General features: G+C 52.4%; 400 protein-coding genes, 2 tRNA genes, 3 other RNA genes, 4 pseudogenes, 2 riboswitches and 1 other annotated feature. Of the genes and pseudogenes, 198 read left to right on the forward strand and 211 right to left on the reverse strand.

The window, feature by feature from the left end:
- Positions 1-700 precede the first annotated feature (700 nt).
- The 6 genes from JOE25_RS06675 to tehA all read left to right on the forward strand — a co-directional run bounded on the left by JOE25_RS06675 (position 701) and on the right by tehA (position 7,604).
- Positions 701-1,447, forward strand: coding sequence for a molecular chaperone (locus JOE25_RS06675; protein ID WP_209633469.1), 747 nt, complete (start codon positions 701-703; stop codon positions 1,445-1,447).
- Entirely contained in the window at positions 1,437-3,845 is a 2,409-nt protein-coding gene (locus JOE25_RS06680; RefSeq protein WP_209633470.1) for a fimbria/pilus outer membrane usher protein, read from the forward strand. The genes JOE25_RS06675 and JOE25_RS06680 overlap by 11 nt, the downstream gene beginning before the upstream one ends.
- Entirely contained in the window at positions 3,842-4,948 is a 1,107-nt protein-coding gene (locus JOE25_RS06685; RefSeq protein WP_209633471.1) for a spore coat U domain-containing protein, read from the forward strand. Before JOE25_RS06680 ends, JOE25_RS06685 begins: the two co-directional genes overlap by 4 nt.
- 50 nt (positions 4,949-4,998) lie before the next feature.
- Positions 4,999-5,511: a spore coat U domain-containing protein gene (locus tag JOE25_RS06690; RefSeq protein ID WP_209633472.1), complete on the forward strand. Its 513-nt coding sequence runs from the start codon at positions 4,999-5,001 to the stop codon at positions 5,509-5,511.
- A gap of 65 nt (positions 5,512-5,576) precedes the next feature.
- Positions 5,577-6,323: a LuxR C-terminal-related transcriptional regulator gene (locus JOE25_RS06695; RefSeq protein ID WP_209633473.1), complete on the forward strand. Its 747-nt coding sequence runs from the start codon at positions 5,577-5,579 to the stop codon at positions 6,321-6,323.
- A gap of 297 nt (positions 6,324-6,620) precedes the next feature.
- Positions 6,621-7,604, forward strand: coding sequence for a dicarboxylate transporter/tellurite-resistance protein TehA (gene tehA / locus JOE25_RS06700; protein WP_209633475.1), 984 nt, complete (start codon positions 6,621-6,623; stop codon positions 7,602-7,604).
- Positions 7,605-7,621: 17 nt separating this feature from the next.
- Here tehA and JOE25_RS06705 read toward each other — a convergent pair whose 3' ends face one another.
- Entirely contained in the window at positions 7,622-8,518 is an 897-nt protein-coding gene (locus JOE25_RS06705) for a LysR family transcriptional regulator (protein WP_209633477.1), read from the reverse strand.
- 86 nt (positions 8,519-8,604) lie between these two features.
- Here JOE25_RS06705 and JOE25_RS06710 point away from each other — a divergent pair, with 86 nt between their 5' ends.
- Entirely contained in the window at positions 8,605-9,381 is a 777-nt protein-coding gene (locus tag JOE25_RS06710; RefSeq protein WP_209633479.1) for an NAD(P)H-dependent oxidoreductase, read from the forward strand.
- Positions 9,382-9,418: 37 nt separating this feature from the next.
- Here JOE25_RS06710 and JOE25_RS06715 read toward each other — a convergent pair whose 3' ends face one another.
- Positions 9,419-9,973: an NAD(P)H-dependent oxidoreductase gene (locus tag JOE25_RS06715; RefSeq protein WP_209633481.1), complete on the reverse strand. Its 555-nt coding sequence runs from the start codon at positions 9,971-9,973 to the stop codon at positions 9,419-9,421.
- Positions 9,974-10,079: 106 nt separating this feature from the next.
- Here JOE25_RS06715 and JOE25_RS06720 point away from each other — a divergent pair, with 106 nt between their 5' ends.
- Positions 10,080-10,442, forward strand: coding sequence for a helix-turn-helix domain-containing protein (locus JOE25_RS06720; protein WP_209633483.1), 363 nt, complete (start codon positions 10,080-10,082; stop codon positions 10,440-10,442).
- On the opposite strand, the gene JOE25_RS06725 is transcribed toward JOE25_RS06720, so the two are convergent.
- From JOE25_RS06725 to JOE25_RS06735, 3 genes are all read right to left on the reverse strand, one after another.
- Entirely contained in the window at positions 10,426-11,379 is a 954-nt protein-coding gene (locus tag JOE25_RS06725; protein WP_209633485.1) for a helix-turn-helix domain-containing GNAT family N-acetyltransferase, read from the reverse strand. The two genes, JOE25_RS06720 and JOE25_RS06725, sit on opposite strands and share 17 nt — an antisense overlap.
- Positions 11,380-11,535: 156 nt before the next feature.
- Positions 11,536-12,168 carry a PAS domain-containing protein gene (locus JOE25_RS06730; protein ID WP_209633487.1) on the reverse strand — a complete coding sequence of 211 codons (633 nt, stop codon included), beginning with the start codon at positions 12,166-12,168 and terminating at the stop codon, positions 11,536-11,538.
- A 131-nt stretch (positions 12,169-12,299) separates the two neighbouring features.
- A complete protein-coding gene (locus tag JOE25_RS06735; RefSeq protein ID WP_209633489.1) occupies positions 12,300-13,757 on the reverse strand; it encodes an amino acid permease in 1,458 nt (485 codons plus the stop codon).
- A gap of 618 nt (positions 13,758-14,375) precedes the next feature.
- Here JOE25_RS06735 and JOE25_RS06740 point away from each other — a divergent pair.
- On the forward strand, positions 14,376-15,650 hold the full coding sequence (locus JOE25_RS06740; RefSeq protein ID WP_209633491.1) for a Glu/Leu/Phe/Val dehydrogenase: 1,275 nt from the start codon (positions 14,376-14,378) through the stop codon (positions 15,648-15,650).
- A gap of 55 nt (positions 15,651-15,705) precedes the next feature.
- Here the strand turns inward: JOE25_RS06740 and JOE25_RS06745 are convergent, their stop codons facing one another.
- A complete protein-coding gene (locus JOE25_RS06745) occupies positions 15,706-17,244 on the reverse strand; it encodes a long-chain fatty acid--CoA ligase (protein ID WP_209633493.1) in 1,539 nt (512 codons plus the stop codon).
- Positions 17,245-17,459: 215 nt separating this feature from the next.
- Between JOE25_RS06745 and JOE25_RS06750 the strand changes: the two genes are divergently transcribed.
- The gene (locus JOE25_RS06750; RefSeq protein ID WP_209633496.1) at positions 17,460-18,029 is read left to right on the forward strand and encodes a DJ-1/PfpI family protein; all 570 of its coding nucleotides are present in this window, start codon (positions 17,460-17,462) and stop codon (positions 18,027-18,029) included.
- A 110-nt stretch (positions 18,030-18,139) separates the two neighbouring features.
- Here JOE25_RS06750 and JOE25_RS06755 read toward each other — a convergent pair whose 3' ends face one another.
- The 5 genes from JOE25_RS06755 to JOE25_RS06775 form a co-directional block, all read right to left on the reverse strand.
- Positions 18,140-18,517, reverse strand: coding sequence for a DUF1493 family protein (locus tag JOE25_RS06755; RefSeq protein ID WP_209633498.1), 378 nt, complete (start codon positions 18,515-18,517; stop codon positions 18,140-18,142).
- A gap of 184 nt (positions 18,518-18,701) precedes the next feature.
- Positions 18,702-20,156: an efflux transporter outer membrane subunit gene (locus tag JOE25_RS06760; RefSeq protein WP_314589407.1), complete on the reverse strand. Its 1,455-nt coding sequence runs from the start codon at positions 20,154-20,156 to the stop codon at positions 18,702-18,704.
- Position 20,157: 1 nt separating this feature from the next.
- Positions 20,158-23,313, reverse strand: coding sequence for an efflux RND transporter permease subunit (locus JOE25_RS06765; protein WP_209633500.1), 3,156 nt, complete (start codon positions 23,311-23,313; stop codon positions 20,158-20,160).
- A 2-nt stretch (positions 23,314-23,315) separates the two neighbouring features.
- Positions 23,316-24,470, reverse strand: coding sequence for an efflux RND transporter periplasmic adaptor subunit (locus JOE25_RS06770; protein WP_209633502.1), 1,155 nt, complete (start codon positions 24,468-24,470; stop codon positions 23,316-23,318).
- A 146-nt stretch (positions 24,471-24,616) separates the two neighbouring features.
- On the reverse strand, positions 24,617-26,131 hold the full coding sequence (locus tag JOE25_RS06775; protein ID WP_209633504.1) for an MDR family MFS transporter: 1,515 nt from the start codon (positions 26,129-26,131) through the stop codon (positions 24,617-24,619).
- Between the two features lie 43 nt (positions 26,132-26,174).
- Here JOE25_RS06775 and JOE25_RS06780 point away from each other — a divergent pair, with 43 nt between their 5' ends.
- Positions 26,175-26,873, forward strand: coding sequence for a TetR/AcrR family transcriptional regulator (locus JOE25_RS06780; RefSeq protein ID WP_209633506.1), 699 nt, complete (start codon positions 26,175-26,177; stop codon positions 26,871-26,873).
- 98 nt (positions 26,874-26,971) lie between these two features.
- A complete protein-coding gene (locus tag JOE25_RS06785; RefSeq protein ID WP_209633508.1) occupies positions 26,972-27,175 on the forward strand; it encodes a hypothetical protein in 204 nt (67 codons plus the stop codon).
- 95 nt (positions 27,176-27,270) lie between these two features.
- Here the strand turns inward: JOE25_RS06785 and JOE25_RS06790 are convergent, their stop codons facing one another.
- On the reverse strand, positions 27,271-28,398 hold the full coding sequence (locus JOE25_RS06790; protein ID WP_209633510.1) for an agmatine deiminase family protein: 1,128 nt from the start codon (positions 28,396-28,398) through the stop codon (positions 27,271-27,273).
- Between the two features lie 148 nt (positions 28,399-28,546).
- On the opposite strand from JOE25_RS06790, the gene JOE25_RS06795 reads away from it, so the two are divergent.
- The gene (locus JOE25_RS06795) at positions 28,547-29,410 is read left to right on the forward strand and encodes a LysR family transcriptional regulator (protein ID WP_209633512.1); all 864 of its coding nucleotides are present in this window, start codon (positions 28,547-28,549) and stop codon (positions 29,408-29,410) included.
- Positions 29,411-29,562: 152 nt separating this feature from the next.
- Positions 29,563-31,236 carry a gamma-glutamyltransferase gene (gene ggt / locus JOE25_RS06800; protein ID WP_209633514.1) on the forward strand — a complete coding sequence of 558 codons (1,674 nt, stop codon included), beginning with the start codon at positions 29,563-29,565 and terminating at the stop codon, positions 31,234-31,236.
- 67 nt (positions 31,237-31,303) lie between these two features.
- Here the strand turns inward: ggt and JOE25_RS06805 are convergent, their stop codons facing one another.
- Both JOE25_RS06805 and JOE25_RS06810 read right to left on the reverse strand, forming a co-directional pair.
- Positions 31,304-33,241, reverse strand: a complete 1,938-nt coding sequence (locus tag JOE25_RS06805; protein ID WP_209633516.1) for a DUF3857 domain-containing protein — start codon at positions 33,239-33,241, stop codon at positions 31,304-31,306.
- Positions 33,242-33,374: 133 nt separating this feature from the next.
- Positions 33,375-33,944, reverse strand: a complete 570-nt coding sequence (locus JOE25_RS06810) for an XRE family transcriptional regulator (RefSeq protein WP_209633518.1) — start codon at positions 33,942-33,944, stop codon at positions 33,375-33,377.
- 128 nt (positions 33,945-34,072) lie between these two features.
- On the opposite strand from JOE25_RS06810, the gene JOE25_RS06815 reads away from it, so the two are divergent.
- The 6 genes from JOE25_RS06815 to JOE25_RS06840 all read left to right on the forward strand — a co-directional run bounded on the left by JOE25_RS06815 (position 34,073) and on the right by JOE25_RS06840 (position 40,959).
- A complete protein-coding gene (locus JOE25_RS06815) occupies positions 34,073-34,978 on the forward strand; it encodes a DMT family transporter (RefSeq protein WP_209633521.1) in 906 nt (301 codons plus the stop codon).
- 200 nt (positions 34,979-35,178) lie between these two features.
- Positions 35,179-36,129 carry a 2-hydroxyacid dehydrogenase gene (locus JOE25_RS06820; RefSeq protein WP_209633523.1) on the forward strand — a complete coding sequence of 317 codons (951 nt, stop codon included), beginning with the start codon at positions 35,179-35,181 and terminating at the stop codon, positions 36,127-36,129.
- 90 nt (positions 36,130-36,219) lie between these two features.
- On the forward strand, positions 36,220-37,527 hold the full coding sequence (locus tag JOE25_RS06825; protein WP_209633525.1) for an MFS transporter: 1,308 nt from the start codon (positions 36,220-36,222) through the stop codon (positions 37,525-37,527).
- Between the two features lie 87 nt (positions 37,528-37,614).
- On the forward strand, positions 37,615-38,349 hold the full coding sequence (locus JOE25_RS06830) for a MurR/RpiR family transcriptional regulator (RefSeq protein ID WP_209633527.1): 735 nt from the start codon (positions 37,615-37,617) through the stop codon (positions 38,347-38,349).
- A gap of 128 nt (positions 38,350-38,477) precedes the next feature.
- Positions 38,478-39,914, forward strand: a complete 1,437-nt coding sequence (locus JOE25_RS06835; protein ID WP_209633529.1) for a 6-phospho-beta-glucosidase — start codon at positions 38,478-38,480, stop codon at positions 39,912-39,914.
- A gap of 157 nt (positions 39,915-40,071) precedes the next feature.
- Positions 40,072-40,959, forward strand: a complete 888-nt coding sequence (locus JOE25_RS06840; protein ID WP_209633531.1) for a PhzF family phenazine biosynthesis protein — start codon at positions 40,072-40,074, stop codon at positions 40,957-40,959.
- Positions 40,960-41,060: 101 nt separating this feature from the next.
- Here the strand turns inward: JOE25_RS06840 and JOE25_RS06845 are convergent, their stop codons facing one another.
- Complete coding sequence (locus JOE25_RS06845; RefSeq protein WP_245209707.1) at positions 41,061-42,464, reverse strand: aromatic acid/H+ symport family MFS transporter; 1,404 nt, start codon at positions 42,462-42,464, stop codon at positions 41,061-41,063.
- A gap of 372 nt (positions 42,465-42,836) precedes the next feature.
- On the opposite strand from JOE25_RS06845, the gene JOE25_RS06850 reads away from it, so the two are divergent.
- The gene (locus JOE25_RS06850; RefSeq protein ID WP_209634210.1) at positions 42,837-43,487 is read left to right on the forward strand and encodes a TetR family transcriptional regulator; all 651 of its coding nucleotides are present in this window, start codon (positions 42,837-42,839) and stop codon (positions 43,485-43,487) included.
- Positions 43,488-43,559: 72 nt separating this feature from the next.
- On the opposite strand, the gene JOE25_RS06855 is transcribed toward JOE25_RS06850, so the two are convergent.
- The 4 genes from JOE25_RS06855 to JOE25_RS06870 form a co-directional block, all read right to left on the reverse strand.
- Positions 43,560-44,897: a D-serine ammonia-lyase gene (locus JOE25_RS06855; protein WP_209633535.1), complete on the reverse strand. Its 1,338-nt coding sequence runs from the start codon at positions 44,895-44,897 to the stop codon at positions 43,560-43,562.
- Between the two features lie 207 nt (positions 44,898-45,104).
- Positions 45,105-45,575: a VOC family protein gene (locus tag JOE25_RS06860; RefSeq protein ID WP_209633537.1), complete on the reverse strand. Its 471-nt coding sequence runs from the start codon at positions 45,573-45,575 to the stop codon at positions 45,105-45,107.
- A 13-nt stretch (positions 45,576-45,588) separates the two neighbouring features.
- Positions 45,589-45,942, reverse strand: a complete 354-nt coding sequence (locus tag JOE25_RS06865) for a DUF1428 family protein (protein ID WP_209633539.1) — start codon at positions 45,940-45,942, stop codon at positions 45,589-45,591.
- 112 nt (positions 45,943-46,054) lie between these two features.
- A complete protein-coding gene (locus JOE25_RS06870) occupies positions 46,055-47,497 on the reverse strand; it encodes a diguanylate cyclase (RefSeq protein WP_209633541.1) in 1,443 nt (480 codons plus the stop codon).
- Between the two features lie 415 nt (positions 47,498-47,912).
- Here JOE25_RS06870 and JOE25_RS06875 point away from each other — a divergent pair, with 415 nt between their 5' ends.
- Complete coding sequence (locus tag JOE25_RS06875) at positions 47,913-50,045, forward strand: TonB-dependent siderophore receptor (protein WP_209633543.1); 2,133 nt, start codon at positions 47,913-47,915, stop codon at positions 50,043-50,045.
- 105 nt (positions 50,046-50,150) lie between these two features.
- Here JOE25_RS06875 and JOE25_RS06880 read toward each other — a convergent pair whose 3' ends face one another.
- The 8 genes from JOE25_RS06880 to JOE25_RS06915 all read right to left on the reverse strand — a co-directional run bounded on the left by JOE25_RS06880 (position 50,151) and on the right by JOE25_RS06915 (position 60,855).
- The gene (locus JOE25_RS06880; protein WP_209633545.1) at positions 50,151-51,029 is read right to left on the reverse strand and encodes an ATP-grasp fold amidoligase family protein; all 879 of its coding nucleotides are present in this window, start codon (positions 51,027-51,029) and stop codon (positions 50,151-50,153) included.
- A gap of 69 nt (positions 51,030-51,098) precedes the next feature.
- The gene (locus JOE25_RS06885; RefSeq protein WP_209633547.1) at positions 51,099-52,376 is read right to left on the reverse strand and encodes a lysine N(6)-hydroxylase/L-ornithine N(5)-oxygenase family protein; all 1,278 of its coding nucleotides are present in this window, start codon (positions 52,374-52,376) and stop codon (positions 51,099-51,101) included.
- A 1,052-nt stretch (positions 52,377-53,428) separates the two neighbouring features.
- Positions 53,429-55,123, reverse strand: coding sequence for an alpha-glucosidase (locus JOE25_RS06890; protein ID WP_209633550.1), 1,695 nt, complete (start codon positions 55,121-55,123; stop codon positions 53,429-53,431).
- A 20-nt stretch (positions 55,124-55,143) separates the two neighbouring features.
- Entirely contained in the window at positions 55,144-56,259 is a 1,116-nt protein-coding gene (gene ugpC, locus JOE25_RS06895; RefSeq protein WP_209633552.1) for a sn-glycerol-3-phosphate ABC transporter ATP-binding protein UgpC, read from the reverse strand.
- A gap of 63 nt (positions 56,260-56,322) precedes the next feature.
- Positions 56,323-57,684, reverse strand: a complete 1,362-nt coding sequence (locus tag JOE25_RS06900; protein WP_209633554.1) for an alpha-glucosidase — start codon at positions 57,682-57,684, stop codon at positions 56,323-56,325.
- Between the two features lie 32 nt (positions 57,685-57,716).
- The gene (locus tag JOE25_RS06905; protein WP_209633556.1) at positions 57,717-58,562 is read right to left on the reverse strand and encodes a carbohydrate ABC transporter permease; all 846 of its coding nucleotides are present in this window, start codon (positions 58,560-58,562) and stop codon (positions 57,717-57,719) included.
- Positions 58,559-59,551, reverse strand: a complete 993-nt coding sequence (locus JOE25_RS06910; RefSeq protein ID WP_209633558.1) for a sugar ABC transporter permease — start codon at positions 59,549-59,551, stop codon at positions 58,559-58,561. The genes JOE25_RS06905 and JOE25_RS06910 overlap by 4 nt, the downstream gene beginning before the upstream one ends.
- A 38-nt stretch (positions 59,552-59,589) precedes the next feature.
- The gene (locus JOE25_RS06915) at positions 59,590-60,855 is read right to left on the reverse strand and encodes an ABC transporter substrate-binding protein (protein ID WP_209633560.1); all 1,266 of its coding nucleotides are present in this window, start codon (positions 60,853-60,855) and stop codon (positions 59,590-59,592) included.
- 249 nt (positions 60,856-61,104) lie between these two features.
- Here JOE25_RS06915 and JOE25_RS06920 point away from each other — a divergent pair, with 249 nt between their 5' ends.
- Entirely contained in the window at positions 61,105-62,040 is a 936-nt protein-coding gene (locus tag JOE25_RS06920) for a LysR family transcriptional regulator (protein WP_209633562.1), read from the forward strand.
- Here the strand turns inward: JOE25_RS06920 and JOE25_RS06925 are convergent, their stop codons facing one another.
- Positions 62,041-62,310: a PTS transporter subunit EIIB gene (locus tag JOE25_RS06925; protein WP_209633564.1), complete on the reverse strand. Its 270-nt coding sequence runs from the start codon at positions 62,308-62,310 to the stop codon at positions 62,041-62,043.
- Between the two features lie 175 nt (positions 62,311-62,485).
- Here JOE25_RS06925 and JOE25_RS06930 point away from each other — a divergent pair, with 175 nt between their 5' ends.
- A complete protein-coding gene (locus JOE25_RS06930; protein ID WP_209633565.1) occupies positions 62,486-62,659 on the forward strand; it encodes a hypothetical protein in 174 nt (57 codons plus the stop codon).
- A gap of 47 nt (positions 62,660-62,706) precedes the next feature.
- Here the strand turns inward: JOE25_RS06930 and JOE25_RS06935 are convergent, their stop codons facing one another.
- The gene (locus tag JOE25_RS06935; RefSeq protein WP_209633567.1) at positions 62,707-65,133 is read right to left on the reverse strand and encodes a DUF3772 domain-containing protein; all 2,427 of its coding nucleotides are present in this window, start codon (positions 65,131-65,133) and stop codon (positions 62,707-62,709) included.
- 501 nt (positions 65,134-65,634) lie between these two features.
- Here JOE25_RS06935 and JOE25_RS06940 point away from each other — a divergent pair.
- Both JOE25_RS06940 and JOE25_RS06945 read left to right on the forward strand, forming a co-directional pair.
- On the forward strand, positions 65,635-67,362 hold the full coding sequence (locus JOE25_RS06940; protein WP_209633568.1) for an ABC-F family ATP-binding cassette domain-containing protein: 1,728 nt from the start codon (positions 65,635-65,637) through the stop codon (positions 67,360-67,362).
- A 46-nt stretch (positions 67,363-67,408) separates the two neighbouring features.
- The gene (locus JOE25_RS06945) at positions 67,409-67,861 is read left to right on the forward strand and encodes a GNAT family N-acetyltransferase (protein WP_209633569.1); all 453 of its coding nucleotides are present in this window, start codon (positions 67,409-67,411) and stop codon (positions 67,859-67,861) included.
- Positions 67,862-67,893: 32 nt separating this feature from the next.
- On the opposite strand, the gene JOE25_RS06950 is transcribed toward JOE25_RS06945, so the two are convergent.
- From JOE25_RS06950 to JOE25_RS06970, 5 genes are all read right to left on the reverse strand, one after another.
- The gene (locus tag JOE25_RS06950) at positions 67,894-69,276 is read right to left on the reverse strand and encodes a cation diffusion facilitator family transporter (protein WP_209633570.1); all 1,383 of its coding nucleotides are present in this window, start codon (positions 69,274-69,276) and stop codon (positions 67,894-67,896) included.
- Between the two features lie 27 nt (positions 69,277-69,303).
- Positions 69,304-69,483 (reverse strand): hypothetical protein, encoded by a 180-nt coding sequence (locus JOE25_RS06955; protein ID WP_037415475.1) that lies wholly within the window; start codon positions 69,481-69,483, stop codon positions 69,304-69,306.
- A 111-nt stretch (positions 69,484-69,594) separates the two neighbouring features.
- Positions 69,595-69,687, reverse strand: coding sequence for a protein MgtS (mgtS, locus tag JOE25_RS06960; protein WP_147284273.1), 93 nt, complete (start codon positions 69,685-69,687; stop codon positions 69,595-69,597).
- Positions 69,688-69,829: 142 nt separating this feature from the next.
- Positions 69,830-70,894 carry a magnesium transporter gene (mgtE, locus tag JOE25_RS06965; RefSeq protein ID WP_209633571.1) on the reverse strand — a complete coding sequence of 355 codons (1,065 nt, stop codon included), beginning with the start codon at positions 70,892-70,894 and terminating at the stop codon, positions 69,830-69,832.
- 30 nt (positions 70,895-70,924) lie between these two features.
- Positions 70,925-71,098: riboswitch (M-box (ykoK) riboswitch) on the reverse strand.
- A gap of 147 nt (positions 71,099-71,245) precedes the next feature.
- Complete coding sequence (locus JOE25_RS06970; protein ID WP_245209790.1) at positions 71,246-72,910, reverse strand: ABC transporter substrate-binding protein; 1,665 nt, start codon at positions 72,908-72,910, stop codon at positions 71,246-71,248.
- Between the two features lie 480 nt (positions 72,911-73,390).
- Here JOE25_RS06970 and JOE25_RS06975 point away from each other — a divergent pair, with 480 nt between their 5' ends.
- The 4 genes from JOE25_RS06975 (at position 73,391) to fusA (ending at position 79,433) form a co-directional block, all read left to right on the forward strand.
- Positions 73,391-74,407 (forward strand): iron ABC transporter substrate-binding protein, encoded by a 1,017-nt coding sequence (locus tag JOE25_RS06975; RefSeq protein ID WP_209633573.1) that lies wholly within the window; start codon positions 73,391-73,393, stop codon positions 74,405-74,407.
- Between the two features lie 33 nt (positions 74,408-74,440).
- Positions 74,441-76,024, forward strand: coding sequence for an iron ABC transporter permease (locus JOE25_RS06980; RefSeq protein ID WP_209633574.1), 1,584 nt, complete (start codon positions 74,441-74,443; stop codon positions 76,022-76,024).
- Complete coding sequence (locus JOE25_RS06985; protein WP_209633576.1) at positions 76,021-77,058, forward strand: ABC transporter ATP-binding protein; 1,038 nt, start codon at positions 76,021-76,023, stop codon at positions 77,056-77,058. Before JOE25_RS06980 ends, JOE25_RS06985 begins: the two co-directional genes overlap by 4 nt.
- A gap of 269 nt (positions 77,059-77,327) precedes the next feature.
- Positions 77,328-79,433: an elongation factor G gene (gene fusA / locus JOE25_RS06990; protein WP_209633578.1), complete on the forward strand. Its 2,106-nt coding sequence runs from the start codon at positions 77,328-77,330 to the stop codon at positions 79,431-79,433.
- A 32-nt stretch (positions 79,434-79,465) separates the two neighbouring features.
- On the opposite strand, the gene JOE25_RS06995 is transcribed toward fusA, so the two are convergent.
- The 3 genes from JOE25_RS06995 to JOE25_RS07005 all read right to left on the reverse strand — a co-directional run bounded on the left by JOE25_RS06995 (position 79,466) and on the right by JOE25_RS07005 (position 83,022).
- The gene (locus JOE25_RS06995) at positions 79,466-80,431 is read right to left on the reverse strand and encodes a DMT family transporter (protein WP_209633580.1); all 966 of its coding nucleotides are present in this window, start codon (positions 80,429-80,431) and stop codon (positions 79,466-79,468) included.
- Between the two features lie 279 nt (positions 80,432-80,710).
- Complete coding sequence (locus tag JOE25_RS07000; protein ID WP_209633582.1) at positions 80,711-81,817, reverse strand: ABC transporter substrate-binding protein; 1,107 nt, start codon at positions 81,815-81,817, stop codon at positions 80,711-80,713.
- Between the two features lie 377 nt (positions 81,818-82,194).
- Positions 82,195-83,022, reverse strand: a complete 828-nt coding sequence (locus JOE25_RS07005; protein ID WP_209634212.1) for an AraC family transcriptional regulator — start codon at positions 83,020-83,022, stop codon at positions 82,195-82,197.
- Between the two features lie 213 nt (positions 83,023-83,235).
- On the opposite strand from JOE25_RS07005, the gene JOE25_RS07010 reads away from it, so the two are divergent.
- Positions 83,236-84,669 carry an NAD-dependent succinate-semialdehyde dehydrogenase gene (locus JOE25_RS07010; RefSeq protein ID WP_209633584.1) on the forward strand — a complete coding sequence of 478 codons (1,434 nt, stop codon included), beginning with the start codon at positions 83,236-83,238 and terminating at the stop codon, positions 84,667-84,669.
- 44 nt (positions 84,670-84,713) lie between these two features.
- Here JOE25_RS07010 and JOE25_RS07015 read toward each other — a convergent pair whose 3' ends face one another.
- Genes JOE25_RS07015 through JOE25_RS07025 form a run of 3 tightly spaced genes read right to left on the reverse strand, consistent with a single transcriptional unit; the run spans position 84,714 to position 87,593 of the window.
- Positions 84,714-85,622: an alpha/beta hydrolase gene (locus tag JOE25_RS07015; RefSeq protein WP_209633586.1), complete on the reverse strand. Its 909-nt coding sequence runs from the start codon at positions 85,620-85,622 to the stop codon at positions 84,714-84,716.
- A complete protein-coding gene (locus JOE25_RS07020) occupies positions 85,612-86,508 on the reverse strand; it encodes an alpha/beta hydrolase (protein WP_209633588.1) in 897 nt (298 codons plus the stop codon). The genes JOE25_RS07015 and JOE25_RS07020 overlap by 11 nt, the downstream gene beginning before the upstream one ends.
- A gap of 29 nt (positions 86,509-86,537) precedes the next feature.
- Positions 86,538-87,593, reverse strand: coding sequence for a sugar phosphate isomerase/epimerase family protein (locus JOE25_RS07025; protein WP_209633590.1), 1,056 nt, complete (start codon positions 87,591-87,593; stop codon positions 86,538-86,540).
- 141 nt (positions 87,594-87,734) lie between these two features.
- On the opposite strand from JOE25_RS07025, the gene JOE25_RS07030 reads away from it, so the two are divergent.
- Positions 87,735-88,328 carry a TetR/AcrR family transcriptional regulator gene (locus tag JOE25_RS07030; RefSeq protein ID WP_209633592.1) on the forward strand — a complete coding sequence of 198 codons (594 nt, stop codon included), beginning with the start codon at positions 87,735-87,737 and terminating at the stop codon, positions 88,326-88,328.
- A gap of 8 nt (positions 88,329-88,336) precedes the next feature.
- Here the strand turns inward: JOE25_RS07030 and JOE25_RS07035 are convergent, their stop codons facing one another.
- Positions 88,337-89,227 carry a LysR family transcriptional regulator gene (locus tag JOE25_RS07035; RefSeq protein ID WP_209633594.1) on the reverse strand — a complete coding sequence of 297 codons (891 nt, stop codon included), beginning with the start codon at positions 89,225-89,227 and terminating at the stop codon, positions 88,337-88,339.
- A gap of 64 nt (positions 89,228-89,291) precedes the next feature.
- On the opposite strand from JOE25_RS07035, the gene JOE25_RS07040 reads away from it, so the two are divergent.
- Positions 89,292-90,446 carry an alpha/beta fold hydrolase gene (locus JOE25_RS07040; protein ID WP_245209709.1) on the forward strand — a complete coding sequence of 385 codons (1,155 nt, stop codon included), beginning with the start codon at positions 89,292-89,294 and terminating at the stop codon, positions 90,444-90,446.
- A 180-nt stretch (positions 90,447-90,626) separates the two neighbouring features.
- Here the strand turns inward: JOE25_RS07040 and JOE25_RS07045 are convergent, their stop codons facing one another.
- The gene (locus tag JOE25_RS07045) at positions 90,627-90,932 is read right to left on the reverse strand and encodes a cupin domain-containing protein (RefSeq protein ID WP_209633595.1); all 306 of its coding nucleotides are present in this window, start codon (positions 90,930-90,932) and stop codon (positions 90,627-90,629) included.
- Positions 90,933-91,033: 101 nt separating this feature from the next.
- Positions 91,034-92,914, reverse strand: coding sequence for a KUP/HAK/KT family potassium transporter (locus JOE25_RS07050; RefSeq protein WP_209633598.1), 1,881 nt, complete (start codon positions 92,912-92,914; stop codon positions 91,034-91,036).
- A gap of 253 nt (positions 92,915-93,167) precedes the next feature.
- Between JOE25_RS07050 and JOE25_RS07055 the strand changes: the two genes are divergently transcribed.
- Together JOE25_RS07055 and JOE25_RS07060 are read left to right on the forward strand one after the other, a co-directional pair.
- Positions 93,168-94,907 carry an ABC transporter permease subunit gene (locus JOE25_RS07055; RefSeq protein ID WP_209633600.1) on the forward strand — a complete coding sequence of 580 codons (1,740 nt, stop codon included), beginning with the start codon at positions 93,168-93,170 and terminating at the stop codon, positions 94,905-94,907.
- 12 nt (positions 94,908-94,919) lie between these two features.
- On the forward strand, positions 94,920-96,236 hold the full coding sequence (locus JOE25_RS07060) for a nitrate/sulfonate/bicarbonate ABC transporter ATP-binding protein (protein WP_209633602.1): 1,317 nt from the start codon (positions 94,920-94,922) through the stop codon (positions 96,234-96,236).
- Between the two features lie 21 nt (positions 96,237-96,257).
- Here JOE25_RS07060 and JOE25_RS07065 read toward each other — a convergent pair whose 3' ends face one another.
- Positions 96,258-97,166, reverse strand: coding sequence for a LysR substrate-binding domain-containing protein (locus tag JOE25_RS07065; protein ID WP_209633604.1), 909 nt, complete (start codon positions 97,164-97,166; stop codon positions 96,258-96,260).
- 172 nt (positions 97,167-97,338) lie between these two features.
- Between JOE25_RS07065 and JOE25_RS07070 the strand changes: the two genes are divergently transcribed.
- From JOE25_RS07070 to JOE25_RS07110, 9 genes are all read left to right on the forward strand, one after another.
- Entirely contained in the window at positions 97,339-98,289 is a 951-nt protein-coding gene (locus tag JOE25_RS07070; RefSeq protein ID WP_209633606.1) for a branched-chain amino acid ABC transporter permease, read from the forward strand.
- Between the two features lie 8 nt (positions 98,290-98,297).
- Complete coding sequence (locus JOE25_RS07075; protein WP_209633608.1) at positions 98,298-99,410, forward strand: ABC transporter ATP-binding protein; 1,113 nt, start codon at positions 98,298-98,300, stop codon at positions 99,408-99,410.
- Positions 99,407-100,177, forward strand: a complete 771-nt coding sequence (locus JOE25_RS07080) for an ABC transporter ATP-binding protein (protein ID WP_209633610.1) — start codon at positions 99,407-99,409, stop codon at positions 100,175-100,177. The genes JOE25_RS07075 and JOE25_RS07080 overlap by 4 nt, the downstream gene beginning before the upstream one ends.
- Positions 100,170-100,883: an ABC transporter ATP-binding protein gene (locus JOE25_RS07085; protein ID WP_209633612.1), complete on the forward strand. Its 714-nt coding sequence runs from the start codon at positions 100,170-100,172 to the stop codon at positions 100,881-100,883. Before JOE25_RS07080 ends, JOE25_RS07085 begins: the two co-directional genes overlap by 8 nt.
- Before the next feature lie 33 nt (positions 100,884-100,916).
- Positions 100,917-102,077 carry a branched-chain amino acid ABC transporter substrate-binding protein gene (locus JOE25_RS07090; RefSeq protein ID WP_209633613.1) on the forward strand — a complete coding sequence of 387 codons (1,161 nt, stop codon included), beginning with the start codon at positions 100,917-100,919 and terminating at the stop codon, positions 102,075-102,077.
- Between the two features lie 30 nt (positions 102,078-102,107).
- Positions 102,108-102,599, forward strand: coding sequence for an L-2-amino-thiazoline-4-carboxylic acid hydrolase (locus JOE25_RS07095; RefSeq protein WP_209633615.1), 492 nt, complete (start codon positions 102,108-102,110; stop codon positions 102,597-102,599).
- On the forward strand, positions 102,596-103,822 hold the full coding sequence (locus JOE25_RS07100; protein ID WP_209633617.1) for a Zn-dependent hydrolase: 1,227 nt from the start codon (positions 102,596-102,598) through the stop codon (positions 103,820-103,822). Before JOE25_RS07095 ends, JOE25_RS07100 begins: the two co-directional genes overlap by 4 nt.
- A gap of 88 nt (positions 103,823-103,910) precedes the next feature.
- Positions 103,911-104,258 (forward strand): metalloregulator ArsR/SmtB family transcription factor, encoded by a 348-nt coding sequence (locus JOE25_RS07105; protein ID WP_209633619.1) that lies wholly within the window; start codon positions 103,911-103,913, stop codon positions 104,256-104,258.
- Positions 104,259-104,261: 3 nt separating this feature from the next.
- Positions 104,262-104,795: an SRPBCC family protein gene (locus tag JOE25_RS07110; RefSeq protein WP_209633621.1), complete on the forward strand. Its 534-nt coding sequence runs from the start codon at positions 104,262-104,264 to the stop codon at positions 104,793-104,795.
- Here the strand turns inward: JOE25_RS07110 and JOE25_RS07115 are convergent, their stop codons facing one another.
- Entirely contained in the window at positions 104,796-105,824 is a 1,029-nt protein-coding gene (locus JOE25_RS07115) for a transporter (RefSeq protein ID WP_209633623.1), read from the reverse strand.
- 204 nt (positions 105,825-106,028) lie between these two features.
- On the opposite strand from JOE25_RS07115, the gene JOE25_RS07120 reads away from it, so the two are divergent.
- The 4 genes from JOE25_RS07120 to JOE25_RS07135 all read left to right on the forward strand — a co-directional run bounded on the left by JOE25_RS07120 (position 106,029) and on the right by JOE25_RS07135 (position 110,701).
- Entirely contained in the window at positions 106,029-107,639 is a 1,611-nt protein-coding gene (locus JOE25_RS07120; protein ID WP_209633625.1) for an inorganic phosphate transporter, read from the forward strand.
- A 26-nt stretch (positions 107,640-107,665) separates the two neighbouring features.
- Positions 107,666-108,580, forward strand: a complete 915-nt coding sequence (ppk2, locus tag JOE25_RS07125; RefSeq protein ID WP_209633627.1) for a polyphosphate kinase 2 — start codon at positions 107,666-107,668, stop codon at positions 108,578-108,580.
- 160 nt (positions 108,581-108,740) lie between these two features.
- Complete coding sequence (gene pbpG, locus JOE25_RS07130; protein WP_209633629.1) at positions 108,741-109,574, forward strand: D-alanyl-D-alanine endopeptidase; 834 nt, start codon at positions 108,741-108,743, stop codon at positions 109,572-109,574.
- Positions 109,575-109,729: 155 nt separating this feature from the next.
- Positions 109,730-110,701: an LLM class flavin-dependent oxidoreductase gene (locus JOE25_RS07135; protein ID WP_209633632.1), complete on the forward strand. Its 972-nt coding sequence runs from the start codon at positions 109,730-109,732 to the stop codon at positions 110,699-110,701.
- Positions 110,702-110,709: 8 nt separating this feature from the next.
- Here the strand turns inward: JOE25_RS07135 and JOE25_RS07140 are convergent, their stop codons facing one another.
- The gene (locus tag JOE25_RS07140) at positions 110,710-112,014 is read right to left on the reverse strand and encodes an aminotransferase class I/II-fold pyridoxal phosphate-dependent enzyme (RefSeq protein WP_209633633.1); all 1,305 of its coding nucleotides are present in this window, start codon (positions 112,012-112,014) and stop codon (positions 110,710-110,712) included.
- Positions 112,015-112,082: 68 nt separating this feature from the next.
- Between JOE25_RS07140 and JOE25_RS07145 the strand changes: the two genes are divergently transcribed.
- From JOE25_RS07145 to JOE25_RS07155, 3 genes are read left to right on the forward strand one after another with little or no spacing between them, the layout of a single operon-like run.
- Complete coding sequence (locus JOE25_RS07145; RefSeq protein ID WP_209633635.1) at positions 112,083-112,337, forward strand: hypothetical protein; 255 nt, start codon at positions 112,083-112,085, stop codon at positions 112,335-112,337.
- The gene (locus tag JOE25_RS07150; RefSeq protein ID WP_209633637.1) at positions 112,334-113,050 is read left to right on the forward strand and encodes a glutamine amidotransferase; all 717 of its coding nucleotides are present in this window, start codon (positions 112,334-112,336) and stop codon (positions 113,048-113,050) included. The genes JOE25_RS07145 and JOE25_RS07150 overlap by 4 nt, the downstream gene beginning before the upstream one ends.
- Positions 113,051-113,890, forward strand: coding sequence for a PfkB family carbohydrate kinase (locus tag JOE25_RS07155; protein WP_209633640.1), 840 nt, complete (start codon positions 113,051-113,053; stop codon positions 113,888-113,890).
- A gap of 40 nt (positions 113,891-113,930) precedes the next feature.
- On the opposite strand, the gene JOE25_RS07160 is transcribed toward JOE25_RS07155, so the two are convergent.
- The 4 genes from JOE25_RS07160 to JOE25_RS07175 form a co-directional block, all read right to left on the reverse strand.
- The gene (locus tag JOE25_RS07160; protein WP_209633641.1) at positions 113,931-114,644 is read right to left on the reverse strand and encodes a flagellar brake protein; all 714 of its coding nucleotides are present in this window, start codon (positions 114,642-114,644) and stop codon (positions 113,931-113,933) included.
- Between the two features lie 74 nt (positions 114,645-114,718).
- Complete coding sequence (locus JOE25_RS07165) at positions 114,719-115,501, reverse strand: N-formylglutamate amidohydrolase (RefSeq protein WP_209633646.1); 783 nt, start codon at positions 115,499-115,501, stop codon at positions 114,719-114,721.
- 99 nt (positions 115,502-115,600) lie between these two features.
- On the reverse strand, positions 115,601-117,322 hold the full coding sequence (gene olsF / locus JOE25_RS07170) for an ornithine lipid synthase OlsF (RefSeq protein ID WP_209633647.1): 1,722 nt from the start codon (positions 117,320-117,322) through the stop codon (positions 115,601-115,603).
- Positions 117,323-117,494: 172 nt separating this feature from the next.
- Positions 117,495-119,156, reverse strand: coding sequence for a DUF4091 domain-containing protein (locus tag JOE25_RS07175; protein WP_209633649.1), 1,662 nt, complete (start codon positions 119,154-119,156; stop codon positions 117,495-117,497).
- A 464-nt stretch (positions 119,157-119,620) separates the two neighbouring features.
- On the opposite strand from JOE25_RS07175, the gene JOE25_RS07180 reads away from it, so the two are divergent.
- From JOE25_RS07180 to ogt, 11 genes are all read left to right on the forward strand, one after another.
- Entirely contained in the window at positions 119,621-120,874 is a 1,254-nt protein-coding gene (locus JOE25_RS07180) for a sugar ABC transporter substrate-binding protein (protein WP_209633650.1), read from the forward strand.
- An 80-nt stretch (positions 120,875-120,954) separates the two neighbouring features.
- Positions 120,955-121,896 (forward strand): sugar ABC transporter permease, encoded by a 942-nt coding sequence (locus JOE25_RS07185; protein WP_209633651.1) that lies wholly within the window; start codon positions 120,955-120,957, stop codon positions 121,894-121,896.
- A gap of 12 nt (positions 121,897-121,908) precedes the next feature.
- Complete coding sequence (locus JOE25_RS07190; protein ID WP_209633654.1) at positions 121,909-122,727, forward strand: carbohydrate ABC transporter permease; 819 nt, start codon at positions 121,909-121,911, stop codon at positions 122,725-122,727.
- Positions 122,728-122,749: 22 nt separating this feature from the next.
- Entirely contained in the window at positions 122,750-123,862 is a 1,113-nt protein-coding gene (ugpC, locus tag JOE25_RS07195; RefSeq protein WP_209633656.1) for a sn-glycerol-3-phosphate ABC transporter ATP-binding protein UgpC, read from the forward strand.
- A gap of 19 nt (positions 123,863-123,881) precedes the next feature.
- Positions 123,882-125,165, forward strand: coding sequence for a Gfo/Idh/MocA family oxidoreductase (locus tag JOE25_RS07200; RefSeq protein ID WP_209633659.1), 1,284 nt, complete (start codon positions 123,882-123,884; stop codon positions 125,163-125,165).
- An 18-nt stretch (positions 125,166-125,183) separates the two neighbouring features.
- Positions 125,184-126,092: an ROK family protein gene (locus JOE25_RS07205; protein WP_209634215.1), complete on the forward strand. Its 909-nt coding sequence runs from the start codon at positions 125,184-125,186 to the stop codon at positions 126,090-126,092.
- A 332-nt stretch (positions 126,093-126,424) separates the two neighbouring features.
- On the forward strand, positions 126,425-127,195 hold the full coding sequence (gene agaR, locus JOE25_RS07210) for a transcriptional repressor AgaR (protein ID WP_209633661.1): 771 nt from the start codon (positions 126,425-126,427) through the stop codon (positions 127,193-127,195).
- 26 nt (positions 127,196-127,221) lie between these two features.
- Positions 127,222-128,388, forward strand: a complete 1,167-nt coding sequence (locus JOE25_RS07215) for an SIS domain-containing protein (protein WP_209633664.1) — start codon at positions 127,222-127,224, stop codon at positions 128,386-128,388.
- A gap of 9 nt (positions 128,389-128,397) precedes the next feature.
- Positions 128,398-129,252, forward strand: a complete 855-nt coding sequence (locus JOE25_RS07220) for a tagatose bisphosphate family class II aldolase (protein WP_209633666.1) — start codon at positions 128,398-128,400, stop codon at positions 129,250-129,252.
- A gap of 323 nt (positions 129,253-129,575) precedes the next feature.
- Positions 129,576-129,887 (forward strand): hypothetical protein, encoded by a 312-nt coding sequence (locus JOE25_RS07225; RefSeq protein WP_209633668.1) that lies wholly within the window; start codon positions 129,576-129,578, stop codon positions 129,885-129,887.
- Between the two features lie 218 nt (positions 129,888-130,105).
- Positions 130,106-130,630 carry a methylated-DNA--[protein]-cysteine S-methyltransferase gene (ogt, locus tag JOE25_RS07230; protein ID WP_209633670.1) on the forward strand — a complete coding sequence of 175 codons (525 nt, stop codon included), beginning with the start codon at positions 130,106-130,108 and terminating at the stop codon, positions 130,628-130,630.
- A gap of 48 nt (positions 130,631-130,678) precedes the next feature.
- On the opposite strand, the gene JOE25_RS07235 is transcribed toward ogt, so the two are convergent.
- A complete protein-coding gene (locus JOE25_RS07235; RefSeq protein WP_209633672.1) occupies positions 130,679-131,215 on the reverse strand; it encodes a glycine zipper family protein in 537 nt (178 codons plus the stop codon).
- 18 nt (positions 131,216-131,233) lie between these two features.
- A complete protein-coding gene (locus tag JOE25_RS07240; RefSeq protein ID WP_209633674.1) occupies positions 131,234-131,593 on the reverse strand; it encodes a hypothetical protein in 360 nt (119 codons plus the stop codon).
- 415 nt (positions 131,594-132,008) lie between these two features.
- Here JOE25_RS07240 and JOE25_RS07245 point away from each other — a divergent pair, with 415 nt between their 5' ends.
- Both JOE25_RS07245 and uspE read left to right on the forward strand, forming a co-directional pair.
- A complete protein-coding gene (locus tag JOE25_RS07245; RefSeq protein WP_012145310.1) occupies positions 132,009-132,773 on the forward strand; it encodes an FNR family transcription factor in 765 nt (254 codons plus the stop codon).
- A gap of 127 nt (positions 132,774-132,900) precedes the next feature.
- Positions 132,901-133,863, forward strand: coding sequence for a universal stress protein UspE (gene uspE / locus JOE25_RS07250; RefSeq protein WP_209633676.1), 963 nt, complete (start codon positions 132,901-132,903; stop codon positions 133,861-133,863).
- A gap of 52 nt (positions 133,864-133,915) precedes the next feature.
- Here uspE and pntB read toward each other — a convergent pair whose 3' ends face one another.
- Together pntB and pntA are read right to left on the reverse strand one after the other, a co-directional pair.
- The gene (gene pntB / locus JOE25_RS07255; RefSeq protein ID WP_209633678.1) at positions 133,916-135,310 is read right to left on the reverse strand and encodes a Re/Si-specific NAD(P)(+) transhydrogenase subunit beta; all 1,395 of its coding nucleotides are present in this window, start codon (positions 135,308-135,310) and stop codon (positions 133,916-133,918) included.
- A gap of 10 nt (positions 135,311-135,320) precedes the next feature.
- Positions 135,321-136,850, reverse strand: coding sequence for a Re/Si-specific NAD(P)(+) transhydrogenase subunit alpha (pntA, locus tag JOE25_RS07260; protein ID WP_209633680.1), 1,530 nt, complete (start codon positions 136,848-136,850; stop codon positions 135,321-135,323).
- A 539-nt stretch (positions 136,851-137,389) separates the two neighbouring features.
- On the opposite strand from pntA, the gene ydgH reads away from it, so the two are divergent.
- Together ydgH and JOE25_RS07270 are read left to right on the forward strand one after the other, a co-directional pair.
- The gene (gene ydgH, locus JOE25_RS07265) at positions 137,390-138,340 is read left to right on the forward strand and encodes a DUF1471 family protein YdgH (RefSeq protein WP_209633682.1); all 951 of its coding nucleotides are present in this window, start codon (positions 137,390-137,392) and stop codon (positions 138,338-138,340) included.
- 244 nt (positions 138,341-138,584) lie between these two features.
- Positions 138,585-139,976 (forward strand): amino acid permease, encoded by a 1,392-nt coding sequence (locus JOE25_RS07270; RefSeq protein ID WP_209633685.1) that lies wholly within the window; start codon positions 138,585-138,587, stop codon positions 139,974-139,976.
- A gap of 29 nt (positions 139,977-140,005) precedes the next feature.
- Here JOE25_RS07270 and JOE25_RS07275 read toward each other — a convergent pair whose 3' ends face one another.
- A complete protein-coding gene (locus JOE25_RS07275; protein WP_037415624.1) occupies positions 140,006-140,422 on the reverse strand; it encodes a hypothetical protein in 417 nt (138 codons plus the stop codon).
- Between the two features lie 126 nt (positions 140,423-140,548).
- Between JOE25_RS07275 and folM the strand changes: the two genes are divergently transcribed.
- From folM to JOE25_RS07305, 6 genes are all read left to right on the forward strand, one after another.
- Positions 140,549-141,271: a dihydromonapterin reductase gene (folM, locus tag JOE25_RS07280; protein ID WP_209633687.1), complete on the forward strand. Its 723-nt coding sequence runs from the start codon at positions 140,549-140,551 to the stop codon at positions 141,269-141,271.
- Positions 141,272-141,345: 74 nt separating this feature from the next.
- Positions 141,346-142,071 carry a two-component system response regulator RstA gene (rstA, locus tag JOE25_RS07285; RefSeq protein ID WP_209634217.1) on the forward strand — a complete coding sequence of 242 codons (726 nt, stop codon included), beginning with the start codon at positions 141,346-141,348 and terminating at the stop codon, positions 142,069-142,071.
- A complete protein-coding gene (gene rstB / locus JOE25_RS07290; protein WP_209633689.1) occupies positions 142,068-143,372 on the forward strand; it encodes a two-component system sensor histidine kinase RstB in 1,305 nt (434 codons plus the stop codon). The genes rstA and rstB overlap by 4 nt, the downstream gene beginning before the upstream one ends.
- Before the next feature lie 67 nt (positions 143,373-143,439).
- Entirely contained in the window at positions 143,440-144,939 is a 1,500-nt protein-coding gene (locus tag JOE25_RS07295; RefSeq protein WP_209633690.1) for a carboxypeptidase M32, read from the forward strand.
- A 382-nt stretch (positions 144,940-145,321) separates the two neighbouring features.
- Complete coding sequence (asr, locus tag JOE25_RS07300) at positions 145,322-145,597, forward strand: acid resistance repetitive basic protein Asr (RefSeq protein ID WP_209633692.1); 276 nt, start codon at positions 145,322-145,324, stop codon at positions 145,595-145,597.
- A gap of 302 nt (positions 145,598-145,899) precedes the next feature.
- Positions 145,900-146,721 (forward strand): serine protease, encoded by an 822-nt coding sequence (locus tag JOE25_RS07305; RefSeq protein WP_209633694.1) that lies wholly within the window; start codon positions 145,900-145,902, stop codon positions 146,719-146,721.
- Between the two features lies 1 nt (position 146,722).
- On the opposite strand, the gene JOE25_RS07310 is transcribed toward JOE25_RS07305, so the two are convergent.
- The gene (locus JOE25_RS07310) at positions 146,723-147,541 is read right to left on the reverse strand and encodes a helix-turn-helix transcriptional regulator (RefSeq protein WP_209633696.1); all 819 of its coding nucleotides are present in this window, start codon (positions 147,539-147,541) and stop codon (positions 146,723-146,725) included.
- A gap of 141 nt (positions 147,542-147,682) precedes the next feature.
- Here JOE25_RS07310 and JOE25_RS07315 point away from each other — a divergent pair, with 141 nt between their 5' ends.
- A complete protein-coding gene (locus tag JOE25_RS07315) occupies positions 147,683-148,789 on the forward strand; it encodes an MFS transporter (RefSeq protein ID WP_245209710.1) in 1,107 nt (368 codons plus the stop codon).
- Here JOE25_RS07315 and hrpA read toward each other — a convergent pair.
- Positions 148,767-152,654: an ATP-dependent RNA helicase HrpA gene (gene hrpA, locus JOE25_RS07320; protein ID WP_209633700.1), complete on the reverse strand. Its 3,888-nt coding sequence runs from the start codon at positions 152,652-152,654 to the stop codon at positions 148,767-148,769. The two genes, JOE25_RS07315 and hrpA, sit on opposite strands and share 23 nt — an antisense overlap.
- Before the next feature lie 269 nt (positions 152,655-152,923).
- On the opposite strand from hrpA, the gene azoR reads away from it, so the two are divergent.
- Positions 152,924-153,529, forward strand: a complete 606-nt coding sequence (gene azoR, locus JOE25_RS07325; RefSeq protein WP_037415646.1) for an FMN-dependent NADH-azoreductase — start codon at positions 152,924-152,926, stop codon at positions 153,527-153,529.
- 127 nt (positions 153,530-153,656) lie between these two features.
- Here the strand turns inward: azoR and JOE25_RS07330 are convergent, their stop codons facing one another.
- The 3 genes from JOE25_RS07330 to JOE25_RS07340 are packed head-to-tail and all read right to left on the reverse strand — an operon-like array spanning position 153,657 to position 156,795.
- Entirely contained in the window at positions 153,657-153,980 is a 324-nt protein-coding gene (locus JOE25_RS07330; RefSeq protein ID WP_209633702.1) for a YdbL family protein, read from the reverse strand.
- Positions 153,981-153,988: 8 nt separating this feature from the next.
- Positions 153,989-154,186 (reverse strand): YnbE family lipoprotein, encoded by a 198-nt coding sequence (locus tag JOE25_RS07335; RefSeq protein WP_209633704.1) that lies wholly within the window; start codon positions 154,184-154,186, stop codon positions 153,989-153,991.
- On the reverse strand, positions 154,183-156,795 hold the full coding sequence (locus JOE25_RS07340) for a YdbH family protein (RefSeq protein WP_209633707.1): 2,613 nt from the start codon (positions 156,793-156,795) through the stop codon (positions 154,183-154,185). The genes JOE25_RS07335 and JOE25_RS07340 overlap by 4 nt, the downstream gene beginning before the upstream one ends.
- A 536-nt stretch (positions 156,796-157,331) precedes the next feature.
- Between JOE25_RS07340 and JOE25_RS07345 the strand changes: the two genes are divergently transcribed.
- Both JOE25_RS07345 and hslJ read left to right on the forward strand, forming a co-directional pair.
- The gene (locus tag JOE25_RS07345) at positions 157,332-158,324 is read left to right on the forward strand and encodes a 2-hydroxyacid dehydrogenase (protein ID WP_209633709.1); all 993 of its coding nucleotides are present in this window, start codon (positions 157,332-157,334) and stop codon (positions 158,322-158,324) included.
- Between the two features lie 144 nt (positions 158,325-158,468).
- The gene (hslJ, locus tag JOE25_RS07350; RefSeq protein ID WP_209633711.1) at positions 158,469-158,897 is read left to right on the forward strand and encodes a heat shock protein HslJ; all 429 of its coding nucleotides are present in this window, start codon (positions 158,469-158,471) and stop codon (positions 158,895-158,897) included.
- 43 nt (positions 158,898-158,940) lie between these two features.
- Here hslJ and JOE25_RS07355 read toward each other — a convergent pair whose 3' ends face one another.
- Positions 158,941-159,201 (reverse strand): DUF333 domain-containing protein, encoded by a 261-nt coding sequence (locus JOE25_RS07355; RefSeq protein ID WP_209633713.1) that lies wholly within the window; start codon positions 159,199-159,201, stop codon positions 158,941-158,943.
- Between the two features lie 503 nt (positions 159,202-159,704).
- Positions 159,705-160,037, reverse strand: a complete 333-nt coding sequence (locus JOE25_RS07360) for an SMR family transporter (RefSeq protein ID WP_209633715.1) — start codon at positions 160,035-160,037, stop codon at positions 159,705-159,707.
- A gap of 251 nt (positions 160,038-160,288) precedes the next feature.
- Between JOE25_RS07360 and nifJ the strand changes: the two genes are divergently transcribed.
- Complete coding sequence (gene nifJ, locus JOE25_RS07365; RefSeq protein ID WP_209633718.1) at positions 160,289-163,822, forward strand: pyruvate:ferredoxin (flavodoxin) oxidoreductase; 3,534 nt, start codon at positions 160,289-160,291, stop codon at positions 163,820-163,822.
- A gap of 1 nt (position 163,823) precedes the next feature.
- Here the strand turns inward: nifJ and JOE25_RS07370 are convergent, their stop codons facing one another.
- Positions 163,824-165,068 (reverse strand): alginate lyase family protein, encoded by a 1,245-nt coding sequence (locus JOE25_RS07370; protein WP_209634219.1) that lies wholly within the window; start codon positions 165,066-165,068, stop codon positions 163,824-163,826.
- Positions 165,069-165,331: 263 nt separating this feature from the next.
- Between JOE25_RS07370 and umuD the strand changes: the two genes are divergently transcribed.
- The 4 genes from umuD (at position 165,332) to JOE25_RS07390 (ending at position 168,620) form a co-directional block, all read left to right on the forward strand.
- The gene (gene umuD, locus JOE25_RS07375) at positions 165,332-165,754 is read left to right on the forward strand and encodes a translesion error-prone DNA polymerase V autoproteolytic subunit (protein WP_209633720.1); all 423 of its coding nucleotides are present in this window, start codon (positions 165,332-165,334) and stop codon (positions 165,752-165,754) included.
- Entirely contained in the window at positions 165,754-167,022 is a 1,269-nt protein-coding gene (gene umuC, locus JOE25_RS07380) for a translesion error-prone DNA polymerase V subunit UmuC (protein ID WP_209633722.1), read from the forward strand. The genes umuD and umuC overlap by 1 nt, the downstream gene beginning before the upstream one ends.
- A gap of 127 nt (positions 167,023-167,149) precedes the next feature.
- Entirely contained in the window at positions 167,150-168,082 is a 933-nt protein-coding gene (ttcA, locus tag JOE25_RS07385) for a tRNA 2-thiocytidine(32) synthetase TtcA (protein ID WP_209633724.1), read from the forward strand.
- A 139-nt stretch (positions 168,083-168,221) separates the two neighbouring features.
- Positions 168,222-168,620, forward strand: a complete 399-nt coding sequence (locus tag JOE25_RS07390; protein WP_209633726.1) for a VOC family protein — start codon at positions 168,222-168,224, stop codon at positions 168,618-168,620.
- A 217-nt stretch (positions 168,621-168,837) separates the two neighbouring features.
- Here JOE25_RS07390 and zntB read toward each other — a convergent pair whose 3' ends face one another.
- A complete protein-coding gene (zntB, locus tag JOE25_RS07395) occupies positions 168,838-169,821 on the reverse strand; it encodes a zinc transporter ZntB (RefSeq protein ID WP_209633728.1) in 984 nt (327 codons plus the stop codon).
- 193 nt (positions 169,822-170,014) lie between these two features.
- Here zntB and JOE25_RS07400 point away from each other — a divergent pair, with 193 nt between their 5' ends.
- Positions 170,015-171,088, forward strand: a complete 1,074-nt coding sequence (locus JOE25_RS07400; RefSeq protein ID WP_245209712.1) for a hypothetical protein — start codon at positions 170,015-170,017, stop codon at positions 171,086-171,088.
- Between the two features lie 193 nt (positions 171,089-171,281).
- Complete coding sequence (locus JOE25_RS07405; protein WP_209633732.1) at positions 171,282-171,530, forward strand: hypothetical protein; 249 nt, start codon at positions 171,282-171,284, stop codon at positions 171,528-171,530.
- Positions 171,531-171,701: 171 nt separating this feature from the next.
- Here the strand turns inward: JOE25_RS07405 and JOE25_RS07410 are convergent, their stop codons facing one another.
- A complete protein-coding gene (locus JOE25_RS07410; protein WP_209633734.1) occupies positions 171,702-173,336 on the reverse strand; it encodes an ABC transporter substrate-binding protein in 1,635 nt (544 codons plus the stop codon).
- A 159-nt stretch (positions 173,337-173,495) separates the two neighbouring features.
- A complete protein-coding gene (locus JOE25_RS07415; protein WP_209633736.1) occupies positions 173,496-173,846 on the reverse strand; it encodes a hypothetical protein in 351 nt (116 codons plus the stop codon).
- Between the two features lie 332 nt (positions 173,847-174,178).
- Between JOE25_RS07415 and mpaA the strand changes: the two genes are divergently transcribed.
- The gene (gene mpaA, locus JOE25_RS07420) at positions 174,179-174,886 is read left to right on the forward strand and encodes a murein tripeptide amidase MpaA (protein ID WP_209633738.1); all 708 of its coding nucleotides are present in this window, start codon (positions 174,179-174,181) and stop codon (positions 174,884-174,886) included.
- A gap of 5 nt (positions 174,887-174,891) precedes the next feature.
- Here the strand turns inward: mpaA and ycjG are convergent, their stop codons facing one another.
- Entirely contained in the window at positions 174,892-175,863 is a 972-nt protein-coding gene (ycjG, locus tag JOE25_RS07425; protein ID WP_209633740.1) for an L-Ala-D/L-Glu epimerase, read from the reverse strand.
- A 224-nt stretch (positions 175,864-176,087) separates the two neighbouring features.
- Between ycjG and tpx the strand changes: the two genes are divergently transcribed.
- Positions 176,088-176,591 (forward strand): thiol peroxidase, encoded by a 504-nt coding sequence (gene tpx, locus JOE25_RS07430; protein WP_037415704.1) that lies wholly within the window; start codon positions 176,088-176,090, stop codon positions 176,589-176,591.
- A gap of 64 nt (positions 176,592-176,655) precedes the next feature.
- Here the strand turns inward: tpx and tyrR are convergent, their stop codons facing one another.
- From tyrR to pspA, 7 genes are all read right to left on the reverse strand, one after another.
- Positions 176,656-178,227, reverse strand: a complete 1,572-nt coding sequence (gene tyrR / locus JOE25_RS07435) for a transcriptional regulator TyrR (protein ID WP_209633742.1) — start codon at positions 178,225-178,227, stop codon at positions 176,656-176,658.
- Positions 178,228-178,556: 329 nt separating this feature from the next.
- A complete protein-coding gene (locus JOE25_RS07440) occupies positions 178,557-179,618 on the reverse strand; it encodes a YcjF family protein (RefSeq protein WP_209633744.1) in 1,062 nt (353 codons plus the stop codon).
- Positions 179,615-181,012: a YcjX family protein gene (locus tag JOE25_RS07445; RefSeq protein WP_209633746.1), complete on the reverse strand. Its 1,398-nt coding sequence runs from the start codon at positions 181,010-181,012 to the stop codon at positions 179,615-179,617. The genes JOE25_RS07440 and JOE25_RS07445 overlap by 4 nt, the downstream gene beginning before the upstream one ends.
- On the reverse strand, positions 180,993-181,259 hold the full coding sequence (gene pspD / locus JOE25_RS07450) for a phage shock protein PspD (RefSeq protein ID WP_209633748.1): 267 nt from the start codon (positions 181,257-181,259) through the stop codon (positions 180,993-180,995). The genes JOE25_RS07445 and pspD overlap by 20 nt, the downstream gene beginning before the upstream one ends.
- Before the next feature lie 84 nt (positions 181,260-181,343).
- On the reverse strand, positions 181,344-181,703 hold the full coding sequence (pspC, locus tag JOE25_RS07455; RefSeq protein WP_209633750.1) for an envelope stress response membrane protein PspC: 360 nt from the start codon (positions 181,701-181,703) through the stop codon (positions 181,344-181,346).
- Positions 181,703-181,930, reverse strand: coding sequence for an envelope stress response membrane protein PspB (pspB, locus tag JOE25_RS07460; RefSeq protein ID WP_012145351.1), 228 nt, complete (start codon positions 181,928-181,930; stop codon positions 181,703-181,705). The genes pspC and pspB overlap by 1 nt, the downstream gene beginning before the upstream one ends.
- Positions 181,931-181,989: 59 nt before the next feature.
- Positions 181,990-182,655 carry a phage shock protein PspA gene (gene pspA, locus JOE25_RS07465; RefSeq protein WP_037415723.1) on the reverse strand — a complete coding sequence of 222 codons (666 nt, stop codon included), beginning with the start codon at positions 182,653-182,655 and terminating at the stop codon, positions 181,990-181,992.
- Positions 182,656-182,839: 184 nt separating this feature from the next.
- Between pspA and pspF the strand changes: the two genes are divergently transcribed.
- Positions 182,840-183,847 carry a phage shock protein operon transcriptional activator gene (pspF, locus tag JOE25_RS07470; protein WP_209633752.1) on the forward strand — a complete coding sequence of 336 codons (1,008 nt, stop codon included), beginning with the start codon at positions 182,840-182,842 and terminating at the stop codon, positions 183,845-183,847.
- A gap of 194 nt (positions 183,848-184,041) precedes the next feature.
- On the opposite strand, the gene zigA is transcribed toward pspF, so the two are convergent.
- The 3 genes from zigA to folE2 are packed head-to-tail and all read right to left on the reverse strand — an operon-like array spanning position 184,042 to position 186,721.
- The gene (gene zigA / locus JOE25_RS07475; RefSeq protein WP_209633754.1) at positions 184,042-185,229 is read right to left on the reverse strand and encodes a zinc metallochaperone GTPase ZigA; all 1,188 of its coding nucleotides are present in this window, start codon (positions 185,227-185,229) and stop codon (positions 184,042-184,044) included.
- A gap of 12 nt (positions 185,230-185,241) precedes the next feature.
- Positions 185,242-185,802, reverse strand: coding sequence for a carbonate dehydratase (locus JOE25_RS07480; protein WP_209633756.1), 561 nt, complete (start codon positions 185,800-185,802; stop codon positions 185,242-185,244).
- Entirely contained in the window at positions 185,792-186,721 is a 930-nt protein-coding gene (gene folE2 / locus JOE25_RS07485) for a GTP cyclohydrolase FolE2 (protein ID WP_209633758.1), read from the reverse strand. Before folE2 ends, JOE25_RS07480 begins: the two co-directional genes overlap by 11 nt.
- Positions 186,722-186,926: 205 nt before the next feature.
- Between folE2 and sapA the strand changes: the two genes are divergently transcribed.
- The 6 genes from sapA (at position 186,927) to JOE25_RS07515 (ending at position 193,848) form a co-directional block, all read left to right on the forward strand.
- Positions 186,927-188,576: an ABC transporter substrate-binding protein SapA gene (gene sapA / locus JOE25_RS07490; RefSeq protein WP_209633760.1), complete on the forward strand. Its 1,650-nt coding sequence runs from the start codon at positions 186,927-186,929 to the stop codon at positions 188,574-188,576.
- A complete protein-coding gene (sapB, locus tag JOE25_RS07495; protein WP_209633762.1) occupies positions 188,573-189,538 on the forward strand; it encodes a putrescine export ABC transporter permease SapB in 966 nt (321 codons plus the stop codon). The genes sapA and sapB overlap by 4 nt, the downstream gene beginning before the upstream one ends.
- Entirely contained in the window at positions 189,525-190,415 is an 891-nt protein-coding gene (gene sapC, locus JOE25_RS07500; RefSeq protein WP_209633765.1) for a putrescine export ABC transporter permease SapC, read from the forward strand. Before sapB ends, sapC begins: the two co-directional genes overlap by 14 nt.
- On the forward strand, positions 190,415-191,407 hold the full coding sequence (gene sapD, locus JOE25_RS07505; RefSeq protein ID WP_209633768.1) for a putrescine export ABC transporter ATP-binding protein SapD: 993 nt from the start codon (positions 190,415-190,417) through the stop codon (positions 191,405-191,407). The genes sapC and sapD overlap by 1 nt, the downstream gene beginning before the upstream one ends.
- A gap of 1 nt (position 191,408) precedes the next feature.
- Positions 191,409-192,221: a putrescine export ABC transporter ATP-binding protein SapF gene (sapF, locus tag JOE25_RS07510; protein ID WP_209633770.1), complete on the forward strand. Its 813-nt coding sequence runs from the start codon at positions 191,409-191,411 to the stop codon at positions 192,219-192,221.
- A gap of 427 nt (positions 192,222-192,648) precedes the next feature.
- On the forward strand, positions 192,649-193,848 hold the full coding sequence (locus JOE25_RS07515; protein WP_209633773.1) for a peroxidase-related enzyme: 1,200 nt from the start codon (positions 192,649-192,651) through the stop codon (positions 193,846-193,848).
- On the opposite strand, the gene JOE25_RS07520 is transcribed toward JOE25_RS07515, so the two are convergent.
- Both JOE25_RS07520 and dacD read right to left on the reverse strand, forming a co-directional pair.
- Positions 193,840-194,736 carry a LysR family transcriptional regulator gene (locus tag JOE25_RS07520; RefSeq protein WP_209633775.1) on the reverse strand — a complete coding sequence of 299 codons (897 nt, stop codon included), beginning with the start codon at positions 194,734-194,736 and terminating at the stop codon, positions 193,840-193,842. The genes JOE25_RS07515 and JOE25_RS07520 overlap by 9 nt on opposite strands.
- Positions 194,737-194,816: 80 nt before the next feature.
- On the reverse strand, positions 194,817-195,986 hold the full coding sequence (gene dacD / locus JOE25_RS07525) for a serine-type D-Ala-D-Ala carboxypeptidase DacD (RefSeq protein ID WP_209633777.1): 1,170 nt from the start codon (positions 195,984-195,986) through the stop codon (positions 194,817-194,819).
- 281 nt (positions 195,987-196,267) lie between these two features.
- On the opposite strand from dacD, the gene JOE25_RS07530 reads away from it, so the two are divergent.
- Positions 196,268-198,574 carry an FdhF/YdeP family oxidoreductase gene (locus tag JOE25_RS07530; RefSeq protein ID WP_209633779.1) on the forward strand — a complete coding sequence of 769 codons (2,307 nt, stop codon included), beginning with the start codon at positions 196,268-196,270 and terminating at the stop codon, positions 198,572-198,574.
- Positions 198,575-198,589: 15 nt separating this feature from the next.
- On the opposite strand, the gene JOE25_RS07535 is transcribed toward JOE25_RS07530, so the two are convergent.
- On the reverse strand, positions 198,590-199,444 hold the full coding sequence (locus tag JOE25_RS07535) for a LysR family transcriptional regulator (RefSeq protein ID WP_209633781.1): 855 nt from the start codon (positions 199,442-199,444) through the stop codon (positions 198,590-198,592).
- A gap of 99 nt (positions 199,445-199,543) precedes the next feature.
- Here JOE25_RS07535 and gloA point away from each other — a divergent pair, with 99 nt between their 5' ends.
- The 4 genes from gloA to JOE25_RS07555 all read left to right on the forward strand — a co-directional run bounded on the left by gloA (position 199,544) and on the right by JOE25_RS07555 (position 205,311).
- The gene (gene gloA / locus JOE25_RS07540) at positions 199,544-200,071 is read left to right on the forward strand and encodes a lactoylglutathione lyase (protein ID WP_209633783.1); all 528 of its coding nucleotides are present in this window, start codon (positions 199,544-199,546) and stop codon (positions 200,069-200,071) included.
- A 184-nt stretch (positions 200,072-200,255) separates the two neighbouring features.
- Positions 200,256-202,190 (forward strand): exoribonuclease II, encoded by a 1,935-nt coding sequence (locus tag JOE25_RS07545; RefSeq protein ID WP_209634221.1) that lies wholly within the window; start codon positions 200,256-200,258, stop codon positions 202,188-202,190.
- 172 nt (positions 202,191-202,362) lie between these two features.
- A complete protein-coding gene (locus JOE25_RS07550) occupies positions 202,363-203,028 on the forward strand; it encodes a type II CAAX endopeptidase family protein (protein ID WP_209633785.1) in 666 nt (221 codons plus the stop codon).
- Between the two features lie 225 nt (positions 203,029-203,253).
- The gene (locus tag JOE25_RS07555) at positions 203,254-205,311 is read left to right on the forward strand and encodes a carbon starvation CstA family protein (RefSeq protein WP_209633787.1); all 2,058 of its coding nucleotides are present in this window, start codon (positions 203,254-203,256) and stop codon (positions 205,309-205,311) included.
- Positions 205,312-205,370: 59 nt separating this feature from the next.
- On the opposite strand, the gene fsa is transcribed toward JOE25_RS07555, so the two are convergent.
- Positions 205,371-206,036, reverse strand: a complete 666-nt coding sequence (gene fsa, locus JOE25_RS07560; RefSeq protein ID WP_209633789.1) for a fructose-6-phosphate aldolase — start codon at positions 206,034-206,036, stop codon at positions 205,371-205,373.
- Positions 206,037-206,182: 146 nt separating this feature from the next.
- Here fsa and JOE25_RS07565 point away from each other — a divergent pair, with 146 nt between their 5' ends.
- Genes JOE25_RS07565 through JOE25_RS07575 form a run of 3 tightly spaced genes read left to right on the forward strand, consistent with a single transcriptional unit; the run spans position 206,183 to position 210,314 of the window.
- Positions 206,183-207,082, forward strand: coding sequence for a glycyl-radical enzyme activating protein (locus tag JOE25_RS07565; protein WP_209633792.1), 900 nt, complete (start codon positions 206,183-206,185; stop codon positions 207,080-207,082).
- 4 nt (positions 207,083-207,086) lie between these two features.
- Positions 207,087-209,519 (forward strand): formate C-acetyltransferase/glycerol dehydratase family glycyl radical enzyme, encoded by a 2,433-nt coding sequence (locus JOE25_RS07570; protein WP_209633793.1) that lies wholly within the window; start codon positions 207,087-207,089, stop codon positions 209,517-209,519.
- A gap of 48 nt (positions 209,520-209,567) precedes the next feature.
- Positions 209,568-210,314 (forward strand): DNA-binding transcriptional regulator YciT, encoded by a 747-nt coding sequence (locus JOE25_RS07575; protein ID WP_209633795.1) that lies wholly within the window; start codon positions 209,568-209,570, stop codon positions 210,312-210,314.
- Between the two features lie 48 nt (positions 210,315-210,362).
- Here JOE25_RS07575 and araD read toward each other — a convergent pair whose 3' ends face one another.
- Entirely contained in the window at positions 210,363-211,058 is a 696-nt protein-coding gene (gene araD, locus JOE25_RS07580; protein ID WP_209633797.1) for an L-ribulose-5-phosphate 4-epimerase, read from the reverse strand.
- A 364-nt stretch (positions 211,059-211,422) separates the two neighbouring features.
- Here araD and osmB point away from each other — a divergent pair, with 364 nt between their 5' ends.
- Positions 211,423-211,641: an osmotically-inducible lipoprotein OsmB gene (gene osmB / locus JOE25_RS07585; RefSeq protein WP_004945176.1), complete on the forward strand. Its 219-nt coding sequence runs from the start codon at positions 211,423-211,425 to the stop codon at positions 211,639-211,641.
- 205 nt (positions 211,642-211,846) lie between these two features.
- Here the strand turns inward: osmB and yciH are convergent, their stop codons facing one another.
- The gene (gene yciH / locus JOE25_RS07590; protein WP_209633799.1) at positions 211,847-212,173 is read right to left on the reverse strand and encodes a stress response translation initiation inhibitor YciH; all 327 of its coding nucleotides are present in this window, start codon (positions 212,171-212,173) and stop codon (positions 211,847-211,849) included.
- A gap of 10 nt (positions 212,174-212,183) precedes the next feature.
- Positions 212,184-212,912 carry an orotidine-5'-phosphate decarboxylase gene (pyrF, locus tag JOE25_RS07595; protein WP_209633801.1) on the reverse strand — a complete coding sequence of 243 codons (729 nt, stop codon included), beginning with the start codon at positions 212,910-212,912 and terminating at the stop codon, positions 212,184-212,186.
- Positions 212,913-213,239: 327 nt separating this feature from the next.
- Here pyrF and JOE25_RS07600 point away from each other — a divergent pair, with 327 nt between their 5' ends.
- Together JOE25_RS07600 and JOE25_RS07605 are read left to right on the forward strand one after the other, a co-directional pair.
- Entirely contained in the window at positions 213,240-213,500 is a 261-nt protein-coding gene (locus JOE25_RS07600) for a YdgH/BhsA/McbA-like domain containing protein (protein WP_209633803.1), read from the forward strand.
- Positions 213,501-213,670: 170 nt separating this feature from the next.
- The gene (locus JOE25_RS07605; protein WP_209634223.1) at positions 213,671-213,967 is read left to right on the forward strand and encodes an Arc family DNA-binding protein; all 297 of its coding nucleotides are present in this window, start codon (positions 213,671-213,673) and stop codon (positions 213,965-213,967) included.
- A gap of 55 nt (positions 213,968-214,022) precedes the next feature.
- Here JOE25_RS07605 and lapB read toward each other — a convergent pair whose 3' ends face one another.
- From lapB to pgpB, 3 genes are all read right to left on the reverse strand, one after another.
- Positions 214,023-215,192, reverse strand: coding sequence for a lipopolysaccharide assembly protein LapB (lapB, locus tag JOE25_RS07610; RefSeq protein WP_209633805.1), 1,170 nt, complete (start codon positions 215,190-215,192; stop codon positions 214,023-214,025).
- Positions 215,193-215,198: 6 nt separating this feature from the next.
- Positions 215,199-215,501, reverse strand: coding sequence for a LapA family protein (locus JOE25_RS07615; protein WP_209633807.1), 303 nt, complete (start codon positions 215,499-215,501; stop codon positions 215,199-215,201).
- A gap of 294 nt (positions 215,502-215,795) precedes the next feature.
- On the reverse strand, positions 215,796-216,560 hold the full coding sequence (gene pgpB, locus JOE25_RS07620; protein ID WP_209633809.1) for a phosphatidylglycerophosphatase B: 765 nt from the start codon (positions 216,558-216,560) through the stop codon (positions 215,796-215,798).
- 278 nt (positions 216,561-216,838) lie between these two features.
- Between pgpB and ribA the strand changes: the two genes are divergently transcribed.
- A complete protein-coding gene (gene ribA / locus JOE25_RS07625) occupies positions 216,839-217,432 on the forward strand; it encodes a GTP cyclohydrolase II (RefSeq protein ID WP_209633811.1) in 594 nt (197 codons plus the stop codon).
- Positions 217,433-217,478: 46 nt separating this feature from the next.
- Here the strand turns inward: ribA and acnA are convergent, their stop codons facing one another.
- Positions 217,479-220,151, reverse strand: coding sequence for an aconitate hydratase AcnA (acnA, locus tag JOE25_RS07630; protein ID WP_209633813.1), 2,673 nt, complete (start codon positions 220,149-220,151; stop codon positions 217,479-217,481).
- 438 nt (positions 220,152-220,589) lie between these two features.
- On the opposite strand from acnA, the gene JOE25_RS07635 reads away from it, so the two are divergent.
- Complete coding sequence (locus JOE25_RS07635; RefSeq protein WP_209633815.1) at positions 220,590-221,195, forward strand: hypothetical protein; 606 nt, start codon at positions 220,590-220,592, stop codon at positions 221,193-221,195.
- A 156-nt stretch (positions 221,196-221,351) separates the two neighbouring features.
- Here the strand turns inward: JOE25_RS07635 and cysB are convergent, their stop codons facing one another.
- Entirely contained in the window at positions 221,352-222,326 is a 975-nt protein-coding gene (cysB, locus tag JOE25_RS07640; RefSeq protein WP_209633818.1) for an HTH-type transcriptional regulator CysB, read from the reverse strand.
- A gap of 359 nt (positions 222,327-222,685) precedes the next feature.
- The gene (topA, locus tag JOE25_RS07645; protein WP_209633820.1) at positions 222,686-225,289 is read right to left on the reverse strand and encodes a type I DNA topoisomerase; all 2,604 of its coding nucleotides are present in this window, start codon (positions 225,287-225,289) and stop codon (positions 222,686-222,688) included.
- A 426-nt stretch (positions 225,290-225,715) separates the two neighbouring features.
- Between topA and JOE25_RS07650 the strand changes: the two genes are divergently transcribed.
- Complete coding sequence (locus tag JOE25_RS07650; RefSeq protein WP_037415813.1) at positions 225,716-225,967, forward strand: YciN family protein; 252 nt, start codon at positions 225,716-225,718, stop codon at positions 225,965-225,967.
- 47 nt (positions 225,968-226,014) lie between these two features.
- Here the strand turns inward: JOE25_RS07650 and sohB are convergent, their stop codons facing one another.
- Positions 226,015-227,061 (reverse strand): protease SohB, encoded by a 1,047-nt coding sequence (gene sohB / locus JOE25_RS07655; RefSeq protein ID WP_209633822.1) that lies wholly within the window; start codon positions 227,059-227,061, stop codon positions 226,015-226,017.
- A 359-nt stretch (positions 227,062-227,420) separates the two neighbouring features.
- Between sohB and JOE25_RS07660 the strand changes: the two genes are divergently transcribed.
- A complete protein-coding gene (locus tag JOE25_RS07660) occupies positions 227,421-228,182 on the forward strand; it encodes a YciK family oxidoreductase (RefSeq protein WP_209633824.1) in 762 nt (253 codons plus the stop codon).
- Positions 228,183-228,194: 12 nt separating this feature from the next.
- The gene (gene cobO, locus JOE25_RS07665; protein ID WP_209633826.1) at positions 228,195-228,785 is read left to right on the forward strand and encodes a cob(I)yrinic acid a,c-diamide adenosyltransferase; all 591 of its coding nucleotides are present in this window, start codon (positions 228,195-228,197) and stop codon (positions 228,783-228,785) included.
- Between the two features lie 38 nt (positions 228,786-228,823).
- On the opposite strand, the gene rluB is transcribed toward cobO, so the two are convergent.
- The 5 genes from rluB to JOE25_RS07690 all read right to left on the reverse strand — a co-directional run bounded on the left by rluB (position 228,824) and on the right by JOE25_RS07690 (position 232,898).
- The gene (rluB, locus tag JOE25_RS07670; RefSeq protein WP_209633828.1) at positions 228,824-229,720 is read right to left on the reverse strand and encodes a 23S rRNA pseudouridine(2605) synthase RluB; all 897 of its coding nucleotides are present in this window, start codon (positions 229,718-229,720) and stop codon (positions 228,824-228,826) included.
- A gap of 187 nt (positions 229,721-229,907) precedes the next feature.
- Positions 229,908-230,720: an alpha/beta hydrolase gene (locus JOE25_RS07675; protein WP_209633830.1), complete on the reverse strand. Its 813-nt coding sequence runs from the start codon at positions 230,718-230,720 to the stop codon at positions 229,908-229,910.
- Between the two features lie 148 nt (positions 230,721-230,868).
- Positions 230,869-231,228: a Rap1a/Tai family immunity protein gene (locus tag JOE25_RS07680; protein ID WP_209633832.1), complete on the reverse strand. Its 360-nt coding sequence runs from the start codon at positions 231,226-231,228 to the stop codon at positions 230,869-230,871.
- A 114-nt stretch (positions 231,229-231,342) separates the two neighbouring features.
- Positions 231,343-231,963: an L-threonylcarbamoyladenylate synthase gene (locus JOE25_RS07685; protein WP_209633835.1), complete on the reverse strand. Its 621-nt coding sequence runs from the start codon at positions 231,961-231,963 to the stop codon at positions 231,343-231,345.
- Positions 231,964-232,010: 47 nt separating this feature from the next.
- Entirely contained in the window at positions 232,011-232,898 is an 888-nt protein-coding gene (locus tag JOE25_RS07690; protein WP_209633836.1) for a PHP domain-containing protein, read from the reverse strand.
- Positions 232,899-233,141: 243 nt separating this feature from the next.
- Positions 233,142-233,245: a sequence feature (Trp leader region), on the forward strand.
- 24 nt (positions 233,246-233,269) lie between these two features.
- Between JOE25_RS07690 and JOE25_RS07695 the strand changes: the two genes are divergently transcribed.
- From JOE25_RS07695 to JOE25_RS07725, 6 genes and pseudogenes are all read left to right on the forward strand, one after another.
- Positions 233,270-234,832, forward strand: a complete 1,563-nt coding sequence (locus JOE25_RS07695) for an anthranilate synthase component 1 (RefSeq protein ID WP_209633838.1) — start codon at positions 233,270-233,272, stop codon at positions 234,830-234,832.
- Positions 234,832-236,426: pseudogene (gene trpD, locus JOE25_RS26565) on the forward strand (bifunctional anthranilate synthase glutamate amidotransferase component TrpG/anthranilate phosphoribosyltransferase TrpD). The gene JOE25_RS07695 and the pseudogene trpD overlap by 1 nt, the downstream one beginning before the upstream one ends.
- A gap of 3 nt (positions 236,427-236,429) precedes the next feature.
- Positions 236,430-237,791: a bifunctional indole-3-glycerol-phosphate synthase TrpC/phosphoribosylanthranilate isomerase TrpF gene (gene trpCF / locus JOE25_RS07710; RefSeq protein ID WP_209634225.1), complete on the forward strand. Its 1,362-nt coding sequence runs from the start codon at positions 236,430-236,432 to the stop codon at positions 237,789-237,791.
- A gap of 31 nt (positions 237,792-237,822) precedes the next feature.
- Positions 237,823-239,013 carry a tryptophan synthase subunit beta gene (gene trpB / locus JOE25_RS07715; RefSeq protein ID WP_006321162.1) on the forward strand — a complete coding sequence of 397 codons (1,191 nt, stop codon included), beginning with the start codon at positions 237,823-237,825 and terminating at the stop codon, positions 239,011-239,013.
- On the forward strand, positions 239,013-239,819 hold the full coding sequence (gene trpA, locus JOE25_RS07720) for a tryptophan synthase subunit alpha (protein WP_209633843.1): 807 nt from the start codon (positions 239,013-239,015) through the stop codon (positions 239,817-239,819). Before trpB ends, trpA begins: the two co-directional genes overlap by 1 nt.
- A gap of 219 nt (positions 239,820-240,038) precedes the next feature.
- The gene (locus JOE25_RS07725) at positions 240,039-240,353 is read left to right on the forward strand and encodes a BON domain-containing protein (protein WP_209633845.1); all 315 of its coding nucleotides are present in this window, start codon (positions 240,039-240,041) and stop codon (positions 240,351-240,353) included.
- Between the two features lie 47 nt (positions 240,354-240,400).
- On the opposite strand, the gene ompW is transcribed toward JOE25_RS07725, so the two are convergent.
- Entirely contained in the window at positions 240,401-241,045 is a 645-nt protein-coding gene (gene ompW / locus JOE25_RS07730; RefSeq protein ID WP_115185164.1) for an outer membrane protein OmpW, read from the reverse strand.
- A 283-nt stretch (positions 241,046-241,328) separates the two neighbouring features.
- Between ompW and JOE25_RS07735 the strand changes: the two genes are divergently transcribed.
- On the forward strand, positions 241,329-241,769 hold the full coding sequence (locus tag JOE25_RS07735; protein WP_209633847.1) for a YkgJ family cysteine cluster protein: 441 nt from the start codon (positions 241,329-241,331) through the stop codon (positions 241,767-241,769).
- 39 nt (positions 241,770-241,808) lie between these two features.
- The gene (locus JOE25_RS07740) at positions 241,809-242,561 is read left to right on the forward strand and encodes a YciC family protein (protein WP_209633849.1); all 753 of its coding nucleotides are present in this window, start codon (positions 241,809-241,811) and stop codon (positions 242,559-242,561) included.
- A gap of 46 nt (positions 242,562-242,607) precedes the next feature.
- Here JOE25_RS07740 and JOE25_RS07745 read toward each other — a convergent pair whose 3' ends face one another.
- On the reverse strand, positions 242,608-244,311 hold the full coding sequence (locus JOE25_RS07745; protein WP_209633851.1) for a SulP family inorganic anion transporter: 1,704 nt from the start codon (positions 244,309-244,311) through the stop codon (positions 242,608-242,610).
- A 234-nt stretch (positions 244,312-244,545) separates the two neighbouring features.
- Between JOE25_RS07745 and JOE25_RS07750 the strand changes: the two genes are divergently transcribed.
- Both JOE25_RS07750 and yciA read left to right on the forward strand, forming a co-directional pair.
- Positions 244,546-245,085, forward strand: coding sequence for a septation protein A (locus JOE25_RS07750; RefSeq protein WP_037415874.1), 540 nt, complete (start codon positions 244,546-244,548; stop codon positions 245,083-245,085).
- A 75-nt stretch (positions 245,086-245,160) separates the two neighbouring features.
- Complete coding sequence (yciA, locus tag JOE25_RS07755) at positions 245,161-245,589, forward strand: acyl-CoA thioester hydrolase YciA (RefSeq protein WP_012145405.1); 429 nt, start codon at positions 245,161-245,163, stop codon at positions 245,587-245,589.
- A gap of 179 nt (positions 245,590-245,768) precedes the next feature.
- Here yciA and tonB read toward each other — a convergent pair whose 3' ends face one another.
- On the reverse strand, positions 245,769-246,515 hold the full coding sequence (tonB, locus tag JOE25_RS07760; protein ID WP_209633854.1) for a TonB system transport protein TonB: 747 nt from the start codon (positions 246,513-246,515) through the stop codon (positions 245,769-245,771).
- Positions 246,516-246,752: 237 nt separating this feature from the next.
- Complete coding sequence (locus tag JOE25_RS07765; protein WP_209633856.1) at positions 246,753-247,406, reverse strand: epoxyqueuosine reductase QueH; 654 nt, start codon at positions 247,404-247,406, stop codon at positions 246,753-246,755.
- A 181-nt stretch (positions 247,407-247,587) separates the two neighbouring features.
- On the opposite strand from JOE25_RS07765, the gene JOE25_RS07770 reads away from it, so the two are divergent.
- Positions 247,588-247,884 carry a YciI family protein gene (locus JOE25_RS07770; protein WP_209633858.1) on the forward strand — a complete coding sequence of 99 codons (297 nt, stop codon included), beginning with the start codon at positions 247,588-247,590 and terminating at the stop codon, positions 247,882-247,884.
- Between the two features lie 273 nt (positions 247,885-248,157).
- On the forward strand, positions 248,158-248,421 hold the full coding sequence (locus JOE25_RS07775) for a DUF1471 domain-containing protein (protein WP_209633860.1): 264 nt from the start codon (positions 248,158-248,160) through the stop codon (positions 248,419-248,421).
- Between the two features lie 80 nt (positions 248,422-248,501).
- On the opposite strand, the gene JOE25_RS07780 is transcribed toward JOE25_RS07775, so the two are convergent.
- On the reverse strand, positions 248,502-249,053 hold the full coding sequence (locus JOE25_RS07780; RefSeq protein WP_209633862.1) for a TetR/AcrR family transcriptional regulator: 552 nt from the start codon (positions 249,051-249,053) through the stop codon (positions 248,502-248,504).
- Positions 249,054-249,177: 124 nt separating this feature from the next.
- Between JOE25_RS07780 and JOE25_RS07785 the strand changes: the two genes are divergently transcribed.
- Complete coding sequence (locus JOE25_RS07785) at positions 249,178-250,650, forward strand: MFS transporter (protein WP_209633865.1); 1,473 nt, start codon at positions 249,178-249,180, stop codon at positions 250,648-250,650.
- Between the two features lie 196 nt (positions 250,651-250,846).
- On the forward strand, positions 250,847-251,338 hold the full coding sequence (locus tag JOE25_RS07790; RefSeq protein WP_209633867.1) for a Dps family protein: 492 nt from the start codon (positions 250,847-250,849) through the stop codon (positions 251,336-251,338).
- Positions 251,339-251,384: 46 nt separating this feature from the next.
- On the opposite strand, the gene JOE25_RS07795 is transcribed toward JOE25_RS07790, so the two are convergent.
- Entirely contained in the window at positions 251,385-251,561 is a 177-nt protein-coding gene (locus JOE25_RS07795; protein WP_071593055.1) for a YciY family protein, read from the reverse strand.
- A 252-nt stretch (positions 251,562-251,813) separates the two neighbouring features.
- Between JOE25_RS07795 and cls the strand changes: the two genes are divergently transcribed.
- Positions 251,814-253,274, forward strand: coding sequence for a cardiolipin synthase (gene cls / locus JOE25_RS07800; protein ID WP_209633868.1), 1,461 nt, complete (start codon positions 251,814-251,816; stop codon positions 253,272-253,274).
- Between the two features lie 177 nt (positions 253,275-253,451).
- Entirely contained in the window at positions 253,452-253,775 is a 324-nt protein-coding gene (locus tag JOE25_RS07805) for an HI1450 family dsDNA-mimic protein (RefSeq protein WP_004945300.1), read from the forward strand.
- Positions 253,776-253,838: 63 nt separating this feature from the next.
- Here the strand turns inward: JOE25_RS07805 and oppF are convergent, their stop codons facing one another.
- From oppF to JOE25_RS07840, 7 genes are all read right to left on the reverse strand, one after another.
- Entirely contained in the window at positions 253,839-254,840 is a 1,002-nt protein-coding gene (oppF, locus tag JOE25_RS07810; protein WP_209633870.1) for a murein tripeptide/oligopeptide ABC transporter ATP binding protein OppF, read from the reverse strand.
- Positions 254,837-255,853, reverse strand: a complete 1,017-nt coding sequence (locus JOE25_RS07815; protein WP_209633872.1) for an ABC transporter ATP-binding protein — start codon at positions 255,851-255,853, stop codon at positions 254,837-254,839. The genes oppF and JOE25_RS07815 overlap by 4 nt, the downstream gene beginning before the upstream one ends.
- Positions 255,854-255,864: 11 nt before the next feature.
- The gene (oppC, locus tag JOE25_RS07820; protein WP_209633874.1) at positions 255,865-256,773 is read right to left on the reverse strand and encodes an oligopeptide ABC transporter permease OppC; all 909 of its coding nucleotides are present in this window, start codon (positions 256,771-256,773) and stop codon (positions 255,865-255,867) included.
- A gap of 14 nt (positions 256,774-256,787) precedes the next feature.
- Positions 256,788-257,708 (reverse strand): oligopeptide ABC transporter permease OppB, encoded by a 921-nt coding sequence (gene oppB / locus JOE25_RS07825; protein WP_209633876.1) that lies wholly within the window; start codon positions 257,706-257,708, stop codon positions 256,788-256,790.
- An 83-nt stretch (positions 257,709-257,791) separates the two neighbouring features.
- On the reverse strand, positions 257,792-259,429 hold the full coding sequence (gene oppA, locus JOE25_RS07830) for an oligopeptide ABC transporter substrate-binding protein OppA (RefSeq protein ID WP_209633878.1): 1,638 nt from the start codon (positions 259,427-259,429) through the stop codon (positions 257,792-257,794).
- A gap of 150 nt (positions 259,430-259,579) precedes the next feature.
- Entirely contained in the window at positions 259,580-261,217 is a 1,638-nt protein-coding gene (locus JOE25_RS07835; protein WP_209633880.1) for an ABC transporter substrate-binding protein, read from the reverse strand.
- Between the two features lie 690 nt (positions 261,218-261,907).
- A complete protein-coding gene (locus tag JOE25_RS07840; RefSeq protein ID WP_037425714.1) occupies positions 261,908-262,552 on the reverse strand; it encodes a YchE family NAAT transporter in 645 nt (214 codons plus the stop codon).
- 525 nt (positions 262,553-263,077) lie between these two features.
- On the opposite strand from JOE25_RS07840, the gene adhE reads away from it, so the two are divergent.
- A complete protein-coding gene (adhE, locus tag JOE25_RS07845) occupies positions 263,078-265,750 on the forward strand; it encodes a bifunctional acetaldehyde-CoA/alcohol dehydrogenase (RefSeq protein WP_209633882.1) in 2,673 nt (890 codons plus the stop codon).
- Between the two features lie 126 nt (positions 265,751-265,876).
- Here adhE and JOE25_RS07850 read toward each other — a convergent pair whose 3' ends face one another.
- On the reverse strand, positions 265,877-266,461 hold the full coding sequence (locus tag JOE25_RS07850) for a thymidine kinase (RefSeq protein WP_209633884.1): 585 nt from the start codon (positions 266,459-266,461) through the stop codon (positions 265,877-265,879).
- Between the two features lie 699 nt (positions 266,462-267,160).
- Between JOE25_RS07850 and hns the strand changes: the two genes are divergently transcribed.
- Complete coding sequence (gene hns / locus JOE25_RS07855) at positions 267,161-267,568, forward strand: histone-like nucleoid-structuring protein H-NS (protein WP_006321188.1); 408 nt, start codon at positions 267,161-267,163, stop codon at positions 267,566-267,568.
- 209 nt (positions 267,569-267,777) lie between these two features.
- Here the strand turns inward: hns and JOE25_RS07860 are convergent, their stop codons facing one another.
- From JOE25_RS07860 to rssA, 5 genes are all read right to left on the reverse strand, one after another.
- Complete coding sequence (locus tag JOE25_RS07860; protein WP_209633886.1) at positions 267,778-268,788, reverse strand: NAD-dependent epimerase; 1,011 nt, start codon at positions 268,786-268,788, stop codon at positions 267,778-267,780.
- 9 nt (positions 268,789-268,797) lie between these two features.
- A complete protein-coding gene (locus JOE25_RS07865; RefSeq protein ID WP_209633888.1) occupies positions 268,798-270,141 on the reverse strand; it encodes a UDP-glucose/GDP-mannose dehydrogenase family protein in 1,344 nt (447 codons plus the stop codon).
- Between the two features lie 43 nt (positions 270,142-270,184).
- Positions 270,185-271,102: a UTP--glucose-1-phosphate uridylyltransferase GalU gene (gene galU, locus JOE25_RS07870; protein WP_209633891.1), complete on the reverse strand. Its 918-nt coding sequence runs from the start codon at positions 271,100-271,102 to the stop codon at positions 270,185-270,187.
- A gap of 199 nt (positions 271,103-271,301) precedes the next feature.
- Positions 271,302-272,315, reverse strand: coding sequence for a two-component system response regulator RssB (gene rssB / locus JOE25_RS07875; RefSeq protein WP_209633893.1), 1,014 nt, complete (start codon positions 272,313-272,315; stop codon positions 271,302-271,304).
- A 105-nt stretch (positions 272,316-272,420) separates the two neighbouring features.
- Positions 272,421-273,326: a patatin-like phospholipase RssA gene (rssA, locus tag JOE25_RS07880; RefSeq protein WP_209633895.1), complete on the reverse strand. Its 906-nt coding sequence runs from the start codon at positions 273,324-273,326 to the stop codon at positions 272,421-272,423.
- A 142-nt stretch (positions 273,327-273,468) separates the two neighbouring features.
- On the opposite strand from rssA, the gene JOE25_RS07885 reads away from it, so the two are divergent.
- The 10 genes from JOE25_RS07885 to JOE25_RS07930 all read left to right on the forward strand — a co-directional run bounded on the left by JOE25_RS07885 (position 273,469) and on the right by JOE25_RS07930 (position 277,990).
- The gene (locus tag JOE25_RS07885) at positions 273,469-273,933 is read left to right on the forward strand and encodes a YchJ family protein (protein ID WP_209633897.1); all 465 of its coding nucleotides are present in this window, start codon (positions 273,469-273,471) and stop codon (positions 273,931-273,933) included.
- A 125-nt stretch (positions 273,934-274,058) separates the two neighbouring features.
- Complete coding sequence (purU, locus tag JOE25_RS07890; RefSeq protein WP_209633899.1) at positions 274,059-274,907, forward strand: formyltetrahydrofolate deformylase; 849 nt, start codon at positions 274,059-274,061, stop codon at positions 274,905-274,907.
- A gap of 158 nt (positions 274,908-275,065) precedes the next feature.
- A tRNA-Tyr gene (locus JOE25_RS07895) sits at positions 275,066-275,150 on the forward strand.
- Positions 275,151-275,345: 195 nt separating this feature from the next.
- Positions 275,346-275,430 (forward strand) — tRNA-Tyr (locus tag JOE25_RS07900).
- Positions 275,431-275,474: 44 nt separating this feature from the next.
- Positions 275,475-275,600, forward strand: a non-coding RNA gene (locus JOE25_RS07905) — RtT sRNA.
- A 44-nt stretch (positions 275,601-275,644) separates the two neighbouring features.
- A non-coding RNA gene (locus JOE25_RS07910) (RtT sRNA) lies at positions 275,645-275,771 on the forward strand.
- A 44-nt stretch (positions 275,772-275,815) separates the two neighbouring features.
- Positions 275,816-275,926, forward strand: a non-coding RNA gene (locus JOE25_RS07915) — RtT sRNA.
- Between the two features lie 135 nt (positions 275,927-276,061).
- The gene (locus tag JOE25_RS07920) at positions 276,062-276,634 is read left to right on the forward strand and encodes a TIGR00730 family Rossman fold protein (RefSeq protein WP_209633901.1); all 573 of its coding nucleotides are present in this window, start codon (positions 276,062-276,064) and stop codon (positions 276,632-276,634) included.
- Positions 276,635-276,736: 102 nt separating this feature from the next.
- Entirely contained in the window at positions 276,737-277,543 is an 807-nt protein-coding gene (gene xthA / locus JOE25_RS07925) for an exodeoxyribonuclease III (protein WP_209633903.1), read from the forward strand.
- 45 nt (positions 277,544-277,588) lie between these two features.
- Positions 277,589-277,990, forward strand: a complete 402-nt coding sequence (locus JOE25_RS07930) for a pyrimidine (deoxy)nucleoside triphosphate diphosphatase (RefSeq protein ID WP_209633905.1) — start codon at positions 277,589-277,591, stop codon at positions 277,988-277,990.
- 18 nt (positions 277,991-278,008) lie between these two features.
- Here the strand turns inward: JOE25_RS07930 and JOE25_RS07935 are convergent, their stop codons facing one another.
- The 5 genes from JOE25_RS07935 to JOE25_RS07955 all read right to left on the reverse strand — a co-directional run bounded on the left by JOE25_RS07935 (position 278,009) and on the right by JOE25_RS07955 (position 283,092).
- Positions 278,009-278,302, reverse strand: a complete 294-nt coding sequence (locus JOE25_RS07935) for a DUF1496 domain-containing protein (RefSeq protein ID WP_209633907.1) — start codon at positions 278,300-278,302, stop codon at positions 278,009-278,011.
- A complete protein-coding gene (locus JOE25_RS07940) occupies positions 278,299-280,224 on the reverse strand; it encodes a DNA topoisomerase III (protein ID WP_209633909.1) in 1,926 nt (641 codons plus the stop codon). The genes JOE25_RS07935 and JOE25_RS07940 overlap by 4 nt, the downstream gene beginning before the upstream one ends.
- Complete coding sequence (gene mnmH, locus JOE25_RS07945) at positions 280,224-281,342, reverse strand: tRNA 2-selenouridine(34) synthase MnmH (protein ID WP_209633911.1); 1,119 nt, start codon at positions 281,340-281,342, stop codon at positions 280,224-280,226. Before mnmH ends, JOE25_RS07940 begins: the two co-directional genes overlap by 1 nt.
- Complete coding sequence (gene selD / locus JOE25_RS07950) at positions 281,342-282,385, reverse strand: selenide, water dikinase SelD (RefSeq protein ID WP_209633913.1); 1,044 nt, start codon at positions 282,383-282,385, stop codon at positions 281,342-281,344. Before selD ends, mnmH begins: the two co-directional genes overlap by 1 nt.
- Positions 282,386-282,540: 155 nt before the next feature.
- The gene (locus JOE25_RS07955) at positions 282,541-283,092 is read right to left on the reverse strand and encodes an NAD(P)H nitroreductase (RefSeq protein WP_209633916.1); all 552 of its coding nucleotides are present in this window, start codon (positions 283,090-283,092) and stop codon (positions 282,541-282,543) included.
- A 160-nt stretch (positions 283,093-283,252) separates the two neighbouring features.
- Between JOE25_RS07955 and sppA the strand changes: the two genes are divergently transcribed.
- From sppA to JOE25_RS07975, 4 genes are all read left to right on the forward strand, one after another.
- Positions 283,253-285,109: a signal peptide peptidase SppA gene (sppA, locus tag JOE25_RS07960; protein ID WP_209633918.1), complete on the forward strand. Its 1,857-nt coding sequence runs from the start codon at positions 283,253-283,255 to the stop codon at positions 285,107-285,109.
- A gap of 93 nt (positions 285,110-285,202) precedes the next feature.
- On the forward strand, positions 285,203-286,219 hold the full coding sequence (ansA, locus tag JOE25_RS07965) for an asparaginase (protein WP_209633921.1): 1,017 nt from the start codon (positions 285,203-285,205) through the stop codon (positions 286,217-286,219).
- A 23-nt stretch (positions 286,220-286,242) separates the two neighbouring features.
- Positions 286,243-286,875 (forward strand): bifunctional nicotinamidase/pyrazinamidase, encoded by a 633-nt coding sequence (gene pncA / locus JOE25_RS07970; RefSeq protein WP_209633923.1) that lies wholly within the window; start codon positions 286,243-286,245, stop codon positions 286,873-286,875.
- Positions 286,876-287,103: 228 nt separating this feature from the next.
- The gene (locus JOE25_RS07975) at positions 287,104-288,384 is read left to right on the forward strand and encodes a glycoside hydrolase family 18 protein (protein WP_209633925.1); all 1,281 of its coding nucleotides are present in this window, start codon (positions 287,104-287,106) and stop codon (positions 288,382-288,384) included.
- Between the two features lie 38 nt (positions 288,385-288,422).
- Here the strand turns inward: JOE25_RS07975 and JOE25_RS07980 are convergent, their stop codons facing one another.
- Positions 288,423-288,695, reverse strand: a complete 273-nt coding sequence (locus JOE25_RS07980) for a DUF1315 family protein (protein ID WP_037419701.1) — start codon at positions 288,693-288,695, stop codon at positions 288,423-288,425.
- A gap of 63 nt (positions 288,696-288,758) precedes the next feature.
- A complete protein-coding gene (msrB, locus tag JOE25_RS07985) occupies positions 288,759-289,172 on the reverse strand; it encodes a peptide-methionine (R)-S-oxide reductase MsrB (RefSeq protein ID WP_037419703.1) in 414 nt (137 codons plus the stop codon).
- 348 nt (positions 289,173-289,520) lie between these two features.
- Between msrB and gapA the strand changes: the two genes are divergently transcribed.
- Entirely contained in the window at positions 289,521-290,516 is a 996-nt protein-coding gene (gapA, locus tag JOE25_RS07990; RefSeq protein ID WP_012145453.1) for a glyceraldehyde-3-phosphate dehydrogenase, read from the forward strand.
- Positions 290,517-290,594: 78 nt separating this feature from the next.
- Positions 290,595-291,470: a D-hexose-6-phosphate mutarotase gene (locus JOE25_RS07995; RefSeq protein ID WP_209633927.1), complete on the forward strand. Its 876-nt coding sequence runs from the start codon at positions 290,595-290,597 to the stop codon at positions 291,468-291,470.
- 115 nt (positions 291,471-291,585) lie between these two features.
- Here the strand turns inward: JOE25_RS07995 and JOE25_RS08000 are convergent, their stop codons facing one another.
- Entirely contained in the window at positions 291,586-292,350 is a 765-nt protein-coding gene (locus JOE25_RS08000) for a MipA/OmpV family protein (RefSeq protein ID WP_209633929.1), read from the reverse strand.
- A 428-nt stretch (positions 292,351-292,778) separates the two neighbouring features.
- Here JOE25_RS08000 and yeaG point away from each other — a divergent pair, with 428 nt between their 5' ends.
- The 3 genes from yeaG (at position 292,779) to JOE25_RS08015 (ending at position 297,235) form a co-directional block, all read left to right on the forward strand.
- A complete protein-coding gene (gene yeaG / locus JOE25_RS08005) occupies positions 292,779-294,713 on the forward strand; it encodes a protein kinase YeaG (RefSeq protein ID WP_209633930.1) in 1,935 nt (644 codons plus the stop codon).
- Between the two features lie 189 nt (positions 294,714-294,902).
- Positions 294,903-296,171 carry a YeaH/YhbH family protein gene (locus tag JOE25_RS08010; protein WP_209633931.1) on the forward strand — a complete coding sequence of 423 codons (1,269 nt, stop codon included), beginning with the start codon at positions 294,903-294,905 and terminating at the stop codon, positions 296,169-296,171.
- A 488-nt stretch (positions 296,172-296,659) separates the two neighbouring features.
- Positions 296,660-297,235 (forward strand): type 1 glutamine amidotransferase family protein, encoded by a 576-nt coding sequence (locus tag JOE25_RS08015; protein WP_209633932.1) that lies wholly within the window; start codon positions 296,660-296,662, stop codon positions 297,233-297,235.
- 39 nt (positions 297,236-297,274) lie between these two features.
- Here JOE25_RS08015 and JOE25_RS08020 read toward each other — a convergent pair whose 3' ends face one another.
- The 6 genes and pseudogenes from JOE25_RS08020 to JOE25_RS08045 form a co-directional block, all read right to left on the reverse strand.
- Positions 297,275-297,937 carry an anti-sigma factor gene (locus JOE25_RS08020; RefSeq protein ID WP_209633933.1) on the reverse strand — a complete coding sequence of 221 codons (663 nt, stop codon included), beginning with the start codon at positions 297,935-297,937 and terminating at the stop codon, positions 297,275-297,277.
- Positions 297,934-298,494: a sigma-70 family RNA polymerase sigma factor gene (locus JOE25_RS08025; protein WP_209633934.1), complete on the reverse strand. Its 561-nt coding sequence runs from the start codon at positions 298,492-298,494 to the stop codon at positions 297,934-297,936. Before JOE25_RS08025 ends, JOE25_RS08020 begins: the two co-directional genes overlap by 4 nt.
- A 64-nt stretch (positions 298,495-298,558) precedes the next feature.
- Positions 298,559-299,119 (reverse strand): fasciclin domain-containing protein, encoded by a 561-nt coding sequence (locus tag JOE25_RS08030; RefSeq protein WP_209633935.1) that lies wholly within the window; start codon positions 299,117-299,119, stop codon positions 298,559-298,561.
- Positions 299,120-299,277: 158 nt separating this feature from the next.
- Positions 299,278-299,967: an alpha/beta hydrolase gene (locus tag JOE25_RS08035; protein WP_209633936.1), complete on the reverse strand. Its 690-nt coding sequence runs from the start codon at positions 299,965-299,967 to the stop codon at positions 299,278-299,280.
- 157 nt (positions 299,968-300,124) lie between these two features.
- Positions 300,125-300,733, reverse strand: a pseudogene (locus tag JOE25_RS08040) (GNAT family N-acetyltransferase).
- Positions 300,734-301,017: 284 nt separating this feature from the next.
- Entirely contained in the window at positions 301,018-301,176 is a 159-nt protein-coding gene (locus JOE25_RS08045; protein ID WP_037419737.1) for a YqaE/Pmp3 family membrane protein, read from the reverse strand.
- A gap of 222 nt (positions 301,177-301,398) precedes the next feature.
- On the opposite strand from JOE25_RS08045, the gene JOE25_RS08050 reads away from it, so the two are divergent.
- Positions 301,399-301,575 carry a GhoT/OrtT family toxin gene (locus JOE25_RS08050; RefSeq protein ID WP_012145459.1) on the forward strand — a complete coding sequence of 59 codons (177 nt, stop codon included), beginning with the start codon at positions 301,399-301,401 and terminating at the stop codon, positions 301,573-301,575.
- 51 nt (positions 301,576-301,626) lie between these two features.
- Here JOE25_RS08050 and JOE25_RS08055 read toward each other — a convergent pair whose 3' ends face one another.
- Complete coding sequence (locus tag JOE25_RS08055; protein ID WP_209633937.1) at positions 301,627-303,744, reverse strand: TonB-dependent siderophore receptor; 2,118 nt, start codon at positions 303,742-303,744, stop codon at positions 301,627-301,629.
- Positions 303,745-304,146: 402 nt separating this feature from the next.
- On the reverse strand, positions 304,147-304,437 hold the full coding sequence (locus tag JOE25_RS08060; protein ID WP_209633939.1) for a hypothetical protein: 291 nt from the start codon (positions 304,435-304,437) through the stop codon (positions 304,147-304,149).
- 171 nt (positions 304,438-304,608) lie between these two features.
- Here JOE25_RS08060 and JOE25_RS08065 point away from each other — a divergent pair, with 171 nt between their 5' ends.
- The 3 genes from JOE25_RS08065 (at position 304,609) to JOE25_RS08075 (ending at position 307,295) form a co-directional block, all read left to right on the forward strand.
- Entirely contained in the window at positions 304,609-305,091 is a 483-nt protein-coding gene (locus JOE25_RS08065; protein ID WP_209633941.1) for a hypothetical protein, read from the forward strand.
- Positions 305,092-305,432: 341 nt separating this feature from the next.
- A complete protein-coding gene (locus tag JOE25_RS08070; RefSeq protein WP_209633943.1) occupies positions 305,433-305,993 on the forward strand; it encodes a 3'-5' exonuclease in 561 nt (186 codons plus the stop codon).
- A 108-nt stretch (positions 305,994-306,101) separates the two neighbouring features.
- A complete protein-coding gene (locus JOE25_RS08075) occupies positions 306,102-307,295 on the forward strand; it encodes a multidrug effflux MFS transporter (RefSeq protein ID WP_209633945.1) in 1,194 nt (397 codons plus the stop codon).
- Positions 307,296-307,300: 5 nt separating this feature from the next.
- Here the strand turns inward: JOE25_RS08075 and dadX are convergent, their stop codons facing one another.
- Both dadX and JOE25_RS08085 read right to left on the reverse strand, forming a co-directional pair.
- Positions 307,301-308,374, reverse strand: a complete 1,074-nt coding sequence (gene dadX, locus JOE25_RS08080; RefSeq protein WP_209633946.1) for a catabolic alanine racemase DadX — start codon at positions 308,372-308,374, stop codon at positions 307,301-307,303.
- 72 nt (positions 308,375-308,446) lie between these two features.
- On the reverse strand, positions 308,447-309,751 hold the full coding sequence (locus tag JOE25_RS08085) for a D-amino acid dehydrogenase (RefSeq protein WP_209633948.1): 1,305 nt from the start codon (positions 309,749-309,751) through the stop codon (positions 308,447-308,449).
- 537 nt (positions 309,752-310,288) lie between these two features.
- On the opposite strand from JOE25_RS08085, the gene JOE25_RS08090 reads away from it, so the two are divergent.
- Positions 310,289-311,824, forward strand: a complete 1,536-nt coding sequence (locus JOE25_RS08090) for a SpoVR family protein (RefSeq protein WP_037419977.1) — start codon at positions 310,289-310,291, stop codon at positions 311,822-311,824.
- Positions 311,825-311,886: 62 nt separating this feature from the next.
- Here the strand turns inward: JOE25_RS08090 and fadR are convergent, their stop codons facing one another.
- Positions 311,887-312,606 (reverse strand): fatty acid metabolism transcriptional regulator FadR, encoded by a 720-nt coding sequence (gene fadR, locus JOE25_RS08095; protein ID WP_037419750.1) that lies wholly within the window; start codon positions 312,604-312,606, stop codon positions 311,887-311,889.
- Between the two features lie 243 nt (positions 312,607-312,849).
- On the opposite strand from fadR, the gene nhaB reads away from it, so the two are divergent.
- Together nhaB and dsbB are read left to right on the forward strand one after the other, a co-directional pair.
- Positions 312,850-314,421, forward strand: a complete 1,572-nt coding sequence (gene nhaB, locus JOE25_RS08100) for a sodium/proton antiporter NhaB (protein ID WP_209633950.1) — start codon at positions 312,850-312,852, stop codon at positions 314,419-314,421.
- 124 nt (positions 314,422-314,545) lie between these two features.
- Positions 314,546-315,076 carry a disulfide bond formation protein DsbB gene (gene dsbB, locus JOE25_RS08105; protein WP_037419753.1) on the forward strand — a complete coding sequence of 177 codons (531 nt, stop codon included), beginning with the start codon at positions 314,546-314,548 and terminating at the stop codon, positions 315,074-315,076.
- Positions 315,077-315,698: 622 nt separating this feature from the next.
- Here dsbB and JOE25_RS08110 read toward each other — a convergent pair.
- Entirely contained in the window at positions 315,699-316,145 is a 447-nt protein-coding gene (locus JOE25_RS08110) for a YcgN family cysteine cluster protein (RefSeq protein ID WP_209633953.1), read from the reverse strand.
- A gap of 394 nt (positions 316,146-316,539) precedes the next feature.
- Here JOE25_RS08110 and JOE25_RS08115 point away from each other — a divergent pair, with 394 nt between their 5' ends.
- Complete coding sequence (locus tag JOE25_RS08115) at positions 316,540-316,788, forward strand: CsbD family protein (protein WP_037419760.1); 249 nt, start codon at positions 316,540-316,542, stop codon at positions 316,786-316,788.
- Between the two features lie 66 nt (positions 316,789-316,854).
- Here the strand turns inward: JOE25_RS08115 and JOE25_RS08120 are convergent, their stop codons facing one another.
- From JOE25_RS08120 to JOE25_RS08130, 3 genes are all read right to left on the reverse strand, one after another.
- A complete protein-coding gene (locus JOE25_RS08120) occupies positions 316,855-317,511 on the reverse strand; it encodes a fumarylacetoacetate hydrolase family protein (protein ID WP_012145477.1) in 657 nt (218 codons plus the stop codon).
- Positions 317,512-317,594: 83 nt separating this feature from the next.
- A complete protein-coding gene (locus JOE25_RS08125) occupies positions 317,595-318,656 on the reverse strand; it encodes a lytic murein transglycosylase (RefSeq protein ID WP_209633955.1) in 1,062 nt (353 codons plus the stop codon).
- Between the two features lie 63 nt (positions 318,657-318,719).
- A complete protein-coding gene (locus tag JOE25_RS08130; RefSeq protein ID WP_209633957.1) occupies positions 318,720-318,992 on the reverse strand; it encodes a YcgL domain-containing protein in 273 nt (90 codons plus the stop codon).
- Positions 318,993-319,128: 136 nt separating this feature from the next.
- On the opposite strand from JOE25_RS08130, the gene minC reads away from it, so the two are divergent.
- Genes minC through minE form a run of 3 tightly spaced genes read left to right on the forward strand, consistent with a single transcriptional unit; the run spans position 319,129 to position 320,941 of the window.
- On the forward strand, positions 319,129-319,830 hold the full coding sequence (gene minC, locus JOE25_RS08135; protein ID WP_209633959.1) for a septum site-determining protein MinC: 702 nt from the start codon (positions 319,129-319,131) through the stop codon (positions 319,828-319,830).
- A 25-nt stretch (positions 319,831-319,855) separates the two neighbouring features.
- A complete protein-coding gene (gene minD, locus JOE25_RS08140; RefSeq protein ID WP_037419763.1) occupies positions 319,856-320,668 on the forward strand; it encodes a septum site-determining protein MinD in 813 nt (270 codons plus the stop codon).
- Between the two features lie 3 nt (positions 320,669-320,671).
- Positions 320,672-320,941: a cell division topological specificity factor MinE gene (gene minE / locus JOE25_RS08145; RefSeq protein ID WP_012145482.1), complete on the forward strand. Its 270-nt coding sequence runs from the start codon at positions 320,672-320,674 to the stop codon at positions 320,939-320,941.
- Positions 320,942-321,177: 236 nt separating this feature from the next.
- Here the strand turns inward: minE and rnd are convergent, their stop codons facing one another.
- From rnd to JOE25_RS08170, 5 genes are all read right to left on the reverse strand, one after another.
- Positions 321,178-322,299 carry a ribonuclease D gene (gene rnd / locus JOE25_RS08150; protein ID WP_130381011.1) on the reverse strand — a complete coding sequence of 374 codons (1,122 nt, stop codon included), beginning with the start codon at positions 322,297-322,299 and terminating at the stop codon, positions 321,178-321,180.
- 89 nt (positions 322,300-322,388) lie between these two features.
- Entirely contained in the window at positions 322,389-324,077 is a 1,689-nt protein-coding gene (gene fadD / locus JOE25_RS08155; RefSeq protein ID WP_209633961.1) for a long-chain-fatty-acid--CoA ligase FadD, read from the reverse strand.
- 206 nt (positions 324,078-324,283) lie between these two features.
- Positions 324,284-324,874, reverse strand: coding sequence for a Slp family lipoprotein (locus tag JOE25_RS08160; protein WP_209633963.1), 591 nt, complete (start codon positions 324,872-324,874; stop codon positions 324,284-324,286).
- A gap of 101 nt (positions 324,875-324,975) precedes the next feature.
- Entirely contained in the window at positions 324,976-325,677 is a 702-nt protein-coding gene (gene tsaB, locus JOE25_RS08165) for a tRNA (adenosine(37)-N6)-threonylcarbamoyltransferase complex dimerization subunit type 1 TsaB (protein WP_209633964.1), read from the reverse strand.
- An 80-nt stretch (positions 325,678-325,757) separates the two neighbouring features.
- Positions 325,758-327,662, reverse strand: a complete 1,905-nt coding sequence (locus tag JOE25_RS08170; RefSeq protein ID WP_037419770.1) for an ATP-dependent DNA helicase — start codon at positions 327,660-327,662, stop codon at positions 325,758-325,760.
- 133 nt (positions 327,663-327,795) lie between these two features.
- Here JOE25_RS08170 and JOE25_RS08175 point away from each other — a divergent pair, with 133 nt between their 5' ends.
- Positions 327,796-328,140, forward strand: a complete 345-nt coding sequence (locus JOE25_RS08175) for a RidA family protein (protein ID WP_209633966.1) — start codon at positions 327,796-327,798, stop codon at positions 328,138-328,140.
- Between the two features lie 50 nt (positions 328,141-328,190).
- Here JOE25_RS08175 and mdtI read toward each other — a convergent pair whose 3' ends face one another.
- The 4 genes from mdtI to zwf all read right to left on the reverse strand — a co-directional run bounded on the left by mdtI (position 328,191) and on the right by zwf (position 331,710).
- Positions 328,191-328,520 carry a multidrug/spermidine efflux SMR transporter subunit MdtI gene (mdtI, locus tag JOE25_RS08180; RefSeq protein ID WP_209633968.1) on the reverse strand — a complete coding sequence of 110 codons (330 nt, stop codon included), beginning with the start codon at positions 328,518-328,520 and terminating at the stop codon, positions 328,191-328,193.
- Positions 328,507-328,875, reverse strand: coding sequence for a multidrug/spermidine efflux SMR transporter subunit MdtJ (gene mdtJ, locus JOE25_RS08185; protein ID WP_209633969.1), 369 nt, complete (start codon positions 328,873-328,875; stop codon positions 328,507-328,509). The genes mdtI and mdtJ overlap by 14 nt, the downstream gene beginning before the upstream one ends.
- 565 nt (positions 328,876-329,440) lie before the next feature.
- Positions 329,441-330,082, reverse strand: a complete 642-nt coding sequence (locus tag JOE25_RS08190) for a bifunctional 4-hydroxy-2-oxoglutarate aldolase/2-dehydro-3-deoxy-phosphogluconate aldolase (protein ID WP_209633971.1) — start codon at positions 330,080-330,082, stop codon at positions 329,441-329,443.
- A 152-nt stretch (positions 330,083-330,234) separates the two neighbouring features.
- Entirely contained in the window at positions 330,235-331,710 is a 1,476-nt protein-coding gene (zwf, locus tag JOE25_RS08195) for a glucose-6-phosphate dehydrogenase (RefSeq protein WP_209633973.1), read from the reverse strand.
- Between the two features lie 352 nt (positions 331,711-332,062).
- Between zwf and JOE25_RS08200 the strand changes: the two genes are divergently transcribed.
- The 3 genes from JOE25_RS08200 (at position 332,063) to JOE25_RS08210 (ending at position 335,556) form a co-directional block, all read left to right on the forward strand.
- The gene (locus JOE25_RS08200; protein ID WP_037419984.1) at positions 332,063-332,935 is read left to right on the forward strand and encodes a MurR/RpiR family transcriptional regulator; all 873 of its coding nucleotides are present in this window, start codon (positions 332,063-332,065) and stop codon (positions 332,933-332,935) included.
- A 188-nt stretch (positions 332,936-333,123) separates the two neighbouring features.
- Positions 333,124-334,566: a pyruvate kinase gene (gene pyk / locus JOE25_RS08205; RefSeq protein ID WP_209633975.1), complete on the forward strand. Its 1,443-nt coding sequence runs from the start codon at positions 333,124-333,126 to the stop codon at positions 334,564-334,566.
- Between the two features lie 105 nt (positions 334,567-334,671).
- Positions 334,672-335,556, forward strand: coding sequence for a leucine-rich repeat domain-containing protein (locus tag JOE25_RS08210; RefSeq protein WP_209633977.1), 885 nt, complete (start codon positions 334,672-334,674; stop codon positions 335,554-335,556).
- A 66-nt stretch (positions 335,557-335,622) separates the two neighbouring features.
- Here the strand turns inward: JOE25_RS08210 and lpxM are convergent, their stop codons facing one another.
- The 3 genes from lpxM to znuA all read right to left on the reverse strand — a co-directional run bounded on the left by lpxM (position 335,623) and on the right by znuA (position 339,038).
- Positions 335,623-336,591 (reverse strand): lauroyl-Kdo(2)-lipid IV(A) myristoyltransferase, encoded by a 969-nt coding sequence (gene lpxM, locus JOE25_RS08215; RefSeq protein ID WP_209633979.1) that lies wholly within the window; start codon positions 336,589-336,591, stop codon positions 335,623-335,625.
- 149 nt (positions 336,592-336,740) lie between these two features.
- A complete protein-coding gene (gene mepM / locus JOE25_RS08220) occupies positions 336,741-338,063 on the reverse strand; it encodes a murein DD-endopeptidase MepM (protein WP_209633981.1) in 1,323 nt (440 codons plus the stop codon).
- Between the two features lie 21 nt (positions 338,064-338,084).
- Entirely contained in the window at positions 338,085-339,038 is a 954-nt protein-coding gene (gene znuA / locus JOE25_RS08225) for a zinc ABC transporter substrate-binding protein ZnuA (RefSeq protein ID WP_209633983.1), read from the reverse strand.
- Positions 339,039-339,116: 78 nt separating this feature from the next.
- Between znuA and znuC the strand changes: the two genes are divergently transcribed.
- Positions 339,117-339,875 carry a zinc ABC transporter ATP-binding protein ZnuC gene (gene znuC / locus JOE25_RS08230; RefSeq protein WP_209633985.1) on the forward strand — a complete coding sequence of 253 codons (759 nt, stop codon included), beginning with the start codon at positions 339,117-339,119 and terminating at the stop codon, positions 339,873-339,875.
- Positions 339,872-340,657 (forward strand): zinc ABC transporter permease subunit ZnuB, encoded by a 786-nt coding sequence (gene znuB / locus JOE25_RS08235; protein WP_209633987.1) that lies wholly within the window; start codon positions 339,872-339,874, stop codon positions 340,655-340,657. Before znuC ends, znuB begins: the two co-directional genes overlap by 4 nt.
- A gap of 68 nt (positions 340,658-340,725) precedes the next feature.
- Here the strand turns inward: znuB and ruvB are convergent, their stop codons facing one another.
- The 7 genes from ruvB to JOE25_RS08270 all read right to left on the reverse strand — a co-directional run bounded on the left by ruvB (position 340,726) and on the right by JOE25_RS08270 (position 346,379).
- Positions 340,726-341,730: a Holliday junction branch migration DNA helicase RuvB gene (ruvB, locus tag JOE25_RS08240; RefSeq protein ID WP_209633989.1), complete on the reverse strand. Its 1,005-nt coding sequence runs from the start codon at positions 341,728-341,730 to the stop codon at positions 340,726-340,728.
- Positions 341,731-341,750: 20 nt separating this feature from the next.
- The gene (ruvA, locus tag JOE25_RS08245; protein ID WP_209633991.1) at positions 341,751-342,365 is read right to left on the reverse strand and encodes a Holliday junction branch migration protein RuvA; all 615 of its coding nucleotides are present in this window, start codon (positions 342,363-342,365) and stop codon (positions 341,751-341,753) included.
- Positions 342,366-342,477: 112 nt separating this feature from the next.
- The gene (ruvC, locus tag JOE25_RS08250; RefSeq protein ID WP_037419817.1) at positions 342,478-342,999 is read right to left on the reverse strand and encodes a crossover junction endodeoxyribonuclease RuvC; all 522 of its coding nucleotides are present in this window, start codon (positions 342,997-342,999) and stop codon (positions 342,478-342,480) included.
- Between the two features lie 73 nt (positions 343,000-343,072).
- Positions 343,073-343,816: a YebC/PmpR family DNA-binding transcriptional regulator gene (locus JOE25_RS08255; protein ID WP_209633992.1), complete on the reverse strand. Its 744-nt coding sequence runs from the start codon at positions 343,814-343,816 to the stop codon at positions 343,073-343,075.
- Between the two features lie 17 nt (positions 343,817-343,833).
- Positions 343,834-344,280 carry a dihydroneopterin triphosphate diphosphatase gene (gene nudB, locus JOE25_RS08260; RefSeq protein WP_037419820.1) on the reverse strand — a complete coding sequence of 149 codons (447 nt, stop codon included), beginning with the start codon at positions 344,278-344,280 and terminating at the stop codon, positions 343,834-343,836.
- Positions 344,280-346,064 (reverse strand): aspartate--tRNA ligase, encoded by a 1,785-nt coding sequence (aspS, locus tag JOE25_RS08265; RefSeq protein WP_209633994.1) that lies wholly within the window; start codon positions 346,062-346,064, stop codon positions 344,280-344,282. Before aspS ends, nudB begins: the two co-directional genes overlap by 1 nt.
- A gap of 84 nt (positions 346,065-346,148) precedes the next feature.
- Positions 346,149-346,379, reverse strand: a complete 231-nt coding sequence (locus JOE25_RS08270; RefSeq protein ID WP_322740269.1) for a zinc ribbon domain-containing protein — start codon at positions 346,377-346,379, stop codon at positions 346,149-346,151.
- A gap of 202 nt (positions 346,380-346,581) precedes the next feature.
- Here JOE25_RS08270 and JOE25_RS08275 point away from each other — a divergent pair, with 202 nt between their 5' ends.
- From JOE25_RS08275 to JOE25_RS08300, 6 genes are all read left to right on the forward strand, one after another.
- On the forward strand, positions 346,582-347,160 hold the full coding sequence (locus JOE25_RS08275; protein WP_209633996.1) for a hydrolase: 579 nt from the start codon (positions 346,582-346,584) through the stop codon (positions 347,158-347,160).
- A 47-nt stretch (positions 347,161-347,207) separates the two neighbouring features.
- Positions 347,208-348,023, forward strand: a complete 816-nt coding sequence (locus JOE25_RS08280) for a DUF72 domain-containing protein (protein WP_209633998.1) — start codon at positions 347,208-347,210, stop codon at positions 348,021-348,023.
- 102 nt (positions 348,024-348,125) lie between these two features.
- Positions 348,126-348,521 (forward strand): MAPEG family protein, encoded by a 396-nt coding sequence (locus JOE25_RS08285; RefSeq protein ID WP_061806450.1) that lies wholly within the window; start codon positions 348,126-348,128, stop codon positions 348,519-348,521.
- 103 nt (positions 348,522-348,624) lie between these two features.
- Complete coding sequence (gene cmoA / locus JOE25_RS08290) at positions 348,625-349,368, forward strand: carboxy-S-adenosyl-L-methionine synthase CmoA (protein WP_209634000.1); 744 nt, start codon at positions 348,625-348,627, stop codon at positions 349,366-349,368.
- Positions 349,365-350,336 carry a tRNA 5-methoxyuridine(34)/uridine 5-oxyacetic acid(34) synthase CmoB gene (gene cmoB / locus JOE25_RS08295; RefSeq protein ID WP_209634002.1) on the forward strand — a complete coding sequence of 324 codons (972 nt, stop codon included), beginning with the start codon at positions 349,365-349,367 and terminating at the stop codon, positions 350,334-350,336. Before cmoA ends, cmoB begins: the two co-directional genes overlap by 4 nt.
- A 173-nt stretch (positions 350,337-350,509) precedes the next feature.
- On the forward strand, positions 350,510-351,856 hold the full coding sequence (locus JOE25_RS08300) for an exopolysaccharide biosynthesis protein (RefSeq protein ID WP_245209715.1): 1,347 nt from the start codon (positions 350,510-350,512) through the stop codon (positions 351,854-351,856).
- A 589-nt stretch (positions 351,857-352,445) separates the two neighbouring features.
- On the opposite strand, the gene cutC is transcribed toward JOE25_RS08300, so the two are convergent.
- Entirely contained in the window at positions 352,446-353,204 is a 759-nt protein-coding gene (gene cutC / locus JOE25_RS08305) for a copper homeostasis protein CutC (protein ID WP_209634004.1), read from the reverse strand.
- A gap of 162 nt (positions 353,205-353,366) precedes the next feature.
- Here cutC and JOE25_RS08310 point away from each other — a divergent pair, with 162 nt between their 5' ends.
- Positions 353,367-354,518, forward strand: a complete 1,152-nt coding sequence (locus tag JOE25_RS08310) for a PatB family C-S lyase (protein ID WP_209634005.1) — start codon at positions 353,367-353,369, stop codon at positions 354,516-354,518.
- On the opposite strand, the gene JOE25_RS08315 is transcribed toward JOE25_RS08310, so the two are convergent.
- The gene (locus JOE25_RS08315) at positions 354,515-355,078 is read right to left on the reverse strand and encodes a VOC family protein (protein WP_209634007.1); all 564 of its coding nucleotides are present in this window, start codon (positions 355,076-355,078) and stop codon (positions 354,515-354,517) included. The two genes, JOE25_RS08310 and JOE25_RS08315, sit on opposite strands and share 4 nt — an antisense overlap.
- A gap of 863 nt (positions 355,079-355,941) precedes the next feature.
- Here JOE25_RS08315 and argS point away from each other — a divergent pair.
- Positions 355,942-357,672 (forward strand): arginine--tRNA ligase, encoded by a 1,731-nt coding sequence (gene argS / locus JOE25_RS08320; protein ID WP_209634009.1) that lies wholly within the window; start codon positions 355,942-355,944, stop codon positions 357,670-357,672.
- 74 nt (positions 357,673-357,746) lie between these two features.
- Here argS and murJ read toward each other — a convergent pair whose 3' ends face one another.
- The 4 genes from murJ to rimJ form a co-directional block, all read right to left on the reverse strand.
- Positions 357,747-359,282: a murein biosynthesis integral membrane protein MurJ gene (gene murJ, locus JOE25_RS08325; RefSeq protein WP_037419854.1), complete on the reverse strand. Its 1,536-nt coding sequence runs from the start codon at positions 359,280-359,282 to the stop codon at positions 357,747-357,749.
- A 122-nt stretch (positions 359,283-359,404) separates the two neighbouring features.
- Positions 359,405-360,325 carry a Gfo/Idh/MocA family oxidoreductase gene (locus JOE25_RS08330; RefSeq protein ID WP_209634011.1) on the reverse strand — a complete coding sequence of 307 codons (921 nt, stop codon included), beginning with the start codon at positions 360,323-360,325 and terminating at the stop codon, positions 359,405-359,407.
- Positions 360,318-360,962 (reverse strand): DUF480 domain-containing protein, encoded by a 645-nt coding sequence (locus JOE25_RS08335; RefSeq protein ID WP_209634013.1) that lies wholly within the window; start codon positions 360,960-360,962, stop codon positions 360,318-360,320. Before JOE25_RS08335 ends, JOE25_RS08330 begins: the two co-directional genes overlap by 8 nt.
- Positions 360,963-360,971: 9 nt before the next feature.
- On the reverse strand, positions 360,972-361,556 hold the full coding sequence (gene rimJ / locus JOE25_RS08340) for a ribosomal protein S5-alanine N-acetyltransferase (protein WP_037419996.1): 585 nt from the start codon (positions 361,554-361,556) through the stop codon (positions 360,972-360,974).
- A gap of 345 nt (positions 361,557-361,901) precedes the next feature.
- On the opposite strand from rimJ, the gene mdtH reads away from it, so the two are divergent.
- The 5 genes from mdtH (at position 361,902) to JOE25_RS08365 (ending at position 366,589) form a co-directional block, all read left to right on the forward strand.
- The gene (gene mdtH, locus JOE25_RS08345) at positions 361,902-363,107 is read left to right on the forward strand and encodes a multidrug efflux MFS transporter MdtH (protein WP_209634015.1); all 1,206 of its coding nucleotides are present in this window, start codon (positions 361,902-361,904) and stop codon (positions 363,105-363,107) included.
- A gap of 86 nt (positions 363,108-363,193) precedes the next feature.
- On the forward strand, positions 363,194-363,442 hold the full coding sequence (locus JOE25_RS08350) for a hypothetical protein (protein ID WP_209634017.1): 249 nt from the start codon (positions 363,194-363,196) through the stop codon (positions 363,440-363,442).
- Positions 363,443-363,571: 129 nt separating this feature from the next.
- Positions 363,572-364,219 carry a glutaredoxin 2 gene (gene grxB, locus JOE25_RS08355; RefSeq protein ID WP_209634019.1) on the forward strand — a complete coding sequence of 216 codons (648 nt, stop codon included), beginning with the start codon at positions 363,572-363,574 and terminating at the stop codon, positions 364,217-364,219.
- Positions 364,220-364,247: 28 nt separating this feature from the next.
- Positions 364,248-365,888 (forward strand): AarF/UbiB family protein, encoded by a 1,641-nt coding sequence (locus JOE25_RS08360; RefSeq protein WP_209634022.1) that lies wholly within the window; start codon positions 364,248-364,250, stop codon positions 365,886-365,888.
- A gap of 137 nt (positions 365,889-366,025) precedes the next feature.
- Entirely contained in the window at positions 366,026-366,589 is a 564-nt protein-coding gene (locus JOE25_RS08365; protein WP_012145524.1) for a lipoprotein, read from the forward strand.
- Between the two features lie 89 nt (positions 366,590-366,678).
- Here JOE25_RS08365 and yebF read toward each other — a convergent pair whose 3' ends face one another.
- The 4 genes from yebF to dbpA form a co-directional block, all read right to left on the reverse strand.
- The gene (yebF, locus tag JOE25_RS08370) at positions 366,679-367,038 is read right to left on the reverse strand and encodes a protein YebF (RefSeq protein ID WP_209634024.1); all 360 of its coding nucleotides are present in this window, start codon (positions 367,036-367,038) and stop codon (positions 366,679-366,681) included.
- Between the two features lie 70 nt (positions 367,039-367,108).
- Positions 367,109-367,417 carry a N(4)-acetylcytidine aminohydrolase gene (gene yqfB, locus JOE25_RS08375; RefSeq protein WP_209634026.1) on the reverse strand — a complete coding sequence of 103 codons (309 nt, stop codon included), beginning with the start codon at positions 367,415-367,417 and terminating at the stop codon, positions 367,109-367,111.
- A gap of 39 nt (positions 367,418-367,456) precedes the next feature.
- The gene (locus JOE25_RS08380; RefSeq protein ID WP_209634028.1) at positions 367,457-367,780 is read right to left on the reverse strand and encodes a YebG family protein; all 324 of its coding nucleotides are present in this window, start codon (positions 367,778-367,780) and stop codon (positions 367,457-367,459) included.
- A gap of 88 nt (positions 367,781-367,868) precedes the next feature.
- Positions 367,869-369,251: an ATP-dependent RNA helicase DbpA gene (dbpA, locus tag JOE25_RS08385; protein ID WP_209634030.1), complete on the reverse strand. Its 1,383-nt coding sequence runs from the start codon at positions 369,249-369,251 to the stop codon at positions 367,869-367,871.
- A 243-nt stretch (positions 369,252-369,494) separates the two neighbouring features.
- Between dbpA and purT the strand changes: the two genes are divergently transcribed.
- Positions 369,495-370,673: a formate-dependent phosphoribosylglycinamide formyltransferase gene (purT, locus tag JOE25_RS08390; protein ID WP_209634032.1), complete on the forward strand. Its 1,179-nt coding sequence runs from the start codon at positions 369,495-369,497 to the stop codon at positions 370,671-370,673.
- Between the two features lie 33 nt (positions 370,674-370,706).
- On the opposite strand, the gene JOE25_RS08395 is transcribed toward purT, so the two are convergent.
- A complete protein-coding gene (locus tag JOE25_RS08395; protein ID WP_209634034.1) occupies positions 370,707-370,949 on the reverse strand; it encodes a YoaH family protein in 243 nt (80 codons plus the stop codon).
- Positions 370,950-371,012: 63 nt separating this feature from the next.
- On the reverse strand, positions 371,013-372,020 hold the full coding sequence (locus JOE25_RS08400) for a glycosyltransferase (RefSeq protein WP_209634036.1): 1,008 nt from the start codon (positions 372,018-372,020) through the stop codon (positions 371,013-371,015).
- Between the two features lie 497 nt (positions 372,021-372,517).
- On the opposite strand from JOE25_RS08400, the gene pabB reads away from it, so the two are divergent.
- From pabB to JOE25_RS08420, 4 genes are all read left to right on the forward strand, one after another.
- On the forward strand, positions 372,518-373,891 hold the full coding sequence (gene pabB / locus JOE25_RS08405) for an aminodeoxychorismate synthase component 1 (RefSeq protein WP_209634038.1): 1,374 nt from the start codon (positions 372,518-372,520) through the stop codon (positions 373,889-373,891).
- Positions 373,888-374,466, forward strand: a complete 579-nt coding sequence (locus tag JOE25_RS08410) for a CoA pyrophosphatase (protein ID WP_209634040.1) — start codon at positions 373,888-373,890, stop codon at positions 374,464-374,466. Before pabB ends, JOE25_RS08410 begins: the two co-directional genes overlap by 4 nt.
- Before the next feature lie 446 nt (positions 374,467-374,912).
- The gene (gene sdaA, locus JOE25_RS08415) at positions 374,913-376,277 is read left to right on the forward strand and encodes an L-serine ammonia-lyase (protein WP_209634042.1); all 1,365 of its coding nucleotides are present in this window, start codon (positions 374,913-374,915) and stop codon (positions 376,275-376,277) included.
- Positions 376,278-376,560: 283 nt separating this feature from the next.
- Positions 376,561-378,177 (forward strand): EAL domain-containing protein, encoded by a 1,617-nt coding sequence (locus JOE25_RS08420; protein ID WP_209634044.1) that lies wholly within the window; start codon positions 376,561-376,563, stop codon positions 378,175-378,177.
- An 18-nt stretch (positions 378,178-378,195) separates the two neighbouring features.
- Here JOE25_RS08420 and JOE25_RS08425 read toward each other — a convergent pair whose 3' ends face one another.
- Positions 378,196-379,740 (reverse strand): TerC family protein, encoded by a 1,545-nt coding sequence (locus tag JOE25_RS08425; RefSeq protein WP_209634046.1) that lies wholly within the window; start codon positions 379,738-379,740, stop codon positions 378,196-378,198.
- 572 nt (positions 379,741-380,312) lie between these two features.
- Between JOE25_RS08425 and manX the strand changes: the two genes are divergently transcribed.
- The 5 genes from manX (at position 380,313) to mntP (ending at position 384,620) form a co-directional block, all read left to right on the forward strand.
- Positions 380,313-381,284, forward strand: coding sequence for a PTS mannose transporter subunit IIAB (gene manX, locus JOE25_RS08430; protein ID WP_209634048.1), 972 nt, complete (start codon positions 380,313-380,315; stop codon positions 381,282-381,284).
- Between the two features lie 181 nt (positions 381,285-381,465).
- A complete protein-coding gene (locus JOE25_RS08435; RefSeq protein ID WP_037419902.1) occupies positions 381,466-382,263 on the forward strand; it encodes a PTS mannose/fructose/sorbose transporter subunit IIC in 798 nt (265 codons plus the stop codon).
- A 15-nt stretch (positions 382,264-382,278) separates the two neighbouring features.
- Positions 382,279-383,121, forward strand: a complete 843-nt coding sequence (locus JOE25_RS08440; RefSeq protein ID WP_209634050.1) for a PTS mannose transporter subunit IID — start codon at positions 382,279-382,281, stop codon at positions 383,119-383,121.
- A gap of 55 nt (positions 383,122-383,176) precedes the next feature.
- Positions 383,177-383,635 carry a DUF986 family protein gene (locus tag JOE25_RS08445; protein ID WP_209634052.1) on the forward strand — a complete coding sequence of 153 codons (459 nt, stop codon included), beginning with the start codon at positions 383,177-383,179 and terminating at the stop codon, positions 383,633-383,635.
- 221 nt (positions 383,636-383,856) lie between these two features.
- A riboswitch (yybP-ykoY riboswitch) is annotated at positions 383,857-384,043 on the forward strand.
- A 7-nt stretch (positions 384,044-384,050) separates the two neighbouring features.
- Positions 384,051-384,620 carry a manganese efflux pump MntP gene (gene mntP / locus JOE25_RS08450; protein ID WP_209634054.1) on the forward strand — a complete coding sequence of 190 codons (570 nt, stop codon included), beginning with the start codon at positions 384,051-384,053 and terminating at the stop codon, positions 384,618-384,620.
- Between the two features lie 145 nt (positions 384,621-384,765).
- Here the strand turns inward: mntP and rlmA are convergent, their stop codons facing one another.
- The gene (gene rlmA, locus JOE25_RS08455; protein ID WP_209634056.1) at positions 384,766-385,587 is read right to left on the reverse strand and encodes a 23S rRNA (guanine(745)-N(1))-methyltransferase; all 822 of its coding nucleotides are present in this window, start codon (positions 385,585-385,587) and stop codon (positions 384,766-384,768) included.
- Positions 385,588-385,731: 144 nt separating this feature from the next.
- Between rlmA and pgeF the strand changes: the two genes are divergently transcribed.
- Positions 385,732-386,448 (forward strand): peptidoglycan editing factor PgeF, encoded by a 717-nt coding sequence (gene pgeF / locus JOE25_RS08460; RefSeq protein ID WP_209634058.1) that lies wholly within the window; start codon positions 385,732-385,734, stop codon positions 386,446-386,448.
- Positions 386,449-386,500: 52 nt separating this feature from the next.
- Here pgeF and cspE read toward each other — a convergent pair whose 3' ends face one another.
- From cspE to JOE25_RS08475, 3 genes are all read right to left on the reverse strand, one after another.
- A complete protein-coding gene (gene cspE / locus JOE25_RS08465) occupies positions 386,501-386,710 on the reverse strand; it encodes a transcription antiterminator/RNA stability regulator CspE (protein WP_002221949.1) in 210 nt (69 codons plus the stop codon).
- Between the two features lie 41 nt (positions 386,711-386,751).
- The gene (locus JOE25_RS08470) at positions 386,752-386,868 is read right to left on the reverse strand and encodes a DUF2627 domain-containing protein (RefSeq protein ID WP_071593021.1); all 117 of its coding nucleotides are present in this window, start codon (positions 386,866-386,868) and stop codon (positions 386,752-386,754) included.
- An 876-nt stretch (positions 386,869-387,744) separates the two neighbouring features.
- Positions 387,745-388,743, reverse strand: a complete 999-nt coding sequence (locus JOE25_RS08475) for an MBL fold metallo-hydrolase (RefSeq protein WP_209634060.1) — start codon at positions 388,741-388,743, stop codon at positions 387,745-387,747.
- Positions 388,744-388,966: 223 nt separating this feature from the next.
- Here JOE25_RS08475 and JOE25_RS08480 point away from each other — a divergent pair, with 223 nt between their 5' ends.
- On the forward strand, positions 388,967-389,257 hold the full coding sequence (locus tag JOE25_RS08480; protein WP_209634062.1) for a hypothetical protein: 291 nt from the start codon (positions 388,967-388,969) through the stop codon (positions 389,255-389,257).
- 39 nt (positions 389,258-389,296) lie between these two features.
- Here the strand turns inward: JOE25_RS08480 and JOE25_RS08485 are convergent, their stop codons facing one another.
- The 3 genes from JOE25_RS08485 to JOE25_RS08495 form a co-directional block, all read right to left on the reverse strand.
- A complete protein-coding gene (locus JOE25_RS08485) occupies positions 389,297-390,664 on the reverse strand; it encodes an amino acid permease (protein WP_209634064.1) in 1,368 nt (455 codons plus the stop codon).
- Positions 390,665-390,840: 176 nt separating this feature from the next.
- Positions 390,841-391,077 carry a DUF4060 family protein gene (locus tag JOE25_RS08490; protein WP_037419924.1) on the reverse strand — a complete coding sequence of 79 codons (237 nt, stop codon included), beginning with the start codon at positions 391,075-391,077 and terminating at the stop codon, positions 390,841-390,843.
- Between the two features lie 67 nt (positions 391,078-391,144).
- Positions 391,145-391,459: a phage protein NinX family protein gene (locus JOE25_RS08495; RefSeq protein ID WP_209634066.1), complete on the reverse strand. Its 315-nt coding sequence runs from the start codon at positions 391,457-391,459 to the stop codon at positions 391,145-391,147.
- A gap of 170 nt (positions 391,460-391,629) precedes the next feature.
- On the opposite strand from JOE25_RS08495, the gene fos reads away from it, so the two are divergent.
- Positions 391,630-392,037, forward strand: coding sequence for a fosfomycin resistance glutathione transferase (fos, locus tag JOE25_RS08500; protein ID WP_209634068.1), 408 nt, complete (start codon positions 391,630-391,632; stop codon positions 392,035-392,037).
- Positions 392,038-392,086: 49 nt separating this feature from the next.
- On the opposite strand, the gene JOE25_RS08505 is transcribed toward fos, so the two are convergent.
- The gene (locus JOE25_RS08505; protein WP_209634070.1) at positions 392,087-392,359 is read right to left on the reverse strand and encodes a YebO family protein; all 273 of its coding nucleotides are present in this window, start codon (positions 392,357-392,359) and stop codon (positions 392,087-392,089) included.
- 98 nt (positions 392,360-392,457) lie between these two features.
- The gene (locus JOE25_RS08510) at positions 392,458-392,616 is read right to left on the reverse strand and encodes a PhoP/PhoQ regulator MgrB (protein WP_073963402.1); all 159 of its coding nucleotides are present in this window, start codon (positions 392,614-392,616) and stop codon (positions 392,458-392,460) included.
- A 166-nt stretch (positions 392,617-392,782) separates the two neighbouring features.
- On the opposite strand from JOE25_RS08510, the gene JOE25_RS08515 reads away from it, so the two are divergent.
- Positions 392,783-393,016 carry a YobH family protein gene (locus tag JOE25_RS08515; RefSeq protein ID WP_209634072.1) on the forward strand — a complete coding sequence of 78 codons (234 nt, stop codon included), beginning with the start codon at positions 392,783-392,785 and terminating at the stop codon, positions 393,014-393,016.
- A 42-nt stretch (positions 393,017-393,058) separates the two neighbouring features.
- Here JOE25_RS08515 and JOE25_RS08520 read toward each other — a convergent pair whose 3' ends face one another.
- Positions 393,059-393,298 (reverse strand): DUF2766 family protein, encoded by a 240-nt coding sequence (locus JOE25_RS08520; RefSeq protein ID WP_004945684.1) that lies wholly within the window; start codon positions 393,296-393,298, stop codon positions 393,059-393,061.
- Between the two features lie 201 nt (positions 393,299-393,499).
- Between JOE25_RS08520 and JOE25_RS08525 the strand changes: the two genes are divergently transcribed.
- Together JOE25_RS08525 and JOE25_RS08530 are read left to right on the forward strand one after the other, a co-directional pair.
- Positions 393,500-393,712: a YccJ family protein gene (locus tag JOE25_RS08525; protein ID WP_037419942.1), complete on the forward strand. Its 213-nt coding sequence runs from the start codon at positions 393,500-393,502 to the stop codon at positions 393,710-393,712.
- Between the two features lie 454 nt (positions 393,713-394,166).
- The gene (locus JOE25_RS08530) at positions 394,167-394,553 is read left to right on the forward strand and encodes a helix-turn-helix domain-containing protein (protein WP_209634074.1); all 387 of its coding nucleotides are present in this window, start codon (positions 394,167-394,169) and stop codon (positions 394,551-394,553) included.
- Between the two features lie 29 nt (positions 394,554-394,582).
- On the opposite strand, the gene JOE25_RS08535 is transcribed toward JOE25_RS08530, so the two are convergent.
- From JOE25_RS08535 to JOE25_RS08545, 3 genes and pseudogenes are all read right to left on the reverse strand, one after another.
- Entirely contained in the window at positions 394,583-394,930 is a 348-nt protein-coding gene (locus JOE25_RS08535; RefSeq protein WP_314588387.1) for a DUF1304 domain-containing protein, read from the reverse strand.
- Positions 394,931-395,363: 433 nt separating this feature from the next.
- Positions 395,364-395,882: pseudogene (locus JOE25_RS08540) on the reverse strand (pirin-like C-terminal cupin domain-containing protein); the annotation flags it as partial.
- A 29-nt stretch (positions 395,883-395,911) separates the two neighbouring features.
- Positions 395,912-396,609 (reverse strand): IS1 family transposase gene (locus JOE25_RS08545; protein WP_209634078.1). Its coding sequence is split into 2 segments (ribosomal slippage): positions 395,912-396,360 and positions 396,360-396,609, totalling 699 coding nucleotides; the frame shifts between segments, so codons are not numbered across the junction.
- A 159-nt stretch (positions 396,610-396,768) separates the two neighbouring features.
- Here JOE25_RS08545 and JOE25_RS08550 point away from each other — a divergent pair.
- A complete protein-coding gene (locus JOE25_RS08550; RefSeq protein ID WP_209634080.1) occupies positions 396,769-397,323 on the forward strand; it encodes a hypothetical protein in 555 nt (184 codons plus the stop codon).
- Positions 397,324-397,921: 598 nt separating this feature from the next.
- Here JOE25_RS08550 and JOE25_RS26570 read toward each other — a convergent pair.
- The 6 genes and pseudogenes from JOE25_RS26570 to JOE25_RS08580 all read right to left on the reverse strand — a co-directional run.
- Positions 397,922-398,527, reverse strand: a pseudogene (locus tag JOE25_RS26570) (recombinase family protein); the annotation flags it as partial.
- A 182-nt stretch (positions 398,528-398,709) separates the two neighbouring features.
- Positions 398,710-401,829, reverse strand: a complete 3,120-nt coding sequence (locus tag JOE25_RS08560) for a type I restriction endonuclease subunit R (protein ID WP_064645503.1) — start codon at positions 401,827-401,829, stop codon at positions 398,710-398,712.
- A gap of 125 nt (positions 401,830-401,954) precedes the next feature.
- Positions 401,955-403,166, reverse strand: a complete 1,212-nt coding sequence (locus tag JOE25_RS08565) for a restriction endonuclease subunit S (protein ID WP_209634082.1) — start codon at positions 403,164-403,166, stop codon at positions 401,955-401,957.
- A complete protein-coding gene (locus JOE25_RS08570) occupies positions 403,163-404,719 on the reverse strand; it encodes a type I restriction-modification system subunit M (RefSeq protein WP_209634084.1) in 1,557 nt (518 codons plus the stop codon). Before JOE25_RS08570 ends, JOE25_RS08565 begins: the two co-directional genes overlap by 4 nt.
- 211 nt (positions 404,720-404,930) lie before the next feature.
- Positions 404,931-405,242 carry an addiction module antidote protein gene (locus JOE25_RS08575; protein ID WP_050110594.1) on the reverse strand — a complete coding sequence of 104 codons (312 nt, stop codon included), beginning with the start codon at positions 405,240-405,242 and terminating at the stop codon, positions 404,931-404,933.
- A 4-nt stretch (positions 405,243-405,246) separates the two neighbouring features.
- The gene (locus JOE25_RS08580) at positions 405,247-405,564 is read right to left on the reverse strand and encodes a type II toxin-antitoxin system RelE/ParE family toxin (RefSeq protein ID WP_050110592.1); all 318 of its coding nucleotides are present in this window, start codon (positions 405,562-405,564) and stop codon (positions 405,247-405,249) included.
- A 573-nt stretch (positions 405,565-406,137) separates the two neighbouring features.
- Between JOE25_RS08580 and JOE25_RS08585 the strand changes: the two genes are divergently transcribed.
- Positions 406,138-407,100, forward strand: a complete 963-nt coding sequence (locus JOE25_RS08585; RefSeq protein WP_209634087.1) for a zincin-like metallopeptidase domain-containing protein — start codon at positions 406,138-406,140, stop codon at positions 407,098-407,100.
- Between the two features lie 183 nt (positions 407,101-407,283).
- On the opposite strand, the gene JOE25_RS08590 is transcribed toward JOE25_RS08585, so the two are convergent.
- The 20 genes from JOE25_RS08590 to JOE25_RS08685 all read right to left on the reverse strand — a co-directional run bounded on the left by JOE25_RS08590 (position 407,284) and on the right by JOE25_RS08685 (position 425,505).
- Positions 407,284-407,796: a phospholipase D family protein gene (locus tag JOE25_RS08590; RefSeq protein WP_209634088.1), complete on the reverse strand. Its 513-nt coding sequence runs from the start codon at positions 407,794-407,796 to the stop codon at positions 407,284-407,286.
- The gene (mobC, locus tag JOE25_RS08595) at positions 407,789-408,535 is read right to left on the reverse strand and encodes a MobC family replication-relaxation protein (RefSeq protein ID WP_209634090.1); all 747 of its coding nucleotides are present in this window, start codon (positions 408,533-408,535) and stop codon (positions 407,789-407,791) included. The genes JOE25_RS08590 and mobC overlap by 8 nt, the downstream gene beginning before the upstream one ends.
- A gap of 9 nt (positions 408,536-408,544) precedes the next feature.
- Entirely contained in the window at positions 408,545-410,380 is a 1,836-nt protein-coding gene (locus tag JOE25_RS08600; protein WP_209634092.1) for a TraM recognition domain-containing protein, read from the reverse strand.
- 951 nt (positions 410,381-411,331) lie between these two features.
- Complete coding sequence (locus JOE25_RS08605; protein ID WP_209634094.1) at positions 411,332-411,775, reverse strand: H-NS family nucleoid-associated regulatory protein; 444 nt, start codon at positions 411,773-411,775, stop codon at positions 411,332-411,334.
- A 61-nt stretch (positions 411,776-411,836) separates the two neighbouring features.
- Entirely contained in the window at positions 411,837-414,059 is a 2,223-nt protein-coding gene (locus JOE25_RS08610) for a type IA DNA topoisomerase (protein ID WP_209634096.1), read from the reverse strand.
- A 2-nt stretch (positions 414,060-414,061) separates the two neighbouring features.
- A complete protein-coding gene (locus JOE25_RS08615) occupies positions 414,062-414,367 on the reverse strand; it encodes a conjugal transfer protein (protein ID WP_094543465.1) in 306 nt (101 codons plus the stop codon).
- A gap of 103 nt (positions 414,368-414,470) precedes the next feature.
- Entirely contained in the window at positions 414,471-414,875 is a 405-nt protein-coding gene (locus JOE25_RS08620) for a cag pathogenicity island Cag12 family protein (protein ID WP_040118349.1), read from the reverse strand.
- The gene (gene virB11 / locus JOE25_RS08625) at positions 414,862-415,890 is read right to left on the reverse strand and encodes a P-type DNA transfer ATPase VirB11 (protein ID WP_040118348.1); all 1,029 of its coding nucleotides are present in this window, start codon (positions 415,888-415,890) and stop codon (positions 414,862-414,864) included. Before virB11 ends, JOE25_RS08620 begins: the two co-directional genes overlap by 14 nt.
- Positions 415,891-415,900: 10 nt before the next feature.
- Positions 415,901-417,181, reverse strand: a complete 1,281-nt coding sequence (virB10, locus tag JOE25_RS08630; RefSeq protein ID WP_209634098.1) for a VirB10/TraB/TrbI family type IV secretion system protein — start codon at positions 417,179-417,181, stop codon at positions 415,901-415,903.
- Entirely contained in the window at positions 417,178-418,074 is an 897-nt protein-coding gene (gene virB9 / locus JOE25_RS08635; RefSeq protein ID WP_182321286.1) for a P-type conjugative transfer protein VirB9, read from the reverse strand. Before virB9 ends, virB10 begins: the two co-directional genes overlap by 4 nt.
- Positions 418,074-418,757, reverse strand: a complete 684-nt coding sequence (locus JOE25_RS08640) for a type IV secretion system protein (protein ID WP_040118345.1) — start codon at positions 418,755-418,757, stop codon at positions 418,074-418,076. Before JOE25_RS08640 ends, virB9 begins: the two co-directional genes overlap by 1 nt.
- Positions 418,750-418,887: a hypothetical protein gene (locus tag JOE25_RS08645; protein WP_169818577.1), complete on the reverse strand. Its 138-nt coding sequence runs from the start codon at positions 418,885-418,887 to the stop codon at positions 418,750-418,752. The genes JOE25_RS08640 and JOE25_RS08645 overlap by 8 nt, the downstream gene beginning before the upstream one ends.
- 69 nt (positions 418,888-418,956) lie before the next feature.
- Positions 418,957-419,958: a type IV secretion system protein gene (locus tag JOE25_RS08650; RefSeq protein WP_040118344.1), complete on the reverse strand. Its 1,002-nt coding sequence runs from the start codon at positions 419,956-419,958 to the stop codon at positions 418,957-418,959.
- Complete coding sequence (locus tag JOE25_RS08655) at positions 419,955-420,245, reverse strand: EexN family lipoprotein (protein WP_040118343.1); 291 nt, start codon at positions 420,243-420,245, stop codon at positions 419,955-419,957. Before JOE25_RS08655 ends, JOE25_RS08650 begins: the two co-directional genes overlap by 4 nt.
- A gap of 14 nt (positions 420,246-420,259) precedes the next feature.
- On the reverse strand, positions 420,260-420,976 hold the full coding sequence (locus JOE25_RS08660) for a type IV secretion system protein (protein ID WP_245209806.1): 717 nt from the start codon (positions 420,974-420,976) through the stop codon (positions 420,260-420,262).
- A gap of 17 nt (positions 420,977-420,993) precedes the next feature.
- Positions 420,994-423,741 (reverse strand): VirB3 family type IV secretion system protein, encoded by a 2,748-nt coding sequence (locus JOE25_RS08665; protein WP_209634101.1) that lies wholly within the window; start codon positions 423,739-423,741, stop codon positions 420,994-420,996.
- Positions 423,742-423,750: 9 nt separating this feature from the next.
- Positions 423,751-424,044 carry a TrbC/VirB2 family protein gene (locus JOE25_RS08670; RefSeq protein ID WP_040118340.1) on the reverse strand — a complete coding sequence of 98 codons (294 nt, stop codon included), beginning with the start codon at positions 424,042-424,044 and terminating at the stop codon, positions 423,751-423,753.
- 9 nt (positions 424,045-424,053) lie between these two features.
- Entirely contained in the window at positions 424,054-424,722 is a 669-nt protein-coding gene (locus JOE25_RS08675) for a lytic transglycosylase domain-containing protein (protein WP_008815930.1), read from the reverse strand.
- A 20-nt stretch (positions 424,723-424,742) separates the two neighbouring features.
- Entirely contained in the window at positions 424,743-424,967 is a 225-nt protein-coding gene (locus JOE25_RS08680) for a hypothetical protein (RefSeq protein ID WP_209634102.1), read from the reverse strand.
- Between the two features lie 82 nt (positions 424,968-425,049).
- Entirely contained in the window at positions 425,050-425,505 is a 456-nt protein-coding gene (locus tag JOE25_RS08685; RefSeq protein WP_209634104.1) for a transcription termination/antitermination NusG family protein, read from the reverse strand.
- A 254-nt stretch (positions 425,506-425,759) separates the two neighbouring features.
- Here JOE25_RS08685 and JOE25_RS08690 point away from each other — a divergent pair, with 254 nt between their 5' ends.
- The 4 genes from JOE25_RS08690 (at position 425,760) to JOE25_RS08705 (ending at position 428,529) form a co-directional block, all read left to right on the forward strand.
- On the forward strand, positions 425,760-426,122 hold the full coding sequence (locus tag JOE25_RS08690; RefSeq protein ID WP_209634106.1) for a helix-turn-helix transcriptional regulator: 363 nt from the start codon (positions 425,760-425,762) through the stop codon (positions 426,120-426,122).
- 393 nt (positions 426,123-426,515) lie between these two features.
- A complete protein-coding gene (gene repA, locus JOE25_RS08695; protein WP_265557192.1) occupies positions 426,516-427,433 on the forward strand; it encodes a plasmid replication initiator RepA in 918 nt (305 codons plus the stop codon).
- Between the two features lie 576 nt (positions 427,434-428,009).
- Entirely contained in the window at positions 428,010-428,252 is a 243-nt protein-coding gene (locus JOE25_RS08700) for a type II toxin-antitoxin system ParD family antitoxin (RefSeq protein WP_008815935.1), read from the forward strand.
- Positions 428,245-428,529, forward strand: coding sequence for a type II toxin-antitoxin system RelE/ParE family toxin (locus JOE25_RS08705; protein ID WP_008815936.1), 285 nt, complete (start codon positions 428,245-428,247; stop codon positions 428,527-428,529). Before JOE25_RS08700 ends, JOE25_RS08705 begins: the two co-directional genes overlap by 8 nt.
- Positions 428,530-428,659: 130 nt before the next feature.
- On the opposite strand, the gene JOE25_RS08710 is transcribed toward JOE25_RS08705, so the two are convergent.
- The gene (locus JOE25_RS08710) at positions 428,660-428,887 is read right to left on the reverse strand and encodes a plasmid partition protein ParG (RefSeq protein WP_008815937.1); all 228 of its coding nucleotides are present in this window, start codon (positions 428,885-428,887) and stop codon (positions 428,660-428,662) included.
- Positions 428,888-428,926: 39 nt separating this feature from the next.
- The gene (parA, locus tag JOE25_RS08715) at positions 428,927-429,547 is read right to left on the reverse strand and encodes a ParA family partition ATPase (RefSeq protein ID WP_008815938.1); all 621 of its coding nucleotides are present in this window, start codon (positions 429,545-429,547) and stop codon (positions 428,927-428,929) included.
- Between the two features lie 252 nt (positions 429,548-429,799).
- Here parA and JOE25_RS08720 point away from each other — a divergent pair, with 252 nt between their 5' ends.
- Positions 429,800-430,309: a ComF family protein gene (locus tag JOE25_RS08720; protein ID WP_209634110.1), complete on the forward strand. Its 510-nt coding sequence runs from the start codon at positions 429,800-429,802 to the stop codon at positions 430,307-430,309.
- The last annotated feature ends 69 nt before the right edge of the window (positions 430,310-430,378 follow it).

Consider the following 430,378-nt stretch of genomic DNA (forward strand, 5'->3'; position numbering starts at 1 on the left):
TTCACATTAGAAAAATGAGAGGATCGGTGTCATTCCTCGTGCTGAATCCCGAACCGAATATAATAATATTTTCATTTTCCATTGGTTCTTTCCGGTAAAAACCACTCATTATTCATTGGTATTTTTAGAAAGACATTTTTGTCGATTGAAAATAGCAATGGCTATTGCATTTCATGCGTCAGGCTATAATCATGTAAACCTAATAATTCAAAAGCTCAGTATTACGGAATCGTTCCCATCAGAAATATATTATAAAATAAATTTCTCCAACCTTTCAGACCAGTCCTAAAACCTTAAGAATTCGGCACTTAATCTTATGCATCATGACATTTGAATAAGTCAAATTCACAACACGAATAAACTGGATTCACTCTAAAGTGCAGATTAATTTGACTGGTTAATTAGCATTTTACGGCATATATCACCGAATCAATCGATCGAGATTTCATATCGAAGACCAAATTTTAATAGACATCACCTATCGTTAGGTTGATTTAAGATCGGTTTAAACAACCTGACATTCAACATTCGAGTCATTATAGTGAGCCCCACAAAAATATAGATTTTAAAAATCAATAAAAACCCTACAAATAAAGACGACGCTATCACGTTAATACGGCACGCCTTTGTGTTTTTTTCCTGAAAACAACGCGGAAAGATTGGGATTTTTATGATTTGTAAATTTATTTCAGCAACGGTAATGAAAGCGAAAAATAGCATGATAATTCCTTCGGGAATGTCTCTCGGCCTATGCTTTCTGTTGCCTTCTTTATTTCCTGCGCAGGCAGCATCAATCAGAATTTCCCCGGTTAATATCGAGATGCAGGCGTCGCAGAAGGCAACCGCCTTGAGCCTAACAAACTCAGGCACTGAAGCCGTCAGTTTGCAGTTACGCGCCTTCGCCTGGTCGCAGCAAAATGGGCAGGATCATCTTGCTCCAACCTCAGAACTCATGATTAGCCCCCCCGCCGTCACCGTACCTGCGGGCGCTTCTTATACCGTGCGTGTGGCACGTACTGCCGTGGCCCCAGCGTCTTCTGAGTTAAGTTATCGTTTACTGATTGATGAATTACCCCGCCCGGTTGATCCAAGAACGTTCAATCCAGGTATTTCAATGATACTGCGGACTTCCCTTCCGGTTTTCGTGGTTGACGATAAGGCTTTCGCCCAACTGGTCTGGCGCACCTGGCAAGATGCCAACGGAATACATGCCGAAGTCCACAACACCGGTAAGCGTCACGCCAAAATCAGCCAACTCACACTGAGCGTCAACAACGTTCCCGTCAGCTTTGGCGCGGGTTTAAACGGCTATGTTCTGGCGGGGACATCACGAACGTTCACCGTGACGCAGCCAAACGCACGGGTGAAACTGACAAAAGGTCAATCAGTCACCCTGAGGGCCAAGGATGGCTACCTGCCGATTGAAGAAACGCTGTATGTGCAGTAATCCAAATTCGTGCCCTTGGTATGGTGCACTGAACAAGGCGATGATTGGCTTGCTGTTCAGCGCTACACCTCTGGCTTTTGCCAGCCAGATTGAACCCGGGCACCTCACAGGCACCCAATCGCTGCTTTTAGCCGTTACCCTCAATGGGTCATCCACCGGAGAACTGCTTGCGGTTCAGCGTTTTCCCGATGGGCATTTCAGCGCGTCTGCGGGCGATTTACGCCTTTTACGTATAAAAGTGCCTGCCGCCATTGCGGATACGGCACCGCAGGCGCTAAACGAGTTGACTGGCATCCGCGTGCAATATAATGAAGCAACGCAGACATTGGCATTGTCGATCCCTGAGAGCCAATTGAACGCCTACGCGGTCAATATTGGTGAAGCGAATCTGGCACCTGACTTCTCGCAGATCAGCGCCGCGCCGGCGGCCATTCTTAACTACGGGGTTTACCACAGCCGCACCGAGGGTAAAAATCAGTTGGCCGGTTCAGCCGAGGCCTTGTTTACCGGGCGAATGGGCGTGGTTTCAACCAGTGGATTGTATAACGACAGTGGTAACTATAACGGCAACAAACAGGTACGCCTGGATAGCTACTGGCGCTATATCAACCCCGAGAGCGTACGGGCTTATACCGCCGGTGACTTTGTCAGTAATGCCTTGGCCTGGAACAGTAGCGTCCGACTGGCCGGTTTCCAGTGGGCCAGCGCCTTCGATCAACGCTCAGATTTGGTCACGGCCGCCTTGCCGGAGTTCTCCAGTTCTGCGGCATTACCTTCCACGCTCGACTTATTTGTCAACCAACAAAAGGTTTACTCAGGCGCTGTGCCTTCAGGCCCTTTTGATATCAAATCACTGCCTTATGTCTCGGGGGGAAATGTAACCCTGGTCGCGACCGATGCTACCGGTCGGCAAATCACCACCACTCAGCCTTACTACTATACCGCCAGCTTGTTGCAGCCAGAGCTGTTCCAATTCTCGCTGGACGTTGGGATTCCCCGTTTTAACTATGGCAGCAAAAGCGACGATTATGACAACACGCTGTTTGCTGCCAACTCCCTGCGTTATGGCTTAAACCGTTCAGTCACGCTGGAGAGTCACAGCGAATTCTCTGCTGACGGGCTGGCTAACCTGGGGGGCGCGGTATCTCACGGACTGGGTGGTTACGGCGTGATCAGCAGTTCCTGGTCAGCCAGCCGTTATGAAGATTATACCGGCCAAAAAACCAGCGTGAGTATTGAAGGCCGTATTGCAGGCGTGCAGATGTATGCCGGTACGGTGCGTACCTTTGAGGACTATTTTGACCTGGCGCGGGTATCCAACACCCGCCTGGCACGCAGAAACACCCTAAACAGAGTGGCAGACAAGACGGATTACTGGCTGGCCAATACGGCCCAAGCCAGCGTTATCGACCGCCTCGGTGTCAATATGACGCCGTTCGATCGGCTTTCAACCAACATGAGCTACAACCGCATCGTCAGCCAGAGCGACGAAACACGCACGCTCAATTTGTCTGTATCGCGGGCGTTGAGCCAAAGTAGCACGTTGTCTGCCAACCTCTATTCGGATCTTAATCACAGCGGCCGGTACGGTGCCTTTCTGACGCTCAATATCTTTCTTGGCGGCAATATCAACGCCGCGGCGGGGATCAGTCGTGACAACGGGGTGACCGGCTTTAGTCAACGCATTTCCGGGGTGGCCGATCAGCGTCAGGGAGCCGTTGGTTGGGGTGTCGCCAATACGACGTATCAAGGCAAAGACGATCAGCGGAACGCTTACATGAGCTATCGCGCAGCTCTGGCTCAGTTACGCGCCCAGATCAATCAGTACGGTTCTGCCACCAGCAGTGAGTTTTCGGCCGAAGGGGCATTGCTGGCCAGTGACAGCGGTATGTTTGCCACCAACAAAATTGGCGATGCCTACACCATTGTGAAAAATGCCGGCCCACATGTCGACGTACTTCAGGGTGGCGTGCGTATGGCGACCACGAACAGTAATGGCAGTGCACTGCTGCCCGATACCCGCCCTTATTACAACCAAAGTGTGTCTATCGATCCTGCGACCTTACCGGACGGTTGGGAAGCTGCCGCCACCGAGCGTACGGCGCTGTCAGGCTATCGCCAAGGCGCGGTGGTTGACTTCGGAACCCGAATCAACCATGCCGCAATCGTCCTTCTGCAGGATCGCCATGGGCAGCCTATCCCGCCGGGCTACCCGGCGCGTCAGGATAACGGCGACGTTAGTCTGGTCGGCTATGAAGGGCAACTCTATGTAAAAGGCTTAGTGGCACACAACCGCGTGATCGTCGATCTCGGTGCTGCCGGCCTGTGTTCCGCTCGCTTTGATTATGACCTTAAGGGTCCGGTTCAACCCATGATTGGCCCAGTGAGGTGCGAATGAAAATGCCGTTATCTTCCCCCGTTGTCACTTGCAGGTTGCGGCCCGGCACGGGGAAAACGCTTTGGAGTTACAGCCTGGGGATCTTGCTGGTGAGCAGCTCACTGGTTGTGCCCACCTCCGTTCAGGCCGAGATTTCATCGCCATCCTGTCAGTTCACCGGTGGCCAAATGAACCTTGGAACCTATTCCTCCACGGCTGCGGTCGACAGTGCCCAGGCAATTGGGTTTAGCTGCGCGGTAGGTTTCTCATGGGGCGATCCCGATCCGCGTGCAACCTTCAGGTTGTGCCTGACGATGGGGGAAGATCCGGGAAACCAGGCAGGTTACCAGCCCTGGCGCTATCTGAAGAACAATAACGTGACCGGCACCGGTGAAGCGTATCTGGCCTATAACCTGTATGCCGACAGCGCGCACTCGCAAATCCTGATGCCAGAGAATGCCGGAACGCCTCTGGTCGTCGACTTTACGCTGTCTGCAGGGAACGGCAGCACCTATGTCAGCAACAATGGCAGTATCCCTATTTATGCACGGATTGCCAGCGGCCAGGGTGCTTTGTCGGCCAACATTTACCACAGCTATAACCCGCCATTCACCCTGCGTTATCAGGCCGTAAGCGGTGGGACTCCGCCTGCGACCTGTGACGGTGGCTCGTCCACCACCACTTCTGGCGGTATCCAAATCATTACACAGGTCACGGATAGCTGCAGCCTCAGTACGCGTGGCGTCAATTTTGGCACCCTCGATGACGTTGGCCAGCTTAAAACGGCGCGCTTCGCCGAAGGGGCGGTAACCGTACAGTGCAGTTCAGGCAAGCCTTATACCCTCTACCTGGGGAGTGGTAACAATCCTGCCTCTGATGGATACCGGCGAATGGCCAACGCACAGGCGCAGCTTCCCTATCAACTCTACCAGGACAGTGCCCACACCCGAGTTTGGGATGAAACAGGCGGCACAACGCAAACCGGCGGGATAGGCGGTGTCAGTGGTGCAGGCAACGGTGCCAGCCAAACGCTAACGATCTATGGACTTATTCCGGCGGGGACCCCGGTGCCTGGTAACGTCGGGACTTATTCGGACACGGTGATGGTCACCGTAGCCTACTGAACAGCCGCTTCTGCGGTTCGTTATTTATCAATACTCAAAGGGAGTTTTCCATGCGCAATACATTCGTACCTTTCGCCATTCTGTCCAGTCTGGTTGCTACGCCGATTATGGCCGCCACGACAACGGCAACACTTACCGTACAGGCAGTCGTTCAGTCTTCCTGCTATCTGGATTCTAACGCGGGCTCGACCCTGGGCAACGCCCTGCTCGATTTCGGCACCCTTTCCAATCTGGAAAATAATGTCGATGCCGAGGCGACCACGGCCGGTTCGGCACTGTCGATCATTTGCACTAACGGTACCACTTATGACGTTGCGGCAAACCTTGGCAGCAATGCCGACGACCAGCAACGTCAAATGGCGAATGGCAGCAATCGCCTGCCGTACAACCTGTTCTCAGATAACGCGCGCAGCACGCAAATTGCCAATGGCACCACCTTCGCTAGCGGAACGGGTAATGGTCTGTCGCAAAACATCAATATCTATGGCCGAATCCCGGCAGGCACCGCGCTACCAAGCCCAGGAAACTATCTGGACACAGTGACTCTGACAGTGACTTACTAAGATATTTTCACCGCCTCAGTCCCCTGGGGCGGTGAAAAAGAACGGTTTTGGTTAGGAAAGAAGCAATGACACAAATATCAGCAACATTGGTTGATTTCACCGCGAGCATGAAGCACATATTTCCTCAGTTTTTGGAAACTGTGCCGATGCCCATAAAAATGACCCACTATTTCTCAGAGAAGAATCTGACTGATTTCACGCATGATTATCAACACCACAGTAAAAGCATTATCATTTTTTACCTTTCCGATCGTCTCAGTAATCTTGATAGGGAAAAAAGTGTGATAAGCGATTTTCGAATGCTCAACCCAAGACAGACGGGCTTTATCATCTCTGGTGGCGACACTTTGATCATTCGAAATCTTATTACCTCCCTGCCGTACGTGTTGCTGCACAAGGATGAGCCGACCCCCATTCTTGCCTATTATCTGATGCAAGGCTGTTGCAATAGGTATGTACATAGCCCATTAATCAACAAAATCAACGAAATGGAGATTCAGCCTCCGTTAAAAGCACGGGTGCAATATCTCAATGATAGAGAGAAAGCGGTCATGTATGACTTTTTGATGGGGATGCAGTTGGAGGCTATTGCCCAGAAACGGCAATCACCCAAAAAAACCATTGCCAGCCGCAAGTACAGCGCCATGAGAAAACTGGGCATTGATAATAAAATGCAGCTACTGCTGTTAGATCCAGAATGGTTGACGCTCAGCGAGCCGACAGAAGCCATCAGCAGCGATGTTTCTTTGAGCAATACGGCATCCAGAAGAATCACTCGCCCGCGTTCAAAGCAGAAGCGGCCAAATTGGTGAGCGAGCAAGAATATTCGGTGAATTAACCAGCCTCAACAAGGCATCCATGCCCCCCGTTTGAAAGTGGATAACGGGAGCCCGTGGCCAAAGCAAAATTACATTGAATTAACGTCTTTGAGATTACAATGTTGGGGCAGTGACTACACATGCCAACACCGGGGTTAGCGTCAAAGCCACTCGCCCCAACATTGTTCCCACCGCACCTCGCTGAAGGGCATACTCCCTCCCTAAGTGTTATTGCTTCCAATCCCTAAACTCGCTAAGATCACTTAAAATAAATTTTAAATATTAAACAAAATGAATAAATCTGAGTCGACCCCAGATGCCCGTTTCCTGAATTTACCCGCGGGCTATTTTGGCATGGTATTGGGTATCATTGGCGCAGGCTTTGGGTGGCGTTATGCCGCCACTATTCTGCCTGTCCCCGCTCTCGTCGGTGAAGGACTGGTGGTCATCGCTACCCTCATCTGGTTTCTATTGAGCTGCGCTTTTATATACCGGTTATGGCGTTTTCCTCTCAGCGTGAAAGCCGAGATTAAACATCCTCTCATGAGCAGCTATGTCAGTTTGTTCCCTGCCACGACTATTTTGGTCTCCATTGGCATTGTGCCCTGGTGGCGTTCACTCGCCGTCGCTATGTTCACGGTGGGGGCCGTGGCGCAACTGAGCTATGCCGCCTGGCAAAGTGCCGGCCTGTGGCGAGGAACACACCCTGCTGAAGCCACTACCCCTGGGCTCTACTTACCCACTGTCGCCAATAACTTTATCAGTTGCATGGCTTGCGGAGCACTGGGGTTCCAGGATCTGGGTCTGCTGTTCCTCGGGGCGGGTGTCCTTTCCTGGCTGAGCCTGGAACCGGCTATTTTACAGCGCCTGCGCAGTCACGGGGAAATGCCGGAACCGGTACGGCTTTCTCTTGGTATTCAACTGGCACCGGCGTTGGTCGCCTGTAGCGCCTGGCTGGCGGTTAATGGCGGTGAGGCGGACGTACTGGCCAAAATGCTTTTTGGCTACGGTCTGCTGCAGCTGTTGTTTATGGTCCGCCTGTTTCCCTGGTATCTGAAAGGCCCCTTTAATCCCGCATTCTGGAGCTTTTCATTCGGGCTTTCTGCGCTCGCCACAACCGCCCTGCATTTGGGGCATGCCAGTCACGGGGGGATATTACCCACCCTCGCCTTGCCCCTTTTCATCTTCAGCAATGTTCTGATCGGCCTGTTATTCGTTCGTACACTGATTTTGCTGTTTCAGGGTGACTTACTGAAATACGCTAAACATCCCTGAAGGCAAGGAGCAGGCTCTCAGCTTACCGACGCGACGATATGTTCGCGCAACCATTGGTGTGCCGGGTCACGGTGGGAACGCTCATGCCACAGCATTGCCATTTCGAACCCCGGAATCTCAACGGGCGGTTCAACGACCTGCAAGGCGCTATTATTACGCACCAGGCGTGCAGGCAGCATCGCCACCAGCTCTGAGCTTGCCAACACCGACATCACAAACAGGAAGTGTGGCACAGAGAGCACGACTCTTCGGCTTAACCCGGCGTCTGCCAGCACGTTATCCGTCACACCGAAAAACCCCCCGCCGTCCGGCGACACCATGACATGCTCCAGCATGCAAAACTGGGCCAGTGACGGCGTTTTTTGCAAGCCTGGGTGCCCCGCACGACCGACCAGCACATAACGTTCACTAAACAGGATCCGCTGACGCAGATTAGGCGGTGAGCCTTCACGCGTATGGAAAGCCAAATCAATCTCCCCCAGTTCTGCCTGTTTCGCAATGCGTGACGGTGCCGTTTCAATCACAGCCAAGCGGCTATGCGGCGCCGCGGTGCGTAAGCCAAGCAACGACGGTTGAACAATGGTCGATTCACCGTAATCAAAAGCGGCCACGCGCCAGATGTTGTCCGCAACCTGAGGATCAAAGGGTTTCGCAGGTGATACTGCGCGGTACAGGGCTTCAAGCGCCAGACGCAAAGGTTCGCGCAATGCATCGCCACGCGCGGTCGGTCGCATTCCGCGTGGCCCAGGCAGCAGCAAAGGATCGTTAAAAATATCCCTAAGCTTGGCAAGATGAACGCTGACAGAAGGTTGGGAAAGGTTCAGTCGCAGCGCCGCACGGGTCACATTATGTTCAGCAAGCAAAGTATCCAGCGTGACCAGCAAATTAAGATCCAGTCGTCTGATATTATCCATGGTAATACCTATAATATTAGAAATTCATTTCTAATATAGCTGACAACAGCCTACTCTGGCCTCCATCAATTACTGGAGGTCCTACAATGAACGTCTTACTCGTCTATGCTCACCCTGAACCGCAGTCACTGAATGGTTCACTCAAAACGTTTTCAATCCAACATCTCAAGGCCGCAGGCCACGAAGTTAAGGTGTCTGATCTGTACGCCATGCAGTGGAAAGCCACGCTTGACGCAGACGACAGTACAGCAGAACCCGGTGCGCGTTTTGATCCCTCCAGGGATTCTCAACATGCGTTTGCTCAAGGCCTGCAGAGTATGGACATCACACTTGAGCAGGAAAAACTGCGCTGGGCAGATACCGTTATCCTGCAGTTTCCACTGTGGTGGTTCTCAATGCCGGCGATCCTTAAAGGCTGGGTTGAGCGCGTCTATGCTTATGGATTTGCCTATGGCGTGGGAGAACACTCCGACTCACGTTGGGGAGATCGTTACGGTGAAGGAACCCTGGCTGGCAAACGCGCAATGTTGATTGTGACGACTGGGGGATGGGAGTCTCATTACGCGGCTCGGGGTATCAACGGCCCAATCGATGACATTCTGTTCCCTATTCAGCATGGGATTTTGCATTACCCGGGCTTCGACGTGTTACCCCCCTTCGTCATTTATCGTACCGGCCGAATCGACGAGGCTCGATTTGCCCAGATTAGCCACGCGCTGGGGCAACGTCTGGACAACTTAGGGCAAACCGCTCCCATTCCTTTCCGCCGTCAGAATGCCGGTGAATATGATATCCCGGCATTAACGCTGAAACCCGACATTGCCCCTGAGCGGGTGGGGTTTAGTGCGCACATCGAATCGTGATGACGTGCACCCTATTTAGGGTACTGTGCATCGTATATTACGCCATATGAGCAATAAATGACCGATAGCCCGTAGCGCTGCGGGTAATGTCGTTATTATTCAATTTATCCGCAGCAACATCCGATGCCGACTCTGTTCCGTAGAACGCATAATACGCACTATATTTCGCACTTACATAGTTAATGGTTATTTCAAATGGCCGTAAGACGTCGTCCAGTGCGTATTTATAGCGCCCCGAGGTTGAATAGTCCTGCTCCCTGATACCGGCGGTCACTGCTAATGCGACTTTACGATCCTTCATCTTATAACCGCTGCCGGATCCATAGGCCCAGCCGTAGGTGAGCACATCGTCAAGCCACTTCTTCAGCAACGGCGGTGAGCTGAACCAGTAAACCGGAAACTGCAACACGATTTTTTCATGTGCTTCAATAAGTTGCTGTTCTTTCTCAACGTTAATCTTCCAGTCGGGGTAAGTATTATATAATTCATGAACGGTATAGAGTTCAGGATATTTACGTAACTCCGTCAGCCAGGCCTTATTTATCACTGAACTCTCTATATCAGGATGTGCAACCACCACCAGCGTTTTCATTTGATTTATTCCTTTGGATTAGTTCACTGGGGGTATCATATGTTATGCTTTTTTAATGTAAAGTACGCACCTTAACGATATATACTAACCCGCAGGATAGTATCAAATGCCAAATAACGAAATATGCAGCCCGACAGGCGTTAGCCTTGAAGAGACCGGATATGGCTATACGCTGTCGGTGATCAGCGGGAAATATAAAATGATAATTATGTATTGGCTTGCGCAGTATAAGCCGGTTCTCAGGTTCAATGAGCTCCAACGCTGTATTGGCACTATTTCGTATAAAACGCTCAGTGCGACGCTAAAAGAGATGGAAAAAGACGGTATTATCTCCAGAAAGGAATATCCGCAGATCCCCCCCAAAGTTGAGTACAGCCTTTCAGCACGTGGACGCTCATTGATCCCTATCATCGATCTACTCTGTGCTTGGGGAGAGGAACACCGCGAGCCTCCTAAGAACGGCGAATAAATCGCTGTTCCGTCATCTGCTGCCCCCATTGTGTACCCGGTTGTTCATCTGTAAGCACAAAACCGACGCCTTCATACAGGTGCCGGGCAGCATCCAGTCCTTTGAACGTCCAAAGGTGTGTTTCATCAAAGCCTTGCTCGTCACAAAAACTAACGGCATGGTTCAAAAGCTGACGGCCAACACCACGACCGCGTAAACTGTCATCAATAATGAAAGCGCGCAAATGAGCGCGGTTATCCCCCAACCTTTCACCATCAATGGAAACAGAACCAACGATACGATCCCCGCTCAATGCGGACCAGGTTTGGTTCTGTGGATGTGACAGTCGGTTCGCGAGCTCGGACAGCATCGAACCGACGGTAGCTTCAAAGAAGGCACCGAAACCCACCGCACGTGAATAATATTGCATGTGCATTTCCAGCGCTCTGCCGACAAATCCGGGCAGATAACCGCTCACGATCTCGATAGGTGGAACAGCAACCGATGCTTCACCCAATCGATGTGCCCGCAGCGAAGCGGCATAATGCTGTAACCCCTCGGCAATGCCGGCACTGGCCCCAACCGGCAGCTTTTCCAGGGCGTTAAGTACCTGATGTTCGGCAAATCTATTGATCCCTGCCAGGGTCTTGCGCCCTTTTTCCGTTAACCGCAGTATCTTTTCTCGTGCGTCCCGCTCACTGGGCTGTGTGACCAGTTCTCCGGTTTTGATCAACTTGTTCAACATGCGGCTGACGCTGGATTTCTCCAGATTGAGTACGCTACAAAGTTCTGCCGCAGTATCTACATGCCGATCCCCGATTTCAATCAATGCATGCACGGCTGAAGGCGGCAGATCTGTCCCTGCAAGGGTACTGCCCATAAAACCCAATTCACGCACTAAGTGGCGGGATGCATCCCTGATGGGGTGTAAATACGGACTGGATTGCGTTATCGACATGATTGGCACTCTGATATAGTTGTATTGTACAACCATATCAGAGTTATTCAGGAATTCAAACAGCCGCTACGGCCGGAGAAAAAAATACACACGCAGTTATTCTGGCGCTGAGGACAGGGGTAAAGACGCTGGTTCAGGCGCAATCCCCCCTAAATATTAGGCGGCGCCATCGCCTTTTTTTAGCTCTTTCAGGTATTTGTATACTGTCGCACGGCCGAGGGATAACACGTTGGCGATATAATCGGCGGCACTTTTGGCTTTAAAGGCGCCTTCTTTATATAAATCGATCACCAGCTGCTTTTTCTGCTCGCGGGTTAAAGACCCCAGCGATGTGTTTTGTTGACGAATCCACTCGTGCAGGAAGGTATTGATCTTCTCCTGCCAGTCATCTTTGAACAACTGTTGCGGCTGCGGCTGCAAGCGCGTGACCGACAAAAACATATCCAGTGCATTCCTGGCGTCTTCAAACATGGCGGTGCTCAGATTGATGCACAAGAGATAACGGGGGGATCCGTGCTCATCCCGGGCGGCAATACTCACCGAGCGCATTTTCTTGCCATCCCAATTGAGCTTTTCGTATGGGCCTGTGACCTGACCATCACTGTCGAGTTCAAAATCTTCCAGACCGGCGTCATCGCCTGGTTTGCGTTTTGACAGATTATTGGCAAGGTAGGCAATTTTGTTGGTTGAGACATCGTGTATCACCACTTCCACGTTAGGAAAAAACAGTGCAGCGATGCCGTCAGCGACTGACTGCAATAATTCAAGTTGGGACGTGGATTTCAACACGTTGCTCTTTCTCCGTAGCGATTATGCCATGATGACAGTGGTCAATTTCTATCATCCGGTCAGCCGCTTAGCATACCTTAGTTGCCATTGAATGCCGAGCAAGAGAACGGCATTCAACCCTCTGGCCAGGTTTACTCTGCCTCTCTGCTGCGTTGATAAAACACGTAACCTTCCCGAGCCACGCTGTTTTTGATTCTGAAACGCCAGACGAGCGCCAGAGTGATAAACCACAGCGGCATACTGCAAAGAGCAATCAAGGTGTCACGGTCAAATATCATCAGTACCAGCGTGAAAGCAAAAAACGCCAGCGTCAGCCACGTCATGATCACCCCGCCAGGCATCTTAAAGCTAGAACGAGCGTGCAGCTCAGGTCGCTTTTTGCGGTAAACTAGATAGGCCACCAGGATCATGCCCCAGCTATACACCACCAGTATCGCCGCCACGGTAGAGACAACGGTAAAAAGCGTCATCACATTTGGCATCAAAATGAGCAGCATTGTCCCCACTACCATGCAAAAACACGAGAACATCAGACTGCGGATCGGAATGGCGGTATTGCGCGAAAGTATTTTGAACTGACCGTGTGCATGCTTTTCCATCGACAGGCCGTACAGCATACGCGTACTGGAATACACACCGCTGTTAGCCGAAGACATGGCCGATGTCAGGGCCACAAAGTTAATCACCGCAGCGGCGGCAGGTAAACCTGCCTGATCGAACAGCATAACGAACGGGCTGGTGTCCGGCGAAATATGGTCCCATGAGGTCACAGCGATGATCGCCAACATGGAAAACACATAGAAGATGATGATGCGCACCGGGATAACATTGATCGCCTTAGGCAGCACCTTTTGCGGGTTTTTAGTCTCTGCCGACATGGTGCCCAGCAATTCGATGCCGGTGCAGGAGAAAATGGCAATCTGGAAGCCGGCAAAGAAGCCGAAAATACCGTGAGGCATAAAAATAGCGGGATCCGTGATGTTATTCACCGACGCTTTAACGCCGTCCGGCGAAGTCCAGCCAATGAAGACCATCCAGGCTCCGGTAACGATCAACGCAATAATGGCGATCACTTTGATAATGGCAAACCAGAACTCTGCTTCACCAAACATCTTCACTGACAACATATTAAACAGGCACAACAGCCCCAGCGTCAGTAAGGCAGGCAACCAGGGAGAGACCTCCGGATACCAATACTGCACGTAGCCACCGCATACCACCACGTCGGCAATGCACGTCACCACCCAACTCAACCAATAGGACCAACCGAGAAAGAAACTGGCTTTGGGCCCCAGGTATTCGGAAACAAAATCAGCAAACGAACGATAGTCGAGCTTGGTCAGCAACACTTCACCCATTGCCCGCATGACCATAAACATGAAGAAGCCGACGATGACATAAGTCAAAACGATAGACGTCCCAGAGAGCGCAATAGTTTTGCCTGACCCCATAAACAAACCGGTGCCAATAGCGCCGCCAATGGAAATAAGTTGAATATGGCGTTCGCTTAAACCGCGGTGCAAAGTTTGGGCGCAGTCTGTCCCCTCGGTTGAAATGGCATTCAACCGATGTTGCTTACTTTTTGTCATGGTGTTACCTGTCCGTCATTAAGGCGATTAAGCAGCTTGTACCGCTGCATCAGGAGTGAAACGCACCGGGCGTTTTACCGGCAAAAAAGAAATTCAGGCAAAACGAAGCCCGCCCTTTTGTTAAAGGGAAGTAAATATCTGTGCACATCTGAAAACGGCTATTGGAACTGCGCTGTCGCCCACATTTAGCATGCGAGGCATGAGCGTGGCGGGTAATTGCTTTACTATCAGATTGTTATAAATATTCTCGTTCAGAAAAAAAACGCTGCAAGCGCCGATTTAACATGAATTTAACTCTGGCGTCAGGAAACGGCATTGTCAACACGACACTTAAATAAAATGAAACTTTTTGATCACATTCAAGGTTCTGAAAAATAGATAAAAACGGGTTTTATGCATTTTTTATGCATAAAGCATGCGTAGTCAGCTAACCGCTTCTGAAAAAGTAATTAACTATTCATTTTTACGGCTCAAAACCCGCTGGCAACCGGCTTCCAGCCCGATGATGGGGGCTAACAAGCGGCATTTTTAATGGTAAATTTAGCGTCGCAAAAGTGTTATGCACTTAGTAATCCACGGTTAAACAAAATAAATACCTCTATATAAAAAAGGTTGGTTATGGAAAAGCTATCCTACGCTTCAGAAAGCAGCACAACGGCCTGGGCCACCTATCTGCAACAAATCGACCGCGTTGCGCCTTACCTCGGTGATCTGTCGCGTTGGGTCGATACCCTGCGTCACCCTAAGCGTGCGCTGATTGTCGACATCCCTCTGCAGATGGACGACGGTTCAATCCGCCACTTCGAAGGTTTCCGCGTTCAGCACAACCTGTCGCGCGGCCCGGGTAAAGGCGGGATCCGCTACCATCCAGACGTTGACCTCGATGAAGTTATGGCGCTGTCAGCCTGGATGACCATCAAATGTGCGGCGGTCAACCTGCCATACGGTGGTGCCAAGGGGGGGATCCGCGTCGATCCTTTCAAACTGTCTGAAGGCGAGCTGGAAAGATTGACCCGCCGCTACACCAGCGAAATCGGCTTTATCATCGGTCCACAGAAAGATATCCCTGCACCAGACGTGGGTACCAACTCTAAAGTGATGGCCTGGATGATGGATACCTACTCCATGAACCACGGCACCACTATCACCGGCGTAGTCACCGGAAAACCTATCCATCTGGGCGGGTCTCTGGGGCGTGAAAAAGCGACGGGTCGCGGTGTGTTCGTGACAGGTTGTGAAGTGGCCAAGCGTTTGGGCGTGCAAATCGAAGGTGCCAAAGTTGCGGTTCAAGGCTTTGGTAACGTAGGTAGCGAAGCAGCCCGCCTGTTTGTTGGTATCGGCGCGCGTGTGGTGGTTATTCAGGACCACTCGGCAACGCTGTTCAACGCTAACGGCATCGATCTGGCTGCATTGACCGAATGGCAAGCCAAGAACAAGCAGATCGCCGGTTTCCCTGGCGCGAGCGAGATCGAAAGCGAAGCATTCTGGTCTGTTGATATGGACATTCTGATCCCCGCGGCGCTGGAAGGCCAGATTACCCGTCAACGTGCAGAAATTCTCACTGCCAAGCTGGTTCTGGAAGGTGCTAACGGCCCAACCTACCCAGATGCGGACGACGTTCTGCGTTCACGCAACATTACCGTTGTACCTGACGTTATTTGTAATGCCGGCGGCGTAACCGTGAGTTACTTCGAGTGGGTACAGGACATGGCCAGCTACTTCTGGAGCGAGAGCGAGATCAACGAGCGTATGGACAAAATCATGACCGACGCTATGGTCCACGTTTGGAACAAGTCAGAAGAGAAAGAGTGCAGCCTGCGCACCGCGGCTTATATCGTCGCTTGTGAGCGCATCCTGACCGCCCGTAAAGAGCGTGGCATTTACCCAGGTTAATGCATTATTCATCCCGGCTTGCTTTGCAGGCCGGGATTCTTTCATGAGCCTCCCTTCAACGCAGCAGTCGTTTTAGCACTTTCCCGGTACTGGTCATCGGCAACCGTTCAACAAACTCGACAATGCGCGGGTATTTAAACGCCGCCAACCGTTCTTTGGTCCATGCGATCAGCGCGTCTTCACTCACCGGCTCGTCCACATCCTTCATCACCACTACGGCTTTAATCTCTTCGCCAAGGGAGGGATGCGGCACGCCAATGACTGCCACAAATGACACTGCCGGATGGCGAATCATCAGTTCTTCAACTTCTCGTGGGTAGACATTGAAGCCGCCGCGAATAATCACATCTTTTGACCTGTCGACAACGAAATAAAAGCCATCGGCGTCACGCCGTGCCAAATCACCGGTTCTAAACCATCCGTTTTCCAACACCTCTGCCGTCGCTTCTGGGCGGTTAAGGTAGCCCTTCATCACGTTGTGACCACGCACCGCAATTTCACCCACCTGATCTATGCCTTCTATCGCTTTACCGGTGACATCAACCAGCCGCACTTCTATCCCCCAGATAGGCTGGCCAATAGATCCCACTTTGTTGACCCGGCCCGGATGGTTAAAAGTGGCAACCGGGCTGGTTTCCGATAGCCCATATCCTTCCAGAATATTGACGCCAAAACGCCGGGCGAAATCCTCAATGATTTGGACGGGCAAACTGGCCCCGCCGGACACCGCCATGCGCAAATTTTTACGTAACCGTGGGAGGTCCGCCGTATCGTCCAACGCGTTCAATAATGCCCAGTACATTGTGGGGACGCCGGCAAAAAAGGTGATGGCATGTTGTTGCATCAGTCCGATAGCCTGCTTTGCATCAAAACGCGGCACTAACACCAGCGTTGCGGCCAAGGCAAAACCGGCATTCATCTGCACCGTAGAGCCAAAAGTATGGAACAGCGGCAACGTCACCAAATGGCGATCGGGTCGCTCCACGGAACTATTGAACAGTTGTACCGATCCCAGTGCGTTTAACACCAGATTGGCGTGTGTCAGTTCTGCCCCTTTAGCGCGGCCCGTGGTGCCACTGGTATAGAGAATTACCGCGGTGTCCGATTCCACCGTGGTGGCACTGTCATACTGGGTGGGCTGTGTGCCAGTCGCTTGGCTGAAACGCTCACCTGCAAGCGGTAGGCTATCGCCGATAATAATAAACTCACGGCAGTTTTCTGCGGTTTCGAATGCGCGCCGTGCTTCTGCCCCCAACGCCAATCCCTCGTTCCCTTCGAAACAAAAGAAGGCCACCGCCTGCGAGTCTTGCAGGTAATACTCAAATTCGCCGGCTTTCAACAACGTGTTCAAGGGCACGATCACCGCACCGACTTTGAGCACGCCATAATATATGGCCGGGAACTCCCATATGTTTGGACAGGCCAGCGCCACCCTTTCTCCGGGTTGCACACGCAGGGTGACCAGCAGATTGGCAACCTGATTAGCCCGATGATTAAGCTCGGCATAGGTGAGTTGGAATGGGTCTTGTATCAGTGCCAAACGATCCGGAAATGAACGCGCACTCTCTTCAAGCAATGTGGCCAGATTTAGCATGTGATGTACTCGCAAGCAGAGACCGGGGATCGCCCGGCAAGCCAATGGATGAGATACTGCGCCACCTCGCTGAGGTTGCTCTCCCTGAACAGCCTACGGCGGAAAAAGCCACGGCACCAAAAGTATAGACAAGGTCATACCTCTGTACAGGTTCGCGTTCCCCTGCCCAATAGTCTATATGTTAGGCATTCTTCCCCTCCCAGAGGACTGCCCCCATGAGTAAGAAAAAGATCCTGATGCTGGTCGGCGACTATGCCGAAGATTATGAAACTATGGTGCCGTTTCAGGCATTACAGATGATTGGTCACCAGGTTGATGCGGTTTGCCCCGACAAAGTTAAAGGCGACTACATCATGACGGCGATCCATGATTTTGACGGTGCGCAAACCTACAGTGAAAAACCCGGCCATCGCTTTACTTTGAATGCAGACTTTTCAACCGCGAAAGAAGAAAACTATGACGCCTTGTTGATCCCCGGCGGCAGAGCCCCTGAGTATCTGCGCTTGAATCCGCAGGTTATCAAACTGGTACAGGCCTTTGATGCGGCACGTAAACCGATCGCCGCCGTTTGCCACGGCCCACAGCTGCTGGCCGCTGCCGGCGTTTTAAAAGGGAGAACCTGTAGTGCCTACCCGGCCTGCGCCCCAGAAGTGCAGTTGGCCGGCGGTCACTATGCGGATATCGGAATCGATCAAGCCCACGTCGACGGTAATCTGGTCACTGCCCCGGCATGGCCTGCACATCCGCAATGGTTGGCAAAATTCGCGGAATTGCTGGCTGAATAGCACCACAAGAAAGGCCCGGTATTAATACTCGGGCTTTTTTATTTTATGCGATAAATGCCCCACAATGAATTTCTCCAAGAGCACACTATTTTATCCTGAATGTCGCCACGTTACTTTAATTGCTCAATCAGAAAATGGATGTCATACAACCAACGCTTGGCCCGGGCCGATCGCACCAGCATATAAACATACAGCGGCCGGATCCGTTCTATTTCAAGATCCCAGTGATGACTGCGACGCGTTGATGAAGAAAATAACAGGGCTGATTTTGATGCCGGCCTGAAATATAACTCATGGCTGTAATTGCTGCTGTCGATGAGAAAAGCGTCGAAGTAGCCGCGCATCAAGGTCTCCGATACCGGTAACGACAGGTTTAGCTCTTTGTTTATTTCCGTATTCAGAGTAATGGCTACCCCCCTTTTAAGGAGGCCGGATGGATTATACCGCTCAATTACCGAGATCACCTGTTGCTGAATATCACTTTCCATTTCAACCTCAATGTATTTGGCTGCGCGAATGATGCAATACCATTCAGACTCTGTTGATTGTGACGAGTTCTTTACAACGAGGTTATTTTCCTTTTCTTTACACTTTCACCACAGAATGGGTATAAAAATACGCAGAGCGGCGTCACTCCACCCTGCGTAATAGCGTTACTGCTGTCGACAAAGTTTATTGGGTTAGCGAGGCATTATTGGCAATGACAGCGTCACTGTGTTTCTCTGCCGTAATACCGCCCCCCAACACCTTATACAGCGTAATCAGGTTCTGGTACTCGGTTTGCCGTGCTGTAATCAACGACTGACGGGCGGTATACAATGTCCGTTGCGCATCCAGCATCGTGAGATACGTATCCACACCATGTCGATAACGCAGCTCCGCAAGGCGGTAATACTCTTGCGACGCCGCCACATAGCCCGTTTGCGCCGCCAACTGTTCCTGAATAGTCCCTTTACGTGCTAACGCATCGGCCGTTTCCTGGAAGGCCGTCTGTACCGCTTTTTCATAGGTAGCGACATACAGATCTTTCTGCGCTTTGGTGTAGTTCAACTGCGCCGTGTTATAGCCCCCGGTGAAGATCGGCAAACTGATGCTCGGCGCAAAGGACCAAACGCCGACGCCCTTGCTAAACAGTGATGACAACTCCCCGCTACCCACGCCACCGCTGGCGGTCAGGCTGATCGACGGGAAGAACGCCGCGCGGGCAGAGCCGATATTGGCATTGGCAGCCTTCAGATTATGCTCGGCCTCCAATACGTCAGGCCGGTTCAGCAACACCTGCGATGACACACTGGCCGGTACCTCTTTCATGATGTTTGACAGTGCTTCGATCCCCGTTGGCAGCAGGTTTTCTGGCACGCTTTGCCCCACGACCAGGTCCAGGGCATTTTTTGCCTGGGCGGCACTGGTGGTGTAACTGGCCACGTCCGATCGTGCCTGCTGATACACCGTGTCCGCCGAAGCGACGTCGACCATCGACAGAATGCCGTTTTGTTGGTTTTTGCGCGTCACCGCCAAGGATGCGCTGGCGCTTTCCATGGTGCTCTTAGCGACGGTGAGGTTACTGCGCGCTGCCGCAACATTCACCCAGTCAGTGACAATATCGGCGATCAACGTCAGCCGGGTACTTTTCGCGGCTTCTGACTCCGCCAGATAGGTTTCAAAGGTGGAACGTGACAGGCTGCGATTTTTGCCGAATAAATCCAGTTCAAATGCACTGGTGCCTGCCGTCGCTTCATAGCTCTGGCTTATCGCTGTCGCATTACCGTTGCCGGTCAGCGCACGACCCCGGCTGCCGTCCACACCGGCATTAACGGTTGGGAACAAATCGGAACGTTGTTCGCCGTACAGCGCCCGCGCCGATTCGATATTGGCAATGGCTTCACGCAGGTCGCGGCTGCTGCTCAGCCCCATCGCCACCACCTGCCGTAACTTGGCATCGACCACATAGTCACGCCAAGGGATATCCGGGTAGCTCAATGACAATTTACCGGAAGGCGCTGTATAAGCCGCCCCCTGCGGTAAATTGGCCGGGACCGGCGCTTGCGGGCGCTGGTAGTCAGGATCCAGCGAGAGACACCCCGCCAGGAACAGCGGAAGTGTCAGAATGATTAAACGTTGCAGCACATTATTCTCCTGCCTGTGGCGCACTATTTTTTACTGGTGTGGCGTGGGTCGTTTTGCGTGAAAACATCCGTCGCACCAATACGTAGAACAAAGGAACGAAGAAGATAGCCAGCAACGTCGCCGTGAGGGTGCCGCCAATGATCCCCGTGCCAATGGCGATCCGGCTGTTGGCCCCTGCACCGCTGGAAACCGCCAACGGCAAGACACCGGCAGTAAACGCCAGGGAGGTCATCAGGATGGGGCGCAAACGCATGCGGGAGGCTTCTATCGCTGCGGCGATTAAGGTTTCACCCCGTTGGTATTTCTCTTCGGCAAATTCAACGATCAGAATCGCGTTCTTGGCCGACAAACCGATAATGGTCAACAGCGCCACCTGGAAGTAAATGTCATTTTCCAGACCGCGCAGCGTGATCGCCAACAGCGAGCCAACCACGCCCATCGGTACCACCATCATCACAGCAAACGGAATGGACCAACTCTCATACAGCGCAGCGAGGCACAGAAACACAACAACCAGCGAGATGGCATACAGCGATGCCGCTTGCCCACTGGTCAGGCGTTCCTGGTAAGAAAGGCCGCTCCACGAGAAACTGCTGGCGGAGGAGAATTTCGCGGCCAGCGCTTCCATTTCATCCATCGCAGTGCCAGAACTGACGCCCGGTGCGCCCTCACCGGTAATTTCAAAGGACGACAGGCCGTTGTAGCGTGATAAGTTTTCCGGTCCGTAGATCCAGTGGGAGGCGGCAAAGGCCGAAAACGGTGTCATGCTGGTGGTACTTGTACTGGATGTCCCGTGCACAAACCATTTATCGAGGTCTTCCGGTTTGGCGCGGTATTCCACATCCCCTTGCATATAGACTTTTTTCACCCGGTTGCGATCGATAAAGTCGTTGACGTAGGTGCTGCCGAACGCGCTGGTCAGGGTACTGCTCACGTCGCTGGCGCTAAGGCCCAACGCCTGCAATTTGTCATTGTCGATCTCCACCTGCAGTTGCGGCGTATCCGGCAACGTATTGGCACGCACGGCGCTCAGGTTTGGGTTTTTCCCCGCGGCGGCGATGATCTGATCGCGCATTCCCTGCAATTCTGCGCGGGTAGTTGCCCCTTTGGCCTGCAACTCGAAGGTAAAGCCGTCAGACTGCCCAAAGCCGTCAATTGCCGGTGGACTCATTGAGAAGACCTGAGCGTCGCGAATCGTGGCGAAGTGCGCCATTGCACGTTTGGCTATCGCGTCGGCGGTATTCGCAGCGCCGGTGCGTTGGCTCCAGTCTTTCAGGCTGACAAAAGCCATACCGGCATTTTGCCCGCTGCCGCTGAACCCAAAACCATTAATGGTGAAAATAGTGCTGACATTGGCCTTCTCATCGTTCAGGAAATAATCCTTCACCACGTCGCTGACCGCGGATGTACGGGCATTGGTTGCCCCAGCCGGCAAGGTATACTGCACCATCACCACGCCCTGATCTTCGTTGGGCAAAAAGCCGGTCGGCAATCGCATATACATCACTGCGGCGGCAATCAACAGCAGGCCGTACAGCAGCAGATACCGCATTGGGCTGTGGATCACCCGGCCCACCTTGTCGGCGTACTTCGCTTGCAGACGGTTATAGCCGCGGTTGAACTTGCCAAGCAGGCCTTTGTTGGTCAAATCCTCATGGGTGGGTTTCAGCAAGGTTGCACAGAGGGCCGGTGCCAGCGTCAATGCCAGGATCACCGATAGCACCATAGAAGCCACAATGGTGACGGAGAACTGGCGATAGATCACCCCGGTCGAACCACCAAAGAACGCCATCGGCAGGAATACCGCTGACAGCACCATGGCAATACCCACCAGTGCGCCAGTGATTTCCGACATCGATTTTTCCGTCGCCTCACGCGGCGGCAGTTTTTCTTCCCGCATCACACGTTCGACGTTCTCTACCACCACGATGGCGTCATCGACCAACAGGCCGATCGCCAACACCATGCCAAACAGCGTCAGCGTGTTGATCGAATACCCGAAAGCGGCGAGCACACCAAAGGTCCCCAGCAATACCACCGGCACGGTAATGGTGGGGATCAGCGTAGTGCGTAAATTCTGCAAGAATACAAACATCACGATCACGACCAGCACCACCGCCTCGAACAGCGTTTTCACCACTTCTTCGATCGAAATGTTGATAAAGTCGGTGCTGTCTTTCGGATAGGCGACCTTGTAGCCATTCGGCATGGACGTTTGGTATTCCGCCACCTTTGCCTTCACCAATTTGGCGGTGTTAAGCGCGTTGGCCCCGGCAGCCAATTTAACCGCAATGCCGGATGCCGGGTGGCCATTCAACCGAGCGCTGGAAGAGTAATCCTCGTTACCCAGCTCAACCCGCGCTACGTCGCCCAGACGCACCAACGCCCCGCTGCTGTCACTTTTCAAGATGATATTGCGGAACTGCTCCGGCGTTTGCAGGCGTGATTGCGCCTTCACGGTGGCGGTCAGTTGCTGATCGGCACCCGAGGGTAAATCGCCGATCTTACCGGCGGAAACCTGGGTGTTTTGCGCTTCAATAGCCGTTTCTACATCGGATGGCATCAGTGAATAGGACGCCAGCTTGGTGGGGTTTAGCCAAATGCGCATCGCGTATTCTGAACCGAACACCTGCACGTCGCCGACGCCGTCGATACGTGACAAGGGATCCTGAATGTTACTCACCAGGTAGTCAGAAATATCCGCCATGCTGGCCTTGTCCGTCTCGTCATACAGGCCGACGATCAGCAAAAAGCTGCTCTGGGATTTCTTCACCGTCACACCTTGGGCGGTGACCTCGGTCGGCAAGCGACTTTCCGCCTGTTGTACCTTGTTCTGCACCTGAACCTGAGCGATATCGGGGTCAGTGCCTTGATCGAAGGTGACGTTAATGCTCACTGAACCGTCGGAACTGCTGGTCGCCGAAAAATACAGCAGCCCATCCAGGCCAGTTAGCTGCTGTTCAATCACCTGGGTAACGCTGTTTTCCAGGGTTTCCGCATCTGCGCCCGGATACGTAGCGGAAATGGAAATCTGCGGTGGTGACACGTCAGGGTATTGCGAAATGGGCAGCGAGTTGATCGACATCAGTCCGCACAACATGATGATGATCGCAATCACCCAGGCAAACACGGGCCTGCGAATAAAGAATTGGGCCATGGTTATTGATCCCCGCCGTTAGCCACAGCGGTACTCGCCGGTTTTTGCACCTCAACCGCCTTGACCTCCGTACCGACAGCCACCTTGTTCGTGCCCTCGACGATTAACCGGTCCCCTTCATTAAGCCCCTGGCTGACCAGCCAACTGCTGCCAATAACGCGCTCGGTGGTGACGGTGCGCTGCTCAACCTTGTTTTGGGCGTTAACCACCAGCGCAGTCGCCTCACCCTTAGCGTTGCGGGTTATACCCTGCTGTGGCGCCAGGATCCCCTTGGGATCAACACCGTTATCGACTTTGGCGTGAACATACATGCCGGGTAATAATTCGTGTTCTGGATTGGGGAACACGGCACGCAGCGTGACAGAGCCCGTAGACTCATCTACCGACACTTCTGTCAGTTCGAGCTTGCCTGCATGAGAATAAGGCGTACCGTCTTCGAGATTGAGGGTTACCGGCGTGACATCGTCACGTTGTAACGAAGCCTGCTGTTTGCGTAATTTCAGCAGTTGAGTGCTGGACTGTGTGAGATCGACATAGACAGGATCGAGCGCACGAATGGTTGCCAGCGCATCCGTTTGGCTGGCAGTCACCAGCGCACCGGGTGTCACCGACGAAATACCAATACGGCCGGAGATAGGCGCGCGTACCTGCGTATAGGCAAGATTGATTTTGGCCGTTTCCAGCGTCGCCTTGTACTGTGCCACAGCGGCAACGGCCTCCAGGTAGGTCGCCATTGCATCATCTGCGTCTTGCTTGGACACACCGTTCTCTTTGACCAAAACAGCATAGCGTTGTGCTTTCAGGCGACTGGCGTTCACCGTGGCTTGAGCACTTTTCACCTGTGCGGCCGCTTGATCATAACTGGCCTGATAGGTTGCAGGGTCGATTTGATACAGCACCTGGCCGGCGTTGACTTCTGCGCCTTCGGTAAAGAGGCGACGCTGGATAATGCCTTCCACCTGAGGACGGACGTCCGACGTCATGGTGGCGTTCACTCGACCGGTCAGATCGCTGCTCAGCGTTACAGATTGGCCATGCAGTGTCGCCACCCCCACCTCCTGTACGCCACGGGCGCCTGTGGGGGCGCTGCCACTTTGGCCATCACAAGCGGCCAGTAACAACGACAGGCTGACAAGAAGAACCTTTTTCCTTTGCATCGACTTTCTATCCTATTGAGAACGTTTATTCTCAATATATAGAAAGCGACGTTTTTAGTCTGACAGGGTTACGTAAGGATTCAGTAAAATTGCATCGCAGAGCATGAAGAGTGCCAGTGCGTACGTGCTACGCACTGGCAAGCGAACTATTTCTTTCGAAGCGGGATATCTTTCAGCAACCAGGTTAACGCAAATGCCAGTGCCATCACCACGGCGGCAATTTGGTACACCGAGTGAATCGCACCACCGAATGCCTGCAGGTAGTCCTGTTGCAGCGCCGCGGGCAGATGATGCACGGCACTTGCCCCCAGTGAACGTGGCAACTCAGTGCCTTCAGGCAGCAAAGCGGCCAGACGGCGGTGCAGCACGTTGGTAAAAATCGCGCCAAATACGGCGACGCCAATGGACCCCCCGATGGAACGGAATAGCGTAGCACTGGACGTGGCGACCCCCATGTGTTTCGGCTCTACGCTGTTTTGTGCTGCGAGGATCATCACCTGCATCACCATACCCAAGCCTAACCCCAACAGGCTGATGTAGAGATACAGCAAATGCACCGGGGTCGAGTTTTTCAACGTACCCAGCAGTATCATCCCCGCCAACGCACACAGCGTGCCGATGATCGGAAAGATGCGGTATTTACCGTGTTTGCTGATCAACCGTCCGCTGATGATGGAGCTGATCATAATCCCCCCCATGAGCGGCAGTAATTGCATCCCCGCCTGGGTCGGTGTGGAATCCTTCACCACCTGCAGATACAACGGCAGGAAGGTCACCGACCCAAATAGCGACATACCGACGATAAAGCCTATCAATGCACACAACACAAAGGTGCGATTACGGAACAGCCCTAACGGAATGATCGGCTCGCTCGCCAGCCGCTCTTCGTAGATAAATCCGCCTATCGACACCAGACCAAACGCCAAAATGCACCACAATTGGCCGTCAGACCAGGCCATTACCGTGCCACCCTGGCTGGTAAACAGGATGATACAGGTCAACGCTGCCGCGAGATAACTGGCGCCCAGGAAATCAATCTCATGTTTGACCCGGTTAACCTTGGATTGGAACACCGCACCAATCACTAACAGTGCGAAGATCCCCAGTGGCAGGTTGATATAGAAAATCCAACGCCAAGAGAAATGTTGCACCAACACCCCACCGATCAGCGGCCCAACCACCGTCGCCAAACCAAAGACCCCACCAAATAACCCTTGATAGCGCCCACGATCGGCCGGTGGGATCACATCACCCACCACGGCCATGGTCACGACCAACAAGCCACCCCCACCCAGCCCTTGCAACGCACGCATCAGGATAAGCTCCGTCATATTCTGCGCTAACCCGCACAGCACGGAACCGAGCAAGAAGACCACAATGGCTATCTGTAACACGATCTTGCGTCCGAACAGATCGCCGAACTTGCCATACAGTGGCACCACAATGGTCGACGCCAGCAGATAGGCGGTCACCACCCACGACAGGTTCTCCAGACCACCGAATTCGCCGACGATGGTCGGCAACGCAGTAGACACAATCGTCTGATCGAGCGCCGCCAGTAACATGACCAGCAGCAGTGCTGAGAACAACAAACGGATCGAGGGGGCCTGTTCATGCACCCTGACGTTTTCTTCGTTGCCTGCTACGTTATCCGTACCCATGTAAGTGAGCCCGCTTGTAATTAATTAATTGAGTAATTAATATATGAACTATTCTTTTCTCCGGTCAATGGATCTCACCGCGATGACAGCACAAAACGTTCAAAAACCACGGCGCCCCGGTCGCCCTAGCGGCAGTGCTAATGGCGCAGAAAAACGCGAGCATTTACTCGACACCGCGCTGAATATGTTTGCCCGTCAAGGCATTGCCGATACGTCGCTGAATGCCATTGCCCGTGAGGCCGGCGTAACCCCTGCCATGCTGCACTACTATTTTCACAACCGCGAACAGTTGCTGGATGTGCTGATAGACGAACGTTTTCTGCCGGTTAGGCTTGCTGCCGGCAGCGTGTTTGACGCCAATACAGACGATCCCGTGGCCGCCTTCACCCAACTGGCGCAGCGATTTATCGACATCTCGACCGATCACCCGTGGTTTGCGCCACTGTGGTTACGTGAAGTGATGAGTGACAACGGCATTTTGAAACAACGCATGAACGAGCGATTTGGGGATACGCAACGCAAAACAGCGCTGCAATCGATCATTCGCTGGCAAGCAGAGGGCAAGCTCAATGCAGGCCTGGAGCCGTCGCTGATGTTTATTACCCTGTTTGGCATGACGCTGTTGCCCTTAGCCACCGCGCCAAAATGGCACCGTAATGACGATGATAATCCGTTGAACGCCGATGTTATCGCCCGTCACGCCATTACGCTGCTGACTCAAGGGCTGGGGCCACAGCGCTAAAGATGAGCGCGATTGAAAAACTGGAATTAATGATTATGCGGTAAAGCCTACAGATGAGAGAGTGTCACATCACCGCTTTAAGATTGAAGGGATTAACGATGACACAGGAAAGGCGTAAGAGATTGGCACTGGTCGCTGCTGTCGCTTTTGCCATTTATTTGATAACGCATATTGGCGAGTTTGATTTCCCCCTTTCCCTGGCTAAAGCCTGCCTTGCTTCAATCATTGTCACCCTGCTTTACGCATTCCTTTCAAGCCACTTCTGGAAAAAGTATGTTCTGAAGCTAAAGGATTATCAATAAGTTACCCTTTGGCTAACAGGCGTGAAAAATACGTTTACGCACCATCGGCATAATAACCGCAGGGCCAAAAATGACCCTGCTTGACGATGTGCCGTTTACACTGCCGGCAGTTGGTTGGTCACGCAGTGAATCCCCCCACCGCCAGCGGCAATGGCGTCAATATTCAGCTGCACCACGTCACGATCGGGGTAAAGCTCTGTTAACAAATTCAACGCGGCGGCATCCGCCTCAGCGTCGCCAAACTCCGGGGCGATAACCGCACCGTTGATAACAAAATAATTGATATATCCCGCAGCAAAATCCGGATTGCCCTTGCTGAAACGGCTGCGGCGTGGATCCATCGGGGGCGACATCGTATGCACCTTTAACTTGCGACCATCGGCATCGGTTGCTTGTTTGAGGATAGCCAAATGGGCCTGCGTCACCTTGTGATCGTAAGAGTCAGGATCGGTATCTAAATTAGCCACCACCACCCCTGGGCTGGCAAAGCGGGCATAAAAATCGACGTGGGCATCCGTAATATCCTTCCCTTTAATTCCCGGCAGCCAGATAATTTTGCGCAGGCCGAGCATCTCTTTTAACTCTTGCTCAACCCGGTCACGGCTCCAGCCAGGGTTGCGGTTAGCATTGACCCAACTGCTTTCGGTCATGATCCCGGTGCCATGGCCATCCACCTCGATGCCGCCGCCTTCTCCCACCAGTCCGCTACGCCGTATATTGGCAACGCCGTAATGTTTCGCTTCAAACGCCGCCAGGCGCGAATCATAAGTATGCTGCTGTTTGTTGCCCCAACCGTTAAAGTTAAAGTCCACGGCCCCCAGCTTGCCTTGATTGTTAACCACAAAGTTGGCGCCAATGTCGCGCATCCAAATATCATCAAGCTCAGTGATAATGAAGGTCACATTGTGGGTACCGCATTTCTCTTCTGCCAGTTGCCGTTCTTTCTCCCGGCAAAATACCGTTAAGGGCTGATATTGCGCGATGGCACGGGCAACTCGCCCTAAAGCATCCTGTACGCCCGACGTGTAGTCGGCCCAAATTGCCCGCTGCGCACCGAAGGAGATAAACGCGCGCTGCTGCACCTCTCCTTCATCAGGCATACGCCAGCCCTCTCCAGGTATAGCCTGCGCAGCATGGGCGGGTAGCGACAGCCCCATAGAGGCCGTTAGGCTCATGCCGGCAATCAGGGATGCCTGCTTAATAAATTCGCGACGCGTTGACATGGTTTGCTCCTGTATTGCCGTCATTAAAATAAGATATTCTGTTCAGTTGAAAACGGCGTGATTTCGATGTAGTACATGTTAAGGCTTCCAATACGGCCTGAACAAACGATACATTTAGCAGACACCTGATTAGATAGGCTTATCGATAATGTTAAAACACTGGCCCCCCATGAATGCACTACGCGGGTTTGAAGCCGCCGCCCGACTGGGCAGCTTCCACCAGGCCGCAGATGAACTGCACCTCACCCAGTCTGCTATCAGCCAACAGATACGCAGCCTTGAGGCCTTTCTTGAACAACCGCTGTTCTTTCGCAGCGGCCGCAGCGTCAGCCTTACCGACGCCGGTCACGATCTCTATAGCACCGCGCAGGTGATGCTTCAGCAACTGGCCATCGGTATCCGTCGTTTGGATCAGTACCGTAAACCTAATCAGCTGATCGTCAACACAACCCCGGCGTTTGCCCGCCACTGGTTGGTACCGCACCTGAAGAGTTTCAATCGCCTGCATCCCGATATCGATCTCTGGCTATTTACGACCTTTGACCCGCCGGATATGGCGACAGAAACCGTCGATCTGGCGATCCGCGACGATCTCAGTGCCCAGGCGGAATGCAGCTTCAAAATATTGCATCAGGATCGGCTCTATCCGGCATGCCACCCTGACGTGCTGAACGTCGTAGCCGCAGAGCGCACCACTTTGCACGGCGAACGCGAAATGGACTGGAGCCATTGGGCCATTCAGGGCGGCGTCAACATCGGGCAAAGCAGCCATGGGCTGAATTTCTCAGACCCAGGGCTGTTGCTGGATGCCGCCTGCGACGGCCTTGGCGTCGCGTTGGTCAGCCAACTCCTGGCACAGCACGCGCACGACAGAGGGCTGCTGATGCCTTTGACGGAGCAAAAGGTGCGCGGCCCCAATTGGGCATGGCTTATTCACCGCGACAGTGAAAACAACCCGTTTACCCAACATTTTTGTGAGTGGCTGCTAACCCAATTGCCTTCCGCAGTTTAACGTTTTAGCTCACGGTTCCAGACGGTGAATACAGCACGCCAGTTTATGCAGTGCTACTTTCAATCAAGCGCCCAAACACGCAAACACAATGGCGCTAAGTGATTGTTGAGATTGAATTCACCTGTCATCGTTCAATTCGAAAAGGAACCGCTATGCATTCTGTCATCTTGAAAACATTAGCACTTAGCGTGGCGCTTGCCACCTTCAGCCCCGGGGTATTGGCCGCGAATCTGAGCGCCGGTGCCGTGGCAGCACCGGATCAATACGGTGCAAAAGTGGCCGCACAAATTTTGCAGGCGGGTGGCAATGCCGTAGATGCTGCAGTAGCCACCGCCTTTACTCTCGCAGTGACTTACCCTGAAGCCGGTAATATTGGCGGCGGCGGCTTTATGACGCTGTACGTCGACGGTAAACCCTATTTCCTCGATTACCGGGAAATTGCGCCAAAAGCGGCAACCAAGACCATGTACCTGAATAAAAACAGTGACGTCATTGAAAACCTTAGCCTGGTGGGCACCAAGGCAGCCGGGGTGCCCGGTACGGTGTTAGGCCTGTGGGAGGCACACAAACGCTTTGGCAAACTGCCGTGGGCAGAGTTACTGACCCCTGCTATCGGCTACGCGCAGCAAGGGTTTAAGGTGGCCGATCAGCAATATCAGTACCGTGAAGACGCCAATAAGCTGTTTGCCGGTCAAACCAACTTCGGTGATTACTTTGGCAACATGAAGCCCGGTGCCGTGTTTAAACAACCTGAGTTGGCCAAAACGCTGGAGCGCATCGCCAATAAAGGGGCTGAAGACTTCTATCAAGGTGAAACAGCCAAACTGCTGGTGGCGCAGATGCAGCGTGATGGCGGCCTTATTACACAGTCTGACCTGACGGACTACCGGGTGAAATGGCGTGATCCGATGCAAATCGCCTGGCGTGGTAACATCATCTATACCGCTCCGCTCCCCAGTTCCGGGGGGATCGCGCTGGCACAGTTATTGGGGATAAAAGAGGACCGTGCCGCTGATTTCAAAGGTGTCACGCTGAATTCCGCACGTTACATTCACCTGCTGTCGGAAATTGAGAAGCGTGTCTTTGCCGATCGCGCAGACTATCTCTGCGATCCCGACTTCACGCATGTGCCCGTCGACAAGTTGGTCGCCCCGGACTACCTGCAAAAACGGGCGGCGGAGATCAATCCCGTCGCGATCTCCCCGACCGAAAAGGTGCGCCCTGGGCTTGAACCCCATCAGACCACCCATTTTTCGATTGTAGATTCTCAGGGTAATGCAGTCAGCAACACCTACACGCTGAACTGGGACTTCGGCAGCGGCGTGGTGGTGAAAGGTGCCGGCTTCCTGCTGAATGACGAAATGGACGATTTCAGCGCCAAGCCTGGGGTGGCCAACGCCTTCGGCGTTGTCGGCAGTGACGCCAACGCCATTGAGCCAGGCAAACGCATGCTTTCTTCCATGAGCCCAACCATCATCACACGTGACGGCGACGTGAGTCTGGTCATTGGGACGCCGGGTGGCTCACGCATCTTCACCTCGATTTTCCAGGTAATAAACAATATCTACGATTACCAATTGCCGTTAGAAAAAGCGGTGGCTGCGCAGCGCGTTCATCATCAACTGTTGCCGAAAGACACCATTTTCTACGACGTTTTTGCCCCACTGACGGGCAACGTGGCCGAACAGCTGAACGCGATGGGCTATAAATTGGAGGATCAAGGCTGGTATATGGGGGATATTCAGGTAATACGCGTTAACGGAAACACACCGGAAACGGCCTCTGATCCCCGGGGCCGCGGCATGGGACGGGTGGTAGAAAAGTAATCTAACATGGCCGACCAACAGGTCGCATCGTGGGTCGGCCATCATTGCGTTTCAGCTTGCGGGTTAATTACCCGCCGGTTTTATCCACTGCACCCTTCGCCAACTCACCGTAAACCACCTGCCCGCGGAAACCACGGCGCACCTGCTGGAATAATTCACGGAACGCCGGATAATCCTGCGCCTGACAAAGGGTAGCCTCACCGTGAATGGCATTCAGCTGTAATGTGTGATTGACGGTGACCTGTTGCCCCTCTCGCCGCCATTTAACCTGATAGTTACCCGCGGTATTACGGAATTGCTGATCCTTTGGAATAGCAATAATGGGAACATTCGCAGGCAATTGCAGACGATAGGTTTCATCAAAGCGTTGCGCATTGCAATAGAATGGCGTTTCGTTCGTCAACGCGGCCGTGGTCGTATACAGTGTGCGGAAAGACTTGCCGCCCGGCGGATTGGGCACTGTCATCCCACCCACTACGCCAAAATCGACATAGTCATCGGCCTTGAAACGGAAGCTGTAACCAAACGGCTTGTTAAGATCCAGCGGATCGCCGCTCATCGCTACCTGCCCACGTCCGTCGATGCCGGAAGAAGACATGATGGACTCCTCGGTTCGCGTCCGATTATGCGGGTTGATTTTCGAGAAATAACCCCGCAGGTTAATCTCATCAACTTCACTCAATTTTCGTTCGGTTTGCCCACGCATCGTGCCCGACTTATCGAATACCACATCCACGTTGAGTGGGCTTTCCGTCCGTTGTGCGTCATTGTTCGGGGTATGTGCCAATGTCGCGTCACGCGTCAATAACACCGGAACACCCAGGTCGCCCTCCGGCAGTTGACCGAAGCGAGCCCAAGGACTAGTGGAATCCAGATACAGGTCAAATTCGGGCACGTAAGTGATGGCATGGTTAAAGCGGCCCAGCAGCGGCACTTCAGGCAGGATCGGTCCTTTCATCATGCCAATCAACACGGGCGAACTCTCTATCCCCTTGGCAGCCAACAACGCCTCCAACAGCACCACATGATCCTTACAATCGCCATAATGGTTGTCGAGAATACTTTGTGCAGAATTAGGCTCCAGCCCGCCGTTACCCAGGTACACAGCAACATAACGGATATTCTGTGCCACCCAGCGATACATCGCCGCGGCCTGTTCACGACGATCGTCAATGCCGGCTGTGATGTGATCTGCCATTGCCTGCACTGCCGGAGTCACCTTGGCCGCTTCACTGGCCTTCAACTGATAGGCTTTTGCCAACTGTGGCCATTCGCGGTAGGTACTGGCCATAATGGTTGGGCTGAAAGTCCAGCGGTCCGCCGCCCAATTCTGCGTCTTCAGCGGTACGCGTCGTTGGTAATGCCAACGCCAGTAAGCCTGCCCATCACGGATCTGCGGCTTATCACTGCCTTCCACATCCCGGGTATAAATATGCATGGGCAAATCTGCCGGTGCCTGCAAATTGACCTCGGCATCATCAAATTGATCGAATACGCTAAAGGTTTCCCACAGGCCAAAATAATCCGGGAAGTAAGGCACATTTTGGGTTTGGCGCAGCTGATAGAGGATACGAGAACCTGGTGCCAGGTTGGGGAAGACGATCACCTTCACTTTACGGTCGGCATACACGGCGGCTGACGCGCTGGAGTAGCTTTCCTGGGTATAAATTCGGTCGGGGGCAACATCATGGCGTTGACCGTCAGCCGTCAGCGTATAGGCAGAAACCACCTCCAGCGTTTCCATTTTTTCACTGTAACCCAATCGAATCTGGCTGAATTTCTCGACCGCAGCCTTGGTTTTGAGCAGGACTTCATAGCTTTCGGTCTTCACGCTATGGGCATTGGCAAGAACCTGATAGTCAGCGCGGTAACGAACAAAGCTGAAGTCATTGCTGACTGCCGCCTCTTGCCCTGCGGGTAAGGCCGCATCGGCGGCCAGCAACGTGACAGGATGTACCGCCGCCAAACTGGTGAGTAGCAGTATTGAAGGGATCGCTATTTTCATTTTCATTCCTTTGACAAAGAGTAACCGGCCGTAAAGCACCGCATCCATAAAACGCTAGCACAACACTATGACAATGATTCAGGTGCAACAAACCCAAGAGCGCACTGATGCGTTATTGCCAATGCCCCCACGACTAGCCTTGTTCTATCAGCATGACCGCCGTGGTATCCGCTTCCAGGGCTTCAAAGATGTGCTCTCGATCGGCGGAATAACGGATGTAGTCCCCCGCGCCCAGCTCCACTGGCTGTTCTGTCGGCCCAATTCGCGCTCTGCCACTGCTGATAATCACATGTTCAATGGTACCCGGCATATGCGGCCGTGAAATGCGCGACTCCCCCGGCTGCACACGCAGGCGGTAAATATCTCTTTGTGCCCCCGGCGGGCAGGTTGCCAACAGCGTGGCGGCATAATTGGCGTGTTCAGAAACGGTAGTAACCCCTTCATTGGCGCGGATCACCTGAACGTGCTGACGGGGTTGGGAGATTAACCGGCTTACCGGCACATCCAGGGCCATAGCCAACGCCCACAATGTTTCCAGGCTGGGATTACCGCTACCGGTTTCCAGTTGCGAGAGCGTTGATTTGGCAATGCCCGCCCGGCGTGCCAATTCGGTAACCGTTAACCCAATCCGCTCACGCTCTCGGCGGATTGCGGCAGAGAGCAGGCCAATGGGTGTGGCGCTGTTGCTGGCATTATCGCTCATTGTTCACCATATCATCCATTTGTTCGACTTGACGAACACTCAGTGGATGTTCATCATAATGTTCAGTTGTTCATTTTAATGTCTTACATTCACGGCGACAAGCGCTTATCACATCAGGGAGAAAACGAATGAAAATAAAAACCAGCGGTGTGCTGCAGATGAGCCTCGCGATGGTAATTTCCGGCACCGTGGGCTGGCCGGTCGTTTTACTGGGGCAGCCGGCACCCACGGTGGTTTTCTGGCGCTGTGCGTTTGGTGCGCTGGCAATGCTGATCGTTTGTGCCTTGCTGGGGCAGTTAAGAAAAGGCGTGTTAACTCGCCGTCAGGCGGCCATTGCGGTACTCGGTGGTCTAGCGCTGGTGTTGAATTGGACGCTGCTTTTCGGCGCTTATTCCTACGCGTCAATTGCCGTGGCAACCGTCACCTATCACGTCCAGCCTTTTATGTTGGTCGGGTTGGGCGTGTTGTTTTTTGGTGAAAAAATGACGGCGAATAAACTCGGTTGGCTGGTGCTGGCCTTTGGTGGCATGTTGCTGATCATTACAGGTAAACAGGATACAGGCAGTTCCAATGCCCATTACCTTACCGGGGTGTTACTGGCGCTGGGCGCGGCCTTTATGTATGCGGTAGCAGCCGCTATCGTCAAGCAGTTGAAAGGCGTACCGCCGCATCTGCTCGTACTCATTCAGCTCACCGTTGGCATGGTGCTGCTGGCCCCCTTCGCCGGTCTGGCTTCTTTGCCACCAACAGCCCATACCTGGTTGCTGCTGGCCACTCTCGGCTTGCTGCATACCGGTTTGATGTCTTCGCTGTTGTACAGTGCGATCCAGAAAATCCCCACCACTCTGATCGGGGCTTTATCGTTCATCTACCCATTAATGGCGATTCTGGTCGACTGGGCCGTATTCGGACATCGCCTTAGCCTGATGCAATTACTGGGCGCTGCGGCCATCTTGTTGTCGGCGGCCGGCATGAACTTTGGTTGGCAGCTGTTGCGGGCGAGTAAAGCCGCTCCTCAGGCCGGAGATCGCTAACGGGTTACCCCTCAACAGAGGCGTTATTCCCCGGAGAACCGCATGTTACGGCGCGCTGTTACCGGTTTTACCCCCTTGGTCACATTACCGGTAACACCCTTTTTTAACATCCTTCAGCGTGATATCTGTCGCAAAACCGTCTGTGGAAAACCGCTTTTATAGCAATAACGACGTTACGCTATTTTTGAACAGGTGAAACCATGACGACCCATACGCCCGATGAAGTGCTGTTAATTGCCCCAGTAATGGAAACTCTGCTTGCTCGCCTTGAGGCGACCTTTGTCGTGCACCGCTTATATGAACACGCGGATCCGGTTGCTTTCCTGGCGGCCAAAGGGCGTTCCTTGCGTGCCATTGTCACCCGTGGGGATATCGGCGTCACAACGGCGGTTCTCGAACAGTTACCGCAGTTGGGGCTGATTGCCGTGTTTGGCGTAGGAACAGACGCCATTGACCTGAACTACACCCGTCAGCACGGTATTAAGGTCACCATCACCTCCGGCGCACTGACTGAGGACGTGGCCGATATGGCTCTTGGGCTGCTACTGGCTACCGCGCGTCAGCTGTGTCACAACGACCGCTTTGTTCGCGATGGCCGCTGGTTACACGAAGCACCAGGCCTGTCAGTGCAGGTGAGCGGTAAACGACTGGGCATTTTTGGCATGGGGAATATCGGCCGTGCTATCGCTCAGCGCGCCGCCGGGTTCAACATGCGCATCCAGTACGCCAGTCACCAACAGGACAGCTCACTGCCCTACACCTATTACGCGGATCTGCTGGCATTGGCGCGGGAAAGTGACTTCTTTGTGATCGCCATTTCCGGCGGCAAGGACAGTGCAGGCCTGGTGGATAAAGCGGTATTCGATGCCCTGCCATCACATGCACTGGTGATCAACATTGCCCGCGGCAGCATCGTCAATGAAACCGATCTGATCGCGGCACTGCAAAGCGGCGCCATTGCCGGTGCCGGGCTCGACGTTTATGCCCACGAACCGCAGGTGCCCGCCGCGCTGATCGCCATGGATAATGTCGTACTGCAACCGCATATTGCCAGCGCCACCCAAGAAACGCGGCAAAAAATGAGCGACATCGTGTTTACCAACGTTGAAGCCTTTTTTAACCATGCGCCACTGCCCCACGCCATTGAATAAATAACGCGTTTTCTTTCGATTTTATTACCGCCGAATAACAGAACCTCGCGCTCTGGAGGTTCTCCCTGCGTCCTGTAAAGAGAGATCGCCATGGATAATAAAATACCCAACACCCGCTGGCTGCGGGTCATTGCCCCGATCCTGATTGCCTGCATCATTTCCTTTATGGACCGCGTTAATATCAGTTTTGCGCTGCCCGGCGGTATGGAAAGTGATCTAGGGATCACCAGCCAAATGGCCGGTTTAGCCAGCGGCATCTTTTTTATCGGCTATCTGTTTTTACAGGTTCCCGGCGGCCGCATCGCGGTTAACGGCAGCGGTAAACGCTTTATCGCCTGGTCATTGTGCGCCTGGGCCGTGGTGTCTGTAGCGACCGGTTTTGTCACCAATCACTACCAACTGCTGGTGCTGCGCTTTGTCTTGGGTATTTCTGAAGGCGGCATGTTGCCGGTAGTACTGACGATGATCAGCAATTGGTTTCCAGAAAAAGAGCTGGGCCGAGCCAATGCCTTTGTCATGATGTTTGCGCCGTTGGGGGGCATGCTGACCGCACCGATTTCTGGTGCCATCATTAACCAACTCGATTGGCGCTGGTTGTTTATCCTCGAAGGTGTGCTGTCGTTAGTGGTTTTAGCCGTCTGGTGGCTATTGATCAGCGATCGGCCACAAGAGGCGCGTTGGTTACCGGCCCGCGAGCGAGAATATCTGGTGGCTGAACTCACGCGGGAACGTCAGGCCCGCAGCAGAACACAACCGGTCAGCAATGCCCCGCTGAAAGACGTATTCCGCAATAAAGGGCTAATGAAGCTGGTGCTGCTGAACTTCTTTTATCAAACCGGTGACTACGGTTACACCCTGTGGCTGCCTACTATTCTGAAGAACCTCACAGGCGGCAATATGGCCTCTGTGGGCTTCCTGGCCATTTTACCTTTCGTGGCAACCTTGTTGGGGATTTACCTGATTTCTGTCCTTACCGACAAAACCGGCAAGCGTCGGCTGTGGGTGATGGTGTCATTGTTCTGCTTCGCTGCCGCCTTGCTGGCATCGGTGGTGTTACGCCATAACGTGGTGGCCGCCTATATCGCGTTGGTGGTTTGTGGTTTCTTCCTGAAAGCGGCAACCAGCCCATTCTGGTCAATGCCCGGGCGTATTGCCTCTGCAGAAGTGGCCGGTGGCGCACGTGGCGTCATTAATGGCTTGGGCAATCTGGGGGGATTCTGCGGACCTTATCTGGTGGGCGTGATGATTTATCTCTATGGGCAAAACGTCGCGGTGTGCGGATTGGCGGTGTCGCTGATCATTGCCGGGATCATCGCATGGCGCTTGCCAAAAGAGTGTGACCTGACCGACAGCGAACCGGCGCATGACGCGCTGCTGGACAAGGCCAAACGGGCCTGAGCGACAACAAAACCACAAGCGGGCAACGGCAAAATTTGCTATGTTAGCCCGCTGATTAAGGTCTGTTGTTACTCGTTGGATAGGTCTATGTTTACCCATAAAGCAATTGCCGAACTCAATGCACTGGAGTTGATGGTTTATAACTTCGTCATCAAGAATAAGAACCCCGTGATATACATGACCATTCGTGAGCTGGCGGAGGCCGTCGGGGTATCTACCACCACGGTACTGCGTTTTTGCAAAAAAATGGGCTGTGAGGGTTATTCTGAATTCCGCATTCGCTTTAAGTTGTATCTTGAACAGACCGAAGCGCCACCGATAGATTTCGGCACCAGTGAAATAATCAGTTTCTTTAAAAGTATTAACAACGACGAATTCAACCAGCTTATTGACCAGGCGGTACAATATATTGCCGCCGCAGAACGTATTATTTTTGTTGGCGTAAGCACATCGGGCGCGTTGGGGAAATACGGTGCACGTTTCTTTTCCAATGTAGGTAAATTCAGCACCCATATTGATGACCCTTATTACCCTATCAACAGTGACATGTATAAAAGCGCTGTCGCCATTATGCTTTCCGTGTCTGGCGAGACGGAAGAGATCCTGCGCCTGGCCAGCCAGTTCAGCCTGCATAACTGCAAGATTGTCAGCATCACCAACAATGAAACCTCATCGCTGGCGCGCATGGCAGACTTCAACCTCTCCTACCACGTGCCACCGCAGCTGATCGCCGGGCACCATAATATCACGACCCAAATCCCGGTTATTTACATTATTGAAACCATCGGCAAGCGATTGGGTCATATTAGCGCCGCGAAATAAAACAGCCTGTTTTTTTAATGTAACAAGTCACCCTAAGGGGCGGTTTGTTATATCGTGACATTCAATTCCAGCTTGCTACTATATTCTCATCCGTGACCTTTCATGAATAATGGAATGAGAAACCAACGATGAAACAACAACAGTTACCGAAAGATTTTCTGTGGGGTGGCGCCGTCGCTGCGCACCAGGTTGAAGGCGGTTGGGATCAAGGGGGCAAAGGCCCTAGCATCGCAGACGTATTGTCGGGCGGTGCACACGGCGTGGACCGCGTGATGACCGACGGTGTGCTGGAAGGCTATCGCTACCCCAACCACGAAGCGGTGGATTTCTACGGTCGCTATAAACAGGATATCGCGCTGTTCGCAGAAATGGGGTTCAAATGTTTCCGTACCTCGATCGCCTGGACCCGCATTTTCCCTAAGGGTGATGAGCTTGAGCCGAATGAAGCCGGCCTGCAATTCTACGATGATCTGTTTGATGAGTTGTTGAAATACAATATCCAACCGGTGATCACCCTGTCGCACTTTGAGATGCCCTATCACCTGGTGAAAGAGTATGGCGGTTGGAAGAACCGTCAGGTGGTCGATTTCTTCGTGCGTTTCAGCGAGGTGGTGCTGCGTCGTTATCAGCATAAAGTGAAGTACTGGATGACCTTTAACGAGATCAACAACCAGAGCAACTACCAGTATCCATTGTTTGGCTATTGCTGTTCCGGCGTGGTGTATACCCAAGAAGAGAACCCAGAGCAGACGCTGTATCAGGTATTGCACCACCAGTTTGTCGCCAGTGCTCAGGTGGTTAAACTCGGTCACCAGATTAACCCGGAATTCAACATTGGCTGCATGCTGGCCTGCGTGCCCTTCTACCCGTTCTCCTGCAAGCCAGACGACGTCATGTACAGCGTAGAAGCGATGCATTCGCGCTACCTGTTCACCGACGTGCAAGTGCGCGGCTACTATCCGTCGTACCTTCTGCGAGACTGGGAACTCAAAGGCTTCAAGATTGAGATGCAGCCGCAGGACGAACAAACCCTGCGCGAAGGCTGCGCGGATTACATCGGTTTCAGCTACTACATGAGCAATGCTCTGAAGGCCGATGCGGTAAGCACTGGCGATGCGATGTTCGACTTCCCCGGTAACGTACCAAACCCGCATGTAAAAGCGTCCGACTGGGGATGGCAGATTGATCCCGTTGGGCTGCGTTACTCGTTGAACGTGTTGTACGAACGCTACCAGAAGCCGTTGTTTATCGTTGAAAATGGCTTTGGTGCCTTCGACAAGGTCGAAGCTGACGGTAAAATCAACGATGATTATCGCATTGACTACCTAAGCGCACATATCGAACAGATGAAAAAAGCCGTGATCGACGACGGGGTTGATTTGATCGGTTACACCCCTTGGGGCTGTATCGACTGTGTCTCCTTCACCACCGGGGAATACGGCAAACGCTACGGTTTTATCTACGTCGACAAACACGACGACGGTACCGGCACGCTCGAGCGTTCGCGCAAAAAGAGTTTTGATTGGTACCAAAGGGTTATCGCCAGCAACGGCGAACAGCTGTAATACGCCCTTTCCCCCTGTGAGCCACATTTTGTGGCTCTTTTTTATTGTGGCATAGTCATGGCGCAGCCACGCATTACCCCTCCAACCGTCTGCATTTAAAAGAGAAGGATCGATGATGAGTGAAAGCATTCACCAAACCATAATGCAGGAACCACAGATGCAAAACGCAACAACGCACTCGGTTGGACACAGCGTCAACCTGTACCTTGTGAACGCCTTTACCCGGGAGAATTCTGGCGGCAACCCTGCTGGGGTCGTTCTCTACCCGCCCGACCTGAACGTTACGCAAAAAATCGCTATTGCGCGGCAGGTCGGTTTTTCCGAGACCGCATTTGTCTATACCGGTGACGACACAGATTTCAAGGTGGAGTTTTTTACGCCTGAAGGCGAGGTGGATTTTTGCGGGCATGCGACGGTAGCCGTTTTCTCTACGCTGGTTTCGCTTCATTTGCTTAAGCCTGGCCAGTATAGCCAAAAAACCAAAGCCGGTATTCTGAGTGTCGCCGTCAGCCCCCACGATGTCGTTATGGAACAGACCCTGCCTATCACCCGGCCAGGGCCTGATGCTGAATCTGTTGCGCTTGCCCTCGGCATTCACCCCGAGGCCATTGTGGGGACCGGTTTGCCCATCGCGGTGGTCTCAACGGGATTGCCGGACATCATTGTCCCCGTACAGCCTGGCCAGTTAGACAGCCTACAGCCCGACGATGAAGCGATCGCCAACCTGAGCCGCCAATTCGACGCTATCGGTTTCCACGTATTTGAACTCAGTCGCCAAGCTCCCATCACGGCCCACTGCCGGAATTTCGCACCGCTCTACGGTATCAGTGAAGAGTCCGCCACCGGCAGTGCCAGTGGCGCTCTGGGATGCTATCTGGTCAATCATGTCCTGCCCGACGGAACCCATTTTCTGTTCGAGCAAGGGCGAGCCATGGGCAGCTCATCTCTGATCCAGGTGACGATTGATACACAGGCGCGGACCATTAGCCGCGTTAGCGTCGGTGGGCAAGCCATCATGATCGGCACAAAAACGGTGGGGCTTTAAAGTGTCCGCATAAACGCTGGGGGTGGCCTGCCCGGCATCCTATTTTGCCGGGTTAAATTTAGTGAAGCTTGATACCACGGCAGTGCCTGGGTCTGGGCAGATCAAAGGCCTTTGGCAATGCCGCGGGTAACCAATTGCGCCTGGCGGTTATACCCCTTGGCACCCTTTACAAAGATGGCGCAAGCGGTGATTAACGCCGGAATGGCGATAATGGCAAAAATGCGGTCGAACCCCCACCCCAGCGCCAGCATTTCAGCTCCGGCGAAGGCGCTCAGAATGGCGCCAATACGCCCAACGCCGTGCATCCAACTGGAGCCGGTAGCCCGTGCTTCTGTAGGATAATAATGCGCAGACAGCGCATTCATGCCGGTATTCGCGCCGTTCAGGCAAAAACCGCAGGCCAAAGCCACCATGCCAAGCATGACCGTGCTATGGGCCACCAGCCCGATCAATAACGTGAAACACGCACCCAACAAATAGATTACGCCCAACGCCCGGTGCGGATTAACCCGATCCATTAACCAACCGGTAATCAGCGAACCGAAGGTGCCACCTGCCTGATACAGAGCGGTAATCACCGCAGCCTGCGCCACACTCATGCCGATACCTTTAACCAACGTCGGTAACCAGCTGCCCAGCAGATAGACCAGAAACAGCGCCATGAAATAGCCCAACCACAGCATCAGGCTACCGAACCAATACTGTCGTGAGACCACAATCTGCATTGCGCCTTTGCCGGGTTCCACCTGTGTCGGCAACCTGTAACGCGTATGGGGATTTGTGCTACCGGGGGCCAGTTTTTCCACAATTTTGCCAATGCGTTGCTGGCTGGCACGTTTGGCCACCAAAAATCGCACCGACTCCGGCAGCTTGGCGATTAAGAGCGGTACGCACACCAGTGGCAGTATGCCGCCCAGTAATAAAAGTGCATGCCAGCCCCTGTGCGGAATGATCCACGATGCGGCAAATCCCCCCAGCGCAGCACCGAAAGTAAAGCCGCAGAACACCACGGTGATAACAAAAGAGCGTTTCTTTTCCGGTGCATATTCAGAGATCAACGTGCCCACGTTTGGCATCGCCGCTCCCAGCCCCAGTCCGGTCATAAAGCGGAAGAAAATCATTTGATCAATATTGTGTGAGAATGCGGTGGCCAGCGTCCATACGCCAAAAAAGAACACGCTATTGATAATGATCACTTTGCGACCCAACCAGTCTGCCAACGGACCGGACAGTAATGCCCCTATTGTCAGGCCTATCAGCGCCGCACTGATCACCATACCCAACTGATGATTACCCACGCCCCATTCGTTTTTCAGCTCCGGTGCGATAAACCCCATCAGGGTAATGTCGAATCCATCCAGGGCGATAACAATGAATCCCAGCAAGATGATCAGTTTCTGGTAGGCACATATCGGACGATCGTTGATCAGCGTTCGAACATCAATTTCGTTTGGAACCACAATTTTTCCTTCGCACAAACGCTCAGCATGCCCATGTTCAACCATCGAACAAACCGTGAATTATCGTGCTGCTACTGTAAGAATTCCTGCGCGGGTCGGCAACGGAGATTATCGATAATCCGATGCTTTTCGAACCGCAAGGTACATTTTCAACAGTGAGAGATATCACCCCGTCAGCACCAAGCAGGACATTAGGCTGCGCGTTTACCCCGTCATTGCCCTTAACATCCGTAAAACTCGCCGTTATAAAGTGGAAAATAGTCTTGTTTAATGGCAGTTGAGACGTCTATCATTGCTGTTCGTTTACATTTCCGCAACATGATGCCCTTCTCAAAAGTGAAGAGGCGGCGGATTGTATTGACGGGTCACCCCGGTTACTCTTAACCGGTGTCCCCATAAAGATAAGTGACTGATGTTTTGAAGAATGATGAGATCCCTGCCACCAAGCGCAAAAACGACCCCGTCGGCCTGAAGCAACGCATTTTCGCTGCGGCACTGGCTGAGTTTGCCGAAGCGGGCCTAAAAGGCGCTCGCATGGAGAACATTGCAGAGCAGGCTGCAACCACCAAACGTATGGTGGTTTATCACTTCAAGAATAAAGAATCGCTCTACCTGGACGTGCTTGAGCACGTATATCTGCATATACGCGCTCACGAAACGGGGTTGGATTTGCAAGCACTGGCCCCGGTAGAGGCCATGACCCGGCTGGTAGAAGAAAGCTTTAATTACCACGCAGAACACCCTGACTTCATCCGCGTGATCTGCATGGAAAACATGATGCGCGGTCAGTATATCCGCCAGTCACCACGTATTAAGGCCTTGAATCAGAGCGCACTGACACTGCTGGAGGCGATATTGCAGCGCGGTAAGCAAGAGCGGCTGTTCACTCCAGACGCCAGTGCCGCTGACGTGCATCGATTGATCAGCAGCCTGTGTTTCCACTATGTCGCCAACCAGTATACTTTTAATACCCTGTTTGAAAGCCATGAACCGCCCGAAGATCAGGTGATTCATAACCGTCAGTTGGCGGTTGTGGCGACCCTGCGTTACCTGGCGTTGGGACGGTGATGACCAAGGATACGCTCAGAAAGAACGTATCCTGCGGGGTAAAAGTGCACCAGATCTTAGGCTGTTGTCGCACTAATCAACCTGTTGTGCGTTAGCTAAATATTTGGCCATTTCCGCTTCAGGCACCATACCACCGCCCGTTGCCCATACCAGATGGGTAGCACTCTTCATCTGCGCCTCATTCAGCCCCTGACTTGCCAGCCACTCGCTATCTGCCGTGACACGCCATGGCCCCGGCATACCGGCCAAGGCAGAAGGCTCAAGCTGAATGTGCTCATGACGATCCAGCAACCCCAGAAGCGCAAACATCTCATCATCGCTGAGCGTGTAAAAACCGGAAAGCAGGCGCTCCATGGCGCGCCCAACGAAGCCGGATGCGCGTCCAACCGCCAGGCCGTCTGCCGCGGTGTGGTTATCAATGCCCAAATCCTGAACGGCAATGCCATCGTGCAGTCCGGTGTGTACACCCAGCAGCATACAAGGTGAGTGCGTCGGCTCGGCAAAAATGCAGTGCACATGGTCACCAAAAGCCAGTTTCAGCCCAAAAGCGACCCCGCCGGGGCCACCGCCGACACCACAGGGCAAATAAACGAACAGCGGATGTTGAGCATCAACCCGAATGCCTTTCTCGTCAAACTGACGCTTCAAACGCCCACCGGCAACGGCATAGCCCAGGAATAACGTCTGTGAGTTTTCATCATCAATAAAGAAACAGTGTGGATCCTGCGCGGCCTGCAAACGGCCCTGTTCCACGGCGACGCCATAATCTTGTGCGTATTCAACTACGTTGACGCCATTATCACGCAGCTTCTGCTTTTTCCATTCACGGGCATCTGCCGACATGTGCACGCTGACGCTGAAACCCAGTCTGGCACTAATAATGCCGATCGACATACCCAGGTTACCGGTTGAGCCCACCGCAATGCGGTAGTTGCTGAAAAATTCGCGGAACTCCGCCGAGAACAACGTGGAATAATCGTCCGTTAACTGCAGTTTCCCTGCTTCCAGAGCCAGTTTCTCTGCATGTGCCAGCACCTCGTAAATGCCCCCGCGTGCCTTGATCGACCCGGAGATTGGCAGGTGGCTGTCTTTTTTCAGCCATAAACGCCCGCCTAACGGCAGGCTATAGCGCCGATCGAGCGCCGTTTGCATGGCAGGAATCGCGACGACATCAGATTCAATCACCCCGTTGGTGATGCGCGTTTCCGGGAAGGCGGCGCTCAGATAAGGGGCAAAACGCATTAACCGTTGTTCCGCATCGGTCACGTCGGCAGCGCCAAGACCGACAAAGGGCAGCCCCGCGTTCAACGTGGTCGCTCGTGGGTTGAACCAGGTCACCGGTTTAAGGTCGATCAGTGCCTGCACCAGCGGGAATTGGGTAACCCATTGCTGAATCTGTGTCTTTTCCATTTTTGTTCTCTACGCTGCACAAAGGTTAGCTCTAGGGTGCAGCGATTCGTCGACGCTGACAAATGATAAAAATTCAGCCCTGCGTGAGCAGGGTTGATGCAAAAAGGTGATTTGCGTCAATTTACACCCCACGATGACGCTTTGCATTACACTGAATCACCTAACTGCCCCACAGCCAATATGACTGCGGGGCAGTTAGCTGCGATGTTATCCGCGAGCTGCCGCCTCTAACGCCGCAACATCCAGTTTGACCATCTGCAGCATCGCCTCGGTTACCCTTCTTACCTTCATGGCATCGGGATCGTTCATCAGCTCTGTCAGTCGCTTGGGAACAATCTGCCAACTCAACCCCCAGCGATCGCGCAACCAACCGCATTGCTCAACACGACCGCCGTCGCTCAACGCATCCCACAGGCGATCAACCTCCGCCTGATCTGCGCATTCGACCATAATGGAGAAACTGTGGTTGAACGGATCCAAAGGGCCCGCTTCAATCGCTGCATACCGCTGGTCACCCAGCGTAAAAGCCGCCAGTTTTACGCTGCCTGCCGGGCCGCTGGGGGTGTCGGCAGGCAATGTGGAGTGCCAGGTTAGGGAAGAACCGGGGATCAGATCGATGTAACAGCGTAGTGCTGCATCCATGTCTTTCTCAAACCACAAGTGTTGGGTTATTTTCACAATATCCCCTCCGCTATTGGTCCAGGATTGATTCGAAGCCGCCGAAGATCATTCGCTTACCGTCAAACGGCATTTTTTCGCCCAACGCTTTCATACGCGGGTCGGTCATCATCTTCTGATTCGCCTCATCGCGTACGGCCTTAGACGGGTATTCGATCCAACTGAATACCACAACTTCATCAGCTTCAGCCTTAACCGCACCACGAAAATCGGTGAGTTTGCCATCGGGGATATCATTACCCCAGCATTCGACGATCCGCGTGGCACCGAACTCTTTAAACAGGGGGGCCGTTGCGGCGGCCAGTTTTTGGTACGCCTCCTTATTAGCGGCGGGTACCGCCACCACAAAACCTTCAACATATTTCATCGGAGATTCCTCTTGTCTGTTCGACAGTCGGTGTGGCGCAGACGGAGCTGCCTACGCCCTCTTCCATTTTAGACGCCATTGGCGGGGGCAACCATTTACACCCCCGGGGGGCTCAAAGGTCGGGGGTGTTTCGAGGGAGTAACTCTGGCGTTGCGACCCGGTTCCGGCCACTGTTTTTGGCTTTGTATACTGCTAAGTCCGCGATTTTCAACAGGTTGTCAAGATTCTGTTCGGAACCGCCAATGCAGGTAACCATGCCGATGCTCACCGTGATTTGCAAATGGTTACCGGCTGGCATGGTGATAGATTCAATTTCAATTCGTCGACGCAAGCGCTCAGCCAGCGACATCGCATCTTGCGGTTGTTCGATCGGCGCCACGATCGCGAACTCCTCTCCTCCCATGCGGCCAAAGAGATCGTGCTCGCGCAGGTCCCCCATGATGGCGCGGGTAAAGGACAACAACGCCACATCGCCGCCAGCGTGGCCAAAACGGTCATTGATCGATTTAAAATAGTCGATATCCAGCATCATAATGCAGACCCGTTCCCCTTTTTGGCTAACCAGGCGCGTGCCACGCTGCATAAAGGCGTTGCGGGTTAATACGTGGGTCAGCGCATCGTGGTTCGCTACGTGCTCTAACCTGCGCAGCAGTGCATTTCGGGCAAAATTCATGCTGGCGACAGCGATCGGCCCCAGCGCCAAAAGCGCCACGCCCAACCGCATCGACACCGTATTTTGCAATATCGTCATGTCGAGATTAATAGCGATCAGCCCCAGATCAATCGCCAGATGGCACCACAATACATAGGCCAACACGGCAATCATCGTACTGAACAGCGAAAACGTCATCGCCAGCCACAGCAGGATTGGCATGGGGAAAATCACCGCGCCGGGGCCGCCAATCACGACGCTGCAGATACAGGCCATCGTCAGCAGGATTAACACGGCGACCTTTGTGCAGATGTTGTACCACTGACTGCGCAAGGTCACTGCCTGCGTAATGCTGCGCAAATACCCTTTCCAGTCTGCCGGTAAAGCCAGAATAAACGGCATTAACGTAATGTAATTGGTGAACTCAGAAGACAACCACAGCGCCAATGAAGGCAGATATTGACGACCGAACAGCAACACTGAAGCCCCTGCACCCAGTAACCCCGTTGCGGTCGCACTCGCCAGGCAGATAGCAAACAGATAAATACTGGACGAGGTACGTTCCAGGGCTCGAATTTGAGGCGGCAAAAGCATAAACAGATAATATCCGACCGCCACACCCGCCATATTGGCCCCATTGAGCAATAGGGCTTTGCCCAGCGTACTGCCGGTGAGTAAATCGGCTGCCAAATAACCCAGCATGGCCATCGCCCACCCCACAGGGCTGGCGAGTTTAGGGTAACGCACCAGAACGGCCAGCAACACGGCATTGGTCGGCCAAAATGTCGCCAAAAGGCCGGTAGGTCGGCTTTCAATGCCAAAGATACAGGTTGCAAACACCAGCAAAAGAACGATCACTGCATGCTGTAATTTTGTCGCGCCAGATAACTCGGTGGTGTGCATCTTGCTTCCAGAGGCTTGCGAAGAATACGGATAAAATCTAGCCTGCATAATGGCAACGGATAGCCCGTCTGCCATGCCTGACGGTGCACGTAAAACGCGCAGCCAGACTCATATTATTGCCACTTTTAGCGGGGTTGGCACCCGTTAATTAACGCTTTAAAAATACTATTATGTATCAATCTGTAGCGTTATGTAGTGGCCGAATTCCCATGCTCCCTCGCCTGTGGCGCGTCGTGTTAAACGAGGCGCAGATTGCGCTTCACCACAGCGCCAAAGCCTAGCGCGCGGTTTTGGCTGCAAAGCTCCAGGATCGCGTTTCCCCCAATCAGACAAACATTCACTATTCAAATCGTGCATATGCAAATTATAATAAAAATGATAATCGTTATTATTTATTAATTTGATATGGAATTGTATGCACCAGGTAGAAAGTCATCGTCTGAATAAAACAAAAAAATGTCAGGTTTTTCGTTCAATTCCCCTGCTTGTCAGCGTCTTACCGGCACTGCCTGTGGCCACCGCCCAGGCAGAGGACGAGTCGCTCACCGTCACAACCAGCTCCTTGCCGGCAGCGGGCTACAGCACGGATAGCGCGTCCACCGCCAGCAAAACCAACACCCCACTCAGCGAAGTGCCGCAATCTGTCAGCGTTGTCACACCTGACGTCATTAACGACTTCCAGGTCAAAAGCGTCAACGATGCCATGAAATTCGTCAGTGGCGTGACACAGGGTAATACGCTGGGCGGCACTGAAGACGGGTTTGTCAAACGTGGTTTTGGTGTTAACTCGGACGGTTCAGTATTCATCGACGGCGTTCGTAGTAATCAGGGCTTGAGCATGGACGCCACCACTGACCGCGTTGAGGTGCTTAAAGGCTCGGCGTCGCTGTTGTACGGCATTCTCAGCCCTGGCGGCATCATTAACCTCATCAGTAAAAAACCGCAATACGACTGGAACACCCGCCTCAGTGGTGCCACTAACAGTTTTGGTGGCGGCAGCGGCACGGTCGACGTCACCGGGCCACTCGGCAACGGTTTTGCTTTTCGTTTTATTGCCGAGCGTCAACACGAAGATTACTGGCGCAATTTTGGCACCGATGAGCATACGCTGATTGCACCGTCACTCAGTTGGTTTGGCGATAAAGCGTCATTCAACATTGCCTACAGCGAATACAAATACGATATTCCTTATGACCGCGGCACGGCCTTTATCAATGGCAAGCCTGTCGATATTCCTTATAACCGCCGGCTGGACGATTATGCCAACCACGCGTGGGGCAAAAACAAACGCCTCAACGCACATTATGACTACGCACTGAACAGCACCTGGACCACCCGTTTCAACTATGCCTGGATGCAACGTCGCTACGACAGCAACGAAGTGCGTGCCACGGCGATCGACACCGCCACGGGGATTGTTTCACGCCGTGCGGATGCCAACCGCGGCTTCAACCACCAGACAGACTATTATTCCTGGGATGTGATCGGGTCGCCGATCGCACTTGGCATGCAACATGACCTGTTGGTGGGCGTCGACTATGAGAAAAATGAGACCTACAAGGCCTACTCCTACCGCGGCAAGGTGTCAAAAACCTTCAATATGTATGATCCTGCCTACGGTGAAACGCCGGTGACCAACAGCAGTACTTACAATGATGCCCTGAGTAATCTACGCAGCACCTTGTACAGTCGTTCGGTCTACGCCAAAGACAGTATTCATTTAACCGACCAGTGGATTGCCGTCCTCGGCGCCCGCTACCAGTCTTATTACCAAAACAACAGTAATGGCTTCCAGAACCCCAAAAACACGCTGAACGACAAGGATGACAAATTCCTGCCGCAGGCCGGTGTGGTGTACAAGCTCACGCCGGCTGTTTCACTGTATGCCAACTACAGCCGCTCTTTCACTCCGTCCACGGCCGTGGATGACAACGGGAACGTTGCTACGCCTGAAACCGGCACTACCTACGAGGTTGGCGGTAAATGGCAAGTGACCCCAGTGGTCGATGCTACGCTGGCGCTGTACCGTATAGACGAAAACAATATGTCGATCTTTATCAACGGCGTCACTCGCAGCATTCCAAAAGCGCGCTCTAGCGGCGTTGAACTGGAGCTAAACGGAGAACTCGCCCGCAATTGGGATCTGACCGCCAATTACAGTTACGACAAAACCGAGATTGTCGAAGATAACCTCAACCCGGATAACGTCGGTAACCGCCTGGTGAACGCCCCAACCAACATGGGGAGTCTCTATCTCAGCCACCGCATGACGCTACCTGCGGTACCGGGTGATGTACGGCTGGGCGGAGGGGGCCGCTATGTGGGCCGTCGCGCAGGCGATCCGGAAAACAGTTTTACCATGCCTGCCTACACGGTGGCAGATGCGTTTATCGCTTGGGACAGTAAGCTGGTTGGCAAACACACCCAGATCAAGCTGAACGTCAAAAACCTGTTCAACCGCGAATATTATGCGTCCAGTGCAGGTAACCTGCGGGTCATTGAGGGGGAACCGCGCAGCCTGAGCCTGCAGGCAACGGTAGATTTCTGATCGTGACTCCCCGGATGCCGTCCGGGGAGTTGTGTCTGCCGGCAGAAGATAAAAAAACACCCTGTGGGTTCACAGGGTGACAACATATCCTCTGTGGGTACGGTGTTATTTCAGGTTAAGCATCTTCCCGAGTAAAATATCTGTTGATTCGAGCATGTCCGTATCAATACCTGCGGAGGGTGTGAAGGTCAACTCACCAAAAATAGCTTTGCCGTTGGAGATATAGAAATCAACGCGGACAAACTCAAAGGGTTCAGATAATATTCTGGCGTACTCAAAGAGCGCGTCATACCCCTCAGGTTTCACAAAGGCGTCAATCTCTTCCTGGCTAAGTGCCAAACAGTCTTGGCTATAACACAAGAATTTGAAGTCTTTATCAAAAAAGTAATATTTCGGCGTGCCGGTTTCCCTGCCGACACACAGCAACGTGCAGTAAGGAACACCGTGGAAGCAGTATATTTTATAGTCATCAGGCCCCTGACCACTCGATGACGCGATGAACTTTTCACCAATGATTTTTTTGTTAATATTCTTATAGTTTAACTCTGCATAGACCTTCCAGTAGTCACTTTCCATCCAATTTTCAATGGTTTTAGCTGCTTGTGCAATGTCTAGCGAGCCTTTGTCCTGGCAAATCAAATTGTAACCAGAACCGTGATTACCTTTAATCACAAACTTTTCCGGCAAAGACGCCCATGGGATTTCATGAACAGAGTCACAGGCGAAATAGAGTTCATTAAGGATCTCCTCACAGCCTTTCTCTTTTATATACTCCCTCACTGCATATTTGTCTGCACATTGCGTGATTAATGCATTGTTACTGTAATCGTTAAGTTTCAGATAATTTATCTTTTCGTTCCACGTGGCCGGAGGGTTTAAATTTAATGTCTTCCCGAAGGCCTTTTTATATATGTATTTCGCTTTAAAAGTCGGCGAGAATGTTGCCAGTTGATTCATGATAAATTTATTAATGTGTTTTCTCATACAACTTGTCTCATCATGGGGTAAACGCGGTGCCCAACAAGAACTCAATAACGTCATCGTGATTGGCCGTTATGGCTCACTGCGCCATTGAATGATCGCCGGGGCCGTACTCAAATCAAATTGGTTTTGGCCGAGAACCCGGTTAAGAATGCGGGCAGCTCGCCAGGCCATCAGGCTGAGCTGGGGATCGGCAATACCGTGGTGATGCATGCTCGCATTGACGGCAAACAAACAGTTCTCATGCGCCCCTTCCCGCTCAAGGGTAAAATCAGGGGCAATACGGTACTGCCCATCATCCGTGGTTGAAAAACGTTCGGACAAGGCGTCAAGAAACACGGGGCGGGCCTGTTCATAGCCAGTAGCAAAGATCACCACGTCCACATCAAAAGCCTCTCGCCCCTGATCCAGATGGTGTTCCGTCTCTAACTGATAAAAATTATCTTTGGTGTTAAGGGCCGTCACTGAACGGCTGGGAAGCAGGCGTACCCATCGTTTATTCTGAAGGACATCAAACTGGTGATACATGGCACGATAAATGGCCAAAAGCGACTCGCTGGTGATCCCATCAGACGTCATTTTTTGTTCGCGCAGCATGTGTTGTTTGGCTGAACTGCCGAGCGTGTAGAAATTCTCAACGTAATCAGGCGTAAAGTACTCGTTAGCAAAGGCAGCTTCGTCCAGCGCATTGTAGTTGTTACGCCGAGATATCCAACTCAATTGTTCTGGTTGGCCCCATTCCCCCTGAAAAATATTGAGGAACAGATCGGCCCCGCTTTGCCCCCCGCCGACAATTGCCACACGCTTCCCCTTCAGATTGGGTTTGCGGAACATCATTTCGCTCGCGTGGAAACACCGATCATTTTGCTGGGTCACACAGTCTGGCAATTTGATTTTTTTGCCAATACCGACACAGACATGCTTCGCGTAAAACACATCATTCTGGGTGGTGACAACAAAATGCCGCTGATTCTCATCAAAACTCACGGCCTGGACGTCCTGGTTGAATGCCAGCGACGGCAGGCCCGTTGCCGCCCAACTGAGATAATCGGCAAACTCTTCGCGCGAAACGGTATGTTGCTCTGTATTGAGGAAACGGTAAAATTTCTTTCTTTTCACCAGATAGTTGAGAAAACTGTAAGGGTTGGTGGGCGCAACGGCCGTCACCAAATCCTTCAAAAAGTTGGTCTGCATACTGCAGTCCGCCAGGATCATGCCTGGATGCCAAGAAAAATGCGGTTTACGCTCGAGGAATTTGCAATTAAACCCTGCGATTTCGCTTCCAAGTGCCGCAATGCTGAGGTTGGACGGACCGATGCCAATACCGATAAAGTCCAAACACTGGTTCATTGAGTGTGCTCCTGAGTGAATAATTAGATTTATAGCGCTCTATTTGTGGCCTTGGAAATAACGCAACTATCATCATGCATGGCATTAGGATAATTACCCATCAAGGCGAAAGTCTTAATTAAAATCGACACCATTACCCTTTTCCCCATGCGTCATACCATAACGGTCATTGGGCAGGGTATTATAATGGTCATAGCATCCCGTCATCTCACGCTCACAAAAGAGCCAACATATCTTACTTTTGATAACTCACTTTCATTTTAAATAGACGTTGCAGAGTCATAAAAAAAGAATGCTTAGGGAAATGATCTTGAGGAAATAAAAAACAGGTTAACAAAGGATTTCATAACATGTCCCTATGTTAATCTCCCTATTCCACATAGCATCATCCTTAATGAGACATTGCCTAACCAGACTAGCGCTAAAGCGGCTGCCTGGCATGTGAAAAAAGATAATATCAACGCCCTTCCGAGCGTTGTTAATGTAAAATTAAAAGTGAAATCGTAAAAAAATCATAAAACTTCACTTTTGTTTAAGCTTCATTGTAGATATGCCCCATTAATGGCATGCATCACAAAATACAAACATTCATTTATTATCAATGGTTTGCAATGAAAAACAAATGAATCAGGAGACCTTAGGTCTCTGACACTGCGAGATCTGTACAGATTCCGCTCACTTACGCCTTGTCTTGCACATTTTGCAAAATTTTCTCTTGCTGCGATGCGATGTAGATACTTAATTGACGGAAATAAACGAGCGAAGCCTGTTCCGCTAAAAAAGAGCAACGACTAAGAATACAAAAGGAACATTTCGTGCGATTTTTTATCCATCACTCAGGCGTAGGATTTTTAATTTCCAGTAGTTTCCTTGCTAACATAGTTCCAGATCTTGCTGGATAACCAGACCGTATTTTAATCTTTGGTGTAAGAAGCAATGGTGAGAGTGTGTTGTGATTCGGTGCGTATTGCAGAGTGGCCATGAATTATGGGTAAATATCTGAAGGGTATTCCCCGAACACAATCGCTGTATTCGGGAAAATGCGTGATGGTTTAATCAAAACTGGAGGCGTCAGGCCATTGGTATATCCGAGCCTCATAAGGACGAAGGCATTGTTGCTCATCATGATGACAATAATTGCCCAATAACCGTTGCCCCTTATCCAAGGCCAACACGTGCGGATCTATCTGCAAAGATTCGCGACTCAAATTGCACAACACCAATACCTGCCGCTCATCCAGGGTGCGGGTGTAAGCATATATTTGCGGGTGTGCCGCCAGGTGTAATTGGTATCGGCCGTAGACCCACACGGGATCCCGTTTACGCAGCCGAATTAACGCCCGGTAAAAGTTCAGCACTGAATCAGGTTCTTCTCGCTGACGCGCCACGTTGATTTGCGCGTAGTTGGCATTCACCCTAAACCAGGGTTCGGCACGGCTGAAACCGGCATTGGGACCGTCGTCCCATTGCATCGGCGTACGCGAATTATCGCGCCCACTGCGGCCCAGAAACGCCAGGATGTGTGCCTCGTCCATCCCTTGCTCGCGCAACATGGCAAAGCGGTTTCTGGCAGCAACATCGTTAAAATCAGCCAGGCCGTCGAAGCGGGTGTTGGTCATCCCCAGCTCCTGTCCCTGATAAATAAAGGGGGTTCCCTGCATTAAAAAATACATCGTGGCGATGGCGGTAGCACTTTCGCGCCAATACTGCTTATCGTCGCCCCATTTCGACACCACGCGGGGAATATCGTGATTTTCGACATACAGTGCATTCCATCCTTTCCCTTCCAGCAATGTCTGCCAGCGGGTAAAGATGCTTTTTAGCCCCATCACGTCCATGCCTGCATCCGGCGCCTGCTGATGCCGTGTTTCCCACAGCTTGACGTGCTCAAACTGGAAAATCATATTCAACCGGTGATGCTGTTCACCCACCCAATCTTCGCCCTGCTCTGCCGAAGCACCGTTCATTTCCCCCACGGTCATGATGTCATAACGGTTGAACACCTGTTCATACAGGTCATCGACATAATCGAGCAGGCCGTCATAATTCAGGTGACGTTCGAACGACGGCACGTAACGCAGGCCCAGCGGGTTGGGCATATCCGTCAGCCCCGGCTGCTTTTTCATATGGCAGATGGCGTCGATACGGAATCCATCAATGCCCTTATCCAGCCACCAACGCATCATGTCGTACAGCGCCGTACGCACCTCTGGGTTCTCCCAATTCAGGTCAGGTTGACGTTCAGAGAACAGGTGCAAAAAGTATTGTTCACTGCCAGGATCATACTTCCAGGCCGAACCGTTAAAAATGCTCTCCCAGTTGTTGGGTTCCGCCCCTTTTTTACCGTCGCGCCAGATATACCAGTCACGTTTGGCGCTCGATTGGGATGATCGTGACTCAATAAACCACGGGTGTTCGTCAGACGTGTGGTTCACCACCAAATCAAGTATCAACCGCATCCCCCGCGCATGCACCTCTGACAGCAGACGGTCAAAATCCTCCATGGTGCCAAATTCCGTCATTATGGCCTGATAATCACTGATATCGTAGCCATTGTCGTCGTTTGGCGAACGATACATCGGACAGATCCAAATCACGTCTATGCCCAGCCACTGCAAATAATCCAGCTTGGCCGTAATGCCATTCAGATCGCCAATACCGTCCCCGTTGGAATCCATAAAGCTGCGCGGGTAGATTTGATAAACCACCGCCTGTTTCCACCACCGAACCTTTTGTCCGCCGCCCATATCCCGTTTCCTTTACTCAATTAATGCGTCTTTTCCGACGCCAGAATGCGCTGAAACGCCCGCCCCTGACGATCGAACAGATAACAACACTCCACTGGCAGGCGAACGCCCACGGTATCACCGGCCTCAATAGCCGAGCGTTCAGGGTTGCGCAACACCCAGGGTTCGCCGGCATTGCCGTTATCCAGATAGAGGTAGGTTTCATTGCCCATGTGTTCAACAAACATCACTTCGCCTTGAAACTCGCACTCCGCATGCTCCCCACCGCGAATATGTTCCGGACGAATGCCGACGTTTACGCTCTGGCCTTCTGCCTCAGCGGGTGTAGCAATCGGCAGCACCAGTGCCTTGCCGTTATCCAGCTCGACCACGCTTTGGCTTTCACCGGCGCGCCGTAAAATCGCCGGGATCAGATTCATCTTTGGCGACCCGATAAACTGTGCGACAAACTCGTTGGCCGGCTGGTCATAAAGTTCCAGCGGCGTGCCCACCTGTTCAACATGGCCTTGGTTCAACACCACAATGCGGTCTGCCAGCGTCATGGCTTCCACCTGATCGTGGGTAACATAAATAATGGTCGACCCCAGCCGCTTATGCAGCGAAGCCACTTCCATGCGCATTTGTACCCGCAGCGATGCGTCCAGGTTGGAAAGCGGTTCATCGAACAAAAATAATTTGGGCTCGCGGACAATGGCGCGACCAATAGCAACCCGTTGCCGTTGCCCACCGGAAAGATCTTTCGGTCGGCGTTCCAACAAGGGTTCAAGTTGCAAAATACGGGCGCTGTCGCGCACGCGTCGGTCGATCTCTTCGGCCGAATGGCCCGCCAACTCCAGTGCAAACGCCATGTTTTTATAGACACTCATGTGCGGATAAAGCGCATAAGATTGAAATACCATGCCAATGCCGCGTTCTGCCGGCGTATCGTCGTTGACGTAGTGACCATCGATATACATGCCGCCGCTGCTGATCTCCTCCAGCCCAGCGATCATCCGCAACAAGGTGGATTTTCCGCAGCCGGAGGGGCCAACAATCACCACAAATTCCCCACTGTTGATGTGCAAATCCAATGACTTAATGACCTCTGCGTTAGCGCCATAGCGTTTTTGCAGTTTTTCCAGCGTGAGTTGCGCCATATTCCTCCCGTTCGCATCGCAGTTGGCATTAACGGGGCGCGAGTTCACGCCCCGTTATCCGGCTTATTTCAAATAATCGAGCCACGGGCTCTGGCGTGAGATCATCACATCGACCAGTTCAGGGATTGCCCGGCATTTGTCGTTGACCGAATCCACCAGCAGTGCCTGGATCACCAAATCGCGCGAGCCTTCAATCACTGCATCGGCGGTCAGATCGTGGATAGCAATCTGGTTACTGAGCAAGCCACCAATGCCTGCAGGCATATCCACTTTTATGCCATGCACCCCTTTGCGATCGATAATGGCCGGCACCTCGACGGCAATGAACGCCGGCAACTGTTTAATAAACCCCAGGTTGGGGATATTCACCGCCGACTCTTCATAGCCGGAATCCGTCAAGATCCCTTCCATGATCGGCACCACGCGTTCTTTCAGTTTCAATTCGATTTTCGGCTGCACATGGCCCAGGTAATTGCGATAGAAGGTGTAGAAATCGAGGATGCCGCGATGATCGCTGACCTCATTCGCCCAACGAATATACTCGCCAAAGTGGCTGTCGCCGGTGATTGGCAAGTGATGGAATTTCTCCAGAATCTCTTTAAACAGGGTGCGATCGGCCCAAGAATAGGCACTGTCTTTGCCACCCAGCGCCTCTCGCTCGGTGCTGCCTTCTGTCTGAACCCATGTGCCGTGAGTACGGGTGTAGTCCAGGATGTCGCTGTAGCCTGGCAAACGGGAAAAATAGTCCGGCGCCTTGGCTCGCACGTCGCCATAAGCATCTTGACCACTGTCTTTGTAGCTGGCCTCCAGCAAGACGCTAAAGTGATTGAGCCCGGCGGCACGCAGCGTGAGATTGTCGAATGACGTTCCGAGCATTTCCGGCAGATAGCGCTCAAGCGACGCAATTTCGTGACACATACCGACAAAATTGAGCTGCGGGAAGCGGCGATGCACGGTAGTACAAATGCGACTCATCGGATTTGAGTAGTTAAATACCCAGGCATTGGGGCAAATGTCGGCAACGTCAGCGCAAATGTCGAGGATCGGTGGAATAATCCGCAGCGAGTGGAACAAACCGCCAGGACCGCCATTTTCACCGTACACCTGCTGAATGCCATACTGCTGCGGAATTTGCCAGTCGAGATCCCACAGCGCAAAGCGATCGCCCACTTCGATGGAGATAATCACAAACTCTGCGCCCCGCAGCGCGGTTTTACGATCGGTCGTGGCGCTCACCGTAAAGGGCAGATCTTCAGCGGCCAAAAAGTCCCGGGCCGTTTTCTCGGTCACCGCCAGTGCGGCCGGGTTGATGTCGTGCAGCACAATCTCACTGCCGTACAGCGTTTTGCTCTGGAAGATATCCCCCAGCGTGCCGTAACCGAATTGCGCACTGCCTGCTCCCACTAAAACGATTTTTGTAGCCATTACTTTTCTCCTGCTTCAGGGTTAATCGAAAATCAGCCTTTTACTGCGCCGTTGGTTAATCCGCTGACGATTCGGCGCTGGAAAATCAGAACCAGTGCGATGATCGGCAGTGTGACGATGACCGAGGCCGCCATGATGGTGCCCCAGGGGAGTTCGAATTGAGAGGCACCCTGCAACATGCCGATCGCCACAGGGACGGTGCGCTTGCCGCTGGAGATGACAAACGTCAGGGCAAACATGAATTCATTCCATGCGCCGATAAATGCCAGCAGTCCGGTGGTCACTAGCGACGGCCCCATAATGGGTGCAAAGATACGGGTGATGATGGTCCAGGTGCTTGCGCCGTCGACAATCGCCGCCTCTTCCAATTCTGCCGGGATCGCTTTCATAAAGGTGGTCAGTACCCAGACGGTAAAGGGCAATGAGAAGGTGGTATAGGACAACACCAACGCCCCGAGGGAGTCATACAGCCCCATAAAGCGCACCAACTCGAACATGCCGGACAGTACCGCCACCTGCGGGAACATTGAGACGCACAAAATGGTGAACAGCAGATATTTGCGACCGCGAAAACGAATGCGCGCCAGGGCAAACGCGGCGGTAATCGATACCAGCAGACAGATGCCGACCGTCAGCGTTGCCACCACGATAGAGTTCAACAAGCTGCGAGCAATGCCGTTATCCATCAAGGCTGTCAGATAATTGCCCCAATTCAGGTGGCTCGGCAGATAGGCAACCTGGAACAGGTCCTGCCCCGAACGCAATGAGGTGATCAGCGCGTAGTAGAACGGAAACAGACAGATGATGCTGGCCAACGCGGCGCTGGCGAATATCAGTATCTTATGACCCTTTTGTTGCTGTTGGCGGCTCAGTTTCATGCCTGTTTCCCCTTGTCATTCAGGCGACTCAGCGTGAGGAAACACGCAGCGATGCCCGCAACCATCATGAATACCAACACGGAAGCTGCCGAGCCGGATCCCATTTCCTGATAGCTGACCATGCGATCGCGCGCATAGCCGGACACGGATACCGTGGCCTCGCTGTTGGAGGTCAGCACATAGATCAGATCAAACACCCGCAATGCGTCCATGACCCGGAAAATCAGCGCGACGATCATCGCCGGCATGATCAGCGGCAAGGTGATGCGGCGAAACCGTTGCCAGGCATTGGCACCATCGACCCGTGCCGCCTCGTATAAATCACCCGGGATCAGTTGCAGCGCGGCCAGCAGCATCAAGGCCATGAAGGGGGTGGTTTTCCAGACATCGGCAATCACCACCGCCCACATCGACAACCCCGGCTCCGCCACCCAGGCCAATGGGGTCGAGATGATGCCGGTCTTGAGCAGCAGGTCATTGACCACACCGTACTGATCGTGAAACATCCAGCCCCACATTTTGGCGGATACGATGGTCGGAATGGCCCAGGGCACCAAAATCGCAGTGCGCACGAGCCCCTGACCGCGGAATTTCTGATGCATCAGCAACGCCAGCAACATGCCAAACACCAGCTCCAATGACACCGACAGCAGGCTAAACCGCAGAGTATTGCCTACGGCCAACCACCACAGTGGATCCGCCAGCACGCCGTAATGATGCCCGCCCTCGGTCAGGTCCAGATAGTTGGCAAAACCGACAAACCGGTAGTCATCTGGCGCATCCAGCATGGCGTCGGTAAAGCTGTAAAACAGCGTGCGCAGCAGCGGCCAACCCGCGACGACTGCCAGCAACAGCATTGCCGGTGCCACCAAGAGCCAGGCGATGCGACTACGCCGTTGCTGATGATTCAACGTGCGGCGCCTGGCGGAACGTTCCGCCTTCGGTGCCGGGGCCGCCGTTAGGGATAAAGCGTGCGTCTCGCGTTTCATGCGTCTGACTCCAACGGTTAATGGGGATTGCACTGCCTTCAACGCCATCCTCTGGCTTTAATCCGTTCCAGTCGCTGTTGTAAATCCGCCACAGCAGTGACACCGTCACTGTCTCCGCGCAATACGTTAAACGTGGCGTTGTAGATCGCTTTCGAAACCTGCGCGTACTGCCTTTTGGTTTGGGTTGCCGGGCGTGGCATTGCCTGCGCGAAGATGCCTTTGAAATCGGCTAAATACGGTGCCTGCGCCAGGACCTGGGGATCGTCGTACAATGCCATCCGTGACGGTGCCAGGCCCATTAATGCCAGCGCCCTTTTTTGCGATTCGGCATCGCTGACAATTTTCAGCAGCGCGATCGCCGCCTGAGGGTTCTTGGTATAACCGTTGATTGCCCACTGCCAGCCGCCTAATGCACTGACGGACTCACCTTCAGCGCCCTTCGGCAACGGCGTTACGCCGACCTTGCCACGTATTGCACTGCTGCTGTCCTGCGCCAATACGTAGGCGTAGGGCCAATTGCGCATAAATAACGCATCGCCGTTTTGAAACACCGCCCGCGACTCTTCTTCCATGTAACCGAGTGCGCCCTTTGGCGTAATTTTGCCTATCCATCCGGCGGCCATATTTAATGCCTGTGCGGCCTGTGGATTGTTGATGGTGATATTGCCCTGGGCATCAATAAAACTGCCGCCGTTTTGCGACGCCACCCACTCGAGTGCGTTGCACGTCAGCCCTTCGTAGGATTTCCCCTGGAACACGAGTCCCCAAAAATTCTTATGGCCGGCGGCACGCTCCCCCTGCTGAATACGCGTCGCGATGCGGGTCAAGTCGGCCCAGGTCGCCGGGGGCTGCTCGTCGTATTTTTCCAGCAAGTCCTTACGGTAATAGAGTGCGCCACTGTCCAGATAGGCCGGTACCGCTTTAACCCGGCCATTAACCACATTGTTTTGCCAGGCGGCGGGGAAGAAATCCTGCTTGATGTCGCTCACGCTGTCGGTCAGATCCAGCAGATGTTTGTTCAGCACGCCTATCCACACGGTATCGGCCTGGAACAGATCGATGGCGCTGGAATCTTTGGCGGTAAACAGCTGCTGAAATAACGACAGCTTTTCATCGGAGGCCGGGGGAAGATCGATAAATTCCAGGGTATGGCCGGTCTGAGCCTCAAAACGTTGCTTGATCTCATTGCAATACTGACGCCCTTCTTTGCTGGGCGCACACTGCATACGCAGCGTATCGGCCAGCGTTTGACCGGACATCAGCGCCAGTGTGGCGGCAACCATACTCGGTATCAGTCTTCTCATTGCGTCCTCTCTGGTGGCGGCTGGGAATACCGGCATATCCCCGTCATACTTGAAGCTGCATCTGTGTTGGCTGCACCCGCGCACTCCAGTCACGTAGTTGACTAAGCTCCTGGGGATTTACGCCCTTGCCGCCTTGATGCAACGCCAATTATTTTGGGTATAGCAGCAAAACTATCTAAGACGAGTCATTGGCGGAAATCGTTTTTCATCGCTACGATATAGAAACTTTCTATATCACCAGTGGAAAATATGATCGTGGACAAAATTCTGCGGCAGTTTATCGAAGTGGCAATGTTCAAAAATGTGAGTCATGCAGCAAACAAACTCTGTTTGAGTCAGCCGACATTGACCCACAACATGAAGAAGCTGGAAGAGAACCTGGGAGTACAGCTGCTGGAGCGCACCTCAACGGGCGTGAAAACCACCGAATACGGTGACTTGCTGCTGGAGCAGGCGCAAATGATGCAGCGAATTTACGATAATACATTGATTAAAATGGCGTTTATCAAAGCACGTCAAGAGCAAAGTCTGCGCATGGGCACAGGCCATGCGTGGTGGTACATGTTCGTGCGTGACAGCTTCAATGCCTACCGTAAGTTACATCCGCTGGTGAATATTCATATTGATCTGGGCAACCATCTGCGTTTGATGGATCTGCTGTTGGGGGGCGATATTGACTTGTTCATCGGCCATGAAATTCAGGGATTGAACCCCAAGGCCGGCATCAGTTTTTTGCCGTTATTCAGCACCACCGACAGTATGTTTGTACGACGCGGACACCCGCTGCTCGGTAAACCGGTAAGCCCGGATGCGTTGCTGGATTATCCCTGCGTTGAGCTGACGCCAGATGAAAGTCGCTATCATCATATCGTGGAGGATATGCAGCCGAAAAAGCTGGCACGTAACCGTCTGCACCTGGCGGAACGGGTGATTTGCTCAACCAACTCGATGATGTCGGCCGTAGATATGATCAATGATTCCGATGCAATTTTGTTAGCGTATCCCTCCTGTATGGCGGGCTACTTTGCCGATTATGGTATTGAGCCGCTGACGTTGATTCAACAGGGCCAACGCTGCACCGTCGGTATTTACCTGATGCGCGAAAAAGCGGATGCCCCCCATCTGATGCAAATGCAGGCGTTAATGCAGCAGCATCTGGAGCAGATCCGCCCTTTGTTGGTGTAATTACTTTTCGCCGCTCAATGCGACCAGTGCCTGATATAACGGCCGGGCATTCCCCGGTCCTACCACCAACTGATACTCGGTGGTCCGCTGTGGCGTTTCTACCTCCAGCAATGCTTTAACGCCTGGCAACTGCGTTATGCTTTGCCGCTCTAACCTTGTGCTATCACACAGTTCTGCCCTGACACGGCTGGCACAGTAACGCAGTTTGGTCAGGTTTTCTGCGCCGCCCAAGGCGGCAAGTACCGCTGTCGCCAACTGTTGTTTTTCCATGATGCCTCCTCAAAAAAATTGCCCTATGCCACCGCAGCATAGGGCCGCTGAGCGGCCGAAGTGAAATTGGTTTATTCCGGGGTGATATAGATAAGTTCTATAACGCATGATCGGACGCTCTCGGCGCCTTGCAGTGCATATACTTAAGAACGTGTTCAGATCGGAGGTAACTGAGATGAAGGCAATGATCCCCCTGTTTTTGATCCTGATGCTTTCTGGCTGTATCGGTAAAGGTGGCCCACAGGACGTGCCGCCACCGCCGGTGCATAATGATCCACAGACCTGCAATAATACCGGCGCCAGCGCCAACAGCGATTGCTCCCAATCTGTGGTGCCCGCTATGCATTAAGTGACCTCGGCCCACCTTTCACGGTGGGCCTTTGTGCCACCGGCAGATTACGACGACTGCTCTTCGTCGTTAGCCATATTTCTCGCCTGTTGCTTCATAAATACCACTTCCTGCGGGCTGGACATATTGACCCGTTGCGCGCGCAGCAGTTTGAGAATATTGAACAACAGCTCGCTTTTGGTGGCCCCAACCATGCGCGGACTTGCCACATACCCGGTCACACTGAGGATGATGCCATCCGGGCCGAGCTGGCTGAAACGCACATAGGGCGCAGGTGCCTCGAGAATAGCGTCATACTCTTGGTAGGCACTCAACAAAATATTACGTACCTGTTCCGGATCGATGTCCGTTGGGAAGGTCAGCGCAATCGTCACTACCCCCTGTGCGTTCCCCATCGTCGCGTTACGGACGTTTTGTGAGATTAACTGGGAGTTAGGGACAATCATTGTCGAACGGTCACTGAGTTGAATCTCGGTAGCACGCACGTTAATACGGCGCACATCCCCTTCGACACCGCCAATACCGATCATATCGCCGACTTTCACTGGCCGTTCGGTCAGCAGGATCAAACCGGAAATAAAGTTCTTCACGATCTCCTGCAAACCAAAACCGATACCGACCGATAACGCACTCACGATCCACGCCAGATTGTTCCACTGAATACCCAACGCAGCCAGGGTGATCAAGATCAATAACACATAACCAACGTTACTGAATAACGTGACCAATGAGGCACGAATACCGATATCTGAAATGGTTTTCGGCAGTAATTCCTGACTGAGCCAACGCTGCGTCACCCGCAGAATGTAAATGCCAATGGCCAGGCAAATAACCGCATTAATCAGGTTACCCGGCACAATATTCAGCCGCTGTAATCCTTCACCACTCAGGATGGCAATAATTTTTTCGAGCAACGAGTTCGGCGTGGTGGTACCAAAAGAACCGTTAAACAGCGAGACGATCATCAACAACAGCAAAGAACATTTGGCAATGGCGGTGAAGATGATGGCCATTTGTTCCAGATGACGGTCTTTAAAGTTAAAGGACTTTTTGAGCATCTTGCCACTGGCGGTCTGCGGCGAAAAGATTGCGCCACACAGATCGGTCGCGAACAGCAGCAGAAAATAAAACGCCATCAATACCAGAGCTATCCAGATCACCTGATAGGTCAGGAAACGGGCGAACGCGATATACCCCACCAACAACGAGAATAAGATCACTACTGAGCATACCAACGTGCCCATGTGCAGCAATCCGCTGATGGTTGAGCGTTTCTCTACATGCTCGCCCTGCTGTTCCAGCTTACGGCGGATACGCTGAGAACGTAGCGGCATCGCCAGCAATACCATGCCGATCAAGCCAGCGACCAAGCCATTGCCGAAAATGGTGGTGCTCAGGCTGGCGCTGACCACGTTATTGATCAGTTCCACGGTACCAAACGCCAGTGCCAACCCAGCCAATAGCGGTGAAAAATAACGCAGCCCGGAAGCAACGGCATCATCCATCGAGGCCAGGCGCCATGATGGCCGATTGAGCGACAGTGTCGCACGTCCCAGCCCGGCAATCAGCGCACAGAAGATCCCCAACCGGTTAAAGCCTTCGGCGAAGTCCTCGAGCATTACCGGCAGCGGTTGCACGCGGGTAAAGGAGATATACAGCAAATTTAACGCAATACTGGTGGTGATCACGGTGACGGTGACGGTCATCAGCGCCATAAAGCTGCGGCGCAAGCGCCCGTCCGGCAGAAAACGAATACTTGCCCAAGCCAGAAAACGCTCAGAGAAGTAACGCCCCCACGACCAGATAACCACGGCCAGTACCAGCAAACCGAGTGTGCCGTAACGCGAGTCCTCTTGCCAACTGGCGTCCCAGGCCTGTTTCATTGCAGCATTGAATTCATCCAATCGCTGCATGTCACTGTCGGAAGGTTGCACCACCGGCGACCAAAACTTGGCGCCCAGCACGCTGCCGGTGTTCAACGCCAACTGGGTTTTGAACGCCACACGACGCAGATCGCTGATTTGTTGCCCAAGGTCGAGCACGCTGGCTTTCATGGCCTGCGCCCGTTTTACCGCATCGTCGAGTTGCTTTTTGCTGTTGTTCAAACCATTACGCTGCTGCACCACGGCTGCGGTTTCTGCCATCGCCCCGGCGGCCGGCGGTGGGCCCAATACATCGAGTTGCGCCTGCAATTTTTCCTGCGCCGGTTGCAGTTCGGTCGCGAGCTTGTCCAGCCCAGCGGCCAGATCGTCGGTGACCAGCTTCAGCTTGCTGAGTTGGTTATCATTATCCGCCTTGGAAACCTGCTGTTTAATGCTATCCAACTGTTTCTGGTAGTTCTTTAGCGCGGTAGCAGGATCCAGCTGGACTTCGGCGGCAGGGGTATCATCCTGTGCAGCGACGCTGGTCAGCGGTGCCAACTGCAAGCCAAACAGCAGGAACAGGAAAAGAAGAATTTGACGGGGCTTTAACATAAATTCATTGCTCGGCATTTGCATGATAGACAGACGACGCAGGCGGGTCGATATACACCGACCCGCCTGGCTAATCATAAACTGTAGTTATGATAACTGCTTAATCTCCGCTTAAATATCAGTATTACTCCCATTCAGCACGATTATTGATGCCGCCCTATCACTCGGCTTGCAACCGGTTGAATTACGGTAAACTTTCCCCTGACGTAACCGATCAGTAGCGTGACTCACAGTGGCATAACCGACCAAAGCGTTTTATACTCAGCGCACCCATTTACCAACATTATAAAAAGGAGGATTATTATGCCGATGTGTGAATTGTTTTTTTACTCACACTTCTATAGTAATTGCCGCTGCTCAAGCATTACCGGTATCGTGCTGCGATAACCCAGGCTTGAGCGAAGCTTACTAAAATTTGAGTCCCTTCCCTCCGGCTTACCGGGTTATCGTCAGCGATGTTTGACGATAGGCATTTGCATGCCTGTAACTCTTGAGTAAGCAATGAGCACATTATTATCTGCACAATCTGTCGGTTTCGACAACGCGTTCGGCCCTCTGTTGGTTGAGGTTTCCTTCAGCCTGAAAAAAGGCGACCGCATTGGTTTAATCGGCCATAACGGCTGCGGCAAAAGTACCCTGTTGAAAATCCTTAGCGGTGATCTCTCTGCCAGTACCGGCAGCGTGACGCCTGCCCATCAGTGCCTGATGGCACGGGTAGAACAACACCTGCCTGATGAACTGCACGGCTGCACCCTGCTCGAGGCAGTACTGGCGCGATTGCCAGAAAATCAGCGCGTCAGCGAAAGTTGGCAGGGAGAAGTCCTGCTCACCAGCCTGGGTTTTGCGCCACCGTCATGGACGCTAACCGCCGGCACCTTGAGCGGTGGGCAGCATACTCGTCTGCTGCTGGCACGTGCGTTAATCCGCCAACCGGATCTGCTCCTGCTGGATGAACCCAGTAACCATCTGGATCTTCCCACCTTATTGTGGTTAGAGCGTTTTTTGCAAAACTGGTCTGGCAGTTTTGTTCTGGTATCTCACGATCGCTACCTGTTGGATCAGGTCACCAACTGCACCTGGATCTTGCGTGACAAAACACTGCAATTCTTCCGCTTGCCATGTACTGCAGCACGCAAGGCGTTAGAGGAACAGGATGCCGCAGATGCGCATCGCCGTCAGGCGGAACAGAAAGAGATCGACCGGGTCGCCAAAAGCGCCCATAGGTTGGCCGTTTGGGGCAAGGTTTACGATAATGAAGACCTGGCTCGCAAGGCTAAGCAAATGGAAAAACGCGTTGATCGGATGAAAGAAGAGCAAACCACGTTGACGGCGGGCAGCCAATGGCGGCTTAAGCTTAACGGTGAGGCGCTGGATGCCGATCGCCTGCTGGCTTTGCCGCAGTTGGACGTCCGTCCGGCCGCTGATGCGCCGGTGCTGTTTCACCTGGCGCAGCTGCGGGTCAAAAGCGGTGACCGTATTGCCATCGTCGGGCGTAACGGCTGCGGCAAGTCTTCACTGCTGCAGCACCTGTGGCGGGAATACCAAGGCGCGGCCAGCCAGGACGCGGTTTTCCATCCTCGGGTACGCATCGGCTATTACGATCAAAGCCTGCAACAGCTGCGCGATGACGACACGCTGAGCGAAGCATTGACGCATTTCGCGCCGCTAACCGAAGAACAGCGGAAAATGGCCCTGATTGGTGCCGGCTTCCCTTATCTGCGCCATCAGCAACGTATCAGCACGCTGAGCGGCGGTGAGCGATCGCGCCTGCTGTTTGTCGGGCTGACACTGGCTAACCATTCTTTATTGTTGCTCGACGAACCGACCAACCATTTGGATATGGAAGGTAAGGAAGAGCTGGCCGATACCCTGCGCCAATTTGAAGGCGCTGTGATGCTGGTCACTCACGACCGGATGTTGATCGAAAACAGCTGTAACCGTTTCTGGCTGATTGATAACCAGCAGTTGGAAGAATGGCACGATCTGGAGCCGGTCTACGCACGAATGGCCGAAGAACGTGACGCTCAGCCAATAGCAGCGCCAGGCCGGGTTCTCACCGCCAGTGAGTTACGCCATGATGACGAAGAAATGCTTCTTGCGACGTTGTTTGAAGTGGAAAACAAACTGCAGGAGGATCTGGCGCGTAAGCCAAAGCATCAAAAAACGCACTTGCAAAAACAGTGGCGCGAGGAAATCGCCATCCTCACCGCCCGGTTGAATCTGGACTAACCTTCACAGGCCGCCTATCGGCGGCCTTTTTCTTTTCGGTGGTGATATGAATCTTAATCTCCGGCTGGCAACCCGTGAGGAACAGCCACTGCTGGCGGCCATGCTGCCCGACTACCTGCGAGAATTGGGCGCCGATGTGGACTACCCGCATTTGTCACATTATTGGCGCGAAAGCGGCCGGTACCCGTATTTGATTTTAAATCAGTCGCAGCCAGTGGGGTTTGCGTTGGTCCGCACGCTGGATCCCATCCCGACAATGGAAATGGCAGAGTTCTACATCACCAAACCCTGCCGCAAATACGGTATGGGTAAAACGGTTGTGCAAACCTTGTTCAGGTTGCATCCGGGTCACTGGCAGCTGTCAGTGCTGGCAGATAATCCCGGTGGCCTCGCATTTTGGCTGTCGGTGGTCCCCCCGACAGCCTACCGCGCGTGGATTGAGCAACCGGGTAATCGGCCTCATTGGCGGCTGACATTCTCGGTAGGTATGACGCCCTGATAACCCCATAGACAACCAAGGGGAACGCGGCCTCAAATACCGGGTTTTGGCTTAATGGGTTCCACGTGCCCTACTGCCCGAGAAATCGTCGGATAGCGTGCGCGCAGTTGGCGCTCGATGCTGTCTACCGCTGCATGAGCTGACACAATGGAGGCCACCGGGGATACCCGACAATGGAAATTGACGATGATACCGCCGGTGGTTTTACGGGCGCGAATATTATGCACGTCCTGCACCATGTCTCCACCCTCCACTACCGTTTGCAGTATCTGACGAATATCAGCCAGTTCATCCGGTGCCACGTCCTCGCTGGCAATCCAGTGATGGGTTTGGGGCTCCAGGTGCGTTTCAATCTCTGTCTCTTCACCAATCGCCTGTCGTAGCAGCGTTTCGATTTCGCTGGCGATGTCGTGTGCCTGCGCCACACTGGCGCTGGCCGGGACCGCCAGATCCATGCTGATCGACATCCGTTCGGGCAGTTGTTGTAGCGCCAGATTTTGCACCACGGCACCGTGGTTGGCAGCAATCACCCGGATGCGGGTCGCCATGTCTTCGTCACTGCGGGTTTGTGGGTTGGCAATCACCGTGGCTTCGGCATGTGCGTACTGCTGTTCCAGGCGTTCTGCAATAGACTGTTTTAACGCGTTAATGCGCTCTAACGGCAAAGTACGACAAACGGCGACAGTGACTTCAATGAACAAGCTGGCCCCTGCGTTACGAATACGAATACTCTCGGTTGCCAATATCGCTGGGAAGGTGTCGAGCAATGCGCTGATTTCTTCCTTGGCTCCGGCGGGTGCCGTGTCCATTAACGAATCGAAAGAGCGTTTTCCCAGTTTCAGCGCCGCGACCACAATAAAACAGGCGACGATCAAGGCTGCAATGGCATCTGCACGGTTGAAACCCAACAGAACAAAAACCATCCCCAACAGCACAACGGCGGAAGCCAGCATATCGGAGAAAAAATGCAGCGCATCGGCTTCCAATGCCGCACTGTCAGTGGCTTTTGCCACACGGTTCAATGCTTTAACACGGAAAAAATCGACCAGGATAGAGATCAACAGCACGGCGATCACCACGGGCGCTGCGACGATTTCATGGGCGTCGCCCAGCAGGCTTTTGCCCGCTTCATAAACAATCCAGCCTGCCGCCCCCAATAGCAGCAGCACTTCAAACAATGCCGCCAGGTTTTCGACCTTGCCGTGGCCAAAATGGTGATCATCGTCGGCAGGTTTATCGCTGATACGTACCGCCAGCCAGGTAATGCTGGTGGCAACAAAATCGGTGAGAGAGTGGATCCCTTCTGAAATAAGGCCAATACTCCCGGTAAAAATACCGGCAGTAAATTTACCGACGGCCAATAGCCCGCTCGCTATCATGGAGTTTCTGGCAACGGATTGCTTTTCATTTTGCATATTACGACTCACATTCAAATGGGTAATTCATTTTTTTATTTTAGTAGACCATTGCCAGACAAAAGCAACCAGCAGCATAGTACCCGAGAATGTCAGCATTAAACTAGAAAGGAATTCTGATTTTCCGGTTGAATAAAAATAAATCTCATTCACACCAACAGAGATCATCAAAATGGCATAAAGTAAGCCAAGAATAGAAATAATCATTATCGTTATACTCCATAAAGCCGCATCCTGCGGTCAGCATTTAAGCGCATCCTCCCCGTCGTAAATAAAGCACGTCGAGGAGGATGCATCCAGGCGGATCTTTAGCGTTCATTAATCATCCCATTTAGTGCTCATATAGGCAGCTAGCAAGCCCAGCGAGCTGATAACACTCAGGAATCCTACAAAGATTGTCATGTTTCCCATTATTTCGTCCTCGGTTAGTTATTATCGATAAATGCCTCTTTAATTAAAAAGCGGATGGGGTCATTGCTCATGGATATTTACGCGCCTCCTGTTTTGTCAGATAAAATGCCCGCTCCGGCAGAGACACGGAGCGGATACGTCTTTAAATCTCCAGAATGTACTGGGCGATTTTGAAATAAATAATCAAACCGGTGCCATCAATAAAGGTGGCAATAAACGGCGCAGAGACCACCGCGGGATCAATACCCAGGCGTTTGAGCAGCATGGGGATAATCGAGGAAACAATGGCGCTCCAGACGGTGATGGCGACCAATGACAGACTGACCACCAATGTCACGTCCATCCCTACGCCCATAATCCAGGCCCGCACCCAGGCAGCCACGCCAATGGTGATGGCGATCAGCAGCGAGGTGGATACCTCCTTGCGGATTACCGCCCCCAGATTGCGCAGGCTCACCTCGCCCAACGCCATGGCCCGTACCAATGTAGACGTGATTTGAGTACCGCTGTTACCGCCGGTGCCGATCAGTAATGGGATGAAAAACGCCAATGCGATAGCGGCTTCCAACTGCTCTTCAAACGCCTTTAATACATTACCGGTATAGGCTTCTGCGACAAACAGCATCAGCAACCATACCGAACGCTTGCGCCATAACGCCCAAGGGCTGGTTTCCAGATAAGGTTTGTCCAGTGGCAGACTGGCACCCTGACGCTGTGCATCCTCGGTATTTTCATCTTCGATCAGCCGGGCAATTTCTCGTTCGCCCAGCACGCCCACCAGCGTATTATTCGCCACCACCGGTACCACATCCAAGCCGCCCTTAGCCAGTAAATGAGCGACATCATTGCGATCGTCATCGGGGGAAACCTGGAAATAACTTTGGTTGATCATCACCCCAACGGCTTTATCATGATCGTCGCACTGCAGGAGTTTTTTTACCGACAATGTGCCACGTAAATGATAATCGTCGGCGGTAACAAACAACTGCGTCGGAATTTCTTCGGTTTTAAGTTGCGAAAGAAAATAATCTTTTGCGTTATTAACCGTCATATTGCCGGGGATAGTAATGAAATCGGCATTCATATAGCCCGCGACCGAAGACTCATCATGAGTTTCAGCAGAGGCAAGCGCCGAGGATGGGTGATTTTGATGTAACTTCATTATGTTAGTCCCTATTTCTGTTTGAACTTCAACAGCGAATCGCATAGGGGCGTTAACCACAGAGGGAGTGCAGACAGCCTATCTCCGCGTCCAGGTTTTAGCACTATACAACGTATCTGATGTATTCATCAGAAGTTACCTTGGGCTGAACCTTAATCCGATAAAGCCTGTCTTAACCTTGGGCATCTCTCGATGTCGTCAGATCAGTAACCTGTGTTTGTATAGGAGCCTCGCCAAACGAGATACTGCATATAAACTACGGGGGGCAGTATAGGCGCGGTTTTTTATCGATGAGGAAAAAGTTGGCTAACCGTTTATGAAACATTTAGAAAAAAGTTTCGCGACAAAATAATAAATGCGGGCCAGTACCCTCCCGGCCCACGCGTTATTCTGTCGTTAATGAGCGAGAATATACACATTCTTGTCGTACAGCGGCCCCTGCCGGGTAAAGTCGATACCTTTCACATAGGGTTTGACCAGAGTGGCGTTCGCTTCGTAGTAAACCGGTGCCACTGGCGTGTCTACCGCCAGCACGTCTTCAGCCTGTTGGAAATAGCGTTGTACCTGCTGTGGCGTCTGCGCCGCGGTCGCCTGGTGTAACAAACGATCGTAATTTTCGTTGGCATATTTGGCTGAATTTTCACTGCTGGTAGCGCGGAACACGTTCAGGAACGTAGACGGATCATTGTAGTCTGCCAACCAACGGCTGAAAGCCACGCTGTACTGCCCATTGTTGATATTGTCCAGCACCACCTTCCGTTCCTGGCTCTGCAAGGTGACGTCCACGCCCAGGTTCTTTTTCCACATCGCACTGCTGGCGATCACTATTTTCTTGATGGTGGCATCGTTGCTGTACAGCAGCGTGAAACTTAACGGATGTGCCGCATCAAAGCCCGCTTCTGCCAATAGTTTTTTCGCCTGTGCGATACGCTGTTCGCGTGGCCACCCTGCTTCTTGGCCCGCTTGCAGCGTAAAACCACCGGCACCGGTTGGCGTAAACGTCCAGGCCGGCTGTTGGCCATAGCCCAGCACTTTGGTGGCTATGATCTCTTTATCCAGCGCCAGATTTAATGCCTGACGCACGCGGACATCATTGAAGGGAGCCTGCCGGTTGTTAAAGGCAAAGTAACTGGTCGACAGCAGTGGATAGGTGATCAACTGTTCATCACCCAGGCTATTTTTTAACTGCTGGTACAATTCCGGCGGCGCACTGTAGCCCAATTCAATTTCGCCGGCTCGGAAACGTGCCACTTCAGGGAACCCCTGTAACGGCAGGAACGTCACTTTATTGAGCACCGTGCGGGCGTTATCCCAATACTGGCTGTTGCGTTCCACCACCACTTTCTCATTCACGACCCACTGCGTCAGGCGGAACGCCCCGTTGCCAACAAAGTTCTGCGGTTGAGTCCAATTTTTGCCGTATTTCTCCACCACGTTTCGATTCACCGGCAGCACAGGAAAATGCACTAACTGCTTAAGCAGATAGGAGTTTGGCTCAACCAATGTGACTTGTAGCCTGTGTGCATCCAACGCTTTCACACCCAGCTCGGTTGGCGGTTTGCTGCCGGCGTTAATCTCTGCCGCGTTTAGCACATAGGCCGACGCCAAATAGCTACCATAGGGGGATGCTGTTTTGGGATCGGTGAGGCGCCGCCAGCTGTAGACGAAGTCATCGGCCGTCACCGGATCGCCGTTTGACCATTTGGCTTCCGGCCGCAAATAGAATGTCCAGACATTGCCCTGCTGCACCCATTTTGTCGCCAGCGCGGGGATCACTTCACCGTTTTTACCCACCCGCAGCAAACCTTCAAAAATGTCATTGAAGATATAAAACTCTACGTTACTTTCTGCCAAATTCGGATCAAGCGTTGCCGGCTCATAACCATTGGCACGGACCAGTTCCTGTACGGTGGCCAGTTGAGCCCCTGCAGGCACGTCGGCGGCGTTAACCGGCACCATCGCCTGTAAAGACAAGATGATTAGACCGGCTAATCCGTTAAGTTTGAATGAATACTTCACGTCGATATCCCTTATTGGTGTTTTGTCGACGTATATATACAGTGAAGCAGTTGAATAAATTAAATGATTAAACGCTATGACTCATAACCAAATAAGCGCGTACCGAACAACATGAATTTCTTTCACAATCAATCGAATATCTGCTGCGTTGGTGAGCCTGTTTGATACTGGTCGAGACGGCGGTTGGCGCTTCCCCATGGCAGCGGGGATCATTGTGATCAACGAAAAGAACAGCGTGGCTTCCGGCGCGTTCTTCAGCTAACGAATACGTCGCGCACGAATTGAAGATGAGGGTTTGAACATAATAAATACTGATGAGAATCAGGTATCAAGGCAGATTATTCAGGCTGAAACTTAATTTTTCCTTAGGATGAGATAATTAGTGAGCAAAATCTAAAAATAAATTAATACGAATCGTTTTCACTATCATTATTAATGTTCTTATATACAATCAGGGCAGCCCAACGCCCGTTAGGCACATTTCGCTTTTATTCTCTGCACTCTCTTAATAAGGATGACTGTATGAAGCTGCGTTTCTCTTCTCTCGGCCCGATTGCCTTGTTGGCATCGTCCATGATGCTGGCGTTCTCGACCAATGCGGCATCCCAGGATGACGGCATCGTTATTTATAACGCGCAACACGAAAACCTGGTGAAATCCTGGGTTGACGGCTTTACCAAAGACACCGGCATAAAAGTGACCTTGCGTAACGGCGGCGACAGCGAATTGGGCAACCAACTGGTGCAAGAAGGCACCGCATCCCCTGCCGACGTATTTCTGACGGAAAACTCCCCTGCGATGGTGCTGGTAGACAACGCCAAGCTGTTCGCTCCGCTGGACGCAGCAACACTGGCGCAGGTTGAACCGCAGTACCGTCCGCAGCATGGCCGCTGGGTTGGCATTGCCGCCCGCTCAACGGTGTTCGTTTACAATCCGGCGAAACTGACAGAGGCACAGCTGCCTAAGTCCCTGCTGGATCTGGCCAAGCCGGAATGGAAAGGCCGCTGGGCCGCGTCACCTTCAGGTGCAGACTTCCAGGCTATAGTCAGTGCATTGCTGGAGCTCAAAGGCGAAAAAGCCACGCTGGAATGGCTGAAAGCGATGAAGACCAACGCCACCGCCTATAAAGGTAACAGCACCGTGATGAAAGCGGTCAATGCCGGCCAAATCGACAGCGGGGTTATCTATCACTATTATCCGTTCGTCGATGGTGCAAAAACGGGCGAAAACAGTAAAAACATCAAGCTTTACTACTTCAAACACCAGGATCCAGGCGCGTTCGTCAGCATCTCTGGTGGCGGTGTGCTGGCATCCAGCAAGCACCAAAAACAGGCACAGGAGTTCGTTAAGTGGATCACCGGTAAAAACGGCCAAGAGATTCTGCGTACGAACAACGCCTTCGAGTATGCCGTCGGTGTTAATGCTGCCTCCAATCCAAAACTGGTACCGCTGAAAGAACTGGATGCACCAAAAGTTGACGCTTCGTCGCTGAATGGCAAAAAAGTGGTCGAGTTGATGACCGAAGCCGGGCTACTGTAAGCCGGTTTATCAGTACAGAGAGCTTTCAACCCTATGTCGAATATAGGTTTCAACGCCGCGGGCTCAGCCCCGCGGTACGCTTCGACCCGGCGTCATCATCGGCCCGGGCTGTTTATCGTGGCAACGGCCATTTTACTTTCCCTGTTGGCGCTATTGCCGCTGGGGTTTGTCATTAGTGTGGCGTTTGAAACCGGCTGGCAAACGGTTAAAGCTCTGGTATTTCGCCCCCGCGTGGGCGAATTGCTACTCAACACTCTACTGTTGGTGATCTTCACCTTACCCATCTGTGCACTTCTTGGGGTGACGCTAGCCTGGCTGACTGAACGTTCGACGTTGCCGGGGCGCCGCATCTGGTCTTTATTGGCGACAGCACCGCTGGCAGTACCCGCCTTCGTGCAAAGTTATGCCTGGATCAGTTTGGTGCCTTCAATGCACGGACTGGGCGCGGGTGTCTTTATTTCTGTGCTCGCCTACTTCCCGTTTATTTATCTGCCGGCCGCCGCGGTTTTGCGCCGCTTGGATCCCGGTATTGAAGACGTCGCCACCTCATTGGGTAGTCGGCCATTGGCTGTCTTTTTCCGCGTGGTGTTACCGCAGCTAAAACTGGCCATTTGGGGCGGATCACTGCTGATCGCACTGCATTTACTGGCGGAATACGGCCTGTACGCCATGATCCGTTTTGATACCTTTACCACCGCCATTTTCGATCAATTCCAGTCTACCTTTAACGGCCCGGCCGCCAACATGTTGGCGGGTGTGCTGGTGCTGTGCTGTCTGGGGCTGCTGCTGCTGGAGGCCGCCAGCCGTGGTCGGGCGCGTTATGCCCGCGTCGGCTCTGGCAGTGCCCGCAGCCAGACCGCGTATCGACTTGGCAAAATGGCCACCCTATTCGGCCTGCTACTGCCAGTGTGCCTCACGGCGCTGGCACTGGGCGTTCCCTTTATTACGCTAGCCCGATGGCTGGCGCTCGGTGGGCTTGACGTGTGGCGTAACGCCGAGTTATTGCCGGCCTTGCTGCAAACATTGTCGCTGGCCGCCAGCGGCGCATTACTGATCACCTTGTGCGCCATTCCTATGGCCTGGTTGTCGGTACGCTACCCGGCGCGGCTCTATCGCGTGCTGGAAGGCTGCAACTATGTCACCAGTTCACTGCCCGGTATTGTGGTCGCGCTGGCGTTGGTGACCATCACCATTCACAGCTTCCGCCCCATTTACCAAACAGAAATTACCTTGCTGCTGGCCTATTTATTGATGTTTATGCCACGAGCCTTGATCAACCTGCGCGCCGGTATTGCTCAGGCGCCGGTCGAGCTGGAAAACGTGGCACGCAGCCTCGGGCGTTCACCGGCTCAAGCGTTATGGAGTACCACGCTGCGCCTGGCGGCCCCGGGTGCAGCCGCCGGGGCGGCGCTGGTGTTTCTGGCCATCTCCAATGAGTTGACCGCCACTCTGCTACTGGCACCCAACGGGACGCGCACGTTGGCGACCGGTTTCTGGGCATTGACCAGCGAGATCGACTATGTGGCGGCAGCCCCTTACGCTTTGATTATGGTGGGGCTGTCTCTGCCATTGACCTGGCTTCTTTATTCTCAATCCAAACGCACGGCGGGATTATGAGTACGCTTGAACTACACGGCATCAGTAAGTCCTATAACGCAGTTAAGGTGCTGGAGCATATTGATTTACAGGTCGAAGAAGGCAGCCGTACCGCGATTGTCGGCCCTTCGGGCTCTGGGAAAACCACGTTGCTGCGCATCATCGCGGGTTTTGAAATTCCGGATAACGGCCAAGTGATGTTACAAGGCCAGGCGATGGCCAACGGCAACGGTTGGGTACCGGCACACCTGCGTGGCATTGGCTTTGTGCCACAGGACGGCGCGTTATTCCCACACTTTACCGTGGCAGGCAATATTGGATTCGGTCTAAAGGGAAGCAAACGCGACAAACAGTTGCGCATTGATGCATTGATGGAGATGGTGGCGCTGGATCGCCGCCTTGGAGCACTGTGGCCGCACGAGCTGTCCGGCGGACAGCAACAGCGGGTGGCCTTGGCACGTGCATTGTCTCAGCAACCCAAACTGATGTTGCTCGATGAGCCCTTTTCCGCGCTCGATACCGGCCTGCGCGCCGCGACCCGCAAAGCCGTGGCCGAGCTGCTGGCCGAAGCCAAGGTTGCGTCGATTCTGGTGACCCACGATCAAACCGAAGCCCTGTCATTTGCCGATCAGGTCGCGGTGATGCGTAATGGGCGTTTGGCGCAGGTCGGCCCACCACAAGATCTCTATCTGCGACCGGTGGACGAGCCGACAGCCACCTTTTTAGGGGAAACGCTGGTGTTGTCCGCAGAGCTTGAACAAGGCTGGGCCGATTGCGCTCTGGGCCGAATTGCCGTGGACGATTGTCAGCGCCGCGGGCCTGCGCGCATTATGCTGCGCCCAGAACAGATCCAAATTAGCCAGTCTGTGTCACAACAGCAGAGCCAGGCGATCGTGACCAGCATTGATTTTGCCGGTTTTGTCTCGACCTTAAATCTGCGCATGACCGGCAATGACACGGCTATCGAGATTAAAACCGTCAGCCGAGAAGGCATTCGTGCCGGTTCCCACGTCAGCCTGAGTATCATCGGTCAGGCGCACATCTTTGCCGAGTGATGCCGTAGTGGGCGAGTTATCGCCCGCTACCCTGCTGGCCATTTGAGTCGTCTCAATGATCTTCTGCTCTGCCCGCAGCAATGTCGGCACGCAGGCCAATACGGAAAAACCTATCGCAGCCATCACTTAGTAAAACCCCTTCTATCAACTACGATTAATCTGTGACCGGTGTAATCATTCATCCGTCCGGAGATAACCCACAGAGGATTATCATAATTATTCATGCTGTTTGAGCCGCTTCTCTTTAACGCGGCTAAGAAAGGTTAATTATGGCACGTACTACCCCCCTCGAACGCTACCGCAACATCGGCATTTCGGCGCATATTGATGCCGGCAAAACCACCACGACCGAGCGAATTCTGTTTTACACCGGGGTCAGTCACAAGCTGGGCGAAGTGCACGACGGCGCAGCCACCATGGACTGGATGGCACAGGAACAGGAACGCGGTATTACCATTACCTCGGCAGCAACAACCTGTTTCTGGAACGGCATGCAGCATAATTATCCGCAGCATCGTATCAATATCATCGACACCCCAGGCCACGTGGACTTTACCATTGAGGTCGAACGTTCCATGCGCGTGCTGGACGGCGCGGTCATGGTTTATGACTCGGTGGGCGGTGTACAACCGCAATCAGAGACCGTTTGGCGTCAAGCCAATAAATACAAAGTGCCACGTCTGGCGTTCGTCAACAAAATGGACCGCGTCGGTGCGGACTTTTTCCGCGTACGTAAAATGATGATCGAACGTCTGAAGGCCAATCCCGTGCCGATTGTCATTCCTATTGGCGCCGAGGACCACTTCACCGGCGTGGTGGACCTGGTACGCATGAAGGCCATTGTGTGGGACGAAGCGACGCAAGGCATGAGCTTCAGCTTTGAAGAGATCCCCGCAGAACTGCGCGACATTGCCCAAGAGTGGCGAGATAAAATGATCGAAGCCGCCGCCGAAGGTTCGGAAGAACTGATGGATAAATACCTTAATCAGGTGCCGTTGAGCGAAGAGGAGATCGTTCGTGGCCTGCGTCTGCGCACGGTGGCGGGTGAAATCCAGCCCATGCTGTGTGGTTCAGCCTTCCGCAATAAGGGCGTGCAACGCATGCTCGACGCGGTGATCGAACTGATGCCTTCGCCGCTCGACGTTCCGCCCATGGAAGGCCACGATGAGCACGACAAGATTGTTATCCGCCGAGCGTCCGATGACGAAAAGTTTTCCGCGCTGGCGTTTAAACTGATGACCGATCCTTTTGTTGGCCAACTCACCTTTGTGCGGGTTTACTCCGGTGTACTCACCAAGGGCAGCAGCGTTTATAACCCGATCAAAGGCAAGAAAGAGCGTATTGGTCGCATCGTGCAAATGCACGCCAACGATCGCAAAGATGTCGAAGAGCTGCACGCCGGTGATATTGCCGCCTGTGTGGGACTCAAAGACGTCACGACCGGTGACACCCTGTGCGATCCTAACGCCATCATCACGCTGGAAAAAATAGTGTTCCCAGAGCCGGTGATCGCACAAGCCATTGAGCCAAAAACCAAGGCCGATCAGGAGCGAATGGGGATTGCGCTTCAGCGGCTCTCCTCCGAGGATCCCTCTTTCCGCGTGCGCACGGATGAAGACTCCGGCCAGACCATTATTTACGGCATGGGCGAATTGCACCTGGAAATTATCGTCGATCGCATGCGGCGCGAATTTGGCGTGGCAACCACCACCGGCAAACCGCAAGTGTCTTACCGTGAGACGATACGCAAACGCGTGACCGACGTAGAAGGTAAATTCGTGCGTCAATCTGGCGGCAAGGGGCAGTACGGCCACGTGGTGTTGACGGTGGAACCCAATGAACCGGGTAAAGGTTTTGAGTTCATTGATGAGATAAAAGGCGGCGTTATTCCGGGGGAATTCATTCCGGCGGTAAAAAAAGGCGTACTGGAAGCACTGAATAATGGCGTGTTGGCCGGTTATCAGGTGGTCGATGTTAAGGTGCACCTGACCTTCGGTTCATACCACGACGTTGACTCTTCAGAACAAGCGTTCCGCATGGCGGCGATCTTTGGCTTCAAAGAAGCCTGCCGTCAGGCAGACCCGGTAATCCTCGAGCCGATTATGTCGGTAGAAGTAGAAACGCCGGAGGACTACGCCGGCAGCGTGATGGGCGATCTGTCGTCTCGGCGCGGTTTGGTGCAAGGGATGGAGGACCTCCCGGGCGGCGGCGGCAAGGAAATTCACGCCAAGGTGCCGCTGTCCGAGATGTTTGGTTATTCAACTACCCTGCGCTCAATGTCGCAGGGCCGCGCGACTTACACGATGGAGTTCAGCCACTACGCTGAAGCCCCCCATAATGTGGCCGAAGAGATCATCCACCACAGCAAACGCTAAAACCCGCACCTGTCGTGTCCCCACGGCAGGTGTTACTCCTTCGCAGCCAGTGACACCACCACCGGCTGCGGCTTAATCCGCATCGCGTACACCACGCCAATCATCAGGCAGGCAATGCCACCGACGGTCAATAACGGCGGCCACGCCTGACGCAGCATAAAGGTATAGGCGAGCCCTGCCAGAATTTCGAATACGATCAGCGGCCCCACCAACACCGTCGGCAGACGCTGGCTCGCTTCATTCCAGCACAGTGCGCCAATCCACGAGCAGAATATGCCAATAACAAGCATCAAAGGAATAAACAGTTCCGGCCTTGGCCCAAACGGCAATGCAAACGCCGGTTGGGTCATCGCCAACTGGCCGCAAACCAACACGTAGCCCACTAACGCCAGCGGTAACGTCACCAGCCCCTGCGCCGTCGCCCAGGTTGCAGGCCTTTGATTTGGGTTTTCTCGTAACCAGCGGGCATTGCGCAGCGGGAACCAGGTCCAACATGCTACCGCCACTAATGCCAGCCCCAGGCCACTGGTATAGCGCCAGACATCGACAGGTGCCTTATTGCCTTGCAGCTCGGCAACGTTAACCAGTGCCAACCCGCAGGCGATCAACAGCAAGGCTGGCGTGAGTTTACGCCATGAAAGTCGCCCATCCTGTTGGCTGTAAAACAGATTGGCAGTGACCGAAATCACCACCGGCAACGTGCCGATAATCATGGTGGAAACCGGTGCCCCGGTACGTTGTATCGCACTGGCCAGGCACAGGTAATACAACAAGTTACCTATCGCCGTCAGTTTTAATGCTTCCCACCAATCATTACGGTGTAACTTTTTCAATCGACGACGATCAAACCAGGCCAGAGGTAACGCAATCAGGCCAAAAGCCAGGTAACGCCCGGTGGACTGCAATGCCGCAGGATACTCAGGAATTAACACGGGGCCGACAAAAATCAGCCCCCACATCAGCCCGGCAGACAAGGCAAATAACACACCAACAAACATAGTGACTCCGTCAACAACCAGGTACAGCAGCCTGAACCCGTGAATGATATTGGGTGTCAGCCTAATCGACCCGTCAGGGGGAATATTGTAGCAAATTGCTGTTTTACTCACTTTTCGTAGGGACGGGGAAATTCTGCTGCAACGTTGAACGTCTGCAACTTAAGTCCACTCGTGCCATTTAATTGCATAAAAACACGGCCCATTTAAAAAGCCTGCATTGTATGCAGGCTTTCCTTTGGTGCTGGCAGAAATCAGTGCGTCACGCCTGAGTCAATGTTTTTACTCCCACGCGCTGATAGCAAAGGTTCCCTCAGGTTTCACTGGCAAATACTTTTCATAGTAACTTAGGTAATTCTTAACCGGATCAACATCTTTAAACTGTTCGGGATAAAGTGACTTTGCAATAAACTGAATCATGGCAAAATCAGAGAGCGTTCTTGATGCACCTTGATATACACCGAAGAGTTGCTTATTTTTAATGGCTGGCAAAGAACTCCAGCCCTGGCGTGTAGAGAACCCAATAAGCTGTTGAATTGAGATGTTTTTATCAACACCCACACCCATCGAAAGCGCTGAAGCAATCTTGTTGTTTTCTCTTCCTGAGATGAAAATAGCATCAGGCTTCGAAACGAGAAGTTGTTCTGGATTAATCACGCCCCACCACTCAAAAAGCGGTTCAGCGATATTGTCTGCCCCCGCAAGCTTCAGCATCGCTCCCCACATATTCTTACCGTAAGTGAAGGAGTAATCATCAGGACCTTTATTGCCAAACTCGATATAAACTTTGGGTTTCTTTAATCCTGACGCAGCCACTCTACGTTGTACATCGGCAATGTTATTAGCGTATAACGCTGACAATTCCTGAGCGCGTTTTTTTTGCCCTGTCAGTATGCCAAATATTTTTGTTGAGCTGACATGTCTTTCTACAGTTTGCGCATTGTAGTCTACCACGACGACCGGAATGTTTAATTCTTCAAGGCGAGAGACTTCATGTTTAAGAGCAACGTATTGCCACTCTGCCAAAATAATAACGTCGGGTTTCAATGATATTATATTTTCGAGCGAAATATTATGCAGGTCCACTTCGCCAATATCGGCGATACGGGCCAGCGATGGCATATGCTTAACATACATACTCCAATTCGCAGGGACTTTCCCTCGCCAGGCCTCACGAGAAATACCAATGACGTGTTCGTACGCGACTTCCCCGCCGACAGCCATGTAGTCTTCAAAGTAAAACCCCAAGACCGCCCTTTTGACGGGGGTCTCAAGCGTAACTTGCCGCCCCAGGACATCCGTTAATGTCGTGGTGGCAGCATTTGTGGTGCCAGACAGGGTTAACAAAAGGGTAAAGAACGTACAGCTTATGAAGTTTCGAACGCCCATAAAATAGCAATCCTCAGGAGTTGGGGTTGTTCTTAATCATTTTTCATTTCATTATTCTGAATGCAAAAACGCAAATGATAATAATTTCCATTAAGCTTTATATCAACCAGAATCGCTGTGTCTATTCACGGTTAGAGGTAAAATTCTGCGCGTGACAAACCCTTCAGCATGACTCGCCAGATAATTTTGCTAATGCAGCATAAAAAAAAGAATTATCACGTTAACGGAAAATACATCTTGGACAGAGAACAAGCAGCATTCGCCTACTTAGCTTAATGTCGGTGGTAATGACGGAAAGGGTATTAGGCCACGCATTGCCCCTATTTATTGCGCGTTATTCGGTGCCCTTCATCTGACGCATCTTGTGGCCCCTCTTTTCAGCGGCCTCCAACTTGTTTTTGATAGCGGACAGGAGTGACACCGTAACGATTAGCAAAAGCCCGCGTCAAATGCGCCTGATCGGTTAATCCCGTTGCCGCCGCGACCTGTGCCGCAGGTATACCGCGCCCCAACATCTGTTTGGCCTGCGACAAACGGATTGCCATCAGCATCTGCTGGGGAGATACATGGTATTCGGCTTTGAATTTACGCAGAAAATGATAGGGACTGAGAGACACCAACGATGCCAGTTGGCCCAATGTAATCGCAGCGGAGAAGTTATCGTGCAGGTAACTTTTGACGATATCAAAACGGTGCGTCGACTCGGCCTTCAACGATCTTGATACCTGGATATGAGGGCGAAAAACGGCGACGATCTGCAATAACAAACTGTCAATCGTAAGCGGGTCATCAGTTTGCCACAGGGCGGCCAGCATGGCGGACAGTTGCCGCGCCGCTAACGGATCCTGGCGGACCGCATCGGTAAACCAAAACCCCTGCTCACCTGACAATAGCTCCAGCGTCGCCGGCTCCAGATACAGCATGCGGTAATTCCAGCCACCGACGGTTTCCGCCTGGCCGGTATGCAGTTCGTCGGGGTTCATCAACACCAGTGAACCCGGCGCCGCCACATGTTGCGCGCCACGGTAACGGAAACGCTCAGCACCAAAATCGACGGTCCCGATGGCAAAAGCGTCATGCGAATGCGGTTCAAAGGCATAGCGTTCAATATGGGCATGATAAAGTTCTACACCCGGCACCTGCGGCAAACGCCGAAACTGTGCGCTGTCCTTTTCAAAGGGAAACGCTAATGGAACACCCTGCACCGTACCGTCCTGCTTCAATGTTGCTGATGCCGATATGATAGTCAACACAACGGGTTTTGAGTAGTGCACTGCCTGGTACTCTGGACGCTGCGGCTCATTCAGCGTAGGGTATTTTACCCAGTGTCCGGTACCTGCAATTCAGCGCCGGGCTATCGATTATCCCGCCGCAGAGTGGGAACACGGTCTTTAATCCCCTGAAAGTAAGAGGCAACAATGTATCCAGATACCCAACTCTATATTGACGGACAATGGCGCAACGCAGTTGCTGGCAAAACCACGCCGGTCACGAATCCCGCCACCGATGAGGTTATTGGCAACGTGGCTCACGCCACAGCAGCCGATCTCGATCTGGCGCTGACCGCAACCGAGCGCGGCTTCAAAATTTGGCGTGAAACCTCTGCCTATCAGCGGGCCAACCTGATGCGTAAAGCCGCAGCATTGTTGCGTGAACGTGCCGAGAAAATTGCCCTGATCATGAGCCAGGAACAGGGTAAACCGGTGGCGCAGGCCAAGGTTGAGATCCTGAACTCGGCAGACGTGATTGACTGGTTTGCCGGCGAAGCCAGCCGCACTTATGGCCAGATTATTCCATCCCGCAGTCAGGATGTTCAACAGCAAACGCTGAAGCTGCCGGTAGGCCCGGTTGCTGCGTTCACGCCGTGGAACTTCCCGATTAACCAGATTGTGCGCAAGCTGTCCGCCGCTCTGGCAGCCGGGTGTTCAATCATCATTAAAGGGCCGGAAGAAACCCCGGCCTCGCCGGCAGAGTTGATTCGCGCCTTTGCCGATGCCGGCATTCCCGCTGGCGTGATCGCGTTGGTTTACGGCACCCCAGCAGAGATTTCCGAATACCTGATCCCGCACCCTGGCATTCGCAAAATCTCGTTCACCGGTTCCACCCGCGTGGGCAAACACCTGGCGGCGCTGGCGGGTCAGCACATGAAAAAGGCCACCATGGAGCTGGGCGGTCATGCCCCAGTGCTGATTTTTGACGATGCCGATCTCGACACCGCGGCGAAAGAGCTGGCACTGGCCAAGTTCCGTAATGCCGGACAGGTCTGCATTGCACCGACCCGTTTCCTGATCCAGCAAGGCGTTTATGAAGCCTTTGTCGAGAAATTCACCGCAGCAGTACGCGATATCAAGCTGGGCAACGGTCAGCAGGACGGTGTGACCATGGGGCCAATGGTGCTGCAACGCAGCGTAGATGCCATAGAAGCCTTCGTGAAAGATGCCATTACCGAGGGAGCCAAAGCCACCACCGGCGGAAAACGTGTAGCAGGCCCTGGCAATTTCTTTGAGCCGACGGTGTTGCGCGACGTCCCCTTGAGTGCTCGTGCGATGTCTGAAGAACCGTTTGGCCCGGTCGCCCTGCTGCGGCCATTTGCAACCTATGAGGAGGCTATCGCCGAGGCCAATCGCCTGCCTTACGGTTTGGCAGCCTACGCGTACAGCCGTAGCATCGTGACCGTGAACGCGTTGGGACGCGATGTGGAAAGCGGCATGCTCAGCATTAACCACATTGGTTTTGGCCTGCCTGAAACGCCGTTTGGCGGGGTGAAAGACTCTGGTCACGGCACCGAAGGCGGCAGCGAAGCGATCGAATCTTACCTGGAAACCCGCTTTGTCACCGTCGCGGGCCGTTAATTAACCTAAGCGAAAAAAATGCCCCGTTCTCACGGGGCATTTTATCATCGGGCCTTGTCGAACAGTTCCCGTGCCGCCGGGGTTAAACCCAGCATATGGATGCAGGCATGTACCATGCCCGGCAGCCGTTCACAGCGCACCGCAACCCCGTCCTCCCGCAGACGCCGGGCATAATCCTCCGCCTCATCGCGCAACGGATCATACTCGCAGCTCAATATGGTTGCCGGGGGCAACCGGCTTAACGTTGCTGCATGCAAGGGTTCTGCGTAAGGCTCTGGGTGATCGCGCTCTTCAGGCAGATACTGACGCCAGCAAAATTCCATCACTTCCCGCGTCAGAAAATAGCCTTGTGCGTAGTCGACGTAGCTGGCCGTATCCATAGCCCGGCTCAAGGCCGGGTACAGCAACAGCTGATGTTCAATCTGCGGGCCATCCCAGTCGCGAGCCAATAGCGCAACGGCCGCGGCCAGATTCCCCCCCGCGCTGTCACCACCAACCGCGATACGTGTGGCATCGAATCCCCACGCATCCGCCTGTTCAATCACGCCGCACAATGCCTGATACACGTCATCCAACGGCCGTGGATAGGGATGTTCCGGTGCCAAGCGATAATCAACCGACAGGATCATGCGGCCTGTGGCATTGGCCAGTGCCTGGCAAGGCTGGTCATACAGCGCCAGTGAGCCCAGACACCAGCCGCCACCGTGGGCGTACAACATTGCCGGTATGGGGGCTCCCGCATCCACGCCCAATGGCGTGTAAGCACGAATAGCAATATTGTGCCCGTCGCTGGCGGTGACCCATCCGTTCTTGATCCCGCCACTGGCCTCGGGCTCACCTTGCAACTGCAACAGCCCGTTTTCTGCTGCCGCACGCATCTCAGACAGAGATTCCGGTGCGGTTGCCTGCGCCGCGTCCGCCAGGAAGTGGGCTATTTGCGGATTAAGTGGCATCAGCCTGGCCCTCCAGCAAGAACGGTACCACCAACGCAATAAACGCCTCATGGGACTCTTCGGTAATGAAATGCCCACACTCGGCAACCGTTTCACCACGCAGGTTAGTGGCGTTATCGCGCAAGGTGAGAAAAGGCGCATCTCCGGTGGCGTGCTCGGCTCCAATGGTCATCACCGGCATGGTCAGGCGGGTTTCAGCCCGACGCTGATTTTGCCGTATGGTTTCCGGAATGGCGCGGTAGTAATCAAAACCGGCCCGCAGGCTACCCGGTGCCGAATAGGCCGTGATATACGTTTCCGCCGCGACCCGATCGCGGCGATAAGACCAACGATTAAAGATATAGCTGAGGTACTCTCGCTCACGGCCCAACGTCAATGCCTCCGGCAGGTCCGTCAGTTGGTTGAACATGAAGTGCCACAGGAAAATGTTCTGGTCGGCGGGCACAAAAATCGGCGGTGCGGGTGCAAGCCCAGGGATCACCGCCTCCGTCAGTACCACCCCCGTGACCGCCTGTGGGAAGTCACTGGCCATCGCGTACCCGATCCACATCCCTATATCATGACCGACCAATTGATAACTCGGGTACCCAAGCTGCAGCATGGTCTGGTGCAGCGTGGCAGCGACACTGCCGGTGTCATAGCCGCCCACAGGCTTGTCTGAATCCCCGATACCTGGGGGATCTACCGCGATGGCTTTAAAACCGGCTGCCGCCAGCGCTTGCATAACATGCCGCCAGGTGTACCAGGTTTGTGGCCACCCAGGAATCAACAGCACCGGACGACCTTCGCCAAGCGTTACACAGTGAATTCGGTTGCCATTTACCCGCGCATAGACGTGTTCTGGCTCAGGTCCATGTTGCGCGGACCCGTTATTTTGCAGTGTCATCGGTGTTCTCCGTGAAGGATTAAGGTGGCTCAGCGCAGGCCAAGCAAGGCATTGATTTGTTGTTGGTCAACCGGTGCGCCGGCAAAATCATCAAACACCTTGTCGGTGACGTTGATGATATGGTCACGAATAAAGGCTGCGCCTTCACGGGCCCCGTCTTGTGGGTGTTTCAGGCAGCATTCCCATTCCAGCGTTGCCCAGCCTTGATAACCGTGCTGCGTCAGCCGTGAAAATATGCCCTTGAAATCCACCTGCCCATCGCCCAGCGAGCGGAAACGCCCTGCGCGTTCAGTCCAAGATTGATAACCGCCGTAGATCCCCTGCCGACCGGTCGGATTAAACTCCGCGTCCTTGACGTGGAACATGCGAATAAAATCCTTATAAATATCAATATAATCCAGATAGTTAAGTTGTTGCAGCACGAAGTGACTCGGGTCGAACAGTATCTGACAGCGCGGATGGCCGCCAACGCGCTGATGGAACATTTCGAAGGTCACGCCATCGTGCAAATCTTCGCTGGGATGAATTTCATAGCACAGGTTCACCCCTTGCTCGTCACAGGCATTGAGTATCGGCAGCCAGCGCTTGGCCAACTCATCGAAGGCCGTTTCAATCAGCCCCGCCGGTCTCTGTGGGAACGGGAACAAATAGGGCCAGGCCAGTGAACCTGAAAACGTGCCCATCTCAGTCAGCCCCAGTCGTGCAGAGGCTTTGGCCGCCAACAGGAGCTGCTGGTGCGCCCACTCACCGCGTGCCTTCGGATTGCCGTGTAAAGCCGGTGGCGCAAAGCTGTCACATAGCGCGTCATAAGCCGGGTGTACCGCCATCAGCTGACCAAAAATGTGGGTGGTCAGTTCGCTGACCTCCAGCCCATGTGCTGCCAACATACCGACCAGATCGTCGCAATACGTCTGGCTTTCTGCGGCCGTTGCCAAGTCAAACAGGCGGCTATCCCACGCGGGGATTTGCAGGGCTTTAAAACCGGTTTTCGCGGCCCAGTCGGCTATCGCCGGCAGGCTGTTAAAGGGGGCAGCGTCGTCGCTGAATTGTGCGAGGTGCAGGCTTGGACCTTTCAGGGTTTTCATCGTAAACTCATATTGTTTGTCGATCGACAAACAATATGCTTAAATACATTCCTCAGCAAGCGAATTTTAAAAAATCGTTGGTATTAAGGTGGATTTAAGCGATCCTATTTCACTGAAAGATCGGCAAATAAGGGTAGATGAATGGCAGGCAGACCACGCGAATTCGACCGCGAACAGGCATTAGTGAAGGCACGTGACCTCTTTTGGCGACAGGGTTATGAAGGTACGTCGATGTCGGATTTGGTTGCCGAGCTGGGCATTGCCTCCGCACGTATTTACAAGGCGTTTGGTTCAAAAGAGCTTTTGTTCCGTGAAGCCATTGCCTGTTATGAAAGCCATGAAGGTGGGTTTGCCGATCGCGCATTCAGTGAAGAAAGCAGTGTGCATACGGCAATAAAACGCATGTTATACGACGCCGTGGCACTCTATAGCCGCGCTGATGCACCACAAGGCTGCATGGTGGTTTCCTCTGCAACCAGTGTCAGCGACGAAAACGCCGGTATCAAAACCTGGTTGGCAGAACACCGCCGGTTGCGCACTCAGGGCATTATTGAGCGCCTGAAGGCTGCGGTAATCGCGGGCGAACTGCCACCCGAAACCGATGCCGAAAGCCTCGGTGATTATTTTGCCGTCTTCCTGCACGGCTTGTCGGTGCAGGCTCGCGACGGCGTCACGGAGGCACGTCTGCTGGCGGCGGTGAACGTGGCGCTCACCGCGCTTGGCAACGGCGAATAACCTTCTGATTACTGCGGGTGCGTCGCGTTCTTTACAAAATCCGCAATATAAGGATTGGTATTTTCTGGCTTATGAGTCAAGGCAACCTGATACAGGATCGGCTCCCCAATAAGTTTGCAAAAAGAAACATTTGCCCATCCATTTTTTTGCATAAACTCCGGGACAAGACTGACCCCTAACCCCGAAGCAACCAGGCCGACAATCGTTTCCATCTGCAATGCTCGCTGGACAACCTCTGGAATAAACCCTTCCTTTTCACAGGCCTCCGTAATAGAACGATAGAGGCCAGGCCCTTCCTGCTCCGGGAATAATACCCAGGGTTCCCCCGCCAGAGCAGAAAGCGGCAAAGCACCGCTTGCGTTATCCGGGTGTTTTTTTGGCAAAACGGCAACCAGCGGACAGCTAAAAAATCGGTGATAAGAGAGTTTCTGTATTGCGTATTCAGGAACGGGTAACACCACAATGCCAACGTCAAGCGAATCATCCAGAATGCCTGCCACCTGACGTGCGGTTGTCATTTCTTTCAACTCAAGAACAACCTTCGGGCAGGAGACGTGAAAACGAGCAATCATGTCAGGAAGCAAATGTCTGATGGCAGTGGCCACAAAACCGATACGCAAAGTCCCTGTCATTCCCTCGCCAGCACGTCGGGTCAACAACATCGCCCTTTCCATCTGCATGAGCGTCGCAACCGCTTCCTTCTGCAACACCTTTCCTGCTGGGGTCAGTGCCGTGATTCGATTTGTTCGCTCAAAAAGCCGGGTACCCAGCGTCTCTTCCATATGACGGATCGCTTTTGTCAGCGGGGGTTGAGCCATATGTAAACGCTCTGATGCTTTCCGCATATTCATTGTTTCCGCAACAACCAGAAATTGGCGCAACTGACGCAGGGTGAGCATATCGCGATACCTTTAATGTATTAAGAAAGCACCACAATAGTATTAGACACATCATGGAAGCCACATGAATATACTCCCTGTATATATTCGTGGAGCAGAAAGGACAATGAACATACTCAGATCATTATCACTGCCTTACCGAAGCATAGATATGCTGGCAGCCTTCCTGATGATGTCGGCATCATGCGCGCTGGGCGCGTCAGAAGAAAATGACCTATCCAACCCGATCAGCCGTACAGAGAGGTATGTTGCACTTGAGAATGGAGAACGGCTCCACATTAGGGAAGTCAGACTGAAATCAAGCAGTACGACACCACTTTCGCCGGTTCTACTGATTCATGGTGCCCGTGTTCCCGGTATCGCCTCTTTTGATCTGCCCGTTAAGGGCGGCTCTCTGGCAGCAGACCTGGCACAGACAGGGCTTCAGGTGTATATCCTTGATCTGCGGGGGTATGGGTTATCAAGTCGGCCAGTTGAAATGGATGCACCGCCTGACCAGTCAATGCCGTTGATGCGCACTGCAGATGCCGTAAACGATATCGCCCACGCCGTACGTGCTATTCAAACATGGAATGGTTCCCCCCGCATTAGTCTCCTGGGATGGGCTACCGGGGGTCACTGGGCAGGCGCTTACGCGTCGCAGTACCCCCAGAATGTTGAACGACTGGTTCTTTATAATACGCTTTATGGCGGAAGCGCCCATCACCCATCACTGGGATATGGCTCGCCACTGGAAGACCCTCGGAACCCCGGGCATTTCAACACGGCAAAATTTGGCGGCTGGGGTCTGAGCACGCGAGACAGTCTGTTTGTTGTCTGGGATAAAAGCATTCCCATGCTGGATAAAACTCAGTGGCGTGATGAAACGGTTAAACGCGCTTACGGTGATGCGGCTCTGGCATCGGACAAAACGTCACAACGCAGAACACCGCAAAGTTTCAGGGCGCCAACAGGTGCAATGGCTGACAGCTTTGAACTGGCCACGGGCAAAAAACAGTGGTCCGCAACCGCATTAACTAACGTTCCGGTGTTGGTTATCCGCTCTGAGCGGGACTTCTGGAGCCGGCCCGAAGATGCTGCGGCCATCATGAAAGATGCCCCCCTGGCAGAGATGCTGGCCATTCCTGAAGCCACACATTTTGTCCATCTTGATCGGGATAACGCCGGCAGAAAACGCTTTCTCGAGGGCGTGGTCACATTTCTGGCGCAACCGCATTGATCGGTAAGTGGGGCCCCTCTGCCTAGAGGGACTCCGCCCTGGTTCCCCTGCTCGGTAGAGGCACATGAGCCTCATGGTGCTTTGCTCATTGAATGACCGAAATAGTCTTGAACTCGCTAAAAACACCTTAAGTGACCAGCCTTAGGCAGCAGGCGTCCCCTTCGACAGAAACGACGGTACTCAATCTTCCGGCAGATCGAAGATCACCAGCGTGCCCTCGCTGCCCGGTAATACGCGGTGTGGCACGCCAGCAGAAGCCTGATATAGCTGGCCGGCCCTCACCACAATTTCGTCCCCCGCCACCTGCAACCGCAGTTGGCCGCTGATCACCAGGAGGCCTTCGTTGTAATCATGCACTTCTTCCTCACTGCTACGCGAGTCCATGCGCAGCACTTTGATGTTGGCCGAGCCGACATGTCCCAATACGCGGGAACGCCATGCCTGCGGAAGATCGGCTGCCAACGCGGTAAGATCGAACAATGACATACACCCTTCACTCACAAGCAGCGCCCATCGCGCTACCGCAATGTACCCTCTCCCGCGCAGACAGTTAAATAACCAATGCTTTTAACCTATAGCCAAGCGCCTCAAACCGGCACCCGGCGGCTAATTTCAACAACCTGATCGCTGGGCAAATAGTAATAATCGGTTACGTGCATACCGTTGCGCACCATCAATGCAAAAATGTTGCGCTGCCACGCCGGTAATCGGTCATTGGCCTCGCGGCGTACCACGGTTTCATGACCCAGGTAATAGGTCGCGTCATCAAAATTCAGCCCGGTTTTCTGCGCCTCTGCATGGCGTAATAAGCGGGGAATATGGGGCCGCTCCATAAAACCGTAGCTGGCGATTCCGCACCAGAACCCCGGTGACTGTTGTCGGATGACCAACCGCTCGGCATTCGCTACGCGGGGTTCGTTGACGATCATAATATTCAGTGTCAACACGGTGGCGTGCAGCGAACCGTTACGCTTAACGTGCCACTTCATCACCGGCGGCGTGCCATTTAGCGTACGAGTAAGAAATATTGCAGTGCCGGGTACACGGGGGATTTTTTGCTCTTCAAGGTGTGCCAGGAAATCCGTCAACGGCACGCTTTTTTCCCCCAAGGTACGGGAAGCCGCGATCACCCCGCGATGCCAGATTAGCATCACGCCGTACACCAGAGTGGCCAACAGCAACGGGACATAACCGCCCTGCATCACCTTGCTGAGGTTGGCCAACAGGAAACTGAGATCGACGATAAAAAAGCCGCCTGCCACCAACAAACTGGTGACCACTCCCCATCGCCATACCTCTCGCATCGCCACAAACAGCAGCCCGGTGGTCATGATCATGGTAAGCGACACGGCGATGCCGTAAGCGGCAGCCAAATTATCGGACGACTTGAAGAACACCGTCAGGAAGACGGTGACCGCCATCAGCAACCAGTTGATGGCACCGATGTAGATTTGCCCGTAGCTTTCCTCCGTGGTCTGTTTCACCTGCAGGCGTGGCAGCCAGCCAAGCTGGATAGCCTGACGGGTCATGGAGAAAGCCCCGCTGATGATAGCCTGGCTTGCGATGATGGTGGCCAACGTCGCCAGGATAACCAGAGGGATTTGCAGCACCGGCGGACACAGGCGGAAGAAGATATTTTGGGTCACGTCGGCGCCAGACAGAATGAGCGCAGCCTGTCCGGCATAGTTCAGCAATAGGCTGGGGAAAACGATGCCAAACCACGCGAGCCAGATCGGCTTTTTGCCAAAATGCCCCATATCGGCGTACAGCGCCTCTGCACCAGTGACACAGAGGAAAACGCCACCGAGCACCAGAAAGCTGGTCACCCCATTAGAGAACAGGAAGTTAACGCCATACAAAGGATTCAACGCCATCAGCACCGCAGGATGCTGAATAATCCCCCAGATGCCCAAGGCCGCGATGGAAAAAAACCACAGCGCCATAATCGGCCCAAACACCCTACCGATGCGTGCAGTGCCGAGCGGTTGAATAGCGAACAGGCTGACCAAGATGGCCACCGCCGCCGGCAAAATATAGGGCTGCGATTCAGGCAGAACAATGTTAAGCCCTTCCAGCGCCGACAGTACGGAGATCGCCGGGGTGATCGCCCCATCGCCGTAGATCAATGCCGCACCAAACAGGCCGGCAAACAGCACCATTGGGCGGGAGCTGGTCTTACTGACCAACAGCGACATCAAGGCCATGATGCCGCCTTCGCCACGGTTATCAATACGCATCGCGAACATTGCGTATTTCAACGACGTAACGATCACCAGTGTCCAGAAAATAAGCGACAACAACCCAAGAATCACGGGTACCGAGGGGGTATCGCCAGAGAGAAACAGCACCGTTTTGAAGGTATACAAGGGGCTGGTACCAATATCACCAAACACCACACCCAGTGCGCCACCTGCCAACAGAGTTAAGCTCGACTTGTTGGGTTGTTCCGTGTCACTGCCGGCAGACATAACGTAATCCTCTTTGAAAATCGAACGGTCATCCTGTCTTAGTCTATGAATTATTATCGCTTCCCCCCAGCAAAGCTACTGCACGATCACGATAATCTGAATTGTCATCCGCCATCGGTACACTGTGGCATGACAGCCACTGAAACGACGTCTGCTGAGTAACGGTTTAAAAATGCCGGTTGGTAATGGTCTATAGTCGTTGTGCTGCCATTACCCTCAAAACTCGACCAATTTTGGTTTAAAGAGAGGTTAGATGAACGTCAGGCTCAATATACACGCCTCCGCCCGGCGTTTACTGCCCAACGGGTGGGATGTTATCGCCTTCCCGATGATTATCGGCACTATTGCGATGATGGCTGTTGGCCTGCATCAAACGATGCAGCCAATCATGACGCTAAAAACCCAGGCCATCTCTCTTGATCCCGCTAACCTGCCTGAATATGCCCTGCGCACCACCTTGCGCATGCTTATCGCCATGGTGGCAGCGCTGATATTTTCCTTGGTTTACGGCACGCTGGCAGCCAAGAGCCGCCGTGCGGAAAAAGTGCTGGTGCCTATTCTCGATATTCTTCAGTCGGTGCCGGTACTCGGTTATATTTCCTTTACCGTGACCTTCTTTATCGCACTGTTTCCCGGCAGGGTGTTAGGCGTCGAACTCGCCGCCATCTTCGCGATTTTCACCAGCCAAGCCTGGAATATGACCTTCAGTTTTTATCAATCACTGCGTACCGTGCCACGTGATTTACTGGAGGTGTCGCGCGGTTTTCATTTGAGCCCCTGGCAGCGTTTTTGGAAGCTGGATGTGCCATTTTCAATGCCGGGCCTGATCTGGAACATGATGATGTCGATGTCTGGCGGCTGGTTCTTTATCGTGGCGTCTGAAGCCATTACGGTCGGTAATAACACCTTTACGCTACCCGGTATTGGCGCCTACCTCGCACAGGCGATACTGAGAAAAGATCTGCACGCGGTCGGTTGGGTACTGCTCACCATGACTGTGGTGATTTTGGCTTATGACCAGTTGTTGTTCCGCCCATTGGTGGCGTGGGCAGACAAATTTCGCATGGAAACCACCCGCTCAGCCCATGCGCCAAACTCGTGGGTGCTGAACCTGATGCGCCGCACGCGACTCATTCACCTGTTATTGACGCCCTTGGGTGCACTTCTGGCCAAGACCGCACGCCTGCGGTTCAATCTGCCGACAATAAGACGCCGCCGAGCCAGCAACGTGCAACGACAAAAACGCTCGCACCTGATCGACCTGTGCTGGAGCGGCCTGCTGCTCCTACTGACGATCGCCATTGCTTATCACGTGATCCTTTATGTGCAGACTGGGGTGACGCTGGCGGACGTCGGCCATGTGTTGGTACTGGGTCTCATTACGTTGTTGCGCGTCACCGTACTGATCGCGATCTCATCGCTGATCTGGGTGCCGCTTGGGGTGCTGATTGGGCTGCGCCCTGCGTTGGCCGGCAAAATTCAGCCTATTGCCCAATTTCTGGCCGCCTTCCCAGCCAACCTGTTGTTTCCCGTATTCGTCATCACCATTGTGCACTTCCACCTCAATCCGGATATTTGGCTGTCGCCACTGATCGTGCTCGGTACCCAATGGTACATCCTGTTCAACGTGGTCGCGGGCACCAGCGCCTTCCCCAACGACTACCGAGAAGCCGCTGCCAACTTCCATATTCGTGGTTGGCAATGGTGGCGTCAGGTCATGCTGCCCGGCATTTTCCCTTATTACATCACCGGGGCCATTACCGCCTCAGGTGGCGCCTGGAACGCCAGTATCGTGGCAGAGTTCGTGCAGTGGGGCAGCACGCAGGTCACGGCACATGGACTGGGCGCCTACATCGCACAAACCACCACCGCGGGCGACTTCCCTAAAATCATTTTGGGCATCGCCGTGATGTCGTTATTTGTCACTCTGTTCAATCGCCTGCTGTGGCGTCCGCTGTATGCCTACGCCGAATCCCGATTCCGCATCGATTAAGGAAGCGTTCAGATGTCAGATCCAGAAAACAGGGTAGCGCCGCTCGCCGGCACGGAAATTTTAGCGGTAAAGCACATCGACCACGGCTTTAACACGACGCACAGCGAACTGCTGATCCTCAATGACGTTAATCTGTCTTTACGGGCCGGGGAGATTGTCGGGTTGCTGGGGCGGTCTGGTTCCGGTAAATCAACGTTGCTGCGGATCATTGCCGGGTTGATCGAGCCCACATCAGGCACGGTTGACTATCTTGGCCAACCGTTAAGCGGCCCGGCCAAAGGCATTGCCATGGTGTTTCAGACCTTTGCCCTTTTCCCCTGGCTCACCGTATTGCAAAACGTGGAGGCGGGACTGGAAGCCTTGGGTGTTGCCGCCAATCAACGGCGTGAGCGCGCGCTGGCCGCGATTGACCTGATCGGTCTGGACGGCTTTGAAAACGCCTACCCGCGTGAGCTTTCAGGCGGCATGCGCCAACGGGTCGGCTTTGCCCGGGCCTTGGTGGTGGACCCAACGCTGCTGTTAATGGATGAGCCCTTCTCCGCGCTGGATGTGCTGACGGCGGAAACACTGCGTACCGACCTGCTCGATTTATGGAACCAGGGCCGTATGCCGATTAAGTCTGTGTTGATCGTGACGCATAACATTGAAGAAGCGGTGTTTATGTGTGACCGAATTTTGGTGCTGTCCTCCAACCCCGGACGGGTCGTTGCTGAAATCAAGGTCCCGTTCAGCCACCCACGTAATCGGCTGGATCCGTTATTCCGCCGCCTGGTGGATGACGTTTACGCCAAAATGACCGCCAGACCGGTGGATGAGAGCGTTAAAAAAGGCCTGAAGCTTGGCACGCGTTTACCGCATGTTTCCACCAACCTGATTGCCGGTCTGATAGAAACGTTGGCTGCCGCGCCTTATTTCGGCCGCGCCGACATGCCGGACATCGCTCATTCTCTCCACTTGGAAGTGGATGATCTGTTCCCGATCGCCGAAGTGCTGCAATTTTTGGGTTTCGCAGATGTCCGTGAAGGGGATATTTTTCTGACACCCTCAGCGCGAACCTTTGCCGACTACGATGTCCAGGCACGTAAAGTCATGTTCGCCGAGCATTTACTGCGCTACCTGCCGCTGGCCGCGCTGATCAAAACTGTGCTGGACGAACGCCCGGGCCACCGTGCGCCGCGTATGCGCTTTGAGCAGGAACTGGAGGACTCGCTGTCTGACGCCGCAGCGAAGGAGACACTGGACACCGTCATTAACTGGGGACGTTATGCGGAAATCTTTTCCTATAACGATCAGACCGAGTTTTTCAGCCTGGAAGACGTCGAATTCTGAATCACATCTGGCGCGGGGTGTTCAAACCCCGGCCTCTTTCAACAACCAGCGTTGCAGATCCAGTCCCTCCGGCGACAGTTCACTGTCTTGCCGCACGCACAGGTAATAATCACGGCCGTCGTCGATCGCCAGATCGAACAGCTTAACCAGTTCACCACTGTTCAGGTAAGGGGTGATCAATGGCTCGCGCATCAGGGCGCACCCCAGCCCGGCCTGCACTGCCGCCAAGGTCAATAAACCGTCTTCAAACATCGGGCCGGTGCTGCGTAAGGGGCGCTGCGCCCCGGCTAGCTGAAACCACTGCATCCAGGTCGTGCGTTCTTCATCATGCAACAGCGGCAGCGGCGAGAGTTGATCTGGCGTATCGAACACCCCGTGTAGCTTGATAAAATCCCGGCTGCACACGGGCACCATTTTACCGGACATCAGTTTTTCACTGCGATAACCTGTCCATTGCCCGGCACCAAAACGAATCGAAATATCCGCAGCGTCACTGAGATAGTTACGGTGATTAGCGTACACCACGTTAATGTCGGTCTCGGGGTTCTCACGTAGAAAACCCTGTAGCCGTGGAATAAACCACCCCATGCCAAACAGCGGGATCAGACTGATGGTCACCTGTCGGGATGCTGATTGTTCTCGCACCTGCTCCGTCGCCTGACGCAGTACGTTAAACGCCGAGCGTATCGAACGGTAATAGTCCCGCCCTTCATTACGCAGGATCAGCTTACGCCCTTGGCGTTCGGTCAGCGGCATCTGCAGAAATGCCTCCAGGGTTTTGAGCTGATGGCTCACCGCCGAGGGTGAAATCCCCAGTTCTTTCGCTGCGCCGGTAACGCTGCCCAAGCGGGCAATAGCCTCAAATGCCCGTACAGCACGAAGCGGCGGATCGTTGGGTAACGGCACTGCATATTGTTCTGTTTTTTTCATATATTGGCTATTTTTGTGAAAATACAGCGAAGGTTTAAATTTAATATACAGATAAATCAATCTATTAAAAACACGCGTTTTTTGTATAAGAAATTATTTTTCCGTATTTTACAATTTTTTTTAATTCTCTAGTGTGAGCGTCCTGAATCATTATTTTTCGGGACTCTCCCCTATGGATACGCTGATACAGCAGACCGTCAACGGCCTGATGCTCGGCAGCATTTATGCGTTGATCGCCCTGGGCTACACCATGGTTTACGGCATCCTGCGCATCATCAATTTTGCCCACGGTGATGTGTTGATGGTTGGCACACTCAGCGCACTGTCCGCCATCGGCGTGTTACAGCACCATTTTCCTGCGCTGTCGCCGTATGCCGTGCTGCTGCTGGCGGCACTTATCGCCATGGCGGTCTGCGCCCTGGTATCGATGAGTATCGAGCGTCTGGCCTATCGCCGCCTGCGCAATGCGCCGCGCCTGGCGCCCCTGATCAGCGGGATTGGCGTTTCGCTGCTGCTACAAACGTTGGCCATGCTTATCTGGTCGCGCAATCCGTTGATGTTCTCGCAACTGTTACCCATGTCCCCTATCGCGCTAACTCAAGGCAGCGCTGAACACGCACCGGCGGTGATCACCGGGACGGGCATCGCCACACTGGTCGTTGCCGTACTGGTGATGGTCGGGCTGTTGTTCTTGGTCGAACACTCTCGCTTTGGCCGCGCTATGCGCGCCACGGCTGAAAACCCCCAGGTCGCCAGCCTGATGGGTATTGATCCCAACCGCATCATCATTCTGACCTTTGCCCTTGGCGGTGCTCTCGCAGCCGTGGCAGGCATCATGATGGCCAGTAACTACGGCAATGCCGGTTTCTCCATGGGCTTCCTGCCCGGCATCAAGGCCTTTACGGCTGCCGTACTGGGTGGGATCGGCAATCTGCGTGGCGCGATGCTCGGCGGATTACTGCTAGGGCTGTTTGAATCACTGGGCACCGGTTATCTCGGCGAACTGACCGGCGGGACTTTCGGCAGCAACTATCAGGATGTGTTTGCCTTCCTGATTTTAATTGCCGTGTTGGTGTTCCGCCCATCCGGGCTGCTAGGCGAACGCGTCGCTACCCGCGCCTGAGGACAAAAATGACTATTCTGACCACCATGATACATACCGACAGCCCACACCGCGCCAGACTCGGCGTAGTCTTGTTTATGCTCGGCCTGGTGCTGGCCCCCTGGGTGGCCGGTGCCGCAGGCGGCAACTATTGGGTACGGGTGATCGATTTCGCACTGCTGTACCTGATGTTGGCACTGGGGCTGAACATCGTGGTCGGCCTCACTGGCCTGCTGGATATGGGGTTTATCGCTTTTTACGCGGTAGGCGCCTATCTGACCGCGCTGTTGTCATCTCCACATTTGACCGATCAGTTCCCGCTGCTATTGCACTGGTTCCCGAATGGCCTGCATCTGTCGATTTTGTTACTGATCCCCTTGGCTGCACTGCTGGCAGCGCTGTGCGGCATTTTTCTGGGGGCACCCACGCTGCGGCTTCGCGGTGACTATTTGGCCATCGTCACACTGGGTTTCGGCGAGATCGTGCGTATTCTAATGCGTAATCTGGATCGCCCCCTCAACATAACCAATGGCCCGAAGGGGATTTCCGGCATCGATCCCGTCTCATTGTTTGGCCTGACGTTTTCCGGCATGCACCAATGGTTTGGCCTGCGTTTTTCGTCGCTCTACCTCTATTACTATCTGTTCGCCGCATTGCTGTTGCTGATCCTGTTTATCTGTCTCCGCCTGCAACATTCGCGGGTTGGCCGCGCCTGGACCGCCATCCGCGAGGATGAAGACGCTGCACGCGCCATGGGCATCAATACGCGTAACTTCAAGCTGCTGGCATTTGCCATTGGTGCCACCTTTGGCGGTATTGCCGGGGCGCTGTTTGCCGCGTTTCAGGGGTTTGTCTCGCCAGAGTCCTTCACCTTGCAAGAGTCTATCGCCGTCTTGGCCATGGTGGTTTTAGGCGGAATGGGCCACATACCCGGCGTGATCCTCGGCGCTTTGCTACTGGCCGCGCTGCCAGAATTGCTGCGCAGTACCATGGGGCCACTGCAACAGGCGTTATTTGGGCAGGTGTGGATCGATCCGGAAATTATCCGCCAACTGTTTTACGGGCTGGCGTTGATTCTCGTGATGCTCTATCGCCCTGCGGGCTTGTGGCCGGCACGCCACCCACAAGGGGCAACGTCATGACACCACTCCTCACGCTCAGTAACGTCAGTAAACGCTTTGGCGGGCTCACCGCTGTCGATGACGTCAGCATCAGTATTCGTCAGGGGGAGATTTACGGTCTGATTGGGCCGAACGGTGCAGGAAAAACCACCTGTTTTAACCTGATCACCGGCCTGTATCGCGCCGACAGCGGCGAATTCCGTTTACAGGATCGCCGCTACAAACCACAGGCGATAGATAAAGTGGCGCAAGCCGGTATTGCGCGTACCTTCCAGAATCTGCGGTTGTTCAATGAAATGAGCGTGTTGGAAAACGTGATGGTCGGCTGTCATCTGCGTACCCGCAATGGTCTCTGGGCGGCAATTTCACGCCACCGTCGCGCGCGGCAAGAAGAGCAGGCAACGCGGGAGAAGTCCTACGCGCTGCTGGAGTACGTCGGCATCAGTCAATTTGCCGATTACCGCGCCGGCGATTTGTCCTATGGCCATCAGCGTCGGTTGGAAATTGCCCGCGCATTGGCCACCGAACCCAAATTGCTGGCCCTGGACGAACCGGCGGCAGGCATGAATGCTGCCGAGAAAGTGGCGTTGCGCGATCTGCTGCAACGTATCCGCGAAAGCGGCAAAACCCTGCTGTTGATCGAACATGACGTCAAGCTGGTGATGGGATTGTGCGACCGCCTGACGGTACTCGACTACGGCAAAGTTATTGCCGAAGGCGAACCTGCTCAGGTACGACGCGAACCTGCCGTGATCCGTGCCTATCTGGGAGGGGCTGCTCATGTCTGAACCGTTACTGGCAGTCAAACAACTAAAAGTGTCCTACGGCGGTATTCATGCCGTTAAAGGCATCGATTTTTCGGTGAACAGCGGCGAACAGGTGACATTGATCGGTGCCAACGGTGCCGGAAAAACCTCCAGCCTGCGAGCACTAACGGGCCTGCAGCCCTTCGGGGGCGAGATCCTGTTTGAGGGACGCTCTATTCGCGGCGTACCGACACATCAGCTATTGCAACAAGGGCTGGTCATGGTGCCGGAAGGACGCGGTATTTTTGCCCGCATGACGGTACTGGAAAACTTGCAGCTCGGTAGCTATTTGCGACGTGACAAAGCGGCAGTACGTCAGGATATGGAACAGGTTTGCACCCTTTTCCCACGTCTGCGCGAACGGCTGCAACAGCAGGCCGGGCTGCTTTCCGGCGGCGAGCAGCAAATGGTTGCAATGGGCCGCGCCTTGCTCAGTCGCCCCCGGCTGTTGGTGTTGGATGAACCCTCGATGGGGTTGGCACCCATTGTGGTCGAAGCCATTTTTGAGGTCATCAAACGTCTTTCTGGTGACGGTGTCACGTTACTTTTAGTGGAACAAAATGCCCGGCTGGCGCTGGCATCAACCGACCGCGCCTATGTGCTGGACAGCGGCAGTGTGAGCCACTGTGGACGCTCTGCCGACATGTTGGATGATGAAAAAATCAAACAAGCCTATTTGGGTGAATAACCTTTTTATTTTTAATCACACCGGGAGCTATACATGAACAAGATAACTCGCTTGAAGCCGCTGGCACTTGCCGCCGCCGTTTTGGTTAGCCTGAGTGCGGCATCACCGGCTTTGGCCGATGAAACTATTCTGATCGGCCTGGCGGGTCCGTTGACGGGCCCTTCCGCGCGCATCGGCAAAGATTTGGAGAACGGCGCGCAGCTGGCGATCGCCGATGCCAATGCCCAAAAACCCACGCTGAAAGGCAAGCCGGTCGTCTTTAAACTGCTGTCAGAGGACGATCAGTCCGACCCACGTACTGCGGTTGCCGTAGCCCAACGCTTGGTGGACGAAGGCGTCGCGGGTGTGGTGGGCCACTGGAACACCGGTACCAGCATACCGGCAGCACGCATTTACCACGATGCCGGCATTGCCCAGGTCGCGCCCGTCGCCACCGGCCACGGCTATACTCAACAAGGGTTCGATACCAGCTTCCGCGTGATGGGCCATGACGATGACGGTGGCAATTACGCGGGTGAATATGCGGCCAAGGTACTCAAGGCCAAGCGTATTGCGGTAATAGATGACCGTACCGCCTTCGGACAAGGGCTGGCAGATGAGTTCATCAAGTCACTGGCGGCGCAAGGAATTCAGCCGGTAGCGCGTGAATATGTCGACGACAAGACTGTCGATTTCAGTGCGGTATTAACCACCCTGCGCAGCAAGAACGCTGATCTGATCTTCTTCGGCGGTGTTGATTCTCAGGCCGCTCCTCTGGCCCGTCGCATCAAACAACTGGGGATGAACACCCAATTAATGGGCGCCGGTGGTTTTGTCAGCCAGACGTTCCTGACGCTGGCGCAAAAAGAAGGTGAAGGCGTCGTCGCACTGGAGCCCGGTTTGCCGCTGGAACAGATGCCAGGCGGCAAGGCCTTTGAGCAGGCCTATCGCGACCGCTATAAAACCCATATCGAACTGCATGCGCCGTTCGCCTACGACGCCACCCGGGTATTGATTGCTGCCATGGAGCAAGCGGGGTCTGCCGATCCAGCCGATTACCTGCCGGCATTGCGCACCCTTCATTATCAAGGTGTTACAGGCACCATTGCATTCGATTCGCAGGGCAACCTGCAACAGCCGAGCTTCACCCTTTATCGGGTCGTTGACGGCAAATGGCAGCCGCAGAGCGTACTGGGCGGCGCAAAAACACAATAAGAAATCCGCAAGGCAATGAGGAGCAAGGCGATGAGCGATGCAAAAAACGAATTGGGTATTCTGGCCCGGCGACGCATAGAGGCGGAAATCATTAAACCGATCTATCAGATTCTGGTGCGTGAGATAGGCAAGGAACGCGCACAGGCGGTGATCGGCGAAGCCATCGAAAACGCCGCCATTGAGGCGGGCAAAAACTTTGCTGCGCAGGAGCCCAATGGCGCCGATTTGCAGAGTTTCGCCGCCTTGCAATACCTGTGGGAAAAAGACGATGCGCTGCAGGTAAAGGTGATCTATCAGGACGAACAACATTTCGACTATAACGTTACCCGCTGCCGCTATGCCGAGATGTACCATCAAATGGGATTGGGCGAAATCGGTCATTTGTTGTCTTGCGCGCGCGACAGCCAGTTTATCGTTGGCTATGCGCCGGATGTCGAGCTGCAACGTACCCAAACCATTATGTCCGGTGCGTCCTGCTGTGATTTCCGCTATGCGACCAAACCGCAGGGAGAGAAGGAATGACACAACGGGTGAATGGGGAGCGCCTGTGGCAAAGCCTGCGTGATATGGCACAGTTTGGCGCCATCCCGAAAGACGGCGTCACCCGGCTGGCGTTGAGCGAAGAAGATCGCCTGGCACGCGACCAGTTGCGTGACTGGGCACTGGAAGCCGGTTGCAGCGTGCGCGTCGATCGCATGGGTAATATGTTTCTGCGCCGTGAAGGTTCTCGCCCAGAACTGGCGCCGGTGATCACCGGTTCCCACGTTGACTCTCAACCCAACGGAGGACGTTTTGACGGCATTTATGGCGTGCTCGCCGGTCTGGAGGTGATCCGCACTCTCAACGATCGCCAGATCACCACGGAACGTGCCGTTGAGGTCGTCAACTGGACTAACGAGGAAGGCGCACGCTTCGCCCCGGCGATGATCTCCTCGGGGGTGTTTGCTGGCGTATTTGACCTGGCGTACGGCCTGTCGCGTCGCGACGATCAGGGTGTCAGCATCGGTGAGGCATTGCAGCAAATCGGTTATGCGGGTGAACATGCGGTAGGCGGAATGCCGATTCACGCCGCCTTTGAACTGCACATTGAGCAAGGGCCGATTCTTGAAGCAGAAAACATTGAGATTGGCGTGGTGACAACGGCGCAAGGGCAACGTTGGTATGAACTGGAAATCACCGGTTTTAGCGCCCATGCAGGTACCACACCGATGGATCGCCGTCGCGATGCCCTGCTCGGTTTTGCCGCCATGGTTATTGCCGTCAATAACATCGGTACGGATTTCATGCCCGACGCCCGCGCCACGGTGGGCATGGCACAAATTAGCCCCAATTCGCGCAATGTGGTACCCGGTAAGGTGTTTTTCAGCGTCGAATTCCGCCATCCGCAAGAGAGGGTACTGGAACAGATGGAACAGCGGCTGTTAGCGGCCGTAGCCGAGGTTGGTACCAAGGGTCTGAGCGCCCACGCCGAACGTATTTTCCAGTATCAACCGATACGCTTTGATCAAGGTTGCATCGACAGCATTCGGCAAGCCGCACGGTCACTGGGCTATTCCCACCGCGATATGGTTTCCGGCGCGGGTCATGACGCCTGCTACCTGAGCCGGGTTGCGCCGACGGCGATGATCTTCATTCCCTGCGTGGAAGGCATCAGCCACAACGAGCTGGAAAATATTTCCCGCGAATGGTCGACAGCCGGTGCCAACGTACTGCTTAACGCATTACTGGCGCAAACCCATGCCTGAACACATTGCCCCGGCCCTTCAGTCGGGGCAATAAAAAATATTCAACAAACTGGTTGAATATTCGCCTACCTGTTCTATATTCAACCATATGGTTAAATTATCTTCCTCACAGCTGGACGCCATTTTCCGAGCGCTTTCTGATCCAACGCGTCGCGCGATACTGCGTACGTTGGCCGATGGAGAGCACAGCATTGGTGAACTGGCCGCGCCGTTGCAGATGTCGTTTGCCGGCGCCTCCAAGCATATCAAAGCACTGGAGCTTGCTGGGCTGGTGCAACGCACCGTGCAGGGAAGAAACCATATCTGCCGGCTTGAACCCGAGCCAATGGCACAAGCCATGCAATGGCTGCAAACCTACGAGCATTTCTGGACAGAGCGGCTGGACGCGCTGGAAATCGCGCTGCTGCAGCCCGAACCGAATCCTCCCAAGGAGTGAACCATGAACGACTACGGCATGATTATTGAAACCGGCACGCTGCGCATTCAGCGGCTGCTTCCCGGCCCGATCGAGCGAGTATGGGCCTATTTGACGGAATCCGACAAACGCGCCACCTGGCTGGCCGCCGGCGATATGAAACTGGAAAATGGTGCCCAGGTTGAGCTGGTGTTCCGCAATTCTGACCTCACCGGTGAGCATGAACAAACACCGGCCAAATATAAAAACCTTGGCTGCAGCGTCAGCAATATCGGTCACATCACCTGCCTTTTCCCCCCACGCCTGCTGAGCTTTACCTGGGCGGAACAAGGACAGAGTCGCCCTTCCGAAGTGACCTTTGAACTGACTGAACAGGGAAATGCCGTGCTGTTGACGGTGACCCATCGCCGCTTGGCTAACCGCGACGAAATGCTCAGCGTCGCCGGAGGCTGGCACACGCATTTGGATATCCTGGTCGATCGCCTGCACGATCGTCAGCCACAGCCGTTCTGGAGCACCCACGCCAAGTTGGAAGAAGAGTACCGGGCCAGACTCTAGTCAGCTTTCATCCCGGCGTCTGAACGCCAGATAGCCGGTCACCAGCGTAAAACCGCCGACCAGCAACACCAGCAAAATAAAGCCGTGGTGGTTGCTGGCCAGCGGGATCCCTCCCACGTTCATCCCGAAGAAACCCGCAACGATATTGATCGGCAGCGCCAACACGGTGATCACTGTCAGGGTATAGAGCGTACGGTTATTCTGTTCCATTTGCTTGGCGCCAATCTCCTCCTGCAACAGACGAATGCGCTCGGTAAGACTGGCGAGATCGTTCAACACCACGGTAAATTCTTCCGTGAATTGGCGCAGATCTTGTACCACGTCGCGGCTCAACCAGGCCGGTGGCCGGTTGAGCAAACGGAACAGCGCCGCAGGTTCCGGTGCCAGTAAACGCTGAAAACGCAGCAGCATACGGCGCATACGCCCCAGTTCTGTACGGTTTCGTTTAACGTGATTACTCAATAGGCGGTCTTCGATGGTATCGACATACTGGTTGGCCTGTCGCACCACTTGCTCAAGCACGTCCTCCTGTTCTTCCAGCAGATGCGCCAGCAGTTCGGTCGAGGATGTCAGTTGTAGCGGCCCCAACCGGCTCAGCAACCGTTCGATTAAACGCAGCGGCTTGTGCCGTACCGTGACCACCAGCCCGCTACGGCAATACAGCCATAACGTCGCGATCTCTGGATTGTTTTCTTTAGGGTGAAAAATCACGTCGTTGAGCACGGCAAACAGATCGTCGCCCTGACGTTCAATACGCGTGGTATGTGAACCATGACGGATCTCATCGAAGAAAAAGTCGGAAATAGCGAAGTGATTTTTCAGCCATTTCTCAGCGGCTGCATGGTTCAAATTGAGATGTAACCAGATAAAACCCTCACCCGGTGACAATGTCTGATAAGCCTGACAAGCCTGCTGCGATGAAACGCGTAGCGGCGGCTCTGCCGTGCGGAATACGTGGCCATAAATCAGCCCGGTGACCTCATCATCAAAATCAAGTTTGTGCAATTTTTCCGCAACCGTTTGAGCCATAAATCTTTATCCTGAATAACCACACCAATTAATAATCAGCTCCAGCATTTATATCAATCTTTAAATGCCAACGTTAATTATTTTCACTTTTCCCGATGATTAATATTACCGTCATAAAAAAGTCACATTGTTTCCCAATACTTTGATGGCAACAGCGTACGGCTCCGTCAGTATTCTAAATGAAGTTTATCGGGAAGGTCCTTTATGAGCGAAAACAGCGCCGTTCAAGCAGGTGCACCATCTGCATCCAGCCTGCCAAAAATCTACCAAAAGAACAGTCGACTCACTGTTCTTTTTTTTGTGTTTTTATTAGTACTGGGGATAGCTTTTGCCGGGGTTAATTTATTTAACGACGTGAGTGATGCGGGTGCGGTATATACCAGTTACCTCCCGTTCCTTTTATTAGGATTAGCGCTACTGATTGCATTGGGCTTTGAATTCGTTAATGGTTTTCATGATACGGCCAATGCCGTTGCCACGGTGATTTATACCCACTCATTGTCGCCGATGGTGGCGGTTGTTTGGTCAGGCTTCTTTAATTTTCTCGGCGTGCTGCTTTCCAGCGGCGTGGTGGCGTTCGGTATCATTTCGCTGCTGCCCGTCGAGCTGATCTTACAGGCTGGCACCGGTAACGGCTTCGCCATGGTTTATGCGCTGTTGTTCTCGGCGATTATCTGGAACCTCGGTACCTGGTGGCTCGGGTTACCTGCCTCGTCATCTCATACGCTGATTGGCTCAATCATCGGCGTTGGGGTGGCCAATGCGCTGATTCACGGCCGCACCGGCACCAGCGGCGTAGATTGGGGACAAGCAATCAAAGTGGGCTACGCTCTGTTGCTTTCGCCGGTGATCGGCTTTGTGTTTGCCGCATTATTGCTGCTGGCGCTGAAAGTCTTTGTCAAAAACCGCCAACTCTATACCGCCCCTAAAAACGACTCGCCGCCGCCGTTGTGGATCCGCGGTTTACTGATCCTGACCTGTACGGGGGTTTCCTTTGCTCATGGGTCCAACGATGGGCAAAAAGGAATGGGTTTGATCATGCTGATCCTGGTCGGCACCATGCCCATTGCCTATGCGCTCAACCGCTCAATGCCACCCGAGCAAATCCCGCGGGTCGCCGCACTGGCAGAAGTCACCAAAAACCAATTGCTGAGTCAGTTTCCGGCCGTCAACCAGGCACAACCGCGCGACGTGCTGACCGGCTATGTGCGGACCAGCGAACTCTCCCCCGACGTCGTGCCTGCACTGGCCCAATTGACCGGCGCCATTGGCGATCAAATCCGCCAGTACGGTTCGGTCGACAAGATCCCCGCTCAGGCCGTGTCTAATACCCGTAACGATATGTATCTGGCGTCGGAGGTCATTAAACACCTGAAGTCGGAAAAACAACTTCACCTATCCGCCGACTCGCAGCGCAATCTGGATGCCTTGAAAAGCGATCTGGATAGCGCCACCCGCTTTATTCCGTTCTGGGTCAAAGTGGTCGTGGCCATTGCCCTTGGGCTGGGCACCATGGTGGGCTGGCGACGTATCGTCGTGACCGTGGGCGAGAAGATCGGTAAAAGCCATCTCACCTATGCCCAGGGGGCCAGCGCCGAGCTGGTGGCGATGACCACCATCGGGGCTGCGGACATCTTTGGGCTGCCGGTTTCCACCACGCATGTGCTGTCATCCGGCATCGCCGGCACCATGGCAGCCAACCGCTCCGGTCTGCAAATGTCTACCCTGCGTAACCTGCTGATGGCCTGGGTCTTGACGTTACCGGCCTCGGTGCTGCTTTCCGCTGGGCTGTACTGGATTTTCAACCATTTCTAAAACCGGGCTAACACGGAGAATTAACCATGTCTATGCATGAATTTAACCGCGACGAGAGCTTCAACCAGCGCTTGCTGCAAGAATTTTACGACAGCTATGACGAAGAGCTGGAAATGGAACTGGACGATCTGCGCTTTGACGATACCGAAGTGGACAGCGACTCGAAAAAGGCGTGGCGCAAACAGTACTTCCGCGAATTGCTGCGCTTACAGGGGGAACTGGTCAAACTGCAGGACTGGGTTATGCGTACCGGCCATCGGCTGGTGATCATTTTTGAAGGCCGTGACGCTGCGGGCAAAGGTGGGGTGATCAAACGCATCACTCAGCGCCTGAACCCGCGCACCTGCCGTGTGGCTGCACTGCCGGCCCCCAACGATCGCGAACGTACCCAGTGGTATTTCCAGCGTTTTATTGCCCATCTGCCGGCCGCAGGCGAAATGGTACTGTTCGATCGCAGCTGGTACAACCGTGCCGGGGTGGAGAAAGTGATGGGCTTTTGCAGCGACGAAGAATATGAAGAGTTCTTCCGCAGCGTGCCAGAGTTCGAGAAAATGCTGACGCGCAGTGGCATTCAGATAGTGAAATACTGGTTCTCAATCACCGACGACGAGCAAGAGTTGCGTTTTCTCAGCCGCATCCACGACCCATTGAAGCAATGGAAACTCAGCCCGATGGATCTGGAGAGTCGCCGCCGCTGGGAAGACTATACCGAGGCCAAAGAAGTCATGTTAGCACGCACTAACATTCCTGAAGCCCCCTGGTGGGTAGTTCAGGGTGTCGACAAGAAAAAGGCGCGGCTAAATTGCATCAGTCACCTGCTTGAGCAACTGCCCTATGAAGAAGCGGAGGGCAACGTGATCACCCTGCCACCACGCAAACGCAGCCCGGATTACAACCGTCATCCGGTTCCGGACACAATGGTGGTTCCAGAAGTGTATTGATGTCTATAGGGAGGCGGTACGCCGTCTCCCTGCGTTTTTCTCGCTACAATACCCCCCCAAGATTCCTGACCCGTTGTATCAACACCCTATTTTCTCCACATTTGCTGTGCAGACTCTTTCTGATATTCATTCATCAGTCAGGATCATAGTTACGGTTGCCATGTCTTTATTTAATTCCACTGTTCGCGTTCACGCATGCCGCTTCGGCGCCATTTTGGTTCTTGCTCTGCTCTTCCTGCTGCCAGCAGCACAAGCCGCTGCGCCGCTGGCGCTGCACTCGACATCCGTGTTGGTCGTCAATCAACGAACCGGTAAAGTCCTGTATCAGAAGAAGGCTAACCGCGTGCAACCCATTGCCTCGCTGACCAAGTTGATGACAGCCATGGTTACGCTGGACAGCAAACGTCCACTGGGTAACAGAATGCAGGTCACGCCATCGGACCGCGATCTGTTAAAGAAAACCCACTCGCGCCTGACTATCGGCTCAACGCTCAGCCGCCGGGATATGTTGCACATCGCGTTGATGTCATCGGAAAACCGTGCCGCGTCGGCGCTGAGCCGCAACTACCCCGGCGGTCGTAAAGCCTTTGTGGCAAAAATGAACCAGAAAGCACGTGCCATCGGCATGAAGCATTCACACTTTTACGATCCGACCGGACTGACCCCAAGAAATGTCGCCAGTGCCAACGATCTGCTGAAAATGGTTAATCATGCCTACCGTTATCAGACCATTCGGCGTTTTAGTACTGACAAACAGCAAATCGTACACCCTGGCCGAGGCCAGTTGGTTTATCGTAGCTCCAATGGGTTAATCAACAATCCCGCCTGGAAAATCCAGTTGCAAAAGACCGGGTTCACCGACGAAGCAGGCCATTGTCTGGTCATGCGGACCCTCATCAAAGGGCAGCCGGTGGTCATGATCCTGCTCGGTTCCCAGCAGCGCTACGGTCACTATAGCGACGCCATTCGCCTGAAAACCTGGCTGGAATCCTGATCCGATTCGGGCGCGCTAATGACGCGCCTTTTTCCGTTCTGCGCATATCTAAATTCGTTTTTTATCAATGGAATATCCTATCCCCAATCAGTATTACGTCCGGGGCATGCAGCATGGTATTTGTCATGAATAATTGATGATAAAGGAGCGGAAAAATGGCTTATGCCCTGAGCGTGTTGGAAAAAAGTCCGATAGCCGAAGGAGAAAGCGCTGCACAGGCGCTCACACGCACGCTGCACCTGGCGCAGCAGGCTGAAATTTGGGGTTACCGCCGTTTCTGGCTGGCAGAACATCACAACACTGCGCAACTTGCCTGCCCTTCGCCCGAAGTGCTGATTGCCTATTTGCTTGGGCAAACGTCACAGATCCGCATTGGCTCCGGCGGCGTCATGCTGCAACACTACAGTGCTTATAAAGTGGCGGAAAACTTCAATCTCTTGGCGACACTGGCGCCAGGCCGGGTTGATCTGGGGGTGGGCAAAGCGCCGGGGGGGCTGCCACTTTCGACCCAAGCGCTACAGGCCGCTCATGACCAACAGAATAAACCGGATTTTCCTCAGCAACTCGCGCAGCTCAATGCCTATCTGAATGATGACGCGCAACCGGGCCTGAGCGCCACGCCGCAGCCGTCACAACCGGCACAACGCTTTCTGCTGGGTGCCAGCGAAGAAAGTGCTCAGTTGGCTGCCGAACACGGCTGGGCCTTTGTCTTTGCTGCTCACCTCAATGGCAATCAGGACGACATTAAACGGGCGCTAGTCCATTACGCCACGCAAAGCGGTGGCCGCAACGCCCTGCTGGCTGTCGCGGTGATCGTCGCCGACAGTGCCGAACAGGCCAACGCACTGGCGTCAGGGATCCAGCAATACCGAGTACACGTAACCGGTGGCCAAAGCGTGACGGTCGGCAGCCTGGAACAGGCGGAGAGTTTTGTGCAACAAGCTGGCGCGACCGATTACCGCATTGAACCCCGCGAAAGCCATATCCTGCGGGGCACCGCTCAGCAAGTACGCCAGCAGCTGGACCAATTGCACCAGCAATATGGCGTGGAAGAGTTTGTGATTGATACCCCCATCACCCAGCCCGCCGCCCGTCTGGCCTCTTTACGGCTATTGGCGCAGGTTTGATTCCGGGGTTAGTTCACCAGAGTACCCGCACCGATAGCAACAACCAGATCCTGCGCCAGTGTTTCCAGCTGTGCTGGGATCAGGTTAGCCAAACTGACACGGATCGCCGGGCCGCTTTTCAGGCGGAACGGCTCACCGCTTTGTACTAACCATCCGCGCTGCGCCATGATTTGACTGGCTGCGGCCTCTGAACGTACCGGCAACCAAATATGGACGCCTTCGCCCGGCGGCAAGGGGATACCACTCAACGCATGTAACCGTTCCGTCAACGTATCGCGCCGTTGCTGATAGGCATGTTGCGCCCGCACCAGCAAACCATCGCGCTGCGCTTGCGCCCATAGTTTAACGGCAATCTGCTGCAAGATATGGCTGACCCAACGCTCGCGAATGTATTGATCCGCACGCATCGCTTGCAACAGTGGCGGCTTGCCGCAGGCCAGTGCAATACGCAGGTCCGGGCTGAGAAACTTACTCAAGGACAACACATACAAACCGTTATCCATGTCACAGGGCAAATACAAAGGCTGCTGTGACAACGGCCCCCAGAAATCGTCAACGATCGCCAAACACGCAGGATTGGCCGCTAAAAATTCACGCCAACTTTTGGCGCGAGCGGCGCTTAGCGACATGCCTGTCGGGTTCTGTGCTCGCGGCGTCAGTATCACCGCGCACCCTTGCGGGCCGGCCTCTTTCTCGGGCAAGCGGCACCCTTGATCGTCTATCGGCAAGGGCAGCGGTTTGAGGCGAAGATGCCGCAACAGCGTCAGTAATGGCGGCCAGCAAGGGTCTTCCACCCACACCGAGGCTCCCGGCGTAGCATGGCTACGCAGTGCCTTCTCAATGGCATCAAGCGCGCCGGAAAACACCGACATCTCACCTGACGATGCCCCTTGTTGGGTTAGCCATTCGCCTGCACGTTGACACAGCGCCGGCAAATCGCCGCTAACGTCATAGCCGTTCTGCTGTGGGAAGACATCTTCTGCACCGAGCGACAGGGCCGGTAACAGTGTGGCGTCCAGGTTGCCGCTGGCCAAATCACGCATACCTTCAGGCACTTGCCTGACATTTCGCGCAGCCATCAAGGGTTGCTCAAGCACTTGCGTCCCTGCACGGCCGCGGGTGGCGACCAAACCGGCATCTCGTAGCTTGGCGTAAGCACTGGCGACCGTATTGGGATTGACCCCCAATTCCACGGCCAGTTGGCGTACAGGTGGCAACAAATCACCCGGTTGCAAATCACCCTGCTTTATCTGCGTGCTGAACTGTTCAGCAATCTGGACAGCACTGCCGCCTTTTGCATACAATGAACCCATACATAAAACCTTTTTGTATTAGTTCAAACAAGATTACCTGTTTCGAACGTAAAAGTTAAGGGGTAAAGATGGAAAAACATTACGTACTCGATATTCAACATGACGGAAAAGCCTTCGCCCGTCTGCAGATGCTCACACCTTGGGCAGAGGCTCATCTGCAACAGGCGCAGGCGCTGTTTCCCGCCGAACAGGGTTATCAGTTACAGGTAAACCAGGTCAAAGAACGCCGGATAGTTTATCAAAGCGGTATCGGCGGCATCACAATTTTGGGCGATACCCTGGAACTTGCCCCTTACCCCAACACCACAGAGGGACAACAATGAAAAAAGTGGTCGCTATCAGACATGTCAATTTCGAAAATCTCGGTATTTTGGGTTCACTGCTTTCATTACGTGGCTATCAGATTGATTATTACGATGCCGGTCGTGACGACATCCGCGCCATTGATAATGAGGAAACCGATTTGTTGGTGGTGCTTGGCGGGCCGATCAGTGCCGCACAGCATTTTGCCGGCCAACAGCACTATCCATTTCTTAATGACGAGCTGGCGCTGGTCACACAGCGGTTGCAGCAAAAACGGCCTACACTCGGCATCTGCCTTGGTGCACAGGTGATGGCTCAGGCCTTGGGAGCTGATGTCATCTCGCTCGGCATGAAAGAAATTGGCTTCGCCCCCCTGACCTTAACGACACATGAAGACTCCGTGCTGGCCCCCTTGGGCGCAACGCCAGTGCTGCACTGGCACGGCGACATGTTTATGATCCCGGAAGGGGCAACCTGTCTGGCAGGGACCGAGATTTGCCCTAATCAGGCATTCGAATACCAGGATTTTGCCCTTGGGCTACAGTTTCATTTGGAAGCCGATCATCGCGACATTGAACGCTGGCTGGTGGGCCATGCCTGTGAGTTGGGGTTGGCGGGGGTCATTCCGCAGCGTTTACGCCAGCAGGCCGCGCGTTACGGCACAGAGTTAGAACAACGCACTCGGCAGGTGTTTGCACAGTGGCTGGATAAAATTGAACCAAGGAAGTCCTAGATGCATCAGATTTCTCAACTACAACCACCGCAGATTGATGTGATCAGCATTCAATCCCAAGTGGTGTACGGTAGTGTCGGCAACGGTATCGCCTACCGCACCTTACTGAAAAAAGGGCTGGAAGCCTTGCAGGTACCCAGCGTGCTCTTTGGTTGCCCGCCTTACTATGGCGCCCCCAGTGGAGGTGTCATTTCCGCGGAATGGTTCAGCGGTTTTCTGGAGGATTTGTTGACCCGCGGTGTCATGTTGCGCACCCGAGCCGTCATTGTTGGCTATCTGGGCGATGTCCGTCAGTGCCACATACTGGAAAACTGGTTACAGCGTGTACGCACTATCAATCCGCAGATAAAGATTTATATCGATCCGGTGATGGGCGATTACGGCGAAGGCATTTATGTCGATGAACGCATCGTCGGCTGCTACCGCTCCCCCTTCCTGACGTTAGCCAATGGTCTCACCCCTAACGGGTTCGAGCTGGAGCAACTGTGCGGGCACCCATTACTCAGCCGCGAACAAACCCAGCGTGCCGCAGAGGCATTGTTGAATGACACCACCGAGTGGGTGTTGGTAACCAGCGCGCCGGGCGTAGCAGAAAACGACGACGAAGTAGGGTTGCTGCTGGTCAGCCGCCACGAAGTGCAAAGCTATACCCACCCTAAAATCCAATCGAAGGTCAAAGGCACCGGGGATATGTTCACAGCTTTGCTCGTAAGCCACCTTCTACAGGGTAAAAACCTCAACGAGGCCATCGTCACGGCAAGTGGCGAGGTATGCGACGTGTTGGCAGAAGCGGAGCATTTTGGTTGGGAGGAAATTGGCAGTTTGCGTGCCTTGAAATAGGCCGGGGGTGACGGGGCAGCTGGCTGCCCCACTCGTCTGCTTAACGCTTTTTCTTTTTATTGAAGTCCAATTCGAATGCAAACACTGCGCTCTGAATTTTTCTTTCCATTGCCAAACCCAACTTCATAAAACGGCATGACAGGCGCGAAAAATGCACTAATTTGTCGTCGTCATCCAGCTCTTGATCTTCGTTGATCACCACCAGTTCCATATTGACCTTGAAGCTGCCGTAGCTGCCAAGATCCAATAACGCCTTTTTGAACTGAAAGCCAGGCTGAAGGTTTTCCGGCAATGGGCCATCCACGCGTAAACCGACGCCACCCGCAGAGAGATCGTGGATCCTCAGTTGGTACTCGCTGCCGTCGGCATATTCGCCGCTGCAGAGAAATTCACGCCAGTGTGGAGTCGTCACGCGGAACTGACGACGGCGCTGAATGTAGACCAGTTCCTTCGGCAATTGAGTTGAACATGCATTAACGCCCTGATGATGAGTGGTTTCCGCCTTACCGACAGAGAACTCGATCTTCGCATCATGGCTTTCGATCACAATGGTACATTCGCCGTCGACAACCGTCTCCGCCTCATCGCCACTGAACACGATGTTATCCGGCCCGACACTCAGCAACAGACTCTGAAACTGCTGTCGTTCATTGACGACTCGCAGTGGCGTGCGCTGTTTACAAATTTCGCGCAAAATCGCCAGCACTTCAAAGCGCTCCTGCTTGATAAACAATCCGTTATCATTTTGCTCCACTCGTCGCTCCTGACTCTTCCCAATGACGATTTACACATTCCTTACAGTTATCATCTCTGGGAATATTCCTAAAGTCAAATTTGCCAACGATGCCAAGCCTGTGGCAGCAGTCTGGCGAAGCGTTTTGCCCAGTTCTGCTGGCCTTGTTGATCGGCGATCAGATCCTGGCGGATCTCAATGCCGACATAGGGAAGCTGTCGCCGCTCTGCATGCACCGGCAGCGTGTAATCCGTGGCGTCGGTCATGGCGTAGGGTTCGTTGATCCCCACGTCCAAATCCCCTTCTTCTCGCAACAGTTCAGCCAACAGCAAGGCGAATTCCGGGTGGCGATTAAACAGCAGCCCCACCTGCCATGGCCGCGCACTCCCTTTAAATACCGGCGTGAAACTGTGCATCGCAATAACCGCCGTTGGTAAACCGGCACGTTGACGCTCGTCCAAGGTATCGGCAATGGTGCGGTGATAAGGCAGAAAAATCTCATGTTCACGGGCTAAACTTTGTTCAGCAGGAATACCGACATTGCCGGGAATTGGCGTCAGCTCGGACACCTGTGGTATCGAGCTGACAATGCCGGGCGTACGGTTACAGTCAATCACTAATCGTGAGTAACGCTGGTGAATCAGTGTGGTATCCAGTTGGCGGCTGAGGTGACGTGAAACGCCTAGTGCGCCAATGTCCCAACCGATATGGCGGTCAATCTCCCCCGCCGGCAAGCCCAGATCACCCAAACGTTGGGGGATTGCCTGGCCTGCGTGATCGCACAGCAATAAAAAGGGAGCGATACCCTTTGCTGTTTCAACCGCCACGGCGGCGGGGTCATCCAGGGTTAATAAAGACGGGACAAACGACTGTGGCATGAAAGACTCCGACGCTGGAACAAAGCCTTATCTTAGGCTATATCCCACCGCCGGCGCCAAGGCTCGGATTAGATCAAAAATGCATGAATGAGAAGCTAATCATTCTATGCACGCATCCTGGGGCTGATGTACCGCAATGTAACGCTGGAAACGCGCCGGTTTAAGCCGGGTCAGATCGACCAATACCAGACCATCAATGCAGTTATTGAATGCCGGGTCGGTACCAAAATCAATAAACTGTACCCCGCCCGGTTCACACAGCTCGGTATATTGCTTGTATAGCGTTGGGATAGAGCAACCAATGTTGCTCAGCAGGCTTTTCAGTCTGACCAGGTCTTCCTGATAGTTATCGCCGGCAAACTGCGCCAATACCTGCGGCAATGAGGCAGGATAAGGTTGACGAGACTGCGCCAACGCATGATTGGGCGAGAAGTACAATCGGTAGAAGGCAATCAACAGGTCACGCGCCGTTACCGGCATACCGCCGGAAATGGAAACCGGGCCAAAGAGATAGCGGTACTGTGGGTATTTTGCCAGATAAGCGCCAATGCCAAGCCACAGATAGTCCAGCCCGCGCTTGCCCCAATAGGCCGGCTGAATGAAGCTGCGGCCCAACTCAATGCCCTGCGCCAGTATGGGTGCCATATCGCGGTCATAATGGAAGAGGCTGTTACTGTAGATGCTTTCCAGCCCTTTGCGTTCTAGCTGCTCGGCGGTTGGAATAAAACGGTAAGCACCGACGATTTCCAACTCGTCCGCGTCCCACAACACCAAGTGGTAATAGTCGTCGTCATAGCTATCCAAATCCCGACGACGTCCCGACCCTTCACCAACGGCCCGGAAGGCGATTTCACGCAGCCGACCCAGTTCACGCAGGATGGGCGTACGCGCCTCATCCTGACGGCGATACAGGAAGATCTCTTTGCCGTCCGGCGTTACCCCTAACCGCTCACAGTTTGCCAGCGCCTTTTTCAGTTCCAACCGGTCTTCCGGCAAGGCAATCGGCGATTCACTGGCAAACAGTCCTTCTTTCCCCTGACCCAGTCGGTATACGTGACGACGGAAGCGTTCCGCCAGATCTTTAGCACTGGTGTGCCCATCGTGCCAGTTGGCGAACGGGATACGCCCTCCAACACGGATTTTGATACGACCCCCTTGCTGTTGGAACATTTCCCGCACCAGCAAGAGCGTCGACAGAGGGCGATAAACCATCGACGTGAAATAAAACAGGTTGCTGTTACGCGCACTGATGTGAATGGGCACAATAGGCGCACGTGCCTTGGCCGCCAGGCGCAAGAAGCCGGTATGCCAGTGACCATCACGTATGCCTTTCGGGCTCATACGTGATACCTCTCCGGCGGGGAACAGGATCAATGCGCCCTGTTTATCCAGCTGCGCCTGCATGCCTTCAATTTGCTTGCGGCTGGTCTTATACCCCACATTGTCTACCGGCACGAACAGGCTGCGCAGCGGTTCAATGTAGGTCAACAATTGGCTGGCGACCACTTTGACATCCGGACGTACCGCCGCCACCGCACGCAGCAGCACCAGCCCATCAAGCGAGCCGATCGGATGGTTCGCGACTAACACCACCGGGCCTTGGCTGGGAATATTTTCCAGATCGCCATCCACTAATTCACAACTGAGGTTGAAGTAATCCACCACCTGCTCGATCAAATCCAGCCCTTTAAGGTGTGGATAGTCGGCGGCAAACTGTTTGAACTCTTTTTCGAAGAGTAATGATCTCAGCAGGCTACGCTGCCAGGCAGGGGTTTTGCGGTGTGGAAATGCATCATGCAACAGAGAGTCCAAGCTAAACATCGCGTTATCTCCTGGCTTAGTCGCTGCAAACTTAAGCCAGCGCTATGACCCTAACATGTCAGTATCATGACAAAAAAATGAAATCCCTCGACCTATCAGGTATAGCAAATAATTGAAAACTTGGTGGCAAGGGTGTGTCCCTCGCCACCTGCGTCGCATTTTATGCCGCTCCCTACAGCAAGGCTTCGATACGTTTGTTGACCGCTTCGCGTAATCGCAGCAGTGGATCCGCCTGATGCGGGTAGTGTTTAAAGGTGATGCGCATCCCCAATTCCTGTTCAATCAGCGCCTCTACCGCTGCACGATCGGTCAGGCTTTCCAACAGTTGCAGAGCGCGCATGTCCTGCAACCCTTGATGCAACACCCGCAGGCGTAACGACTCCACGGGCTCCCGATTATCGCCGGGATAGACCACAAAGGCATCGCCAGACGGAAACGCGTTCCGGCAGTCCGTCACGGCATAGGGATTGAGTTTTTCTCGTGAATGGCCGCTGTTATAGAAGTTGAAGCCCCAATGCAGAAAACCCGTGATGTCGTACAAATAAAGCTGGATACCCAAAATACGGTTGCGTGCCGAGGGCTGGGCGAAGAAACGGTTGGCTACCTCCGTTTTTTGTACGCAGCAGTAATAAGCCCATAACCCCGGCACCCGGTTTTCAATAAAAGGTTCTATATGATCGGTCGCCGCAACCGGTGTCTCCACCAACCCCTGCTGGTAAAACGCATAGTCTGACAGGGCATCAAACGTACGGAATCCCGCCAGTAGCGGACGTAACGTCATACTGGCGCGTTGGTAAGCGGCGATGTTTTCCAGCGTCGGTTCGTCAGAAATATGGAACCACACGCGCTGCTGCAACTGCCTATCGCGGAACCAGCCAGTCAGCGCCGGCAACAACGCCTGCAGGAACTGTTGATACTCTTGCGCATGTGCGTCGGTATGCCAGCCAAACAACGGACGCAGTTGCCCTTCAACCTCCACCATAATTTTCGGCGCATGCGCGGCACCCCATTGGGTAAACAACGGCGCAATCTCAAAGTGTTCAATACCTTCCTTCTGAGCCAGATCTACCCACTGGGCCAGGCGTTGGAAATCAAACCGATACCCTTGTGTTGACTGCTGCACCCCCACCAGTTGCACGGTGGTTCGTTCCCCACCGATGGCGGTATCCAGCGGTGGCGTGAAGATTGGGGTCAACAGCATGTTGACCCCACTGTTGACGGCGCTGCGGACAAAATTACGCACCGCCAGCCAGTATTCGGGGCTGAATACCTCGAGACGGTAATAGTCCGCCAGGCAATCAGAATGCAGCCATTCGGTGTGCAACAAGGTTTGCGGGGGCAGCACCGCGGGGACGATATGCAGCGTCAGCGTCGCGCTGGCCAGCACTTCATCAGTAGCAACATCAGACAGCGTGAGGGTTAACGGAGAGTCCCCACCGGCAACCGGCGTCGACGGTGGCGTAAAGGTCAGCCACAGGCTGCCATAATAATGGGTGGCGGCAAAGAAACGACAATCGGTCACCGGGGCCAACGGATCGGGAAATAACCCCGGTTCAGTCCGCAGGTAGTTCTCATCGGTCTCGGCATAACAGGGAAAATGACTGGGTACAGACTGAACCTGACGCACGCTGATATACTCTGCCAGCGGCCCTTCGAGGCGGTACCTTAATTCTCGCCGCGTTTCATTACCCGTCGGATGTAAACAATAGACCCCTTGCCAGGAAACTATTTCGTTACTCAGCCCACTGAGTGTATTTATCTGTGAAATCTGTGGTGCATTGCGGCTATGAAATACTTTTTCCAGACAATGGGTAAAGGTTAATGAAAGGCGCATAACATTAATCTCTCTTTAATTGTTAAATACCGATGAGTGATTTTCAGGCTAAACCCTTTTATCGCGGCAAACAATAGCGACAATCAAAAATCGACGACAAGCCTGTTCAGGCGTTGCGATATACAATTTTTTTGTTTATTTGCATCACAAAAATGAAAGATAGCCAAGCCTGCACAATAATAATGTTTTTAATCCCCATTATGGTGCAAGGGTTATCACTTATTCCTATGACCGCCACAGTCCGTAAATGGCGTGCGGCAGGGCTAAAATCACCCCAAAAGGTTAATGACTTGTAAACGAATGGCGCTTTCGGTTTGACCCTAAACCCTTTCGATTTTAACAACAACGAAACATTCCCGCCCCATTTTTGGGCAGATCGGGGTGTATTGACACATTGAAAGTTAAGGGATAGAAAGAATTCACGTTACGAAAATATTTATTCGTCGTTCACCGAGGGGAAAGCAATGTCACCGATAAAAAATACCGGCCGTCTTCTTGTGCACTCTGCCATCGCGGCTGCGTTATTATTACCAACCATGTTATATGCCGCAGATCAAATAACTTTGCGCTATGCCGTATGGGACAGAAACCAATTACCTGCCGAACAAGAAATTGCCAAACGATTTGAAAAAGAAAACCCTAACATCAAAATAGCGATAGAATTAACCCCATCAGCGCAATACTTTGTAAAATTAGATTCAGCAGCGGCTGGCGGCGTTGCCCCTGATATATTCTGGATAAACATGCCCTATTTTGTGCAATATGCCAAGAATGGCATTATGCAACCCTTAACACCTTATATGACCGGCAGCAGCGTTAACGTAAATAACATCGTCGCCAGTTCGGTGAAGGCTTATCAGTATGACGGTCAGCAGATGGCTATCCCCCGCGACGTAGACTCCATCGCAGTTTGGTACAACAAAAAGCTGTTTGACCAGGCTGGCGTCAGCTACCCCACCAACGACTGGGATTGGGACACGCTGAAAAGCAAAGCGGCAGCGTTGAAAACCGGCTTGAAAGGCAGCGCCTTCCCCCTGGTGATGGATCTGAGCATTGACGGCCAGGACAGCTATATGAATCTGCTGTTCCAGAACGGCAACCATATTGTGCCGAAAGACGGCCAGCCAACCGATATTGCCAACGATAAGTCGATCTGGGTGTATCAGCAGTTGCAAACCATGATGAAAGACGGGCTGATGCCAAGCGCTCAACAAATGAGCGAAGTCAAAACCGAAAATATCTTCCAGTCCAACCGTGCAGCAATGGTGTATGCCGGCTCATGGTTGGCCGCGCCCTTCGCCAATAACCCGCTGATTAACGACCATATCGGCGTAGTGATGATGCCAAAAATCGAGCGTCAGTCTGGCGTCGCACACAGCCTGGCATTCGCCATGTCCGCCAACAGCGCCCACAAACAGGAAGCCTGGAAATACATCGAATTTATGAGCTCCGAAGCCTCGCAAGCCGAGCTGGCGAAGGTGGTGATCCCAGCCAACAAGGTGGCTGCCAAAGTCTGGGCTGCGGAGATTAAAAAAGTCGATGTCACGCCGTACATTCAAACCCTCAACGTGACCGAGGCTTACCCAACCGCCGGGACCAACACGCCAAAGTGGCAGAATATGTGGATTGCCAGCCTGAAGAAAATCTTCATGGGCGCGGATGCCAAGTCTGAAATGGACAAATCGGTCAAGAAGATCGAACGCGTCATGGAGCAGTAATCACCCCGTGCCGGTAGCGCCTGCCCGAGGGCGCACCGGCTGCGGACACCGCAGAGCAGTTACAGGTGAGGAATGGCAACATGTCGCTGGCAGAAACGGCTACGGTCACCCTAAAACAACAAAAAAGTGTCCCTCGACCGGCACTCAGCCGCCTGGAGCGCGCCGAGCGCTTTTGGGGATGGGTAATGATTTCACCGCTGCTGATTGGGTTGATGGTTTTCTATTTCATCCCTTTTTTGCAGAACATCTTTTACAGCTTCACCGATCTTAATCAGTTTATGCGCTGGACTACGTTCAGCGTTGATAACTACGTCAATCTGTTTGAGGACGACGATTTTTATACCGCTGCCGGTAACACGCTGTTCTACGTGGTGGTCTGCGTCCCTGTCAGCCTGAGCCTTTCTCTGTTGCTGGCGATTGGCTTGAACCAGAACATCCGCGGCAAAGCGGTGTTGCGCACGTTACTGTTCCTGCCTGCAGTCACCATGCCTGCCGCGGTGGCGATGGTTTGGCAATGGCTGTTTAACAAAGACTTTGGCCTGATTAACCAGGCGATGGGTTTCTTGGGTATTTCGCCGGTGGCCTGGCTGTCCGATCCGGACGTGGTGCGGATCAGCGTTTCCATCATCATTATCTGGTCGTCACTGGCGCTGAAAATCATCATTTTGCTGGCCGGGTTACAAAGTATTCCACGCCAACTGTATGAGGCCGCAGACATCGACGGCATCAGCACCCTGCGCCGATTCTTCTGTATCACTCTACCGATGATGGTACCGACGCTGTTCTTCGTCTCGGTAATGAGCTTTATCGAGATCCTGCAAGTCTTTGACGTGGTGTTCCTGATGTTTGACCGCGCATTGGTGGAAAGTGACGTGATGACCGTCACCAACCTGTTCTACAAATATGCCTTCTATCTGCAGGAGAAAGGCTACGCCTCTGCCATAACCGTGGTGCTGTTCGCCGTCACCCTACTGATCACCCTGATTCAAATGGTGATTGGCAAACGCCTGAAAGTCAGCTGAGGAGCCATGACGATGAGCATAAGTAAAAAAACACTGGTTTATCTGTTTATGGCCCTGGCGGCGCTCGCCTCTGTCGTCCCTTTTATCTGGATGCTGGTTACCTCACTGAAAACGCAGGCCGAGAGTATTCAGATCCCGCTAACACTGCTGCCGACGCACCCCAGCCTGCAGGCCTACGGCAAGATCATGCATGAAATTCCGTTTACTGATTTTTATGTGAACTCGCTGCTGGCGACATTCTTTACCGTCACACTACAAATGGTCATCGCCACCATGGCCGCTTACGGTTTCTCGCGCTTGCATTTTCGCGGCCGCGACGCGGTGTTCCTGGTCTGTATTTCCATTCTGATGGTGCCTGGTCAGGCGTTTCTGATCCCACAATTCCTGGTAGTGCAGAAGTTGGGCTTGGTAAACAGCATCACCGGGCTGGTGTTGCCAGGCATTTTCAGTATTTATGCCACTTTCCTGTTGCGTCAGTTCTTCCTGGCAGTGCCAAAGGAGATGGAAGAAGCGGCGTTGATCGACGGCTACAGCTACTTCGCTATTTTCTGGCGCATCATGCTGCCCCTGATTCGCCCCGGCATCATCGCCTGCATCATTATTAATGGCCTGTGGAGCTGGAACAACCTGATGTGGCCGCTGATCGTCAACACCACCACCGAGAAACTGACGCTGCCCGTTGGACTGGCATCACTGTCAAGCCGTGCCGGGGTGGAATATCCGTTACTGATGGCCGGCGCGCTGATGGCGGTCATCCCCATGCTGATGCTGTTCATTCTTTTCCAACGCTACTTCATCCAAGGCATCGCCAGCGCTGGGGTAAAAGGCTAACCGCGAATACAAGGTAACTAACATGGCCGGTATACAGTTAAACAATGTGAAGAAGGTCTATCCCAATGGGTTCAATGCTTTGCATGGGGTCGATCTGGACATCAAAGACGGCGAATTTATGGTATTTGTTGGCCCCTCCGGCTGCGCAAAATCCACCCTGCTGCGAATGATCGCCGGCCTGGAAAGCGTCAGCGAAGGCCAGATCCTGATTCACGACCACTGCGTCAACGACACCATGCCGAAAGATCGCGGCATTGCGATGGTTTTCCAGAACTATGCGCTCTATCCCCATATGACCGTCTACAAGAACATGGCGTTCGGTTTGATCGGCAAAGAAAGCAAAGCCGAAATTGATCGCCGTGTGCGGGATGCGGCCGAAAAATTGGAAATCACCAATCTGCTGCAGCGTAAGCCAGGTCAGTTGTCGGGTGGCCAGTGCCAGCGTGTGGCGGTCGGCCGCGCTATCGTGCGTAAACCCAAGGTGTTTTTGTTCGATGAACCCCTGTCGAATTTGGATGCCAAGCTACGCGTCTCGATGCGCGTGCAGTTGATTGAATTGCATAACCAGCTGAAACAGGAAGGTGCGGCTGCCACCATGGTCTATGTCACGCACGATCAGGTAGAGGCCATGACCATGGGAGACCGTATCTGTGTGATGAACCGTGGCGCCATCATGCAGGTAGACAAACCGATCAACCTGTATCACCAACCCGCTAACCGCTTTGTCGCCGAGTTCATCGGCAGCCCATCGATGAACCTGCACGATATGGCGATTACCCGCACCGCTCAGGGAATTGGGCTACGCATCGGTAGCGAATATCCACTCGAACTGCCACCGGCGCTGCAACAGCAATTAGAAAAATACCCGCACCCGCGCGTATGCCTCGGCATTCGTCCAGAGTCCTTGCGGTTGTGCGCTCCCGGCAGTGCCAACTGCTTCCCGGCAAAGATCGTCACCATCGAACGCATGGGCAACGAAGAATTGCTGCACTGCGAGCTGGCTGAGCTGCGGTTTGTGCTTCGTATGGCGTCACAACCAGACTGGGAACCGCGTTTGGGAGAACAGATCCACCTGGCTTTCGATCTGTCCCGCGCACACCTGTTTGATGAAATCAGCGGCCAAAACCTCAAATAACAAGATCGGAGAATGTGCAATGTCGTCATCTCAACAAAATGGTTATGCCGGTCGCCCGGTGAAGGTACTGGTTATTGGCGCCGGAGCGCGTGGGGAAATTTATTCACGTTACGCGTTGGCACACCCGGATTTAATGCAGGTGGTCGCCGTGGCAGAGCCGCGTGATGTTTATCGGCAACAGTTTGTCGAACAACATGGCATAGCGGCAGATAAGGTATTCACTGACTGGCAGCAGGCTGCCAACGCAGGAAAACTGGCCGATGCGGTGCTGATCTGTACCCAAGACACGTTACACCTCGAGCCCGCGCTGGCCTTCGCCAGGCAGGGTTACGCCATGCTGCTGGAAAAACCGCTGTCACCGGATGCCAGTGAATGCCGCACCATCGTTGAAGAAGTGATACGTCAAAAGCTGATTTTCTCGGTTGGCCATGTGTTGCGCTATACGCGCTATACCCAGAAACTGAAGCAGCTGCTGCGTGATAACGTGATTGGTGACATTGTCAGCCTGCAGCACCTGGAACCGGTCGGTTACTGGCACCAGGCTCATTCCTTCGTCCGCGGTAACTGGCGCAATGACGGTGAAGCCGCCTTTATGCTGCTACAAAAATCCTGCCACGACATCGACTGGATCCGCTACATCATGGAGCTGCCCTGCGAGCAGATCAGCTCGTTCGGTGGTTTGCGTCACTTTCGCCAGGAAAATCAACCTGCGGGCGCGGCGGACAATTGCCTGGACTGTTCAGTGGAAGCCCATTGCCCTTATTCCGCTAAACGTATCTATCTGGGCGACGACCACAAAGCGACACCGGGCTTCCTGCGGGTGTTAACGCCAGAGGTCAGTCAGCCACACCTGTTGGCGGCCCTGCGCGAGGGGCAGTATGGCCGCTGTGTCTACCGTTGCGACAACAACGTCGTTGATCATCAGGTGGTCAACATGCAATTTGCCGGTGGACGCACCGCGTCCTTCACCATGACGGCGTTCACCCGCCTTGAAGATCGCAAAACCCGCATTTTCGGCAGCCACGGTTGTCTCGAGGGCGACGGACGCTTCATCCGTATCACTTCGTTCGTTGACGACAGTGAAAAGGTCTACGACGTTGATGAGGCTGAAGATCTGCATACCATGTCCGGTCACGGCGGCGGCGATTATTATCTGATGCAGCATTTTATCGACGCTATTCGCACGAACGACCCTTCACAGGTGCTGTCAGGCCCAGCGGAAACGTTGGAAAGCCATTTGATGGTGTTTGCGGCTGAACGTGCTCGCCGTGAATCTGCCGTCATCACCCTGAGCGGAGCCTGAAACGTGGAGATATCACAGATGCGCTACGGCTTCGACATTGGGGGAACCAAGATCGAAATGGCAGCCTATGACCAACAGCTTACGCAGGTGTTTTGCCAACGCGTCAGTACCCCTACGGGCAATTACCGCGAATTTCTGTCCTGTATCCACCAATTGGTGGATCGTGCCGACCGCGAATTGCATACCCAAGGCAGTATCGGCATCGGCTTACCCGGCGTAACCGATCCTCGCAGCCGCCGGCAACTGGCCGTCAACGTGCCTTGCCTGACCGGTCACTGTCTGGCTGACGATCTGGCCCAAGCATTGTCGCGGCCGGTTGAAATTGAAAACGACTGCCGTTGCTTCGCCCTTTCCGAAGCCAGCACGCCACAGACAGAGCATCTGGCGCTGGTGTTCGGCGCGATTATCGGTACCGGTGCCGGCGGTGGCCTGGTCATGAACAAACAGTTGCATAAGGGCCGCAACGGTCTGGCCGGTGAATGGGGCCACACGCCGATCTCTGCTCAGTTGGCACAACGTTACGATTTGCCGCTATTCACCTGTAATTGCGGCCTGACCGCCTGCTTTGAGCGCTACGTATCCGGCAGTGGGTTGCTGGCGTTAAGCCGCCATTTTGGCCACCCTGCCGATACGGTACCGGCGCTGATCGCCAGTTACCGGCAGGGACAGCCAATGGCACAGCACCTGATGGTGATGTATGTCGACATTCTGGCCAGCGCGTTGGCAAGTCTGCAGCTGTTACTGGACGTGGACGCCTTCGTGCTCGGCGGTGGGCTGTCGAACGTCAAGGAGTTGTATTCCCTCCTGCCGCCGGCCATGGGCCAGTGGTTGTTGCCCGGCACGGAACCGGCGGCAGTCTACCCGCCAGTGCACGGCGACAGCAGTGGCGTACGCGGTGCTGCGCTATTACGTCAAAGCTGGCAATAAAAAACAATGAAAAGGCGAACAACAAGAAATGAATGACGCAGCTTTCACCCTGCTTTTGGTAAATGACAGCAAGCGATGAGTTTTCGCCTGATTAATAACGGATTACCCATTTTCACTTTATTTATTCGCTGCTTTCGGTTTGACCGCAATCGAAAGATAAAATCAACATAAGCAATTGATACATATGATTTTTTATAAAATAACCGATTGCATTTCACTGTTTCGTTTGCTGTAATTCGACACGAACAACTGAAAGCACTCCTGCCAGATTAGCTGCGACGCATTGCGCCGCGGCCGGGTATGACTACAGCTAAATCAGGAGTCACGCGTTAATGATCAATACCGTAAAACGACGGGAATTAATTATCGACCAGCTTTGTCGCGAAGGCTCGGTGCGCGTCGAACAACTCAGCGCCCAGTTTTCGGTTTCCAGCGTCACTATCCGCAGCGATCTGCGCCAGTTGGAAAAAAGCGGCTGCGCCGTACGTGCCTATGGGGGCGCAATGCTCAATAAGCAGTTCGCCTTCGATCGCCCGTTGCAGGACAAGGGCCGTATCAATCGCGATGTGAAATTCGCCATTGCCTGTGCGGCAGCCGAATTGGTCAATGACGGCGATGCCATCATTCTCGATTCCGGCTCCACCACCAGCCAAATGGCACAGCAGTTAGCCGGCAAGAAAGATCTGGTGGTGATGACCAATGCATTGAATATCGCTTTCGAACTGGCCAACAACGAACAGGTTGATTTGATGGTGGTCGGCGGCAGCGTACGGCGTAAATCCTGGTCGCTGTATGGACCGGCAGCAGAGCAGCACATGCGCCAGTTCCGGTTCGACAAGCTGTTTCTCGGCGTTGACGGCTTTGATCTGCTTAGTGGTATCACCACACCAGACCCCGGAGAAGCGCAACTCAACCGCGCTATGTGCGATGTCGCACGCGAAGTGATCGCCGTCGCAGACGCCAGCAAATTTGGCCGCACCAGCTTTTGCATGATCCGTGAAATCGGCCAAATCCAACGTTTGGTCACTGACAGCCGCATTCCGGAAAGCTACCTGCATGCGCTGAAGCATTTAGGGGTCGACGTCATTATCGCCGACCGTTAACAGACGTTTCTTAAGGAGTTTTCAACATGAATGGTTATTTTGCTTACGATGCGGGCTGGCTGGAGCAACGGCATGCGTTGCATACCGCACGTGAAATCTGGCAGCAGCCGGACCTCTGGGCCGCCCTGCACCAGCAACTACACGCGCAACAGGCGCAGTGGCAACCTTTCCTTGCCCCGTTACTGTCGAATCCCCGTTTGCAGATTGTGCTTTGCGGTGCGGGCAGCTCCGCCTTCGCCGGTCGCGCGCTGGCGCCATGGCTCCGCGAGAAAACGGGCCGTGATGTTGTGGCTTATGGCACCACCGATATTGTCGCTAACCCGCACCAATACCTCGACTTGACGCGCCCTACGCTGCTGGTTTCTTTCGCCCGCTCCGGCAACAGCCCAGAAAGCGTGGCGACGGTGGAATTGGCCGATCAGTTGCTGCCCGAAAGCTATCACCTGATGCTGGTGTGCAACCCGGACAGCAAGCTAGCGCAGTACGCACACCAACGCGATAACGTTTGTTCGCTGGTGATGCCGCAAGGCTCCAACGATCAGAGCTTCGCCATGACCTCCAGCTTTAGCTGCATGATGCTGTCCGCAGCGCTGTTGCTGGGCCCCTATTCCCTTGCCGACGCGCAACGGCCACTGAGCGCCATGGTGGAACGCTGTCGTGAACTTCGCGAGACACTGCAACCTCAGGTGAAAACCTTGGCTGCCAGTGGGTTCAGGCGCTACATCACGCTGGGTGGCAGCTGTTTTACCGGGCTTGCGGAAGAGGCATCGTTAAAGATGCTGGAACTGACAGCCGGTCAGATTGTTACCCGCTACGACTCCCCGCTCGGTTTGCGTCACGGGCCCAAATTTATGGTCGATAGCCAGACGTTAGTCCTTCTGATGTTCTCCAGTGGCGACTATGCCCGTCAATACGATCGCGATTTGTGGAACGAACTGCAGCGTGACGGTTTGGCGATGCAGATGGTCGGCTTGACCGGCAGCACACAACCACTCAGCGACATGATACTGAATCTGCACCATGCCGAGGATGACGTCTGGTTACTGTTCCCCTACTTGTTATTCACTCAGATGCTGGCATTTGAAAGCTCGCTGGCGCTGGGCCTGACGCCGGATAATCCGTGCCCGACCGGTGAAGTTAACCGCGTGGTGAAAGGCGTTACCATTTACCGCTATCCGTCTTCTGTGGCGTAAGGAGCCCCTATGTACCTGATATCCAATCGCGAAATGCTGTTAAAAGCGCAGCGCCAGGGTTATGCCGTACCCGCGTTCAACGTGCATAACCTGGAAACTGTACAAGTGGTGGCGGAAACCGCCGCAGAGCTGGGATCCCCGGTGATCATGGCAGGAACGCCCGGCACTTTCAGCTATGCCGGTACCGACTATTTGATCGGCATCTGTCAGGCGGCAGCGCACCGTTACGATCTGCCCTTTGCGCTGCACCTTGATCATCATGAAGAAATGGATGATATCGAGTTCAAGGTCAAAAACGGCATCCGCTCAGTGATGATTGACGGATCGCACTTGCCCTTCGCACAGAACATCGCCAAAGTCGCCGAGGCCGTCGCCTTATGTCATCGCTATGGGGCCAGTGTGGAAGCAGAACTGGGTCGCCTGGGTGGCCAGGAGGATGACTTGATTGTCGACTCCGCAGACAGTTTCTTTACCGATCCCGCCGCCGCGCGAGAGTTTGTCACCGCTACCGGCATAGACTCGCTCGCGGTAGCCATTGGTTCTGCCCATGGGCTATACCAGGGTGAACCCAAACTGGATTTCGAACGCTTGGCGCTGATCCGTGAGCACGTCGACATTCCCCTGGTGTTGCACGGCGCATCCGGAATTCCTGAAGCCATGGTGAAACGCGCGATTTCGCTGGGTGTATGCAAGGTCAACGTGGCCACCGAGCTGAAAATCGCCTTTGCTGATGCCGTGAAGAGCTATTTCGCTCAGCATCCGGACGCCAACGATCCACGCAAATACATCGTACCCGGCAAGCTGGCAATGAAAGAGGTGGTCGCAGAGAAGATCCGCATTTGCGGTAGCAGCGGTATGCTGTAACCCAGAATAGTGCTTTATGTTTGGCCGCAGTGGCAGTGGCATTGGCAACTGCGGCCAGGGGCGTTTTTATCGTGACACAGTTCACAGTACATCCGCCACGTTCGCCTGCTAATCATTAAGCCGCCTTCACTATGATCTAAATCATGGTTTTAGCCACACCCCCTCCCTATTATTAAATCCGCAACACAAAGAATTAAGAATAGTATATAAACCATTCGCAATTGCGCTGCGTAAACTTGTTCGAGAATCGTCATTAACACCTATTTTGTTTTTATTTAATTGGCACCACTTGTTTGTTTTTCATTTTAGAAGAGGAGTTAATAATGAAGCGTTCTCTTATCGTACTCGCACTTCTGGCCCTTATTCCCGCCACCTTACAGGCCGCCACAGGCTCCAGCCACCCTGTAGCCTCAGGCACCATTCGCTTTGTCGGAGAAATCACGTCGCCAGCCTGTAACATTAAACAGAGAAATGAAGAACTCGTTTCCAATTGCTTCGGCACAGGTTCAACAAACGGCAACGGCATTGTCACAACGTCATTAAACAATATGCCATCTGAATTGGTTTCTAATGTAACCACCGAATCAGTAAATAATGACCATCGATTAAAGAACATCACGATAAGCTACAAGTAACTCGTAGTGATGTTTATTGTTAACACTGTTTTAACTGATAAAATAATATTTGTATTTTATAAATTTATTTTATCACTTCGCACCCTGAACTATGCTCTGTTCACATCATTACGTTGAAATGGGCAACCCCCGGTTGCCCATCTTCATGTCCGAAATCCGCCATCGCTCCGCTGCATTTCATGTAATAATCTGCCCATCAAACGAGAGGAGTGATCAAAATGCAGACTTTTTTTATTGACCGTATGGCGACGCCAGTGGGCGAGCTGGTTTTGATTGCCGATGAGCAGGACCGCTTGCGCGCTATCGACTGGACCGAACACGAAGTACGCCTGATGAAGCTGCTGAACACACATTACCGGGCCGATCGTTTTCAACTGGTAGACAAGCACAATCCTGGCGGCCTGACTGACATCATGCAGCGGTATTTCTCCGGTGAGTTGGACGTGATCAACAGCGTGCCGGTAATGACAGCAGGTACAGAATTCCAGCGCACGGTGTGGCAGCAGCTGCGCCAGATCCCGTGCGGTGAGATCATTACTTACGGAGAATTGGCAAAGCGCATCGGTCGCCCAACGGCCTCCCGGGCGGTCGGTATGGCAAACGGCTCTAACCCAATCAGCATCGTGGTGCCTTGTCATCGTGTGATTGGTTCACAAGGTGCCTTGACCGGCTATGCCGGCGGTGTTCAGCGCAAAGCGTGGCTGTTGAAACATGAAGGGTATTTGCAAAACGATCTGCTTTAATCAGCCATTGGCGGGATATCACAGGAAAAGTGCGATATCCCGGCGCTATTAGCGTGGGACGTAATCCGGCGGTGCCCCGCGATCCGTTGGCGGTGGGTAATAGTCCGGCGGAACCGGTGAGGCTTGTTGCATATCCGCGCTGCCGTAGCCATAGGCCACCGGTACTTTATTGCCTTTGGCATACATACATTGGCTGTAGACCGTATCGTAGCGATCTTGCAAATCTCCAGAACTCTCCGACGCGCCGCCGCTGGCCATTGAACTGCCTACCAATAATCCACCGCCGGCACCAATAAGCGCCCCTGGCCCCGCATTACCCGATGCCGCACCGATTAATGCCCCCGCGGCCGCACCAACCAGCGTACCCGCTGCGGCAGTACCCGCCGCATTATTAGACGCGCTCTGGGCACCGCCATTCACGCTATTTTGCGCATAGCCGCGGCACATCGCCTCATCACGATTGAATTGTTCATAGCTTTTGCCTGTGCCCGGTAAAGCCATCACATCCGGACCGGTCGGCGGCGAAACGCAACCACACAGCCCGGCAGCCAAAGCCAGTAACGTAAAAACAGGAAAAAATTTCATCACTGATCCGCCTTAGAGTCACCGAGATGTCGGGCCATCTGTTACCACTTTCATCCAACCGTCAGGGCAACGTGCTACTTGCGGGTAATAGCCCGCGGGACGTCGGCAGTAGTACGCGTAATTGGGTGCCTTTTCTATGTAGTTTTGTGGCGGCGGCGGTGCTACATACACCACCGGCGGTGGCGCATAATAAACCGGAGGGGGTCCCCAAGGGATACCAATCACCACGTTGGGACCGTAGTACCCGTGGCCATAGTATCCGTGGCCATAATAACCATGACCGTAATAGCCATGCCCATAGTAGCCGTGTGCAAACGAGGCAGCGCTGGCCGACATCAATGCTCCGGCCGCCAGCATCAATAACATGACCTTTTTCATCATTCACTCCTGAATCTGATTGTCACCACACCCATAGTGAGCAAGATAACGCCACGGAGCGTTTTATCTGCGGCAACGATTGGGATGAATACGATCGGTTTTCGCCAGCAAATGTGTACAAATATTGACTTGATACGGCGGAAAGCACCTTGGATGAGCAGGGTTAAATATTGCTTACCTAAAAATCCGCGGTGTGGGCCTGACTTTCTCTTTCACCTGCGGTCACCAGCGCATCGGCAATCTGCCGGTGTAAGTAACAAATAAATCAAAACATTTCAGGTAACTACAGAATAATCGGCGGCATGGTCGCGTGAAATTCGCACAGAATGCCCCCGTTCTTATTAATGCCACCCTTATCACCTGCCGGAAAAGATGTTAAAATTGACGCATATCAATTATTGAATGAGCGTAATCTATGATCCCGGAAAAACGCGTGATTCGTCGTATCCAGTCTGGTGGTTGTGCGATCCATTGTCAGGATTGCAGTATCAGCCAGCTGTGTATTCCTTTTACTCTTAATGCCCATGAGCTAGACCAGCTCGACAACATTATCGAAAGGAAAAAGCCTATCCAGAAGGGCCAGACCCTGTTCAAGGCCGGCGATGAACTGAAATCGCTGTACGCTATCCGCTCCGGGACAATCAAGAGCTACACCATCACCGAACAAGGCGATGAGCAAATCACCGGCTTCCATCTGGCGGGCGATCTGGTGGGTTTTGATGCCATTGGCGGATTAAAACACCCGAGCTTTGCTCAGGCGTTGGAAACGTCCATGGTGTGTGAGATCCCTTTCGAAACGCTGGATGATCTCTCGGGTAAAATGCCGAATCTTCGCCAACAAATCATGCGTCTGATGAGCGGCGAGATTAAAGGCGATCAAGACATGATCCTGCTGCTGTCGAAGAAAAATGCCGAAGAGCGCCTGGCGGCGTTTGTCTACAACCTGTCACGTCGTTTTGCTGAACGCGGCTTTTCACCACGCGAGTTCCGCCTGACCATGACCCGTGGCGATATCGGCAACTATCTTGGCCTGACGGTAGAAACCATCAGTCGCCTGCTTGGGCGCTTCCAGAAAAGCGAGATCCTGAGCGTTAAAGGCAAATACATTACCATCGAAAACGTCGACGCCCTGTCGGTGTTGGCCGGTACGCCACGTATTAACGTGACCGTAAACGCCTGATCCTATGCTGGGTTAGTAATTCCACAGAATTATTGACCCAGCACAACCTCTGCTGCTGTTCTGTTTTTCAATGTTGGGTTACTCTGTAAATTGACAGACTGTTGATTTTCAGCTGTAAGGAGGCCCTATGGCGAAGTATCAGAATCTTCTGGTGGCTATTGACCCCAATCAGGATGACCAGCCGGCATTGCGTCGCGCGGTGTACCTGATAAAACGCAATGGCGGGCGCATTAAGGCCTTCCTGCCTATTTACGACTTCTCTTACGAGATGACGACCCTACTCTCTCCAGACGAAAGAACGGCGATGCGGCAAGGCGTTATTAGCCAACGTGCCGCATGGATCAACGAGCAATGCCGTTTTTACCTCGACGAAGGCGTTCCTATTGAAATCAAAGTGGTCTGGCATAACCGCCCTTATGAGGCGATTATTCAGGAGGTGATCGCCGGCAAGCACGATTTGCTGCTGAAAATGGCGCACCAACATGACCGCCTCGAATCCGTCATTTTCACCCCAACCGACTGGCATCTGTTACGCAAATGCCCTTGTCCAGTGTGGATGGTTAAAGATCAACCCTGGCAGGACGGCAGCAAAGCCGTGGTTGCCGTCAACCTGGCCAGTGAAGAGCCCTACCACGATCCGTTGAACATCAAGCTCGTCCAAGAAACGGTTGAGCTGGCGCACAATGTTAACCAAACGGAAGTTCATCTGGTCGGCGCCTACCCGGTTACCCCGATCAATATCGCCATTGAATTGCCCGATTTTGACCCCAGTGTTTATAACGACGCCATCCGTGGGCAACATCTGATCGCCATGAAGGCGCTAAGACAAAAGTTCTGCATTAACGAAGAATTTACCCACGTTGAAAAAGGCCTGCCTGAAGAGGTCATTCCCGATTTAGCGGAGCATTTACAGGCGGGTGTGGTGGTGTTGGGTACGCTAGGCCGTACCGGCATTTCTGCAGCCTTTATCGGTAACACGGCAGAACACGTGATCGATCATCTAAAATGCGATCTGTTGGTCATTAAACCGGATAACTTCAATTGCCCGATCGAAGCTGACGAAGACGACGAGCACGACGACGAAGATTGATGTTTGCCGCATAAAAAAACGGGCCTGATAGGCCCGTTTTTATTTGCTTCCGTTACGCCTGCAGCGCACGCAGTATCGCTTCCACACTCTCTTTGGCATCGCCAAACAGCATTTGAGTGTTCTCTTTAAAGAACAGCGGGTTCTGCACGCCGGCATAGCCGGTGTTCATTGAACGTTTAAAGGCGATGACGTTCTGCGCTTTCCACACTTCAAGCACTGGCATACCGGCAATTGGGCTGCGCGGATCTTCCAGCGCGGCTGGGTTCACCGTGTCATTAGCCCCGATCACCAACACGGTATCGGTATCGGCGAAATCGTCGTTGATTTCGTCCATCTCCAGCACCACGTCGTACGGCACCTTGGCTTCCGCCAACAGCACATTCATGTGCCCCGGCAAGCGCCCAGCGACGGGATGAATACCGAAGCGCACCTTGACACCACGTGCACGCAGTTTCTCGGTAATCTCCGCCACCGGGTATTGTGCCTGCGCGACAGCCATACCGTAGCCTGGGGTGATGATCACCGACGTGGAGTTCTTCAACTGCTCGGCCACGTCTTCCGCCGTGGTTTCGCGATACTCGCCCATTTCTTCCGCATTACCGGTCGACGAGCCGTCAGTCCCGAAACCACCGGCAATCACGCTGATAAACGAACGGTTCATCGCCTTGCACATAATGTAAGACAGAATGGCCCCTGAAGACCCCACCAACGCACCGGTCACGATCAGCAGATCGTTGCTCAGCATGAAGCCCGCCGCCGCCGCCGCCCAGCCAGAATAGGAGTTGAGCATCGACACCACCACGGGCATATCGGCACCGCCGATGGAAGCCACCAGATGCCAGCCAAACGCCAGCGCAATGGCAGTCATCAGCACCAATGCCACAGCCTGCCAGCCCACGCTGTCGGCACGAACGAACACCACCAGCAACAGGAAGGATACGACCAGTGCAGCCAGGTTCATTTTATGACGATTTGGCAGCGCCAGCGGTTTGGACGAGATAATGCCGCGCAGTTTACCGAACGCGACAATCGAACCGGTGAAGGTCACCGCACCGATAAAGATCCCGAGGAAGACTTCGGTCAGATGGATATTTTCCATCACCGGCTCCATCGGTGCGCCGTGATCCAGGTAGCTATTTAAACCCACCAGCACCGCCGCCAGGCCAACAAAGCTATGCAACACTGCCACCAACTCTGGCATTTCGGTCATTTCGACCTTTTTCGCCAGATAGACACCGATAGAGCCACCGATAATCATCGCAATGATTATCCAGCCTACGTTGCCGGAATCCGGCCCCAGGATGGTGGCGATCAGCGCAATGGCCATCCCGGCAACGCCGAACAGGTTGCCCCGTTTCGACGTTTCATGGCGCGACAGGCCTGCCAGACTGCAAATAAACAAAATAGCGGCAACAATGTATGCAGCTGTAACTAATCCTCCAGACATGTGTTACCCCTTAGTTCTTGCGGAACATCTTCAGCATGCGCTGAGTGACGGTGAATCCACCAAAAATATTGATGCTGGCGATCAGTACGGCGATAAAGGAGAGGAAACTCACCCAGCCACCGTGACCAATCTGTAATAACGCACCGACCACGATAATCCCTGAGATCGCATTGGTGACCGACATCAACGGGGTATGCAATGCATGGCTGACGTTCCACACCACGTAGTAACCCACCACGCAGGCCAGCGCAAACACGGTAAAGTGAGACAGGAACTCTTTCGGTGCGGCGTCAGCCAACCAGCCAAACAGAATAATCGCCAGCGCCATCAGGCCGTACTTCAGCCAAGGTGAAACCGGTTTTTCCACTGGTTTGGCGATCGGGGCCGCTGCCTGTGCCTGTTTAGGCTGGGCGGAGACCTGGATTGGCGGTGCCGGCCAGGTGACTTCGCCACTGCGCACCACGGTAACGCCGCGGATAACGGTATCGTCGAAGTCGACATCGATTTCACCGTTTTTCTCTTTCGACAGCAGCTTCAGCAGGTTGACCAGGTTGGTGCCATAAAGCTGTGAGGATTGGGTCGGCAGGCGGCTTGGCAGATCGGTATAACCTATGATTTTCACGCCGTTGTCAGTCACGGTGACGCGATCGGCGACGGTTAGCTCACAGTTACCGCCGTTTTGCGCAGCCAGATCGACAATCACGCTGCCTGGCTTCATCGACGCCACCATCTCTTTGGTGATCAACTTCGGCGCAGGTTTACCTGGGATCAAGGCGGTGGTCACAATAATGTCGACCTCGGCTGCCTGTGCAGCAAACAAGGCCATCTCGGCCTTGATGAAGGCCTCGGACATCACTTTGGCATAGCCGTCGCCGCTGCCCGCTTCTTCCTCAAAATCTAACTCGAGGAATTCCGCGCCCATGCTCTGCACTTGCTCTTTTACTTCCGGACGGGTATCAAAGGCGCGAACAATCGCCCCCAGACTACCTGCCGCGCCAATGGCCGCCAGACCCGCTACGCCAGCACCGATGATCATCACCTTGGCCGGTGGAACCTTACCGGCAGCGGTAATCTGGCCGGTGAAGAAGCGGCCAAATTCGTGTGCGGCTTCAACAATTGCCCGGTAGCCCGCGATATTGGCCATTGAGCTTAATGCATCCATAGATTGCGCACGTGAGATACGCGGTACCGAATCCATCGCCATCGCTGTGACATTGCGTGCAGCCAGCTTCGCGATCAATTCAGGATTTTGCGCTGGCCAAATAAAGCTGACCAGGGTGCTGCCCTCACGCATTAACGCGATTTCGTCCTCAAGCGGCGCGTTAACTTTCAAAATCAGATCTGACTGCCAGACATCGGCAGTATCGGTAATCGTCGCCCCTGCTGCTTCATAAGCGACATCGTCAAAGCTTGCCAGTTTACCCGCCCCGCTTTCGATCGCGACGGTAAAGCCCAGCTTCAGCAGTTGTTCCACCGTTTTCGGCGTTGCTGCAACCCGAGCTTCATTGGCCAACCGTTCTCTTGGTACACCAATACGCATAATGTTCCCTTCTCACCTGTCTTTGATGATGTTTATTATCTTCTACCCCATAGCGATGGCGCCGGCTGACAAGTTTTTTCTTAACCTTATCGGCAGCAAATTAAGGCGTCATCTATAACCTACTGAAAATATGATCGATGATCCATAATTGCTTACGTATTCAGGTCTGTTTTTACATAAAAATCTGGGCAACGTTATGACAAATCGCAATTTAAAGTTAAAAAGCCCGCTGGAATGCCGTTTTAACGGGCACATTGTGATTCTCTTTCACTGGATGACATCTGGCATCACGCGGCTGGAACGCATGAAAGTTATAAAATTGTGAATAATTAACACTTATGACATCAAAGGCTTTATTATTGAAACTTATGGTGATTCTGCACAAAATAATCGGCACTCACCTTTGTGGGATTTGTCTCATGGGATGACATAAAATGCTGAGACACTGGTCGAGATTACATGTAATAATCGGCGGCTGAATTACACCTAAACAGTTCAGCACGTTATAAACGTTAATGCGCTAGGCGAAAGGATTTTTTATGAAGCTGAAGAACACGATCATCGCATCAGCCTTGTTATCACTCACTGCCCTGTCTGCTCATGCAGCGCAAGAGTTAACTCCTGAAAAAGCAGCGGCGTTGAAGCCGTTTGATCGCATCACGATTACCGGCCGCTTTAATGCCATCAATGAAGCCGTTGATGCCGTTTCTCGCCGTGCAGACAAGCTGGGTGCAGACGCCTTCTACATTCAGGATAGCAATAACAGCAACAATGGCGGCAACTGGCGCGTCACCGCAGACCTTTATCATAAAGATGCGCCAGAAGTGAGCAAAGAGCCAAAATACCGCGTTATTAATGGCGTCACTGAACTGCCGAAAGAGCAAGCCTTCCTGCTGGAGCCTTACGATACGGTAAGCGTCAGCGGCTTCTACCGCAGCCAGCCAGACATCAACGATGCCATCACCAAAGAAGCGAAAAAGAAAGGCGCAGCCTCCTTCTTTATCGTGCGCCAGGTTGATGCCAACCAGGGGGGCAACCAGTTCATCACGGCTTACATTTACAAAGCCGATGCTCCTAAGCGTGTTGTTCAGAGCCCGGATGCGATCCCTGCCGACTCTGATGCCGGTAGAGCCGCGTTAGCTGCCGGTGGTGCTGCTGCTGCCAAGGTTGAAATCCCGGGCGTGGCATCTTCAGGTTCGCCAAGCCGCGACGTAGGCCGTTTCTTCGAGACGCAGTCTTCTACCGGTCAACGTTATACCGTCACGCTGCCAAATGGCACCAAGATCCAGGAAGTGAACAACGTGACTGCTGCGCAGATGGTGCCGTTTGATTCTGTGACCTTCACTGGCCACTTCAACAGCATGACTGACGTCTCCACCGAAGTGGCGAAACGTGCAGCCGAGAAAGGCGCCAAGTACTATCACGTGACCCGTCAGTGGCAGAACAAGAGCGGCGGCAACCTGACCGTCAGCGCCGACTTGTTCAAATAAGTTCCACTTTAAGGTTTACCATCGGGCAGCCATTGAGCTGCCCGTTTTTTTGTTGCATATCCCCTCACTCAATTGAATAGTTTTTTGTAAATTTCGCATATTCAATCATTGCATCCACACCGATCCATCCGTAAAATTTGCGCCAATTTTTAGGGCTATTGTCTATTTGTTCAGTAATTGCCATTACGTTGTTACTGCCAAGCAGTTCCCTCCCAGTTGTTTATTCTGCGTTCAGGATCCGTCATTGGAAAAAAAACTAGGTCTTACCGCGTTAACGGCATTGGTACTCAGCTCAATGCTGGGCGCCGGCGTTTTCAGCCTGCCGCAAAACATGGCGCAGGTCGCCAGCCCTGCAGCGCTGTTGCTGGGTTGGGCGATTACCGGCGTGGGCATCCTGTTCCTGGCTTTTGCCATGCTGTTACTTACCCGCTTACGGCCTGATCTGGACGGCGGTATCTTCACCTATGCGAAAGAAGGTTTCGGTGAGCTGGTGGGTTTCTGTTCTGCCTGGGGTTACTGGCTATGTGCGGTGATTGCCAACGTTTCTTATCTGGTGATCGTGTTCGCTGCACTGAGTTTATTCACCGATCGCGGCGGCGAGGTCATTCTGGGTGACGGTAATACCTGGCAGGCACTGTTGGCCGAGTCTGTGCTGCTGTGGATCGTGCATGCATTGGTGTTACGCGGCGTACAAACGGCCGCCAGCATCAATCTGGTCGCAACGTTGGCCAAGTTGTTGCCCCTGGGAATGTTCGCCGTCTTGGCGGCGATAGCGTTCAACATGGATGTGTTTACCCTGGATTTCCACGGCGTCGCGCTGGGTAAACCCGTGTGGGAACAAGTAAAAAACACCATGCTGATTACCCTGTGGGTATTTATCGGGGTAGAAGGTGCCGTGGTGGTTTCGGCGCGGGCACGTCATAAAAAGGATGTCGGCCGTGCCACCATGCTCGCGGTGATTTCTGCGCTGGCCGTGTATTTGCTGGTCACGCTGCTATCCTTGGGTGTTGTACCACGCAGTGAATTAGCCGAGATGCGCAACCCGTCCATGGCCGTGCTGATGGTTGATTTGATTGGTCCCTGGGGTGATGTGATCATCGCTGCCGGATTGATCGTGTCAGTCTGTGGCGCCTACCTGAGCTGGACAATCATGGCCGCCGAAGTGCCGCTTCTGGCCGCACAACATGGTGCCTTCCCCAAAATATTCCGTAAGCAAAATAAGAATCACGCGCCGTCAGCGTCCCTTTGGCTGACCAACATTGCGGTACAGTTCGCTCTGGTGTTGATTTGGCTCACAGGCAGCAACTACAACTCCTTGCTGACTATCGCGTCAGAAATGATTCTGGTGCCCTATTTCCTGGTCGGCGCCTTCCTGTTCAAGGTGGCAATCCGTCGTCAGGATAAACGCCTGATGTTCGCTGCGACAGGTGCCTGCTTGTATGGGATTTGGCTGCTTTACGCATCAGGATTGATGCACTTGCTGATGTCGGTTCTGTTATATGCACCGGGGTTATTGGTATTCATCTATGCCAGACATGGGCATGATGACGTCAAGCTGCTGAATCAACTGGAAAAAGGCAGTATTCTACTCTTGCTGGTGGCAACGGTGCCGGCGGGCTGGTTTATGCTGCAATAAGTCGTGTATGACCGGGTGGGACCACCCGGTTAATTACCTTGGGAGATGCGCAGACTGATCGTCATGCGTTCTTCAACCTGAGAAATGATAACGCCCTCGACACACTCTTGTTGAATGGTCGCCAATTGCTGCGTATCCAATGCATACGGCAATTTAATCTCAAATACCGCCAAGCCCTGCTGCTGAGCCAGATCTATCAGGCGTACAATATTGGCTTCGTCGCTGACCTGGGTGGACACGACCTGCAACGCCAACGCCTTCAAATGCTCTTTCCGCGTTTGTGTGGCACTTGCCTGAGACTTCAATACCATGCCAAAAAATGGCATCACACCGTAGATTGCATCAACAAATCGCCAGTGCTTCTTGCACGATGCAGACAGAAATTCCATGTAATCAAAGCAGATTTTTTCACTGCGGGCGACGGGTGCAAGGTGACTGCTGTTCATCCCTTCCTCTCATTGCCTGGGTATTACATCCTGAAATGGATAATCGATGCGAAGCTTTAACGAATTTCCGCCGTATAATGGCATAATTCCCCTATTGTTTGCCAGTCTGTCCAGGAGCTTTAATCAATGGAACATCACAACTCAGCCCCGGTGCTGATAACAGGCGGCGCACGCCGGATTGGTCTGGCACTGGCCAAGTCATTCTTGCAACGCGATATTCCCGTTATCATTGCCTATCGCAGTGACTACCCGGCGTTGAACGAGCTGAAAGGACTGGGGGCAATCTGCATTCAGGGGGATTTTTCAACGCACGACGGTATCTACCTTTTTGCCGAGCAAGTCCGTCTAATCGCGCCTAAACTGCGTGCCGTGATCCACAACGCCAGTGCCTGGCAGGCAGAGTCGCCAGAAGTACCGCCAGAGCAAGTCATGGCAGCGATGTTGCAAATTCACGTTTACACGCCTTATCTACTGAATCAATTACTGGAACCCTGCCTGCTGGGTCAGGGACAAGCCGGGGCGGATATTATCCACCTGACCGACTATGTGGTGGAAAAAGGCAGCGATAAACACATTGCCTATGCGGCCAGTAAGGCTGCATTGGACAACATGACGCGCTCATTTGCCCGCAAGCTGGCACCAGAAGTTAAAGTGAACGCCATCGCGCCGGCGCTGATTATTTTCAATCCAGGCGACGATGAGCCTTATCGTCAACAGGCACTGGCAAAGTCACTGATGAAAATCGCCCCCGGCGAGAGTGAAGTGGTTAACCTGGTGAACTACTTGCTCAGCAGTCGTTATGTCACAGGCCGTACCCACGGCGTTGATGGCGGACGTCCGCTGCGCTAGCACAAAGATCTGCATGGCGTATCGCGGAACCCCGCGTTATGCTGAACGCCGTTATTCTGATAAAACCGCTGAATATGCATAAAATTGTTTTTGTAGAAGACGATCCTGAAGTCGGCAAGCTGATTGCCGCCTATCTGGGCAAACACGACATTGAAGTGTTGATTGAGCCGCGTGGCGACAGTGCGCAGGCACGCATCGAGCTGGAGCAGCCGGATCTGGTCCTACTCGACATTATGTTGCCTGGTAAGGACGGCATGACGCTGTGTCGCGATCTGCGTCCGACCTTCCCTGGCCCGATCGTCCTGCTTACCTCACTCGACAGCGACATGAACCATATCTTCTCCCTGGAAATGGGCGCCAATGATTACATCTTGAAGACCACACCGCCTGCGGTGTTACTGGCACGGCTGCGACTGCACCTGCGTCAGCACAGTAATCAACCCAAGGAAGAGTCGAGCCAGCCGATCACTCAGCACAATGCGTTGCACTTTGGGCTGTTGTGCATCGACCCGGTCAACCGTCAAGTGACGCTGGGCGAAGAGACCATCACCCTTTCCACCTCAGATTTTGATCTGCTGTGGGAATTAGCCACTCACGCAGGTCAAATCATGGATCGTGAAGCCTTGTTGCAGAACCTGCGCGGCGTGAGCTACGACGGCCTTGATCGCAGTATAGACGTGGCCATTTCGCGCCTGCGTCGCAAACTCTATGACAATACCCTTGAGCCATTCCGCGTAAAAACCGTGCGCAACAAAGGCTACCTGTTCGCTCCGAACGCCTGGGAGTTCGTGCAGCAATGAGAAAGCTCTTTGTCCAATTCTTCCTCTTGCTTTTCGTGTGCTTCCTGGTGATGGCAATGCTGGTTGGGCTGGTGTACAAAGTCACCGCCGAACGCGCCGGTCGCCAGTCGATGGACGATTTGATGAAGAGCTCCCTATACCTGATGCGCAGTGAGCTGCGGGAAATTCCACTGAAAGACTGGAATAAAACCATTGCGACGCTGGACTTAAATCTGTCGTTCAAGCTACACATCGAACCCCTCGGTAAACAGGATCTGAGTGAGGATCTGAAGAAACGGCTTCGCCTTGGGGAGATCATCGCCCTCGACGATCAATACACGTTTATGCAACGCATTCCGCGTAGCCACTACGTGCTGGTTGTCGGTCCCATACCCTATTTGTTCTATCTGCATCAGATGCGGCTGCTGGATTTGGCACTGCTGGTGTTTATAGGCATGTCGCTGGCGTTACCGGTTTTCCTGTGGATGCGACCGCACTGGCAAGATTTGCTCAAGCTTGAAAACGCGGCTCAGCGACTCGGCGCCGGGCATCTTGACGAGCGCACCCATTTTGACCCAACGTCCAGTCTGAACCGGCTGGGGGTGGCGTTTAACCAGATGGCGGATAACGTCAATACCCTGATCGCCAGCAAGAAGCAGTTGATCGACGGTATCGCTCATGAATTGCGCACACCGCTGGTTCGTCTGCGCTACCGACTGGCAATGAGTGAAAACCTGTCAGATAGCGAACAGCAAGCCCTGAACCGCGACATCGGCCAGTTGGAGTCGCTGATCGACGAGCTGCTCACCTATGCACGGCTTGACCGTCCGCAGGTCGGACTCAATATTGAACCGCTCGATTTACCCAAGTGGCTGGAAGATAAGGCTGACGATCTGCGCCTAATCCACCCTGAACGTGAAATAGAGCTGGATATCCCCCATACCGGTGATTTTGGTGGCGTTGATTTGCGGTTGATGGAGCGGGTGCTGGATAATCTGGTAAACAATGCGCTGCGCTATTCCGAACAACGCCTGCGTATCGGCTTGTGGTTTGATGGTGACAACGCCTGTCTCCAGGTAGAAGACGACGGGCCTGGCATTCCGCCGGAAGAACGAGAGCGGGTATTCGAACCCTTTGTCCGTCTGGATCCAAGCCGTGATCGCGCCACGGGTGGCTGTGGGCTGGGGCTGGCCATTGTCCACTCTATTGCTGTCGCCTATCAGGGCCAGGTTTACGTCGATGCCAGTTCTCTCGGCGGTGCTTGCTTCCGCTTCTGTTGGCCGGTCAAACCCAATTTCAATTTAAAAGCAGACCCGGTGTAACCCTGCCTACGCAATTGCTTGAAAGGCCTGGAGGGTTCTCCGGATTACAATAATATGGAGCTAAACGATGACATCTGCACATACCCCTTCACCTTCATATGACGAGCTACGCGCCCTTTTCACCCGGTTGTCGCGTTTCGGTCACCTGTCAGCCATTGCCGGTTGGGACATGCAAACCATGATGCCATCGGGCGGCAGTAAAGCGCGCTCAGAAGCACTGGCGGAACTGAGTGTCTTGCAACATCAAATTTTGACGGCAGAAAAAACCGGTCGCCTGTTTGAACGTGCCCAACAAGAAACACTTGATGACATCGATCAGGCCAATCTGTTGGAAATGCGCCGCCAATATGACAACGCAGTGCTGGTGCCTGAGTCATTGGTTGAAGCCAAATCGCTGGCGGGTGCACGCTGTGAACACGCCTGGCGCGCCCAACGTCCGGCCAATGATTGGGACGGCTTTTCAGAAAACCTGCGTGAAGTGGTCAAACTGAGCCGCCAGGAAGCACAGATCCGTGCTGAAGCGGCAGGTTCCAGCCGTTATGACGCCTTGCTGAACCTGTACGAGCCGGGTATGCGCAGCAGCGATATTGACCGCATCTTTGGCGATCTGAAAACCTGGTTGCCTGACCTGCTGCAAAAAGTGGTGGCCAAACAGGCTCAGGAACCCTGCCTTATTCCGCAAGGCCCGTTTAATGTCGATACCCAACGCCAACTGAGTTTGAGCGTGATGAAACTGCTCGGCTTTAACTTTGATGGTGGCCGCGTGGACGTCAGTGCACACCCATTCTGCGGCGGCGTTCCGGAAGATGTGCGCATTACCACTCGCTACAACGACAAAGAATTTCTGACGGCCCTGCTCGGTATTGTGCATGAGACTGGCCATGCCCGTTATGAGCAAAATCTGCCGCGTGAATGGCTGGGTCAGCCCGTAGCACAAGCGCGTTCTACCGCTATTCATGAATCGCAGAGTTTGTTGTTTGAAATGCAATTGGCTCGCAGTAGCGACTTTCTCAAGATTCTGCGTCCACTGATCATCAAACAATTCGGTGAGCAACCGGCACTGGAAGAAAATAACTTCATCCGCCTCAACCAACGCGTGAAACCCGGTCTGATTCGTGTAGACGCTGATGAGGTGAGCTACCCGGCCCACGTGATCCTGCGTTATGAGATCGAGAAAGCCTTGGTCGAAGGCGACATTGAAGTGGAAGACATTCCAGCGCTGTGGGGCGAAAAAATGCACCGCTACCTTGGTTTGGATACTGTCGGTAATTATCGGAATGGTTGTATGCAAGATATCCACTGGACCGACGGTGCCTTCGGTTACTTCCCGACTTACACTCTCGGTGCCATGTATGCAGCGCAGCTTTTCCAGACCATCGGCAAAGCGCTACCTACACTGAACAATGATATCGCCGAAGGCAACCTGACCCCACTGTTCCAGTGGCTGAAGCATAATATTTGGCGTCACGGCAGCCGCTTCCCTACCGATACACTGATCACCAATGCAACCGGTGAACCCTTGAATCCAAGCTACTTCCGTAAGCATCTGGAAAGCCGCTACCTGTAATGCATTCCCCAGGCACGGCTAACCCCGTGCCTTTTTTCCCCTGTTTGACCGTCATTGCGTCATAACGCACTGTCCCTACTTGCGACACCTTGGTTACAGAGTGGAGTTTGGCTACTCACTTAATGTATGTTGTAACTAAAATAAGATTAAGTGATAACCGCCGCAAAGGTGTATATCCGCTCATTTATCATCGCCATTCGCGCCAGACAGCGCATACGCCGGTTGATATTCGCCCCGCCATCCGGGCCCCAAAAACCACGATGTACATTAGGTTACACGCCGAAACCAATCACTCACGGAAAGCATTACGCTGTTTGCCTACTATCTTAACACCGGCCCCGCAGTGGGCTTGATACATGATGAGTAACTTGAGGAATCAACAATGAAAAAAGTATTAGCTCTGGTTGTTGCCGCTGCAATGGGTCTGTCTTCTGTTGCTTTCGCTGCTGACGCTGCCACCACCACGACCGCTACCACCACCATGGCTGCACCGGCCAAAACAACTCACGTGAAAAAACATCACGCGAAGAAAGCACCGGTACAAAAAGCACAGGCGGCTAAAAAGCACCACAAAGCCACAGCCAAAAAAGCCCCTGCTCAGAAAGCACAGGCTGCCAAAAAACACCACAAAAAATCCAGCCATAAAAAAGCTGCGTAACAGCAATCTGATGTGAGGCTCCCCTCACCAGTCCAGGCTTGAGTTTTCCAACACCCGGTTCGCCGGGTGTTTTTTCATCGGGGGTTCTCATCATGCTGCGTCGCTACTTATTTGAAATTATTTTGGCCACTCTGATCCTCTGCGGACTGATCGCCGCCTTTTTTTATCTGTAGCTGCACAGCCTTTCTGGATTAGAAATTATTGAAAAATCAATCACTGCCCATCCACACGGCAACGAAATCAGTCTATAGTTACCATTCAGTGTGTTTATGGATGACCCGTATTTTCCAGGCAAGAAACTTATGCGCATAACCGTTTTGCTGTTGCTGTGCTCATTTCCGCTCGCACTTTCCCTCTCAGCTCGGGCTGATAGCCCATCCGACGCGTCGGCTGCTGAGCAAACCCGCCTATTTTTTGGCAAAGATGAACGCGTTAAGGTCACTGAAAACGACGGTTGGCCGTGGCAGGCGATTGGGCAAGTGGAAACCGCCAGCGGTAACCTGTGCACCGCCACGCTTATTTCCCCTCATTTGGCACTTACTGCCGGTCATTGTGTACTGGCACCTCCGGGCCAACTGGACAAAGCTATCGCGCTGCGTTTTGTTGCCGGTAATAAAACGTGGAAATACCAAACGAGCAATATTGAAACGTTAGTTGACCGCAAGCTGGGCAAAAAGCTCAAACCTGACGGTGATGGCTGGATTGTTCCCCCCGCGGCGGCAGCTTATGATTTTGCGCTGATTCGCTTGAAGGATAAAAATACCTTGCCGATTAAACCGCTGCCACTGTGGCAAGGCGACAGCAAGGCGCTGACCCAAGCGATGAAACAAGCCAAACGCTTAATTACTCAGGCGGGGTATCCGGAAGATCATTTGGACGACCTTTATAGTCACCAAAACTGTAAAGTGACAGGTTGGGCCCAGCAAGGTGTTCTGTCGCATCAGTGCGATACACTCCCTGGCGATAGCGGCTCTCCGTTACTGCTGAAAACGGCCGATGGGTGGTCGTTGATCGCCATTCAAAGCTCCGCACCGGCGGCTAAAGATCGTTACCGTGCCGATAACCGAGCGCTGGCCGTCACCGGCATTCGTGATGCGCTCGACGCATTGGCAGCCGGAAAGTAAGCTATTCCCCTCCGGCGTGGGTCTCCGCGCCGGTTGTTTCTCTTTCGTCTCCTTTCATAAACCGCTTGGGTGTCGTGCCGGTAAACTGGCGGAAGAAAGCGATAAAGGCACTGTCGCTGGAAAAACCCAAACGCTGCGCCACTGAACTGACCGACGGCATTTCCGCCAACAGCGCTATCGCCCGCATCAACCGCCATTGCTGACTCCATTGTTGATAACTCAGCCCAGTCTCGCGCTGGAAAATACGCGTTAGCGTTTTGGCGTGCAAATTCAGTTGCTGTGCCAATACACTCAACCCCGGTAATTCATCGTGCCTATCGAGATCCTCCAGCCAAAGGGCCAGACGAGAGTCGCATGGCAGTATCAGGCCGGTACTCTCAAGTCGCGCCATATGCAGTTCGTTAACCAGTACCGGCACCAGATCTCGTGCTGACGGGCATTCAATAACCTGGTTGAGTGGCCAGTAAGCGATACGCTCAATCACCGCGGCCAGCAAAGGATTGGCCGCCAGTATTGCACACTCATGCGACATGTTGGGCGCTAACGCAGGCTCCAGATAGATCGAGCGATAGGCTACCTGTCCGTGCAGTTGAACCCGATGCCGGATACCACCGGGGATCCACAAGCAACGCATTGGCGGCAAAATCAGCCAACGGTCGGCCAGCGTCACCGTCATGCATCCACGTGCGGCATACAGCAACTGCGCACGTCGATGTTCATGCTCTTCAGAATCATGTTTGGCCAATTCCGCTGCAATCCCCAGCAACGGGGCCGGCAGAATATCAGGGTCAAACACATCCTGCTGGGTAATGAATGCCATCGAATTGTCTCTTTTTCGTTGTTTTTTGTCCTTATGATTGTAATCGAGCATGTAGCCTTTCCCTATACTGGCGCGATTATTCACTCGTAAAGGTTTATCTCCATGTCACGCTTACCATTACCATTAATGGTTGCCGCCATAATGGCTCCACAAGTGCTCGAAACACTCTATAGTCCGGCACTCACGGCAATCCGTGCCGATTTCAACGTCAGCGCTGCTCAGGCCAGCCAGACGCTGTCGATCTATTTCTTTGCTTTTGCCTTAGGCGTTGCCTTCTGGGGGGTGATGTGCGATCGGCTCGGCCGCAGAATGACAATGCTTGCAGGGCTGTCGTTCTATCTTGGCGGTGCCGTTATAGCGCTGTTGAGCAACGATTTCACGCTGCTATTGGCCGCCCGTGCCACCATCGCGTTTGGTGCAGCAGTCGGTTCCATCGTAACGCAAACCATGTTGCGAGATGTTTACCAGGGGCATGCTCTGGGGAAAATCTTTGCCACCCTCGGTATTGCCCTCTCTGTCAGTCCGGTGTTGGGCATGTTGGCGGGGGGAATATTGGTCAACTGGGGTGGCAGTATGGCGATATTCGCCGCTCAATGGGTGCTGGCTCTGGTGCTGTTGATTTGGTGTTGGGCCGCACTGCCGGAAACACAGTCGGCAGACTCCTCGACGGTTTCTTCGGCAAGCAGCGGCTGGATTATCCTGCGGGACCGACATATCTGGTCTTGTGCGTTATTAGTGGCGGGCTTCAATGTCATGGTGTTCAGCTACTTCAGCCTGGCCCCCTTTATGTTCGAACGATTGGGGCTGAGCAGCCAGCAGTTTGGTTACTCGGGCATTGTTCTGGCACTGGGCAGCCTGCTCGGGGCGCTGGTGAACCGTCATCTGTTAGCCAAGGGCATCGGCGCTGAACGTCAGATCCTGATGGGCAGTCTGTTAGCATTCGGCGCCGCACTGGCTTTATGTTACTGGCAAGACAGCCTGATGATGCTGCTACCCAGCATGTTGATCACCCTGGCTTTCGGGTTGGCGATCCCCAACGTATTGAGCCAGGCGCTGAATAACTACCGACAGCAATTGGGCACCGCCGGCGCAATTTTTGGCCTGCTCTACTACCTGCTGATTGGTGCCGGGCTCTCTCTGGCTGCCCTTGGGCAAGACCTGGCAGCGACACTGCTGGTGTGCAGCCTGCTGTGTCTGAGCTGTGCAGGCTGCCTGTTAGCGTCGCTTAACCAGAAAGCTGCTCCATAGTCTGCAGAATACGTTTGTCAGAGATGGGGTAAGGTGTCCCCAGCTGTTGAGCGAACAAGCTCACGCGCAGCTCTTCAATCATCCAGCGTACCTCTTTCACCTCATCATCCTGCTGTCGCTTCGGCGGCAGCTTGTTCAGCCACTGTTGCCAGGCCTGCTGTACCTGTTCCACCCGCAGCATCTGTGCACGATCGCGGTGTGGATCGACAGCCAACTTCTCCAGGCGACGCTCAATCGCCTGCAGATAACGCAGCGTATCCGGCAAACGCTTCCAGCCGTTGTTGGTCACAAAACCGCGATACACCAAGCCACCGAGCTGAGCTTTAATATCCGACAGCGCCAGTGCCAACGATATATCCACCCGGCCTTTCAACCTTTTGTTGATGTTAAACACCGCCGTCAGGATTTGCTCAACCTGCTTAGCGACCCCAACCACGGTTTCGTTCAGCTCGCCACGCACCAATTCCTGCAGGCGGGCAAAGTTTTCCTCCTGCCACACTGGCCCGCCATGTTCTGCGATCAGTTTGTCGATGCCACACGAAATGCAGTCGTCGATCAGATCCAACACTTTGCCGTAGGGGTTGAAGTACAACCCCAACTTGGCTTTGTTAGGCAGTTTTTCATGCAGATATTTGATTGGTGAAGGAATATTCAGTAACAGTAAGCGGCGAGTACCCTGCCACATTGCTTGCTGTTGCTCTTGTTCGCTGTCGAACAGGCGGATCGCTACGCTGTCTTTTTCGTCCACCAGCGCGGGATAGGCTTTCATCGAATAGCCGCCGCGTTTCTGCTCATAAAACGCCGGCAATGTACCAAAGCTCCAAATGTGCAGATTGCTTTGTTCCAACCCGTCGTCCGCCACCGCAGATAGCGTCTCTTGCACTTTGTCCTTCAGTTGTAATTTCAGCGCCGTCAGATTTTTTCCTTCGAGCAGGGTTTTGTGTTTTTCACCCACCACCCGGAACGTCATCTTAAGGTGATCGGGCACCTGATCCCATTGCCAATCATCACGTGACACCGTCACACCTGTCATGCGACGGAGTTCGCGTTCTAACGCATCAAGCAACGGCAATTCCAACGCAGTCACTCGCCCAAGGAAGGCTTCTGCGTAATTGGGTGCCGGTACAAAGTTGCGGCGGACGGGTTTGGGTAACGACTTAATCAAGGCAATCACCAATTCACGGCGAACGCCCGGAATTTGCCATTCAAACCCCTTTTCTTCTACCTGGTTCAAAATGGGCAACGGAATATGCACCGTAACGCCGTCGGCGTCGGTACCCGGCTCAAACTGGTATGTCAGACGCAGTTTGAGATTGCCTTGGTACCACGTGTTCGGATAATCCAGCGCGCTGACCTTATTGGCGCCATCCTTGATCAGCATCTCTTTTTCAAAGCTGAGCAGATCCGCATTCTGCTTACTGGCGTTTTTCCACCAATGGTCGAAATGGCGCCCGGACACCACATCATTCGGGATGCGCTGGTCATAGAAACTGAACAGGGTTTCGTCATCCACCAGAATGTCACGGCGACGCGATTTATGTTCCAGCTCTTCCACTTCTGCTCGCAGCTTCAGGTTGGCGCTAAAGAACGCATGGCGCGTTTGCCAGTCGCCCTCCACCAACGCATGACGGATAAACAACTCACGACACAATAAAGGATCGATGGTGCTGTAGTTCACCGCGCGCGCGGCAACAATCGGCAAGCCGAACAGCGTCACTTTCTCACTGGCCATGACCGCTCCCTGGGATTTCGACCAGTGCGGTTCACTGTAGCTATGCTTCACCAAATGCTGAGCCAGCGGCTCTATCCACTCCGGCTCAATCCGCGCGGCAATTCTTCCCCACAGGCGGCTGGTTTCCACCAGTTCGGCCACCATGGTCCATTTCGGTGGTTTTTTGAACAACCCTGAGCCAGGGAAGATCGAGAAACGTGCGTTGCGGGCGCCGGTGAACTCCTGTTTGTCGGCATCTTTCTGACCGATATGTGACAGCAAGCCGGTCAACAGCGCGGTGTGCACGCTGCGATAATCGGAAGGCTCACTGTTCACCGGCAGCCCCAATTCTTTCACCACCTGGCGCAATTGGGTGTAAATATCTTGCCATTCACGTACCCGCAGGTAGTTCAGGAAGTCATTGCGGCATAGCCGGCGGAACTGACTGGAGGAGTGTTCTTTTTGCTGCTCTTTCAGCCAGTCCCACAGATTCACGTAGGCCAGGAAGTCGGAGTCTTTATCAGCGAAGCGGCGATGTTTTTCGTCCGACGCCTGCTGTTTGTCCATTGGCCGTTCACGCGGATCCTGAATAGACAGTGCCGCGGTGATGATCATCACCTCGCGCACGCTGCCGCTTTTTTGTGCCTCCAGAACCATACGCGCTAACCGGGGATCAATGGGTAACTGTGCCAATTGACGCCCTTGCGGGGTGAGCTGGTAATGGCCGTTTTCCGCTGTTTTAATCGCCCCCAGTTCTTCCAGTAGGCGCACGCCATCCAGAATATTACGCTTGTCCGGGGCCTCCACGAACGGGAAAGCGGCGATGTCGCCCAACCCGAGTGAGGTCATCTGCAGGATGACCGACGCCAGGTTGGTACGTAAGATCTCCGGATCGGTAAACTCAGGCCGTGACAGGAAGTCTTGCTCCGCATACAGGCGAATACAAATACCGTCCGATACACGCCCACAGCGGCCTTTACGTTGGTTAGCCGACGCTTGCGACACCGGTTCGATCGGCAAACGCTGCACCTTGGTGCGGAAACTGTAGCGGCTGATACGGGCGGTACCCGGATCAATGACGTACTTGATACCCGGAACGGTCAGTGAGGTTTCTGCCACGTTGGTCGCCAGCACAATACGCCGGCCGTGGTGCGACTGAAATACTCGGTTCTGTTCGCTGTTCGACAGCCGAGCATAGAGGGGCAAGACTTCGGTATGTGGCAGATTCAGACGGTTCAGCGCGTCGGCGGTGTCGCGGATTTCGCGCTCACCGCTCATAAAGATCAGGATATCCCCCGGCCCTTCGCGGCCGAGCTCATCTACCGCATCGAAAATCGCCTGCAGTTGATCGCGATCGGTATCATCGGCGTCATCCACGACGGGACGATAACGTACCTCCACCGGGTACGTACGGCCGGAGACTTCGATAATCGGCGCATTATTAAAATGGCGCGAAAATCGCTGCGGATCGATAGTGGCGGAGGTAATGATAACTTTAAGATCTGGCCGCTTAGGCAACAATTCACGCAAGTAACCGAGGATAAAATCGATATTCAGGCTACGTTCATGCGCCTCATCGATGATCAACGTATCGTACTGCATCAGCAGCCGATCCTGTTGGATCTCTGCCAACAGGATGCCGTCGGTCATCAGCTTGACCAGGGTATTTTCCCCAACCTGATCGTTAAAACGCACCTTATAACCGACACTGCCACCCAACGGCGTTTCCAGCTCGTCGGCAATGCGGTTAGCGACGGTACGTGCCGCCAAACGCCGCGGCTGGGTGTGACCAATCAACCCCTTCACCCCGCGCCCCAGTTCCAGACAGATCTTCGGTAACTGGGTGGTTTTCCCCGAGCCGGTTTCACCGGCGACAATCACCACTTGATGATCGCGGATGGCCTGCAGAATATCCTGCTTTTTCTGGCTGACCGGCAGATTTTCCGGGTAGGTGATTTTCGGGCATGTCGCCGCACGCGACTGCACTTTACGCAGCGCGGTGGTTATGTCACTTTCGATTTCAACGGCCGCCGCCAACTGAGCATCGGTATTTTTGATTTTTCGTGCGCCTTGCAGGCGACGTTGCAGGCGTTGTTGATCACGGAGCATCAGCTCGCCCAGTTGGGCAGACAATGCCGCGAGCGGAGATTTCACTTTCGGTATTCCTTGTTTCATCGCTGCTGTATCAAGCATTAGCAACGGTATAATGATGTTTTAGCCATTTTTCAGCGTTAGCCGCGCAGAATATCACAAGCCGCTTTCTCCCCATAATCCCGCTGTTTATGTCTCAACAGGTTATTCAATAAAATCGAACAAAGGTCTCGAAATATTGCGCTATCACTGATGAAAAAATGTGAATAGAGTGTACTGCATGCAAGGGACGCTTCGTCCTGATGTCACTGTCATAACGTAAGGAATTAACGATGAGCAAAGTATTGGTTCTCAAATCAAGCATCCTGGCGGGCTATTCTCAGTCAAACCAACTGGCCGATTTCTTCGTTGAACAGTGGGCCAATACCCATGGCAACGACACCATCACCGTGCGTGACTTGGCTGCACAGCCGATTCCGGTGCTGGACGGTGAGCTGGTTGGCGCGCTGCGCCCTTCTGATGCGCCGTTGACTCCGCGTCAAATCGAAGCACTGGCGCTGTCCGATGAGCTGATCGCTGAGTTGCAGGCCAATGACACTATCGTTATGGCAGCACCGATGTACAACTTCAACATCCCAACCCAGTTGAAAAACTATTTCGACCTGATTGCCCGTGCCGGCGTCACTTTCCGCTACACCGAAAATGGCCCTGAAGGCTTGGTAAAAGGTAAACGTGCCATCATCCTGACCAGCCGCGGTGGCATTCACAAAGGTACGCCAACTGACCTGGTAGAACCTTACCTGCGTCTGTTCCTGGGCTTTATCGGTATCACTGACGTTGAGTTCGTGTTCGCGGAAGGCATCGCCTACGGCCCAGACGTCGCGACCAAAGCACAAGCCGATGCCAAGGCTGTGCTGGCACAGGTTGTTGCCGCCTGATGACCCACGCAGGGGCGTTATGCCCCTGCAAAGCCGCAACGGAAAGCCCCAAGTCCTGTCACACCTGCATTACCCTCATAAAAATCCAATGCTGTATTTTATTGCGCGCCTGATGGCGCGCTTTTTTTTATTTCTTCAGCCATTGACCGTTAATGCCACGTACATACTCCCCTGCGGGTGCACGCGACACCAGTTTCTGCCCGGCCATACGCGCCACATCGTCGATGGCGATATGGTTACCATCCGCAACTTGCTGGTATTTCTCAGTGCGCCCGGCATTGATACTTTTCACCAACGTCAGCGTTTCGGCATCCTGCTTCACCGGTGCGATATAACCGCTGAGCGTTTCCCCTACGCGCCCCTGCAGCTTGGCTTCATCCAGTGTCAGTGCCATCGCCATGCTGCTGAACAACCAACCGGCGCCAATCAAGCCTAAGTAACGTTTTTTCATGTTGGCTCCTAGAATAAACCGCTTTGGTCTTTCAGCAGATTTTCGACGTCTTTATCCACTTTGATGTGAATTTCATGTTCGATCTTCACATTCATGTTGATGGTGATCGGATCTTTAGGTGTCGCGACCTCGATGCGCGGCACGCAGCCGCTCAGCATAGACGTGCTCAGCACGGCAACCAGTAAAGGTCCGCTAATAATTTTCATGGTTGTTCCCCTGGTTTTGAGAGGGCCTGCTCAAGCCACTCCTGTAAATTGTCGCCAAAGCGCAAACTGCGCCAAAGCTGAAACACGTTTTCTTGATGGCTATAGTTCAGGATAACCTCCCGCTTGGCGCTTTTTTGCGGATTGACGCCGTCAATTCGGGCCTTCAGCGTCAACTCACCGAGGTTGTCGAGATCAACGCGGGCCTGTGAGCGGTTGATCTCCATATAGCGCAGCCAATCAATCGCCGCACCGGTTGCCAGATTGTTGCTGCCAATCGCATCGGCCATGTCTTTGTCCAGCCGTAGCGTCAACATGCCTGAATTGGCGATCCAACCGTTATGCACCAACCATTTGGGGTGATTCAGATACAGCGGTAATTCACCGTCAACCCGCCCGGACATCGCAAACTGTTTTGGCTTCAGGGCGGTAAACAACGCGCTGAGGTCAACCTTGTCTAATTTCAATACGGCGGCGTCATGCTGCGGCATTCTCAGCGCCGACAGGCTGATATGCCCATTCAAGGCGTCCATGCCGACATTGCTCAACGTCAGAGGGGCTTGATCGCTGTAAGGATAGGCGCCTTGAAGATCGGCAGTGATGTTCTGCACTTCAAACAGGTTACTGAATGATTTGATGCGCAGCATCACCGGTCGCTTGGCGCCTAACTGCCACAAATGGTTTTTCAGCCGGTACGACATGACGAAATCCAGACCGCTCATCTCACCGTCTTTCAACCACATACCGCCATTTTTCACCACCCAATGGCCACCCGCCTCAAAGCCTTGTTCCCGAGCGGCGGAAAATGCAGATTGGGCGTAAAACTCACCATCGCGCAATTTGATATTCAGATCGGGCGAAATCAGTGGCTGGAACACGTTCAGCGGCTGTTTAGGCCACCAGCCTTCACCACGTAAACGTTCACCGTCCCAGCGGCCACGTAACGCGATGGGCCCTATTTGCTCAGCCTGCAACTTGCCCTGTAACTGGAAACTGTCCGGCGTCTTGCCCTGCAGTTGCAGTGACAGCACGGGCGCGGGCAGGTAACCACCCTGAGTGAAGTTCACCTTGCCCGAGACCAGTTGCAGCTCACCGTTGAACGCGGGATTTTGCTCATCACGCTGCCATCGCAGCGGCTGACTGAGACTCAGGCGCGGCGCATCTACCGTCACGATGCTGTACTTCAACTGGTCAAAACCGGTAGAAAGGCGATCGAGAGTCAGTGTACTGTCCTGCCAACTTCCGCTGCCGGCGACGTCCCAGGCGGCTTGTAACGGTGGCAATTGCCCATTGCCCCAGTAGCGCCATTGCCAGTTACCCTGATCTGGCCAAAAGTCCTGCGCTTTGCCATCCAGATGCAGCTTGAAACGGCCCCAGTAACTGTCACTGGCGTTAATAATGGCCTGCAAACGCCCCGTAATACCGGCAGCAGTGACTTTTACGCCAGCCAGCGGCAAACGAGCCTCTTCCAGCTTCATTTCTGGCGTAGCGCTCCCCCACAGGCGTAACAACGCCCCTGGCTGTAATACCAGCGTCGGGTTGAGGATAGTGCCGCTGATAATGCCGGGAATCGAGGCGGTCATCGAGAAGTCGGCCAGATTCGCCTGTCCGGTCAGTTGGAAGCGCAGATTGCTGTCGATCAGCCCAATTTTACCCGGCCCCAACGTCAGCACCGCATTGCCTTTGCCATTGTGACCGTCGGTGATAACGTTCAAACGAGCGCGGATCTGGGTTTCATCAAACCCTTTGCTCCAATCGTGCAGTGCAATGCTCACCCCGCCGTTAAGCGGCTGCTGGCTGTATGGCCAGTGCCACTCACCCTGCGTAATACTGACCTGCTGCGGGTTGATTTCCCACGGCAATGTTGCCAAAGGTTTGTCTTCACCCTTTTCCGTCAGCGTCAGCACACCCTGCTGCTGTTGCCAGCGCATATCCAACAGCAACGGCTTTTTCAGGTAACCGGTCTGCATTTCACCGTGCAGGGCCCCCTGAGCCGGGATGCTGTCCAAATCCAGCGGAATGGCGATTTTCCCCGTTAGATGCAACGGCTGCGGGCTGTTTGGTGCAGACAATGTCAGGTCGTTGAGTGTCAATTGTTGATGCGGGTCCAACAACGCGTCAACGCTGATGTTTGGCCCTTGATACTGTAAACGCTGGCCCTCTGCGGAGGAATGGACCTGCAGTTTTCCGGCATAGTATTGCCATGGGGTCACTGCGAGATTCTTGATGGTGATATCCAATAGCGGCAATTGCTTTTGCAATTGATCTAACGCCAGTGGCGCACTGCTGGCGTCACCGGGAGGCAATTTTGATAAACAGGCGGTATCGATAGTCAGCGTGTCGCTGACCAGTTGCCAACGCCCTTGATGATAAGCCAAGCGTGTCGGTCCGACGGCGGCAAGTAAGCAGTCCTGCGCTAAAAAACGGGCACCATCCAACTGCAATGCCCCTTGTTGCCACTGCAGTTTGCCCTGCAAAACCAACTGGCTACCTTGCGGCAACCAGTGAGAAAGCACGCGGGGTAGCCAGCGCGGCAATGTTTGCCATAGCGCCAGCAGCAGGATCAACGTACTAACCACAATCCCTATGAATACTTTCAATCGCTTAGTCATTAAATGATTGCTTCATTCCTGAGTGAGGCACTCTTTTCCGGACCCAAGGCCGTTTAGGGTAAGTCTATGCCTGAATTAGCAATAATGATGGCATGAATTTGACATAGGGTGAAGCCGAGGCCGACGAAGATACCCCGTACAGGCACTTTTACAGGCATTGATACGGAGCCTGTAAGCTTTAGTTACATATTCACCGCATGTATATGACCTGTTTCAGACTTTTGTTATTGTCGTTACATTTGATCATTAATAGTCTTGCAATCATTCTAACAAAAGTCAGCTGCTAGCTAACTATACTAGAGAAGCCATTCCCCACTCCCCCGTGGGGATTTTTTTTATCCTCTGCTCAGCAACGTCCCTTACCCTCCTGCACACACTGAATATCCTGCCTGTTTCAGCGTCGCCAGCTACCTTTATTGATACAGCTTCACCTGATGACCCATACCACTTTTTAGCGTTACCGACATGGGCTAACCAATTGTAGAATTTACCAAAATCTGTTAAATTGATCACAAAATCACGCGGGAGAAACCACGATGAAATTGGCGATATACAGCACCAAACAGTATGACCGTAAATATCTCGAACTGGTGAATCAGCAGTTTGGCTTCGAGCTGGAGTTCTTTGACTTCTTGCTTAGTAAAAAAACCGCCAAAAACGCCGCCGGCTGTAAAGCTATCTGCATCTTCGTCAACGACGACGGTAGCCGTGAAGTCCTTGAAGAGCTGGCGGCATTAGGCGTCGAAATCCTGGCGCTGCGCTGTGCGGGCTTCAACAATGTGGATTTGGATGCCGCCAAAGAATTGGGCATCAAGGTGGTGCGCGTACCGGCCTATTCACCCGAAGCCGTTGCTGAGCATGCGGTAGGGATGATGATGTGCCTTAACCGCCGTATTCACCGCGCCTACCAACGCACCCGTGATGCCAATTTCTCGCTCGAAGGGCTGATTGGGTTCAATATGCATAACCGCACTGCCGGGGTCATCGGCACCGGTAAAATTGGCGTCGCCACCATGCGTATCCTGAAAGGGTTCGGCATGAAACTGTTGGCTTATGACCCATACCCAAGCGATGAGGCTCTGGAATTGGGTGCAGAATACGTCGATCTGAAAACGCTGTACGCACAGTCTGACGTGATCACCCTGCACTGCCCGCTAACGCCGGAAAATCACCACCTGCTGAACACCGACGCTTTTTCAGCCATGAAAGATGGCGTGATGATCATCAACACCAGCCGTGGCGGTCTGATTGATTCATCAGCAGCGATTGATGCGTTGAAACAGCAAAAAATCGGCGCTCTCGGTATGGACGTGTATGAGAACGAACGTGACTTGTTCTTCGAAGACAAATCCAATGACGTGATTCAGGACGATATTTTCCGCCGTCTGTCAGCCTGCCACAACGTGCTGTTTACCGGTCATCAGGCTTTCCTGACGGAAGAGGCGCTGACCAGCATATCGGAAACCACGTTACAAAACGTGAACCTGTTGGATCGCGGCGAGAACTGCCCTAACCAGCTCAATGCCTGATTTTTATACCCTGGATAATTGGCGTTGCGTCGAGGCGGCAAGCCTGTAAATCCCCGGGAGCCTGGTCAACCAGGTGACCGGGGTGAGCAGACGCAGCCAACAAAGAGGCAGTTTCAAGTATGACGGGTTTAGCAAGGAGAGCCGATGAACAAGCCTATCTTGGTGGCGTTAACGGTGCTGCTGTTAGCCGGGTGTGGAATGAATCAGAAAAGTAAGACGGTGACAGAAAGCGATCTGTTGCATCATCACTTTGTGCTGCAAAGTGTCGACGGTATAACGGTGACGCCAGGGCACGGCAATGGGCCTAATATCGAGTTCGGTGAAACAATGCACGTTTCCGGTGCCATGTGTAACCGCTTCTTCGGCAATGGCCAATTGCAAGACGGCGTATTGACGGTGCAAGGCCTGGCCTCTACCCGCATGCTGTGCACCGATCCGCAGCTCAACCAGTGGGACGCAATGATCGGCGACGTGCTGAGCAACGGGGCAAAAGTAACCCTCAGCGCACAGCAGTTAACGCTGAGCGGCGGTGACCATACCCTGGTTTATAAACTGCGCGATTGGGTGCAGTGATCCCTGTGCACCAGGCTGCCCGGCGGCCTGGTGCGCTTTTACGTTAGCCGGCGCTCGCGCAGGCGCCCCGGCCCAATGTGGATTCTTCGCACTGTTTGCCATTCGGCATCTGACACATTCTGATCGCCTCGCCGTTCAAGTTGTGGGTCACGGTAGTGACGCCGCCAACGATGGCGCAGTTTGCGCTAGTCTGTAAGCTATTGATTCTTGCACTGTTGCCTTGTTGGACTGGTTCTTCATTCTTGCTGCTGCAGGCTGCCAAAAGCAATACGGCACTGGCCAGCACCCATTTAGATGTTGTCATTATTCCACTCCTGAACCCGGAACTTCGCTGTGTAAAATCGCCATTGCTGATAACTCGCATCACTTTATTGCGGACGCGTTTTGTTATCTTTGATGCAAACCTATTTAATCTAGCCTGATATATAAATAATGAAAATATATTCCTGCAATTATTTGGCGTTTATTTGAACAGTGCAGTGATTATTATGGTTACCGGGTTTTTCCGTCTGGTCGGCAGCGCAGATGTCGAACCCTCAGTGCGAGGCCCGAGAGCGGGTTAACCTTGGGCGAATTGAGGGGACGGTTGAGGACCTGCAGGCGATTTCAGCTACGCCGAATGGCACAAAACGCAGGCGAGAAAACAGTGCTGATGTTGCTGACAGATGCAGGTGAAAATGCAGGGGAAACACTGCCGAGAGAAAAGCAATGATTATAATCAATCCATTATTTTCAGTTATTTATTACTGCAATTTTCAGCCAGCGCCGCTGAATGTCACGCTGGCTATTTTTATGTTGGAATAAGGATCAATGCGCGGCAGTTTTTGACAGTAAATTAATCACCAGTACCCCGGCAATAATTAATCCCATGCCAAGTACAGCAGGCAGATCCAGCTTTTGTTGATAAACAAATACTGCCGCAATCGACACCAGAACAATGCCCATGCCCGACCAGATAGCATAAACAATCCCCAATGGCATGGTTTTCACCACCATTGACAGCCCCCAGAAAGCCACACCGTAACCAATCACGACCACCAGTGACGGCCATAGGCGGGTAAAGCCCTCAGAGGCTTTCAGCATGGTTGTCGCGATCACTTCTGCAACAATTGCCATGGCCAAATACATAAATCCACTCATCGTTTTTTCTTCTGTAAGTTTGCCGTTTTACCAGTATGACGTGCCGGAAATAAATTGTCGTTAAACAAGCATGACAATTCTCCATCACAGAACGGTCTCAATTCAAGAAATATCCGTTTACACCGATTTTTGTCGATTTATCGTCCGCCACACAAACGCGATAAAGAGCCAATATATCCCTCTGCTAGACTTTTGTTAATTACTGCAAGAGGTGACTCCTGCAGCTTTTTGAGCAATGAAAGGTAAAGTCGATGATTACTACAGATGGTAATAACGCAGTCGCTTCCGTCGCCTATCGCGCCAGCGAAGTGATTGCCATCTACCCAATCACCCCCAGTTCGACCATGGCAGAGCAAGCCGATGCCTGGTCCGGTGACGGCCGCCAGAATATCTGGGGAGACGTACCGCGAGTGGTGGAAATGCAGTCCGAAGGCGGCGCTATCGCCACGGTACACGGGGCGTTACAAACCGGTGCGCTGTCGACGTCGTTTACCTCATCGCAGGGCCTGCTGTTGATGATCCCGACGCTGTACAAATTGGCCGGCGAACTCACGCCCTTTGTACTGCACGTCGCCGCCAGGACGATTGCAACTCACGCGCTGTCAATTTTCGGTGACCATTCAGACGTCATGGCCGTACGCCAAACGGGGTGCGCCATGCTGTGCGCCAGCAATGTGCAGGAAGCGCAGGACTTTGCGTTAATTTCTCAAACCGCCACCCTCAACAGCCGCCTGCCATTTATTCATTTTTTTGATGGTTTTCGTACCTCGCATGAAATCAACAAGATCATACCGCTGAGCGACGACGTTCTGCGCCAAATGCTGCCACAGGATGCGATTGATGCACATCGCAGCCGCGCCCTGTCGCCAGACCACCCCGTGGTACGCGGCACCTCCGCCAATCCGGACACGTATTTCCAGTCGCGTGAAGCCACCAACCCTTGGTACAACGCCGCGTGTCAGCATGTGATTGATGCCATGGACACATTCGCCCAAATTACCGGGCGGAAATACCAACCTTTTGAATATTATGGCCACCCGCAGGCCGAACGCGTGGTGATCCTGATGGGTTCTGCTATCGGCACCTGCGAAGAAGCGATCGACGCCCTGCTGACCCGCGGTGAAAAAGTCGGCGTGTTGAAAGTCCGGTTGTTCCGGCCATTTTCCGCGCAGCATCTGCTCAGCGTTCTGCCGGAGAGCGCAAAAAAAATCGCCGTACTGGATCGCACCAAGGAGCCGGGGGCATTAGCGGAGCCGCTCTATCTGGACGTGATGACCGCGCTGGCCGAAGCCTTCAGCCGTGGTGAACGTGCCAGTATGCCAATGGTCATTGGCGGTCGTTACGGGTTGTCCTCAAAAGAGTTCGGACCAGACTGTGCATTGGCGGTATTTAACGAACTGGCATTGGAAAAACCGCGTCCGCGCTTTACCGTCGGCATTTTCGATGATGTCACCAGCCTTTCTCTGCCACTCAGTGAAGACCCCCTACCGCAGCGTGCTTCGTTGGAGGCACTGTTCTACGGCTTGGGCAGCGACGGCTCCGTATCCGCCACCAAGAACAACATAAAAATCATCGGCAACAGCACACCGATGTACGCGCAGGGCTATTTCGTTTACGACTCTAAAAAGGCCGGCGGCCTGACAGTGTCACACCTGCGCGTCAGCGAGCACCCGATCAACTCGGCCTATCTGGTCAGCCGCGCCGACTTTGTAGGCTGCCACCAGTTGCAATTTATCGATACCTACCAGATGGCGGAACGCTTGAAACCAGGGGGTATCTTCCTGCTCAATACTCCATACGGTGCCGAAGAGGCCTGGTCACGTCTGCCGCAGGAAGTGCAGGCGGTGCTGCTGCAACGTCAGGCGCGTTTTTACATTATCAACGCGGCAAAATTGGCGCGTGAATGCCGGCTCGGTGCGCGTATCAATACCGTGATGCAGATGGCGTTCTTCCACCTGACCCAGATCCTGCCAAGCGACGTCGCGCTGCAGCAATTGCAGGACGCCATCGCCCGCAGCTACAGCAGCAAAGGTCAGGACATTGTTGAACGTAACTGGCAGGCGCTAGCCGCCACGCTCGACGCACTGGTTGAAATCCCGCTGCAGCCGGTTAACGACAATAGCCCAATGCGCCCTCCCGTGGTCTCCGACGCGGCACCCGACTTTGTCAAAACCGTGACTGCCGCGATGTTGGCCGGACTGGGTGATGCACTGCCGGTGTCGGCCTTCCCGCCTGACGGTACCTGGCCGGTTGGCACCACCCAGTGGGAAAAACGCAATATCGCCGAAGATATCCCCATTTGGCAGCCGGATCTGTGCACCCAATGCAACCACTGCGTGGCCGCCTGCCCGCACTCCGCGATTCGCGCTAAAGTGGTACAACCGGAAGCGATGGAACATGCTCCTGCCTCACTGCAATCGCTAGATGTGAAGGCACGCGATATGCGTGGCCAGAAATACGTCCTGCAGGTAGCCCCGGAAGACTGCACCGGCTGTAATCTGTGCGTTGAGGTGTGCCCGGCGAAAGATCGCCAGAACCCGGACATCAAAGCGATCAACATGGCGCCGCGCCTGGAGCATTTGGCTGAGGAAAAAGCGCATTACGACTTCTTCCTGCAACTGCCGGAGATCGATCCTGCACAGCTCGAACGGATCGACATTCGCACGTCGCAGCTGATCTCACCGCTGTTCGAATATTCCGGTGCCTGTTCCGGCTGTGGCGAAACGCCGTACATTAAGCTCTTGACCCAACTTTATGGCGATCGACTACTGATTGCCAACGCCACCGGCTGCTCATCTATTTACGGTGGCAACTTGCCTACCACCCCTTACACCACCAATGCTGAAGGCCGCGGCCCTGCCTGGGCCAACTCGCTGTTTGAGGATAATGCAGAGTTTGGTCTCGGTTTCCGATTGACGGTCGATCAGCATCGCAGCCGCGTGTTGCGTCTGTTGAACAGCCTGGCACCGCAATTGCCGGCACAGTTGGTTAATGCCCTGCAGATGGATGATATCGCTCCGGAACCTCGCCGCCAGCAGATTGCTGAACTGCGCAGTCTGCTGACGCAGATTGAAGGTAACGACGCACGCCAGCTGGCGACCGACGCCGATTATCTGGTGGACAAATCTATCTGGCTGATTGGCGGCGATGGCTGGGCTTACGACATCGGATTCGGTGGGTTGGATCACGTCCTCAGCCTGACCGAGAACGTCAACGTACTGGTGCTGGATACCCAATGCTATTCCAATACCGGCGGTCAGCAGTCGAAGGCCACCCCATTGGGCGCCGTCACCAAGTTCGGCGAGCACGGCAAGCGTAAGGCACGTAAGGACTTAGGCGTCAGCATGATGATGTACGGCCACGTGTATGTCGCGCAAATCTCGCTGGGTGCGCAGCTCAACCAGACGGTGAAAGCGATTCAGGAAGCCGAGGCCTATCCGGGCCCGTCCCTGATTATCGCCTACAGTCCTTGTGAAGAGCACGGTTACGATCTGGCACTCAGCCACGATCAAATGAAGCAGTTGACCGCCACTGGCTTCTGGCCGCTGTATCGCTTCGATCCGCGTCGTGCAGATGAAGGTAAAGCAGCACTGGCACTGGACTCACGGACACCCAACAGCAACCTGACCGAAACCCTGCTCAAAGAGCAGCGCTTCCGCCGCCTGAACTCACAGCAGCCGGAAGTCGCCAGCGCGTTGTATCAGGCCGCCGAGAAAGAGCTGAAGGAAAAGTACGACTTCCTCAGTCTACTGGCCGGTAAAGGAGAAAAAACCTCCGCTGAGTAAATCATTGGGGCGCGACCGGTTCGCGCCCCGCTTCCAGCCAGCTTTGCCGCTGCGCCTCTTTCACCGCACCGCGTACGTAACTGCTTTTGCCCTGCCATTGCCTGACGTCAAATTGCGCTTTTTCAATCACCGTTTGATAGCGTTTGGTTTTCAGCATGCTGTCGGTTTGGATCAGCAGCGGAACAAGGCGAACCCCGACCCGATCCAGACTCGGATAAGACCACGGGTGCGCCGCATCAACATAAGGCGCCATAAAATCCAGCGCAGCCAATAATGAGCTGCCCTGTTCTGTAGGGTAATGCCAGAGATCGATGCCCTGTCGCTGTGCCAAACCCGCCATCAGGACCAAGGCTTGCAGATTAAAGTAACTGTAGTGAAACGAACGAGTACGCAGCAGTTCCTGCGGTTGCGTCCCGTTGACGGCAAGCTGCACATCCAGCTTATGCTGCATCAAAACGGCCATATCACGCACCACGTCGTCACGCCCGAGCCAGGCAGCAATGCCCGCTACCTGCACGGTATACCAACTGCCGTGATTATTCTTTGCGGCGCCCTCCTGTTTACCGGCTGGGCTGTGTAACAACCAGTCGAGGTAACGGGCAAACCATTGCCGCATCTGGCTTTCATCTTGCGCCGTCCACCCCGGAGTCTGTTGCAGCAATAACAGGCTGTCGACAATGCGAATGGCAAAATAGCGCCCATCGAGAATGCCATTACCGCGCCCGCTGTCGCGGCCCGGAATACCCTGAGCGTAGTTGAGGTTTGGGTTCATCCGCGTTGATGGATCGATGAACCAGGTACGGATCAGCCTAATCGCCCGATCGCTGTAACGTTGCTGGCCGGAGAAATACCCCGCCAATGCCAGTGTTTGTACCCGCTGGGTGAACTCTGCCAGCCGCACGCCATCACTCTGTTCATTTTTACTGGCCGGGTTCACCTGCCCATCGCGACGAACCCAAGGCAACCCATTGGGTTTACTCGCATCCGGCCACCAATAGGCCCCCAGACTCAGGTAGTCATGCCTGTCTCCGCTCGGCGGGGTCAGGCCTTTATCAGTGACGCTGAGCAACGGCTTTCGCAGTGCGCTGTCAGCATCACGTATCAGGCGTTGATAGTTGGCATCCCCCTGAGTCTGTGCTTTTACCTGTGACAACTGCGGCTGCTGCAAGAAAATACAGCACTCAACGGCGTTAGCGGCAAAAGGCGTCAGGCAAAGCAAGAGGGCTGCACGCAGGCAGGTACGTATCATCAGGCAGGTACCCCATTATGATCATGAGTGACTGAGAGTATCCTGCCCGGTTTTGTGTGTCCCGACAGATAAAAAACGTTTCTGAGCGTAAAAACGCACGGACACTGGCGCTTGTGAGCCACCCCCTAAAACTTTTCCGAGAGGATCATCTTGCCCAACAAGGGGATAACTGACGATCGTCTCGCCCCTGACTTTCTTTATGGTTGTAATGGCTAAAAATCGATTATACTGTATATAAAAACAGTATAGAGAAATGCACCATGAAACACTTTTTACCCACACCAACCCCAGAGAAACAGCGCATTCCGCTTTACGCCGATAATGTCCCGGCTGGCTTTCCCAGCCCCGCGCAAGACTACATACACGCACGGATTGACCTCAACGAATACTGCATTAGCCACCCTTCGGCGACGTACTTTCTGATCGCTTCCGGAGAAAGCATGATCGAAGCCGGGATCACCGACGGATCCATGCTGGTGGTTGATCGAAGCATTGGCGCCTGCCACGGCGATATCGTGATCGCCAGCATCGCAGGCGAGTTCACCGTTAAGCGCCTGTGTCTGCATCCTGTCGCGCAGCTTGAGCCGATGAATCCGAAGTTCCGGCCAATACCGCTGCGGGATGACAACGACGAGCAGAATATCGTCGGCGTGGTCGTTTCAACCATCACGAGGCTGAAATAATGTACGCCCTGGCCGACGTGAACAGTTTTTATGCGAGTTGTGAAATACTGTGGCGCCCAGACCTCCGTGGGCGGCCCGTTGTTGTGCTGTCTAACAACGACGGCTGTGTGGTGGCGCAGAGTAAAGAGGCTAAAGCCCTGGGCCTGAAAACAGGCGCGCCCTACTTCAAAATAAAGCATGATTTTGAACGTGCAGGCGGTATCGCATTCAGCAGCAACTATGAGCTGTACGCCGATATGTCGATGCGAGTGATGGCCGTGCTCGAAGAAATGGCCCCCCGTGTTGAAATTTACTCCATTGACGAAAGCTTCCTTGATCTTGCCGGCGTACAAAATTGTGTCGATTTGACAACCTTCGGGCACCAGGTTCGCGACCGCGTTTTGCAATGTACCGGCCTCACCGTCGGTGTCGGTATTGCCCAAACCAAGACGCTGGCAAAACTGGCGAACTTCGCAGCGAAAAAATGGGAACAAACCCGCGGTGTGGTTGATCTTTCCAACCCGGTACAGCAACGAAAATTAATGGCGAAAGTGCCGGTGATGGAAGTCTGGGGTATCGGAAGACGCCTAACCAAAGAGCTGCAAAATATGGGGATCAAAACCGCACTGCAATTGGCGGAGGCAAGCACAACAATGATCCGCAAGCATTTCAGCGTGGTGATTGAACGCACGGTACGTGAACTGCGCGGTGAACCCTGCTTGTCGCTCGAGGAGTTTGCCCCAACCAAACAGCAGATTATTTGCAGCAGATCATTTGGTGAACGCGTCACCGAATATGGTGATATGCATCAGGCAATCTGTATGCATGCTTCCCGCGCGGCAGAAAAACTGCGTGCAGAGCACCAATATTGCCGGAATATCAACGCATGGGTTAAAACCAGCCCCTTCTCGGCCAACGAAAAGTATTATGGCAACACCGCGAACATCATGCTCAGTACGCCAACGCAAGATACGCGCGACATCATCGCAGCAGCGATTCGGTGCCTTGATAAGATTTGGCAGCCCGGCCACCGCTATCTAAAAGCCGGCGTTATGCTGCAAGACTTTTACTCGCAAGGCGTAGCTCAGTTAGACCTGTTCGATGAATATCAGCCACGCCCCAACAGCGAACGTTTGATGGCCGCCCTGGACAAAATCAATCAGTCCGGGCATTCAGGGGTGTGGTTTGCCGGACAAGGAAACCAGCAAACATGGTCGATGAAGCGTGAGTTTCTCTCTCCGGCTTACACCACACGGGTGGAAGATTTACCGCGTGCTCGCGTGTACTGAAAATCGGCAATCAGCCTTTGCGGCCAAGAGCGTATGGATGAAATACCCAATCAGCCCATAGAATGCTAAACTCGCTGCCTAAAACGTCATGCCCATAGTGCCCCCAATTGAGAACGAGCACGATTTAATGTCAGAAAATCAAACCATTAGCCAAAAAGAGCAGTACAATCTCAACAAGTTGCAAAAGCGTCTGCGTCGTAACGTGGGCCAAGCGATCGCCGATTTCAACATGATTGAAGAAGGTGACCGTATCATGGTCTGCCTGTCCGGTGGCAAAGACAGCTACACCATGCTGGAGATCCTGCGTAATCTGCAGCAGAGCGCACCGGTCAACTTCTCACTGATTGCGGTAAACCTCGACCAAAAACAGCCTGGTTTCCCCGAGCATATTCTGCCAGCCTATCTGGAAAGCCTGGGTGTGGAATACAAGATCGTTGAGGAAAATACCTACAGCATCGTCAAAGACAAAATTCCCGAAGGCAAAACCACCTGTTCGCTGTGTTCACGCCTGCGCCGCGGGATCCTTTACCGCACCGCCACCGAACTGGGCGCGACCAAAATTGCCCTTGGCCACCACCGTGACGACATTCTGCAAACGTTGTTCCTCAACATGTTCTATGGCGGTAAGCTGAAAGGCATGCCACCGAAACTGATGAGCGACGATGGCAAGCACGTGGTCATTCGCCCGCTGGCTTATTGCCGTGAAAAAGACATTGAGCGTTTCTCGATCGCCAAGGCATTCCCGATTATTCCATGTAACCTGTGTGGTTCGCAGCCTAACCTGCAACGCCAGGTCATTGGCGATATGTTGCGTGACTGGGATAAACGTTACCCGGGCCGTCTGGAAACCATGTTCAGCGCAACGCAGAACGTCGTGACCTCGCACCTGAGTGACTTTAACCTGTTTGATTTTAAAGGCATTCATCACGGTAGTGAGGTTGTTGACGGCGGGGATTTGGCCTTTGACCGCGAAGACCTCCCCATGCAACCGATCGGCTGGCAACCGGAAGATGCGGATGACGCCACCCCGGTGCGTTTAGACGTTCTCGAAATTAAGTAAGTCGATATACCGCCCGCACTCTGCGGGCGGTTCCTTTCCTTCCCCGTTTTTGATCCCGCTCGCAATTTCAGCAGAATTCGTCGGACAGTGCGGTTTTTATCCTATACTGTGTTTTTATACAGCAACCAGGAGATTACCGATGAACATCACCCCCTGCTTATCCCACGTTTCTCTCGGCAGCAATAATTTTGAAGCCGCAGCTGATTTTTACGATCGCACGCTTGCCGCATTAGGCTGCCGACGGGTGTTAGAACATCCTGGTGCTATTGGCTATGGGCGTGATTATCCGGAGTTCTGGTTGCAGATCCCGATCGACGGTAAACCGGCGACAACCGGTAACGGTCTGCATGTGGGATTTTTCGCCACCAGCAAACAACAGGTTGATGATTTCTACCGCCAGGCGCTGCAGGCCGGCGCAAAAGATGAAGGTGCCCCCGGCTCACGACCGCATTATGGTGAGGCCTACTATGGCTGCTTTGTGCGCGATCTGGACGGGCACAAGATCGAGGCCAGTTTTTGGGATGAGAGTGCCGCCTGACGGGGAAAATGACAGACAAAAAAATGCCGGTGATTAAACCGGCATCGTATGAATCAATGTGCTATGCAGTAATTCTAAATATAAGAAAGTAAGACAATTATGGAGCACAACGCCCATCGCTTGACGTTGCATTCACCTGCGGGAGAGATCATGCCCCATTTCCCCCCCGGAAAAGTTGATATCGCTCAATGTTAACCGGGTTTTCAGGGCTTTTTGGTTACAGCCAACGGCGCCGCTTCAGCCACCAGCCCACGCCTAGCACCAGAGCGAGCAGCATCAGGCAAAACGACCCAAAACCAAAGGGCGCTGTATTGCCAGGGATGCCACCAAGGTTGACACCAAACAGCCCGGTCAAAAAGGTGGTCGGTAAAAACACCATCGCCAACAAAGACATTGTGTAGGTACGGCGATTCATCGCATCGGCCATTACGGTGGTGATTTCGTCGGACAGGATCGCGGTACGTGCAATGCTGCCGTCCAGGTCATCCAGCCCTCGCCCCAACCGGTCGGCGATATCCTGCATACGGCGACGATCATCATCGTTCATCCAGGGCAGGCGATCGCTTGCCAAACGGGAAAATACGTCACGCTGCGGCGCCATGTAGCGACGCAGTACAATCAATTGTTTGCGGATCAACGCCAACTGCCCGCGTTCAGGGATTTGTTGCTCTAACAGCGCATCTTCCAGATCGATGATCTTATCGTGCAAGTCTTCGATAAATTCACTGGCATGGTCTGTCAGCGCATCGGATATTTCCACCAGCCAATTACCACTGTTGGTCGGCCCGCTGCCATTTTGCAGATCGTTCACCACCTGATCAATGGAGTACACCTTACGGTGACGGGTAGACACGATCAGTTTGTCGGTCATATAAACACGGATCGTCACTAACTGATCCGGCCGCGAGTTAGTGTTGAAATTGATACTGCGCAGCGTGATCATGGTGCCATCGCCAACCCGACTGACGCGCGGTCGCGAACTTTCTCCAGATAACGCCTCCCTTACCGCATCCGGCAACAGCGGCGTGGTGGTCAGCCACTCGGCGCTAGCTGAATGAGCATAATCGAGATGCAGCCAGCAAGGTTCGTCGCAGGTGACTTTATCTTCGTAATCAATCGGTGTTACGCCACCCTTGCCGTCAAGCTGGTAAGCATACACTGCGTCAGGAACCTGTAACTCGCGCCCCTCAATGACTTCCATTCCTCATCCCCTCTGCTTTTCAGTTATCCGAGAGTCTAGCGTTATTGGTATGCAGATCAAAGACCAAGCTGTAAGGGTTGGTTTCTCCCACGCTCCGACCCGAACTCACTATACTTGTGCATACCAAGGAGTGACTGAATACCCGGTGGGAGAGAATCATGTTTGACAGTAGTGCAACGGCAGAATGATGATAATGAAAACAATAACGCGGCTCTGCCGTCTGGTGAGCCTGTCTGGGCTCTTGTACGCTTTCTGCCTGCACGCCAGCCCAGCACTGAACCACTATGCTGAAACTTACCCGCTACAACTGGCGGGGTCAGGCCAACTGCCGTACTTTGTGGCTAAACCGCAGGCTAACTCCCCACGCTCTGCTTTGGTCGTCATTCATGGCCACCCGCGAGATGCCGGTAAAACACTGCAGGCCGCCATTAAGGCCGCCCAACTGTCTGCCAGAACGGGGGACACGCTGCTGGTCGCCCCTCTGTTCCCCGTCAGTGGCAGCCAGGCCACGCACTGCCATTCACCGGGAGTCCCAGCCGCTCAGGCAGGCGACGCGCTGTGGAGTTGCAGTTCCTGGATCGAGGGAGGCCTCGACACTCTGGGGCAAACCAGCTCATTTACCGCACTGGATCGTCTGGTTGCCGAACTGAAAATAAAATGGCCGCAAATACAGTCGATCACCGTTGCTGGTTTTTCCGCCGGTGCGCAATTTGTGCAACACTATGCTGGATTTGCCAAACCGCCTGCCGGCGTGGCGCTGCGTTATGTCATCGCTGACCCAGGCAGCTGGCTCTATTTTGATCGCCAACGGCCACAACCGATAGAGAACACACACCCTGCCGACTGGCGCAACTGTAACCAAAAAGGACGCTGTCGCTTTGATTGGGTTGTGAGCAATACGGACGCTTGCCCGAACATCAATCGTTGGAAATACGGCATTGATTCTATGCCCCCTTTTCTCGGACAAAGCCCAGAGTCTGTACGTCAACGCTATGCAATGGCAGATATCACCTACATTGAAGGCGAGAAAGATACCGGTAATGCACCAGGCACGTTCTACAAGATACTCGATAAATCCTGCGCGGCGCAGGCTCAAGGCCCTTATCGGCTGCAACGCGGTATCGCCTATGCCGCTTACGATCGGCAATTTATCGCCCCGCACGCCAAGCATGACTTACTGATTGTGCCCGGCTGTGCGCATGACGTGGCCTGCGTATTTCCGTCTTCTCTTGGCCGCAAGGCATTATTTAAGCAAGACGCAGACTAATAATCACCGAAATGAAATAAAATCATTTCCAATCTTGGCGAATAGAGTGAATAAAGCGCTGGCGATGATGCCATTATTATGACTTAACATATTCACAGCAATTTTAATTCAAAATAACAATAAAAAATCAACATAAAGCTGTTCCAGCTCAAATTTCAGAGGCATATACTTCCCCTCCTACGAGGAGGTAGTTATGTTACGTGACCATTTAAAATTAGATGACAGCGATACGCTGGAAAAAATCCGCAGTGTCAGTTTTCAAAATCAGGGCCAAGAAGAAATCAGTGAATTTATCGTCAAGAACGCCCAGGGCGCACACGTTGGCAACGTCTCAGTCCATGACCATTTGAGTACCCGCCGTTCCTATCCAACCAGTTATCGCATTACCCAAACAGATATGACAGGTCGCGTACTGGTCGATGCCATGCGGGACAGCTTATAAGCGATAAATAACGCTACGCGTCGTACCAGGATTAATTGTTCAAATAAAAACAAGCCCATTTTGCTTGAGCCTGAATGATTGCCATGGATGAAATAAACGCCAGAGGCTTATTTTATTCTTCGGCAAGTAAACGTAATCCGGCCCCGATTAACGGGGCCGGATTAACTGTCATTAATGTTGGGTAATATACATCGTTTGGCTGTAGGCCACGTCTTCCGGATTGGTGATCGGATAGCCCTTCACCCAAGGCTTGATTAATCGACCATTGGTGTACTGGTAAATTGGCGCAATCGGTGCCTGTTCGGCGATGATCTGTTCCAGCTTGTTGTAGTCTGTGGTCAGGGACGCGGGATTGGTTTCACGGCTGGCCTGTGCCAACAGTTTGTCATAATTCGCACTTTTGAATTTGGCGATATTGCCGCTGTGGGTAGAGCTCAACAACGACAGGAAAGTCGATGCCTCGTTGTAATCTCCCACCCAAGAAGCGCGCACCACGTCGAAATTGCCGGTATTACGGCTATCAATGTAGGTTTTCCATTCCTGGTTTTGCAGCTTGACGTCGATACCCAGCGTTTTCTTCCACATTGAGGCCACGGCAATCGCTATTTTCTGATGACTTTCCGAGGTGTTATACAACAGTGTCAGCTTCAATGGATTATTCGGGCCATAACCTGCGGCCTGCATCAATGCCTTGGCTTGCGCATCCAGCTCCGCCTGCGGTTGTTGTTGTAACAAGCTCACTTCAGGTTTAAACCCGGCGGTGACGTCCGGCGTGAAGTGGTAAGCCGGTTTCTCACCGGTACCCAGCACCTTCTCGGCGATAATCTTGCGGTCGATGGCGTAAGACAAGGCTTTACGCACCCGTACATCGTTGGTGGGTGCACGTTGGGTGTTAAACGCATAATAGTAGGTACCAAGCTGATCCGGCGTGTAGACCTGCCCCGGAATATCTTTCAGCAACTTTTGATACATATTCTTCGGGAAGGACTCCGTGATATCGATATCGCCGGCCAGATAACGTTTGGTGGCGTTGGATTCCTGGTTGATCGGTACAAAGGTCACTTTCGTCAATACCGTATGCGCGTGATCCCAATAGTGTTCATTTGGCGTCAATACCAGCTTCTCGTTGACCACCCGCTCTTGCAGTTTGAACGCACCGTTACCGACCAGATTGCCGACTTTCGTCCAATCGTTGCCAAATTTCTCCACGACGGTCTTGTTCACCGGGAACAGACTGAAGTTGGCAGTCAGGCTGACAAAATAAGGCACCGGCTTGTTCAACTGCACTTTGAAGGTGTAGTCATCCAGCGCCGTGACGCCCAGTTTGTCGGCAGGTAATTTACCGGCAATGATCTCATCCGCATTCTGGATACCCGCCAGTTGAGCAAACCAGGCAAAAGGGGACAAGTTTTTGGGCTCAACCAGCCGTTGCCAGCTATAAACAAAATCCTTTGCCGTGACAGGGTCACCATTGGACCAGCGAGCATCTTTGCGCAACGTGAAGATATAGGTTTGGTTATCTGCAGTTTGCCAACGCGTGGCAACACCAGGGATCACCTTTCCGTTGGCATCCTGATTCACCAATCCTTCAAACAAATCGCGCGCTAGCTGCGCTTCCGGCAACCCCACCGCTTTGATGGGATCCAGTGAGGCCGGCTCATCTTTAATATGACGAACAATTTCCTGTTTTTCCGCCAGAATGGTGCCTGGGGGAACCTGTGCGGCCATCGCGCTGTTCAATCCTGCGCCGATCGCCACTGCACACAATGCCAAACGAAAACCCTGTTGAATTTTTTTTCTCGTCATTCTGATTCATCCCCAGTTAACCATCTGAATTTTTTATCTTATAGCACAAGAGTAGACTCACATAGAGTTCGAGACGGACAAGATGCAAAAACTGGGGGCCAGGCAATAAAAAATGCCCGCACGACAATGTCGATACGGGCATTTTTACTTCAGACGTTTTTACTCGTAAAGGTGAATGCTATTGATGCGGTAGCTGAACTCTTCACCCTCTTCTTCATCAAAAATGGTGAAGAAACCTTTTTCAGCCAGTGGTTTGGCAGAAATATCGGTTTTCTGCATCTGGCGCGATTCGGCATCATCATAGCCATAATCGAGATAGAAGCTGTTTTTCTGGTAGTCGACGTGCAGGGTAAACGGATAGTTTGACTCATCTCCACGCCCGTCGTCGTTCTTCACCACGCCAAACCACTCCCCCTGACCGATCTGGTTTTCTTCGTCCACGCCACACAGCAACGTAATGGTATCCTTATCATTTTCGCTATAGCTGGCGACTATTCTGGCTACTGGCATGTTAAATCCCCTTGCTGGTTATTGGCTTAGCTTCTGCCGTTAGTATATACCCGTAATACTTGAAGCTGCATCTTTGTTGGCTGCCCTTACTCACCCGAATCACTGACTTGAGTAAGCTCATCGGGATTCATGCGGTTGCCGCCTCGATGCAACTCCAATTATTTGGGGTATAACAACAGCAACCTGCCTGGTGCGGTTTAATTAGCATTTTCGCTGCAGCCGGTTCACACATTGCGCAAAGGGTGCACAAATGCTCTGGGAAAGAGAAGCAAAACCGTAATACACTGAATAAAATGATAATCACTCTCGACCTTTAAATCAGGGACTACAGCATGATCCAGCATCGACCGCGCAGTGAACGTGGCCAATTGGCCGTTGCAGGAGAGAATTACGGCAGTTCGCTGTTGGGCGCGCCGCTCCTCTATTTCCCAGCGGCCATCAGTGGCCCAGAAACCGGGCTGATCATCGCTGGCACCCACGGTGATGAGGGTGCCGCGATCGTTACCTTGTCCTGTGCACTGCGCAGCATCGCGCCAAACCAATTACGTCATCATGTTGTGCTGGCGGTCAATCCCGATGGCTGTCAGCTTGGGCTACGTGCCAATGCCAACGGCGTTGATCTCAACCGTAATTTTCCCGCGGCCAACTGGCGTTCAGGCGACACGGTTTATCGCTGGAACAGCGCAGCAGAGGCCCGGGATGTCAAGCTCTCGACCGGCGGTCGCCCTGGCTCCGAACCTGAAACTCAGGCACTGTGTCATCTGATCCATCGGCTGAAACCACACTGGGTCGTGTCGTTCCACGAGCCCTTGGCCTGTATTGAAGACCCAGCCAGCTCTCGACTAGGCGTTTGGCTTTCACATAAGTTTGCCTTGCCGCTGGTAACCAGCGTTGGCTATGAGACGCCAGGGTCATTCGGCAGCTGGTGCGCCGATTTGTCGCTGCCCTGTATTACCGCAGAATTCCCACCGATATCAGCCGATGCCGCCAGCGAAAGTTACCTTGATGCCATGGTAGAGTTGCTGACTTACCCGGACTAAACCGGTTATGGGGCGAGGTTAATCGCCCCACATTCAAAATCCAGCCCTGGCTCAACGTCCTTCGCCAACCAGGTCGGCCCATCCAGATCGACAAAACGCGCCCCCGGCGCCAGCGGCAACGCGGCATTGATCGCCCGCGAGGTGCACAGCATGCACCCCAGCATAATGGCAAATCCGTCTTCCCGTGCCTTCTCAGCCAGCGCAAGCCCTTCCGTCAAACCACCGGTTTTGTCCAGCTTGATATTGATCATTTGATAACGGCCAACCAATTTGACGAGATCACTGCGGGTATGGCAACTCTCATCAGCACAGATCGGTAACGGATGGATAAAGTTTTCTAGTGCGCCGTCATCCGTCGCCGGTAGCGGTTGTTCCAGCATCGCCACGCCCAAATCCGCGAGCAGTTGGCAACGGGCCGCCAGGCCTTCGACCTGCCACGACTCATTGGCGTCGACGATCAACGTCACATCCGGCACTGCCGAACGGATCGCCACCAGCCGTTCGCTGATCAAATGGTTGTCCAGTTTGATCTTCAGCAATCGCGCGCCCTGCTGCTCAAGCTCCCGTGCGGCGAAAGCCATCGCTTCCGGCGAACCGATACTGACGGTTTGCGCCATCAAAATACGTTCTGGTTCTACAACGCCACTGCGCTGCCAAAGATTCTGACCATTCAATCGGCATTCCAAATCCCACAATGCAGAATCAACAGCATTACGTGCAGCACCTGCTGGCATAAGGGCTTGCAGTTGCTCACGCGTCACACCTTGCTCGACGGCGGGCGCCACGTCAGCAAGCTGCGCCATCACCGAAGTTTCACTTTCACCATAGCGGGGATATGGCGTACATTCACCGATGCCACGCACGCCCTGCTGTTCAATTTTGACCACCACCACGTTGGCCTCAGTACGGCTGCCGCGGGCAATAACAAAGGCAGTATGCAACGGCCAGGCTTCTGGGTAAAAACGCATGCTTCTCATAGCGGCTCCTGGGCGGAAATAGCGCATAAAGTCGGACAGATGCGCGGGCGGTTTTTTCAACACACTCTAATATATACAACTATTTAGCAAACTTTATATATCCAACCCACAATTGTTGACATAAACTGAGGCCAGGGTGTGAACCTAATGTTAAACACGGGCCGAAAGGCACGTCTATTAGGCTCATGCCCTTTGTACGTACCCAAAATAAAGGAATCAAGCTAATGACTCAGACAGTACATTTTCAAGGTAATCCGGTAAGCGTTGCAGGACACCTGCCACAGTCAGGCGAACAAGCCAAAGCCTTCTCACTGGTTGCCAAAGACCTGTCAGACGTAGCGCTGAGCAGCTTCGCAGGGCAACGTAAAGTCCTGAACATTTTCCCAAGTATTGATACTGGCGTTTGCGCGGCGTCAGTACGTAAATTCAATCAACTGGCCAGCGGTCTGGATAATACCGTTGTGCTGTGCATTTCCTCCGATCTGCCATTTGCACAGTCACGTTTCTGTGGCGCAGAAGGTCTGAGCAACGTCGTCACTCTGTCTACCCTGCGTGGCGCAGAGTTCAAACAGGCTTACGGTGTTGAAATCGCTGAGGGTCCGTTGGCGGGTCTGACTGCCCGTGCCGTTGTGGTGTTGGATGGTCAGGACAACGTGCTGTACAGCGAACTGGTGAATGAAATCACCAACGAGCCAGACTACGATGCAGCGCTGGCTGCGCTGAACTAATAAAAAAGACCGGTAATTCACCGGCCTTTTTACCTTGAAACGGGCGCTTATTGCGCCCGTTTTTTTATTCTTCGCTTTCCTCTGCCGGCTTACGGCTACTTAAGCCATACTCCCGCAGTTTATTGGCGATCGCGGTATGCGAAACCCCCAAACGCTTTGCCAGTTTTCGCGTACTGGGGTAAGTACGGTACAACCGCGTCAGCACTGAGCGTTCAAAACGTTTGCTGATGTCGTCAAGCGAACCGTCCAACACTTCATCACCCAGTGACATCTCAACGTCAAACTCCGGCAATACAATATCTTGTGGGCGTAATTCGAAGCCTTCGGTTTGTGTCAACGCACGGTAGATCGCGTTTTTTAACTGCCGCACATTGCCCGGCCAGCCATATTTACTGAGGAAACTGCCCAGATCGTTCGCCAGCTTTGGTCGCGCTACACCCTGCTCATCGGCAAAGCGCGCCACAAACAGCTCGGTCAGCGGCATAATGTCTTGCGGGCGTTCACGTAACGGCGGAATGGTAATGGTCAGTACGTTAAGGCGGTAATAGAGATCCTCGCGGAACTCACCGCGCTGCACCAGCTCAATCAGGTTTTTCTGCGTCGCGCAGATCACGCGCACATCCACATGCACTTCGTGTTCTTCACCGACCCGGCGGAAAGTGCCATCGTTAATAAAGCGCAGAAGTTTTGTCTGCATGCGCGGGGACATTTCACCGATTTCATCCAGCAGCACCGAACCACCGTGCGCCTGCTCGAAGAAGCCCTTCTTGCCTTCAAGCGCATTGGGATACGCACCCGCGGCATGACCGAACAGTTCACTTTCCGCGACATCATCCGGCAATGCGGCACAGTTCAATGCCAGGAACGGTTGCTTGCCCCGCGGGCTACGCAGGTGACAAGCACGGGCCAGAATATCTTTGCCAGTACCGGTATCCCCCACAATCAGCAGTGGTGCATCCAGCATCGCTAACTTGCGGGCCTGGTCCAACACGTGACGCATTTTCGGGCTGGCGGCGACGATATGATCAAACTCGGTATCATCATTCACCGACAAATTCTGTAGCTGACGCCCCATACGTGCCGTAGATTTCAACATCACCACCGCGCCTACGGCGGCACTCTGCTGGTTTTCGTCTTCCAGATAGATTGGCGTGATATCCATCAGGAAATCCTGGCTGCGGATCACGACACGTTCAGATTGCGGCGTCGTCTGTTCGCTCTCCAACCAGCGGTTGAAGTTATAACCCCCAATCAATGCAGTCGCGGTCTGATTACGGATCTTGTCTTCGCTGAAACCGAACAATGCCTGCGCTGCCGGGTTGGCCAGTTCAACCTTGCCTTTCATATCAATTGAAAATACCGGCTCCGGCATTGACTCCAACAGCGCACGCAGCGCACGGTGTTCACGCTCCGACGGCATGAAATTCACAGTACGGACATCTGTCACGCCGGCAATACGGCGGATCTCCGCCATCAGCGCACGGAAGGTGTCAAAGTCCAATTGGGAAAAGTTGAGGTAAATGCGGCCAATGGGATCGATTTCGATGCCACGTAAATCGATGCTGCGCAATACCAAAAGATCGAGCAACTCTCGAGTCAGACCGAGACGGTCTTCGCAAAAAACTTCCAAACGCATCAGTATTGGCCTTATCTCAGCAGGTGCGGGGATGACTGGCGATGATGATACTCTCTCACCTCAAGCGGTAGAAGCAATCTGTCAGCAAAAGTTGACAGAACTCTGATTTATCGCTGTTGTTGATGATTTTAAACGCAAGTGAATAACACCATCGGCGTCATTTTAGCTTATCTGTAGAGTGTTATCACAACCATCAATAAATTAGCAGATAAATATAATGCATTTGCAGGGGGATCGTCTTTCGTCAAGTGAGGGTTACGTCTTGGCGTTATCAAGGGCTGATCGAGGGCTAAATAAACAACGGCGCCAAAAGAGGCGCCGCCGATCGGTTATTTGGCTTTGTTGTCGCTTTTTTTCAGAGTGTCTTTCAATTGCCCCACCAATTGGCTGCGGAAATCACCCAGCTTTGGTTTTTCCCCTTCAAGCCAGGGCAACGGGCGGCATAGTTCCATCGCCTTGATACCCAGTCTGGCAGTCAGTAAGCCGGCCCCGATCCCCTGCGCCGCACGGGCAGAGAGTCTGGCCGCTAAATCTTGCGACATCCAATCCATACCCACTTCACGCACCAATTCTGACGCGCCGGCAAAGGCAATATTCAACAACACCAACCGGAACAACCGCAGACGACTAAAGTAACCCAGTTCGATGCCATACAACGCCGCAATGCGGTTGATAAGACGAATATTACGCCACGCGATAAACGCCATATCCACCATCGCCAGCGGACTGACAGCGATCATTAACGTAGACTCGGCTGCCGAGCGGCTAATTTCACGCCGCGCCTGGTTATCCAGTACCGGTTGTACCAACTTGGCATAGAGCGCGACAACTTCACGATCGTTTTGAGTTTCATGCAGCGATGCCTGCCAACGTTGCAACGCGGGGTGCCCCTGATCGAGGCCCGCCTGGCGCGCCAGTTTTTCACAAAACTCACGCCCTTTACCCAGCCCGTGGCTATGCAGCAGCTCACGCGCGACATCGCGTTCTTCTGCACGCTGGCGCAACCGATATAACCGGCGCCACTCGGTCACGACCGAGCCCACACCGGCAAAGACGATCAAACCGCCTGCCACGCCGCCGCCCAGGGCGATCCAATCCTGCTGTACCCAGGCGGTATGCACCCACTGTACGCCCTGTGCCACCACGCTAATGCCAAACAGCCCCAGCCCAGCGGTGACCATTTTGCGCCACAGACTGCGTTTGGGTTTCAGCGCCGCGTTAATAATGCCTTCGGCGCGCCCTTCTTCCTCTTCTTGTTCTAACTCCGGCGCCGCAGGGAAAAAGTGCTCAGCCTGCTGTTCGTCAAACGCCACATTGGCGCGCAACACAGGCTCTTGCGGCGCTTGTAACGGTTCTTCAAAATCGATACGCGGTTTTATCGGCTCGCTCATCGCAATTTATCTCCCAGTAAAAACTCCATTACCGCGTCCAAACGGATATGCGGTAATGGACTGTCCACACTCATGGCGCGTGGACGAAACTCATCGAAATGGAAGCCCTGATTCTGCCAAAATGCCGGCCCCGGCAAACGCGCGGGGACTTCGCCGGGGAATACCGTCAGCGGTGCGCCGTCGTTCAGGCGGTTGCCCTTTAACGCCGGGATCCGCTGCCCCTGATGGTCAACAATGCCACTTTCAGTGGCCTGCACCGAAGCCAGCCCGACGCAATCCATGCTGATCCCCTCAAACGCGGCATTCTGCCATGCCTCCTGCACTAACTGTTGCAACAGCGACACCAAATTGGCGTGTTGGTCGGCAGTGATGTGATCGGCCTTGGTGGCAGCGAACATCAGTTTATCGATGGTGGGTGAAAATAACCGGCGAAACAGCGTACGCTTACCGTAGTGGAAGCTCTGCATCAATTGGGTCAGCGCCAGCCGCATATCGTTAAACGCCTGTGGACCGCTGTTGAGTGGTTGCAGGCAATCCACCAGCACGATCTGACGATCGAACCGGACAAAATGTTCTTTATAAAAGTTTTTGACGATCGTCTGGCAGTAATAATTGAAACGCGCTCGCAGCATGCCGATGTTGCTGTGTTTATCTGCCTGTGCCAGTTTCGACTCACCGAGACTGTCCACATTTGGCCATGGGAAGAACTGCAATGCGGGTGCGCCTGCCAGATCGCCCGGCAGTACAAAACGGCCCGGCTGAATAAAATGCAGCCCTTCGCTTTTACAGCGCAATAGGTAGTCGGTATAGGCTTGGGCGATCGCCGCAAGCTTGTTTTCATCAGCCGGGGCGAGCGGATCACAACTTTTGCACAGTTCCAGCCAAGGTTTGGCCCACTCGGCACGATCGCCCTGCAGTAAGCCCGCCATTTGACGCGACCAGGCCAGGTAATCCTGTTCCAGCATCGGCAAATCCAACAACCACTCCCCTGGATAATCAACAATCTCCAGATACAGCGTTGAGGTGTCTTTGAAATGGCGGAGCAGTGAATCATTGGAGCGGTAACGTAGCGCCAGACGAATTTCGCTGACGCCACGGGTCGGGGTTGGCCAACTTGGCGGTGTGCCATAAAGCTGTGCCAGCCCTTCATCATACGTAAAACGCTGAATGCCAAGATCGCGCTGCGGGATACGCTTTACACCCAGCAGCCGCTCTTCACGCACGGGTGAGAACAGCGGCATGCGCGCACCGCTGTGAACGTGCAGCAATTGATTGACGAAGGCAGTGATAAAAGCCGTTTTGCCGCTACGGCTAAGGCCGGTTACCGCCAGACGCAGGTGGCGATCCATTCCGCGGTTGACCAGCGACGTTAACTCATTTTGCAGTCGTTTCATTGTTCTCCTTGGCATAACGCCCAAATACTTTGTTCAGGCCTTTGCGGAACAAGGGTTCCAGAACCAGCGTCAGTACAAAGCGAATCGGTTTGCGACCGACGGTCCGCAACAGCCAGCCGGCCGCGCCTGCAGGACCGTAATTCAGTAACGCTATGATGATGACTTTAGACAATGTCTTCAACATTGCACCGGCTCCTTGTTTAAATCCACCGGATTTAACGGTGTTTACGGCATGGATTTTGTTCACTATCAATGCCCTCCGGCACAGTTGGGTTCAAAAGGATGTCACGGGTGCAATGCCTGACCTGCGCCAAGCGCAGGCCTTCGCACGCTATAACTTGCGGAAACGACTCTGCACGCCAAAGGTATCCGACGTCACATAACGCTCAACCTGCCGCAATTGCTGTTCGCCACTGCCCAATTCATATTCAAGCTGGTCAAGCAACTGCCGCGGTGATTTTTGCTGTTCGCCTTCGAAGCGGCTGGCCGGTGCTTCGTCCAACACAAACACCAACGCGAAATACGCGATCAAGGTGAAGAAAAACAGCCCGAAGAACATCGATAACACCACAATCACGCGGATCAACCGCACCGGCACGTCAAAGTAATGGGCTAAACCGGCGCAGACCCCCTTCAGCATCCCTTCCTCAGGAACGCGATAAAGCTTTTTGCTGCCCAGAGTCGTGTTCATCAAGACTGTCTCCAGTTCGGGTGTTCTGCATCGAGGATCTCTTCCAGCGCCTGGATGCGTTCACGCATGCGCTTGGCATCTTCGGCCAACTGCGCCAACCGCTGCATTTCCTGATGGCTTAGCTGAATGCCGTTTTGTTGCCGATTGCTGTAATGCAGCCAAAGCCAAATCGGTGCGACAAACAACACAAAGATTGTCAACGGAATGGCAAGTAATAGAGCACTCATTTCTTTTCCTTCTCAATGCGTCTTGGGTTGGCGGCCACACCACCGTGGCCGCTGCCGCCTTACTCAGAGCGGTTCATTTTAGCTTTCAGCGCCGCCAGTTGCTCACTGATCGCGTCGTCAGCTTTTAATTCGGCAAATTCTTGATCCAGAGACTTCTTTTTGCCGATGATGACGCTTTCTGCCTCGGCTTCCATATGGTCAATGCGGCGTTCGAACTGTTCGAAACGCGCCATTGCCTCATCCAACTTGCCGCTGTCGAGCTGACGGCGTACGTCGCGGGAAGACGACGCGGCCTGATGGCGTAATGTCAGGGCCTGCTGACGAGCACGAGTTTCGGTTAGCTTGTTTTCCAGCTCGCCGATTTCGCTTTTCATACGGGCCAGCGTTTCTTCTACGGTAGAGACTTCATGAGTCAACGTAGCGATCAGGTCAGCCACTTTTTGTTTTTCGATCAGGGCGGCACGCGCCAGATCTTCTTTATCTTTACGCAGTGCCAGTTCAGCTTTGTCCTGCCAGTCGCTAAGCTGGTTTTCACCCTGCTCAATGCGGCGCAGCAATTGTTTCTTCTCCGCCAGCGCGCGTGCTGAGGTAGAGCGGACTTCAACCAACGTGTCTTCCATTTCCTGGATCATCAAACGCACGAGCTTTTGCGGATCCTCTGCCTTATCCAGCAGCGTATTAATGTTGGCGTTCACGATGTCGGCAAAACGAGAAAAAATACCCATAATTCACTTCCTCTTGGTTCTGATGGCGTCTGAAGCGCCGCGTTAGGTCATACAGATTGCCCAAAGACTTAATCAAAACCCGTGCCAACTTTTATATTATTGAATATAAACGATTATTTATTTTTGACTCTCTACACACATACTGTAGAGTGATTATTTTCACCAAACATTGGCGAATTTCATCATGAGCGAACAGTTAGAAAACCTGCTGGGCGAAGCAAACGCCTTTGTCGAAGTATTGGAGCAAGTCTCGAAACTGGCAAAGCTGAACAAACCGGTGTTGGTGATCGGTGAGCGCGGGACAGGTAAAGAGTTGATTGCTCACCGATTACATTACCTTTCCAATCGTTGGCAGGGGCCGTTCATTTCACTTAACTGCGCCGCATTGAACGAAAACCTGCTGGATTCAGAGCTGTTCGGCCACGAGGCGGGGGCCTTTACCGGTGCGCAAAAGCGCCATTTGGGCCGCTTTGAACGTGCCGACGGCGGTACCCTATTTCTCGACGAACTGGCCACCGCCCCCATGTTGGTGCAGGAGAAACTGTTAAGGGTCATTGAATATGGTCATCTGGAACGCGTCGGCGGCAGCCAGCCATTACAGGTTGATGTGCGCCTCGTGTGCGCAACCAATGACGATTTGCCTGCACTGGCTGCGGCGGGTAAATTCCGTGCCGATCTGCTGGACCGGCTGGCATTCGACGTAGTCCAGTTACCGCCGTTGCGTCAGCGACAACAAGACATCATGTTGCTGGCCGAGCATTTTGCGATTCAAATGTGCCGCGAGCTGTCGCTGTCATTGTTTCCTGGTTTTACCGAGCGGGCCAAAGACACCTTGCTTGGCTATCACTGGCCGGGCAACGTGCGCGAATTGAAAAACGTGGTGGAGCGTTCAGTGTATCGACACGGTACCAGCGCCAGCGAACTGGACGAGATTGTCATTAATCCCTTTGCCCAACGGGCAAGTTCACCGCGGCCTTCTGAACACGTCACCCGTGAGGATGGCCCCTCTCTACCAATGGATTTAAAAACGTGGCAGTTGGCACAGGAAAAGTCGTTAATCGAAGCGGCGCTGCAACAGGGGAGATTTAATCAGCGCAAAGCGGCTGAACTGCTGGGGCTGACCTATCACCAGTTGCGCGGCATGCTTAAAAAGCACGCGTTATTGCAAAATGGTGAGGCGGACGAAGAATAACAGGCAAAAAAAAGCCAGCACCCGAGCTGGCTTAAAAAACACTGGAAGCAATGTGAGCAATGTCGTGCCTTTCACAGCTGAACCACCGTGTACGTGGCCTTCCGTGAACTGCCAAATGATGATAATAGTTATCAGTATCATCTGTAAAGCACTTTGTTGAGAATTTTTCTCATTACCACACTGTCATTGTGCAATTACCACTCAGGGAAGGGATCTGCCAGCTCATGCCAATAATCTACCCCCGCCGCCATTTCCTCATCACTCAGCAGGCAAGCGTCAAGTAAACGCGTTATTTCAGCCTCCTGCAGGTTTTGTCCGATAAAGACCAATTCCTGACGCATATCGCCAAAGGGTTCCACCCAGTTGTCCATAATATGCGCCCGGGTCTCTTCATCTTGTGGCCAGTTTTCCTGGGCAATCGCACGCCAGAACGTGCCCGCAAGCCCATAATGAGCGATGCCACCGGCCTGACTCCACTGTCCAGCCTGACGCGGGCGTGTCGCCAACCAGTAGAACCCTTTGGAACGTAACAGCTTGCCACCGCCCCAATCGCCATTAATCACGCGGTAAAACTTATCGGGTGCAAAAGGCCGCCTGGCCCGGTAAACGAAACTGCTGATGCCATAGTTTTCTGTTTCAGGCAGATGTTCACCACGCAGTTCCTTAAGCCAACCCGGTGCCTGCTGTGCTTTATCAAAACTGAAGCTGCCCGTGTTCAATACCGCCTCCAATGGCACCTTGCCGGGGGAGATGGCGATAATAGTGGCGTCCGGATTCAGACTGGCGAGCAACGCCATCACCTCACCCTGCTGTTCTGGGGTCAGCAAATCCGTTTTGCTGACCAGCATCACATCGCAGAACTCAATTTGTTCTATCAGCAGATCCGCCACGCTGCGTAAATCGTCTTCACCCAGGCTTTGCCCTGCCTCTTGCAGCGTTTGTGCCTGCTGGTATTGCTGGATAAAATTCACCCCGTCCACCACGGTGACCAACGTGTCCAACCGGGCGAATTGCGACAGGCTTTCCCCTTGTTCGTCTTCAAAGGTGAAGGTTTCTGCCACCGGCAAGGGTTCGGAAATGCCACTGGATTCGATCAGCAGATAATCAAAACGACCGGCCTGCGCCAGTTCACGCACCGAAATCAGCAGATCTTCGCGCAATGTGCAGCAGATACAGCCATTGCTCATCTCCACCAATTTTTCCTGCTGGCGATCGAGCTGAACTTCGTTCTCTACCAATGCGGCATCGATGTTCACTTCGCTCATGTCGTTAACGATCACCGCCACACGCATGCCCTGGCGATTATTCAGGATATGGTTCAATACTGTGGTCTTACCGGCGCCGAGAAAACCGGAAAGCACGGTTACGGGTAATGGATTCATGAAATTCCTCACTCAAAACTCATTGCGTAATGCCTGGTAGCCGCGAACCAATTCAACGTTGGTGGCCGCTACCTCTTCAGAAAATTGCAGGGCGTTGCGATCAACCTGCGGATACAACGACAGATCGCTGTCGGCGCCGACACGTTCGGTTGAGGGGATATACAGGTTTTCCGGGAGCGTCACGCCGTCCACCACCGCGTTGTAGCGCACCACACACCCGGAGCAGATGTGGCAATTGAACAGCACGCTGTTAAAGCCGATAAACACCCGATCGTCGATACGGCACGGGCCATGAACGATGGCACGGTGGGCAATAGAACTAAAACTGCCGATGGTAACCGCCGCGCCGCTTTTCGAATGGATCACCACACCGTCCTGAATATTGGAATGGGAACCGATAATGATCGGATCCATGTCACCGGCTGCATTCAGCTCATCCGCGCGGATCACCGCGTACGGCCCTACGTAGACAAAATCTTCAATAATCACCCGGCCGCAGATAATGGCGGTAGGGTCGATATAGGCTTTCGGCGAGACCTGCGGCAAATGGCCACTCGGGTTTTTACGTAGCATCCTGATGTTCTCCCCAACTCAATTCCGCCACTGCATTGTGTGCATGCAAGCTCTCTTGGTGCTCCACACGCAGCGAAAAGGCACGGTGACTGCACTGGCTGCGCAATGTTCGGTACAAACGGCGCGCAGCGTCCTCACAAAACATCAGGTTCTGCCCGTTGGCCAGGGCAAATGCCTGCTCATCCCGGCGTTTCACCAGCGTCTGCAACGGCGTCCCCAACGCATGCTCGATACGATCAATTAAATTGATCACCGGCAAGACCGTTTCACTGTCATTCAATGTGACCGTCACCCAAGCCCAACTGCGCTGACTGTGAGGTGTGGCAGGCATTCCCTGTTCTCCAAGCCAATCGATAACCTGCTGTTGGTCAACCGCGTCCGGTGCCTGTTCGAAATCAAACTGAAACTGTTGCTGTGCCAGTTGGCGACTCAGCGCCGCCGAACTTGGGCAAGTAGAGGAATACGGCACACCGACCGTCAACGACAGCGTCATTAGGGTTGTCAGCGTGGCGTCAATTTTCAGCGGATAGGCTTTCCAGCCACGGTGTGGTGACAACAACGCCGGACGTGACAACAGCAGTTCGCCGCTGATACTCAGATTTGCGCGATCGCTGTTCTCCGGCTGGGACGCCAAAAAAGCCCGCAGCTGGTCGGCAATGCGTTGCGGCGTCAATTCCCCTTGCGTTAATTCATCCAACGCCAGATAAAGACGCGACATATGTATGCCTCGCGAACCCTGCTGGTTGGCACGCAGATTGATCCCAACGTTGACCCGAGCCATCAGCGGCTTACCTGCCAATTCCAGCGGCAGAGCAATCCCTTGCATCCCGACCCAATCGAGCCCGACATCACTCATTGCGCCCTGCCATGCCTGTGCATCCGGCAGCGGCTGGCAGGGTGGAAGTGCAACCTTGTTCATACATCCCCTTGCGATTATTGGTACATTGCCAGAGAACGGTAACATGAATTTGTAATGTTATAACATAACAAATATAACTTTTTTGCCAACGACCGCGAATTGTTCAATCAAGTAGCAGAAAACTCAGCCATTTTGCTCAATGGATTGGGCTGTTCGCCAGAGTGCGATACACTAATGCTATTGCTTATTAACCCATGAAGCCTCTATGCGTGGTTTACCCCTTTGGATCTTGTCGTTGTGCCTTACGAGTTCAGCTCTGGCAGCGACACCCCCTTCGCCCGCTGCGGTGCAGCCGTTGCCGGATATCCGCCAGAGCGGTTTTGTTTATTGTGTCAGCGGCATACTCAATACCTTTAACCCGCAGATGGCCAGCAGCGGCCTGACCGTCGACACGTTGGCCGCACAGCTTTACGATCGCCTGTTGGATGTCGATCCTTACACCTATCGGTTGATCCCCGAACTGGCACAAAGCTGGGAAGTGCTGGATAACGGCGCAACTTACCGTTTCCATCTGCGCAAAGATGTGCCATTCCAGACCACGGCCTGGTTCACACCGACCCGAAAACTGAATGCCGACGATGTGGTGTTCAGCTTTGAGCGCGTGTTTAACCAGAAACACCCGTATCACGACGTTAACGGCGGCGAATATCCGTACTTCGATAGCTTGCAGTTTGGCGACTCGGTACAAAGCGTGAAGAAGCTCGACGACTATACGGTAGAAATTCGGCTGCAAGCGCCTGACGCCTCCTTCTTGTGGCATATCGCTACCCATTATGCGCCCGTGCTGTCGGCAGAATACGCAGATGACCTGACGCGTGAAGGCCACCAAGAAATGATCGACCGTGAACCTGTTGGTACCGGGCCGTTCCTGTTAAATGAATACCGTTCCGGGCAATATATTCGTCTGGCGCGCAACGATGTTTACTGGAAAGGCAAACCGCGCATGCCACAGGTGGTGATCGACCTGGGTGCCGGCGGCACCGGTCGGTTATCCAAGTTGTTGACCGGTGAATGTGACGTGCTGGCCTATCCTGCCGCCAGTCAGCTTTCGATTCTGCGCGATGACCCGCGCCTGCGCCTGACGCTGCGGCCGGGCATGAATATCGCCTATCTGGCCTTCAACACCCGTAAACCACCGCTTAATGATTTGAAAGTCCGTCAGGCAATTTCACTGGCGATAAACAACCAACGCCTGATGCAGTCGATTTACTACGGCACGGCGGAAACAGCCGCCTCAATTCTGCCGCGCGCCTCGTGGGCCTATGATAACGAAGCACATGTCACTGAATTTGACCCGGCCAAATCACGCGAAATACTGAAACAGGCGGGTATTGAGTCGCTAAGCCTGCGCCTGTGGGTGCCAACGGCATCGCAATCCTATAACCCCAGCCCGTTAAAGACCGCTGAATTGATCCAGGCGGATCTCGCTCAGGTCGGCATTAAAGTCACCATCGTGCCTGTCGAAGGCCGTTTCCAGGAAGCCCGCTTGATGGAAATGAATCACGATCTGACCCTCACCGGCTGGGCCACTGACAGTAATGACCCGGACAGTTTCTTCCGCCCGCTGCTGAGCTGCGCAGCAATCCGCTCGCAAACCAACTATGCTCACTGGTGTGACCCAGGGTTTGATGAAGTGCTGCAAAATGCCCTGCTGTCGCAGCAATTATCACAACGCATCGAGAACTATCAGAAGGCGCAGAAAATACTTGAACAGCAACTGCCGGTGCTGCCGCTGGCGTCTTCATTGCGTCTGCAGGCCTACCGTTACGACATCAAAGGACTGGTATTGAGCCCATTCGGCAATGCGTCATTCGCCGGGGTGTACCGTGAGTCTGCGGAGGGGCCGAAAAAGTGATTATCTTTACCTTACGCCGTTTCTTGCTGCTGCTGATCACGCTGTTTTTCCTGACGTTGGTCAGCTTTAGCCTGAGCTATTTCACGCCGCGCGCACCACTCAACGGTGCCGCTCTGTTGGATGCCTATCAGTTCTACTTTGTCAGCCTGCTGCATTGGGATTTTGGCGTTTCCAGCATTAACGGCCAGGCGATCAGTGAACAATTGCGAGAAGTGTTCCCGGCAACCATGGAACTGTGCATTCTGGCTTTCACCCTGGCGCTGTTTATCGGCATCCCTCTTGGCATTATTGCCGGCGTGATGCGTGGTAAATGGCAAGACACCGCCATCAGCACCTTTGCATTGCTCGGTTTTTCGATGCCCGTGTTTTGGTTGGCGCTGCTGCTGATGCTGTTTTTCTCATTGCATCTTGGCTGGCTGCCGGTTTCCGGCCGCTTTGATCTGCTGTATCAGGTTAAACCTATCACCGGTTTCGCCCTGATTGACGCCTGGCTGTCCGACTCACCTTATCGCACTGAAATGATCGGCAGCGCACTGCGCCATATGATCTTGCCGATTGCCGCGCTGGCGGTGGCACCGACAACCGAAGTGGTACGCCTCATGCGCATCAGCACCGACGATGTCCTCAGCCAAAACTACATCAAGGCCGCGGCCACCCGGGGTTTATCCCGGTTCACCATTATTCGCCGCCACGTGCTGCATAATGCACTGCCACCGATCATTCCCAAGCTGGGGCTGCAATTTTCCACGATGCTGACGCTGGCGATGATCACCGAAGTGGTGTTCAGTTGGCCAGGCCTCGGGCGTTGGATGATCAACGCCATCCGCCAGCAAGATTATGCGGCAATCTCCGCCGGCGTCATGGTGGTCGGTACCTTAGTGATCACCATTAACGTATTGGCTGATATTTTAGGTGCTGCCACCAACCCACTGAAGCATAAGGAATGGTATGCCCTTAGATAACGTATACCGCGAAAAGAAAATGCCAAGCCCGCTACTCTATACCTGGCGGATTTTCTACGGTGATGCATTGGCGATGATTGGCTTCTACGGCGTGATAGCGTTATTGCTGCTTTCGCTGTTTGGCAGTCTGTTGGCACCTTATGCGCTAGATCAGCAATTCCTCGGCTATCAGTTATTGCCGCCCTCCTGGTCGCGTTACGGCAACGTTTCCTTCTTCCTCGGCACCGACGATCTTGGCCGCGATATTCTCAGTCGCCTGCTGACCGGTACCGCGGCCACGTTTGGCTCGGCGCTACTGGTGACCCTTGCGGCCGCCCTTGTCGGGGTGATTCTCGGGGTATTCGCCGGGGTAACCCGTGGCCTGCGTTCTGCGGTGCTGAATCATATTCTCGATACCCTGCTTTCCATTCCTTCGCTGCTGCTGGCGATCGTCGTGGTCGCATTCCTCGGGCCAAAACTCGAGCACGCCATGTTAGCCGTTTGGCTGGCGCTGTTGCCACGCATGGTGCGTACTATCTACAGCGCAGTGCACGACGAGTTGGAAAAAGAATATGTGGTGGCCGTACGTCTCGACGGCGCCTCCACATTGCAAATCCTGTGGTACGCCGTAATGCCTAATATTGTCGCAGTGCTGGTGACCGAGTTCACCCGCGCATTGTCGATGGCCATTCTGGACATTGCCGCCCTGGGCTTTCTCGATCTTGGTGCACAGCTCCCGTCCCCGGAATGGGGGGCCATGCTCGGCGATTCGTTGGAACTGGTGTACGTAGCCCCCTGGACCGTGATGCTGCCAGGTGCAGCGATCCTGTTCAGTGTGTTGCTGGTTAACCTGCTGGGCGACGGTATGCGTCGTGCAATCAATACAGGGGTGGAATAATGCCATTACTTGATATCCGCAACCTGACAATTGAATTTATGACTGCCGAAGGGCCGGTCAAAGCGGTTGACCGCGTCAGCATGACGCTGAGCGAAGGTGAAGTCCGCGGGCTCGTGGGCGAATCCGGCTCAGGCAAAAGCCTGATCGCCAAAGCCATCTGTGGCGTCACCAAGGACAACTGGCGCGTCACCGCTGACCGTTTCCGCTTTGATGATATTGATCTGTTGCAGCTAACGCCACGTGAGCGCCGCAAGCTGGTTGGCCACAATGTTTCGATGATTTTCCAGGAGCCACAGTCCTGTCTGGATCCTTCTGAAAGCATTGGTCGCCAGTTGGCACAGGCAATCCCCGGTTGGACCTATAAAGGCCGCTGGTGGCAACGCATTAACTGGCGCAAACGTCGCGCTATTGAGTTATTGCACCGTGTCGGCATCAAGGATCATAAGGACATCATGGGCAGTTTCCCTTACGAGCTGACCGACGGCGAGTGCCAGAAAGTGATGATCGCCATCGCGCTGGCTAATCAGCCGCGCCTGCTGATTGCCGATGAACCCACCAACGCGATGGAACCCACCACCCAAGCGCAAATTTTCCGTTTGCTGGCGCGCCTGAACCAAAACAACAACACCACCATTTTGCTGATCAGTCACGATTTGCAAATGATGAGCAAATGGGCCGATCGGGTTAACGTGCTGTACTGCGGCCAAACGGTAGAAAGCGCCCAGTGCGAAGATCTGCTGGCTGCACCGCATCACCCTTACACGCAGGCGTTAATCCGCGCAATGCCGGATTTCGGCCGCGCATTGCCGCATAAAAGCCGCCTCAACACCCTGCCTGGAGCCATTCCGTCGCTGGAGCATTTGCCGATCGGTTGTCGTTTGGGGCCGCGCTGCCCCTATGCGCAGAAAAAGTGCATTGAGACACCGCGTCTGCGTCCGGTAAAAAACCACCTGTTCGCCTGCCACTTCCCGCTGAACATGGAGGAGCAATAACATGGAAACGCTGTTGGAAGTGCGCAATCTGAGCAAAACCTACCGCTATCGTACCGGGCTATTTCGCCGCCAACATGTCGAAGCGGTGAAATCGGTTAGCTTTACCCTGCGCGAACGGCAAACGCTGGCGATTATCGGTGAGAACGGTTCGGGGAAGTCAACATTGGCCAAGATGTTGTCCGGCATGGTAGAGCCATCATCCGGCGAACTGTTGATCGATGACCATCGACTTAACTACGGCGATTATCGCTATCGCAGTCAGCGGATCCGCATGATATTTCAAGATCCGAGTACCTCACTCAATCCGCGCCAGCGTATCGGCCAGCTGCTTGATGCTCCGTTACGGCTTAATACGGACATGGCTGCGCCAGAGCGCGAGCAACAAATCAACCAGACATTACGCCAAGTGGGGATGCTGCCCGATCACGCCAATTATTACCCGCACATGCTGGCCTCCGGCCAAAAACAGCGAGTGGCGCTGGCCCGTGCGCTAATCCTGCAACCCAAAGTGATTGTGGCTGATGAAGCATTGGCCTCGTTGGATATGTCGATGCGCTCGCAAATCATTAACCTGATGCTCGAGCTACAAGAGAAGCATGGCATCTCCTATATCTACGTGACTCAGCATCTGGGGATGATGAAACACATCAGCGATCAGGTCATGGTGATGCACGAAGGGGAAATCGTTGAGCGCGGCAGCACCGCCGAGGTATTGGCTTCGCCATTACATGATCTGACCAAACGTCTGATTGCGAGCCACTTCGGCGAAGCGCTCACGGCTGACGCCTGGCGGCGCGACGGCGGTAGGTTCTGACAGCCAGCCTAACGAAGACAACCCGCTCCCGAGCGGGTTTTTTACCGCCGGAATTCGGCCGGCCCTTAGCCAAAAACCTCAGATACAAACTACATTTTTGTTATATATCATTATATTTTATTCCATTCAGTTATTGATTAGCACGTAACATTATTTTATCTCGCCAATCGAATCGGTGAGGATATCCCCTACGTTGAGCTTCTTAAACGACAGGATATCGCACTGATGAACAACCTACGCCATCGTCGACTCGCGCAGTTTTTGCTCGCTTTAGCCGCAGGTTTCTCTGTTTATGGTCACGCACTGTGTTGCGATGGCCAGCGCTAATCCTGTCATTTCATGCCCGCTTTCGGGCATGTTGCCTTTTGCCCTGCCGCCGTTGCTCGCCGCACCGGTGGCTGTTGCTCTTGATTAAGGATTATCCTCTATGGAACTACTACGTCGACAACATAATGCCCAGTGGTATCACGAAACCCAAAGCAGCGTACGCGGGGAGCAACCACTGGAGCCGCAGGCGGCAGGTATTCGCGACCGGTTCTTACTCGGGCTGGGTGCCTTTGCCGACGAAGCGCTGAACACCGCACTCACTGCCCGGGCTGGCGTATTCAACGCCTCGCTTGCCAGTTACCACGTGTTGTTTCCCGATCGGGTCGCGTTAACACGAGCAGTGACACTGTCACCCTATGACCGCCTCAGTACCGCGTTGACCGTAGCCCAGGTCACCGGTGTTCAGTCTCTTTGTAGTCATTACGCGGCCCGCCTTGCCCCGCTTTACAGTCCCGATGCCTCACGTGAAAGTAATATCCGTCTCGCACAAATCACTCAATATGCACGCCAGCTTGCCACACAACCAACGTTGATTTGCCGTAAGGCGCTGCAACAGTTGAGTGACGTCGGGCTGAGTCCGGCGGATATCGTGACGTTTTCGCAAATCATCGGTTTTGTCAGTTATCAGGCAAGAGTGGTTGCGGGTGTGGCCGCATTAGCTGGGCGGCCGGCAGGCGTGGTTCCGGGCTTCCCCAAGATAGACGATGCAGCAGGGATAGAATTCACGGAAGAAGAACTGAGGTGGCAGTCCCGGTTATCGGTTGTTGAATTGGACAGCGCTCGCGCGGAGCAATTAGACGTACTTGATCAGAGCCACCCCGATGCCCGCAGCGAATCATATTACCTGTTGCTGGCCCACGATGCCCCAGCGCTACGTGAACGCAATGGCGTCTTTAACAGCATTAATGCTGACGGGTACGGCTTATCCGGGCGGTTGAAAGCGCTGGCAACACTGGCGGTTTCTCGTATTAACGGCAGTCGTTACTGCGCCTCAACCGTGGCACAGGATATTCAGGACGACTCGCTGACGAATGCGCTCTTTGCCAGCATTCACCACGGGCTGGTAAGTGTGAATAATCCCGTCTCTCATGCGGTGATCGGTGTTGTCACAGACCTGACCCGCACGCCGGAAAAATTCACTCCACGCAGCGTACAGCCGTTGTTTAACAGCGGCCTGAACCAGGCACAGGCCTTGGACGTCATTCTGACTGGCGCACTCTACGCCTGGGAAAACCGTTTACGCCAAACCCTTGGCGACACACAGGGTGTCAGCGAAAGCCAAGCGGAAGCGTTATCGTAACAACCAGCCGCGCGCAGCATCAAAGAAGTGCTGCGCCAACGGTGATGCACGCCCAGGCTCAGCAACAACAACTGCGGCATGGCGCGGCATGGCAGCGATAGCGACCGGCCGGTGATGCAACTCAGGCATCATGGTCGGCAACAGGTTGCCAGGCGGGAATAACCCACAGCCCAACCCGACAAAAATTCCCTGCAGTAACTGGAATATCGACGTAGTTTCCATACGCACATGCAGCGTCAAACCGGCCTCGCGAAAGTTTTGATCGAGGTAACGACGGAAGTAACGCGTCGGTTCCGCCAGGCACAGTGGCAATGCAGCCACGTCCTCCAACGTCAGTGGCGCGTCGCCGACTAATTCGGGAAAGTGTTCAGGGTGGAAAACCAACTCAACGCCAGCGTCCGCCAAGGGCTGCGACTGAAAGTGCAGCTCTTGCAACGTGGACAGTTCAAAGAAACCGATACCGATATCGACAGTATGCGCCGTCAGCGCTTCGAGTAGCTGATCGGCGCTCAACACCGAGACCCGGTAATCTAATTGGGGAAATCGCTCGCTGACCGCCTTTAGCATTTGCGCCAAGGATATACTGCATTGCGGTACAGCACCGATCCGCAACGTGCCGTTCAGGCCGTGCTTAAGCGACTCCACCTCCAGTTTCAACCCCTGATAAACCGATACAATCTCACGCGCCCACGACAGCACCCGCTCTCCTTCGGCAGTGAAACCTTCGAAGTTGTTACCACGGTTGATCAACGACACGCCAAGCTCTTTTTCCAAATTTTTCAGCCGCATAGATAACGTCGGCTGGCTGACAAAGCTGGCCTCCGCCGCGCGGCCAAAGTGGCGTTCACGCTCAAGATTACACAGGTAGATCAGTTGCTTAATATCCATAAAACGGCTCAGTGAATCACGACTGGCTTGAGTATATCATTGCTACAGAATTTCGGGCGCCGCGCCCAGCGCCCCAAGCATCAGATTTTCAGTTTTACCGCATCCATCAGTCGCGAGAACATGCCGCCTTGTTTGATCTGTTGCAACGCCACCAGCGGTAACGTCTTCAACAGGTTACCGTTGTCACTGATGCGAATTTCACCCACCGGCTGCCCTGGTTCCAGTGGTGCATCCAGGCGCGTTGCAGTCACCACATATTGCGCCTTCAGCTTGTTCGCCTCCGTTTTCGGCAGGCTAATGTATTGATCCTGCGCGCTACCCACGGCGACCTCATGGCGATCGCCATACCACACCTTTTCCTGCCCCAAACGTTGCCCAGCGCTGAAAAGATGGACCGTGGCAAAATCACGCAGGCCCCAGGTCAGCAATTTGCGAGCCTGCTCTTCGCGCCCTTTCGCGCTTTTACCGCCCATCACCACCGCAATCAACCGGCGGTCACCCTCAGTCGCTGAAGCAATAATATTAAAACCGGCAGATTCGGTATGACCGGTTTTCAGCCCGTCTACCTGCAATGCTTTATCCCACAGCAACCCGTTGCGGTTCTGCTGGGTGATGCCATTCCAGGTCAGCGATTTTTCGCTGTACATATGATATTCCGCCGGTTCACTCATGATGATGGCGCGTGAAATTACGGCCAAATCACCGGCGGTGGTGAACTGGCCCGGGGCGTCCAAGCCGTGGACCGTTTCGAAATGCGTATTTTGCAGGCCAAGCTGGGTGCTCTTTTCATTCATCAGCTTCACGAACGCCGCCTGGCTGCCCGCGACATAATCGGCCATCGCCACGCAGGCGTCGTTGCCGGAGTCAATGATAATGCCCCGACTGAGATCGCGAACCGTGACCCTGTCACCTGGCTTCAGGAACATCAGCGATGATCCCTTGAATACCGGATTCCCCGCCGCCCAAGCGTCTTTACCCACCGTCACCACGTCATCCAGACCGATTTTGTGTTGGTCGAGCGCATGATCAATCACCAACCCAGTCATCAGTTTGGTCAGACTGGCCGGATTACGACGTTCATCTGCGTTTGCCTCAGCCAGCACCTGGCCGGTGGTATAGTCCATCAATACGTAAGAGGCGGCGTCTATCGCTGGCGGCGTATTGAGTGGAAAGTTAAGGGGGGCATCTGTCGCCTGAGCTGCCAACGGCAGCAAAATACCGGTTATCACCGCCAATGTTAAATGCTTCAATCACTGTTCCTCAGGCCCTGGGGGCTAAATAAAATACCAATATAATCTGAGGCATAGACTGCATTAATCGGAGGTAAAGCGGAATCAATACTCTTTTTCAGCGGGTGTCATTATGCAACGATTTGTATGTTAATCATTTCTACGCGATAGACTTGCTCTATGCCGCCATAGTCCTATTCGATTAGACGCCCGTGCCTCACCCTCCTAAACTTGTGACATAAACACTGAAAACGCTTAAAAAAGCGTTCACTTTTTAGCTACAACCACCTGCGAAGACCAATATGAAATTCAAACCGTCAATAAAGCCTTATACCGGCGCGGCGGGCGGCTGGGGTTCACTCGAAGCCACCACTCGCTATGTACTCGACAGCAAACAGACGCTGAAAAACCTGCGTAACCTGATGCGTGTGAATAAAGCGCGCGGTTTCGACTGCCCGGGCTGCGCCTGGGGCGACGACAATCACAGCACCTTCAGTTTCTGCGAAAACGGCGCGAAGGCCGTCAGTTGGGAAGCCACACGTAATGCGGTTGAACCTGAGTTTTTCGCTGCCCATAGCGTCAGTACCTTGCTCCAGCAAAGTGACTATTTCCTGGAGTATCAGGGGCGACTCACCCACCCGATGCGCTATAACACCGAAACCGATCATTATGAACCGATCGCGTGGCCGGATGCGCTGGCGTTAATCGCCAAGCACATCAACAGCATGGACAATCCAAACCAGATTGAACTCTATACGTCGGGCCGTGCCAGTAACGAAGCTTCATATCTGTATCAATTGTTCGGTCGCATGCTCGGCACCAGTAATTTCCCTGACTGCTCCAATATGTGCCACGAAGCCAGCGGCGTGGGGCTAAAACAGAGCATCGGCGTCGGTAAAGGCACCATCCGTATGGATGACTTTGAAAAAGCCGATGCGATTTTCGTGTTTGGTCAAAATCCCGGCACCAATCACCCGCGCATGCTGCACAGCCTGAAAAACGCCGCCAGTCGCGGGGCCCGTATCGTCAGTTTTAACACGCTGCGCGAGCGTGGGCTTGAACGCTTTGCCGACCCGCAAAGCCCCATTCAAATGCTGACACCTAAGTCATCACCGATCAGTTCTGCCTACTTCCAGCCTAATCTCGGTGGCGATATGGCGGCGGTGCGCGGCATGGTGAAAGCCCTGTTGGAAGGTCACCGCCAGCGTTTGGCCGCCGGTGAGCCCGGCCTGTTCGATTTGGCCTTTATCGAGCAGCACAGTGTCGGTGTAGAGCGCTATTTGGCACAGGTCGACGCCACCACTTGGGATCAGATCACCCATCAGTCCGGCCTGAGCGAGGCGCAGTTGCGCCAGGCTGCTGCCATTTATCAGGGGGCTGAGCGCGTAATCTGCACCTGGGCGATGGGCGTGACACAGCATAAACACTCTGTGCCAACGGTGCGTGAAATCACTAACTTGCAGCTGCTGTTCGGTCAATTGGGCAAACCCGGTGCCGGACTGTGTCCAGTGCGTGGTCACAGTAATGTGCAAGGCAACCGGACGATGGGCATCGATGAGAAATCCCCTAAAGCCCTGCTCGACAGCCTGGAGAAACACTTTAACTTCTCGCCACGCCGTGAACAGGGCCATAACACCGTCGAGGCTATCGAAGCGATGCTGCGCGGCGACGTTAAGGTATTGTTGGCGCTGGGCGGTAATCTAGCCGCTGCGGCACCCGATACCGAACGCACCGCACGTGCCTTACGCTGTTGTGACCTGACGGTGCATATCAGCACCAAACTCAACCGTAGCCATCTGGTGACCGGCAAAGACGCCCTGATCTTGCCTACGCTGGGCCGTACCGAACAGGATCTGCAGGCCAGCGGCCCGCAATACATTACGGTCGAGGACTCCTTCAGCATGGTGCATGCCTCTGAAGGCGTCGGCAAGCCGCTAGCAGAAACACAACGCTCTGAAACGGCAATAGTCTGCGGTATCGCTGATGCCGTATTGGGCAACCAACAGCTCGACTGGCTGGAACTGGCAGATGACTACTCATTGATTCGCGATCATATCGCCGCCACGATCCCTGGTTTTGAGGATTTCAATCGTCGCTGTGATCAGCCCGGCGGTTTCTATCTGGGCAACGCTGCCGCAGAACTTCGCTTCGCCACCCCCAGTGGTAAAGCAGAGTTCGGCTCGGCACCGTTACCGGACAGTCTGTTCCCGCAACTGGATGGCCGTCAGGCGCCCTTCACGCTGCAAACCTTGCGCTCACACGATCAGTACAACACCACCATCTACGGGTTGGATGATCGCTATCGTGGCGTGTATGGCCAGCGAGAGGTGTTGTTTATTCATCCTGAAGACCTGGCCGCACTGGATATGCAAGACGGTGAATTAGTTGAGATCGAAACCCTGTGGAATGACGGTATAACCCGCAAGGTCAGTGGTTTCAAGCTGGTGAGCTACGATATCCCGCGCGGTAATTTGGCCGCCTACTACCCCGAAACCAACCCGCTGGTACCGCTGGCCAGTTTTGGTGATGGCACCGGCACACCGACGTCCAAGTCAATACCGGTCGCTATCCGTCGTTGCGTCGCACAGCCCACGTTACGCATTGCCTGATCTGCTGCGCCCGGTTTACGCCGGGCGCACTAATAGATCGATAGCCGTCTGCAACTCCTCAGAGAGTTGATGGCGGCGCCATACAAAGTACAGATTGCTCACCCCTTCCGCCCCCATCTCCACAACGTTCAGCGCCTGCGACGGCAAAATCATCGGCAGCAACGATCCTGGAATGCAGGCCACGCCGCAGCCCGCTTTTACGCAGGCCGCCATCGACGTGTATGACTCCATCTCCAGCGTCATACGCGGCTTCAATTGCCGTGAGGCTAGCCAGTGATCTATTTTTAGACGGAAAGAGCACTCGCGACTGAAGGTATAAAACTCCAACTGCGCCAAAGTTGCAGCGTCTAACTGCGTTACGGATGCCGGTATCAGCAGCACCAGACGTTCATCAAATGCCACACGGCTGGCCAGCAGTGGGTGTTCTATGGGGCCGTCTGTCAGCGCCAGATCGAGCTCACTGTCAATCAGCATCCGCTCCAGCACCAACGAGTCCCGGCTCAGCACATTGACCTGCATTTGCGGTTGGCTGCGGCGCAAGTGGGCAATACGGTCAGGTAAATGGCTGATCAGCGAAAAGTCCAGTGCCCCAAGATTCAGCAAACCCTGCGGCTGCCGGCCGGCGAACAGATGTTGACTGCGTGACGCCAGAGCCAGAATTTCGCCTGCCTGCTGATAGAACAACCGGCCTTTGGGTGTCACATACAGCCGATTTTTATCGCGGAAGAACAGCTCACCGCCAAGTGAATCCTCCAGCTCTTTGATGCGTAATGTCACGTTGGAAGGCACACAGTGCAATTCCCGTGCAGCGGCGGCAATGGTTTTATGTTCAACCACGGCGCAGAAAAATTTAAGCTGGCTCAGCTTCATGAAGCATTCACTTTTAATGAGTGTTTTGGTTAAAAACAATCACTTTAGATTAGCATTAATTTACCCTAGAGTCGTATCAACAACCTAAGAGGGATCCCTATGCCACTGAATGATTTACTGACGCTGCCGGGCGTGACCGCACAACCGGAAACGGCCACCGACGGCTACGTGTTCAACCACACCATGATCCGTGTGAAGGACTTAACCAAAGCGCTGGATTTCTATACCCGCGTGCTGGGCTTTACCCCGGTGTATCTGGAAACCTTCAACGAAGCTGCGTTTACCATTTGCTACCTGACCCGCAGCCCGCGTGACCAGATCCCACAGGATGACGATGCCCGTAAACGCTGGGCACTGAGCCAACCGGGCATTCTGGAGCTGACCCATAACCACGGTACCGAACAGCATGCCGATTTTCATTACCACAACGGCAACAGCGAGCCGCGTGGCTTTGGCCACCTCTGTGTGACCGTGCCGGACGTGCGTGCTGCCTGCGACCGTTTTGAACGGCTTGGCGTGACGTTCCAGAAACGTCTGCATGAAGGTCGTATGAATTACGTGGCCTTTATCAAAGATCCCGATGACTACTGGATTGAAATTCTGCAGCCCTCACCGCTACAGGACTGATCTGCCCCTCGTTTCCCCCGGCGTCTCAAGCCGGGGTTTTATTCCTGCCTTTTGAATGCTCAATATTCCGCAAAATCGCGCCCCAACGCAGGAAAACCGTGACGTTAGGCTTGCCCGCAGCGGGTGATTCGCGTAAAACTGTCAGCCGCAAATCTTGCCACTCACAACCCATTCACTGGACGATATGTTTCAAGATAACCCGCTGCTGGCGCAGCTTAAACAGCAACTTCACTCTCAGACCCCGCGCGTTGAAGGCGTAGTAAAAGGGACTGAGAAAGGCTTTGGCTTTCTTGAGGTAGACGGTCAGAAGAGCTATTTCATTCCACCCCCGTACATGAAGAAAGTGATGCACGGTGACCGAGTGACCGCGACGCTGCATACCGAGAAAGAACGCGAAATCGCCGAGCCGGAAACCCTGATCGAGCCTTTCTTGTCGCGCTTCGTCGGCCGTGTGCAAAAGCGCGATGACCGTTTGTCCATCGTGCCCGATCATCCGTTGCTGAAAGACGCGATTCAGTGTCGTCCTGTGCGTGGTTTGAACCACGACTTCCAGGCTGGCGATTGGGCGGTCGCAGAAATGTGTCGCCACCCGCTGAAAGGCGATCGCGGCTTCAACGCCGATCTGACCCAATTCATTACCGATGGCGAAGATCACCTTGCGCCGTGGTGGGTTACCCTAGCCCGTCACAATCTGGAAAAAGAAGCACCGGAAATGATCGCTACCCGCGAGCCGGACGCCTCTTTGCCACGTGAAGATCTGACCGCGTTGAATTTTGTCACCATTGACAGCGCCAGCACCGAAGATATGGACGATGCGTTGTTTGTGCAGGACAACGGCGACGGCACGCTGCAGTTGACCATCGCCATTGCCGATCCGACCGCTTACGTCGAACAGGGCAGCGAGCTGGATGAAATCGCCCGCAAGCGTGCTTTCACCAACTATCTTCCGGGCTTCAACATCCCTATGTTGCCGCGCGATCTGTCAGACAACCTGTGTTCACTGCGCCCTAACCAGCGCCGCCACGTGTTGGCTTGCCGCGTAACCATCGGTGCCGACGGCGCGTTGGCCGATGACATGCGCTTCTTTGCCGCTGAGATCGAGTCTAAAGCCAAGCTGGTTTACGACGAAGTGTCCGACTGGCTGGAAGGCATTGCCGGCTGGCAGCCGCCAAGCGATGACATTGCACAACAAATCACGCTGCTCAAGCGTGTGTGTGATGCCCGTAACGCATGGCGCCACCAGCATGCGTTGGTGTTTAAAGATCGCCCTGATTACCGCTTTGTATTAGGCGAAAAAGGCGAAGTGTTGGAGATCGTGACTGAACAACGCCGTAGCGCCAACCGTATCGTTGAAGAGTGCATGATCGCTTCCAACGTCTGCGCCGCTATCGTACTGCGCGACCGTCTGGGCTTCGGTATTTACAACGTGCATACCGGTTTCGACCCGCTGCTGGTTGAACAAGCGGTTACCGTTCTGCAAGCCAACGGGGTAGAAGCTGAAGCCGAGAAGCTGCTGACGTTAGAGGGGTTCTGCGAACTGCGCCGCCATCTGGATGCACAGCCGACCCAATTCCTCGACAGCCGTATCCGACGCTCCCAGACCTACGCCGAGATCAGCACAACACCGGGCCCGCACTTCGGCCTGGGGCTGGAAGCCTACGCGACCTGGACCTCACCGATTCGTAAATACGGTGACATGGTTAACCACCGTCTGCTGAAAGCGGTTATCACCGGCCAGCCCGCCGAAAAACCGCAAGATGAAGTGACCATTCAACTGGCTGAACGCCGTCGTCTGAACCGCATGGCGGAACGTGACGTGGGTGACTGGTTGTATGCACGTTACCTGAAAGACAAAGCCGGTACCGATGAGCGCTTCAACGCAGAAATCATCGACGTCACTCGCGGCGGTCTGCGGGTACGTTTGCTGGACAATGGCGCAGTGGCCTTCATCCCAGCACCGTTTATTCACGCGGTCCGTGACGAAATGGTCTGCAGCCAGGAAACCGGCACGGTCCAAATCAAAGGTGAAGTTGTCTACCGCCAAGGTGATAGCCTGCAAGTCACCATTGCCGAAGTGCGTATGGAAACCCGCAGCGTCATCGCCAGACCGGCGGCATAACCTCGTGAGATAGCGCTCACACAAGACAAACACCGGCAGGTAAGCCTCCGGTGTTTTTTTTTGCCATGTGATGCAGTCATCGACCGGGAACAGGTAGACCTGCCTGCACGGGCAGAGCCTGATAACACATGGATAACAGCAATTATCACTTAAAATATAAAGGATTATAAAAATGACCGATTGGGATAAGGAAATCGCACGACACAGGGAAACCAAAGGGTTCTTTTCCACGTTTTTGTTGATGGTAGCCCTGACATTTCTACCGCTGCTCTTCCCCAACAGGGAAAAACTGCAAGCCGAGGGATGGCTGGTCCCTATATTACTGGTGATTGAGTTTGTCGTTATCGTTCCGCTATACCTGAAATTTTATAAAAACCGCCCTTCTTTTGGTGCCGGTAATTTCAAACCCGCTTCATTCTTTGGTTTTCTATTGATCATTTTGGCATTGCAATTTATTGCACCACCTTTACTTGGCATAACCAAAACGGAAAGCTGGGTCATTGAACAGGTTTCACGCCAAGGTAACGTGTTTTTCTTGGTGCAGCTCACCCTGATCATCCTCGCCCCCATTTATGAAGAAATCGTCTTTAGAGGCTGCCTTTATGGCGCGTTTCAAACCTGGTTTGCCGGCGGTAAAATCGGGGCAGCGATAGTGACATCGATTCTTTTTGCCTTACTGCATACACAATATGCGGATGCGCGCATGCTACTCATTCTGTTTTGTGTTTCATTGACGCTGATAGTCGCCAGGGTCAAATCAAACGGTCTGTTAATGCCCATCAGTCTACATATATCCATGAACGGCATCGTGCTGGGTGTCAGTTATTGGATGATTTAAACCTGGGTGTAAATAGCTACCAGGCGATGCTACGGCATCGCCTTTTTTATTGCAGGACCGGGTCGCGCCACAACTTCATCACATTGTTTTTACGCCATTACTCAATCTGCTTCACATTTCTCATCCGACCTGCTGTTCTTCACGCGCAAAACTCCTACTTTTAATCTGTACCTAGTCTCCATAAGAACACGCCTTTTATTTCTGCACACCAAGGAGTTGTTGAACATGAAAAACGTCAAGTCCGGGATCATCTGGCTGGTGGTGGCGTTGGTCGGTGCATTTGCCTTCGCCATGCTGGCACTCAGCCGCGGGGAACATGTCAATGCGGTTTGGTTGGTGGTAGCGGCGATCGCCTGTTACAGCATCGCTTATCGCTTCTATAGCCTGTTTATTGCCAAGAAAGTATTTGAGCTCGACGATCGCCGCATGACACCGGCTGAACGTCATAACGACGGACTCGATTACGTCCCCACCAACAAATGGGTGCTATTTGGTCACCACTTTGCTGCTATCGCCGGGGCTGGGCCATTGGTGGGTCCGATTTTGGCGGCGCAAATGGGCTTTTTGCCCGGAACCATCTGGATCTTGGTCGGGGTGATGTTGGCCGGTGCCGTGCAGGACTTCCTGATTCTGTTTATATCTACCCGCCGCGACGGTCGTTCGCTCGGGGAAATGGCCAAGCAAGAACTTGGGGCCTTCGCGGGAGTGATCACCATGCTCGGTGCACTGGGCGTGATGATTATCATCCTGTCTGCATTGGCATTGGTGGTGGTAAAAGCCCTGGCAGACAGCCCATGGGGCTTGTTCACCATCGCCGCGACGATTCCCATCGCGCTATTTATGGGCGTGTATATGCGTTTCATCCGGCCAGGTAAAATCGCCGAAATATCGGTGATCGGCTTTGCACTGATGCTGCTGGCGATTATTTACGGCGGCAATGTGGCACAAGATCCCTACTGGGGCCCATTCTTTACGCTGCACGGCACCACGCTAACCTGGGTGCTGGTGATTTATGGCTTCGTTGCCTCGGTACTGCCGGTATGGTTGTTGCTGGCGCCGCGTGATTACCTGTCCACCTTTATGAAGATTGGCGTCATCATTGGGCTGGCAGTTGGCATCGTCTTTGCCATGCCGGAAATGAAAATGCCCGCAGTATCACGCTTTATCGACGGTAGCGGCCCTGTGTTCGCGGGTTCACTGTTCCCATTCCTGTTTATCACCATCGCCTGTGGTTCAATCTCTGGCTTCCATGCGTTGGTGTCCAGCGGCACGACACCAAAACTGGTAGAGCGCGAAAGTCACATTCGCTTTATCGGCTACGGCGCAATGCTGATGGAGTCTTTCGTGGCCATCATGGCGCTGATCTGCGCCTCGGTCATCGATCCCGGTGTTTACTTCGCTATGAACTCCCCGGCAGCGCTGATCGGCACCACGGTGGAGAATGCCTCGCAGGTGATTAATAGCTGGGGCTTTATGATTACCCCGGAAACGCTGACGCTGATTGCCAAAGACGTCGGGGAGCATTCAATCTTGTCTCGTGCCGGTGGCGCACCGACCTTTGCCGTGGGGATGGCACACATCATTACTGAGGTGTTTAACAGCCGCGCAATGATGGCGTTCTGGTACCACTTCGCCATTCTGTTCGAAGCGCTGTTTATTCTGACCGCCGTCGATGCCGGTACCCGTGCCTGTCGTTTCATGGTGCAAGATTTGGTGGGTGTTGCGATCCCAAGGCTGGCCAACAACCGTTCGTGGTTCGGCAACCTGGCCGGTACCACCGTTGCCGTCGCGGGTTGGGGGTTCTTTGTCTATCAGGGGGTGGTCGACCCACTCGGTGGTATCAACACGCTGTGGCCTTTATTCGGCATCGGCAACCAAATGCTGGCATCAATGGCCTTGATCCTGGGTACCGTCGTGCTGTTCAAAATGAAAAAGCAGCGCTATGCCTGGGTAACAATCCTGCCGACAGTCTGGCTGTTTATCACCTCGATGACCGCCGGCTGGCAAAAAATCTTCCACGAGAAGCCAAGCATCGGCTTCCTGGCACAGGCGAAGAAATTCTCTAACGGCATTGAACAAGGCACGCTGATTGCGCCCGCGAAAACGCTGAAGGATATGGAAACTATCGTTTTCAGCAACCAGATTAACGCCGCACTGTGCGCTTTCTTTATGCTGGTGGCAGTCACCATGCTGGTCTCCGCCTTCTTTGTGATACGCCGTGCACTGAACGCCAACCAGCCTACCGCGCACGAATCGCCGATCGTTCTGCGTGAGAACGGCTGAATGTATGTTTTGTTAATCAGGGCGCTGCGGCGCCCTTTTCTTTGCTTATTTCACACGGCTCAGTTCAACAAGTTTGTTCCAAACGCACCCTGCCAGTCCTGCTCGAATTTCTCTACCGCCGCCTGCACCGCTGGGGCCGCAAGAAATTGCTCTGCCACGTCAACCGGTAACGTGATGGCCTGACAGCCCGCCAGCAAGCATTCCAGCGCCTGACGCGGCGTTTTAAAACTGGCTGCCAGCACCCGTGCATTCGGTGCATGCAGCGTTAACAGCTGTTGCAGCTCATGAACCATCTCGATGCCGTCACTGCCCTGGGCATCCAGACGGTTAACATAAGGGGCAACATACTCGGCGCCAGCCAGTGCCGCTAACAACCCCTGACCTGCACCATACACTGCCGTCCCTAGCGTGGGGATCGACATGGACGTCAGTTTTTTAATCGCTGCCAGCCCCTCTGCGGTCGCGGGTATTTTCACCACCAGCCCTGGGACTCGCTGATGCAGCAATGCCGCTTCTGCCACCATACGCTCGGCATCGTTGGCCATCACTTGCGCAAACAACTTGCCGGTGCCGCCCAGGGCATCACGCAGCGCGGGCAACACTTCCCAAATGGGTTTGCCTTCTTTGGCAACAATGCTCGGATTGGTGGTGACACCATGCAATGGCAAGATGCGCGCCAGGCGTTTGACTGCATTTACATCAGCGGTATCGAGATAAAGCTCCATTACGGACTCCTGAATCTTCTGTGGGCGAATTCAAACTCTCATCATAGTAGGACATACAATGCGTTCATGTTTGATCGAAATCAAATCAACCTTCATTCGAAACAACTTTAATGAAATAAGAAAAGCAACCGAATGACAGGTGACTCGTGATATTCAATCTGCAACGCTATTCCACCCACGATGGCCCAGGTATTCGCAGCGTAGTCTTTCTCAAGGGCTGCTCGCTGAGTTGCCGCTGGTGCCAAAACCCGGAAAGCCGTGCACGACAGGCCGATCTGTTGTTCGACCCACGCCTGTGCCTGAGCGGATGCATGTTGTGCCGTGACGCGAACCCGCAGGCAATCCAGCGAGTAAACGACGATCTGGTAATCCAACGCGAACGACTCAATCACGAAGATTATGCCGCATTGGCCGCCCATTGCCCAACCGGCGCGCTCAGCCTGTGCGGAAGCGCGATAAATATCGACGAGATCATGGCCGACGTGTTGCGCGACAGCCCCTTTTATCTGCGGACAGGTGGCGGCCTGACGCTGTCCGGTGGGGAACCCTTTATGCAACCGACAGTCGCGGCCGAACTGCTGCGCCGTGGACGCGAAGCCGGTATTCATACCGCCGTGGAGTCCTGCTTGCACACCCCTTGGTCGTACATCGCCCCCTCGCTCCCCTGGCTTGACCTGATGCTGGCGGATTTGAAACACGTCGATGAACGGCGCTTTAAACAATGGACTGGCGGATCCGCCAAACGGGTGATGGACAATTTTTGTCGACTGGCTGAGCACGGCACCCAAACTGTCGTGCGCGTACCGCTGATCCCGGCGTTTAACGCCGATCGCCACTCTGTCCGTGCAATTGTCGATTTCGCCGCCGATGAAGCCGGCGTCAAAGAGATTCATTTTTTGCCGTACCACACACTGGGCATCAACAAATATCACCTGCTCGGCGAACCCTATCATGCCGCCCGAACCCCACTGGATGACCCCGAACTGCTGGCCTATGCCGAGCAGTACGCCGAAACCAAAGGGCTGACTGCTATTTTGCGAGGATAACATCATGACCACTCTGGACTTGACCACCCTGACCGAACGCACCCTGGCCCACAAGAACGCGCTGATACATATCGTTAAACCGCCTGTTTGCACCGAACGCGCACAGCACTACACCGAAGCCTATCAACAACACCTGGATAAACCCTTGCCGGTGCGTCGGGCGCTGGCACTCGCTAACCACCTGGCCAAACGTACCCTGCGCATTGACAATGATGAGCTGATTATCGGCAACCAGGCCAGCAAATTGCGCGCCGCGCCGATCTTCCCGGAATATACCGTCAGTTGGATCGAAGACGAGATTGACCAGTTAGCCGATCGCCCCGGCGCCGGTTTTTCCGTTAGTGAGGAGGACAAGGCTGTACTGCACCAAATTTGCCCATGGTGGCGGAGCCAGACGGTACAGGACCGCTGCTATGGCATGTTTACCGATGAGCAAAAAGCCTTGTTGGCCACAGGCATCATCAAAGCCGAAGGCAATATGACCTCGGGAGATGCCCACCTGGCGGTGAATTTCCCATTGCTGTTAGAGAAAGGCCTCGACGGGTTGCGTGACAAGGTAGACGAGCGCCGCAGCCGAATTGACCTCACCGACTGGCATGAGTTACAGCAGGAACAATTCCTGAAGGCTATCGACCTGACCCTGACGGCACTGAGCGCCCACATCCTGCGCTTTGCCGAACTGGCCCGCAGTATGGCACAGGCAGAAAGCCGTCACTGGCGGCAGGAAGAGCTACTGACCATCGCAGAAAACTGCGAGCTGATCGCCCACCGACCACCGCAGACTTTCTGGCAGGCCCTGCAGTTGTGCTACTTCATTCAGTTAACGCTACAAATTGAATCCAACGGCCATTCGGTGTCCTTTGGCCGTCTCGACCAATATCTGTACCCTTGGTATCGCCGCGATGTCGAGTTGGAGCAGACTCTGCCGCGTGAGCGTGCCATTGAAATGCTGCACAGCTGCTGGCTGAAACTGCTGGAGATCAACAAGATCCGTTCTGGCACCCACTCCAAAGCCTCGGCAGGCAGCCCGCTGTATCAAAACGTCACCATCGGAGGGCAACAACTTATCGACGGTAAACCCTGTGATGCCGTCAATCCTTTGTCTTACACCATCCTGGAATCCTGCGGTCGCCTGCGCTCGACCCAGCCGAACCTCAGTGTGCGTTACCACGCGGGAATGAGCAGTGATTTTCTCGATGCTTGCGTGCAGGTGATTCGTTGTGGTTTTGGCATGCCGGCGTTCAACAACGATGAAATTGTTATTCCCGAATTTATCAAGTTGGGTGTAGAACCGCAGGATGCCTATGACTATGCGGCGATAGGCTGTATCGAAACTGCCGTTGGCGGCAAATGGGGTTACCGCTGTACCGGCATGAGTTTTATTAACTTCGCACGCGTGTTACTGGCAGCGTTGGAACAGGGGCGCGACGCCACCTCTGGCAAGGTTTTCCTGCCGCAGACGCTTGCGCTGTCGCAGGGTAACTTCACCCATTTCGATCAGGTGTTGGGGGCCTGGGACGAGCAAATTCGTTACTACACCCGTAAATCGATTGAAATTGAGTGCGTGGTCGATAGCGTATTGGAAGAGAACGCACACGATATTCTCTGTTCGGCACTGGTGGATGACTGCATCGAACGGGGCAAAAGCATCAAGCAAGGCGGTGCAAAATACGATTGGGTTTCAGGTTTGCAAGTCGGCATCGCTAACCTGGGCAATAGCCTGGCGGCGGTTCGCAAGCTGGTGTTCGAACAGGGCGTGATCGGCCAACAGCAGTTAGCGACGGCGCTAGAGAATGATTTCGACGGATTGAGTGGCGAACAGCTACGCCAGCGGCTGCTCAACGCCGCGCCAAAATATGGTAATGACGTGGATGAGGTTGACCAACTGTTGGTGCGCGCCTATCAGACTTACATTGATGAATTGAAGCAATACCACAACACCCGTTTTGGTCGTGGCCCGATTGGCGGCACCTACTACGCCGGAACGTCATCCATTTCGGCCAATGTGCCGTTTGGCGCAGCGACGCTGGCAACACCGGACGGACGCAAGGCACATACGCCGCTGGCGGAAGGTGCCAGCCCTGCCTCCGGCACCGATTATCTTGGCCCAACCGCCGTGTTCAATTCACTGTCCAAATTACCCACCGCGTCGATCCTTGGTGGCGTACTGCTGAACCAGAAACTCAACCCCGCGACATTGGAAAATCCACGCGATCGCGAAAAGTTGATGTTGATGCTGCGCACCTTCTTTGAGACATACCGAGGTTGGCACGTTCAGTACAACATCGTGTCGCGGGAAACTTTGCTTGAAGCGAAGCAACATCCTGACCAGTATCGTGATTTAGTGGTCCGCGTTGCTGGATATTCCGCTTTCTTTACCGCATTATCCCCTGACGCGCAGGATGATATTATTGCGCGAACAGAACATACTATTTAAACAATAAATATTAGCGGCTGCACATTGGTGGCCGCACATCAGGTTGATATGAATTCAAGACAACAGACAATATTGCAATTGGTTAACGATCGCCGGCGCATCAGCGTCAGCGATTTGGCCGCTGCCACCCAGGTTTCAGAAGTGACGATACGTCAGGATCTGAATTTGCTGGAAAAACGCAGCTATTTGAAGCGGGTACATGGTTCCGCATTGGCATTGGAAAGCGACGACGTCGACGCGCGGATGATGTCCAACTTTACGCTCAAACAGAAGTTGGCGCAGTATGCTGCTTCGCTGGTGAATGACGATGAAACCATCTTTATCGAAAGCGGCAGTACCAACGCATTGTTGGCTCGCTATATCGCCGAGCGTAAACGCATCACGCTGATCACCGTCAGTCATTATATCGCCAATCTGCTGAAAGAAACCGACTGCGAAGTGATCGTGCTGGGTGGTTTATATCAGAAAAAAAGCGAAACCGTCGTCGGTCCGTTGACCCGTCAGTGCATTCAACAAGTTCATTTCAGTAAAGCGTTTATTGGCATAGACGGTTACCACGCAGAGACCGGGTTTACTGGGCGCGATATGATGCGTGCCGATGTGGTCAACGCGGTGTTGGCTAAAGGTGTCGAGAATATTGTTCTGACGGACTCCTCCAAGTTTGGTCAAATCCAGCCCAACCCATTAGCACAACAGGGTGAGGTTCATCGGGTGATCACCGACTCACGGTTGGCGTTGGAGTATCAGCATCAGTTGAAACGTCAGGGAATACGCTTGGATATGGTGAACGATTAGCCGTTCAAACAGACAGTGAGGGCCGCCCGTTCGCTGCCCTCCTCAATGTTACTGACCGTAGTAGGCATTTTTGCCGTGCTTGCGCAGGTAATGCTTGTCCAGCAGAGTTTGCTGCATGTTCCCCAGCCCCGGCATCAGCTGGCGTGAGAAAATCCCCATATAGGCAATCTCTTCAAGCACCACCGCGTTATGCACCGCATTCTCCGCATCTCTTCCCCAGGTAAAGGGGCCATGCGAATGAACCAGCACCGCCGGGACCTTAGCCGGATCCAACTGACGGTCGCCAAAGGTTTCGACAATCACCCTGCCAGTCTCCCACTCATACCGACCGTTAATCTCTGCATCCCGCATCTGTCGGGTACAGGGAATGTCACCGTAAAAATAATCCGCATGTGTGGTGCCCCAGGCGGGAATATCCAGGCCTGCCTGCGCCCAAATGGTCGCATGACGCGAATGGGTGTGGACAATCCCACCCGCTGACCCAAACTCAAGATAAAGCACGCGGTGTGTATCGCTATCTGAGGACGGTTTTTTTCCTCCCTCAACTACTTTCCCCGTTTCCAACTCTACCACCACCATGTCGTCACGGGTCATCGCCGCATATTCCACTCCCGAGGGTTTGATCACCATCAGACCCTCCCGGCGATCGACAGCGCTGACATTACCCCAGGTGAACGTCACCAGGTGATGGCGCGGCAGTGCCAGGTTGGCTTCGAATACGTGCTGTTTGAGCTCGTTAAGCATTTATCTTTCTCAATTAGGCGTGTTGAGCCTATTGTCAGCAGCCCGGCCCCAGGGAGGTATGGTGCAAATCGCTAAAGACCACGCAGGCTTCTGCTGGAAACGAATATTTGCGAGAGAAAGGGTGAATCGCCTGTACATAACAGGAGAACGGACTTTAAGACTATTTACCTGTTTATTGCTTACCAGATGCTTATAGTGAATATGGGCAGAGGTTGTACACTTGGCCTTTTAATTATTCTGCCTTTAACAAAAAATGCCATTTTTTATATCGATACTCTATGGGAGCCAATAGCAGGCCGAATTCGGGGTTCATGCCTATACTTAAGAGGCACTCCCATATAGCCAATGCTAAGGAGAAGTCATTATGATGATTATCAATAAACGTTTCGCCACCGCCGCTTTGGCGCTTACGCTAGCGTTTTCACTCAGCGCTTGTTCCAACATGTCCAAACGTGACCGCAACACCGCTATTGGTGCTGGCGCGGGGGCAGTAGGCGGTGCAGTGTTGACCGATGGTAGCGCACTGGGTACGCTCGGCGGGGCCGCCGTTGGGGGGATCATTGGTCATCAGGTGGGCAAATAATCTGACTGACCGTTCTACAGATACCTCTGCCGACAGGCTGGCAAAAGCATTTTTGCTTTGACGTATTAGCCATAATAAAGATTATTTCAGGTCTGTTTTACCTTCATTCGATGGCATATTACCATCAGCGGGCTCAGGCCCGGCAGCAGTACCCTTAAGCCATGCCGCAGTATGGTATCGCGGCATGGCCGTTCGCCAGATGCAGTTAACCGCCTGCCAGCTTGACCTTCATTCCTTTCCCTTCCAGCAGCTGTTTAAGCAAATCGCGCTTATCGCCTTGGATTTCAATGACGCCATCCTTAACTGACCCGCCGCAACCGCACTTCTTCTTCAACTCGGCGGCTAATTTATCCAAGGCTACATCGTCCAAATCCACACCCGAGATAAGACACACACCCTTACCTTTTCGCCCGCTGGTCTGGCGTTGAATACGCACAATACCGTCGCCCTTTTCGCGCTGCGGTTTACTCTCTTCCTGCTTGATGCGCCCAGTATCGGTGGAATAGACCAGCCGGCTGTTATCATCACTCATGGTCTTTTCCTCAAACCAGTGAGGCGCGAATGGCGCTCAATGTGGCGGCAGGATCGGCTGATTGGGTGATCGGACGCCCAATAACCATATAATCGACACCAGCCGCCAGCGCCTGTACAGGGGTCATGATACGACGTTGATCGCCCGCGGCACTGCCCTCCGGGCGAATGCCTGGCGTTACCAATTGGAACTGTTGACCACACGCCGCTTTCAGGCGCTCAGCCTCATGTGCCGAACACACTACGCCGTCCAATCCACAATCACGGGTCAGACGTGCAAGCCGTTCCGCGTGCTCAGCGGGTGAAAGATCGATACCGATAGCCTGCAGATCTTCTGCTTCCATGCTGGTAAGTACAGTAACCGCAATCAACAACGGTGCCTGGGCACCGTAAGGCAGCAACGCTTCTTTCGCGGCTGTCATCATACGTGCACCGCCGCTGGCGTGGACATTCACCATCCAGACACCCAGCTCGGCAGCTGCGGCTACGGCATGGGCTGTGGTATTCGGAATATCGTGGAATTTCAAATCCAGGAATACCTCGAATCCGCGGTAGTGCAACTCGCGTACGACTTGTGGCCCAAACAGGGTGAACATTTCCTTGCCCACTTTTAACCGGCAGTCTCGTGGATCGATGCGATCAGCAAATGCCAGCGCAGCACCAATATCTGCGTAGTCCAGCGCCACGATAATCGGAGATGATTTTAAGTCATTGTTATTAATGTTATTTTCAGACTTCATTTCTTCTACCTTCTGTAAAATGGACGTAAATAGGCAACAACCTACCAAACTGACGCCGCATTCTACATGTCAGTCGACAGAAATCCCAGCCACAGCGCGCCCTGCCGTTAAGTAATGTTAGTCGTTGATACGTCATCAAGCGTCAATATCACCCCGACGTCCTTAACCCAGCTGATGTAAACCGCCGTAAAGATGCGTAAATTGTCATTCATATAATTTGAACAAGATGCTCAGCATTATCAGATTTTAAATCCAATCAGATGCTTTATTATTCAACACATCGGAAGCGAACGCCTTCCAACCTAATTAAACAGACTGGAGTCTCTTATGAAAAGCATCAAATATTTTGCAGCAGCCGCAGTTGTCGCTATGACCTCTTTTGCCACTCTGGCCGCTGAGCCGGTGGATATGCAACAGGCAACCAGCCTGACCGCTTCCGGTGTTGTCTCTGCCGGTCATGCTACGACGCTGAGCAGCCTGGAAGCCAAGTTGGCCGCTAAAGCCGATGCGCAAGGTGCAAGCAGCTATCGCATCATTTCTGCCGGCGGTAATAACATGCTGAGTGGCACTGCGGTTATCTATAAATAAGCACTTCAGTATAGGGCCCGGTCTACCGGGCTCTACCGCTTTATCCCTTCAATATCGCGCGTTATTTCCCCTCCTCCGTGTTACAGAAATATTAAATTTTTATTACACACTAGACACTCACTCATGACTGGCTTAGCTTGAAGGCAATCTTCCCGCATAAAGGCTTCAAAATGAGCGAGATATCTACACTAACGATTAAAATCCCTCTGGAACTCAAAGAAAAAATTCGTGCCATTGCCGCCGATAACCAACTTTCTTTGAGCGCTGAGGTTTGTCAACGCCTTGAACACAGCTTCGACTTACCGGCTAAAGCAGAAAAAGCCGCTAAGAAATCGCCGGAGTTACACCATGGCGAAATCGATAATCAGGGGATTGAAGAGGAAATCGAACAACCTTTGAACCAGAAAGAATTGAAAAAACTGCGTCAGTTACTGAAAGGTGGCGTGAAAGCCAGCAAGAAAAAATAAAGCTGCACCAGCACAATAAAAAACGGGGCTAAATAGCCCCGTTTTTTATTGTGCATTATTGCCCATCCAACCCACGGATAGGCTTAACCGATGACCAGGCTCGGCATGACGGGCAATGCCAATACAGGGAATGTGCAGTAAAACCACATTTATGGCAGCGGTAACGCGGCTTGGTCCGTATTTGTTCCCCAACCATATCCCGCAGCAGCAACAGGCTCTCTTTTGCACGCCCGTCTTCCGCATCCGCCAGGTGATAATCCATCAAGCGGTAAAATACTCTCATTGTCGGATGGCGCTGTAACTGGCGGTTGATATACACCTGCACCACGTCACGCCCTTCATGCTGTTCAATAATCTCTGCCAGCATTAATTCGGCGGTGGCGCCGGTGTTTTCTTCCACGCAACGCTTGAGGAAGTCCGCCCAATCCTGCTTTTGTTCCAAATGTTGGTAACACTCATGCAGCATCGGCAGGGTTTCGCTAACCAGTTCTTTATCCTGGCTCAACACCCGCTGTAACGACTCTACCGCTTTGGCATATTCACCCTGCGCCATATAAATGCGGCCAACCATAATCGATACGCGAGCACACTGTTTGTCAGCCGAGGCCGCCCGCTTCAGCAAGCCCATCGCTTTATCGAGATCGTCGCTGCCCATGGCCTGCAGCGCCAGCTCGCAATAGAAATGTGCGATCTCGGTACGTTGCTTGTCTTTGCCCAACTTGACCAGTTTTTCCGCCACGTCAATGGCGCTCAGCCAGTCGCTGGTCGCCTGATGGATCGCCAACAACTGCTGCAACGCAGAGAGGCGAAAATCCTCTTCACCGACCAGTTGGCCGAACATGTCTTCGGCGCGATCGTACATACCGGCCGCCATGTAGTCGCGGCCCAACTGTTGAATAGCCAGCAGGCGTTGTTCGAAGGTGAGAGAGGCGCTTTCCATCAGCGCTTGGTGGATACGGATGGCACGGTCTACTTCACCGCGCGAACGGAACAGGTTACCCAGTGTCAGGTGTGCTTCAACGGTGTTACTGTCCTCTTTCAACATATCAAGGAACAGATCAACCGCTTTATCTTGCTGATTGGAGAGCAGGAAGTTAACCCCAGCCACGTACTCGCGCGACAGACGGTTGGCTTCCTGTTGTTTATCCTGTTGAGCACTTCTGCGCCCCATGTACCAACCGTACGCGGCAGCCACGGGCAGCAACAGAAACAGCAGCTCTAACATAGAAGATTATTCCTTGCTGACAACGGGCTGAGCTACCGGCTCAGCAGGTTGTTCAAGCTGCAGTTCCAGCCTTTTGATTTTGCGTTCGGCCCGCCCCAATGCAATACGGGTGCGCAAATAAAACAGGCCACAAATGACCCAACCGAGAACAAAACCAGCACCAAACAACGCCGCCAACAGGGTCGATACGCGATAGTCGCCCTGCGCAACCAGGTAGTTAAAACTCACAACCTGATCGTTATGCGCGCCCAACGTGACAGAAATCACGAAAATCACCAGAACCAACAAAAAAATCAGCAAATATTTCACATTCTTTCCCGCGATGCCGAGTTAATCGGATGAATTATGCCAATGCGTGGCGTCCCTAACCATTAAGTTAGCATTTCCCATCGTGGCAGGGAAACCCTGCGGCACGATAAAACCACATATCTGCTGGCATATTCGACAGTAAACGACGCTCCCGAACAAATTAATGAGAAAGCTTCTCAAAATAATGGATTAATAAGGATATGGGGACATTGATGCGAATTGCAATGAAGGTATATGTAAGCGGTTAATGCGGCGTCAGCGCGACACCGCATTATGTGACATGGTCACTTATAATTATTTTGTCGCCGTTCTTTCCGCGATTTCATGCTGCTCTTGCGGTGGCGGAGTCAAAGGCCCAAACCAGCGCTGTGCCAGCCAGCAGGCAATCGTCACCAACAGCCAACTGATCAGCGTCGCCATCACCAAATCACGCGGCCAGTGCATACCCAACAATAAACGACTGCCCATAACCCCCGTTGCCCACAGTATCAATACCGCGACAGTCTTATAATGCCGACGTGGCCATAACAACCCTACGCCCAGCAGCGCCCAACTGGCAGCAAACATTGTATGACCCGAAGGGAACGCAAAGCCGGTCTCAAATTGCCAATGCTCACGTAACCATGCAGGCACAAGTGTTTGATCTTGTAACTGCTCTTTCACTAACGCGCTCCGCTCTTTGCGGTTGAGCGAGTAAAAGTATTTCTCGTCAATCTGATGGGCTGACTCCAGCCATAACACAAAGGGACGTGGCTCCTGCACCCGATCTTTAATAATTGACTTAACACCCTGCCCGATCAAAATCGACGCACTCAGCAAAACCAGCAGGCCGATGGCTGGCTTGATGCGAAAACGCAGACACCACAAGAACCAGGCTGCGAGGATAATACTGGTCAGAATGCCCCACGGTGACGTGACCGTTTCAGTTATCCAATACAGGCCTTTCAATAGCCGCCCGTCACCGCCCGGCAACCATTGCCACCCGGAAATCCATGCCGCTAACGGCATCAACAACAATATTATCGCCCCTGCTGCCGTACGCTTTGCTATCTCAAACATTCCAATCGCCCTTTGTCTAAGCCAATTGGCAGTGTAACAATCTTGCAATATTGATAACACTCGAAAAATTAAACAGATAGAAAACCTATTGCAATAATAGTTGGCTGAAAACATCGGATGCTGATTTGCTGAGCACCTCAGGGCAAGAAGTTATGGCAAAATAGCCGATAATTAACGAAATGCCGATCGTCGTTGCGCATTTTAATCCTGGTCAGTTCACTGTGCCGGACGTAGGATGCCCAACCATGATTGAATCGGAAGTATTTGTGGAGAGTAACATGCAGCTTAAACGGGTGGCAGAGGCCAAATTGCCAACACCTTGGGGCGATTTCCTGATGGTAGGATTCGAAGAACTGGCTACCGGGCACGATCACCTGGCTCTGGTCTTCGGTGATATTTCTGGTACGAAGCCGGTACTCTCACGCGTGCATTCTGAGTGCCTGACCGGTGATGCATTGTTCAGCTTACGCTGTGACTGTGGTTTTCAATTGGAAGCTGCGCTGGAGCATATTGCAGAAGAAGGCCGCGGTATTTTGCTCTACCACCGCCAGGAAGGTCGCAATATCGGTTTGCTGAATAAAATTCGGGCTTACGCCTTGCAGGATAAGGGCGCGGATACCGTCGAAGCCAACCACCAGCTGGGTTTTGCCGCAGATGAGCGCGACTTCACCCTGTGTGCAGACATGTTCAAACTGCTGGGTGTGGATGAGGTCCGTTTACTGACCAATAATCCTAAAAAGGTTGAGATCCTGACTGAAGCCGGTATCAATATCACCGAACGTGTTCCGTTGATCGTGGGTCGTAACCCGAAAAACGAGCGTTACCTGGCCACCAAGGCTGAGAAGATGGGCCATTTACTGGACCAAAAGTGATTTCTTCTCTGGAAAAATAAGGGCGCCACGAAAGGCGCCCTTTTTATTACAGCATTTTCCTGATCACATAATGCAGAATGCCATCATTTTCATAGTAGGTCAGCTCATTGCCGGTATCGATACGGCAACGGGTATTAACCACTTCCTTGCGTCCATCGGCATACGTAATCAACACCGGCACCGTCTGTCCCGGTTTCAGCGTTTGTAAACCGCTAACGCTAATCTGCTCATCCCCGCTCAGGCCCAAGGTTTTACGTGTCACACCAGCAGGGAACTCCAATGGCAGAATGCCCATGCCAATCAGGTTAGACCGGTGAATACGTTCAAAGGACTCGGCAATCACAACTCGAACGCCCAATAAGCGAGGACCTTTCGCCGCCCAGTCACGGCTGGAACCAGACCCATATTCTTTACCGGCAATCACCGCCAGCGGTACATTTTCCTGTTGATACTGCATAGCCGCATCGTAGATGGACAGCTGATTCTGTGACGGAATATGCCGGGTGTAACCGCCTTCAACACCCGGCACCATTTCATTGCGGATGCGGATATTGGCAAAGGTACCGCGCATCATCACCTCATGGTTACCACGGCGAGAACCATACGAGTTGAAGTCCAGCGGCGCAACGCCATGCTCACTCAAGTAGCGCCCTGCCGGGCTGTCACGCTTGATATTCCCCGCAGGGGAAATATGGTCGGTGGTCACGGAGTCGGCCAGGATGGCCAAAATACGCGCGTCCTTGATGTCCTGCACCGGATCCGGCTGCACTTTCATGGTACTAAAGAACGGCGGATGACGAATGTAGGTTGAGTCTGCCTGCCACTGATAGGTGGCGGATCCGGCAACCTGAATCGACTGCCAGTTGGCATCACCGTCAAATACGGCCCCATACTCCTTGTGGAACATGTCGGTACGAACCTCTTCCACCGCTTGGGCAATGTCTTTACTGCTCGGCCAAATATCTCTCAGGTAGACCGGCTTGCCATCGTGCCCTTCACCCAGCGGATCCTTGGTAAGGTCGATCTTCATGCTGCCCGCGAGCGCGTAAGCGACCACCAGCGGTGGAGAAGCCAACCAGTTGGTTTTCACCAGCGGATGTATGCGGCCTTCAAAGTTGCGGTTGCCTGACAGCACCGCGCCCACGGTCAAGTCGCCCGCTTTAATAGCCTGCTCTATCGGCTCTGGTAAGGGCCCGGAGTTACCGATACAGGTTGTGCAACCATAGCCGACCAAATTAAAGCCCAGTTCTTCCAGGTATGATGTCAGCTTCGCACTGTCAAAATAGTCTGTTACCACCTTGGAGCCCGGGGCTAATGACGTTTTGACCCAAGGCTTGGTGCGTAAGCCTTTTTTTACCGCATTTTTCGCCAACAGGCCTGCCGCCATCATCACGCTTGGGTTCGAGGTGTTGGTACAGGAGGTAATGGCCGCAATAACAACCGCGCCATTATGCAGATCGTGCGCCTGTCCATTGAGCGTAAAGGGTTTGAATTCCGACGCATGCTGCTGGCCGCCAATATCCAGTTCAGTTGCAGCATTGAACGCCTTTGGCACATCGGGCAGTGCTACACGATCCTGTGGACGTTTCGGTCCGGCCAGGCTGGCAACGACCGTCGACATATCCAGCGCCAGAGTACTGGTAAACACCGGCTCGTCGCCAGGTTTACGCCACATGCCCTGCGCTTTGGCGTAAGCTTCTACCAGCGCAATTTGCTCATCACTGCGTCCACTGAGCTTCATATAGCCCAGCGTCACCTCATCCACCGGGAAGAAGCCGCAGGTGGCACCAAACTCTGGCGACATATTGGCAATGGTTGCACGGTCAGCCAGCGGCAGATCGGCAAGGCCGTCACCGTAGAATTCAACGAACTTGCCCACGACACCGTGCTTACGCAACATCTGCGTTACGGTCAACACCAGGTCAGTGGCGGTGATACCTTCGCTAAGCTTGCCGGTAAGTTTAAAACCCACAACGTCCGGGATTAGCATTGATACCGGCTGTCCAAGCATTGCTGCTTCAGCTTCGATCCCCCCAACCCCCCAGCCAAGAATACCCAGGCCGTTGATCATGGTGGTATGGGAGTCGGTACCGACCAGAGTATCTGGATAGGCTATACGCTGGCCGCTTTCGTCGGTGTGCCATACCGTTTGGCCAAGATATTCCAGGTTAACCTGGTGGCAGATACCGGTGCCGGGTGGAACGACACGGAAACGGTTGAAGGCTTTTTGTCCCCAACGCAGGAAGGTATAACGTTCGTGGTTACGCTCCATTTCGATACGCACGTTTTCTTCAAACGCGTCGTCATCGCCAAATTCATCGACGGTGACCGAATGGTCAATGACCAGATCGACCGGTGAAAGCGGGTTAACCTGGTCAACATTGCCGCCCAAGCGTTGTACCGCTTCACGCATTGCAGCTAAATCTACCACCGCGGGTACGCCAGTAAAGTCCTGCATCAGTACGCGAGCCGGACGATAGGCAATCTCCCGGTCTGCATGGCCGGTCTTCAACCAGCCAACGATAGCCTTCAGATCGTCAACCTGCACGGTGTCACCATCCACATGGCGCAGCAGGTTTTCCAACAGCACTTTCATTGATTTTGGCAGCCGGTCGATATCACCCAACTGTCTCGCCGCCAGTGGCAGACTGTAATAGCCATACTCGCTATTCAGCGCAACCAGCTTATCCATACTCGTTTCACGAAGATCGGACGACATAGCTCCTCCATTTCTTATTATGTCTAAAACAGGGTAATCACTGAGGTCTTATTTAAAGATAACACAAAGACGATGTAACGTTTTGATAACAACACGTTTTGATCATAACGATAGGCAGAAGCAATCAAGGATGAAGAAGTCTTTTTTTCCCAGAGAGTTAGGTATTAACCAGGGAAGGTATGAGAAAATCCGCAGGGCAATACGCCTGTATCAAGCGCAATCTGTTACGCTCCCTTTCCACTCGCGCGAAAGAAAGACAGATGCCCGATGCAGCGGCCTGACAAAACACGGGCTACAGTATGGGCAACCTGCTATGTTATTCATTTATCAGGTGAAACAATATCGCTCTGCCACCTTGTCAGAGATAAACAACAGATAAATGTGGGCATGAAAAATACAATCATGACTGGGCAACAGATTAAAACTAAGGAGGGGTAAGTGGCATTTTTCGGGTTCGTCAGTGAACGGGAGTGTCAACAATGGAAAGGTGCTTCGCCGTATCTTCCCGCTTTCAGCTTTTATGAACAGCACCAATCAGAACCTATCCATGCATCCCCTGAAGCTATTATCCAAGCCGTACTTTCCCTGGATATGACAGAAGATCCCATCATCCGTCGTTTGCTGATGCTTCGTCAGTTACCCGGTAAATTCTGGCAGTCGCTCACCAGAATAAAGAAAACAGAACAGCCGGCTGCGTTTGGTTTCGATACCTTTACCTTGCTGCATCATGGCAGTCATGAGGTTTCACTGGGGTTGACCGGCCGTTTTTGGCGCCCAATGTTAGACGTGAAAAAACTGGAAACCGCGGAAGAATTTCACCGTTTTACTGCGCCTGATGCAGCCAAACTGGTATTACGCTTTAGTGTCACTCAGGACAGTGCAGGTTTGGCAACGCTTAGCACCGAAACCTTCGTCTGGTGCCCGACACCCCAGGTAAAAGCACGGTTCGCCTGCTATTGGGCAGCCATTCGCCCGGCCAGCGGTTGGATAAGGCGACGTACCCTGCGTAGCGTGCAACAGAAACTGGCAACATCCGCTACCTGACACATTAGCGATGGGTGATGAAGAGAAGAGGTAAAAACCGCTCAGTACGCGTGAGAAGTGAATGAGAGAATGATAAACAAGCTGCATAGAACGAAGAGCAGAATGTAACACTGAGAGGGGGGCCCCTCTCAGATTACCCGTGATTAACCCAACGGCTTACTTTTCCGGCAGCTTGATGTCTTTGAACATCGCTTCGATCTCTTCATTCGAGCGTAGCGCAACTGCATTATCGACCACGTCACGCGTCAGATGTGGCGCAAAACGCTGGATGAAATCGTACATATAGCTACGCAGGAAGGTACTCCGGCGGAAGCCAATCTTCGTGGTACTGAAGGTGAAGATATCGCGCGCATCCACTGTCACCAGATCAGGATCTTGTACCGGGTCAACTGCCATGCTGGCGATAACACCAACACCCAGCCCAAGGCGGACATAGGTTTTAATCACGTCGGCGTCAGTCGCCGTGAATACGATACGTGGCGTCAGGCCAGCACGGTTAAACGCGGTATCCAGCTCAGAGCGCCCCGTGAAACCGAAGGTATAAGTGACAATCGGGTAAGCAGCCAGTTCTTCAATGGTGATATGGCCTTTGCCCGCTAATGGATGATCGGGTTTCACGACTACCGCGCGGTTCCAGTGGTAGCACGGCAGCATAATTAAATCGTCGTAAAGATGCAGCGCTTCTGTGGCAATGGCAAAGTCTGCGGTGCCTTTGGAGACCGCTTCCGCAATTTGCGTCGGCGACCCCTGGTGCATATGCAACGAAACACGCGGATAGCGTTCAATAAAGCCTTTGATCACGTTAGGCAATGCATACCGCGCTTGGGTATGCGTGGTCGCAACGTACAATGAGCCTTTATCCGGGTAGGTATGCTCGCCGGCGACGGCTTTAATCGCATCCACCTTGGACAACACTTCACGTGCAATACGGATGATTTCCAGGCCTGCTGGCGTCACCTGAGTCAGATGTTTTCCGCTACGCGCGAAAATCTGAATGCCCAGTTCATCTTCCAGCATCCGCACCTGCTTGCTGATACCGGGTTGCGAGGTATAAAGCCCTTCTGCCGTCGAGGAGACATTCAGGTTGTGGTTAACCACTTCCACGATGTAACGAAGCTGCTGCAATTTCATATCTTATACCATCCTAGGTTAAACACTGCGTTGAGCCGCAGCCAGGTATATCGGTGTCGCCCCGGTATGCTGAAAAGTAACAAGCCTTAAACACAGTGCCTCATCCAAGTGATGAATAAACCGCCGTTATTAATAAGCTTTAATCATAAAAAAACTTTTTATATAACCATTATATCATGCCACAGCTTCAAGTATAGATCCGCGTCACACTCTGGTAACGATTATTTTGCATTGCGATCAATATGAAATCCCCGGCCCAGGAGGGAAAAAACAGCAAAGGATAGATCCGTTCTCAGCTTTAGCCAATAAAAAAAACCAGCCACAGGGGCTGGTTTTTATATTGCATTCAGGCTGCAAGTTTACTTTTTACCTTCAACCCATTTGCCATCTATGTAGAAAGCAGACCAGCCAGTGGCTTTTCCGTCTTTCTCAGAAGAGACATACTGTTGCTTGGTCTTACGGCTAAAGCGCACCATAGTCTTGTTGCCTTCGGCATCCGCTACGGGCGCATCGGCCAGATAACGCAATTTTTCAGGCAAGCGATCCTTGAAGCGGGCCAACTCTTCGACCAACGGCGCACGGGTTTCGCGCGATTTAGGGAACGTGTTGGCAGCCAGGAAGACGCCGGCCGCACCGTCACGCAGAACAAAGTAAGCATCCGACTTTTCGCATGGCAGCTCCGGTAATGGAACCGGATCTTCCTTGGGTGGTGCTACGTCGCCGTTACGCAGGATCTTGCGCGTATTTTTGCATGTCTCGTTGGTACAACCCATGTACTTACCAAAACGCCCCATTTTCAAGTGCATTTCAGAGCCACATTTATCGCACTCAACGACCGGACCATCATACCCTTTCAGGCGGAACTCGCCCTCTTCGATCTCATAACCATCACACGCCGGGTTGTTACCGCACACATGCAATTTACGCTGGTTATCGATCAGGTAGCTGTCCATTGCCGTGCCGCATTTCTGGCAACGATGGCGGGCACGCAACGCGTTGGTTTCCGCGTCATCCCCTTCAAGAATGTTCAGTACTTCAGTTTCCGGCACCAGGTTAATGGTGGTCTTACAGCGTTCTTTCGGCGGCAACGCATAACCAGAACACCCCAGGAACACGCCCGTACTTGCCGTGCGAATACCCATCTGACGGCCACAGGTTGGGCAGTCAATACTGGTCATTACCATCTGATTCGGGCGCATGCCGCCTTCTTCAGGATCTTTTTCTGCCGTGTCTAGCTGCTCGCTGAACTCGGCAAAGAACTCATCCAGTACCGCTTTCCATTCTGCGTGGTTATTCGCTACCTGATCCAGGCCGTCTTCCATGCGGGCGGTGAAGTCATAGTTCATCAGCTCGCGGAAGTTTTCTTCCAGACGGTCAGTCACGATCTCGCCCATTTTTTCTGCGTAGAAACGGCGGTTTTCAACACGCACATAGCCACGATCCTGAATGGTTGAAATGATTGACGCGTAGGTCGATGGACGACCGATACCCCGTTTTTCCAACTCTTTTACCAATGACGCTTCGCTGTAACGCGCTGGCGGCTTGGTGAAGTGCTGGCTTGGGATCAGTTTTTGCAGTTCAAGTTCGCTGCCTACCTCAACAAACGGCAAGGTACGATCTTCATCACCCTTACGCAGAGCAGGCATCACTTTGGTCCAACCGTCGAAACGCAACGTACGGCCCTTGGCGCGCAGCTGGAAATCACCGGCTTTTACCGACAGCGTGGTGGAATCGTACTGCGCTGGCGTCATCTGACAGGCCACAAACTGCCGCCAAATCAGCTGATACAGCTTTTGCGCATCCGCTTCCATATCTTTCAACTGTTCAGCCAGCACATTGACATCCGACGGACGGATGGCCTCATGCGCTTCCTGCGAGTTTTCTTTACTGCTGTACTGGTTCGGTGCCTTCGGCAAGTATTTGTCGCCGAAGTTATCACCGATATAACCACGCACCATGTTGAGCGCATCCTGGCTCAGGTTGGTGGAGTCGGTACGCATATAGGTGATGTGACCTGCTTCATACAGGCGCTGGGCCATCATCATGGTTTTCTTCACGCCAAAGCTCAAACGGGTACTGGCCGCTTGCTGCAACGTTGACGTAATGTAAGGTGCACCCGGTTTGCTGCTGGTCGGCTTATCTTCGCGATCCAGAACGGTGTAGCGGGCTTTTTCCAGCAGTTTAAGTGCTGCATGTGTCTGCTCACGATTAACCGGCTTGAACGGTTTGTCGTGGGCATGCGTCACTTCCATCTGCAACGTGGTGTCACCCTTCGCTAACAGATCTGCGTGCAGTTCCCAGTACTCTTCCGGTACGAAGGCTTTGATGTCGCGCTCACGCTCCACCACCAACCGAACAGCAACGGATTGCACTCGCCCGGCAGACAGGCCACGGGCAATTTTTTTCCACAGCAGTGGCGAAACCATATAACCCACAACGCGGTCCATAAAGCGGCGCGCCTGCTGTGCGTTAACACGGTCAATATTCAGCTCACCCGGCTGTTTGAACGCGTTTTGGATCGCGTTCTTGGTGATTTCGTTAAATACCACCCGGCTAAAGCGTTTGTCGTCACCCCCGATAACTTCCCGCAGGTGCCAGGCAATGGCTTCCCCTTCGCGGTCAAGGTCCGTTGCGAGATAAATGTGGTCGGCGTTTTCCGCTAACGACTTTAACTCGGCGACAACTTTTTCTTTACCCGGCAGGATTTCGTATTGCGCAGCCCAACCATGGTAAGGATCGACGCCCATACGATTTACCAGCGCCGCCTTCTCATCCTTTTTAACTTTAACTTTCTTCTTGGCTTTGTCTTCGGTTGAGTCAGCGCTCTTTTTGCTGGCTGAGCCACTGGTCGGCAAATCACGGATATGACCGACGCTGGACTTCACCACGTAGTCATTACCTAAATATTTATTAATAGTTTTGGCTTTTGCCGGGGACTCAACTATTACGAGAGCTTTACCCATATTTACCTTTACCTAATTTTATTTCTTCTAAAAAGAAGTCTTTTATCTCGCCGTGCCGCAGCGGTTCATATCTCTTTTTTATATTGCGGCAGTCTGGCAAGAGATCAACATGTTTTTTTCTATTGGTTGCTTAACTGCTCAACCTGAACGCAAGTTGTTGATCCTGCCTGCAATTCACCCATGCCCCAGAAGTATGGCTGTGTGAGACTCATTCATGGCGTAAACAAAACCTTCCACCTGACGCCGCAAAATCCCACACTGTACCTGATAAAAAGCGTCACGCAACCTAATTAGCACGGAAAGGCAGATTTCGCCAATCGACAGATACCGCTAGACATCCAGACGGCAAATAAACCTTAGTCTGTTTGCGGATAAATGCGAACTGGCGTTAGAATATGTCCAGAATTTATGATTGGAGTGTAATAAATGCGCACTAATACCTCACCCATTGATCGCGAAACCTTACTGCAAGAAGCAAATAATCTTATTCGTCACCATGATGATTATATGCATGGCATGATTGCCACTGAGGTTGAACAAAAAGGCAGCGTTTTAGTTTTCCGTGGTGAATTCTTTTTGGACCAAGATGGATTGCCAACGGCAAAAACTACCGCCGTATTTAATATGTTTAAACACTTGGCCCACGTGTTCTCTGATAAATATCATCTGGTCGATTAGTCATAAAAAAGGGGGCTTTAAGCCCCCTGCGGTTTTAATCGTTTCGCTTAAAGCAACGGCTTTTCGCCCCGTTGCCACCAGCGCAATAACAGACGGTCGACACTTTCCGCCGCGCTGCCGGTAAAACGGTCCATCATGCGTTTACGGCGTGCATAACGCACCCCGATCACCTCATGGTTTTCCATTTCAGCAATCAGCAAATCGTCACTGGTACCAATCGCGTCGATGAGTCCCTTCTCTTTCGCTTGCGTACCGAACCAATGCTCACCGGTCGCTACGCTGTCAATATCCAGTGATGGGCGCTGCTGGTGAACGAACTCTTTAAACAGCACATGAGTTTCGTTCAGATCTTCACGGAACTTCTCACGCCCCTGCTCCGTATTTTCGCCAAACAACGTCAGCGTGCGTTTGAACTCGCCGGCGGTGTGCAATTCAACATCAATATCATTCTTTTTCAACAAGCGGTGGAAGTTAGGGATCTGCGCCACAACGCCGATTGAACCGATAATTGCAAAGGGTGCGGCCACAATACGATCCGCCACACATGCCATCATATAGCCGCCACTGGCCGCGACCTTATCTACAGCCACCGTGAGACGAATCCCGCCGGTACGCAAACGCGCCAGTTGCGATGAGGCCAACCCGTATCCGTGCACTACACCACCCGGGCTTTCCAGTCGTAGCAGAACTTCGTCCTTCGGTGTCGCTACCGCCAGCACGGCCGAGACCTCCTCGCGCAATGAGGTGACTTCATGGGCATCCATGCTGCCTTTGAAATCCAGCACATACAGGCAAGGTTTGGCGGCTTCAACGGCCCCTGCTTTAGCCCGCTGTTTCTTCAGTTTATCGTCGGCTTTGGTCTGCTTTTTAAACTGCTTGAGCCACGCCTTTTGTTCCGCCTCGCCCATACGTGCCAGACGCATGTCGCGCTGCATATCGCGGTACTGCTCTCCAAGGTCAGTAAGCTGCAGTTCCCCTTTCTGTCGGTTCTTACGTTGCCCCAGGCTGACCGCCAGCAAGGCCAGCGCAGCGATGGCAATCACTACCGTCGCGACTTTGGCCAGAAATAGGCCATAAACAGATATAAACTCCACAGATTCCGCCTTTATTAACAGGTTGTTAGTATGACTTCATTCATTCTAGCCAACCGACGCAGTGGCTGTCGCGGCTAAATAAAAATTCCTTGTGCTGCTTCTTTACTATGTGGGCGCATTTGGGCTTACCCAAGGCGGCACAGTTCCATTTTTGTTACAAAAGAATGCCGATTCTGCCGCCTAATCATTGAAAATACGATCCATTTGAGGCATATAACACGGATTATTCATCAACATGATGAGCAAATTCGCTGTGGGGCCATATATGCAGTTGAGCCGTTGCTCCTGCTATGGCCTCTCAATCCACACCGCTCCCCGATGTAAGTGGGAGACCAGCCACCCAGGCGCGAGGAATTATTGTGCACTACCAACCCAAGCAGGATTTACTGGAAAACCGTATCATTTTAGTCACTGGTGCCGGAGACGGTATTGGTCGCGAAGCTGCACTCACCTACGCCAGATTTGGCGCGCAATTGGTGCTGCTGGGCCGTACCGAAAGTAAGCTGCAAGCCGTGCAGGCCGAGATTGCCAAATTCAGCAGCGCGCCAACCTACATCATCACACTTGACCTGTTGCATACCAACCAAGAACAGTGCAAACAGGTGGCAGACGAACTGGCGACGCATGTCCCGCGGCTGGACGGCGTGCTGCATAATGCAGGCCTGCTCGGCGATATCGGCCCCATGGCGGACCTGTCGATGGCGATGTGGGAGGACGTCATGCAGGTCAACGTCAACGCAACATTTATGCTCACTCAAGCACTCTTGCCGCTGCTGCTGAAATCCAATTCGGGTTCGCTGGTATTTACCAGCTCCAGCGTCGGCCGTACCGGGCGCGCAAACTGGGGCGCTTATGCCGTTTCAAAGTTCGCAACCGAAGGGATGATGCAGGTATTCGCCGATGAATACAAAAGTCGCAACTTGCGGGCAAACTGTATCAATCCTGGCGGAACTCGTACCCAAATGCGTGCATCTGCCTTCCCGAATGAAGACAAAAGCAAGCTGAAAACCCCGGCGGATATCATGCCGCTTTATCTCTATCTGATGGGGGATGACAGCCGTCGTAAAACCGGCATGAGCTTCGACGCCCAACCGAACCGCAAACCCGGCGCAGCCGAATAAAGGGGCTTTATCATGGCTGAAGATCGTCACCAACAACGGCAACAACGTTTGAAAGAACAGGTCGACGCCCGCATTGCTGCTGCGCAGGACGCTCGGGGTTTACTGCTGGTATTCACCGGTAACGGTAAAGGCAAAACCACTGCGGCATTTGGCACAGTAACGCGGGCCGTTGGTCACGGTATGAAAGCCGCCGTTATCCAATTCATTAAAGGTGAATGGCCAAACGGAGAAAAAAACCTGCTGCAACAGCATGGTGTTGAATTCCAGGTAATGGCGACCGGCTTTACCTGGGAAACGCAGAATAAAGCAGAAGACACCGCCGCTTGTCAGGCCGTATGGCAACAGGGTAAACGCATGCTGGCCGACAACAGCCTGGATCTGGTGCTACTGGACGAACTGACCTATATGGTCAGCTACGGCTATCTTGAGCTGGATGAACTGCTGGAGGCGCTTCGGCAACGTCCTGTGCACCAAACGGTGATTATCACCGGACGTGGCTGCCATCGCGATATTTTAGCGTTAGCGGATACGGTTACGGAAATGCGGCCGGTGAAGCACGCGTTTGATGCGGGTATCAAAGCACAACAGGGTATTGACTGGTAATAGAAAACGCCGCAGTCCTGGGGGCTGCGGCGTGCTGATTAACTGCGCTTGCTTGGTTTGCCCGGTTTGCTGCCCGGCGCACTACGGCGACCGCTGCCAGCAACCTGTGTGTGACGTTTGACGGCACGACGGATCTGATTGGCCTTCACTCGGCGGCGTTCACGCTCAACCGGCATCTTGCTGACGGTTTCCGGTTTCAACTCAACCAGTTCACGCAGATAGTTAATCGCCGGCAGTTCGAGCTCGGTCCAACCGCCACGTGGCAGGCCCTTCGGCAAATCGATATCACCATAACGCACGCGGATCAAACGGCTAACCTGGACACCAACGGCTTCCCAAAGGCGACGCACTTCGCGGTTACGTCCTTCAGTCAGGGTTACGTTATACCACTGGTTAATACCTTCGCCACCCTGGAAGGTAATGGTGCGGAAAGCGGCTGGGCCGTCTTCCAACTGAACGCCCTTACTCAATTGCTTCACTTTCTCGTCGTCAATCTGGCCAAATACGCGCACTGCATATTCACGCTCAACTTCACGACTCGGGTGCATCAGGCGGTTTGCCAGCTCACCGTCTGTGGTGAACAACAGCAAACCGGAGGTATTGACGTCCAAACGCCCTACCGCTACCCAGCGTGAGCCGCGCAGCTTAGGCAGACGATCGAATACCGTTGGACGGCCTTCAGGATCACTACGGGTACAGAGTTCGCCTTCCGGCTTGTAATACGCCAGTACACGGCAAACTTCTTCTTCAGATTCTTTAATCGCAACAATATGGCCATCCAGGCGGATCTTCATTGAAGGGGTTACTTCAACGCGGTCACCCAGCTTGGCAATTTTGCCGTCGACGCTAACGCGCCCGGCTTCAATAATGGTTTCGATTTCACGACGCGAGCCATGGCCGGCACGCGCTAAAACTTTCTGTAACTTCTCGCTCATTGAGCAACCTCTAGTGTCGCCTTCACAGGCGTCGGGGGGATGACCGCCGCGGCGTCTGGCACCACAACAGTAACAATACATTTACTTGGATCGAACCGCGCATTATACAGGCTTTCAATAGTGTTGAAACCCACTTTATTTCCTGATCGATTATCCAAAGTTATAGGTGGTAAGAACCCGCTTCGATTCAAACAGGAAGGGAATTACGCTCCAGGAAACGGATAACCGCCTGATATACGCTCTCTGGACATTCGAGGATACCAAGATGGGTAGAAGCATGCTCAAGTCGTACAACCGAAAAGAAAGAATGAACCTCCGCAAACCGCTGTTGTTGCCGCAAATAATCGTCGTCACGATCCAACGCGTAAATATGGCAACAAGCTGGGTGCAAGGTTAATGCATCCAACCGGTTAAGCGGCGATTGATATTGCCGATAGGCTTGTTCGATCGCCACACCGGCAGCCTGCCATACACGGAAATCCTCCTTCGCCATTTCAACGGTTAAATGATGTTTAACCTGCGGGTGCACAATGCCGCCCTGCCAAAAGCTAAACAAAGCATCACGTGCCGCTACCCAGCGTTCAGGACGCTGCATGTGTTGCACAGAATCAAAAAATGCCGGATCAGGTTGCGTCATTATCCAATCGAGAAACACCATTCCTTGCACTTGTTGAGGTAAGCTCTCAGCGAGAGCAACCGCAATCCAACTGGCATGTGCCACCGAAAGTGTCACACATTTCCCCACCTGCAACTCAAGCAGCAGTTGGCGAAGGTCTGCCAGCAGTTCCTCGGCACCAAGCGAAAGCTGCTCATCGCGGTCAGACAGCGCATGGCCTCGCCAATCAAGGCTAATCACACGGAAGTGTTGTTCAGCCAACGCGATAAAGGGGGCAAAAACGGTTTTCGGTTCACACCAACCAGGCAGCAGTACCAGCGTCAGCGGGCCTGAGCCGGAATCATGGTAATCGAGGGAAAGGGTACCGTAGCGAAACGCTGTCATTTTTTCTCCTGAACGTCATATCCCAAATCGGTGAAGGGACGTTTGCGTTAGCGGTAAAATGACAGCGTTTATCAATTTCATCTATTGGAAATAATGCTAAAGAAAAAGCATCGCACCTAATGAAAAAATACGCACTAAACGGACAACGTTAATGCCGTGCACAAGGGTAAGCGGCGGTTAACGCCAGCATAATCACCGACGGTGCGGAGTAATGCAATTGCTCCGGATGTTCATTTAAATACTGCATAACCGCATCCGAAGCCGTGCCTACGCTCATGCCCGCTTCCGGACAAATACTACGGTTACCTTGCATAGAAAAGGTATCAAACACGCCTGCAACGTACCCCATAAACATCCCCGCATCGAGAGCTTCAGCGACGGTAGCTGCCCCACTTTTATTTTTCACATAGCCGCTGGTTTCAGACAGCAAAGCGCTACCGGAATAAAACCCCGCGCTGGCCACAGAAGAAAATAATAACGCCGCCAATAAAGAAACCCATTTAATCATCGCTACGCATCCTGCCTAATTATCAATTTTTGATATTGTAGGATAGCGGTTTTACCGATAAATGACGCCGTTTCAGTCACTTTTCAGAAAATGAGCAAACATTATGGCAATGCATCAGCGGAAGGGCGTTGGGTCACCGGCGCCCTCGCGTACCACTTCCGGTGCGGACTCCGTCAGGTCAATCACCGTGGTAGGCTGCTGGCCCAGGAAACCACCGTGGATCACCAGATCTACCTGTTTTCCCAAATGTTCGCTGATCTCTTCCGGATCGGACTCGGCAAAATCATTACCCGGAAGCATCAACGTAGTCGACATCATTGGCTCGTTAAGCACTTCCAGTAATGCCAGCGCAATCGGGTTCGAGGGCACGCGCAAACCGATGGTTTTGCGCTTGTCGTTCATCAACCGCCGCGGAACTTCTTTGGTCGCTTTCAGGATAAAAGTGTAGTTGCCCGGCGTGTTATTTTTGATCAGCCGGAACGCGGTATTGTCGACGTAAGCGTAAGTCGACAATTCAGACAGATCGCGGCACATCAGCGTAAAGTTATGATTACCATCCAATTGACGGATACGGCAGATACGTTCCATCGCCGACTTTTCTTCCAGCTTGCAGCCCAGTGCATAACCAGAATCCGTGGGATAGACGATCACGCCCCCTTTACGCAGTACATCCACTGCCTGATTGATAAGACGTGGCTGTGGGTTGTCTGGGTGAATATAAAAAAGCTGACTCATGACTTGCTCCTAAAATGATGCACGCGGGCGGCATCGCCCACGTTAAATCAATCGACTTTAGCCAGTTGCGGTTGCGGCCAGTCACGCCACACGGGTTCAACCCCACCGGGTAACCACAGTTTACGGCCCAGTTCGATCCACGAGCAGGGTTGATGGAAATCAGACCCCTGCGACGCCAGTAATTGATATTCTTGCGCATACTTTGCCAACAGCGAACGCTCATGCGGTGCTTGCTGACATTGGGCCACTTCCATCGCGTCACCGCCATGTGCGGCAAAATGCGCAAACAGCCGCTTCAACCATTTTGCCGTCAGATCATAACGGCCCGGATGCGCGATCACTGCCTGACCGCCGGATTGATGAATCACATCAATGGCTTGTTCTATTGTACACCACTGTGGCGGAACGTAACCGGTTTTGCCTTTCGCCAGGTATTTCTTGAATACCTGAGCCATATTGTCCGCCATACCAATTTGCACCAGATAACGCGCAAAATGCCCGCGGGTCACTGCCCCGCCGTCGGCTAATTTTTGCGCCCCTTCAAATGCCCCTTCGATACGGGCTTTGGCTAATCGTGCACCTATTTCCTGTGCACGGAGGTTACGGCGTTCTGTCTGTTCGGACAGCAGTTGTACTATCGCCGGGTGCCGGGTTTCAATACCCAAACCGACGATATGGATCTCATGGTTTTCCCACAACGTGGAGATTTCCACACCATTGACCAACTGCAGCGGCAGGGACAACTCAGCAATGGTTGCCGCTGCGGCGGCCAAACCATCTGTCGTGTCATGATCGGTTATCGCCAAAACACCCACCCGCATTTCAACCGCACGTTGCACCAACTGCGCCGGCGTAAGGTAGCCGTCAGAAGCGGTGGTATGGCTGTGGAGATCGTAAAGAGTAAATGCGGAGGGCTGGGGGCTGCTGTCTGTCAAAAGAAATATCCGGCAATGGCTTGGCTTTCTATCATACCCGCGATCGCCCGTTGGACGGAAATCTATTATGACGCGCTGCCGTTTCAGCTTAATGAAAATAATTCACACTTAGCGATAAAACATTGTACGAAAAGAGGGTTGACTTTATTCTCGCGAACCAGTTAACTAGTACACAAGTTCAGGGCATATCCCTGGTTGGATGATAAACAAGAGAGCACAGAAATGACTAAGCAAACTTCTCTTCTTCGTTGGTGGCGTACTTCCCTTTTTCGGGCGGAGTAATCACGCATACCTGTCATCTGACACTGCAGATTCCCTAAGCCCGCTGGTAACGCGGGCTTTTTTTTGGACAAATTTTAACTGGAACTCCCATGACGAACATCAAACCACAGCTCAAATTACTGAAGGCGGAGGCCAGTTACCGGGGCGATCCCACCACCATTTTTCATCAGTTGTGCGGCGCGCGCCCGGCAACCCTGCTGTTAGAGTCAGCAGAAATCAACAGCAAGCAAAACCTGCAAAGCTTGTTAGTGATCGACAGCGCTTTGCGCATTACCGCACTGGGGCGCACCGTCACATTGCAAGCACTGACGGCTAACGGCGCCGCGATGTTGCCATTGCTGGATGAAGCATTGCCCGTCGAAGTGCAGATTCAGGTGCGTCCTAACGGCCGTGAACTGACCTTCCCGCTGATTGATGCTATCCAGGACGAAGACGCACGACTGCGTTCACTGTCGGTGTTTGATGCACTGCGCGCCTTACTCACACTGGTCGATTCTCCCGCAGACGAACGTGAAGCGGTGATGCTCGGTGGCCTGTTTGCCTATGATCTGGTTGCCGGTTTCGAAGACCTGCCTGCACTGCGTCAGGATCAACGTTGCCCTGATTTCTGTTTCTACCTGGCGGAAACCCTGCTGGTGCTGGACCACCAGCGCGGCGTGGCGCGCCTGCAGGCCAGTGTTTTCACTGCTGACGCCGCAGAAGAACAGCGTCTGCAACAACGCTTGGAACAGCTACAGGCTCAATTGAAGCAGACACCGCAACCCATTCCTCATCAGAAACTCGAAGACATGCAACTGAGTTGCAATCAGACCGATGAAGAGTACGGCGCAGTGGTCAGCGAATTGCAACAGGCCATCCGTCAGGGCGAAATCTTCCAGGTGGTCCCTTCACGTCGTTTCTCGCTGCCCTGCCCAGCCCCGCTGGCAGCCTACCAGACGCTGAAAGACAATAACCCAAGCCCGTACATGTTCTTTATGCAAGACGACGAGTTCACCCTGTTTGGTGCTTCACCTGAAAGTGCACTGAAATACGACGCCAACAACCGTCAGATCGAGATCTATCCGATTGCCGGTACCCGCCCGCGTGGCCGTCGCGCCGATGGGTCGCTGGATTTGGATCTCGACAGCCGTATCGAACTCGAAATGCGCACCGACCACAAAGAGTTGGCCGAACATTTGATGCTGGTCGACCTGGCTCGCAACGATTTAGCGCGCATCTGCCAGGCCGGCAGCCGCTACGTGGCCGATTTGACCAAAGTAGACCGCTATTCTTTTGTCATGCACCTGGTGTCTCGAGTGATTGGCACCCTGCGTGCTGACCTTGACGTGCTGCATGCCTATCAGGCCTGCATGAACATGGGCACGTTAAGCGGCGCCCCAAAAGTACGTGCCATGCAGCTGATCGCTGCCTCTGAAGGCACCCGCCGCGGCAGCTACGGCGGTGCGGTGGGTTATTTCACCGCTACCGGTGATTTGGATACCTGTATTGTCATCCGCTCCGCGTATGTTGAAGACGGGATTGCCACTGTGCAAGCCGGCGCTGGCGTGGTGTTGGACTCTATTCCTCAGGCGGAAGCCGATGAGACCCGTAATAAAGCACGTGCCGTGCTGCGTGCCATTGCCAGTGCGCATCAGGCCAAGGAGGTGTTCTGATGGCCGATATCTTACTGCTCGATAATGTTGATTCCTTCACCTACAACCTGGTCGATCAGCTGCGCGCCAGCGGCCATCAGGTGGTGATTTACCGCAACCAGATTTCTGCCGATGTGATTATTGAGCGTCTGCAGCAGTTAGAACAGCCGGTTCTGATGCTATCACCGGGCCCAGGTACACCGTCTGAAGCGGGCTGTATGCCTGAACTGTTACAACGCTTGCGCGGCCACCTGCCTATTATTGGTATCTGCCTGGGGCATCAGGCGATTGTTGAAGCCTACGGCGGCCACGTAGGCCAAGCCGGTGAGATCTTGCACGGCAAGGCGTCAGCAATTAGCCACGATGGCGAAGGCATGTTTACCGGCATGGCGAATCCATTGCCGGTGGCGCGCTACCATTCACTGGTAGGCAGCAAGATCCCAGCCGGGCTCACGGTTAACGCCCATTTTAACGACATGGTGATGGCAGTACGTAATGACAAGCATCGCGTATGCGGTTTCCAGTTTCATCCAGAATCGATCCTGACCACCCATGGCGCGCGTTTGCTTGAGCAAACTCTGGCCTGGGCGCTGGCGAAATAACGAGGGAAACGACCATGCATACTATTCTTGAAAAATTGTACCGTTCAGAATCGATGAACCAGCAGGAAAGCCAGCAATTATTCAGCGCCATCGTTCGCGGTGAGTTAGAACCAAGCCAGCTGGCAGCGGCGCTGATCAGCATGAAAATTCGCGGCGAGCGCCCGGAAGAGATTGCCGGGGCAGCCAAAGCACTGCTGGCCGATGCGCTGCCATTTCCTCGTCCAGACTACCCGTTTGCCGATATCGTCGGCACCGGGGGCGACGGCACTAACAGCATTAATATCTCCACCGCCAGCGCCTTTGTAGCGGCGGCGTGTGGCGCCAAAGTAGCCAAACATGGCAATCGCAGCGTTTCCAGCCGGTCTGGTTCATCAGATTTGCTGGCGGCATTTGGTATTCGCCTGGATCTGCCGGCGGATGAGGCTCGTAAAGCGCTGGACGAGTTGGGCGTCTGTTTCCTGTTTGCGCCGCAGTACCACACCGGCTTCCGCCATGCGATGCCCGTACGCCAGCAGTTGAAAACCCGCACGGTATTCAATGTGCTGGGCCCGCTGATTAACCCAGCTCGCCCACCGCTGGCACTGATCGGCGTTTACAGCCCAGAATTGGTGCTGCCTATAGCTGAAACACTGCGCGTATTGGGTTACCAGCGAGCGGCCGTGGTACACGGCGGCGGAATGGATGAAGTGGCGATTCATGCCACTACCCATGTGGCCGAATTGAACAACGGTGAAATTGAGAGCTACCAGTTAACACCGCAATCCTTTGGGTTGCAAAGCTATCCGCTGGAAGCCCTGCTGGGCGGCTCACCCGAAGAAAATCGTGACATTCTGGCACGGTTGTTACAAGGTAAAGGTGACCCGGCTCACGCCGCTGCGGTAGCCGCTAACGTGGCGCTGCTGCTGAAGTTATTCGGGCATGAAGACCTGCGCCAAAATGCGCAGCAGGCACTGGACATGATTCACAGCGGGCAAGCTTACGAGCGCGTTACCGCACTGGCAGCAAGAGGATAAATGATGCAGGAAACCGTGCTCAACAAGATTGTTCGTGATAAAGCGCAATGGGTCGCAGCACGACAGCAACAACAGCCACTGGCCAGCTTTCAAAATGAAATCGTCCCAAGCGAGCGTGATTTTTACCATGCGCTACAGGGAACCAGAACGGCGTTTATTCTTGAATGTAAAAAGGCATCCCCTTCAAAGGGCCTGATTCGCGAAAATTTTGATCCTGTCGAGATTGCTTCGGTCTACAAGGATTTCGCCTCGGCGATTTCAGTTCTGACCGATGAAAAATACTTCCAGGGTAGCTTCGATTTTCTGCCGCTAGTCAGCAAGACGGTCACACAGCCCGTATTGTGCAAAGATTTTATTATCGACCCGTATCAGATCTACCTGGCGCGTTTCTATCAAGCCGACGCTATTTTACTGATGCTTTCAGTGCTTAACGACGACCAATACCGTCAGCTCGCCGCTGTCGCACACAGCTTAAACATGGGCGTACTGACGGAAGTGATCAGCGAAGAAGAACTGCAGCGGGCCATTGCTCTGGAAGCGCGCGTGGTCGGTATCAACAACCGCGATCTCCGTGACCTGAGTATCGATCTGGATCGTACTCGCCAGCTTGCGCCACGCGTCCCACAGGGTGTGACGGTGATCAGCGAGTCCGGCATCAACAATTACGGCCAGATCCGCGAGCTAAGCCACTTTGCCAACGGTTTCTTGATCGGCAGCGCGTTGATGTCTGAAAGCGATCTGCGTGCCGCCGTGCGCCGGGTGATTTTGGGGGACAATAAAGTCTGCGGGTTGACCCGCGCCCAGGATGCCGCCGCTGCCTACCAGGCTGGGGCCGTCTACGGCGGGTTGATTTTTGTCGGGCGCTCCCCCCGCTATGTCGATATCAACCGTGCCCGCGAAGTTATTTCCGGTGCACCGCTGAAGTATGTCGGCGTGTTCTGCGATGCGCAGGTAGAGACTGTAGTACAAACCGTTGAACGTCTGGGCTTGAGAGCCGTGCAACTGCATGGGGCGGAGGATCAAAACTATATCACCGCCCTGCGTGCCGAGTTGCCGAACGACTGCCAAATCTGGAAAGCACTGAGCGTGAAAGACCATTTACCGAAGCGCGATTTGAAGCACGTCGATCGCTATCTGCTGGATAACGGTGCGGGTGGGACTGGCCAGCGTTTCGACTGGTCGGTGCTGCAGGGTGAAAACCTGGATAACGTCATGCTTGCAGGGGGTCTGGGTGCCGACAATTGCGTTGACGCGGCCAAACTCGGCTGTGCCGGTTTGGACTTTAATTCCGGCGTTGAGAGCCAACCCGGTATTAAGGATCCTGCCCGTCTGACGGCGGTTTTCCAGACGTTGCGCGCTTACTGAACATTATTAACGGATAATAACGGGAACTATAATGACGCTGCTTAACCCCTACTTCGGCGAATTTGGTGGCCAATATGTGCCACAGATTCTGATGCCGGCCTTAAAACAACTTGAAGAAGCCTTTGTAAGCGCACAGCGCGATCCGGAATTTCAGGCTGAATTTATCGACTTGCTGAAAAACTACGCAGGCCGCCCTACGGCATTAACACTTTGCAAGAATCTCACCGCAGGAACTAAAACCAAGCTGTACTTGAAACGTGAAGATCTGCTGCACGGTGGCGCTCACAAAACCAACCAGGTGTTGGGTCAGGCACTGCTCGCGAAACGCATGGGCAAAACAGAGATCATTGCCGAGACCGGTGCAGGCCAACATGGCGTGGCCTCGGCATTGGCGTGTGCCCTGCTCGGCCTGAAGTGTCGCATCTATATGGGTGCCAAAGATATTGAACGTCAGTCACCCAACGTATTCCGCATGCGTTTGATGGGCGCAGAGGTAATCCCGGTTCACAGTGGATCTTCCACACTGAAAGACGCCTGTAATGAAGCGTTGCGCGACTGGTCTGGCAGTTACGAAACCGCCCACTATATGTTGGGTACCGCTGCAGGCCCACACCCGTACCCAACCATTGTACGTGAATTCCAGCGCATGATCGGCGAAGAAACCAAAGCACAGATGCTGGAACGCGAAGGCCGCCTGCCGGATGCCGTCTTGGCGTGTGTTGGTGGTGGTTCCAACGCTATCGGTATGTTTGCCGATTTTATCGATGATGCCAGCGTGGGTCTTATCGGCGTAGAGCCTGCCGGTCTGGGGATCGAAACCGGTCAACACGGTGCACCATTGAAACACGGTCATGTCGGTATCTATTTCGGCATGAAAGCGCCGATGATGCAGACCTCCGAAGGCCAGATTGAGGAGTCCTACTCCATTTCTGCCGGGTTGGACTTCCCTTCAGTCGGGCCACAGCACGCTTATTTGAACAGTATTGGTCGTGCGGAGTACGTGTCGATTACCGATGACGAAGCCCTGGATGCATTCAAAGCGCTTTCGCGCAGTGAAGGTATCATTCCGGCTCTGGAGTCCTCCCACGCGTTGGCGCATGCACTGAAAATGATCCGTGAAACGCCGCAAAAAGAACAGATACTGGTGGTTAACCTGTCCGGACGTGGCGACAAAGACATATTTACCGTTCACGACATTCTGAAAGCTCGGGGAGAAATCTGATGGAACGTTACCAGCAACTGTTCGACCGCCTGGCAAGTCATAAGGAAGGCGCTTTCGTCCCGTTCGTGACGCTCGGTGATCCAAACCCGGCGCTGTCATTACAGATCATTGATACTCTGGTTGAGGCCGGTGCAGACGCGTTAGAGCTGGGTATTCCGTTTTCGGACCCGCTGGCTGACGGCCCAACCATTCAAAGTGCAGCACTTCGCGCTTTTGCTTCTGGCGTGACGCCAACCCAATGTTTTGAAATGTTGGCCGCTATTCGTCAGAAACACCCAACGATCCCTATTGGTCTGTTGATGTACGCCAATCTGGTATTCCATAAAGGTATCGATACGTTTTACCAGCGCTGTGCCGAGGTAGGCGTTGATTCGGTGCTGATTGCCGATGTGCCTTATGAAGAGTCTGCCCCTTTCCGCGCTGCGGCCACCCGCCATGGCATTGCGCCTATCTTTATCTGTCCGCCAAATGCAGATGACGACTTGCTGCGTGAAATTGCCTCACACGGTAGAGGTTACACCTACCTGCTGTCGCGTGCAGGCGTCACCGGAACCGAAAGCCGCGCACAGTTGCCACTTCATCACCTGGTAAACAAGCTGCGCGAGTATCATGCCGCGCCGCCCCTGCAGGGCTTTGGTATTTCTGAACCGACGCAGGTACGCGATGCGCTGCAAGCCGGGGCTGCTGGCGCAATTTCCGGCTCGGCAATCGTTAAGATTATCGAACAGCACCAGGACCAACCGGCAGAAATGCTGAAACGACTGGCAACCTTTGTCAGTGAAATGAAAGCAGCAACACGGGCTTAATCCCATTAACAACGGGTGCAGTGGATCGCGCCCGTTGTTAACATCTTGTTTCCTATCAAACTTGTGCTTTTTTTTTACACCAACAATTTGTACAAACCCAATTCTTGTCTCACACTTAACCTTGCGCGTCGGGCATTTCAGTATTTTTAGGAGTGCGTTACGTTTTCAGGTGAAAACCCGAATGTAGTTTCAACAATAACATTGCATGGAGAGTAATTTATGAAGCTATTTAAAACCCTTTCAGCCTTATGCATGGCAGCCGTTGTGGCATTCGCAGTGAGTGCCTGCGCGCCAACAGCGAAATCTGAAGGGACTGGCGGTTATATTGACGATACGGTAGTGACTACCAAGGTGAAGTCAGCACTGCTGGCGGATAAAACCATCAAGTCTACCGAAATCAGCGTTGAGACCTTTAAAGGTCGTGTACAACTGAGTGGCTTTGTTAGCTCAAGCGCCGATGCCAACCGCGCTGTGCAGGTCACGCGTGGTGTTGCGGGTGTGAAATCCGTTGATAACGTTATGCAAATCAAGTAGCGATAAAAAAACGGAGGCGCAACATGCGCCTCCCTGTTTCACACCTGTCAGAAGCGATAACCTGCCCCGAACATAAACACCCACGGATCCAAACGCGTATCAATGCTGTGGTGATTACCGTCCGCATCGTCAAAGCGGGTTTTGGTCTCGATGTTCATCCACCACACTGACATGTTCAGCATCCAGTGTTCATCCAGGTTGTAATCCAGGCCCGCTTGCGCAGCCACGCCCCAAGAATCTTTGAGACTCAGGTTGCTCAGCCCAGCACCTTTACCGTTGTCATTGAATTTTTCATCAAAGAAAGTGGTGTAGTTAACACCCAGTCCAAGATAGGGACGCAGTTTGTCTTGCTTGTCGCCAAAATAGTACTGTGCCATCAAGCTCGGGGGGAGATCACGTACCGTCGCGATATCACCGTTCACTGCCGAACCATTCAGCCCGACCTTGTGACGAAACGGCGTTGCTGCCAACAATTCGACACCAATATTGTCGGTAACCATATAGCCGAAGGTCAGGCCAAGTTGGGTGTTGTTATCGGCGCTGAATGAGCCCTGCCCCAATACGTCGTCCGATCCGGCATTTGGCCGCACCGTTGCAGCGCCAGCGCGGAAAAGAAAATCACCTGCCTGATGTGCACTTGCCAACATCGGCGCCATCATCGCCGCCAATACCACCAGAGTTGTCTTTTTCATTATCCATTCCATTTGTGTGGTTATCATCCAGGGGGAATATACCTACTTACGGGTATTTATGATCCCATCGAGATCACATCTTATGTGTAAAAGTTTTAATTCCTACTAAAAACAAGGTTACCTAAAGGACTAATAAATCAAGGATTGATCTGAATCAAAAAACGCCTTTTGTTGCAAATTATCCACATGTTTAAATTTCAGTTGCTAAAAAAAACGCCGCTGCGTAATTTCATCTTCCGTGTTGGTTTTGGTTGGTGCCGTAAGGAGTCGGCGAGCAATCAAGATGAGCGAAATTCTAAATCCCTGTGTCAGTTGCGGCGCGTGCTGCGGCTATTTTCGAGTATCATTCTATTGGGCCGAAGCGGAAGATGGCGGCGGCGTGGTTCCTATATCCCTTACTGAGCCGCTAACCCCCTTCTTGCGCTGTATGCAGGGGACCAACAGCAAGTCCCCACGTTGTACCGCACTCGACGGCGAAATCGGCAAAGCCGTTTCTTGCTCGATTTACCTTAATCGTCCCACCCCCTGTCGCGAATTCGACCAATCAGGCGAAAACGGCCTACGTAACGAAGCGTGCGATCGCGCCCGTGAACGTTATGGCCTGCCGCCATTGCCCGTTCCCCTGCCGCTGTCTTTGCCGAGCGTCACGATCGACGAAGAAATAGCCGTAGTGCAATTCGCGGGGTGCCACAGCGACGTGGAACAGGGTACAATCGCCCACTGATTTTGATTTATCTCTGTTTCTCGATGCCAAGGAGTCTGCATGCCTATCACGGCCAACACGTTGTACCGTGACAGTTTCAATTTTTTCCGTAACCAACTGACCAGCATCTTGATGCTGGCGCTGTTGACTGCGTTCATTTCTGTATTGCTCAATCAGGCTTTCAGTCCTGACGTTGAACAGCTGAAAATTCTGAGCGCAACGGAAGGTGACTTTGCTGCATCTGCCGGTATGGGGATCCAGGAAATCATTCAACAAATGACGCCAGAGCAACAAATGGTGTTATTGAAGGTCTCAGCCGCCGCCACGTTTTCTGCATTAGTGGGTAATGTGTTGCTGGTAGGTGGGATGTTGACGCTGATTCGCCTGGTTTCCCAGGAGCAGCGTATCAGCGCATTGCGTGCTATTGGTGCTTCTGCACCGGAGCTACCGCGTCTGCTGCTGCTGCTGTTTATCTGTACGTTGTTGACTCAACTGGGCCTGACGCTATTTGTCGTGCCTGGCGTGATCATGGCAATCGCCTTCTCGTTAGCGCCGGTCATTACCGCTACCGAGAAGAAAGGCGTCTTTGCCTCGATTAAGCTGAGTTGCAAGTTGGCATTTGCCAATGCGCGCGTAATTGTTCCAGCCATGATGCTCTGGCTGGCGGCAAAACTGCTGGTGCTGTTTTTGGTGAGCCACCTTTCGGTGCTGACGCCAAACGTCGCGAGCGTAGTACTGACTGCGCTGAGCAACCTGGTTTCCGCACTGCTGCTGATTTACCTGTTCCGTCTGTATATGCTGCTGCGCAGCTAACCTTTCGGCAGGACCTAAAAGGCACGCTTCGGCGTGCCTTTTTTGCTTACTGGGCCGTAGAAGGCTCTGCCTGCTCCTTGCTCTGAATTAACTTCAGGGCCAGGTACAAATCCGGCACCAGGATTAATTCCCGATCGCGCCCCAGGCGATTGATACGGAACCAACGTGTCAATTCGGTTCGCCGCCCCGCCAGCACCAACTTAACGTTACGCTGTAACAGATCGCGTTTCAATTCGTCGATCGCGGCCAATACACTGATATCCGCATGGGTAAAACTGGCGACAGCATCCACAACGACCCAACGCGGCTGAAACGGCGTGCTGTCCACCAGGTTAAGGATCCGCCGTTTGAAATAGGCCACGTTGAAGTAAGTCAGCGGCGAATTGAAGCGGTACATCATCACCCCGGGCACCGCCTTTATGCCGTTATTGTTGCCCATTGAGTGGATCATACCTTCATCATTAACCCCCAGGAGCTGTTCGGTCGGGCGGAAGACCGTGCGCAGAAACTGCATCAAACCCAGTAATACCGCCAACCCAATGCCACTTATCACCCCGACCAGCAGTACGCAGAGGAAGGTAAACATCGCCAACCTGAATGCCTGGGCGTTACGGCGACGCATGACCCAGATACCGCGGATATCCAGCAGAGACCAAGCAGCATACATCAGCACCACACCCAAACCCGCCACAGGAATAAACTGCAACGGCGCCATCAGAAACAGCAACACGAAGGCAATCACAGCGGCAGCAATGATTGATACCAACTGACTTTTACCACCGTTAGCATCATTGACCGCAGTACGCGAATCCGCCCCGCTGATGGCGAACCCTTGAGACAGCGCAGAAACAATATTCACCAACCCGAGCGCACGGAACTCCGCGTCGGCGTTAACCTCGTAACCGTTCTTGGCTGCAAAACTACGGGCGGTCAGCATCATACTGACAAAGCTCACCACCGCGAGGTTAAGCGCCGGAATGACCATGTCACGCAGTAAACCCGGTTGGAAATCTGGCCACTGTACGATAGGCAACACATCACTGAATCCCCCTACCGTCACCACACCATGTTGTTGCAATCCACCAGCCCAGGTCACAAAGGTGACCAGAACGATAGCGAATAACGGCGCTGGCCAGTTAGGGCGCCATTTCTTGAACCCGATCAGCGTAACTAACGTCAACAACGATACCGACATCGTCAGCCAATCGCTGTGCATCACATTGCCCGGCAGCGCATAGATACGTTCAATCAATTGCGCCGAGTGCACACCAAAACCGAACACTTTGCCGATTTGATCGACCATGATGGTAATCGCCACGCCGTTCAACAACCCACTCAGTATCGGCCGTGAGAGCAAATCGGCTAACGCACCCAACTTGAAGCGGCTGGCCAATAGGCACCAGGCGCCCATCATCGCCGTCATCATAATGGTCAATTGCCAGTGTCGTTCCATGTTGCCAGCCGCCAACGGGGTCACAACAGCGGCAATCACCGCACACGTCGCAGCGTCTGGCCCGACAATAAGCTGACGTGAGGATCCGAAAAATGCGTAGGCAACCATCGGTAAAATACATGAGTAAAGCCCGACGACTGGGCTAACACCTGCCAATTCGGCATAGGCAATCGCCACCGGCAAGGCCACAGCCGCAACGGATAGTCCGGCGCGTATGTCCGGTTTAAGCCAACTGCGTTGATACCCTAATAAATGCGTCAAACCAGGCGTTAGCGCCTGGAGAGATTTCCACTGCATAAACTGTTTTCCGTTATAAATTATCCGGCTATTATTGCGCGTATCATGCGATGCCAATGCCGCATTGGCAATCTGCCCACCGTGAACTCGCGACCTCAATCGTAAGTTTATGCAAATTCCTGCTTTCACGGCGGAAATCCCGTGGCTAAACGCCGATAATCAGCACTTTCCAGCGGTACACAGAGACCGCCAAATCCGGTATAGTCGGCCGATGAACAGATGATGGATTGATTTATGAAGCAGTTTCTTGATTTCCTCCCGTTAATTGTCTTTTTTGCATTTTATAAGCTCTACGATATCTACGTTGCGTCAGGTGCGCTGATTGTCGCCACGGCACTGGCGTTAGTGTTCACCTGGTTCAAATACCGCAAAATCGAGAAGATGACATTGATCACCTTCCTGATGGTATTGGTGTTTGGCACCCTGACGTTGGTGTTCCATAACGATTTGTTTATCAAATGGAAAGTAACCATCATCTACAGCCTGTTCGCGCTGGCGTTGCTGATCAGCCAGCTGGTGCTCAAAAAGCCGCTGGTTCAACGTATGCTGGGTAAAGAGATAACACTTCCCGATAGAGTCTGGAACAACCTCAACCTGGCATGGGCCGTATTCTTCCTGGCTTGCGGTCTGGCAAATATTTACGTTGCTTTCTGGCTGCCTCAGAGTGTGTGGGTTAACTTTAAAGTGTTCGGGTTGACCGCACTGACGCTGATATTTACCCTCCTCAGCGGCGTTTATATTTACCGACACATGCCAGAAGAACAGAAAAAATAGTTACAAAATTGTTAATGCCCGTGGCCTTGGCTACGGGCAGTATAGTGAAATCCCTTCCTTGATAAGCAGACAGCTATGACTCAACAACGACCTTTACCCAGTGGCGAAATGGTGCTGCGAACGCTGGCGATGCCGGCAGATACCAACGCCAACGGTGACATTTTTGGCGGCTGGCTGATGTCGCAGATGGACATCGGCGGCGCTATTCAGGCGAAAGAAATTGCCGAAGGCCGCGTCGTCACCGTGCGTGTCGATGGGATGACTTTTCTGAAACCAGTCGCAGTCGGTGACGTGGTGTGTTGCTACGCGCACTGCATTCGCACTGGGCGGAGCTCCATCACCATCAATATCGAAGTGTGGGTCAAGAAAGTGTCCTCTGCCCCAATCGGTCAGCGCTACCGTGCAACCGAAGCGGTATTTACCTATGTGGCCGTGGATGACGAAGGTAATTCACGTGCCCTGCCAGATGGCAAGATGAACTTCCGCGTAGGATTTGAAGAATAAGCTGAGATACAGTGGCTAGCCCTGATTTTGGTTAACACTTTCCAGCCTTATAACGCCCGATGAACTTCATCGGGCGTTTTGCATTGTAGCGACAGTACAGTCGCCGTGTGTTGTCGGTCAGGGGCCAACAAAAAGGGCCGCCGTAGCGACCCTTCATCTTGATTAACAATACCAGCCTGTCAGTTCAATTCCGTGGTGCCATTAATTTTAAAGCGAATGTTTACGGTACGATCTTTCGCTTCTTTGGCTTCATAACGCCACTTACGCAGCGCCTGTTTTACTTCACGCTCAAACATATTACGTGGTTCCGCAGACAGGATACGTACGTTGCTCACACGGCCATCACTGTCGATATCAAACTGCACCCGCACATTACCTTCAATCTGCAAGGCTCTGGCTCGTGGCGGATAAATCGGATCGGCGCGGCTGATCGGCCTTGGCCCTACATCACGTGAGTTCCCCTGCACTGGTGCCGACGGGGCCTGCTTCACCGGCGCTTTGTCGATAGGCTTGGCTGGCTCGTTATTTTCAAACGGCGATGGCTCACGCGGCTCGGTTTTCTGCGGTTCACGCTTAACCGTTTTCTCTACCTTTGGCTTCGGTTTTGGCTTCGGTTTGGGTTTCACCGGCTCAGGCTTCAGGATCGCCTTCGGTGGCGGCTCTGGAATAGGCTCCGGTTCCGGCTCGGGTTCAGGCTCAACCTGCGGTTCTGGCTCAGGTTCGGCTGGCGCAGGCGGTGGCGGCTCCGCCATCGCGGCGGTATTGACCATCATGACGCTGATTGGCGCCTCTTCAGGTTTCGGTAACTCCATCACTTCCTTGACGGAAGCATAAAGTAAACCCGCCACCAGGGCGCTATGTAAGCCAACTGACAGGACAATCGGCACGGACAAACGGCGATTAAGGAACATCTTTTTTAGCGGCATAATGATTCTGTTTCCTCTGGTTCGCCAAGTTTAAATGCAAATAGCAATCATATTCAATAACGAATGGCAAACTATCGCTCTAATCGTCATTAATCATCGCTAAAACCTGCAAACTCATGGGGATATTAACCTTTCATTTGCCTTTTAACTGAGGGTTTTACACGCTTTATTAACCTGATTTACGGTGATTAAAACGAAAAAACCCGCCTTAGCGGGTTATTTTTCACCAATGTAACGCTATTCTTCATCACCGTAATACAGCACACCCAACTTGATCAGCGGTCTTCCCTGCGCTTTACGGTGCAAGTTGGTATCGCGTAATGAATAGACACAGCCGCAGTACTCTTGCTGATAAAAACGCTCGCGCTTACTGATGTCGATCATCCGCGACGCACCGCCTTTTTTACGCCAGTTGTAATCCCAATACGCCAGGTCTGGGTACTTTTCCGCCGCGCGTATGCCACAGTCGGTGATTTGCTGCATGTTCTTCCAGCGAGAGATTCCCAGCGAACTGGAAATAGTGTCGTACCCGTTTTCATGTGCATAGAGTGCAGTGCGTTCAAAACGCATGTCGAAACACATGGTGCAACGGATCCCGCGTTCCGGTTCGTGCTCCATGCCTTTTGCACGGGCAAACCAGTTATCGGTGTCGTAATCGGCATCGATGATAGGCACACCATGTTGCTCGGCAAAACGGATGTTCTCGTCCTTGCGCAGCAGGTATTCCTTCTGAGGATGAATATTCGGGTTGTAGAAGAAAATGGCGTAGTCGATGCCGGAGGCCTGTATGGCTTCCATCACCTCTCCGGAACAAGGCGCACAGCAAGAATGCAACAGCAACTTGCTTTTGCCCTCAGGCAAGTCGAGTTTATCTCTAACCAGTTCCGTCATTTCCTCACCTCTCAACCCTTGTCCTAGTAAATCGTGCGGCCGCACTATACGAATAAAAGCGAGTTGCTTCAAGGTATAAGCTCCAGCCATAGGCAAATTCCAGCGGGCTGGCATTCCCTTGTCTCCCCTTTTGCGCTACTTTAAATTCACCGTTCTATAGCAATGATTTTAAAGGTGAAACATGCTTTATCTGATCTACGCGCAAGACGTACCCAACTCATTAGAAAATCGCTTGTCGGTACGCCCGGCACACCTGGCTCGCCTGCAGGCACTGCGTGATGAAGGCCGATTGGTGATTGCCGGCCCCAATCCGGCGATCGACAGCAACGATCCTGGCAGTGCCGGTTTCAGCGGTTCCACCGTGATTGCGGAATTCGCCTCATTGGCAGATGCACAAGCGTGGGCTAAGCAAGATCCCTACGTCGCCGCGGGCGTATATGCTGACGTAACGGTAAAACCCTTTAAGCAAGTATTCTAGTTTAGTCGCACTGAGCGGGTTAGGCATTATCACCTTCCCGCTGTATTGCGGACAAAAAAAAGCCAGCACGGAGTGGCTGGCTAAAGGGTTCTTCGAGGGAATATCTTGTTCGCTAACGTTACTCTCTTCACCACGCGGTTCGCCATCTATCGATGTGATAGGCAAATCCACCTCTTTTTTGGGCCGAATGGAATATTCCTCGTGTTGTCCTACACTTGAGCCGTAGTCAGAGCAAAATTTATCGATTCTTTCTACCTTCCAAAAGGAACAGTGATGAAAGCAACTAAATATCTCTTGGCAGCACTGGCATTCGCCTCTTTCTCTTCCATGGCAGCTATCGAAATCACCAAAGAAGAAGCGGCGAAACACACTGAAATTGGACCGGTTACCATCTCACAAGACGGTGACGACACTGTGGGTATCGACCACGCAAGATTGTCTAAAGCGGTTGATGAAAAAGGCGGCAAGTACTACGTCATTATTGGCCGTGAAGGGAAAACCACCTTCGAAACCATCAATGCCGTAGCCTACAAATAATACCGGTATAGCTGAACATCATATTATTAACGCGGTGGGCAAATCATACCGCGTTAATTGTTAACTCCCCAAAACCCCTCCTATTTTTTATCCTGTTGTAATACCACTGACTGCATATCCGCAAACATGCTTTCCCATTCTGACTGGTCAATGTCCATCAGGCCAAAGAATCTCAACATAAATGCCCCTTCGGTTGCCAGGAAAGCCAACCGGGCACGCTTACCCTCTTCGGTCGTTAAATCCAGACCGATAATCCTGCTGCGATACCATTCACGGGTGCTGTCTAAATGTTCCGGCGTTTGGATCAAGGTCGCCATCAGCCCTGCCGCCTTCGCGCTGGAAGCTTGATCAGAGCTCCGGGTTGCCTGCATATGCGCTTGAACAGTGGTTGTCGCTGAGGGATTTTCCCCGGCAATAGCATCGAATACGTTGTCATACGCCTTGCCCCAGCGATCAAACATTGCGTCGATCAACGCATCTTTGCTGCCAAAGCAGTACTGCACCCCGCCCTTGGAAATTCCCATTGCTTTAGCAACGGAATCAATGGTCAGCCCGGCTGCGCCTTGAGTAGCGACAATCGCTTCAGCCACATCCAAAACCTTGTCACGATCGATGCTGCGTTGACGTCCCATTGATAAACCCTCTTTTCAATACATACGTATGGATATATATTACGACCAGTATACCACCCAGAGCCTCCGGGTAGTTACCTAATGGCAACGCATCCGCGTCGCCCGCTTCTTTTGGAATAATATTATGCACGTTAACAACCGCTGGTTGATCCTGGCAATGATCTCCAGCGCGCTATTTTTGATCATCATCGACATGACGGTGTTATACACCGCCTTGCCACGGCTCACGCAGGCACTGGATGCCAGCGCGTCACAGAAATTGTGGATCGTAAATGCCTATCCGCTCGTGGTCGCCGGTTTATTGCCCGGCGCAGGTATGTTGAGCGATCGCGTTGGTCATAAACGGCTGTTTATTGCGGGGTTGCCTGTTTTTGCCATCGCCTCCCTATGTGCGGCCTTTTCTCCATCGGCCGAATGGCTTATTGCCGCCCGCGTGTTCCTGGCGGTAGGCGCAGCGATGATGATGCCAGCGACGCTGTCCATCGTCCGACATGTTTTTACCGACGAACGTGAACGCGCCTTGGCGATAGGTATTTGGGCCGCCGTCGCTTCCGGTGGTGCCGCCATCGGCCCAGTGGTTGGCGGCGTGTTGCTGGAGTATTTCTGGTGGGGCTCGGTGTTTTTGATCAACGTACCTGTCGTTATGCTGGTTCTGCCTCTGGCATGGCGGTTGATACCCCATTGCGGCGGTGAAACTGAGCGTCCCTACGATATTCTTGGGTCGGTACAGATCATGGCGGGCTTGGTGGGCTGTATCTATGCGCTGAAAGAGTTGAGCAAAGCGTCGCCATCCTTTACTGCATTGGCGCTTGCCGCCGCGATCGGTATTACGGCGCTGTGGTTGTTTGTTCGCCGCCAGCGACGGTTGCCCTACCCGATGATCGACTTCTCTTTGTTCAAGAACCGGCTGTTTGCTGGTGGTGTAGGCGTCGCGTTGGTGTCTATGGTAGCGCTAGTGGGCGTGGAATTGGTGCTAACCCAACGCCTACAGTTAGTGCTTGATTTGAGCCCATTACAGGCCGCGCTGTTTATTCTGCCGATCCCACTGGCATCCGCTTTGGCTGGCCCGCTGGCCGGTTTATTGCTACCGCGCTACGGTGAGCGCAGCATGATACTTGGCGGATTACTCCTGACGGGATTCGGTATCGCCGGTCTGGCCCTGCTTTATCAAAGCAACCTGATGCTGCAGTTGGTTTGCCTGTTTATCGCCGGTTTTGGTATCGGCGGCGCCATCACCGCCGCATCAACCGCCATCATGCTGAATGCCCCGGAAGAGAAGTCCGGTATGGCAGCATCAATCGAGGACGTCTCCTACGAACTGGGCGGCGTTCTGGGCATTACGCTGCTCGGTGGATTAATGTCGGCTGTTTATAGCCATAGCCTGGTGCTGCCGGATAATTTATCGGTGGGCAGCGTCGCCTACGACAGTATTGATGAAGCCCTAAGATTGGCGGCCAATCTGGCTGCCGAACAAGCAGCACAGCTTAAATACCTTGCGCGTCTGGCTTTCGACCGTGCATTCATCGTCGTTTTGTTTGCGGCGGCGTTGCTGATGGCGTTGGGTGCTGGCGTGGCAAAAATGGCCTTGCGCAAGTAATGGCACGAAGCCGCTTTTGTTGTTAACGCATTCTGCTTAAACTGATTTGGCAATTTGCTTTACGGATTTACCGGTATTGGTTTCAGCGATGGCAGTGATGCCTTTGAACGTCTTTAACCACAAGGTAAATCCGGTTACTGTGTTTGTTATGGATATTGTGTGAATCATCGAAACAAATAATCAGGAGAAGATTATTATGGCAACGACGAAGAAAGCAGCGAAAAACCATATCGGCCTGGACAGTAAACAATCGGCAAAGCTATCAGACGCGTTAAATGCGCTTCTGGCGAATTATCAGGTGCTGTATATGAACGTGCGCGGCTATCACTGGAATATTTCAGGCCCGCACTTTTTTGAACTGCACGTCAAATTTGAAGAAACCTATAACGATCTGCTGACCAAAGTTGATGAACTGGCAGAACGTATTCTTACCCTGGGTTCACAACCGCGACATGCCTTCAGCGATTATCTGAAAACGTCTGACATCAAGGAAGACACTAACGTCACTGATGATAAAGGCACGCTCACAGGGCTGCTGCACGGTTATTCAGTGTTATTGCAACAGCAACGCGAGCTGCTGACACTGGCCGCGGATGCCGGTGATGAAGGTACAGCCTCACTGATGAGCGACTACATCAAAGAGCAAGAAAAGCAGGTTTGGATGCTTAACGCTTATTTGGGTAAATAAGCCCTACCGCACGAAACAAAACAGTCCCCTCAGGGACTGTTTTGTTTTACCACTCGTACGCCACCACAAACAGTAATGAACGCCGGTGCTGGTCATCCAGGCGGCGTCGCACCCGAATAATATGCCGATTACTGCATGACTGGCGCTCCAACCAGCGATGCCTGCGGCGCTGACTCTGTCGCAACATCCGCCAGCGCCCCACCTCATTTCTACTGCGTCTCATCGTTTCGTTACTCATCCGTCAAATGCCAACGGCGGGCATTATAGCCCTTTCACCGCACGATCCAAGCCACAGTTCGCCGCTTTTCATCTCCGCTGAGTGGTAGGACAGCCGGGACAAAATGTTTTTTTATTTGCAGCAAGTCCCTTAAGGTAATCATATTTTTGCAACATAAGCGCCGAGAAAAGGTTTCGCCTTTACCATTCTGTGCGTACACTCATCATTGGTGGTTTGCGAACGGGATTTTTCGCCTTTATGACAACATTTTATACCGTAATCAGTTGGCTCATGGTATTTGGTTACTGGCTGCTTATCGCCGGGGTGACGCTGCGTATCTTGATGAAACGCCGGGCAGTGCCATCCGCGATGGCTTGGCTGCTGGTTATCTATATTCTGCCGCTGTTTGGTATCGTGGCTTATTTATCTTTTGGTGAGTTGCATCTGGGCAAACGTCGCGCGGAGCGCGCCAAGGCGATGTGGCCTTCTACCGCACGCTGGCTCAGTGAATTAAAAGAAAGCCAACGTATCTTCGCCACCGACTACAGCGAGGTCGCCCGGCCTCTGTTCCAACTGTGCGATCGCCGCCAAGGCATTGACGGCGTTAAAGGCAACCAACTCCAATTACTCACCACCACTGATTCAACGCTAAAAGCGTTAATCCGTGATATTGAACTGGCGCGCCATAATATCGAGATGGTGTTCTATATTTGGCAGCCCGGCGGCTTGGTTGACCAGGTGGCCGAATCACTGATGGCTGCTGCACGCCGTGGTGTACACTGCCGTCTGATGCTGGATTCTGCCGGCAGCTTGCAATTTTTCCGCAGTCCCTATCCTGGCATGATGCGCAACGCCGGTATCGAAGTGGTCGAGGCGCTCAAAGTTAACGTGTTCCGTGTATTCCTTCGTCGAATGGATTTACGTCAACACCGTAAAGTGGTGCTGATCGACAACTATATTGCTTATACCGGCAGTATGAATATGGTTGACCCACGTTACTTCAAACAGGACGCCGGTGTCGGTCAGTGGATCGATCTGATGGCCCGCATGGAAGGCCCGGTAGCCAGTACCATGGGCATCGTTTACGCCTGTGACTGGGAAATTGAAACCGGTAAGCGCATTCTGCCGCCGCCGCCCGACGTCAATATTATGCCGTTCGAACAGGAAAGCGGTCATACCATTCAGGTTATCGCCTCCGGCCCCGGCTTCCCGGAAGAAATGATCCACCAAGCCCTGCTAACCGCGGTTTACTCAGCGCGTGAGCAGTTGATCATGACCACCCCCTATTTCGTACCCAGTGACGATCTGCTGCATGCCATCTGCACGGCCGCACTCCGTGGTGTTGAGGTCAGTATCATTGTTCCACGCGATAACGACTCCACCATGGTGCGCTGGGCAAGTCGCTCTTTCTTCTCCGAGCTGCTGGAAGCAGGCGTGCGTATTTATCAGTTTGAAGGTGGCTTGCTGCATACCAAAAGCGTACTGGTCGATGGCCAACTTAGCCTGGTTGGCACGGTGAACCTGGACATGCGCAGTCTGTGGTTAAACTTTGAAATCACATTGGTGATCGACGACGACGGTTTCGGCAGTGATTTAGCCTGTGTGCAAGATGACTATATTGCTCGCTCACAGTTATTGAACGCCAAAGAATGGCAGAAACGGCCGTTCTGGCACCGCATTGTTGAACGCCTATTTTACTTTTTCAGCCCGCTGCTATAAATGCCGTAGCGGGTATGTTTTATACTCGTCGCCTTTCAAGCTGCAGCGTTGTTAACTCACTCACTCTTCCCAGTGACTGACGAAAGTCAGCGGCTGGGGATGAATGAGCGGGTTGTCTAGCTGCAACTTGAAATTCATAGGGTATAATGAGAAATCATTTGTTATCAGGATTTGATTATGGATTTGAATAACCGCCTTACTGAAGACGAAACGCTGGAACAGGCTTACGACATCTTTTTGGAGTTGGCCGGCGACAATCTGGATCCGGCGGATATTCTGCTGTTCAACTTACAGTTTGAGGAGCGCGGTGGCGCAGAACTGTATGATCCGGCAGAAGACTGGTCAGAACATGTAGACTTTGATCTGAACCCGGACTTCTTTGCCGAGGTCGTGATTGGCCTGGCGGACAGCGACGGCGAACCTATCAACGACGTCTTTGCCCGCGTGCTGCTCTGCCGTGAAAAAGACCACAAGCTTTGCCACATTCTGTGGAAAGAGTGAGTCACACGTCAGCATAAAAAACCCGCCAATATTGGCGGGTTTTTTGTTGCCGGACGTCGGGCGTTATAGCGGGTCGACCTTGAGGCAGGACACCGCATGGCGGAAACTGCCTTCCAGCAACGGGCGCGTCTTGGCGCATTCCGGCCCGGCGATGGGGCAACGAGTACGGAAAACGCAGCCTGATGGCGGGTTAATCGGCGAAGGCAGCTCCCCTTCCAACAACTGGATCTGCTTGTCCTTCTCCTTGTCCGGATCTGGAATCGGCACCGCCGACATCAACGCTTTGGTGTAAGGGTGCTGCGGGTTATGGTACACCTCATCATAGGTGCCCAGTTCCACCGCATGGCCCAGGTACATGACCAACACGCGATCAGAGATATGTTTTACGACCGCCAAGTCATGCGCGATAAAGATCAGCGACAGGCCCATTTCACGCTGCAGTTGCTGCAACAAGTTGACCACCTGCGCCTGAATCGACACGTCCAGCGCCGAGACCGGTTCGTCGCAGATCACCAGCTTAGGTTCGAGAATCAAGGCGCGTGCAATACCGATACGCTGACACTGGCCGCCAGAGAACTCATGCGGATAACGGTTGATCAGGTTAGGCAGCAGGCCCACCTTCAACATCATCGCTTTAACCTTGTCCTTCACTTCCTGGCGAGGCATTTTCGGATAATAAGTACGCAGAGGCTCTGCGATAATTTCACCGATCGTCATGCGCGGGTTCAGCGAAGCCAGCGGATCCTGGAAGATCATCTGAATATCGCTACGGGTTTTCCGCCAATCCATATCGCTCATGCCGAGCAGATCTTTACCCAACCAAGCGACACGCCCGCTCGTGGCTTTGACCAAACCGATAATGGCGCGGGCAAAGGTTGACTTGCCGCAACCAGATTCACCCACCACGCCCAGAGTTTCCCCTTCGAACAGGCGCAGCGTTACGCCATCAACCGCCTTTAACGTTTTCGGTGGCTGCCAGAACCACTGTTTGTCATCATGAATGTCGAAGTGCACTTTCAAGTCAGCGACTTCGAGCAACACTTTCTTGTCGGTTACCGTACTCATACCAACGCCTCCACCGGTTTAAAGCAGGCGCGCAGGCGCCCTTCACCAAACTGCTCCAGAGGTGGAGCGCTCGAACATTGCGCCATCGCGTATGCACAACGCGGTTGGAACGGACAGCCTTTCGGCAGGCGTAACAGGTTCGGTGGGTTGCCAGGAATGGTCATCAGTGACTCGCCCTCAGCATCCAGACGCGGTACTGCATTCAGCAAGCCGATAGAGTACGGATGGCTCGGGTGATAGAACACATCACGTGCGCTGCCGTATTCCATGGTCCGACCGGCGTACATCACCAGCACCTTATTGCAGATACCTGCCACGACGCCCAGGTCGTGGGTAATCATGATGATTGCGGTGTTGAACTCGCGTTTAAGCTCGTTCAGCAGCGTCATGATCTGCGCTTGCACGGTCACGTCCAGCGCGGTAGTAGGTTCATCGGCAATGAGCAATTTCGGCCGGCACAGCAACGCCATGGCGATCATGACGCGCTGGCGCATGCCACCGGAAAACTCATGCGGATACATACGCATGCGTTTACGTGCTTCCGGCATTTTAACCGCGTCCAGCATGCGAACGGACTCTTCGAAGGCTTCGCTTTTGCCCATCTTTTTGTGCTGCATCAGCACTTCCATCAACTGCTCACCCACGCGCATATAAGGGTTGAGAGACGTCATTGGATCCTGGAAGATCATCGAAATCTCTTCCGCACGCAGCTTGTTGAGCTGTTTTTCCTCAAGGTTAAGGATTTCCCGGCCATTAAATTTAGCCGAACCGCCGATGCGACCGTTGCTGGCCAGAAGCCCCATCAGCGCAAAGGCCGTCTGGGATTTACCTGAGCCAGACTCCCCCACGATACCCAACGTTTCACCGGCACGCAGGTCAAAGTTCAGATCGTTTACTGCGGTTACATCACCGTCCGGTGTACCGAAGGTCACACGCAGATCTTTTACATCCAGCAACAGCGACGATTTAACGGCGGTGCTGGTTTGCAACTGTGGATTTTCAATGGTGCTCATGATTGCACTCCTTAACGATCTTTCGGGTCGAGGGCATCACGCAAGCCATCGCCGATAAAGTTGAAACAGAACAGAGTGACAACCAGGAAACCCGCCGGGAACAGCAGCAACCACGGTGAAACTTCCATCGAGTTAGCACCATCGCTGAGCAATGCCCCCCAACTGCTTAAGGGTTCCTGAGTACCCAATCCAAGGAAGCTAAGGAATGATTCAAACAGGATCATGCTAGGCACCAACAAGGATGCGTAGACCACCACGACACCGAGCACGTTCGGCACGATATGGCGCAGCACGATATTGCGGCTAGAAACTCCGCACACCAACGCCGCTTCGATAAATTCTTTACGCTTCAGGCTCAGCGTTTGCCCACGGACAATACGCGCCATATCCAGCCACGACACCATGCCGATCGCCACAAAGATCAGCAGGATGTTTTGACCGAAGAAGGTCACTAACAGGATCACGAAGAACATGAATGGGAAGGAGTTGAGGATCTCCAGCAAACGCATCATGACCGAGTCAATTTTACCGCCCAGATAACCGGACATCGCACCGTACAGTGTCCCAACAATCACCGCCACCAGCGCAGCCGATACGCCAACCATTAATGAGATACGCCCACCAATCGCCACGCGCACCAACAAATCACGGCCGGATGAGTCAGTGCCAAAGTAATGCCCCGATTCAAAACTTGGCGCGGCCGACATCATCGCCCAGTCGGTATCGTCATAGGCAAACTGTGACAACCACGGCGCCACCATGACAAACAGGGTAATCAGCGCTAAGACAAACAGGCTGCTCACAGCTGCCCGGTTGTGCACAAAGCGGCGACGGGCATCCTGCCACAGGCTGCGCCCTTCTACTTCAAGCTTTTCGCTGAAGTTCTCCAGAGCCTCGCTGTTCTTTTTCGTCAACATCATTTGCGTGCTCCAGCTTAATAACGAATTTTTGGATCGATAACGGCGTACAGCACATCAACGATCGCGTTAAACAGAATAGTCAGGCCACCCACCAAAATGGTCAGGCTCAATACCAGAGAGTAGTCACGGTTCAACGCGCCGTTAACAAACAACTGGCCGATGCCAGGCAGACCGTAGATGGTTTCGATCACCATCGAGCCGGTGATAATGCCGACAAATGCCGGGCCCATATAAGAAAGCACCGGTAATAACGCAGGTTTCAACGCATGGCGCAATATAATGCGGCGCATCGGTAACCCTTTGGCACGAGCAGTACGGATGAAGTTTGAATGCAGCACTTCAATCATCGACCCCCGCGTGATACGAGCGATGCTGGCAATATAGGCCAGTGACAACGCCACCATGGGCAAGATAATAAACTTCGGCGCGCCACCGTTCCAACCGCCACCCGGCAGCCATTTCAGCGTGATGGCAAAAATCAGAACCAGTAACGGTGCCACCACGAAACTGGGTATAACCACCCCGGTCATGGCAAAGCCCATCACCGTATAGTCCCATTTAGTATTTTGATTCAACGCGGCAATGACACCGGCACTTACGCCCAGGATCACGGCCAACAAAAACGCGGCAAGACCCAATTTGGCAGATACCGGGAAAGAGGCAGCCACGAGGTCATTGACCGAATAATCCTTGTATTTGAATGATGGCCCGAAATCGCCCTTCGACAGCTGAACCAAATAATGGCCGTACTGCTTCCAGATCGGATCGTTCAAATGATATTTGGCCTCAATATTGGCCATCACTTCCGGCGGCAACGCGCGTTCGCCAGTAAATGGGCTACCGGGCGCCAAGCGCATCATAAAGAATGAGATGGTAATAAGAATAAATAGTGTCGGGATCGCTTCTAATAAGCGACGAAATATAAATTTAAGCATTGCCCTAACCCTGTGCTGCAGCCTGATAACGGCTTATTATTTACAACATAGGCCGGCGGTTCACACCGCCGGCGCTTACCGTATCAATGCTTGATGATGTACAGGTTTTTGTCGTACACGTTATCAAGCGGGTCTTTACCGGTATAACCCCCAACATAAGGTTTCACCAGGCGGGCATTCACATAGTAATAAACCGGAACGATGGCAGAATCTTTATCCAACTGAACTTCAGCTTTCTGATAAAGCTCAGCACGTTCTTCTTTGGTTTTCGCTGTCAGCACATTGGCCATCAACTTATCGAATTCGGCGCTCTTGTAGTGCGGGGTGTTACTGCTGCTGTCAGACAGCATCATGTTGAGGAACGAGCTAGGCTCGTTGTAGTCCGCACACCAGCCGGCACGCGCTACGTCATAGGTCCCCTGATGGCGGGTATCCAGGAAGGTTTTCCACTCTTGGTTCACCAATTTCACATCCACACCCAGATTTTTCTTCCAGATTGAGGCTGCGGCAATCGCCAGCTTCTTATGCAGATCTGAGGTGTTGTACAACAAAGAGAAAGTCAGTGGTTTGCCTGGGCCGTAACCTGCATCAGCCAGCAACTTTTTCGCCACTTCATTACGTTTTTCTTGTGTCCAGCTGAACCACTCAGGCGGAGTCAGTTTGGCGCCATCGGTATAAGGAGGCGTGAAGCTGTAAGCCGGCAGATCGCCCTGGTTTTTCACTTTGTTGGTGATGATGTCGCGATCCAGACCCAGTTTCAGCGCTTCGCGAACGCGTTCGTCGGTAAACGGCGCTTTCTGGTTATTGATTTCGTAGTAGTAAGTACACAGGTATGGATCGACGTGAACTTCTTTCGGGATCTCTTTTTTCAACTTCTGGAACAGTTCGATCGGCATGTTGTTATAGGTCATGTCGATTTCGCCGGTGCGGTAGCGGTTCACATCGGTAACTTCCGATGAAATAGGCAGGAACGTGACTTTATTAATGATGGTTTTCGCGTTATCCCAATATTCCGGGTTACGTTCCAGGACAATACGTTCGTTAACAATCCAATCTTTTAACTTGTAAGCACCATTGCTGACGTAGTTTTGTGGCAAGGTCCACTTCTCACCAAACTTCTCGACGGCCTCTTTAAATACTGGCTTCATCGCATAGTGTGGCGTCATTTCGACCAGGTAAGGTACTGGCTCGGTCAGGGTAACCTGGAAGGTATGATCGTCGATGGCTTTTACGCCCAGCGTTGATTTATCTTTCTTGCCGGCGATGATGTCATCCACGTTTTCTACGTGAGCATATTGCAGATAGCTGGCATAAGGCGAAGCCGTTTTCGGATCAACAACACGCTGCCAGCTATACACGAAATCTTGTGCCGTTACCGGCTTGCCATTCGACCATTTTGCATCTTTACGCAGATGGAAGGTCCACACTTTAAAATCTTTGTTATCCCAGCTTTCCGCAACGCCCGGCACGATAGAACCATCTGGGCTGTTGTTAGCCAAACCTTCCATCAGGTCACGCGTTACGTTGTTTTCCGGTACGCCTTCGATTTTATGTGGGTCAAGGGATTGTACTTCCGAACCGTTGTTTTTAACGATCTCTTGTTTGTCCGCCAGTTGCACGCCCGCCGGCACATCGGCCGCAAAAGCACTTCCGGTTGCTGTGATGCCCAGCGCGGCAATGATGCCGGCAGCAAGGATGGTTTTTTTCGTGATGTTGGTCATGTGTATACTCCAGTTTTTATTATCACAGGCTCATCGTGGAGCCTGCGTTGCCCGTGAGCGGACCTTGTTAAACCGACTGCCGAGGAACGAATACGGCAGTTGGCCTTCCCTGTATTACTCACCGTTGTTTGCGTGACGTAATACCCCTCGTTACTGCTTGATGATGTACAGGTTTTTCACATCGGTGTAATCCAGTGGATCTTTACCCGTAAAGCCCCCCACCGACGGTCTGATTAGGCGTGCGCTAACGCGGTAATACACCGGGATCAGCGCCGAGTCTTTATCCAACTGAGCCTCCGCCTGCTGATACAGGGCTGCTCGTGCAGCCTCGTCCGGCGCTTTTAGCGTGCTGGCCATGATGGCGTCAAACGCTGGGCTCTTATAAAAAATTGTGTTGATGCTGCTGTTGGAGAGCACCAGATTCAGGAAAGCGCTGGGTTCGTTGTAATCGCCGCACCAGGTAGCACGTGCCACGTCGTACTGGCCTTGATGGCGGCTTTCCAGCGAGGTCTTCCACTCCTGATTGCGCAGCGTAACCTCAGCACCAAGGTTTTTCTTCCACATCGAAGCGGCGGCGATGGCCTGCTGCTTATTTTGATCTGAGGTGTTGTACAACAGCGTAAACTTAAGCGGCTTGGCTGCGCTGAAACCCGCTTGCTCCAGCAGCTTCTTCGCCTCGGCATTGCGCTGTTCCTGGCTCCACCCTGCCCATTCTGGCGCAGTGAATTTGGCGCCTTCGGTAAAGGTTGGCGTAAAGCTGTAAGCAGGGATCTGACCCTGGCCCATGATTTTGTTAGCGATAATGTCGCGGTCTAGCGTCAATTTCACTGCAGCACGCACCCGCGGATCGGTAAAGGGCGCGCGCTGGTTGTTAATCTCGTAATAGAAGGTGCACAGGTATGGGTTAACGTGCAATTGCTCAGGGATCTCTTTCTTCATCTTCACGAACAGGTTCGGCGGGATAGCACTGTTGGTGATGTCGATCTCCCCGCTACGGAAGCGGTTGACGTCACTGACTTCTGAAGCAATCGGCAAGAACGTTGCCTTGTCGATAATCGTCTTCTTGTTGTTCCAGTAGCTCGGGCTGCGTTCAAGCACAATGCGCTCATTCACCACCCACTCGTTCAAACGGTAAGCGCCATTGCCAACATAGTTCGCCGGCAGCGTCCATTTATCGCCAAACTTTTCAACAACCGAACGCTTTACCGGTTTAAGCGAGGTATGGCTCAGCATGTTGATAAAATACGGCACCGGCTCACTCAGGGATACCTGCAGCGTTTTGTCGTCGATAGCCTTAACCCCGAGCGTTTGCGGGCTTTTCTTCCCGGTCAGGATATCGTCGATATTTTCAATCTTGGCGTACTGCAGATAGCTGGCATAGGGGGAACCGGTTTTCGGATCTGCCAGGCGCTGCCAGCTATAGACAAAGTCTTGAGCGGTGACCGGAGAGCCGTCACTCCACACCGCGTCGGGTCGCAGGTGGAAAGTCCAGGTTTTAAAATCCTGGTTTTCCCACTGGGTTGCCGCTGCCGGTACCACATGCCCATTGGCATCGGTGCTGACCAACCCTTCCAACAGGTTCAGAATAATATTACTTTCCGGAATTCCCTCGACCTTATGCGGATCCAATGAAGCCACTTCAGTGCCGTTATTAATGACAATGTTCTGCTGTTGCGCCAATTGAACGCCGGCCGGAACATCGACCGCTTGAGCAGAATAAACGGCGCTGATGCTCAGCAAGCCGGCAATGAACATCGCCAATGGAGTGCGCTTTCGGGTTTGCTGCATGATCGAGGCTCCTTTTCACCAACAAGCATTGCTTATCGATATTCGTGAAGTATTTATAAGAATTCTAAATAACAGGCACCAGCAAAAATCATTCCCACTTTGACGACGCGATGCGGTTAATGACGCGTAGAAAGTTGCTCGGAAATTAGCAGAAGGCAAATTCCATAGCCAATAATTTTTACAGAAATGTTAAGCAATTCTCTTTTATTGCATCAAGCACGATCTTCCCCCCTGACTGGCGAGAGACGAGCCATCACAATAACATCATGATTTTTATCACAATAAATTAAAAATAGACAATGAAAGCCGTGCGCAGCAAACCCAAACACCAAGCAAAGAAACATTCAGTTAACAAAGTTGCACTTCAAAGAACAAACACCTGCTTATGTGCGGTTAATCACTAATAACACCTGGATGAAAGCGAGACAAGCCCTACAGAATGATGTGATTAAATTAACAGCAAATTTGATGTTCAGTAGGTTAAAAAGGGGAATAATGGCGGGAGATAAAGGCTAAAAACAACGCTTAGGAGTTTTATTGAACAACAAATTGGCATTTATGCCACATTGTGGTGCAACTGAATAGAATTCATTCATATTGCGCACTATATTAATGCGAACCAATAATTGATTTTAATTTTTAAAAATAATTTGAGCCACGAATAATCCTATTCGCGGCTCACCGGTCAGATTAGAGCAGCCCCGGGAAAATGGCCTTAATACCGGTAACGATAAACTCAATCCCCAATGCCATCAGCAGCAACCCCATGATTCGGGTGATTACGTTAATGCCGGTTTGTCCCAATAAACGCACCAATAGTGGAGCAGCACGGAACAACAACCAACAGCAGAAAGCGAACAACGCAATGGCCAGAGTAAACCCCAACAGGTTTTGCCAGCTGTGGTAACGAGAGCTCCAGACAATCGTAGAACTGATAGCACCCGGCCCCGCCATCAGTGGCAATGCCAGCGGCACGACACCAATACTTTCGCGGATCGCGCTCTCTGACTTCTCCTGTTTATTCTGTTTGTCCTCACCCAGCTTCCCGCTGATCATCGACATCGCAATGGTCACCACCAAGATACCGCCGGCAATTCGGAACGAATCAATAGAGATGCCGAACATGCGCAAAATCCCTTCCCCCAAAAAGAGCGAGGTCCACAGGATAATGGCGACCGACAGGTTAGCGGTCAGATTTGTTTTATTGCGCCCTGCCGCTGCCTGGTAGCTGGTCATGCTGATAAATACCGGCAAAATGCCCACCGGGTTCACCAGCGCAAACAGGCCGACAAAAAATTTAATGAAGCCGGAAAAATCTAACAGAGATTGGCCCACAAATGACTCCGCTTTAATAGCTTTAAAAGTGACACTGCCTACGCGCGCTAATGTAATGGAATTGCCACGGGTAATCCATGGGTCTTGAGCGGGATTTTTATCTATTCATATACATAATGATAAAACAATTCACTATTGTTAAAGCAATGTACGGTTTATGATTTTTTATGTTGAGAAAAGTGCCTGACATCACAGTTATCAAGAATGATTCTCAAAAACTTACAGCTGAATGGTGTCAGCTTGCGCTTTTTATGATTTAAATCACAAAATCACTAACCAAGAGTAGTTAAGCTCTTAGTCGTAGTCAGGGAGTAGAACAGGTTAAGGAAAAAGTGGCATCTCTGTTCGGCCCGCTGTCTTCTCCTGCTGAAGCATCGGGTAAAGCTCTTTAAGCAAATCAGCAGCATGCAGCACAAAAAGGTGGAAAGCCTTTGTTTTTTAAACAGCATTTTCCATCATTCTGTCTATACTAGTGGCTCGCACGGCTGATTTACTGAAAGAGTTTAACATTATCAGGAGAGCATTATGGCTGTAACAAATGTCGCTGAACTGAACGAGCTAGTTGCACGAGTCAAAAAAGCCCAGCGCGAATATGCCAACTTCACTCAAGAGCAAGTTGATAAAATTTTCCGCGCTGCTGCCCTCGCCGCTGCCGATGCCCGTATTCCTCTGGCTAAATTGGCCGTCGAAGAGTCCGGTATGGGTATCGTTGAAGATAAAGTGATCAAGAACCACTTTGCATCAGAGTTTATCTACAACGCCTATAAAGATGAAAAAACCTGCGGCATCCTGTCAGAAGACGATACTTTCGGTACCATCACTATCGCCGAGCCTATTGGCCTGATTTGCGGTATCGTGCCAACCACCAACCCGACTTCTACGGCCATTTTCAAAGCATTAATCAGCCTGAAAACCCGTAACGGCATTATCTTCTCCCCACACCCACGTGCGAAAAACGCGACCAATAAGGCCGCCGATATCGTGCTGCAGGCAGCGATTGCCGCCGGGGCACCAAAAGACATCGTAGGCTGGATCGACCAACCTACCGTTGAACTGTCCAATCAATTGATGCACCACCCTGACATCAATCTGATCCTCGCAACCGGTGGTCCAGGCATGGTGAAAGCCGCCTACAGCTCCGGCAAACCGGCAATCGGCGTTGGCGCAGGTAACACCCCGGTAGTGGTTGACGAAACCGCAGATATTAAGCGCGTCGTTGCCTCAATTCTGATGTCTAAAACCTTCGACAGCGGTGTGATTTGCGCCTCTGAACAATCTGTCATCGTGGTTGACTCCATCTATGATGCCGTGCGCGAACGTTTCGCTACCCACGGTGGCTACATGCTGCAGGGTAAAGAACTGAAAGCCGTACAGGACATCATCCTGAAAAACGGTGGCTTAAACGCAGCTATCGTTGGTCAGTCCGCACCGAAAATCGCTGAAATGGCCGGCATTAAAGTGCCAGCAAGCACCAAGGTGCTGATCGGTGAAGTGAAACTGGTTGATGAAACCGAGCCTTTCGCTCACGAAAAACTGTCCCCTACACTGGCTATGTATCGTGCCAAAGACTTCGCGGACGCTGTCAGCAAAGCGGAGAAACTGGTCGCGATGGGCGGCATTGGCCACACATCTTGTCTGTACACCGACCAGGATAACCAGCCGGAACGCGTTGCCTTCTTCGGCGACAAGATGAAAACCGCGCGTATCCTGATCAACACCCCTGCCTCTCAGGGGGGTATCGGTGACCTGTACAACTTTAAACTCGCTCCGTCTCTGACGTTGGGCTGCGGTTCCTGGGGCGGTAACTCCATCTCTGAAAACGTCGGTCCAAAACACCTGATCAACAAGAAAACTGTAGCGAAGCGAGCAGAAAACATGTTGTGGCATAAACTTCCGAAATCAATCTACTTCCGCCGTGGCTCATTGCCTATCGCGCTGGAAGAAGTAGCGACCGACGGGGCAAAACGCGCCTTCATTGTGACCGACCGCTACCTGTTCAATAACGGCTATGCTGACCAGATCACCTCGGTTCTGAAGTCACACGGTATTGAAACAGAAGTGTTCTTTGAAGTTGAAGCAGACCCAACGCTGTCCATCGTGCGTAAAGGCGCTGAACAGATGAACTCCTTCAAACCAGACGTGATTATCGCGCTGGGTGGCGGTTCACCGATGGATGCGGCGAAGATCATGTGGGTATTGTACGAACATCCTGAAACCCATTTCGAAGACCTGGCGCTGCGCTTTATGGATATCCGTAAGCGCATCTACAAGTTCCCGAAAATGGGCGTCAAAGCAAAAATGATTGCCGTGACGACAACTTCAGGTACCGGTTCAGAAGTCACGCCGTTTGCGGTAGTGACCGACGACGTAACTGGCCAGAAATACCCACTGGCTGACTACGCACTGACGCCAGACATGGCCATCGTTGATGCTAATCTGGTGATGAACATGCCAAAATCCCTGTGCGCCTTTGGCGGCCTGGATGCGGTGACCCACGCACTGGAAGCGTATGTTTCAGTACTGGCGAACGAATACTCAGACGGCCAAGCGCTGCAAGCGTTGAAATTGCTGAAAGAATATCTGCCAGCCAGCTACAAAGAAGGTGCCAAGAATCCGATTGCCCGTGAGCGTGTGCACAATGCCGCAACGATTGCCGGTATCGCCTTCGCTAACGCCTTCCTGGGGGTGTGCCACTCAATGGCCCACAAACTGGGCTCTGAGTTCCATATCCCACATGGCTTGGCTAATGCCATGCTGATCTCCAACGTTATTCGCTACAACGCGAATGACAATCCAACCAAGCAAACGGCGTTCAGCCAGTACGACCGCCCTCAAGCGCGTCGTCGTTACGCTGAAATCGCCGACCACCTCGGCTTGAGTGCACCGGGCGACCGTACCGCACAGAAAATCGAGAAGCTGCTGACCTGGCTGGACGAGATCAAAGCTGAACTGGGTATCCCGGCGTCAATTCGTGAAGCCGGTGTCACAGAAGCTGATTTCTTGGCTAAGGTCGACAAACTGTCTGAAGATGCCTTTGACGACCAATGTACCGGTGCCAACCCGCGCTACCCGCTGATTGCCGAGTTGAAGCAAATCATGCTGGATACCTTCTACGGCCGTAAGTTCAGTGAAGCGGTTGATGAAGAAGTTTTGGCAGCACCGGTTGCGGCTAAAGCAGAAAAAAAGACCAAGAAATAACGGTTAATTAAACCAACAAAAAACCGCCGAAAGGCGGTTTTTTTTTATCTTGCGTTGCACCTCAAACTGCCAGGTAACTACCCCCACGCTAAAACGCTGCCAGAGGTACCCTACAGCACCCACATTTTACTCTAGTGCCTGTAGTGCTTCCTTGTAATGCTTACGGCAAACGGAGACGTAGCTCTCGTTACCGCCTATCACTACCTGCTCGCCAGCATGCATCGCCTGCCCACTTTCATCCAGCCGCAGTACCATGTTCGCCTTGCGCCCACAGTGGCAGATGGTTTTCAATTCCACCAGCTTATCCGCCCAGGCCAGCAAATATTGACTGCCGATGAACAACTTACCCAGGAAGTCGGTACGCAAGCCGTAACACAGAACCGGAATATCCAGTTGGTCAACAACATCACATAGCTGCTCGACCTGTTCCTTCGTCAAGAACTGGCTTTCATCCAACAAGACGCAGTGTACGGGTTGCTGCTGATGCTCCTGCGCGATCATCGCATAAAGCATCGACTCATTATTATAGAGCTGTGCCTGGGATGACAGCCCGATCCGCGAGCTCACCTTGCCAACACCGAAGCGGTGGTCTATTTCGGCAGTAAACACCAGTGTACGCATACCACGTTCTTGATAATTATATGAAGATTGCAACAACGCGGTAGATTTCCCTGCGTTCATAGCAGAGTAATAAAAATAAAGTTGAGCCATGGGCCCGTAACTCCAATGGTATAAGAAATATTCAGACGTTGATTCAGAAGCCAAGTGTACCATAACCTGCTGGCCTGCTCACGCCTCCGACTTAATCAATAACCAGGCAAACGAATACCAAACTTTCAAATGAAACATTCCATTCTGCACCACTGCGCTTTTACATCTATTTACAGGACGATCCCTGTCTGTCATCACATTTAATTACTGCTAATGATTAGCATCAGGCATTAATCGTCTGTCAGTGAAGAGAACCCCCCAGCATGACGCCGGGTTGGTAAAGGATTAAATCTATTAACGCCCGCAGACAGCGCTTCGGCGTATTTAATGGCATAAAAAAGCCAGCAGCACAGTTCTTGACGTTATCTTTACTCTTATACCCCCATTGTTTACAGTGTTTGCATACTAAAGCACGTGATTTAACCCACAAAACTCATCGTAATATTGATATAAAACACAATTATAACTTAGTCCTGAATGCCTTTCTGGTGCGGTAATCATACCGCCACTGTTGAAAATTTGACTTAAAAATTGAGCTTGTAATACTTATGTCTTCTCCCTATATTTGCCAGAGAGTTCTGATTACGCCTTTTTAAAAGATGAATTTGAGCGTTCCTTTCAATTTGTCTATTGCAGAAAAGAAAAGAGCACTCTATTATTATCCAGACGCCCCCACCAATATAATTTGAGACTAGGACAATGAGCGAAGCATTAAAGATTTTGAACAACATCCGTACTCTACGCGCACAGGCAAGAGAATGCAGCCTGGAAACGCTGGAAGAGATGCTTGAAAAACTGGAAGTTGTTGTGAACGAACGTCGCGAAGAAGACAGCCAGGCTCAAGCAGAAGTTGAAGAACGCACCCGTAAACTGCAGCAATATCGTGAAATGCTGATTGCTGACGGTATTGACCCAAATGAACTGCTGCAAACTATGGCTGCAACTAAAGCAGCAGGTAAAGCTAAACGTGCAGCACGTCCGGCTAAATATCAATATAAAGACGAAAACGGCGAACTGAAAACCTGGACCGGCCAGGGCCGTACCCCAGCAGTGATTAAGAAAGCTATCGAAGAGCAAGGTAAATCCCTGGACGATTTCCTGCTGTAATAGCGTTCCGCTGCATGTTAAAAAGGCTCCCCAGGGAGCCTTTTTGTTATGCTTAAAACGCCTGGAAAGGCAGCTTATACAAACCCGGTTTTACACAATAATCTGAAGCAGGCCATCTCAATCATTCACCTCCCAAATTGCCACCCTGCCTTTCCTCAAGCATAAAAAAAGGGGCCTAAGCCCCTTATAGCATTTTACGCGCTGTTCAATTACTGAACTTTATAAAATGACTTATACCATTCAACAAAGCGTTTCACGCCTTCTTCAACACCCGTTTCCGGCTTAAACCCTATCACACGATAGAGCTCCGCAGTATCAGCACTGGTATCGAGTACATCGCCAGGTTGCATTGGCAACATATTTTTGCGTGCTTCCATCCCTAATGCCTGCTCCAGTGCCTTGATATATTCCATCAGCTTCACGGGCGTGCTATTGCCGATATTATAGACCTGATACGGAGCAGAACTGGTCGCCGGCGAGCCCTGTTCAACTGTCCAAGCTGGATTTGATTGAGGAATAACCGCCTGCAACCGGACAATAGCCTCGGAGATATCGTCAATGTAGGTAAAGTCACGGTGCATCTCACCGTGGTTATATACATCGATACTTTCGCCAGCCAATATAGCTTTAGTGAATTTGAACAGCGCCATATCCGGGCGCCCCCACGGGCCATATACGGTAAAGAAACGCAGCCCAGTGGTAGGCAGACCATATAAGTGGGAATAGCTGTGTGACATCAGCTCATTGGCTTTTTTAGTCGCCGCGTACAATGAGATTGGATGATCGACAGAGTCTTCCGTAGCAAATGGCAACTTGCGATTCAGGCCATATACCGAACTGGAAGAAGCATATAACAAATGCTCGACTTTATTGTGGCGACACCCTTCCAATACGTTTAAATGACCGATGAGATTCGTATCCGCATACGCTAACGGATTTTCCAGCGAATAACGCACCCCGGCTTGTGCCCCCAGGTGAATCACTCGCTGAAATTTATGCTCTGCAAACAGCTTTGCCATGCCTTCTCGATCGGCTAAATCCAGCTTGATAAACTGGAAGGCAGGCTTGTCCGCAAGCAGATCTAGACGGGCCATTTTCAGACCCACATCGTAATAATCATTCAGGTTGTCGATACCGACAACCTGATGCCCAGCGGCCAACAAGCGCTCAGCAGCGTGATAACCAATAAATCCTGCCGCACCTGTAACCAGGAATTTCATATATGTCCCTTAAATAACCGGCTGAATGGATGCACCGCGACCGATCGCATAATAGGTAAAGCCACGGTTTTCCAAACGTTCCGGATCAAACAGATTTCGACCATCAAAGATCACCGGTTGCTTCAGCGTGTTTTTAATTATGTCGAAGTCTGGCGCACGGAAATTCTGCCATTCGGTGCAGATAACCAGCGCGTCAGCACCGTGCAACGCCGCTTCTTTGGTGCCTACCAGCTTCAGGTCATCACGCTGACCGTAAATGCGCTGTACTTCGTTCATCGCTTCAGGATCGTAGGCCTGGACGGTAGCACCGGCCTCCCACAGTTGCTCCATCAGAACGCGGCTGGAGGCTTCACGCATATCGTCAGTATTTGGCTTGAATGCCAAACCCCACAGCGCAAAAGTTTTGCCTTTCAAGTCTTCACCAAAGTGATGCTTGATAAACTTGGTCAGCTTATATTTCTGTTGGTAGTTAACCTGCTCTACAGCCTGCAACAGTTTTGGCTGGTAACCGATATGCTCGGCCGTGCGAATCAGTGCCTGGACGTCTTTCGGGAAACATGAACCGCCGTAGCCGCACCCTGGATAGATAAAGTGGTAGCCGATACGGGAATCAGAACCGATACCCTGGCGTACTTTTTCAATATCCGCACCCAACATTTCAGCCAGGTTAGACATTTCATTCATAAAGCTGATTTTGGTAGCCAGCATGCAGTTGGCCGCGTATTTGGTCAGTTCAGCACTGCGAATATCCATCATAATCATGCGATCGTGATTACGGTTAAACGGCTCATACAGCTCGCGAATAGGTTCGATCACATCCATGTTATCTGTACCAATCACGATACGTTCAGGACGCATGCAATCCGCAACTGCCGCACCTTCTTTCAAAAACTCTGGATTGGAAACCACGTCGAAAGCTACGGAGCTACCGCGCTTCTGCAACGTTTCTTGCATAACCTGGCGGACTTTATCGGCGGTACCTACCGGCACGGTAGATTTATCGATCACCACTTTGTGCTCGGTCATGTGTTCCGCAATGGTACGCGCTACAGCCGTCACATATTTCAAATCAGCCGAACCGTCTTCGTCCGGCGGTGTACCTACAGCAATGAACTGAATGCTGCCATGTGCAACACCGGCTTTCGCATCGGTGGTGAACTGCAAACGACCGGCTTCATAGTTTTGTTGCACCAACGGCGTCAGGCCAGGTTCAAAAATAGGGATATTCCCTTTCTTCAGGTTTTCGACTTTACGTTCGTCAATATCAATACACATAACGTCATGGCCAACTTCAGCCAGCACCGCTGCCTGTACCAGACCAACATAGCCAATACCAAAAACTGTTACTTTCATGGGAAAATCCTAGTTTTTCAAATTAAGATGAAAGATAAATAAATTATTTCTTATCAGCGGCCAGCAATTGACTCAACCACTGAGAAAATTCTTGTCCCAGCCCAGCATGACGCATGCCATACTCAACAAAGGCCTTCATATAGCCCAGTTTGTTACCGCAATCATGGCTAATCCCTTTTAGGTGATAAGCCTCTACCGTTTCTTGCTGCATCAGCATTTCGATACTGTCGGTAAGCTGGATTTCACCACCGGCGCCCGGCGGTGTTTTTGACAGTAGCGGCCAGATATCAGCGGAAAGCACATAGCGGCCAACGATGGCCAAGTTAGAAGGGGCTTCTTCCGGCGAAGGTTTTTCGACAACGCTGACCATCGGCGCACTTTCGCCTGGTTGCAGTTCATACCCTTTACAATCAGCCACGCCGTAATTACCCACGTCTTTATGGGGCACGGGCTCGACCATAATTTGGCTGACGCCGGTTTGTTCAAACCGCTCTAACATTTCGTGCAAATTATCTTTTTTCAGGTCAGCACTGTACTCATCGAGGATCACATCCGGCAAAATCACGGCGACCGGCTCGTCGCCCACCAGTGGATAAGCACACATAATCGCGTGCCCCAACCCTTTTGCTACCCCTTGACGTACCTGCATCACAGTAACGCCCTTCGGGCAAATAGACTGCACTTCGTCCAGCAACTGACGTTTAACACGTTTTTCCAGCATCGCTTCGAGTTCGAAACTCGTGTCAAAATGGTTTTCGATCGAATTCTTGGAGGAATGGGTAACCAACACAATCTCGTTTATCCCAGCCGCAATACATTCATTGACAACGTATTGGATCAAGGGTTTGTCAACCAGCGGCAGCATTTCTTTTGGAATGGCTTTTGTCGCTGGCAACATCCGTGTTCCCAAGCCTGCAACCGGGATCACAGCCTTTCTGACTTTACGATTTACAGCAGGCATTATTTCCTCTCTTAATGTTGCTCATTTTATGAGCTTTTTCGCCATATGAAAAACCTTCGGAGTATACCAGCTTATGAGTGTCTGGCATTAACCGCAGCACAAATAGAAAAAATTTAAGACAATTACCCAACCTATGGCCTGAGGAAGAAATAGGCACATCGAATATTTGTATTTCAAATAATAATTTTAAAGGATCACGCTATTCGGTACTGAGCATCAACCGCAGCCTACCGCCAGCGCCCCAAACCTGACACTGCCAGGCTGCACAGTGTTGGCTGATTTGATTCATGTAGGTCGCACCCAGCGTGCCAAGCGGGACACCATTGTTCAGTTGAATTTGATTATCACCGGTATTAACACTTGCATGAAGCCCCGCTGAGACCAAAATCAGGTTTTTATATTCGGTGTGATAATAGCCGACCAACAATGGGAATTGCCCTTCCAGCTTGCCTTGACGTAATAATTGATTAACTTGCTTTAACAATGCGGTCATTTGCGGCAGCCGATGACGCTGATTAGCTAAATGGTCCTGTAACAAACCATTAAATAAAGCACGTAATAGCAACGCCGCTAATACGCCGTTATCTCCTGCACGAGTGACATCCAAACAATAGAACGCCAGATCTTTATCCGACAGTGCTGCTATATCCAACACCAAACCCGGGTTCTCACCGGTCGTTAATTGCCGGTAATTAATCCGGCAATGAGCAATGGTCTGTTGCACCGGAGGCTGCAGCTGTTTGAGCAACTTTACGGCTTCAGACGGATTTTTACTCAATGCATCCCAGTCCTGAAGCAGTTCCACCTCTTCGATAGCCTGGGAGGTAAACATATTGGGGTACAGGCAACCCAACACCGACTCGCGCAGGCGGTTGAGATCGGTCACGGGTTTTAACAGTACGTCCTGTACCCCCAAACGCAATACCTTGGCGATATCCGCCATTTTATCGGTGGCCGATATCACCAGCACCGGAATTTGCACGCCTTGTAGACGGAGATGCTCAACAAACTCTATCCCGCCCATTTCCGGCATCGCCAGATCGCACAAAATCAAGTCGGGCTTAACGTCATCCACAGCACTCAGCGCTTGCAAACCATTGGTCGCCTCACTGGTTTCTGCGCCCAACGACGTCAAGTAGCCAACAAGCACAGAACGAAAAACCAGTTCGTCCTCAACGACTAAAATGCGCTTGTGAGTCAATGGTAATGCCATCAGCCGAGCCTCTTCCCTTTCCATAGTGTAATAGTGGCTCAAAAAGGCCATTTCTGCTTGTCGGAAATGGTCTCTATCGCAGACCACCTCCGCAATATCTGATAATTATTTGTTTTTTATTAACGGTAAAAGTGCATCAATCTGTTTTTCAACGGCTAATTTACCCGCTGCAATCGCTTCTTCGGCACGATGGAAATCCAACGTCGAGATTTGCGGACAATAAGGTTGGATCAATACATCTGGCGGGTCACCCGCCATACGATTACGTTTCAGTCGATTTTCCAAGACCTGGATCGACGTCCCCATGATTTCCATCGCCGTCGGCGTAAAATTGGGCTTTCTGGTCGTCATTTTGCTGATACGGTCTCTTAAACGCCCCCGCCAATTTTCCGTGGGGATATCGCCTGACGTTTCCGCGTCATGATGGCGTACAGAGAATAAATCCTGCTGCATCAGATGCGCATCATGTTGCAAGTCAACGGCAATAACGAGATCGGCTCCCAGGGCTCGTGTTAATGAGATAGGCACAGGATTCACTACCGCACCATCCACCAGCCAATAACCATCAAACCACACCGGTGCCAACAAGCCGGGCATGCTGCACGAGGCACGCACTGCCTGATGAATATCTCCTTCGGTCAACCACAACTCCCGTCCCGTACTGAGATTCGTCGTTACTGCACCGAACTTTAGCGAACACTCGGCGATATCGTTGATTTCTAATAATTGCCCCACCGCATTGAACACCCGCTCGCCGCGTAATAGACCGCCCCGCCGCCAGGAAAGATCCATCAAGCGGATCACATCCCAATAGCTAAAAGAACGAACCCAGGCCTCCATGGCCGGTAAACGGTGGCTGGCAAAAGCGGCACCGACCAGTGCACCGACTGAGCAGCCGGCTACTATATCGACTTCAACCCCCAATTTCTTTAGCGCGTTGATCACGCCGATATGCGCCCACCCTTTAGCGGAACCTGCACCCAATGCCAGTCCAATCTTAATTTTCCGCATCTTTCCGCCTCTTGCCCGGTGAATTGTATCAACTCTGCTGCCAGCGTAGATTGTCACGATCGAATATTGTTAGGTAACATAGACGCTAAATACCTTTCAGCATCGGCCCGTTCTTATCGTTCCGGCCATTTTAGGAGTCAACTTGCCAGAATTATGCCCCTGCGGCGGCGGACTGGAGTATAGCGCATGCTGCGAACCCTACATCAATGGCACACAAACACCACTGACCCCCGGTAAGTTGATGCGTTCACGCTTTAGCGCTTATGTGAAGCACAACGTCGATTACTTAATTGCGACCTGGCATCCCGACTGCCATGCCGCTGAATGGCGTAATGCAATCGTTGATAGCTTCAAGAACACCCAATGGCTTGGCCTGACGGTGGTAGAAGAAAAACAGGGCCATGAGAGCGATGAAGGTTTTGTCGAGTTTATTGCCCGCTTCATTGATAGCAACACCGGCGAACACAAGGCAATGCACGAACGTTCGCGCTTTCTTCAGCTTGAACAACGCTGGTACTATATTGATGGTACCAAACCCCAGCCGGGCAGAAATGCGATTTGCCCCTGTGGTTCAGGTAAAAAATATAAAAAGTGCTGCGGCCGTTAGCTGGCAGTTACTGAGACCCATAGATTTCAGACCGCTGCCATTTGGCAACAGTGTGAAAATGAAGATTATAAAAATGCTCGCCTGCGCAGACAGGACGTTCAGTATCAGACAGGATCCTCATCGCCATGCCACATCAAAATGTCCAAAGAAAAGTTTTGCGTACCATTTGTCCGGATGCCAAAGGCCTGATCGCCAAGATCACCAACATCTGTTACAAGCATGAACTCAACATTATTCAGAACAATGAGTTTGTTGATCACCGTACCGGTCGTTTCTTTATGCGTACCGAGTTGGAAGGTATTTTCAACGATACGACGCTTCTGGCAGATCTCGACGGTGCACTGCCGACGGGTTCTGTTCGTGAACTGCATAACTCCGGCCGTCGTCGCATCGTGGTTCTCGTGACCAAAGAAGCGCATTGCCTGGGCGATCTGCTGATGAAGAGCGCTTACGGCGGCCTGGATGTAGAGATTGCCGCGGTTATCGGCAACCATGATACGTTGCAAACGCTGGTTGAACGCTTCGATATTCCGTTCCACCTGGTCAGCCATGAAGGCCTGACGCGCGATCAGCACGATCAGAAAATGATGGCCCAGATTGACCAATACCAGCCAGACTACGTGGTACTGGCCAAGTATATGCGCGTGCTGACGCCAGCATTTGTGCAGCACTACCCGAACCAGGTGATCAATATCCACCATTCGTTCCTGCCAGCCTTTATTGGGGCAAGGCCTTATCATCAGGCTTACGAGCGTGGCGTGAAAATTATCGGTGCCACCGCGCACTACGTTAACGATAACCTGGACGAAGGCCCAATCATCATGCAGGACGTAATTCATGTCGATCATACCTATTCTGCTGACGACATGATGCGCGCGGGGCGTGATGTAGAGAAAAATGCGCTCAGCCGCGCGCTGTATCACGTGCTGGCGCAGCGCGTATTTGTCTACGGGAACCGGACAGTCATTCTGTAATTGCTCAATAAAGCGGTGCCTTTCGTTCAGGGATGCACCGCCACGGGCAAAAAATCGGCAAACGATACATTTTCTGCATTTCAATACTTTACACGCCCGCTTCATTTGATATGATGCGCCCCGCTTACCGAGACAGATGTTTCGCAAGCAAGGCCAGTGGTGGGGTTCCCGAGCGGCCAAAGGGAGCAGACTGTAAATCTGCCGTCACAGACTTCGAAGGTTCGAATCCTTCCCCCACCACCATCTTCTCTCTGTTGATGAGAGCACAGCGCAAGCTGAAGCTGCATAAAACATGGAGGGAGAGGATGAGAAGCTTCGACAAGGTTCGAGCCGAGCGCAGAAAGATAACGCGTTTCAGCGAGGTAATCCTTCAGACGAAGCGCCACAGGAATCTAGCCGATTTTCTGTTAGACAAACAAGTACAACCATGAATACCATGGTGGGGTTCCCGAGCGGCCAAAGGGAGCAGACTGTAAATCTGCCGTCACAGACTTCGAAGGTTCGAATCCTTCCCCCACCACCATCCTTATTTATTCCCCAGAATCAAATCAAACCTGAAAGCATCCATATCGCTCCTTACGGGGAAGGTGAGAAGCTTCGACAAGGTTCGAGTCTCACAACGTGAGACAACGCGCTTTAGCGCGGCCCGCAGGGCGAGGAGTGTAACGACGAGTCATCCTTCCCCCACCACCATCCTTGTTTATTCCCCAGAATCAAATCAAACCTGGAAGCATCCATATCGCTCCTTACGGGGAGGGATGAGAAGCTTCGACAAGGTTCGAGTCTCACAACGTGAGACAACGCGCTTCAGCGCGGCCCGCAGGGTGAGTCGCTCTGCGACGAATAATCCTTCCCCCACCACCATCCTTATCTATACCCCAGAATCAAATCAAACCTGAAAGCACCCCTATCACTCCTTACGGGGAGGGATGAGAAGCTTCGACAAGGTTCGAGTCTCACGCAGTGAGACAACGCGCTTTAGCGCGGCCTGAAGGGATGAGAAGCTTCCCGTATTACAGCGTAAATATCCTCCTTTGGCCTCTCAGATTTAGCATTTATCAATTCCCTTAACCATTCAGCACATCCTCAACTTGAACTCCAGCTAACAATTCGCTATACCACTGACTTCTTTAATGCAGTAAGGAAAGAAGTGCATGCGTAACAATATCTGCGTTTTTTGTGGTGCCAGTGAAGGTGTCAACCCCGCTTATGCCGATAGCGCACGGCAATTGGGCCAAACACTTGCCGCTCAGGGCCGACGCTTAATCTATGGCGGCGGTAAGAAAGGACTAATGGGCATTGTGGCTGATGCCGTGCTTGCCGCCGGTGGCGAGGCAATTGGCATCATTCCTGAACGATTGGTAGAAGCGGAAACGGCGCACCGGGGCCTGACTGAGCTGGAAGTCGTGCCCGACATGCACACGCGTAAGGCTCGCATGGCCGCCCTGGCAGACGGTTTTATCGCATTGCCCGGTGGCATAGGCACGTTGGAAGAGCTGTTTGAAATCTGGACCTGGGGGCAGATCGGTTACCACAGCAAACCGGTTGGCCTGCTGGATGTTAAGGGTTTTTATCGCCCGCTAAACGGGTTCTTGCAACATGTCGCCGATCAGGGCTTTATGCGCCATGATTACCTCGGCACCATGCACATCAGTGAGTCTGCGCACACCTTGCTGCAGCAGTTCGACGATTACCAGCCAAAGACTTACGATCGCTGGGCGAAATAGCACAGCATGCAGCTGGCGGCCATAGCCGCTGGCCTGCGTTACATTTCTGGCCAAACTCTGCTACTATCTCAACACATTTTTCTCGTAAAAACGGCATCGCTCATGAAGTTTGTCTCTTTTAATATCAATGGACTGCGTGCGCGTCCGCACCAACTGGCCGCCATCATCGAACAGCACCAACCTGACGTGATTGGCCTGCAAGAAACAAAAGTTCACGATGACATGTTCCCACTGGAAGACGTCAGCCAGTATGGTTATCACGTGTTCTATCACGGCCAGAAAGGCCACTACGGTGTAGCGCTGTTGACCAAAGAAAAACCGCTTGCCGTACGTCGTGGTTTCCCGACCGATGAAGAAGACGCGCAGCGCCGAATCATTATGGCCGATCTGGCGACGCCGCAAGGCACGCTGACGGTGATCAATGGTTACTTCCCTCAGGGTGAAAGCCGCGACCACCCTATCAAATTCCCCGCCAAGACACGCTTCTATCAGGACTTGCAAAACTACCTGGAACAGCAAATGTCGGTGGACTCACCGGTACTGGTGATGGGTGACGTGAATATCAGCCCAAGTGATTATGATATTGGCATCGGCGAAGAAAGCCGCAAACGCTGGCTGCGCACCGGTAAGTGTTCCTTCTTGCCGGAAGAGCGTGAATGGATGGATCGCCTGCTGAATTGGGGTCTGGTAGATACCTACAGACACGCAAACCCAGGGCGTAACGATGAGTTTTCGTGGTTCGACTACCGCTCACGGGGTTTCGATGAAAACCGAGGTCTGCGTATCGATCTGCTGTTAGCGAGCACACCATTGGCTGCTCGCTGCACCGCAACCGGGATCGATTATCAGATCCGCGGAATGGAGAAACCCTCGGATCACGCCCCGGTCTGGGCGGAATTCTCGCTGTAATGAATCCAACCCCGGCCATTGCCGGGGTTTCGCTATGTGATAAAGATGAAAATAATCGATGTCGTCGCTGCCATCATTGAAAAGAATGGCAAAATTTTACTGGCACAGCGTGATGCCAACAGCGATCAGGCCGGCCTGTGGGAATTTCCAGGCGGCAAAGTTGAACAAGGTGAAAGCCAACCACAAGCATTAGCGCGTGAACTGGACGAAGAGTTGGGGATTGTGGCCAGCGTCGGCAACTACGTAGCCAGCAATCAATGGCAACAGGACGAACGAGTGATTACGTTGCATGCCTGGCGTATTGCGGCATTCAGTGGCGAATTACAAAACCGTTGCCATTCCGACTTTGTGTGGTTAACGCCGGAGCAGGCATTTGACTATCCCCTGGCTCCGGCCGACGTGCCGTTACTTACCGCGTATATAGCTGCACTCGCCTCAGAGGCCTGAGCCACTAAGGTTACCGCGTCACTTTTTCAAACGCACCCAGATCAGGGGATTGGTGCCAACCACGTTGGGATCACGAATGCACTGTAGCGCTTCTCCTTCCACCTTGAGAATCGCCCCTTCCGAATAGTTTTGATTCTGATAAATGCAACAACGGCTGCAGGGTTGCGCAGCCGGTTGAGCCGCGGCGCTCTTCGCCGTGCCCCAGATTTCCGGTGATACCGGCACAACAACATCCACATCACCACGATGGGCCGTCGCTGCGGCAGAAAATAGCAGTATGCCCGTCGCCAGCATCACTAACCTGTGATTCATTCACTTTTCTCCCGCGCCTTACCAGCGCTTTTTTTACGTTTCTTCGCCCCGGAGGAAGGTGACGGCGGCAACCCGCGAAACGCCATACTCGCCCGGCTCTGCTTGGCCTGATAAATCAGATCCTGCAAAGTACCTACCAGAGGTTGCATAAAGTCCTGATAGCGACAGGATTTCTCACTGATTTGCGTCAGTGTCGCCTCCCAATTAGCCGTCATATCGGGGCGGGCGGCAATATCCGGTAACGAATGGATCAAGGCTCGACCCGTTTCGCTAGAATGAATATAACGCCCCTTCTTATACAAAAACGCACGCTTGAACAGTAACTCAATGATTCCCGCACGCGTGGCCTCGGTTCCTAAACCATCGGTCGCTCGCAGGATTTTCTTTAGCGCTTTATCCTGAACAAAGCGCGCAATACCCGTCATGGCGGAAAGCAGGCTGGCGTCGGTGAACGGCCTTGGTGGCTGGGTCTGACGCTCAACCACCTCACCGCGTTCACACAAGAGTTCGTCATCTTTCGCCACCACCGGCAATGGTGCGCCTTCGTTTTCTTCATCACGCTCTTTACTGCCCAACAGGGTCCGCCACCCGGCCTCTGCCAGAAAACGGGCTTTGGCAATAAACTTGCCCCCAGCGATATCCAGCTCAATCACGCACTTGCGGAACATGGCGTCCGGGCAGAATTGCATCAAATATTGACGCGCAACCAACCCATAAACATTCATTTCATCCTGACTGAGATTCACTTTACTGGCACGAGCGGTAGGAATAATGGCATGGTGCGCATCCACCTTCTTGTCGTCCCAACAACGGTTACGGCGATCGCTGTCGATCACCGGCTGTGGGTAAAGATCGGGTTGATGAACGCTGATGGCATTTAAGACCGAATGACGTCCGGCGAAATGCTCTTCCGGGAGATAACGACAATCGGAACGTGGGTAGGTGATCAACTTATGGGTTTCATACAAACGCTGACACACATCCAGCACCTGCTGGGCGCTCAGGTTAAAGCGCTTGGAGGCTTCAATCTGTAAGGTCGACAGAGAAAATGGCAACGGCGCAGTATCTGATTCCCGTTTATCATTATAGGACGTAACCAGCGCCGGCTGGCCTTCAATACGTTTGAGCACGTGCTCTGCCAATGGCCGGTGCAGCAAGCGCCCCTCTTCATCCTGATAAGGCTCACAGGATTCACTGGGTTGCCAGAGAGCGACAAAGCGCTCCTCTTTTGGCGTCACTATGTGCGCTTTAACTTCGAAGAAGTCTTTCGACACAAAGTTTTCAATCTCTTCATCACGCCGTACCACTAGCCCCAGTACCGGCGTTTGCACGCGGCCAACAGACAACACGCCATCATAACCGGCATTGCGTCCCAGAATAGTGTAGGCACGGGTCATATTGATGCCATACAGCCAATCAGCACGCGAGCGAGCCAATGCGGAAACGCATAGAGGGATAAAGTCGCGGTTATCACGCAGCCGTTCAATCGCGCGCTCTACCGCTTGCGGGTTGAGATCGTTAATCAGGCAACGGCGGACACTTTGACGTTTTTCCGGCGTCAGTGACAAATAGTCCAGCACTTCGTCCACCAGCAATTGGCCCTCGCGATCGGGGTCACCAGCATGCACGACTTCATCGGCGTCCTGTAACAGCTTTTTAATGGCATTAAGCTGTTTGCTCACCGAAGGCCGTGGCTGCAATTGCCACTTCTCAGGAATAATCGGCAGATCCGCCAGCGACCAACGCGCATAACGGCTGTCATAGGCATCCGGTTGCGCTTGTTCTAATAAATGGCCCACGCACCAGGTGACCACATCGTTGTTACCGCAAGCGATAAATCCATCGCCACGGCGATGTGGCTTAGGAAGAACGTCGGCAATGGCGCGCGCCAAACTCGGTTTTTCGGCAATAAACAGTCGCATTATTCACCGTTATTCTGGCTGTACGTCATCAGGAAATCTCTTACTTCAGCATAATTCCCGCGGAACACAATTCGTTGGGATTTTTTTTCCAATTGATAGTGATACATCGGATCGTAGTAGTGCTGCAACAGAGACACCAGCCACTCCTGATGCCCGTCACTATTCCCGCTGGCATGCTGGCACTGTAATGCCCATTCCAGGCGCTGTGTCAGCAGTTGGAAACGTTCCATTCCCAAGCGGCGGCGAATGGCAAACAGACCGTGATGCAGATACTCACCGTATTTCTGCCAACCCAGCTCTGGGCCATAAGCCTGTTCAAATTCGAGGCGCATACGGTCAATGTATTCGTGCTGCAACCGTGCCAATCGCACGTCAAAGGGATCGTCTATCACCGCCACTGGGGCTTGCTGCATGCGGTTGAAGATGGGTAATGGCACATTATTGCTGCCAATAATACGCCCTTCATCTTCCAGCACCCAACGGCGGCAGCCACCATGCTGTTTTTTCAGCAACAACACAGCCAGACGATTCTCAAAATCAATCTGAGCGCTTTGATCCACGAGCGTTCGGCCAAAAGATGAACCGCGGTGATGAGCAGCCCCTTCCAGATCGACCCCATCGGCCAGTTCATTGATTAACTGCGTTTTACCGCTGCCGGTATTGCCGCCGATTAACACCATCGGTAATTCGGCGCTCTGTTCCAACGTGGTGAGCAAGAAATGCCGCAATGCTTTGTAGCCACCGATAATGCGTGGGTAGTCAACACCGACCTCACGCAGCCACTGCTGCACCAACTGTGAACGCAAACCGCCCCGGAAACAGTAAATATATCCTTCTGGCCGTTGAGCGCATTGTGCTACCCATGCTGCTGTCCGTTGCTCACGTAGCCTGCCGTTAACCAGGCGGTAGCCCAATGCAATAGCAGCCTGCTGCCCCTGCTGCTTGTAACAGGTGCCAACCGCCTGCCGTTCTTCATCGTTCATTAGCGGCAGATTGATTGCATTGGCGAACGCGCCCTGCTGAAACTCAACGGGCGCGCGCACATCTATCAGCGGGATATCGTGTAAAAAAATACGGCGATAGTCTTGGGTATCCACCCGCACTGGCGTTACGGACACTACACGACCTCTATCAACGGCTTAGCCGGCACTGCCGCATGCAGTTCACCAATTGCCTGGAGTTGAATGCCATGACGTTCGGCAATGGCCAACACCTGCTGTTCTGCCTCGGGCAGCACAGCCAATAACAAACCACCAGAGGTTTGCGGATCGCACAGTAGCTGTCGTTGCAAATCGGTCATTTCACCGACCAGATGGCCGTAACTGTCAAAGTTACGCCCCGTGCCCCCCGGCACGCACCCTTCGGCAATATAATGCTCGATATCCGGCAACTTCGGCACGTGATCAAACCATACCGTCGCCTGCAGGCCAGAGCCCTGGCAAACCTCGCTCAGGTGGCCCAGCAGGCCGAAACCGGTGACATCCGTCATCGCCGTCACACCCTCAACGTCGGCAAAATCCGCGCCGGGTTTGTTCAACTGGCACATCACTTCGGTTGCCAAACCTGCATGTTCAGGACGCAGTTTGCTTTTCTTCTCGGCCGTGGTCAGCACGCCAATGCCCAGCGGCTTGGTCAGGAATAGTTTGGATCCCGCTTGAGCGGCACTGTTTTTTTTCACCCGTTCAGTATTCACTATACCGGTGACCGCCAGGCCAAAAATGGGCTCAGGGGCATCAATAGAATGGCCGCCAGCCAGCGCAATACCCGCCTGTTGGCAAGCATAACGCCCACCGTCGATCACCTGTTGTGCCACTTCCGGCGGCAGCGTAGCAATCGGCCAGCCAAGAATAGCAATCGCCATGATGGGTTTACCGCCCATAGCATAGACGTCGCTGATCGCATTCGTCGCGGCGATACGGCCAAAATCAAACGGGCTATCGACGATTGGCATAAAAAAGTCGGTGGTGCTGATAATGCCGACACCGTTACCAATGTCATACACCGCTGCATCGTCACGAGTTTCATTGCCAACCAACAAACTCGGATCGACAAATTTCTCCCGCTCACTGTGCAGAATAGTTTCGAGAACTTTCGGTGAGATTTTACAACCACAGCCAGCGCCATGGCTGTACTGGGTTAAACGGATCGCTGGCGATGACATATACCACTCCCTTCGGTTAACGGCATTCAAGATATCATAGGGTAGCGCTTGCCGACGGGATTGGTAAGAGCAGGTTGTCGATAACCGAACAGCCTGCTCAGAAACAACACAGAATGGCGGGATTTAGTGCATTTTTTCCGCAGTCCGTACGGGGCTCAGAAATAGCTGACGAACGGGGTGCTGTCTGGGGCGACCACTTTGGTGGACGCTTTTAGCTGAGGAGTGCCTAAATACAGGAAACCGACAATTTCGTCCTGTTCGCGGCAACCAAAGGCGTCACGAACCAAAGGATGTTCAGTCCAGGCACCGGTGCGCCAGATACCGTTAAAACCTTGGGCCAATGCTGCCATTTGCATAGCCTGGACCGCACAACCGGCGGAGACAACCTGCTCCCAACGCGGAACCTTGGTTTCTTCGGTACAATGCGCTACCACGGTAATGATCAGCGGAGCGCGGAACGGCGCCTTAGTCGCTTTCTCTATGGCCGCATCATCCATTTCATCCTGTTTTGCAGCAGCTTGTAACAATTGGCTAAAGCGCTCCAGCCCCTGGTCTTCGATCATCACAAAACGCCAGGGTTGCAAAGCACCGTGGTCAGGCGCCCGCAGGCCCGCGTTGATGATATTCTGACGAACCTCACCGGCAGGCGCAGGGGCCGCAAGGCGCGACGCAGAACGGCGATTCAGTAAAAGATCCAGTGCATCCATCGTAAACTCCTGATAACAATTTTCATTACGATCACGTTAACATAGCTAAACGGCGAGTGACAGTCTCGGCATTCCCCTCTGTGACCCACGATTTAAAGCTGACATTTCCTCGCCCGCTCATTAGGATAGCGGAACATTCTCGACTCTTGTTGGAGAGCACATGCGCACATTGTGGCAAATCATTGCCGGCGTTTTTAGGTGGACATGGCGTCTGCTGAACTTTATCAGGGAACTTATCCTCAATCTGTTCCTGGTGTTACTGATCTTGGTGGGGGTGGGCATTTATTTGTCGTTCCAAAGCTCAACCACGTCAACAGTCCCTACTCGCGGGGCATTACTGGTGGATCTGAGCGGCGTGGTCGTTGACCAACCCTCAATGAACAATAAAGTGCGCCAATGGGGCCGCGAACTGCTGGGCGCCTCAAGCAACCGCCTGCAGGAAAACTCCCTGTTTGACGTGGTTGATAGCATCCGTAAAGCCAAAGACGATAAAAACATTACCGGCATGGTATTGCAGTTGAATGACTTTGCCGGCGCCGATCAGCCTTCGCTGCAGTACATTGGCAAAGCGCTGCGTGAGTTCCGTGACAGCGGCAAACCGATCTTTGCCATCGGTGACAGCTATAACCAGACACAATATTATCTGGCCAGCTACGCCAACAAAGTTTACCTGTCGCCGCAGGGTGCGGTCGATCTGCACGGTTTTGCAACCAACAACCTTTACTACAAGTCGTTGCTGGAAAAACTCAAGGTCACAACCAACATCTTCCGCGTTGGGACGTATAAATCCGCCGTTGAGCCTTTGATCCGTGATGACATGTCACCGGCAGCTCGAGAAGCTGACAGCCGGTGGATTGGTGGCCTATGGCAAAACTATCTGGAGACAGTAGCGGCTAACCGTCAGATCACGGCGCAACAGCTGTTCCCAGGCGCTGCGGGCGTATTAAGTGGATTGCAGGCTGCCGGGGGGGACACCGCCAAGTATGCGCTGGACAACAAACTGGTTGATGAACTGGCATCACGAACCGTCATCGAAAATCAACTGATCAAGACCTTCGGTTGGGACAAACAGGCGAATGATTTCAACGCCACCAGCATCTATGACTATCAGCCGAAGCCTACGCCAGATCAGGGCGGCAAAATTGCCGTGATCTTTGCCAATGGCGCAATCATGGACGGCCCACAAACTCCGGGCTCCGTTGGGGGTGATACCACCGCCGCAGAACTGCGTCAGGCACGACTTGATCCGGCAATCAAAGCCGTGATTTTCCGCGTCAATAGCCCAGGTGGCAGTGTCAGTGCGTCTGAAGTTATTCGCTCCGAATTGGCTGCTGTGCGTGCCGCTGGCAAACCTGTCGTGGTCTCCATGGGCGGCATGGCAGCCTCAGGCGGCTATTGGGTCTCTACACCGGCGGACTACATCATCGCCAGTCCGAGCACCCTCACCGGCTCCATTGGCATCTTCGGGGTGATTAACACCTACGAGCAGACGTTGGACAGTATCGGCGTACATACCGACGGCGTGGCAACCTCCCCGCTGGCCGATCTGGCCGTCACCAAGGCGCTGCCGCCTGAGTTCTCGCAGATGATGCAATTGAACATCGAAAAAGGTTATCAAAACTTTATCGATCTGGTCGCCAAGTCCCGCAAAATGACACCGCAGCAGGTTGATCAGATTGCTCAGGGTCACGTGTGGCTGGGCAGCGATGCCAAGGCCAATGGCCTGGTCGATCAGTTGGGCGACTTCGACGACGCAGTGAAGAAAGCCGCCGAGTTGGCGCAATTGAAACAGTGGCAGCTTAACTGGTTTGTTGATACCCCAAGCCTGACCGATATGGTCCTCAGCCAGTTTGGTGTGTCTATTCACGCCATGCTGCCGGCGGCTATCCAGTCAATGCTACCCGCCCCGCTGGCGTCAGTCGCCATGGCGGTCAAAGAACAACCAGGTTTGTTCAATAATCTGAACGATCCGCAAAATCGCTATGCTATCTGTTTGACCTGCGGAGAAGTCCGCTAACAAATTAATCCTCAGCCCGGCACCCGCCGGGCTTTTTTTCTGCGCTTATCCCCCTATAATTCAGCCCATCTAATTTCTGTTAAAACCAAGACTATGCAAAAGAAATCGATTTACGTCGCCTACACCGGTGGCACCATCGGCATGCAACGTTCTGAACATGGCTACATCCCGGTTTCCGGCCACCTACAGCGTCAACTGGCCCTGATGCCAGAATTCCATCGGCCTGAAATGCCGGACTTCACCATTCATGAATACGCGCCGCTGATAGACTCCTCCGATATGACGCCTGAAGACTGGCAGCATATCGCCGATGACATCAAAATGAATTACGACCGTTATGATGGTTTCGTCATCCTGCACGGCACCGACACCATGGCCTTCACCGCATCGGCCCTGTCGTTCATGTTGGAAAACCTGGCCAAGCCGGTGATTGTGACCGGCTCCCAAATCCCGCTGGCGGAACTGCGTTCAGATGGCCAAACCAATCTTTTGAACGCGCTTTATCTGGCGGCTAACCACCCGGTAAATGAAGTCAGCCTGTTCTTCAACAACAAGCTCTTTCGGGGCAACCGCACGACCAAAGCACATGCAGACGGTTTCGATGCCTTTGCCTCGCCCAACCTGCCGCCATTATTGGAAGCCGGTATCCATATTCGTCGCCAAAACGGCATCGATAGCCCGGCCTGCAACGGTGACCTCAAAGTACATGACATCACACCCCAGCCGATCGGCGTAGTGACGATTTACCCAGGGATTTCCGGCGCCGTAGTGCGCAACTTCCTGCTGCAACCGGTGAAGGCATTGATACTTCGCTCTTACGGCGTGGGTAACGCACCACAAAAAGCAGAGTTGGTTGATGAGCTGCGCGATGCGTCTGAACGCGGCATCGTGGTAGTGAACCTGACGCAGTGCATCTCCGGGCGGGTAAACATGGAAGGTTATGCCACCGGTAATGCCTTGGCCCATGCCGGGGTCATCAGTGGGTTCGACATGACCGTTGAGGCTGCCTTGACCAAACTGCATTATCTGCTGAGCCAACCACTAACACCGGAACAAATCCGCAGCCAGATGCAGCAGGATCTGCGTGGTGAGCTGAGCATTAGTGGTTAACCATTCCGCACCACGGAGTAGAAATGAAAACAGCCCTGTTGCTTATTGATTTGCAAAACGACTTTTGTCCCGGCGGCGCACTGGCGGTGACAGAAGGCGATGCCGTGATCACGGTCGCCAATCAGGCCATGATGGCCTGTAGCGCACGCGGTGAGCCAGTGATCGCCAGCCAGGATTGGCACCCCGCCAATCATCGTAGCTTCGCGGTCAACGCCAATGCAGAGGTGGGAACCCTGGGTGAGCTCGACGGTTTACCTCAGGTCTGGTGGCCGGTGCACTGCGTGCAGCAAAGCCAGGGTGCCGAGTTTCACCCACAGCTAGAGCAGCAGCGCATCAGCACCGTGTTCCGCAAAGGCCAAAGTACAGATATCGACAGCTACAGTGCTTTTTTCGACAACGGCCACCGTTCACACACTGAACTGGACGCGTGGTTGAAAGCACAGAATGTCACTCACCTTGCCATCATGGGATTAGCAACTGACTACTGTGTGAAATTTAGCGTACTGGATGCATTAGCGCTGGGGTATCAAACATCGGTAATTATCGACGGTTGCCGCGGTGTCAATTTGCAGCCAGACGACAGCCAGAAAGCCCTTCAGGCCATGCAACAGGCTGGCGCTCAAATCGTGACGCTGTCACAGTTTATTGCACAATGATATAAACGGGCGTGAAACACGCCCATCTCCACTCCGCTAGAAACCTCGACGCCGCTCACATTCCAACCATTCTCATGTGATTACATCTTGTTCGTATCCAGCGCTTTTGCTGTTATGACCACTGATGCATTGCATCAATGAGTTATACGCATCCGGGGCCCTTTGAGCCCGGCTTTATGTTACCGCCTCAGGCGGTTTCGGTCGGCCTTGTCGACCAAAGGAGATTACATGGCTTTAACCCGTAAACTGCTGCCTTTGCTGGTAGCGGTACAGCTTGGTATGGCTGGAACCAGCATGGCTCACGCGGCCTCTTATCTGTCCGTTGGTTATTTCAACGGTGGGGGTGACGTTACCGCCGGCCCTGGCGGCGATATCAATAAGCTGGACGTCACACAAATCACCCACCTCAATTACTCTTTCGGCCTGATCTATAACGACGAGAAGCAGGAAACCCACCCGGCACTAAAAGACCCTGCTCGTCTGCACCAAATTTATCTGTCACCCAAGGTGATGGCCGATCTGCAATTGCTGCCCGTTCTGCGTAAGCAAAACCCTGAACTGAAAGTGCTGCTGTCCGTTGGTGGCTGGGGCGCCCGCGGGTTCTCCGGTGCCGCAGCAACACCTGAAAGCCGCGCCGTTTTTATCCGTTCGGTGCAACAGATCATTAAACAGTACCAACTGGACGGCATCGATCTCGACTGGGAATACCCGGTTAACGGTGCCTGGGGACTGGTCGAAAGCCAGCCGGCGGATCGCGCTAATTTTACCCTGTTGTTAGGGGAGCTGCGTAAGGCGCTGGATAACGGCAAATTGCTGACCATCGCCGTCGGCGCCAATGTGAAAAGCCCACAAGAGTGGGTCGATGTTAAGGGCATTGCACCCTATCTCGACTATATCAACCTGATGACCTATGACATGGCGTACGGCACTCAATACTTCAACGCCAACCTGTATGATTCCAAACAGTGGCCAACCGTCGCGGCTGCCGATCGTTACAGCGCCAATTTTGTCGTGGATAACTATTTGGCAGCAGGGTTGAAGCCCGCGCAATTAAACCTGGGGATTGGTTTCTATGGCCGGGTGCCAAAACGGGCGACCGAACCGGGTATAGATTGGGACAAACCAGACGCAGCTAAAAACCCTGTCACCCAGCCCTATTTCACTGCACGTGAAACTGCCGTGTTCAAATCCATGGGATTGGACCTCACCAAGGACAGTTACTTTAAATACAACGATATCGTCAGCAAACTGTTAAACGATCCGCAGCGGCGCTTCACCGCCCATTGGGACAGCGACGCTCAGGTACCTTATCTGACGATGAAATCTGCCGAAGGCAAGCCGCTGTTTGCCATTTCGTATGAGAACCCACGCTCGGTTGAGCTCAAAGCGGACTACATCAAAAGCAAAGGACTCGGTGGCGCCATGTTCTGGGAATACGGCGCGGATGACAATAACCGGTTGGCGCATCAATTGGCGGAATCATTGGGGATTAACAACGGGAAACGCTAAATCAACGGGGCGATGGCAGCATCGCCCCGTTGTCAGATTCACTGTGGTTTTAACTTCACCAGCGGTTCAGCAATGAACTGCTGTTTCAGTTCTTGCTTACTCTTCATCACTATCTGGCCATCAGTGCCGATGCTCATATGCTGAGGATCCGTATTGTGCAATGACTGCCACAGCATCACCGCCTGCAGGCTATTTTCTTTTTGTTCCGGGGTCAACGCGACGCCATCCGGCCATTTACCTAACTCAACAGCCAATACCAGGCGTTGATAGATTTCCGGCGTCATGGCGGCAATCAAGTCTTTCACGTCCATCAGAGCATTTCCTCACTCGTGGAAGAATAATTAGCTGAATCGATTTTTCTAACGGAATAATCGTTAGCCTGCCGTTTTTTCGCCGTTCTCGCCGTCAGTAAAGCTCAGCGACGCGGAATTAACGCAAAAACGCTCGCCGGTCGGTTGCGGGCCATCCGGGAAAACATGCCCTAAATGTGCGTCGCAGTGACCACAGCGAATTTCAACACGGTGCATATTGTGTGTATTATCATCAAGATAACGAATAGCATCGTCAGATACTGGCTCATAGAAGCTTGGCCAGCCACAACCGGAGTCATACTTGCTGTCGGAGTAGAACAGCGGTTGGTTACAGCACAGACAATGGTACACGCCCTCGCGTTTGTTGTGCAGTAATTTACCGGAATACGGAGCCTCGGTACCACGCTCTTGCGTCACATAACGTTGGATTTCATTCAGTTCCGTGCCCGGATGGTCAGGGGTTGTCTCTTTAGCCATTTGTGCGATTCTCTGAATGTGGATAATGTCAACGAAAACAATGAGTAATAATAACAAAAAATTAACAACACTGCAGCGATTTTTGGCCTAAACTGTACGCCATAAAGGCCATGTCACGGCAATATGTGATGCCGATCACACATCTTAAACGGACTGACTTTATACTTGGCGGTTTGACCCCATATAACGGATGAGGCCGAACGCAAACGGAATGTGCAATAAGCACTCAAACCAACGTCTCAGGTTTGATTTGCAGCAAGAATTGACACGATTCCGCTTGACGCTTGGTAAGGTTTTTGTAATTTTACAAGCAACCTTTTATTCACTAACAAATAGCTGGTGGAATATATGACTATCAAAGTAGGTATCAACGGTTTTGGCCGTATCGGTCGCATTGTTTTTCGTGCTGCTCAAGAACGTTCTGACATCGAAATCGTTGCAATCAACGACCTGTTAGACGCAGAGTACATGGCTTACATGCTGAAATATGACTCTACTCACGGCCGCTTCAACGGCACTGTAGAAGTTAAAGACGGCCACCTGGTTGTTAACGGCAAAACCATCCGTTGTACCTCAGAAAGAGATCCGGCTAACCTGAAGTGGAACGAAGTCAACGTTGACGTCGTTGCTGAAGCAACTGGCCTGTTCCTGACTGACGAAACTGCACGTAAACACATCGCTGCAGGCGCTAAGAAAGTTGTTCTGACTGGCCCATCCAAAGACGACACCCCAATGTTCGTTATGGGTGTGAACCACAAATCCTACGCAGGTCAGGAAATCGTTTCTAACGCTTCTTGTACCACCAACTGCCTGGCACCACTGGCTAAAGTTATCAACGACAAGTTCGGCATCGTTGAAGCGCTGATGACCACTGTGCATGCAACTACCGCAACTCAGAAAACTGTTGATGGCCCGTCTCACAAAGACTGGCGCGGCGGCCGCGGCGCATCCCAGAACATCATCCCTTCTTCTACCGGTGCAGCTAAAGCTGTAGGTAAAGTTATCCCAGAACTGAACGGCAAACTGACCGGTATGGCGTTCCGCGTTCCAACTCCGAACGTGTCTGTGGTTGACCTGACTGCTCGTCTGGCAAAACCAGCGTCTTACAAAGAAATCTGTGCTGCTATCAAAGCGGCTTCTGAAGGCGAGCTGAAAGGCGTTCTGGGTTACACCGAAGACGAAGTAGTTTCTACCGATTTCAACGGTGAAACTCTGACTTCCGTATTCGATGCCAAAGCCGGTATCGCACTGAGCGACACCTTCGTGAAACTGGTTTCTTGGTACGACAACGAAACTGGCTATTCCAACAAGGTTCTGGATCTGATCGCTCACATCTCCAAATAATGGATTGATGTTAAGTGATGATGAGGGCGACATTTGTGTCGCCCTTTTTTGTTTCTACGGCGAACAAAAGGCAATCTGATGAACGAAAAGATTTTCACCCTACCCGTTACCGAACAAATTTCACCTTACATCAGCCAACGTCAACTCGACGAACTGCCTGTGGTGGTCGTTTCCCACCCCAAAGTACGCGCAGCAATCTCGTTGCAAGGCGCACATCTGTTGGCCTGGCAACCTAGCGGTGAAAAACCGGCTATTTGGCTGAGCAACAACACGCCGTTTAAAAAAGGCAATGCCATCCGCGGTGGCGTACCGATTTGCTGGCCCTGGTTTGGCCCGGTGGCAAAACCCTCACACGGCTTCGCCCGCAATCAGCCGTGGAGCCTGACGGCGCATGACGAAGACGAGAACGGCGTCATACTGACATTCACGCTGAAAGACAATGAGCAAACTCGTAGCCTGTGGCCCCATGCCTTTACGCTGATTGCTCGCTTTAAACTGGGTGAAGAATGCGAGATAGAACTGGAGTCACATGGTGACTATCAGGCAACCGCTGCGCTGCACACGTATTTCCAGATCGGTGATATTGCACAAGTTAACGTTGCCGGTCTCGGTGAGCCTTATATCGATAAGGTCGCTGGCGGTTCAGAAGCACGCCAGGTGGGCGATGTGACCTTCGTGGGGCAAACTGACCGGGTTTACACCAAGCCAGATGCTTACAGCCTGATTAAGGACGCATCGCTGCGGCGCACCATTGAGGTTCATCATCACCATATGAGTGATGTGATTGCCTGGAATCCAGGGGTGGAATTGTCTTGCAGCATGGCAGATATGCCAAACGACGGTTATAAAACCATGGTTTGCGTGGAAACAGGTCGCGTCAGCAAGCCTCTGGTGGCCGCAGGTGAACAACCGGCGCGTTTGGCTGTGACCTTCCGCATCCGTAGCAACGCGTAGTCTTTCTTAGTGCGGTCAATACGACCGCCTTCCGTTACCGCACCAAGAATGTGCAAAAGGGGCGTAAACGCCCCTTTTTGATGCACTTATTGCACACTATTTGTGCGCAGCTGGATTAGAAGCTGTATTTCACGCCTGTCATCAACAGCCCGGTGTAAGATTTATCCACCATTGGGCTATCTTTCACTTCGTCAGACAGTTTGACATAGCGACCGACAAAGAACGCATCCCAATCCTTGTTGATCTTGTAGTTAGCGCTCAGCTCAACATAAGGTGCCCAGCTATCGCTCGGCGTATAGCTGTCAAGACCGCTGCGGCGAGACTCGTCTTCACTCACGCCAAAGTAATATTTGTTCTGGTTTTTGCTGCTCCACATCACACCCACTCCGGGTACCAAGGTAAAGGCGTCCAGATCAAATTTGTACAGATAGGCCAGGTCACCGACGATACCGTTGCTGTAATTCAGCGTATCGCCTGTCAACGTCGTCCGCAGGATGCCCCACTCGGCAAAATGCGAATAGGCCAGGCCGGCCATCAGCGTACCGCGACGTTTGTTCAACTGTTTCATGCGATCGTCGTCGCTGTCACCTGGGCGGTAACCCAGCGGCGAGTAGTAGCCCATCAGGCTCAGTTGATTTTCCTGATCTTTCCACAGGTAATAACCGGCAGTCAGCGTCCGGAAGTAGAAGTCGTCACCTTCATAATTAATAACGGGTACCGGGTACACGCGGTCCTGATAACCACGATACGGGTCCGGACTAACCAGTGCGGAAGCACCGAGTGACCAAGTTCCTGCCTGAGCACTTTGCGCACAAACCATTGCGGAAGCGATAATTGCTAGCGTTTTGAGTTGAAAAATCTTCACTGGTTCTTTTTCCATAAATAACAGAGTTAATTGCGGACATAGTTTATGTGAAAAATTCGTTACGCGCTGAATCTTTACAATGGAAAACGACTAAGATCGAATAACTTAGAACAGAAATATGAATTAATCATGGCAGAACAGTGACGTTTTTTGCCGCAGGCCGCGCCAGACAAGGCATTTGATACGCCTGTAATAACTGAGTCATTGATATGACTTAAAAAAAGCTTTTTATGACGCAGGAAATTTTCCGGTATGCAAACTAAGCTTAAATCAGAAGGTGAATGAATCCTGAGCCAGTGGCAATACAGCGCAACTCGCGATTATAAGCGCACCAAGTTGGCATACGGGTTGCTGTACTCAGGGATAACTTCTTCTTTCGGGGGCCACAAGACTATCACTAGCTCCCTTTAACCTGTGCTAATAACGAAAGGACGGGCATCGCCATGAACATATTTGACCACTATCGCCAGCGCTACGAAGCTGCCAAGGACGAAGAGTTCACACTGCAGGACTTTCTTACCATTTGCCGGCAAGATCGCAGTGCATATGCCAATGCGGCCGAACGTCTGCTGATGGCTATCGGTGAACCAGTTATGGTCGACACCGCGCTTGAGTCGCGCATGTCTCGCCTGTTCTCCAACCGCGTGATCGCACGCTACCCGGCATTCGAAGAGTTCTACGGCATGGAAGAAGCTATCGAACAGATAGTCTCTTATCTGAAGCATGCCGCGCAGGGCCTCGAAGAGAAAAAACAAATTCTTTACCTGTTGGGCCCTGTGGGCGGCGGGAAATCATCGTTGGCGGAACGCCTGAAGGCGCTGATGCAACTCGTACCGATTTACACACTGAGTGCCAACGGAGAACGCAGCCCGGTCAACGATCATCCGCTGTGCCTGTTCAATCCGCAGGAAGATGCCAATATTCTGGAAAAAGAATATAACATTCCTAATCGCTATCTCGGCACCATCATGTCCCCGTGGGCGGCTAAACGCCTGCATGAATTTGGCGGCGATATCACCAAATTCAAAGTGGTGAAAGTGCGCCCTTCCATCCTGGAACAGATCGCCATCGCCAAAACAGAACCGGGTGATGAGAACAACCAGGATATCTCTGCGCTGGTAGGTAAAGTGGATATCCGCAAGCTGGAAAACCACGCGCAGAACGATCCGGATGCCTATGGCTACTCCGGCGCCCTTTGCCGTGCCAACCAAGGGATCATGGAGTTCGTAGAGATGTTCAAGGCACCGATCAAGGTGCTGCACCCTCTGCTGACTGCCACCCAGGAAGGTAACTACAACGGTACCGAGGGGATTTCTGCCCTGCCGTTCAGCGGCATTATTCTGGCCCACTCCAACGAATCCGAATGGGTGACCTTCCGTAACAACAAAAACAACGAGGCATTCCTGGACCGTGTTTATATCGTTAAGGTCCCGTACTGCCTGCGGGTGTCGGAAGAGATAAAAATCTACGACAAACTGCTGGATCACAGCGAACTGACCCATGCCCCATGCGCCCCTGGCACACTGGAAACGCTGGCTCGCTTTACCGTGCTTTCACGCATGAAAGAGCCTGAAAACTCGAGCATCTACTCTAAGATGCGCGTCTATGATGGCGAAAGCCTCAAGGATACCGATCCGAAAGCCAAGTCGTATCAGGAATACCGCGACTATGCAGGGGTTGATGAAGGCATGAACGGCCTGTCCACCCGTTTTGCATTTAAAATCCTCTCAAGGGTGTTCAACTTTGATCACGCTGAGGTCGCTGCTAACCCGGTACACCTGTTCTACGTACTGGAACAGCAGATCGAACGCGAGCAATTCCCACAGGATTTGTCAGAGAAATACCTGGAACACCTGAAAGGCTATCTGATCCCGAAATACGCCGAGTTTATCGGTAAAGAGATCCAAACGGCCTATCTGGAATCCTACTCGGAATACGGCCAGAACATTTTCGACCGCTACGTGACCTATGCAGATTTCTGGATACAGGATCAAGAGTACCGTGATCCGGATACTGGGCAACTGTTCGATCGCGAGTCCCTGAATGCTGAACTGGAGAAAATCGAAAAACCCGCTGGCATCAGTAATCCGAAAGACTTCCGCAACGAAATAGTCAACTTCGTGCTGCGTGCCCGGGCTAATAATAGCGGTCGTAACCCTAACTGGACCAGCTATGAGAAGCTGCGTACCGTGATCGAGAAGAAAATGTTCTCGAACACCGAAGAGTTACTGCCAGTGATTTCGTTTAACGCTAAAACCTCAACGGATGAGCAGAAAAAACACGACGACTTCGTCGACCGTATGATGGAAAAAGGCTACACCCGCAAACAAGTGCGTCTTCTGTGTGAATGGTATCTGCGGGTCAGGAAGTCTTCATAACGACTATATCCAAAGTCGTTGGTGGTTGTATCGACGGCAACTGAGCCTATCCCCGGGTGCGTACAAAGAGTACGTGGCCTGGGGTAAGCCGGGAAACCAACCCAAATACAGCCTCAAGTATGGCGGATATAATGAGAATTGGCGTCATGGAGATGGCATAGCAAGTTGGCAACGTCGTTTGGGGGATGTATGGCGTATTTTATTGACCGACGACTTAATGGCAAAAACAAGAGCATGGTTAACCGCCAACGTTTCTTGCGCCGTTACAAGTCGCAAATCAAACAGTCGATTGCCGAAGCCATCAACAAGCGTTCGGTCACCGACGTAAACAGTGGAGAATCCATCTCGATCCCCACTGGTGATATCAACGAACCAATGTTTCATCAGGGTCGCGGTGGCACACGCCATCGCGTTCATCCAGGTAACGATCATTTCGTGCAGAATGACCGTGTCGAACGCCCTCAGGGTGGCGGGGGCGGTGGCAGCGGTCAAGGTAACGCCAGCCAAGACGGTGAAGGCGAGGACGAATTCGTCTTCCAAATTTCCAAGGACGAATATCTTGACCTGCTGTTTGAGGATCTGGCGCTGCCGAATCTGAAAAAGAACCAGTATAAGCAGCTTACAGAATACAAAACCCATCGGGCTGGTTACACCGCCAACGGCGTACCGGCCAATATTAGCGTGGTCCGTTCGCTACAAAATTCGCTGGCGCGACGTACTGCGATGACCGCCGGCAAACGACGCGCGTTACATGCGTTGGAGGACGAACTCACCCAGATGGAAAACACCGAACCGGTGCAACTGCTGGAAGAGGAAAGGCTGCGCAAAGAAATTGCTGAATTACGCAAAAAAATCGAAAGCGTACCCTTTATTGATACGTTTGATTTGCGTTACAAAAACTATGAGCGCAGACCGGAACCTTCAAGCCAGGCAGTCATGTTCTGCCTGATGGACGTTTCCGGCTCAATGGACCAGGCCACCAAGGACATGGCTAAGCGTTTCTATATCCTGCTCTATTTATTCCTGAGCAGAACCTATAAAAACGTAGATGTCGTCTATATCCGTCACCATACTCAGGCAAAAGAAGTGGATGAACAGGAGTTCTTCTATTCGCAAGAAACCGGTGGGACTATCGTTTCCAGCGCGCTGAAACTGATGAACGAAGTGGTTGAAGAGCGTTACGATCCTGCGCAATGGAACATCTATGCTGCACAGGCGTCAGATGGTGACAACTGGGCCGATGACTCACCGTTGTGTCATGAGTTGTTGGCAAAACAACTGCTGCCCATGGTGCGTTATTACAGCTACATCGAAATCACGCGTCGCGCCCACCAGACGCTGTGGCGGGAGTATGAAGACTTGCAGGCGAAATTCGAAAACTTTGCCATGCAGCATATCCGCGAACCGGATGATATCTACCCCGTATTCCGCGAGCTATTCCACAAGCAGACCGTGTAATTAACATTGTGAATCGCAGCCGGCTAATCTCATTAGCCGGCTGTTTTTTTGCAGGATAAGCACGTTCTTTCAGCACCAAGCCTAAACGACGATAAGGCACCAAGCCTGACGCTTATCCTACAGCCCCACAATCCTCTTCTCTGCGAACATTCCGTGATCTTGGCGGGATAAATGCGTCGCAATTTTGTTGAGGATATTCTGATACCTGCGTCATTTCGTCTTTTCCCCTTGTCGCTGAAATTTAGCTGCGGTACTGTCGCCATCTGGACACACACCACACCAAAATCAGAATAGAATCCAGTTTGTCGCTATCATCCCTTAATCCCGCCGCTGTGCGGGATTTTTTTGATATCAGCCTTGGCAAGACAATGAGATAGCACGTCACAAACCCTACTGACAGAAATTGGCAGTGGCAGCCTTTAAGCTGGGTACTCCTGCGTGGGGTAACGCCTCGCTCCACGCCAACAAATGCAGGGAAAGACGCACCAATGAAACGCGCTATCACCGTTATTACTGACAACTTTTCCGATTGGGAAACAGCTTTAATCAACTCAACTTGCCGCGGTTATTATGGTTTTGATATCCGCTTTGCGGCCCCAAATGGTGACCCGGTAATCTCCTCCAGCGGTATGTTTGTGACGCCGCAATTGTCGATCGAAGCCATCCCGTTGGACGACATTGATTTGTTAATCATTTGCGGTGGTACGGCATGGCAGACAAAAGAAGCGCCTGATATCAATGGCCTGGTGGCTGAGGCATACAGCAAGAATATCGTTGTCGCAGGAATTTGCGACGGAACCCGGGTTCTGGCACAGGCGGGCGTGCTTGATAACTGCCGTCATACCTCTAATTCGGCAGAAAACCTGTCGTCAGTACCGGGCTATCGGGGAGGTACGCACTATCAAGACGTGCCTTATGCCGTAACCGATCGACGTATTGTGACAGCGCCGGGGAGTGCCCCCGTCAGCTTTATGGCAGAAATTTTAGCGACGCTGGGGATCAGAGACAGTAACATTCAGGCTTATCTGGCAATGCACGCGGCTGAACACAGTAAGCCGGTTTAATCCGCTTGCGCAATGACCACCGCAACGGCCCATAAGTCACTACAGTGAAACGAGCTGCCCAGCATACAGAACTGGCCCTGTAGGCTGTCCAGTGGGGGATCCACCCGCAGGTTCCAGGCTGATGGCGATGGTCATTCCTTTGGACAACTGAATCTGATCCAAAGTCAGCCTGGTCACGTCTCTCGCCGCAACCACACCAAGCGACACCGGTTTTTCCCCGGCGGGTATTGCCCACAGTTGCAGACTGTTTGTCGCAGCAATTTGTTGTGGATTAACTGGGGTGAGTTGCAGATGTTTTACCGCTTTGTCGAGACTGACAATCCACTGCTCGCTACCGCGTTGCTCGCTACTCAGCACCAATGCAGGGGTAAACTCCGGCGGTTGTGCGATAAAACGCGGCACCAGCACCACTGCGGCCAAACCCGCGGCGAGTGCCCAGGCAAGATAATCCCAGCGCCACTGGCGTTGGCGTGACAGCGGTGGCAGGCTAAGTTGGATTTTCTTCCATACCCGTTCCGGCGGCGTTATCGGGATCAACGCGTGATCAAGAGGCGCTAACAACTGCTGCCAACGTGCCACCAATGCGGCCAGCTCTGGCTCGTGGCGAATTCGCTGTTCCAGTTTGAATCTCGCCGGGCCGCGCAGCGTGCCTAACGCATACTCCGCAGCCAGGGCTGAGTCATACTCCCCCCGGTTTTTCATAATCCCACGCAGTCTTTTAGATGGTCGAGAGCTCGGCGGATCCAGCTTTTAACCGTGCCAAGCGGTTGTTGAAGATAAACGGAAACTTCACCGTGCGACATTCCCTGATAATATGCAAGCACGATACTTTGTCGTTGATCGGTGGGCAAATGATCCAGACACGCCGTGAGCTTTTCTCCCTCTTGCGAGCGTTGCAACGCCTCGGCTGGTTCAGCGAAACTGTCACCGTCACCATCAAAATCAACCAGCTCATCCTCGCGTTCTGCCGCCTTTCCGCCCGCACTTCGTAACCAGTCAATAGCGCGGTTGCGCACAATGTGTGTCAACCAGGTCAGTGGAGAACTGAGCAGCGGATCGTAACTGGCTGCCCGATTCCATACGCTGATGAAGCTCTCATGCAGCACGTCTTCTGCCCAAGATTGCCGCCTGAGGATACGCAAGGCAACGGCATACAAACGCGGTGACGTTTGGCGATAGAGTTGCTCAAAAGCCTGGCGATCGCCACGTCCAATGGCTTTCATCATCGCCACATCATGTTCTGGTAAGGGTTCAGTCATGTCCCATCCTGATTAAGGTGCGGGGGCTGTCGCTCAGACCACCCGCACCAAGTATAGACCCAATTTATTTAGGCATCAGGACAGTATCAATAACATCGATCACCCCATTATTCTGGAACACATCATAGGTGCTGATATTCGCAATATTACCCTTTCCATCTTTAAGCTGAATATTGTGTGGCCCATTGTTCATGATCCACAAAGGTTGCCCATTCACCGTTTTCAATTCTGCTGTTCCCTTGCCGTCATGGATTTTTTTCTCCAGTTGTTTCATGTCATACCTGCCTGCTACAACGTGATAGGTCAGCACACTGGTGAGCAACGCCTTGTTTTCCGGCTTCAGTAAATTATCGACGGTACCCGCCGGCAATTTGGCAAAGGCAGCATTGGTGGGCGCAAAGACAGTAAATGGCCCTTTCCCCTGCAGAGTATCCACTAACCCAGCAGCCTTAACCGCAGCCACCAGGGTTGAATGGTCTTTGGAGTTAACCGCATTTTCGATGATATTTTTACTCGGATACATGGCTGCACCACCGACCATAACCTGATCACCCATCATGGCAGCAGCAGACACACCGCTGAACAAGACTGATGCACATAAAACGCCAGTAATAAGCTTTTTCATGACCATTTCCTCGAAGGTAAGGGAGGTAAAGTTTTGCCTCACATTCTGATATACGTACGAGGAGATGCTTTTGGATGCAGCTGGAGAGAAATTATTTAAGCAGTCAATCTCTATAAATGAAAAACCCCACGGCAGTGGGGCCTTGAAGCAAACAACCTTTACGAAGCCTTCGCTGCTTCATCAATTAAAGCCGCCACTTCCTGAGGGTGCGAAGCGAGAGAGGCATGACTGGCATTCAAGGTAATGACTTTTTTCGCTTTTAACCGCGCTGACATTCGCTGTTGATTCTCTGGCGCAATCATCCGGTCATTACGGGAGATTTGATACCATGATGGTTTGTGCTTCCACGCAGGCTCAGTAATAGCATTACCGAAGGTACTGGCCAACGGCGCCTTTTGCGTCACAGCCATCACCAGAGCTTCATCGGCAGCAAGATCCTGACAGAAGCTTTCGTGAAATTTATCCGCTTTGATCCATAAATAACCGTCACTGTCCGGCATTAGGTTCACTGCCGCAACGGGAGGATGTTCTTGCGTAATTCCACCCGCGCTTTCACCCGCGTCCGGTGCAAACGCGGCGATATACACCAACCCGACGACGTTCGGTAGATTACCCATTTCACTAATAACTGCACCGCCATAAGAATGTCCGACCAAGAGCACCGGGCCGCCCTGCTGTGCGACCATCTTACGCGTGCGTTCAGCATCATCAGCCAACGATGTCAGCGGCAGTTCTACGGCGTGAATGGCGTGATAACCCTTACGCGACAATTCGGTAATGACGTTGCTCCAATGCGCTGCTCCGCCCCAAAATCCATGAACCAGGACAACTGTGGGTTTTGTCTTCATTACTGATTCCCTCTTTAACGTGGAGGCGCTACGTCAAACTCGTTCATTGAGTGCTGTGATCCTCTCAGCATCCTCTGCCCTGAATCAAAACGCCTTATATGCCCTGTTGTATATAGTGCACACCTATCGTTTTCAGCAATAGCTCCGAATAGTTAACTTATGGGGCATCCCTCCCCGCACTCCATTCGGTACGGGTTATTTCCCAGATTTCCGTAAGCATGCGGCCACCCACATAGTCATTTTCTTTTGTTGCGACCACACGCATACCGCTCTGCATAGAAATAGATCGTGACGCCAGGTTATCCTTTGCCTTGGGCACCCTCAACACAGTTTGCTCCAGCACATTGAACCAGTAATCTGTCACGATCTGACTGGCTTCCGTCATCAATCCCTGACGTTGCCATTCTTGGGCAAGCCAGAAACCCCGGTTGCTGCCACCGCCAACACTCAGGTTAATCACACCGATCAAATGCCGTTCATCCTCTTGGCGCCGGATAGATCAAAACCAGCCAGTCCCTGCCGCCATCGCCGGTAATGCCACATGATTGATGAATTCAAGCGCGGCACCATCAGGGTATGGCCAGGGTATTTGGCATGTCATATGACGTACGATTTCCCATCGTGGAAACAAACGCTGAATATCTCCAGCATCGGCACGCTCCAATGGGCGTAATACCAATCTACCGCTGACTAATACAGGAATATCCAAGGGAAAGTCTCCAATAGTTAGGGCTGGTCTGGCGGCAAAGCACTCCTTCGCTGACATTAAAACTAGGATTTATACCCATTAAGATCTAAAATCTCATGTAAAAACAATAAGAAGTAATTTCACCAAAATCGAAAGGGAAGTTTTACATGAAGGAAATGATCTCTATCCTTTTTATCGCAGGCCTTTTGGCCATGCTGTTTTCATGGCTGTTTGTCTATGGCCTCAACATCCATTAGGGTTCCATAAAATAAAAAACCCCGGCATGTACAAACGCCAGGGCCTATTGTGCTACACGACATTCACGGATGCATTTCCATTGAAAACACCGGGAAATTAGACAGTTATTGCTTCGTCTGGATCCAGAATGCGTGGATCAACCCTGGGAAGTAGCCCAATAAGGTTAAGATGATATTGAGGATAAACGCCCCGCCGATGCCTTTATCAAGCAATACACCCAGTGGCGGCAGGATGATGGTAAATACGATTCTCCAAAAGCCCATAATTGCACCTCATGTTGTTCTACATGACACCAACATATTACATTATCTTAACATTTTCAAATCATCTCATTACTGAATACTCTGAAAACCCAGCGACATGGACATATATCCACATATTTTGTGGTTATATATAACAAATTGAACAAACAATTAATAAGCATTGATTATGTAGAATTAAGCTCCTAGAATTTACAGCTTAAAAATACAACTGGGATCGGTTTCATGTCGTCGCTGTGGGTTGCAACACAATACTTTTATTTAATTGGCCTGTTAGTCTCTATGATTTTTACCTACCTGGTCAGTCGGGACACGATTAAGATTCGTTTTATCAGTGCATTAACGATTGGTTTGACCTGGCCTCTGAGCTTGCCTGTAGTGTTGATGTTCTCCTTGTTCTAACGCTATAGAAACCGCCTCGCCAAACATCGACGGGGCGATATTACCCTTTCTTTAGAAGTCGTATCCGACCGTTGCCACCAGGGTACGCTCCGCTCCCCAGTAACAATAACCGGTGCCGTAACACGCAGCAACGTACTCTCTGTCCGTCAAGTTATTCACGTTCAATTGCACATAGGCACCTTTCAACGACGGATTCACGCGGTCCAAATTCATTCGTACCGAGGCATCGAGTAGCGTCACGGAAGGAATACGCAGCGTATTTTCATTGTCCGCCCACTGTTTACCGATGTAACGCGCCCCAGCCCCCACCTCAACGCCGTAAGCCGTCGCGTATTTTCCCCACAGTGACGCCATTTGTTCTGGCACCAAATACGGTGTATTGCCGTCGTTGCCATCAATTGCGTCTTTGAACTTCACTTTGTTATAGGTATAGCCAGCAATCAGATCGAAACGATCGGTGATCTTGCTGCGAGCCTCGAGTTCAACACCTTGAGAATGCACCTTACCGGCAGGCAGATAATAACTTTGCTGTACAACGCGGTTGGCTACATCTTTCTGCGTCAAGTCATAAAGCGCCACGCTGTAGATTGATGAACTGCCTGGCGGCTGGTACTTCAAACCCACCTCATATTGCTCGCTGGTGCTCGGTTTCAACATATGTCCGTTCTGATCGGGCAGCGCCTCCGGCGTCACCGCCGTGCTATAACTGGCATAAGGTGAAAAACCACTATCAAAATGATAAAGCAACGACGCACGTCCGCTGAAGTTATCATCACTACGCGCATCGCTAGTGCCCGTGTTGAGCACCGTATTTTTTGAATCTATGCGGTCAAAACGGCCGGACAGATTCAGATACCAGTTCCGCAGACTGATTTCATCCTGTAAATACACCCCCGTCTGCTCATAGTGACGCCTGGAATCGGTATGCGTCAGATGGGTTAACCCCGCGCCACCGGACACGCCGGTATAGGGATTCAACGTAGAAGCCCCTGCTGACTCATCCCACAGATTGTTACGAAAGCGCTGGTAATCCAGCCCCAGCATCACTTTATGTTCCAGCAAGCCGGTAGCAAAATCAGCTTCAAGTTGATTATCGACAGCAAATGCATCCAACGAGGTCGCAGAACCGCTGTAATAGCGGTTCAACAATTGGTGTTCTGGATCCCAGCCAATCTGATATACCTGCTGTAATTCAACATTGGAATGGGTATAGCTGGCATTTTGCCGGAATGACCAAACATCGTTAAAACTGTGTGAGAAAACGTAGCTGTAGATTTGTTCCCAGCGTTTGAACACATTACGGCTGCTTTCGCCGTCGAAGAACCCTCGGCCCAGTTTGTCTCCTGAGCTTGAGTAAAGGCTCCCATCAGCCGGCACCGCGCTGTGATAGCCGCCAGAAGGATCTTTTTGCAAATAGGCTTTTAACAACAACGAGGTATTTTCGTCCGGCTGCCACAGTAATGACGGTGAAATAGCATAACGTTCTTCGCGCTGGTGGTCATACATGGTTTCACTGCTGCGCGTCATTCCCGTCAAGCGATAAGCCCATTGATCCGATAATGGCCCTGTCACATCAAAGGCACCGCCTTTAGTGCTGTTGTTACCGGCACTGAGATTAACGTGCCCCTGCGTGTCGAACTGCGGCCGCTTGGACGTGAGCGCGACCAACCCACCCGGAATGCTTTGCCCATACATCACCGACGAGGGCCCTTTAATAATATCGATACGCTCCAGGAACCAAGGGTCAACCTGCAAGGCATTGTAAGTGCCGCCGTCACTCAACAAACGTAAACCATCAAGGAAAGTATTATTAACGTCACCACCATGAAAACCACGTAACGCAATGGTGTCATAGCGCGTCGCACCACCGGAAAAATTGGTAAAGACACCCGGTGCATATTTCAACGCATCGTTAACCGTCTGGCTACTCTGATCGGTCATCTGCTGGCGCGTAACCACCGAGACAGACTGCGCCGTCAGGACCAGGGGGGTATCGATTTTAGTGGCTCCCTGGCTGGTAGTGGCCTGGTAGCCTTGTGTTTGTGCCTCTGCCGTGTCTGCGGTTTTTGCCGTGACGACCAACGTATCTTCAGCTAACGACGTCAATGGCAGGAAGATCGCGAATGCACATAAAACACGCGACCTTTTGACAGGAAAAATAATCGACATGCTTGTAATCCCTAGTAAATATCATTAAATCGCACTCTATGAGCCAGCTCGCCCGTTACAACGAGTAATGCGTCCACAGAGGCTTACAAAATGTAAATACTAATGATAATCACTCTCTTTATCCATAATGATTTACACTATACGTTGGCTTTTTATGAGCCTCCGAAGTGACTCAGCCCACAGGTGCCCCATAGTCAGAATGGACATATCTTATTGAAAATAAAAAAGTGCCAGCTCAAGGCTGGCCATAGAATGGGAGTAAATGTGACAGGTGCGTACCGGATTGGGTGGCGCATAAGGGATATCCCTTCTCACCCTTTTCAGCCAAAAATGATAACGATTATCATTATATTTTGAAAAGTGCTTAGTATCTACAACTTTTACAGCATTGGGTACTGACCTTCAACGAGGTCTGGTGAACCGGGCATACAAACGCCCTATCGCAAACAGCGTTCCCCAAACCAGAACATTCAACCCACCCCATACGACGAATACGTATATAAAGGTTTGATAAATGGGAATGCCCCGATCGGCGGAGAATGGATTAAAATGCCAAAATCGAATAATGACGAAAGGGTTTAAGTTAAACCACTTAAAAAAGAAAGCGACCAGCATTGGCGGAAGCAAAAAATAAAGACCCAGCGTAAAAATCAACAGATACGCTGCGAAGCGGCTATTTTTATAATCTTTCATATCAATGAATTACCATTAGAATTCAACTATTAACGCCAAAGCTCGTATTGTTCGATACAGACCTGACATACCTTGATTAGTTCCCATTCGGGGCCAAAATAAAGCCTGTTTGACGTTTCAAATTCATTTAGTTTTTGGGTGCTATAACGCTAGTCAGCTCAGGAGGCTTCAATGATACCGGACTATTGCCCTATACCACCAACCCCCAAAAAACTCAAAGTCATCTATGGCTGGTATATATATACCGTCTATGCACAGTTGATCTTTAATGTTTACCTGGCGGTATATAACGGCTGTGTCAGGCACCCGATTGAAGCGCCGTTGATCTCAGTGTGCCACAGCCTGTTCATCGCATTTATTCTCTATCAGGTGTTGAAAAAACGCACGCATTTCGCGTGGGTTATGTTGGCCTATTACATTCTGATGCGACTGTATTACGCCAATGTACTGCATATTGAATTCAATGCATGGAGCCGTGGGCTGGTATTCATTTTCCTGACGCTGCTACTTACCGGCACCGTCGCCGTAGGGCAACTGGCAACGCCCCCTCTGCGTCAAGATTGGTTGGCACGCCTGGGCTGGCGGCAATGGATAACACTGGCTAGTTTGGCAGGCATATTGACGCCGTTGATTACCATCAATTATTTGGGCTGAGTGCCGGTCATTGTCTTGGGATGTGAGGCTCGGAGATATCTACCAGACGGCACACTTTGGTATAATTGTTAGACTTTTCACATATTTTATCAGTGACAAAAACGCCAAGGTAGCTCAATACCAGCAGATAACCGACCATACACAAAATGAAAATAAACGTTCTCACCGATAGAACCAACCCGACAACAGAACCCTGAGTATCATACCTCGGTTACCCTGCCTTAGACTATTTCAAAGTATTCTTTAAATCCGCCGGTCATTTCAGACATACTGGCCTGACGGCGCATCCTCGCCCGGTTTGTAGTAAGATTATGCACGACCTCACTTAGCCGGGAGCCCCAATGCACCATCTCATGTTAGACATTGAAACGCTGGACATAAAGCCAAGCGCTGTGATTCTGGTCGTTGCCGCTGTCTTTTTCGATCCCCAAACCGGCCAACTGGGCGCCGAGTTTGAAAACGCCGTGAGTAGCCAAAAAGATCAACCCGGCAGGACCATCAGCCTGGATACCGTCGCCTGGTGGGCGAAACAATCAGATGGAGCCCGTAAGCTGGCTTTCGGTGGCACTGAGACACTTAAACGTACGCTGACCAACCTGAGCCGGTTTATCCATATGAACAGCACCGACCCGGTAAAAGTCTGGGGTAACGGTAAAGAATTCGACTGCGCCATCCTCGAACATGCCTTTCAGCAGCTTGAAATGCCGTGCCCCTGGAAGTTTTGGGATACGCAAGACGTTCGTACCGTGATCACGCTGGCCGAACTGCTGGGTTTCAATCCCAAGAAGGAACGGGCATTCGAGGGCACGCCTCATCGCGCCTTGGATGACGCCAAACATCAGGCGCGCTACGTGGCAGATACGATCTCAGCACTTTACTATCGTAAAAACTCTGCACTGTAAGCGGAGCAGACAGGCGAAGCGATAACCAGCCTATGTTTTGCCCCTTTCTATTTAACGCCAGAGTCTCTACTCTAGCCCTCTTTGTCACTCGGACGTGCTGTTTTTGTTATGCAAAAATTTCTGTTTCTGCTTCTTAGCCTGGTACTTCTCGGCCCGCTGGGCATCGATCTTTATTTGCCGACTATCCCCGCGATCGCTCTCGGCCTTAACAGCAGCGAAGCGCTGATTCAGTCCACTATTTCGTTGTTCATTCTGGTATTAGGCCTTGGGCAGATTATCGCCGGCCCGTTAGTGGATAACTACGGTCGCAAGCCGGTGGCGTTGGCAGGTATTGTTATTTATATGCTTGGCGCGGCCATGGCGGCGTTGGCAACCACGCCAACGGTGTTTGTTGCCTCGCGGCTGCTGCAAGGTGTCGCGGTTTGTTGCACTGCGGTAGTGGCATTCAGCGGTGTGCGTGACCGAATGAACGGTGACGATGCGGCGCACGCCTTTGGTTTTCTCAACGGCACGCTGAATATTATCCCTGCACTGGCACCGCTGCTCGGCGGTCTGCTAGCTGAAGCCTTTGGCTGGCGCGCACCGTTCTGGTTCCTTGTGTGTTACGCCCTGGCTGTCTTGATACTGATCGCCCTGCGGCTGCCAGAGACTCGCCCGGCGGATACTGTGCGTGTCAAAGGATTACCGGTGCGACAATATGCCCGAATTCTTAGCGACCGCCGCTTTTTGTCCTTCGCCGTAGTTAACTCTGGGGCGATGGGGATGGCGCTGACGTATGTTTCACTAGCGCCTAACGTGTTGATGGGAACCGCCGGCCTAACCCCGTTGCAATTCTCACTGGTGTTTGGCGCTAACGGCTTTTGGATCATGCTGGTGAGTTTTTTCGCCAACCGGATTATTCACAAGGTCGGGCGGCCAGTATGCCTTGCGACCGGCGGGCTGTTGATGGGCATCGGCTGTGTTGGATTGCTGCTTGGCGTGTTCTTGCTGTCAGGCCCGGCGCAAACTCACTGGCTGGCTTATATGCTGCCTGTCGCCTGTGCCTGCGCAGGGCTTGCCTTTGTGATGGGGCCGGCAACCAGCTACGCGCTGGAGCCGTACTCTAACGAGGCTGGAGTTGCCTCTGCCCTGGTGGGATTTGTACAGATGGCCGGTGGTGCGGGGCTAGGCTTGTTGGCAATGGCACTGCCGTTGCAACCCAAGCTGTCACTCGCACTGGTGATGCTGGTGGGTTGCCTGCTGGCGCTGCACGCGCGGCAGCGCAGCAAGCAAATTAAAGGTCAATTGAAGAAAGTCGCCTGAGGCTTTTAAGCCTCAGTGGTCACGGGTACCCTGGCGGCCAACGCCGTCAGTAATTCATAGCCCAACGTGCCTGCCGCGGCAGCAACATCGTCAACCGGCAGGCGTCGTCCCCAAAGCTCTACTTCCGCCCCAATTTGGGCATTTGGGCATGGCGTTAAGTCAACCACCAGCATATCCATTGAAACCGTACCCAACGTCCGCGTCAGCACACCGTCTACCCAGACAGGTGTCCCGGTCTGCGCATGGCGCGGATAACCGTCAGCATAGCCACAAGCAACTACGCCAATACGCTGCGCACCTTCGGCACGGTAGCGCCAACCATAGCCAACCTGATCGCCGCGTTTCAACGTTTGAATCCCAATGATCTCGCTGCTCAGCGTCATGGTGGGCTGCAAACCGCTCTCCGCAATGTCACGCCATTGCCCGCTGGGCGAAGCGCCATAGAGCACAATACCTGGCCGCACCCAGCTACCATGGGTTTCTGGGTGCCACAACGTGGCGGCAGAGTTAGCTAAACAACGCGGCAAAGGGATAGACGACGCCGCGTCTTCAACAACCCTCATTTGCTCTACCACTCCCTGAGGGCCATCAGCAGTGGCGAAATGACTCATCACCGTCATGTTCGCAATATTGCTTATCTCCCTCGCTTTCAACCAAACCGCGTGCAAGCGTTCCGGTGCAAATCCCAGACGATTCATACCGCTGTTCACTTTCAGGTAAACATCCAGTGGCGCCGACAGTTTGGCTTCAGCTATCGCCGACAATTGCCAATCACTGTGCACTGATGTGGTCAAACGATAGCGATCGAGCAAGGCCAAATCTTGCGGCTTGAAAAAACCTTCCAGTAAAAGAATCGGCCCCTGCCAGCCAGATTCTCTCAAGGTAATGGCTTCAGCGAGATCCAACAGAGCAAAACCGTCGGTCTGTGCCAAACTGCGCCAAATATGTTTAATACCGTGACCATAGGCATTGGCCTTTACGACCGACCAGACTTTAGCGCTGGGGGCAAAACGCCGAACAACCTGCAGGTTATTTTCAAATGCGCCAAGGTGCAACGTGGCGGAAATCGGGCGAGGCATGGGCACTCCTACGGGCCTGCGAATGCCGTCACGGGACAACGCCCGTGACGACAACATCAATAAATTGGGTTCTTAACGCGCGGGATGCACATCATTTAAAGGGCCGGCGTAGCGGTTATGAAATCCAGCGCTGTATCGCGCCACCCCCAGGTCCTCCGAAGGAATAGCCGGCGTGATACCGGAAATGAGATCAGAAAGTAGCTGCCCAGAACCGCAGGCCATTGTCCACCCCAGTGTGCCGTGGCCGGTGTTCAGGAACAGGTTTTTCAGCGACGTTTTACCGACAATCGGCGTGCCGTCCGGCGTCATCGGGCGCAGACCTGTCCAGAACGTCGCATCTTCCACCCGCCCACCGTTAGGGTAAAGATCGCGTACTACCATCTCCAGCGTCTCGCGCCGTTTTTGCTCAAGCTGGGTATTAAAACCGACAATTTCCGCCATGCCACCGACGCGAATACGCTGGTCGAAACGGGTGATGGCGATTTTGTAGGTTTCATCCAGTACGGTCGAGAATGGGGCAGCAGCCTCATCCGTGATCGGGATGGTCAGTGAATAGCCTTTCAGCGGGTATACCGGGATCGACACGAGGTCGCGCAACAGCGCTGTGGAATAGGACCCGAAAGCAACCACGTAACTGTCAGCCTTGAAGATTTCGCCGCCGCACTGTACGCCACTGATTTTATCGCCTTCAACCAGCAAGCGATCAACGCTGCGGTTATACAAAAAGGTGACTCCTGCTTGTTGTGCCAGTTTAGCCAGTTGCTGGGTAAACAGTTGGCAATCACCGGTTTCGTCGTTTGGCAGTTGAAGCCCCCCGGTCAGCTTGTGCGCGACCTGGGCCAATGCGGGCTCAACGCTGGCCAGTTGGCTCGCTTCCAACAGCTTGTAAGGCACGCCGGCATCTTCCAGAACAGCAATATCCTTCGCTGCACTTTCAAACTGTTGCTGCGTTCTGAACAGCTGCAGCGTACCGCCTTGGCGTCCTTCATACTGGATGCCGGTTTCCTGGCGCAATGCTTTGATACAGTCGCGACTGTATTCTGCCAACCGCACCATCCGCCCTTTATTGGTCATATAGTGTTCAGTATTGCAGTTTTTTAGCATCTGCCACATCCAGCTTAACTGGAAACTGCTGCCATCAAGACGAACAGCGAGCGGCGCGTGGCGCTGGAACATCCACTTGATCGCCTTCAGCGGCACACCCGGCGCCGCCCACGGAGCCGCATAGCCCGGTGAGATTTGCCCGGCATTCGCCGCGCTGGTTTCCATTGCTGGACCAGGCTGACGATCAATCACTGTGACCTCATGCCCCGCCTTCGCCAAATACCAGGCGCTCGCAACACCCACAACCCCACTACCTAAAATTACCACTCGCATCGCTGACTCCAGCTCAAGGCATCACAAAGCATAATCTTCTGCTCACAGGAAATTAACTCAGTGGAAAAATCCGTCCAACATCTTAGTCATCAAACGTGACAACATTCACAATTAATTTATCGTTCATGGCCGGTTCTTTTGCAATAGCTACCTATAAATAGCGATAAGATGTTGTGAAAGCCCGATTTTAGAACGAAACAATGACCTATATGCTATCAATGACAGCATTGATAGCATAGAGAAAAACCCTAGTACGCAACATGGATTTAACAGAACATAAAATGAAACACCCGTACATAAACAGAATAAAAAACCATAAAAATAACATTAAACTGCCATAACCTTTTGTAAGACTTCTGCCCCCCTACAGCAGAAAAAACTCACGATAAAAGCCCTCAGGTACATCATTACTGGGAATCGACGAGACAGATCGTTGAATTTTTAAGCTTTATATCATTATTCCCTCTGCCCAGATTGAGCTACGATTGATCTAGGGTCTGCCGTTTGAGCAAGGTCCGTAATAACGAGGGGGCGCTGATGACTACTTCAACACATGACAAGGTCAAGGAAGATAAACGTCTGAGTGATGGGCCGGACTGGTCGTTCGAGCTGCTGCAGGTGTACCTGGAGCACATCGATCGCGTGGCCAAACATTACAAGCTAGACACCTATCCGCATCAGATTGAGGTCATCACCTCTGAGCAGATGATGGACGCTTATTCGAGCGTCGGCATGCCGATTAACTATACCCATTGGTCATTCGGTAAAAAATTCATTGAGACCGAGCAGCGTTATAAACATGGGCAGCAAGGCCTGGCCTATGAAATTGTGATTAACTCTAACCCCTGCATCGCGTATCTGATGGAAGAAAATACCATCACCATGCAGGCATTGGTTATGGCGCATGCCTGCTACGGGCACAACTCCTTTTTCAAGAATAACTATTTGTTCCGCAGTTGGACCGATGCCAGTTCTATTGTCGATTATCTGTTGTTCGCCCGTCACTACATCAGCCAGTGCGAAGAACGCTACGGGGTTGAAGAGGTAGAGAAGCTGCTTGATTCCTGCCATGCCTTGATGAATTACGGCGTTGATCGTTACAAACGACCGCAGAAGATCTCATTGGTTGAAGAAAAAGCGCGCCAGAAAAGCCGCGAAGAGTACCTGCAAAGCCAGGTAAATACGCTATGGAAAACCCTGCCGCGTGTCGAGCGTGAAGAGGCCCCTGAGCAAGCTCGCCGTTATCCAAGTGAACCTCAGGAAAATATCCTCTATTTCATGGAGAAGAATGCACCGCTGTTGGAACCGTGGCAGCGCGAGGTTCTGCGCATTGTGCGTAAAGTGAGCCAGTATTTTTATCCGCAGAAGCAAACGCAGGTGATGAACGAAGGCTGGGCGACATTCTGGCACTACACCATCCTTAATCATCTGTACGATGAAGGCCGGGTCACCGAACGTTTTATGCTGGAGTTTTTACACAGCCACACTAACGTGGTGTATCAACCGCCTTACAACAGCCCTTATTACAACGGTATTAACCCGTATGCACTGGGCTTTGCCATGTTCCAGGACATCAAACGCATCTGCCAATCGCCAACCGAGGAAGACCGCTATTGGTTCCCGGACATCGCCGGTAAAGATTGGTTGGAAACGCTGCACTTCGCCATGCGTGACTTCAAGGATGAAAGTTTTATCAGCCAGTTCCTGTCACCGAAGATCATGCGCGACTTCCGGCTGTTCACCGTGCTGGATGACGATCGTAATAACTATTTGGAAATTGCGGCAATCCATAATGAAGCGGGTTACCGGGCAATCCGAGAAGAGCTTTCAGCGCAATATAACCTGAGTGACCACGAGCCAAACATTCAGATCTGGAATGTGGATTTACGTGGCGATCGCTCATTAACGCTGCGCTATATCCCGCAGGACCGTGCGCCACTGGACAAGAGCCGGCGTGAAGTGATGAAACACTTACACCGTCTGTGGGGATTCGACATTATTTTGGAACAGCAAAACGAAGACGGTAGCGTCGAGCTACTGGAGCGTTGTCCGCCGAGGCCCACACCGTTATAGCCTTACAACCATAACAAAAGGGGCGCCATTGGCGCCCCTTTTACATCATGCGGGAATGTTGGTTAACGACGCGCTTCGGTCAGATCACTCGGCATGGTGCCTTGCATGCTCTGCCAGATAGCACCGCTGTCTTTACCATAGTTACGCACGCAATCCATTACCTGATCGTACGACTTCTCATGACACAGCGTTGACAGCTTGCTGTAGAAGGTCAACGCCAGTTTGCGCGATTCAGGGTTTGAGAAATAGTAGCGGCCAACGCGGGTATATAGCCCTTTCAAGCCGTTAAAAATCAGGCCGTAAATCGGGTTACCGGAGGCAAACGCCAAACCACGGAAAATTTCGTAGTCCAGCAGATTGAAAGCATCAGCTTGATCTTCCACCTGGGTGGCTTTCGCTAACACTTCCTGAGCGGCCTCTGGATGATTACGCACCGCTGCGCGAATAAAGATCGCCGCAATATTGGTGCGGACAGACAGCAGGTTGTCGATCAGTTGCGGGACGCTTTGGTGATCAAGGCGTGCCACTGTCTCAAGAATATTAAGGCCTGAGGTTTCCCAGAAATTATTTACTTTGGTCGGTTTGCCATGCTGAATGGTCAGCCAGCCATCACGGGCCAGGCGTTGTAAAACTTCGCGTAACGTGGTGCGTGTAACACCAATCAACTCTGAAAGCTCACGCTCCGCGGGCAAAATAGAGCCAGGGGGGAAGCGATTATTCCAGATACTCTCGATAATGTATTCTTCCGCGAAACCGGCAGGACTCTGCGCCTTTATGACCATGTGTTTGACGTTCCGTAGCGACGATAATGAGTAATAGTAGTCGGCTGATCATACCAGATCGCCAAAGCATGACATAGCGTGAGCGAAAAACATTAAACGAAACTGTGCATAAAGTGGCAAAAATTGTGCAAAAACACCGCGTCAGAGAAATTTCACGTCGTAAACCAAGCCCAGGTTGCAACTGCCCCGGCAGCATTGTTAGGGTATTATGCGATAACTTATTTTCAGGACGTATAACGCATAATGGAAACGACCTTACGCAGTGCCCTGGTGAAAAACTTCCTTGGGCAATCACCTGACTGGTACAAACTGGCCATTCTTATTTTCTTGGTGGTCAACCCGCTGGTTTTCTTTTTCGTCGACCCGTTCATTGCCGGTTGGCTGTTTGTCGTCGAATTTATTTTCACCCTGGCTATGGCGCTGAAGTGCTACCCCCTGTTACCAGGTGGTTTGCTGGCGATTGAGGCCGTGCTAATCGGCATGACCAGCCCCGACCGTGTAAGCGAGGAAATTGCTCATAACCTGGACGTCCTGCTGTTGCTGGTATTTATGGTGGCAGGCATTTACTTTATGAAGCAGTTGCTGCTGTTCGTCTTCACCAAGCTACTGCTGAACATTCGTTCTAAAATGCTGCTTTCTTTGGCATTCTGTTTTGCGGCAGCGTTATTGTCAGCGTTCCTCGATGCACTGACGGTCGTCGCGGTGGTTATCAGCGTCGCAACCGGATTTTATTCGATCTACCACAACATGGTGTCGAACCCGTCCGGCGGCAATGCCGACGTCAATGATGACAGTGGGCTGATAAACGACGATAACAAACAGACGCTGGAACAGTTCCGTGCCTTTTTACGCAGCCTATTAATGCACGCAGGTGTCGGTACCGCGCTGGGTGGCGTAATGACCATGGTGGGTGAACCACAAAACCTGATCATTGCCAAAAGCGCCGACTGGGGGTTTGTCGACTTTTTCCTGCGCATGTCACCCGTGACTCTGCCGGTACTGGTCTGCGGCCTGTTGGTCTGCCTGCTGCTTGAGCGTTTCTGCATATTCGGCTACGGGGCAAAACTGCCGGATCGCGTACGCGAAGTGTTGACAGAGTTTGACCGCCAGGCGACTGCCGGGCGCAGCAAACAAGAACAGGTTAAGTTAGCGGTCCAGGCACTTATCGGCGTTTGGTTGGTTGTCGCGTTGGCCTTTCACCTTGCGGAAGTGGGCCTGATTGGCCTGTCGGTGATTATTCTCGCCACTTCCCTGTGTGGTGTCACCGATGAGCACGCCATCGGCAAAGCCTTCCAGGAAGCCCTGCCCTTCACCGCTCTACTGACGGTATTTTTCACCGTGGTGGCCGTGATCATTGAGCAACACCTGTTTACCCCAGTGATTCAATTTGTTCTGCAGGCAGAGCCTTCTTCTCAACTTTCGCTGTTTTACCTGTTCAATGGCCTGCTGTCTTCAGTCTCTGACAATGTGTTCGTCGGTACGGTTTACATTAATGAAGCACGCGCCGCGTTTGAAAATGGTGCCATTTCTCTGAAACAGTTCGAAATGCTGGCGGTCGCTATTAACACCGGGACCAATTTACCGTCGGTCGCCACGCCAAATGGGCAGGCCGCCTTCCTGTTCTTGCTGACCTCCGCCCTGGCACCACTGGTACGTTTATCCTATGGGCGAATGGTATGGATGGCGTTGCCCTATACTGTGGTGTTAACGCTGGTCGGGCTGCTGTGCGTACAGTTTACTTTGGCGCCCGTGACCGATCTGCTTACCCAGTGGCATTGGTTGACGTTGCCGTCCATCGAAGCCGCTGTACGCTAATCCTGTAAACCCTCTCCGCTGCCAGCGACTATTTTTGTGCTGAATACGCCTCAAGTGGCTGGCAGCAGGGTTGAATTGGTTTACACTGCCGGTTCAATTGCTTACTGCATGGAAGAATAAATATATGTTGCAATTCTTTAACCGTTGCTCGCAGGGGCGCGGTGCTTGGCTGTTGATGGCCCTGACTGCATTGGTACTGGAATTAGTTGCACTCTACTTTCAGCACGTAATGCTGCTGCAACCCTGTGTGATGTGCATTTACGAACGCTGCGCATTGTTTGGTATTCTGGGCGCCTCGCTGCTCGGAGCCATTGCACCCAAAACGCCGCTGCGCTATGTCGCTATCCTGCTGTGGATTTACAGTGCCTGGGAAGGCCTGCAACTGGCGTGGAAACACACCATGATCCAGCTGCATCCTTCGCCGTTTAATACCTGCGATTTCTTCGTCAGCTTCCCTTCTTGGCTGCCACTGGATAAATGGCTACCGGCGGTGTTTCATGCGTCGGGCGATTGCTCCGTGCGCCAATGGGAGTTCCTGACGCTGGAAATGCCACAGTGGCTGGTCGGCATCTTCACTGCGTATCTGCTGTTCGCCATTATCGTGCTGCTCGCACAATTTGTTCGTCCGCGACGTCGCGACCTGTTTGGCCGCTAAGCGTGAAAGAATAAAAAACGGCGCCCTGGGGCGCCGTTTTTTATCGAGTTACTGATGATCTTCAGAGGTAAATCGGTATTAAGTATGTGTAAGGTAATAAACAAGCACAATCAGTGCACCAGCCACGGCAAACAGACGTATCATTTTCATTGTTTTACTCTCGGAACTTAGCGTGAGAGCGGTCAAACTACCTAACCTTATGTATAAAAAGAAGCATCCGAACGGGATCCAGTGCGTAATTTACATAACATTAAGTTAGGAGCGAGAAAAGCCGTATGCGAGGGCGAGCAAATTACGCGATCAGGATTAACAGCCTGAACGTTTGAGGCGTTGAAAATCTAAACCCATCTGCTTCATACAAAAAAACTCATCATAGTGATGCATTATTGCATCAATATTTTGATGAAGTTTTGCCGAAAAATCCTTATAGTATCTGCAAGTTAGTATCACCGATTTCCCTGGTGTTGTTGTGTGTCTTGCCCCTCATCTTTGCAGGGGCTTTTTTCCCTCTCTTGCATACCGTTTTTTTTGATCACGTCCAATTCTGAAGATTCACCCGCTATACGCCGCCCCGAGCAATACAACGTGTTAACCAACCGTAAATCCATTGAATTTCAGCGTATTAACGAGCCCAGTCAGGTTTGTTCAGAATGTGATCTTGCCAGTCCACCACTTCGCTTTCGCGTACAGCAATATGGCGCACCGTAATACGTTCACCGTGCATCGCCGCTTTGGAACCGCTAACCAGCGGATGCCATGGGAATAAAGGTTTACCTTCACCAATCAGGCGGTATGCACACGTCGGCGGCAACCAGTCAAACGTCGTAAGATTTTCCCGCGTCAACTTGATGCAATCCTCTTCCAGTTCAAAGCGGCGCTCATAATTGCGGCACTGGCACGATTTAATATTCAGCTGGTTGCAGGCTACGTTGGTGAAATAAATCTCGTCGGTATCTTCGTCGATCAGCTTATTCAGACAGCATTGCCCACAACCGTCGCACAGCGATTCCCACTCTTGTTCTGACATTTCCGCCAGCGTTTTTTGTTGCCAAAAAGGGGTTTGTGACATGTTCGCGTCCGGTATAGGTAAATGAATAGATAACCTGCGTACAGGTTTTGAGGGTGCACTATATAGATATCCCAGCCAGATAGGAAGGCTGAAAACACAATATAATCATAGCGATAAAAAAACATCGCTTAAAAAAAACGCTATTTAAAACAACGGTATTTAATATTAAACGGCATCACTGCCAGACGATTACGCCATGTCTTCGGTGGGTGAACACAACGTGCCTATCGTTCAATTATACGTACAAATCGCAGGTCCATCACCCTTTCGTTTTCCTCAGACGCTTAACAACCCACAGGATAAGATTCCTCTCATAAAGCACGTTACGCCGCCCCAATCAGCATAATCCTGCTATGGTTAATGTTCGCCTTTATACGAAGATAGGGAGCCAAGTATGTTTGGGAAAGCAGAAGATAAAGTGAATGAAGCTGCCGGTGCCGTGCAGGAAGCCTTTGGTAAAGCAACAGATTCGCCGGAACATCAGGTTAAAGGCGCGGCCCGTAAATACGCCTCTCAGGCTAGCTACGCAGCACGTGATGCGGCCGATACGGTGCGGACCCAAGTAGAATCCAACCCACTGGCAGGTGTGGCTATCGCCGCGGCTGTTGGCATTGTTTTCGGTTTCTTGTTGGGCCGTAAGTAACCCTTCACTCAGCTCTGACCGAAAAAAAGGCCCTGCGGGGCCTTTTTACGTTGTTCCAGTGTGGTTTCAAATCACACGCGTCGTTAACGATTTACCGTTGAGAGTGATTTTCAACATGTCGCCCGAGCTCATTGGGCCAACACCTTGCGGTGTACCGGTAAGAATAATGTCGCCAGCACGCAGAGTGAAGAAACGGCTCATGTAACTGATCAGCGGCAGGATCGGCGTGATCATGTCACGGGTATTGCCCTGCTGACGCACTTGGTCATTCACTGTCAGAGACAATTCTGCGTTTTGCGGATCACCAAACTCTGCAACGGGAATGAAGCCGGAGATCGGACAGGAACCGTCGAATCCCTTGGCCTTTTCCCACGGTTGCCCCGCTTTCTTAAAGCCGGCTTGCAGTTCACGCAGCGTCAGATCAAGCGCCACGCCGTAACCGGCAATTGCGCGGGCCACACGATCTTCATTCGCTTGCTTTAACGGCGTGCCGATCAGCACCGCAAGCTCCACTTCATGATGCACCGAACCGAACTCTTTGGGGATCGCCACCGGCTGACGGATATCACAGAGCGCCGTTTCAGGCTTAATAAACACTACCGGTTCTGCAGAGGTTGCACTGCCCATTTCCTTGATGTGGTCAGCATAATTACTGCCGACACAGACCACTTTATTCACCGGGAAATCAAGTAATGAACCCTGCCAGTCTCTATGTTGATACATACTACCTCTCCCTACAATCATGTAGGGGCTTAGCATGCTAAGCCCGTTATTCCACGCTCTGGTGGTGGCACCGTGGTCTTTATCTATTGCCCGATGCCGTCAGCCATCATACCCACACCGATCGCAAAATAGTAAGAGCGATTCCAGTGCATAATTGTGCGGAAGTTATCATAAACCAGGAATGCACGGCCTTGCATGTCATCGGGCGTGATCACCCAACCACGTAAGGTAGAATGCGGCAAAGCTGAACCGTCAGGGCGGCGCACACCACGCTTTTGCCATTCATTCACGCTGTGCGCCTGACTGTCTTTCAACCCTGCATTATCGGCGTTGAAACCGGCAGGCAGTTTCACCTCTCGGCCCCAACCAACACCGGGTTTCCAGCCTTCACTCGACAGATAATGAGCCGTCGAAGCAAACACATCGTCAACGTTGTTCCAAATATCAATACGGCCGTCCCCATCGCCGTCCACCGCATAGTGAAGGAACGAGGTCGGCATAAATTGACACTGTCCCATCGCACCAGCCCAGGAGCCTTTCAGCTGTTCACGGCTAACATGCCCCTGTTCAAGGATTTGCAACGCCGCCATCAACTGCTGGCTGAAGAAGGCCTCACGACGGCCTTCAAATGCCAAGGTGGCAAGCGCGGATATCACATCCTCGCGCCCCTGAATCTTGCCAAAGGCACTTTCCATCCCCCACAGTGCAACCACATAACGTCCCGGAACACCATAACGTGCAGTGATGTGCGACAGTTGCGGCTGATACTGCCGGTACAAGGTTCGCCCTTGCGCAATCTTGGCTGCAGGCAACACCCGCTTAAGATAATCATCCAGCGTAATTTTCTTTTCTGGCTGACTGCGGTCTGCCTTTATGACCCGATCAACAAAATTCACATTGGCAAAAGCACTTTCAACGACGACAGGACTGATACCCTTCGCCAATGCCTGGCGCTTTAGCTGCTCAACATAAGCTGGGAACTGCACGGGATCACGGCCGGTTTCGGCAAGCGTACTCTGCGCCGGAGGGTTGGTCGCCCCCGCTAAAGCAGCTTGCGGCGGAGTAACAACCTGCGCCTCGGCACGCTGGCCGACACATCCCAGCGTCAGCAGAGTCAACACCGTCGTTATCGCCGACAATCTCATTACACAGTTCCTTTGTCAGTTTAGGGTCACTGCTCCAGCGTAGCTCCTGTGCACCAACGACGGTTATTTTTTATCGTTAGACAAATGCAGGTTTAATAAATTTTCCAACGGCGGTGGAACCTGCAGATAAAACCCTTCTTCTTTCAGGGCTTCCTTCACTTTTTCAATATCCGCCGAGGCTAACTTTTCCCGACCTTCAAGAGAAAGCGTCATGGCCAATTGCGGCGTACCGAAACTTTTCATCAGATCTTCGGGCACGCGAGAGAAATCGTCTTTTTTTTCGACATAAAGATAAGTTTGATCGCGTTTCGAGCTTCTATAGATCACACAAAGCATGTTTTTAACTCTATTTAATTGGGGCAGCGTCTTGCCTGGATATAACTCTGACTATAACATGCTTATAGTACTTCGGAATATCGCACCCCGATTGGTATTCCGGGGATTTAAAGTTGCTGAGACTGAGTCAGGATAGATGTCACAATCGCCAATTGAGCTAAAAGGCAGCAGTTTTACCCTATCGGTTGTTCATTTGTATAATTCGGAACCCGAGGTAATACGTCAGGCATTACTAGAAAAGGTGGAGCAAGCGCCTGCCTTTTTGAAAAATGCCCCTGTTGTTATCAACGTTGCAACGCTAAACGGCGACGCAAACTGGAAAGAACTTCAACAGGCTGTCACGGCAGCAGGACTGCGCGTTGTAGGTATCAGCGGTTGCAGAGATGAGCGGCAAAAACGCGCGATAGCCCGTGCTGGACTGCCATTATTGAACGAAGGCAAAGGCCAAAAGATGGCTGCCCAGGAACCGGTGCCCGCACCAGTCCCCGTGGTGGATCCCAACGCCCCCGCCAAGACGCGCATCATCAGTGCTCCTGTCCGTTCCGGCCAACAGATTTATGCCCGCAATAGCGATCTGATTGTGACCAGCAGCGTCAGCGCCGGCGCCGAATTAATTGCCGATGGCAACATTCACGTCTACGGCATGATGCGCGGTCGTGCGCTGGCCGGTGCATCAGGTGATACACAGTGCCAGATTTTTTGCACGCACCTGGGTGCTGAGCTAGTCTCTATCGCAGGGCAGTACTGGTTGAGCGACCAAATCCCGTCCGATTATGTCGGGCAGGCCGTACGACTCAGCCTGTTGGATAACGCTTTAACCATACAACCTTTAAATTAAGCCCTTTTGACAAGGAATCCATTTCATGGCACGCATTATTGTTGTTACATCGGGTAAAGGGGGCGTTGGCAAGACCACTTCAAGCGCGGCCATCGCTACCGGCTTAGCCCAAAAAGGGAAGAAAACCGTTGTCATCGATTTCGATATCGGTCTGCGGAATCTTGACCTGATCATGGGCTGTGAACGCCGGGTTGTTTACGATTTCGTCAATGTGATTCAGGGGGATGCCACACTGAATCAAGCGCTAATCAAAGACAAACGCACGGAAAACCTCTTTATCCTGCCAGCATCGCAAACACGTGATAAAGACGCGCTGACCCGCGATGGCGTCGAGAAGATCCTCAACGATTTGGGCGAGATGGATTTTGACTTTGTAGTCTGTGACTCTCCGGCCGGGATCGAAACGGGTGCGCTGATGGCCCTGTACTTCGCTGACGAAGCCATCATTACCACCAACCCGGAAGTCTCCTCGGTACGTGACTCTGACCGCATCTTGGGCATTTTGTCTTCCAAATCCCGTCGTGCTGAGCGTGGCGAGTCCGCCATCAAAGAACACTTGCTGTTGACCCGTTATAACCCAGGCCGCGTTAGCCGTGGCGACATGCTGAGCATGGAAGACGTGCTGGAAATCCTGCGTATTCCACTGGTCGGCGTTATCCCGGAAGATCAGTCCGTACTGCGGGCATCTAACCAGGGTGAGCCGGTGATTCTTGATGCTGAGTCAGATGCCGGTAAAGCCTATGACGATACCGTTAGCCGCTTGTTAGGGGAAGAACGCCCCTTCCGCTTCATTGAAGAAGAGAAGAAGGGTTTCCTGAAACGCCTTTTTGGGGGATAAACCATGGCATTACTAGACTTCTTTCTGTCCCGCAAAAAGCAGACAGCCAATATAGCCAAGGAACGGCTGCAGATTATCGTCGCAGAGCGCCGACGCGGGGACAGTGAGCCCCCGTATCTGCCTGATTTAAAACGCGATATTCTGGCGGTAATTTGCAAATACATCCAAATCGACCCTGAGATGCTGCACGTACAGTTTGAGCAGAAAGGGGATGATATTTCGGTACTTGAACTCAACGTGACATTACCGGAATCGGAAGAAGTAACTAAATGAGTGTGACGCATTAATTACCCCCTGTATATTTTCTTGCAGGGGGTAACTGTATGCATAACCAGTTATTGAGATAAAAAAGACCCCATTATCATTTTACCCTTTGGGATTAATCTCAATTAATCTTGCGTCACTGTTGTTTAGAGTAAATGCTGGTAGTAAGAGTCAGTACTTCTATTATCCCTAATAAATAATCAGAGCAGTGTTTCCTTACCCTGCCCTGACTTTTTAAAATCCGATTAATAATCCTTCAGAATGTCCTGAAGCGGCGTCGATAATAAATCACCTCGCCAGCCGCTGACTAATTCTGGCAAGTTGTCGCCGCCTTTCAATTTCCAATGCCAATTCAGCAACTGATTAATCTGTCGACGTGATGCCAGCAATTCGCTGCTCAGCCCACTTTGCTCACTGACAATGACGATCGCCGCTTTGATTTCCTTGAACACCTTCTTATAACCGGGCTGATCGACCAGGTTCGACAACGGCTCAGGCAAGACGGATTCATCCAGCTCGGCGGCTTCTGCAACCAAGGCCAATAGCGTTTTACCGTGATAGCGAATTTCCGGGCCGCTTAGCCCAAGTGAGTCCAGTTCTCCCAAAGACGTCGGCATATGACGCGCCACCTGCCAGAGGTTCTCTTCGCGCACCACGAAATTCACTGCCAGATCACGTTCACGCGCCTGGCGCAGACGCCATTCCGCCAGTTTTTGTAAACACCCCAACTGACGCGGACGTAATTGCCAGGCATTGGTGATTTCACGGTAGGCCAATTCCGGCGCCAGTGTCTCGCTACGGCGTTGACACAACAACAGGCATTCATTGCTTGCTGCTGCCGTCCAACCGGCCTCCTCCGTCTCCTGCACGAGCCGTTTGGCCATCGGCAGCAGATAGAACACATCCGCAGCGGCGTAGACACATTGTTTTTCTGTCAGTGGACGAGCGAGCCAATCGGTACGGGCTTCGCTTTTATCCAGATCCACCTGCATATATTCCGACACTAGCGTCGCAAAGCCGCACGATAATGGTCGACCGGTAAAGGCAGCCAGAATCTGGGTATCCACCATCGGCGTCGGCAACGTTTTGAACGCATTGAGGAACACTTCCAAATCCTCACTGCCGGCATGCAGGAACTTCACTATCTGGGTGTCACTGAGCAACTCGATAAATGGCTGCCATTGCTTGATTGGCAAAGGATCAATCAGGGAGAGTTGTTCACCGTCGTATAACTGAATCAGACCTAACTGAGGATAGTAGGTGCGCGTTCTGACAAATTCGGTGTCCAGCGCAATCTGGGCATGCTTTTTCGCCTGCTCGCAGACCTGCTGCAATCCGGCATCGGTAGTGATCAACTGATAGTTCAAAACATCATTCTCTTGGTCGCTTTCATGATTCAAACACAACAACGCCGGCATTCACCGGCGTTGTTGATCTGTAAGGCGTGGATGCTGACCTAGGCGGCATTGGCCGCCGCAGGTTTTTTCTGCTCATCACGCAGTTCTCGCCGCAAAATTTTACCGACGTTAGACTTCGGCAACTCGTCACGGAACTCAACAATTTTAGGCACTTTATACCCGGTAAGCTGCCGACGGCAATGTGTCAACAGCTCTTCTTTGGTCAGAGAGGCGTCTTTCTTCACCACGCAGATCTTGACCGTTTCACCGGAAACCTCGTTCGGCACGCCAATCGCCGCACATTCCAATACTTTCGGATGCTGACTGACCACGTCTTCGATCTCGTTCGGGTAGACGTTAAACCCGGACACCAGAATCATGTCTTTCTTACGATCAACGACGCGCACAAAGCCCATGTCATCCACTGTAACGATATCACCGGTCGCGAGCCAGCCATCTTTTAATACTTCATCCGTCGCGTCCGGCCGTTGCCAGTAGCCTAACATAACTTGCGGCCCTTTGACCCACAGTTCACCCGGCTCACCGACAGGAACATCATTGCCATTATCATCCACCAACCGAATATCCGTAGAAGATACTGGCAGACCGATGCTGCCGCTATAGTGCTTCAAATCGTGCGGGTTGCAGGTGACCAAGGGTGCACACTCTGTCAGACCATAGCCTTCCAGCAAGTGCTTACCGGTCGTTTCTTCCCATCTGTCCGCCACCGCTTTCTGCACCGACATGCCCCCGCCTACCGAAAAGCGTAGCGTCGAGAAATCCAATTGATGGAAATCGCTGTTATTCAGCAATGCATTGAACAAGGTATTCACCCCGCTTAGCGCGGTAAACGGATAACGGCCCAGTTCCTTGACCAACCCCGGAATATCACGCGGGTTAGTGATCAGGAGGTTGCGGCCGCCTAGCTCGATAAACAACAGGCAATTCACCGTTAATGCAAAGATGTGGTAAAGCGGTAATGCGGTGACAATCAGCTCCTGACCGTCACGGAACAGTGGCTCGTAGGCGGCTTTGGCCTGCGCTACGTTCGCTTGCATATTACGGTGTGTCAACATCGCGCCTTTCGCCACACCGGTAGTCCCACCGGTATATTGCAAGAACGCCAGGTCGGAATTGATGATATCAGGTTTAACATACTGCTGGCGGCGCCCGCGTTGCAGTGCGCTGCGGAAAGATATCGCGGCAGGCAGGTGATATTTTGGGACCAGCCGTTTGATGTATTTCACCACGAAGTTAACCAAGGTGCCTTTCGCAGTAGAAAGCTGATCGCCCATACGTGTCAGGATCACATGTTTGACTTGGGTGTTGAACACCACTTTTTCCAGCGTATGAGCAAAGTTGGAGACAATCACGATGGCAGTGGCGCCACTGTCGTTCAGTTGGTGCTCCAACTCACGTGGCGTATAAAGCGGGTTAACGTTTACCACCACCATACCGGCACGCAAAATACCAAACAGCGCGATCGGATACTGCAAAAGATTCGGCATCATCAAAGCGACACGATCGCCTTTCTGCAATCCAAGCTCGTTTTGCAAGTACGCTGCGAAGGCGCGACTGCGCTCTTCCAGCTTACGATAGGTCATCACTTCGCCCATGTTAATGAAAGCCGGTTGATCCGCATAACGCTTAACCGCATTCTCAAACATTTCGACCAAAGATGAATAACGATCGGCATCGATCTCTGCTGGAACATCTGCCGGGTAACGTTTTAACCAAACCTTATCCAAGGTATTACTCCTGAAATCATTACTCATTATCATCGCAGCCCCTAACCCGCAGCCAAACCATAACAATATTTTAACTCAGCGGACCAGTTTGGGTTTTAAACATTATTCAGGTTGCGATGTACGTCACTAATTGGCGCTAATTCCCTGCGCCAAAAGAAAAAGGCGGCCGGAGCCGCCCTAATAAAATCGTTAACAACAAGCGAGCATTACTCGGTGACGATGGTTTGCACCTGCACCGGGCCAGGATTATACCAGCCGTAGCCGACGCCCCAACCTGGGCCCCAAGTACCGCCACGCCAGCCCCACGGCCCCATCGGCGCAGGTGGCATCATCACCTGTTGAGACAGGTGCCAACGTTTGTAGCCAGTGGCGTTCATGGTGACAAACTTGTAGGGTGTCATTCCAATCTTGCCGTCTCTTACACCCGTGATCGGGCCAACAACGGTAACCAACTGGCCTTTGAAATCAACTGGCTCCAGGAAACCGTTCACCGACGCCAGCAGCCTCCCCTGCGACGGTTCGCCCAGGATCGGCCGTGCGCCTGAATCGAGCGGAACCGTAGCGATTTCCAATACGGTCTTTCCCTGCTCGTTCGCAACATTCACCACGGTTCCGCCAAAACGGGCTTCAGCCCCCACAAACAGGTTCGGCGCATTCTGAACCGAAGTGAGCTGCTGGACCGGCGTTGCCGTACTGCCTTTGATCGCATCAGGTACAGAGACACACCCCGACAAAGCGAGCGCACCGCAGGCAATAGCCAGCAGCGACATTTTTTTACTTACAGTGTGAGTTAACATCGTCGCAATCTCCTGAAATAGCTGTAACTTTGACATCAATACACAAAGCAAGTTGCAGACCATTCATTTCCTGGCATCAACCAAAGCACAATAGGCTACGGCTATTCGCGACCGGGCAGTTTTTTCCAGGTAACTTCATTGCGCAAATAAGTTGGCTCGGCATTTTCTACCTGTACCGCCAGCCCGTTTTGCCAGGCTTGCACCGCTAATGGCAGCATATCTTCCGCATGCGGCAGCAATATTTGGCCATCGCGCAGACTTAATGCCGTGCCAGCGACCAGGTCTGGGTAGGTTTGCCAGCCGGTGCCAACATGTGCCCAATCGCCTTGCAGAGCTTGCGCTCGCGCCAACGCCTGCGGCGGAGAAAGCACCGCCTCACCTTCGCTCTCCAGCCAGTTACCGTCTTGCTGACGCTCAAACTGGCCCCAGTAAACCTCACCCATGCGTGCATCTATCGCAGCAAGAACGCGATTTGCACCAGTCACTCGCCAAGCCCCTTGCGCCATAGTTTGCAACGTAGAAATGCCCAGTAATGGCAACCCGGCACCCAAAGCCAACCCCTGCGCAATACCAATGCCAATACGCACGCCGGTAAAGCTGCCAGGTCCACGGCCAAAGGCCAGAGCATCGAGCTGATTAAGGGTTACACCGGATTCCGCCAGCACGTGCTGCACCATCGGTAAAATGCGTTGCGTATGCTCACGTGGGCACAGCTCAAACAGGGCGTGGATCTCGCCTTGATTCCAGAGCGCAACGGAACAGGCTTCCGTCGCTGTATCGATCGCTAAAATTCGCGTGGACATGCCAACCTCAGGCGGGAATAAAACAGGGTTTTTCATACAGGGCGCGCATTGTAGCACAGCCCTGCTGTCACGCCTATCCGCTAGCGCTCTGCCTGCAAGAAGGCGATCGCTTGAGCGATATCGCGGGTGCGTGGCGTCGGCGGTAAACTGTTAAGGAACACTTCGCCATAGGGTCGCATTACCAAGCGGTTATCACAGATCACCAGCACGCCGCGATCGTCAGTATCGCGAATCAGGCGCCCAACGCCCTGTTTCAGGGTAATGACCGCATCCGGCAGCTGCACGTCGTTAAACGGATCGCCACCACGTAGCCGGCAGTCTTCAATGCGCGCTTTCAACAAGGGATCGTCGGGCGAGGTAAACGGCAGCTTGTCGATGATCACGCATGACAAGGCATCGCCACGCACGTCCACCCCTTCCCAGAAGCTGCTGGTCGCCACCAACAACGCGTTGCCAGCCTCGACAAACTGCGCCAGCAATTGCCCTTTACTGGTTTCCCCCTGAAGCAGTACCGGCAACGTCATGGTCGCACGGAACTCTTCCGCCAGTTCACGCATCATCTGGTGGGAAGTACAAAGGAAGAAACAGCGACCATTATTGGCCTCAATCAACGGGCGTAGCATGCGCGCCAGTTGCCGAGCACCTCCGGGCTGATTGGGAGATGGAAGAAAGCGCGGCACACACAATAAGGCTTGTTTTGCATAGTCGAATGGGCTGGCCAGCAACAACGTTTTGGCTTTGTTCAGACCCAAACGATCGGTGAAATGCCCCATTTGCTCATTCACCGACAACGTTGCCGAGGTGAAAATCCAACTGCCTGGTTTTTCATCCAACAATTCACGGAAGCGGTCAGCCACCGTCAGCGGCGTTAACGCCAGCACGAAATGGCGTGAGTTGCACTCATACCAGTAGCTGAACCCCGGTTCGTTGACCTCTTTCAAGCGTTTGAGACGTGCACGGTACAGTGTGGCCCGTTCGAAAGCAGCATCCAGCAGAGCCGAGCGCCCCAGAGACAGTTTGACGACGTCGTAACACAACTCCAGAGCGTCATCGAGCAGCAGCAAAGCGCGCTGTACGTTTGGCTGACTCAGTACCTCACGCAGGTTCCCTCGAAACCCCGGTTCACCCAGCATCAAACGGAAGTCCTGGGTACTTTGGCTGAGCCGGTCTGCACTTTTTTGGAGCTGAGCAGCGTCGCGAACTTCGGTTCGGTAGGCAATGGAAATGTCTTTGGCCAGATCCAGCAATTGGCGGCTGGTCAACTGTTTACCGAAGTACTGACTGGCGATATCCGGGATCTGATGCGCCTCATCGAAGATCATCACGTCTGCTTCCGGGATCAATTCAGCAAAGCCGCCTTCTTTCACTACCATATCTGCCAGGAATAAATGATGATTCACAACCACCACATCTGCATCCATCGCACGGCGACGCGCCTTAACCACAAAGCAATCTTTATACAGTGGGCAGTCACTGCCCAGACAGTTATCGTTAGTGCTGGTCACTAACGGCCAGACGAAGCTGTCTTCCGCGACGTCACTGCAGCTACTGATATCGCCTTCTTTGGTCATTGACGACCATTTGCGCAGATGAACCAGATCGATCAACGCCTGCCCAGCCAGCTCCCCGCCCGCCATCGACTGCTGCTCCAGACGCTCCAGGCACAGGTAGTTTGACCGTCCTTTCAGTAACGCCATCTTCCCCTTGTACTTCAGCGCCTTGGCGACAGTAGGCAAATCGCGCGCGTAAAGCTGGTCCTGCAGCGCTTTCGAACCGGTAGAGATGATCACTTTACGATCGGCCCGCAGTGCCGGTACCAGGTAGGCGTAGGTTTTACCGGTGCCGGTGCCCGCTTCGACCACCAGCTCCTGCTTGAAGTTAATGGCCTCTGTGACTGCTTCCGCCATCTGCCGCTGTGCTTCACGCGGTTTGAAACCCTTGATTGCCTGCGCCAGGGCGCCGTCTGTTGCGAAATCGTCTGTCACGCTATCTCTCTGCCGATGTAATTCAGCGTTGATTATGCCAATCCTGCTGCACGGCTACCACCGACTTTCTCATCAAGCATTTATGTCGATGGCTGTGATACCCTTAAGGCGATGATGATATGGAGATAAATGAATGAATATCGAACGAATTGATCCGGACAAGCGCTGGTCAGAAGCAGTTGTTCATAACGACACAATCTATTACACCAGCGTGCCGGAAAATCTGGATGACGACGCCACCGCGCAGACCGCCAACGCCCTGGCGGCGATCGATGTGATTCTGGCCCGTGTTGGCTCAGATAAGAGCCGGGTGCTGGATGCCACCATTTTTCTGGCTGACGGCGCAGACTTTGCTGCCATGAACGCCGCCTGGGATGCCTGGGTCGTTGCTGGTAGCGCCCCTGTGCGCTGCACGGTTGAGGCTAAATTGATGAACCCGAAGTACAAGGTTGAAATCAAAATCATTGCCGCACTGTAAAAAAAAACCGCAGACGGTAACGCCTGCGGTTTTTACTTGTTGTCTGCCGATTAAGCCAGTTTGATAATGACCATCCCCGCCAGCAACAAGGCCAGGCCGATCCAACCTTTGGCATTCAATCGCTGACCGAACAAGATCCAACCGGCTGCGATAGTCGCGGCAATACCAAATCCGCCCCACAGTGCATAAGCCACCGACAGATCAATCCCCTTCACCGCCTGTGCCAGGGCACTGAATGCCCCCAGTACCGACAGCAAAGACAACAGACCTAACCAAATTTTACGGAAACCGTCTGACATCTTCAGGAAGATGTTGGCGACAATTTCCAGCACAATCGCCAGTCCCAAAAACCCAATGTGGTACAACTCAAGCTGTTGCATGGTTGTCACCTCGCGGGCTGGCCTGTTTTCGTGATTTGCGGGTACCCGACTTCACCAACAGGATGCCGGCAATCAATGTCACCAGACCCAGGACTTTCAGTACCGAGATAGGTTCATCAAACCACAGCACGCTGAACAAGGTAATGAACAGGATACCGATACCTTCCCACAATGCATAAGCAACACCTAAGGCAACACGCTTTATCGCTAATGACAGCATCACGTACGACGCTGTGATCATGATATACATCACGATATGCCCCGTCATGCCACCGCTGATGCTGGCGTATTTCATTGACAAGGTACCGATAATTTCGGCCACGATGGCCAAACCTAAAAAGATCCAATAAATCATAATTTCTCTCCCAAACGGCGAATAACGCACGCTAAGGCATATTTATCCCGATTTATCTCGTCAGACAGGCGCAACAAGGCGCTGACGACGCAGAGATCCCTGGGGATAAACTGACCCAAACGTAATAAAGAAGTTTGCCCGGCTACGCGGAATGACGAAGGACTGAGCCTGTCACCAGCACCGGTTAAGGGAGAAAGACGCTATAGCTCGCTGCACCAGTGATGCTCACTGGCAAGGATGGCAGATAGGAAAAGCTGGCAAGTAGAGGTTCTGAGGGTAATTCCATTAGTTGTCATCATAAGTATTCTCTATTCTCAGCCGCACATTATCTTGTTACACGGAGTGCGATTTGCCCAATATCCTCATCAAGTAAAATTTTCAACTGTGATAGTTGTACCACAGCAAAAATTATAAAGCAAACCCCCGTTTTCGCAAAAACCATATAAAAAAAGTTTAAAAATAATAAAGTTAAGTAATTTAAAAATAAAAAAAGGCTCAACATTGTGTTGAACCTTCACTTGGAACGGGTCGGCCAATAAATCGACAAACCCAGGCTCGGCGCGGGTTACGCCGTGGCACCACTGACGGCGGTACGCGCCAGTTCAGTGATGCGTGCGTAGTCGCCCTTTTCCAACGCATCGGCTGGTACTAACCAAGAGCCGCCAATACACAGCACACTATTCAGCGCCAGATAATCACGGTAGTTATTCGGCGTTATGCCGCCCGTCGGACAGAAGCGCACCTGTGGGAATGGCCCACCGATTGCCTGTAACGCTTTCACCCCCCCATTGGCTTCCGCCGGGAAGAATTTGAACTCGCTCAGGCCATGATCCATCCCCAGCATCAGCTCTGAAACAGTGCTAATGCCAGGAATTAACGGAATGGGACCTGACGTTGCCGCCTTCAGCAGCGCCTCTGTCAGGCCCGGGCTAATGGCGAATTGCGCCCCCGCATCGGTCACAGCCTGTAATTGCTGTGGGTTAATCACCGTACCGGCACCAATAATCGCTTCCGGCACCTCCGACGCGATAGCACGAATCGCCTCCATGGCGCAGGCGGTCCGCAATGTAACCTCCAGTACGCGCACGCCACCGGCTACCAACGCCCTGGCCAACGGCACCGCATGTTCCAGCTTATTGATCACAATCACAGGAACGACCGGGCCTGCGGTCAGAATTTGTTCTGCGCTGGTTTTCCAGTTTTTCATTGTTACTTCTCCATGACTTACGGGTTATCAATGGCACGCCCCTGCCACAGGGCTCCGCGAATTCACGCAGGCGTCCGGCCGTACCCCAAGTGATGTTGCGCCCCGGTATTGCGGGCAAAAAAATGCCGGCAGATAAACTGCCGGCAGAGTCATTACTCGAACTCGTTCCAGGAACGGCCATCGCGAGTAATCATCGCGACTGAGGCTACCGGCCCCCAGGTGCCGGATTGATACGGTTTCGGCGCTTCGTTATCGGCTTTCCACGCATCCATGATGGAGTCAACCCACTTCCATGCCTCTTCCACCTCGTCGCGACGCACAAACAACGCTTGAATGCCGCGCATGGTTTCCAGCAACAGGCGCTCGTAAGCATCCGCGACGTGCTCCTGGTTGAAGGTTTCGGAGAAGCTCAGATCCAGCTTGGTGGTTTGCAGACGATGCTTGTGATCCAGACCAGGCACCTTATTCAACACCTGAATCTCGATACCCTCATCCGGCTGCAAACGAATGGTCAGTTTGTTCTGCGGCAGTTGCTGGTAAGAATCGCTGAACAGATTCAATGGCGGGTTTTTGAAGTAAACCACCACTTCGGAACATTTGGTCGGCAGACGTTTACCTGTACGCAGGTAGAACGGCACACCCGCCCATTGCCAGTTATCAATATCCACACGAATGGAGACGAAGGTTTCGGTATTGCTGCTTTTGTTCGCCCCTTCCTCTTCCAGATAACCTGGCACTTTTTTACCCTGCACGAAACCGGCAGTGTACTGGCCACGCACCGTGGTTTCACGAACATTGGTCTGATCGATACGACGCAATGAACGCAGCACTTTCACCTTCTCGTCACGAATACGGTCGGTGGTCAGATCCGCAGGGGGTGACATGGCAATCATGGTCAGAATTTGCAACAGGTGGTTCTGGATCATGTCACGCATTTGGCCAGCCTGGTCAAAATAGCCCCAGCGCCCTTCAATCCCCACTTCTTCCGCCACGGTGATCTGCACGGAGTCGATAGTACGGTTGTCCCAGTTGGACGCGAACAGCGAGTTAGCAAAACGCAATGCCAACAGGTTAAGCACGGTCTCTTTACCGAGATAGTGGTCAATACGGTAAACCTGGGATTCGTTAAAGTATTCCGCAACCTGATCGTTGATCACGCGTGACGACGCAAGATCGGTGCCAAGCGGCTTTTCCATTACAACGCGGGCCGGCTCGTGGTTCAGCTTGGCTTCGCCCAAGCCTTTGCAGATCGCGCCGAAGGTGCTTGGCGGCATTGCAAAGTAGTTGATGGTAGTACGATGTTTCTGATCCAGCATTTTACCCAATGTGGCAAAATTCTTGCTGTCGTTCACATCCAGGTTGCAGAAGTCCAGGCGCGCGCTCAGCGTGGCCCAGAGTTCGTCATCCAATTTTTCTTTCATAAAGGTGCCAAGCGCTTCCTTGACCACCTTGATATAGGCTTCTTTATCCCACTCGGCACGGCCGACGCCAATAATACGGGTATCCGGGTGGATATGGCCGGCTTTCTCTAACTGGTACAGGGAAGGCAACAGCTTACGACGCGCCAAATCGCCTTTCGCGCCGAAAATAACCAGGTCACACGCCTGGGCTGTAGAGGTTACCGCCATGTTCATCTCCTCGTTGCAGGATATTTGTAATTTTCTTACATTACTAATGTACTCTCTTTAACTACGGCCAGTAAACCCGGATCAAAAGTAGAAAAAAAGCCCTAGAAATTGCAGTGTTAAGCGTTATCGGGCATAAATGCCGCTGACCAAACGAAAAACTGTAATTTTCTGTCTTTTTTGACACTCTTTTACCATTATGAAAGTTAGACACAGGTCATGTTCTGATGAAAAAAGACTGCATACCCTCTGTCTACACTGCCAACGGTCTCCAGCACGTAGTATATTTTCACTAAACCGGCATTGATTTCTCCTTTGATTGAAATCGACATACCCTATGAGTGACTCTCGTTATATGAATACGCTGGAAAAAATCCAGAGCCATCTGGAGCTACTGAGCAAATCTGAACGGAAAGTCGCAGAGGTGATCCTCGCCTCTCCACAGACCGCCATTCACTCCAGCATTGCGACGCTGGCCAGGATGGCGGACGTCAGCGAGCCTACCGTCAACCGTTTTTGCCGCCGTCTTGATACCAAAGGCTTCCCTGATTTTAAACTGCATCTGGCACAAAGTCTGGCCAATGGCACACCTTACGTAAACCGTAACGTGGAGGAAGATGACAGCGTCGCGTCCTATACCGGTAAAATTTTCGAATCCGTCATGGCGAGTCTGGATACAGTAAAGGCAAATTTAGATATTGCAGCAATCAATCGTGCTGTTGATCTGCTTACCCAGGCAAAAAAGATCTCTTTCTTTGGTTTAGGTGCCTCGGCAGCCGTCGCCCATGACGCCATGAACAAGTTTTTCCGCTTCAATATTCCGGTAGTCTACTTCGATGACATCGTCATGCAACGTATGGGGTGCATGAACTCCAGCGAAGGTGATGTGGTGGTATTAATCTCCCACACCGGTCGCACCAAAAATCTGGTGGAAATGGCGCAGCTGGCGCGAGAAAACGACGCCACGGTGATCGCCATTACCTCACGCGACACCCCTTTGGCACACGAAGCAACGTTAGCCTTGCTGCTCGATGTCCCCGAAGACACCGACGTTTATATGCCCATGGTGTCTCGAATTGCACAATTAACGCTCATCGACGTTCTCGCCACCGGATTTACCTTGCGTAGAGGGGCCAAATTCAGAGATAACTTGAAGCGGGTCAAGGAAGCGTTGAAAGAATCGCGCTTTGATAAGGGTGTCGTTATCCCCAACAATTTCGACTCGTAACCGATGTGAAAAAAACTGTCGGTCAGGATAACCTGAACGGCAGCATTAGAGGCAGTACCCTGTTAAAACGCTCATGCGGGTAACCCGAGTGAAACATCAGTGTAGTAAAATTACATTTCACTCCTGGTTTCGTTATCCGACGTTATCGCAACACCAATAATTTGCTTCACCAGTCAACGGAGTAATACATGTCCAGACGGCTCAGAAGAACCAAAATTGTTACCACCCTGGGTCCGGCTACTGACCGCGACAATAATCTGGAAAAGATCATTGCCGCTGGCGCTAACGTAGTTCGGCTAAACTTTTCCCACGGCAGTGCTGAAGATCACCAAGCTCGCGCGGACAAAGTGCGCGAAATTGCTGCCAAGTTGGGACGTCACGTCGCTATTCTGGGTGACCTGCAAGGGCCGAAGATTCGTGTTTCCACCTTTAAGGAAGGCAAAATTTTCCTTAACATCGGTGATAAATTCCTGCTCGATGCCAACATGTCCAAGGGCGAAGGCGATAAAGAAAAAGTCGGTATCGACTATAAAGGCCTGCCTGCCGATGTTGTGCCGGGCGATGTGCTGCTGCTGGATGACGGCCGCGTACAATTGAAAGTGCTCGAAGTTCAGGGCATGAAAGTCTTTACCGAAGTCACCGTTGGCGGCCCACTGTCCAACAACAAGGGTATCAACAAACTCGGTGGCGGTCTGTCCGCAGAAGCCCTGACTGAAAAAGACAAAGCCGATATCGTCACTGCGGCAAAAATCGGCGTTGACTACCTGGCGGTTTCCTTCCCACGTACCGGCGAAGATCTGAACTACGCACGCCGTCTGGCTCGCGACGCAGGCTGCAATGCCAAGATCGTATCCAAAGTTGAACGCGCTGAAGCCGTGTGCAGCGATGAAGCTATGGACGACATCATCCTGGCGTCTGACGTGGTCATGGTGGCACGTGGCGATCTGGGCGTCGAAATCGGCGATCCTGAGCTGGTCGGCATCCAGAAAAAACTGATCCGCCGTGCCCGTACGCTGAACCGCGCCGTGATTACCGCAACCCAGATGATGGAGTCGATGATCACCAACCCGATGCCAACTCGCGCCGAAGTCATGGACGTGGCGAACGCCGTGCTGGATGGTACCGACGCCGTTATGCTGTCGGCTGAAACCGCAGCCGGTCAGTATCCGGCAGAAACCGTAGCGGCAATGGCGCGTGTTTGTCTGGGCGCTGAGAAGATCCCAAGCATCAATGTCTCCAAACACCGCCTGGACGTGCAATTTGACAACATTGAAGAGGCTATCGCCATGTCTTCAATGTACGCGGCAAACCACCTGAAAGGTGTTACCGCACTGATCGCCATGACCGAATCGGGGCGCACGGCTCTGATGATGTCACGCATCAGTTCCGGCCTGCCGATCTTCGCCATGTCACGTCATGAGCACACGCTGAATCTGACAGCACTGTACCGCGGCGTGACGCCGGTGTATTTCGACAGCCATAACGACGGCGTCATCGCCGCCAATGACGCAGTGAACCGCCTGCGTGATAAAGGCTTCCTGGTGTCCGGCGATCTGGTCATCGTCACCCAGGGTGACGTGATGGAAACCGTGGGCACCACCAACACCAGCCGTATCCTGCGCGTCGAGTAATCACTGCTGCTGCCGGCCGTTAACTCGGCCGGCATTTTTCCCCACTCTGCCCTTTCCCCTGTTAAACTCCCCTCCAGTCGCCGCTCGGCAAACGGAGAGCCATTGATGCTTCATCAACACCCACAGCAAAACTGCAGCCTAAACGCGCTGAATTTGGACAGCCAGGGGCTGGAACATTTGGATGATGCCTGCCTGCAAGGCAACGCATTGCTGAAAATCAGTTTATACAACAACCGACTCCTCCAGCTCCCTGCGCAAATGTTCAAACACACCGATCTGCAGGTGTTGAATATTTCCTGCAATCAACTTTGTGAACTGCCGATCGGCATTGGCCAACTGCAACATCTTGCGATGCTGGATTGCGGCCACAACCAAGCCACTCACGTCCCTGCAGAAATCGGTGAGTTGCACAATTTGACCTATTTATATCTGAGTGATAATGCCTTTAGCGATCTGCCCATTGAGTTGGGTCAACTACGCAAATTGCGCTATCTGAATGTGACGGATAACCAGCTGACTCAGTTGCCGGCCGCTATCGTTCAGCTCAGCGCCTTGCAAGAACTCCGGTTGTACAACAACCAAATTGCTGCATTGCCTGACTCTGTTGGTCAGTTAACGGCACTGCGAGAACTGCATCTGATGAACAATCGCCTGACGGCATTGCCGAATGAGCTCTCTCAGCTGTCCGAGCTGGCGGTGCTGGACGTTGAAAATAACGCCATCGGTCTGCTGCCAGACGCATTTTGTCACCTCAGCAACCTGACTGACCTCAACCTCCGGGCCAATCAGTTACAACAGTTGCCCGCCGATTTGGGCCAATTAACCGCGCTGACCACGCTTGACCTGCGCGCTAACCGTTTAAGTACTCTGCCGGACAGTATGGTGAACTTGACCCGTTTACGACGCTTGGATCTACGTTGGAACAACTTTGCCCATATGCCTACCGTGTTGGAACCCCTGATAGCTCAAGGCTGCATGGTGCATATTTAAGCCCCGCAACAAAAAGGGCCAGACCCCCGAAGATGTCTGGCCCTTGGCCGTCAGCAAAAACTGGATTTAGCGATATAAATCGTCACGTGAATAGGGTTCAATTTCCCCTTCTTTACGCGTTTTCAACAGTTTTAGGATCCAGGTGTACTGTTCTGGGTTTGGCCCCACCAGATTCTCAACCTCTTCATTCATTCGCCGTGCAATATAGTGATCATCAGCCGTGGCCAAGTCATCCATCGGCGGGCGAATATGAATATCCAGCATGCTGGTTTTGCCATCATAGACCGGGAATAGCGGGACAATAGCTGCGCGACAAACCTTCATCAAACGCCCAACGGCCGGCAATGTGGCCTTATAGGTCGCGAAGAAGTCGACGAACTCGCTGTGTTCTGCACCGTGATCTTGATCGGGCAGATAATAACCCCAGTAACCCTGGCGCACTGAGCTGATGAACGGCTTGATGCCGTCATTCCGGGCATGCATTCTGCCGCCAAACTTGCGACGCACCTTATTCCACAGATAATCGACTAGAGGATTGCGTTGGTTATGGAACATCGCCGCCATCGGCTGGCCGCGAGCAGCCATCAGCATTGCCGGTACATCTACTGCCCAGCCATGCGGTACCAGAAAGATCACGTTATGACCTTCTTCACGGATTTTATCCAGCACCTCCTCACCGTGCCACCGAACGCGCTTCAACACCTTTTCCGGTTTAGTGCAGGCCAGTTCCGCCATCAGGATCATTGATTGTGGCGCTGTGGCGAACATCTCATCAATGATGTGCTCACGATCGCTTTCCGACACCTCTGGCAAGCAATACAACAAGTTGATACGAGCACGACGCCTTGCGCCTTTAGCAACCTTGCCTGCCAATTTACCAATCGCACCAAGCACCGGATCGCGCAGGCGCGCAGGCACCAGCGAAATACCGGCCATCAGCCCTGTTCCTAACCAAACGCCCCAGTAGCGCGGGTGGTAAAAGGCTTTCTGAAATTGCGGGATGAACTCAGGATTTGATTTTTTTTCGTTTTGCATGCACAAGCTCTTAACTTAGCGGTTCGGCTAATCATAATTGCAATGATTGATTTTGCAATTAACAACGGCGAAGCGCCAATATAAAACAACATCGGCCCGTAATCAGGCCGATGGAATCACTGGCGCGGTAACGCGCCCCGACAAATGCATTAATCTAGCTGCAGTTGAGGAACCACTTCTTTCACCTGCGCCAAATAATCGCTGCGATCTTTACCGGTCAGCCCTTCAGAGCGTGGCAGTTTCGCCGTCAACGGGTTCACCGCCTGTTGGTTAGTCCACATTTCAAAGTGCAGATGTGGGCCGGTAGAACGGCCCGTATTGCCGGATAATGCGATGCGGTCACCACGTTTCACCTTCTGCCCTGGCTTGACCAACAGCTTTTTCAGGTGCATATAGCGCGTGGTGTACTGACGACCATGGCGGATCGCCACATAGTTACCCGCAGCTCCGCTACGTTTGGCGATCAACACCTCACCGTCACCGACAGCCAGCACCGGGGTACCTACCGGCATCGCAAAGTCGACACCTTTATGCGGTGCAATACGCCCTGTCACAGGGTTAACGCGGCGCGGGTTGAAGTTTGAGGAAATGCGGAACTGTTTCATGGTTGGGAAACGCATAAAGCCACGCGCCAAACCAGAACCCTGACGATCGTAGAATTTACCGTCCTCGGCACGAATGGCGTAATAGTCTTTACCGCCGCTACGCATGCGAACACCCAGTAACTGGCTCTGCGCACTCTTGCCGTCAAAATGTTCACGGGACATTAACACAGAGAACTGATCGCCCTTGCGCAACTTACGGAAGTCCAACTGCCATTGCAACGCTTTGATTACTGCATTGATCTCAGCACGACTCAGGCCGGCATTGCTGGCGCTGCTGACAAAACTGCCGTTTAAACGACCACTGATGACATTGTTGCGCCATTCGCCTTGCAGAGCTTCCTGGGTTTCTTTGAAGGTGTTGCCTGTACGATCGTAGGTGCGGGTCTCACGTCGAGACACTTCCCACGTCAAACGCTGCAAATCGCCGGCTTCGTTCACTGTCCAGGACAGTTGTTGGCCGATTTTCAGATTACGCAGATCGCGGTTTTGCGATGCCAACAGCGTGACGTCCGACATATCGATGCCATATTGGGTCAGAATACTGCCCAGCGTATCGCCCGTCGAAACCACATATTCATGCACTCCATCCTCGCCGGCGACCTTCTGGTCCAGCTCATCCTGTGGGATGTCATCATCGGGGGTGGGTTGGTCAACGTCGATCGGTTCACTGGCTTCAGGTAACAAGGAACGTAATTGGCTGGATTCTAATTCAATGCTCTTAACGATGGGGTTATGTTCTGGGTGATAAACAAAAGGCCGCCAAACAGCGACGGCCAATGTAACGACTGTCAACGACCCCAGCATGACGCGGTGGGGCCGTGGCAGGTTGTTATACGCCAGAGCGATAGTTCGGACTATCTGCTGCACTCGATTTTATCCTCATAATCTTTACTTCAGGCAGCTCACGTACTGGTTTGACAACTGAGTCAGGAAGTTCCCGTAGCTGTCTTTACCCAGTGCGATGCCGATGCCCAGCGGATCCAGCGTTCCTGAACGCACATTGGTCCCTTTGGCAACAGCATTGATTACGGCTGGCCTGAATTGTGGCTCAGCAAAAACGCATACTGCTTTCTGCTCAACCAACTGTGTTCGAATTTGGTGTAAGCGCTGTGCTCCAGGTTGGATTTCGGGGTTAACGGTAAAATGGCCCAATGGGCTCAAGCCGAAGTGTTTCTCAAAATAGCCATAAGCATCATGAAAAACAAAATATCCCCTACCTTGCACAGGCTTAAGCATGTTACCAACATTTTTGTCAGTTTGCGTCAGCAGATTCTCGAACTGGCGCAGGTTTGCGTCTAATTTGTCCTTATTTTGTGGCATAAGTTCCAATAACCTGTCGTGAATCGCGATCGCGGTCACTTTTGCCACTTCTGGGGACAGCCAAACATGCATGTTATATTCACCGTGATGATGCCCGTCGCCCTCATCATGGTCGGCATGATTATGCGCATCTGTTGCATGTTCATGATCGTGGTCATCATCTTCGCCTTTCATCAGCAAAGGTTTCACGCCACTCAGTTCGCTGATGGCGACCTGGTGTTTAGCCGCTACTGGCGCTAACGATTTTGTCAGGAAGGCTTCCATATCTGGACCTACCCATACCACCAGATCCGCGGCACGCAAACGCTGAATATCGGAAGGCCGCAGCGCGAAGTCATGCGGTGATGCACCGTCCGGCAACAGAACCTCCGTTGGCGTTACCCCATCAGCAATTGCCGAGGCGATAAAGCCCAATGGGCGAATGGACGTCACCACCGCCGCAGAGGCGTTGCTCAGCGGTCCCGCCATTATCAATGCACTGGCCAGTAGCGTGCGTTGTAACCATTTATTTTTCTGTGCCATTATCCGTAATCCCGTCGTTTTCGTTAGCGAAGCGTGATATTATAACATTCGGTTAGTTCTGCAAAATGTAATCATGAGATGTCCACACTGACAACGCTAAAAAATATCTCCGTATCCTTTGGCAACCGTAAGGTGCTGTCGAATATTTCGCTCAGCCTGCAGCCGGGTCGTATCCTGACGCTGCTCGGCCCAAACGGTGCGGGCAAATCCACGCTGGTACGCGTGGTGTTGGGGCTCATTGCACCAACGGAAGGCACACTGGCACGTGAGCCTGGCTTACGTATCGGGTATGTGCCGCAAAAGCTGCACCTCGACGCTACCCTCCCACTTACCGTCAGCCGCTTTATGCGCCTAAAACCCGGCGTTAAAAAAACCGATATCCTGCCAGCGCTTAAGCGTGTACAAGCAGCGCACCTGATTGATCAGCCAATGCAAAAGCTCTCTGGCGGTGAGAACCAGCGCGTGCTGCTGGCTCGGGCCTTACTGAATAAACCGCAGTTGCTGGTGCTGGATGAACCCACGCAAGGGGTCGACGTCAATGGCCAACTAGCGTTGTACGATCTGATCGATCAGCTGCGCAAAGAATTAGGCTGCGCGGTACTGATGGTTTCCCATGACCTGCATCTGGTGATGGCGAAAACCGACGAAGTGCTGTGCCTCAACCAACACATTTGTTGTTCCGGTGCGCCGGAAGTGGTGTCGATGCATCCTGAATTTATCGCCATGTTCGGCAACCGTGGCGCAGAACAACTGGCAGTCTATCGCCACCACCATAATCACCGCCATGACCTGCAAGGACGAATTGTGTTGAAGAAAACCGGGGGCCGTGAGGCATGATTGAACTGTTATTACCTGGCTGGCTTGCCGGGGTGCTTCTTGCCGGTGCCGCAGGGCCACTCGGCTCTTTTGTGGTTTGGCGTCGGATGTCTTATTTCGGGGATACTTTGGCGCATGCCTCACTCTTGGGTGTGGCGTTCGGCCTGCTGCTTGACGTGAATCCGTTCTACGCGGTGATTGCTGTCACGCTGGTGTTGGCACTGGTGCTGGTGTGGCTGGAGCGTCGTCCGCAACTGTCCGTTGATACCCTGCTCGGTATTATGGCGCACAGCGCGCTCTCGCTGGGATTGGTGGTGGTTGCTCTGATGTCCAACGTCCGGGTCGATCTCATGGCCTATCTGTTTGGCGATCTGCTGTCGGTCACGCTCAACGATATTTGGATGATTGGTATTGGCGTTACTCTCGTGCTGCTGATCCTGTGGTGGCAATGGCGTAACCTGCTGTCGATGACCATCAGCCCGGAACTCGCGCACGTTGACGGCGTTAACCTGGTGCGAGCACGCACCGTGTTAATGCTGGTCACAGCCCTCACCATCGGCCTGGCAATGAAATTCGTCGGCGCGCTGATTATCACTTCACTGTTGATTATCCCAGCGGCAACCGCACGGCGTTTCGCCCGCACACCGGAACAAATGGCCGGATACGCGGTACTGGTTGGTGTGCTTGCGGTGACGGGGGGGTTAGCCTTCTCGGCATTTTACGACACGCCGGCCGGCCCGTCGGTAGTTCTGAGCGCAGCCGTGCTGTTTGTTTTGAGCCTATCCAAAAAGCAGCATGCCTGATTCCCCGTGCAGATATGAAAAAGGGCCGCAATTAGCGGCCCTTTTTCATGCAGATGACCACGCAAGACTTACTCTTCGCGCACCATACCAAAGTGCTTATAAGCATGATTGGTAGCCATGCGCCCACGCGGTGTGCGCTGGATAAAACCTTGCTGGATCAGGAAAGGCTCGATAACGTCCTCGATCGTTTCTCGTTCCTCGCCAATCGCAGCCGCCAGGTTATCCAAACCAACAGGTCCACCGGTGAATTTGTCGATAATTGCCAGTAGCAGCTTGCGGTCCATGTAGTCGAAACCTTCCGCGTCAACATTCAACATGTCCAGCGCTTGCATCGCCACATCGCCGCTGATCACGCCATTGGCGCGGACTTCGGCGAAGTCGCGCACTCGGCGCAGCAAACGGTTAGCGATACGTGGAGTCCCCCGCGCGCGACGAGCCACTTCATGCGCCCCTTCGTCCGACAGATCCAGCCCCAGGCAGTTAGCGCTACGTGAAACAATGTGCTGCAAATCGGCAACCTGATAAAACTCCAGGCGTTGCACGATACCGAAACGATCACGCAATGGCGATGTCAGCGAACCGGCACGGGTGGTAGCACCCACCAACGTAAAAGGCGGCAAATCGAGCTTGATCGAACGTGCAGCGGGGCCTTCGCCGATCATAATGTCCAGTTGATAATCTTCCATCGCCGGATACAGCACTTCTTCTACTACTGGAGAAAGGCGGTGGATTTCATCAATAAACAGAACGTCGTGCGGTTCGAGATTGGTCAGCATCGCCGCCAAATCCCCTGCCTTCTCCAGCACCGGGCCGGAAGTGGTACGCAAATTAACGCCCATTTCATTAGCAACGATATTGGCCAGCGTGGTTTTACCCAACCCTGGAGGGCCGAAGATCAGCAAATGGTCCAGCGCATCGCCACGCTGCTTGGCCGCCTGAATAAAGATTTCCATCTGCTCGCGGACATGCGGCTGACCAACATATTCCGTCAGCAGCTTCGGCCGTATTGCGCGATCAAGAATTTCTTCTTCATTGATCGGCTCGGCAGAAATCAGGCGATCGGCTTCAATCATTCTCTACCTCTTATCGGCGCTTACAGCGCGGCGCGCAACGCGTCGCGGATCAGGGTTTCGCAATCGGCACCCGGCTTGGCGATTTTACTTACCATGCGGCTGGCCTCTTGCGGTTTATAGCCCAATGCCACCAGCGCAGAGGCGGCTTCAGCTTCAGCATCCACCTCGACGGTTTGTGCGGAAATGGCAGGCAGCGTGATTTCGCTGCTGCTGTTAAACAGATCGCCATTAAGCCCTTTGAAGCGGTCTTTCATTTCTACGACCAGGCGCTCTGCGGTTTTCTTGCCCACGCCCGGTAATTTCACCAGGGACGTGATCTCTTCGCGTTCCACCGCACTGACAAACTGTTGCGCAGACATACCGGACAAAATAGCCAACGCCAACTTTGGCCCTACGCCGTTCACTTTGATCAACTCGCGGAACAGCGCACGCTCTTGCTTATCATTAAAGCCATACAGCAGTTGTGCATCTTCGCGCACCACAAATTGGGTAAACACGATAGCCTCTTGCCCCAGCTCCGGCAGCTCATAAAAACAGGTCATCGGCATATGCACTTCATAGCCCACACCGTTTGCCTCCAGTAATACCAGTGGCGGCTGCTTTTCCAGAATATATCCTCTGAGACGACCTATCATTTACCCTCCTGCTGAATTCCTGAGCATGACCTTCTGCCATGCCGTGCTGGTAAAGCTTATAACATAAAAAAGGCTGGATGAATATCCAGCCTCAGTTATCGCTGATTAAGCACTACTTTAAACGCCCACGCGCCAGGTTCAACCGCCCTTCACTCATCCTCAGCACGTTTTGACTGAGGTGGCAGTGGGTAATGGCAATTGCCAGGGCATCGGCGGCATCAGCCTGAGGGTTAGCCGACAGTTTAAGCAACGAACGCACCATATGCTGCACCTGTGCCTTTTCCGCCGCGCCCGTGCCGACCACCGTCTGCTTTACCTGTCGTGCCGCATACTCAAACACTTCCAGATCCTGGTTCACGGCAGCGACGATCGCCACGCCGCGCGCCTGCCCAAGCTTGAGCGCCGAATCCGGGTTTTTCGCCATAAACACCTGCTCAATGGCGAAAAAGTCCGGTTTAAACTGGGTAATGATTTCGCTGACGCCGGCGTAAATCAGCTTCAAACGCGTCGGCATGTCATCCACCACGGTGCGGATGCAGCCGCTGGCGACATAGCTTAACTGACGGCCTTGCTGACGAATAAGGCCGTAACCGGTGACGCGCGATCCGGGATCGATACCGAGTATGATCGTCATCCCTACACCCACCTTGCGTTAGGCATTAATGTTGCCAGGCGCTGCCACGCAGCAGCGCCATACTTCAAGCTGATTACAGCGTAGCTGCAACTTCGTCGGAGATCTCACCGTTGTGGTAAACCTCCTGCACGTCGTCACAGTCTTCCAGCATGTCGATCAGACGCAGCAACTTAGGTGCAGTTTCTTCATCCATATCGGCCTTGGTCGATGGGATCATGGAAACTTCCGCTGACTCAGCGGTAAAGCCGGCAGCAGTCAGTGCATCTTTCACTTCGCCGAGATTTTCCCACGCGGTGAACACGTCGATCACCCCATCGTCGTAGCTGACGATATCCTCAGCGCCGGCTTCCAGTGCTGCTTCCATTACCACGTCTTCATCCAGACCCGGTGCGTAAGTGATTACGCCTTTTTTGGTGAACAGGTAAGCCACTGAACCATCGGTACCAAGGTTTCCGCCGCATTTCGTGAAGGCATGACGCACTTCTGCCACGGTACGGTTACGGTTGTCACTCAGGCATTCGATCATGACGGCAGTGCCGCCCGGGCCGTAACCTTCATAAATGATGGTTTCCATGTTGGAATCATCATCACCACCCACACCGCGTGCGATAGCACGGTTCAGGGTGTCACGCGTCATGTTGTTAGACAGCGCCTTATCGATCGCCGCGCGCAGACGCGGGTTAGCACCCGGATCGCCACCGCCCAGTTTCGCAGCCGTCACCAGCTCGCGAATAATTTTGGTGAAAATTTTACCGCGCTTGGAATCTTGCGCTGCTTTACGGTGCTTTGTGTTGGCCCACTTACTATGACCTGCCATAAAAATCTCCGAAAAAATTACTGGACTGAATTAATCACAAACTCTTCAATCGCCTGCTGATTGCTCCAGGACTTGGTCAGTTTCACGGCTTCCGCCGCGTCAAGCCACTGGTAGGCGTGATGCTCGGTAATCACCGGATCTCGCTCTTCAGGCAAAGCCAGACAGAACCAATGCTCTTTATTGCGCGTGGTCCCCGGGGCATAGCGATGTCGCAAATGGACAAAGAGTTCAAACTCCACACAGCGCTGGCAATCGAACAACGGCAGATTCTCTGCTTCGATATCGATGCCGACTTCTTCCTTGACCTCACGCCGCGCGGCATGCGGCGGCGATTCTGCGTCCTCCAGACTGCCGGTAACCGACTGCCAGAATTCCGTATCATCGCGTCGCTGTAACATCAGCACCCGGCCACTGGAGATGGCATAAATCACTACCAGAATAGACTCGGGTCGCTTGTAGTTCATCACTCGCTCTCTTGTTCCGCAGAGGCTTTCTTTACCACACAGATAGCCAGCTCCTGCAACGACGCCGGATTGGCGAAGCTGGGTGCTTCGGTCATCAAACAGGCCGCAGCCGTGGTTTTCGGGAAGGCGATAACGTCACGGATGTTGTCCGTACCGGTCAACAGCATCACCAGACGATCCAAACCGAAGGCCAGCCCGGCGTGCGGTGGTGTACCGTACTTCAATGCGTCCAACAAGAAACCGAATTTCTCACGCTGTTCGTGTTCGGTAATGCCCAGGATGCTGAAGACCGTCTGCTGCATTTCACTGCGGTGAATACGCACAGAACCACCACCCACTTCATAACCGTTAATCACCATGTCGTATGCGTTGGCAATGGCGTTGGTTGGCGTTACGGCCAGCTCTTCCGGGCTCATGTCGCGTGGTGCCGTGAACGGATGGTGCATCGCCGCCAGGCCGCCTTCACCGTCCTCTTCGAACATTGGGAAGTCAACCACCCACAGCGGTGCCCAGCTGTCCAGTTTAGTCAGTTCCAGATCGCGGCCCAGTTTCAGACGCAACGCGCCCATCGCATCAGTCACAATCTTGAAGCTGTCGGCACCGAAGAACAGAATATCGCCAGTCTGTGCGTTGGTACGCGCCAGGATAGCTTCCAGAACGTCCGCACTGAGGAATTTAGCGATAGGGCTTTGTACACCCTCCATGCCCGCTGCACGGTCATTAACCTTCAGCCAAGCCAGGCCTTTAGCACCATAAATATTAACGAATGCACCGTACTCGTCGATCAATTTACGGGTCAACTGCGCGCCGCCAGGAACGCGAATGGCAGCGACGCGGCCTTTAGCATCGTTGGCCGGACCGGAGAAGACTTTGAACTCCACGTCTTTTACCAGATCGGCAACGTCCACCAGCTCCAGCGGGTTACGCAGGTCTGGCTTGTCAGATCCGTAACGGCGCATGGCTTCTTCGAAGGTCATGATCGGGAAATCGCCCAAATCAACGCCCTTCACGTCCAGCCACAGTTCACGTGCCAATTTCTCCATCACTTCACGCACCTGTTCGGCAGTCATGAAAGAGGTTTCCACGTCGATCTGGGTAAATTCAGGCTGGCGATCAGCACGCAAGTCTTCGTCACGGAAGCACTTGACGATTTGATAGTAGCGATCGAAACCGGACATCATCAGCAACTGCTTGAACAGCTGTGGTGACTGCGGCAGCGCATAGAATTTGCCTTTATGCACGCGACTCGGTACCAGATAGTCACGCGCGCCTTCCGGCGTAGCTTTGGTCAGCATCGGTGTTTCGATGTCGAGGAAGCCGTGGCTGTCCATAAAGCGGCGCACAAAGCTGGTGATTTTAGCGCGGGTTTTCAAGCGGTCAGCCATTTCAGGACGACGCAGATCCAGGTAGCGATACTTCAGGCGCGCTTCTTCGCTGTTAACCTGGTTGGAGTCCAGCGGCAATGGTTCGGAGCGGTTGATGATCTCCAGGGCATGAGCGAAGACTTCGACTTCACCGGTGGCCATATCTTTATTGATCTGGCTGTCCGGACGCGCACGCACTGTGCCGACGATCTGGATGCAGAATTCATTACGCAGGTCATACGCCTTATCGAACGCGACCTTCTGGTCTGGATCGAAGAACACCTGCACGATGCCTTCGCGGTCGCGCATATCAATAAAGATCAGGCCGCCCAGATCGCGACGACGGTTGACCCAACCACACAGAGTGACTTCCTGGCCCACGTGGGACAGATTCAACTGCCCGCAATATTCAGTACGCATACGCTATCCTTTTGGCTTAAGCCGATGCCGCGCGGGCTTTTGGCACCTGCCACACGGCTGTTTTCTGATAATTTCTGATGAACTCTATTTCTTGCCCGGTTTGAAGTCTGTTGCATACCAACCGGTGCCCTTTAACTGGAACCCCGTGGAAGAAATCAGCTTGGTTAACGCGGGCTGCCCACACGCCGGACAATCTGTCAGCGGCGCATCGGAAAATTTTTGCAGTTTCTCTAACCGAAGGCTGCAAGCACCACATGCATATTCATAAATCGGCATAGGTCTTTGGCGTAAAGTGTGTTGAAAAAAGGCGATCATTATAAAGGAAATTCATGCGCCAGATAAGTGCGAACACAGCTTTGTTGCAGCACTAAATGACGTGTTTTTGCCCGAAATAACACATTGATTAACAAATTTCCCATTAACCGGTGACCCTTTTTTCACGTAGCCTGAATCAACACGTGTTTGGCGCGCGGTTTCGTTTGCGCGCATTTTATCCACCTCGTCACGAGATATGACCATGTTGAAACTTGATGCCCACACCACTGCCCTGGTGTTGATTGATTTGCAAAACGGCATTCTACCCTATGCTGGAGGCCCGCACAGCGCCGAGAGTGTTGTTGCCCATGGTGCACAGTTAGCCGCACATTTCCGTTCATTGGCGGCCCCGGTGTTCCTGGTGCGCGTCGGCTGGTCAGACTCCTTCGCTGAAGCGCTGAAACAGCCGGTAGACAAGCCATCTCCCGCGCCAGCCGGCGGGCTGCCTGCCAACTGGTGGGAATTTCCTGACGCTCTGGCAGTGAGTGACAGCGACATTCTGGTGACCAAACGCCAATGGGGCGCATTTTATGGCACCGATCTTGACCTGCAACTGCGTCGCCGCGGCATTAAATCCATTGTGCTAGGGGGAATTGCCACCAATATTGGCGTGGAATCTACCGCCCGCGCCGCCTGGGAACACGGCTACGAATTGGTGATCGCCGAAGACGTGTGCAGCACAGCAAACGCAGAAATGCACCAGTTTGCTTTCGACAATATCTTCCCGCGGCTGGCGCGTATACGCAGCACCCGCGAAATTCTTGCCGCACTTAACGAGTAACGTTAACGTGTAGACTGACGGGAATAATTAAGGAAGAAGCAAGCCTGATGTATATCGGACTCCCACAGTGGCAACACCCGGCCTGGCACCGTATCGGGCTACGCGATCTGGCGGATTACAGCCGCTATTTTAATTGCGTGGAAGGCAATACCACCTTCTACGCGTTGCCTAAACTGGACATCGTCCAGCGCTGGCGCGATATGACCAACGACGATTTTCGCTTTTGTTTCAAGTTTCCCGCCACCATCAGCCATCAGGCCGCGCTGCGCAACTGCGCCGCTGAACTGCAGGCCTTTTATCAGTGTCTGAGCCCCGTTCATCAACGCATTGGCCAGCTTTGGCTTCAATTGCCTGCGGCTTTTGGCCCGGCTGAATTGCCGGCGATGTGGCAATTCTTTGATGCATTGCCGAAAGAGTTTACTTACGGCGTGGAGGTTAGACACCCCGCGTTCTTCGGCAACGGGGAAGAAGAGCGGCTGTTAAATCAGGGGTTGCATCAGCGCGGTATCAATCGGGTCATCCTTGATAGCCGGCCCGTACATCATGCCATCCCCAACAGCGCTGCCGTACGTGACGCACAACAGAAAAAGCCTAAGCTGCCGGTGCACGCCTTGGTCACGGCCAACAACCCGCTGGTGCGTTTTATCGGTGGCGACGTCTTGCAGGACAACCTGCGCTGGTTCGATGCCTGGCAGCAGAAACTGCCCCTTTGGCAACAAAAACACCAGCCATTTCTGTTTATCCATACGCCGGATAACGGCGACTCTCCCCAACAAGCGCAGAAAATCTGGCAGCAGCTGTATCAGGCAATTCCGAATTTACCCTCGCCACCGGACTGGCCGGAGCAGGATGCACTGTTTTAACCGATTAATCTGACTGATTACATCAGATTTTTCCTCGCGACAGTGATTGCAATGGCAGCTATGATGCTCGCTGCCAGTTTTGGTTAGGGAATGGAGTTAAAAATGGTAAGCGCGCTTTATGTAGTGCTCGGCGCATTGTTGTTGATCAAACTCTCTTATGACGTGGTTAGGCTAAGGATGCAATACCGGGTTGCTTACGGCGACGGGGGCTTTTATGAGCTACAGACCGCCATCCGCGTTCACGGTAATGCCGTAGAATACATTCCTATTGCAGCCGTACTGCTGGTGCTCATGGAAATGAACGGCGCTGAAATATGGATGATCCATATTTGCGGCCTGATGCTGATGGCCGGTCGCCTGGTGCATTACTACGGCTTACGTAATCGTGAAGTTCGCTGGCGTCGTTCAGGCATGGCGGCAACCTACATTTCGTTGGTGCTAATGGTATTAGCCAACATTTTCTATCTGCCATGGGATCTTATTTTCAGCCTGCATTGATCCCCTGTTGCTCCTCAGGCGGCTACGCCGCCTGCTTCCGCTGCGCTTTCTTGCCGTTATCTGTTAGAATATGCCCCTTCGAATTCTGAACTGATTTGCCGCTATGCCAAACCGCGATACTCTTTTTTCTGCACCGATCGCCAAATTAGGCGACTGGACCTTCGACGAACGCGTTGCTGAAGTGTTCCCCGACATGATTCAGCGTTCCGTCCCCGGCTATTCCAATATCATTTCAATGATTGGCATGTTGGCCGAACGTTTCGTTCAACCCGACAGCCAGGTGTATGATCTTGGATGCTCTCTGGGCGCAGCAACGCTGTCGATGCGACGGAATATCAAGGTGGCGGGTTGCAACATCATCGCCGTCGACAACTCTCCGGCCATGGTTGAACGTTGCCGCCGCCATATTGATGCCTTCCGTGCCGACACGCCGGTAGAGGTTATCGAAGCGGATATCCTCGATATCAAAATCGAAAACGCCTCGATGGTCGTGTTGAACTTTACCCTGCAATTTCTCGAGCCCGCAGACCGTCTGCGCCTGCTGGAAAAGGTCTACCTTGGGCTACGTCCGGGTGGTGCGTTGGTATTGTCAGAGAAGTTCAGCTTTGAAGATGCCGACGTCGGCGAATTGCTGTTCAACATGCATCACGATTTCAAACGCGCCAACGGCTACAGCGAACTGGAAATCAGCCAGAAGCGCAGCATGCTGGAAAACGTTATGCTGACAGACTCGGTAGATGCCCACAAAGCCCGCCTGAAACAGGCCGGTTTTGAACATGCGGAAGTTTGGTTCCAGTGCTTTAACTTTGGTTCACTGATCGCCTTGAAATCGGGGGCCACGGCATGATTGAGTTTGGTGATTTTTACCAGCGTATCGCGAAAAGCAACCTCAGCCACTGGCTGGATACTCTCCCTGCCCAGCTCAGCGCCTGGCAACGTGAATCGCTGCATGGCAAGTTCAAGCAGTGGTTTAACTCCGTTGACCATCTGCCTGCACTGACACCAACCCGCCTCGATTTATTGAATGGTGTGCGTGCCGATATGGACTCACCGCTGTCACCGGGCCAGTTGGAAGGCATCGAGAAAATGCTGCGCACCATGATGCCGTGGCGTAAAGGCCCGTTCTCCTTGTACGGCATTGATATCGATACCGAATGGCACTCTGACTGGAAATGGGATCGCGTATTACCGCACATTTCACCACTGGCCGGTCGTACCATTCTCGATGTCGGCTGCGGCAGCGGTTATCACCTGTGGCGTATGCTGGGTGCCGGTGCCCAATTGGCGGTAGGTATCGATCCGATGCAACTGTTCCTGTGTCAGTTCGAAGCGGTGCGTAAGCTGTTGGGCGGCGATCAGCGTGCTCATCTGTTGCCCCTCGGTATCGAACAACTGCCAGAGTTGGCTGCCTTTGATACCGTCTTTTCGATGGGGGTGCTCTATCACCGTCGTTCGCCACTGGATCACCTGTACCAGTTGAAAAACCAATTGGTCAACGAAGGCGAGCTGGTACTGGAAACGCTGGTGATAGAAGGCGATCGCAATCAAGTGCTGGTCCCGGGTGACCGTTATGCGCAAATGCGCAACGTGTACTTTATTCCGTCGGCTGAAGCCCTGAAGTGCTGGCTGGAGAAATGCGGTTTCGTCGATGTAAAGATCGCCGACATGTGCGTAACCAGTACCGATGAACAGCGTCGCACCGATTGGATGACCAGCGAGTCACTGGCCGAGTTCCTCGATCCAAACGATTCGAGCAAGACCATCGAAGGCTATCCCGCCCCACTGCGTGCCGTGTTAGTGGCGAAAAAGCCTTAACCCCTTCCTGCTTTAAGGGCTCAGCACATGTTGGGCCCTTAACACATGGTAAAAAACCCACTCCTAACACTTTCGTCTCAACGTGTTGTGTCATGTCTCACCGACACGGGAACGTTGCATTAAAAATGTTACCTTCTCCTACAATGGCGATGACCCCAATAGAGGATAACGCCATGACGACATTACAATATATCGATAGTATCAATGCACTCCGAGCCTATGCACCTACTGAGAATGGTCAAGTCGTATTTCTGATTTCCCATCAGGCGGGTAGTCATCAAGGATCCGGTAAGTTCTACTATGACACAACGGATAGCACCAGCGTCGACAACAATGGCACAGTGATTGTCACCGCCTCAGGCGCGCGTTGGAAAAGGTTCGGCAATAGGATCACCTTCGACGATTTTGGTGCAGACCCAACGGGTTTAACCTCTTCAGATGATGCTGTAGAAGCCGCCATCAAAGCAGTCTCTTCACTGAAGAACAAAATCGTCTTTACCAGCAATAATGCACAATATCTGCTTAACAGAGCCACTGCGATTACCGTTCCTGCGGGAGTCACCCTAAAAGGGAATCGCACAGCCATGGCACAAGGGCCTTCCAGCAATACGACCAACGGCCCTGCCCGCGCGGGGCTTACGGACGACAGTGCATTTATTATCCGTAAGCCGGTGGGGGTGACATGCTTCAGCTGTGCTCGAGACGTGGTTTTTGATGGCTGGTCATTCTTGTATCCAGATCAGATCTATACCGCGGAAAGTAGTGCGCAATTCAGACAGTACGGGGCAACGATCACTTCAACAGGCACGTTGTCGGTATCACATTGTCGCTATGTAGGTGCTTATGACTTCGTTAATGCTAGCGGCGAAGCCAACTACTTCGATAGTATTTACGGCTGGGCTATCCGTTGTGATTACAAGATCTCCGGGAGCCGAGAAATAAACAGATTTACTAATGTTCATGTTAATCCTAACGTCGTTCGCCCGACAGAAAAAGCAGTCACAGCCTCACTAACAGTGGAAGGTTCATGCGCTTTTAACCTGGATCGCCATGACAATACCTTTTTGACCAACGTTTTCGCCTATGGCAAAAAAGTCTTCCTGAGATCCACGACGTTAGGAACCAGCTACTTAGGTGGCGTCAGTCTGACCAACTTTATGGCCGACCGTAACGGCACCTGTTTTGAGATCGACTCTGACTCTGCAGCAAATATTCAGATCGCCAACGGCTCTTACATTAATGATTATGGTGACCTCGACGGGGGGTTCCTGGTGTTAAAAAAATCGGTATCTCGCCAAAATATTACGCCGGTTCACATCACCAATGTGACATTTTCTACCGCCAATAATCCTAAAGGTACCCTTTCACCGCAGGCTATATATTTTGCGGCTGACAGTGGCTATCAGTTGGCTTTCAGTAACAGCGTTATGCCGCTATGGACGAATGGCGCACTTAATAACGCCAGCGGATATAACCTGCTCAGAGGGGAAATCACTATTGCCCAGCGTGTATATCAGTAGACCTCTGCACCGCAGAACTACCTTGATAATGCCAGCCTGGTTGATGTCGATACCACTAGTCAGCCAGTCAACTGGTCAATAGATGGTAATTTGACGGCAAACAGCAATCAAATCACATCAACCGGTGCTAACCCAAGATACAAGGGCATTCTGCAGCGCATTCATCGGAGTATCGGTAATAGAACCTTTTGGGCAGTCGCCTCATCCATTGGTGACCCAAATGCGAGTGTGCCACCTGGCACGCCTGAGCCAAGTGTTTCAACAGGAATATGGGCACGGAGTTTTAACGATAACTATACCGATCTTATCGAAAGTGACACGGTACCTTGGGTACAGATAGGCAACCTGTTTTATGCACAGTTTTATATGAGTAACACCCGGACAATCCACGATATCCTGGTCAACCCGGGTTCAAACGGTAACACAGTGAGAATTCTTGCTTGTGGTATCAGTCCAGGACAAATTTTCGATTTTAGTTCCCTGTCTCTATTCTGAATGACATTAAAAAGGCCCCGATATAATCGGGGCCTGCTATAAGTTTATGCGCGTACCATGGCTTCTTTCCGTCTAAACAACGATAGCTGGGTACTTATGCACTCTGCGCCAACGGATCAACCAGTGCCAACGCGTTTTTCATCGCCTCTACCATTTCGCCATCGACGCAATAGTGGCTAAATTCATCAACCTCGCTGTCTGAACACATGGTCACGCCAGCCTTGCGATAGCGCATGGTCGAAGGCACTTCATGGCCGGATGAGCTATGCACTTCCTGAATGCCAATATCAACGAACTTGTGCAAGTTACTGAGCCGAACTCCTGCCCCTGCCATAATCACTGGCCCCTGGCTAGCCTGCACTAGATCACGCAGCAAGGGTAAACCCAGCTCTGCATTTTGCTGCTGACCGGATGTCAGTATCCGCGCGACGCCCAACTGTGTGAGCTGATCAAGCGCGGCCATCGGGTTTTGGCACATGTCAAAAGCACGATGGAAAGTCACCGCCATATTGCCGCTCAAGCGCATCACTTCGCGCATACGCGGCAGATCGATATGCCCTTCTTCATCCAGCATTCCAACTACCACACCGGCAAAACCCATGTCGCGGATTTGCGCAATATCGTGCTTTATTATGTCAAAATCTACGGCGCTATAACAAAAATCGCCGCCCCGCGGGCGAACGATCGGATGCACAGGTACGCTGACCCGCTCCCGCGCCAGGCGTAATGAACCGTAGCTGGGTGTCAGCCCCCCCTCACTCTGACTGGCGCACAGTTCTATACGATCGGCACCTGCCCGCTCAGCCGTCAGCGCACAATCGACGCTATAGCAACAAACTTCCAGTTTAATCATTGTCACCCCCAGATGACGGCTAACATGTGACAGTAATTGTTAATTCTTCCATTTCTCACGTAGGCTCATACAGAGCCCCTAAATAATTGGAGCTGCATCACGTAACAAAAATGCAACGTCAATATGACGGACATAGGTATAAACCAGCTCAGGGTAGTAACTATGGCATTCAATTTTGATCAATGGGTAGACCGTAGTCACAGTGACAGCGTTAAGTGGGATAAATATCGTGACCGCGACATTATTCCGCTCTGGGTTGCTGACACCGACTTCCTTTCACCCCCCGCTATCATCGATGCATTACAGCAGCGAGTGGCCCATGCCGTGTTCGGCTATGGGCATCCATCCCCTGCACTCATTGAGGTTTTTAGCCAGCGTATGCTAGAACGCTATAGCTGGCGTATCAATCCTGAATGGCTGATTTTCCTGCCTGGATTGGTTTGCGGTCTAAATTTATGCGTGCGGGCTTTTACGGCTGAAAACGAAGGCACGCTGGCACCATCACCGATCTATCCCCCGTTTCGCAAAGCGGCGAAATTCGCTGGACGCTCGCAGTTGCAGGTACCGCTGGCACTGAAGGAGAAGCGATGGGTGTTAGATTTCACCACCCTCACGGAACAGCTCAATGGCAGAGAAAAATTACTGCTGTTGTGTAACCCGCAAAATCCGGGCGGCACTGTCTATCGCAGGCAAGAGCTGTTACAGCAACATTCGTTCGCTCAAAACCACGATCTGATCGTCTGTTCCGATGAAATCCATTGTGATCTCCTGCTTGAACCAGGGTGTCAGCACATCCCCTTTGCCACGTTAAATGAGGATGCCGCCCAGCGCAGCATTACGCTGATGTCGCCGTCGAAAACCTTTAATATTGCCGGACTGGGTGCCTCGATGGCGATTGTGCCCAACCCTGCTTTGCGGCAAAAGCTGATCCGCACACGCAGTGGCATCGTACCTGAAGTGGATATACTGGCGCTGGTTGCCGCACAGGCAGCCTACCAGCATGGGCAAGAGTGGTTGGACGAACTGTTGGTTTATCTGCGTGCCAACCGTGATTTGGTGACCGAGCGTATTAATGCCATGCCCGGCCTGCAGCTACAACCGATTGAGGCAACCTACCTGGCGTGGATAGACTGCCGCCAACTGGCCGTCGACAATCCGCATGCCTTTTTTGAACGGGCGGGCGTTGGATTAAGCCCGGGCCTAGATTTTGGTAACCGGCATTTTGTCCGCTTGAATTTTGGTTGTCGGCGCGAGCTACTCATCCAAGCGTTGGGTCGTATGCTGATGGCCACCCACTCACTAATGCCAGGCTAACGTTGTTCGCTGGCGACAACGTCCCTAATCGAGTAGGGGTGAAACTTGATCGTCACGCTGCCGTCGGTGATCGCCAACGTCGGGTTCGGCAGACGCTCCCCATCAGTCTGTGGCGAACTCTGTTTCAGTTTTATCCCTTGAGCCAATAGCGCTTCATCAGGCAACTGAGCCAGCGCGCGCGCGTAAAGCGTGGCAGGATCGCCACCCAGTACCAGTTCCACATGTTCCCAGCCTTCATGCGGATAACGTTTATCACCGGGATAAGGCAACTCAATACAGTCAATCTGCCAAGGTCCCACGTTAAGGGGTTGTTGAAGATCAAACAGGTAAATAGGACGCCCCTTGATTATCGCCTCAGACAACAGTGAGCCACACTGTTGTAGCCCTTCGCGCCAGCGATCGGCCGTTGTGTTTTGATGGCAGCGTACCGATATGTGGTCCGCACTGAACTGTGTTAAATCCAGGTGCAACTTCTCGGCAAAGCGGTTCAGTGCCTGTTCAAAGCGCGGCAGATCCAGCACCAAATCGTTAAGCTCGGCAATGGCCGTAAAAGTCGTCATAGAATCCTCGAAACAACGGAAAGCGATTTTCAGGTGGTGTAATTTACACGCCGAAGGCTCAGCTATCCATACGGAAACCTTCGGCAAGCGGACTTTTTTGGTGCAGAGTGCGGCCATCAACTAAACCAGGAATGCAGCTGGTTATAAAAAGCACAAAATAACAATTTATTTAGATTTTATTACAGCCGTGTTTCGTTTTTCCCAGTTTTTAATTCCGAAAACTCATTGTTGCATAAGTTTATAACGTTTAATCATGACGTAAGACTTAAGAATACTACTAACTTATTAAGTTATAAAATCGCAATAACAAGAGATACATATGATTAAGAAGACAGCACCCACTGGCACAATAGAAATAAAAAAACAATAAGCCTTTCATTATAACCCATTGTTTTATAGTCAATTAAAATAAAAACAACATGAGAATCATCCTAAACAAGATTTGTGCAATTGCGTGAAAATATCAATTAAGCTACTTTAGTGAAAATTGAGTTTGAGATAATTAGTTATGATACTTTTAATAATGTCCCTGCTATTGATAGTTATTGCCGCATACGCGATATTCCGTCATTTCAAATCACGCCGCAATAACACGTTAGACGGTGGTCGTCGGAACAAAAGGCACTAGCTTTGCCTATTTTGGTCTCTTCATTCCCTCTCTTTTTTTATCCGTTTACTCCTCTCATTTAGCGCTCCGCGACTTTCAGCTTATCCCTCGCCAACTGCTGACGTCCTCCCTCAAATCGGTTACAATTACAGGCTGTTTTGTGGTGGGCCGCCGTCTTGACGTGCAGCCAGAAAACCACCTTTGAATCCCGTAGGGGCATGGCACACGGCCCCTCGTTCGTCATTAAGGTAACCCGGTGAATATTCAGGTTCTTCTTTCAGATAAAGTCAGCCAGGCGCTGATTGCCGCAGGCGCGCCAGCCGATTGCGAAGCGCAAGTCCGTCAGTCAGCAAAAGCACAGTTTGGTGACTATCAGGCCAATGGTGTGATGTCCGTTGCCAAGAAACTTGGCATGCCACCCCGCCAATTGGCAGAAAAAGTGGTGCAGCTCCTTGAGCTCGGCGACATCGCCAGCAAAGTGGAAATCGCCGGTCCAGGCTTTATCAATATCTTCCTGAACAGCGCTTGGGTCGCACAGCAAACCGACCGCGTATTGAGTGCGCCAAAACTGGATATTGCCCCTGTCGAACAGCAAACCATCGTTATCGACTACTCAGCCCCTAACGTGGCGAAAGAAATGCACGTCGGCCATCTGCGTTCCACCATTATCGGTGACGCTGCTGCACGTACGCAGGAGTTTTTGGGCCATAAAGTGATCCGCGCCAACCACGTCGGCGACTGGGGCACCCAGTTCGGCATGTTGATTGCCTATCTGGAAAAAATGCAGAACGAAAACGCCAGCGATATGGATCTGTCTGACCTGGAACAGTTCTATCGTGAAGCGAAAAAGCACTATGACGAAGACGCAGAGTTCGCCGAGCGCGCGCGTGCCTACGTCGTTAAATTACAAGGTGGCGATCAATACTGCCTGAAAATGTGGCGTAAATTGGTCGACATCACCATGGCGCAAAATCAGCTGACTTATAACCGGCTGAACGTGACCCTGACCGAAGACGATGTCATGGGCGAAAGCCTGTATAACGCGATGCTGCCTGGCATCGTCGCCGATCTCAAGGCTAAGGGGCTGGCAGTAGAAAGCGAAGGCGCAACCGTGGTATTCCTCGATGAATACAAAAATAAAGACGGCGAGCCTATGGGCGTCATCATCCAGAAGAAAGATGGCGGCTACCTGTACACCACTACCGATATTGCCTGTGCTAAATACCGCTATGAGACGCTGGGCGCCGATCGGGTGCTGTATTACATCGACTCGCGTCAGCACCAGCATTTGATGCAGGCCTGGACCATCGTGCGTAAAGCCGGTTATATCCCGGACTCTCTCTCGCTCGAACACCACATGTTCGGCATGATGTTGGGTAAAGACGGCAAGCCGTTCAAAACCCGTTCAGGGGGCACGGTAAAACTGTCTGATCTGCTGGATGAAGCCGTCGATCGTGCCGCTAAACTGATCGCCGAGAAAAACCCGGACATGCCTGCAGAAGAAATGCAAAATCTGGCCAATGCCGTTGGCATCGGTGCGGTGAAGTATGCCGACCTGTCAAAAAGCCGTACCACCGATTATATCTTCGACTGGGACAACATGCTGGCGTTCGAAGGTAATACCGCGCCTTATATGCAGTATGCCTATACCCGTGTCTCTTCCGTATTTAAACGTGCCGGCGTCGACGAAAGCAATCTGACCCTGCCGTTGGTCATGACGGAAGAACGCGAGATTGCATTGGCGACACGCCTTCTGCAATTTGAAGAAGTCATCACCACCGTAGCACGTGACGGCACACCACACGTGATGTGTAGCTACCTGTACGACTTGGCGGGCCTGTTCTCCAGCTTCTATGAACACTGTCAGATCCTGAACGCAGACAGCGAAGAAGCTCGTCAAAGCCGCCTGAAACTGGCCTTACTGACCGCGAAGACGCTGAAAGCCGGGTTGGATACACTGGGTATCGAAACCGTCGAGCGTATGTAAGCCATCCGCGCTGAATACGCAAAAGGGTCGCCGAGGCGACCCTTTTTTACGCGTTGAAAACGGGGAATCTCTGCTTATGCCACTCGGCGGGCAAAGTCGCGTGGACGGAAACCCAATCCCCCCAATACACCAAAGTAGGCCACGACACCGGCGACAACCACCAGCGACAGACGCAATAAACGCTCAAGCATATTGCCTTGATCCCAGGCAGGCATCAGCCACATCACACAAACCAATACCGCTGACATCACAATCACCGCAATCACCAACTTGGTCAAGAACATTGCCCAGCCCGGCTGCGGGTGGAAAATCTTCTGCTTACGCAATTGCCAGTAGAGCAGTGAGGCATTAAGGCAGGCGCCCAAACCGATCGACAGTGAAAGGCCTGCATGTTTCAACGGGCCAATAAACATCAGGTTCATCACCTGGGTCAAAATCAACGTGATAATGGCGATTTTAACCGGCGTTTTGATGTCCTGACGCGAATAAAAACCGGGGGCCAATACCTTCACCACAATTAACCCCATCAAGCCCACCGAATAGGCGACCAATGCGCGCTGCGTCATCGCGGCATCGAAGGCGCTGAACTTGCCGTACTGGAACAGCGATACCGTCAACGGTTTGGCCAAAATACCCAGTGCAATGGCACTCGGCAACGCCAACAGGAAGCACAGACGCAGCCCCCAGTCCATTAATCGGGAATACTCGTCGTGATTACCGCTAGAGAAACTTTTTGCCAACGACGGCAGCAAAATCGTGCCCAGTGCCACGCCCAACACGCCAGAAGGAAACTCCATCAGACGGTCCGCATAATACATCCAGGATACCGAACCAGAGACCAGAAATGAGGCGAAAATGGTGTTGATTATCAGCGAGATTTGGCTCACGGAGACGCCAAAAATTGCGGGCCCCATCTGACGCATTACCCGCCATACACCGGCATCGCCGAGCTTGAGACGCGGCAGCACCAACATGCCAATCTTCTTCAGATGTGGGAGCTGGTAACCCAGTTGCAGCACCCCGCCGACCACCACCGCCCAGGCCAGTGCCATGACCGGAGGATTGAAGTAAGGCGCGGCAAATAGCGCAAAGCCTATCATGCTCACGTTCAGCAGCGTCGGCGCAAAAGCGGGGATCGAAAAGCGGTTCCAGGTATTGAGTATCGAACCGACCAATGAAGCCAGCGAGATCAGCAGAATATACGGAAAGGTGACGCGCAACAGCGATGACGTCAGAGCGAACTTGTCCGGTGAGTCGACAAAGCCCGGCGCGGTAATGTAAATCACCCAAGGGGCCGCCAACATACCAAGCACCGTCACCAGCGCCAACACCAACGTTAACAGACCTGAAACGTAGGCAATAAAAGTACGTGTAGCCTCTTCCCCCTGCTGACTTTTATATTCGGCCAGGATAGGCACAAAAGCTTGGGAAAACGCCCCTTCGGCAAAAATACGCCGCAATAGGTTGGGAAGCTTGAATGCCACGAAGAAGGCATCTGTTGCCATACCGGCACCAAACACCCGCGCCACGATCGCGTCACGGGCAAAGCCCAGCACCCGTGAGAACATCGTCATAGAGCTGACGGCTGCCAGTGATTTTAGTAGGTTCATGTGGTTTTTCTGATACGCCCTGTAAATGTTGACGCCTGCATCAGCAGGCGTCAGTAAAACTATCGGCTCAGTTTACCCATCCGCAGCAGAATAGCTACCGCCATATGTTACATAGAGTTATCTTACAAACCGGCATCACGCAGCAGCGTTTCAATCACCCGTTGGGCGGCAATGGCCTGCTCTCCAGCCGTTTCTGGTGCAGTGTGATTACTCACAGAAGCGATAAAATGGCGAACCGCACCGTCAAAACCCCGTTGCGCCAGCGTGGTTTGCCACCCCGGGGCCGGTTGTTCCAAAACACCCTGGGCGTCTTCACGCCACCACTGACGCATATCGTTCAACTGATATACCGCGCCATCCGACACTGCCTGCACGCTTTCGCGTTGGCTGCCAGCACGGCGATGCATACTGGTAGTTATCTGTGTTTCACCACATTCAAAATGATGCTCGGCATATAACAGCTCACCGCGCTCTGTGCCACGCAGGCAACCGCTGAGCAACTGCACAGCGCCGCCGCCCAACCATAATGCGGTATCCACCACATGCAGATAGTCATCCAGCAAGGTAAACCGCATATTATTGGGCCCAACGCTGTCCGCACGGTGTTTTTCCATGCGGATCGACGCAGGTTGACACATGTCTTGTTTCAGTTGTTGATACAAGGGTGCAAAACGGCGGTTAAACCCTACCATCAGCGCTTTACCCTGTTTTTCTGCCAGGGCAATCAGTTGCTCCCCCTGCTCCACGGTTTCGGCCAACGGTTTATCGACATAAACGTGAACGCCATGACGCAACAATTCACCGATCACCTGAAAATGGCTGGCGGTACTGCTGTGAACAAACACCGCATCGCATTGCTGTGCCAGACTGTCTAACCCCGAGAAACAGGCCATACGGTAGCTGTCACATATTGGCTGCGCTTTTTGTTGATTGGGAGAGAAACCGCCAACCAAAACCCAGTCCACCGCCTGGCTGAGGAGCGGTAAATAGGCTTTTTGAGCAATCCCTCCCAACCCCACAACACCAACGCGCAATTTACTCATCTGCACCCCGAGCCAATAACGACTGCAATTGTTGTTTGAGCTGCGCCACTTCGTGTTCCAGCGCAGTTACGCGTTCGTGCAATTCTGTCTCTTCAGACGGTAACACCTCAGCAGGTGCCTCATCGATTTGGCCACAGAACAAATGCATGAACCGGCTTTCACGTTTGCCCGGCTCCCGCGCCAGACGCACCACAAAGGGGCCATCCTCACGCGCGCTCAAATTGGTCAGCACCTGTTCCACTTCAGTGACGTCATTAAATTCATGCATGCGATTGGTACGGGTGCGGAGCTCACCGGGCGTTTGGGCGCCACGCAGCAATAACGTCGTGATTATCGCCAATTCTGCCGCAGACAGCTTTAACTGACCGAACTCTGAATTGCAGAAACGGTGTTCATATTTAACGACCCGATTACCGAACCCACTTAATGTCCGTAAGAAATGCTTCTTCAGGAGCAGATCAAGGAGTTGCTGCACGTCATTTTCCGCCAGATCCATCACAGGTTCACGGTTGGTTTTCTGGTTACAGGCCAACGTAATGCCGTTAAGGGAAAGGGGATACTGATCTGGCGTCGTGACCTGCTTTTCCAACAGGCAGCCGATCACTCTGGCTTCTTTAGCGCTTAATTCATATTTCATTGTTTGGCCTCAGCGTGGCGGTAGCCATTCTTTATTGGTTAATGCGGTCAATACGTGATCCCGCCACTGCCCGTCAATCAGCAGATAATCCTTGGCATAACCTTCACGTTCAAACCCTAACCGGGTCAACAATGCACCGCTGCGCTGATTATGCGGCATATAGTTAGCCATGATGCGGTGCATGCGTTGCTGACGCAGCATATAACGGATAGCGGACTGCAACGCCTCGTACATCAGTCCTTGTCCCTGCCATTTCTCAGCTAATGAATAGCCGAGGAAACAAGCATGAAACGAACCGCGCAGCACGTTGCTGAAGTTCGCCACGCCTTGCACTTCATGTTCGTCGGGATCAAGCAGGATAAAATAGTAGGCGCTGCCCTGCTTTTGCATTTCGGTGATCATTCCCAGCCGCGCCTGCCATCCGGAAGGATAACAGTGGCTTTCATCACGCACGGGTTCCCAGGGTTTGAGAAATGCACGATTTTCGGCATAGTATTCCGCTAACCGGTAAGCGTCGCGTTCATGAACTAAACGGACGACCATCCGATCGGTGGTGAGGCGTACTTTTGGTGATGCAGAGCGGTAGCCAAACATCATTTCCCCCGCAGTCAGAACGGTTCGATAAGAAGTATTTATTGGGCGCATGTCCGGATAATAATCCTGCGGCAGACTTATCCTGAATCATTATGTCTTAACGACCAGCGCAGAACCGCATATACCCTCATTTAATATAACCGCAGCCAGCCCAGGAGGTAAAACCCAGACAGCTCAGTAAATAAGCGATTGGCCATTTTACGGCTATTTTTGTGCGGTTTTGCCGCGCAGGTAACGTATTGACGATAAAAAAATATTATCTACCCCGCCCCTATCGGCAATCCTGGATTGGGTACAAACTAGAGCGGTCGCACTCCTCTCCCTCTTAATTGCTCGTGGTGAAGCATGTCTCTGGTATCGCAAGCTCGGAGCTTGGGTAAATATTTTCTATTACTCGATAACCTGTTGGTGGTTTTAGGCTTCTTTGTGGTCTTTCCACTTATTTCGATCCGCTTTGTCGATCAGCTTGGCTGGGCGGCCGTCGTGGTCGGCGCTGCGCTAGGTTTACGGCAGTTAATCCAACAAGGTTTGGGGATCTTCGGTGGTGCGATCGCCGACCGATTTGGCGCCAAACCGATGATTGTCACCGGTATGCTGATGCGCGCCGCAGGCTTCGCGACGATGGCAATGGCCGATCAGCCCTGGTTGCTCTGGTTTTCTTGCGCCCTTTCCGCCCTCGGCGGCACGCTGTTTGACCCACCACGCACTGCGTTGGTCATTAAGCTCACCCGTCCACATGAGCGCGGCCGCTTTTACTCCCTCTTGATGATGCAAGACAGCGCTGGGGCGGTGATTGGTGCCTTGATCGGCAGTTGGCTGCTGCAATACGATTTCCATTTTGTCTGCTGGGTCGGCGCAGCCATTTTCGTACTGGCAGCGGGCTGGAACGCCTGGTTATTGCCTGCGTACCGCATTTCCACCGTACGCACGCCGATGAAGGAAGGCATGATGCGCGTGTTGCGCGATCGCCGGTTCCTTACCTACGTATTGACACTTACCGGGTATTACATGCTGTCGGTACAGGTCATGCTGATGCTGCCCATCGTCGTTAATGAAATCGCCGGTTCACCGACCGCGGTAAAATGGATGTATGCCATTGAAGCTGCGCTGTCGCTGTCACTGCTTTATCCATTGGCACGCTGGAGCGAGAAACGTTTCCGCCTGGAACAACGGCTGATGGCTGGCCTCCTGCTGATGACGCTCAGCCTGCTGCCAGTGGGGTTGGCGACCAGTCTGCAGGGCGTCTTTACGTTGATTTGCTGTTTCTATCTCGGCTCAATCATCGCCGAACCGGCACGTGAAACCCTGAGTGCCTCGCTGGCAGATCCGCGGGCACGCGGGAGCTATATGGGGTTCAGTCGCCTCGGGTTGGCGCTGGGTGGCGCGTTGGGTTACACCGGCGGTGGTTGGATGTATGACACCGGTCACGCGATGAACATGTCAGAACTGCCGTGGATCCTGCTCGGCATTGTCGGTTTTATTACCCTGTTTGCGCTTTATTGGCAGTTCAGCCCACGAGGTGCCACCACTGCGATTGTGCGCGGAGGCTGAGTTTTTTCTCTAAGTTGCCAGAAAATCAGCCGAATTTCTCACAGCTGCTATCCTGATAGTAAAAACACAAACGGGAGACGTTGGCGATGAGTGATGAAAACAAATTACCGCAGTTGCTGGAACACATGGTGCTGAATCTGCGTATGCTTTACGCGCGCTCAACATTGGTAGAAAAGGCGCTGGCCCACATTATTGCCGAGAATGCCGGCCTGAAGAATGACATTGTCAAACAACTGCAGATCGTCAATGCCACCACCGAGCGTGATAAAATCGATTTGGAAGAGGCGCGCATGCATCTGATAGAAGTGATTAATTCCGTCCCGACAAAAAAATAATCCCCGCATTGATCCGCGCTAGATGCGCGGATCAAACAACAATAACGCACCTTCCCGCAAGAACTCTTCGCGACAGCCTCAGTATGCTGTGATAACTATTGCTATTAAAACCTGACAACCGGAGCAAGCATGAAACTGTTTATCTACGATCATTGCCCATTCTGCGTTAAAGCCCGCATGATTTTCGGCCTGAAAAACCTGCCCGTTCGCCTGGTCACCTTACTCAACGATGATGAAGCGACGCCTGTCAGTATGATTGGCAAGAAAATGGCCCCTATCTTGCAAAAAGATGACGGCAGCTATCTGCCTGAAAGCATGGATATCGTGCACTACGTCGATAATCTTGATGGCAAGCCGCTGTTAACGGGGAAAACCAACCCAGCGATCGCCGACTGGTTGCAGCGCGTCAGCAGCTATAGCCTTTACTTATTGCTGCCCCGTTTTGCCAATGCTGACTTCGAAGAATTCGCCACTGACGGTGCACGCCAATACTTCACCGATAAAAAGCAGGCTGCAATCGGCAATTTTGCGAAGCACCTCGGTGACAGTGCCGATTTGATTGCCCAATTGGAAACGGACCTCCAGGCACTTTCCGGGCTGATTGTCTCCCCTGAAGCAGTAAAGGGTACGTTGTCTGAAGACGATATTCACCTGTTCCCACTGCTGCGTTCGTTGTCGATCGTCGCCGGGCTGACACTTCCGGAAAACGTGGAAGCCTATCGCAACCGTATGGCACAGCGTAGCGATATACCGCTGTTGTTCGATATGGAACAGTAATCCCATGCAATAAGGATATAGCGCGCAAATGTTAAAAATGGTGCTCGTCACTGCCCGCGATCGGGCAAGGCTGAAAGAGATTTCTGCGGTACTCATCCGCTACGGATTACAAGATGTCATTCGCCTGCTCGGCCTGAGTACCCTGCTGGGCAGCAATGACGTGGGCAATCAGCCGCAAGACAGCCAAACATTGCCGCAGCGTTTGCGCGCCGCACTTGAAGCGCTCGGACCCACCTTTGTCAAATTTGGCCAAATTCTGGCAACTCGCTCAGACTTGCTGGATTCAAGTTGGACTGACGAACTTGATCGTCTGCACAGTCAAGCCGCCACCTTACCCTGGGGCGAACTGGCGCCACAAATTACAGCGGACTTGGGTGGGGATCCTCACAACCTGTTTGCTGAGTTTGACGACGTGCCTCTGGCGGCTGCATCAATGGCGCAAATTTACCGTGCCCGGCTGCACAGTGGTGAAGCCGTGGTGATCAAAGTGCTGCGCCCCGGCCTGGCGAAAACCATTCATGCCGATTTGCGCCTTCTGGCCTATTTGGCGGAAACCGTAGAGCAGCAAAGTCCGGCATTGGCCCGTTATCGACCACGTCAGATGGTACGAGCGCTGGCAACCGCACTTAATCATGAACTGGATCTGACTCACGAAGGCAATAACTGTGAGCGGGTCGCCCAACAGTTTGCACAGCAACCTGATGTTGTCATCCCGAAAATTTATTGGCCGCTGTCGTCAAAGCGCCTGCTAGTGCAGCAATTTTTGCCCGGCATAGCACCGGAAAATCCGCAACAACTGGCAGCGGCAGGCTTCGATGGCCCGCTGCTCGCACGACGCGGCGCTCAGGCCTTTATGAAAATGGTGCTGGAGCACCGTCTCTATCACGCCGATCCGCATCCGGGCAACGTCATGGCCCTGGCGGATAACCGTGTCGGCTTTATCGACTTTGGCATGGTCGGCCAGCTTTCCGAACGGCGACGCAATCAGCTATTGCTGTTGCTGCAAGCCATTGCTGAAAGGGAATCTGGAGGGATCGTCAATACCTTGATCGCCTGGTCAGACAGCGATCCTTTGGATCTTCTGGATCTGGAGTTGGCGGCCCAAAACTTTCTCGATAAGCAAGCCTCTGCCACCTTAACGTTGGGCAAGGCGCTGGCTGATTTGCTGGTAATGGCACGCGAACATCAGCTGGCGCTCCCGCCGGATCTGGTGCTGTTGTTCAAGGCCTTAATCACCGCAGATGGTGTACTGCACCGCTTAGATCCCAACTTCGATATCATCGCGACCCTAAAACCCATGCTGCAACAGGTCATGTTGCAACGTTACGCCCCAGAAGCGGTGCGACGACGCATGCTGGCACTGGGCGGTGAGGCACTCGACGCAGGTGAAGAACTCCCGCAGACGCTACGCCTGTTAATGCGTCGGCTGAAACGCGGTCAGCTCAGCGCCGACATCAACCTCAAGAACATTGATCAGCTGAGCAAAGCATTGGAACGGGCCGCCGTCACGCTGGCCATAGCCATCGTCACCGCCGCCTTCGCTCTCGGCCTGGCACCTTTCCTGATGCAATCATCGGTGCACCTATGGGGCATCCCGCTGTTTCCTGCACTGGGTGCACTGGCCTGTCTTGGTGGCGTGTTGTTGTTGGTGCTGCGTCTGCGGCGCTAAACAATTTCAGCGTTATCCGATAGGTCATGTCAGATTTCCCGCGCACTATCAATATTATCCCAGGTTCCGGAATGAGCGCTGTATACTGCGCCCATAGCAATCAGGGCGCTTTAGTCGCCCCTTACATGTGAGTACTTATGAAGAAGATTTTAATGGGTGTTGCTGCCCTGGCGTTCGTCGGCGCATTGGTCGGTTGCAATCAGCTGACCCAGTACACGCTCAGCGAGCAAGAAGTGAACGACTACCTGCAAAAACATAACGATTACCAAAAGCAGATCGGTGTGCCGGGGTTGCTGGACGCCAATATCGTACTGACTCAATTGCAGAGCCAAATTGGCCGCAGTGAACCCGGCAAGGTTACCCTTTCTGGCGATGCGAAAGTGAATATTACCTCGATTCTCGGCCCGCAGACGGCAGATTTGAAGCTAACGCTGAAAGCACAACCGGTCTATGATCGTGAGCAAGGCGCGGTATTCCTGAAGGACATGGAATTGACTGACTATAGCGTGCAGCCGGAGAAAATGCAGACAGTGATGAAAGCGCTGACGCCGTATCTGAATCAGTCGCTAAAATCCTATTTTGATCAAAAACCGGCCTACGTTCTGAACCCGGACAACAGTAAAACAGAGGCAATGGCCAAGAAACTGGCCAAAGGATTGGAAGTAAAACCGGGTGAATTGGTCATCCCATTTACTGACTAACACTAGCCTGGAACAAACAGCCCGCTGAATAAGGCGGGCTTAATATTTTCAGGCAGGCAAACGTAAACGACACCGCCAGAAATCGGGTATTACTGTGGTTCACTGTAGGTGATTTTGCCCGCATTGCAGTCGAGGGTGACGTTGTAGGTTTTATCCTGCTTAGTGCCGCGTACTGTCAACGGCACCTGCCAGACGGCATCTTTGCCGGAAATAGCGTCTGGGCTTACCCATGCGATCGGGGTAGCGGTACCCAGCAGCTTTTTATCCGATTCCCAGCGTGTAATGCGGTTTTGTAGATAATCGCGTTTCACCTGTGCAGCAACGTCTGCCGGTTGCAGACCCGCGCATTGCGCCACTTTGGCGCTACGTTGCTCTTGCGCCTGCACCGTCGTGGTTAAACCTGCCATGGCCAACAGTGCTACGGCTAAACTCAGACCTGTTGTTCTCATATTCCCTCCAGTTGTGATTTACGCTATCCGCAGGCATTTGCCCTTGGCTCACAACTGGTCTGGCGAAAGATCAGCGCTTCGCGAAGGTGATGACAAACAGCTCATCCAGCCCCGGATAGATTTCCTTGATCACCTGCTTCAGCTCGCTGAGCGACATGTTTTCCTGCCGAGCATGCAGCTCGGTTAACGCATCCAGCCGTACCGGCGTGACTGACAGGACTTCAATCATGCAAAAGAATACGTTGTCTTCATTACGGCTAACACGTAAGACCTCACCGGGTTCAAAGTGAGATTCACTGGCATCCCGAATGGTGATGGTCTTGAGACCGGCCAAGATGTCTTGTTCAAAGCGACTGAAGAAAGTTATTTCACGGCTCATTCTAGATCCTTTTTCATCACATTGCCGCAACATAAGTCATTATGCTGCCTGCTTTTCTGACGCAGATCCCTCTTTTGTGGTAGCGACAGGTTTTTCCGCTTTAACTTTGGCCGGTTTCTTCGGTGTTTCCACCGGCGCGGCGCCGCGCAGGATTTGCCCCAGCACGTCTTTATTCTCCGCCAGGAAGAAACTCAGCCCTTCACGTTGCTCGTCATCCAGGCTCAATGGCGCCTGTTGCAACCATTCACCAAGGCTGTCGGCCAGATCCAGCATTTTGTCGTAAGCATCGGCTTCTTTCTTGGTTGCGAAAGTCATCTTTTCCTCACCGTTTCTCACCACCACATAGTGAACTTCAACTGCCATATGCGCATTCCTCAAAGGTTAGAATACTGTAATTTTATACAGTATAAGGTGATTTTACGCAGGGATGCAAGTGCACCCCTGACGTGATTTATTTCAACAACCGCACCTTGCAGTTCTTACCCTTGATTTTACCCTGTGTGAGCTGTTGCAGTGCCTTACGGGCGCTCGCCTTGCGGATCGCCACATAAGCATGCACGGGGAACATGTCTATCTTGCCCACTTCTGCTGCCGTTAACCCGGCGTCGCCGGTCAAGGCACCAAGAATGTCACCAGGACGGATTTTGGCCTTACGCCCACCGTCGATACACAAGGTGACCATCTCGGCTTCAAGTGTCGTATGGCTCGCGCCACTCAGTTCAGACACCGGTGCCCAGTTAACTCTTATCTGCAAATACTCTTCAATCGCATGCGCTCGCGCCATTTCCTGCGGTGTGCACAGGCTAATTGCCAGGCCGCTCAGGCCAGCGCGGCCGGTACGACCTATACGGTGTACATGCACTTCGGGATCAAATGCCAGTTCATAATTGACAACCAGTTCCAGCTCTTTAATGTCCAGACCGCGTGCAGCAACGTCGGTCGCCACCAGTACACGGCAGCTACGGTTGGCAAAGCGCACCAGAACCTGATCGCGATCGCGCTGTTCCAGATCGCCATGCAGCGCCAATACGTTTATGCCTCGCGCTTCCAGCGCTTCATATACGCTCTGGCAATCACGTTTAGTGTTACAGAACACCACGCAGGAAGACGGTTGATAATGACGAATGGCCGACACCAACACCGCTGGGCGCTGATCGCGGGTGGTTTCATAGAAACGTTGTTCGATGGTGGTTTGTTCTTCACCGTCGTCCACTTCCACATTTAACGGATTGCGCTGTACGCGGGCACTGATGCGTTCAATACCGCTCGGATAGGTTGCCGAGAACAGTAGCGTCTGACGTTGCGGCGGCGTATAGCTGATCACATCGTCGATGTCATCGGCAAAACCCATGTCCAGCATGCGGTCGGCTTCGTCCAAGACCAGCACTTTCAGTTCGTCCAACACCAGCGTTTTCTTACGCAGGTGTTCCTGAATACGCCCCGGTGTCCCCACGACAATATGCGGTGCATGCACCAGGGAGTCGAGCTGTGGCCCCATAGGCTGGCCACCACACAGGGTCAAAATTTTGATGTTTTGAGTGAAGCGGGCAAGACGGCGCAGCTCTTTGCTCACCTGGTCCGCCAGTTCACGTGTCGGGCACAGGATTAGCGCCTGCGCAGCCACTTGGGCAACGTTAATTTTATCCAGCAGGCCGATGCCGAATGCCGCCGTTTTACCGCTGCCGGTTTTTGCTTTGGCACGTACGTCCTGCCCTTTCAGGATGGCGGGCAATGCAGCAGCCTGCACCGGTGTCATTTCGGCATACCCCAATTCGTTGAGGTTGGCCAACTGTTCGGCTGGCAGCGGCAGGGAAGAAAAAGAAACTGTGCTCACGGCGATAACTCTTATATGGCAAATGGAATGGCGGCGCGCCCATGGGCAGCACCGAATTAACCGCAGATGATAACAGAGATAGGGGGGATTACGGATTTCACACATAAAAAAAGCCGCCACTTGCGGGTTTTGACGGCGGTGGCAGCAATAGGTTGGCCTTCGGCTGCACACGCAAACGTTTTCGTATATACTGCACGCCCATTATCAGACCGCTTTACACTCCACAGATCCAGGTACGAGACTATGTTAACTATTGGAACCGCCCTGCGCCCCTCCGCCACCCGCGTTATGCTGCTCGGCTCCGGCGAGCTGGGTAAAGAAGTTGCCATCGAATGCCAGCGTTTGGGACTGGAAGTGATCGCTGTTGATCGCTACGCCGATGCTCCCGCCATGCACGTGGCACACCGCAGTCACGTTATTAACATGCTGGACGGCAACGCGCTGAAAGCCGTGATTGAACAGGAACGTCCTGACTATATCGTGCCAGAGATCGAAGCCATTGCCACCAGCATGCTGGTTGAGCTGGAACAGCAAGGACACCATGTGGTGCCCTGCGCCGAGGCAACGCGACTGACCATGAACCGCGAAGGCATCCGCCGCTTGGCCGCAGAAACGCTCGGTCTGCCCACCTCGCCTTATCGGTTTGCTGATGACAAAGTGACATTCCAGCAGGCTGTCGATGACATCGGCTATTCCTGCATCATCAAGCCGGTCATGAGTTCATCCGGCAAAGGCCAAAGCCTGATCCGCCGTCCGGAACAGCTAAACGCAGCCTGGGAGTATGCCCAACAGGGTGGCCGTGCCGGGGGCGGTAAAGTGATTGTCGAAGGTCTTGTGGAGTTCGACTTTGAAATCACCCTGCTCACCATCAGTGCAATTGATGGCGTGCATTTCTGTGCGCCAATCGGCCATCGCCAGGAAGATGGGGATTACCGCGAATCATGGCAACCTCAACAGATGAGCGATCTGGCGTTGAGCCGTGCGCAGGCGATTGCGGAAAACGTGGTGAAAGCATTGGGGGGTTTTGGTCTGTTCGGTGTAGAACTGTTTGTGTGTGGGGACGAGGTTATTTTCAGCGAAGTGTCCCCACGGCCGCATGATACCGGCATGGTGACCTTGATTTCGCAAGATCTGTCCGAGTTCGCCCTGCACGTTCGCGCTTTCCTGGGTCTGCCCATTGGTGCGATCCGCCAGTTCGGGCCTTCGGCATCCGCAGTCATTCTGCCACAGTTGACCAGCCGTGACCTGCGTTTCAGCGGTCTGGACCACGCGCTGGTCGGTCACAACCAACTGCGTTTATTCGGTAAACCGGACATTTACGGTCAACGTCGGATGGGTGTCGCGCTGGCTACGGCAGAAAACATAGCGCTGGCGGTAGAATCAGCCAAACAGGCTGCGGCTGCGGTCGTGGTTGAAGGGTAATTCTTTGGGGCCGGCTTGCCGGCCCCTGAAATATCAATAGTTTTCGTCTTCTTCCGAGTCATCATCAGCCAGATCGTCCGGCCGTTCCTGATGCTCTTCATCGTCTTCGTCATCAAACAGCACGCTGACCTGGTCACCCTGGTGTTTTTCGCGGATTTCCTGTGCAACGCGCGCAATGGCTTCACCACTGCTCATGCCTTGTTCCATCAACGAATGGATACGATCAGCAGCTTCCTGCTGCTCTAGATGGCTCAGGGACGGCATACCTGCAAGCATGTGTTTCTCTCCGGCAAAATGGAGAGCGAGTATACCCCCTAAACCGACGGATCCCAACGCTTGTTATTCAGCAGCCGGTTGCGAAACATGCTCACCGTGCCGCCACTGTTTCAGACGATGGAGCCAGAGTATGACGTGCCAGCCTTGTTTTAGACCACGCGCATTGGCGAACATGGCGCGATCAATACCGCGTTGGTAGAATTCATCGGTGATTTGGCACTGTGCAGCCAGTTCAGGTTCACGGCGGATACTGTGGCAAATACCCAATGCTTCGCGCGTGATTTGCCAATGGAAAGCAGGCCTGATGTCGATTTTTCTCGCGTAACGCTGGTTAAGTACCCTCAGCATCTCCACGATTTTCATATAATGGCGCTGATATTCCACGTTGGCTTTACCAATACGGCGGCGATTGCTAATCGATTGGTCATGAACACGCTGGCGATACAGCGCTTTGCTGATATATTTCACCCGCTTGGCATTAAACATCACTTCGGTGGTCCAGGGAATGTCTTGGTGATGTAAACCCGGCTCGAAATACAACTGATGCTGTTTAATAAAATCAAGGCGATAAACGGCTAACCACACCACATGAATAAATTTTCTTGATTTCAGCGCGCGCTCCAACCATTGAACACCGCTTATAACCTGTGTATCGCCCAGTCGTTTGAGTGGAATAATCGGTTGAAGCTCACCCTCATGGGAAAAATAACGTTCACCATTGCACTGCATAACATCCAGCTGATTTTTTTCGGCCAGTTCAATCAAGGTTGAATACATCTCAGGCGCCAGTAAATCATCCGCGTCAGGAAACGCGACATATTTCCCTTTGGCAACGGCCAACCCGGCATTGCGTGCGCAGGACACACCCGCGTTACGCTGATCAATGACAGTAATGTGTGGGTGCTGTCGGGCATAACGATGGGCGATATCGCCAGAGCCATCGCTGGAACCGTCATTGACGATGATCACTTCCAATCGCTGTTCATTTTGGGCCAGCAATGAAGCCAGAAAAGGCTCAAACAGCTCGCCCACGTTGTGCAACGGGACAATAACACTCAGCATTAGGGGCATAGGCAGCTCTTCGTAAAAAGTAACGAATGAATATTCTTAAAATATCAGGGTGCATTTAAATAAAATGAAGCACTTGCCAGTCGATTTACTCGAAGGCATACATGCATCTTGTTACCATTTATATTTTTATACGTACGCTCTCACAGGCAGTAATTCATTACCCAAATTACAGAACACCTTGGCATTGTTAATAAAATAATCGCCTGTACCATCAGCCAATGATAACAACCAAAAACAATAACCGCGTGAAACTAATAATTTAATTTTCCGTTTGTGATTTTAGATAAAAAAATATATCGAGCATTGACTGATGTAATTATTTTTAACATAGTAAACTTTAGCTAAAGTCGCAAAAAATGCTTCATTTGCAAAATTGTTTACTCACCGTTTATGTAAAGTGTGCTTCAGCCACTGAGACCAAGACATGCACCCGCCGGTTGAATATGGCAGAATAGCCAACAGAAACAGCCGTCTGTTAGTCAGGTTTATTGAGGCCCATGAGCATAACTGCACCGAATCTTAAGTCTTTACCTTATACCCGCACTGCACTGTTAGAGCTGTTTGCACCGCTTGCACAGCAGCCTTGGGCGATGCTGTTGCATTCCGGTTTTGCCGAACACCCACACAACCGTTTCGATATCCTGGTCTCCGCCCCCTGCGCTACCTTAACCACACGGGGTTCCCTCACCGAGATCCACTGCGGTGAAGCGCATTGGCAATCTTCGGAAGACCCTTTCAGTCTGTTGCAACAGCAACTGGATCAACTGAACCTGCACCCGGCGATGGATACCTGCCTGCCCTTTCAGGGCGGCGCACTGGGGTTGTTCGGTTATGATTTGGGCCGCCGCGTGGAAAAACTGCCGCAATTGTCTCAGGCAGATATCACACTGCCGGATATGGCGATCGGCATTTATAACTGGGCTTTGATTGCCGATCATCACCGACAAACGCTGACACTGCTGAGTTATGACGATGTAGAGCAGCGCTGGCAATGGCTCAAGGGCCAGCAACCTGAAACCCGACGCGCATTCACGTTGACCCGTTGCTGGCAAGCCAATATGACGCGGCAACAGTACGGTGAAAAATTTCAGCGCATTCAGCGTTATCTGCGCAGTGGTGACTGTTATCAAATCAATCTGGCACAGCGATTCTCTGCTGAGTATCAGGGCGATGAATGGCAAGCATTTCAGCAATTAAGCGCCAGTAATCGTGCGCCCTTTTCTGCCTTCTTGCGCTTGCCACACAACACCGTCATGAGCGTTTCACCCGAGCGTTTTCTATGGCTGGAAGATCACCATATCCAGACGCGTCCCATTAAAGGCACCCTGCCGCGCCTGGCCGATCCTGAGCAGGATGCTCAGCAAGCGCAACGGTTGGCGAATTCCGCCAAAGACCGCGCGGAAAACTTGATGATTGTCGATCTGCTGCGTAATGATATTGGCCGTGTCGCCGAGCCTGGCAGCGTGAAGGTTCCCGAGTTATTTGTGGTAGAGCCCTTCCCAGCGGTGCATCATCTGGTTAGCACTATCACGGCGACCCTGCCGGAACACACCCCTGCGACGGAATTGCTGCGCGCGTGTTTCCCCGGCGGTTCCATTACCGGTGCCCCCAAAGTGCGTGCGATGGAGATCATTGAAGAGTTGGAGCCACAACGGCGCAACGCGTATTGCGGCAGTATTGGGTACATCAGCGTCTGCGGTACCATGGACACCAATATCACCATTCGCACACTCATCACCGAAAACAACCGTATTTACTGTTCCGCCGGTGGCGGTATCGTTGCCGACAGCCAGGAACAGGCGGAGTATCAGGAAACCTTTGATAAAGTTGGCCGCATCTTGCCACAACTGGGGGAGTTTACCGCGTCGTGAACCAGCCGACTTATCCAACCTCATTGGCAGCCTTTATCAGCCGTTTTCAGTTGCAGCTGCCACAGGCGTCGCAAATCTCACATAACGTTCGCCCGGCGGCAGTGTTGATACCTATCATCTGCCGCCCTGAGCCGACGTTGTTGCTCACCCGCCGCGCCGACTCGCTGCGCAAACATCCTGGACAGGTCGCCTTCCCTGGCGGCAAAACCGACGCCGACGACGGTTCATCGGTGATCACCGCCCTGCGGGAAGCTTATGAAGAAGTGGCGATCCCACCGGAGGCGGTGACCATCTTGGGGCAACTGGCACCCCTCGACAGCAGTACCGGCTTCCAGGTTACCCCTGTTGTGGGGCTTATTTCTCCAGATGTACGATTCGTCGCCAACGCAGACGAAGTTGCCGATGTTTTTGAAATGCCATTACACGAAGCATTGACGCTATCGCGCTATTACCCACTCGATATTCAGCGTGCCGGTCATTCCCACCGCATTTATCTTTCCTGGTATCAGAGCCAATTTGTCTGGGGATTAACCGCCGCCATCATCCGGCGCCTGGCGCAGCAGGTCAGTATTTAGCATCAATTCCGTGACCCCGATCACAAGCCAAACGGTTACCTGCGTAGTTGGCGCGGGTAAAGCGATCGGCATCACTTCATTTGTTTGCTTTTTCAACTACCGTTCTGGCTATCAGAGTTTTAAAAAAACTGTAAACCCTCTCTTCAACCTTACGAAATACCTGTAAAATACTGCCGTCCGGGATAAACCACTATTTTAGCAAGGTTTAAACTGGCCGCGTTCAGCACGGGAAGCAGGCGCGATTGCCATTAACGGAGTTTAGGCAACGGAAGGTTCCAGGGCCGGCCGAATGTCTGAGGCAATCACTAACAGAAGTAACACCACGGATTATTTTATTTCATGCGAAAAAGACAACCGAACCCGTACGGTCCTTTTACAATATCGCTGTTCCCTGCGCGGTTTTTAACCGCTGCAGCCATAACAATATGCCTCTAAGGAGTTTTAGCGTGATTAGCGTTTTCGACATGTTTAAGATCGGCATCGGCCCGTCCAGCTCTCATACGGTTGGACCGATGAAAGCCGGCAAACAGTTTGTCGACGATCTGGTAAATAAAGGCCTGATGCCTTCTATCACGCGTGTTGCTGTAGATGTTTACGGCTCACTCTCATTGACCGGTAAAGGTCACCATACCGATATCGCTATCATCCTCGGCCTGGCAGGTAATATGCCGGATACCGTTGATATCGATAGCATCCCGGGTTTTATTCGCGATGTAGAACAACGTCAACGCCTGATGCTGGCCAATGGCCAGCATGAAGTCGATTTCCCGCGTGATGGCGGCATGGTTTTCCGCAGCGACAACCTGTCACTGCATGAAAACGGCATGCAAATCCACGCCTTCGCCGGGGATAAACAAGTTTACAGCAAGACTTACTATTCTATCGGCGGGGGTTTTATCGTCGATGAAGAAAACTTCGGCAAGGCCGACGAGCATGAACTGAGTGTCCCATATCCGTTCAGTTTTGCTCGCGAAATGCTCGATCACTGCCGTGAAACCGGGTTGTCCCTGTCAGGCATGGTGATGCAAAACGAACTGGCATTGCACAGCAAACAGGACATCGAAACCTATTTCGGCAACATCTGGCAGACCATGCGCGCCTGTATTGATCGTGGCCTGAATACCGAAGGCGTGTTGCCGGGGCCGCTGCGTGTTCCACGCCGTGCATCCGCCTTGCGCCGTCTGCTGGTTTCCTCAGATAAACTGTCCAGTGACCCAATGAACGTGATTGACTGGGTCAATATGTTTGCACTGGCAGTGAACGAAGAGAACGCGGCAGGCGGCCGTGTTGTCACGGCGCCGACCAACGGGGCTTGCGGCATCGTACCGGCCGTGCTGGCGTACTATGACCACTTTATTGAGTCCGTTAGCCCAGACATTTACATCCGCTACTTTATGGCTGCGGGTGCCGTCGGTGCGCTGTACAAGATGAACGCCTCTATCTCCGGTGCCGAAGTCGGCTGTCAGGGTGAAGTGGGCGTGGCCTGTTCAATGGCTGCGGCCGGTCTGGCTGAACTCTTGGGCGGTAGCCCGGAGCAGGTGTGCATCGCGGCAGAAATCGGTATGGAACACAACCTGGGGCTGACCTGTGACCCGGTTGCCGGCCAGGTTCAGGTGCCGTGCATCGAACGTAACGCCATTGCTTCCGTGAAGGCGATCAACTCCGCACGCATGGCTTTGCGCCGTACCAGTGAACCTCGCGTATCGCTGGATAAGGTGATCGAGACCATGTACGAAACCGGTAAAGATATGAACGCTAAATACCGCGAAACCTCTCGCGGTGGCCTGGCGATCAAAGTGCAGTGCGACTAACGTCCTCACCCCGCCTTCACGGCGGGGTTTTTCTTGGTATGAACGCTGAGTAATCAAACCGCTAACACACACCAAGTGACAATGTCACGATAAAATATGTCGACACTGTCACGCCGATCCTGCGGTTAACCCGCAATTTAGCCCTCTGTTTCGCCAAATTTAAATAATTTACTGGGTTACCATCACTCTTGTATAACGACAGGCTAGAATTAGCCAAGTATCATTTAGGGCAGTTTGGCCTGGCGGTGATTTTTGGGCTGGCTTACCGAACAAGGATTTAGTGATGTTGATGACCCAACTTACCGTGACCAAATACCGTTATTACCGTTGGCTACTGGCCGGGGCGGTTGGGTTGGCTATTCTGCTACTCTCACTCTATACCCGTTATTACCAAGAACTTGGTACCATCGAACAAAACCGACAGTTTCTCGCTACCCGCACCGTTGCCAAAATTAATGATTTACTGACGCCCGCCCGACAACAAGCCGAACGATCCATGCCGATGTTGGACCAATCTTGTGAAACCGCAATGTCAGCATTGCGTTTCCGCGCCGCACAAAACCAGGCCTTACGTGCCATGTTATTGGTCAAAGATGGTGTTATTTACTGTTCCAGCCTGTTCGGCGCACGTAAGTATGATTTCAGCGCTATTTTACCCACCGTAGCAAACGATGGCGCGACACTGGTGCTGCGCCCTTCGTTAACCGTCGCCAAAGGGGTACCTACGCTGATCATGTGGACACCCGTTGCGCCAGGTGACAACCGCAACGGTGTGTTACACGTTTTCAATATAGAATTGCTGGCAAACTTTCTGCTGGAGCCTCAGGAACCCTTTGCACAGCGCGTGGTGTTAAACGTCGGCAATTACAGCCTGGAATACGGTCGTCGAGAGATCTTGCGCAGCGATACGCTGACGGCAGACCTACGGTATACGGCAAAATCTGCGCAGTATCCCTTCTCTATCTCATTATTTGGCCCACAGGCTAACATGCTGGCGCTGACGGCACTGCCGCGTCATATCCCATTGTCGCTGTTGATCAGTCTGCTGGCAGCCTATGTGGTGTATCTGCTGACAGCTAACCGCATGAGTTTGTCATACCATATTGGCCATGCCATTACCCATCGCGAGTTCCGTGTTTACTGTCAACCTATCATCAATGCCGAAACCGGCAGATGTGTTGGTGTTGAAACCTTGTTACGCTGGAAAAACAAACGTCAGGGCTGGATTTCACCTGATGTATTTATCCCGCTGGCAGAACAGCATGGCTTAATCATCTCCCTCACACGCTACCTGATAACCACTGTGGTAGAGAACCTGCATTTGTTCCCGCCACGCCCTTCGTTTTATATCAGCATCAATGTCGCCGCCGAGCATTTCAACGGGGTTACTATCATCGACGACATCCGCCGTCTGTGGCTGCCAGCCCATCCGATGCCGTCACTGATGCTGGAACTGACCGAGCGTACCGCATTGTCGGAAATTCAGTATGAGCAGATTAAAACGCTGAAAGAAATGGGTGTCATGCTGGCCATTGACGATTTTGGAACCGGGCATAGCTCTCTGAGTTATCTGAAAAAACTCAGCCCTGACGTATTGAAGATCGATCGCGGTTTTACTGCGGCAATCGGCACCGATGCGATTAACGCGACGGTCACCGATACCATTATTACCCTGGCACAGCGTTTGAAGCTGAAACTGGTGGCTGAAGGGGTAGAAACGGCCGAACAAGCGGATTATCTACGCTCACGTGATGTGAACGCCTTGCAAGGTTTCTATTTTGCCAAACCCATGCCGATCAATGTATTTCCGTTGTGGCTACAGCAATATGAATCGCGGTTACGGGCAATGAACAAGCGGGAAGAACGTCAAAGAGAAGAGGAACTCAAGCCGGAGGCATAATGCCCCCGGCCCGTGATATTACTGGTGCTCCTCGTCGTGAGGTTCCACTTTTGTGATACGCACCAGCTCGATACGGTACTCAGACACCTCGACGATTTCAAAACGCAGTCGATTAAGTTCTACCACATCACCCACGACCGGCATTTGGCCGTAGTGTGCCAGCAGGAACCCCGCCAAGGTGGCGTAATCCGCCGTTGGGCTAACCAAGTCTTCACAGTTTAGCGCCTGCTCCAGCGAGTGCATGTCAGCACCGCCTTTCACCAGCCAACTGTTGGATTCCACCACGATATCCGGCGTTTCATCCTCATCAGGGAATTCACCTGCGATCGCCTCCAACACATCCAGTGGCGTAACCAGTCCCTGCACTACGCCAAATTCGTTGGTGACGACGACCAAACGCCCTTTGGCACGTCGCAAGACTGCCAGCAGGTTAATCACGTCCATGGTCTCCGGCACGACGATCGGCGGTGTGCGCGCAGCGAATTCTGCGATATCTTCGCCCCGCTCTACTGCCACCAGCAGATCCTTGGCACGAACCACACCGATAATCTCATCCAGGGAGTCACGGCACACCGGGAACAGGCTGTGCGGCGTGTCCAGCAATTGTTCACGGACTTCTTCCCGTGAACGATCGCAATCCACCCATGAAATTTCGGTGCGCGGCGTCATGACGCTACGCAGGGAACGGGAGGCCAGCGTCAAAACACCGCTGATCATATAGCGTTCTTCTTCTGCGAAGGTTTCGTTTACCGGCATCGGCACTGCTTCATCTGTCTGCTGTGCTCGCTGTTGCCCCATCAAACGCATAATCGCTTCGGCGGTACGCTCACGCATAGGACGATGCGCCTGATGCTTGATAAAGTTACGGCGCGCGATTTGGTTAAACAGCTCAATCAGGATCGAGAAGCCAATCGCAGCGTACAGATACCCTTTCGGAATATGCATGCCAAAGCCTTCGGCGATCAGGCTCAAGCCGATCATCAACAGGAAGCTCAGACACAGCACCACGATAGTCGGATGCGCATTCACGAAGTTAGTCAGCGGTTTGGAAGCCACCAACATCACCACCATCGCGATAACCACGGCCGTCATCATTACCGCCAGGTCGTTCACCATCCCCACCGCGGTAATGACCGCGTCGAGCGAGAACACCGCATCAAGGATCACAATCTGCACCACAACAGCCCAGAACTTGGCGTAGCCCCGGTTAGCGCCATCTTGATGTGTTTGTCCTTCCAGCCGTTCGTGCAGCTCCATGGTGGCCTTGAACAACAGGAAGACACCACCGAACAGCAGGATCAAATCACGGCCAGAGAAGCTAAAGTCCGCCACGCTAAACAGCGGCGTGGTGAGCGTTACCATCCAGGAAATGACCGACAACAGGCCCAGACGCATAAACAGCGCCAGCGACAGACCGAGTATACGGGCTTTATCACGCTGCTTCGGTGGTAGCTTGTCGGCCAAAATGGCGATAAACACCAGGTTGTCGATACCCAGTACAATTTCCAACACCACCAGTGTCAGTAACCCAGCCCAAATTGAGGGGTCCATTAAAAATTCCATATCAGACTCCGAAAAAAAGACAGGATGGCCGAGCGATGCTCAGGCGTGACGATGCCGACGCAGGATTTGCGCAAACAACAGCAAGATAACGGGATTGCAGTACCGGGAGATGGCCGAACGGCCGTGTGATTTGTGCTACGCCAGCAGGTGGCGGGTGGAACCTTGAAAAACAGTAACTTCGGTGACAGTCCATAGGGTGGGCTGAGGCCCTTCACTCCTAAATATGAAAGAAGAAATACTCTAGCAGGAATTTTTTTGCCGGCAAAGAAGCTTTTTTACGTTCTGCATCGTCTTGTAACAGCTCTGTTGTTTAATTCCGCAAACACCGCGTTAAGACTTATCCGAGCGTTCAATAACAGAGCAATGTCACAAAATTTATTTTTTCACTCACTAAAATAAATGACGCTAACGTGGTTCAACGCGCACAGGCTTTTGAAACTGCGCGAGAAATGTTAAGAGCGGGTTTCCAAATATCTACCATAATGTATCTGAACCGCGGAAGTGACTGCCAGGAAGCAAATGAACTAAAGAACGACACAATCCGTGCATGAAGTTCAATGAGGAGGTAGCGAGTGGCAATAGCTATTATCATCGGCACACACGGGACCGCAGCGGAACAATTGCTGAAGACGACGGAAATGCTATTAGGCGAACAGGACAACGTCGCTTTTATAGATTTCGTCCCCGGTGAAAATGCCGAAACGTTAATCGAGAAATATAACGGAAAAATCAGCGGACTCGACACCAGCGGTGGCGTCCTGTTCCTGGTGGATACCTGGGGCGGCAGCCCTTTCAATGCGGCGAGCCGTATCGCCGTCGATAAAGAAAACTATGAGGTCGTCACCGGGGTTAACATTCCCATGCTGGTGGAAACATTCATGGCAAGAGACGACAACCCTGGCTTTGACGAATTGGTCGCGCTGGCGTTGGAAACTGGCCGTGAGGGTGTGAAAGCCCTGAAGAAACCAGCAGAAGAGAGTGTTAAGCCCGCGGCACAACAGAGTTCTCCCGTCGCAAAACCCGCAGCACCACAGGCACCTCTGGGCCCCAATGACCACATGAAGATCGGCCTGGCCCGCATCGATGACCGTTTGATCCACGGTCAGGTCGCGACCCGTTGGACCAAGGAAACTGACGTCACTCGCATTATCGTTGTCAGTGACGAAGTCGCCGCCGACCACGTTCGCAAAACCTTACTGACTCAGGTGGCCCCGCCCGGCGTCACCGCTCACGTGGTTGACGTAGCGAAAGCCATCCGCGTCTGGAATAACCCGAAGTACGCGGGTGAACGCGTGATGTTGCTATTTACCAACCCAACTGACGTGTGGCGTTTGGTGGAAGGCGGTGTGGACATCAAATCGGTGAATATCGGTGGTATGGCATTCCGCCAGGGTAAAACCCAGGTAAATAACGCCGTTTCTGTCGACGAAAAAGATATCGAGGCGTTTAAGAAATTAAACGAGCGCGGTATTGAATTGGAAGTGCGTAAAGTCTCGTCCGACAGCCGGTTAAAAATGATGGACCTGATTAACAAGCTCAATTAATGGCGACATTTCCCAAGATAATTGGAGTGGCATCGCAAAGGCACGTCTGCGAATCACCCGAAGCATAACGAACGATGTGACGAGGGTAAGCGGATTCAGCCAACAAAGATGCGGCTTCAAGTAGGAAGGGTATAGCCAATAATTATTTTACTCAGAGATCTTTGGTCATAGGAGAAGTGCAATGGAGATTACCACTCTTCAGATTGTACTGATATTTATCGTTGCCTGTATCGCCGGGATGGGTTCCGTCCTCGACGAGTTTCAGTTCCACCGTCCGCTGGTCGCTTGTACCCTGATCGGTTTTATTCTCGGTGATATGAAGACCGGCATCATCATCGGCGGTACGCTGGAGATGATCGCCCTGGGCTGGATGAACATCGGTGCGGCAGTTGCGCCAGATGCTGCGTTAGCGTCAATCATTTCTACCATTCTGGTTATTGCCGGCGGGCAAAGCGTCGGTGCCGGTATTGCCCTGGCCATCCCCTTGGCGGCGGCCGGACAAGTTCTGACCATCATCGTACGTACGCTGACCGTCGCCTTCCAGCACGCCGCGGACAGCGCGGCGGAACGCGGCAGTTTGCGCGCCATTACCTGGTTGCATATCTCTGCCCTGCTGCTGCAGGCGATGCGTATCGCTATTCCGGCGGTTATCGTCGCTATTTCAGTGGGTACCTCAGGCGTTCACGCACTGCTTAACTCGATCCCGGAAGTTGTCACCAGCGGCCTGAACATCGCCGGTGGGATGATCGTCGTCGTCGGTTACGCGATGGTGATCAACATGATGCGTGCCGGTTATTTGATGCCATTCTTCTACCTCGGCTTCGTGACCGCTGCCTTCACCAACTTTAACCTGGTCGCGCTGGGCGTCATCGGCGTGGTTATGGCCGTGCTTTATATCCAGCTCAGCCCGAAATACAACAAGTCTCAGGTTGTACAAGCCGGCCCGGCGAATAATGACCTCGATAACGAACTGGACTAGGAATAGGTGAGAGACATGGTTGATACAACAGCTCAAAAGAAACTCACGCCAGCCGATATTCGCGGTGTGTTTATGCGCTCGAATCTGTTCCAGGGTTCATGGAACTTCGAACGTATGCAAGCGCTGGGTTTTTGCTTCTCAATGGTACCGGTGATCCGTCGCCTGTATCCGGAAAATAACGACGACCGCAAACAGGCGATCAAACGCCACCTGGAGTTCTTTAACACCCACCCTTACGTGGCAGCGCCGGTGCTTGGCGTAACCATGGCAATGGAAGAACAACGCGCAAACGGTGCGCCTATCGACGATGCGGCCATTAACGGTATCAAAGTCGGTTTGATGGGGCCACTGGCCGGTGTGGGTGACCCGATCTTCTGGGGGACCGTACGCCCGGTATTTGCCGCGCTCGGTGCCGGTATTGCCATGAGTGGCAGCCTGCTTGGCCCGATATTGTTCTTTGTCCTGTTCAACCTGGTGCGCCTGTTGACCCGCTATTACGGCGTGGCTTACGGTTATCGCAAAGGGGTGGATATCGTCAATGATATGGGTGGCGGCTTCCTGCAAAAACTGACGGAAGGAGCGTCCATTCTCGGCCTCTTTGTCATGGGGGCGTTAGTCAACAAGTGGACGCACGTGAATATCCCGCTGGTCGTCTCGAAAATCACAGACCAGACCGGGCATACCACGGTCACCACCGTGCAAACCATCCTCGATCAGCTGATGCCGGGGTTGGTACCTCTGCTGCTGACCTTCGGGTGTATGTGGCTACTGCGCAAAAAAGTGAATGCGTTGTGGATCATCATCGGCTTCTTTGCCATCGGTATCTTCGGTTACTGGGTTGGTCTGTTGGGTCTGTAAAGGTGTTAACAGCCGGGGGGAAACCCCCGGCTTTTTTTATTTGTGGAGTTGAAAGATGTCGCTGACCGATGGCGTATTACTGATTTTCACCGCACTGATGCTGGTGTATGCGATTTACGATGAATTCGGCATGAACTTGCTGAAAGGCAAAACGTTACTGAAAGTGCAGTTGAAGCGTCGTAATCGGGTTGATTGTCTGATCTTTGTTGGCCTCGTCGCCATACTTATTTACCGTAATGTCACCACCCAAGGTGCGGCATTAACCACCTATCTGCTTATTTCTTTAGCACTGATCGCTATTTATATTTCTTATATCCGCTGGCCTAAATTGTTGTTTAAAGCGCAGGGCTTTTTTTATGCAAATGCCTTTATTGAATATAACCGTATTAAAGCCATGAATTTATCTGAAGATGGCATTCTGGTCATAGATTTGGAACAGCGACGATTACTGATTCAGGTGACTCAATTAGATGACCTAGAGAAAATTTATCACTTTTTTGTTGAAAATCAGTGAATAAAAAACAACCTCACCCCGTCGAGCAGCCCACCACGCGCTGAATGTGGATAATTAATCACCAGCGCACAAGGCTACCTGATTATTATTTACGCAACATTGTTGCACTAGCCTACATTATATTCCTTCTTGCACACTCCATTAATGAAAACAATTATCAATTCCAAACCAATATCCGTTGGGAATAAAGGTTGTTGCCGGCGGAAATAATATGGTATGGTTGCGCCGTCATTGGGGAGTAGCCGGTTTCTGGACAATAAAACGCCAGAAACGCCCGTATCAACATACTCGTTTTTTCATTAAAACGTGGTGCGGGCAGCCAGGTAAGGTTGGCGAGACCATAGACACGTAACTCCGTCGTATGGTTGGGGGTGGGTTACGTGTATATGGAGCCGCCCGGCCGAGGCTATTTAACATGAACTTGTCAGCTACACTCATTCTCGCTTTTGGTATGTCTATGGATGCGTTTGCCGCATCGATCGGCAAAGGTGCCAGCCTACATCAACCCCGTTTCCGTGAAGCACTGCGCACCGGACTGATCTTCGGTGTGGTCGAAGCTATTACGCCAATCATTGGTTGGGGTATCGGCCTGTTTGCAAGCCAATACATTATGGAATGGGATCACTGGGTCGCTTTCTCGCTGCTGTTTATTCTCGGCACGCGCATGATTGTAGAAGGCGTCAGAAACCGCCCAGATGAAGTGGAAAAAGTGAAGCGCCACGGGTTCTGGTTACTGGTCGCTACCGCGATAGCCACCAGTCTTGACGCCATGGCTATCGGTGTCGGCCTGGCCTTCTTGCAAGTGAACATTGTGCATACCGCCATGGCCATTGGCATGGCCACCATGATTATGGCGACAATAGGCATGATGATTGGTCGCTTCATCGGTCCACTCCTCGGCAAACGTGCGGAGATCCTCGGCGGTGTGGTCTTGATCGGTATCGGCGTCAATATCCTGCTGGAGCATTTGGGCTACCTCGCCTGATACCGCTAAACGCGAGAAAACCTGCCAACGGCAGGTTTTTTTGTTTCTGTCCCCGATCAATCCATCTTGCCATCCGGCGCCTGCGGGAGGCTGGCAACGGTAAACGCAAGGACGCATTCAGCAAACCGACAACCTACACGCCGGCTTAATCAGCACGTCGGCGATAGAGCGCAATGACGAAATCCGTTTCGCACGCAAAGCGCTCACAGGCGCTCAGGCGTTGCTGGACCTCCGGGGAGGCCCGCCAGGCAAACGGCGTCATTTGCAACAGGTTGGCTGCCTGTTCTCCCGGAAGCGTCATCGGATACGACAGCGACTCAACCCGTTCACAGTCAAAACCCGCGAATTGCTCATCCTGTTCGTCATGCAGTTGCACCTGCTGATAGACCTGTTCTTTCAACTGATACAAATGGCGTGGGCCAGGCGATACCGTCACCACTGCCCCGCCGGGTTTGACTACCCGCGCCAGTTCTTCCGCCTTGCAGGGTGCATAAATACGCAGTATGGCGTCTAAAGAACCGTCGGCAAACGGCAGGCGGTGGCTTGATGCGACACAGAATGACACCGCCGGGTAACGCTTGGCCGCATAGCGAATTGCCACCTTCGCGACGTCCAACCCATAAACCCTGACCCCACGCTGTTGCGCCAACCGCGCGGCGACTTCCGCCGTGTAATACCCTTCACCGCAACCGATATCCAGCAGAGCCTGTGCGTCAGAAGACAACGCGTGATCCAGCAGCTCTGCCACGCGTTGCTGCAAAGGTTGATAGAAACCCGCATCAAGGAATGCACGCCGTGCCTGCATCATCTCTGCACTGTCACCCGGCTGTTTCGAACGCTTATGCTGCACCGGCATCAGGTTAACGTAGCCCTCTTTGGCACAGTCAAACTGGTGGTTAGCGTCACAACGCCATTGCTGATGAGAAAAATGAAGCGGCTGATGACACAACGGGCACTGATAAGACATGGTTTGGGTTCCAGAGAGATACGGCGCGGCTAGTCTAAAGAAGGCGTCTATGCGATGCAAGGCACATCCCGTATGGGCCTAGCCAAGGAGGAAAAAAACTGGCTACACTGATGTTAAGTTTTCTGACGCAGGCAAAAACGTTATATGACTGATTACTCTCCACTGCTCAACACCATTCCGTCCATTCAACACGGTTTCGGGAACAAGAGCGCACTGCTTCCTGGGCATTTACAGCCCTACTGCACCACCTTGCCGGAAAAAAAGCAGGTTCACGGCACGCGCATCGTTGACGTCACACAGGCAGCGCAACCTTGTGGTGAAGCTGATGGGTTCTATACCACCCAACCTGGCATTTTGCTTAGCGTGTTAACAGCGGACTGTCTGCCCGTTATTTTCAGTCGTCATGATGGTTCAGCGATTGCAGCCGTGCACGCTGGCTGGCGTGGGCTGCTGGACGGTATTCTGGAGCAACTGGCTGCACGTATCCGCCGTGATGACTCAACGGCCAACTGGGTGGCTTCCATCGGCCCTGCTGCCGGTCCATGCTGCTACGAGGTGAACGAAGAGCTGGTTGCGCGCTTCAAGCAACAGTTACCACTGCCCATGGCGTTAATCAGCCCCCACTATCGCCATTTGGACTTGGCGGCCATTGCCGAATCCAAACTCCGCGAGTTAGGGTTTGCCGGCGTTGACCTTGCCGGGAGCTGTACCATCTGCACGCCAAACACGGATCCTCTGCAGCCGCAGCGCTTCAAATACACCAGCTACCGGCGGAACAGCCACCGACGTGAGCAAGATCCGAGCCATCCGGGTATTACCGGACGTAATCAATACGCAGGTATTATTATTACCGGCGGATAATAGAAACGAAAAAACCCGCACCAAGGCGGGTTTTTTGTACAGCTGACGCTGATTAGATTGCAGTAACGTTTACTGCAGATGGGCCTTTCTGGCCATCTTGGATTTCGAACTCAACGTTCTGGCCTTCAGCCAGGGTTTTGAAGCCGTTACCCTGGATTGCAGAGAAGTGTACGAACACGTCTTTGCTGCCGTCAGCTGGAGTGATGAAACCGAAACCTTTAGACTCGTTGAACCACTTAACTTGACCTTTGATCTTTGCCATCTTGAGTATTTCCTTTGGATTGTTTAAACCGCCCGTAGGCGTTACATAGACAAACTAGAGTCGTTACTGCTTGAGGCACTAAGATAAGGATCGGCAGAGAAGCGGTATTCAACGCTAACGTTTTTACTCAGAACTTCTTTACTGAAAATGCCACACATATACAGAACTGTACCTCGTTTTACCCAGATGCGTTATCACATACTCTGTATTCGATGGCAAGCCATTTTTAATCACTGATGGAGCTGTCGCACATATTTGAAACGGTCGAGAGCAACATAAGCTTAAATAGACTAAAAGATGTTGAAGCCATAGCTATTTTCTGCTTAACACTTACGCCGCGCTACACTCCGCATCCTGACTGAATTTTAACAATTCTTTCATCCAATTGACCCACGCATGTTGCAACATATAAACCCTGCTTAACGCTTAGAACGTTAAAAATTTTGAATCTTTATGGAATTTCTTATACAACATTTGAATATCGATGAACGGGCGCATTGGATATCGGATGATCCGACCATTAGGCCGCCATCTGGATGGCCCAACGCGAATACCGCCGCCCGTCCACTACTCCGCCTACCCGCAGCAGTGAAATAATACAGAGGCTCATTATTGCCACAAGGGAGCATGAACATAATTTGTGCAGCGACGTTATCGCCCAAAAAATCAAATAACGTGCCACTTTAGGGTGCATAAGCATGCAAAATCAGAATTTACGCACTATGACCGTGCAGCAGCGATAAATAGCGGACTCATAACGGAGATTAAATAACGACAATAACATTGAGGTTTGTGGGAATGTACCGCGGAATTAAATCTTAAAAACAGAATGGGTATTTGCTCGGCCAATAACAATGTCCATTTGGTGTATTAATTTTACCTTTTCGCACGCATTGTCTCTATTGATAACGATACCGCGCCCCCGGTACTGGATTAACGCCCGTAACAGCCCCCTACGGCTACAACCCGCAACCAGGCTGGCCTGCGGGCAATCACATTGAGCATACCGGCCATGCAGACCAAAGGGTTAACGCTTAAGAGTTAGATTCAAACGCGATGCGCTCACCAATTTTGATTGGCCGGAACTGATGCTGCTCGATTCCCGCTGCACTCAACGCCAGATTTAATTGCTGAGGCGGTTCATCCAAAGACTCGTCAGCTAACTCAAAAACCCCCCAGTGGATCGGAATGACCCGTGGCGCATTTAATTGTTGGTACAGCGTCACCGACTGCTGCGGATCCATATGCTGTTCCTGCATGAACCAACGTGGTGCATAAGCGCCAATCGGCAAAGCCGCAACGTCAAACGGCCCTAAACGGGTGCCAATATCCGCCAAGCGCTCCGAATACCCGCTGTCGCCCGAGAAATAAAAACGCAGCGACGGATGATGTATCACCCAACCACACCACAGGGAACGGTTACGGTCCCAGAGCGTGCGCATACTCCAGTGCCGCGCAGGCGTGGCGTAGAACGTCAGATCGCCCAATTGCAGGCTATCCCACCAATCGAGCTCTTCAACACGCTGCAGACGATAACGCCTGAACCAATTTTTCAGCCCCAACGGGACAACAAAAGTCGCGTGTGGAAAACGCCGTGCCAACTGCCGAACCGTACGTCGGTCAAGGTGGTCATAATGATTGTGTGAGATTAAGACCACATCCACGGTGGGTAACTGCTTCACCGTCAACGGCGGTGGCGTTTTACGCTTCGGGCCATAGAAACTCAGCGGCGATGCGCGTTCCGACAATACCGGGTCGATCAGGACATAGTGGCCATCAAGACGCAGCAGCATTGAAGCATGCCCCAGCCACCAGATGCTATTATCGCTGCCGCTGAGGTCGGCACGCTGCCACCAGCGCTCGGTAAACTGCTGATACCCCATTTGCGGCGGTTTGGGTAACCCCTGCTGCTTACGTTCATCCTGCCAGCGCTTTAAATCCCCTTCCCGACGCAGTGAAGGCTCCGGGTTACGAAAGCCCTGCGGGGTATGGTGCGACTTGGCGGCATCATAGTAACGATTGGTTATCTTCATCCAGTTGCTCTCCTGACCACTGCGGACACCCCTGCACGGGCAGGTTCGCCAGCATAACAAGATTCGCGAACATCACGTGTTGTGAACCGTGCTCACCGTGGGGACCTTTTCGCGTATTGTGTTGTCACAGTCCTTACGAGAATGCCAGGGCCGCCTAGAGCCTGTTAAGCATCTCTTAAGATCCTTGTGATTTACTTATAGGACATTCAGAAAAGGAGAAGTTATGAGCCGTTCTACATCACGCAAATCACGTGTTCGTATGGGCCGTATCCGCAGCGCGATGCTGGCGCAGATGCAGTATTGGAAAATGTATGCCGCAATGAAACTACGTCGAGTACGTGTGCCGGCACCGCTGATGGTGTTATTGGGTGCGCTGGTCAGTTTCTTCATGCTGGGCGTGCTGATGCTTAGCGTGGTCGCTATCGATATCATCACCACCCTGTTCCTGCTGTGCAGGAAACTCTTGGGGTTGGGCCGCACGGATCCAGGCAATGCCTTTATGCCACGCAGCTAAAGCGTGAACCGGAGGCGCATCAGGCGCCTCCGTTAACGACTACCGACGTACTTTCGCGTTTTTACGGCGCGTCAGCATAAATCCTATCCACAACAGCAAGATCCACACCGGCATCAACAAGACCGATATACGGATCCCTTCGCTGAAATACATGATCACCAGAATCAGGCTGAGGAACACCAGGCACAGATAGTTGCCAAACGGGTACCACAACGCCTTGAACACCGGGATGACGCCTTGGCGATTTTTCGCCGCACGGAACCGCAGGTGTGCCAGGCAAATCATCACCCAGTTAATCACCAGGGTGGACACCACTAACGCCATCAGCAACTCAAACGCCTTACCGGGCATCACATAGTTGATCAGCACACCCACCGACGTCACCAGGGCCGACAGCGCAATTGACAGCATCGGCACACCGCGCTTGTTTACGCGTGTGAGTGCCTTGGGGGCATTCCCCTGCGTCGCCAAGCCAAACAGCATGCGGCTGTTGGCATAGACTCCGCTGTTGTATACCGACAGCGCGGCCGTCAGTACCACCACGTTAAGGAGCGTCGCCACCAGGGTGCTGTCCAGCGCATGGAAAATCATGACGAACGGGCTACCGCCTTCCACGACTTTGTCCCACGGATAGAGCGAAAGCAGTACCGTCAACGAACCAATATAAAAAATCAGGATGCGATACACCACCTGGTTAGTGGCCTTTGGAATGCTGCGACGAGGGTCTGCCGCTTCGGCGGCAGTGATACCGACCATCTCCAGCCCACCGAATGAGAACATGATCACGGCCATCGCCATCACCAGCCCTTCGACGCCATGCGGCATAAAACCGCCCTGTTCCCACAGGTTATTGATGCTGGCTTGCGGACCGCCATTGCCACTGGCTAACAGCCAGGCGCCAAAAACGATCATGCCGACGATTGCCACCACTTTGATGATGGCAAACCAAAATTCGGTTTCGCCATACAGCCGGACATTCACCAGATTGATCGCATTAATCAGTACAAAAAACACGGCGGCGGAAACCCAGGTCGGGATGTCTGGCCACCAATATTGAATATAAATGCCGACGGCCGTCAGTTCGGCCATACCGACCAAAATGAACATCGCCCAGTAGTTCCAACCCGACAGAAAGCCGGCGAAATCGCCCCAGTATTTATAAGCAAAATGGCTAAATGACCCGGCTACCGGCTCCTCAACCACCATTTCACCCAATTGGCGCATAATCAAAAAAGCGATAAAACCGCCGATCGCATAGCCCAATAGCACCGAAGGACCCGCCATTTTAATGGTTTGCGCGATGCCAAGAAACAGCCCGGTGCCAATGGCGCCCCCCAGGGCGATAAGTTGTATGTGTCTATTTTTCAAGCCGCGTTTTAGCGGGGTATCCTGCTGCTGACCGCCCATCTTATCCTCATTTGGCGTGGGATCCTGTCGCTTCTGCGCAAGATTTCGCCAATTAATAAATGTATCTGCGGGCGGCTTTTTAACACTTAACCCCGTGAGCATCAAGGAGTAGCGCCCCGGCAAGGGTGGCCAGGGCGCTATTTTATACGGGGAATAACGGCAAAGTTGGGGCGTTTTTAACCCGACAAACCGCACAGTTTAGTGAGATTCCGGGCGCCGATCATCAGCGTTGCGACGTAGGATTGGCGACGAGTTACCACCTCTACGGCCACACGATCGTTTTGATATTTTATCAGGTAGGTTGAAGGCCAGCCCTGTCGGCGCTGACCGAAGCTTTCGGCATGACGATCGATTGCCGCATGGGCAATCACCAGATGAGACAAGTTTTTATCACCTTTAATAATGCGCTTCATAAACAGGCTCCGCCAGAGACAGTTCTGTTGTCATAAAAAGGGAAAAATCATCAGTAATTCTGGTGTTTCAACTTACCATTTCGCTGTTTTGCTGACTCAGCAGGAAGCAGATCATCGCGGCGCGCAGTGGGCTGTTGCTGTCTGCCTGCCACTCGCCACGCTGGGTAATCATACGGGCCTGCCACTGCGGGTTATCACTTTGGCTATCGGCATTCAGACTGATTTTGTTGGCGCAGATAATCGGCCAGGCATCGGAGGGATTCTTGCAATAATCTTTACCTTTAACGCCGCCATAGGGATACCATTTATCCGGATTTTCTCCGGTGATCAACGCAATGCTGCGGTTCACCTCGGCGTCGCTTTCTTCATACCATTTAATCATCGGCTTTATCCATCTTTCGTAGAGTTGGCGCTACATTACGATGCCAATACGACAGATTTATGACAACAGGATGGCTTTTCACATTATCCATACTAATGTTTTTCAGGCTTTAACTTTTCACCGCGGCTGATTACACTTTTCCTGGTTTATCTTGCTCTGGAATGACCCTCATGCTGAACGGCCTTAACCACCTGACACTCGCGGTTTGCGACGTCAATCGTAGCTTCGATTTCTATAGCAACCTGTTGGGCTTTGTGCCGCAGGCTCGCTGGCAAAACGGAGCCTATTTGTCTCTTGGGGAGCTATGGATGTGTTTGTCATTGGACCCCGCACGGGCAGTAAACGCAGCAAGCGACTATACCCATTATGCATTTAGCGTTGCTGCGGCAGATTTCGCCGCGGTTGCATTGCGGCTGCGTCAGGCAGGCGTTAAAGAGTGGAAAACCAACCGCAGCGAGGGAGAATCGCTGTACTTTCTCGACCCCGATGGGCATCAATTAGAAATACACAGTGGTGATTTGGCGAGCCGCCTTGCGGCATGCCGCGCGCAGCCCTATCAGGGGATGGAGTTTTTCTGAGCACGGCGGGTGGCGTAAGGTTCGCCCCACCACCCGGCCCACTCATTGATTAACGCTCAGGGATAAAACCTTTGAAATCCAGCGCAGGACTGAGATCATCATCGTCAGTTACGCTATCGCCACGCGCGCTCTGCACCAGGCTTTTCAATAATGCCGTTTGCTGACGCTGCTGCTCGGCAATGTCCTGCAGCAGACGAATTTGTTCATTGGCACGCACACTGGCGCGATTCACCAGGAACCAGACCCATAATCCCACCACCAGCGCCAACCCGGCGATGGCCAGTGATACCAGGCCATTAAGACCAAAACCTAAATCGTACATGGAAACCCTACCTACTGCTAAAAACAGGCGGACATCTTAGCACTCTGGATATGGACGCGAACATCGTGATTGAAAATTGTTACGCACCGCTGCGCAGTTCACCATGGAACAAAGCGGGTGACGGAGCAAATCCCCAACGCAAAAGTGCCTCCTTCATCGCAATAGCTATCCAGCGCCAGCAGATAAAAAAATACGCAGGCCGCGAGGAAGGCGATTATCACGAAGATTTTTTTCCGCAACAAATTTAGCAGCCTCATTGTTATCTTGATAATCTATTGAACATGCTATCACAGACAACTTAAACGAAGTTTAACCTGTCGTTTAGAAACCCGCTTGAAGGCGATTTTTCAGATTGTTACCGTTGCCCCCGATGTCTGCGCATGGCTATATCATCGCAGCGACAAAACATTACAAGGAGTCCCAATGGGCAAACTGATGAAGTGGGTGGTAACGCTGGCGGTGCTGTACGGCGTATTTTTATTTTCGGGGTATGGCGTGCTGGTCGGCAGCAATAAAAACGTGGGTGGCTTAGGATTACAATGCAAGTACATGACAGCGCGCAATCTGGTGATAGCGCAATATCTGCACGGTGATAACGGGCTGATTGGCGTGTCGGACTGCCCACTGTTTAAGAAAATCGAAACGGTGGTGGATTAATCACCACCGTCCAGAACCGCCGCTGCGCGGCGGTTCCCGCACTTAGTTGCGGGTAAACTTCATTTCAATCAGTGCAATCGCTTTCTCGATCGCCCGCCGGGTCACGGGATCAGCACCGGCAGGGTGCGTGGAAAAATCGATGCTTTTCAGTTGGCTTGCCATCTTGTCACGCACCTCGGTTGGTGCAATAACGTCGATAACATCCAAAATCTGCTTGATCACCAGTTGACAGGCAACCAGGTCGGAGGCCAATTCCTGATCGTTGCTCAGCATGTCAGACATAATTACTTTCCTTCTTAATTCAGACGCCGCACAGAATAGCATGCCGCCTGGCGCTTTGCCGCCTCCTGTCCGTTTGCCACTGAATTTTAAACGTTCTTGCGCATTGCGCGTCAAAACACGCGACTAAATTGACCTATACTCAAGGTTTGAACGCTGCGTCTATCGACGTAACCCTCAGCCACAACCCAACAGGAGAAAGTTATGGCAAACCACAATGTGAAATCCTGGGCTACCGTGCGTGAAACCTCGGTTGAGATTGCCGAAGCTATTTTTGAACTGGCAAAAAATGATGAAGTTCTGGCACAAAAAATCTGGGAAGAAGGCAGTGATGAAGCGCTGCAAATCGCATTTGCCAAAACCAGTGCCGACCAACTGTACTGGGGAGAAGAAACCGTAGAGCGGAAAAACGTCTGATTGGATTGCACTTACCAATAAAAAGCCCGGGTCACTTACGCGCCCAGGCTTTTTCGAAAGTCTATCAACCCCCATTTGGGGTTAGGCTGTTCCCTGATATCACGGCTCTTCACCTCCCACACCTTCCGCATTATTCATTCTCATCACCGGTGTCACCATGAAAGCGGCAACACCCACAATTACAACCAGAGTAATAATCACTGTCATTAACATGCGATCACCCCATCAACGCTGAATTGTCACGGCTGACTCTGCTTAGGCTATTATTTATTGCGACCTGAACCACTTTATCAGCGGTAGCGGGCAACTTCAGATTAGCCGTTTTCCCTTCTCACTGACAAGCCACTTAACGATGGTTTTTCCGAATAATTTCACCTTGGTGCGGGCGGCTTTTTGTCCGTGGCGGCAAGTTGTGTATACTTCAGCGCTATGTAGATCTCACACAGACGCACTGATGATACAAGAACATCACCTCTCATTAGTCTGCGCCCTCAGTAAATGGGTCGAAACTCACCTTGGACGAGTGATCCATCTCGAAGAGCTGGCCGAATACTCCGGTTACTCTCTGTGGCACATGCAGAAGCTGTTTAAAGAAGCGACAGGGACCTCGCTGGGTAAGTACATCCGTGAGCGTAGGCTTGCCGGTGCGGTTTACCAATTGCGCAGCAGTGACGCCTCTATTTTTGACATCGCGCTCGATTTTGGTTTTGGCTCACAATCACATTTCACGTATATGTTCAGAAAACGGTTCAATATCACGCCTTATGATTTTAGGCAGGATCTGAGCGTGGATCTGCACATCGCTCCGCCGCTGCACGTTATTCATCAGAAAACCGCCTGACTCGCTTTCCCGCCGCCCCTCACGGCGGGTTAATGTACCCATATCACGATCAACAAGGCAACCAATGCAGGCAGCGCTTGTACTCTGAGAATCTTACGGCTTGCCGTTAACCCACCGAAGACCCCTGCCACCAACACACAGCCCAGGAAGAACACCTGCACAGCGGGATCGGCACGCCAGACGCCCCATACCAGGCCTGCCGCCAAAAATCCGTTGTACAGCCCCTGATTGGCGGCCAATATCCGCGTTGCCGCCGCAAACTCTGCGGTGGTCGCGAACACGCGCCTGCCCGTCGGCTTCTGCCAAAGAAACATTTCCAGGATCAGGATATACAGATGAATCGCGGCAATTAACAACACGACTACGTTAGAAAGAATTATCATTGCACTTCACAAGGTTAATCAGCTATTGGTTTAATAAGTATTAACCGTTTTTAGAATATTGAGAATATCCAGTCATAAAAAAACCCGCCGCAGCGGGTTTATTGCATAATCATTCAGAGTTAGTTCAGAGCAACAACCAGCATGGCTGCTATTGAGATCCAAAACACCGCCGTTGCAATAACAACATGGGACAATCTTGCACGATAGAGTACTTGGCTCATAATAACCTCACAGACTTCTGACTAGCGGTAGATAACATCACTTCTTGGAAGTTATCTTAATCCACTGCTCCGACCATTTATTTGCGCCAGATCACTATTTCCCAGATAAACTATATCGGTACGAAAACATGGAGTTGTGATCACATTAATTTAACGTTAATAGAGCCAAATGAATAAAACACTCCCGCTGTTATAGCTCGAAGATATCAAACATCGCTCCAGGGCAGGTGTGGCGCGGCCATCCGAGGGCCTGAATAGCCAACAACATCGGGGAAACGTATATTCCCCTGCTCCCAGTCACGCTGTGCACGCGTAATCTCTGCCTTGCTGTGCCCAACAAAATTCCACCAAATGAGAATCTCCTCGTTTAATGGCAACCCACCGATGAATAATGCACGACTACCCTTCGTGCCATGTAACTCGATACGGTTAAGATTCTTACCTAAATAGGCAAATTCATCAGGTGAAAATTTTTCATCATTAACCTCAAATGCACCAATAAGGGGCAAAAAGCCTATTTCAAAATCTTCTCGCACAGGAAGCTGCAAATATCCGTCTTCCTGCCATTCCAAATCAATGGCGATTAACGGTGAAAACGTTATAACGGGAGAACGGTATTGTTGAAATTCTCCCACCAGCAACGTCTGCTTAACCCCAGCGCTCAGCCAAGACGGCAAGTCTGAATAATGATCAAAGCGCGGCGACATGTCAGCATATTCGGCGGGGGTCATGTATTCAATGTGTTGATGCTCCATCAAACGTAGTGCTCACGTTCAATGAAAGTGCCAATGATCCTGTCATGCATTTCTGCTAACTTTGAATATCCCAGCGTCTTACGATTGAGTCTTTTCAAACGGTTACGCAACGTCAGATTTTCACGCTCAATACGCTGTGTATACAGCTTACCAACGATATGCTTTGCTTTTGGTAGTTTTTCGTTGTAAGCCCTGTAACCATCAGTGCACCAGAAAGCCACACTGAACCCCGACAGCAGTTTCAGCAATTTACACAGCGTTTTCTTGCTTCTGGAGCCAAAAACATGGGCGATAATCCGCTTCAACCGCGGCTCCCATACGTACCACAGCCAGCGCTGCCGTTTCTTGTTGCCAACAAATGACCACATTTCATCCACTTCGCAAATCAGTTGAATTTTCAGGTTATCCAGTGGCAGCGTTGTTACATTCCTGGGTGAGAGTTTTTTAAAGTGCGTACAACGGCATTGATACTGATATGTAACGCCCTTGCGGTGTCACGAATACCGGCATTATTCATTGCCAAGTCAACGATTTGCTCTTTCATTCCAGGTTGGCAGGCGCGATAGGCATAATCGAGCTGGAAGGTGCGTTTACAGGTCTGACAACGGTAACGCTGATGACCACTTTTGCCGTGACCGTGTTTCTTAACAGGGTCTGTTTGTTCACAAAACGGACACCTTACATCAACTTTAGCCATCATATCCCCGCATCAAAAGCAGAGATCTTACACCATAATCAACATATTGAATACTTGACCCTACCACACTGGCGCATCAATGGAGGCTGCTTGTGCGGCGCTACGCGGCTATAATAAAGTTAATAACATCTATGTTGCAGCGCTTACCTGGAGATAACCATGACGACGATTTTCGTTGCTGGCTCTATAACCATCAAAGAACTTGATCCGCTCATTATCGAACGGTTGAAGAAGATTGTTAATAAAAAATATCGTGTGGTTGTTGGCGACGCTAACGGCGTAGACTCATCAGTACAGCAAGCGCTGCTGAAGTTACAATGCGATAACACTACGGTTTTCAGCAGTTCACCAAAGCCACGAAACAACTTAGGTGCGTGGCCTGTGAATGTCGTAAAAACAGAATTCCGGCGCGGAACCCGTGAGTTTTACACAGCTAAAGATCTTCAGATGGCCGAAAAGGCTGATTGTGGTCTGATGGTGTGGGACTGCAAAAGTCCAGGTACGCTTAACAACGTTGTAGAACTGCTTTTGCGAAATAAGTATTCGGTGGTGTTCGTAAACAAAATACGGGACTTTGTGAAGGTTAAAACGCCTGACGACATTGATACCCTTATAAAAATGATGACAACGACAGATTTAGAAAAGGCAGAAGACAAAATCAGTCTAAGTGGCAAGCTAGCGCGTTTAAAAAACAATCAAATGGCTTTGCTGTAATCCTTAAATTCAATAAACCCAACCGTAGCCAAGCGGTTGGGTTATGTCCTTCTCCGGGTTAAGGTCCGCGATAATTTTCATGTCTAAACCTTATTTGTGTATTTACTCATTTGAGTTTAATTATGAACATAAACTTAAATGAGTAAACGTGCCTATATGTGTAAATGAGTATATGTGTATCTTTAGGGGGTGGAACTTGCGGGGAATGTTGGTTCTAACTGCTACTAGTGACTTATTGCCAACCACCATCGTATTCCTTCCAGCCCTGATTGGTCGCATCATTGGTTAGCGCCATGTCATCGACCACGCAGTTACGTATCTCAGCGGTGCGGTAAATTTCGTCAAAAAGTTCGTCAATCTGCTCTTTCAAATCAGCCTCATCGCTATACGTAAAAATCAGGCTGTACTCGTTGTTGTCCAACACCTTTCCGTCATAGTCGCACTCAACCAGCCAGGCAATATCTTCTCTGACCTTTTTCTTCCCTCGGGTAAATTTGCTGCCGTTCTGCACCGGCACCCATAGTGTGGTTGTCACGGAAAACGGGAGAGTGCTTTCAGATTGCAAGGAAGGTGAGGGGAGAGCAGAAGAGGCGGAAAGCTTAATTGCACGGCTTATAGTGCCGCGACTGCATCCGATGATTTTCTGAACTTGGCTCCAGGAGCTACCGCTGGCCAGCAGCCGATTAATGGCATCATGCCTGACTTTGTTTACTCTGCGTCCCTGGTATTTACCTTCAACTTTAGCGCGGGCTATTCCCTGCTTCTGGCGTTCCCGGCGCTGTTCGTAGTCACGTCTGGCCACTGCGGCCAGCATATCAAGCAGCATGTCATTAATCGCCGAAAACATCCGGTTATCAAAATCGGCCAGCCTGGGAGATAAATGTAGCCAGGTAGTGGGAACATTAACGGCCACGACTCTTATATCTTTCCTGGCAATCATTTTCTTGAGCGTGTTCCAGTCGTCTCCTGCCAACCTAGAGAGGCGATCAACATCTTCTATCAAAAGTACATCACCAGGGCGGCTGTCCTTAATCAAGCGAAAAAGCTCAGGACGATCTAAGCGGGTTCCTGATTCGTTCTCAGCATAATAATTACAAATGATAACTTTATGCTCAAGGGCAAAACGGTCAAGCATATCACGAGCGCGTTGTGCATCCTGCTCACTGGTGGAAGCTCTGAGGTAAGCACGAACAAACATAGGCATAGTGCTTTTTAACTCCTCTAATGATACTGGTTCGTTTTGGGTGGCCATTGAATAATCATAGAGTACCGAATGATGTGAGTTCGGTATAGGGATACTTATACAGTACCGATAAGTCGAACTATTAGAGCTTTACCGAATAGACGGAGTGGAGTAGGGCAAAACGCCCCCTCCACTGACGGGAGTCAGATCTGCCCACCCACGCCTTTGAACTTCTCAATAAATGCCCCTATCTTCTGGAAAACGGTCTGCTTTTTGGTTTTGTACTGCGGATTGAGTGGACTGAGTTTTGGCAGCGTCTCGTTAAGCTCCGTACCGTTTTCCGTCGCATATTCGCGCTTCAGTGAGGCCTTGATATACCGGCGTGCCGCCGCCTCATTCAGGTTCTCCTCTTTTATCAGGGCGTCGACTTCACGCTGTTGCGCCTGCTGAGCAAAGGTAAAGAACGCATCAATAATCCCGGCTTTATCGGGCATCTCATCGAGGTTTGTTTGCTCTATGAAGTCGACAATCAGGCCTTCTTTGGCACGGTTACCCAGACTGCCGCGGATTAAACGCCGCACTTCTTCTATCAGTGTTGTTTTACTCGTGTTCTTTTTTTTATGTTCGAAAATCAGCCCAAGAATATAGTCGAGGTTAATCTCCTGAGACTTCAGTAAATCCACCTCAAACACCACGTCTTCCCAGTCAACGGTGGACGCGTCTTTATCATTGGCGGATTTCTCCCGGCGCAGCCAGTCCCGGATATCATTGTAGGCTGAACGGTAGTCCTGGATTTTTCGCTCAGCCGGTAGGCGTAGAATCTGAAGTTCAGCAAGCTTTTCGTCATCCAGATAATGCGCTGCTTTGAAGGCTTCCGCCGCGTCCGGGTCGCTGATGTCGACTTTTTGTAAGGCTTTGAGTGTGGTAAATTCATCGTAGTTCTGAAGGATGTTTTCAGCGCGCAGGTACTCGCCAAACAGTTTTACAAAGGCCTTTTTTTCTTTATCTGATTCAATCGCTGCCGGGTCGGAGAATCGCTGTTCCAGCTCCGTAACCACGTCCATAAAGCCGCGCTTTGCCTCACCGGTGACGATATCGGTAAAGCCGTCCATATACTCCTTATAGCTTTTTTCCAGCACGACATTTTTGGTGTTATTGTCCCCGAACAGGGTAATGGCATCCACCGTAGCCAGCTCTAAATCCCGGAACGTGACAATATTGCCGAACGTCTTGGTAGCATCATAAATCCGGTTGGTGCGTGAAAACGCCTGCATCAGTCCGTGATAGCGCAGGTTTTTATCCACAAACAGGGTATTCAGCGTCGGGGCATCAAAGCCGGTTAAAAACATTCCGACGACAATCAGCAAATCAATGTCCTGGTTTTTTACCCGTAGCGCGAGGTCCCGGTAGTAGTTCTGAAAGCCGTTGCTGTCGGTGCTGAAGTTAGTTTTAAACTGGGTGTTGTAATCGCCTATTGCCGCATCCAGAAACTCTTTCGCGCTGCTGTTCATGGCGGTGACATCAAAGCTTTCATCCGTGATGTCGCCCACGGCGTCCTGCGTTTCATTGGCGGCAAAGGAGAAAATGGTCGCCACCCTCAGCGGCTTGTACGAGCCGTCAGCATCGGCGGCATTCTGCTGCTGTTTTTTGAAGGCTTCGTAATAGGCCTTAGCCGCATCAACACTGCTCACGGCAAACAGGGCATTAAAGCCCCTGCCACCCGGGAAGGTGCGGTGTGTTTTTTGTCGGAAATTTTTCAGGATGTACTGCGTTATTTCCTGAATACGCATCGGGTGAAGAAAGGCGTGCTTGTTTTCGGCGGCACTGAGTTTTTTCTCGTCCGTTTCGGTTTCCATTTGTTTAAACTGCGGGCGGACATCGTTGTAATCGACTTTAAACTTCAGCACCTTATCATCACGAATGGCATCGGTGATGACATAGGAGTGGAGTTCGCGACCGAACACATCCGCCGTGGTTTCTGCACCCAGCGCATTTTGCGGAAAGATAGGTGTACCGGTAAAGCCGAACTGATAAAACCGTTTGAATTTCTTCTTCAGGTTTTTCTGCGCTTCGCCGAACTGGCTGCGGTGACACTCATCGAAAATGAAAACCACCTGCTGACGGTAGACCGGTAAGTCTGCTTCACCTTTCATTAGGTTGTTCAGCTTCTGAATGGTGGTGACAATGATTTTGTTGTCGTCTTTTTCCAGGTTTCCTTTCAGTCCTGCCGTGCTGTCAGAGCCATTGACGCTGTCGGGGGAAAAACGCTGATATTCCTTCATGGTCTGGAAATCGAGGTCTTTTCGGTCGACCACAAAGAAGACTTTATCAATGAAGTCCAGTTCGGTTGCCAGGCGTGCGGCTTTGAAGCTGGTCAGGGTTTTTCCGGAGCCTGTGGTGTGCCAGATAAAGCCCCCGCTTTCCGTGGTGCTCCAGTTTTTTGCCTGATAAGCGCTGTTCATCTTCCACAGGATCCGCTCGGTCGCCGCTATCTGATAAGGGCGCATGACCAGCAGGTTATTGCTGATATCAAAGACGGTGTAATGAAACAGGATGTTCAGCAGGGTGTTTTTCTGGAAAAAAGTGGCGGTGAAATCTTTCAGGTCTTTAATCAGCGTGTTATCGGATTTGGCCCAGTTCATCGTGAAGTCAAAACTGTTTTTGTCCCGCTTGGTGGTGTTGGCAAAGTAACGGGTGTCGGTGCCATTGGAAATCACAAACAGTTGCAGGTACTTAAACAGCGAGTTATCGGTGTTGAAGCTTTCTTTGCTGTAACGGTGTATCTGGTTAAAGGCTTCACGAATGGCCACACCGCGTTTTTTCAGCTCCACCTGTACCAGCGGCAGGCCGTTGACCAGGAGCGTGACGTCATAGCGATTGGCGTGTGACCCCGCCTGCTCAAACTGCTGGATAGCCTGGACTTTGTTACGGGTGAGGTTTTTCTTGTCAATGAGATAGATGTTGTCCAGATGCCCGTCATCAAAGGTAAAATCGCAGATATAGTCCGTATGCAGCTTGCGGGTCTTGTCGAGACTGCTGTCGCTCGGGCTGTCCAGATACTGCTCAGTAAAGCGTCGCCATTCGCTTTCGTTAAAGGCGACGTTGTTCAGTGCCTGGAGTTGCGTTCTGACATTCGCCAGCATAGATGCCTGCGATTTTACGCCCGACAGAAACTCATAGCCCTGATTGCTCAGGTCCTGAAGCAGTTCACGCTCTAAGTCGGATTCACTCTGATAACTGTCACCGGCTTCCCATTCTTTGCTGTATTTATCCAGCACGATGAAGTTATTTGATTCTGCGATGGTCTTTGTTTGATGAGTCATAACGCTCCCTTTTGCTGTGTGGCAAAGGTAACTAGTGCCTGAATCCTGCCCGGCACCGGTGAGTGAATAAAAGCGGGCTGTTATCTTGCCGGGGATGATGCGCCTCACCGGCAAGATTAGGGATGTCAGCCGGTGACGGTTTCAGGTTTTGGGAAGCTGAACAGTAAATCCCGATAGTATTCGTACTGTTTCTGACGCAGTTCAATCTCGCGGGGGAGGCCCTCGCTGATTGAACTGGTCAGTGTATCGAATTTATCCAGAAGATTTACAATCCTCACTTTTTCTTTAAGTGATGGGTTTGGCATCTGAATGGATTCCAGATTTTTTTTATTCAGCTTAGGTTGGGCTGCGCCAGATATATATGGTGTCAAATCAATGCTATTAAGATAGTATTCAACATATCTACGCTCTGCATATGTTTCAAATTTTAGTACGTGAGCATGGTTATTAACCCAGTTTTTCCCACTAATGCTAAAAGCTATAGGCGTGTTTCTTGCGACTAAATTTGCTCCATCTTCTGAAACCAACAAAAAATCACCATCAAAAATATAATCCTTAACATAATCAACAACTCCTGATGCACCATAATAAGGAATTATACCAGGCTCTCTTAATCCGCTTGTTATAGGTTTTCTCTTTGAATCTAAATTTGATGCAATCTCACCCAACGTCTTCCACTCAACCTCCCCCTCTTCAAAGCTCAGCAACTGGTCACGATAGTAGTTGTACTGTTTTTTACGTGCGGTAAGCTCAGCGGTAAGCTCAGCGGTAAGCTCAGCGGTAAGGGCAGTAAATGTATCCAGAATCCGGACGATTTCAGACTGGATGGCGAGGGACTTTTCTGGGTTGTTTGGGCACGGGATAGGGATTAAGCATTCCTTCACCTTAGAGTCAGAGATTGCTGGATATGCTGAGCCACTTTGATGTTCTTCAACGTACTTTTTGAAATCAGATGTGGAAATCCAATGTAAAATCCATTTTGGCAAGACCTCATCTTTTTTCGCTCTCAATACACAGTATCCGGTGCTCGCGACTTCACCAGAATACTCATTTTCGATTAAGCAAAACCTTTGTTGAGTCGGTCTGGTTGTTGCAAAAATAACATCATTTTCCTCAAGTAGTTTTTGAGCTCTGCTAGGGGCGTTTTGTCCTGTAACCTCTGTGGTCTCAGTTATTTTTTTTGTTTTGATATCAACTGATGTCAAGTCTATATATCTGTAGGAGCGTGTAGAGTCACGCCATTTAATATTACTTGTTCGTAAACTTATCTCACCAATTGTTTTCCACTTAACCTCAACGCCACCCAGCAGTTTTTCCAGATAACTCAGCTCGCTCATGCCTGCGCCTCGCTGCCTTCGATTTCTGCCACAATCGCATCAATGTCTTTGCGTAACTGGTCGATTTTGCTGACGGTGGTTTTCAGTTCGGCATTCAGTTCAGTGATATCCACAATTTCGCGGGTATCTTTGGCTTCAACATAGCTGCTGACTGACAGGTTATAGTCATTGGCAGCGACCGCCTCAAGCGGCACTGACTTCGCCAGATGGTCAGTGTCTGCTTTGTTGTCAAAGGCCTGCATAATCTGTTTGATATGTGCATCGGTCAGGATGTTGTTATTGGTTTCTTTCTTGAACAGGCCGCTGGCATCAATGAACTGCACGCTGGTTTCGGTCTTATGTTTTGACAGCACCAGTATGTTGACTGCAATGGTGGTACCGAAGAACAGATTGGGGGCAAGTGAAATCACGGTCTCGACGTAGTTGTTATCGACCAGATACTGCCTGATTTTTTGCTCAGCACCGCCACGGTAGAAAATACCCGGGAAGCAGACAATCGCTGCACGGCCTTTGGCAGAGAGATAGTTCAGTGCGTGAAGCACAAAGGCAAAGTCGGCTTTGGATTTTGGTGCCAGCACACCTGCGGGTGCAAAGCGCTCATCGTTAATCAGCGTCGGGTCATCACTGCCAATCCATTTCACCGAGTAAGGCGGGTTAGAGACAATCGCATCAAAGGGCTTTTCATCGCCGAAATGCGGCTCAGTCAGCGTATTCCCCAGCTTGATATCAAACTTGTCGTAGTTGATGTTGTGCAGAAACATGTTCATACGTGCCAGGTTAAATGTCGTATGGTTTATCTCCTGCCCGAAAAAGCCGTCTTCGATGATGTGGTTATCAAAATGCTTTTTGGCCTGTAACAGCAGTGAGCCAGAGCCTGCCGCTGGGTCATAGATTTTGTTAACGTGGGTCTGCCCGTGCATTGCCAGTTGTGCAATCAGCTTAGAGACATGCTGTGGCGTAAAGAACTCGCCGCCTGACTTGCCGGCATTTGCCGCATAGTTGGAAATCAGGAACTCGTAGGCATCACCGAACAGGTCAATTTGGTGCGCATCAAAGTCACCCAGCTTTAAGCCTTCAACGCCTTTCAGCACGGCAGCAAGACGGGTGTTTTTATCTTTAACGGTATTACCCAGTCGGTTACTGGTGGTGTCAAAATCGGCAAACAGGCCTTTGATGTCAGCCTCAGACGGATAACCGTAGGCAGAACTTTCAATGCCGACAAAGATGCTGTTTAAATCGGCGTTCAGCCTGTCGTTGGTATTGGCTTTCGCCGCTACGTTGCTGAACAGCTGACTTGGGTAAATAAAATAGCCTTTTGTTTTGATGGCATCGTCTTTGATGTCATCGGTAATGATGCTGTCATCAAGCATTGCATAGTGAACACTGTCATCACCGGCTTCGATGTAGCTGGAGAAGTTTTCGCTAATAAAACGATAGAAGAGTGCGCCCAGGACATACTGCTTGAAATCCCATCCATCGACCGACCCTCTGACATCATTGGCAATTTGCCAGATTTGACGATGTAACTCTGCGCGCTGCTGAATGCTGGTCATTGATTATGTCTCTTCTGAATACGTTATTTTTTGTGATTTTACGGTTTACCCGGGTGTACGGATATCTTTATCAATTAAGGGCGTGGGGCTGATGTGTGCCTGATTTTTCAGTGCTGGGGCGTATTTAGCGCAATGGGACTTGTGCGCTCAACGTGTTACATAACGAAAAGCCCTCATATAGCGGACTTCAGGGGGTAAGGTAACCAGAAAATCAGGGTGCTGTTGCCAGATGAGAGAACGGGAAACCGGTAGCAGACACAACACGGCGGAGCGTTTTCAACGTGGGATTACCTTTAGGTGAAAGCGTTCGATAAAGTGTTTCCCGGGAAACACCCGCTCGCTCTGCCACCAGACTCATTCCACCTCTGGCCTCAACCACATGACGCAACGCCGCCAGGAAGGCCTGCTGCCCTCCCTCGTCATCGATATCAGCAAAGGCCTGATGCAGATAGTGTTGCGCAAATTCCGGGTCTTCACGGAGAAGCTGCACCATCGCATCGTCATGTAAACGGGATTTAGTCATCAGGTCACCTCATCAAATAGTCGTTCAGGCACACAATCGCCTGGTCTATATCTGCATTTTGGGTTTTTTTATCCCCGCCCAATAGCAGCAGTACAATCTCATGTCCAACCAGGCTGTAATACACCCTGTATCCCGGCCCCTGATCAATACGCAGTTCCCAGACGCCCTCCCGGCAGGGCTTATGGTCGCCAAAGTTACCGGATGCCATCCTGTTCACGCGTGACGCGATTTTTGCCTTGGCTATCGGGTCACGAATGTCTTTTAAAAACTCCATGAATACATCACGTTCATCTGCCGTGAGGTAATGCCTGATCGTAGTCATCGCTATTTTGTATCTTATAGGCTACAGAGCTATATTGTACTGTAAAAGCTACAGGAGTAAATCATGATCATAAATATTCCTGTTTTTAGCATCAGCGTCATTTAGCGTTTCGCGGCCTAGTCAGTCTTTTCATGAGGCGTTGCATTTTTAACGGTTCTTACGGTCGAGGGTTCCCGCTCAATCGAACGAAATCACCCGTTAAGCTTAAATCGCTTAACGTAGGACCATTTCCGCATTTCACGCTAACCCCCTATATAACGTAAGCCGTCCGGGCGCTATGTCGTGTTTCCGCATTGAGCCAGGCGAGCTGTTTCATCCCTCCGGGTTTCCATCGCTGGCATAACAGCATTTCACCACTACGGCATAAGGGGCGCTAAGTCCGGGTATGCTCGCCGTCATTTTCTCCTGTGAGCCTTTCTTCTTCATATCAGCTTCCGGTAATCGTTCCCCGTCACATCCTGGTCAGCAAGGTAATGCATAGCCGCTTCGCGCCCTTGCTGACCAGAACGATTCCAGGGAGGCCGAACCGTCAGGCGATACGAAGACGAAATTCACACTGACGGAGAAACAACCATGACTATGAACCTGCATACCCAGACAAGCGCCCCTAATCCCGCACCGGCGACCAGCGTATCCCCGCTGGAGCAGTCAGGCTCCTCAAAAACGAAATTTTCTAAGGGCAAGGCCAAACCAGATGTTTACCAGGTGGTGACTGACAGCATCATCGAAGCGTTAGAAATGGGTGTTAAACCGTGGGTGTGTCCGTGGAAGCGTAACGGAGCTGTGTCAGGTATTCCGTCAAACTTCACCACCGGCACAGCCTACAGCGGGATGAATATCATGCTGTTATGGTGCAGTGCTGCAAAGCAGGGATTTAATGATTCTCGCTGGTTAACCTACAAACAGGCTCAGGAGCAGGGCGCACAGGTTCGTAAAGGTGAGCACGGTACTACGGCCATCTTTTACAAGACGCTGGAAAAAGAAGCTGAGGATGGCGAAATCGAAAAAATCCCCATGCTGAAAACTTTTACCGTGTTTAATGTTGAGCAAATCGACGGGCTAGATATGAGCGCCGACAATGGCACCGAGATTGAACCACAGGCTGTAGGAGAGTTTGATCCGCTGCCGCAGGTTGAAGCACTGTTCCAGCGTACAGGCGCGAGCATTACAGAACGTGGCCAACAGGCATTTTTTAAACCGCTAACGGATGAAATCTGGTTGCCTGAGCGTCATTTGTTTGCCGATGCCGCGAATTTTTACGCCACTGGCTTGCATGAACTGACGCACTGGAGCGGGGCGAAAAGCCGTTTAAATCGTGAAATGAAAGGGAGATTCGGATCGGAAGGGTACGCTTTTGAAGAATTGATCGCCGAACTTGGAAGCGCGTTTCTGATGGCTGATTTAGGCGTTGTAGGAGAGGTTCAGCACGAAAGCTATATTGCATCATGGCTGAAATCACTGAAAGACGATAAACGCTACATTTTTAAAGCGGCCAGTGCCGCATCTAAAGCGCATCGGTATTTGATGGACTGCTGAGGGAAACGGGAGAGAGCATTGCCCACATATCCACATGAGAGAAGCCAGTGAAGCGGGGAGGCCAACAAGCCGCCCCCGCGAACGGGAGCGCCTCTACCGGCGGTGCAAGCCGGTAGAGGTCGATTGTGGGTATGTGGACAATGCGGAGAGGAGGGAGTAAGTGCCGGGGAAAGTTGCCGATGTTTAATAGGCCGGTGCTAAAACTTCGCTTTCTGCCCACAGGCGATTAAATTCTTTCTCATACTGTGCCGCAATTTGCGGAACGCCTCGTAACACTATGTTGTTTTCGGCGTTGCGTGTGTCGGCGCTGGCCGTGTAATTAAATGACCCTGTTTGTACTGTGCTGCCATCTGCGATCATCACTTTGTTATGCATGATGGCGTAACGGCTGTTGAGGCGCACCGGAACATGATTATTTGCCAGGTAAGTGACGGCTGAATAACGATCGCCGTTCGCTTTCCCATCTGCTACGACGCGAACGCGAACGCCTCTTTTTTGCGCGGAAACGATCGCCGTCGCAATAGGCTTACTGGTGAAGCTATACGCCTCAACATCAAGTGACGTTGAGGCGTCATTGACCACCGACAGAACGTTTTGCAGTGCGGTATGTGACGGAGAAAAACCGACGCTGACGGTGGGGGCGGCAAATGCCGGGAAAACAACCAGGAGAAGGGCAGGCAGAGTAATTTTAAGCATAGGTTGTTAACTCCAGGGCTTTTAGTTCATCCATTGTATAAAAGCGGAATACGTTACGGTGCTTCGCTTCCAGCGTGACATGTTGGCTGTTTTCGATAACCTGTTTTATCGTGTTGAATAACAGCATTAATGCCCGCTTCTTTTGCTCATCCGGCACGATGTAGAACACGAAAAACCAGAGGTTTTCCGTTCGCGCTCTCAGGTGACTGGCGATAATTTGCTGATAGCGTGCTTTCGTTTTTAAACTACGTTCGGTTTCAATGGCGATCCGTTTGCCATTTGGCAGTGTGATTAATCCGTCAGGCCGGTGCTTCACCTTAAACTGATTTAAAAAGGTGTTACGGTCGCCGTTAATCCAGTCCGTCGCGCCTTTTTGTGCCAGCGTAAGGTGTACCAGTTGATTATCCAGATGGTGATCGAGACTCCAGCCTTTTAACTTTGCCGGTTCAAATCGTGCGGGGAAAATTTTGTCTTCTGGGCTGAGTACGACGGCGATCCCATCCTGGGTTATTCCCCACAGCGTGAGACTGCCGAGGCGAGAGACGAAAACGTATTTTTGAATAAGCCCCATTCCTTCCAGTTTATCGAGCAGAAGGTAAAGCGGTTGATGTGCCTTATACTTAAAAAGCTGTTTTAGCGTGTCAAAATCGCTGTAGGTTTCCTCTTTCAAAAAATTAAGAAGCTGCGCCATTTTTTCACTGTTACGACCTTTGCGTTCTTTATCGCTACTTATCAGCATGGCATTCCCTTATTCATCGAAATCAAAAGAAGACGTTTCAGCAACCGGCTCAACGGGTGCTATCTCGGCTGTTCTGCTTTTTTCTGCCGCCACTAAAACGGGTGTCGTTTTTGCTGCGGGTGCATCAGTAAAGTCGAGCGGCTTTTTAATCGAGATGGGTGTGATCGGCGTGACGTCATAAACCTGTAAAGGCTGTTTTTTCACTTTCAAGGGTGAGATTAAGGAGGTGCGGGGTAATTCTGTGGCCGTGAAAATATAGCTGACGAACGGAGGCAGGTTTAACAGCATGTTGCTGTCGATATAAAAACGCTCCGCCTGCCGGATGGTGCGCTCGTCGTCTATCACTTCGGTCAGTACCCGATTGGTTTTTGCTTTGCGACTCTCATCGTCCACTAAAATCGTGCCGGACATTTTTGCCACCCATAGTGCGGTGTCGGGGTCTTGCAGTTTGTACACCAGTTTAAATTTGGCGTTTTCAACGACGGCACCCACCACGGCGTCGCCGTTTAAATCGGCGGGGCAGTCGCGTAAGTCGGCGACGGACTGGTGATCCATAATGATATGCACACCTTTATCTCGGGCTGCGCCTAACCCTTCCAGCGCAGGCCGTGATAAATGGTATTTCAGTTCGGCCAGGTGAATAGCAATAGGTCGCGGAGTCGAGTTGATTCGATCACGTAATTCAGCAAGCTGCATCAGCCGCACTAAAATCATGCGCTGAGTTGCGATCACTTTACTGTTACGCATCGAACCGATGATGTAACAGCATCCGCCGTCGTCAAAAATCTTTTTTAATGCCAAACCATCCGGCGCATTGATGGAATTTAATAAGGCCAGCTCCTCTATTTTACCGAAAAATCCTTTAATCGTTTCGGCAATGCTCTGCACGAAATCGCTGTTGAATAAATCGCGGATCGTAGCGGTTGGGTTTTCATTGATTAACTGTGCGGTCGCGCGCGCAGCTCTGCGGTCATCGATACGATAGAAATCGGCGGCTTCACCTTTTTCCGCCAGGCTAAAACCTGCGATAAAAAGTTCTTCCAGATGTTCGGCTGTAATACCGTCAATAAGGTTTAACTGATATTCCGGCCTGTTTAGGTCAATTAGGTAGAATGGTTTTCCTGCATCCTCACATGCTTTTCTTATTAAGTGAGGTGCCCATTCATCATTTTTTGGGTCCATTTCAAAAACGCCTTCACCGGCTAAAATACTTTGATAAATAAGTAACCCTGTTGCAACCCCTTTACCTGCGCCCGTCGTACCAATGACATCCGCATGTTGTTTTTGCCAGTCACTGAGCGGAATATATTGCGGGTCTCTGTTTTCATTGAGGCCAATAAAAACGCCTTTTGTTAAATCAATGAATTTCTCGGGGTCATATTTTTCAGTTGTGGGCAACAATGCTTTTATTTCTCGCACATCAGTGCGCGTATTTCTTTCCAGACTGGTTTTTTTAACCATCTTCCTTTTGAGTTTGTCAATCTCTGGTGAGAGAACGCGGCGTGCAACGTAATGAAATATCACGCCGACCACAGTAAATGAAATCAATATTGCCCACAAAATTACTGGCGTACTGACTTCCAGCCTTGCCGGATATAGAAAGCGAAGGACGTAAGAGGTGGCCGGTGATATTGTGCCAAATATAAAGCATAAAAGTGAAAGGCAGATAATAACTCGTTGCCATATTGGTGCTTTTTCATGCTCATCTCGCTTTAGCGGGACAATAAAGGGCAACGTCAATCCTGATAATAAAGCTAACAATAGCTGATGCTGTTGCATATAGCCGAAGAACGCCGTGGCGTTATCGACTATTGGCATTAGCTTCTCTGTGATTTTATTAAGCATGTCTTAACCTTTGAATGGTTTCTTTCGGTGAGCTGTCTCGGTGAATCCACTCGGTGACAAGCTGTCACCGAGTGGATTCACCGAGTTGCATGGGGATCTGAGAGCGTTAAAACTGTGCCCGCAGGCGGGCATGCTGAGGGGGCTAGAGTCCCCTCAATAAAGGCATGTCCCATTACATGCGGGCTGGACGCCCTTATTTCATGAGACAAGGGGGTAATGTCGCGGCTGGACGCCACGCCAAAACCCCCAAAGGTCAAGTGCGGCAAACCGTCCACGCTACGCGTGACCACCCCCCTTACGAAGTGATTTTGACCTCTATTTTTTCGCCTTCGTCTCAAAATATCGGAAATCACTACTCGTAACGGGGGTGGTCACGCGCAAAGTCGTATTATTCTCGTTCCTCGAATAATGCTCCTAAGCTTGGACGGTTTGCGGGGCTATGCCCCCCAAATAAACCGCTATCGTGGGCGATAGCTTTTTGCTCGCTGGGGCGGCAAAATTTATTCGGCTCCCCCCAACTAACTCGGTTCACTGGGGGTGAACGCTCGTTAGTGGTTTCGGCGACGCCAAATTAACAATTTTTTCAAAATTGAATTTAGCTGCCTCAATCCACTTCCCGTTAACAATTCATTCTGAATTGAACGATAAGTTAAAACCATCGTTAGCAATTTTTCAAAATTGAACGATCAAAACAAATAACATCACATTTCCTCTTTGCGGATTTTGTTTAATATAGTATTTGTTTTATACGAGTCGTATTCTTTTATGTGTGGATGTAGTGTGGAGGCGATTTCTATAAACTTACCCCGTTCATCATTATTCAGGCTGTCAGCGAATTCATGTATTTCCTCGGAAAGAAACTGGTTGTATAAAGTATCGTGTAAACCACAGCGTCGCCCTGCGCTATGTTCCATTCTTGAAATAACAGACTCTGCTATCTATACAGCATCTTTAATTGCGGGGTTTTTTATTCTGGTTTTCATTTTTGATTTCCTCTGCAATTAAAAAATCATCCAACGTTGCACCTGAATTTAACCGTTCCTGAATTAAACGCGGAACCCGACCAACACCAGACCATTTTTTAATGGCGTCACCGTCTCTGTACTGATATTTCATCCGGCGGCGGGATTTTGTTTTTATCGCCGCTGCGGTTATTAATTCTTCTGGTGAAAAACCCTCACTGACAATCAGTGCTAATAACTCGCTGCGCTTTTCGTTGCGTAATTGAATGGCTTCTTGTTCTTTTTCCTGCTGCGCCTCCCACTCGCTGATATGCACCTCAAGTTTATTTTTCAGGTCGGTTAATAGCGCGTAGTCGCACCGTTTAATAAACTGGTTCATGTTGCGACCAGAGGATAGATAGGTGTAAGCATCTTGATATTTAATGTCTGACATAATGAAAGTTACCTAAGCTAATGGGGAGTGGCGGCATGACGCCGCCATATAGGTGAAAGGCTTATTTACGTGGTGGAAACTCAAACGCAGTTTGCCCGGTGGCTTTATCTTTTAGCACCACGAACGCCGAGAACGGCTTACCCGCTTTGCTGGTAAAGCCTTTAATCTCTGCGCTTTTACCTTTACTGATGATGGTTTCAACCTGATTCTTGGTCAGGTTTTTACCCGCTATTGTCGGCCAGATTTTAAAGTCGCACTGAGTACAGCGGAATATTTTAGGGGTCACAATGATGCTGCTACCGCAGGACGGACAGGGTGCGTTTAATCGCTCAAACTGGCTCTTTTCACTTTTGTCTTTGTCGCTGGCCGTGACGCTGACCGCGCTGACATCGACGTGTTGAAGCTGCTCCGCGATAAAGATTTCCAGCTCATCTAAAAAGGCATCGCTGGTCATTTTACCCTTTTCGATCTGCTGTTGCTGTTCGTGCCATAGAGCGGTCATATCGGGTTCGGTGGCGATGGAGGGCAGGGCATGAATAAAGCTGATGCCTAATTCCGTGGGAATAAGTTTCTTTTTTTCTACAGTATAAAAGTTGCGGTTCAGTAAGGTTTTTAACATTTCGGCGCGAGTTGCCGGTGTGCCAATCCCGCCATTTTCGCCCTCAGTGTCTTTGTCCCGGCTGACTAATAAAGCTTTAATACGCGGGTCTTTCACATATTTTGCCACGCGCTGCAAATCACGTAACAGCGTGGCTTCGGTATAAAGTGGAAGTGGTTTGGTTTTCTCCGCTTTGACGGTGACGGTTTTACAGGTTCCGGCATCGTTCACGCTAAGTGCCGTTAATATGGAAAATAAGCCATCGCCATTATCTTTCCCCGGCTCACTCTCTCCGTCGCCGCTTTCAGCGTCGATGTCGCTCTCTTGTAAAAGCGCCGTCCAGCCCATCCCGGTTGTTTTCCTGGCACTGGCCGTGAAGGTGTTGCCCGCTGCGCAAAAACTGACGCTGGCCGCCAGATACGTTTTTTCCGGTAAGAATTGAGCCAGGTACTGCGTGGCAATCGCGGTGTATACCGCGCGTTCGTCCTGGCTCATTTTTGCTGTATCGGGCGCGGTGCCGGTCGGGATAATCGCGGTATGCGCTCCGACTTTACCTTCATTAAAGGCACGGCTTTTTTTGTTGCTGTCGAGGTCGGCCAGAACTTGCGGGGGAAACGTGCCGCTTAATGCTGCACTCACCGCCGCGATAGTCTGAGGCGCATCATTAAACTGTTCGTTATTCAGGTATCGACAATCTGAGCGGTTATAGGTGATCGCCTTAAAGTTATCGCGCAGCGATTGCGTCACTGCCAGCGTTTTTTCAGCGGGCAGACCGTGCTCACGGCTCATGTGAACCTGCAAATCTAACAGCGAGAAGGGCAGCGGTGCCGGTGAGGCTTTAGGTTCGGTCTGTGCCTGTGTCACCGTGGCGGGTTGGTGCTGTGTCGTACTGGCAATATAATCAGCGTAGTGCTTATCAATAATGCGTTTTTTATCGTCCGTAGGGGCATCGTCTGGTACGGAAAATCTCGCCGGTATCTCGCCTCCGTCGCAACGGGTCAGGTCAAAACCGTTAATCATAAAACCGGCGCTGACAGCGTAATAAAACGCTGCCGCATGGTTTTTGAAGGCTTCATAACGGTGAACGATCAGACCCAGTATCGGCGTTTGTACCCGACCAACAGATAACACATCTTTGCCGCCTTTTTTACGGGCGGCGAGGGTGTAACCACGAGTCATATTGAAGCCAAAGAGTTGATCGCCAACGCTTCTCGCTAATGCGCTTTGGGATAATCCGTAAAACTCGCTGTTGTCGCGTAACTGCGTCAGCGCCTGTCGCGCTTTCTCCGTGTTCAGGTCATTGATAAGGACGCGCTTCACCGGTTTTTTCGTGCCGGTGTACGTCAAAATTTCATCAATTAAAAGCTGGCCTTCGGCGTCGGGATCGCCAGCGTGAACAATCTCACTCGCCTTCTCAATCAGCGCCGCCACCGTTTTAAACTGACCTGCGGTGCGCTCAATCGGCTGGTAGCGGTGCGGGCGCAGTTTCAGCGGTAAATCAGCCTCGTTCCATTTTTCATAAGCGGGGTTATGACTTTCAGGCTTGACCAGCTCGAGCAGGTGGCCTGATCCCCACGTCACCACGTCGGTGCCACATTCGATATAACCGCCACGGTTTACACCGTTGCCCAGGGCGAGGGCGATCACTTCACCCAATCCTTTCTTTTCTGCGATAAAAAGTCTCATGATTACCCCCTGATCCGCCCGAATTGACTGATGATTTTGGCTATAGCTGCCGGGTCTGCGGCTTTGCATTCCCCCAAAAGCGCTTTACGCATGTTTGATGTCTTCGATGGGTCAAACCGGCCTTTCTTCTTAAAAGAATTAATGCTGAAAAAGGATTTTTCGGCACTGCTGCATTCACTGCCGCCGCTATTACCGGTTACTTTGCCGAACATACACAGGACGACCTCGCACGGATCAGCAGCAAATGAAGGTGCAGAAAAGCCAGCGGCCAGGCACAGGAGTGCCGCCGCGATTGCGGTTTTTTTCATAACGTTTTATTCCTTGAGGTGATTTTGAGACAAACAAAAGACGGCTAACGCCCTCTGGTTGTTCAACGTCGGAAAAACAGATTGAAAATCTGTCTCACCGTCGTTATCGGGAAAAATAAATGTCGGTGGTGTTGCAGGTCAGGCAGTGAGTTTTTGGAAGATAAGAGATAAGCCCTTGTGCGCCGTGTTGTCTCAACCACGCTTTAGCAGCAAAGAACGCGGTCGCATCCGGCGCAGAGACGGCAACGTGTGGGGAATGAGCAACGGCATACCAGACATCAGGCGTCCAAATCTGTCCTTCATCTTGAAAATCGGTGATCACTCTCGACCACTGCCCGGACACGACCGGCGACGGTGTAACAACCATGTTTTCCTGCCATAAAGGCAATGTGCCGTTGGTCGGCGAAAGAGGCTTATCCCACTCGACGGCTGCCGGTTCGGGCGGGGATGAACAGCCCGCGAGTACCAGCAATGCGCTGAGTACAACCAGGGGTTTAAAATGTTTCATTCCTGAAATTCTCCATCACACCGGCGCGATGCACCGGCTTAAAGTAAATATCACCCATGCGGCGAATATCGCCGCTCACGTCAATGCTGGCGATGACATCAATGCTGTTCAATACCTTACGCAGCAGTACCGAATAGGGGATGTTCTGGCATTCCATGTTTTGATAACAGCGTTCCGCCAGCCCGTTAATGGCCTCTTCCGGGCTACCGGCGTGCAGAGAAGTGATCAGCCCTTCATGCCCCGAGCCGATGATTTTCAGACAGTCCCAGGCTTCACCTCCGCGCACCTCGGCCAGTAAAATGCGGTCAGGGTTCATGCGGTAGTTTGCCCGTACCAGACTGGCTGGGGTCACAATGGCTTTTTCTCCCGCATCGGCGGGGTAAAAAAGATGCACGTAATTTTCATGGCCATAAAAGCGCGTCTCCGGGTTGTCCTCGATAGTCACCAGTCGCAGGTTGACGGGGATATACCCGATCATCGTTTTCAGGTAGGTTGTTTTCCCCGACCCCGTACCGCCCACGATGATGATGGTCTTGCCATATTCGACACACTTCTCCATAAAAGCGGGAATAGCTCCGGCATTGTATAAACGTAAAAGTTCGTCATCATGGCTTGCTGTTTTCTCCTTACCCGTGACCCGGTCGTAAAAGCCGCCGTCGATATAGGACTGGTGGGGAATTTGTATCAGGGAAGGCTTGCGGATAGTGATCGACACCGTATCTCGCTCACAAGCCGGAGGCATCACCACCTGGCAACGTTCGCCAGATTCGAGCGTGGCGGACAGCACCGGCGACGTATCATCAATATGGTCGCCCTGATAGTTGGCAAGCGCGGTGGCAAACGTCTGACACTGTGCCAGCGTGAGCGGAACGGGGTGTTTTTGCCACACCCCGCGAATTTTGGTAAACAGCTCTCCGGGACGATTTACCGCGATTTCGGTCAGGCCATCGAGGTGAAGAAAATCCCCGAACATGCGTTGTTTATGCTGGTCGAGTGAAATGTTACTGACGCCCATAATGCCCTCCTTATTTGAGTTTCAGGCTGTAGACGCCTGAAAAATCGATGTCTGAACCGGTCATGATGCCGATGATATCGCCCTGATTTTTGTAGATGGTTGGCGGGATATTGATGCTGTTATCCAGCGCCGTTTTTGCCATTTCAGCGGCGGCAGCGCGTGAATTTTCCGTGTAATCGGTATTGCGGTCTTTCGACGGGGCGGAACTTGCCGTTGCTGCGGCGACGTCCTGCACGGTACTGAGCATCATTGCGTTGCCGAAACGCTCCCAGAAATGCGTGTCGATCCAGCCATCAATACCGGCCTCACCGAGCTGGCCTACGACCTGAGAATCAACCATCGGGATTTTTAACCTGTCCGGGGTTCTGAGTTCCGTCCACATCACGAACATCCTCGCCTGGCCGTGATTGAGTGTGCCGGTCTTGTAGACGCCACGGGCGCGGGTGCCTGCGGGTATCAGCCGTACATGGGTGCTTTCGCTGTAAACGTCCTCAGATATCAGGCAGGAAATACGCCCGGCAACGTCGGACACAAAGCGGGTTTGAAGCGTACAGGGAATATAGGTATCGACCGGAATATACAAATCCGGGTCAAGCCGCATACGTTGTACGCCGGTTACTGTGGAAACTGCCGGTGCCACACCCGGTGATGCCTCCGCTCCGACAGGACAGGCCAGCTTTCCGCTGGCATCCATGACCAGCGTCACCGTGCAGGGTGTATAAGGCTGCGCGGTCGCGGGAGATACGCTGTGCTCTGTGGTACTGCGTTCAGCCGTGCGCGAAACCGTGGCGGTTTGGCCGCTGCTTTGCGTGCTGGACATCGCCGCCAGAGCCATCGACTTGTTAAATGAAACTGCCGGAGCGGCGGGGCGAGGAAGGTTTGTTTTGGTATCGGTTGACGCGGTGTCCTGCAACCCCAGCGGGTTTTCAGCCATCCCCATGCCCTGGCGTTTCCGTCCGTAACTGACATCATCCGGTGCCGTTTTTGCCTGTTCAGCCTTGGGAGCGGGGGCGCTCATGAAATGGTTATAAGCCCAGTCACCCATCCAGGCTAATACGATAAGCGCCGCCAGAAGCAGTATTCCCAGCGTCATAAGACGGTTTTTACCGCGCTTTTTGAGGCTGTTTACCTCTGGTTGGTCGGGTTTAACGTCCTCCACCGGTGCAGACTCTTTACGCTGTGCCTGCGCCCGTTCGCGTGCTTCAACTTCCAGCTCGGCCACCGTTTTTTCTCTCTCGGGTACGGGGCTTTCGCTCCCATCGAGAGGCGTTGGGTTTTGCGTATCCGTCATGGTTTTTCCTCCAGTTTAACCGCCGGTGAAACGGTGCTGCCGTTGCTGACCGTTGCCAGACCAAATCCCTGATTAACAATGCCCACCACGGCGTCGCCGTAGCGTAAGACCAGCTTTGGAGCCAGCGAGTGAACGACCATCACGCGATAGTTGCCCTGTTGCGAGAACGACGGGATGGTCGTTTGTTCTTTGCCGTTGACGAGCAGGAAGGGACTCGGGATCTTTTTCAGCGGTGAAAAGCCCAGGTAAGTGAAGCGGCCATCGTCATAGGCAAAGTCCGGCATAGCCATTTCACTGCCCTGCTTCACACGCTGCGCATAGTTCCAGTTTCGCGGTGTAGTGGCGGCATTAAACGCTTTGGCGATGCGGCTTTTTTCCTGCGCCTCCGTCAGCTCCTTTTGCCGCGCTTTAACGGCTTCCATGTTGGCCTTGCGACTGGCATCGGGATAATTCCAGGTCACAACAAACGCCAGACTGCTTGCCGGTGCGCCTTCATCGAGCACGTTAAGCTCCAGGCTGTAGAAGTGTGCCGACGTGGTGACAAACAGGTTGGTTTTCCAGTCTTTCGACTCGGGTAAAAATGCCTGCTGGACGGTTGAGCCGTCCGCATCCGTCACCGGCTGCGTGATGGGAGCTGGGCGAATATAGACGCGGTTCGCCTCCTTTGTTACCGCCCATCCTTTAATAAAGCCGACTTCGGTGCTGATCACCGCCTCATCATCGGCAAATACCAGCGTGGTGACGTAGCCGGCGCGGGTGTTGATCACCGTGCTGTTTTGCACGTTGTACGCCACCTGCTGCATACGGCTGTCGTACCGGCTACCCTGTGGGGTTGCGGCTCCCCACGCCGATGAGCAGAGCATCAAAGTGAGAATGACGAATAGATTACGCATTATTCTTTCCTCAGTTCTTTGTCACGCTGGTAACTGGTGACGATGAAGCCCAGCGGATTACTCTCACGCTGTGCGTCAGTCAGCGCCTTGTGTGGCACATAGTGGTATGTCAGACGAACGTTCCAGAATTCGACGCGCGTCGCGCCGTCTACAACGTGTCGGATGGTTTTTTTCAGTCGGAGGGTTGCCAGCATATCGGGCGCGGTAGCCTGGCTGATGATGTTGGAAATGACCTCAGTTTCCACCACGTTAGCCGCGTTCTGATAAACCTTGTCGGGGGCATCCTGTCCGGCGAACCAGGCAAGATAGTCCGCGTTGACCTGTCCGCTGTTAAAGAGCTGCACCGTGTCGTAATTGCTTTGCAGGGCGAAATAGTTGTATCCCTCCCGGAGCGTGGCGTAATTGGCGGCGAAGGCTTTAGCCATTGCCTCCTCGGTAGAAATGTCTTTTTCTTTCACTCGGGTGACGTATTCCGCCCGCCCGCTGTGGCTGTCTACGGTGTAAAGCTCGACCTCCGTGTGTTTTAGCGGAAGCATGACAATGACGGCCACAACGGAAAGTAAGGCAAATACCGTGGCGACGGCGGCGATAACAAAGGCGAGTTTTTTAGCCCGCGCATCGCGTGTCAGCATCACTTTTTCAAACGACTGCGAGGTATTCAGCGTTTTTTGTAATTCAGACATTATTCACCTCCTGCATAACGGAAGCGGAATTAACGGGTTGAAGGTCGCCGGAAACATCCGGCGGGAAATGGCTTTGCTGTGCGCAGCCCGCAAGGGTGCACAACATCATAAATATGATGAAGCGTTTCATGGTTTAGGTTCCTGAAAGGATTAAAAAGTAATGAGTCTTGCGATGGGAACAGGTGTGGCGGGATATCTGCTAATTTTGGGCTTTCATTTTCTCCACTGCGGCTTTTGCCGATGCTTTGGCATTACTGGCCGATGAGCCTTTGAGGTTATTCGCTGCCTTATCGCCAATACTGCCTAAAGCATTCCCCACTGGCTTTCCTACGGTACTTGCGGCTTTTTTCGCTGCGCCGCCGCCTGCCATTAGCCCCATTTTAGCCGCGCCCTGTACCACACCCTGTACGCTAGCCCCTGCCAGTGAACCGGCAATTTTTGCCGATAACCAGACCACGAACCCGGCACCGATACCTGCGAGACAGCTTTGTGCCGCCAGCGTCACGATGTTGTTTACATCAGCTCCGCTACTTGCTTTATCCAGTACACTACTTAAATACTGAATCGCAATCCGTAGAGATAAAGCCGAGAACATGAGCGTTAGGATCGCGGTAAAAATTACCTGGAGCCAGTTATTGAACATCGGGCGGAGAAAACCGTATATCAGGCAAAAAATAAATATGGGTGCCGTCGTTGTCATTAACAACAACATTATTTCAGCTCCCATATTCACAATAGTGGCAATAACCAAAGTCACTATTGTCCCCCCCCAGACCAATAGCTCTGCAATGCCGCCATTGAGTTGCACGTAAGTGGAATCATCGAGGTTAAAAAGTTTCTCCCCTAATATTTGTGCTTTACCCCAAAGGGTATCTAATAAAACCCAAACATTTTCACTTCCACTTAGTCCGTCTTTTAAACCATTAATGGCGGCAACAGACGCGTCCAGATAACCATCAGCATTAGTGACAAATGCCAGGATGATCCCCATCCGCGCCAAATCCCACGCTACGTCCTCTACCGGGGTATGCAGCTTACCCGCCAGTGTCTGATAACCACGCCAAAGAATGTACAGAGTGGCAGAGCCGGTAACTAGCCCAGCCATCATTGTTGAATACAGGGACATTTGCCCCTGTATAACACTATTCAAACCATTCATTACCGCGGCATCCATTCCTGTGAAAATGCCTTCGCTACTCATGATTTGTTATTCTCCGGGGTTATTTTACTTTGCATGTACTCCATTTGGATTTTTTTTATTCCTGCTGCAATGTCAGGTTCATTGATAGATCTCTTTTTTGCATTCACTACAGGAATGCATCGCTCACTGCTGAATGTTTTGGTTTTCAAACAATCGGCATAGTCTTTTAGTAATTCGTCATGATGAGCCATATACCACTCCTCAGTTTTCTTTTCTTCACAACCACCTAAAGCAAAAAGGCTTAAAACAAGCAGGGAAGATAAAATAGTGCGGTTATTAATCGTCATATGAAAAATCCTTGTCATAAGTTGTTTAAATCAGCTACCGGCGCACTCAGTTGTTGCTGTCGGTGGGCTTTTTGTCGCTGCGATGTCAGCATTTGATCACGCAGTTCCGACTGTTTCACGCTCATTTCCCACTGCGTGGTCAGCGCGTTTAACTGTACACTTTTTGACGTTATGGTGTTCGCCAAATCCTGTGACTCTTTAGCGTCTTGCGACATTTCGATACGACTTACAAGGGTAGAAATATCACTCACCGTACTGTTGATCTTCTCCTGTACCGCAGTGGTATCTTCGACGGCCACCGCCCGGTTAATGACGATTTGTTTACAGGTATCAGCATAGCTTTGGGTCTGCGTAGCATCACAGGTGTCAAACATCTTGTACTTGCGGTACAGGCCGTTTAGCGCGCTGCTGTATGACCCGCCGGAGTTCGTCAGTAGGTCGTTGAGTGAAATGCCGTTTTTTTGCAGGTTTTTAAGGTCATTCGACAGCCCCTTAGCCTGGCTCAAAAAGTCCTGCACGTTGCGTACGCCGGTCGCGGTCGCCAGTTGCGATTTGTAGGCATTGAGCTGGGATTTATACTGTTCTACCGTTTTAAGCCAGTTTTGGGCGTCAGTCGCGTATTGAATCTGACGTAACGGATCAGCATCAACCATGACAGGAATACCGGCATAGGCTGTCAGTGATGGACACAGCAAAGCCCCCGCCAGACAGGCGGCGGACAGAGTTTTCATTTTCATGTTATTTCCTTTCAGAGAGCGAGTTGCAGGTAGCGTTCTAGCCAGTCGTCCGGCTTCATGCCGTCCTGAAACACAGAATCAAAAATTTCGAGGTTGTCAGCGCTGCTACTTAACACTTTTGTGTAAGTACCAAGCCCGGACAGGTCAAGGGTGACGAGTGCTGCAAAGTTGCGTAAATCACCCTTTTTCAGGGGGCTTTTCACTATTACGAACTGGCGTGACAGCGGATCGAGGTTCTTGATGATGTCGAAGATCTCCGGGGCGACTTTCAGACCATCAACATAGTCTTTGCGGTCAGCCTTCGGGTTTGCCGTAAAGATTTGCGTGCCGCACTGCTCCACCACGGCAGGAGATATCGGGTTAATCAGTATTTCCGCCGGTGACTGAGTACCAGGAATAAACAGGCCATTCAGTTTGCGGATGACTTTCAGCACGTTAAAGGCGAAATCAGAAAAGACCGGGTCGTTGAGCCATTTCCAGAATTCATCCATGAAGATCACCAAGCGTCGCCCGTCGAGCAAGCTGGTGACGCGATACAGCAGGTAAAACGAAATCGGCGCACACACGTCGGCATCGTCCAAAAATTCCGTGCCATCGATGCCGAAATTGTCGCATTCGCCAATATCAAAGGTGTCCAGGTCATTATCGAAAACCCAGCCGTATTCGCCACCCTGCGCCCACTGTGACAACCTGACACGTAACCCGTTTTCCTGCGCTTCCTTCGTTGGCGGCTCGGTAAGGTTCTCCAACAGCCGGGTAATACCAAACCCACGGTGTTCAGCCGGTAGCTCCTTCATGACCGCATCCACTGCCTGACTAAGACGCAGCTCGTCGCGCGGGAACAAGGTTTGTCCGTTGCGGGTGCAGAGTATGCGCATCAGCTTCTTGATGAAGTTCAGATTGCGTTTTGTCGGTGGAAGCCGGAAGGGATTCCAGCCGGTAGGCTCACCGTTTTTCACCTTATAATACTGGCCGCCCAACGCCCTTACGTTAAGTTCTGCCCCCCTGTCCTTATCAAAATAAACGGTAGTAAGACGCTGAGTTTTAGCCTGCGGCGAAAAACTCCGGGGTTGCCGATATTTCTGCATCATGACCTGAATGAATGCCATCAGCATTGTTTTGCCCGAACCGGCGGTGCCGATAACGCTGGTATTGCCTAGATTTTTCTCGTTGAAATCATCCTTATTGAGCATTGAGTTGTGCAGGTTCATGTAATACGCCCCGCCCGAGGGGGTTTTGAGAACGCAAAGCGCTTCACCCCAGGGGTTCTTATCCCGTTTCCCCGTATAGAAGTTATGGAATGACGCCAGTTCTGCAAAATTCTGGCTGCTGATGGGGACAAGTCGCGGCCTTAGCGTGTACACACCCGGCATTTGTGCCAAGTAGGCAGCGGGCAACGACAACGTGGAGAGTGTCGGGGTGATACCCAGATCGGTGAAGGCGTTGATCAGGCTGTTTGTATCTTTAATCAGCCGTTCTGTGCCGGGTGCCGATACCATCAGGGAAAAATGATATTTACCAAAGGCAATGTGTCCGGCCTGCAACATGTCCAGGGCAACAAATAAGTCTTCCTGCTGCGAAATGGCATCATCTTCCGTGCTGCGTAAACGCTTGGCCGTCTGCTTGATGTGCTTTTGCGCTTCATCTTTCGCCATACAGGTAAAAGACTGGGTGATCACATAGTCACACGGGGCATACAGCAACACGTTCATTATCCCGGTGAAGGATTCCGGCGCGTAGTCTTTCACTTCCAGCCCACGGAAGAAGGTCTTTCCGTTCACGTTATTGCTTTGACCAGCATCGCCGGTGAAAAACAGATCGGTTGTGCCGAGCGTTTCATAAAATGGCGTACGCGTAACGGCTGTCTTCTGCCAGACGCCGCTTAACAGCCGCCGATAGAAAGACAGTTGCGACGAAAATACGCGGCCATTTTCTTCATAAGCCCCGAGTTGGTTCGCGGTGAAACGCGACAGGGACGTGCCGACCGTCTGGCAGATCTCCAACATCTCTTTTAATGCACTGTCTAACGCATGTTGCTTCTGTCCGTCGGACATCCGTTTGCGCTCGACCTTATCCAGTCCGACAAAGGGCATATAACAGGCGGTGAAGAACAGACGATTATGGCGGAAAGGATGGTTTTCAATCGTCGAGTAGTATCGTTCGCTGACCGTATCGGCAAAATCGTTACCCGAATGCCCGTCAAAGTGATCGTGGTACGTTTCACGGATATTGTGAACGTAAAACGTCACCGGTCGCCCTTCAAAGGACTTAATCAGGTTATTAAACTGACCAGACAGTATGTCGAGATTTTCTTCCGTATCACATTCAAACGCCGTTCCGCCAATTTCCCACGTTGCGATCAGGTCACTACCTCGGGTTTTAATGACGTTTTCATGAATGTGCGACGAATACGGAATGTGCTTGGTGAGCGTGACCCGTTCGTTAAGTCGCATAGTGTTGATGAACTCCGTGATGTCTACGGCGTCGTAGTCGTTCGCCAGGAACGCCGTTGCGCCGTAGTGGGTGTTGCACGTCTTATTGCCCCGCGTTTTCAGTTTTAAAAAGGCTAATCCGAAAACGTGGGCATCCTTTCTAGCCATCTGGTTCATGACAAACCAGCTTACCGGCAGGAACAGCAACAAAAGTTTAGTGAGGTATATCGCCAGCAGGATAATTGCCCCACTGACGATAACTAACGGCACCATCGGAATGCCAAACAGCATAGCGGGGCGCGTCAGGGCTTTATTCAGCGTGACCATTTCCGCCCCTTAGCTCATCAACAGAGCGCCGATTTCTGCACCGCTGGCAATAAGAATGCCGCCAATGATGATCCCTTTACAGTCGTGAAGGCTTTTGCCGTCCCATAACACTTTGTAACCGACCCAGATAACGGCGATGGTAATGGTGACGATGGCCAGACCGGTGAGGCCAGACGAGATTTTTTCCAGCAACGTTTCGGCTTTGGCGAACCCGTCCGCGAATGCCGGTGAGGACATGGCAGCAGAGGCCGCAACAGCAGCAAGGTAGGCAGGAGCGTTTTTAATAGAGCGTAAAATTTTCATGATATTTCCTTATTTAGATGTAGTGACTACAAACTCCCCCCGCACAACCTGTGACGGGAAAGAAACGGGTGTAGCCTGGTTAGGTGACGCTTGCGCGTCGGAGGTGATGAGATCGCCGCGTACAATACCTTTGGGATAACGTATCTGCGGCGTGGGTGCTGCATTGCCTGGTGTGGCGTTTTGCTTTTCTTGATCGGCCTTGCTGGAAGGCACGACATATTTTTGCGCGGGTTTGTAACCCATCCGCTGTACATAGCTGGTTTTGGAAAATGCGGCTTCGGGCTTCTGGCCGGTATCAAAGTTGCCGGAGTAATAGCAACTCAGCGCCCTTTTCAGGGTGCCGCCCCGGAGGTAGCAGTCAGTGATGATTTTTTCGAAGACGGTCAGGTTGGTGCAGGGATTAAACAGTTGTTTTGCAGTGACACCGTAACGGGAAAAATTGGCCTGGTTGATTTGCATCAGACCGACCGAGTAATTTTTACCTTTCGCCTTGAGCTGGTCGATATGATCAAGAGCGTCGTTTATGTTGCTGGGGAAAAGCCCTTTTTTCTGGCCGACAACACCAATAGCAAAGGGGTTTAACCCCGACTCAACTCTGGCTACATCATGCGATGTATCAGGGTGAATGGTTGGGGCGCATTGCATCGCCAGAGTCAGAAGCACGGCGGATGAAATCATGTATCCTCCTATTAGATGGTTTATTCCTCTTCAGTGGGGGGAGCCTTCTGCAACTGGTTAAGCAGTGAGGCATGGCCTTTTTTGGTGAATTCATCAATCAAGTAGTGAAGGAATGTACTTGGTTTGATATTGGTGTTGGATAAGTAGCTGATTTCGCGAGCATGTTTTGCTAACAGTTGGTAACGCTGCTGTCCGATGTAAATCACCGCCGTACTCGTTGGCTCGCCCAACTTCTTTTTCGGCATGGATATGTCTACTCCTATTAAAAAGGCACCGCAGGCGATTGCCTACAGTGCCGGTATGTGTGGAACAGTGAGAGGATTTTACTTAGAGGTCACCTGATTGCAGGAGGTGTGAAAAGGCAACCTGTCGTTGTTCTATCGACTTGATAAGCGAGATTTGTTGAATTTTTAGCAGCAAAGCGGGCGAAATATTACGGCACTCAATGGCTTGATCGTCATTGTTCAACGCTATCAGGCGAGCACATTCAATCGCTGATATCACTTTCTGAGGAACCGTACAGGCATCTGAACCGAAACGAATGAAGCCGATAGCCCCAGGGATAGACGAAATCGTTGATGTATGGATTTTGTTGATATCAAAAGAGAGGAACAAATAATTAGGGAACAACACTTTTTCGTCGATACGAACCGAATTACAGTCGGTTCGGTGAGAGACTCGCACATAGCGGGGACAAAAAACACTAACGCCTAAGCTGTTGACCCTTCTGGTTATTTTATCAACATCCTGAACCTTGCAGTACAACACATACCATAAATTCATGTTTCCCTTCCTTGTGGGCACAAGCCCCCATTTTCCGCCGCCCGTGGCCGCGTACTCATAAAACATCCTGTATAAATAAACATGCTGTACATAAATACAGTATTTATTTTTATACAGTTCGTAAGGGTATGTCAATATCAAGAATCTTTAGTGATAATAACATTGATGTACATATAATCAAGCTTGTTTGTTTGGATGAACGTAGGGTGAGGACTGCGCCTTGTATGATAGAAAACAAAACAAGGTGAAGTGCTATGGTGCCGAAAAGGTTAAAAGAAGCGCGGGAGGCTGCTGGATTATCTCAGGAAAAGTTGTCTGAACTCATTGGTGTAGAGGGCGTTAATACTCGTTCTCGACTATCTAATTACGAGGTCGGGCGTTTCACTCCTCCTTTTGATTTCGTTCTTCGGGTTGCTAAAGCACTGGATTATCCAGAGAGCTATTTCTATACGGTTGATGATGATTTTGCAGAGAATATGTTGAAATTTCATCGCAATCGCATGAACCCTGATACAAATCCCTACTACAGCACGTTGGCTGAAGCCCAAAAATTGGCATCGCAGCGTGATGAAGCCCGAAAGCTAGTCAAACAACTAAATGATTGTTTGAAAGATTGATTTTATCTCTTTATTTGTTTAGAACAGGGATTAGGCGCTGATCTTATTACTGTGAATGTGATCAGTGTCAACATTATTGAGACTCAATATCTTTATGAATTTATTGATAAAATAGATTAGTGATGTTGAGGGATCTTTGAGGAAGGGAATTGATCGTTGTTTCGCAACGTGGTAATTTACGTGCGTTTACAAGAATTCGTACGGGTGAGACGTTCCCGGTAATAGCGTCTAGGGAGTGGTGAAAGCCACAAAGTAAAACCCCCTGATCCTGTCTTCAACTTTGGCGGGCTGATTCAGGTGTCAGGGGGGCAAATACTGCCATGCGGCAGTAAGGATTATAGCAAATGCGTAAACCTAAGCAAGCCCTCTGCCCTGCCATAAGTGCGGGCGGGTGTGAATAATCAGAAAAATACCCCTCAGAAAAACCCAGACAAGCGTCACCGTGGCGAACATTCTACAGTTTGTAAATGTCCGTTACCGCTCTATGTGCGTCCGGCGCATTATAAACCTCTCAGTAAACAGCATGGCCGAGCCTTACGTAACCTTATGAGCCAGGATAAGACTTCTGGTGCCTGGGTTATTCGTCGTCGTGTTTCTGCCGATCCCATCTTCACTTTTTTACGGCCAGTAGCTGACCGGAAAAGAGCGTTCCGAGACGTACGCCGGCGTTTGCTCGATGCGCTGTTTGTGCTTTTCATCAATAAGGCCGATCTTGCCACCGGTATCGTCACTATCAACGTCACTAAGCTGGCCGAAGAACTCAGCCCACAGGATGAAGATGGCCACATCATTCTTGAAACCGCCGTGACGGTATCCAGGGTGTCGCGTCTGATAGACGAACTGGCGAGATTTGGCATAGTCCTTGCGCCTGAAACTGAGTGGGATTATGTGAACGGGTGCCGTTTTCCTAAGCATATCATTATTACAGAAGAAGGCTGGCGTCTTACCGGTGTGGATATGGACAAGCTACGAGCAGAGCAAGAAGAACGCCTACGCGCTATTGAGGACGGCATTCTACAACCCGGCGAGGCTATGACAGTAAAAGAAGCCCGTAAACGCTGGTATGAACGTTGCCGCCATCAGACGATACTTAGCCGCCGTACACGCGCTATTGAGGGCAAACAACTGCGTAAGCTGGCCGAATTACCGTTCGATGAGCGAAAGCGTCAGGTGGCCGAGCGTATTTTCCGTGATATGAAGGGTGATATACACCATCTAACCCCTCAGCAGTTTGAAAAAATGGTCTGGACTCAGCTTTACCAGCTTGAACTGGTAAATATGGAGCAGCCAGGCACAGCCCCGCCTCACTAACCCGCCCTCTTTTTACTAATCCGTTTCCCTGCGGAGGATGTTCGTTGTCCATCTGCTAAAGCAGCTCGTTTTTTAGCCACTATCATCACGATAACCTCACCTATATTTGGTCAAAACCCCAATCAACACCGGCGTTATATCTTTTATGCACACTTATCTGCAAATAGCTAAATGGGGTTATCTGCAATCAACCAATAGTTAGCTGCAAAACAATCAGGTCTTCGACCTACTTAATTTCATTAAAGATCTACTTATTCGCTGGATAAGTTCTGTGGATAACGGAGAAAACCAACAATGACCGCCCTTGCAGCGGCCAGACGGCCGCGCCGGTTCGGAATGGTCGCTATGCTCCCTAACAAACTTTAAGTAGCACCTCCGGTCTATGCCCGGAGGCAGGGAGTTAACGAAACGCACTACAGCGAAAAGGCGCTTTTCGCCCTTACCTACTTCATCGCTAAAAGTAAGCTAAAAAAACTGGTCTAGCAGGAAAGGGGGTAAAAATCCGTTTGGGTGCATTCGTTGACACCAGGAGCAAGTATTCCTATCATTGTGTTGATAGTTAACACAGGGGGCGTTATGGCCAGAACAACAAGCGTTACGATTGGCGAACAACTCGATTCGTTTATCAGTCGATTAATAGACAGTGGCCGTTACGGCTCTGCGAGTGAAGTTATGCGCTCTGCGCTGCGATTGCTGGAGCAACAGGAAACAAACGATGAAGTTGTTCGCCAGGCTGTTATTGCTGGGCTGGAAAGCGGTGAAAGCTCGCTATCACTGCGGGATATTGCAGCACAAAGAAAACTGAGACATCGTGTATAAACTCACCGAACGGGCGGCAGAAGACTTCGCCGGGATTTATGACTATACGCTCTTAAAATTTGGTGAAGCTCAGGCAGACCATTATACAGACGCACTTGAGGCATTTTTCGAGACGCTGGCCGGAATGCCTGATATGGGGCGGGACTACAATACCGTCCCTGGTGTGATGCGCATTGAATTTCAGCGACATGCCATTTTTTATACGGTCCGTGATACGGATATTCTGATTGCACGTATTTTGCACCAACAGATGAACCATAAACGCCATTTACTGTAAATCTAAACACGCTGCCGCGCTTTGCTTGGCCAACACCGATCCGGCACATAAAAAATTTATGCACCAGATCAGTGTTCTCGGAAAAAAGTAGTGTGTTTTTGAGTTAATGTGTATTTACACATTTGAGTTTTTAACTGTCATTTTCTTTCAGCCAGTTATCAACCAAGTCCTTTATTACATCAGTAATAGATGTACCTTGCTTTGCACACGCAGCTTTGAAGCGGATATGTATTTCTTCATCAAAGTTAACGTTGACTCTCTTCTGCTTTCCTGTGGGTGTGCTATTGACGACTTTTTCAAGATCACGATGCTCACCGAAACTCATTGTTTTTGATGTATGTTGTTTAGTTAGTGCCATACATAACCTCTTAATATGCTAAAATGAGTATATGAGTTTTTACTCAAATGATTCAAGTATTTCTCGCGTCAAAATGGCTATCTCGCCCTTCGCTGCTCCATCGTTGGTATCGAAAACGCTCTCACCCTCCATCACGGATTTAACGTAACTTTGGCGCTGTGTGATCGCTGTTTTGAACGGCTTAATACCCGTCTGAGCAATGCTATCTTTCAGGACGTTAAGCATGGTGGCTTGTTCAATTTTCCGTGTGATGAGGAATCTAGCTTCTACCGGACGATTATAAGCCTGGGCTTCCAGTACAGTTACTACAGAACCGGCAGCGGAAAAATCCAGAGGGCTGGGTGTTACCGGGATGATAATCAGATCGCTGACCATAACGGCTGCTGAAGTAATAACTGATAGAGAACCGGCACCATCAATAATGACAAAGTCATATTCAGCAAGATCCTTTCTTACCTGGTAAACGTCTTTCTCTGATGCTGCGGTGTAAACATCGAATGCTGCTTTCTCTGCTTTATTCCAGTTAGTCAGGCTCATCTGCGGGTCTGTATCTACAACTGCAATTTTCTTACCCGAACTGGCAAGGCAGCTACTGACGTTGATTGCAGCAGTCGTTTTACCAGACCCCCCTTTGGGGTTGAGGAACGCGATGATTTTCATGTCTAAACCTCATTTGTGTGTTTACTCACTTGAGTTTAATTATACACATAAACTCAAATGAGTAAATGTGTTTTGAATGTGTAAATGAGTATATGTGTGTTTTTAAGGATTATACCTTGCGGGGGATGTTGGTTCTAACTGCTACTAGTGACTTATTGCCAACCTCCATCGTATTCACTCCACGTTTCAGCGTGCTTTAATTCTTAACGAGTGTATCTTTATTCATATTTTGTAACGAATGAGGGGGCGGCGATGGAAGTGAACATCAAAGACATTACGGGTAACTGGGATCATGGTGTCGTACTGGACAAGCACAGCAAGTTCAGCGTGGTGACAGGACAAAAAGAGTGGGGTCACAACATTTATGACACTACGCGTACCGAGGTAGGCGAAGCTGTTTATCAGCTTAAATATAAATCTGACTGGACTCAGGTTCAGCCGCTGGCCAAATACCTTTATGCTAAAGCCTACCCACTATTTCAAAAAGTCGGGTTCATTCTCCCTATGGCCGCTTCTAACGTCCGGGCACGGCAGCCTGTTACAGAGGTTGCTCAAGCGCTGGCACAATTAGCCGGTGTCCCCTGCTTTGACGATCTTCTGTTGAAAGCTCCAGGGGGTGTTTCACTCAAGAATCTGAATACCAAGCAGGAAAAAGTTGATGCCATTGGCGGCAGCTTTTCCATAAATCCTGTTATCTCTAATGAAGGCAAATGTATTAGACGTCAATTACTTTTGCCGGGGGTCATGTATTCAATGTGTTGATGCTCCATCAAACGTAGTGCTCACGTTCAATGAAAGTGCCAATGATCCTGTCATGCATTTCTGCTAACT

This window comes from Serratia sp. PL17 (assembly GCF_017832355.1).
Lineage (GTDB): Bacteria > Pseudomonadota > Gammaproteobacteria > Enterobacterales > Enterobacteriaceae > Serratia.

Bases quoted from the DNA above. Each gene is read 5' to 3' on its own strand.
- JOE25_RS06805 (WP_209633516.1), bottom strand. From the start codon at position 33,241: ATGAAAATAGCGATCCCTTCAATACTGCTACTCACCAGTTTGGCGGCG.
- fsa (WP_209633789.1), bottom strand. From the start codon at position 206,036: ATGGAGCTTTATCTCGATACCGCTGATGTAAATGCAGTCAAACGCCTG.
- ugpC (WP_209633656.1), top strand. From the start codon at position 122,750: ATGGCCGGTATACAGTTAAACAATGTGAAGAAGGTCTATCCCAATGGG.
- JOE25_RS07310 (WP_209633696.1), bottom strand. From the start codon at position 147,541: ATGGCATTCATTACCCAGCAGGATGTGTTTGACCCTGATATTCTGCCG.
- JOE25_RS08360 (WP_209634022.1), top strand. From the start codon at position 364,248: ATGTTAAAAATGGTGCTCGTCACTGCCCGCGATCGGGCAAGGCTGAAA.
- JOE25_RS07095 (WP_209633615.1), top strand. From the start codon at position 102,108: ATGAGCGATGCAAAAAACGAATTGGGTATTCTGGCCCGGCGACGCATA.
- JOE25_RS08275 (WP_209633996.1), top strand. From the start codon at position 346,582: ATGTTGAAACTTGATGCCCACACCACTGCCCTGGTGTTGATTGATTTG.
- pgeF (WP_209634058.1), top strand. From the start codon at position 385,732: ATGACTGATTACTCTCCACTGCTCAACACCATTCCGTCCATTCAACAC.
- JOE25_RS08660 (WP_245209806.1), bottom strand. From the start codon at position 420,976: ATGAAAACTCTGTCCGCCGCCTGTCTGGCGGGGGCTTTGCTGTGTCCA.
- JOE25_RS07790 (WP_209633867.1), top strand. From the start codon at position 250,847: ATGGCAACGACGAAGAAAGCAGCGAAAAACCATATCGGCCTGGACAGT.
- grxB (WP_209634019.1), top strand. From the start codon at position 363,572: ATGAAACTGTTTATCTACGATCATTGCCCATTCTGCGTTAAAGCCCGC.
- mobC (WP_209634090.1), bottom strand. From the start codon at position 408,535: ATGCTGATAAGTAGCGATAAAGAACGCAAAGGTCGTAACAGTGAAAAA.
- JOE25_RS07200 (WP_209633659.1), top strand. From the start codon at position 123,882: ATGTCGTCATCTCAACAAAATGGTTATGCCGGTCGCCCGGTGAAGGTA.
- JOE25_RS07445 (WP_209633746.1), bottom strand. From the start codon at position 181,012: ATGAAACGACTGCAAAATGAGTTAACGTCGCTGGTCAACCGCGGAATG.
- JOE25_RS08440 (WP_209634050.1), top strand. From the start codon at position 382,279: ATGGTTGATACAACAGCTCAAAAGAAACTCACGCCAGCCGATATTCGC.
- JOE25_RS07185 (WP_209633651.1), top strand. From the start codon at position 120,955: ATGTCGCTGGCAGAAACGGCTACGGTCACCCTAAAACAACAAAAAAGT.
- JOE25_RS08025 (WP_209633934.1), bottom strand. From the start codon at position 298,494: ATGACTGAACCCTTACCAGAACATGATGTGGCGATGATGAAAGCCATT.
- JOE25_RS07750 (WP_037415874.1), top strand. From the start codon at position 244,546: ATGAAGCAGTTTCTTGATTTCCTCCCGTTAATTGTCTTTTTTGCATTT.
- JOE25_RS08720 (WP_209634110.1), top strand. From the start codon at position 429,800: ATGGAAGTGAACATCAAAGACATTACGGGTAACTGGGATCATGGTGTC.
- JOE25_RS07110 (WP_209633621.1), top strand. From the start codon at position 104,262: ATGAACGACTACGGCATGATTATTGAAACCGGCACGCTGCGCATTCAG.
- JOE25_RS07135 (WP_209633632.1), top strand. From the start codon at position 109,730: ATGGCTTATGCCCTGAGCGTGTTGGAAAAAAGTCCGATAGCCGAAGGA.
- JOE25_RS08520 (WP_004945684.1), bottom strand. From the start codon at position 393,298: ATGTCTGACATGCTGAGCAACGATCAGGAATTGGCCTCCGACCTGGTT.
- JOE25_RS07780 (WP_209633862.1), bottom strand. From the start codon at position 249,053: ATGGGACGTCAACGCAGCATCGATCGTGACAAGGTTTTGGATGTGGCT.
- JOE25_RS06710 (WP_209633479.1), top strand. From the start codon at position 8,605: ATGAACGTCTTACTCGTCTATGCTCACCCTGAACCGCAGTCACTGAAT.
- JOE25_RS06810 (WP_209633518.1), bottom strand. From the start codon at position 33,944: ATGAGCGATAATGCCAGCAACAGCGCCACACCCATTGGCCTGCTCTCT.
- JOE25_RS07335 (WP_209633704.1), bottom strand. From the start codon at position 154,186: ATGAAAATTATTAGCGGACCTTTACTGGTTGCCGTGCTGAGCACGTCT.
- JOE25_RS07740 (WP_209633849.1), top strand. From the start codon at position 241,809: ATGCCTATCACGGCCAACACGTTGTACCGTGACAGTTTCAATTTTTTC.
- JOE25_RS08160 (WP_209633963.1), bottom strand. From the start codon at position 324,874: ATGTTAACTCACACTGTAAGTAAAAAAATGTCGCTGCTGGCTATTGCC.
- JOE25_RS07765 (WP_209633856.1), bottom strand. From the start codon at position 247,406: ATGACGGAACTGGTTAGAGATAAACTCGACTTGCCTGAGGGCAAAAGC.
- JOE25_RS07930 (WP_209633905.1), top strand. From the start codon at position 277,589: ATGAAAATAATCGATGTCGTCGCTGCCATCATTGAAAAGAATGGCAAA.
- sapD (WP_209633768.1), top strand. From the start codon at position 190,415: ATGCCATTACTTGATATCCGCAACCTGACAATTGAATTTATGACTGCC.
- JOE25_RS06900 (WP_209633554.1), bottom strand. From the start codon at position 57,684: ATGGCTACAAAAATCGTTTTAGTGGGAGCAGGCAGTGCGCAATTCGGT.
- mgtS (WP_147284273.1), bottom strand. From the start codon at position 69,687: ATGGGAAACATGACAATCTTTGTAGGATTCCTGAGTGTTATCAGCTCG.
- znuA (WP_209633983.1), bottom strand. From the start codon at position 339,038: ATGGCACAGAAAAATAAATGGTTACAACGCACGCTACTGGCCAGTGCA.
- znuC (WP_209633985.1), top strand. From the start codon at position 339,117: ATGTCCACACTGACAACGCTAAAAAATATCTCCGTATCCTTTGGCAAC.
- JOE25_RS07650 (WP_037415813.1), top strand. From the start codon at position 225,716: ATGCGCACTAATACCTCACCCATTGATCGCGAAACCTTACTGCAAGAA.
- JOE25_RS08190 (WP_209633971.1), bottom strand. From the start codon at position 330,082: ATGAAAAACTGGAAAACCAGCGCAGAACAAATTCTGACCGCAGGCCCG.
- JOE25_RS07065 (WP_209633604.1), bottom strand. From the start codon at position 97,166: ATGAAAAAAACAGAACAATATGCAGTGCCGTTACCCAACGATCCGCCG.
- acnA (WP_209633813.1), bottom strand. From the start codon at position 220,151: ATGTCGTCCGATCTTCGTGAAACGAGTATGGATAAGCTGGTTGCGCTG.
- JOE25_RS07165 (WP_209633646.1), bottom strand. From the start codon at position 115,501: ATGCCACAGTCGTTTGTCCCGTCTTTATTAACCCTGGATGACCCCGCC.
- JOE25_RS07725 (WP_209633845.1), top strand. From the start codon at position 240,039: ATGAAGCTATTTAAAACCCTTTCAGCCTTATGCATGGCAGCCGTTGTG.
- oppA (WP_209633878.1), bottom strand. From the start codon at position 259,429: ATGACCAACATCACGAAAAAAACCATCCTTGCTGCCGGCATCATTGCC.
- JOE25_RS07865 (WP_209633888.1), bottom strand. From the start codon at position 270,141: ATGAAAGTAACAGTTTTTGGTATTGGCTATGTTGGTCTGGTACAGGCA.
- JOE25_RS08570 (WP_209634084.1), bottom strand. From the start codon at position 404,719: ATGACCAGCATTCAGCAGCGCGCAGAGTTACATCGTCAAATCTGGCAA.
- JOE25_RS08000 (WP_209633929.1), bottom strand. From the start codon at position 292,350: ATGGAAAAAGAACCAGTGAAGATTTTTCAACTCAAAACGCTAGCAATT.
- JOE25_RS07735 (WP_209633847.1), top strand. From the start codon at position 241,329: ATGAGCGAAATTCTAAATCCCTGTGTCAGTTGCGGCGCGTGCTGCGGC.
- JOE25_RS08365 (WP_012145524.1), top strand. From the start codon at position 366,026: ATGAAGAAGATTTTAATGGGTGTTGCTGCCCTGGCGTTCGTCGGCGCA.
- rssA (WP_209633895.1), bottom strand. From the start codon at position 273,326: ATGCGGAAAATTAAGATTGGACTGGCATTGGGTGCAGGTTCCGCTAAA.
- JOE25_RS08200 (WP_037419984.1), top strand. From the start codon at position 332,063: ATGAATACGCTGGAAAAAATCCAGAGCCATCTGGAGCTACTGAGCAAA.
- sppA (WP_209633918.1), top strand. From the start codon at position 283,253: ATGCGCACATTGTGGCAAATCATTGCCGGCGTTTTTAGGTGGACATGG.
- zwf (WP_209633973.1), bottom strand. From the start codon at position 331,710: ATGGCGGTAACCTCTACAGCCCAGGCGTGTGACCTGGTTATTTTCGGC.
- JOE25_RS07545 (WP_209634221.1), top strand. From the start codon at position 200,256: ATGTTTCAAGATAACCCGCTGCTGGCGCAGCTTAAACAGCAACTTCAC.
- selD (WP_209633913.1), bottom strand. From the start codon at position 282,385: ATGTCATCGCCAGCGATCCGTTTAACCCAGTACAGCCATGGCGCTGGC.
- JOE25_RS06945 (WP_209633569.1), top strand. From the start codon at position 67,409: ATGAATCTTAATCTCCGGCTGGCAACCCGTGAGGAACAGCCACTGCTG.
- ribA (WP_209633811.1), top strand. From the start codon at position 216,839: ATGCAGCTTAAACGGGTGGCAGAGGCCAAATTGCCAACACCTTGGGGC.
- JOE25_RS06725 (WP_209633485.1), bottom strand. From the start codon at position 11,379: ATGTCGATAACGCAATCCAGTCCGTATTTACACCCCATCAGGGATGCA.
- ansA (WP_209633921.1), top strand. From the start codon at position 285,203: ATGCAAAAGAAATCGATTTACGTCGCCTACACCGGTGGCACCATCGGC.
- JOE25_RS06745 (WP_209633493.1), bottom strand. From the start codon at position 17,244: ATGCTAAATCTGGCCACATTGCTTGAAGAGAGTGCGCGTTCATTTCCG.
- JOE25_RS07835 (WP_209633880.1), bottom strand. From the start codon at position 261,217: ATGCAGCAAACCCGAAAGCGCACTCCATTGGCGATGTTCATTGCCGGC.
- JOE25_RS07295 (WP_209633690.1), top strand. From the start codon at position 143,440: ATGACATCTGCACATACCCCTTCACCTTCATATGACGAGCTACGCGCC.
- trpB (WP_006321162.1), top strand. From the start codon at position 237,823: ATGACGCTGCTTAACCCCTACTTCGGCGAATTTGGTGGCCAATATGTG.
- JOE25_RS07330 (WP_209633702.1), bottom strand. From the start codon at position 153,980: ATGAAAAAACGTTACTTAGGCTTGATTGGCGCCGGTTGGTTGTTCAGC.
- nifJ (WP_209633718.1), top strand. From the start codon at position 160,289: ATGATTACTACAGATGGTAATAACGCAGTCGCTTCCGTCGCCTATCGC.
- JOE25_RS07140 (WP_209633633.1), bottom strand. From the start codon at position 112,014: ATGGGTTCATTGTATGCAAAAGGCGGCAGTGCTGTCCAGATTGCTGAA.
- JOE25_RS08020 (WP_209633933.1), bottom strand. From the start codon at position 297,937: ATGAAAAACCGGGGGGAGTATGACTCAGCCCTGGCTGCGGAGTATGCG.
- JOE25_RS07775 (WP_209633860.1), top strand. From the start codon at position 248,158: ATGAAAGCAACTAAATATCTCTTGGCAGCACTGGCATTCGCCTCTTTC.
- JOE25_RS07190 (WP_209633654.1), top strand. From the start codon at position 121,909: ATGAGCATAAGTAAAAAAACACTGGTTTATCTGTTTATGGCCCTGGCG.
- JOE25_RS07575 (WP_209633795.1), top strand. From the start codon at position 209,568: ATGAATTCAAGACAACAGACAATATTGCAATTGGTTAACGATCGCCGG.
- JOE25_RS06735 (WP_209633489.1), bottom strand. From the start codon at position 13,757: ATGACAAAAAGTAAGCAACATCGGTTGAATGCCATTTCAACCGAGGGG.
- JOE25_RS06715 (WP_209633481.1), bottom strand. From the start codon at position 9,973: ATGAAAACGCTGGTGGTGGTTGCACATCCTGATATAGAGAGTTCAGTG.
- JOE25_RS07015 (WP_209633586.1), bottom strand. From the start codon at position 85,622: ATGCCACTTAATCCGCAAATAGCCCACTTCCTGGCGGACGCGGCGCAG.
- JOE25_RS07770 (WP_209633858.1), top strand. From the start codon at position 247,588: ATGCTTTATCTGATCTACGCGCAAGACGTACCCAACTCATTAGAAAAT.
- JOE25_RS06865 (WP_209633539.1), bottom strand. From the start codon at position 45,942: ATGAAATATGTTGAAGGTTTTGTGGTGGCGGTACCCGCCGCTAATAAG.
- fadR (WP_037419750.1), bottom strand. From the start codon at position 312,606: ATGGTCATAAAGGCGCAGAGTCCTGCCGGTTTCGCGGAAGAATACATT.
- JOE25_RS06795 (WP_209633512.1), top strand. From the start codon at position 28,547: ATGTTAAAACACTGGCCCCCCATGAATGCACTACGCGGGTTTGAAGCC.
- JOE25_RS08580 (WP_050110592.1), bottom strand. From the start codon at position 405,564: ATGACTACGATCAGGCATTACCTCACGGCAGATGAACGTGATGTATTC.
- JOE25_RS06935 (WP_209633567.1), bottom strand. From the start codon at position 65,133: ATGTTAAAGCCCCGTCAAATTCTTCTTTTCCTGTTCCTGCTGTTTGGC.
- JOE25_RS07795 (WP_071593055.1), bottom strand. From the start codon at position 251,561: ATGAGACGCAGTAGAAATGAGGTGGGGCGCTGGCGGATGTTGCGACAG.
- JOE25_RS07920 (WP_209633901.1), top strand. From the start codon at position 276,062: ATGCGTAACAATATCTGCGTTTTTTGTGGTGCCAGTGAAGGTGTCAAC.
- JOE25_RS07980 (WP_037419701.1), bottom strand. From the start codon at position 288,695: ATGGACGTGAAAGACTTGATTGCCGCCATGACGCCGGAAATCTATCAA.
- JOE25_RS07850 (WP_209633884.1), bottom strand. From the start codon at position 266,461: ATGGCTCAACTTTATTTTTATTACTCTGCTATGAACGCAGGGAAATCT.
- rimJ (WP_037419996.1), bottom strand. From the start codon at position 361,556: ATGTTTGGCTACCGCTCTGCATCACCAAAAGTACGCCTCACCACCGAT.
- JOE25_RS08285 (WP_061806450.1), top strand. From the start codon at position 348,126: ATGGTAAGCGCGCTTTATGTAGTGCTCGGCGCATTGTTGTTGATCAAA.
- cutC (WP_209634004.1), bottom strand. From the start codon at position 353,204: ATGATTAAACTGGAAGTTTGTTGCTATAGCGTCGATTGTGCGCTGACG.
- JOE25_RS06930 (WP_209633565.1), top strand. From the start codon at position 62,486: ATGAAGGCAATGATCCCCCTGTTTTTGATCCTGATGCTTTCTGGCTGT.
- JOE25_RS08575 (WP_050110594.1), bottom strand. From the start codon at position 405,242: ATGACTAAATCCCGTTTACATGACGATGCGATGGTGCAGCTTCTCCGT.
- JOE25_RS07520 (WP_209633775.1), bottom strand. From the start codon at position 194,736: ATGGATATTAAGCAACTGATCTACCTGTGTAATCTTGAGCGTGAACGC.
- JOE25_RS08030 (WP_209633935.1), bottom strand. From the start codon at position 299,119: ATGAAAAAGCTTATTACTGGCGTTTTATGTGCATCAGTCTTGTTCAGC.
- minE (WP_012145482.1), top strand. From the start codon at position 320,672: ATGGCATTACTAGACTTCTTTCTGTCCCGCAAAAAGCAGACAGCCAAT.
- tsaB (WP_209633964.1), bottom strand. From the start codon at position 325,677: ATGTCCACGCGAATTTTAGCGATCGATACAGCGACGGAAGCCTGTTCC.
- JOE25_RS08175 (WP_209633966.1), top strand. From the start codon at position 327,796: ATGAATATCGAACGAATTGATCCGGACAAGCGCTGGTCAGAAGCAGTT.
- rssB (WP_209633893.1), bottom strand. From the start codon at position 272,315: ATGGCATTACCATTGACTCACAAGCGCATTTTAGTCGTTGAGGACGAA.
- tehA (WP_209633475.1), top strand. From the start codon at position 6,621: ATGAATAAATCTGAGTCGACCCCAGATGCCCGTTTCCTGAATTTACCC.
- mdtI (WP_209633968.1), bottom strand. From the start codon at position 328,520: ATGCAACAGCTTGAGTTGTACCACATTGGGTTTTTGGGACTGGCGATT.
- JOE25_RS07275 (WP_037415624.1), bottom strand. From the start codon at position 140,422: ATGAACAGCAGTCACCTTGCACCCGTCGCCCGCAGTGAAAAAATCTGC.
- asr (WP_209633692.1), top strand. From the start codon at position 145,322: ATGAAAAAAGTATTAGCTCTGGTTGTTGCCGCTGCAATGGGTCTGTCT.
- JOE25_RS06975 (WP_209633573.1), top strand. From the start codon at position 73,391: ATGAAGCTGCGTTTCTCTTCTCTCGGCCCGATTGCCTTGTTGGCATCG.
- JOE25_RS08495 (WP_209634066.1), bottom strand. From the start codon at position 391,459: ATGATTAAATGGTATGAAGAAAGCGACGCCGAGGTGAACCGCAGCATT.
- JOE25_RS07050 (WP_209633598.1), bottom strand. From the start codon at position 92,914: ATGTCTGCCGGCAGTGACACGGAACAACCCAACAAGTCGAGCTTAACT.
- zigA (WP_209633754.1), bottom strand. From the start codon at position 185,229: ATGAATCCATTACCCGTAACCGTGCTTTCCGGTTTTCTCGGCGCCGGT.
- azoR (WP_037415646.1), top strand. From the start codon at position 152,924: ATGAGCAAAGTATTGGTTCTCAAATCAAGCATCCTGGCGGGCTATTCT.
- JOE25_RS07400 (WP_245209712.1), top strand. From the start codon at position 170,015: ATGAAAACAATAACGCGGCTCTGCCGTCTGGTGAGCCTGTCTGGGCTC.
- JOE25_RS08035 (WP_209633936.1), bottom strand. From the start codon at position 299,967: ATGAAGACAAAACCCACAGTTGTCCTGGTTCATGGATTTTGGGGCGGA.
- JOE25_RS08255 (WP_209633992.1), bottom strand. From the start codon at position 343,816: ATGGCAGGTCATAGTAAGTGGGCCAACACAAAGCACCGTAAAGCAGCG.
- adhE (WP_209633882.1), top strand. From the start codon at position 263,078: ATGGCTGTAACAAATGTCGCTGAACTGAACGAGCTAGTTGCACGAGTC.
- JOE25_RS08510 (WP_073963402.1), bottom strand. From the start codon at position 392,616: ATGAGGCTGCTAAATTTGTTGCGGAAAAAAATCTTCGTGATAATCGCC.
- ruvC (WP_037419817.1), bottom strand. From the start codon at position 342,999: ATGACGATCATACTCGGTATCGATCCCGGATCGCGCGTCACCGGTTAC.
- JOE25_RS06750 (WP_209633496.1), top strand. From the start codon at position 17,460: ATGAGTAAGAAAAAGATCCTGATGCTGGTCGGCGACTATGCCGAAGAT.
- JOE25_RS08470 (WP_071593021.1), bottom strand. From the start codon at position 386,868: ATGTGTGGCATTTTCAGTAAAGAAGTTCTGAGTAAAAACGTTAGCGTT.
- JOE25_RS08045 (WP_037419737.1), bottom strand. From the start codon at position 301,176: ATGGGCTTTTGGAGAATCGTATTTACCATCATCCTGCCGCCACTGGGT.
- JOE25_RS08300 (WP_245209715.1), top strand. From the start codon at position 350,510: ATGACGACATTACAATATATCGATAGTATCAATGCACTCCGAGCCTAT.
- aspS (WP_209633994.1), bottom strand. From the start codon at position 346,064: ATGCGTACTGAATATTGCGGGCAGTTGAATCTGTCCCACGTGGGCCAG.
- JOE25_RS08475 (WP_209634060.1), bottom strand. From the start codon at position 388,743: ATGAAGATAACCAATCGTTACTATGATGCCGCCAAGTCGCACCATACC.
- pncA (WP_209633923.1), top strand. From the start codon at position 286,243: ATGAAAACAGCCCTGTTGCTTATTGATTTGCAAAACGACTTTTGTCCC.
- pspA (WP_037415723.1), bottom strand. From the start codon at position 182,655: ATGGGTATTTTTTCTCGTTTTGCCGACATCGTGAACGCCAACATTAAT.
- JOE25_RS08585 (WP_209634087.1), top strand. From the start codon at position 406,138: ATGACTATGAACCTGCATACCCAGACAAGCGCCCCTAATCCCGCACCG.
- araD (WP_209633797.1), bottom strand. From the start codon at position 211,058: ATGCTTAACGAGCTCAAACAGCACGTATTCGAAGCCAACCTGGCACTG.
- JOE25_RS06775 (WP_209633504.1), bottom strand. From the start codon at position 26,131: ATGGGTACGGATAACGTAGCAGGCAACGAAGAAAACGTCAGGGTGCAT.
- cmoB (WP_209634002.1), top strand. From the start codon at position 349,365: ATGATTGAGTTTGGTGATTTTTACCAGCGTATCGCGAAAAGCAACCTC.
- JOE25_RS07695 (WP_209633838.1), top strand. From the start codon at position 233,270: ATGACGAACATCAAACCACAGCTCAAATTACTGAAGGCGGAGGCCAGT.
- JOE25_RS08675 (WP_008815930.1), bottom strand. From the start codon at position 424,722: ATGATTTCATCCGCCGTGCTTCTGACTCTGGCGATGCAATGCGCCCCA.
- JOE25_RS07570 (WP_209633793.1), top strand. From the start codon at position 207,087: ATGACCACTCTGGACTTGACCACCCTGACCGAACGCACCCTGGCCCAC.
- JOE25_RS06910 (WP_209633558.1), bottom strand. From the start codon at position 59,551: ATGAAACGCGAGACGCACGCTTTATCCCTAACGGCGGCCCCGGCACCG.
- olsF (WP_209633647.1), bottom strand. From the start codon at position 117,322: ATGTTTAGCTTGGACTCTCTGTTGCATGATGCATTTCCACACCGCAAA.
- folE2 (WP_209633758.1), bottom strand. From the start codon at position 186,721: ATGAACAAGGTTGCACTTCCACCCTGCCAGCCGCTGCCGGATGCACAG.
- JOE25_RS06925 (WP_209633564.1), bottom strand. From the start codon at position 62,310: ATGGAAAAACAACAGTTGGCGACAGCGGTACTTGCCGCCTTGGGCGGC.
- JOE25_RS07935 (WP_209633907.1), bottom strand. From the start codon at position 278,302: ATGAATCACAGGTTAGTGATGCTGGCGACGGGCATACTGCTATTTTCT.
- nudB (WP_037419820.1), bottom strand. From the start codon at position 344,280: ATGAACTACAAGCGACCCGAGTCTATTCTGGTAGTGATTTATGCCATC.
- JOE25_RS08270 (WP_322740269.1), bottom strand. From the start codon at position 346,379: ATGATCGCCTTTTTTCAACACACTTTACGCCAAAGACCTATGCCGATT.
- sapA (WP_209633760.1), top strand. From the start codon at position 186,927: ATGCGTGGTTTACCCCTTTGGATCTTGTCGTTGTGCCTTACGAGTTCA.
- JOE25_RS08015 (WP_209633932.1), top strand. From the start codon at position 296,660: ATGAAACGCGCTATCACCGTTATTACTGACAACTTTTCCGATTGGGAA.
- JOE25_RS08400 (WP_209634036.1), bottom strand. From the start codon at position 372,020: ATGCCCCTAATGCTGAGTGTTATTGTCCCGTTGCACAACGTGGGCGAG.
- JOE25_RS08280 (WP_209633998.1), top strand. From the start codon at position 347,208: ATGTATATCGGACTCCCACAGTGGCAACACCCGGCCTGGCACCGTATC.
- JOE25_RS08330 (WP_209634011.1), bottom strand. From the start codon at position 360,325: ATGAGTAAATTGCGCGTTGGTGTTGTGGGGTTGGGAGGGATTGCTCAA.
- cspE (WP_002221949.1), bottom strand. From the start codon at position 386,710: ATGGCAAAGATCAAAGGTCAAGTTAAGTGGTTCAACGAGTCTAAAGGT.
- yebF (WP_209634024.1), bottom strand. From the start codon at position 367,038: ATGAGAACAACAGGTCTGAGTTTAGCCGTAGCACTGTTGGCCATGGCA.
- JOE25_RS08505 (WP_209634070.1), bottom strand. From the start codon at position 392,359: ATGTACGATTTAGGTTTTGGTCTTAATGGCCTGGTATCACTGGCCATC.
- JOE25_RS07240 (WP_209633674.1), bottom strand. From the start codon at position 131,593: ATGAAAAAGGTCATGTTATTGATGCTGGCGGCCGGAGCATTGATGTCG.
- JOE25_RS07995 (WP_209633927.1), top strand. From the start codon at position 290,595: ATGAACGAAAAGATTTTCACCCTACCCGTTACCGAACAAATTTCACCT.
- JOE25_RS07105 (WP_209633619.1), top strand. From the start codon at position 103,911: ATGGTTAAATTATCTTCCTCACAGCTGGACGCCATTTTCCGAGCGCTT.
- oppB (WP_209633876.1), bottom strand. From the start codon at position 257,708: ATGCTTAAATTTATATTTCGTCGCTTATTAGAAGCGATCCCGACACTA.
- msrB (WP_037419703.1), bottom strand. From the start codon at position 289,172: ATGGCTAAAGAGACAACCCCTGACCATCCGGGCACGGAACTGAATGAA.
- pyrF (WP_209633801.1), bottom strand. From the start codon at position 212,912: ATGAAGTCTGAAAATAACATTAATAACAATGACTTAAAATCATCTCCG.
- JOE25_RS08680 (WP_209634102.1), bottom strand. From the start codon at position 424,967: ATGCCGAAAAAGAAGTTGGGCGAGCCAACGAGTACGGCGGTGATTTAC.
- virB10 (WP_209634098.1), bottom strand. From the start codon at position 417,181: ATGACGGATACGCAAAACCCAACGCCTCTCGATGGGAGCGAAAGCCCC.
- JOE25_RS08640 (WP_040118345.1), bottom strand. From the start codon at position 418,757: ATGTCTGAATTACAAAAAACGCTGAATACCTCGCAGTCGTTTGAAAAA.
- JOE25_RS08665 (WP_209634101.1), bottom strand. From the start codon at position 423,741: ATGGTCACGCTGAATAAAGCCCTGACGCGCCCCGCTATGCTGTTTGGC.
- JOE25_RS07045 (WP_209633595.1), bottom strand. From the start codon at position 90,932: ATGTCATTGTTCGATCTTACCGCGTTGGCAGCCGATCTTCCGCAGGCA.
- xthA (WP_209633903.1), top strand. From the start codon at position 276,737: ATGAAGTTTGTCTCTTTTAATATCAATGGACTGCGTGCGCGTCCGCAC.
- JOE25_RS07535 (WP_209633781.1), bottom strand. From the start codon at position 199,444: ATGAAGCTGAGCCAGCTTAAATTTTTCTGCGCCGTGGTTGAACATAAA.
- JOE25_RS07975 (WP_209633925.1), top strand. From the start codon at position 287,104: ATGGCTTTAACCCGTAAACTGCTGCCTTTGCTGGTAGCGGTACAGCTT.
- JOE25_RS08060 (WP_209633939.1), bottom strand. From the start codon at position 304,437: ATGAAAGATTATAAAAATAGCCGCTTCGCAGCGTATCTGTTGATTTTT.
- JOE25_RS07600 (WP_209633803.1), top strand. From the start codon at position 213,240: ATGAAAAGCATCAAATATTTTGCAGCAGCCGCAGTTGTCGCTATGACC.
- pspF (WP_209633752.1), top strand. From the start codon at position 182,840: ATGAGCGAACAGTTAGAAAACCTGCTGGGCGAAGCAAACGCCTTTGTC.
- ggt (WP_209633514.1), top strand. From the start codon at position 29,563: ATGCATTCTGTCATCTTGAAAACATTAGCACTTAGCGTGGCGCTTGCC.
- murJ (WP_037419854.1), bottom strand. From the start codon at position 359,282: ATGAACCTACTAAAATCACTGGCAGCCGTCAGCTCTATGACGATGTTC.
- JOE25_RS06680 (WP_209633470.1), top strand. From the start codon at position 1,437: ATGTGCAGTAATCCAAATTCGTGCCCTTGGTATGGTGCACTGAACAAG.
- JOE25_RS08610 (WP_209634096.1), bottom strand. From the start codon at position 414,059: ATGAGACTTTTTATCGCAGAAAAGAAAGGATTGGGTGAAGTGATCGCC.
- folM (WP_209633687.1), top strand. From the start codon at position 140,549: ATGGAACATCACAACTCAGCCCCGGTGCTGATAACAGGCGGCGCACGC.
- JOE25_RS08085 (WP_209633948.1), bottom strand. From the start codon at position 309,751: ATGCGAGTGGTAATTTTAGGTAGTGGGGTTGTGGGTGTTGCGAGCGCC.
- JOE25_RS07000 (WP_209633582.1), bottom strand. From the start codon at position 81,817: ATGGGCGTTCGAAACTTCATAAGCTGTACGTTCTTTACCCTTTTGTTA.
- JOE25_RS06880 (WP_209633545.1), bottom strand. From the start codon at position 51,029: ATGAGAAAACACATTAATAAATTTATCATGAATCAACTGGCAACATTC.
- JOE25_RS07030 (WP_209633592.1), top strand. From the start codon at position 87,735: ATGGCAGGCAGACCACGCGAATTCGACCGCGAACAGGCATTAGTGAAG.
- JOE25_RS07345 (WP_209633709.1), top strand. From the start codon at position 157,332: ATGAAATTGGCGATATACAGCACCAAACAGTATGACCGTAAATATCTC.
- cobO (WP_209633826.1), top strand. From the start codon at position 228,195: ATGGCTGAAGATCGTCACCAACAACGGCAACAACGTTTGAAAGAACAG.
- JOE25_RS08335 (WP_209634013.1), bottom strand. From the start codon at position 360,962: ATGAAATATGAATTAAGCGCTAAAGAAGCCAGAGTGATCGGCTGCCTG.
- JOE25_RS08690 (WP_209634106.1), top strand. From the start codon at position 425,760: ATGGTGCCGAAAAGGTTAAAAGAAGCGCGGGAGGCTGCTGGATTATCT.
- JOE25_RS07550 (WP_209633785.1), top strand. From the start codon at position 202,363: ATGACCGATTGGGATAAGGAAATCGCACGACACAGGGAAACCAAAGGG.
- rluB (WP_209633828.1), bottom strand. From the start codon at position 229,720: ATGAGCGAGAAGTTACAGAAAGTTTTAGCGCGTGCCGGCCATGGCTCG.
- JOE25_RS08315 (WP_209634007.1), bottom strand. From the start codon at position 355,078: ATGACGACTTTTACGGCCATTGCCGAGCTTAACGATTTGGTGCTGGAT.
- virB11 (WP_040118348.1), bottom strand. From the start codon at position 415,890: ATGGGCGTCAGTAACATTTCACTCGACCAGCATAAACAACGCATGTTC.
- hslJ (WP_209633711.1), top strand. From the start codon at position 158,469: ATGAACAAGCCTATCTTGGTGGCGTTAACGGTGCTGCTGTTAGCCGGG.
- trpA (WP_209633843.1), top strand. From the start codon at position 239,013: ATGGAACGTTACCAGCAACTGTTCGACCGCCTGGCAAGTCATAAGGAA.
- JOE25_RS07120 (WP_209633625.1), top strand. From the start codon at position 106,029: ATGAGCGAAAACAGCGCCGTTCAAGCAGGTGCACCATCTGCATCCAGC.
- cmoA (WP_209634000.1), top strand. From the start codon at position 348,625: ATGCCAAACCGCGATACTCTTTTTTCTGCACCGATCGCCAAATTAGGC.
- minD (WP_037419763.1), top strand. From the start codon at position 319,856: ATGGCACGCATTATTGTTGTTACATCGGGTAAAGGGGGCGTTGGCAAG.
- JOE25_RS07685 (WP_209633835.1), bottom strand. From the start codon at position 231,963: ATGAGTCAGCTTTTTTATATTCACCCAGACAACCCACAGCCACGTCTT.
- JOE25_RS08700 (WP_008815935.1), top strand. From the start codon at position 428,010: ATGGCCAGAACAACAAGCGTTACGATTGGCGAACAACTCGATTCGTTT.
- ttcA (WP_209633724.1), top strand. From the start codon at position 167,150: ATGTCAGAAAATCAAACCATTAGCCAAAAAGAGCAGTACAATCTCAAC.
- JOE25_RS07340 (WP_209633707.1), bottom strand. From the start codon at position 156,795: ATGACTAAGCGATTGAAAGTATTCATAGGGATTGTGGTTAGTACGTTG.
- JOE25_RS07555 (WP_209633787.1), top strand. From the start codon at position 203,254: ATGAAAAACGTCAAGTCCGGGATCATCTGGCTGGTGGTGGCGTTGGTC.
- ompW (WP_115185164.1), bottom strand. From the start codon at position 241,045: ATGAAAAAGACAACTCTGGTGGTATTGGCGGCGATGATGGCGCCGATG.
- JOE25_RS06915 (WP_209633560.1), bottom strand. From the start codon at position 60,855: ATGAGAAGACTGATACCGAGTATGGTTGCCGCCACACTGGCGCTGATG.
- dsbB (WP_037419753.1), top strand. From the start codon at position 314,546: ATGTTGCAATTCTTTAACCGTTGCTCGCAGGGGCGCGGTGCTTGGCTG.
- rstB (WP_209633689.1), top strand. From the start codon at position 142,068: ATGAGAAAGCTCTTTGTCCAATTCTTCCTCTTGCTTTTCGTGTGCTTC.
- JOE25_RS08380 (WP_209634028.1), bottom strand. From the start codon at position 367,780: ATGGCAGTTGAAGTTCACTATGTGGTGGTGAGAAACGGTGAGGAAAAG.
- pgpB (WP_209633809.1), bottom strand. From the start codon at position 216,560: ATGTTTGAGATAGCAAAGCGTACGGCAGCAGGGGCGATAATATTGTTG.
- pbpG (WP_209633629.1), top strand. From the start codon at position 108,741: ATGTCTTTATTTAATTCCACTGTTCGCGTTCACGCATGCCGCTTCGGC.
- tonB (WP_209633854.1), bottom strand. From the start codon at position 246,515: ATGCCGCTAAAAAAGATGTTCCTTAATCGCCGTTTGTCCGTGCCGATT.
- JOE25_RS06885 (WP_209633547.1), bottom strand. From the start codon at position 52,376: ATGAACCAGTGTTTGGACTTTATCGGTATTGGCATCGGTCCGTCCAAC.
- dadX (WP_209633946.1), bottom strand. From the start codon at position 308,374: ATGCCTCGCCCGATTTCCGCCACGTTGCACCTTGGCGCATTTGAAAAT.
- purT (WP_209634032.1), top strand. From the start codon at position 369,495: ATGTTAACTATTGGAACCGCCCTGCGCCCCTCCGCCACCCGCGTTATG.
- yciH (WP_209633799.1), bottom strand. From the start codon at position 212,173: ATGAGTGATGATAACAGCCGGCTGGTCTATTCCACCGATACTGGGCGC.
- JOE25_RS08490 (WP_037419924.1), bottom strand. From the start codon at position 391,077: ATGAAGCGCATTATTAAAGGTGATAAAAACTTGTCTCATCTGGTGATT.
- JOE25_RS07360 (WP_209633715.1), bottom strand. From the start codon at position 160,037: ATGAGTGGATTTATGTATTTGGCCATGGCAATTGTTGCAGAAGTGATC.
- JOE25_RS08070 (WP_209633943.1), top strand. From the start codon at position 305,433: ATGCACCATCTCATGTTAGACATTGAAACGCTGGACATAAAGCCAAGC.
- JOE25_RS08615 (WP_094543465.1), bottom strand. From the start codon at position 414,367: ATGAAAAAAACCGCAATCGCGGCGGCACTCCTGTGCCTGGCCGCTGGC.
- JOE25_RS06985 (WP_209633576.1), top strand. From the start codon at position 76,021: ATGAGTACGCTTGAACTACACGGCATCAGTAAGTCCTATAACGCAGTT.
- JOE25_RS07515 (WP_209633773.1), top strand. From the start codon at position 192,649: ATGGAACTACTACGTCGACAACATAATGCCCAGTGGTATCACGAAACC.
- cls (WP_209633868.1), top strand. From the start codon at position 251,814: ATGACAACATTTTATACCGTAATCAGTTGGCTCATGGTATTTGGTTAC.
- JOE25_RS06675 (WP_209633469.1), top strand. From the start codon at position 701: ATGAAAGCGAAAAATAGCATGATAATTCCTTCGGGAATGTCTCTCGGC.
- JOE25_RS06785 (WP_209633508.1), top strand. From the start codon at position 26,972: ATGACACAGGAAAGGCGTAAGAGATTGGCACTGGTCGCTGCTGTCGCT.
- JOE25_RS08420 (WP_209634044.1), top strand. From the start codon at position 376,561: ATGTTGATGACCCAACTTACCGTGACCAAATACCGTTATTACCGTTGG.
- yciA (WP_012145405.1), top strand. From the start codon at position 245,161: ATGACTCAACAACGACCTTTACCCAGTGGCGAAATGGTGCTGCGAACG.
- znuB (WP_209633987.1), top strand. From the start codon at position 339,872: ATGATTGAACTGTTATTACCTGGCTGGCTTGCCGGGGTGCTTCTTGCC.
- JOE25_RS08065 (WP_209633941.1), top strand. From the start codon at position 304,609: ATGATACCGGACTATTGCCCTATACCACCAACCCCCAAAAAACTCAAA.
- tpx (WP_037415704.1), top strand. From the start codon at position 176,088: ATGACTCAGACAGTACATTTTCAAGGTAATCCGGTAAGCGTTGCAGGA.
- JOE25_RS06905 (WP_209633556.1), bottom strand. From the start codon at position 58,562: ATGAAACTGAGCCGCCAACAGCAACAAAAGGGTCATAAGATACTGATA.
- JOE25_RS06705 (WP_209633477.1), bottom strand. From the start codon at position 8,518: ATGGATAATATCAGACGACTGGATCTTAATTTGCTGGTCACGCTGGAT.
- lpxM (WP_209633979.1), bottom strand. From the start codon at position 336,591: ATGCAAAACGAAAAAAAATCAAATCCTGAGTTCATCCCGCAATTTCAG.
- JOE25_RS06815 (WP_209633521.1), top strand. From the start codon at position 34,073: ATGAAAATAAAAACCAGCGGTGTGCTGCAGATGAGCCTCGCGATGGTA.
- JOE25_RS07010 (WP_209633584.1), top strand. From the start codon at position 83,236: ATGTATCCAGATACCCAACTCTATATTGACGGACAATGGCGCAACGCA.
- ruvB (WP_209633989.1), bottom strand. From the start codon at position 341,730: ATGATTGAAGCCGATCGCCTGATTTCTGCCGAGCCGATCAATGAAGAA.
- JOE25_RS08655 (WP_040118343.1), bottom strand. From the start codon at position 420,245: ATGACGATTAATAACCGCACTATTTTATCTTCCCTGCTTGTTTTAAGC.
- JOE25_RS06695 (WP_209633473.1), top strand. From the start codon at position 5,577: ATGACACAAATATCAGCAACATTGGTTGATTTCACCGCGAGCATGAAG.
- JOE25_RS06855 (WP_209633535.1), bottom strand. From the start codon at position 44,897: ATGGAAAAGACACAGATTCAGCAATGGGTTACCCAATTCCCGCTGGTG.
- JOE25_RS06830 (WP_209633527.1), top strand. From the start codon at position 37,615: ATGTTTACCCATAAAGCAATTGCCGAACTCAATGCACTGGAGTTGATG.
- osmB (WP_004945176.1), top strand. From the start codon at position 211,423: ATGATGATTATCAATAAACGTTTCGCCACCGCCGCTTTGGCGCTTACG.
- JOE25_RS08515 (WP_209634072.1), top strand. From the start codon at position 392,783: ATGGGCAAACTGATGAAGTGGGTGGTAACGCTGGCGGTGCTGTACGGC.
- mpaA (WP_209633738.1), top strand. From the start codon at position 174,179: ATGATCCAGCATCGACCGCGCAGTGAACGTGGCCAATTGGCCGTTGCA.
- JOE25_RS06770 (WP_209633502.1), bottom strand. From the start codon at position 24,470: ATGCAAAGGAAAAAGGTTCTTCTTGTCAGCCTGTCGTTGTTACTGGCC.
- pspC (WP_209633750.1), bottom strand. From the start codon at position 181,703: ATGAACACGACTCTGGGCAGCAAAAAGCTTTATCGCGTTCCTGAGGAA.
- JOE25_RS07025 (WP_209633590.1), bottom strand. From the start codon at position 87,593: ATGAAAACCCTGAAAGGTCCAAGCCTGCACCTCGCACAATTCAGCGAC.
- JOE25_RS06720 (WP_209633483.1), top strand. From the start codon at position 10,080: ATGCCAAATAACGAAATATGCAGCCCGACAGGCGTTAGCCTTGAAGAG.
- JOE25_RS07405 (WP_209633732.1), top strand. From the start codon at position 171,282: ATGTTACGTGACCATTTAAAATTAGATGACAGCGATACGCTGGAAAAA.
- JOE25_RS08605 (WP_209634094.1), bottom strand. From the start codon at position 411,775: ATGTCAGACATTAAATATCAAGATGCTTACACCTATCTATCCTCTGGT.
- JOE25_RS08130 (WP_209633957.1), bottom strand. From the start codon at position 318,992: ATGCTTTGTGTGATCTATAGAAGCTCGAAACGCGATCAAACTTATCTT.
- virB9 (WP_182321286.1), bottom strand. From the start codon at position 418,074: ATGCGTAATCTATTCGTCATTCTCACTTTGATGCTCTGCTCATCGGCG.
- JOE25_RS06820 (WP_209633523.1), top strand. From the start codon at position 35,179: ATGACGACCCATACGCCCGATGAAGTGCTGTTAATTGCCCCAGTAATG.
- hns (WP_006321188.1), top strand. From the start codon at position 267,161: ATGAGCGAAGCATTAAAGATTTTGAACAACATCCGTACTCTACGCGCA.
- JOE25_RS08670 (WP_040118340.1), bottom strand. From the start codon at position 424,044: ATGAAAATTTTACGCTCTATTAAAAACGCTCCTGCCTACCTTGCTGCT.
- JOE25_RS07410 (WP_209633734.1), bottom strand. From the start codon at position 173,336: ATGACGAGAAAAAAAATTCAACAGGGTTTTCGTTTGGCATTGTGTGCA.
- minC (WP_209633959.1), top strand. From the start codon at position 319,129: ATGTCACAATCGCCAATTGAGCTAAAAGGCAGCAGTTTTACCCTATCG.
- JOE25_RS06890 (WP_209633550.1), bottom strand. From the start codon at position 55,123: ATGGGCGGCGGACAAAAGGTTCGGTGGTGGAAACAGGCGGTGGTTTAT.
- JOE25_RS08110 (WP_209633953.1), bottom strand. From the start codon at position 316,145: ATGTCACAAACCCCTTTTTGGCAACAAAAAACGCTGGCGGAAATGTCA.
- ydgH (WP_209633682.1), top strand. From the start codon at position 137,390: ATGAAGCTGAAGAACACGATCATCGCATCAGCCTTGTTATCACTCACT.
- parA (WP_008815938.1), bottom strand. From the start codon at position 429,547: ATGAAAATCATCGCGTTCCTCAACCCCAAAGGGGGGTCTGGTAAAACG.
- JOE25_RS08425 (WP_209634046.1), bottom strand. From the start codon at position 379,740: ATGGAATTTTTAATGGACCCCTCAATTTGGGCTGGGTTACTGACACTG.
- yeaG (WP_209633930.1), top strand. From the start codon at position 292,779: ATGAACATATTTGACCACTATCGCCAGCGCTACGAAGCTGCCAAGGAC.
- JOE25_RS07090 (WP_209633613.1), top strand. From the start codon at position 100,917: ATGAACAAGATAACTCGCTTGAAGCCGCTGGCACTTGCCGCCGCCGTT.
- JOE25_RS08010 (WP_209633931.1), top strand. From the start codon at position 294,903: ATGGCGTATTTTATTGACCGACGACTTAATGGCAAAAACAAGAGCATG.
- JOE25_RS08120 (WP_012145477.1), bottom strand. From the start codon at position 317,511: ATGTATCAACATAGAGACTGGCAGGGTTCATTACTTGATTTCCCGGTG.
- JOE25_RS06755 (WP_209633498.1), bottom strand. From the start codon at position 18,517: ATGGAAAGTGATATTCAGCAACAGGTGATCTCGGTAATTGAGCGGTAT.
- JOE25_RS07085 (WP_209633612.1), top strand. From the start codon at position 100,170: ATGTCTGAACCGTTACTGGCAGTCAAACAACTAAAAGTGTCCTACGGC.
- JOE25_RS07785 (WP_209633865.1), top strand. From the start codon at position 249,178: ATGCACGTTAACAACCGCTGGTTGATCCTGGCAATGATCTCCAGCGCG.
- JOE25_RS08525 (WP_037419942.1), top strand. From the start codon at position 393,500: ATGGCAAACCACAATGTGAAATCCTGGGCTACCGTGCGTGAAACCTCG.
- JOE25_RS06955 (WP_037415475.1), bottom strand. From the start codon at position 69,483: ATGATTATTTCTATTCTTGGCTTACTTTATGCCATTTTGATGATCTCT.
- mdtJ (WP_209633969.1), bottom strand. From the start codon at position 328,875: ATGATTTATTGGATCTTTTTAGGTTTGGCCATCGTGGCCGAAATTATC.
- JOE25_RS06980 (WP_209633574.1), top strand. From the start codon at position 74,441: ATGTCGAATATAGGTTTCAACGCCGCGGGCTCAGCCCCGCGGTACGCT.
- mntP (WP_209634054.1), top strand. From the start codon at position 384,051: ATGAACTTGTCAGCTACACTCATTCTCGCTTTTGGTATGTCTATGGAT.
- nhaB (WP_209633950.1), top strand. From the start codon at position 312,850: ATGGAAACGACCTTACGCAGTGCCCTGGTGAAAAACTTCCTTGGGCAA.
- JOE25_RS08645 (WP_169818577.1), bottom strand. From the start codon at position 418,887: ATGAAACGCTTCATCATATTTATGATGTTGTGCACCCTTGCGGGCTGC.
- JOE25_RS07815 (WP_209633872.1), bottom strand. From the start codon at position 255,853: ATGAGCACCATTGAAAATCCACAGTTGCAAACCAGCACCGCCGTTAAA.
- sapC (WP_209633765.1), top strand. From the start codon at position 189,525: ATGCCCTTAGATAACGTATACCGCGAAAAGAAAATGCCAAGCCCGCTA.
- JOE25_RS06940 (WP_209633568.1), top strand. From the start codon at position 65,635: ATGAGCACATTATTATCTGCACAATCTGTCGGTTTCGACAACGCGTTC.
- JOE25_RS07175 (WP_209633649.1), bottom strand. From the start codon at position 119,156: ATGCGCCTTTCATTAACCTTTACCCATTGTCTGGAAAAAGTATTTCAT.
- JOE25_RS08050 (WP_012145459.1), top strand. From the start codon at position 301,399: ATGTCGTCGCTGTGGGTTGCAACACAATACTTTTATTTAATTGGCCTG.
- JOE25_RS07605 (WP_209634223.1), top strand. From the start codon at position 213,671: ATGAGCGAGATATCTACACTAACGATTAAAATCCCTCTGGAACTCAAA.
- JOE25_RS07440 (WP_209633744.1), bottom strand. From the start codon at position 179,618: ATGAGCGAGCCGATAAAACCGCGTATCGATTTTGAAGAACCGTTACAA.
- JOE25_RS08565 (WP_209634082.1), bottom strand. From the start codon at position 403,166: ATGAGCGAGCTGAGTTATCTGGAAAAACTGCTGGGTGGCGTTGAGGTT.
- JOE25_RS07805 (WP_004945300.1), top strand. From the start codon at position 253,452: ATGGATTTGAATAACCGCCTTACTGAAGACGAAACGCTGGAACAGGCT.
- JOE25_RS07245 (WP_012145310.1), top strand. From the start codon at position 132,009: ATGATCCCGGAAAAACGCGTGATTCGTCGTATCCAGTCTGGTGGTTGT.
- JOE25_RS08590 (WP_209634088.1), bottom strand. From the start codon at position 407,796: ATGCTTAAAATTACTCTGCCTGCCCTTCTCCTGGTTGTTTTCCCGGCA.
- JOE25_RS08620 (WP_040118349.1), bottom strand. From the start codon at position 414,875: ATGAAACATTTTAAACCCCTGGTTGTACTCAGCGCATTGCTGGTACTC.
- JOE25_RS08710 (WP_008815937.1), bottom strand. From the start codon at position 428,887: ATGGCACTAACTAAACAACATACATCAAAAACAATGAGTTTCGGTGAG.
- ycjG (WP_209633740.1), bottom strand. From the start codon at position 175,863: ATGAGAAGCATGCGTTTTTACCCAGAAGCCTGGCCGTTGCATACTGCC.
- ruvA (WP_209633991.1), bottom strand. From the start codon at position 342,365: ATGATAGGTCGTCTCAGAGGATATATTCTGGAAAAGCAGCCGCCACTG.
- uspE (WP_209633676.1), top strand. From the start codon at position 132,901: ATGGCGAAGTATCAGAATCTTCTGGTGGCTATTGACCCCAATCAGGAT.
- JOE25_RS07415 (WP_209633736.1), bottom strand. From the start codon at position 173,846: ATGCCAGTAGCCAGAATAGTCGCCAGCTATAGCGAAAATGATAAGGAT.
- ogt (WP_209633670.1), top strand. From the start codon at position 130,106: ATGCAGACTTTTTTTATTGACCGTATGGCGACGCCAGTGGGCGAGCTG.
- JOE25_RS06740 (WP_209633491.1), top strand. From the start codon at position 14,376: ATGGAAAAGCTATCCTACGCTTCAGAAAGCAGCACAACGGCCTGGGCC.
- mdtH (WP_209634015.1), top strand. From the start codon at position 361,902: ATGTCTCTGGTATCGCAAGCTCGGAGCTTGGGTAAATATTTTCTATTA.
- JOE25_RS08560 (WP_064645503.1), bottom strand. From the start codon at position 401,829: ATGACTCATCAAACAAAGACCATCGCAGAATCAAATAACTTCATCGTG.
- sapF (WP_209633770.1), top strand. From the start codon at position 191,409: ATGGAAACGCTGTTGGAAGTGCGCAATCTGAGCAAAACCTACCGCTAT.
- JOE25_RS07530 (WP_209633779.1), top strand. From the start codon at position 196,268: ATGAAATTCAAACCGTCAATAAAGCCTTATACCGGCGCGGCGGGCGGC.
- JOE25_RS06685 (WP_209633471.1), top strand. From the start codon at position 3,842: ATGAAAATGCCGTTATCTTCCCCCGTTGTCACTTGCAGGTTGCGGCCC.
- JOE25_RS07480 (WP_209633756.1), bottom strand. From the start codon at position 185,802: ATGCTACGTAAAAACCCGAGTGGCCATTTGCCGCAGGTCTCGCCGAAA.
- JOE25_RS07115 (WP_209633623.1), bottom strand. From the start codon at position 105,824: ATGGCTCAAACGGTTGCGGAAAAATTGCACAAACTTGATTTTGATGAT.
- JOE25_RS07075 (WP_209633608.1), top strand. From the start codon at position 98,298: ATGACTATTCTGACCACCATGATACATACCGACAGCCCACACCGCGCC.
- JOE25_RS06870 (WP_209633541.1), bottom strand. From the start codon at position 47,497: ATGCACACCACCGAGTTATCTGGCGCGACAAAATTACAGCATGCAGTG.
- JOE25_RS08310 (WP_209634005.1), top strand. From the start codon at position 353,367: ATGGCATTCAATTTTGATCAATGGGTAGACCGTAGTCACAGTGACAGC.
- fusA (WP_209633578.1), top strand. From the start codon at position 77,328: ATGGCACGTACTACCCCCCTCGAACGCTACCGCAACATCGGCATTTCG.
- pyk (WP_209633975.1), top strand. From the start codon at position 333,124: ATGTCCAGACGGCTCAGAAGAACCAAAATTGTTACCACCCTGGGTCCG.
- JOE25_RS06845 (WP_245209707.1), bottom strand. From the start codon at position 42,464: ATGGTTGAACATGGGCATGCTGAGCGTTTGTGCGAAGGAAAAATTGTG.
- JOE25_RS07040 (WP_245209709.1), top strand. From the start codon at position 89,292: ATGAATATACTCCCTGTATATATTCGTGGAGCAGAAAGGACAATGAAC.
- JOE25_RS08600 (WP_209634092.1), bottom strand. From the start codon at position 410,380: ATGCTTAATAAAATCACAGAGAAGCTAATGCCAATAGTCGATAACGCC.
- rstA (WP_209634217.1), top strand. From the start codon at position 141,346: ATGCATAAAATTGTTTTTGTAGAAGACGATCCTGAAGTCGGCAAGCTG.
- JOE25_RS07675 (WP_209633830.1), bottom strand. From the start codon at position 230,720: ATGACAGCGTTTCGCTACGGTACCCTTTCCCTCGATTACCATGATTCC.
- JOE25_RS07215 (WP_209633664.1), top strand. From the start codon at position 127,222: ATGAATGGTTATTTTGCTTACGATGCGGGCTGGCTGGAGCAACGGCAT.
- JOE25_RS07235 (WP_209633672.1), bottom strand. From the start codon at position 131,215: ATGAAATTTTTTCCTGTTTTTACGTTACTGGCTTTGGCTGCCGGGCTG.
- JOE25_RS07145 (WP_209633635.1), top strand. From the start codon at position 112,083: ATGGAAAAACATTACGTACTCGATATTCAACATGACGGAAAAGCCTTC.
- JOE25_RS07745 (WP_209633851.1), bottom strand. From the start codon at position 244,311: ATGCAGTGGAAATCTCTCCAGGCGCTAACGCCTGGTTTGACGCATTTA.
- JOE25_RS07355 (WP_209633713.1), bottom strand. From the start codon at position 159,201: ATGACAACATCTAAATGGGTGCTGGCCAGTGCCGTATTGCTTTTGGCA.
- JOE25_RS07100 (WP_209633617.1), top strand. From the start codon at position 102,596: ATGACACAACGGGTGAATGGGGAGCGCCTGTGGCAAAGCCTGCGTGAT.
- ugpC (WP_209633552.1), bottom strand. From the start codon at position 56,259: ATGGCGCAACTCACGCTGGAAAAACTGCAAAAACGCTATGGCGCTAAC.
- oppF (WP_209633870.1), bottom strand. From the start codon at position 254,840: ATGAGTACGGTAACCGACAAGAAAGTGTTGCTCGAAGTCGCTGACTTG.
- pabB (WP_209634038.1), top strand. From the start codon at position 372,518: ATGAGCATAACTGCACCGAATCTTAAGTCTTTACCTTATACCCGCACT.
- JOE25_RS06780 (WP_209633506.1), top strand. From the start codon at position 26,175: ATGAACTATTCTTTTCTCCGGTCAATGGATCTCACCGCGATGACAGCA.
- JOE25_RS07080 (WP_209633610.1), top strand. From the start codon at position 99,407: ATGACACCACTCCTCACGCTCAGTAACGTCAGTAAACGCTTTGGCGGG.
- trpCF (WP_209634225.1), top strand. From the start codon at position 236,430: ATGCAGGAAACCGTGCTCAACAAGATTGTTCGTGATAAAGCGCAATGG.
- gapA (WP_012145453.1), top strand. From the start codon at position 289,521: ATGACTATCAAAGTAGGTATCAACGGTTTTGGCCGTATCGGTCGCATT.
- JOE25_RS08090 (WP_037419977.1), top strand. From the start codon at position 310,289: ATGACTACTTCAACACATGACAAGGTCAAGGAAGATAAACGTCTGAGT.
- JOE25_RS06840 (WP_209633531.1), top strand. From the start codon at position 40,072: ATGCAAAACGCAACAACGCACTCGGTTGGACACAGCGTCAACCTGTAC.
- JOE25_RS08480 (WP_209634062.1), top strand. From the start codon at position 388,967: ATGAGCCGTTCTACATCACGCAAATCACGTGTTCGTATGGGCCGTATC.
- JOE25_RS08350 (WP_209634017.1), top strand. From the start codon at position 363,194: ATGAGTGATGAAAACAAATTACCGCAGTTGCTGGAACACATGGTGCTG.
- JOE25_RS07055 (WP_209633600.1), top strand. From the start codon at position 93,168: ATGAACGTCAGGCTCAATATACACGCCTCCGCCCGGCGTTTACTGCCC.
- umuC (WP_209633722.1), top strand. From the start codon at position 165,754: ATGTACGCCCTGGCCGACGTGAACAGTTTTTATGCGAGTTGTGAAATA.
- JOE25_RS07150 (WP_209633637.1), top strand. From the start codon at position 112,334: ATGAAAAAAGTGGTCGCTATCAGACATGTCAATTTCGAAAATCTCGGT.
- JOE25_RS08435 (WP_037419902.1), top strand. From the start codon at position 381,466: ATGGAGATTACCACTCTTCAGATTGTACTGATATTTATCGTTGCCTGT.
- JOE25_RS07035 (WP_209633594.1), bottom strand. From the start codon at position 89,227: ATGCTCACCCTGCGTCAGTTGCGCCAATTTCTGGTTGTTGCGGAAACA.
- JOE25_RS06765 (WP_209633500.1), bottom strand. From the start codon at position 23,313: ATGGCCCAATTCTTTATTCGCAGGCCCGTGTTTGCCTGGGTGATTGCG.
- JOE25_RS08055 (WP_209633937.1), bottom strand. From the start codon at position 303,744: ATGTCGATTATTTTTCCTGTCAAAAGGTCGCGTGTTTTATGTGCATTC.
- JOE25_RS07390 (WP_209633726.1), top strand. From the start codon at position 168,222: ATGAACATCACCCCCTGCTTATCCCACGTTTCTCTCGGCAGCAATAAT.
- JOE25_RS06835 (WP_209633529.1), top strand. From the start codon at position 38,478: ATGAAACAACAACAGTTACCGAAAGATTTTCTGTGGGGTGGCGCCGTC.
- JOE25_RS07680 (WP_209633832.1), bottom strand. From the start codon at position 231,228: ATGATTAAATGGGTTTCTTTATTGGCGGCGTTATTATTTTCTTCTGTG.
- JOE25_RS06790 (WP_209633510.1), bottom strand. From the start codon at position 28,398: ATGTCAACGCGTCGCGAATTTATTAAGCAGGCATCCCTGATTGCCGGC.
- cysB (WP_209633818.1), bottom strand. From the start codon at position 222,326: ATGAAATTGCAGCAGCTTCGTTACATCGTGGAAGTGGTTAACCACAAC.
- JOE25_RS08685 (WP_209634104.1), bottom strand. From the start codon at position 425,505: ATGAATTTATGGTATGTGTTGTACTGCAAGGTTCAGGATGTTGATAAA.
- mgtE (WP_209633571.1), bottom strand. From the start codon at position 70,894: ATGCGATTCGCTGTTGAAGTTCAAACAGAAATAGGGACTAACATAATG.
- JOE25_RS07205 (WP_209634215.1), top strand. From the start codon at position 125,184: ATGCGCTACGGCTTCGACATTGGGGGAACCAAGATCGAAATGGCAGCC.
- yqfB (WP_209634026.1), bottom strand. From the start codon at position 367,417: ATGAGCCGTGAAATAACTTTCTTCAGTCGCTTTGAACAAGACATCTTG.
- JOE25_RS08485 (WP_209634064.1), bottom strand. From the start codon at position 390,664: ATGGGCGGTCAGCAGCAGGATACCCCGCTAAAACGCGGCTTGAAAAAT.
- pntB (WP_209633678.1), bottom strand. From the start codon at position 135,310: ATGTCTGGAGGATTAGTTACAGCTGCATACATTGTTGCCGCTATTTTG.
- JOE25_RS07070 (WP_209633606.1), top strand. From the start codon at position 97,339: ATGGATACGCTGATACAGCAGACCGTCAACGGCCTGATGCTCGGCAGC.
- JOE25_RS08210 (WP_209633977.1), top strand. From the start codon at position 334,672: ATGCTTCATCAACACCCACAGCAAAACTGCAGCCTAAACGCGCTGAAT.
- JOE25_RS06920 (WP_209633562.1), top strand. From the start codon at position 61,105: ATGATCGTGGACAAAATTCTGCGGCAGTTTATCGAAGTGGCAATGTTC.
- pntA (WP_209633680.1), bottom strand. From the start codon at position 136,850: ATGCGTATTGGTGTACCAAGAGAACGGTTGGCCAATGAAGCTCGGGTT.
- JOE25_RS07220 (WP_209633666.1), top strand. From the start codon at position 128,398: ATGTACCTGATATCCAATCGCGAAATGCTGTTAAAAGCGCAGCGCCAG.
- oppC (WP_209633874.1), bottom strand. From the start codon at position 256,773: ATGATGTTGACGAAAAAGAACAGCGAGGCTCTGGAGAACTTCAGCGAA.
- JOE25_RS07020 (WP_209633588.1), bottom strand. From the start codon at position 86,508: ATGACACTGCAAAATAACGGGTCCGCGCAACATGGACCTGAGCCAGAA.
- JOE25_RS08075 (WP_209633945.1), top strand. From the start codon at position 306,102: ATGCAAAAATTTCTGTTTCTGCTTCTTAGCCTGGTACTTCTCGGCCCG.
- JOE25_RS08650 (WP_040118344.1), bottom strand. From the start codon at position 419,958: ATGAGTAGCGAAGGCATTTTCACAGGAATGGATGCCGCGGTAATGAAT.
- JOE25_RS06825 (WP_209633525.1), top strand. From the start codon at position 36,220: ATGGATAATAAAATACCCAACACCCGCTGGCTGCGGGTCATTGCCCCG.
- gloA (WP_209633783.1), top strand. From the start codon at position 199,544: ATGCCACTGAATGATTTACTGACGCTGCCGGGCGTGACCGCACAACCG.
- purU (WP_209633899.1), top strand. From the start codon at position 274,059: ATGCCACATCAAAATGTCCAAAGAAAAGTTTTGCGTACCATTTGTCCG.
- lapB (WP_209633805.1), bottom strand. From the start codon at position 215,192: ATGTTAGAGCTGCTGTTTCTGTTGCTGCCCGTGGCTGCCGCGTACGGT.
- topA (WP_209633820.1), bottom strand. From the start codon at position 225,289: ATGGGTAAAGCTCTCGTAATAGTTGAGTCCCCGGCAAAAGCCAAAACT.
- JOE25_RS08395 (WP_209634034.1), bottom strand. From the start codon at position 370,949: ATGCTTGCAGGTATGCCGTCCCTGAGCCATCTAGAGCAGCAGGAAGCT.
- ppk2 (WP_209633627.1), top strand. From the start codon at position 107,666: ATGTCTATGCATGAATTTAACCGCGACGAGAGCTTCAACCAGCGCTTG.
- JOE25_RS07940 (WP_209633909.1), bottom strand. From the start codon at position 280,224: ATGCGACTGTTTATTGCCGAAAAACCGAGTTTGGCGCGCGCCATTGCC.
- JOE25_RS06950 (WP_209633570.1), bottom strand. From the start codon at position 69,276: ATGCAAAATGAAAAGCAATCCGTTGCCAGAAACTCCATGATAGCGAGC.
- JOE25_RS07860 (WP_209633886.1), bottom strand. From the start codon at position 268,788: ATGAAATTCCTGGTTACAGGTGCGGCAGGATTTATTGGTTATCACGCT.
- JOE25_RS08115 (WP_037419760.1), top strand. From the start codon at position 316,540: ATGTTTGGGAAAGCAGAAGATAAAGTGAATGAAGCTGCCGGTGCCGTG.
- tyrR (WP_209633742.1), bottom strand. From the start codon at position 178,227: ATGCGTTTGGAAGTTTTTTGCGAAGACCGTCTCGGTCTGACTCGAGAG.
- JOE25_RS07305 (WP_209633694.1), top strand. From the start codon at position 145,900: ATGCGCATAACCGTTTTGCTGTTGCTGTGCTCATTTCCGCTCGCACTT.
- zntB (WP_209633728.1), bottom strand. From the start codon at position 169,821: ATGGAAGTCATTGAGGGGCGCGAGTTACAGGTTCCTGACGCAGTGTAT.
- agaR (WP_209633661.1), top strand. From the start codon at position 126,425: ATGATCAATACCGTAAAACGACGGGAATTAATTATCGACCAGCTTTGT.
- fos (WP_209634068.1), top strand. From the start codon at position 391,630: ATGCTGAACGGCCTTAACCACCTGACACTCGCGGTTTGCGACGTCAAT.
- JOE25_RS07315 (WP_245209710.1), top strand. From the start codon at position 147,683: ATGGCTCCACAAGTGCTCGAAACACTCTATAGTCCGGCACTCACGGCA.
- JOE25_RS08125 (WP_209633955.1), bottom strand. From the start codon at position 318,656: ATGAGATTGTCGGCGATAACGACGGTGTTGACTCTGCTGACGCTGGGA.
- JOE25_RS06995 (WP_209633580.1), bottom strand. From the start codon at position 80,431: ATGTTTGTTGGTGTGTTATTTGCCTTGTCTGCCGGGCTGATGTGGGGG.
- rlmA (WP_209634056.1), bottom strand. From the start codon at position 385,587: ATGTCTTATCAGTGCCCGTTGTGTCATCAGCCGCTTCATTTTTCTCAT.
- pspB (WP_012145351.1), bottom strand. From the start codon at position 181,930: ATGAGTGCTCTATTACTTGCCATTCCGTTGACAATCTTTGTGTTGTTT.
- JOE25_RS08550 (WP_209634080.1), top strand. From the start codon at position 396,769: ATGACGACGATTTTCGTTGCTGGCTCTATAACCATCAAAGAACTTGAT.
- JOE25_RS06875 (WP_209633543.1), top strand. From the start codon at position 47,913: ATGCACCAGGTAGAAAGTCATCGTCTGAATAAAACAAAAAAATGTCAG.
- JOE25_RS08445 (WP_209634052.1), top strand. From the start codon at position 383,177: ATGTCGCTGACCGATGGCGTATTACTGATTTTCACCGCACTGATGCTG.
- JOE25_RS07180 (WP_209633650.1), top strand. From the start codon at position 119,621: ATGTCACCGATAAAAAATACCGGCCGTCTTCTTGTGCACTCTGCCATC.
- umuD (WP_209633720.1), top strand. From the start codon at position 165,332: ATGAAACACTTTTTACCCACACCAACCCCAGAGAAACAGCGCATTCCG.
- JOE25_RS07225 (WP_209633668.1), top strand. From the start codon at position 129,576: ATGAAGCGTTCTCTTATCGTACTCGCACTTCTGGCCCTTATTCCCGCC.
- JOE25_RS07955 (WP_209633916.1), bottom strand. From the start codon at position 283,092: ATGGATGCACTGGATCTTTTACTGAATCGCCGTTCTGCGTCGCGCCTT.
- JOE25_RS07155 (WP_209633640.1), top strand. From the start codon at position 113,051: ATGCATCAGATTTCTCAACTACAACCACCGCAGATTGATGTGATCAGC.
- JOE25_RS08530 (WP_209634074.1), top strand. From the start codon at position 394,167: ATGATACAAGAACATCACCTCTCATTAGTCTGCGCCCTCAGTAAATGG.
- galU (WP_209633891.1), bottom strand. From the start codon at position 271,102: ATGCCTGCTGTAAATCGTAAAGTCAGAAAGGCTGTGATCCCGGTTGCA.
- JOE25_RS07060 (WP_209633602.1), top strand. From the start codon at position 94,920: ATGTCAGATCCAGAAAACAGGGTAGCGCCGCTCGCCGGCACGGAAATT.
- JOE25_RS06690 (WP_209633472.1), top strand. From the start codon at position 4,999: ATGCGCAATACATTCGTACCTTTCGCCATTCTGTCCAGTCTGGTTGCT.